Annotated in this window: 354 protein-coding genes, 16 tRNA genes, 1 rRNA gene, 4 pseudogenes and 4 riboswitches; of the genes and pseudogenes, 283 read left to right on the forward strand and 92 right to left on the reverse strand. The window is 41.2% G+C overall.

Going from position 1 to position 413,120, the window contains the following annotated elements:
- The first annotated feature begins 368 nt into the window (after nt 1-368).
- The 9 genes from B5771_RS24385 (at nt 369) to B5771_RS19385 (ending at nt 5,559) form a co-directional block, all read left to right on the forward strand.
- Nucleotides 369-524: a hypothetical protein gene (locus B5771_RS24385; protein WP_172408319.1), complete on the forward strand. Its 156-nt coding sequence runs from the start codon at nt 369-371 to the stop codon at nt 522-524.
- A gap of 436 nt (nt 525-960) precedes the next feature.
- Entirely contained in the window at nt 961-1,839 is an 879-nt protein-coding gene (locus tag B5771_RS19355; RefSeq protein WP_172408320.1) for an Ig-like domain-containing protein, read from the forward strand.
- A gap of 233 nt (nt 1,840-2,072) precedes the next feature.
- Complete coding sequence (locus B5771_RS19360) at nt 2,073-2,756, forward strand: hypothetical protein (RefSeq protein WP_088189018.1); 684 nt, start codon at nt 2,073-2,075, stop codon at nt 2,754-2,756.
- A 17-nt stretch (nt 2,757-2,773) separates the two neighbouring features.
- Nucleotides 2,774-2,911 carry a hypothetical protein gene (locus B5771_RS24390; RefSeq protein WP_172408321.1) on the forward strand — a complete coding sequence of 46 codons (138 nt, stop codon included), beginning with the start codon at nt 2,774-2,776 and terminating at the stop codon, nt 2,909-2,911.
- 109 nt (nt 2,912-3,020) lie between these two features.
- Nucleotides 3,021-3,488, forward strand: a complete 468-nt coding sequence (locus B5771_RS19365) for a hypothetical protein (protein WP_088189019.1) — start codon at nt 3,021-3,023, stop codon at nt 3,486-3,488.
- Between the two features lie 98 nt (nt 3,489-3,586).
- Nucleotides 3,587-3,991: a phage holin family protein gene (locus B5771_RS19370; RefSeq protein ID WP_088189020.1), complete on the forward strand. Its 405-nt coding sequence runs from the start codon at nt 3,587-3,589 to the stop codon at nt 3,989-3,991.
- Nucleotides 3,992-4,031: 40 nt separating this feature from the next.
- Entirely contained in the window at nt 4,032-4,373 is a 342-nt protein-coding gene (locus B5771_RS19375; RefSeq protein ID WP_088189021.1) for a hypothetical protein, read from the forward strand.
- 248 nt (nt 4,374-4,621) lie between these two features.
- Complete coding sequence (locus B5771_RS19380; protein WP_088189022.1) at nt 4,622-5,287, forward strand: hypothetical protein; 666 nt, start codon at nt 4,622-4,624, stop codon at nt 5,285-5,287.
- Nucleotides 5,288-5,307: 20 nt separating this feature from the next.
- Nucleotides 5,308-5,559 (forward strand): hypothetical protein, encoded by a 252-nt coding sequence (locus B5771_RS19385; protein WP_140417770.1) that lies wholly within the window; start codon nt 5,308-5,310, stop codon nt 5,557-5,559.
- Nucleotides 5,560-5,911: 352 nt separating this feature from the next.
- Here the strand turns inward: B5771_RS19385 and B5771_RS19390 are convergent, their stop codons facing one another.
- Entirely contained in the window at nt 5,912-6,334 is a 423-nt protein-coding gene (locus B5771_RS19390) for a type II toxin-antitoxin system HicB family antitoxin (protein ID WP_088189024.1), read from the reverse strand.
- A gap of 55 nt (nt 6,335-6,389) precedes the next feature.
- Nucleotides 6,390-6,605 (reverse strand): type II toxin-antitoxin system HicA family toxin, encoded by a 216-nt coding sequence (locus tag B5771_RS19395; RefSeq protein WP_088189025.1) that lies wholly within the window; start codon nt 6,603-6,605, stop codon nt 6,390-6,392.
- An 829-nt stretch (nt 6,606-7,434) separates the two neighbouring features.
- On the opposite strand from B5771_RS19395, the gene B5771_RS19400 reads away from it, so the two are divergent.
- The 3 genes from B5771_RS19400 (at nt 7,435) to B5771_RS19410 (ending at nt 10,086) form a co-directional block, all read left to right on the forward strand.
- Nucleotides 7,435-8,316 carry a hypothetical protein gene (locus B5771_RS19400; protein ID WP_088189026.1) on the forward strand — a complete coding sequence of 294 codons (882 nt, stop codon included), beginning with the start codon at nt 7,435-7,437 and terminating at the stop codon, nt 8,314-8,316.
- A 405-nt stretch (nt 8,317-8,721) separates the two neighbouring features.
- Nucleotides 8,722-9,555, forward strand: coding sequence for a DUF3825 domain-containing protein (locus B5771_RS19405; protein ID WP_088189027.1), 834 nt, complete (start codon nt 8,722-8,724; stop codon nt 9,553-9,555).
- Between the two features lie 315 nt (nt 9,556-9,870).
- A complete protein-coding gene (locus B5771_RS19410) occupies nt 9,871-10,086 on the forward strand; it encodes a hypothetical protein (protein ID WP_088189028.1) in 216 nt (71 codons plus the stop codon).
- A gap of 359 nt (nt 10,087-10,445) precedes the next feature.
- On the opposite strand, the gene B5771_RS19415 is transcribed toward B5771_RS19410, so the two are convergent.
- Complete coding sequence (locus B5771_RS19415; RefSeq protein ID WP_088189029.1) at nt 10,446-10,625, reverse strand: hypothetical protein; 180 nt, start codon at nt 10,623-10,625, stop codon at nt 10,446-10,448.
- 138 nt (nt 10,626-10,763) lie between these two features.
- Here B5771_RS19415 and B5771_RS19420 point away from each other — a divergent pair, with 138 nt between their 5' ends.
- A complete protein-coding gene (locus B5771_RS19420) occupies nt 10,764-10,940 on the forward strand; it encodes a DUF3606 domain-containing protein (RefSeq protein WP_088189030.1) in 177 nt (58 codons plus the stop codon).
- Nucleotides 10,941-11,548: 608 nt separating this feature from the next.
- Here the strand turns inward: B5771_RS19420 and B5771_RS19425 are convergent.
- Nucleotides 11,549-11,622 (reverse strand) — tRNA-Trp (locus tag B5771_RS19425).
- 158 nt (nt 11,623-11,780) lie between these two features.
- Here B5771_RS19425 and B5771_RS19430 point away from each other — a divergent pair.
- From B5771_RS19430 to B5771_RS19455, 6 genes are all read left to right on the forward strand, one after another.
- The gene (locus B5771_RS19430) at nt 11,781-12,605 is read left to right on the forward strand and encodes a PHP domain-containing protein (RefSeq protein ID WP_088189031.1); all 825 of its coding nucleotides are present in this window, start codon (nt 11,781-11,783) and stop codon (nt 12,603-12,605) included.
- 34 nt (nt 12,606-12,639) lie between these two features.
- Nucleotides 12,640-13,659 carry a potassium channel protein gene (locus B5771_RS19435; protein ID WP_088189032.1) on the forward strand — a complete coding sequence of 340 codons (1,020 nt, stop codon included), beginning with the start codon at nt 12,640-12,642 and terminating at the stop codon, nt 13,657-13,659.
- A 73-nt stretch (nt 13,660-13,732) separates the two neighbouring features.
- A complete protein-coding gene (locus tag B5771_RS19440; protein WP_088189033.1) occupies nt 13,733-14,623 on the forward strand; it encodes a BON domain-containing protein in 891 nt (296 codons plus the stop codon).
- Between the two features lie 196 nt (nt 14,624-14,819).
- Nucleotides 14,820-15,779, forward strand: a complete 960-nt coding sequence (locus B5771_RS19445) for a metal-dependent hydrolase (RefSeq protein WP_088189034.1) — start codon at nt 14,820-14,822, stop codon at nt 15,777-15,779.
- A 198-nt stretch (nt 15,780-15,977) separates the two neighbouring features.
- Nucleotides 15,978-18,524: a DNA translocase FtsK gene (locus tag B5771_RS19450; RefSeq protein WP_348982964.1), complete on the forward strand. Its 2,547-nt coding sequence runs from the start codon at nt 15,978-15,980 to the stop codon at nt 18,522-18,524.
- 140 nt (nt 18,525-18,664) lie between these two features.
- Nucleotides 18,665-27,250, forward strand: coding sequence for a glucoamylase family protein (locus tag B5771_RS19455; RefSeq protein ID WP_088189035.1), 8,586 nt, complete (start codon nt 18,665-18,667; stop codon nt 27,248-27,250).
- Nucleotides 27,251-27,436: 186 nt separating this feature from the next.
- On the opposite strand, the gene B5771_RS19460 is transcribed toward B5771_RS19455, so the two are convergent.
- Together B5771_RS19460 and B5771_RS19465 are read right to left on the reverse strand one after the other, a co-directional pair.
- Entirely contained in the window at nt 27,437-28,879 is a 1,443-nt protein-coding gene (locus B5771_RS19460; RefSeq protein WP_242966903.1) for an MFS transporter, read from the reverse strand.
- 13 nt (nt 28,880-28,892) lie between these two features.
- The gene (locus B5771_RS19465; RefSeq protein WP_088189036.1) at nt 28,893-29,555 is read right to left on the reverse strand and encodes an AbrB family transcriptional regulator; all 663 of its coding nucleotides are present in this window, start codon (nt 29,553-29,555) and stop codon (nt 28,893-28,895) included.
- A gap of 242 nt (nt 29,556-29,797) precedes the next feature.
- Here B5771_RS19465 and B5771_RS19470 point away from each other — a divergent pair, with 242 nt between their 5' ends.
- A complete protein-coding gene (locus tag B5771_RS19470; RefSeq protein ID WP_172408322.1) occupies nt 29,798-30,430 on the forward strand; it encodes a ribonuclease H family protein in 633 nt (210 codons plus the stop codon).
- Here the strand turns inward: B5771_RS19470 and B5771_RS19475 are convergent, their stop codons facing one another.
- Both B5771_RS19475 and B5771_RS19480 read right to left on the reverse strand, forming a co-directional pair.
- Nucleotides 30,431-30,907 (reverse strand): DsrE/DsrF/DrsH-like family protein, encoded by a 477-nt coding sequence (locus tag B5771_RS19475; RefSeq protein WP_047808174.1) that lies wholly within the window; start codon nt 30,905-30,907, stop codon nt 30,431-30,433.
- A 66-nt stretch (nt 30,908-30,973) separates the two neighbouring features.
- A complete protein-coding gene (locus tag B5771_RS19480) occupies nt 30,974-32,290 on the reverse strand; it encodes an aminotransferase class V-fold PLP-dependent enzyme (protein ID WP_088189038.1) in 1,317 nt (438 codons plus the stop codon).
- A 147-nt stretch (nt 32,291-32,437) separates the two neighbouring features.
- On the opposite strand from B5771_RS19480, the gene B5771_RS25115 reads away from it, so the two are divergent.
- From B5771_RS25115 to B5771_RS19490, 3 genes are all read left to right on the forward strand, one after another.
- Nucleotides 32,438-32,572, forward strand: a complete 135-nt coding sequence (locus B5771_RS25115; RefSeq protein ID WP_282433362.1) for a hypothetical protein — start codon at nt 32,438-32,440, stop codon at nt 32,570-32,572.
- A 146-nt stretch (nt 32,573-32,718) separates the two neighbouring features.
- The gene (gene pepT, locus B5771_RS19485; RefSeq protein ID WP_088189039.1) at nt 32,719-33,942 is read left to right on the forward strand and encodes a peptidase T; all 1,224 of its coding nucleotides are present in this window, start codon (nt 32,719-32,721) and stop codon (nt 33,940-33,942) included.
- A gap of 236 nt (nt 33,943-34,178) precedes the next feature.
- The gene (locus B5771_RS19490; protein ID WP_088189040.1) at nt 34,179-35,327 is read left to right on the forward strand and encodes a class I SAM-dependent RNA methyltransferase; all 1,149 of its coding nucleotides are present in this window, start codon (nt 34,179-34,181) and stop codon (nt 35,325-35,327) included.
- Nucleotides 35,328-35,422: 95 nt separating this feature from the next.
- Here B5771_RS19490 and B5771_RS19495 read toward each other — a convergent pair whose 3' ends face one another.
- A complete protein-coding gene (locus tag B5771_RS19495) occupies nt 35,423-36,175 on the reverse strand; it encodes a hypothetical protein (protein ID WP_088189041.1) in 753 nt (250 codons plus the stop codon).
- Between the two features lie 304 nt (nt 36,176-36,479).
- Here B5771_RS19495 and B5771_RS19500 point away from each other — a divergent pair, with 304 nt between their 5' ends.
- The 9 genes from B5771_RS19500 to B5771_RS19540 all read left to right on the forward strand — a co-directional run bounded on the left by B5771_RS19500 (nt 36,480) and on the right by B5771_RS19540 (nt 46,125).
- Nucleotides 36,480-37,370 (forward strand): respiratory nitrate reductase subunit gamma, encoded by an 891-nt coding sequence (locus B5771_RS19500; protein WP_088189042.1) that lies wholly within the window; start codon nt 36,480-36,482, stop codon nt 37,368-37,370.
- Between the two features lie 42 nt (nt 37,371-37,412).
- Nucleotides 37,413-39,026 (forward strand): (Fe-S)-binding protein, encoded by a 1,614-nt coding sequence (locus B5771_RS19505; RefSeq protein WP_088189043.1) that lies wholly within the window; start codon nt 37,413-37,415, stop codon nt 39,024-39,026.
- Between the two features lie 459 nt (nt 39,027-39,485).
- The gene (locus tag B5771_RS19510) at nt 39,486-39,674 is read left to right on the forward strand and encodes a 4Fe-4S dicluster domain-containing protein (RefSeq protein WP_047808167.1); all 189 of its coding nucleotides are present in this window, start codon (nt 39,486-39,488) and stop codon (nt 39,672-39,674) included.
- Between the two features lie 33 nt (nt 39,675-39,707).
- Nucleotides 39,708-40,931, forward strand: a complete 1,224-nt coding sequence (gene dsrA, locus B5771_RS19515) for a dissimilatory-type sulfite reductase subunit alpha (protein WP_088189044.1) — start codon at nt 39,708-39,710, stop codon at nt 40,929-40,931.
- A gap of 33 nt (nt 40,932-40,964) precedes the next feature.
- Nucleotides 40,965-42,023, forward strand: coding sequence for a dissimilatory-type sulfite reductase subunit beta (dsrB, locus tag B5771_RS19520; RefSeq protein WP_088189045.1), 1,059 nt, complete (start codon nt 40,965-40,967; stop codon nt 42,021-42,023).
- Between the two features lie 25 nt (nt 42,024-42,048).
- Nucleotides 42,049-42,273, forward strand: coding sequence for a hypothetical protein (locus tag B5771_RS19525; RefSeq protein ID WP_047808164.1), 225 nt, complete (start codon nt 42,049-42,051; stop codon nt 42,271-42,273).
- Nucleotides 42,274-42,473: 200 nt separating this feature from the next.
- Complete coding sequence (locus B5771_RS19530) at nt 42,474-43,940, forward strand: cobyrinate a,c-diamide synthase (protein ID WP_088189301.1); 1,467 nt, start codon at nt 42,474-42,476, stop codon at nt 43,938-43,940.
- 318 nt (nt 43,941-44,258) lie between these two features.
- Complete coding sequence (locus tag B5771_RS19535) at nt 44,259-45,212, forward strand: LysR family transcriptional regulator (RefSeq protein ID WP_172408323.1); 954 nt, start codon at nt 44,259-44,261, stop codon at nt 45,210-45,212.
- 64 nt (nt 45,213-45,276) lie between these two features.
- Nucleotides 45,277-46,125, forward strand: coding sequence for a nitrilase-related carbon-nitrogen hydrolase (locus B5771_RS19540; protein ID WP_088189046.1), 849 nt, complete (start codon nt 45,277-45,279; stop codon nt 46,123-46,125).
- Between the two features lie 136 nt (nt 46,126-46,261).
- Here B5771_RS19540 and B5771_RS19545 read toward each other — a convergent pair whose 3' ends face one another.
- Nucleotides 46,262-46,564 carry a zinc-ribbon domain containing protein gene (locus B5771_RS19545; protein WP_047808162.1) on the reverse strand — a complete coding sequence of 101 codons (303 nt, stop codon included), beginning with the start codon at nt 46,562-46,564 and terminating at the stop codon, nt 46,262-46,264.
- Between the two features lie 302 nt (nt 46,565-46,866).
- On the opposite strand from B5771_RS19545, the gene B5771_RS19550 reads away from it, so the two are divergent.
- Nucleotides 46,867-47,133 carry a hypothetical protein gene (locus tag B5771_RS19550; RefSeq protein WP_088189047.1) on the forward strand — a complete coding sequence of 89 codons (267 nt, stop codon included), beginning with the start codon at nt 46,867-46,869 and terminating at the stop codon, nt 47,131-47,133.
- Here the strand turns inward: B5771_RS19550 and B5771_RS19555 are convergent.
- On the reverse strand, nt 47,108-48,427 hold the full coding sequence (locus tag B5771_RS19555; RefSeq protein ID WP_088189048.1) for a M18 family aminopeptidase: 1,320 nt from the start codon (nt 48,425-48,427) through the stop codon (nt 47,108-47,110). The genes B5771_RS19550 and B5771_RS19555 overlap by 26 nt on opposite strands.
- Before the next feature lie 254 nt (nt 48,428-48,681).
- Here B5771_RS19555 and B5771_RS19560 point away from each other — a divergent pair, with 254 nt between their 5' ends.
- The 6 genes from B5771_RS19560 to B5771_RS19585 all read left to right on the forward strand — a co-directional run bounded on the left by B5771_RS19560 (nt 48,682) and on the right by B5771_RS19585 (nt 58,198).
- The gene (locus B5771_RS19560) at nt 48,682-49,485 is read left to right on the forward strand and encodes a GNAT family N-acetyltransferase (protein ID WP_242966904.1); all 804 of its coding nucleotides are present in this window, start codon (nt 48,682-48,684) and stop codon (nt 49,483-49,485) included.
- A 487-nt stretch (nt 49,486-49,972) separates the two neighbouring features.
- On the forward strand, nt 49,973-51,715 hold the full coding sequence (locus B5771_RS19565; RefSeq protein ID WP_088189050.1) for a phospho-sugar mutase: 1,743 nt from the start codon (nt 49,973-49,975) through the stop codon (nt 51,713-51,715).
- A 350-nt stretch (nt 51,716-52,065) separates the two neighbouring features.
- Nucleotides 52,066-53,043, forward strand: a complete 978-nt coding sequence (locus B5771_RS19570; RefSeq protein ID WP_088189051.1) for a J domain-containing protein — start codon at nt 52,066-52,068, stop codon at nt 53,041-53,043.
- Nucleotides 53,044-53,091: 48 nt separating this feature from the next.
- Nucleotides 53,092-55,689 carry an ATP-dependent chaperone ClpB gene (gene clpB, locus B5771_RS19575; RefSeq protein ID WP_088189052.1) on the forward strand — a complete coding sequence of 866 codons (2,598 nt, stop codon included), beginning with the start codon at nt 53,092-53,094 and terminating at the stop codon, nt 55,687-55,689.
- A gap of 279 nt (nt 55,690-55,968) precedes the next feature.
- Nucleotides 55,969-56,394, forward strand: a complete 426-nt coding sequence (locus B5771_RS19580) for a hypothetical protein (RefSeq protein ID WP_088189053.1) — start codon at nt 55,969-55,971, stop codon at nt 56,392-56,394.
- 37 nt (nt 56,395-56,431) lie between these two features.
- Complete coding sequence (locus tag B5771_RS19585) at nt 56,432-58,198, forward strand: UbiD family decarboxylase (protein WP_088189054.1); 1,767 nt, start codon at nt 56,432-56,434, stop codon at nt 58,196-58,198.
- Between the two features lie 81 nt (nt 58,199-58,279).
- Here the strand turns inward: B5771_RS19585 and B5771_RS19590 are convergent, their stop codons facing one another.
- Nucleotides 58,280-58,816, reverse strand: coding sequence for a DivIVA domain-containing protein (locus B5771_RS19590; protein WP_242966923.1), 537 nt, complete (start codon nt 58,814-58,816; stop codon nt 58,280-58,282).
- Between the two features lie 188 nt (nt 58,817-59,004).
- On the opposite strand from B5771_RS19590, the gene B5771_RS19595 reads away from it, so the two are divergent.
- Complete coding sequence (locus tag B5771_RS19595; RefSeq protein WP_047808153.1) at nt 59,005-59,214, forward strand: hypothetical protein; 210 nt, start codon at nt 59,005-59,007, stop codon at nt 59,212-59,214.
- 15 nt (nt 59,215-59,229) lie between these two features.
- Entirely contained in the window at nt 59,230-59,427 is a 198-nt protein-coding gene (locus B5771_RS19600; RefSeq protein WP_047808152.1) for a spore coat protein, read from the forward strand.
- A 204-nt stretch (nt 59,428-59,631) separates the two neighbouring features.
- On the opposite strand, the gene B5771_RS19605 is transcribed toward B5771_RS19600, so the two are convergent.
- From B5771_RS19605 to B5771_RS19640, 8 genes are all read right to left on the reverse strand, one after another.
- Complete coding sequence (locus tag B5771_RS19605) at nt 59,632-60,162, reverse strand: hypothetical protein (protein ID WP_088189056.1); 531 nt, start codon at nt 60,160-60,162, stop codon at nt 59,632-59,634.
- Nucleotides 60,163-60,189: 27 nt separating this feature from the next.
- On the reverse strand, nt 60,190-60,810 hold the full coding sequence (locus B5771_RS19610) for a sigma-70 family RNA polymerase sigma factor (RefSeq protein ID WP_047808150.1): 621 nt from the start codon (nt 60,808-60,810) through the stop codon (nt 60,190-60,192).
- A 261-nt stretch (nt 60,811-61,071) separates the two neighbouring features.
- Nucleotides 61,072-61,536, reverse strand: coding sequence for a 6,7-dimethyl-8-ribityllumazine synthase (gene ribE / locus B5771_RS19615; RefSeq protein WP_047808149.1), 465 nt, complete (start codon nt 61,534-61,536; stop codon nt 61,072-61,074).
- A 50-nt stretch (nt 61,537-61,586) separates the two neighbouring features.
- Nucleotides 61,587-62,789 carry a bifunctional 3,4-dihydroxy-2-butanone-4-phosphate synthase/GTP cyclohydrolase II gene (locus B5771_RS19620; protein WP_088189057.1) on the reverse strand — a complete coding sequence of 401 codons (1,203 nt, stop codon included), beginning with the start codon at nt 62,787-62,789 and terminating at the stop codon, nt 61,587-61,589.
- Nucleotides 62,790-62,831: 42 nt separating this feature from the next.
- Nucleotides 62,832-63,482, reverse strand: coding sequence for a riboflavin synthase (locus tag B5771_RS19625; protein WP_088189058.1), 651 nt, complete (start codon nt 63,480-63,482; stop codon nt 62,832-62,834).
- Between the two features lie 22 nt (nt 63,483-63,504).
- Nucleotides 63,505-64,632 (reverse strand): bifunctional diaminohydroxyphosphoribosylaminopyrimidine deaminase/5-amino-6-(5-phosphoribosylamino)uracil reductase RibD, encoded by a 1,128-nt coding sequence (ribD, locus tag B5771_RS19630; RefSeq protein ID WP_088189303.1) that lies wholly within the window; start codon nt 64,630-64,632, stop codon nt 63,505-63,507.
- A 173-nt stretch (nt 64,633-64,805) separates the two neighbouring features.
- Nucleotides 64,806-64,920: riboswitch (FMN riboswitch) on the reverse strand.
- A gap of 53 nt (nt 64,921-64,973) precedes the next feature.
- Nucleotides 64,974-65,513 (reverse strand): GNAT family protein, encoded by a 540-nt coding sequence (locus B5771_RS19635; RefSeq protein WP_088189059.1) that lies wholly within the window; start codon nt 65,511-65,513, stop codon nt 64,974-64,976.
- 285 nt (nt 65,514-65,798) lie between these two features.
- Nucleotides 65,799-65,875 (reverse strand) — tRNA-Pro (locus tag B5771_RS19640).
- Nucleotides 65,876-66,026: 151 nt separating this feature from the next.
- On the opposite strand from B5771_RS19640, the gene B5771_RS19645 reads away from it, so the two are divergent.
- The 13 genes from B5771_RS19645 (at nt 66,027) to B5771_RS19705 (ending at nt 83,214) form a co-directional block, all read left to right on the forward strand.
- Nucleotides 66,027-66,884 (forward strand): DegV family protein, encoded by an 858-nt coding sequence (locus tag B5771_RS19645; protein ID WP_088189060.1) that lies wholly within the window; start codon nt 66,027-66,029, stop codon nt 66,882-66,884.
- A 299-nt stretch (nt 66,885-67,183) separates the two neighbouring features.
- Nucleotides 67,184-67,948, forward strand: a complete 765-nt coding sequence (locus B5771_RS19650; protein ID WP_047808142.1) for a P-loop NTPase — start codon at nt 67,184-67,186, stop codon at nt 67,946-67,948.
- Between the two features lie 65 nt (nt 67,949-68,013).
- Nucleotides 68,014-70,032, forward strand: a complete 2,019-nt coding sequence (gene cooS / locus B5771_RS19655; protein WP_088189061.1) for an anaerobic carbon-monoxide dehydrogenase catalytic subunit — start codon at nt 68,014-68,016, stop codon at nt 70,030-70,032.
- Between the two features lie 17 nt (nt 70,033-70,049).
- On the forward strand, nt 70,050-72,230 hold the full coding sequence (gene acsB, locus B5771_RS19660) for an acetyl-CoA decarbonylase/synthase complex subunit alpha/beta (protein ID WP_088189062.1): 2,181 nt from the start codon (nt 70,050-70,052) through the stop codon (nt 72,228-72,230).
- A 93-nt stretch (nt 72,231-72,323) separates the two neighbouring features.
- The gene (acsC, locus tag B5771_RS19665; RefSeq protein WP_088189063.1) at nt 72,324-73,652 is read left to right on the forward strand and encodes an acetyl-CoA decarbonylase/synthase complex subunit gamma; all 1,329 of its coding nucleotides are present in this window, start codon (nt 72,324-72,326) and stop codon (nt 73,650-73,652) included.
- A 136-nt stretch (nt 73,653-73,788) separates the two neighbouring features.
- Complete coding sequence (locus tag B5771_RS19670) at nt 73,789-75,693, forward strand: ASKHA domain-containing protein (protein ID WP_088189064.1); 1,905 nt, start codon at nt 73,789-73,791, stop codon at nt 75,691-75,693.
- Between the two features lie 22 nt (nt 75,694-75,715).
- Nucleotides 75,716-76,477, forward strand: coding sequence for an AAA family ATPase (locus B5771_RS19675; RefSeq protein ID WP_088189065.1), 762 nt, complete (start codon nt 75,716-75,718; stop codon nt 76,475-76,477).
- Between the two features lie 15 nt (nt 76,478-76,492).
- Nucleotides 76,493-77,455 carry an acetyl-CoA decarbonylase/synthase complex subunit delta gene (locus tag B5771_RS19680; protein ID WP_088189066.1) on the forward strand — a complete coding sequence of 321 codons (963 nt, stop codon included), beginning with the start codon at nt 76,493-76,495 and terminating at the stop codon, nt 77,453-77,455.
- Between the two features lie 73 nt (nt 77,456-77,528).
- Nucleotides 77,529-78,323 carry a methyltetrahydrofolate cobalamin methyltransferase gene (locus tag B5771_RS19685; RefSeq protein WP_047808135.1) on the forward strand — a complete coding sequence of 265 codons (795 nt, stop codon included), beginning with the start codon at nt 77,529-77,531 and terminating at the stop codon, nt 78,321-78,323.
- 229 nt (nt 78,324-78,552) lie between these two features.
- Nucleotides 78,553-79,485, forward strand: a complete 933-nt coding sequence (locus B5771_RS19690; protein ID WP_088189067.1) for a hypothetical protein — start codon at nt 78,553-78,555, stop codon at nt 79,483-79,485.
- Nucleotides 79,486-79,596: 111 nt separating this feature from the next.
- Nucleotides 79,597-80,739 (forward strand): sensor histidine kinase, encoded by a 1,143-nt coding sequence (locus B5771_RS19695; protein WP_088189068.1) that lies wholly within the window; start codon nt 79,597-79,599, stop codon nt 80,737-80,739.
- Nucleotides 80,736-81,380, forward strand: coding sequence for a response regulator transcription factor (locus B5771_RS19700; RefSeq protein ID WP_088189069.1), 645 nt, complete (start codon nt 80,736-80,738; stop codon nt 81,378-81,380). Before B5771_RS19695 ends, B5771_RS19700 begins: the two co-directional genes overlap by 4 nt.
- A 100-nt stretch (nt 81,381-81,480) precedes the next feature.
- A complete protein-coding gene (locus B5771_RS19705; protein ID WP_088189070.1) occupies nt 81,481-83,214 on the forward strand; it encodes an MBL fold metallo-hydrolase in 1,734 nt (577 codons plus the stop codon).
- A 36-nt stretch (nt 83,215-83,250) separates the two neighbouring features.
- Here the strand turns inward: B5771_RS19705 and B5771_RS19710 are convergent, their stop codons facing one another.
- Nucleotides 83,251-83,841: an HD domain-containing protein gene (locus B5771_RS19710; protein ID WP_088189071.1), complete on the reverse strand. Its 591-nt coding sequence runs from the start codon at nt 83,839-83,841 to the stop codon at nt 83,251-83,253.
- Between the two features lie 227 nt (nt 83,842-84,068).
- Between B5771_RS19710 and B5771_RS19715 the strand changes: the two genes are divergently transcribed.
- From B5771_RS19715 to B5771_RS19760, 9 genes are all read left to right on the forward strand, one after another.
- Nucleotides 84,069-84,830 (forward strand): DnaD domain protein, encoded by a 762-nt coding sequence (locus B5771_RS19715; RefSeq protein WP_047808130.1) that lies wholly within the window; start codon nt 84,069-84,071, stop codon nt 84,828-84,830.
- 33 nt (nt 84,831-84,863) lie between these two features.
- Nucleotides 84,864-85,724 (forward strand): ATP-binding protein, encoded by an 861-nt coding sequence (locus B5771_RS19720; RefSeq protein WP_088189072.1) that lies wholly within the window; start codon nt 84,864-84,866, stop codon nt 85,722-85,724.
- Nucleotides 85,725-85,824: 100 nt separating this feature from the next.
- Nucleotides 85,825-86,403 (forward strand): hypothetical protein, encoded by a 579-nt coding sequence (locus tag B5771_RS19725; protein ID WP_088189073.1) that lies wholly within the window; start codon nt 85,825-85,827, stop codon nt 86,401-86,403.
- 291 nt (nt 86,404-86,694) lie between these two features.
- Nucleotides 86,695-87,426, forward strand: a complete 732-nt coding sequence (locus B5771_RS19730) for a phosphatase (RefSeq protein WP_088189304.1) — start codon at nt 86,695-86,697, stop codon at nt 87,424-87,426.
- Nucleotides 87,427-87,636: 210 nt separating this feature from the next.
- Nucleotides 87,637-88,302 (forward strand): hypothetical protein, encoded by a 666-nt coding sequence (locus B5771_RS19735; RefSeq protein WP_242966905.1) that lies wholly within the window; start codon nt 87,637-87,639, stop codon nt 88,300-88,302.
- A 145-nt stretch (nt 88,303-88,447) separates the two neighbouring features.
- Nucleotides 88,448-89,026, forward strand: a complete 579-nt coding sequence (locus B5771_RS19740; RefSeq protein ID WP_088189075.1) for an ANTAR domain-containing protein — start codon at nt 88,448-88,450, stop codon at nt 89,024-89,026.
- 125 nt (nt 89,027-89,151) lie between these two features.
- Nucleotides 89,152-89,568, forward strand: coding sequence for an OsmC family protein (locus B5771_RS19745; protein WP_047808127.1), 417 nt, complete (start codon nt 89,152-89,154; stop codon nt 89,566-89,568).
- A 590-nt stretch (nt 89,569-90,158) separates the two neighbouring features.
- Nucleotides 90,159-91,124, forward strand: a complete 966-nt coding sequence (locus B5771_RS19755) for a phosphodiester glycosidase family protein (protein ID WP_088189077.1) — start codon at nt 90,159-90,161, stop codon at nt 91,122-91,124.
- A 30-nt stretch (nt 91,125-91,154) separates the two neighbouring features.
- The gene (locus B5771_RS19760) at nt 91,155-92,486 is read left to right on the forward strand and encodes a hypothetical protein (protein ID WP_088189078.1); all 1,332 of its coding nucleotides are present in this window, start codon (nt 91,155-91,157) and stop codon (nt 92,484-92,486) included.
- A gap of 181 nt (nt 92,487-92,667) precedes the next feature.
- On the opposite strand, the gene B5771_RS19765 is transcribed toward B5771_RS19760, so the two are convergent.
- On the reverse strand, nt 92,668-95,418 hold the full coding sequence (locus tag B5771_RS19765) for a UPF0182 family protein (RefSeq protein ID WP_088189079.1): 2,751 nt from the start codon (nt 95,416-95,418) through the stop codon (nt 92,668-92,670).
- A gap of 215 nt (nt 95,419-95,633) precedes the next feature.
- On the opposite strand from B5771_RS19765, the gene trxB reads away from it, so the two are divergent.
- The 9 genes from trxB to B5771_RS19810 all read left to right on the forward strand — a co-directional run bounded on the left by trxB (nt 95,634) and on the right by B5771_RS19810 (nt 104,061).
- Nucleotides 95,634-96,545, forward strand: coding sequence for a thioredoxin-disulfide reductase (trxB, locus tag B5771_RS19770; RefSeq protein WP_088189080.1), 912 nt, complete (start codon nt 95,634-95,636; stop codon nt 96,543-96,545).
- A gap of 155 nt (nt 96,546-96,700) precedes the next feature.
- Entirely contained in the window at nt 96,701-97,534 is an 834-nt protein-coding gene (locus tag B5771_RS19775) for an electron transfer flavoprotein subunit beta/FixA family protein (RefSeq protein WP_088189081.1), read from the forward strand.
- The gene (locus B5771_RS19780) at nt 97,534-98,862 is read left to right on the forward strand and encodes an electron transfer flavoprotein subunit alpha (RefSeq protein WP_088189082.1); all 1,329 of its coding nucleotides are present in this window, start codon (nt 97,534-97,536) and stop codon (nt 98,860-98,862) included. Before B5771_RS19775 ends, B5771_RS19780 begins: the two co-directional genes overlap by 1 nt.
- 12 nt (nt 98,863-98,874) lie before the next feature.
- Complete coding sequence (locus B5771_RS19785; RefSeq protein ID WP_088189083.1) at nt 98,875-100,167, forward strand: FAD-dependent oxidoreductase; 1,293 nt, start codon at nt 98,875-98,877, stop codon at nt 100,165-100,167.
- On the forward strand, nt 100,164-100,445 hold the full coding sequence (locus B5771_RS19790; protein ID WP_047808118.1) for a 4Fe-4S dicluster domain-containing protein: 282 nt from the start codon (nt 100,164-100,166) through the stop codon (nt 100,443-100,445). Before B5771_RS19785 ends, B5771_RS19790 begins: the two co-directional genes overlap by 4 nt.
- Nucleotides 100,446-100,609: 164 nt before the next feature.
- Nucleotides 100,610-101,437 carry an ATP-dependent sacrificial sulfur transferase LarE gene (gene larE, locus B5771_RS19795; protein ID WP_088189084.1) on the forward strand — a complete coding sequence of 276 codons (828 nt, stop codon included), beginning with the start codon at nt 100,610-100,612 and terminating at the stop codon, nt 101,435-101,437.
- Nucleotides 101,438-102,199 (forward strand): nickel pincer cofactor biosynthesis protein LarB, encoded by a 762-nt coding sequence (gene larB, locus B5771_RS19800; protein ID WP_047808116.1) that lies wholly within the window; start codon nt 101,438-101,440, stop codon nt 102,197-102,199.
- A 13-nt stretch (nt 102,200-102,212) separates the two neighbouring features.
- Nucleotides 102,213-103,076, forward strand: coding sequence for a LarC family nickel insertion protein (locus B5771_RS19805; protein ID WP_088189085.1), 864 nt, complete (start codon nt 102,213-102,215; stop codon nt 103,074-103,076).
- Nucleotides 103,077-103,092: 16 nt separating this feature from the next.
- Nucleotides 103,093-104,061: a rhomboid family intramembrane serine protease gene (locus tag B5771_RS19810; RefSeq protein ID WP_088189086.1), complete on the forward strand. Its 969-nt coding sequence runs from the start codon at nt 103,093-103,095 to the stop codon at nt 104,059-104,061.
- Between the two features lie 149 nt (nt 104,062-104,210).
- On the opposite strand, the gene B5771_RS24395 is transcribed toward B5771_RS19810, so the two are convergent.
- Nucleotides 104,211-104,378, reverse strand: a complete 168-nt coding sequence (locus tag B5771_RS24395; protein ID WP_170932730.1) for a hypothetical protein — start codon at nt 104,376-104,378, stop codon at nt 104,211-104,213.
- Between the two features lie 168 nt (nt 104,379-104,546).
- Between B5771_RS24395 and pepV the strand changes: the two genes are divergently transcribed.
- The 4 genes from pepV (at nt 104,547) to B5771_RS19830 (ending at nt 107,777) form a co-directional block, all read left to right on the forward strand.
- Nucleotides 104,547-105,950, forward strand: coding sequence for a dipeptidase PepV (gene pepV / locus B5771_RS19815; protein ID WP_088189087.1), 1,404 nt, complete (start codon nt 104,547-104,549; stop codon nt 105,948-105,950).
- Between the two features lie 110 nt (nt 105,951-106,060).
- Nucleotides 106,061-106,136: transfer RNA gene (locus B5771_RS19820), tRNA-Lys, on the forward strand.
- Nucleotides 106,137-106,608: 472 nt separating this feature from the next.
- The gene (locus tag B5771_RS19825; protein WP_088189088.1) at nt 106,609-106,974 is read left to right on the forward strand and encodes a hypothetical protein; all 366 of its coding nucleotides are present in this window, start codon (nt 106,609-106,611) and stop codon (nt 106,972-106,974) included.
- A gap of 221 nt (nt 106,975-107,195) precedes the next feature.
- Nucleotides 107,196-107,777, forward strand: coding sequence for an NAD(P)H-dependent oxidoreductase (locus B5771_RS19830; RefSeq protein WP_088189089.1), 582 nt, complete (start codon nt 107,196-107,198; stop codon nt 107,775-107,777).
- Between the two features lie 116 nt (nt 107,778-107,893).
- Here B5771_RS19830 and B5771_RS19835 read toward each other — a convergent pair whose 3' ends face one another.
- Together B5771_RS19835 and B5771_RS19840 are read right to left on the reverse strand one after the other, a co-directional pair.
- On the reverse strand, nt 107,894-108,304 hold the full coding sequence (locus B5771_RS19835) for a hypothetical protein (protein WP_088189090.1): 411 nt from the start codon (nt 108,302-108,304) through the stop codon (nt 107,894-107,896).
- A gap of 176 nt (nt 108,305-108,480) precedes the next feature.
- Nucleotides 108,481-110,538 (reverse strand): (Fe-S)-binding protein, encoded by a 2,058-nt coding sequence (locus tag B5771_RS19840; protein ID WP_088189091.1) that lies wholly within the window; start codon nt 110,536-110,538, stop codon nt 108,481-108,483.
- 748 nt (nt 110,539-111,286) lie between these two features.
- Between B5771_RS19840 and B5771_RS19845 the strand changes: the two genes are divergently transcribed.
- The 4 genes from B5771_RS19845 to B5771_RS19860 all read left to right on the forward strand — a co-directional run bounded on the left by B5771_RS19845 (nt 111,287) and on the right by B5771_RS19860 (nt 114,968).
- Nucleotides 111,287-112,060 carry a hypothetical protein gene (locus B5771_RS19845; RefSeq protein ID WP_242966906.1) on the forward strand — a complete coding sequence of 258 codons (774 nt, stop codon included), beginning with the start codon at nt 111,287-111,289 and terminating at the stop codon, nt 112,058-112,060.
- A 357-nt stretch (nt 112,061-112,417) separates the two neighbouring features.
- A complete protein-coding gene (locus B5771_RS19850; RefSeq protein WP_088189306.1) occupies nt 112,418-112,834 on the forward strand; it encodes a CBS domain-containing protein in 417 nt (138 codons plus the stop codon).
- Nucleotides 112,835-113,244: 410 nt separating this feature from the next.
- Nucleotides 113,245-113,904: a phosphate signaling complex protein PhoU gene (phoU, locus tag B5771_RS19855; RefSeq protein WP_088189092.1), complete on the forward strand. Its 660-nt coding sequence runs from the start codon at nt 113,245-113,247 to the stop codon at nt 113,902-113,904.
- Between the two features lie 386 nt (nt 113,905-114,290).
- Nucleotides 114,291-114,968, forward strand: coding sequence for a 4Fe-4S dicluster domain-containing protein (locus B5771_RS19860; RefSeq protein WP_242966907.1), 678 nt, complete (start codon nt 114,291-114,293; stop codon nt 114,966-114,968).
- Here the strand turns inward: B5771_RS19860 and B5771_RS19865 are convergent.
- Nucleotides 114,892-115,608, reverse strand: a complete 717-nt coding sequence (locus B5771_RS19865; protein ID WP_242847040.1) for a Crp/Fnr family transcriptional regulator — start codon at nt 115,606-115,608, stop codon at nt 114,892-114,894. The genes B5771_RS19860 and B5771_RS19865 overlap by 77 nt on opposite strands.
- Before the next feature lie 194 nt (nt 115,609-115,802).
- On the opposite strand from B5771_RS19865, the gene B5771_RS25120 reads away from it, so the two are divergent.
- The 9 genes from B5771_RS25120 (at nt 115,803) to B5771_RS19905 (ending at nt 126,263) form a co-directional block, all read left to right on the forward strand.
- Nucleotides 115,803-115,925, forward strand: coding sequence for a hypothetical protein (locus B5771_RS25120; protein WP_282433363.1), 123 nt, complete (start codon nt 115,803-115,805; stop codon nt 115,923-115,925).
- A gap of 197 nt (nt 115,926-116,122) precedes the next feature.
- Entirely contained in the window at nt 116,123-117,853 is a 1,731-nt protein-coding gene (locus tag B5771_RS19870) for a sigma 54-interacting transcriptional regulator (RefSeq protein WP_088189093.1), read from the forward strand.
- A gap of 366 nt (nt 117,854-118,219) precedes the next feature.
- The gene (locus B5771_RS19875; RefSeq protein ID WP_088189094.1) at nt 118,220-119,065 is read left to right on the forward strand and encodes a 3-hydroxybutyryl-CoA dehydrogenase; all 846 of its coding nucleotides are present in this window, start codon (nt 118,220-118,222) and stop codon (nt 119,063-119,065) included.
- A gap of 97 nt (nt 119,066-119,162) precedes the next feature.
- Nucleotides 119,163-119,945: a short-chain-enoyl-CoA hydratase gene (locus tag B5771_RS19880; RefSeq protein ID WP_088189095.1), complete on the forward strand. Its 783-nt coding sequence runs from the start codon at nt 119,163-119,165 to the stop codon at nt 119,943-119,945.
- 23 nt (nt 119,946-119,968) lie between these two features.
- Complete coding sequence (locus tag B5771_RS19885; RefSeq protein WP_047808106.1) at nt 119,969-121,111, forward strand: acyl-CoA dehydrogenase; 1,143 nt, start codon at nt 119,969-119,971, stop codon at nt 121,109-121,111.
- 46 nt (nt 121,112-121,157) lie between these two features.
- Nucleotides 121,158-122,336 carry an acetyl-CoA C-acetyltransferase gene (locus tag B5771_RS19890; RefSeq protein WP_088189096.1) on the forward strand — a complete coding sequence of 393 codons (1,179 nt, stop codon included), beginning with the start codon at nt 121,158-121,160 and terminating at the stop codon, nt 122,334-122,336.
- A 384-nt stretch (nt 122,337-122,720) separates the two neighbouring features.
- Nucleotides 122,721-123,734 (forward strand): type I glyceraldehyde-3-phosphate dehydrogenase, encoded by a 1,014-nt coding sequence (gap, locus tag B5771_RS19895; RefSeq protein ID WP_088189097.1) that lies wholly within the window; start codon nt 122,721-122,723, stop codon nt 123,732-123,734.
- Between the two features lie 16 nt (nt 123,735-123,750).
- Nucleotides 123,751-125,484, forward strand: coding sequence for a pyruvate kinase (pyk, locus tag B5771_RS19900; RefSeq protein WP_088189098.1), 1,734 nt, complete (start codon nt 123,751-123,753; stop codon nt 125,482-125,484).
- A 29-nt stretch (nt 125,485-125,513) separates the two neighbouring features.
- Nucleotides 125,514-126,263, forward strand: coding sequence for a DeoR/GlpR family DNA-binding transcription regulator (locus B5771_RS19905; protein ID WP_047808102.1), 750 nt, complete (start codon nt 125,514-125,516; stop codon nt 126,261-126,263).
- A 147-nt stretch (nt 126,264-126,410) separates the two neighbouring features.
- On the opposite strand, the gene B5771_RS19910 is transcribed toward B5771_RS19905, so the two are convergent.
- Nucleotides 126,411-126,704 (reverse strand): hypothetical protein, encoded by a 294-nt coding sequence (locus B5771_RS19910; RefSeq protein ID WP_088189099.1) that lies wholly within the window; start codon nt 126,702-126,704, stop codon nt 126,411-126,413.
- 235 nt (nt 126,705-126,939) lie between these two features.
- On the opposite strand from B5771_RS19910, the gene B5771_RS19915 reads away from it, so the two are divergent.
- A complete protein-coding gene (locus B5771_RS19915; protein WP_088189100.1) occupies nt 126,940-127,593 on the forward strand; it encodes an MBL fold metallo-hydrolase in 654 nt (217 codons plus the stop codon).
- Between the two features lie 81 nt (nt 127,594-127,674).
- Here B5771_RS19915 and B5771_RS19920 read toward each other — a convergent pair whose 3' ends face one another.
- On the reverse strand, nt 127,675-127,866 hold the full coding sequence (locus tag B5771_RS19920; protein ID WP_242847039.1) for a DUF896 domain-containing protein: 192 nt from the start codon (nt 127,864-127,866) through the stop codon (nt 127,675-127,677).
- 202 nt (nt 127,867-128,068) lie between these two features.
- Here B5771_RS19920 and B5771_RS19925 point away from each other — a divergent pair, with 202 nt between their 5' ends.
- From B5771_RS19925 to B5771_RS20015, 20 genes are all read left to right on the forward strand, one after another.
- A complete protein-coding gene (locus B5771_RS19925; protein WP_088189102.1) occupies nt 128,069-128,482 on the forward strand; it encodes a thioesterase family protein in 414 nt (137 codons plus the stop codon).
- A gap of 119 nt (nt 128,483-128,601) precedes the next feature.
- Nucleotides 128,602-128,724 (forward strand): hypothetical protein, encoded by a 123-nt coding sequence (locus B5771_RS25125; RefSeq protein WP_282433364.1) that lies wholly within the window; start codon nt 128,602-128,604, stop codon nt 128,722-128,724.
- A 162-nt stretch (nt 128,725-128,886) separates the two neighbouring features.
- Entirely contained in the window at nt 128,887-129,738 is an 852-nt protein-coding gene (locus B5771_RS19930; protein ID WP_088189103.1) for a DegV family protein, read from the forward strand.
- Nucleotides 129,739-129,761: 23 nt separating this feature from the next.
- The gene (locus tag B5771_RS19935; protein WP_242966908.1) at nt 129,762-131,024 is read left to right on the forward strand and encodes a D-alanyl-D-alanine carboxypeptidase family protein; all 1,263 of its coding nucleotides are present in this window, start codon (nt 129,762-129,764) and stop codon (nt 131,022-131,024) included.
- The gene (ytvI, locus tag B5771_RS19940) at nt 131,024-132,070 is read left to right on the forward strand and encodes a sporulation integral membrane protein YtvI (protein WP_088189104.1); all 1,047 of its coding nucleotides are present in this window, start codon (nt 131,024-131,026) and stop codon (nt 132,068-132,070) included. Before B5771_RS19935 ends, ytvI begins: the two co-directional genes overlap by 1 nt.
- A gap of 67 nt (nt 132,071-132,137) precedes the next feature.
- The gene (gene miaB / locus B5771_RS19945; protein ID WP_088189105.1) at nt 132,138-133,469 is read left to right on the forward strand and encodes a tRNA (N6-isopentenyl adenosine(37)-C2)-methylthiotransferase MiaB; all 1,332 of its coding nucleotides are present in this window, start codon (nt 132,138-132,140) and stop codon (nt 133,467-133,469) included.
- A gap of 91 nt (nt 133,470-133,560) precedes the next feature.
- Nucleotides 133,561-133,962, forward strand: coding sequence for a YlbF family regulator (locus B5771_RS19950; protein WP_047808094.1), 402 nt, complete (start codon nt 133,561-133,563; stop codon nt 133,960-133,962).
- A gap of 107 nt (nt 133,963-134,069) precedes the next feature.
- On the forward strand, nt 134,070-136,613 hold the full coding sequence (gene mutS, locus B5771_RS19955; RefSeq protein WP_088189106.1) for a DNA mismatch repair protein MutS: 2,544 nt from the start codon (nt 134,070-134,072) through the stop codon (nt 136,611-136,613).
- A 238-nt stretch (nt 136,614-136,851) separates the two neighbouring features.
- Nucleotides 136,852-138,519 carry a hydantoinase/oxoprolinase family protein gene (locus B5771_RS19960; protein WP_088189107.1) on the forward strand — a complete coding sequence of 556 codons (1,668 nt, stop codon included), beginning with the start codon at nt 136,852-136,854 and terminating at the stop codon, nt 138,517-138,519.
- Entirely contained in the window at nt 138,516-139,844 is a 1,329-nt protein-coding gene (locus tag B5771_RS19965) for a histone deacetylase (protein WP_088189108.1), read from the forward strand. Before B5771_RS19960 ends, B5771_RS19965 begins: the two co-directional genes overlap by 4 nt.
- Before the next feature lie 2 nt (nt 139,845-139,846).
- Nucleotides 139,847-141,856 carry a DNA mismatch repair endonuclease MutL gene (gene mutL / locus B5771_RS19970; protein WP_088189109.1) on the forward strand — a complete coding sequence of 670 codons (2,010 nt, stop codon included), beginning with the start codon at nt 139,847-139,849 and terminating at the stop codon, nt 141,854-141,856.
- Between the two features lie 99 nt (nt 141,857-141,955).
- Entirely contained in the window at nt 141,956-142,756 is an 801-nt protein-coding gene (locus B5771_RS19975) for a class I SAM-dependent methyltransferase (protein ID WP_088189110.1), read from the forward strand.
- Nucleotides 142,757-142,769: 13 nt separating this feature from the next.
- Nucleotides 142,770-143,711 (forward strand): tRNA (adenosine(37)-N6)-dimethylallyltransferase MiaA, encoded by a 942-nt coding sequence (miaA, locus tag B5771_RS19980; protein WP_088189111.1) that lies wholly within the window; start codon nt 142,770-142,772, stop codon nt 143,709-143,711.
- A 35-nt stretch (nt 143,712-143,746) separates the two neighbouring features.
- Nucleotides 143,747-143,986, forward strand: coding sequence for an RNA chaperone Hfq (gene hfq, locus B5771_RS19985; RefSeq protein WP_047808087.1), 240 nt, complete (start codon nt 143,747-143,749; stop codon nt 143,984-143,986).
- Nucleotides 143,987-144,173: 187 nt separating this feature from the next.
- Nucleotides 144,174-145,997 carry a translational GTPase TypA gene (gene typA, locus B5771_RS19990; RefSeq protein WP_088189112.1) on the forward strand — a complete coding sequence of 608 codons (1,824 nt, stop codon included), beginning with the start codon at nt 144,174-144,176 and terminating at the stop codon, nt 145,995-145,997.
- Between the two features lie 74 nt (nt 145,998-146,071).
- The gene (locus B5771_RS19995; protein ID WP_047808085.1) at nt 146,072-147,037 is read left to right on the forward strand and encodes an AAA family ATPase; all 966 of its coding nucleotides are present in this window, start codon (nt 146,072-146,074) and stop codon (nt 147,035-147,037) included.
- 21 nt (nt 147,038-147,058) lie between these two features.
- On the forward strand, nt 147,059-148,669 hold the full coding sequence (gene hflX, locus B5771_RS20000) for a GTPase HflX (RefSeq protein WP_088189113.1): 1,611 nt from the start codon (nt 147,059-147,061) through the stop codon (nt 148,667-148,669).
- Nucleotides 148,670-148,701: 32 nt separating this feature from the next.
- Nucleotides 148,702-149,967: a methionine gamma-lyase family protein gene (locus B5771_RS20005; RefSeq protein WP_088189114.1), complete on the forward strand. Its 1,266-nt coding sequence runs from the start codon at nt 148,702-148,704 to the stop codon at nt 149,965-149,967.
- A 68-nt stretch (nt 149,968-150,035) separates the two neighbouring features.
- Nucleotides 150,036-150,581: a signal peptidase I gene (gene lepB / locus B5771_RS20010; protein ID WP_047808082.1), complete on the forward strand. Its 546-nt coding sequence runs from the start codon at nt 150,036-150,038 to the stop codon at nt 150,579-150,581.
- Between the two features lie 130 nt (nt 150,582-150,711).
- Complete coding sequence (locus B5771_RS20015; protein WP_242966909.1) at nt 150,712-151,815, forward strand: D-alanine--D-alanine ligase family protein; 1,104 nt, start codon at nt 150,712-150,714, stop codon at nt 151,813-151,815.
- 289 nt (nt 151,816-152,104) lie between these two features.
- Here B5771_RS20015 and lexA read toward each other — a convergent pair whose 3' ends face one another.
- Complete coding sequence (gene lexA, locus B5771_RS20020; protein WP_088189116.1) at nt 152,105-152,722, reverse strand: transcriptional repressor LexA; 618 nt, start codon at nt 152,720-152,722, stop codon at nt 152,105-152,107.
- 115 nt (nt 152,723-152,837) lie between these two features.
- Between lexA and B5771_RS20025 the strand changes: the two genes are divergently transcribed.
- The 3 genes from B5771_RS20025 (at nt 152,838) to B5771_RS20035 (ending at nt 154,641) form a co-directional block, all read left to right on the forward strand.
- Nucleotides 152,838-153,710 carry a M23 family metallopeptidase gene (locus tag B5771_RS20025; protein ID WP_242966910.1) on the forward strand — a complete coding sequence of 291 codons (873 nt, stop codon included), beginning with the start codon at nt 152,838-152,840 and terminating at the stop codon, nt 153,708-153,710.
- A 73-nt stretch (nt 153,711-153,783) separates the two neighbouring features.
- Nucleotides 153,784-154,023, forward strand: a complete 240-nt coding sequence (locus B5771_RS24850) for a hypothetical protein (protein ID WP_088189117.1) — start codon at nt 153,784-153,786, stop codon at nt 154,021-154,023.
- A gap of 204 nt (nt 154,024-154,227) precedes the next feature.
- Nucleotides 154,228-154,641, forward strand: coding sequence for a hypothetical protein (locus tag B5771_RS20035; protein WP_088189118.1), 414 nt, complete (start codon nt 154,228-154,230; stop codon nt 154,639-154,641).
- Between the two features lie 453 nt (nt 154,642-155,094).
- On the opposite strand, the gene B5771_RS20040 is transcribed toward B5771_RS20035, so the two are convergent.
- A complete protein-coding gene (locus B5771_RS20040; protein WP_088189119.1) occupies nt 155,095-155,988 on the reverse strand; it encodes a metallophosphoesterase in 894 nt (297 codons plus the stop codon).
- 296 nt (nt 155,989-156,284) lie between these two features.
- Here B5771_RS20040 and B5771_RS20045 point away from each other — a divergent pair, with 296 nt between their 5' ends.
- On the forward strand, nt 156,285-156,560 hold the full coding sequence (locus B5771_RS20045) for a hypothetical protein (protein WP_047808076.1): 276 nt from the start codon (nt 156,285-156,287) through the stop codon (nt 156,558-156,560).
- A gap of 76 nt (nt 156,561-156,636) precedes the next feature.
- Here the strand turns inward: B5771_RS20045 and B5771_RS24400 are convergent, their stop codons facing one another.
- From B5771_RS24400 to B5771_RS20055, 3 genes are all read right to left on the reverse strand, one after another.
- Nucleotides 156,637-156,777: a hypothetical protein gene (locus B5771_RS24400; protein WP_172408324.1), complete on the reverse strand. Its 141-nt coding sequence runs from the start codon at nt 156,775-156,777 to the stop codon at nt 156,637-156,639.
- 21 nt (nt 156,778-156,798) lie between these two features.
- Complete coding sequence (locus tag B5771_RS20050) at nt 156,799-157,971, reverse strand: amidohydrolase (protein WP_088189120.1); 1,173 nt, start codon at nt 157,969-157,971, stop codon at nt 156,799-156,801.
- Nucleotides 157,972-158,104: 133 nt separating this feature from the next.
- Complete coding sequence (locus tag B5771_RS20055; protein WP_088189121.1) at nt 158,105-158,374, reverse strand: hypothetical protein; 270 nt, start codon at nt 158,372-158,374, stop codon at nt 158,105-158,107.
- A gap of 152 nt (nt 158,375-158,526) precedes the next feature.
- Between B5771_RS20055 and B5771_RS20060 the strand changes: the two genes are divergently transcribed.
- Together B5771_RS20060 and B5771_RS25130 are read left to right on the forward strand one after the other, a co-directional pair.
- Nucleotides 158,527-158,766 (forward strand): alcohol dehydrogenase catalytic domain-containing protein, encoded by a 240-nt coding sequence (locus B5771_RS20060; protein WP_348982965.1) that lies wholly within the window; start codon nt 158,527-158,529, stop codon nt 158,764-158,766.
- A 251-nt stretch (nt 158,767-159,017) separates the two neighbouring features.
- Complete coding sequence (locus B5771_RS25130; protein WP_088189122.1) at nt 159,018-160,085, forward strand: PrpR N-terminal domain-containing protein; 1,068 nt, start codon at nt 159,018-159,020, stop codon at nt 160,083-160,085.
- Nucleotides 160,086-160,255: 170 nt separating this feature from the next.
- On the opposite strand, the gene B5771_RS20070 is transcribed toward B5771_RS25130, so the two are convergent.
- A complete protein-coding gene (locus B5771_RS20070) occupies nt 160,256-161,746 on the reverse strand; it encodes a B12-binding domain-containing radical SAM protein (protein ID WP_088189123.1) in 1,491 nt (496 codons plus the stop codon).
- 328 nt (nt 161,747-162,074) lie between these two features.
- Between B5771_RS20070 and B5771_RS20075 the strand changes: the two genes are divergently transcribed.
- The 10 genes from B5771_RS20075 (at nt 162,075) to B5771_RS20115 (ending at nt 172,612) form a co-directional block, all read left to right on the forward strand.
- Nucleotides 162,075-162,977 carry a phosphatidylglycerol lysyltransferase domain-containing protein gene (locus B5771_RS20075; protein ID WP_088189124.1) on the forward strand — a complete coding sequence of 301 codons (903 nt, stop codon included), beginning with the start codon at nt 162,075-162,077 and terminating at the stop codon, nt 162,975-162,977.
- Nucleotides 162,978-163,014: 37 nt separating this feature from the next.
- Nucleotides 163,015-163,902, forward strand: coding sequence for a GNAT family N-acetyltransferase (locus B5771_RS20080; RefSeq protein ID WP_088189125.1), 888 nt, complete (start codon nt 163,015-163,017; stop codon nt 163,900-163,902).
- Between the two features lie 211 nt (nt 163,903-164,113).
- Nucleotides 164,114-165,214: a hydrogenase small subunit gene (locus B5771_RS20085; protein ID WP_242847037.1), complete on the forward strand. Its 1,101-nt coding sequence runs from the start codon at nt 164,114-164,116 to the stop codon at nt 165,212-165,214.
- 57 nt (nt 165,215-165,271) lie between these two features.
- Nucleotides 165,272-166,984 (forward strand): nickel-dependent hydrogenase large subunit, encoded by a 1,713-nt coding sequence (locus B5771_RS20090; protein WP_047808068.1) that lies wholly within the window; start codon nt 165,272-165,274, stop codon nt 166,982-166,984.
- 13 nt (nt 166,985-166,997) lie between these two features.
- A complete protein-coding gene (cybH, locus tag B5771_RS20095; protein ID WP_088189126.1) occupies nt 166,998-167,738 on the forward strand; it encodes a Ni/Fe-hydrogenase, b-type cytochrome subunit in 741 nt (246 codons plus the stop codon).
- Nucleotides 167,739-167,771: 33 nt separating this feature from the next.
- A complete protein-coding gene (locus tag B5771_RS20100; protein WP_172408325.1) occupies nt 167,772-168,278 on the forward strand; it encodes a HyaD/HybD family hydrogenase maturation endopeptidase in 507 nt (168 codons plus the stop codon).
- 153 nt (nt 168,279-168,431) lie between these two features.
- Nucleotides 168,432-169,481, forward strand: a complete 1,050-nt coding sequence (locus tag B5771_RS20105; protein ID WP_088189128.1) for a M20/M25/M40 family metallo-hydrolase — start codon at nt 168,432-168,434, stop codon at nt 169,479-169,481.
- Between the two features lie 391 nt (nt 169,482-169,872).
- Nucleotides 169,873-170,004, forward strand: a complete 132-nt coding sequence (locus tag B5771_RS25135) for a hypothetical protein (RefSeq protein WP_282433365.1) — start codon at nt 169,873-169,875, stop codon at nt 170,002-170,004.
- Nucleotides 170,005-170,415: 411 nt separating this feature from the next.
- Complete coding sequence (locus B5771_RS20110; RefSeq protein WP_242966911.1) at nt 170,416-172,077, forward strand: MFS transporter; 1,662 nt, start codon at nt 170,416-170,418, stop codon at nt 172,075-172,077.
- A gap of 73 nt (nt 172,078-172,150) precedes the next feature.
- Complete coding sequence (locus B5771_RS20115) at nt 172,151-172,612, forward strand: CBS domain-containing protein (RefSeq protein WP_207652721.1); 462 nt, start codon at nt 172,151-172,153, stop codon at nt 172,610-172,612.
- 87 nt (nt 172,613-172,699) lie between these two features.
- On the opposite strand, the gene B5771_RS20120 is transcribed toward B5771_RS20115, so the two are convergent.
- Together B5771_RS20120 and B5771_RS20125 are read right to left on the reverse strand one after the other, a co-directional pair.
- The gene (locus B5771_RS20120; protein ID WP_088189130.1) at nt 172,700-173,335 is read right to left on the reverse strand and encodes an MBL fold metallo-hydrolase; all 636 of its coding nucleotides are present in this window, start codon (nt 173,333-173,335) and stop codon (nt 172,700-172,702) included.
- 25 nt (nt 173,336-173,360) lie between these two features.
- A complete protein-coding gene (locus B5771_RS20125) occupies nt 173,361-174,596 on the reverse strand; it encodes a D-alanyl-D-alanine carboxypeptidase (protein WP_088189131.1) in 1,236 nt (411 codons plus the stop codon).
- A gap of 328 nt (nt 174,597-174,924) precedes the next feature.
- Nucleotides 174,925-175,007: riboswitch (cyclic di-GMP riboswitch) on the forward strand.
- Nucleotides 175,008-175,095: 88 nt separating this feature from the next.
- Between B5771_RS20125 and B5771_RS20130 the strand changes: the two genes are divergently transcribed.
- Nucleotides 175,096-176,205, forward strand: coding sequence for an HD-GYP domain-containing protein (locus tag B5771_RS20130; protein ID WP_242966912.1), 1,110 nt, complete (start codon nt 175,096-175,098; stop codon nt 176,203-176,205).
- Here B5771_RS20130 and B5771_RS20135 read toward each other — a convergent pair.
- Both B5771_RS20135 and B5771_RS20140 read right to left on the reverse strand, forming a co-directional pair.
- Complete coding sequence (locus tag B5771_RS20135) at nt 176,149-177,258, reverse strand: endospore germination permease (RefSeq protein ID WP_088189132.1); 1,110 nt, start codon at nt 177,256-177,258, stop codon at nt 176,149-176,151. The two genes, B5771_RS20130 and B5771_RS20135, sit on opposite strands and share 57 nt — an antisense overlap.
- A gap of 183 nt (nt 177,259-177,441) precedes the next feature.
- Complete coding sequence (locus tag B5771_RS20140) at nt 177,442-178,158, reverse strand: Bax inhibitor-1 family protein (protein WP_088189133.1); 717 nt, start codon at nt 178,156-178,158, stop codon at nt 177,442-177,444.
- A 375-nt stretch (nt 178,159-178,533) separates the two neighbouring features.
- On the opposite strand from B5771_RS20140, the gene B5771_RS20145 reads away from it, so the two are divergent.
- Nucleotides 178,534-180,165, forward strand: coding sequence for a cell wall-binding repeat-containing protein (locus B5771_RS20145; protein ID WP_088189134.1), 1,632 nt, complete (start codon nt 178,534-178,536; stop codon nt 180,163-180,165).
- Between the two features lie 145 nt (nt 180,166-180,310).
- On the opposite strand, the gene B5771_RS20150 is transcribed toward B5771_RS20145, so the two are convergent.
- Complete coding sequence (locus B5771_RS20150; RefSeq protein ID WP_088189135.1) at nt 180,311-181,066, reverse strand: C40 family peptidase; 756 nt, start codon at nt 181,064-181,066, stop codon at nt 180,311-180,313.
- A gap of 3 nt (nt 181,067-181,069) precedes the next feature.
- Nucleotides 181,070-181,209, reverse strand: a riboswitch (cyclic di-AMP (ydaO/yuaA leader).
- Nucleotides 181,210-181,513: 304 nt separating this feature from the next.
- Between B5771_RS20150 and sigI the strand changes: the two genes are divergently transcribed.
- From sigI to B5771_RS20210, 12 genes are all read left to right on the forward strand, one after another.
- Nucleotides 181,514-182,230 carry an RNA polymerase sigma-I factor gene (gene sigI / locus B5771_RS20155; RefSeq protein ID WP_088189136.1) on the forward strand — a complete coding sequence of 239 codons (717 nt, stop codon included), beginning with the start codon at nt 181,514-181,516 and terminating at the stop codon, nt 182,228-182,230.
- On the forward strand, nt 182,223-183,287 hold the full coding sequence (locus B5771_RS20160) for a hypothetical protein (protein ID WP_088189137.1): 1,065 nt from the start codon (nt 182,223-182,225) through the stop codon (nt 183,285-183,287). The genes sigI and B5771_RS20160 overlap by 8 nt, the downstream gene beginning before the upstream one ends.
- Before the next feature lie 428 nt (nt 183,288-183,715).
- Nucleotides 183,716-183,791, forward strand: a tRNA-Ala gene (locus tag B5771_RS20165).
- Between the two features lie 32 nt (nt 183,792-183,823).
- Nucleotides 183,824-183,907: transfer RNA gene (locus B5771_RS20170), tRNA-Tyr, on the forward strand.
- Nucleotides 183,908-183,926: 19 nt separating this feature from the next.
- Nucleotides 183,927-184,015, forward strand: a tRNA-Ser gene (locus tag B5771_RS20175).
- 7 nt (nt 184,016-184,022) lie between these two features.
- Nucleotides 184,023-184,098: transfer RNA gene (locus B5771_RS20180), tRNA-Thr, on the forward strand.
- Between the two features lie 6 nt (nt 184,099-184,104).
- Nucleotides 184,105-184,189, forward strand: a tRNA-Leu gene (locus B5771_RS20185).
- A 9-nt stretch (nt 184,190-184,198) separates the two neighbouring features.
- Nucleotides 184,199-184,289, forward strand: a tRNA-Ser gene (locus B5771_RS20190).
- A gap of 7 nt (nt 184,290-184,296) precedes the next feature.
- Nucleotides 184,297-184,371 (forward strand) — tRNA-Asn (locus B5771_RS20195).
- Between the two features lie 6 nt (nt 184,372-184,377).
- Nucleotides 184,378-184,451 (forward strand) — tRNA-Gly (locus tag B5771_RS20200).
- A gap of 11 nt (nt 184,452-184,462) precedes the next feature.
- Nucleotides 184,463-184,537 (forward strand) — tRNA-Cys (locus tag B5771_RS20205).
- Between the two features lie 3 nt (nt 184,538-184,540).
- Nucleotides 184,541-184,628: transfer RNA gene (locus B5771_RS20210), tRNA-Leu, on the forward strand.
- A 297-nt stretch (nt 184,629-184,925) separates the two neighbouring features.
- On the opposite strand, the gene B5771_RS20215 is transcribed toward B5771_RS20210, so the two are convergent.
- Nucleotides 184,926-185,294, reverse strand: coding sequence for a VOC family protein (locus B5771_RS20215; RefSeq protein WP_047808055.1), 369 nt, complete (start codon nt 185,292-185,294; stop codon nt 184,926-184,928).
- A gap of 96 nt (nt 185,295-185,390) precedes the next feature.
- Between B5771_RS20215 and B5771_RS20220 the strand changes: the two genes are divergently transcribed.
- The 7 genes from B5771_RS20220 (at nt 185,391) to B5771_RS20250 (ending at nt 192,707) form a co-directional block, all read left to right on the forward strand.
- Nucleotides 185,391-186,086 carry an MBL fold metallo-hydrolase gene (locus tag B5771_RS20220; RefSeq protein WP_088189312.1) on the forward strand — a complete coding sequence of 232 codons (696 nt, stop codon included), beginning with the start codon at nt 185,391-185,393 and terminating at the stop codon, nt 186,084-186,086.
- Nucleotides 186,087-186,125: 39 nt separating this feature from the next.
- Nucleotides 186,126-188,471 carry a PAS domain S-box protein gene (locus B5771_RS20225; RefSeq protein ID WP_088189138.1) on the forward strand — a complete coding sequence of 782 codons (2,346 nt, stop codon included), beginning with the start codon at nt 186,126-186,128 and terminating at the stop codon, nt 188,469-188,471.
- 239 nt (nt 188,472-188,710) lie between these two features.
- A complete protein-coding gene (locus B5771_RS20230; RefSeq protein WP_088189139.1) occupies nt 188,711-189,163 on the forward strand; it encodes a chemotaxis protein CheW in 453 nt (150 codons plus the stop codon).
- A gap of 5 nt (nt 189,164-189,168) precedes the next feature.
- On the forward strand, nt 189,169-190,314 hold the full coding sequence (locus tag B5771_RS20235) for a methyl-accepting chemotaxis protein (protein ID WP_088189140.1): 1,146 nt from the start codon (nt 189,169-189,171) through the stop codon (nt 190,312-190,314).
- 501 nt (nt 190,315-190,815) lie between these two features.
- Nucleotides 190,816-191,979: an FprA family A-type flavoprotein gene (locus B5771_RS20240; RefSeq protein ID WP_172408326.1), complete on the forward strand. Its 1,164-nt coding sequence runs from the start codon at nt 190,816-190,818 to the stop codon at nt 191,977-191,979.
- Nucleotides 191,980-192,147: 168 nt separating this feature from the next.
- Nucleotides 192,148-192,402 (forward strand): hypothetical protein, encoded by a 255-nt coding sequence (locus tag B5771_RS20245; protein WP_047808052.1) that lies wholly within the window; start codon nt 192,148-192,150, stop codon nt 192,400-192,402.
- 95 nt (nt 192,403-192,497) lie between these two features.
- Entirely contained in the window at nt 192,498-192,707 is a 210-nt protein-coding gene (locus tag B5771_RS20250; protein ID WP_047808051.1) for a DUF1657 domain-containing protein, read from the forward strand.
- Nucleotides 192,708-192,838: 131 nt separating this feature from the next.
- Here B5771_RS20250 and B5771_RS24405 read toward each other — a convergent pair whose 3' ends face one another.
- Nucleotides 192,839-192,991: a hypothetical protein gene (locus B5771_RS24405; protein ID WP_161796402.1), complete on the reverse strand. Its 153-nt coding sequence runs from the start codon at nt 192,989-192,991 to the stop codon at nt 192,839-192,841.
- Nucleotides 192,992-193,506: 515 nt separating this feature from the next.
- Between B5771_RS24405 and B5771_RS24410 the strand changes: the two genes are divergently transcribed.
- The 16 genes from B5771_RS24410 to B5771_RS20330 all read left to right on the forward strand — a co-directional run bounded on the left by B5771_RS24410 (nt 193,507) and on the right by B5771_RS20330 (nt 213,785).
- Nucleotides 193,507-194,544 carry a diguanylate cyclase gene (locus tag B5771_RS24410; protein ID WP_172408327.1) on the forward strand — a complete coding sequence of 346 codons (1,038 nt, stop codon included), beginning with the start codon at nt 193,507-193,509 and terminating at the stop codon, nt 194,542-194,544.
- 249 nt (nt 194,545-194,793) lie between these two features.
- Nucleotides 194,794-196,083, forward strand: coding sequence for an NlpC/P60 family protein (locus B5771_RS20260; protein ID WP_088189142.1), 1,290 nt, complete (start codon nt 194,794-194,796; stop codon nt 196,081-196,083).
- An 87-nt stretch (nt 196,084-196,170) separates the two neighbouring features.
- The gene (locus tag B5771_RS20265) at nt 196,171-196,818 is read left to right on the forward strand and encodes a hypothetical protein (protein ID WP_088189143.1); all 648 of its coding nucleotides are present in this window, start codon (nt 196,171-196,173) and stop codon (nt 196,816-196,818) included.
- Between the two features lie 46 nt (nt 196,819-196,864).
- A complete protein-coding gene (locus tag B5771_RS20270; RefSeq protein WP_088189144.1) occupies nt 196,865-197,593 on the forward strand; it encodes a YkgJ family cysteine cluster protein in 729 nt (242 codons plus the stop codon).
- A 46-nt stretch (nt 197,594-197,639) separates the two neighbouring features.
- Nucleotides 197,640-197,754, forward strand: a riboswitch (FMN riboswitch).
- A gap of 140 nt (nt 197,755-197,894) precedes the next feature.
- Nucleotides 197,895-199,418 carry an FGGY family carbohydrate kinase gene (locus B5771_RS20275; RefSeq protein WP_088189145.1) on the forward strand — a complete coding sequence of 508 codons (1,524 nt, stop codon included), beginning with the start codon at nt 197,895-197,897 and terminating at the stop codon, nt 199,416-199,418.
- A 184-nt stretch (nt 199,419-199,602) separates the two neighbouring features.
- Nucleotides 199,603-200,145: a hypothetical protein gene (locus B5771_RS20280; RefSeq protein WP_088189146.1), complete on the forward strand. Its 543-nt coding sequence runs from the start codon at nt 199,603-199,605 to the stop codon at nt 200,143-200,145.
- Nucleotides 200,146-200,361: 216 nt separating this feature from the next.
- Entirely contained in the window at nt 200,362-200,934 is a 573-nt protein-coding gene (locus B5771_RS20285) for a hypothetical protein (RefSeq protein ID WP_088189147.1), read from the forward strand.
- Nucleotides 200,935-201,368: 434 nt separating this feature from the next.
- Nucleotides 201,369-202,769 (forward strand): amino acid permease, encoded by a 1,401-nt coding sequence (locus B5771_RS20290; RefSeq protein WP_088189148.1) that lies wholly within the window; start codon nt 201,369-201,371, stop codon nt 202,767-202,769.
- 358 nt (nt 202,770-203,127) lie between these two features.
- Entirely contained in the window at nt 203,128-203,931 is an 804-nt protein-coding gene (locus B5771_RS20295; protein ID WP_088189149.1) for a methyltetrahydrofolate cobalamin methyltransferase, read from the forward strand.
- A 78-nt stretch (nt 203,932-204,009) separates the two neighbouring features.
- Nucleotides 204,010-204,642 (forward strand): corrinoid protein, encoded by a 633-nt coding sequence (locus B5771_RS20300; RefSeq protein ID WP_088189150.1) that lies wholly within the window; start codon nt 204,010-204,012, stop codon nt 204,640-204,642.
- Nucleotides 204,643-204,671: 29 nt separating this feature from the next.
- Complete coding sequence (locus B5771_RS20305) at nt 204,672-205,649, forward strand: uroporphyrinogen decarboxylase family protein (RefSeq protein ID WP_088189151.1); 978 nt, start codon at nt 204,672-204,674, stop codon at nt 205,647-205,649.
- Nucleotides 205,650-205,733: 84 nt separating this feature from the next.
- A complete protein-coding gene (locus B5771_RS20310; protein WP_172408328.1) occupies nt 205,734-206,291 on the forward strand; it encodes a DUF2284 domain-containing protein in 558 nt (185 codons plus the stop codon).
- Between the two features lie 22 nt (nt 206,292-206,313).
- The gene (locus B5771_RS20315) at nt 206,314-207,984 is read left to right on the forward strand and encodes a formate--tetrahydrofolate ligase (RefSeq protein ID WP_088189152.1); all 1,671 of its coding nucleotides are present in this window, start codon (nt 206,314-206,316) and stop codon (nt 207,982-207,984) included.
- Nucleotides 207,985-208,181: 197 nt separating this feature from the next.
- Nucleotides 208,182-209,090, forward strand: coding sequence for a LysR family transcriptional regulator (locus B5771_RS20320; RefSeq protein ID WP_088189153.1), 909 nt, complete (start codon nt 208,182-208,184; stop codon nt 209,088-209,090).
- Nucleotides 209,091-209,493: 403 nt separating this feature from the next.
- A complete protein-coding gene (gene metH / locus B5771_RS20325) occupies nt 209,494-213,132 on the forward strand; it encodes a methionine synthase (protein ID WP_088189154.1) in 3,639 nt (1,212 codons plus the stop codon).
- A 293-nt stretch (nt 213,133-213,425) separates the two neighbouring features.
- Complete coding sequence (locus B5771_RS20330; protein WP_088189155.1) at nt 213,426-213,785, forward strand: DsrE family protein; 360 nt, start codon at nt 213,426-213,428, stop codon at nt 213,783-213,785.
- Between the two features lie 250 nt (nt 213,786-214,035).
- On the opposite strand, the gene B5771_RS20335 is transcribed toward B5771_RS20330, so the two are convergent.
- Entirely contained in the window at nt 214,036-215,376 is a 1,341-nt protein-coding gene (locus B5771_RS20335) for a UbiD family decarboxylase (protein ID WP_088189156.1), read from the reverse strand.
- 366 nt (nt 215,377-215,742) lie between these two features.
- Between B5771_RS20335 and B5771_RS20340 the strand changes: the two genes are divergently transcribed.
- The 5 genes from B5771_RS20340 to B5771_RS20360 all read left to right on the forward strand — a co-directional run bounded on the left by B5771_RS20340 (nt 215,743) and on the right by B5771_RS20360 (nt 222,946).
- A complete protein-coding gene (locus tag B5771_RS20340; RefSeq protein WP_088189157.1) occupies nt 215,743-216,228 on the forward strand; it encodes a ferritin family protein in 486 nt (161 codons plus the stop codon).
- 19 nt (nt 216,229-216,247) lie between these two features.
- Nucleotides 216,248-219,100 carry an FAD-binding and (Fe-S)-binding domain-containing protein gene (locus tag B5771_RS20345; RefSeq protein ID WP_088189158.1) on the forward strand — a complete coding sequence of 951 codons (2,853 nt, stop codon included), beginning with the start codon at nt 216,248-216,250 and terminating at the stop codon, nt 219,098-219,100.
- Between the two features lie 281 nt (nt 219,101-219,381).
- Nucleotides 219,382-219,720, forward strand: a complete 339-nt coding sequence (locus B5771_RS20350; protein WP_088189159.1) for a metal-sensitive transcriptional regulator — start codon at nt 219,382-219,384, stop codon at nt 219,718-219,720.
- 18 nt (nt 219,721-219,738) lie between these two features.
- Nucleotides 219,739-222,657, forward strand: a complete 2,919-nt coding sequence (locus B5771_RS20355; protein ID WP_088189160.1) for a heavy metal translocating P-type ATPase — start codon at nt 219,739-219,741, stop codon at nt 222,655-222,657.
- Nucleotides 222,658-222,748: 91 nt separating this feature from the next.
- Complete coding sequence (locus tag B5771_RS20360; protein ID WP_088189161.1) at nt 222,749-222,946, forward strand: heavy metal-associated domain-containing protein; 198 nt, start codon at nt 222,749-222,751, stop codon at nt 222,944-222,946.
- Nucleotides 222,947-223,224: 278 nt separating this feature from the next.
- On the opposite strand, the gene B5771_RS20365 is transcribed toward B5771_RS20360, so the two are convergent.
- From B5771_RS20365 to B5771_RS20380, 4 genes are all read right to left on the reverse strand, one after another.
- Nucleotides 223,225-224,607, reverse strand: a complete 1,383-nt coding sequence (locus B5771_RS20365; protein WP_088189162.1) for a HAMP domain-containing sensor histidine kinase — start codon at nt 224,605-224,607, stop codon at nt 223,225-223,227.
- Nucleotide 224,608: 1 nt separating this feature from the next.
- Nucleotides 224,609-225,301 carry a response regulator transcription factor gene (locus B5771_RS20370; protein WP_088189163.1) on the reverse strand — a complete coding sequence of 231 codons (693 nt, stop codon included), beginning with the start codon at nt 225,299-225,301 and terminating at the stop codon, nt 224,609-224,611.
- A gap of 172 nt (nt 225,302-225,473) precedes the next feature.
- On the reverse strand, nt 225,474-226,097 hold the full coding sequence (locus B5771_RS20375; protein ID WP_088189164.1) for a tetratricopeptide repeat protein: 624 nt from the start codon (nt 226,095-226,097) through the stop codon (nt 225,474-225,476).
- A 90-nt stretch (nt 226,098-226,187) separates the two neighbouring features.
- Entirely contained in the window at nt 226,188-227,105 is a 918-nt protein-coding gene (locus tag B5771_RS20380; protein WP_088189165.1) for a hypothetical protein, read from the reverse strand.
- Nucleotides 227,106-227,446: 341 nt separating this feature from the next.
- Here B5771_RS20380 and B5771_RS20385 point away from each other — a divergent pair, with 341 nt between their 5' ends.
- The 16 genes from B5771_RS20385 (at nt 227,447) to B5771_RS20460 (ending at nt 247,119) form a co-directional block, all read left to right on the forward strand.
- Nucleotides 227,447-228,601 (forward strand): VanW family protein, encoded by a 1,155-nt coding sequence (locus tag B5771_RS20385; protein WP_088189166.1) that lies wholly within the window; start codon nt 227,447-227,449, stop codon nt 228,599-228,601.
- Nucleotides 228,602-229,046: 445 nt separating this feature from the next.
- Nucleotides 229,047-230,045: a LacI family DNA-binding transcriptional regulator gene (locus B5771_RS20390; RefSeq protein ID WP_088189167.1), complete on the forward strand. Its 999-nt coding sequence runs from the start codon at nt 229,047-229,049 to the stop codon at nt 230,043-230,045.
- 173 nt (nt 230,046-230,218) lie between these two features.
- On the forward strand, nt 230,219-230,611 hold the full coding sequence (rbsD, locus tag B5771_RS20395; RefSeq protein ID WP_088189168.1) for a D-ribose pyranase: 393 nt from the start codon (nt 230,219-230,221) through the stop codon (nt 230,609-230,611).
- An 11-nt stretch (nt 230,612-230,622) separates the two neighbouring features.
- On the forward strand, nt 230,623-232,110 hold the full coding sequence (locus B5771_RS20400) for a sugar ABC transporter ATP-binding protein (protein WP_088189169.1): 1,488 nt from the start codon (nt 230,623-230,625) through the stop codon (nt 232,108-232,110).
- Entirely contained in the window at nt 232,110-233,051 is a 942-nt protein-coding gene (gene rbsC / locus B5771_RS20405) for a ribose ABC transporter permease (RefSeq protein WP_047808014.1), read from the forward strand. Before B5771_RS20400 ends, rbsC begins: the two co-directional genes overlap by 1 nt.
- 60 nt (nt 233,052-233,111) lie before the next feature.
- Nucleotides 233,112-234,068, forward strand: a complete 957-nt coding sequence (locus B5771_RS20410; RefSeq protein WP_088189170.1) for a substrate-binding domain-containing protein — start codon at nt 233,112-233,114, stop codon at nt 234,066-234,068.
- Between the two features lie 100 nt (nt 234,069-234,168).
- The gene (gene rbsK, locus B5771_RS20415) at nt 234,169-235,098 is read left to right on the forward strand and encodes a ribokinase (protein WP_207652723.1); all 930 of its coding nucleotides are present in this window, start codon (nt 234,169-234,171) and stop codon (nt 235,096-235,098) included.
- A gap of 372 nt (nt 235,099-235,470) precedes the next feature.
- Nucleotides 235,471-235,908 carry a hypothetical protein gene (locus tag B5771_RS20420; protein ID WP_088189171.1) on the forward strand — a complete coding sequence of 146 codons (438 nt, stop codon included), beginning with the start codon at nt 235,471-235,473 and terminating at the stop codon, nt 235,906-235,908.
- 71 nt (nt 235,909-235,979) lie between these two features.
- Nucleotides 235,980-236,195, forward strand: coding sequence for a universal stress protein (locus tag B5771_RS20425; RefSeq protein ID WP_088189172.1), 216 nt, complete (start codon nt 235,980-235,982; stop codon nt 236,193-236,195).
- Between the two features lie 635 nt (nt 236,196-236,830).
- The gene (locus B5771_RS20430) at nt 236,831-238,534 is read left to right on the forward strand and encodes a SulP family inorganic anion transporter (RefSeq protein ID WP_088189173.1); all 1,704 of its coding nucleotides are present in this window, start codon (nt 236,831-236,833) and stop codon (nt 238,532-238,534) included.
- 126 nt (nt 238,535-238,660) lie between these two features.
- A complete protein-coding gene (locus tag B5771_RS20435) occupies nt 238,661-238,981 on the forward strand; it encodes a DNA-directed RNA polymerase subunit alpha C-terminal domain-containing protein (protein ID WP_088189174.1) in 321 nt (106 codons plus the stop codon).
- Nucleotides 238,982-239,232: 251 nt separating this feature from the next.
- Nucleotides 239,233-241,161, forward strand: a complete 1,929-nt coding sequence (locus tag B5771_RS20440; protein ID WP_242966913.1) for a [Fe-Fe] hydrogenase large subunit C-terminal domain-containing protein — start codon at nt 239,233-239,235, stop codon at nt 241,159-241,161.
- Between the two features lie 181 nt (nt 241,162-241,342).
- Entirely contained in the window at nt 241,343-241,948 is a 606-nt protein-coding gene (locus B5771_RS20445) for a TetR/AcrR family transcriptional regulator (RefSeq protein ID WP_088189175.1), read from the forward strand.
- A 98-nt stretch (nt 241,949-242,046) separates the two neighbouring features.
- Complete coding sequence (locus B5771_RS20450) at nt 242,047-243,261, forward strand: efflux RND transporter periplasmic adaptor subunit (RefSeq protein ID WP_088189176.1); 1,215 nt, start codon at nt 242,047-242,049, stop codon at nt 243,259-243,261.
- Between the two features lie 11 nt (nt 243,262-243,272).
- On the forward strand, nt 243,273-246,329 hold the full coding sequence (locus B5771_RS20455; protein WP_088189177.1) for an efflux RND transporter permease subunit: 3,057 nt from the start codon (nt 243,273-243,275) through the stop codon (nt 246,327-246,329).
- Between the two features lie 166 nt (nt 246,330-246,495).
- A complete protein-coding gene (locus B5771_RS20460) occupies nt 246,496-247,119 on the forward strand; it encodes an HAD-IA family hydrolase (RefSeq protein ID WP_088189178.1) in 624 nt (207 codons plus the stop codon).
- A 264-nt stretch (nt 247,120-247,383) separates the two neighbouring features.
- Here the strand turns inward: B5771_RS20460 and B5771_RS20465 are convergent, their stop codons facing one another.
- A complete protein-coding gene (locus tag B5771_RS20465; protein ID WP_088189179.1) occupies nt 247,384-247,611 on the reverse strand; it encodes a hypothetical protein in 228 nt (75 codons plus the stop codon).
- 392 nt (nt 247,612-248,003) lie between these two features.
- Between B5771_RS20465 and B5771_RS20470 the strand changes: the two genes are divergently transcribed.
- From B5771_RS20470 to B5771_RS20480, 3 genes are all read left to right on the forward strand, one after another.
- Entirely contained in the window at nt 248,004-250,295 is a 2,292-nt protein-coding gene (locus B5771_RS20470; protein ID WP_088189180.1) for a PBP1A family penicillin-binding protein, read from the forward strand.
- A 179-nt stretch (nt 250,296-250,474) separates the two neighbouring features.
- Nucleotides 250,475-250,684 (forward strand): twin-arginine translocase TatA/TatE family subunit, encoded by a 210-nt coding sequence (tatA, locus tag B5771_RS20475; protein WP_088189181.1) that lies wholly within the window; start codon nt 250,475-250,477, stop codon nt 250,682-250,684.
- 254 nt (nt 250,685-250,938) lie between these two features.
- Nucleotides 250,939-251,907, forward strand: coding sequence for a LysR family transcriptional regulator (locus B5771_RS20480; protein WP_088189316.1), 969 nt, complete (start codon nt 250,939-250,941; stop codon nt 251,905-251,907).
- A 149-nt stretch (nt 251,908-252,056) separates the two neighbouring features.
- On the opposite strand, the gene B5771_RS20485 is transcribed toward B5771_RS20480, so the two are convergent.
- Complete coding sequence (locus B5771_RS20485; protein ID WP_172408329.1) at nt 252,057-253,004, reverse strand: FadR/GntR family transcriptional regulator; 948 nt, start codon at nt 253,002-253,004, stop codon at nt 252,057-252,059.
- Between the two features lie 289 nt (nt 253,005-253,293).
- On the opposite strand from B5771_RS20485, the gene B5771_RS20490 reads away from it, so the two are divergent.
- Together B5771_RS20490 and allE are read left to right on the forward strand one after the other, a co-directional pair.
- On the forward strand, nt 253,294-253,656 hold the full coding sequence (locus B5771_RS20490; RefSeq protein WP_047811057.1) for a cupin domain-containing protein: 363 nt from the start codon (nt 253,294-253,296) through the stop codon (nt 253,654-253,656).
- A 26-nt stretch (nt 253,657-253,682) separates the two neighbouring features.
- Nucleotides 253,683-254,447: a (S)-ureidoglycine aminohydrolase gene (allE, locus tag B5771_RS20495; RefSeq protein ID WP_088189183.1), complete on the forward strand. Its 765-nt coding sequence runs from the start codon at nt 253,683-253,685 to the stop codon at nt 254,445-254,447.
- Between the two features lie 288 nt (nt 254,448-254,735).
- Here allE and B5771_RS20500 read toward each other — a convergent pair whose 3' ends face one another.
- Nucleotides 254,736-255,968, reverse strand: a complete 1,233-nt coding sequence (locus B5771_RS20500) for a Zn-dependent hydrolase (RefSeq protein ID WP_088189184.1) — start codon at nt 255,966-255,968, stop codon at nt 254,736-254,738.
- Nucleotides 255,969-256,260: 292 nt separating this feature from the next.
- On the opposite strand from B5771_RS20500, the gene allB (B5771_RS20505) reads away from it, so the two are divergent.
- The 4 genes from allB (B5771_RS20505) (at nt 256,261) to B5771_RS20520 (ending at nt 262,297) form a co-directional block, all read left to right on the forward strand.
- Entirely contained in the window at nt 256,261-257,619 is a 1,359-nt protein-coding gene (gene allB / locus B5771_RS20505; protein WP_088189185.1) for an allantoinase AllB, read from the forward strand.
- Between the two features lie 15 nt (nt 257,620-257,634).
- Entirely contained in the window at nt 257,635-258,987 is a 1,353-nt protein-coding gene (gene allB, locus B5771_RS20510) for an allantoinase AllB (protein ID WP_088189186.1), read from the forward strand.
- A 52-nt stretch (nt 258,988-259,039) separates the two neighbouring features.
- Complete coding sequence (locus tag B5771_RS20515) at nt 259,040-260,440, forward strand: NCS1 family transporter (protein WP_088189187.1); 1,401 nt, start codon at nt 259,040-259,042, stop codon at nt 260,438-260,440.
- 204 nt (nt 260,441-260,644) lie between these two features.
- Nucleotides 260,645-262,297, forward strand: a complete 1,653-nt coding sequence (locus B5771_RS20520) for a PucR family transcriptional regulator ligand-binding domain-containing protein (RefSeq protein WP_088189188.1) — start codon at nt 260,645-260,647, stop codon at nt 262,295-262,297.
- Between the two features lie 70 nt (nt 262,298-262,367).
- Here the strand turns inward: B5771_RS20520 and B5771_RS20525 are convergent, their stop codons facing one another.
- The 5 genes from B5771_RS20525 to B5771_RS20545 all read right to left on the reverse strand — a co-directional run bounded on the left by B5771_RS20525 (nt 262,368) and on the right by B5771_RS20545 (nt 267,930).
- Nucleotides 262,368-263,342 carry a dipeptide ABC transporter ATP-binding protein gene (locus tag B5771_RS20525; RefSeq protein ID WP_088189189.1) on the reverse strand — a complete coding sequence of 325 codons (975 nt, stop codon included), beginning with the start codon at nt 263,340-263,342 and terminating at the stop codon, nt 262,368-262,370.
- Nucleotides 263,339-264,361: an ABC transporter ATP-binding protein gene (locus B5771_RS20530; protein WP_172408339.1), complete on the reverse strand. Its 1,023-nt coding sequence runs from the start codon at nt 264,359-264,361 to the stop codon at nt 263,339-263,341. Before B5771_RS20530 ends, B5771_RS20525 begins: the two co-directional genes overlap by 4 nt.
- A gap of 9 nt (nt 264,362-264,370) precedes the next feature.
- Nucleotides 264,371-265,282 carry an ABC transporter permease gene (locus B5771_RS20535; protein WP_088189191.1) on the reverse strand — a complete coding sequence of 304 codons (912 nt, stop codon included), beginning with the start codon at nt 265,280-265,282 and terminating at the stop codon, nt 264,371-264,373.
- A 2-nt stretch (nt 265,283-265,284) separates the two neighbouring features.
- Nucleotides 265,285-266,217, reverse strand: coding sequence for an ABC transporter permease (locus B5771_RS20540; protein WP_088189192.1), 933 nt, complete (start codon nt 266,215-266,217; stop codon nt 265,285-265,287).
- A 93-nt stretch (nt 266,218-266,310) separates the two neighbouring features.
- Nucleotides 266,311-267,930: a peptide ABC transporter substrate-binding protein gene (locus B5771_RS20545; protein ID WP_088189193.1), complete on the reverse strand. Its 1,620-nt coding sequence runs from the start codon at nt 267,928-267,930 to the stop codon at nt 266,311-266,313.
- A gap of 915 nt (nt 267,931-268,845) precedes the next feature.
- Between B5771_RS20545 and B5771_RS20550 the strand changes: the two genes are divergently transcribed.
- On the forward strand, nt 268,846-269,031 hold the full coding sequence (locus B5771_RS20550) for a hypothetical protein (RefSeq protein ID WP_047811045.1): 186 nt from the start codon (nt 268,846-268,848) through the stop codon (nt 269,029-269,031).
- A 109-nt stretch (nt 269,032-269,140) separates the two neighbouring features.
- Here B5771_RS20550 and B5771_RS20555 read toward each other — a convergent pair whose 3' ends face one another.
- Nucleotides 269,141-270,127 (reverse strand): tyrosine-type recombinase/integrase, encoded by a 987-nt coding sequence (locus tag B5771_RS20555; RefSeq protein WP_088189194.1) that lies wholly within the window; start codon nt 270,125-270,127, stop codon nt 269,141-269,143.
- Between the two features lie 280 nt (nt 270,128-270,407).
- Between B5771_RS20555 and B5771_RS20560 the strand changes: the two genes are divergently transcribed.
- Entirely contained in the window at nt 270,408-270,833 is a 426-nt protein-coding gene (locus B5771_RS20560; protein WP_088189317.1) for a universal stress protein, read from the forward strand.
- Between the two features lie 22 nt (nt 270,834-270,855).
- Complete coding sequence (locus tag B5771_RS20565; protein ID WP_088189195.1) at nt 270,856-271,416, forward strand: nitroreductase family protein; 561 nt, start codon at nt 270,856-270,858, stop codon at nt 271,414-271,416.
- A 503-nt stretch (nt 271,417-271,919) separates the two neighbouring features.
- On the opposite strand, the gene B5771_RS20570 is transcribed toward B5771_RS20565, so the two are convergent.
- Both B5771_RS20570 and B5771_RS20575 read right to left on the reverse strand, forming a co-directional pair.
- Complete coding sequence (locus B5771_RS20570; RefSeq protein ID WP_088189196.1) at nt 271,920-272,573, reverse strand: YidC/Oxa1 family membrane protein insertase; 654 nt, start codon at nt 272,571-272,573, stop codon at nt 271,920-271,922.
- Between the two features lie 24 nt (nt 272,574-272,597).
- Nucleotides 272,598-272,846, reverse strand: coding sequence for a hypothetical protein (locus B5771_RS20575; protein WP_088189197.1), 249 nt, complete (start codon nt 272,844-272,846; stop codon nt 272,598-272,600).
- Between the two features lie 273 nt (nt 272,847-273,119).
- Between B5771_RS20575 and B5771_RS20580 the strand changes: the two genes are divergently transcribed.
- The 5 genes from B5771_RS20580 (at nt 273,120) to B5771_RS20600 (ending at nt 274,427) form a co-directional block, all read left to right on the forward strand.
- Nucleotides 273,120-273,194: transfer RNA gene (locus B5771_RS20580), tRNA-Gln, on the forward strand.
- Nucleotides 273,195-273,225: 31 nt separating this feature from the next.
- Nucleotides 273,226-273,301 (forward strand) — tRNA-Glu (locus B5771_RS20585).
- Nucleotides 273,302-273,309: 8 nt separating this feature from the next.
- A tRNA-Lys gene (locus tag B5771_RS20590) sits at nt 273,310-273,385 on the forward strand.
- A 402-nt stretch (nt 273,386-273,787) separates the two neighbouring features.
- The gene (locus B5771_RS20595; protein WP_088189198.1) at nt 273,788-274,009 is read left to right on the forward strand and encodes a helix-turn-helix transcriptional regulator; all 222 of its coding nucleotides are present in this window, start codon (nt 273,788-273,790) and stop codon (nt 274,007-274,009) included.
- Nucleotides 273,990-274,427 (forward strand): hypothetical protein, encoded by a 438-nt coding sequence (locus tag B5771_RS20600; RefSeq protein WP_088189199.1) that lies wholly within the window; start codon nt 273,990-273,992, stop codon nt 274,425-274,427. Before B5771_RS20595 ends, B5771_RS20600 begins: the two co-directional genes overlap by 20 nt.
- A 9-nt stretch (nt 274,428-274,436) precedes the next feature.
- Here B5771_RS20600 and B5771_RS20605 read toward each other — a convergent pair whose 3' ends face one another.
- Nucleotides 274,437-275,879 (reverse strand): 4-hydroxyphenylacetate 3-hydroxylase N-terminal domain-containing protein, encoded by a 1,443-nt coding sequence (locus tag B5771_RS20605; protein WP_088189200.1) that lies wholly within the window; start codon nt 275,877-275,879, stop codon nt 274,437-274,439.
- Nucleotides 275,880-276,363: 484 nt separating this feature from the next.
- Here B5771_RS20605 and ade point away from each other — a divergent pair, with 484 nt between their 5' ends.
- The 8 genes from ade (at nt 276,364) to B5771_RS20650 (ending at nt 288,716) form a co-directional block, all read left to right on the forward strand.
- A complete protein-coding gene (ade, locus tag B5771_RS20610; protein WP_088189201.1) occupies nt 276,364-278,157 on the forward strand; it encodes an adenine deaminase in 1,794 nt (597 codons plus the stop codon).
- A gap of 177 nt (nt 278,158-278,334) precedes the next feature.
- Nucleotides 278,335-279,480, forward strand: coding sequence for an aldo/keto reductase (locus B5771_RS20615; RefSeq protein ID WP_088189202.1), 1,146 nt, complete (start codon nt 278,335-278,337; stop codon nt 279,478-279,480).
- Nucleotides 279,481-280,042: 562 nt separating this feature from the next.
- Nucleotides 280,043-281,614 (forward strand): [FeFe] hydrogenase, group A, encoded by a 1,572-nt coding sequence (locus B5771_RS20620; protein ID WP_088189203.1) that lies wholly within the window; start codon nt 280,043-280,045, stop codon nt 281,612-281,614.
- 13 nt (nt 281,615-281,627) lie between these two features.
- On the forward strand, nt 281,628-282,404 hold the full coding sequence (locus tag B5771_RS20625; RefSeq protein ID WP_088189204.1) for a 4Fe-4S dicluster domain-containing protein: 777 nt from the start codon (nt 281,628-281,630) through the stop codon (nt 282,402-282,404).
- Nucleotides 282,405-282,437: 33 nt separating this feature from the next.
- Entirely contained in the window at nt 282,438-283,661 is a 1,224-nt protein-coding gene (gene nrfD / locus B5771_RS20630) for an NrfD/PsrC family molybdoenzyme membrane anchor subunit (protein ID WP_088189205.1), read from the forward strand.
- A 134-nt stretch (nt 283,662-283,795) separates the two neighbouring features.
- On the forward strand, nt 283,796-284,785 hold the full coding sequence (locus B5771_RS20635; RefSeq protein ID WP_088189206.1) for a (4Fe-4S)-binding protein: 990 nt from the start codon (nt 283,796-283,798) through the stop codon (nt 284,783-284,785).
- A gap of 324 nt (nt 284,786-285,109) precedes the next feature.
- Nucleotides 285,110-286,462: an APC family permease gene (locus B5771_RS20645; RefSeq protein ID WP_088189318.1), complete on the forward strand. Its 1,353-nt coding sequence runs from the start codon at nt 285,110-285,112 to the stop codon at nt 286,460-286,462.
- 460 nt (nt 286,463-286,922) lie between these two features.
- Nucleotides 286,923-288,716 (forward strand): ATP-binding protein, encoded by a 1,794-nt coding sequence (locus B5771_RS20650; protein ID WP_088189208.1) that lies wholly within the window; start codon nt 286,923-286,925, stop codon nt 288,714-288,716.
- A gap of 64 nt (nt 288,717-288,780) precedes the next feature.
- On the opposite strand, the gene B5771_RS24415 is transcribed toward B5771_RS20650, so the two are convergent.
- A complete protein-coding gene (locus B5771_RS24415; protein ID WP_172408330.1) occupies nt 288,781-288,939 on the reverse strand; it encodes a hypothetical protein in 159 nt (52 codons plus the stop codon).
- A gap of 487 nt (nt 288,940-289,426) precedes the next feature.
- Here B5771_RS24415 and B5771_RS20655 point away from each other — a divergent pair, with 487 nt between their 5' ends.
- The 3 genes from B5771_RS20655 (at nt 289,427) to B5771_RS20665 (ending at nt 291,702) form a co-directional block, all read left to right on the forward strand.
- Nucleotides 289,427-289,834, forward strand: coding sequence for a hypothetical protein (locus tag B5771_RS20655; protein ID WP_088189209.1), 408 nt, complete (start codon nt 289,427-289,429; stop codon nt 289,832-289,834).
- Between the two features lie 31 nt (nt 289,835-289,865).
- Nucleotides 289,866-290,822, forward strand: a complete 957-nt coding sequence (locus B5771_RS20660; protein ID WP_088189210.1) for a sulfite exporter TauE/SafE family protein — start codon at nt 289,866-289,868, stop codon at nt 290,820-290,822.
- Nucleotides 290,823-290,916: 94 nt separating this feature from the next.
- Entirely contained in the window at nt 290,917-291,702 is a 786-nt protein-coding gene (locus B5771_RS20665; protein WP_242966914.1) for a DUF169 domain-containing protein, read from the forward strand.
- A 431-nt stretch (nt 291,703-292,133) separates the two neighbouring features.
- Here the strand turns inward: B5771_RS20665 and B5771_RS20670 are convergent, their stop codons facing one another.
- Nucleotides 292,134-294,425, reverse strand: coding sequence for a hydratase (locus B5771_RS20670; protein ID WP_088189211.1), 2,292 nt, complete (start codon nt 294,423-294,425; stop codon nt 292,134-292,136).
- 570 nt (nt 294,426-294,995) lie between these two features.
- On the opposite strand from B5771_RS20670, the gene B5771_RS20675 reads away from it, so the two are divergent.
- The gene (locus tag B5771_RS20675; RefSeq protein ID WP_088189212.1) at nt 294,996-295,355 is read left to right on the forward strand and encodes a PadR family transcriptional regulator; all 360 of its coding nucleotides are present in this window, start codon (nt 294,996-294,998) and stop codon (nt 295,353-295,355) included.
- Nucleotides 295,356-295,386: 31 nt separating this feature from the next.
- On the forward strand, nt 295,387-296,562 hold the full coding sequence (locus B5771_RS20680; protein WP_088189213.1) for an MFS transporter: 1,176 nt from the start codon (nt 295,387-295,389) through the stop codon (nt 296,560-296,562).
- Between the two features lie 6 nt (nt 296,563-296,568).
- On the opposite strand, the gene B5771_RS20685 is transcribed toward B5771_RS20680, so the two are convergent.
- From B5771_RS20685 to B5771_RS20725, 9 genes are all read right to left on the reverse strand, one after another.
- Nucleotides 296,569-296,991 carry a hemerythrin domain-containing protein gene (locus B5771_RS20685; RefSeq protein WP_088189214.1) on the reverse strand — a complete coding sequence of 141 codons (423 nt, stop codon included), beginning with the start codon at nt 296,989-296,991 and terminating at the stop codon, nt 296,569-296,571.
- Nucleotides 296,992-297,514: 523 nt separating this feature from the next.
- On the reverse strand, nt 297,515-298,222 hold the full coding sequence (gene narI / locus B5771_RS20695) for a respiratory nitrate reductase subunit gamma (protein WP_088189216.1): 708 nt from the start codon (nt 298,220-298,222) through the stop codon (nt 297,515-297,517).
- A 19-nt stretch (nt 298,223-298,241) separates the two neighbouring features.
- The gene (gene narJ, locus B5771_RS20700) at nt 298,242-298,745 is read right to left on the reverse strand and encodes a nitrate reductase molybdenum cofactor assembly chaperone (protein WP_172408331.1); all 504 of its coding nucleotides are present in this window, start codon (nt 298,743-298,745) and stop codon (nt 298,242-298,244) included.
- Nucleotides 298,738-300,249: a nitrate reductase subunit beta gene (gene narH / locus B5771_RS20705; RefSeq protein ID WP_088189218.1), complete on the reverse strand. Its 1,512-nt coding sequence runs from the start codon at nt 300,247-300,249 to the stop codon at nt 298,738-298,740. The genes narJ and narH overlap by 8 nt, the downstream gene beginning before the upstream one ends.
- Nucleotides 300,239-301,354, reverse strand: coding sequence for a nitrate reductase subunit alpha (locus B5771_RS25235; RefSeq protein WP_172408332.1), 1,116 nt, complete (start codon nt 301,352-301,354; stop codon nt 300,239-300,241). Before B5771_RS25235 ends, narH begins: the two co-directional genes overlap by 11 nt.
- A gap of 132 nt (nt 301,355-301,486) precedes the next feature.
- Nucleotides 301,487-303,925 carry a nitrate reductase subunit alpha gene (locus tag B5771_RS20710; protein ID WP_172408333.1) on the reverse strand — a complete coding sequence of 813 codons (2,439 nt, stop codon included), beginning with the start codon at nt 303,923-303,925 and terminating at the stop codon, nt 301,487-301,489.
- A gap of 160 nt (nt 303,926-304,085) precedes the next feature.
- Complete coding sequence (locus B5771_RS20715; RefSeq protein ID WP_088189219.1) at nt 304,086-305,411, reverse strand: MFS transporter; 1,326 nt, start codon at nt 305,409-305,411, stop codon at nt 304,086-304,088.
- Between the two features lie 65 nt (nt 305,412-305,476).
- A complete protein-coding gene (locus tag B5771_RS20720) occupies nt 305,477-305,902 on the reverse strand; it encodes a universal stress protein (protein WP_088189220.1) in 426 nt (141 codons plus the stop codon).
- 51 nt (nt 305,903-305,953) lie between these two features.
- Nucleotides 305,954-306,520 (reverse strand): HPP family protein, encoded by a 567-nt coding sequence (locus B5771_RS20725; RefSeq protein ID WP_053006475.1) that lies wholly within the window; start codon nt 306,518-306,520, stop codon nt 305,954-305,956.
- Nucleotides 306,521-306,873: 353 nt separating this feature from the next.
- Here B5771_RS20725 and B5771_RS20730 point away from each other — a divergent pair, with 353 nt between their 5' ends.
- From B5771_RS20730 to B5771_RS20740, 3 genes are all read left to right on the forward strand, one after another.
- Complete coding sequence (locus B5771_RS20730) at nt 306,874-307,377, forward strand: HD domain-containing protein (RefSeq protein WP_047811076.1); 504 nt, start codon at nt 306,874-306,876, stop codon at nt 307,375-307,377.
- A gap of 946 nt (nt 307,378-308,323) precedes the next feature.
- Nucleotides 308,324-310,102 (forward strand): cell wall-binding repeat-containing protein, encoded by a 1,779-nt coding sequence (locus B5771_RS20735; protein WP_088189221.1) that lies wholly within the window; start codon nt 308,324-308,326, stop codon nt 310,100-310,102.
- 219 nt (nt 310,103-310,321) lie between these two features.
- On the forward strand, nt 310,322-311,374 hold the full coding sequence (locus tag B5771_RS20740; RefSeq protein ID WP_088189222.1) for a metallophosphoesterase: 1,053 nt from the start codon (nt 310,322-310,324) through the stop codon (nt 311,372-311,374).
- 218 nt (nt 311,375-311,592) lie between these two features.
- Here B5771_RS20740 and B5771_RS20745 read toward each other — a convergent pair whose 3' ends face one another.
- The gene (locus B5771_RS20745; protein WP_088189223.1) at nt 311,593-312,729 is read right to left on the reverse strand and encodes a PRK06851 family protein; all 1,137 of its coding nucleotides are present in this window, start codon (nt 312,727-312,729) and stop codon (nt 311,593-311,595) included.
- A gap of 527 nt (nt 312,730-313,256) precedes the next feature.
- On the opposite strand from B5771_RS20745, the gene B5771_RS20750 reads away from it, so the two are divergent.
- Both B5771_RS20750 and yaaA read left to right on the forward strand, forming a co-directional pair.
- Complete coding sequence (locus B5771_RS20750; RefSeq protein WP_088189224.1) at nt 313,257-313,970, forward strand: sulfite exporter TauE/SafE family protein; 714 nt, start codon at nt 313,257-313,259, stop codon at nt 313,968-313,970.
- A 292-nt stretch (nt 313,971-314,262) separates the two neighbouring features.
- A complete protein-coding gene (gene yaaA, locus B5771_RS20755) occupies nt 314,263-315,018 on the forward strand; it encodes a peroxide stress protein YaaA (protein ID WP_088189225.1) in 756 nt (251 codons plus the stop codon).
- Between the two features lie 235 nt (nt 315,019-315,253).
- On the opposite strand, the gene B5771_RS20760 is transcribed toward yaaA, so the two are convergent.
- Nucleotides 315,254-315,481, reverse strand: a complete 228-nt coding sequence (locus B5771_RS20760) for a hypothetical protein (RefSeq protein ID WP_047811019.1) — start codon at nt 315,479-315,481, stop codon at nt 315,254-315,256.
- 257 nt (nt 315,482-315,738) lie between these two features.
- On the opposite strand from B5771_RS20760, the gene B5771_RS20765 reads away from it, so the two are divergent.
- Nucleotides 315,739-316,284, forward strand: coding sequence for a sigma-70 family RNA polymerase sigma factor (locus B5771_RS20765; protein WP_088189226.1), 546 nt, complete (start codon nt 315,739-315,741; stop codon nt 316,282-316,284).
- Nucleotides 316,277-317,599, forward strand: a complete 1,323-nt coding sequence (locus B5771_RS20770; protein WP_088189227.1) for a hypothetical protein — start codon at nt 316,277-316,279, stop codon at nt 317,597-317,599. The genes B5771_RS20765 and B5771_RS20770 overlap by 8 nt, the downstream gene beginning before the upstream one ends.
- 242 nt (nt 317,600-317,841) lie before the next feature.
- Here the strand turns inward: B5771_RS20770 and B5771_RS24425 are convergent, their stop codons facing one another.
- From B5771_RS24425 to B5771_RS20790, 5 genes are all read right to left on the reverse strand, one after another.
- A complete protein-coding gene (locus B5771_RS24425; RefSeq protein WP_172408334.1) occupies nt 317,842-317,994 on the reverse strand; it encodes a hypothetical protein in 153 nt (50 codons plus the stop codon).
- 595 nt (nt 317,995-318,589) lie between these two features.
- A complete protein-coding gene (locus B5771_RS20775) occupies nt 318,590-319,495 on the reverse strand; it encodes a DMT family transporter (protein ID WP_088189228.1) in 906 nt (301 codons plus the stop codon).
- A 1-nt stretch (nt 319,496) separates the two neighbouring features.
- Complete coding sequence (locus B5771_RS20780) at nt 319,497-320,348, reverse strand: AraC family transcriptional regulator (RefSeq protein WP_088189229.1); 852 nt, start codon at nt 320,346-320,348, stop codon at nt 319,497-319,499.
- Nucleotides 320,349-320,608: 260 nt separating this feature from the next.
- Nucleotides 320,609-321,193: a Uma2 family endonuclease gene (locus B5771_RS20785; RefSeq protein WP_088189230.1), complete on the reverse strand. Its 585-nt coding sequence runs from the start codon at nt 321,191-321,193 to the stop codon at nt 320,609-320,611.
- 138 nt (nt 321,194-321,331) lie between these two features.
- Nucleotides 321,332-321,928: a LysE family transporter gene (locus tag B5771_RS20790; protein ID WP_088189231.1), complete on the reverse strand. Its 597-nt coding sequence runs from the start codon at nt 321,926-321,928 to the stop codon at nt 321,332-321,334.
- Between the two features lie 142 nt (nt 321,929-322,070).
- On the opposite strand from B5771_RS20790, the gene B5771_RS20795 reads away from it, so the two are divergent.
- From B5771_RS20795 to B5771_RS20840, 12 genes and pseudogenes are all read left to right on the forward strand, one after another.
- Nucleotides 322,071-323,486 carry a PLP-dependent aminotransferase family protein gene (locus tag B5771_RS20795; protein WP_088189232.1) on the forward strand — a complete coding sequence of 472 codons (1,416 nt, stop codon included), beginning with the start codon at nt 322,071-322,073 and terminating at the stop codon, nt 323,484-323,486.
- Between the two features lie 261 nt (nt 323,487-323,747).
- Nucleotides 323,748-324,155: an OsmC family protein gene (locus tag B5771_RS20800; RefSeq protein ID WP_088189233.1), complete on the forward strand. Its 408-nt coding sequence runs from the start codon at nt 323,748-323,750 to the stop codon at nt 324,153-324,155.
- Nucleotides 324,156-324,255: 100 nt separating this feature from the next.
- Nucleotides 324,256-324,699 (forward strand): hypothetical protein, encoded by a 444-nt coding sequence (locus B5771_RS20805; protein ID WP_088189234.1) that lies wholly within the window; start codon nt 324,256-324,258, stop codon nt 324,697-324,699.
- 219 nt (nt 324,700-324,918) lie between these two features.
- Entirely contained in the window at nt 324,919-325,884 is a 966-nt protein-coding gene (locus B5771_RS20810; RefSeq protein ID WP_088189235.1) for an ATP-binding protein, read from the forward strand.
- A gap of 3 nt (nt 325,885-325,887) precedes the next feature.
- Nucleotides 325,888-326,460 carry a hypothetical protein gene (locus tag B5771_RS24865; protein ID WP_242966915.1) on the forward strand — a complete coding sequence of 191 codons (573 nt, stop codon included), beginning with the start codon at nt 325,888-325,890 and terminating at the stop codon, nt 326,458-326,460.
- Nucleotides 326,461-326,486: 26 nt separating this feature from the next.
- Complete coding sequence (locus tag B5771_RS24870; protein WP_242966916.1) at nt 326,487-326,870, forward strand: S8 family serine peptidase; 384 nt, start codon at nt 326,487-326,489, stop codon at nt 326,868-326,870.
- Between the two features lie 16 nt (nt 326,871-326,886).
- Nucleotides 326,887-327,267: a S8 family serine peptidase gene (locus B5771_RS24875; protein WP_242966917.1), complete on the forward strand. Its 381-nt coding sequence runs from the start codon at nt 326,887-326,889 to the stop codon at nt 327,265-327,267.
- A gap of 29 nt (nt 327,268-327,296) precedes the next feature.
- Entirely contained in the window at nt 327,297-327,617 is a 321-nt protein-coding gene (locus B5771_RS24880; RefSeq protein ID WP_242966918.1) for a hypothetical protein, read from the forward strand.
- A gap of 314 nt (nt 327,618-327,931) precedes the next feature.
- A pseudogene (locus B5771_RS24885) lies at nt 327,932-328,003 on the forward strand (YccF domain-containing protein); the annotation flags it as partial.
- 51 nt (nt 328,004-328,054) lie between these two features.
- The gene (locus B5771_RS20825) at nt 328,055-328,564 is read left to right on the forward strand and encodes a hypothetical protein (protein WP_242966919.1); all 510 of its coding nucleotides are present in this window, start codon (nt 328,055-328,057) and stop codon (nt 328,562-328,564) included.
- A 440-nt stretch (nt 328,565-329,004) separates the two neighbouring features.
- Nucleotides 329,005-329,970, forward strand: a complete 966-nt coding sequence (locus B5771_RS20830; RefSeq protein WP_088189237.1) for a DUF3658 domain-containing protein — start codon at nt 329,005-329,007, stop codon at nt 329,968-329,970.
- 687 nt (nt 329,971-330,657) lie between these two features.
- Nucleotides 330,658-331,611, forward strand: a complete 954-nt coding sequence (locus B5771_RS20840; protein WP_088189239.1) for an Rpn family recombination-promoting nuclease/putative transposase — start codon at nt 330,658-330,660, stop codon at nt 331,609-331,611.
- Nucleotides 331,612-331,641: 30 nt separating this feature from the next.
- Here B5771_RS20840 and B5771_RS25240 read toward each other — a convergent pair whose 3' ends face one another.
- Nucleotides 331,642-331,743, reverse strand: coding sequence for a hypothetical protein (locus B5771_RS25240; RefSeq protein ID WP_348982966.1), 102 nt, complete (start codon nt 331,741-331,743; stop codon nt 331,642-331,644).
- A gap of 438 nt (nt 331,744-332,181) precedes the next feature.
- Here B5771_RS25240 and B5771_RS20850 point away from each other — a divergent pair, with 438 nt between their 5' ends.
- The gene (locus B5771_RS20850; RefSeq protein ID WP_088189240.1) at nt 332,182-332,364 is read left to right on the forward strand and encodes a DUF429 domain-containing protein; all 183 of its coding nucleotides are present in this window, start codon (nt 332,182-332,184) and stop codon (nt 332,362-332,364) included.
- 1,361 nt (nt 332,365-333,725) lie between these two features.
- Here B5771_RS20850 and B5771_RS20855 read toward each other — a convergent pair.
- Nucleotides 333,726-334,553: an RNA methyltransferase gene (locus B5771_RS20855; RefSeq protein WP_014901502.1), complete on the reverse strand. Its 828-nt coding sequence runs from the start codon at nt 334,551-334,553 to the stop codon at nt 333,726-333,728.
- Between the two features lie 990 nt (nt 334,554-335,543).
- Here B5771_RS20855 and B5771_RS20860 point away from each other — a divergent pair.
- From B5771_RS20860 to B5771_RS20925, 13 genes are all read left to right on the forward strand, one after another.
- Nucleotides 335,544-336,125, forward strand: coding sequence for a Uma2 family endonuclease (locus B5771_RS20860; protein ID WP_088189241.1), 582 nt, complete (start codon nt 335,544-335,546; stop codon nt 336,123-336,125).
- 495 nt (nt 336,126-336,620) lie between these two features.
- Nucleotides 336,621-337,337 carry a response regulator transcription factor gene (locus B5771_RS20865; RefSeq protein WP_088189242.1) on the forward strand — a complete coding sequence of 239 codons (717 nt, stop codon included), beginning with the start codon at nt 336,621-336,623 and terminating at the stop codon, nt 337,335-337,337.
- 2 nt (nt 337,338-337,339) lie between these two features.
- The gene (locus B5771_RS20870; protein ID WP_088189243.1) at nt 337,340-338,734 is read left to right on the forward strand and encodes a HAMP domain-containing sensor histidine kinase; all 1,395 of its coding nucleotides are present in this window, start codon (nt 337,340-337,342) and stop codon (nt 338,732-338,734) included.
- Between the two features lie 277 nt (nt 338,735-339,011).
- Nucleotides 339,012-340,028, forward strand: coding sequence for a hypothetical protein (locus B5771_RS20875; protein ID WP_172408335.1), 1,017 nt, complete (start codon nt 339,012-339,014; stop codon nt 340,026-340,028).
- 143 nt (nt 340,029-340,171) lie between these two features.
- Entirely contained in the window at nt 340,172-340,627 is a 456-nt protein-coding gene (locus B5771_RS20880; RefSeq protein ID WP_088189245.1) for a GNAT family N-acetyltransferase, read from the forward strand.
- Between the two features lie 52 nt (nt 340,628-340,679).
- The gene (locus B5771_RS20885) at nt 340,680-341,840 is read left to right on the forward strand and encodes an HD domain-containing phosphohydrolase (RefSeq protein WP_088189246.1); all 1,161 of its coding nucleotides are present in this window, start codon (nt 340,680-340,682) and stop codon (nt 341,838-341,840) included.
- A 1,150-nt stretch (nt 341,841-342,990) separates the two neighbouring features.
- Nucleotides 342,991-344,688: a potassium-transporting ATPase subunit KdpA gene (gene kdpA / locus B5771_RS20895; protein WP_088189248.1), complete on the forward strand. Its 1,698-nt coding sequence runs from the start codon at nt 342,991-342,993 to the stop codon at nt 344,686-344,688.
- 27 nt (nt 344,689-344,715) lie between these two features.
- A complete protein-coding gene (gene kdpB / locus B5771_RS20900; RefSeq protein ID WP_088189249.1) occupies nt 344,716-346,773 on the forward strand; it encodes a potassium-transporting ATPase subunit KdpB in 2,058 nt (685 codons plus the stop codon).
- Between the two features lie 16 nt (nt 346,774-346,789).
- On the forward strand, nt 346,790-347,368 hold the full coding sequence (kdpC, locus tag B5771_RS20905) for a potassium-transporting ATPase subunit KdpC (protein WP_088189250.1): 579 nt from the start codon (nt 346,790-346,792) through the stop codon (nt 347,366-347,368).
- A gap of 64 nt (nt 347,369-347,432) precedes the next feature.
- Nucleotides 347,433-350,129 carry a sensor histidine kinase KdpD gene (locus tag B5771_RS20910; protein ID WP_088189251.1) on the forward strand — a complete coding sequence of 899 codons (2,697 nt, stop codon included), beginning with the start codon at nt 347,433-347,435 and terminating at the stop codon, nt 350,127-350,129.
- A gap of 1 nt (nt 350,130) precedes the next feature.
- The gene (locus B5771_RS20915) at nt 350,131-350,814 is read left to right on the forward strand and encodes a response regulator (RefSeq protein ID WP_088189252.1); all 684 of its coding nucleotides are present in this window, start codon (nt 350,131-350,133) and stop codon (nt 350,812-350,814) included.
- 420 nt (nt 350,815-351,234) lie between these two features.
- Nucleotides 351,235-353,100 carry an APC family permease gene (locus B5771_RS20920; RefSeq protein ID WP_088189253.1) on the forward strand — a complete coding sequence of 622 codons (1,866 nt, stop codon included), beginning with the start codon at nt 351,235-351,237 and terminating at the stop codon, nt 353,098-353,100.
- 61 nt (nt 353,101-353,161) lie between these two features.
- The gene (locus B5771_RS20925) at nt 353,162-353,845 is read left to right on the forward strand and encodes a response regulator (protein WP_088189254.1); all 684 of its coding nucleotides are present in this window, start codon (nt 353,162-353,164) and stop codon (nt 353,843-353,845) included.
- 16 nt (nt 353,846-353,861) lie between these two features.
- Here the strand turns inward: B5771_RS20925 and msrB are convergent.
- From msrB to B5771_RS20940, 3 genes and pseudogenes are all read right to left on the reverse strand, one after another.
- Nucleotides 353,862-354,236 (reverse strand): annotated as a pseudogene (gene msrB, locus B5771_RS20930) (peptide-methionine (R)-S-oxide reductase MsrB); the annotation flags it as partial.
- Between the two features lie 42 nt (nt 354,237-354,278).
- Complete coding sequence (locus B5771_RS20935) at nt 354,279-355,199, reverse strand: response regulator (RefSeq protein WP_088189256.1); 921 nt, start codon at nt 355,197-355,199, stop codon at nt 354,279-354,281.
- A gap of 5 nt (nt 355,200-355,204) precedes the next feature.
- Nucleotides 355,205-356,497 carry a sensor histidine kinase gene (locus B5771_RS20940; protein WP_088189257.1) on the reverse strand — a complete coding sequence of 431 codons (1,293 nt, stop codon included), beginning with the start codon at nt 356,495-356,497 and terminating at the stop codon, nt 355,205-355,207.
- 441 nt (nt 356,498-356,938) lie between these two features.
- On the opposite strand from B5771_RS20940, the gene aspA reads away from it, so the two are divergent.
- From aspA to B5771_RS20960, 4 genes are all read left to right on the forward strand, one after another.
- On the forward strand, nt 356,939-358,378 hold the full coding sequence (gene aspA / locus B5771_RS20945; RefSeq protein WP_088189258.1) for an aspartate ammonia-lyase: 1,440 nt from the start codon (nt 356,939-356,941) through the stop codon (nt 358,376-358,378).
- 70 nt (nt 358,379-358,448) lie between these two features.
- Nucleotides 358,449-359,306 carry a fumarate hydratase gene (locus tag B5771_RS20950; protein WP_088189259.1) on the forward strand — a complete coding sequence of 286 codons (858 nt, stop codon included), beginning with the start codon at nt 358,449-358,451 and terminating at the stop codon, nt 359,304-359,306.
- Nucleotides 359,306-359,863: a Fe-S-containing hydro-lyase gene (locus B5771_RS20955; protein ID WP_088189260.1), complete on the forward strand. Its 558-nt coding sequence runs from the start codon at nt 359,306-359,308 to the stop codon at nt 359,861-359,863. Before B5771_RS20950 ends, B5771_RS20955 begins: the two co-directional genes overlap by 1 nt.
- A 212-nt stretch (nt 359,864-360,075) precedes the next feature.
- Complete coding sequence (locus B5771_RS20960; RefSeq protein WP_088189261.1) at nt 360,076-361,350, forward strand: dicarboxylate/amino acid:cation symporter; 1,275 nt, start codon at nt 360,076-360,078, stop codon at nt 361,348-361,350.
- A gap of 259 nt (nt 361,351-361,609) precedes the next feature.
- Here B5771_RS20960 and B5771_RS20965 read toward each other — a convergent pair whose 3' ends face one another.
- The gene (locus B5771_RS20965; RefSeq protein WP_088189262.1) at nt 361,610-362,665 is read right to left on the reverse strand and encodes a hypothetical protein; all 1,056 of its coding nucleotides are present in this window, start codon (nt 362,663-362,665) and stop codon (nt 361,610-361,612) included.
- A gap of 504 nt (nt 362,666-363,169) precedes the next feature.
- Between B5771_RS20965 and B5771_RS20975 the strand changes: the two genes are divergently transcribed.
- From B5771_RS20975 to B5771_RS21040, 14 genes are all read left to right on the forward strand, one after another.
- Nucleotides 363,170-364,069 carry a DUF4163 domain-containing protein gene (locus B5771_RS20975; RefSeq protein ID WP_088189263.1) on the forward strand — a complete coding sequence of 300 codons (900 nt, stop codon included), beginning with the start codon at nt 363,170-363,172 and terminating at the stop codon, nt 364,067-364,069.
- 233 nt (nt 364,070-364,302) lie between these two features.
- On the forward strand, nt 364,303-365,151 hold the full coding sequence (locus tag B5771_RS20980) for a TatD family hydrolase (RefSeq protein ID WP_088189264.1): 849 nt from the start codon (nt 364,303-364,305) through the stop codon (nt 365,149-365,151).
- A gap of 900 nt (nt 365,152-366,051) precedes the next feature.
- A complete protein-coding gene (locus tag B5771_RS20985) occupies nt 366,052-366,279 on the forward strand; it encodes a hypothetical protein (RefSeq protein WP_088189265.1) in 228 nt (75 codons plus the stop codon).
- Between the two features lie 194 nt (nt 366,280-366,473).
- Nucleotides 366,474-367,997 (forward strand): DNA methylase, encoded by a 1,524-nt coding sequence (locus B5771_RS20990; RefSeq protein ID WP_088189266.1) that lies wholly within the window; start codon nt 366,474-366,476, stop codon nt 367,995-367,997.
- The gene (locus B5771_RS20995; protein ID WP_088189267.1) at nt 367,994-368,422 is read left to right on the forward strand and encodes a hypothetical protein; all 429 of its coding nucleotides are present in this window, start codon (nt 367,994-367,996) and stop codon (nt 368,420-368,422) included. Before B5771_RS20990 ends, B5771_RS20995 begins: the two co-directional genes overlap by 4 nt.
- 794 nt (nt 368,423-369,216) lie before the next feature.
- Nucleotides 369,217-370,728, forward strand: coding sequence for a TIGR02677 family protein (locus tag B5771_RS21000; RefSeq protein WP_088189268.1), 1,512 nt, complete (start codon nt 369,217-369,219; stop codon nt 370,726-370,728).
- Nucleotides 370,729-370,751: 23 nt separating this feature from the next.
- Complete coding sequence (locus B5771_RS21005; protein WP_242966920.1) at nt 370,752-371,960, forward strand: TIGR02678 family protein; 1,209 nt, start codon at nt 370,752-370,754, stop codon at nt 371,958-371,960.
- A gap of 5 nt (nt 371,961-371,965) precedes the next feature.
- A complete protein-coding gene (locus B5771_RS21010; RefSeq protein ID WP_088189270.1) occupies nt 371,966-376,201 on the forward strand; it encodes a TIGR02680 family protein in 4,236 nt (1,411 codons plus the stop codon).
- A 308-nt stretch (nt 376,202-376,509) separates the two neighbouring features.
- A complete protein-coding gene (locus B5771_RS21015; RefSeq protein WP_172408336.1) occupies nt 376,510-377,904 on the forward strand; it encodes a TIGR02679 family protein in 1,395 nt (464 codons plus the stop codon).
- Between the two features lie 59 nt (nt 377,905-377,963).
- A complete protein-coding gene (locus B5771_RS21020; protein WP_282433368.1) occupies nt 377,964-378,230 on the forward strand; it encodes a Fic family protein in 267 nt (88 codons plus the stop codon).
- A gap of 114 nt (nt 378,231-378,344) precedes the next feature.
- Nucleotides 378,345-379,259 (forward strand): type II CAAX endopeptidase family protein, encoded by a 915-nt coding sequence (locus B5771_RS21025; protein WP_172408337.1) that lies wholly within the window; start codon nt 378,345-378,347, stop codon nt 379,257-379,259.
- Between the two features lie 121 nt (nt 379,260-379,380).
- The gene (locus B5771_RS21030) at nt 379,381-380,355 is read left to right on the forward strand and encodes a GNAT family N-acetyltransferase (protein ID WP_088189274.1); all 975 of its coding nucleotides are present in this window, start codon (nt 379,381-379,383) and stop codon (nt 380,353-380,355) included.
- Between the two features lie 112 nt (nt 380,356-380,467).
- Nucleotides 380,468-381,376, forward strand: a complete 909-nt coding sequence (locus B5771_RS21035; RefSeq protein WP_088189275.1) for a class I SAM-dependent methyltransferase — start codon at nt 380,468-380,470, stop codon at nt 381,374-381,376.
- A gap of 242 nt (nt 381,377-381,618) precedes the next feature.
- On the forward strand, nt 381,619-382,209 hold the full coding sequence (locus B5771_RS21040; protein ID WP_088189276.1) for a leucine-rich repeat domain-containing protein: 591 nt from the start codon (nt 381,619-381,621) through the stop codon (nt 382,207-382,209).
- Between the two features lie 355 nt (nt 382,210-382,564).
- Here B5771_RS21040 and B5771_RS21045 read toward each other — a convergent pair whose 3' ends face one another.
- Together B5771_RS21045 and B5771_RS21050 are read right to left on the reverse strand one after the other, a co-directional pair.
- Entirely contained in the window at nt 382,565-382,816 is a 252-nt protein-coding gene (locus tag B5771_RS21045; protein ID WP_348982967.1) for a hypothetical protein, read from the reverse strand.
- A gap of 121 nt (nt 382,817-382,937) precedes the next feature.
- Nucleotides 382,938-383,132, reverse strand: a complete 195-nt coding sequence (locus tag B5771_RS21050; protein ID WP_088189278.1) for a hypothetical protein — start codon at nt 383,130-383,132, stop codon at nt 382,938-382,940.
- A gap of 268 nt (nt 383,133-383,400) precedes the next feature.
- On the opposite strand from B5771_RS21050, the gene B5771_RS21055 reads away from it, so the two are divergent.
- From B5771_RS21055 to B5771_RS24895, 9 genes are all read left to right on the forward strand, one after another.
- A complete protein-coding gene (locus B5771_RS21055) occupies nt 383,401-383,793 on the forward strand; it encodes a hypothetical protein (RefSeq protein ID WP_088189279.1) in 393 nt (130 codons plus the stop codon).
- Nucleotides 383,794-384,557: 764 nt separating this feature from the next.
- Complete coding sequence (locus B5771_RS21065) at nt 384,558-384,758, forward strand: hypothetical protein (RefSeq protein WP_088189281.1); 201 nt, start codon at nt 384,558-384,560, stop codon at nt 384,756-384,758.
- Between the two features lie 142 nt (nt 384,759-384,900).
- On the forward strand, nt 384,901-389,958 hold the full coding sequence (locus B5771_RS21070; RefSeq protein ID WP_088189282.1) for an AAA domain-containing protein: 5,058 nt from the start codon (nt 384,901-384,903) through the stop codon (nt 389,956-389,958).
- Between the two features lie 55 nt (nt 389,959-390,013).
- Nucleotides 390,014-391,795: a hypothetical protein gene (locus tag B5771_RS21075; RefSeq protein WP_088189283.1), complete on the forward strand. Its 1,782-nt coding sequence runs from the start codon at nt 390,014-390,016 to the stop codon at nt 391,793-391,795.
- A gap of 99 nt (nt 391,796-391,894) precedes the next feature.
- Nucleotides 391,895-392,548, forward strand: a complete 654-nt coding sequence (locus tag B5771_RS21080) for a helicase-related protein (RefSeq protein ID WP_207652724.1) — start codon at nt 391,895-391,897, stop codon at nt 392,546-392,548.
- Nucleotides 392,549-392,820: 272 nt separating this feature from the next.
- Nucleotides 392,821-393,093 (forward strand): hypothetical protein, encoded by a 273-nt coding sequence (locus B5771_RS21085; protein ID WP_088189284.1) that lies wholly within the window; start codon nt 392,821-392,823, stop codon nt 393,091-393,093.
- Between the two features lie 743 nt (nt 393,094-393,836).
- The gene (locus B5771_RS21090) at nt 393,837-396,068 is read left to right on the forward strand and encodes a DUF3578 domain-containing protein (protein WP_088189285.1); all 2,232 of its coding nucleotides are present in this window, start codon (nt 393,837-393,839) and stop codon (nt 396,066-396,068) included.
- Nucleotides 396,040-398,460: a restriction endonuclease-like protein gene (locus B5771_RS21095; RefSeq protein ID WP_088189286.1), complete on the forward strand. Its 2,421-nt coding sequence runs from the start codon at nt 396,040-396,042 to the stop codon at nt 398,458-398,460. Before B5771_RS21090 ends, B5771_RS21095 begins: the two co-directional genes overlap by 29 nt.
- A 343-nt stretch (nt 398,461-398,803) precedes the next feature.
- The gene (locus B5771_RS24895; RefSeq protein ID WP_242966921.1) at nt 398,804-399,004 is read left to right on the forward strand and encodes a hypothetical protein; all 201 of its coding nucleotides are present in this window, start codon (nt 398,804-398,806) and stop codon (nt 399,002-399,004) included.
- A 241-nt stretch (nt 399,005-399,245) separates the two neighbouring features.
- Here the strand turns inward: B5771_RS24895 and B5771_RS21105 are convergent, their stop codons facing one another.
- On the reverse strand, nt 399,246-399,449 hold the full coding sequence (locus tag B5771_RS21105; protein ID WP_242966922.1) for a hypothetical protein: 204 nt from the start codon (nt 399,447-399,449) through the stop codon (nt 399,246-399,248).
- Between the two features lie 212 nt (nt 399,450-399,661).
- Between B5771_RS21105 and B5771_RS21115 the strand changes: the two genes are divergently transcribed.
- Nucleotides 399,662-399,967 (forward strand): helix-turn-helix transcriptional regulator, encoded by a 306-nt coding sequence (locus B5771_RS21115; protein WP_088189287.1) that lies wholly within the window; start codon nt 399,662-399,664, stop codon nt 399,965-399,967.
- Nucleotides 399,968-400,533: 566 nt separating this feature from the next.
- Here the strand turns inward: B5771_RS21115 and B5771_RS21120 are convergent.
- Nucleotides 400,534-400,803, reverse strand: coding sequence for a HEPN domain-containing protein (locus B5771_RS21120; RefSeq protein WP_282433370.1), 270 nt, complete (start codon nt 400,801-400,803; stop codon nt 400,534-400,536).
- 21 nt (nt 400,804-400,824) lie between these two features.
- On the opposite strand from B5771_RS21120, the gene B5771_RS21125 reads away from it, so the two are divergent.
- The 5 genes from B5771_RS21125 (at nt 400,825) to B5771_RS21145 (ending at nt 404,919) form a co-directional block, all read left to right on the forward strand.
- Nucleotides 400,825-401,238, forward strand: a complete 414-nt coding sequence (locus B5771_RS21125) for a hypothetical protein (protein ID WP_088189289.1) — start codon at nt 400,825-400,827, stop codon at nt 401,236-401,238.
- An 84-nt stretch (nt 401,239-401,322) separates the two neighbouring features.
- The gene (locus B5771_RS21130; protein ID WP_088189290.1) at nt 401,323-401,835 is read left to right on the forward strand and encodes an RNA polymerase sigma factor; all 513 of its coding nucleotides are present in this window, start codon (nt 401,323-401,325) and stop codon (nt 401,833-401,835) included.
- 1 nt (nt 401,836) lies between these two features.
- Nucleotides 401,837-402,802 (forward strand): zf-HC2 domain-containing protein, encoded by a 966-nt coding sequence (locus B5771_RS21135; protein ID WP_088189291.1) that lies wholly within the window; start codon nt 401,837-401,839, stop codon nt 402,800-402,802.
- Nucleotides 402,799-403,857, forward strand: a complete 1,059-nt coding sequence (locus B5771_RS21140) for an ECF transporter S component (protein WP_088189292.1) — start codon at nt 402,799-402,801, stop codon at nt 403,855-403,857. Before B5771_RS21135 ends, B5771_RS21140 begins: the two co-directional genes overlap by 4 nt.
- Nucleotides 403,858-404,124: 267 nt before the next feature.
- Nucleotides 404,125-404,919 carry a sigma-70 family RNA polymerase sigma factor gene (locus B5771_RS21145; protein ID WP_088189293.1) on the forward strand — a complete coding sequence of 265 codons (795 nt, stop codon included), beginning with the start codon at nt 404,125-404,127 and terminating at the stop codon, nt 404,917-404,919.
- Between the two features lie 256 nt (nt 404,920-405,175).
- On the opposite strand, the gene ugpC is transcribed toward B5771_RS21145, so the two are convergent.
- The 5 genes from ugpC to B5771_RS21170 form a co-directional block, all read right to left on the reverse strand.
- Nucleotides 405,176-406,336 (reverse strand): sn-glycerol-3-phosphate ABC transporter ATP-binding protein UgpC, encoded by a 1,161-nt coding sequence (gene ugpC / locus B5771_RS21150; RefSeq protein ID WP_088189294.1) that lies wholly within the window; start codon nt 406,334-406,336, stop codon nt 405,176-405,178.
- 8 nt (nt 406,337-406,344) lie between these two features.
- Nucleotides 406,345-407,160, reverse strand: coding sequence for a carbohydrate ABC transporter permease (locus B5771_RS21155; protein ID WP_207652725.1), 816 nt, complete (start codon nt 407,158-407,160; stop codon nt 406,345-406,347).
- Nucleotides 407,161-407,172: 12 nt separating this feature from the next.
- Nucleotides 407,173-408,126, reverse strand: a complete 954-nt coding sequence (locus B5771_RS21160) for a sugar ABC transporter permease (RefSeq protein WP_088189295.1) — start codon at nt 408,124-408,126, stop codon at nt 407,173-407,175.
- A gap of 35 nt (nt 408,127-408,161) precedes the next feature.
- Nucleotides 408,162-409,484 (reverse strand): ABC transporter substrate-binding protein, encoded by a 1,323-nt coding sequence (locus tag B5771_RS21165; RefSeq protein ID WP_088189296.1) that lies wholly within the window; start codon nt 409,482-409,484, stop codon nt 408,162-408,164.
- Nucleotides 409,485-409,766: 282 nt separating this feature from the next.
- Nucleotides 409,767-410,567 (reverse strand): HAD family hydrolase, encoded by an 801-nt coding sequence (locus B5771_RS21170; RefSeq protein WP_088189297.1) that lies wholly within the window; start codon nt 410,565-410,567, stop codon nt 409,767-409,769.
- 455 nt (nt 410,568-411,022) lie between these two features.
- On the opposite strand from B5771_RS21170, the pseudogene B5771_RS21175 reads away from it, so the two are divergent.
- Nucleotides 411,023-411,624 (forward strand): annotated as a pseudogene (locus tag B5771_RS21175) (glycerol-3-phosphate responsive antiterminator).
- Nucleotides 411,567-411,692: pseudogene (locus tag B5771_RS21180) on the forward strand (methyl-accepting chemotaxis protein); the annotation flags it as partial. The pseudogenes B5771_RS21175 and B5771_RS21180, both read left to right, overlap by 58 nt.
- Before the next feature lie 85 nt (nt 411,693-411,777).
- Here the strand turns inward: B5771_RS21180 and B5771_RS21185 are convergent.
- Complete coding sequence (locus B5771_RS21185; protein WP_088189298.1) at nt 411,778-412,230, reverse strand: DUF2892 domain-containing protein; 453 nt, start codon at nt 412,228-412,230, stop codon at nt 411,778-411,780.
- A 558-nt stretch (nt 412,231-412,788) separates the two neighbouring features.
- Here B5771_RS21185 and B5771_RS21190 point away from each other — a divergent pair.
- Nucleotides 412,789-413,120, forward strand: a 16S ribosomal RNA gene (locus tag B5771_RS21190); the annotation flags it as partial.

Below are 413,120 nucleotides of genomic sequence, written 5' to 3' on the forward strand. Positions count from 1 at the left end.
TTCATTCTCCTCCCAGATATCCTTTCTCTATGTAATTGCTACTGACTGAGAAAGGATATCTTTTTATTGTGAGGGGGTCAATATTCAATGAAAGAGTGGGGTCAGGTTTCAGTATAAATCAATAACAGCGGCTTAGTGCTAGTATGGGTATCCCTGGTTATGACAGGAACTTACAAGCTCGACCAGGTACCTAATCTGTATAACCTCAAAACTGTTGTAACTGAGGTCGTAAACGGCACAGCGGCTTAATTCTAAAGAAGGGCAAAGCAAGGACTAGCGATAGTCTCTTTTCTTTGCCCTTTAACAAAAATGTTAATACTCTCTAATGTAATTAATATAATACTCCAAAAATGAAGGGGGTATTATATATGTTTAAAATTTTGGAAATTGTTGGTTGGGTTGAAGAAGTAGATGGATTTTGGGAAATGCAGGATGGGAGAGTTTACAACAGTTATGAAAATAGTTTTTTAACAAGAGAACAAGTAGAAGATGGTTACGAAACGCTGAAGGCTTTGTCACAGTAGACCCATTTAGCTCACAATCACACTCCTTGAAAAAGGGGTGTTTTTAATGCTCCAAAGTAAGGTTAGGGATCATTTTACAGGTTAACCATAAATGATAACATATAAGAAATTTCAACATAAGACTACAAATTTTTACAGTTAGAGATTATAATTTTTGACAGGCGCCGAAATATCATAAAGGAGGTAAGGTAGTTAGGGAAAAATAGTGACATGAAGATTGCTTTGGGTCCTGCTCAGTATCAGCCCAAATAAATTACTATACAATCATAGTGACGGTGGATCTACATGGGTTACCGTAAATACTGATTTTTTTAAGTTAATGTTCCAGTTGAGAAATTTCAAGATATTCCTGTTTGAAGGGTATCTTCATCTCGTACATCTGCTTTATCAATATTCAAGTATGAACTTGACATTGTTTTGCAAAGGAGTGGTCATCATGAAAAATAAATTAATTTTTATTATTCTTTCAGCTATAATTCTTATTTTTGCATCTATCACGCCTGTTTTTGCTGATCCTTCTCCATATCCATCTAATTTTTGTGAGGTTGGACAAATGGTAGGTGGTAGACAGCTAGCTATTGGTAATGACGGTTATGTTTATACTTATATAGATTCTTCTGTTTATAATAATGTTGCTAATCAAACTATGTATTGGTATAGATACAAGAATAATACTTTAATAGATTCTGGCTCTAATCCTCCTATGACATATAAAACTATTAATTTTTTAGATAGTTGGAAAAAATGTGATACTCCAATTCAGGCTACTCCAAATGATGTTATTGAAATTGTTGAAAAATATTCTGATGGAACTGTTGTTTTAGGGCCTAGTTACGTTGGCCCTGGTCATAACGTTTATTCCACTAATGATGATCACCTCAAAGTACTTTTAGACGTTGCAGAACAGGCACAACTCAGTGTTACAAGTAGCCTTTCTGATAATGCAAGCCTAACCTGGACATCCTCAGACCCTACAGTCGCTAAAGTCGATGCAAATGGCAAAGTTACAGCTGTAAAAGAAGGTATATGCAATATAACTGCAGCCAAGAGTGACAATTCATTTACAGACTATATACCTGTAAAGGTTCTTAAGGGTGCTGAAAATCTTCGACTTGCCTTGAATCTCAAAGCGGGGGAGTCAAAACGCCTGTGGATAGCCGATGATGCATCGAGTGTTACCTGGACATCGATGGACCCAAGTGTTGCATCAGTAGATAGCACAGGCAAAGTTAAAGGAGTGGCTAATGGCCTCTGTATTGTTCAAGGAGTTTATAGCGGTAAGACTTATACTATTTATGTGAGAGTTAATTCATAAGGAAATGGGATAAAACTAATAGGATACAAACAACCTCTCTTGCTTAGTCGGGGGAGGTTGTTTTGAATCTCTCATTTCCTAACTATCGGCGAAGCTAAAGGTGCAAAGCATCGTGGTTAGCTTACCTAAATAAAAAACTAGTATTACGCAGTAAGACGTATTATGTGCAGCAAGTAAAAAGAGGAAATCACACTCCTTTGTCAAATATTTCATACAAAGGGGTGTAGTTTATTATGAAAGAAAACTTGAAAAATCAACTAAAAGAAAGTTTTGATACCGTATTAGGTGGAGGAGCCTCGCTTGCTGGCGGCCTATTATCTGATACATTGTTTGGTCAAATAGCTCCTGGTATTGCAACAACAATTTTAAGTTATAAACAAAAAAGGTCAGAAAAGATGTTATTCAATGCAATGGAGCAGCTAAAAGGTAGAATTGTTAAAATAGAAGATGTGATAAAACAAATGTCAGATATTGAAAAAACATTTATAAGTGAAAAGCTTATTCCAATTGCATTTGACAGCATAACCGAAGAAATTCAGGAAGAAAAAATTAAGTTCATTATAAACGGAATTAATACGGCTATAGAGAATAAAGTTTCTAACGAGGATATAATCATAGCATATTACGATGTATTAAATAGTTTAAGGCTAGCGGATATAAGAATATTAATTCAATTATATAAAGAAAGTAAAAAAACAGCAGTAAGTTATTTAATAGACGAAAATCGTAATAGTATGAATAAGTATGAGGCAATTGAAACGCATATCCTTAGAAAGTTGGAGTCATTATGTCTAGCATCTATCCAAAAAACGATTGGAGATCTGCAAGGCGATTTTATTTCAAAAGCAACACCTGATAAAGTGAGAATTAGCACTTTAGGCGTTCAATTTATTGAGTTTTTTGAAATGGATGCATGAAATTGGGGGGAGAAGGATTGGAAGAATTAATGGGAAATTTTATAAAAAGTTGTTTGGAACTTGGCAAAGAATTACTCGATAAGGATAAGCTTACTGAAAGAGAAGAGAAGTTCATCAATGATCTGGATTTAATAGTTGAAAAATATATGAAGTAATAGGCACTCGAAAGAGTGCTATTTTATTGTCCTAACTAAAAGACTCTTTATATGAAATAAGAAGGATTCTTCCTCCTGTTTCTAGTATTAGAATCTAGAGGTGATTAATTTGGAATTAGCATCATGGATACAAGCTATATCAAGCGTGCTGTTGCTGATAACGACGGCAATTTATGTTTATTTTAATAAGAGACTCGTTGAAGAAAGTTCTAATGCATTTGTATCTTTGGAAGAGTTCAGTAATCCGGAATTAATGGGATGCAAACTTAAGTTAGTCAATTACGGTCCAGGGCACGCATTAAAAGTTATAGTTAAAGTTGAAATGCAAAATGGTAATCAAATAACCCGGGTAGAAGCAGTAGGACCTAACGTGCTGATTAGCGGTAGAGAAGCATTTTATGAAATAAAAGATTTAGATTATGGGATACAGATGATTACACCAATATTTATATCATTCGAAACGCAGACTGGGAAAAAATTCACATATGAATGGGTGAATACAGTTTGGGGAAGGAGCAATGAAATCCGACTAATCAGAAAAATTAATGACAAGAAACTTGCCAAACGCTCTGAATAGGGGCGTTTTTATTATGCCCTGGAATCTAAGCGTGAAAAGCTGCAGGAGGTGACAGCGAAGTAAGGCACCCAGGGCCATCTTTGCACTTGGAGGCAGAAATGAACGAAAAGGAATTCATTTTCAAATCATCGTTTGCCGCGATAGGGACGGCCGTTACGGCTTGGTGCGGTGGGTGGGATATCGCGCTTAAGGTTCTTGTTTACCTTATGGTCTTAGATTATATTACAGGTTTCTTAGGGGCGGTAAGACAGAAGAAAGTAAATTCCGAAGTTATGTTTTGGGGCGGCATTAGAAAGATAGTTATTCTTTCTCTTGTCGCCTTAGCAGTTCTTTTGGATAAGCTTTTTGGCAACTCCGGCCCGGTTTTGAGAACGCTGGCGATGTACTACTATGCTGGGCGTGAAGGGATTTCTATGATTGAGAACGTTGGAAAGATTGATGTAACTATAGCTGTTATGCCGAAAGATATTGGCAGCAATGAGGAAATTAAGCAAATGATATGAGTTCATTCAGCTTAAGGACTCATCACAAGGAGGTTGGAAAGTGAGTGAGGATCAAGTAGATTATGATAACATTTTAGGTATCGAACATAAATTAACTGGAATGTGCAGCATGAAATCTATGTTGGACAAGATTAGGGAGAGGGAACCGACCTTGCTTTTGGCTATAATACAGTCGCAAAAAGTTATTGGTTGTGACGGTAAACGGATTCCAAAAGGAAGGCTTAGAAATGTAATAAGCGAGCTTTCGGAACTGCCTGATATCAAGCCTATGAAAGAAATCATAAGAGCAAATAGGCGTAGGAAAAGGCTAAAGGATCGAGTCATAGCTGAAGGGTATAAAATTCGTGAGATTGATGAATTTACCTGGATGATTGAACGTTAAGAGCTTCCCTTGTGGGACACGGAATAAAAGAAAATGGTAAATGTGCTACTGCTTTTCATGTATACCCAATAAAGTAACTCAACTCTGGAGGTGATGTAAGATGCACACGGCTAATGGCTTAGTATATTCAGCGAAGCTAAGTCATCGATTACAGAGCGGAAGATTAAGGAGCTTTCCTTGGAATAAAACGCAATATTCATCGAGCCCTAAGAAAGGTAATCTTAAAACTAGAAAGGCAGGAATTAATTATGTCAAAGGTCAAAGAAGCGGTAGATAGTCTTTTAGGTGAGGTTGCTAAACGAAACTCTAAAATTCAGGAGAAGATTAATAGTCTGCAGAAAGAGGCTGTCGAAGTAAAGAGCAGCATTGATGGTTTAATGCAGGACCTAGTTAATTATGACCTAGCAGATGACGAACAAGGTCAAGCAACTGCAAACAAAAAGATCGCTCAACTCAGATTTAAATATGATGACCTTCAAGCCAGGGTTGAGGCATACAAGGAAGCAATGAATAACCAGTCCATCATTCAGACTGGAATATCAACAGCTCTTGATATGGCACGTAAGGTGAGAGATGAAAGAAGCATACTTATACAAAAGAAAACGGATCAATGCGATAAGTTAGAGAAAGATATTGAGTCCATGAAGAAACAACTTGAATGTGCAAAAAGCGAAAGGAATTCTTTAGTAAGTAGGACAGAGGCTAAAGAGTTGCTTCCACTGCTGAAATATATAGAGCCTCGTAAAATCAAGAATATGTATGAAGAAAGGTATCTTTCCGCACTTATTAATGGCATTACCGGTGAACTATTGGACCAATATATTGAGGTTCCGATGGATTACGGGCCTTCGTCGAAGAATGTTGGGGCAGGACCATCGATTAACTGGGGTAATTCCGGTTTAACTAGAATCTAATGATGAAAGGAATGTTTAATATGGCTAACAACAATGATAGCAAAGCAAGGGAGTTACGAATTAAAGAACTCATGGCAAAGGCAGTTAATAAAGAAGCAACAATTGAGGATGCAAAAGAAGTGCTGGATTTATTTAAGGCAGAGAAAGAGGTTGACGCAATTCTTGACCATGTTAGCAAGATTGCACAGAATACCCTTAATGGCCATAGAGCGTCAAACAACGATCCTTTGTTAGAACATGTACGCGGTGTGGCCAAGAAGGCATTGAATTGAATTACAGATCATCAGAAAGGATATATATCATAATGCATGGGGTAGGAGCTTGACTCTTACCCTTTTTTTAACAATTAAAGTAGGATTACGTTCTGAATTTTTGGCCTTTCCAACAGGCAGAGCGGAGCCTTCTTTTTTTGAAGAAGATAAAAGTGAAATTTTCGGTTAAGAGAACGAGAATTAAACCGATTCTTTTCCAATGCTCAAGATGCAAAAAGAAATACTTCTCTTTTCTTGAAATTATGTCCTGAATGTTTGAAAGAGCAGAAAGATCATGAGGAATCTATCAAGAAGAAAAAGGAATTAGAATGAAAAGCAGCCGGTTAAGGCTGCTAAATAATTATTTTTACGTTTAATGATGCTTTTCTATTAATTTAATGCCGAGAGCTTCCTTGATGGATGCTTGAAGAAGCTGTGAGAAATTCAGACCAGCCTCTTCGCCGGCATCTCGTAACCATTTAGGCAAAGTGCAGTTCTTAGTTACGGCCTTGTTCGCGGCTTCATTACGATATGGAGGCATATAAACTTCGACAAAAACGATTCGGTCACTTTCATCAAATAAGGAGATATTTTCAGGAACTGAAGGAACGGGAAGAGATTGGCCTTGTTCTTCCTTTTCTAGAACAAGACCTACAAGCATATCTTTGGCTTTTCGGATGCCTTCGGCAATATCAAGACTCAAGATAGCAGTGCCAGGAAAGTCAGGGAAATACATCCCGAGTCCTCCGTCTTCAGCTTTTTCAACGACTATTGGATAAATCAAATGATTAGACATTAATAATCAACTCCTGTTTATTTTATATATGCTTTTATGTGGTTAACATCAGGGGTTAGAACTTAACCCCTGATGATTTCTCTATATTGCTTAGCGTTCCCTTTGGGATTACCTGTCCGGTGTGGTGAAAGGCTATGTCGGCGTATCTCTCAGGGTTTGTTTTGTGTATGTACCGTTGATGGCTGGTGCTATTACCGTGGTTTGGGGATTTAACAAAACCTTCTTCTTTTAGTTTTTGTAGCACTTTCCTTACTGTTATTTGTTTCCCCAAGTTCCTGACCTCCTTTCTGATATAATTATAACACGCGTAAATAATGCGTGTCAAGTAATTGCGAGGAAAATATGCGTATTTCTTATGCGTGTATTTGTTAGTGGGGGAATAGTTGAATAAGGTTTCTAACTATATCAAATAATCGCGGGTCCTTTCAGCTGACTGGGGATATGCGGGTCTTGCGAGTCCCGAAAAAAACTAGTTTTGAAAAAAATTTTTTGGGGCGTTTCGTTTCGCCAGATTGGACTTCTTAACAAGGCTCAAACAAGATATAATCGGGATTTTTGTTTTTCCGAACTAGTAAAATAGAGTAAAAAAGGAACATGTATTTAGTGTTTTTTAACTCAGTTTGCTAGAAGATCGCATTTAATTATGTGCCCCCAAAAAACGTTACTATTTTCCGCTTTATTACCTCTTTAAAGCACTAAATGATTGATATAGGTAGGTATTACTATTTAATTAATTAAGAACTTATACTGAGTTTCGTTTCGGTGTAAGTATAATTTTTTGTAAAAGCAGGAAAATGTTAATCTGCGTCGAAGCAATTTGAAAAATGAAATTAAATAAATAACAAATCATATAGGATTGGGGTAACGTTTTGGCTTGAACACAAAGCAGAAGGTAAATTTAGAGTGTTTACTTCAACCCCATGAACAGTTTATGTATTTAAGGTAAAGCAGCTAATATTTTTAGCTTTGAGGCCCGTCAAGGCAAGACTTCCCTTAAAAAGGAATTGATTGAAAGCCGTGTAGGGAGACATATAGAGAAACTAAATTTCTTAAAAATTCATAATTCACAACAATATACTAAGATAAAAGAGGCCTATGATATGACGCAAACTGGGCAAACCGAAATGAATGAGAATAAAAAGACAAATAGAATAATGTATTATATTATATTAGGGTTATTAATCATTTTTATTGTAACAATATTCACTAACTACTTTGCTTTTGGAATGATTCCTTATACTGTAAGTCATAGTCAACCTTCGGCTTGGATTGGTTATTTTGGAAGTATACTCGGATGTAGCTTAGGGGGAGCTATTGGTGGTTATATTGCATATATAATTGCTTCAAAGCAAATTGAAGTACAAAAAGAATCTTTAAATAAGGAAAATAATGATAGGATTAAACGAGATCTTCAAATAGAAACTGCGAAAAATGTTAATGAGCCTATTGTATACTTTCAAAAGCATTTACAAATGTTGTATTCTCATATGAGAAGGCTTATCATTTTTTCCGTTAAATATCAGAAAGATTTAACCATAGTTAATAATGGTTCTTTTGACTTTGAAAGGGAATTTCAAAATTTAATTGGTTTGCTAGAAGTGAATTTACAAAATTTAGATGATCAACAAGCAATCATGTCAAAGATCATATTTTCAAGGATTATTATTCTTAATAAGTTTTACGGAGAAATCATTAAATTTGTGACATTGAATGAAGAACTTAATACTTCAGTAGAAAAAATAAAATTATTTTTAGCAGCGACGGAAGATGCTATACATAAAAGCATTAATATTGATCAGCTATTAACTGATGATTTATTGAATGAATTTAATAATGTGTTTATAACCAAGGCAGCTGAGCTAGAAAAATTGATGTTTGACTTAGCTCTTGAAATAAATAATGAGTTTTTATCAGATTTATTTGAGGATCATAAATATGAAATACCAAATCTAATTAATAGATATAAACCATTAAACATATAAATTTTGATCTATCTTGGATGAATGAAAAAATCGGGGGAGAGGAGTCACTTTTACAAAAATCCTCGTTACCCTCATCTCCGTCATCGCCTAGTTCGAGTTCAATGGACGCCCTGTCCAGTTCGCTTCAAGCTAGATCGCAAATAGATCAAGATTGAGCAGGTCATCTCCATGGAAGAAGAGAAGGTCGCAGGCAAATTGGATGCTGCTGTTTAAGTGCCAGAGTAAGATAGACAAAGGGTAAAGCGCTTAAATATTTTCGTTAGTGATTTTAGCATAATTTCACGTTAATCCTTCATCAATTGGTGAGGGATTTTTTAATGATTAGACAAGTTTCCCCTTACTTCGCGAAAAGGTTGTGAGATGATATAGGCGAAATAAATATAACTTAGAGCGGGAGCGATTAAAATGGCCGGTGCATCGGACTTGTATAACTGGGCTAACTGTACTGATGAAAATAGAAAATTAAATGACCTTGCCAGCTTATCTTTTCCTAAAGAGGATTGGAGTGGTGTAGAAAGACCTTGTAAAAGCGTCGATAAAAATCTTTTTGTTTTATGGAAATATATTCATCACACGTTTGGATATTTGACGAAAAAGGAACCACATAAAATATTCGAAAATAGCAATTATGCCTGTTTTAATACAGGTTTAGAGACGGAAAAGTATGAGGAAATTTTCGCTATTTTTAAAAGAGTAACGGAAAATGATAAGTTTGAGTTAGTTGGATTTTACGAAGAGACAAATAATATATTAAACGTTATTAGAGGGAAATTGCCTGAACCGGCAAATTATATAATAAATCCCTCTGATTTTATATTTGATGCTACAAAGGAAATGAATTACTCTTTAAATCATATTCTTGATGAAAGGCAAGGAAGATTACCTAAAGTTATTAAGACTATTCCGGAAGATTACAGAGAAGATGTTATTGTAAATCGCATGCGAAATGCATATAGAAGATTGAAAAGAAATTACAAATTAGCAATTCCTCAATATTCACCCAGGCATGATGAAATTCAACTTTTGATTCCGGTATGTGTTACTAAAAAAACAATAGCAGATTGTGCATTAGCAGTCAGAAAAATTGATGATGTATATATAGCGAAGACTATACTCACTTTAGATATGGCGTACAATAATGCTAGATTGATAACTAGGCCAGACCCAGAGTGGCTTCAGCCATTAAAAGACGCGAATGATATAAAAGAGGATGATATTATAGGACCGGATGAATCCTAAATAAATTATCGTAACGCTATCTTCGTTCCCGCCTGGTTTGACCTCAACCGCCGCCCTCATTCAGTCAGCTTCAATCTCGATGACAAAGAAAACTAGATTGAGTGGGGCATCTCCATGTAAGAGGAGAAGATCGTGGGTGATTGGATGATATGTAAAATGTGAAAGGCTTGAAACTGATTCATTTTTAAGGTAGAATAGTTTGAATTCAATATTACAGCGATACCGCAAGAAGACGGAGACTGATTTAGCGCTCGAATCACAGAGCGTTTAAATTAGTCTCTTTTGTTTTTGTGGTAAAAAAGGGGGTGGGGAACAATGAGTCTAATAGGAAGAGATTTGCTATGGTTCGCAAATTTATTTTTAATTGGGGGGGTAGTTTCTGTTTCCTTTGGAGTGCGTAAATCCGTAAGATTTCTAAAGCAACAAACAAAAGGTCAAGGTAACTGGTTTTACATCAATGGTATATCGCTATTAGCCCTAAGTTATTTGGCCAATGGATTGGGAAGTGCCTTTATGTCTATGTTACACTAATCGAACATTGCATAGAATCAGCGACGATGAGATTCTTTCATGGGCAAGATAAGGTTGAATTCACCCCTAGCCCTGGGCATAATATTTAACGACCATCTCTGTTTTCTAATACTCTCATCGATGTTGCTGGAAGTATTCTTTAATTAATATGCACGGTGCATCGCTGATACAAGAAAAGCCCCTCCAGCTTATTTGGAGGCCACTGAAAATCTAGGAAAATCTATTGCTTGGGTATCCAAAGCCACCATATGCCGTAGGTAAAATAGAAAGTCAGCACTATATATGGTACTGACCTTCTCGAAGATAAAGTTTTTCAGTGGCCTCCTTATTTGGAGGGGCTGTCTTAATATAGAGAGGATTTATTTCGCCAATTGTTCTTCTGCAAACAAGCTCATATTTTCTTCTGGTGTAAACTTATCCTGACCACCGGCCTTTCTGCACATCATGCATAATGATTGCTCTGCGTATACTTTCGAATACAGATCTTCCTTGGGAACAAAGGCTTTTAAGCATTTTTGACATTGGAATAAAGGCGTCATTTATTTGATTCCCCCTTTCTTAATAGATAATAAAGGGGTATTTCTCCATTTTATGGGATAAGCCCTTCGAGTGATGGTACTTTATGCAGGAAAAAAATTCCGTGTGCCGAAGATTTAAGAAGAAAGGAGATGACATAGATGCCAGATGATAAAACTAAGAAAAGACCTCAAGATTCTTCGCGAATTAATATTCATGAACCTTATGAAGTGAATTATTGGTGTGATACGTTTGGATGCACTGAGGTTCAACTTAAAGCCGCAGTTAAAGCGGTTGGAGATTCAGCAGCGGAAGTTAAGAAATATTTGGGTAAATAATTATTATGAATGCCTGGCTCTAATGAGCCAGGCATTCATAATATAAATAAGCTTTTATGTTGTTGTTCAAAGCTTCGCGAATTAATGATGACCATCAAAACCCCGGTTATTAAAACCGAGCTTTTTGTTTTTAGTGGGCCTTTAAACTCTATAACAAGCAAATTGCGGCATTCAAGAATAAGAATTATAAGGGTCTTAAAATATTCATTATAGGGTTTCTTTATTGCTATGTACTCGCACAGTTACCAGGGCTTTATTATCAGGCCGCTCAAGGTAATGATGATCCTTTAGAAGAATTGTATATGCAATTCCCTGATATTCCTGAGGATTGGATTCATGAAGCAGCTGATGAGATTTACTCCGAATGTACAGACTGGGTTAAAAAAGGACAATACTAACTTTTTAGTTTCAATAGATAACAAGATAACATGAGCATACTTAATTGTATGCTCATGTTTAAATTTGCGGTAGAAAATTTACGTATTGACTTATATTTTATGGTATTTTCTTGTATCTTTAGTAGCCAAATAGTAGCCAATCTCTTATGTAGTAGCCAAAATTGCAAAATAAAAAATCCAGCAATCACTTGCTGGATGCGGTTTCTAGGTTGGCAGGGGATGCAAGAGTCGAACTCGCACTGACGGTTTTGGAGACCGCTGTTCTACCATTAAACTAATCCCCTTTAGTTTTGGCGACGAATTGAATTATAGCTTAAAATAAGATATGTGTCAACTATGATTATGGAACTAATTTAAATGAAATATAATAAAGGCGGCAGGATTTTTCAAGAAAAACCAGAATAGGCATTATAAAATAAGTCAATGGGAGGGAGTGGGTACCTTGAGGATTGATTTACACGTTCATACTCAAGAATCTGACGGTTCGCAGACTGTCGAAGAGGTCTTAAATCTCGCCCATTCAAATGACGTTAAAATACTTGCTATCACAGATCATGAAAGTACTGAGGGAATCACAAGGGCAGAAGAATTGGCCAAATATCTAAATATTGAAGTTATCCCCGGAGTTGAATTATTAACAAATTTTCAGGGAGAGGAAGTTCATCTACTAGGCTACTTTAAAGATATTCACAATTCAGTTTTGCAAACTCGTTTAAGCGAGATTCGAAAGCAGCGTACGTCTCTGGCCTACGATATGGTTAAATGTCTTCAGAAGGGGGGACTTTCCATTGAATGGAAGGATGTTGAGCGTGAGGTCGGTTCGATTGGAGCTGTTAGTAAGGGCCATATTATGAGGGCTATACATCATCGATATAGCAGCTTAAATCCAAAAAGCTGGCAAGATATCGCCACATATTTTCGCCCCGGTGGAATCGCCTATCTTCCCTATCTAAAACATAGATTTGAAGATGCTGTTGATTTGATTTTTAATTCCGGAGGTTTCCCTGTTGTGGCTCATCCCGGTTTATTGTCTGAACCGGATATGGTCTTTGATCTCTTAGCCTATCGGCCAATTGGGCTTGAAGTGTATTATGGCTATTGGGAACAACAGCAGAGGTTAATCTCTTATTACGCTGAAGTTGCTGCTCAATTTGCCCTTTTGGCTACAGGTGGAAGTGATTATCATGGGCCATTTGGCCGGATCCAAATGGGTCAGATGGATGTTCCCCTTGAAGGAGTTTACAAGCTGCGAAACCTACTGACCTAAAGCCAGAGGTTGTTGTAAAGGAAGAAGTGATTTTTTGGGCAGACGCATTGGACTAGCCTTTTCAGCTCTTTTGTTTACGCTGTTTTTCGGAACAGTTGGGTTAATGACTACGGAACACCTCACTTTGGCCCAAGCTTTTTATTTTACTGTTGAGACCATTACGACGGTGGGTTACGGAGATTATGAAGTTAAATCAGATTCCGGCCATGTCTTTATCATCATTCTCATGATTGGCGGAGCTGGAGTAATGCTCTATTTCGTTGGATTAATGATGGCGTTTTTAATTGAGGGTCAACTGGCCGGGGCGTATGGGAGAAGAAAGATGAATAAAAAGATCGAAGAACTTCAAGACCATATTATTGTCTGCGGAGCAGGGCGCGTTGGAAAACAAGTGATTTATCGTCTGAAGAAAGAAGGCCATCCTTGTGTCGTTATTGAACAAGAAGAGGATTTGGCCCATGAGTTTGTTGAGGAAGGATATCTAGTCATCAATAATGATGCTACTGAAGATGAGGTATTAAAAAAGGCTGGAATTGAGCGAGCAAAGGGGTTAATTACGGCACTTCCTGAAGATTCCCTAAACGTGTTTGTAACCCTGACAGCAAAAGGACTAAACCCGAATATTCAGGTGGTTGCCCGCATGGATCGGTTAGAATCCGAGAATAAATTGTTGCGTGCCGGAGCTGACAAGGTGATTTCTCCAGCCATATTAGGCGGCTGGAGAATGGCTATGTCAATTTTGAAACCTGTTAGTATTGAGTATCTTGAAACCTGTATTCATGATCAAAATATTGGGATGGAAATTATGGAACTTAAAGTTGATCAAGGGTCTTGCCTGATCGGAAGAACCTTGTCCACAAGCGGTATTAAGCAGGAAACTGGTGCTATGATTTTAGCAATTTTGCGTAATGATCGTGTTATCAGTAATCCTAGCGCTCAAGAGAAAATCATAGAAGGTGATCTTCTCATAGTGTTGGGTTTAAGAGAACAATTGCATCTTTTGGAAGAAGTGGCAGCGAATCTGACAAAATTAAAGCCTGCTGAAATAGGATAGATTAAAAGAGGAAGTCTTGGGATAAAATACCCTCTGAGTATGAAAACACAGCTTCATTTTGGAGGGAGATTTTATGCATAATTCACGATCCGAAAAAGACATTCTTAGTGATATCAAAAAACTTATTCATACACATTTCGGAGAAAGCGGACAGGGAATTCACGTGGAGGTCAAAGGAGACAGGGCAATAATCTGGGGAACGGTTGATAGTTTGGTGGAAAAGGATTTTTTCGGGAGTCGTGTGGGCCGCATCGATGGTGTTCGTGAATTAGATAACTCTCTGACGGTTGCTAACGACGGAAATATCTTGGATAAGGATATAGAAGAGGGAATTGTTGAACGGTTTAAGAGGTCTAATTTTGAGGATATTACTCATTTGGGGTGTCGGGTTAGCCGCGGAATTGCCACCTTGCTCGGACATGTCGAGACCCAAAGCACTGAACGGTTAGCTAAGCGCCTTGCTTCTCAGGTACGCGGTGTAAAAGAAATCCGCAGCGAAATTCAATTTTTGGAGAAAGCTGTTGATGATGCGACTTTAGTAAATCGCGTGGAAAATGCCTTGGTTGCATCGCCTTGGGTTAATGCACATGAAATTCAGACGGGTGTGCGTAATGGCTTGATAACGTTAAGCGGTCTTGTCGACACTCAGGAAGAGATGGAATGGGCCGTTGAAACCGCATATCAAGTTCCCGGTGTGAAGGCTGTTGTCAGTGAGATCATGACTCGCCATCGGTCGCAAGGTGACGACTTGTGGCTGACGGAGCAGCTGGTATCAAAGTTGGGACAGCATGGTTTAAATTCAGGTCAAGTTCGAGCTTTTGTACAGAATGGTATTGCTTTTCTGACTGGAGAAGTTTACACCGAAGAGGAACGTGATCTGCCTGAAGAAATGATTAAAGGCATCCCTGAGATTCATACTGTTAATAATTCCATTAAAGTTGCCGCACATTCCAGCAAAGGGTAATTGACTTAGGTTTAGATACTTTGCTATCTGTGTCTTGAATTTTACTCCGCATGGTAATGCGGAGTTTTCTAATTATGTGCTAGCAGATGAAAAATCAGGAAATGCATTTCTGAGTATGAAATTCGGGTTGCTTCAATAACTTTATGCTATAATAAAAACTGTTAGGGTCGTGACAATTATGTGAAGGAGGGCAATAATGGATCCCATAACTCATGGACTCGTCGGAATTGCCTTAAGTGCTTTCTCAGGTCATACGATGCAATTAAATGATCCCGTTTTTTTGGGCTGTACTCTGGGCGCAATGCTTCCTGATCTCGATATTTTAGCTTATCTCAAAGGTCGGCTAAATTATTTGTTGAACCACCGGGGTGCAAGCCATTCTTTGCTTGCTTTAACTGGAATGTCTCTGGTACTCGGAACTGCCTTATATTTGATTTATCCCACGACATCCTGGTGGACTGTGGTATTATGGACACTTATTGGAACATTATCCCATAGTATTATGGACTTATTAAATTCTTTTGGAGCGGAATTGTTATGGCCGTTTTCGCGTAAAAAAATTACAGTTGATATGATAATGCTTACTGATCCCATCATATCATGCTTGTTTCTGGGATCTTTTATGGCCTCATTGCGTTCTGCTGATTTTTCCAGGCCTTCTGCATCGTTTGCTATATTTTTCAGTTTATTATATTTAGGCTACCGTCAAATCGGCCGTTTGAAAACTCGTAGTAAACTTATGAGAGTGTATTCAATTAAATCTCGTGCTGAGGTTAAAGTCCTTCCGGCCATGTATCATCCTTTTGCCTGGAATTTTATTCTTTTCCAGGGAGATTCGGTGCGGTTTGGTATTGTTCGTAATCAGATGCCTTCAATTTGCAGAGTTTTACCGAAATTCGATAAAGACAATCCTTCAGTTTCTAATGCTCTTGAGGGAAATTTGGCGGAAATGTTTTGTCAATTTACCCCGTATTATCATGTGGTGGCTCATAACTCTGATTCAGGAGAATGTTTGGTGGAATTCGTCGACCTGCGTTATTGGACGAAAGGTGATTTTCTCTATACCGGCAATGTTTACTTGAACGAAAACGGTGAAATATCCTATGAAATTTTTAATCATTTCCCTAATCAAGAGGGTGTGCTTTTAAGTTACTAAGGAGATTAGACTAAAAAACCTTTTGACATTCTCATAGCGTATCAACCATAATGAGTAATATAGCATGGGGGTGAAAAGGTGCGAGGCAATAGAAAGAATTTAGAGATGTTTGATTTAAAAATAATGTCATTAAAAATAATAAGTATTTTATTGTTCCTGTTTTCTCTAATAAGCCTTATGGGTGGTCGGGGATTTTTTATGGGAAGACAGATTTTTTCGGGGATTTCGGCAATTTTTGGGGCTTCTTTTGCTTGGATTGCGTTTTTTTTATGTATGATTATTGCTATCGTTTTATGGATTTATTCGGATAAAGTCCAGTCTTTCCAATCTCGGTCTCGGTCTCAAACTCAAGTTCAAACGACCACAAGGAGTGTTCATTCTAAAGCAGTCGCTAAAGCTCAAAGCAGAAGACAAACTGAAGCGAAGCCCACGAAAACGTGGTTAACAAGTCCTAACCTAAATGACGAGGGAATACCCTTGCCTGGTGGAAAACTTGTTAATTTGCAAGGCTTTAATCATTACTTTTCCTCGCCGGAATGGGTAGAAATTAAAGATATTGATCAGGAACAAGCGATGGAAATGAACGAACTGGGCGAAGATTTTCCTTCATATTTTGCAGCCGGTGAGTCGTTTTTGCCGAAAAAGACTCCGAAATTGACTCTATTAAGGGGAATCGAAACGTATTTTGAGGACGTAGACCAAGAAGAGACAACGGAGAACGAAATTCCTAAATCGGAAAATAACCGGCCACTGGTACAGGATGATTTGAAAGAGAAACCTATTCAGGTTAAACCTATCTTTAAATCACAAGCAGATCAAGCAGAGTTTTTAGCGCAGTTTAAAATCGATAACAATCCAACTCACAGGGATTTGGAAGAGAACTTTAAGGTATCATCAGATCAACAATGTTGTACAGATTCTCAGGTTGAAGGCCTTAAACCTGAGGATAAGCCTGATCTGCGGATCAACCATGAGATTAATACTGTTACGGCTGTAAAGGAATGCATCTTAAAAGATGAAAGGCCCAGTGATCATTCAGGCGTTAATTTGGGGATTTCCCATAATGGTCCGCACACAATTTTGGATTCTGCGGAAGTGGAGAAGAAGCCGGAATTTAACGCAGAATCTAAAATGGAATTAGAGACCGAATCAATCCAAGAACCCATATCGGCTCAAATATCAGATTCAGAAATAAAGACAGAACCGATCTTAGAATCTACCTTGGAGCCTTCTCCCGAAACTCACGTTCCTATTACTTTCGAAGATATTCCTAAAGAAGTTTCAAAAAGTATTCATGAAGATGATCCTGAAGATAAAGCTCAAGATTATACTCTTTGGGAATCTCCTGACTTTTCTTTACTTGACCCCATTTTAAAACATTCCCCTGTCCAAGATCCGGAGACTTCCAGGTTATTAGAAAAAGTTCTCTTAGATTTCGGAGTTAAAGCAAAGGTGATTCGGGTTACCAGTGGACCTGTGATCACTCGTTACGAATTGGCACCGGCACCGGGAGTGAAAATTAGTAAGATTGTCAATCTGGCGGATGATATTGCTTTAGGTCTGGCGGCTCGTGATGTACGTATTGAGGCTCCTATTCCAGGAAAAGCGGCTATTGGTATCGAAGTTCCCAATAAACAGGCGCGTTCGGTACCTTTTCGAGAAGTACTGGAGACCCCTAGTTTTCATGACTATCCTTCGAAACTTAAAGTAGCATTAGGAAAAGATATAGCAGATCAGCCCATCGTCGCAGATTTGATTAAAATGCCCCATCTTTTGGTAGCCGGAGCTACAGGTTCCGGAAAGAGTGTTTGTATTACCTCAATCATAAATTCAATCTTATTTAATGCAACGCCGGCAGAAGTGAAATTCTTACTCGTGGATCCCAAAATGGTTGAACTGAGTCAATATAACGGAATTCCTCATCTTCTTGCTCCCGTAGTTGTTGATCCTAAGAAGGCTGCCAGTGCTCTTAAATGGATTGTTAAAGAAATGGAAAATAGATATGAACTTTTTGCCGCTGCTGGAGTTCGAGACGTTGTCCGCTATAATAAACTTAAGTCTGAAGCTGATTCGTCCGTGAAACTGCCTTACATCGTAGTCATCATCGATGAATTGGCAGATCTCATGCTTGTAGCTCCCGGGGAAGTTGAGGAGGCCATCTGCCGTTTGGCCCAAATGGCGAGGGCAGCAGGCATTCATCTTGTAATTGCAACCCAGCGTCCATCTGTTGACGTGATAACAGGGGTCATTAAGGCCAATATTCCCAGCCGAATTTCCTTCGCGGTATCGTCTCAAATCGATTCACGCACGATACTTGATGCTACTGGAGCCGAAAAACTTTTGGGCAAAGGGGACATGCTTTATTCTCCCTTGGGAGTTAATAAGGCGTTACGCGTACAAGGCTGTTTAGTGACCGATGAAGAGGTTCAAAAGATCATTGCCCATTGGAAGAGTCTTGGCAAACCCGAATATCTTGATCCGGAACGGTTGTTTGCAGAAACTCCGGAAAAGAACGATGAAAGTAACGGGCCGGATGATGCGCTGTTTTTTGAAGCGGGAAAACTTTGTCTTAAAAGCGGTATAGCATCGACCTCTTTCTTACAACGACGCTTAAAACTCGGATATACCCGGGCTGCGCGCTTGATGGATATGCTTGAAGATCAGGGAGTTGTGGGACCTTATGAAGGAAGTAAACCCAGACAGGTACTTATTACTATGGATGAATTTCAAGAGCGGTTCGGTTAATACTTAACAATTAAATTAATAAATAATTTCGGCACCCTAGCTGTGAAAAATGGCTAGGGTGTTTGTTTTTATGAATGAAGTGGGAGAGATTGGGAATAATGCAATAATGATGCTCAAAAAATGACAAACGGAGACGAACAATGAAGTTTTTCGCACGGTCAATGATTAAAGAAGAGCCATATAAGGACATTGCCCTTCATGGGGAAGATTTGCTGAAGCATGCGGAAGAAATTGCCCGTTTCACTGCGAATCAGAGCGCTCATCATCCGAAGCGAACTCTCTTGCCAAGGGTCAGACAAAATATTAAGTTCTTAGAACGGGCTTATCATGAAATTACGGATTATGCTGCTCGAACAAAAGATTCCATCCCAGCAACGGAATGGTTATTAGACAATTATTATAGTCTCAGAGGATTGAAAGAGGAGATCCCCAAAAGCATTCCTTTGAAATTTGAACGGCAGCTGCCCCGCATTTCCAGCGGGGACTTTATGGGATATCCCAGAGTATACGCTTTGCTCGTCGAACTAATCGAGCATACAGATAGTCAATTACAACGCGATACTTTAAAAGCGTTTATCAATGCGTATCAGGTTCAAGTTCCTTTAACGAGCGGTGAATTATGGGCAATCCCCACAATGCTAAGAATTGTAATCCTCGAGAATATTAGGAGATTAGCGGAGCTTATTATCTTCACCCAAACCGAAAGGGAACGGGCAGACCAATGGCTTCTGCCTCTTTTAGAAAGCGAACACGATAAAACGAACTGGGATAACGTGTTAAAAACCTTAAGTATGGAGGAAGAATATTCGTCAGCTTACGCCGAACAAATTTTAAGACGGATGCGCGAACATGGCGTGGAAGGGGCCCCTTTACTGCACTGGATTGATCGCGCTGTTGCCAAACAGGATACGACCATTGAGGAATTAGCAAAACTCGAACGTCAACGACAGACAATGTATCAAGTATCAATGGGGCATGCCATTACGAGCATGCATTTTATTGCCGCGGAAAATTGGCCCAGGTTTTTCGAAGAAGTAAGTTTAGTCGAGAGTGTTTTTGCAAAGGATCCCAGCCATATTTATGGACAAATGGATTTCGACTCACGGGATGCCTATCGCCATGAGGTAGAAATAATTGCTAAAAATTTTAAAACCTCGGAACTTGTTGTAGCACGAAGGGTACTCGCTAGGGCAGAAAAGGCACAAGAAGAAGGGGATACACTGGTCTCCCATATAGGGTTTGATTTACTGGGCCCGGGACGAAGCAGTTTGGAACAGGAGCTGGAACAGGACTTTGGCTCGAATTTCAGTGTTCTCTCTAAACTTCGTCAAGTCGTAAGGAAAAACCCTTTAACATATTACTTTGGTAGTCTAATGCTTGGGATATGTTTGCTGATGCTTTGGGTTTTATCATACGCCCGCAGCATGCAGTCCTCTCTTGGCTATGTCCTCTTAATTTTAACGCTCCTTATCTGGGCCAGCGGTTTAATAATACCTACCCTTAACTGGTTAGTCTGCAAACTGTTTACGCCTGCCTTTTTACCGAAATTGGAGCTGCGAGAGGGGATTCCTGAAGCATATAAGACAATGGTTGTTGTTCCCACTCTGCTAACGAGTGTGGATCGAGTCAAAGAGCTCATCGCTGAAATGGAAGTATATTTTCTGGCAAACAGAGATGATAACCTATATTTTGCCTTGCTGGGGGATTTTGCAGATGCCCCCTCCCAGACGATTCCGGGTGATAAGGAAATTATCATCGCTGCGAAAGAAGGAATAGAAAATCTTAATCAAAAGTACCAGCAAGGCCGATTTTTCTTTTTTCATCGCCACCGCATATTTAATTCGGTTGAAGGAGTCTGGATGGGTTGGGAGCGTAAACGAGGAAAGCTATTGGAGTTTAATTCACTGTTGCGTCAAGCCGGAGAGACTAGTTATGATATCCAAATTGGAAACTTAGCTATCCTTCCGAGTATCCGCTTTGTAATAACTCTTGATGCCGATACTCAATTACCTCAGGGAACAGCCAAAAAGTTAATTGGAACTCTTGCCCATCCGCTGCACTCTCCGCAGTTAAATGAGGATAAAACCAGAGTCGTCCAAGGTTACGGGATATTACAGCCTCGGGTAGGAGTTTCTATTTTAAGTGCCGGTGCCACTGAATTTTCCCGGATCTATTCGGGCAGAGTTGGAGTAGATCCGTATACAAACGCCATCTCGGATCTTTATCAGGATCTATTTGACGAAGGGATATTTACAGGAAAGGGGATTTACGATGTTGAAGTATTTCAACAAGTAACCCATAAGACCTTTCCGGAAAACACCATTCTCAGTCACGATCTCATCGAAGGTATTTATGCCCGAGCGGGCCTTGTCACAGATATTGAATTGATCGATGGTTATCCTTCGACCTACCGCGCTTTTCTGCGGCGCCAACATCGCTGGGTGAGAGGAGACTGGCAGCTCATTCCCTGGCTGTTTAAGTCTCTGCCATTTATATCCAAATGGAAGATCTTTGATAACTTAAGACGAAGTTTGGAAAATCCAGCCCAATTATTGCTATTGACTTTAGGATTCATGATTCTTCCTGGGAGTCCTTGGGTATGGACCGGACTGGCCGCTTTAGGTATTCTCTGGCCCATGATCTTGAGCATCTTTAATATGCTTTTATGCCAAGGACGAGAAGAAACTAACGCTGTTCAGGATTTTTTAACTCTTGCCGAACAATTTGCTCTGCAATTCTCGTTGCTTCCCTATCAATCGTACATCATGCTTGACGCCATTTTCAGAAGCTTATACCGGCAGTTTATTTCTCACCGAAATATGTTGGAATGGGAGACGGCTGCGGATACGGAAAAACGAATCGACCTGAGTTTTAAAGCGACTATAGGAGCAATGTGGCCTGTCATCGTCTATTGTATCCTTGTATTTTTTCTGATCGGGCTTCTGTTTCCGGCTAAGCTGATAGGGTTTACTCTTATAGCGGTTCTGTGGCTTTTTTCCATTTGGTATTCCTATCGAGTAAGTCTGCCCAAACAACATAAGAAGGAATTGCTTTCTGTTTCCGAACAGCAGTCTCTACGTCTCTGGGCCAGAAAAATTTGGGCCTTTTTTGAAGAGTTTGTGAGTGATGCTGAGTATTGGCTGCCTCCTGACAATGTTCAAATTGATCCGCCCAATGGAGTTGCCCATAGAACGTCGCCAACAAACATTGGTTTAGCCTTACTGGCAAATTTAGCAGCAAGAGACTTTGGTTATATTTCCTTAGGGACGGCTATTAACAGAATTGAAAGAACACTCCAGACGATTAAGGAGCTAGAACATTGGCAAGGGCATCTTTACAATTGGTATGATACGCTTAGTTTGGAACCTTTAGAGCCACGATATATATCCACTGTGGATAGCGGTAATTTCGTGATGTATTTGGTGACGTTGAAATCCGGACTTAGCGAATTGCTGGAAAGTCCACTTCTCAATTTGGGTTATCTCTCTGCCTTGCAAGATACGTTAATCCTCTTCAAACAGGCTGTCGGCGAAGAGGCGGCAAACGATTTTTTCGAATTTGAAAGGAGTCTTAATAAACTTCTAGAGACCTCTGACAAGAGCTGGAGTCTTGAAACCTGGCGACAGTTATTATCGTTTTGGCCCGATGTTTCCTCGAATCAAGAATGGTCTGAAGAAGGAAGATATTGGGCTGGACAACTACAGAAAATGATTGCTTCCTTTGAGCAGGAGATTCAAGACTTTTTTCCCTGGGTTAATGATCCGGCACTCAAAAATCAAATTGACCAACAGCTTGCCGATGACCTTCAGTTTGCTCCTCTAGAGCGCCTGGCATTGGACTATTCTCAGGGCTTAGAACATGGGAAATTTTCTGCAGAGGTTGGAGAAAAGATCAAACCTGCCTTAGAAAAAGCTCAGCACTTATTACTTAAGTCCAGAGAATTACAGCATGAGCTCGAAGCGATGGTTTTGGTTACGGATTTTCGGCCCTTATTTGATGAGAAACGTCAACTTTTCTCCATCGGTTATCGAGTTGGGGACAGTATGCTTGATAAGTCCTATTATGATTTATTGGCCTCTGAGGCCCGCCAGGCAAGTTTTATTGCCATTGCCAAAGGGGATGTCTCCCATAGTCATTGGTTTAGACTTGGCCGGACCTTAACTTTGGCTATGAGAAAACGTAGCCTCGTTTCTTGGAGCGGAACGATGTTTGAGTTTTTAATGCCTCTATTGGTCATGAGGAATTATGAAGGGACGTTATTGGATGAAACTTATAATTCAGTCGTTGAAGTTCAACGCAAGTATGCTGCTGAACATAATTTGCCTTGGGGAATATCCGAATCGGGCTTCTACGCCTTCGATCCCCAGCTGAACTATCAATATAAAGCCTTCGGGGTTCCGGGATTGGGCCTGAAACGAGGGCTGATTCAAGATTTGGTAATTGCACCCTATGCCAGTTTTTTGGCGCTTATGGTTGCTCCGCAGGAAGCGTTAGCCAATATCTCCCATATGGATCAACAGGGTTTCAGCGGCCGATACGGCCTTTATGAAGCCGCCGATTATACGGCGGATCGCATTCCTGTAGGACGATCTCATAAGTTAATTAAGAGTTTCATGGCTCATCATCAGGGAATGAGCTTTCTGGCACTGGATAATGTTTTGTTTGATAACAGGATGCAAAGTCGACTGCATAAGGAGCCTTTTATTCAAGCTTCGGAGCTTCTTCTTCAAGAAAGGCTGCCCTCAGCAGTATCTCTTGTATCTCAGCCGGAGAGCGAACAGGTTGTTGCGGAACGGTACAGTAAAAACACTCTTCCGGAAAAAAACCATTCTATTTTCATCAATACTGCCATGAGCCCCATTCCGGTTACTCACTGTATTTCCAATGGACAGTATTCAGTGATGTTAACAAATTCAGGGGCCGGATTCAGCCGATTCCGTGAAATCAGCATTTCACGCTGGCGAGAAGATGTAACCCGTGATGCTTGGGGTATGTATTTTTACATTCAAAATTTAAATTCCGGCGATGTTTGGTCAGCCGCTTTTCAGCCTTGTGGTTTTGGCGGGGAGGACTACAAAGTAACCTTCGCTCCGGATCGCGTGGAATATCGTCGCCAGGATGGTAACCTTACGACTAAAACAGAAATCGTTGTTTCGCCCGAGGACCAAACGGAAATAAGACGTATTTCCCTGACGAATCACAGCAAATTTGAGCGTGTTGTGGAGATCACCAGTTATTTCGAGGTCGTTTTAGCGCGGGCAAATGATGATTTAGCCCATCCTGCCTTTGGTAATCTATTTATCCAAACGGAATATCAGAATGAAGTGCTTTTTGCGTCACGGCGGCCTCGTAAAGAAAATCAGCGGCGTTTGTGGCTGATGCATACTGTGGCGACAGAAGGAGATAAGGTAGGAACCCTGCAATATGAGACAGACCGAGCACGATTTGTAGGAAGGGGGAGAAGCCTTGCCAAGCCGCAAGCCGTTGATGCCAATCGTCCCTTGTCGAATACGGTAGGCGCAGTTCTTGATCCGATTATGAGCCTGCGACAGCGAGTCAGAATAGGTCCGGGGCAGACAGCCAGGGTTTCTTTTTCAGTGGGTTATGCAGATAATCAAGAGGAAATACTTCGCATTTCCGAAAAATACCGCGATCCGCTCTCGGTCAATCGAGCTTTTGAATTGGCTTGGACGCATTGCAATATGGAACTTCGTCATCTGAATTTAACGGCCGGGCAAGCTAATGAAGCACTCAGTCTTGGAGGCCACTTGTTCTATCTCAGCCCGTGCCGCAGAGATGTGGCGGAATGCATCGCAAAGAATTGTAAAGGGCAGTCCGCTTTATGGCCCTATGCCATTTCAGGTGATTTGCCAATTGTACTCGTTCGCGTTGATCGCGAAGAACATCTGGATTTAGTCCGTCGCTTGCTCACAATCCATGAATACTGGAGTCTAAAAGGGTTATACGCTGATTTAGTAATTCTCAACGAGGACGAGAGCGGTTATGTCCAGGCTTTTCAGGATAATTTGCGGGATTTAGTTTCGATGGGACACGCACGGGATCACTTAAATCAACCGGGTGGCGTTTTTATCCTGCAAAAAGGCCATGTTCATCCTGATGATTTAAGATTGCTTTATACTGTAGCAAGAATAATGTTTACTGGAGAAGGTGGGTCTTGTACACTTCAAGTTCGTAAGAAGAGCAAATTAATTACTGAGGAAGAGATCGATGCCGGTACTCATAGTCCTCGCGAAGCAGATGAGGTCTCCCTGGAAGCTTCCTCAGAATATAAACCTCCTGAATCCATTGATGAGATCTTAAATTCATTAACATTCCCAAATGGCTATGGAGGCTTTAGTGACGATGGCAATGAATATATCATCCAACTTCAGGAAGGCAGGAATACCCCTCTTCCCTGGATTAACGTTATTGCCAACTCAAGGTTTGGCTTTCAGGTCTCCGAGGCAGGTGCGGGTTATTCTTGGTCAATGAACAGTCGAGAGTATAAACTAACTCCTTGGTCCAATGACCCGGTTCTTGATCCTCCTGGGGAAGTGCTCTACTTAAAGAATGTAGATACAGGCGAATTTTGGTCTGTGACTGCCAGACCGAGGCGTGAGAAAGGAACTTATACAATACGCCATGGTCAGGGATATTCTGTCTTTGAACACTGCAGTCATGGCATAAAACAAACATTAAGACTCTTTGTGCCTGTTGAGGAACCTGTCAAAGTCACGGAATTAATACTTAGCAACATGTCGGAACAGACGATACATTTAAGTCTGGTCTATTACGCTGAATGGGTCTTGGGAGTGGCCCGGGAACAGACGGCTCCTTATTTGGTGACTGAATTTGATAGGGAGAATCAACTTTTCTTAGTGCGGAACACCTATCAAGAAGAATTTGCCGGAAGGCATGGGTTTTTGACAGCAATCGGCGGGGACATCGATAGTTATACCGGGGATCGAGCAGAATTTATCGGGCGAAACGGAAGCCTGGCTGATCCCATCGGCTTAAAGACGGGAAAATTCTCGGATTCCGTAGGTGCAGGTTTTGACCCTTGTACGGCAATGCAAATAAACGTATCGCTTGCGCCGGGAGAAGAAAAGTCAGTGACCTTTTTATTAGGGGATACTCTGAATCGAGAAGAGGCCGAAGGAATTCGTGAGAAGTACCGAGACCCTAAGAAGGTAAACGAAGAACTGGAACATGTCAAAAGCTTTTGGGATGGCTTGCTGGGTAAAATTCAAGTTGAAACACCTGATTCATCGATGAATTTGCTCTTAAATCGCTGGCTGCTCTATCAAACTATAGTTTGTCGGGTATGGGCAAGATCGGCATTTTACCAGTCCGGGGGAGCTTATGGCTTTAGAGATCAACTTCAGGATGTTATGGCACTGGTTTACACGTCCCCCGAGATCACTCGGCGCCAAATTATTCTTCATTGTGCCCACCAATTTAGAGAAGGCGATGTGCAGCATTGGTGGCATGAAGGAAAAAGTAAAGGTATACGAACAAGGTTTGCGGATGATTTGCTGTGGCTTCCTTTCGTGACTGCTCATTATATTGAACGCACCGGGGATATAGGGGTACTGGAAGAAGTCACGTCTTTCCTTGATGATGAACCGTTGAAAGAAGGGGAAGATGAACGTTATTCAGTTCCTAACATTTCCGCTGAGACTGGGACTGTTTACGAACATTGTCTGCGAGCTCTTGAACGGGGTATGCGTTTTGGTGAACATGGCTTGCCGCTGATTGGTTCCGGAGACTGGAATGATGGATTTAGTCAAATCGGTCCCAAGGGTCGCGGAGAAAGTGTTTGGTTAGGATGGTTTTTGTATTTAACCTTGCAGCGTTTCTCCACTATTTGCTTGGGGCGTCAAGACAAGGAACGGGGAGAGGACTATCGCAGAATTGCCGAAGAGCTTCAACAATCTTTAGAAAAGCATGGTTGGGATGGCGGCTGGTATCGCCGTGCTTATTTTGATGACGGCACTCCTTTAGGCTCAACCCGAAATACTGAATGTCAGATTGATGCTATAGCTCAGTCCTGGTCGGTCATTTCCGGTGCAGCTAAACCTAGTCGCGCTTTAGATGCGATGTTGGCCTTGGAACACTATTTGTGGCGCAAAGACGAAGGAATTCTTTTGCTGCTGACACCGCCTTTTGACAAGTCTCTGCCTGATCCTGGTTATATAAAAGGCTATGTTCCGGGAGTTCGGGAAAATGGCGGACAATATACTCACGGGGCAATTTGGGCCGTATTGGCCTACACAACCCTGGGTGAAGGGGATAAAGCCCTGGAATTGTTTCACATGTTAAATCCTGTCAATCATGCCCGAACGGAGAATGAGGCCAATCGCTATAAAGTCGAGCCGTATGTCGTTGCTGCGGATGTATATGCCATTCACCCTCATGTAGGCCGCGGCGGCTGGAGCTGGTATACTGGAGCGGCGGGGTGGTTATATCAGGCCGGGTTGGAAGGGATATTAGGTTTTAAACGACAAGGGGACAGGTTAATTCTGAAACCGTGTATACCCAGCCATTGGAAGGGTTTCCGTTTAACCTATACGTACTGTTCATCACGGTATGAAATCGTCGTTGAGAACCCTCAAGGGAAGATGACCGGAGCTGAACAGATTACCTGTGACGATGTACTTTTAGAGGAACCGATCATTTTACTCAAGGATGACAGTCAGGTTCATACCGTACATTTAACGATGTAATAACCTTACACTTCATCTTAGTAATAATGGTTTGAGAGACTCCATACCACATAATTTTGGGCAGCTTCCAGACACAAAAAGCCTTCTATCGTAGTTATGATTGATACGACAGAAGGCTTTTTTTCTCCTTGAAGGTTAGGTACGGTAGTGTTAAGAAATTGATCTTTAGGATTTTGTATTAAGAGTTTAAGCTTCAGGTTGATAATAGCCTTTGCGGTAAAGAGAGAGTAAACCAGCGACAATTGCAATTCCCATTGAGGTTAACATGACAATCTGATAAGCCCCTACAAAAGCATTTGCTTTTTGTGCTGCTGTTGGAGAGATGATACCTTCCAGCAGAACTGCCTGTCGGTTTTCAAATAAGGATATGGAATAAGAGATTCCAATAACCATGCCAACATTTCGAAGCAGGGCATTAATTCCACCGGCAATACCTAATTTTATTGCTGGAACTGAACTCATGACGCTGCTGTTATTGGGAGATTGGAAAAGACCACAACCTAAACCTATCAGCAAAAGACCAGGTACGATTTGCCAAGATAGTGAGCAGGCCGTTAGGCTGGACAAATATAAAAAGCCTGAGGCGAAGACGATCAATCCGCTTGTGGTCAGGACGCGTGGGCCGATTATATCCGAGATGTGCCCGCTGATTGGCGCAGAAATTGCCAACGTCAGGGGAAAAGAGGTCATTATTAACCCAACTTGGGTGGGATCATAATTTAAAACGTGCTGTAAGTAAAAAGGCATCAGCATGGTATTGGCAAACATCGCGACAAAGGAAAGAAACCCAGTCATATTTCCCACTAAAAAAGGTCGGATTTGGAACAGGGACAGATCAATCATAGGGCTTGAAACATGAATTTCGGCTAAGAAAAATGTTATTAATAAGATGAGGCCGAGGATTAAGCCGCCTATAATCAGATAGGATTTCCATCCCCAATCTTGGCCATTACTGAGGGAAAATAAAAGGCACAGCATGCCGCCGGTAAAAAGAAAGGCGCCCAGAAAGTCGAAAGTTTCGCTGTTTGGCAGGGGTGTGTCTAAGGGAAGAATTACGAGGGCGGCGATGTATCCTAAAATTCCAATAGGTAAATTGATGTAAAATATGGTACGCCAGTTTAACAGCCCAACTAATATGCCGCCGAGCGCGGGACCGGTAAGGCTTCCCAAAGCAACAACAGTTCCGGTTAGTCCTAAAGCCTTTCCGCGTTCTTTTGGAGGAAAATTCGCAGTAATAATGGCCGGGCTATTTGCCATGAGGATCGATGCCCCAATTGCCTGAAGGACACGCATTCCAATAAGAAACCAGATATTTGTCGCGAGGCCGCAAAGTGCAGAACCAAGAGTAAAAACAATAAATCCAGAAGAGTAGACTCTTTTTCTCCCAATAAGATCTGCTAAGCGGCCAAAAACAGGGAGTAAACTGGAGATGGTTAATAAATAGGCGGTAACTACCCATTGCAATGTCGATAGGTTTGCCTGTAATTGCCCTGATATTGTCGGTAAAGCTACACTGACAATACTGCTGTCCAACGTTGACATAAAGGTTCCAATGGAAACCGTTGCTAAAATAAACCATCGGTATTTGGGAGAGTCTTTAAAATAGCTGGAGTTGTAATCTTCGATCACCTAACTTGCTCCTTTAGGCAATGCCGTTCAGCTTTTCAAAAATTGCTTTTCTTTTCCCGATGGTTAACACGACGACTAAATTTTCAGGGGCAAATATGGTGTAAACGACTCGGTATTCCTTGTGGCCGCAGTGGAAAGAAACCCGGTATGTTTCATAATACGGTCCTTTCAGTCTTTTAAATCCCAAGGGATCTTCTTCGAGTTGGCTTAACACTGCTGGTATTTCCTTAAGCTCTGCCGCTTGGAGGACAGCCAAATCATGAATTCCCCGGGTGGTTACGACAACTTGATAAGGCGTTGAAGATGATTTCATGCTCTCCAATGATTTTATGCTTTGGATGGCGCGCCATTTCACGGATTGGAAATTTTTATGAGCCCGGTAACCTTCTTCAGCCATTCGGTCAAGGACTGTGCTTAACTTTAATTTTTGTTCCAGCAATCTATTCTTAAGCTCGTCGCCTGTAAATCCGGCGCTATGTAAATCGCCGATAATCAGGTCTTCAAAAAAATCGGAAAGAGGTTCGACTGAACGCTCGGCAGTTCTTACGAAAACTTTGCCTTCAGAATCAACACATAAATCTAAAGTGTCTCCTGGAGCTAAGCCAAAGAGATTTCTCAATTCTAAGGGTAATGAGATTTCTCCTTCTGCTCCGATCTTTACCCGGTAAGTTTCCATTGTTTTTCCCCCTCGTAGTTCATGTCTTTTTGGGTTTGAACTTAGGTTATACTGTTAGACATCATAGGTATCTTTATGAGTTCGACCAATAATTGGGTAAATCCTCCCGACCTATAAATAATAATTAGACTATTCTGCACATAATAATATGTTACTCGGTTATGTTTCGAGATAACAAGACTTATACTATAATAGTACGTGGGAAAAAAGCTCCAAATTTTAGTCAAAGGGGTTTTGCAGCTTTGGGAAAAAAGAATTTTTATGTTGTGAAAGAGGGCTACAAGAAGGGGCTTTTTGATAATTGGCCTGATTGTCAGGCAGCAGTTAAAGGGTATAAGGGGGCAGTTTTTAAAGGATTCGAAACAAAAGCCGAAGCCCTTGCCTGGAAAGATGATGGAGAAGATCAAAAGGGTGAGGTCAAGACAAACTCCTCTGAAGATAAAGTATGTGAAGCAAACTGGGAGTATGACTACGACGTTTATACAGATGGCAGTTATCGAAATGGGAAGTATTCCTTTGGTTATGTCTTTGTCAAAGGGGGACAAGTTATTTTTGAAGCGAATGGAGCGGGAGAAAATCATGAAGCTGCCATAATGAGGAATGTTGCCGGAGAAATCTCAGCGGTAATACATGCTGTGAAAAAGGCTAAGAGTCTGAATGCCAAGATAAGAATTTATCATGACTATTCAGGAATTGCCCACTGGGTTACTGGTGCCTGGAAAGCAAAGAATAAATTTACACAAGCCTATGTAACATTTATGAAAGAGTACCAAGGCCTCTACACTTTTGAAAAAGTAGCCGGTCACAGTGGTAATCGGTTTAACGATTACGTGGACCGGCTTGCCAAGGAGGCGTTGGGAATTAATAGTAAGTGATTAAATAAAGAGCTGCATATCGGACTCTAAGGCATCTTTTAAGTATTCTTTAGCCGTAATAATTTGGACTTCCGGCAGTAATTCATCCTCCTTAAAGCCCATGACCTCAACAGAGAGCTTACAGCCAAAAAAGGTTACTCCTTTTTTTCGGGCCCCATTAAGGAAATCGGTGAGTGTGGGGGTCTCGTCATCATTCATCATCTCAAGGAGCATTTGTTTTCCTAAACCTGCCATATTCATGCGAGAAAGGGGTAGTTCTTCCGGCCCTTTGGGTGTCATTAAACCGAAGATTTTTTCAAAAGCAGTTTTGTCGTCTGCTGATAACTTGGCTGGATCTCTTACCAAAAATAATCCCCAAAAAGCAAAAAACATGCTCACATTAACCCCTAATTCTTTTGCAGTATTGGCGAGTATGAGGGCTGCTAAGGCTTTATCATAGTCACCGCTGAACATGAGAATATTCATCTTTTTCTCCAATAGTTATTACACTCCTTAGAATTTGTTTTCTAAAGCTAGTATAAGTAAAAATTAGAATAGTATAACTTAGGATATGCTCATGGTGGGGTGTCTGACAATTTGCTCCAGGGTTTGCAGGAGAATATTTATTTCGTTAAAATTATTATAGAGGCCAAAACTTATACGGACGACACCTGGGCGAGAAGAATTCCGGCTCTTTTTGTAATACTCCATTTGTTTCGGAGAAATTGATAATAATTTCTGGATATAGGGTTGAGTACAGAAGCATCCTGTCCGAACGGCGATCCCGGCTTCCTGAGAGAGAATTGAACCAACCCGTTCGTGGTGCATACCTTTAATATTGAAAGGGATGACGCCTATATGGGGTTCTCCCGGGCTTAATTGAGTATATAGTGTAATGCCCGGAATTGATCTTAGTCCTGTATAAGCATATTCGGCAAGCTGATATTCATAATGGTCAATTTTCTTCATGTTTAGAGCAGACAACGTCTTTATCGCAGCGACAAGAGCGACAACTCCTATGACATTTGGAGAGCCGGCCTCATCCTTCATTGGCGGGTCATTCCAAATAACCCAATCATGGGTTACGATCTCGGCGGTTCCTCCTCCCACCATTTCTGAGACATCTTTTTGGAAGGTTTCCTGAGGACCAATCAGGACTCCGCTGCCAAAGGGTGCGTACATTTTGTGAGCCGAAAATGCTAGATAATCGATACGCTGAAGTGGGTTTTCCGGCCTCATGTTGACAATGGTATGAGGTACCATTTGAGCACCATCGACAAGGATTTGAGCTCTATAACGATGTGCTAATTCGGCTATTTTATGTATGGGATTAATGTAGCCGGTTACGTTTGATGCTCCGGTAACTGTAACTAATTTTACTTTCCCCTTATGGCGTATTAGTTTGTTTTCCAGATCCGTGAGGTTTAGTTTTCCCTGGGAGTTTACATCGACATAATCCACCTGAAATTTGTTTCTCCATGGCAAATCGTTGGAATGATGCTCCATCCATGTAGATATAACGATACCTTTCTTATTGTCTTCGCAAAGGCGATAAGACAATTTATTAATGGCTTCAGTCGTGTTTTTAACAAAAATCACCATATCGTTATTGGGGTCAGCATTAACGAAATTCAGAACGATTGATCTCGCTTCTTCGTAGATCTGGGAAGAATATTGAGATTTGTACCCAGTCCCGCGATGTACTGAAGAATACATTGGTGCGAAACGATTTATTTCCTCCATAACAGAAACTAAAGGGGGGGTTGACGCGGCATTATCAAAATTAATGCCCGTTACCCATTCGCCGTTGTATAAGGGAATTTTCATGTCTGTCCCCATAACAAGATGCCTATAAATTGATTCTGAAAGTTTATAGTTCATGTAATCATCTCTTTCAGGTAAAAATATGTTTCTTCAGCATCATATTATTGTTTAAGCAAAAGGTGACTAAAGAATTTGACTACATGATATAGTCTCCTGTGTAACATACTAACGTTGAAATTCACTTGCGAAAGTATGGAGGTAACTATGAAAAAGTCAGGTGAAATCCAAAAACACCCCAAAGGTCTTGCCAGCGCCAAATATGATTCGCGGCGAGCAGAATTCAAACAGCATCAAAAGAAAGGTAAAGATCTTAAAGAGAACCCTAACAGCGAGCTCTAGTTTTCAAGCCTCAGCCCTAGGCTGAGGCTTGAATTCAGTAAATGCGGTTTATAGTATGTTGATGGTAGATGGTATAATTAGTCGTTAACCGAGATTAAAAACCTATGTGTTGTAAAAATAGTTTTGCTAAAGATGGAGGTTTTAAGATGACAACTGTAATTGAACGATTCTTACATTATGTAAAATTTGATACACAATCGAGTGAAGAAACCGTAGTTCTTACAACTCCCGGGCAATTTGAATTGGCTAATGCTCTTGTTGAAGAACTTAAAGCTTTGGGTTTAGACGATGCTTCCGTCGATGAAAAGGGATATGTCCTTGCTCATTTACCGGCAAATACCAGCAAACACATTCCGCCAATTGGCTTTATCGCCCATCTGGATACAAGTCCCGATATGCTTGGCAAGGATGTAAAACCTCAGCTTATCGAAAATTATGATGGCAGTGATATTGTCCTCAATGAAGATAAAAATATTGTTTTATCACCTAAGGACTTTCCGGAATTATTAAATTACCGTGGGAAAACTCTAATTACCACCGATGGAACAACCTTACTTGGCGCAGATGACAAGGCAGGAATTGCTGAGGTGATGACGGCCATTGATTACCTGCAGTGTCATAAGGATATTTCACATGGGAAGATATGCATTGCTTTTACCCCTAACGAGGAAGTGGGCAGGGGAGCGGACCATTTCGATGTTCAGAGATTTGGTGCGGAGTTTGCTTATACCGTTGATGGTGGTGCAATCGGTGAATTAGAATATGAAAATTTTAATGCGGCTGGGGTAAAAGTTAAAGTTCAAGGAAGAAACGTTCATCCAGGATCGGCTAAGGGTAAAATGATTAATGCCATTTTGCTGGCTCAAGAATTTATTATGAAGCTGCCAAAGGATGAAACCCCTGTCAATACTGAAGGGTATGAAGGATTTTATCACTTGACTGATATTCATGGAAACGTAGAAGAGACAATTCTTAATTATATCGTCCGCGATTTTGAGATAAATTCTTTTCAACAACGAAAAGAAAAGTTGCAGCAGATTATAATTGATCTTAATGAAAAATATGGACCCGAAAGGTTTTCCATAGAGATTAAGGATCAATATTTCAATATGAAAGAAAAGATTGAACCTGTTAAGCATATCCTTGAAAATGCGGAAAAGGCCATGGAGGCAGTTGGCGTGGTCCCGGATATCCGTCCGATTAGAGGCGGAACTGATGGGGCTAGACTATCATTTATGGGGCTGCCTACGCCAAATATTTTTACCGGTGGACACAATTTTCATGGAAAATTTGAATTTATTCCCACCTTTGCTATGGAAAAAGCAGTAGACGTTATTTTGAAAATTGTTGAGATTTATACTGCAAAATGATAGCACTTAAAAATTGGATAAGCTTATCCTAGAACCTATTGATTCAATAATGCAAAGTATGGTTAATTGGTTAATATTTCCAGATTAAGAACGCATGTTCCTGACGTATTCTGCTTGATGCAGAAAATTGCGACGAATTTCTACTTGCTATTATTATCTCTAAAACGTATAGTTGACAAGGACCTTTTCCAGAGTTGAAGAGGTTAGTCGTAAATATTTAAGGGGTTGAATCCAAAATGGCTAAATTACAGTTAATAGCAACGGCTGCCTTTGGTTTAGAATCTATTGTCGCCCGAGAGTTGAAGAAACTGGGGTATTTCGATCAAGTTGTTGAAAATGGAAAGGTTACTTTTGTCGCTGATGAGCTGGGAATTTGCCGCTCAAACATTTGGCTGCGAAGTTCGGATCGCGTCCTCTTAAAAATTGGTTCTTTTAAGGCTATGACCTTTGAAGAGCTTTTTCAAGAGACGAAAAAATTACCTTGGGAAGAATGGCTTCCTGAGGATGCGAACTTTCCCGTCCAAGGAAAATCAATTAAATCAAAGCTATTCAGTGTTTCCGATTGTCAAGCTATTGTTAAAAAGGCAATTGTAGAACGGTTAAAGGAGAAATATGGCCGTAGTTGGTTCGAAGAAACAGGGCCCCGCTATCAAATTGAGGTTGCCCTTCTGAATAACGAGGCTACTTTGACAATCGATACTTCCGGACTTGGTCTGCATAAACGCGGTTACCGTAAACTTGCGGGTCAAGCACCTCTAAAAGAGACTCTAGCTGCAGCAATGGTTCAATTGAGTCATTGGCATAAAGAACGAGCTTTATTAGACCCTTTCTGCGGGACGGGAACGATTCTAATTGAAGCAGCCATGATTGCCCTTAATCAGGCGCCTGGCCTTAAGCGAAGCTTTGATGCCGAAAAGTGGCCATGTATTTCCAAAGGGTTTTGGCAGGAAGCTTTTCAAGAGGCCCTTGATCTTCAAGAACACAGTAAAGACCTACATATTTATGGTTCAGATATCGACCCTAAGGCACTGTCTTTAGCAAGGACACATGCTCAGGAGGCTGGTCTCAGTGATCTGATTCATTTTCAGCGTTTGCCGGTGGCAGAGGTTAGATCAAGATATAATTATGGTCATATTATTACGAATCCACCCTACGGCGAACGACTAGGTCAAAAGGACGAAATTGAACAGCTTTATCTTGAACTTGGTGAGACCTTTAACCGTTTAGAAAACTGGTCTCTCCATGTTATTACGAATCAACAATATCCCGAACGCTTGATGGGGAGGCGCTGGGACAAAAGCAGAAAACTTTATAATGGACGACTAGAGTGTCATTATTATCAATTTTTTGGACCACGTCCGCCGAGAGAAACTAGTCGAACGTAAACAAGAAATGCAAAAGAGGATTATTCCCCGTCGCCGGGAGAATAATCCTCTTTCAATATTATATCCTAAGTTTATGATGTGCGTTTTTCGGATATCTAACTCGCAGAAACTGAAGGCTCTCCTTTTACGGTTTGAAGATCTCGCAAAGCTCGTTGAACCTCCTCATCGAGGCCTTCAATGGCTATGATGACGGCTCCTTCCGAACCATCGACACCTCCGGCGGCAATGCACCGAGCTTCCACATCATATAACGTTTCCAGTGCAGTTAACTCTGTGACAGGAATTGCCCCCAACATTGGGATAAGACCAACTTTCTGCCCAATCGACTCATCTACGGTAGATTTGGTCATAAATTCTACGGCCTGACGGACATCAGGCACCATTTTTTCAAGGCCGATAGGAACGATTAGCTTTACTCCGCGGGCATAGAGTATTCCCTGTGCAGCTCCAATAGTTCCGCCTGAAGCATCTGAAACCATCACAGCGGTTAAGCCGGTGTAATCGATGGCATTTCCTCCTTTGATAAAGATATCGCCGGATTTTAACTTAGGAAGATATTCTTTCCATGGGGTCTCAATAACCTTTCCCTCAACAATGACATAAGGAGCAGTTCTCTTCGTAGAGCGGCTGATTCCTAACTCTCCTTTAGTAACAATGCCCATGGTGTAGCCTGTCTTATCTTCAATGGTTACCCCCAGCAATTCTTCAGCCACAAAAGCATTTGTTGTACCTCCGGCAATAATTACAGTATGTTTGTTTAAAGCATTCTGAACACAGGACATTCCCCTAACTCCTCTGGCAATTAGACGTTTAGATTCACTGGCAGTTAACGTTATTAAAGCTTTCATACAAGAACCTCCTTGCAGTTTTTTATTAATGATGTAATTATGTTATACGAAAACAATAATTTATAAAAGCTAAAATATTGTGTTTTAATTTATAGTCTATAAAAAAACGACAATATTTTTTCGGACAGTAATTATAATTAAGAAATATCAGACCATTAAGCCTTTTTTGAATAAAAAAATAGATATGTACACCATAAAGATACAATTAGATAATGATATGGTAGGATAAAAAATGATAATTTTACAAGCTTAAATAACTCAAATACACTAAACGTGATAATAATAACAAAGGAGGTAGAGGGTTTTGTTTCTAAGTTTAATTGCTTATGCGGCCATACTCCTTTTTCTTGGTTTGTCCGCTTATAAGGCCTATCAGTTTTCAAAATTACCATTACACGGGCGAATGGAACTATATCCGGTACCGAAAGAAAAAGGATTTGAGCACGGAGGCTCATTCTACGAGGAGATTTCTTGGTGGAAAAAACCTCGAGAAGTTTCACATGTTCGGGAAATTGTCGAAATGTTTAAGGAGATAGTCTTCATTAAAACATTATTCGATAATCAGCGCCCTTTTTGGTGGCTTTCTTATGCCCTTCATCTAGGAATTTATTTTATTGTTGTTTGGACCTTATTGTTAGTTGCCGGAGCCGTTTCAATGCTTAATGGAATTGTGGTGGCAGCGAGTACAACGAGCGTTTGGGGACTTTTATTATTTTATCTAACCTATATCACTGGAATTATTGGACTTGTCTTGGCAGCGTTAGGTTCTGGGCTGCTAGTTCTTCGTCGTATGTTTGACTCTACCCTTAAAAAATATACGACACCTCAAGAATACTTTAACCTTTTGCTGCTCTTTGCAGCAGTTGTTACTGGAATCATAACTTGGAGCAGCGACTTTACATTTGGTACAGCTCGAGATGTAACTGCGGGCATCATTACCTTTACACCTTTTGCTGCTAATGGTCTCCTGGTTTTACATGTTATTCTGGTCGGAATTATGCTAATCTATATCCCCCTAAGCAAAATGAGCCACTATGTAGGAAAGTACTTTACCTTCCATACGGTTCTGTGGGACAATAGCCCTAATCTTAGAGGGAGTGCTGTTGAGCAAAAAGTGAAGGCGGCTACTGCTTATCGTCCAACTACCACTTGGTCAGCTCCTCATATTCAGGCACCTAGCTCCACGAAGAAATAGCATGAAATTCCTAAGTGAACTTTTTGGAAAGAGGAGAACTAAATGTTAGATCAAAAAGATTTGCGCCCGAAGGATTTGGGACGTCAGGATGAACAGTTGATTAAACTCGAAACCTATAATCTGATGCCATTATTGTCTCCCTATGATAAACCTGGTATGCAGCCTCCCATTACCGAGCCCAAGCCTGCTTGGAGAGAAAAATACTGTGCTTCTTTAGACGGTTTTATTGCGCTTGATACTTTGACTCGTCCTCAAACAAAAGAAGAAGAAGACGAATTTGTCCGTAAGTTTCTCAGTGGCTTAGAGAAAATTTTCTCGGATGCCAATAATGGAATTTTGGAACCTTTATTACTGTCTTTTGAATATTGCGCCAAGTGCAATACCTGTTCTGAAGCCTGCCATATCTATAAAGCAGCTGGCGACAATGAACTCTATCGTCCAATTTTCCGCTCGGAAGTCCTGCGCAAAATTGTGAAAAAGTATTTTACGAAGAGTGGAAAACTCTTAGGCGGCTTTGTCGGAGCAGACATTGATGTCAATTGGGAAACAATCGCACGTTTAGGTGAGTTGGCTTATCGATGTAATCTCTGTCGGCGCTGCGCTCAAACTTGCCCGTTGGGCTTAGATAATTCAATTCTCTCAAAAGAAATTCGTAAAATCTTTAGTCAAGAATTGGGAATCGCTCCGACACCTTTGCACAATAAAGGAACCATGCTGCAGCTTAAGACCGGTTCCTCAACCGGTTTAACAAAACCTGCTTTCTTAGATACCTTGGAATTTCTGGAAGAAGATACTGAAGAGAAGTTTGGTATCAAATTAAAGTTCCCTATTGACAAAAAGGGCGCAGATATTCTTCTTTTGCATAACGCCGGAGAATTCATTGCCTGGCCGGAAAATCCTGTAGCCTTTGCAATTTTAATGAACGAAGCGGGTCTTAATTGGACTCTTAGCAGTGAACTATTGGGTTATGACAGTGTCAATTATGGTTTGTGGTATGATGACTATCAAGCTAAGCAAATCGCCTTAGGGCAGATGAAAGCTGCTAAAGAGCTTGGCGTTAATCGTATTGTCGTTGCAGAATGCGGTCATGCTCATAAAGCATCTATTGTTGCAGGTGACCGTATGGCGTACGGAGATGCAAAAGTTAATGTTGAAAGCTGCTTGCCTCTTCTCTGGGATTTGGTGCAGAATAAGCGCCTGAAAATGGACCCCAGTCGTAATAATTTTCCAGTGACTCTCCATGACCCTTGTAATGTTGTACGTCAGATGGGAATTGTTGAACCCCAAAGAAATATCTTAAGGGAAATTTGCCCTCAGTTTAGAGAAATGACACCTCATGGCGTTGATAACTATTGCTGTGGCGGCGGCAGCGGCTTTGCCATTATGAATTCTCAAAATTTCCCATCATTTAGAGATAACGTTGCTTCTCGGATGAAGTTTAATCAAATTCTCGGCGCTTTTCAGGGTAAAATGGAAGACACCTCTCTAGTTAAGTATATCTGTGCCCCATGTTCTAACTGTAAGGGTGCTATGCGGGCAATTCTAGAGCACTATGAAGCTACTGAGAAGTTTAACCTGCAATATGGTGGCCTCGTTGAACTGATGGTCAATGCTCTAGTAAGTATGAAAAAGCCATTCTTCGAATTCTTAGAATAGTTTAGAGTGATAGAATCTGTTTATGGACCATTTCAGTATCTGGAATGGTCCATATCAATGCAGATAAAAAGATAAGTCTACTTTGATATGGATTGGTACGAATTTGCGCAAATATCAAGAACATATGTTCTTGATATTATTCGAGTGTTTGCCATCAGCGTTATAGAACTTTCTTCTTTCAAGATTAAAGCGCAGTGCATCTTCAAGGTAGACTCTACAATTAAGAACTATAGAAGTTTAAGACTAAACCAAAATATTATTAAGGTTGAAAATTTAACGATAACTATAATAATTAGTTTTGTATATTGTGCAATCGTAATTATATATTGTACGTAGAGAATACAAGGTGTTAAATTAAGAATATGAACTAGTGTTAATTTACACAAGAAGATTTTCTCCTAATTTCTCACAATGTTCATTTTTTAATACTTCTCTTTTAAGGTTAAGGAGGTGTAATTAGTGTTTATCGTATCAATTGACGAGGATCAGTGCTCTGGCTGCAACTCATGTACTGAAGGATGCCCAGCTCACCTGCTTGGCTTTAGTGATGACAAAGCACATGTAATCGGCGACGAATCAGAATGTATGGGTTGTGAAAGCTGTATTTCTGTTTGCCCGACTGGTGCAGTCACTATTACTGAAATGTAGAAACCCCATAAAATAATAGATGGAGGGTGTGCAATGACGGAAAAGAAAACGCCGCTACTGGACGAACTGGAAAAAGGAAAATGGCCCAGTTTTGTGACGGAAATGAAACGCGCTGCAGTTAAGAGTGAATCTGCCGGCGAGTTGCTCCAAGTTTTGGAGAGATCTTATGTTGAGCACAGAGGACACTGGAAACATGGTGGAATTGTTGGGGTTAGAGGTTACGGCGGTGGAGTTATCGGCCGTTATGTTGATGAGCCTGAAACCTATCCAAATGTTGCTGAATTCCATACAGTCCGTATCAATCAACCATCAGGATTCTTCTACAACACGAAAACACTTCGCACAATTTGTGATATTTGGGAGAAATATGGCAGCCGCTTAACAAACATGCATGGCTCTACTGGGGACGTCATTTTGCTAGGCTGTAAAACAGAGGATATCCAACCTATCTTTGATGAGTATAGCGAAGCAGGTTTTGACTTGGGCGGATCTGGTTCCTGCCTTAGAACAACCAACTGCTGCGTAGGACCTGGCCGTTGTGAGTTTGCTTGCTACGATACTCTTGAAGCATGCTATAACATTACCAATGAATTTATGGATGAGCTTCACCGTCCAATGTGGCCTTATAAGAGCAAAATTAAGTTCTCAGGCTGTGCTAACGACTGCACCGGTGCAATTGCCCGCTCAGATATCTCAGTCATTGGTACTTGGCGTGATTCCATCCAATTTGATCAAGCAGCTGTTAAAGAATATGCAGCGAAGAACTTTGATATTCAAGGTCTGGTTTGTGACAAATGTCCGACTAAGTGCCTGACTTATAATAGCCAAGCTCAAGAGCTTTCCGTAGTTGCTGAAGATTGCACGCGTTGTATGCACTGCATCAACATGATGCCTAAAGCAATTAAAGCTGGTAAAGAAAAAGGCGCTTCCATTTTGATCGGTGGTAAATCAACAATCGTTCAATCAGCGTTTATGTCTTCAGTGGTTGTACCTTTCATGAAGATGGAAGCGGAAAGCGACTTTGAAGAATTTAAAGATCTCGTAAGACGCATTTGGGATTGGTGGGATGAGAACGGTAAGTCTCGTGAGCGTCTAGGAGAATTAATTTATCGCGTAGGAATGGGTAAATTCCTCCGTGAATGTGAAATTCCTGCTGTACCACAGCAAGTCTTCCGTCCGCGTGCTAACCCATATGTATTCTGGCAGCAAGATGACCTTGACAAGTCAGGTACTGCTCTTGATGGTTCGAAACTCTAATAAAATAGATAGTTTAACGAGAGGTGGATAATCATGGCAAAATTAGACCAAGGACCTCCTAATTATAAGGAGATGCTTCCTCCAATAATTAAGGAAAACTATGGCAAATGGCAATATCATGAGATCCCACAACCGGGTGTACTCAAACACGTTGCTGAGAGCGGTGCAGCTCTTTATAGTGTGCGTGTAGGTTCTCCTCGTTTAGTAAGTATTGATTTCATTCGTGATATTTGCAACCTTGCTGACCAATATTGCGATGGACATCTGCGTTTCACAACACGTAACAACGTAGAATTCTTAGTGTCCGATGAAGCAAAACTTAAGGCTCTTCTTGAGACATTATCTGCTCAAGGATATGCTGTTGGCGGTACAGGAGCATCCATTAGTAACATCATCCACACTCAAGGATGGGTTCACTGCCATACACCTGCAACAGATGCTTCAGGCGTCGTTAAGGCTGTTATGGATGACTTATATGAGTATTTTGAATCCATGAAGCTCCCGGCTAAATTAAAAATGGGCTTAGCCTGCTGCTTAAATATGTGTGGATCAACACACTGCAGTGACATCGGAATTGTTGGTGTTCACCGTACTCCTCCTCGTATTGATCATGAAAAACTCCGTAAAACAACAGAAATCCCGACGTTGGTAGCAAGCTGCCCGACTGGTGCTATTCGTCCAGATCCGAAGAACAAGAGCGTTGTCGTAAATGAAGATAAATGCATGTACTGCGGAAACTGCTACACCATGTCTCCGGCTATGGAAATTTATGATCCGAGAAATGACGGTATTGCTATTCTCATCGGTGGTAAAGTTTCCAATGCCCGTACTGCACCGAGCTTTTCTCGCATGGTAATTCCGTTCCTGCCGAACAATCCGCCGCGTTGGCCTGAAGTTACAGAAGCTATCCGCAGTATTATTGAACTCTGGATTGCCAATGCACACAAAGGTGAGCGTCTTGGTGAATGGATTGAGCGTATTGGCTGGGAAAAATTCTTTAGCCTAAGTGGATTGCCGTTCTCTGAAATGCTTATTGACGATTATATCTTTGCACGGGAGACTTTCCGTACGGCTGCTGGATTTAAATACTAATTAAAAATTTGGGGGGTATAGACAAATGGGTAGAGGACCAGCGAACCCAGAAGTCAAGAAGAAAGTTCTTGAGTACTTGGCTAAGGTTGAAAAAGCTAAAAGTAGAGACGTTGCGGTTGCCATCGGCGAGAAGAAAAGCGATGTTGATGATGCCGTAAAAGAACTTACTGCTGAGGACCTTGTTGAATACCTCTATATTACGACAACTTATATTTGCCTAAAAGGTAAAGTAAAAACACCAAATTCATAATTATTGATCGACGCGATCACTCTTAATCATCAGTTTTAAATCGTTGACCATCCCGACTTCTCTGATCCTGTTTCTGCTGATTATTCGATCAAGCATTACCCGGGATCGGAAGTTGGGTGGTCAATTTTGTTATGAGGTGCGTAAGTCAAAAGCAAAAGCTCCAGAAAGGTGTGGATGATGTGTTGCCTATATCAGAAAATATGACTGTGAATCTTGATCAAAGTAACCTAAGCGTCCCACGCATCGTCATTGGAGCACCTCAAGGTAGAAGTGGCAAAACCACCTTTACCTTAGGATTATTAAGGGCTTTTGTGCGGCAGGGTGTTAGGGTTCAACCTTTTAAAAAGGGCCCTGATTATATTGATACCAGTTGGCATACTGTAGCTGCTCGTACAACAAGCCGCAATTTAGATGCTTATTTTATGACACATCAAGAACTTTGTGAGTCCGTCTATAATCATTCAAGCGACAAAGATGTTACAATTATTGAAGGAGCTATGGGATTATATGATGGATCTGACCTGCGAGGAAGCAGTTCAACAGCTGAAATAGCTAAGATAACACGAACACCAGTACTTTTGGTTGTTGATGCGACCCGTATGACTCGAAGCATTGCAGCAATGGTTATGGGGTATCAGCATTTTGACCCGGAAGTACAAATACTTGGTGTTGTTCTTAACAAAGTAGCTCGTAATCGGCATGAGAAAGTTGCACGTGAGTCTATCGAGGAATTTTGCAAGATTCCTGTCGTTGGGGCAATTCCTAAAGATCTTAATTTAACCATTCCTGATCGCCACCTTGGCTTAGTCACGAGTGATGAATTCAATGAAACAAATCAATTATTGGATTACTTTGCAGAGATTATTTCTCAGCATGTTAATTTGGAACTTGTGTTAGAGTTAGCCCGAACTGCTCCGGAAGTTCCCAATATCCTGGGGAAAACTCTAATTAATTCAGATGCTAATCTGCAAACAAAGAATAGTTCGCCTAATATTGGAATAATTAAGGATGCAGCTTTTAGTTTTTATTATCCTGAAAATATCGAGGCCTTACAACGACTTGGTGCTAATCTTATTCCAATCAAAGCGCTAAGTGATAGTAAACTTCCTGATAACCTCGATGGTTTATATATTGGGGGAGGCTTTCCGGAGATTTTCGCTGCCGAACTTGAAAAGAACAAATCAATCCGGGAAGATATAAAATTCTATGCCGAAAAAGGTCTCCCAATCTACGCTGAATGTGGGGGATTAATGTTTTTAGGTCGATCCATATCTATTTCGAATAATAGTTATAATATGGTGGGATTGCTCCCCTTTGATACTCAAATGGAACGAAAACCCCAAGGGCATGGGTATACACTGATGAAAGTTAACCAGGGGCAACCTTGGTTTGATGATGATATAGAAGTTAAAGGACACGAATTTCATAATTCTCGTATCATTAATTTATCTTCTGAAGTAAAATTCGGTTTTGAAGTTAAACGTGGACATGGAATTGACGGACAGCATGATGGGATTTATTATAAGAACGTATTTGCTTCTTATAATCATCTTCATGCTGTGGGATGCCCAGTTTGGGCTGAACGTATGGTCGATCTCGCTATACAATATAAGCATAATAAACAAAGAAAATGGCTGTTGCTTGAGAAAGCTGCCGGCCAAAATTAAATATAATTTCTAAGATTATGATATTATATATAGCTTAGAACCTGGATAAATCATTTTGGCAGGCAATATTAATCATTATCACCTGATTGATTTAATCTCGGGTATGATGAAAAAGAACTCCGCAAGACCATAATTTAATGCGGAGTTCTTAAATTTCTATTATTTAAGAAAAATGACGTTTGCTCATCTGGAATAATCTTTCTGCTAATGGTATTATAAATATATACGATACCAAACCTATTTTTTTTATGGCAGACGCTAACCCAAAAATTGGCAGAATAGTTGATGGATATAAATCTAGGAGGGAGACTTGCCATCATGGAACAACACTTTCTTGTTTTTAAAGAAGTGGCAGAAACAAAAAACATTACGCTCTCTGCGAAAAAACTCCATATGAGCCAACCTAGTATTAGTTTGCAGATTCAGAACTTAGAGAATCAATACGGCGCTCGTTTTTTCGATAGAACGAATAAAGGAGTAACGCTGACAAAAGAGGGGGAAATATTTTATACTCATGTTCGAAGTGTTCTCGATATTCTTATGAATGCCAAAGAACAGATTAGTGCCTTGTCAAAAGGACGGAGAGGTCTTATTTATTTAGGGGCAACGCTGACAATAGGAGAGTATATTCTACCTAATATTTTGGCTTATTTATATAGAAATCATCCTGACGTTGATTTTAAGGTGAAAATCGCGAATACTGATTCTATATCGCAGGATGTTCTGGAGAAAAAGATTCATATTGGTTTAATCGAAGGGCCTGTACCTCGCCATAAGGATCTAAACGTCGAAAAGTTTTGGGAAGACGAATTAGTTGTCGTACTTCCTTATTTTCACCCCTGGGCGGCTAGAGAGAGTATAACTCTTGCGGAATTACCGCATGAGCGCTTAGTAACGCGTGAAGATGGTTCAGGAACACGTAAGGTTATGGAAATGGCTCTTAAAGAGCGAGGCCTCGAACCAGAACAGTTAAATATTAGTATGGAGTTAGGAAGCACTCAGGCAATCAAAGAAGTCGTTGCAGCAGGTTTGGGAATAACAATTATTTCGTCCCTTACTGTACGCCGGGAATGTGATCAAAAGATTTTTAAGTCCTTAAAAATTCAGGATGCTCCGGTCTATCGGCCTTTAAGTATTCTTACAAATGCACATCAAAATTCCCAGGCGACACAGTCAAAAGATGAGCGTCTATTAATTGATTTGCTTCACGATCACAGATTGTTATCGGAAATCCTTAGTAAAGATTATAATGAATTGGACAGCATAGAATAAGAAGAGAACAAGTTTGAGTGTTTTTATATATTCTAATGTCACGAGTGGGAAGTGCTGGGAAACTATGCAACATGACTGTCAAATAGGCTTAGTTCAAATGGAATCTCATATTGGAGAAAGAGAAGCTAATTTTAGGAGAATCACACATCTTGCTGAAGTGGCAAGTAAGAAGAAGGTTTCCTTCTTATGTTTCCCTGAATGTGCCTTGGACGGATATTCGCCGCAGTATGCATCGGAGCTTGGTGATACGATTCGTTGTTCAGTAATAAACCGCTTGAAAGAATGCGCAGAAGATTTGGGAATTACTTTGCTGGTTGGCCTGGTTGAGCAAGATAATAAGACCGAAAAGCCCTATATTTCACATGTTATTTTGTCTCCGGGTAACGAGGATATGGTTTATCGCAAAGTTCATTTAGGGAGAAGTGAGCTGGACTATTTTACCCCTGGTAACCAATTTCCAGTATTCAACGCACAGGGAACAACGTTTGCCGTTGGAATATGCTGGGATTGGCATTTTCCGGAGGTGACTGCCATTTATTCTTTGAAAGGCGCAGAGATTATTTTTGCTCCTCATGCTTCTCCTGTCATAGCGGGTGATCGAAAAGAGATCTGGCTGCGTTACCTGGGAACAAGAGCCTACGATAATTCAGTTTATCTGGGTGCCTGTAATTTGATCGGGAGTAACGGTAAAGGTAAAGAGTTCAGCGGCGGAACGTTAACTATTGGTCCTAAAGGTGAAGTAATTCTTCACACAGAAGTATTAGAAGAACGTATATTTATCTCGACACTTTCTGCAGAACGAATTAATAGAATTCGACGTTTTGACCGAGTTTCAATGAAGGATAGCTTTTTTCTTGCGGACAGACGTAAAGAACTTTATCATGAACTTCTTGAACTGGACGTTCAACGGTAACCTAATTGGATTTCAAAATCGACAGAGAAGCCGTTAGGATTTGATGTTAATATTTGTAGTTTTAAATATATGTTTATGGATACATCAAAAAACCTTTCTAAGCAATGCTTAGAAAGGTTTTTTTTAAGATTAATAATTACCAATTGTTACGTGAACGTGATTGGTAGCAATCTCGGCAATAAACTGGTTTATCACCTGACGGCTGAAAAGGAACCGTAGTTTCTTTACCACATGAAGAACAGATAGCAGGAAACATTTCGCGAGGTTGTCGAGAGAATCCTCCATTGTTCCTATTTTGGGCTTTACGAGCAGCACGGCATTCCGGACAACGGCCAGGCTCATTCGTAAATCCTTTCTCAGCATAGAACTCTTGTTCAGATGCAGTAAATTCGAAATCACGACCACATTCTTTACAAGTTAAGATTTTGTCGTTAAACATAATAGACCTCCATTAATTTTATTACCCGCGACATGGGAAGTTCAGAAAGGTCTTCCCATAGCCTGAGGCAATCGAGAAGGTCTGTGTAAATCCACAAGTACTTCGAGCACTTCTATTATATCTAAAAGACTTACAATAATCAACCAATATTAGCCGCAAATTATTCAAGTTAGGAAAAAATGGATATATATAGAACATAATCCAAAATTTAAAACCATCTTAGTTCATATAAATGTCTTAAAATTTAACGACACTGCATAAAATTTAGTCTATCGGATATTAGGTGCTGAGGAGGGATTTATGTGGAAGACCATGATCTCGAGATAGTTCCGGAGCGTATTCTGGGGATTCAACGATTGGAAGATTTATTTAATCACAAAGGGTATTTGATATGTCAAGCAACTGGAAATATAATATACAATTTTGAGCAGGTCGCTGCTGTTTTTATTCCTCTGAGTGCCACGAAGGATCAAGTAATGGTTGTTCATCAGGACTATGCGGTTGAGTTTTTGCAGAGTCACCTTTCATTCGCGTTGAAAGAAATTAACAAGTCTCATAAAATTGAATAAAGACGTTTCTGATTGCTAGGTGATCCTTTGTTCCTGCAAGCTCTCGCACTGAATGCATGGCTAGGATTGGGTTACCAATATCTACAGATCGAAAGTCAAGGTGAGTGCTGGTAATAGGTCCAATCGTTGATCCGCCTCGTTCATCAGACCGATTAACGAATTTTTGGACGGGGACATTAATACTATGGCATAGTGAAGAAAAGATCGCTGCCGACTCAGCATCCGTAGCGTAGCTTTGGTTAGCGCTATATTTTATCACAGGTCCGTTATTGAGAAGGGGATGGTGTATAGGGTCATGTCGTTCTCCAGCGTTAGGGTGAAGTGCGTGAGTCATGTCCGCTGAAAGATAAAAGGAATGTTCTAAGGCTCGGAAGAAAGCCTCCCGGTCTTTTTTCTGTGCTAAGAGAATTCGCTCAAGAACATGTGCTAAAAAAGGTGAAGCCGCGCCTTGTTTTGACGTGCTTCCACATTCCTCATGATCAAAACAGGCTAAAACCTGAGTTGGTAAACCTGTTTTAGCTTTGATTAGGGCCGAAACACCTGCATGTACCATTGCTAAATCGTCCAGTCGTCCACTGGAAATAAACTCCTGTTGTAAACCGACAAAACATCCCTTTTGATGATCATGTAGGAACAGATCAAAATCTAAGATATCGTTTTTTGAGCAGTGGAAAGTATTTGCCAGATATTCAACAAGTACTCCTTCTTGCTGCAACTTTTCTTTAATTTGAGCCAACAGTGGGAGTAAATCTTTTTGCTTATTTAATTCAAAGCCTTCGTTCACTTTTCGATTTAAATGAATAGCAACATTAGGAATAACAAGAAAGGGTTGTGCGCTGCGAAACAGGTTACTTTGAGGGTGGAAATTAGAGGTTCCGCGCAGGATTACTCGTCCTGCTATAGAAAGAGGGCGGTCTAACCACGTATTTAGAATCGGTCCGCCGTAAGTTTCAACATTAAGTTTAAGGTATCCTTCAGTGGGGATTTCAGGCATAGGTTTAATACGAAAACTGGGGCTGTCTGTATGAGTTCCAATTAAATGAAAACCTGTTGATTCCAGATCTCCTTCACCAATTATAAAAGCAATAATTGCTGAATTGTTACGTGTGACAAAATATTTACCGCCAGGTACGAGTGACCATTTGTCGGAGAGATTTAAACTGCTAAAGCCATGAGGCATTAACATTTGTTTAACACTTTCCACTGCATGAAAGGGAGAGGGACTTTCCTCAATAAATTGAAGAAGACCATTGGCAAATTTAAGTTCTTCATCACTAATCGTTGACACTTGCATTTCTGGGGACCGCCTTTCTTACTTCACAAAGAGTGAATATTTGTCGTTGATATTTTTCTCTAAAACGATTACTATCAATTATAATACATTCTTATTTTACTATTTATCCCATGCGGCGAGAAGACTCCCATCCTCTATAGGTGGTGGGATGAATCGCCGCCCTGTAATTTTTCTCGAACCTATTTAGCGATAACTGGATAAAAGTCGTTATACTAACAAAACAAAGTGAGTTAAAAATTATGGAATCTTTGCGAATGTCCACACTAGAACGGATTCAACTGCCTGAAATGGTGGAAGTATGGAATCGCTGCTGGCAGGGTTATTATTATAATATGGCCTATACTCCGGAACATATGAAATTTTGGCTGGAACTTGGGCAAGTTGAGTTAGCTAACTCTATCGCCATTTGGGCACATAATCAGATTGTGGGGTTTTCCTTGTTAGCCGTAAATGATTTGGATGGCTGGATTGCTGGAACAAGCATTGATCCAAAATATCGAGGAAAAGGTCTTTTTAAACCGTTAATGAAAGCACAGATAGAGCTGGCCCAACGTCTTGGTCTAGAAAGGGTCTATTTAGAAGTTCTTGTTCAAAATCATGCCCAAAAGGTCTATCGTTCTATCGGCTTTTCGGTGCTTCGTCAACTTTATGTTTATCGAACCGTTTCCCAGGAGAATGTACCTTTATCTGCCTTAACTGTAAAGCCTTTTAAAGATATTCCCTTGACACAATATTTTGCAAAACGACTACAGGCCAATTTTATTCCTGCCTGGCAGCGTCGGCAAGGATATTTAGAACGCTATCGGAATATTCAGGCTTTAATGAATGCTGATGGCAGTGCAGGAATCTTAACCCTTAGGCAGAATAGTGGCCCTATTCTCGATGTTTGGAGTTCAAATACAGCAGGAGCAGAGGAAATTACCTCAATGATCGTAAATTTACGTAAGCAGGGATTTTCTTTATTAAATCAACCGGAAGATTGGATAGTTGCCTTTCTTCAAATCAATGGAGTATATGCTCATGCCAGGCAATATGAAATGTGTTTAGAATTGGAATAATATGGGTGCTTGAAACATATATTAATAAGGTCTTGTGCGAATTAGGGTCATTGCCAAAAATTACCGTGAAGGTATACCTATGGTCTCTTGAAATATTACAAAGATAGGTATATAATTAGAAAATATTTAATATTCTATCAGGAAGGAGATTTTTATGACGCAAAAAGAGCAGTTAATGATTAATGCTATCTTAGAGTCAGTAGGACTAGAATCCCTTAAGTCCGGTCAGACTCGAAGGCCAGTTTACAAAGAGGGATAAGCAGTTACGAAAGGGAGCGGTATTTTGACCCGGATTCTAATCCTAAATTGTAACCTAAAAAGCCGAATCTAAAAGCGAGTTTCTTATATTATCAAATTGATATAAGGAGCTCGCTTTTAAACTTGGGTTGTTTCGTTCATGCTGTTCTTACGGATTAGAGTATGCTATACTCACTTAAAAGGGAACATATTCCAAGTCAGAAGGCAATTGTAAGGAGGAATTATCGAGATGAGCTTCCAAGAGCGATATCAAATGTGGTTGAAAAATTCCTATTTTGATGAAGAAACACGAGAAGAATTAAAGCAGCTTACCGATCAGCAAGAAATTGAGGATCGTTTTTATAAGGACTTAGAATTCGGTACGGGTGGTTTAAGAGGAATTATGGCCGCAGGAACGAATCGAATGAACAAGTATGTTATCAGGAAGGTTACCCAAGGTTTGGCAGAATACATCTGTGATCACGGACCTGAGGGAATGAAACGGGGTGTAGTCATAGCTTATGATTCACGATGGTTTTCGGCGGACTTTGCCCTTGAAGCTGCTTTGATTCTCGCTCAAAACGGTGTTAAAGCTTATCTATTTGATGATTTGCGTCCTACGCCTGAATTATCCTTTGCCGTTCGAGAACTTAAAACGATTGCCGGAATCGTTGTTACGGCGAGCCACAATCCCAAGGCCTATAATGGGTACAAAGTCTATTGGGAAGATGGCGGGCAAGTACCGCCTGCACAAGCGGATGAAATTCTTGCTCGCATCGAGGCCCGTGAAAGCTGGCTGGGAATCGAGCCTATGTCCAAAGAAGCAGCAAAAAGAGAGGGGCTTCTTCAGATGATTGGCTCAGAAATTGATCATGTTTACCTCTCTCGTGTGAAGGAACTCGCGCTTCACCCTGAGCTGGATGCCCAGCAAGGGAGGGAGCTTTCAATTGTCTACACACCGTTTCATGGAGCAGGAAATAAACTTGTGCGGAGTGCTTTGGCCGAGCTGGGGTTTAGCTCTGTGACTGTTGTTAAAGAGCAAGAACAACCCGATCCCAATTTTACGACGATTCCTTATCCTAATCCGGAAATTCCTTCGACCTTTGATTTAGCTCGAGAGTACGGGAAGAACGTCGAGGCAGAATTGTTGTTAGCTACTGATCCTGATTCTGATCGTTTAGGTGTGGTATTAAGGGCTCCAAATGGCGATTATCGTCAGCTTTCTGGCAATCAGATCGGGGTCTTGTTAACCTATTATGTGCTTTCACAGAAAAAGAATTTAGGCATTCTTCCTGAAAAGGCGGCCATTATCAAAACAATTGCTTCGACAGATTTGGCTGATGAGGTTGCTCGATATTTTAAAGTCGCAGTGGAAAATGTACTCACCGGCTTTAAATTCATTGCCGAGAAGGAAAAGGAGATGGAAGATGGTGGTTGGGGTAAATTTCAATTCGGTTTCGAAGAAAGCTATGGTTATCTCGCGGGAGACTTCGTTCGAGACAAGGATGGAATTATCGCTTCAATCCTTTTAGCAGAAGCTGCCCTCTATTATAGAAATATGGAACATCGCAGTCTTTTTGAAGTTTTAGAAAGTATTTATCAAATGTTTGGGTATTACCTTGATTCTCAAGAATCTTTGACCTTAGAAGGCCATCAGGGCCAAGAAGAGATGGTTCGTATTATGGACTCACTTCGTCAGGAGGAAATTCGTGAATTATGCGGTATTCAGATCGTAAAAATTGATGATTATGAGCAACAAATTGGTAAAAATCTTGTAACAGGTCAATCCTATTCCCTAACACTTCCGCGTTCCAATGTTTTAAGATTTTCCTTTGCAGGAGGCGGGTTTGTTATGGTTCGGCCATCCGGAACAGAACCTAAGATCAAGTTCTATTTCTCTGTAAAAGCAGATTCGCAATCGGTTGCAGAGGAGTCACTGCGTATGGTCAAAGATGATGTGATGAACCGCATCGCTCTAATACGCTCAAAATAGTTTGGGCTCATTTCTCAATTTATCTGAATTATGATCTTTTGGGGATGATTAAATTAAATAAAATAGCAAAGAATTGTTGTTAAAGATAGGAAGTTTAACAATTATAGGTATGTATTTGAGTAATTACTCAAGGCATACCTTTTTCTATTAATAATGTTGGCTATTAAAGAATAATTCTTATAATAATGTCTGACCATTATTGACCTTCGCCAAAAAAGAGAATATAATCTAAGTGTCAAGGAAAAATAAAACCAATATATCCCATGACCTGCAGCTTAAGTTTAGACAGTATACGGGAAGTTCTCATAAATCAATAATATGTGGAGAGTTTAATTATTTGAGGTGGTACTATGGATTTTAAAAATTATTACGAGATTCTGGGGGTTTCTCCTGATACGGATGATAAAACGATTAAAAAGGCCTACCAAAAGCTCGCTAAGAAGTATCATCCTGACGTAAATCCGGGAGATAAATCGGCAGAAGCTAAATTCAAAGAGGTCAGTGAGGCTTATCAAGCAATTAGTGATCCCGAGAAACGGCGAAAGTATGACGAATTGAAGCAGGATTATCAACAATGGCAGAAGCGCGGCGGGCGCGGTGATTTCGATTGGGGCCGATGGCAGGCCCATCCCGGCGATGGCGGTTATCAGACTCATACCATGTCCCCTGAGGAGTTTGCCGAAATGTTCGGTGGGTCAGCTCGATCTGGGGGCTTTTATGGAACCGATGGCTTTTCGGATTTCTTCTCGACTCTTTTCGGCGGGGGACAATCCTTTGGCTTTGGAGGCAGTTCGACTGGGGTTAGATCTCGCGGCGGACAAGATCTTGACGTTGATGTCCAAGTAACCCTGGAAGAAGCTTATCATGGCACTAAAAGAGTAATACGAACTGGTGAAAAGCAAATCGAAGCCAAGATTCCCAAAGGTGTAAGAACGGGTTCAAAGGTTCGCTTGGCCGGCCAAGGCAGTCCTGGGATTGCTGGGGGTCCTGCAGGAAACCTTTATCTGAATATTAAGGTCAGCGACGATTCGCGTTTCAGCAGAGATGGAGACGACTTAAAAATTATGTTGTCCGTCGATTTTTATAAGGCGATCCTTGGAGGAGAAGTTCGCGTTCCGACCTTTGGCGGGGAAGTTCTTCTTAAAATCCCACCCTTATCTCAAAGTGGGAAAAAGTTTCGCTTGAAGGGAAAAGGAATGCCAAAATTAGAACAACCCCGCCAATACGGAGCCCTATTAGCGGAATTATCAATCGTACTTCCGGATAATTTGAATCCCCAAGAACTTGCTGCCCTCCGTGAATTAGCTCAAAAACGGGGTATAACCTAGTGGATAAACATCCTTATTTAATTTTAATTTGGAGAGGAGAGTGTAACTATGGCCTTTGATACAAATCGATTTACTCAGAAATCCCAAGAAGCAATTGCTCAGGCGCAAGCATTGACAGAGCGGAACGGAAACAGTCAGATTGAACCGGAACATTTACTGCTTTCACTTCTGGAACAGGGAGACGGTGTTGTTCCGCAAGTCTTAGCAAAACTGAATCTGGCAGTTGGAGTTCTTGTTCAATCCCTGCGTCAAGCAATAAACCGATTTTCGCGCATAAGCGGCGGGAACCTTCAAATTACAATATCTCCGCGCTTACGGACAGTATTGGTTGCGGCTCACGACGAAATGTCAACCTTCGGCGATGAATACGTAAGCACTGAGCATATCCTTTTATCCATTTTGGAAAAGGCCGGAGGAGCCGCTGAGAAGGTTCTTAAAGAGGCCGGGTTAACCCGGGAAAATCTCCTTCAAGCGTTGCGGGAAGTGAGAGGAACGCAGCGGGTAACAAGCCCAACCCCAGAAGGGACCTATGCGGCTTTGGAACAATACGGCTTGAATTTAGTCGAGCAAGCCAAACGCGGCCGTTTAGATCCTGTCATCGGACGAGATGAGGTAATTCGTCGGGTGATCCAGACTCTATCTCGACGAACTAAAAACAATCCGGTGTTGATTGGAGAACCAGGAGTCGGAAAGACTGCGATTGTTGAGGGGCTGGCTCAAAGAATTGTTCGCGGTGACGTCCCCAAGGCAATTAAGGATAAACAAGTCATCGCTCTTGATCTTGGAACGATGATTGCTGGGGCTAAATATCGCGGGGAATTTGAAGAACGTCTAAAAGCGGTCCTGAAAGAAATTCAGAATCGTGACGATGTGATTTTATTTATTGATGAATTGCACACAGTCGTGGGAGCGGGGGCAGCTGAAGGAGCCATGGATGCCAGCAATATGCTGAAGCCTATGTTAGCTCGCGGAGAATTAAGCATGCTTGGCGCTACTACTCTCGCAGAATATCGTAAGCATATCGAGAAAGATGCTGCTCTGGAGCGTCGTTTTCAGCCGATTATCGTTGATGCTCCCAGTGTGGAAGATACTATTTCTATTTTAAGAGGTTTAAAGGAACGTTATGAAACGCATCACGGGGTTCGCATAACCGATGGGGCGATTATTGCTGCTGCAGTACTGTCGGATCGTTATATCAGTGATCGTTTTCTGCCTGACAAGGCCATTGATTTAATTGATGAGGCTGCCGCGCGGATGCGGATGGAAATCACGAGTGATCCTTATGAGTTAGACCAAATTAAACGCCGAATTATGCAGCTGGAAATTGAACGTGAAGCCCTTAAGAAGGAGAAAGATGAAGCCAGCAAAGAGCGTTTAGGCAAAATTGAAAAAGAACTTGCAAATCTTAAAGAAGAACGGTCAGCTCTTGAAGCACAACTGCAGGGTGAACGAGAAATCTTGACGAAGATTCAACAGCTCAAAGAAGAAGTGGATCGTTCTCGAAATCTCATGGAACAAGCTCAACAACAATTAGACTATAATAAAGCCGCAGAATTACAATACGGGATAATTCCTAACCTGGAGAAAAACTTAAAGAATGAAGAAGAAAAGCTCCAGAGTAAACAAGATTCTCTCTTAAAGCAAGAAGTAGTAGAACAGGATATTGCCGAAATTGTAGCTACTTGGACCCATGTTCCCGTTTCCAAATTGATGGAAAGCGAGATGGAGAAACTTGTCCAGATGGAAGAACGAATCCATCAACGAGTGATTGGACAGGATGAGGCTGTACGCGCCGTTTCAGATGCCGTTCGGCGAGCCCGCGCCGGTCTGCAGGATCCTAATCGCCCCTTAGGCTCTTTCCTTTTCTTGGGACCTACCGGAGTGGGTAAAACAGAACTGGCACGAGCCCTAGCGGAGTTCCTTTTTGATGACGATCAAGCTTTAGTGCGGATTGACATGTCGGAGTATATGGAGAAGCACACGGTAGCTCGTCTGATCGGAGCTCCTCCCGGCTATGTTGGTTATGAGGAAGGCGGTCAATTGACGGAAGCCGTACGTCGTAAACCTTATAGTGTTATTTTATTTGATGAAATGGAGAAGGCCCATAGTGATGTAACCAATGTTTTGTTACAACTCTTGGATGACGGACGGCTTACCGATGGTCAGGGGAGAATTGTCAATTTTAAAAATACCGTAGTTATTTTAACGAGTAATATTGCTAGCCCTATAATTCAAGAACTATCCCGCAGAAATGCTCCTCAGGAAGAAGTCCGTTCAGCCATCAACGAAGAATTACGGCAGCATTTTCGCCCTGAATTCCTCAACCGTCTTGACGAAGTCATCGTCTTTCATCCTCTTGATCGGTCACACATCGGGAAAATTATTGAGATTCAACTGGGCCTTTTACGTCAACGTTTGTATGAACGTAATATATCCTTAGAATTAACAGATCAGGCATTGCAGCAACTAGCCAACGAAGGTTATGATCCTATATATGGAGCAAGACCGCTAAAACGAGTGATTCAGCAACGTCTCCAGAATCCCCTGGCCCTTAAATTATTACAAGCCGAGATTAAAGATGGACAAAAAATAGTAGTTGATATTGATGCTTCAGGGGATTATATCTTCCGGGTTTTACAGAGTTAAATCTTATCCACCGCATTAAGATATGATAGAACCTTTGGCTTCCTCTTCGACTAAAAAGGCCGGAAGCCGAAGGTTTCTTTATCCCCCAGGCAAGTTAACAGGCTATCGTCTTTGATCCAATCATAAGGCTCCTACTTCAAGTGGGAGGGGTTCTCATCCGAAGCCCCAATGTTCAGCTTTAGCAGAACGAGTTCACTTTTAAAAACTTGTCTATAATTAAGACCAAAATGTATAATAAAGCGGAATAGATGTTAAACAGAGAGGTGGGGATGTTCGATAATGCTCGATCAACATTCAGAGTTAATGTCATATCAGTGGCAAGAAGGAGTGGGACGCTGTCACGTACGGCTAACTCTTATTGATACAGGCAACGGTCTGCAAGGCCTTTTAACAGGAGGAGAAAAACCTCATGTTGGTGGGGTTGTACTAGCTCTGCCTCGTCCAAGTTTGCAAGGAGAGGGGTGGAGTTCGGATGTCTATATTATACCGGTACCGGGGCATAAAGATGTAGAAGTTGCCCGAACTATGGCAGAAGCACTTGCACAGGAAATTTTGTTTCCTGTGACCATCACTTCAGGTATCCATTCGGATCACTTGAATTCTCAAGAATTAGGCCAAATTATACAAAATTGTAACAACCTCACTCAAACTGTTTTAAATTTCCTGAAAATAAATAGGACTTCCGAGACTTCTCGTTGTAACTAAACCATAGCTCCAATGATACTATTGAAGAAGGTGTTTTATGCATACCAATTTGCGTGAGTTTATCACGACTCTTAAACAGGAAAAGCAAATCATAGAAATTGAAGCTGAAGTTGACCCATACCTCGAGCTCGCTGAAATTCACCGCCGAGTTATTCAAGCGGAAGGGCCGGCCTTATTATTCAAGCGAGTTAAAGGCAGCCAATTTCCTGTTGTGACTAATTTATTTGGTACACGTCAGAGAGTTGATTTAGCTGTTGGCCCAAAGCCGGAAGAAACTGTTCAGAGAGCGGTGGCTGCTCTAGATCGCCTGCTTCCGCCAAAACCGTCGCTGCTTTGGCAGGAAAAAGAGTGGATTATGTCCCTGGTCAAAAGTGGTCTGCGTTCTATAACCCCAGGGAAAGCACCTGTTCTTGAAATTCAGGAGAAGTCCGTTGATTTAACTCGTCTTCCTGTATTGACGAGCTGGCCCGAAGATGGCGGTCCTTTTGTGACCTTGCCTTTGGTTTATACTGAGCATCCTGTGACGAAAGAACATAATCTTGGTATGTATCGAATCCAGATATACAATCATCAAGAGACAGGGATCCACTGGCAAATACATAAAGGAGGAGGGTTTCATTACTATGAAGCAGAACGGCTTGAACAAGACCTTCCTACAACTCTTTTTTTAGGAGGCCCGCCGGCTTTGATCCTTGCTGCAATAGCGCCGCTTCCTGAAATGCTGCCTGAGTTAATTTTTGCCTCTTTTTTAATGGGAGAAAAACTCTCTCGAGTTAATATTCCTTCTCATCCTCACCCGCTTATCGCAGAAGCCGAGTTTGCCATTTGCGGTAAGGTTTCTCCCTTTGTACGCAGGCCTGAGGGACCTTTCGGAGATCATTATGGATATTATTCGTTAACACACGATTTTCCCGTTTTCAGTGTTCAGACAATCTATCATAGACGAGATGCCATTTATCCCGCAACTGTAGTTGGTAAACCCCGTCAAGAAGATTATTTCGTTGGAGAATATTTACAGTCTCTCTTATCTCCAATGTTTCCGATGGTAATGACTGGAGTAAAGGCACTTTGGACTTATGCAGAGACAGGTTTCCATGCTTTGGCTGCCGCTATTGTTCGAGAAAGTTATCGCCGTGAAGCGTTGGCTCACGCCTTTAGAATTCTTGGAGAAGGGCAGTTAACCTTAACGAAATTCCTGATCTTAACAGATGTTCAACTGGATCTGCAGAATTTTAAATTTTTATTTGAAACCGTCCTTGCTCGCTTTGAACCGGAATCTGATCTTATGATTTTAAGTGAAACTTCCATGGATACTTTAGATTATACTGGGCGTAGACTAAACCATGGCAGTAAAGCAATTATGCTTGGTGTAGGGAATGCAAAACGAGATTTGCCTCGACAATTTGACGCCGGAAAGCTGCCTGGAGTGTCCCGCATAAGACCATTTTGTGCTGGTTGCTTAATTTTAGAGTCGCTGTCGTTTAAAGATACACCAGAATTGGCTAAGGATGTTTTGGCTCATCTCGAAGATGAACCTTTTAAGAACTGGCCCTTCATAGTTTTAGTTGATGACCTTGATTTAGCCCTCGACGTTACAGGATTTTTATGGCAAGTTTTTACTCGTTTTGATCCGGCTCACGATATTTATGCTGCAACAGAAATAAGGCAACATCGTCTTATTTATCATGGTCCCATTTTAGTAGATGCTCGAATGAAGCCGGATTATCCTGGTGAAGTCCTTCCCGATGAGGCTACAATCAAATTAGTTGATGAGCGTTGGAATAAGTATGGATTACGGTTGTAACAACTACACTTATTCTATCGAAAGCATTTAACCGAAGAATAGGATTATACTGATAGTACGAGAAAAGGCTCTTGAACTGGTTCAAGAGCCTTTCTCCTGCTGCAATAAAGTTTGAATTTTGGAAGGATCACCTAATAAGTTTTGAATAATTTCGAAATGTTGAAGGCTTTTTTCAACAAGATTTCGGAGTTCATCTCTTTTAATGATTAATGCTTGAATTTCTTCTTGCAATTTAAAAATCTCTTGTTTTTTTTCGATGAGGTCTGCCTCTATTTCTGTTTTCCTTTCTTCTGCAAGACGGTTCGCTTCGGCGATGATGGTGTCACTTTCATCACGTGCCGATTTACTCAAAGTTTCAGCCTTTTGATTGGCTTCTTCGCGAATCTGATTAGCTGCTCTCTGGGCACTCAGTAAAGCGTCTCTTAAGTCACTTTCCATCGTTTCATAGCTTTTAAGGCGATTTCCCCATTCTGTATTTTGCTCCCGCAGGTTATTAATTTGCAAACGAAGTTCTTTATTAGCGGCATTTGCTTCGGATAATTGATGATCTGTTTCGGCCCAGGCTTGATCGACAGCTTCCGGTTCATAGCCGCGGATTACACGTTTAAAGTCCGGCATTTCCAAATTTTGAAGCACCCCCTCTATTTAGATAGTGAACTAAAACATCTCTTCAAGAAAAAGTACAGCGGCATGGGTGTTCACCCAGTTATTTAAAGAAGAAGTTTTGATTTTGTGAATAATTTTTAGCGATTTTACAAATCATGAAACTGTTATATGGATTAAGTTCCAAAAAGGAGGGACCAAATATGCAACTCAATGAGATGGAAACGAAAAAACTTCTAGATCAAGGAATGCTGACTCGAAGTATTATTGAAAACGAAACAGCCATGAAAAAGTGCCTAATGTACCATGAAATGGCCAAAGATCCTGCTGTAAAAGGATTTTTTAAAGAGCAGGCCAAAGGTTTGGAAGACGTTATAGGATACTTTAAGAAGGGACTTAACGAAATTCAATAGAAAGGGGGAATTAGAATGAGCGACTTTACTGATTTAGATATGCTTTATGATTATGAAAAAGATGCCGCAAGTGCTGCCATGGGTTATATGACCTTAGCAACTCGGGCTCATCACGGCGATCTAAGAAATATCTACTTACGTTTAGCGAACGAAGCCACCAATGCACATAGTAAGGCGAGCAAATTAATTAATCAAAATGGTGGCATTGCTTAAACGAGCGTATGTAAAGAAAACTTGGCTGGCGCCAAGCCTCTGGCGCAGGCGGCAGGTTAGTTGCACTTATGCAAGAGGAAAGTATGCAACGAAGTTATACTTTCTGACAGTATAAAAAGGGCTGTAACAAAACTTACCAGTTTGTTACAGCCCAATTTTATTATGAATTAGAGAGTATTTCAAGAGTTTGTTTGTCATGTCACTTTAGGATTTCCACCAGCCGGGAGTCTTGTCCTTGACAAATTGCGTTAGCAAATTGATTGCAGCATCATTAATTATTAATAATTGATTCTCAAAACGAACAATTCCTTTTTGAGGGTAGTATTGCAGTGCATAATCCTCTTCTGAATGAAATTTAGAAGAAGAACGATGTAAGGTGAAAAACTCTACCGGCTGTTTCTTCAAATCCTTAGGAATCTGAGATACGGTAATGGGAGTGGCTTGTTGCAGTTCGTGTATAAAAACACTTATCTCCTTTTGGTTCGTGTAATAATAGGGATGATATGGATCGTTTGCATAAATCATACCAAGCATTGTGATTGCATGTGGGTGAAGCTCGCGATTAGACAGACCGAGTGTGGAAAAAGGGTCGAGCCAACTCTCTTCATAAAGAGGCGGCCCTAAGATAACTGCTGTGATTAAGATTAAAATACTTAAACTAACAGCTAATTTATGATCTTTAAATTTTGAAAGGCGCATTCGACAGGAGAAAACGAAACTGGAAAAGGAAAGCATCAAGAAACTCCTCCGCATGGTTGAAATTTAACCAGCTATTTGTCGAGAACGATAGAGGACTGTTTTTCGTCTAATACGTTGGATAGCATTGTCCAAAGATTTGGGATGAAGCCCCAGCTGTTCGGACAATTCTCGCTGCTTAAATCCTTGAAGAAAGTAATGTTCAAAGACAATTCGCTCAAGATTGGAGAGATCACGATTTATATCGTTAATAATTGAACGAGCTTCTTCGTTAGCAATAACGGTTGTGGCTGGGTCTTCGGCATTAGGCAGAAGGGAGATAAAACTCGTTTCCTCAGATTCAGAAATAGCGTTGTTGAGGGAATAAGCATTGTTCAGATTGACATGTTTATTACGAGTATATTTTCGAATACTATCAATTAATTTGCGCTTTATGACCATCCTTAAGAAATGAAGGAAAGGAATATTTAAATGGTCGTCATATGATAAAACCGCTCTGTATATCGCTATCCGTCCCTCTTGGATAAGATCATCATAATCTGCCCTGGGCAGAAAATATTTACAGGCAATAATTCGAACTTCCGGTTCGTAGTACTCAATGATTTGATTTAATGCTTCTTTATTTCCTGAGCGCGCTGCCTCAAGCATTGACGTTTCATCTATAATAGCGTTGTCTTTTAAAGACATGGCACTCAACTCCTTGTCAAAACTAGTCATGATGCTTCTTTTTGAGTTTAATTAAGAATGACATATTTGACAAGGAATTTTTAGTGGACAATCATCCATATCTTACTAAAGATAACTTTCCGGCGTTTTCCCATGCGGATGGCTCTTAGTTCTCCATCCTTCAGCGCGATAGTATTTGTTATGACTTGGCGCTTTCGGCGAAAGTGTCCACAGGACACTTTCGTCAACGAAGCCCCGATGTTCAGCTTTAGCTGAACCGGTTCACTTAAAAGACTTCAGAAGATTGGCAGTTTCTATGGCTGTCATCGCAGCATCAAAACCTTTGTTGCCGGCTTTTGTTCCTGCACGTTCAATAGCTTGTTCGATGCTGTCTGTTGACAAAACTCCAAAAATAACCGGAATTCCGCTTTGTAATCCGACTTGTGCAATTCCTTTGCTAACCTCGTTACTGACTAAATCAAAATGGGGAGTAGCCCCGCGAATAACTGCACCAAGGCAGATAACAGCATCGTATTGTTTAGAATTGGCCATTGTTTGGGCGACAAGTGGAATTTCAAAGGCTCCCGGAACCCAGGCTAATTCTATATTCTCTTCAAGAGCACCGTGACGTTTTAAAGCATCTAAAGCACCGCTGACCAGCTTGCTCGTAATAAATTCATTAAATCGAGCTGCCACAATTCCGACTTTCAATTCTTGAGCTAGCAGTTTTCCTTCGAAGGTTTTCATAATGTTATTAAACACCCTTTCTTTTTGAGCAGTTTTTAGAACCATAGATGTTAGTGAACGGCTGATAAATAATGGCCTAATTTCGTTTTCTTTGTACAGAGATATTTTAGATTTTCAGGTTTGGAAGGTATTTCAACAGGAACCCGTTCGGCGACCTTTAAACCGTATCCTTCAAGGCCAACTATTTTTCTTGGATTGTTCGTCATTAAACGGACCTTGGAAATGCCGAGATCTGCTAATATTTGGGCGCCCACTCCATAATCGCGTAAGTCTTCAGGGAATCCTAAAGCTAGATTTGCTTCAACGGTGTCTTTGCCCTCCTCTTGAAGCTTATAGGCCTTGAGCTTGTTAAGAAGACCAATCCCACGGCCTTCCTGTCTCATATAAAGCAAAACGCCGCGGCCTTCGCGTTCAATTTCTTCTAATGCCGCTGCAAGTTGATCACCGCAGTCGCAACGGCGGGAATGGAATACATCACCCGTAAGACATTCCGAATGTACTCTGACAAGAACAGGATTTCCGTCATCAACGTTCCCTTTAACGAGAGCTATATGTTCTTTTTGATCGATGACACTCAAGTAACCGACGGCACGAAAGTCACCAAAGTCTGTGGGGAGGTGGATAGTTTCTCCTCTTTCAATAAGTTTCTCGGATTGACGTCGATATGCGATAAGGTCTTTAAGAGTAACAATTTTTAGGTTGTGTTTCTCTACAAAAAGTTGTAAATCGGGGACTCGAGCCATCGTTCCATTTTCGTTCATGATCTCACAGATAACCCCTGCAGGCTTTAATCCGGCAAGACGAGCTAAATCTACAGCACCTTCGGTATGGCCTGCCCGTACCAGTACTCCGCCTTTCTGAGCTTGAAGGGGGAAGATGTGGCCGGGACGATGCAAATCCTCTGGGGTACTGGCGGGATTCATAAGAACTTTTACGGTATGAGCACGTTCAAAGGCGGAAATTCCCGTTGAACTATCCGAGGCGTCCACGCTGACTGTAAAAGCAGTTCCATGAGGGTCAGTATTATGAGTAACCATGGGTTCAAGCTTTAAGGCTTGAATACGCTCCTTTGTCATAGGAACACAAATCAGACCTCGTCCGAAGGTTGCCATGAAATTGATGGCTTCGGGAGTTGCTAACTCAGCGGCCATAACTAAGTCCCCTTCGTTTTCCCGATCTTCATCGTCGACCATGACGATCATTTTTCCTTGAAGGATATCTTCTATGGCTTCTTCAATGGTATTAAATTGCATGACGGTCAACTCCTTTTTAATTTTATCCATTATTCTTAGACTCTAAGCAAAACCATTTTCCGCTAAAAATGTCATACTAATATCTTCCTTGGAATCTGCAGCTCGGTTGAGCCCCATAAAACGGGCAACATATTTTCCTATCAGGTCAGTTTCTAAATTAACCCTTGAGCCGATCTGTTTTAAGCCTAAAGTGGTTTCTTGGAAAGTGTGAGGAATAAGAGAAACTGAAAAGTAATCATGTTCTACATCGACAACGGTAAGTGAAATTCCGTCAATAGCAATGGATCCTTTGGGCAAAACGAAGGAAAGAAGAGTGGAAGGGGCAGTGATTTCGAGAAGTTTGGCAATACCCCAGGGCGTTATCTTACGAATTGAACCAACGCCGTCAACATGCCCGCTCACTAGATGTCCTCCCAAGCGGGTTTGGAGTTGGAGGGCCCGCTCTAAATTTACCCGGCTGCCGCTCTTCAAATCGCCAAGATTCGTTTTCGCTAGAGTTTCAGCCATTACATCGACGGTAAATTCGTCACTGTTTTGCTGAATCACTGTCAGGCAGACCCCATTGACAGCAATGCTGTCTCCCAATTGGGTTCTCTCAAGGACTTTTTTTCCCTGCAGCGTTAGTTTTCCGGAGTCTGGTAAGAGGCGAAGATCACGTACTATACCAAGTTCTTCAACAATTCCGGTAAACACTTGTATCCTCCTTTAAAGGCCGTTACTGGATAATTTCATGTGGCCTAAAATATCCTGTTACATGAATATCTCTAAAATTCATATCTGCCTGGAGGTCATAGAGCTCTATGGCATCTTTCATCAATTGAATGTTCAAGCCTGAAAGGGGAGAAGGCCCATTTCCTCCTACTAATTTAGGAGCGATAAAACATTCTAATTTGTCGACACACTCGTTTTCAATAAGAGCACCTGCTAAACGACCGCCGCCTTCAAGTAAGACACTGATCCATCCTCGGCAAACAAGATCTTTAAGCATTTGCTTAAGAGGGACATAACGTGAAGTATCGTATTGCCAGATTTCAACGTTCTTAAGCTTTTGCAATCGACTGAGCTTATCGACCGGCGCTGCCTTTGTTGTAGCAATAATACAAGGACTTTCGGCGGAGGAGGTGAGAACCTGAGAGTTTTCAGCTAAACGGCATCGGCCGTCAACAACAAGCCGAATAGGATCTCGTCCGCCTGATAAGCGGCAGGTTAGTGCGGGGTTGTCATGAATGATTGTTTCACTGCCAACAAGAATAACATCGTATTGATTACGTAATTGATGGACGTATTGGCGAGAGAGCTCGCTGCTCACCCAGCGAGAATCTCCGGTTCCGGTGGCAATTTTTCCGTCTAGAGTTAAGGCTGTCTTGTATAGGACGAAAGGCATAGTTGTGGTTATTGCTTTGCAAAATGCTTCATTTAAGGATGCAGCCTCATGGTGCAATACTCCCACGTCAACTTGAATCCCGGCTTTACGTAATCGTTGAATTCCGCGGCCTGCAACGAGAGGATTGGGGTCTTGCATAGCTACAACAACACGTTTGACGCCTGCCTTAATTAGAGCGTCAGAGCAGGGCGGGGTTCGGCCGAAATGTGAGCAAGGTTCTAAAGTAACATAAGCTGTTGCATCCTTGGCTTGATCTTGAGCTTCTGACAAGGCATGGACTTCAGCATGAGGAGTTCCGGCTTTTTGATGGTAACCGCGCCCGATGATTTGATTATTTTTGACGAGAATACACCCGACCATTGGGTTTGGACTAGTTCTCCCCCAGGCCTGACCTGCCAGTTTAATGGCTTTAGACATAAAAGTTTCGTCCGTTGATTTTTGAAAAGTTTCCCGCTGCATATAATTCCTTTCTGAAACTTTTTTAAGATAGTTTCCCCCAAAAATCGTAAATACCATAAAGGAGCAAAGCCAATAATTAGGAAATAAAAATAGGAAATAAAAAAACACTCGCTATCCTCGAGTGTTGAGCTAAAAGTCATAGTAAAAAAGCGTATAAAAAGACGCATTTTAATCTATTCCTCTTCTCATCCAGACTTTACTGTCGGCTCCGGAATTAAACCGGATCTGCCAAAAAGGCTCGCGGGCTGTACCGCCGATAGGGAATTTCACCCAACCCCAGAGGATAGTTTATTATTAAATTTGATTATAGTGTACTCCAGGTCCAGCAATTTGGCAACCTATTATTTTCCGTGAAGGATCAAAAATTCATCGCGCAATAATCCCATAAGGACAGCATCATGATAAGTTCCCAGTACATAGCGTGCCTCTCGCTGGCGTCCTTCGATTTTAAAGCCAACTTTTTCGTAGGCTCTGATTGCCCGAAGGTTTTCGTCCCAAGTATCCAATGAAATCCTATGAAAGTTCCATTGAGTAAAGAGAAAGCGAACAAAGGTTATAATAGCATCTGTTCCGTAGCCTTTACCCCAATATGATTTATCACCAATAACAATAAACAGGGTTGCCGAACGACCTGGAACATTGACTTCTTTAAAACCAATGGTACCAATTATCAAGTTCTTCTCATTCAATATTGCGTACCGGTAAACGTCAGAAGGGCCGTCGAGATACTTTTCCATGATTTGATCTTTGGAATAAAGAGTATTTAGCGGCCAAGCTCCACTTGACCAATAATTAATTTCCTCATCGTTTAACCATTGGCAGATAATATCAATGTCATCCTCTTCAATAGGGCGAATCTTTATTTTATTTCCCTCTAACATGCTAGGCTCCTTCTCAGCGTTTTATCTTTAGATTATAGTGCATCTGATTTATAACCTATTGTAGCACCTAATCGAAACAATAAAAAATATTTAAGTGTTCATCTTTAGCTGAACGAGTTCACTATTGGACGAGATAGTAATAGACCAATTTCCTTTATTTCATAATAAAGGAAATTGGTGTTTACATAATTAACCATTAGGGATTAAAATAATTGCTAAAGATATGGATTATTTCTCTTCAAAAAATAAAAAGATCTCCAAAACTGGAGATCCTCTAATACTAGATGGTCGGGGCGACGGGATTCGAACCCACGGCCTCTTGGTCCCGAACCAAGCGCGCTACCAAACTGCGCTACGCCCCGCAATTCGTTTATCAGAACGAATACTATAATAACAAACCCCTTTGATCCTGTCAACATTATTTGTACAGAGTTAGAAATATTAATTGGTAAGGAGATAAAAAGGCAGTTCTGATGGGATAAACCAGGCATAAATCTTGAGGAGAGAAGAAACTTGAGAAAAACAGGAATTGTGATGGATTCAACAGGATATTTAACGAATGATATAGTGAAGCAATTCCAGATTACAATCGTTCCCCTTTCAGTGATCATCGGCACCGAGACTTTTTCGGAAACAGAATTATCGAATGAGCAATATTTCGAAAAGCTTAATCATATTAATAGTTTATCAACAACTTCCCAACCATCGGTTGGAGCTTTTCTTGAAGCCTATGAATCCTTGTTTTCACAAGGCGTAGAAAAAATAATTAGTCTTCATCTTTCGAGTGCCATAAGCGGAACTTTAAGATCTGCCCAAATGGCAATTGAGCTTGCTTCCAGCAAAAAAATATACCTTTTTGATTCTCAGTCTTCGGCCTTAGGGCTCGGAGTTTTGGCCTGGGCGGCAGCAGAATGGGCAGAGAATAGATTAGATGCTGCGGAAATTATGCATAACCTTAAGTCACTAAAAGAACAAACGGAGCTTTATTTTATTGTTAATACACTGGAGAATCTGCGGCGAGGCGGACGAATCGGGGGAGCAGCTGCCTTGATCGGTACTTTACTTCAAATCAAACCTATTCTCTATTTTAATCAACAGGGCCAGATCGATGTTTTTGATAAAGTTCGTTCCCGGTCAAGGGCTTGGCAGCGAGTTCTCGATGAATTAACGAGAGCGATGTTGAGCGGAAAACGCTTTCGAATATGTGTTATGCATGTCAATATTCCAAAAGAAGGGGAAGAGCTTATGGAGGAACTTAAATCGCGCTATCCTGAACATGAAGTAAGATTGTTTGAAGCAGGTGCTGTCATTGCAACTCATGTCGGAACAGGTGCCTTTGGCCTGGTATTTCATCCTTGGCCAATAGAATGAACTGGAATTTCCAGGAACTCCAACCAGTAAATAATGATCGCTATTACTCAAGAACATGCAAACTGAACTATATAATTAATTTCGCAAATAATAAAGTGTAGGCAGCTGTTAACAGAATTTTATACAATATACAGAATATTATAATAAATAACGATAATTTTCTCAATAAAAAAAGTAAAAATATTAAAATAAATTCAGAATGTTTGCAGGATTAACCAAAGAAAAAAAGAATATAACTATATACCCAAAGCTTGTTCCAGGAAATGGTTGCATATAGCAGCTAAAGGAGTGGTAGACAGATGAAAATCGCAATCTCCGGTAAAGGTGGAGTTGGGAAAACCACCTTTACTGCAAATTTTGCCCGTTGGTTAGTGGAAAAGGGTATTACCGTATTAGCAGTTGACGCAGACCCCGATGCAAGCTTGGGGACGGTATTGGGATTTCCCGATGAGGTACTGGCAAATTTAAAAGCTATTGTTGATATGAAGGAACTTATAGAAGAGCGTATGGGGGGGACTGGCGCCTTTTATCCGCTAAATCCTAATGTCGACGATATCTTAGATGATTACAGTGTCTCTCTTGGACAACTTCGCTTTTTTCGAATGGGGAATATAAAAGGCGGCGGAACTTCTTGCTATTGTAAGGAAAACAGTTTTCTGCAAGCTTTGGTCAATTCTCTTATTCTTGGAGAAAAAGATACAGTAATTCTTGATATGGGTGCAGGAATAGAACAATTAACACGAGGAACAGCCTTAGGTGTTGATGTTCTGGTAATTGTTACAGAACCTTCCAAGGTGAGTGTACAAACTGTTCATGTAATTCAACAACTTGCCAATGAGCTAGGTATTCCTCGTATCGTTGTCATAGGCAACAAAATTCGCAATGTGAACGATGAAAAGTTTCTTAGAGACCACTTTTCTACAGAGCAACTTATCGGCATCATCCCTTACAGCGACGAACTGTTGGAAATGTCCATCAATACAGGCAGTATTCCAATGCCTGAAGGGTCTCTGGGAGTTCAGCTCAATACAATTTATGAAAAAATTATCGATGAAGGGAGATGACAGGGGTTTTCATTAGCAGCAATAAGAGTATGAGAAGAGGATCTTATTAAAGAGGAGGTTGTAACATGCCTAGATATCGGGATTTAACCCATACTGCCCGGCCATCGGATGCACCAAGAGTTGTAGATCCGAAAAATCCTGTTCGTACGTCAGATCCAGGTGCCTTGCAAATGTTAAAAATGCTGGAAGGTAAAAACATCGAAACAGTTTTTGACCGCGTAGTAGCTCAACAACCGCAGTGCACATTTGGTTACAAAGGTGTATGCTGCCGAATTTGTATCGCTGGTCCTTGTAGGGTTAAAAAGGAAGACGGTCCTGGCAGCCGCGGAATTTGCGGGGCATCTGCCTATACCATTGTTTCTCGTAATCTTGTACGTCTGATTGCCGGAGGAGCAGCATCTCACTCGGAGCACGCACGTCATGTTCTTCATACCGCCCATGCTTTAGTAGAAGGTCACGCCCCGGATTATGAAATAAAATCAACAGCTAAACTGCATAAATTAGCTCAAAGGTTAGGAATTTCAACTCTTGACCGTGAAGATAAGGAAATTTTGAAAGATGTTGTTGAATTGGGATATGCAGATTTTGGCCGCTACCAAGATCGTCCTTTAGCTTTTCTCGATTCCTTCATGACCCAGGGGCGTCGTAATAAATTTCAGCATACCAATGTTATGCCCAAAGCAATTGATGGTACCGTTACTGAATTAATTGCACAAACGGCAATGGGTGTTGATAACGACCCGGTAAATATTATTTTCGGCGGAATTAAAACTGCTCTGGCTGATTTAGCCGGAGAATATGTGGGAACTACTCTCAGCGATGTTTTGTTTGGAATTCCCGAACCTATTGTTTCTGAAGCGAATCTCGGGGTAATCGATCCTAAAATGGTGAATATTGCAGTTCACGGCCATAATCCAGTCCTCAGTGAGATGGTCGTAGCAGCAGCTCGAAAAATGAAAGCAGAAGCACAAAAAGTTGGTGCTGAAGGAATTAACGTTGTCGGGATTTGCTGTACAGGAAATGAATTGCTCATGAGAGAAGGAGTCTATTTAGCAACTTCTTCCGCCTCGCAAGAAATGGCTATTATGACCGGTGCCTTAGACGCCATGGTGGTTGATATCCAATGTATTTATCCGTCAGTCCAAACAGCTGCGGAATGTTTCCATACTAAAATTATTACCACAGAAGGTATTATGAAAACTCCAGGGGCTCAACATCTTGCCTTTAAACCAGAAACAGCAATGGAAGATGCTCAAAAACTTGTAACCATCGCTATTGAAGCTTATAAACAGCGAGATCCAAATAAGATTTCCATTCCTAATGAACGACATAAACTGGTTGCCGGTTTCAGCATTGAAGCTCTCACAGATATTTTCTCAAAAGTATGTCCCGAACGACCGATCTCTGTTCTCACCGATGCAATTCTGAGCGGACAAATTAAGGGAGTTGCCTTAATGGCCGGATGTAACAACTTGAAGCGATCACAGGACGAGTCTCACGTTGCAATTTTAAAAGAGCTTGTGAAAAATGATGTTTTTGTCATTGCAACAGGTTGTTCGGCTGGAGCCTTCGCGAAGTTCGGTCTAATGTCACCCCTGGCAGTAGAAGCCTATGCAGGAGAAGGACTTAAATCTTTCCTGAAAATGCTGGAAAATGCCAATCCTCAGCTGACGACTGGCTTGCCTTTAGTTTTCCACGTAGGTTCGTGTGTAGACAATAGCAGAGCTTCAGATTTAGCGGTTGCCATGGCCGATGAACTCGGAGTTGATATACCAAAAGTGCCCTTTGTGGCCTCAGCTCCAGAAGCTATGCATGAAAAAGCGGTTGCTATTGGGACATGGTGTGTCACCTTAGGATTGCCGACACATGTAGGAAGTTTGCCGCCTGTTGAAGGAAGCGATCTGGTCTACGGTATTACCACTCAAATTGCTCATGATGTTTTCGGAGGAAACTTTATTTTTGAAGTGGATCCGCTTATTGGTGCCCAAAAACTTCTTAATGCTTTGGAGTATCGGACGTGGAAGCTTAATATCCATAAGAAAACTGCAGAGAAAAATGAGACCCCAATAGCTCAAGGCTGGTAAGAAAGGAGGAATGTCTGATGTCAATGGAACAAATATATGAAGAAGCTATTAAGGACCCAAATAATCAACCCAAAAAATTATTGCGCAAAGCTTATGATGGAACCGTAATTGCCATGACCTATGCCGAAATTCTGCTTAATCGTGCTATTAAAGATTACGGTGAAGCTCAGACGATTGGTTATCCTGATACTGCTTATTATCTCCCAGTCATCACATGTCTTTCCGGTGAAAAGGTGACCAAGCTGGGTGAATTAGTTCCAATTCTTAACCGCTTGCGTAATCAGGTTCGTACGGAACTTACATTTGAAAATGCCAGACTTTGGGGTGAGTCAGTTCTTTATGCCGCTGAAGTTATTGAAACGATTCATTATCTCAGAGGTGATGAACCTAAAGTTAAACCGTGGACAGGATTCTTAGGTGACCCTGTTGTTCGGAAACACGGTATTAAGATGGTTGACTGGACTATTCCGGGCGTAGCGGTTGTTCTTGGGCGAGCTAAAGATTCAAAATCTGCTAAGAAAATTATAGATAATTTAATGGGCAAAGGATTTATGATCTTCCTTTGCGATGAGGTTATTGAGCAATTACTTGAAGAGAACGTTAAAATTGGTGAGGATTATATCGCTTTCCCTTTAGGAAACTTTACACAGGTAATTCATGCGGTAAATTACGCTTTCAGAGCAGGTCTTGCTTTTGGTGGTATTCCTGCAGGGGAACGAGAAAATCACCGTGATTATCAGCGTCGCAGGGTTCGGGCTTTCGTTCTGCATCTTGGAGAACTTGATGATGTAAAAGTGGCCGCAGAAATGGGCGCAATTTTCATGGGCTTCCCAGTTCTGACAGATCAAACTCTGGGCGAAGATATGCAAATCCCTGATTGGTATATTTCCGAGCCTGATTATGAGAAATTAGTTCCTTTAGCCTTGGAAGTTCGGGGCATAAAATTAACGAATATCGAGCTGCCCATTCCGGTTAACTTTGGCCCGGCCTTTGAAGGTGAGACCATTCGCAAAGGAGATACCTACGTTGAATTCGGCGGCGGACGAACAACCGCTTTCGAACTTGTTCAAATGGTAGGTCCTGATAATATTGAAGACGGACGAGTCACTGTGATAGGTCCGGATATTGATACTGTTCCTGAGGGATCTAAACTTCCTTTAGGAATAAAAGTAGATATCTATGGACGTAAGATGCAAGCTGATTTCGAAGGTGTTTTTGAACGCAGAATTCACTATTTCGCAAATTATGGCGAAGGCGTTTGGCACGTGGCACAGCGTGATTTGTGTTGGGTACGTATTTCCAAAGATGCTCGGGCAAAAGGTTTCTTGATGAAACACTTTGGAGAACTTTTGATTGCTAAATTAAAAGAAGAATTCCCAGCTATTATTGACCGGGTCGAAGTCACCATCATGCTCGATCAAGCAGCTGTCGATGATGGTATTGTTCTTGCCCGCGAACGTTATAAGGCCCGCGATGACCGCATGAGGAGTCTGACCGATGAATCTGTCGAAGACTTTTATTCATGTTTGCTTTGCCAGTCTTTTGCACCCAATCACGTATGTATTGTTACCCCAGAACGGGTTGGTCTCTGTGGTGCGGTGAGTTGGCTGGATGCTAAAGCCTCTCATGAAATTGCTCCTAATGGTCCTAATCAGCCAATTCCTAAGGGACTGGCCATTGACGACTTAAAGGGTATGTGGCAGTCCTGCAATGATTACCTGTATAAAGCTTCGAATAATACTCTGGAAGAGGTTAATCTTTATACCTTAATGGATCGGCCAATGACTTCCTGTGGTTGCTTTGAAGCCATTATGGCTATTGTTCCGGAGGCAAATGGCCTTATGATTACAACTCGTGAACACTCCGGAATGACTCCTTGCGGAATGACCTTTTCAACGTTAGCCGGAACTTGCGGCGGAGGAATGCAGACTCCCGGCTTTATGGGTATTGGACGCTCATATATTCTCAGTAAAAAGTTTATTCCCGCAGACGGCGGAATTGCTCGTATTATCTGGATGCCTAAAGAACTGAAGGAATTCATACGCGAAGATTTTGTTCAGCGTTCACTTGATGAAGGAATAGGCGCAGACTTTATCGATAAAATTGCGGACGAGTCCATCGGAACTACTGCTGAGGAAATATTACCTTTCCTAGAGGAAAACGGACATCCCTGCTTCAGTCTTGATCCACTAATGTAATAAAAAGCTCTAACGACTCAAGGCCCCGTTGTCATCACTCAGGGGCCTTAGAGTCTGCTTCCTTACTATTCTCAATAAGAAAGGGGTTTAAATATGGCACTAACAGGTTTAGAAATTTATAAGCAATTACCAAAGAAAAACTGCGGAGAGTGTGGAGTACCAACTTGTCTGGCGTTTGCCATGGCTTTAGCTTCCGGCAAAGCGGCATTAGACACCTGCCCGTATGTCACGGCAGCAGCTAAAGAGGCCCTGGATTCTGCCTCTGCCCCTCCAATTAAAGTGATAAAATTTGGAAAAGATTCAGTCCTTGGGGACGAAAATGTTCTTTTCCGTCATGACAAGACCTTTTATCATCCCACGACGTTGCTGATTCGAGTCTCAGATGCATTAAGTGATGCTGATGTAGAAGCGAAGGTTCAAGAAATAAACATTTTAGAGTTCGATCGTGTCGGCCTTCACTATTCTATCGATGGAGTTGCTGTTGTTAATGAATCAGGAGATGCAGCACGTTTTGAAAAAGTAGCCAGTATGGTGGCTGCAGGTACTGATAAATCGTTGCTTTTGTTAAGCAGCAATCCTGAAGCGTTGAAAGCGGCTCTTGTACCTTTAGCTGCCCGCAAACCTTTAGTCGGTGAGGCAACAGCAGAAAACTATGAAGCTATGGTTAATCTTGCCAAAGAGAATTCAGTTCCTGTCATATTAAAAGCTGATGGTCTTAATGCTTTGAATGACCTTGTCGAGAAAGCTCAGGCTTTAGGTTATAAAGAGTTTGTTTTAGATCCAGGGTCGAGAAAACCGGTAGAAACGTTGGCGAATTTGACCCATCTTCGTCGTTTAGCGATTAAGAAAAAATTTCGGCCCTTTGGGTATCCGGTGGTTGCTTATACCAGTCACCCAGAACCCCTGGATGAAATATTGGAAGCTTCAGTTTATGTGGCTAAATATGCCAGCGCCATTGTTTTAAATACAAGTGCCAAAGCTCATATTTTACCACTAATGACTTTACGGCAAAACCTTTACACAGATCCCCAAAAACCCATTCAGGTTGAACCAAAGCTTCATTCCGTGGGAGAAGTGAATGAAAACTCTCCATTCTATGTTACGACGAACTTCTCCTTAACTTATTACAGCGTAGAAGGTGAGGTCGAAGCAACGAAGATTCCGAGTTATATACTTCCTATTGATACAGATGGAACTTCTGTGCTTACAGCTTATGCAGCAGGAAAGTTTGAACCTGACAAAATTGCTCAGGCCATGGAAGCTAGTGGTATTGCCGATAAAGTAAAGCATCGAAATTTAATTATTCCAGGTTATGTCGCCGTGATATCCGGTAAACTGGGAGAATTAACCGGCTGGAAAGTAGTTGTTGGTCCTCGTGAATCCAGCGGCATTATTTCTTTTGCCAAATCACAATTAGGGTGATTTTGTTCAGAAATTAGGTAAGCAAGTTCAATTTAATCATTAATAGGTCAGTCATGGTTAATCTGGATAGCATTGTTTTAGAGTTTGTATTCGATTTGTAAAAGGGATTTTTCAGTAGATTAAGGATGTGAATAAGATGCCCGAAATCAAATTCATGCCCGATGACCGCATTATTCAAGTAGAAATGGGAACATCGTTGCTCACCGCAGCAGCTCAAGCTGAAATATACATTAAATCAGGGTGCGGAGGTAAAGGAACATGCGGTGCCTGTAAAGTAGTCGTTCTGATTGGGGAACCTCAAGTATTAGGGACTGGAAACCTCACGCCCGAACAACTTGCCAAGGGAGTTCGGTTAGCCTGCCAAACGATTGTTCAAGGAGACCTAACCATCGAGGTGCCTCCTGAATCCAGGCTCCAAGAACACCAGGTCTTATTAGGAGATTCACAAAAAGGACTTTTACGGGAAAGCGAACATGATTTGCTTGAAAAGTTTGGGCATCACCCTTTGGCAACAAAACAAAGAATAGTACTTTCGGCTCCAACTTTGACGGAAAATACCAATGATTGGGCTCGACTTCATATGGAACTTCGACGTGTTCTCAAAGCTGGAGATAAACCTATCCACATTCCCTTATCAGTTCTTCAACATTTGCCTGAGATACTGCGCAAAGCCAATTGGGACGTCTCAGTTACTTTAACAGATCTCGAATCTGGTTTTATGGTGACAAATGTTGAAGCAGGTAATGATAACCCTCTTTTTGGGCTGGCGATTGATATTGGTACAACGACTGTCGTAGTTTATTTAATAGAACTTTCCAGTGGTCAGATTGTTGATCAGCAGGGATCCTACAATAAGCAGGCACGCTACGGAGACGATGTTATTTCTCGGATCGTTTTTGCGGTTGAAAATGCAGAAAACTTACAAGAAATACGTCAAGCTGTTTTAGAAACGATCAATGATCTTCTGGATAAACTTCTAAGTCGTCATTCGATCAGCCCAAAGGACATTTCTAGTGCCGTGGTGGCCGGAAACACAACAATGACCCAGTTGTTTTTAGGTGTTGATCCAAAGTACATTCGATTGGAACCCTATATTCCAACTATGTCGACTGTACCTTCTGTTACGGCCCGTGATGCCGGTCTGCACATGTTACCCGAGGCATTGGTTCATTGCTATCCTTCGGTTGCAAGTTATGTTGGCGGTGACATTGTTGCAGGAACGTTAGTTACCGATTTAGCCAACGAAGAAGATATTACATTATTTATCGATATTGGCACTAACGGTGAAATTGTTCTCGGCAATCAAGATTGGCTTGTATCTTGTGCATGTTCTGCAGGTCCGAGCTTTGAAGGGGGCGGGATAACCTTTGGCATGAGAGCCATGCCTGGGGCTATCGAGCGAGTCGTTATAGATCCGGATACTCTGGATGTATCCCTTAAAGTAATTGGAAAATGTTTGCCGGTTGGAATCTGCGGTTCAGGGCTCGTTGATTGCGTGGCCAAATTGCTTAATGTCGGCATTATCGACCGGGCCGGGAACTTTCAGTTGGGCCATCCCTCAGGATCTGAGCGCTTACGGGCGACCGCTGATGATAAAGAATTTGTCTTAGCCTGGGCACACCAAGCAGGCGGCAAAAAAGACGTTGTCATTACTGAAAATGATGTGAAAAATATTATTCGTGCTAAAGGCGCTGTTTATGCCGGGATTCGTTCCTTGCTTAATATGGTTGCCGTCGACATTGAAATGATCAGCCGTATCGTGATCGCCGGCGGTTTTGGTAATTACCTCAATGTTCATGATTCCATTCAAATTGGTTTGCTGCCCGATCTTGAACCGGAACGGTTTGAATTTATTGGGAATTCTTCCGTAAAAGGAGCAAGACTGGCCTTATTATCCCAAGCTGCCTGGCGGGAAGCGGAAGAGTTAGGACGTAAGATGACTTATGTTGAACTATCGGTTGGGGCAACATTTATGGACGAGTATGTATCCGCTCTGTTTTTGCCGCATACCGACTTATCCCTATTTCCATCTTGTCATTAAGGTTAAAATGGAGGTCTTTTAAATGGCAAAATATATAGCAGTTGCAGGTAAAGGCGGGGTAGGGAAAACGACATTTACTGCATTATTATTAAAACAAATGGTTCAACAAAGAAAAGAAATTTCTATTCTTGCCGTTGATGCCGACCCTAATGCAAATCTGGATGAGGCTTTAGGTTTAGAAGTTACTGGAACAATTTCAGATGTGCTTGAGCAAAGTAAAGATCCTAAAGCCATTCCCACAGGAATGCCTAAAAATATCTTTATCGAGTATAAACTTCAACAGGCTATGGTGGAGACTAAGGATATAGACCTTCTTGTCATGGGTGGACCACAGGGAGCAGGATGCTACTGTTATCCAAATGATATCCTGCGCAAACATCTTGAGACTATCGGAGAAGGCTATAACTATGTAGTCGTTGATTCCGAAGCGGGCCTTGAACACATTAGTCGTCGAACAATTCCTCATATTGATGTCATGTTTGTCATTAGTGATTCGTCAGCACGAGGAATCCGTTCTGCCCGAAGGGTCTATGAGCTTATTCAAGGCCTAAAATCTGCAGTTGGGACATTATATTTAATTGTCACTAAGACAAATACCGACAGTTTGGAATTGCTCAAAGAAGAAATTGCGCAAACAGGTCTCACCTTATTAGGGGATATTCCGCTTGATCCAATGGTTGCGGAATATGACTTGGCAGGAAAGCCATTATTCGATTTACCAGATGATGCCGTCTCGGTCAAGGCTGTGCAAAGCATTTTGAATCGTGCCGGAATCTTTAACTAGAAAGGAGAGAAGTTCATGTCCGTTGCATTAGTAAAAGAGAGATATACAAGTAAAGTCGGAGAGGTTGTCCTCGGTGCAACTTCTGAACAAGGAGGAACTCGAACTTCAACCATCACTGTGGGTGGAGATAGTGCTTTACCGTTTCTTCACTTTGAAGGAGAACTGAAAAACCGTCCAGTCATTGCTATGGAAGTCAATGACATAGTACCGACATGGAACGAGACAATAATGAACCAATTTGGGGATGTTCTTAATAATCCGGCTGCCTGGGCTAAAAAATGTGTTGAAGAATTTAAAGCTGATTTAATTTACCTAAAGTTAAATGGCGCTGATCCCGATGGAGAAAATCGGTCTCCTGAAGATTGTGCCCGGATTGTGAAAGAGGTTTTGGCGGCTGTTGGAGTTCCTCTTATCGTTGTCGGGTGTGATAATGACGATAAGAATAATGAAATTATGGCTGTAATTGCTGAAGCGGCTGCAGGAGAGAATCTTCTTATCGGACTTGCGGAGCAAGATAACTATAAATCGATTACAGCTGCGGCAATGGTTCATAAGCATACGATTATTGCCCGTTCTCCACTCGATATTAATATCTGCAAACAGCTTAATATTTTAATCAATGAAATGGGTTTAGCACTCAATAAAATTGTCATTGATCCAATGATTGGCGGACTCGGCTTTGGAATCGAATATGCTTATTCAATTATGGAGCGTGCTCGCTTAGGCTCTTTGGCTAACGACAAAATGCTCTCGATGCCTATGATTTGTACCGTTGGCTATGAGTCAAACCGATGCAAAGAAGCTAACGCTTCGGCAGATGAGTTTCCAGGATGGGGAGATCTCCAAGATAGAGGTGTTCTTTGGGAAGCCATGACGGCTTCAGCTATGCTCCAAGCTGGTGCCAGCATTCTTATTATGCGTAATCCTGCTGCGGTGCGTTTAGTCCAGAAAAACATAGCAGATATGATGAGTAAATAACCTTTTTCAACGGTTGCTCATAATTTTGACTTTCTCTAATATCAGTTTGATAATAATGAAAGGTCGTGATTTAATGCTTATTTTTGGAGAACGTATCAATGGAATGTTTACTGACATTGGAAATGCCCTTCGTAGTAAAGACCCTAAACCAATTCAGCACTGGGCTGTAAAACAACAAGAAGGCGGAGCTCATTATCTGGACGTTAACTCCGGCCCCGCCATTCCGACAGAGGAACGTGTTGAAGCTTATGAGTGGATGGTCAATGTTATCCAAGAAGTATCAGATTTGCCCTTGGTTCTTGATTCCACGAATTATAATGCTATTGAAGCGGGCTTGAAGGTCTGTAAACGTCCTGCAATTATCAATTCTTGCCCTGCTGAGCAAGTTAAAATTGAACGTGTATTTCCAATGGCCATTCAATATAATGCCGGTGTTATTGGCTTAACCATGGATAAAAAGGGCATTCCTAAAGACTCGGAAAACCGGGTGGCTTTTGCCATGGAATTAGTGGCAGCAGCTGATGAATACGGACTGAGAATGGAAGATCTTTTCATAGACCCCTTGATTCTACCGGTTAACGTTGCTCAGGAACATGCTCCCGAGGTTTTAGAGAGTCTGCGTCAAGTTAAAATGTTGGCCGATCCAGCTCCCCGTACTGTTCTTGGCTTATCAAATGTATCCCAAAAGTCACCAGATCGCAATTTGATCAATAGAACCTACCTGGCAATGGCTATTGCTTGCGGACTGGATGCAGCCATTATGGACGCTAATGATGATGATTTGGTTGATGTGGCCGCAACGGCTCAAATCCTGCTGAATAAGAGCATTTATGCCGATTCTTATTTGAAAGTTTTCCGCTCCCGATAACACGTTACCTTCTCAATAAGTTACAAAGTGAACTCGCTTACGCTAAAGCTGAACATCGTGGCTTTAGATCCAATAATGTCCAGCGGACATTAGAAAAAACAATTGGCTATTCAAATAAAACTCCTCAGAAAATCTGGGGAGTTTTTTATTTGCTTAAACAAATTTCTATTCATACTAAAGAAGATACAAGCATAGCTATCTACAGAAACTAAATCTGGAGGTGGATTTTTTGGAAACGTATTTCCATAATGATCCTCGAATTCATGAATGGATTGAGCAAATTACCGAAAAGATTTTCACAGTTTGCCTCTTAAAAGGCGTAGATGCTGAAACGGAGTTTAACAAAGGATGTCGAATTGTTGTCAAGCTTACAATATTACTGCAAAGTATCGCAATATTTCCACCGGAATACCTTAAGGAGGGTGTTGAGCAACTTATCGAACAACAGCTCCCCGCTAAGAAGATTATAAATAACTTTCCTTCTTTTGCTGATATAAAGAGTCGAATGCTAGCTGAAGGGGTCTCTCAGGCAATAAATATTGGAAGAAACGAGGAGATTTCTGAACCGGTGGTTCTCAAGCTTCCAGCTGAAGACGTTTATAATAATTTCGATAAAATAATATCCTCAAATCAAGATTTTGCAAGCGAAGAGGAATTATCTATTCACAAGGATGAGGACGTTGAAGAATGCTCAGAAAACATAGCTTCAGCTCTATCTTTAGTAAATGAAACAAATAAGAATTATCAGGAGCCGTTTCAAGAAGCCATAGAATCTGCACAAGTTCCTATGAACTTACAGCATAAGAATGATGAGAAAGGTCAAGAATTCAATTTAGAATCTCGTGTAAACGATGAAAAGGGTCTGGATTGCCAATCTCATAGTGACGAAGCAAAAGAGCGGTTAGAGTATGTGTTAAAAACAATCTATCCGGGCAAATCAATTCAATGGAATATGAAAGTCGCTAATCAGCCAGTCTTCGCCAAAATAGAAGATTTACTGATTTGTTTGGATGATCCCACTAATTTTTGCAATGCTAAACTCTTAAATCGACAAGGATGGAAGGCGTTGATTTGCAGTTATGAAGACCTATTATACCCACGCAGAGTGGAAAGAGGGATTCGACAGATTTTACGGCAGAAAGGCAGAGCACTCGTGAAATAATGGTTTTTTATTACCTGGTAGTAGGAAATACTATTTCTTTGTCGAATAATTTATATATTATTTTGTAATACGACATTACGATGAAAAGAACGATGAAAAGAGGTTTATTTTTTGTCTGATAAGTTGGGGGAAATTATAAAAAATACTTTGGCCGCGATTGAATCGGGGAAAGAGGAGATTTTTTTTATAGCGGAAACATCGCGCAATGAGACCCTTCGATTAACAAACGAGCTCTCTCAGCTAAAGTCAGATATTTCTGAGATTATATCTCAGGTGGATACTCAGGAAAAAGTTGATCGACAAAAACGCATGATGTTAATGGAAGTTAATAGATCCTTTCAAAAATATACGCAAAAGGAAATGATTGAAGCTTATGCAGAAGCAAAAGACGCCCAGGTAACATTGCAGCTTCTGCAATCAAGAGAAGCGCAATTACGTAAGCGAAGGGATGAGTTGGAACGATCCTTAAATCAGATGCAAGCAACTATTGAACGAGCTCAAAACTTAATGACCCAGGTAAGCATGGCGATTAGTTTATTACAAGGCGGGATTGAGGGAGCCCTTAATTTCCAATGCCATGAACAACGTCAAGAGCTAGGGTTGCGAGTTATAAAGGCGCAGGAAGACGAAAGACGGCGTGTTGCCAGAGAAATACATGATGGACCGGCTCAAACTCTCGCTAATATTGTTTTACGCTTAGAGATCGCTGGAAAGTTGTTAGAGTATGATCCCAGTCGTGTAAAGGCAGAACTGATGGATCTAAAAAATTTGGTTCGGGCAAACCTTCAAGACATCCGACGAATTATTTTTGATTTACGTCCTATGGCGCTGGACGACTTGGGACTGATTGCAGCAATTTCCAAATATCTGGATAATTTTAGTGAAACCTATGGGATTGAATGTGAATTGCTTATTGATGGATCTGAAAAAAGGCTTTTTCCAACAATGGAAGTGGCACTTTTTCGATTAATCCAAGAAGGCATCACAAATGTGGCCAAACATGCACATTCATCTAAAGTTAAGATAGTTCTTAATTTTCAAGACGATTGGACTTCAGCTCGAATTCAGGATTATGGAAAAGGCTTTGATATTGATTCAACAATGCAGATGCCGGGAGAGCATTTCGGTCTTATAGGTATGCGGGAACGAGTAGAAATGTTTTATGGACGTTTTTCGCTTCAATCTTGTTGTGGGGAAGGTACAATTATCGAATTTTCAATTCCATCAAGGCTTGAGGGGGGGGACAAACCATGATACAAATAGTTATCGCCGATGATCACCCTCTTTTGCGAGAGGGGTTACGGCGTATTTTGGAATTTGAAGATGGCATTAAAGTCGTGGCAGAAGTTGGAGATGGACAAGGTGCCATAAATATTGCACGGACTTTGGAATTCGATATTTTGTTAATGGATCTAAATATGCCAGGGGTTAATGGACTGGAAGCGGGGCGGGTTATTCGTCGCGAAAAACCTAACATCGGTATTTTAGTTCTTACAGTAGATGATTCTGACGATAAAGTTTTTCAAGTACTGCAAATTGGTGTTGCCGGGTATTTACTCAAAGATGTGGACTCGAAGACACTGATAGAGTCGATATACAAGGTATATAACGGTGAACCGATTTTGTCACCGGCTGTTACCGGAAAATTAATGGGACAACTGTCCCAACCACCGGTTAAGAATACATGTGGCCTTAGTGATCGAGAATTAGAGATCTTACATTATGTGGTTCAAGGATCTTCAAATCGAGAAATTGGTATCGCTTTGTTTATAAGTGAAAAGACAGTAAAAAATCATTTGTCCAGCATTTACAGGAAATTGGAAGTGGAAGATCGGACTCAAGCAGCACTGAAGGCTGTTAAACTTAAATTGATTCAACTGGATGTAATAAAATAATAATCTATTGCTAAATAAGCCTCTAGAAGGTAAGATGAAATAAACTCGAATAGTTAAGGGCCGTTTCGGTTTTCAGACTTTTATAAGTGGAGGATTATTCATGAAGATTAGTTTTTTTGGTGCAGCTCAAGTTGTAACTGGATCATCGTATCTCGTGGAATCCGATAAAGCGCGAATTTTAATTGATTGTGGGATGTTTCAGGGATCAAAGGCACTTAAAGAGTTGAATTACGGAGACTTTCCCTATAATCCTTCCAGTCTGGATGCTGTTATCTTGACCCATGCTCATACAGATCATTCAGGTATGCTCCCAAAACTGGTGAAACGTGGATTTAAAGGCAAGATATGGGCGACACCTGAGACGATTAAGTTATGTTCTATCATGTTGCCTGACAGCGGTCACATTCAAGAAATGGAGATCGAACGAAAAAACAGAAAACGAGAAAGGGCCGGACTTAAACCGTTAGATCCGATTTATACCGTTCAGGATGCTTTGGACACCCTGCCATATTTTCAGCCTATATCCTATCATGAACTCGTTAATTTGGTTCCAACCATATCCTTTGAACTATATGATGCGGGACATATTTTAGGTTCTGCACATGTCGTACTTCATGTCAAAGAAGCAGACTTTATTAAATCCATTGTTTTCTCCGGCGATATTGGTAATGTTAATCAACCCTATCTTGAAGACCCAAGTATTTTAAGTGATGCAGAAATCGTGATTATGGAAACGACCTATGGGGACCGTCTTCATGACGAACTTGGCAAGATGACGGATCGTGCGGAACAACTTGCCGAAACGATTCGCTCTGCCTACGAAGCTGGAGGAAATTTAATTATTCCGGCTTTTGCTATAGAGCGTACGCAAGATCTTCTTTATTATCTTCGTAAACTACAGGACGAACATCGAATACCAATTCTGCCTGTGTATATAGACAGCCCCTTAGCAATTGCTGCAACTAAGATATTTCAAGAAAATACAGAACACTTTGATTTAGAAACTCGTGAGCTCATTAAACAGGGAAGCAGTCCCCTTACACTGGCAAATGTACATTTCAGCCAAACTGCTGAAGAATCCATGGCTCTTAATGAAATAGAAGGCGGCGCTATTATAATTGCTGCCAGTGGAATGGCTGATGCCGGTAGGATTAAACATCATTTAAAGCATAATTTATGGCGCAGTAATGCTACTGTGTTGTTTGTCGGCTACCAGGCTCAAGGAACTCTAGGCAGACTTCTTTCTGAAGGCGCTGAAACAGTAACTATTCACGGCGAAAAAGTAGCAGTCAAAGCCCGCATAAAGCATATGGATGGCTTATCTGCCCATGCTGATCAAGCCGAACTTCTTCAGTGGCTGTCGCTTTTAGGGAAAAAGGCAGAGCAGATTGTTCTTATTCACGGAGAATTAGAGGCTCAAACTACGTTTTCTGAGAAGATTAAGGATATATTCGGAACGACATCAGTTATCCCTCAATTAGGAGAAGTATTTGAATATATATCTGATCAGTTTGTTCGGCATGCTCCTGACAAGCCCTGGATATTGGAGAATACTGCAGCGAGGACTGCAGAGGCGAATCAAGCTCTTTCTGCAGAGCCCCCTGTTAAAGAATCAAGACCACAGTCTGTATCCTTGCCAACGAAACGGACAAGTCGTCTTGAATCTCATCATTCACGAGCCCAAGTTAACAGAGCTTACATTAGACTTCGACATCGTCTTAAAAAGATGCTTGATGAAGGTAATCGCTCTCGCAATTATGACCGGATTATTGAACTGCTTGACGGCTTGACCCGATGGCTCGAAGATCAAGAGGAGGTCAATCGGCGCAAATAGAATGAATTAATGTGCTGTTATCCAAGGTAATTGTTATTAGATCCAGGCAAACTCTGCCGTTTGACGTTTGATTCCCGCAAGGAAGCGGAGGGTTTCTTCACGTCGCTTAATAGCCAATCGTTTCCCGGATTTGGTGGATACTTTGTCAGGCAAAGCGTCAGCGAAAAGTCGAGCCCGTTCAACAGCTTGCTCAGGTGTTTGAATTAATTCATCTTGCCCTACGCAGCTAAATAATCTCATTAAACCGATATTTCCCAGGTTATCCAGTATGTCAGACTCGCGTAAATATACAGCCTCGTCACTGCGACCCGGTTCGGAATAATACATGTGATTTTCAACAGCGTCTAAAATCAAAGGTATCTTATCGGAAGAGAACATCATTTGTTGTAAAAGGTTAGCAGCCACTCCTTTTGAGCGTAATGCATGGTCAACATTTTTGATAGCATAAATAGGGTATTTCCCCGTATCATGAAGCATTGCTGCAGCAAATAACACCTCATCATCAAGCATTAGATGGGAGGATAGTTCCTTTGCCAAATGGTATACCCTAAAACAATGTTTGATTCCCCAGGCAGGATGAGCACCTGATTTTTCGACGATCTGAATAAGTTCTTGGCGGAACTTCATATAGTTGGCCTCCTTAGTTTCTTTTGAAACTATATACGCCAAAGGAAGAAAAAATCCTCCTAAAATATGGAAATACTTTATTGCTAATGACTCTTAGATATCTTTTGATTCGATTATTATGGAGTCAAGTCTTTGACTTTTGAGCAGGAATATTGTTTAAAAGCGAGAATAATCCAGGAATATTTATAATGGTTTTTCATGGATGTAAACGGGGAGTGATTTTGCACATGAGCAATAAGACAAGTGTTTATGGGAGCTTTACACAAGCTCTTTTCTTTTCTGGAGTCGTTTCAGTTCCTAAATATCTATTAACTCACTATAAAACGATGGGTATAACAGATCGTGAAGTAATGGTCTTAATTCAGATTCTCTGTGAAGCAGAGACCAATCCTTATCCCTCCTTAGCTACCTTAGCTGCTCGTATGAGTGCTACTTTAACGGAAATCGAAGAAAGTGTCGGCCATTTGGTGGAGAGAAATTTACTGGCAATCGAACGATACTGGAATTCTGCTGAACAAAAGTGGCTAAATAGTTATTGTTTTGTTGCTTTAATTGATGAGCTTGCGGAATTGTGGGCTATTGAACGTTCTCAACAATTAGAAGAGGAACGAACTTTACGGCAAACTCAATCAACATCTGCCCCGACTCCTGTAAAATCGCCAATGGAAAATTTAGTTCGTGTTTTTGAACAAGAACTTGGAAGACCTCTAACAAGTATTGAATGCGAGAACTTAGATCGTTGGCTAGCCACTCATTTTTCTGAAGAACTTATCATCGAGGCATTACGACGAGGAGTTAGCGCAGGAATCCGAAACTTTAGGTATTTAGATTCGATACTTCGAGAATGGGAGAAAAAAGGATTACGAACGAAGATGGAAGTAGAAGCTGAGGATGCATATTTTCAAGCTCGGCAAGAGAAAAAGGTTTCAAGGCCTAAAAAACAGGGGCCTAAAACTTCTTCGAACAAGTATGACAACTTTTATCTTTAAGAGAATAGGGCCAGTTGGGAGGGTATTAATTGTATGAAACGTATCAGTGATATCTTGGCCAATAAGGGACTATCGACGGAAACTAATACGGCAATAAACTTACTTGAGAACTCACAGGTCCAACATACTTCTTTAGGAACTCATAGTATTGAGTCGGAGGAATGTCATCAACCTTCTGAAACATATAAATGCCCTCTTTGCCAAGATAGAGGAATTTTGCTGGAGGGAGATGTCGCCTTTCCTTGCAGCTGTATGACATTAAAGAAATTGGATAATCAATTTCGAACCGCCCGCATATCTCGAGAATTAAAAAAATGCCGTTTTGAAAACTTTAAGTTTGATTATTATCGTTCAAATGTTGGCGATCAAAGTCACCATGAAAGCGCCATAAAAGCCTTACGTGCTTCTCAAAGTTTCGTGGAAGAATGCAGGGCCGGCTCTTATGCACTTGGGATAATGTTTACAGGTCCGGTAGGGTCTGGTAAAACGTTTCTAGCCGCTGCAATTGCCAATGAACTTATGGAAGCACAAAAACAGGTTTTATTTTTAGTTGTACCTGATCTTTTAGATGAGTTGAGAGCAACGTACAAATCGGACGTCAATGAATTGGATTTGCTTGATACGGCGAGAACGATACCAATTTTAATTCTTGACGACTTAGGTGCACATAATTATACTGATTGGACAAGAAATCGGCTTTATTCCATCATTAACTATCGTATGAACGATCAACTTCCTACGATCTTCACTTCGAACCTATCCCTTGAGGAAATGGAAGAATATTTAGGGGTACGTACTACTTCAAGAATTATTCAGTCATCGCGCATCTTTCGTTTAACTGTGGAGAGAGATATTCGCCATCAGATTTACCAGGAACGTGAAGCTAAAAAGTAACCTTGCATATTCAAAAAAATTTTTCAAAGTATGCATGTCTTTAAAAGGACATGCATACTTTTTTTATAGAATAAATCTGAATTATAGGAGGTTGTCAGCTTTGACTAAAATTATAGCTCTTAATCGTAAATATCTCGTAATGCTAACCAGTGGCTTATTAATTTGTTTAATTGGACTTGCCGGGTATTCGTTCTGGCAGACGAAACAAACGAGCGGATCTAGCGTAACTGTCACACCTGAAATTCAAATGTTGGGGGTAAATGTGGAACCGGCCTCAGTTGTGAAAGACCTAAATTACGGCAATGTAACTTTAAAAGGTGCGCAAGTAATTGCTAGTAAAACCTTTGATCTAATTGTAACGGTTCAGAATACGACTGCTAAAAAAATGACAAACATACCTGTAGAATTACAAGTCTCTCTGGCAGGCGATGAAACTAAAAAAGTAATTTCTCCCGGTGTATTGCCTTCTTTGGAACCGGGTGCTAAAGCTCGAATTGCTTTTCGCCAGATAAAATGTTTAGGTGATGCCCTTGGAAAAAGCGCGACTTCCGGGCAGCATCTGATGATTGTAAGAATTAAACCCAATCCGGCCGGCGGGGTAGATCGAGCTACGGAAGCCAGTTTTCGTTTCATTGTCGATTCAACCGTTAAAGCTCCAGCTGCAGGGAACAAGCAGTGAACTCGCTTACGCTAAAGCTGAACATCGGAGCTTCAGATACAATAATGTCCAGTGGACATTATTGCCGAGCCGCCTTTCCCAATAGGAATACTTAGCGGCGAAGGAGGACTCTACCCCATCTGAAGTTAACGAAGGACCAGTGGCTGTTGTGGTTTAAAACCCTGGAACTAACAACTTACAACATAGTTGAAAAAGTTGGGGGCTATATGCGTGAATATAGTCCTCTTTCTGCATTTCCTAAATTTTGCTTAAGAGTAATTTGGGAGGTATAATAAACCCGAGGTGAATCAGATGAAAATGTTAGTGGATTTACATACGCATACAATTTCTAGTGGACATGCCTATAGCACTATTTCCGAAAACGCTTTAGCTGCTTCTCGGAAAGGATTACAATTATTAGGGATGACGGATCATGGCCCCAGTATGTTAGGGGCACCTTCTTTATATCATTTCGGAAATTTAGCAATTATGCCTGAGGAACTTTACGGGGTAAGGATCCTGCCGGGAGTCGAGGCCAATATTATCAGTCATGAAGGCGAGCTGGATTTACCCATAAACTATTTAACCCGAATGAAACTGGTTTTAGCCGGCCTTCATGTCCAATGTTATCCGGGTGGAACAATTGAACAAAACACCCAAGCGTATATTAAAGCCATGGAAAATCCTTTTACCGATATGATGGTTCATCCAGGCCGACCGGAATTCGAATTAGACTTAGAGAAGATCGCTTATATGTCAGCTCAATTACAAGTCCCGGTTGAAATTAATAACAGCTCTCTTGCAGCCGGGAAAAAGGAGACTCAGGAGAATTGTCATCGCTTTGCAAGTTATATGGCAAAATATAAGGGCCCCATTATTATAGGCAGTGATGCTCACTTTTGGGATAGGGTGGGTGTCTTCGATCGATCTCTGCAATTAGTTGAGGAAGCAGGGATCTTGGAAGATCAGATTCTCAATATTTCACCTCAACGGGTGCTTGATTATTTACAAGATCGACGCAGAAGGCGTTTTACAACCATTTAATAAGTTTATGTTCCGGAAGTTTAATTTGTTTCTTAGGGCTCCTGAGCCTGTGATAATGATAGGATTTTCAAAAAGAAGGCTAGTATGCCTTCTTTTTTCATAGATTGATCTTATGGATGAATTTATAAAAAGTTTGTTTCAGAAAATAATTTATAGTAAAATGAGTTTTGTGGTAAAACTAGAAGTGCTTCTAGAAGATAAGAAAAGGACGTGTCAAAGTTGTTAAATAAAGAAAGACAGTTCGATCGCGAACGCATGGCGGGAGCTATGATCATAGTGAGCTTATTAGTGATCTTCCTGTCAATGGTTGGCATAAGGCTCCTGAATGTTAAAGTATCCAATATTGAATTAGTTGACGGTGATTTGTATACTGTGATAACCGACCAAGGACCTGTAAATATTAATAAAAGTGATATTTTACGTATAGAAACAACTAATACGAAAGCAAGCATTACGGGTACGCCTGTTGAACTAGATAAAATTTATACCACAAAAGGATTTGTTTATTTTTCCTCAGCGGATCCCTTTTATAGAGTCGGAGAGAAAATTATTCAATCTGTTAAAAATACGGATAAGCCGGTCTGGATTCCAGCGGATAAAAAACCTATTTCCGACGCAACTCCGGATGAACTTCAAAATGCTAATTTAAGACTAATTCAGCCCTTTAGCTATGCTATAGGGACTCCTCCTAACAAGATTCCGTTTGTTTTTACGTTGTTAACTATACAGCATTTGGCTTTTGCTTTTGGGGGTATTGCCCTATTTGTCCTTGTATTCCCGCTGAGAATTAATTCCGTTAAATACAATTCGCCTGCAACCCAGCAAGATCCAGAGTTCTGTGCTGCCGATGATCATATTGGTGCTGTAGCTAAATAAAAATAAAAAACGCTCCCTTCGAGCGTTTTTTCATTAGAAGGTAATTTAGATATTCATGTCGAAGAACCATTAAACAGTCTTGAATATTTTGTACATCGCGGTATTATTGGTAATTATTTTCGGAATTGAAATGAGTGAAATTCGAATGAAAAGGGCTATATTAGTATCAGGTAAGTCTACTTTAAATCAAGAAATAAAATCAATGCTGCCCTTAGCTAATTATCAACTTTTAGCTACAACCGATAACGGTATGGAGGCCTTGCGTTTTATACATCGCTTTGAACCTGATCTTGTAATTATGGGATGGAATCTTCGCGGCTTAAGTTCATCGGAAGTTCTCCAAAATCTTGTGTTACAGCATTTATGCCCTATAGTGGTTGTCTTAACTCAGGAAGAGCATTATGTACTTCCTGAAGTCATTGAAGCTGATGCCCATCATGTAGCTGTTTATCCCTGGCGTGTTTTAGAAATAGTTGCGGGTATTCAAATGGCAGAACATCGTTACCAACGTGAAACAGAACACTATCAGCAACTACAGCGTTTGGAAGAGGATCTCAAGACGCGGAAATTATTATTCCAAGCTATGTTATCGATCATTCAGCAGCAGGGTATTTCCGAACAAGATGCTTATAAAGCTCTTCGTGATCATGCGATGACAACGCGTAAGTCTCTGAGGAAAGTTGCCCAGGAAGTTATTAAAGGTGTCTGGTCACCCACGTTATAGATCGCAGAACTCGTTCGAATTTCTAAATTTCGAGTAACTCGTTCGGCTAAAGCTGAAGAAATAATACCCTCTTAGGGAAAAAAACGAGAGCCTTAGGATTATAAAAAGTCGAAAGGAGTTTTTTTATGAAAGTAACCGTCAAACATATTAAGGGTACGCACTTTCAAGGTGAAGGAAGTTCAAAAACAATTACCCATATTGATTCAGCTGTTACTGCCGGCGGTTCAGGACTTGGTTCTAATCCGATGGAGCTCCTTTTAATGGCCATAGCAGGCTGCAGCGGAATGGATATCGTATCTATCCTTGATAAAATGCAAGTTAAGCCGCAGCGATTTGAGCTAACGGTAGAAGGAGAAAGGGCCAGCGATCATCCAAAAGTATTTAAAGATATCGAAGTTGTTTATAAATTTTGGGGTAAATCTCTTCCTGAGGATAAGCTTCGTCGAGCTGTTCAGCTTTCTATGGAAAAGTACTGCAGTGTTGCCAATATGATTGATAAAGCAGCAGATTTAACGTACAGGATTGAAGTGAATCCTGAGTAAGAAATACAGGGATAAACTTTTAAGAGCCATTTAATTCGGCTCCTTTTTTTGTGTGTGCGCCACGCAGTGGAGCAAGTCAGACAGTGATTGAGGATATGAGTTATCACAATGACTAAGATATCTTTGAGACAATCCTTGATTGAATTAATATGATTTGTTATACTTAAGTCGGCGTTGTGGGTATAATTTAATGACGAATGAGGCTGAAGAATGTCAATATTATTGATGGTTTTAAGAAGTATATTTGTTCTTTGCGTAGTGCTTTATTTGTACTATTTTTCAAAGCGCAAAAAATATGGTGTTACAATCTATTTGTGGACGATTATCATTGTTGGTATGTCTTCTGGGTTACTCATTCAGTTCATAGAGGTTTATCAAGGGACTTCTCAATGGTCTTCAATTCAGATCAGTGCATACTTTTATTTAGCATTAATTCTTTATTCTATATGGAAGTTGATATCTGAATTGAAAAAGCGGAGTAAATGAAGTAATAAAGGTCAAATAAGGTTTCGAGGCCGCAAAAAAATGCGGCTTTGTTTTTTAGAAAATCTTTTAATTTTAGATCAACGGAGAAGGGGAAAACAATTCTTATGAAGAAAAAGCGAACAATTAGAATCAAGAAGATTTTAGCCTTTTTAGTCTATAATCTTATTCTTGCTGTAATTCTTGCGCCCTTTGTTTTGTTCTGGGGACCATTTCAGGCCCTTAAGACTGTAGCAGTAGGTTCTGTTTATACCTCACGTCATCCACAGTTTGTTAAAGCCTTTTTGTCACAAGATGAAATAAATAAAATCATGGACAGTGGCTTTGGCAAAGGAGTTTTGACAAGTCAAGATATTTCACGCAGCAGCGTTGTAAATGATGCAACCTCAGGAATTACTATTGAAGATATTAAAGGACCGAGTTTTAAAGGAAAGGTAATGTTAATTAAAGATCCCAAGCGAATTAAGCTGGCAGTGACAAAGCAAATTGGTACAACGGGAGAACGAGTCAGTGACTTGGTTCATGATATGGGAGCAATTGCCGGAATTAATGCGGGAGGATTTTATGATCCCAATGGTAAAGGTAATGGAGCTTTTCCTGATGGACTGACTGTTCAAAATGGCAAATTAGTCCATAATAATGTCGGTAATCAGAAAGTAAATATTGTAGGCTTCAATGATCAAGGTAAATTAGTCATTGGAGATATGACTGCGGGTCAATTGGCAGAAAAACATATTCAAGAAGCTGTTTCCTTTGGACCGAACCTGATTGTCAACGGCAAGTCCGTGATTCAAGGCGATGGAGGATGGGGGATAGCGCCTAGGACAGGGATAGGCCAAACGGCCGATGGAACTGTAATTTTCGTAGTAATTGACGGCCGACAGCCAACTTGGAGTATTGGTGCGACGTTGCGAGATCTCATGAATGTTTTTAATGATTATCATGCCGTTAATGCTGTTAACTTGGATGGCGGTTCTTCTTCTGAACTCGTCTATGATGGGAAAGTCCAAAACAAGTTGTGGGATATTTTTGGTGAACGGTATATCCCGACAGCTTTTGTTGTAACCCCTTAATAAGCAATCCCGGTGTAAAGGAGAAATTTCATGAAGAAGCTACGTACTGTTGCCGTTTGGACCTTGATTTCCTTATTAGTGCAATATGGGGGATATTCTTATTTAAATCATAAAGTCCAGCAAGTAATTGCTCCAGTTCAAAGTCCCAAAGTTATTACTACTCAACTTAAAGCTACTATTCCCGGATCAAATCTCCAGGATGTTCAGGTTTCCTACGCTAAGGATTATATCGCTTATTCCGAAGATGGAACTCTCAAAGTTTTTAATCTTAAAAAGAAGAAGGTTGTGTTCGAGAAGGCTCCCCCTTCCGGAAACAGCAAATCATTAGGAGTTTTAAGCTATCAGTGGCTGCCGGATAGAAATACGCTGCTCTATTTTTATGCTAAGGCAAACCCGAAACCCTATACATTAGAAACCGTTTATCCTGCTCAAACTCAGTCCAAGACTTCGTCATCAAAGGTACAGACACCGTCGACGACAGAGCCTAAAACCGAAGATCCCAATGAAAGAGCTAATTCCAAAACTACGGATAAGTCAGGCGACAAAACAAGTAATAATAAAACTAATACCAATAGCTCAACAAAAGAAACAACAAAAGAGCAGCCCGCTAAGCCGTACGTCGTGAAACATTACAACAATCCCCAATTAACGGAGTTATATTCACTCGATCTTCCGGACAGTGATGATGATTCGACGGCACCGGACGATCGATTCAATCAAACGATTAATAATTTTCCTGCAGGTGGAAAGATTGAAGAATGCGTCGTTTCAACCTTCACAAATTTGATGTATCTGACAGTAAAAAGTGAACAGTCTGAATTGCTTCTGGAAATTGATGTTATGAAAAATGTTAAAACATTGAGTAAATCAGGTGAAACTATTGATAATATGGCGGCTTCAGATCGATATGGAACTCTATACCTTGACAGTAAAGTTGGTTCTAAGCATGAAGTCATTGCCTTGGATGGTTCAAAGCGTGTTGTGATTTCTAATAATAATTCTGATCAAATTTTAGGTATAAGAGATGGCAGTGTTTATATCGGTGAAATAGAAAACAATCGACTTGTTAAAATCAAAACTACCGATGATCTTAACCATGTTACAAGTAATCCTTCACTCGATACTCTTTGGGAAGGGAACATTCCTTATGACGATTCTGTACGGACACTAATTGGAGCAGACGGGCAGGTTATTGTCTATAATAATCAAACGGCCTATATTATTACTAAAGGGAATCTCTCGCAAGTTAAATTGCAAGGAGATGAAAATTACGTTTCTGTTGATGGGGCGGAATTAATCCAGCTTACCAAGAACGGAGATTCTACCCAGGCTGAATTGCAGCCGCTAAAATCTAAAGAGTGAACAAATATCTCTGAAACGACTTTCATGGGCGAAGAAAACTCTCTTTGGGAAGTCCATAATTTAGTAATCATATAAAAAGGAGCGCCCGTGAGCGCTCCTTTTTATATGATTCTTTAAGTAATTCTATAACGATGTTTTTATAACGTTAGGTCTATGTTTTATCGATCGTAAGACGCCCAGCTCACTGCTTAGGGCTTGATGAACTTTGTAAGTCTTTAAGTTGAGTTTCTAAATTGTCAAGTAAGTCACGGATCTGGTTCATTTGATCAAGTATTGAGGAAATGGATTGAGATTGACTGTTTGGAGTTTCTGTCCCTGACGGCGCAGTCGGCGGAGGAGTAGTCTGTTGCCCAGGAGTGGTTGGCTGAGGTGCTCCATCTCCGAAGATTTGAGTTAACGCCGAACCGACATTATCAGTCATTACTAACTGATCTCCGTAAGCGAGCACAACTCGTTTCATTTCAGGGATGCTTCCGCCTTTATCTGATTGGAGATAAATTGGTTCAACATAGAGGAAGTTTCCGCCGATAGGAAGAGCTAAGAGGTTTCCACGGATGACGCTGGATCCTTTTTGATCCCAAAGGGACAACTGTTTTGATATATCAGGATCTTGATCGATGCGTGATTCAATCTGCATAGGTCCGTCAATTTCGATACTTTTGGGGAGATCAAAGAGCAAGAGCTGGCCATAATGTGAGCCATCCATTCGTGCGGCCATCCAAGCCACCATGTTATAACGCGAATTGGATTCGCTGGAAGCCGGGGTAAAGGGCAGCATAAGTACAAACTCAGGTTTCGTTTCTCCTGGAATTGTCATAATCGTATAATAAGGAGCAACATTTTGAGGCTTTCCTTGGTAAAGTTCTTTAGCAATATCCCAAGCATCTTCTTTATTATAGAAGACAGAGGGATCGGTCATATGAAATGTTTTAAGCATATTGCTTTGAATTGTGAATAAGGTTTCAGGATAACGCAGATGGCTTTTTAACGATGCCGGAAAACTGGCAAAATCTTTAAATACTCCAGGGAAAATGCTCATGTATGTTTTTAGAATAGGATCTTGAGGATCAATAGCGTAAAAATCCACGGTTCCATCGTTGGCATCGATGACGACTTTTACAGAGTTACGGATGTAGTTAAATCCTTGATCGGAGTATTTATTCGAATACGGTAAGGCATCCGAGGTGGTATAAGCATCAATAATCCACTTAAGTCGGCCATTATCGATGACCATATAGGGATCAGAATCATAAGTTAAAAAGGGAGCTAATTTTTGAACCCGTTCTTTAATATTGCGGTAAATAAGCATTTTGCTGTTTGATGTTACCTCATTGGCTAGATAGAATCGTAATGTTCCATGGCTGAGAGAAAGCATAAACTTATTAATCGGGGTAAAGGGAATTCCTGTTTTTCCGGTATAAGAGGTTTCGGAATTTGTATCTCCCTGAGGATAATCAAACTCTTTAATTGAAGTATCGGCAACAACCCAATCATTAGTGAGTTCACCGTAATAGATGCGAGGTTCTTTTATTTTTAGTTCAGGGAAATCAGTAACAGGGGGGATATCGCTAACCGCAAAGGACGGCAATCCCTCAGGCCCAACGGCATTGGCAAAAGAAGCGGCAACACCGTAACCGTGAGTATATTTGAAGCGCAAGTTAACGAAGGTTTGAGCCTTGGGATCTAAGTCCGGTGTGGATATTTCCCTGGGGCCTAACATAACCTGGCGATACTCACCATTAACGGTGTAGCGATCGACATCAATATCGTTAAATTTATAGTAGAGGCGAATACCTTGCTTTTGGGTAAATGTTTGCAGCAAGGGGCGGGTATCATTTAGTCTAATATTGTTCAAAGTGCCTTGATCGGCCTTTAAACTGCTCAAAGTAATAGGCGTATTTCCAGGATAATTAACCTCAGAAATATGATTTAATCCATAACCAAATCGAGTCATGGCAATTTCATTTTGGATGTAAGGCTGTTCTTTAGTCAACTCATTGGGAATTACCACAAAGGACTGCAATAGATTCGGAAATATGCCATAAATTAGAATTCCAACAGCAATGACCCCAGCGACCGGGAATGTTAATAAGCGAGTGTCTTTGATTCTTTGGGAAACAATGGCTAAAATAAAGCCTATTATGCTGATCACAATTAGGATCTTAAGAGCAGGCAGAGTAGCCGTTAAATCTGTATAGCCTGCACCAACAACATGGCCGTGGATAGAATAAAGCAGCTGAAAAACGTCAAGATAATAACCGAAGCCTTTTAAGGCGAAAAGAATACATATTAATAAAGCAAGATGTCTGCGTGCTCCAGACGTAATTTCTACTGTTCCCTTACGCCAAAATTTGAGGGAATGGAGTTTGAGAACTCTTGTTACAATATAGAATAGCGTGGTAAATAAGGTGAGAAGAAATAAGGGAGCAAAGAAGGCATTGAATAAGGTTCTTAAAAAGGGTAATTGAAAAAAATAAAATGCTAAATCCTTACCAAATATAGGATCAGTTTGTCCAAAAGGTGTGGCATGGATAAAGGATAAAACATCTAACCATCCGGTAAACCCAGCAATAAAACTTACTCCGAAACTTATAACGGCTGAAATAATAAGAAGCCAAATTGTTACTCTGCGTTGGGATAAGCTTAATACCGGCCGATTCATATCTTGTACCAAACGCAAACGCAAACGCAGGCGTTCATTCACAAATGTCATGATGGCATGGCGTATGGAGAATAATGTCCCAGCTATAAAAAGGAAGAGAATTGTTCCGTTAACAGCTTGGAAAATAATCTTGCTTAAGAGAGGTGTCCAAAAAAGCTGTGAATAACCGAGATCCTTAAACCATAACCAATCTTCATATAAGCCGCTTGAAGCCTTTAGTAAAACCGCAATAAAGATAATCCCCACAAGGATTTTGATGAAACGTCGCAACAAAGATTCCTCCTTTAATACTATGGCTAAAACCTATCATTGTTTTAAATCTATAGCCAGTATTTCATATATTCTTCCCAAGAAATAAAAATCCCTTCCAAAATTTTTATAAATTGCGATTAGAGTCTTTCTAAATTTAGTCTTGTTATGGTATACTTAAACATATAATACCCGTAAGGGGTATATTAGAGAGCATTAAGAGGAGTTGTTCAATCATGTATGACGTAATAATCGTTGGAGCCGGCCCTGCGGGACTGACTGCAGGAATTTATGCTTCCCGAGGAGGTCTTAAGACTGCCATCGTTGAATTAGCAATGCCTGGCGGGCAAGCGGCTTCAACAGAGAAAATTGAAAACTATCCGGGATTTCCGGAGGGGGTTAATGGTTATGAGTTGATGAATTCATTCCATCAGCAAGCCTTGTCCTTCGGCGTTGAGTTTATTTATGAAGAAGTCAAAACTCTCGACCTCAAAGAAACGGTGAAAAAAATTCATACAGATAGTTCTGTTCTTGAAACAAAGTCGGTAATTATCGCCGCAGGTTCAAAACCAAGATTGTTGAATGTTCCGGGGGAAGACCTATTCAGAGGCAGAGGTGTGTCTTATTGTGCAACATGTGATGGTGCTTTTTTTCGAGGTAAAAAAGTTGTCGTTGTGGGCGGGGGAGATGCAGCCCTTGAAGAAGGCGTCTACCTGACAAAATTTGCGGAAGAAGTTATTCTTATTCATCGGCGTGAGGGTTTTCGGGCTTCACAAATCATCATTGACCGGGCAAAAGGCAACCCCAAAATGCGCTTTGAATTAAATTATGTTGTTGAGGAGATTCTTGGCTCGGAGCAGGTCGCAGGAGTACGCCTACGTCATGTCCTTGATTCAACAACGAAGGAAATCCAGGCTGATGGAGTATTTATTTATGTTGGAACCGATCCCAATGACCAATTTTTGAACGGTGAGATAAAAACTAATGAACGAGGGTATATATATACTAATCAATATCTGCAGACAAATATTGAAGGCGTGTATGCAGTAGGTGATATTCGCGATACACCATTACGTCAAGTAGCAACAGCCGTCGGGGACGGAGCTCTTGCTGCCGTTGAAGTCGAGAAATATCTCGCGGAACATTAAAGTTAATATTAATTATTTATGATTTATGATTCTAATAGCTAATTAAGAACGTGTCAAAACTTGATAATTTATGGGGGTTGTAATATGCTGTAATTGGACGAGAGTTTATAACTCTAATCAATTAAAAATTATTAAAAATAAGGGTGGAATGCGCTGTGCACTTTGTCGTCTGCCTTAAACAAGTACCAGATACCTCAGAAGTCCGAATAGATCCCCATACTAATACCCTCATGCGTGAAGGAGTACCGTCAATTATCAATCCCTACGATGCCCATGGCCTAGAAGAAGCTATTCGTTTAAAGGATAAAGTTGGCGGGAAAGTTACTATCGTCAGTATGGGTCCCCCTCAAGCGAAAGAAGCTTTGAAAAAAGCAATGTCTTTTGGTGCTGATCGAGCAATTCTTCTAAGTGATCGTGCTTTTGGTGGTTCAGACTCCTTAGCAACAGCTTATATCATATCAACGGCTCTGAAAAAGATTCATGAGACGGAACCCGTCGATCTGGTGTTTGCCGGTAAAGAAGCAATTGACGGCGATACTGCTCAAACCGGACCCGGAATCGCCCAACGCCTCGGTTTTCCCCAGTTGACCTATGCCATCAGAATTAGGGAACTGACAGACACGAGCGTAACTGTTGAACGAAAAACGGAAAGTGGCCGGCAAATTGTTCAAGCTCAGCTGCCTGCTTTAATTACTGTCGAAAAAGAACTAAATGATATACGCTATGCGACATTACCCCACATGATGAAAGCCGCTGCCTATGAGCCCGAAATATGGACCGTAAACTCTTTGTCGTTTGATCTGACTCAAATGGGTCTTAAGGGATCTCCTACGAGTGTTTCACGAATTTTTGCCCCCCCTGGACGTTCTGGCGGAGAGATCATTGACGGGCTAAACGATCCGGCGGGTACTGCTGCTTCGGTTGTTCAAAAACTTTTCCAACAAAATGTCATCATGGTTAATCCCCTTATGAAGGGAGGAAAACGATAATGACAGTTGCTGTTGATAAGACAAAGTGTATTGGCTGCGGAGCCTGCGTTATGGAATGTTCCCTTGAAGCTATTGATTTAGTTGATGGTTTAGCTACTCCGGACCCTAATAAATGCAAGGACTTGGGGAGTTGTGTTAAAGTTTGCCCTACGAATGCTTTATCCCTTACTATTCCCCAGGACTCAAAAGGCGAACTGTCTTCTGAGATCGGTTCGAAATTTAATCTAAAGGAGCCTTTGCCTGAATCGGTCAGCGATTATGCTCAGGGAAATGAGAAGAAAACAATTCGTTCTCAAGTGACGCCAATTGCTGGGGGAGATGTCTGGAGCGGGGTTTGGGTTATCATTGAATATAACAATGGGAGAGTTGCTCCGGTATCCTGGGAGTTGTTGGGTGAGGGCCGAAAACTCGCAGATTCCCTCGGGTCTGAACTTTGCGGTGTAATTACCGGTTATCAAGTTGACAATGTTATCCCCGAAGCGTTTGCCTATGGCGCTGAAAAACTCTATGTTATAGATCATGAAGTTCTTAAAGACTATAGAACTGAACCTTATGCTGAAGCAATTACGAGTCTCGTAAAAAAATACCAACCAGAAATTATTTTGATGGGCGCGACATCGATGGGACGAGATGTATTCCCGGCTGTTGCTACTAAGATGCAAACCGGTTTAACTGCTGATTGTACTGTCTTAGGAATCGATCCGGAGACAAAACTCCTGCAGCAAACCCGGCCCGCTTTCGGAGGAAATATCATGGCGACAATTCTTTGCCGCACAAGACGCCCGCAAATGGCGACAGTTCGTCCGAGAGTGATGGAAATGCCTGAGCGAGCTGTAGGCCGCGAAGGAGAATTGATTCGTGAAGAATTCACTTTAACTGAAAGCGACATTCGTACAAAAGTCCTGGAATTTATACCAGCTGATGCCAAGAGCACTTTTCTTGATAAGGCAGAAATTATTGTTTCTGTGGGTTTGGGGATTGCTGCTAAGCGAAATTTGGTTTTAGCAGAAGAATTGGCAGAAGTTTTAGGTGCTACCTTGGCAGGAACTCGCGGGGCTGTGGAAGCGGGTTGGCTCAGCCATGATCAACAAGTAGGGCAATCCGGCGTTACTGTTCGTCCTAAAGTATATATAGCCATTGGAATTTCCGGTGCAATTCAGCATTTGGTAGGAATGGAAACATCAGATTTTATTATTGCCATCAATAATGATCCCGAAGCTCCCATATTAAAAGTTGCAAACTACGGAATTGTCGGAGATTTATTTCAGATCGTGCCTGCAATGACAGCAGAATTCAAAAAACGCCTTCAGCATGGCGTGGCTAATTAAGGAGGGGCAACCATGGAAAACTTTGATGTAATTATCGTCGGAGGCGGTCCTGCTGGCCTATCTGCCGCAATTAGTGCTGCTAATGGAGGTATGAAAACATTAGTCATTGAACGCGGGGATTATCCCGGCACGAAAAATGTAATGGGCGGTATTCTTTATACTAAGGCTACGGATATGGTAGTACCGGAGTTTTGGAAAGAGGCCCCTTTAGAACGCCCCATTATAGAACAGAGGATCGCTATGTTAAGTGGGGATGAATCGATCCTGGCAGGGTATCGCGATCCGGATTGGGCGAAGGAACCTTATAACGCCCATTCGATATTACGGGTTAAATTTGACCGGTGGCTTGCTCAGCAAGCTGAAAAAGCCGGCGTTATGATTATTACAGAAACATTAGTCGAAGATCTATTATATCAAAACGGAAACGTTGTAGGTGTTCGGACAGGTCGAGCCGAGGGGGATTTGGGAGCAAAAGTCGTCATTATTGCTGAAGGAGTAAATAACTTTCTAGCTGTTAAAACTGGGCTGGCTAAACCTTTGAAACCGGCCTCAGTAGCTGTCACTGTTAAAGAAGTAATTTCCCTGCCCAAAGAAAAGATTGAAGATCGATTCTGTCTCGATGAAGGACAAGGGGCTACAATTGAACTCTACGGAGATTCAACCGCAGGTATGATGGGTGTGGGATTCATCTATACAAATAAGGATTCCATCTCAATCGGAGTTGGAGCAATTTTAGCCTCCGTAATTCGTGAACAATGGACACCAAATGACCTTTTGGAAAATCTCAAATCAAAGCCCTATGTCAAGCGTCTTTTACAAGGCGGGGAAACCAAGGAGTACCTCGCTCATCTAATCCCGGAGGGCGGTTATACTCAAGTTCCAAGGCTTCATCGTCAGGGAGTTATGGTGGTAGGAGACACTGCTATGCTTATGAATTCGCTGAACCGTGAAGGGTCAAATCTTGCCATGATATCAGGGAAAATCGCCGGCGAAGTTGCAGCTCAAGCGATCAAAGCGGGGGACGTCAGTGATCAAGCAATGGCGGTTTACGAAGCTCGATTGCGTGATTCTTTCGTTTTAAAAGACCTTTACCATTATCGCCATATGGGTCAATTCTTTGAGAATAACCCTCATCTTTTAAAGATTTATCCCAAAATGTTTTCCAAAGCTGCCAAAATGTATTTAACGGCTGACGGGACACCTAAGAAACAACGCCAGAAAGAAATAATGCAAATGCTCTTCAATCAACGATCAAAAGGCGGTATTATTAAAGATATCTATGGGGCATGGAGGGCATTACTATGAAACTAGATGATAAACTTTATTTAGTGCGATTTAATACTGATAAATTAAATCATATTAAAATCAGCGACCCAAAAGTTTGCCTGAACCAATGCCAAGATAAACCTTGTACCCGCTTTTGCCCTGCTCATGTTTATGATTGGGATGAAGAGGAGAAGCGAATTTCTGTGGGGTATGAAGGATGTCTTGAGTGCGGGACATGTCTCATTGGCTGCCCTTATGGCAATATAATCTGGAAATATCCGAGAGGCGGTTTTGGCGTATCCTGGAAGAATGGTTAAATAATTCAAACATAGTTGCTTCAAGAGCAGGGAGGTTACCCCCTGTTCTTTTTTACCAGGAATTTTTACTAAAGATGTCTTTTATTTTGTGGATTTCGCTTCTTTAAAGTTTCTTTGACAGTCATTTAAACGATCAGTAGAATAGAGTGGAAGGGAGCAGAACCATGGAAGTAACACTCAGCGAAGAAACTTTAAACAAAGAAACCAAGCTTATTAACCTTATAAAATCCTATAATAGCGTCCTTGCAGCCTTTTCGGGCGGCGTCGATTCTACCTATCTCATGGCTGTAACTCAGGAGGCTTTAGGGCAAAACTGTAAAGCAGTTTTTGCACGTGGCCCGATGATTTCCAGCGAAGAGCAGAACTCAGCTCTATTGTTAGCTCAAACATATCACTTTCCCATCGAAGTGATTGATATTGACATTATGGAGTTACAACCGTTTCGAGACAATCCACCAGATCGGTGTTATTTTTGTAAAAAGGAATTATTCGAGACATTCCTATCGCTAAGCAAAAAATTAGGATATTCTAATTTAATTGAAGGAACGAATGCTTCTGATGACCAAGATTATCGTCCGGGAAGAAAGGCTCTAAAAGAATTAAAGATAAAAAGCCCATTGCTGGAGGTCGGCCTTACAAAAGAAGAGATCAGGGCTCTATCTCGTCGCCGAAATTTGCTGACTTGGGACAAGCCATCAATGGCCTGTCTTGCTTCAAGAGTTCCTTACGGTGATGCCATATCCGTTGAATTATTAACCAGAATTGCGCAGGCTGAGGCTGTTCTGTTCAGCTTTGGCTTTGACGAATGTCGCGTAAGGGCCCATAAAGACATAGGGCGTATTGAGATTCCAACCCAAGAATTTGCGCCATTTCTTCAACGTTATACCGAAATTGCCGAGGCTATTAAAAAGTTAGGTTTTCAATTTGTAACGCTGGATTTAGAAGGACTTCGTTCGGGCAGTTTAAATCATAACCAGAAGGAGGGGGCTTAAATGGATGAAGAAACACTCAAAAGTCTCCTTGAAGCCGTTAAGTCAGGAAATTGTACCCCAGACCAGGCTTTAAGCCAACTGAAGGAATTGCCCTTTGAGGATTTAGGGTTTGCTCGCTTAGATCATCATCGAGCATTAAGGACAGGACAATCTGAAGTTATTTTTTGCCAAGGTAAGCAACCGGAGCAAATTATATCCATCTTGAAACATTTAGGCGCTAAATCTCGGAATGTCCTGGCAACTCGGCTTATCCCAGAACATGCCGATATGATACTTCATCATTTCCCCGATGCTCAGTATGATCCTTTGGCACGCTGCCTCCTGTTGCTGCCCTTGGAGGAGCCGACAATTCCTGGGAAAATTCTTATTATGACTGCGGGAACAGCTGATTTGCCTGTTGCTCGGGAAGCTTGGATTACTGCTCGCTATATGGGTCATGACGTTGAAACAATTTTTGATGTTGGTGTTGCGGGGCTTCATCGTCTTCTTGCTCAACGAGAGACTATGGATAGCGCAGAAGTTTTGATTGTTGTGGCAGGTATGGAAGGCGCTTTAGCGAGTGTCGTCGGCGGTTTAGTCGAGCAGCCGGTGATAGCGGTGCCTACAAGTGTTGGTTATGGTGCTCATTTTCAAGGGCTGGCAGCATTACTCAGCATGTTGAATAGCTGTGCTTCGGGAGTTGGCGTTGTAAATATTGATAATGGCTTTGGAGCAGCTTCATTAGCGTCAACAATTATTCGCAGAATAAACAAAAATCATTGAGAGGAGCCTCATTTTGAAAATACTCTACTGGGATACATTTGCTGGTATTAGCGGAGATATGGCTTTGGGGTCTTTAATAGCTTTGGGTGCGGACCCGGAGAAGATTATTGAACAATTACATTCTATTGGTCTGAACGAATTTCGACTCGATGTCCGTTCGCGTCAAGTTCAAGGCATCCAGGCCACAGACATCGATGTTGTTTTACTAAATGAGCTCCAACTTGAAAGTGATCATAGTCATGAACATGAGCATGAACACGAACATGAGCATGAACACGAACATGAGCATGAACACGAACACGAACATGAACATGAACATGGTCATGAACACGATCATAGTCACAAGCATGATCATAATCATAATCATAATCATAACCGGTTTCTTCCTGATATTCAGAAGATGATCTTGTCAGGATCCTTGTCCGATCGTTCTCAAAAAAACGCTTTACGGGTGTTTGATGTCTTAGCTGAAGCAGAAGCTAAAGTTCATGGGACAACTCTTGATAAAGTTCACTTTCATGAAGTCGGAGCAGTGGACTCTCTCGTCGATATCGTTGGGACCTGTATTGCTCTCGATCTTTTAGATATTGAGGAAATTCGTGTTTCTACTCTTCCTTGGTCAAAAGGCTTTGTTCAATGTGCTCATGGGACGCTGCCCCTGCCGGCTCCCGCAACTCTGATGTTGCTGCGAGGCTTTAAATTCAGAGAGTCCGGCATTACGGGTGAACTTATTACGCCAACAGGAGCGTCTCTTATGAAGGCTTTAGCTCAACAGAGCGATTTCCCGGAAATGGTTATTCAGAACGTGGGTTATGGGTCAGGTAAAAATGATTATGGCATTCCAAGCCTGCTTCGGGGGGTAATTGGAGAAGTATAAAACCTAAGGAGATAGTATGGTTGAAGTAATTATTGATAGTTTGAAACGCTCAGGCTGGAATGTCGGCACTCTAGCGGGAAACTGGTTTTGTGCTGTCTCTGACACTCAGCCGCGAGGTCTTATCTTTGGATATTTAAATGAGATGCCCGATGATGTAATGGTTAAGATCTCTGAATTTAATATTCCTATCTGGGACGCAATTGTTTTTTGTCCTACAGGGTTTGATTCAGCGCAGTTAAAGAAACATCGTTTTCCGGGTATCCAATTATGGTACTGGGATCTGGAAATGGGGAATCTATTTCCCTTTCCACCGACAAAAAAGCGGGATATTCCCAATATGTTGCAGCAAATCGCCAGCGGAACTCCAATTACGCTGAATGTTGAACCGCAATCACCAAAGCTATCGACGCCTTATTTTACTTATGTTCTGCTAGGAATTAATGTCATAGTTTTTTTGCTTATGACTTTAGCAGGTGGGTCAACAAATCCGGATGTCTTAATTACTTTCGGCGCTAAAGTTAATTCTCTAATTCAAGCGGGTCAAGTGTGGCGCTTATTGACATCTATGTTTATTCATATTGGTATTCTGCATCTAGCTTTCAATTTATATGCTTTATGGGCATTAGGACCTGTGACGGAACAAAGTTATGGGCATGGAAAGTATTTTGCAATTTATATGTTAAGCGGTCTGGGAGGATCGTTAGCGAGCTTTTTGTTTTCGCCGGCACTTTCGGCGGGCGCTTCAGGAGCAATTATGGGTCTCTTAGGAGCTCAGCTGCTTTTTATTTACAAACGGCCGTATCTTTGGAAAACCGGTCTGGGAATGAACCTTGTGATCGTAATTTTGGTAAACCTTGGCTTTGGTTTTTGGCAGCCGGGGATTGATAATTTTGCACATTTAGGTGGACTTTTTACTGGAATGTTAATGGGTCTCATTTTCTCCTGGAAAACCTTTTCTAAGCCTAAGAGTACCAAACTTTCATAAAAATACCTTTACCTCTCAAGCATAGTTTCCACCCATCTAAGGACAAACTAGAATCAAGAGCTTGCGGTTTCTTAGCGAGGTGGCTTAAATAATTGCCATCGTTAGTTAAGACAGCGTAAGCTCTTTAATGTTGGCAATGTAGTTAATTCCTATGTATTTGTCTTTTGTGCAGTCCGATGAATCTCGGTAAAGAATTCACTCACTTCTTGAGGAGTAGGAATATGTTGCTCGACGTGACCTAATTCTTTAGTAATTGTGGCAAAGGCATTTAGCCAGGCCTCAGTAATTCGAGTCGCAATTTCTTGAGGGCTATTCATAATAACAACTCCTTTTAGTTTTATATAGCTTATGTTATTTTAGATAGTGAGTGCATATCCATTGCGGATATTGAGCAGTTTTACTTATTGATGGTAATTTCAACTCTATCCTTCGGTAAAATAGGATAGAGTTGAGAAATACACAAGAACACGGAGGAATAGTAAGTCATGCGTCTAGATCATCAAATCGAAGGAATGAAAGAAGACATAATCTCAGCGATTCAGGATTGTATTCAAATTAAGAGCGTAAAGGATGCAGCTCATGCGGCCCCAGGATCTCCCTTTGGACCCGGAATTCAAGCAGCCTTGGATTGGACTTTGAAATTGGGAAAGAAACTTGGCTTTGAGGTAAAAAATGTTGATGGATATGCGGGTCATATTGAAATGGGTAGTGGAGATCTCTTAGGAATTTTGGGTCATTTAGACGTTGTACCGGAAGGGGATGGTTGGTCGGTTCCACCTTACAGTGCAGCTATTGTTGATGGAAAAATCTACGGTCGTGGTGCGCTGGATGATAAAGGTCCGACTTTAGCAGCTTTGTTTGCTATGAAAGCCATTAAAGATGCTAATATCCCTTTGAATAAGCGAGTTCGTTTAATTTTAGGTACAGATGAGGAATCAGGTTGGGCAGATATGGATTACTATTTAAAAAAAGAAGAGGTTCCCTATCTCGGTTTTGCACCGGACGCTGAATTCCCTCTAATTCACGCCGAAAAAGGAATACTTCATCTGGAATTGAAAAAAGCATTTGAGGCTTCTTTACCGCATCTTGTCAGTATTCGTGGGGGGGAACGAGCAAATGTTGTTCCCGACCTTTGTGAGGTTACTTTGCGTGGGCTTGATCAAGAGTTGATAGCTCGGTCCTTAAGGTCCTTCGTTTTCCCTGAGGGAGTAGGGGCAGAAATCAAGACTCCAAAGGAAACTTCGGAAGTTATTATTAGTTTTAAAGGGATAGGAGCCCATGGCAGTCTTCCGCAGAAAGGAAAGAATGCAGTTCTCTTTGCCTTAAAGTATTTACAGAAGTTGCCTTTAACTTCTGAGGAGCAAAAAATTCTTGAGTTTATCTTAATGTATCCGGGAAAAGGCTTCTTCGGAGAAGGATTTGGTATTGCCTTCAAGGATGAACCCTCTGGTCAATTGTCTCTTAACCTAGGAATATTCGAATTGTCTTCGGATTACTTACGCTTTGTTCTTGATATTCGCTATCCGGTAACCTATAAGCAAGAAGATGTTTTGCAGCCGATTGAAAAAATTATTCGGGGTGAGGGATTTAGTATAGAAGTTCTTAATCACCAAAAAGCTCATCATGTTCCCAAGGATAGCGAACTGGTGAAATCACTGCTGAAAGCTTATGAAGATGTAACTGGCCTTGAACCTTACGCTTTTGCTATTGGCGGAGGAACGTATGCTAAAGCGCTTCCTCAGGGCGTAGCTTTTGGCCCTGTATTCCCAGGTGAACCTGAAGTGATACATTGTGCTGATGAATATATTTCTATCAATAACGTGCTGTTAACGACAAAGGTCTATGCCCAGGCGATCCTAAATATCGCAAGTGCCCCTGAGCAGCGCTAAGACTAAGCGAAAGCGGATTAAAAATGGTGGGCATAGAATAAAAAAAACTAGTTTTACAAAAAAGCTTGACTATCATTAGGAATATGAGTATACTAATTATTGTTGTTATTGCGCCACTAGCTCAGCTGGTAGAGCATCCGACTCTTAATCGGCAGGTCCGCGGTTCGATCCCGCGGTGGCGCACCAATTGAATTACAAGAGCAAATGGAGCAGGTGTTTCAGATATTACTGAGACATCTGCTTTTTCTTGTGTTTAGAGCTGCTTTTGACTGACATGTAAAGAACGTCAGGGTTCTATATAGTAGTTGCAATCCAAAAGCTTTAAAACAAACGTTTTGGTTTTCAGGACGTTTGTTTTTTATCGCCGAATGATTGTGCCGTATAATCATTTTGTTTTCTTGGAAAAAGCCAGGAGGATATCTGTATAAATATAGTTTTTTGGAGATAAGTGGATAGAAATTGTTGCTATTCAGATAAGATAGAGGTATAATAAGAACATAAGTTCGAACAATTACCAAATAAATGTACTAGTATATTGTTTTACAGTGTACTGAATTGCGGAATTCTTTTGTTTCGAAGCCCTCACCTCTAAGCGTTAGCGTAGGTGGTGGGAGTATGTCACTCGGTGAAGACGAGTTATTGAGGCGGAGGTGTAATAATGCCCAAAGTTACAGTCGTTTGTTATATTGCTTCTTTATTGTTCTATGGATTTGGCTATTCTAAAAACTTGATGTTTAATGCAGGACAAATTTATACCTATGATGATAGTTTCAATTTATATCTTGCGACGATTTATTATGTTTTAACGATCTTTTCAGCAGTTATAGGATCTCTCGTCTTATATCTCAGTACTTTAAGAGTGGAAGCTCCATTTAAAGCCCAGGAGACAATGGGGCTGGGACACAGCTATCACTATAAAAGAGTTAGAGAGAGGGTGGGTGAAGAGCGAGCAAGATCCAAGATAAAAGCCCAATCTGTACAATATAACCATGGTGTGGATTGGGAAAGAAGGGTATCTTCTTAACAAGAACAATCTAATTCATATTTAAAACATGGCGATGTTTCCTATAAGTTAAGCCAGACAGGTTAAGTTGGGCTTAACTTTTTTAATTTTAAAAATTTATAATTGTCAAAATTATTTTGGGAAAAAGAAGGAAATATATAAAAAATGTTGAATGTTAAAAGTATACTGACTTTTTAAACAATGCCTACATATTATGTAATACTAATAGGGGAGGGCTTTTAATGACTAAAATGCTAAAGATTATTGGGTTAACTGGAAGCCTGCGAGAAAAGTCCTATAATTTAGCAGCCTTGCATGCAGCAACTGAGCTGCTTCCCGCATGGGCCACTTTGGAAATAGTGGATTTATCTCCAATCCCGTTTTTTAATGAAGACCTTGAAGCGGAAGGTGTACCTCAGACGGTATTGGATTTTAAAAGAAAAGTGGCTGAGGCAGATGCAATTCTAATATCAACTCCTGAGTACAATTATTCCATTCCACCGGTTCTAAAAAATGCTTTGGATTGGGCTTCCAGAGGAAATGATCTGCCATTAAGCAATAAACCATTGGCAATTATGAGCGCTTCTCTAGATATGTTAGGGGGAGCGCGTGTCCAGTATCATCTTCGGCAAGTTTGTTTTAAGCTTCACTCGCAAACAGTAAGAACTCCTAAAGTCTTAATAACGAATGCAGCAAAGAAATTTGATCAGGATGGAAAGTTGGTTGATAATTTTACGAAAAGATCAATCTCGAAGCTTCTGCAAGTATTGCTTGAAAAAGCACAAGCAAATACTCAATTGAGTCAATCAGCGACTATTTGCTAATGAGATAATTATGAATTAATAATACACCTATTTGTGGCGCAACTAAAGGCGCCCCAAATGGGGCGCCTTTAGTCATACGCAGAATTTTAGGGGATCATATAGTCTCAAGTTATCATCTAATATCTGTATCCGCAGCCTTTGGCCATTGTCATAAAATCTTCTTGAGGACAATCGACCTTGACCGTGAAGTGAGACAGTTTCTGAAAATGACTATCAGTGTGTTCGCGGCTATCAATCTGCCATTGTATCCCTTGCCTTTTTGCGAAGGTCAGAATTCTTGCCAAATATTCTAAACTTACATTGACAAGACCGAGTGGAGTTATATTCTCGTCCTTTGGGGTAAAGATCTTGTTAATGACTTGAATGTCCATTCCTTCTGGAATTTCTCCGCAAGCTTCAATGTGCTTAGCAATTAAATTATTGTAGATTAATTTATAATCTGCGGTCTCATGATCTTGAAGTTCTTTTATACCACTATCTTGGCCTGTTGAGGTAAATCTTTGAATTGTCCCTTCACACGCTTTCATGGGCAGCCTCCTTAAAATTAGATCTACTCAAGTGCTTAAAAATAGTGCATAAATTGTTACAACTTAAAGATATAATTTGCTTGTACTAATTCTGCTACTGTTCATGGCTGTTTAATATAAATTTAATTTTAACCTGTTATTTAATTGAATTTGAATTCGAATAGATCTCGGAAAGTTTAACTAATCATCTTAGCGATAAGCTCTGCCGGATCAACAACTCGTACGGTTTGCTTATCAGCATCGACTTTATCTTTGATACCGTCTTCCAACATCGTAATACAGAAGGGGCAGTTGGCACCGATGACTTCCGCATTCTTCTCAAGGGCTTGTTCAACTCTTAAGTTATTAACTCGTTGGTGATTTTCTTCTTCCAGCCACATACGGCCACCGCCAGCTCCGCAGCAGAAGCTCTTATTATGGTTACGATCCATCTCGACGATCTCTACTCCCGGAACCATGCGGAAGAGAGAACGAGGAGCATCAAACTCTTGTTGGTAGCGGCCTAAATAGCAGGAATCATGGTAAACGATCTTTTGCGGTTCGACTGCGCCGTTTTTGTTCAGTACTAATTTTCCATCCTTAATTAATTGGTTGAGGAATTGAGTATGGTGAATGACCTCATAATTACCGCCAAACTCCGGATACTCATTCTTTAACGTATTTAGGCAGTGGGGGCAAGCTGTGATGATTTTCTTAACGTTATAGTTATTTAGGATCTCGACATTTTCAGCAGCAGCGGTTTGGAACAGGTATTCATTACCGGATCGACGAACAAAGTCGCCGCAGCATTTTTCTTCTGTTCCCAAGATCGCGAAATTAACTCCGGCAGCTTTCAGAATCTTAGCAATAGCAACAGTAACTTTTTGAGCACGACTGTCGAATGAACCGGCACATCCAACCCAGAAGAGATAGTCAACATTTTCTTTTTCGCTGATAAGGGGGATGTCTAAGTCAGAGGCCCAATTAGCACGTTCAGTATAGCCGACGCCCCAAGGATTGGCATTATTTTCGACATTACGGAAAGCGGTTTGTAATTCCTGCGGGAAATTACTATCCATCATAACTAAGGATTGACGCAAATTAATGATCTTATTAACATGTTCATTGGCAACAGGGCATTGGACTTGGCAGGACATGCAAGTAGTACAAGCCCAGATTTCCTCTTCGGTCACAATGTCACCGATCAGTGACTTTTGTAGAATTTCAGCAGCCTGCGGGTCCTTTTCGGCGATCTCAGCCAAAGCATCAGCATTTTCGTCGCCAGTGGAGGTCAACCCGTTAGCCCTCAGAATTGCACCTTTTTCCATAAGATGTTCTTTTAACTGGTGACTTAACAAATGTTTTGGATTAAGAGGTTTACCGGAAATATTGGCAGGGCAGTTGGCCATACAGCGACCGCATTCACCGCAGGCAAAACAATCCAATAGTTGTTTCCAAGTAAAGCTTTCTATTCTGGCAACGCCTAACTCAGTCAGTTCTTCATCTTCAAGATCAATCTTCTCAATCTGAGCACCAAGGGGCTTTAAGGATGAGAAATATACATTAGGATGAACAGCTAATAGGTGCATATGCTTGGAATTCGGAATATAAACGAGAAAACTAAAGACGACAACCATATGAATCCACCAAAATGATGTTTGAATACCGACCAATGTATCAGGACTAAGGCCTTTAAAGAGGGAGGCGAAGGTATGATACATAATAGCAAGAGCGTACGCGCTTTTTGGCTCAAGAGCAACTTTAGCGCCGCTGGAGATCCATTCAGTCACTATGACTCCGATAACTAGTAAAACAATAATTGCCGCTTCTTTAGAACGATAGAGTTGAGCTGGCTTAAAGATCCAGCGTCTAATAGAACTAATGATTAAGCCGATGGTCACTAACAAAGTTAAGATATCTTTAAGCATATAAAAATATGGGTTTGTACCTAGAAGGGGAAAAGAATAGGCAGGGAAAATTCCTTCAAATATTAATGGTAATTCACCTAAACAAATAAAAATAAATCCCCAGAAAATGAAAAAATGAATAAATCCATAAGGTTCACTGATCATTTTACTCTGACCTAAGACTATGGATACAAAATTCATAAAACGTTTTTGGGGGTTCTCGAATCGTTCTTCCTTTACTTTAGCCCCTAATGATAAAATATTAATCTTTTTCTTTAGGGCAGTACTAAAAGCTGCGACTGCAACGGCAGCCATGATTAAGAAAACTATTAGCCAACTTAAACGCATTTAACTCCCTCCACTTCAAATATACTCTCAGCATTGCCGAGGATTAGGAAACTACAACACTTAGAATTTTCGTAGCCCTATGACCAGGATCTGGATTTGGTGTCAAACTTCCTCTATGCTCTTGTGCTATCCACTCCTTTAAAATAATAATAGTTAGAAAAGTCTATCAAGTGAAATAATTCACTTTTATTGTGAATTTTTACACTTAAATCGTGTGAAATTACCTCAAAAACGTTTAGCAATTATTCAGTAATTCATTTAAGAAATTACTAATAATACACCCGCGTTTTTCTTATAGTCAAAGACTATCATTGAGGTCGTATTATGTCAACATGCTGAATATTAATTTAACATATGGATGTTATATGTCGAATTGTACTATTACATACAATTAAATAAAGGATTTACAGTCCGAAAAACAGATATTTTTCTTGAAGAATGAAGTTAAAGAGTTTAGAGGTGATTATTGCTTTAAATTCAGTAAATATAATTCTTTTAATCCATAACAAATACCTATATCACTATTAAGATTGGGCTTGCATCATAATTAAGTTATATTGGCAGTTTTATCTAGTTTTTAAGACCCTCACTTCTTGTAAGATAGATATAGGGGTCAGGACTATAAGTGGGAGTGGGTCCTTCGTTACCTGATTTTAAGCCTGATAAATGGAAGATTGAAAGTTCTCAGTCAATAAAGTTACCATTTTAAAAGATCGTTCATAATTTATGGTAGGAGAGGAGTAAGATTATGAGCGACAATTATTCGACGGTTCCTTTAGATCCAATTACTCAAAAAACAATTGCGACCACCTTTGATAAACCCTTAGTAATGTCGAATGCTTGTGATCCATTGGTAAGTGTTGTCAATTCATCCAAAGAACCCTTGAATTTTGGAATCTCTATTTTTTCTCCGGTTAGTTCCTTGCCGGGAACTTCTTCTCTCTTTTTCCTTCAACCCTTATTAACTGGAAAAGTATTTGCATCACTTGGTATTTTAATTGCTGCTCAGCTTTTTCTATTTTTAGCTAATCGTTTATTTGGACTGGAATTAAGCACAATTAAACCTGGCACGGTTATCTCTCCAGAACAAACTGTTCGTATGTCGACCAGTGATTTACAAGATTTTCTGGCATCTGTGACTAACGGTTCTATTCAGTCTTCAGTGGGTCAACCTTTAAATAATCAACCGATGAACTCACCAAGGGATGTATCTTCCGGGACTTTAGAAACGCCTGAAGCCCCAGTTATTTTCGCTTTGACAGTTTGGGGGGATTTTGTAGCCAATCCTTATGGCCCTACTGTTTTTCTGATATTGCCGATCGTTACCTTTCCAGGATTGCGCGGAGCGTTACCGATGCTTATTTTAGAATTATTAGGAACAATTTTTGTTCGAGCTGTAGTTCCTCCCCAAACTACAGGAGCCAAACCTTTGCCAGAATCCTCTTCCAGTAAGCCACCTCTTCTGCAATTTACCCCGGAGGGTTTGGTGAACTTATTAAACCGTTTCAGTAAACATTTTTAGTTTTGTATTTAGAACCATTTGAAGTATAATGTATTAGTTGCAGGGTTCATCTTTTCTTTTGGAAAGGGTTTATCTATAATAATAAGTAGATTTATAATCATGTAGGATTTATAAACGGATTTTTATCCAGTTTTTATGACCCCTACTTCTATAGTGGGGGTGGGTCCCGTCCTATTGGGAAGGCGGCTCGGCAATAATGTCCACTGGACATTATTGTATCTGAAGACCCGATGTTCAGCTTTAGGTAAGCGAGTTCACTCCTTATCGAGTGAAGTGTGAACCACTCCCACAAGAAGTGGGAACCTTACGATTGGATAAAGTGAACCTTCCATGATTTTAGTAATGGAGCGAAGAGGTATGAATGTAGCTTTTTTTCTTATACCTAAAAAGGATATAGTCTATTTGAAAGAAAAATCGACAATGCGCCAAGCATTGGAAAGGATGGAATATCATAGTTATTCGGCGGTCCCTCTCATTGATAATGATGGAAAATATGTCGGAACCATTACTGAAGGAGATTTGCTTTGGAAGCTTAAAAATACTCCTGGTTTAACCTTTCATAATACGGAAGACATTCATTTAAGTGAAGTGGAGCAACATGTTCAAAATTTGCCTGTCACTATCGATGCCCAAATTGAGGATTTGATATCTCGAGCTGTCGTACAAAATTTCGTTCCTGTTGTTGATGACCAACAAACCTTCATCGGAATCGTGCGGCGACGCGAGATGATTGAATATTGTTCGCAATTATTGCTTCAACGGAAAGTGGAGTAACTGGTTAACAGCTGGTATTTAAAATGTGTTCATCGGCATATCTGAGAAAGGCCACGGCTATCGTGGCTTTTTATTTCACTTGGAATTATTTTTTCGTTTGCTTCTTCAGGCCTTGGGTTTAGAATGAAGAACCGAAAATTTAGTGAAAAATTATAGGATAAATACAGAAAAGAAAAGTGTTTGCAATCCGAAAGACAGATTTTTCAATCACAAATTGAGATGCTAAACTTAGTTTATAAACTAATCTTGCAAAGGAGTTTAGTATCTCAATAACGTAAAATCATAAGGAGGTTTGGCAGACGGGAAGTCTTACGATTGGATAAGACAAAGAAATATCATTAAACTACTTTAAAATCTGGAGATTAGACATATAATAGTAAGGCAATTTTAGAGGGAGAGGGGGCTGGAAAATGCCAACGCGTCAAAAATTCGATCAAGATCTGGAAGATTTGCGCCTTAATATCCTTGATCTAGGTAAGATGGTGGATGAACGAATTGGCTTAGCAATAAAGTCTTTAATTAATCAAGACTTAGATTTAGCTAACACTATAATAACCGGCGATTCCGCAGTTAATGATCTCCAAGCGATTGTTGAAGAAAACTGCATTCGCTTGATTGCGACTCAACAGCCGTTTGCCCGCGATTTGCGGAAAGTTGTGGCAGGTTTGAAAATTTCTATGTATCTTGAAAGAATGGGCGATTTGTCTGTTGATTTGGCAAAGTTAACCCACAGAATAGGTCAAGAATCATTGATCAAGCCGTTAATAGATATCCCTCAAATGAGTGATACGGTCAAAGAAATGCTTGAACTTGGCCTTAAAGCCTATGTCCAAGAAGACTGTGACGCTGCAGCTTCTATGGCAATAATGGATGACGATGTGGATAAAATATATTCTCGAGTTTTTGAAGAGTTAAAAGTTATTATGATGACTAAACCGCATCAGGTACAGCAAGCTAATTATCTTCTTTTTGCCTGTAGGTTTTTAGAACGACTGGGGGATTATTGTACAAACGTCTCAGAGGAAATTGTCTATCTTTGCTCCGGAAAACGAGTAAATTTAAATGATTAACATCATAGAGCTGAACATGGGAGCACGAATGCGCACAAATTGAGCAATATTGAAGAAAATTTAAGGATGGAGATTATCTCCATCCATTTTTTATCGTTTAGGAAAGTATATATTTAGGACCTGTGGATAAGAATGAGTGTGGATCAGCACACTTTCTTGTATTAGGAGAAAGTATAACCTTCAGTTGTATACTTTCTTCTAGCATGAATGCCGCTTTCGCCAGAGCCTGAAAGAAGGGGTAATCTTACGAAGATATCGCAAAAATTTTTAAATGTGATGCGGGATTGTGATTAAAACCACATCAGTAAACACCTTGATTTGTTAAACTATCTGTATATCGGGTTAAGATAAACTTTAAGACTTACTTATCTTGGGAGGAAAATCTCATGGAGCAGAATGTGCAGCAGAATGGGTTTCAGGTTGAACATTGCCGATCAAATTGTCCCAAATCTGCTTGTAATTGGCAAAATCTTTATGAAACAATGGTTATCAAACTGAATGACTTAAATCTTCTTCAAGTGCTTTCTCAAAAAATAAATCCTATTCATTATCATCACTTTCCGAAAATTAGTATAGCTGGCTGCCCCAATGGGTGTTCCCAACCAGATATAAAGGATTTTGGCATATCCGGGTATGTCGTTCCCCAAATTACTCAAAGGCAGTGTGCGGAGTGTAATGCTTGTGTCGATGCGTGCTTAGAGAAGGCACTACAAAGGAATAGTCAAGAAATTATTATCGATTGGTCAAGCTGCATTTCATGCGGAGATTGTTTAAGAGTTTGTCCGACTGGTACCTTGTCCGCTGGTGAACAAGGATGGACAATACGTTATGGCGGGCGGGTTGGGCGTCACCCACGATTTTCCAAATTGGCCGGTCGAGTCAAAAATGATGACGAAGCAGTGTCTTGGATTTCAGAAGCATTGCAGCAATATATTACTCAGGGTCAGCAGCAAGAACGATTGACCCATTTCTTGGAATCTGTTGATCTTACTCTGAAGAAGAATGAGAACGTGCAGAGCGGTCATGTATCCAATGGCTTAATTTCTGAGGATCAGAAACCGTAATGCTCTTTTTATCAATTTCTATTAAATTCGAATCTTTTAATTCGCTTAAAATACGACTGACGGATTCCCTGGCTAAGCTGCACATTCCGGCGAGTTCCGTGGCTGATAAAGGAATTGTAATTAATACCCCCTTGGGAGTCTGCTGACCATGAACATGGGCCAGGGCATAGAGTTTGGCACCTAAACGTAAGCGAGCATCGCCAATAGATAAATTTCTGATTTGTCTGTAGGAACGACGCAAATCCAATGCTAACATTTTGTAAAAATCCCAAAGAGCAGCGGGGTTCTTTTCAATGAACTGTATTAAAGTATCACGATTCAAAGCTAAAACTTCTGTTTCTTCCATCGAGAGTGCGGCATGAGGATATGGCCTTCCGTCTAAAACGATTTCAGGGAAGAAAACTGGGGGGCTTAAGACACGAATGATTTTTTCATTGAACTCTCCCATTAAATATAACCTGATTCTTCCGGATAAAAGAAGATATAGAGTATTTCCTTCGTCAGCGGCAAAATAAAGATATTGTTTTGGACCATAAATCCGCGTACGCCCATGGGTTAGGCAAAAATCGACAAAGTTACCAGGCATGGCAGCAAAGGGTGTATTTGTTAATAATTCTTTTATTTGTGTTTCGTTTAACACGTCTTACCTCCCCTAGAATTAATCTAAAATAGTAGTTTCATTATAGCCTAAAAAGAAGTATGATTTAAAATCGAATTCCTATGCAAGTCAACTTTTTAATACTCGTAAGTGAAATTTTTGATGTCAGGATAAGACTTGGTTTTTTGGAAAAACTATAAAGGGCCATAACGTTTTAATTAAAAGGGAGGATGGATATGGGTACGCACAAAAAAGTTTCACGCCCGAAATCTCCTGTTACCAAATCTGATCCCCACTATACCGAATATGATACTCAAAAAGAGCGAAATATTCAAAGATCAATACCCAATAACGGTTAACAAGAATGAGGAGTGTGTGAATGCCACTCCTCATTCTTCTGTTAGGGGATTAAGTTCGGATCTACAGGTTTGATCATTAAAGATGTTGGAGAAATCAGGCTCCTTCTGAGTTAGGCTTCAAATCATGGCGGAAGGATTTCCTTTGCTCTTTGTCGAATAAAATTGATAATACAGAAATCTCAGGGGGGTTCTCAACGATGCTGGAGGAACTGTCTGGCACAATTCCAATAGAAAAGATACTCGATAATACGAATAATGCTGTAATTGCAATTAATTTAGAAGGACAAATAATATATGCTAATAGGGCTGTCTATAATATTTTGCAAACCCCGGATCGAGACCTTGTTGGGCAATCGATCACAACGTATTTCCCTGGAACAGGACTATTGAGAGTATTTGAGAAGGGAATCGCTGAGCTGGGTCAGCAGCTGACCATGAATAATAAGGTTCTATTAAGCAATCGCACTCCTATTTATATTCATGGTGAATTGGTAGGCGCTGTTGCAGTTTTTCAAGATATCACAGTCCTCCAAAATCTAATTGACAACATGGTAATTGAACATGAAAAAACAAAACAACTTCAGCGGACTCTTGAAGTCGTTCTGGATACAGCTTACGATGGTTTAATTGTTGTGAATGAAAAGGGAATCGTAACCATGACAAATCAAGCGTTTACCAATTTCTTTAATAAATCTCCTGAGGAAATGATTGGAAAGCATATTCAGGACATTTATGAAAATCCAAAATTTACGGAGGTATTGGTAACGGGGCAACCTGTTCATGGATATATTCATGATTTAAACGGTCATGAAATTATTGCCAGCAGGATTCCTATCAATCAAGAAGGTAAGATAGTAGGTGCTTTGGGGAAAGTTGTATTTAAAGATGTCAATGAACTTTATGCTTTAACTAAAAAGGTAAATTCTTTACGCTCGGAACTTGATTACTATAAGAAAACTATTTTAGAAAAGAACTTTTCTGCCTTGGAACTTTTAAAGGGGAAAAACCCCCGCATGGTTTCCTTAGTACAGATAGCACTTAGAGTTGCAAAATCAGAGTCAACCGTACTTTTAAGGGGCGAAAGCGGCACAGGAAAAGAATTGTTTGCCCAATTGCTTCATATGGAAAGTCTAAACAAAGAGGGCCCTTTTATAAAGGTAAATTGTGCGGCTGTGCCAGGGAATCTTCTTGAATCTGAATTATTCGGCTATGAAGAAGGTGCTTTTACGGGTGCTCGCAAAGGAGGCAAAATTGGAAAATTTGAACTAGCTGATGGCGGTACCCTGTTCTTGGATGAGATCGGAGATATGGAAATGGCTATGCAGGTAAAATTGCTGCGTGTTCTTCAAGAACGTGAAATCGAACGTCTAGGCAGCAATAAGCCTCGAAAAATACATGTTAGGCTAGTAGCAGCGACGAATCGCGATCTGGAAACAATGATCCGTGAGAAACAGTTTCGTGAAGATTTATATTATCGTTTAAATGTGGTGACGTTGACTATTCCTCCCCTTAGAGATAGAATCGAAGATTTAGATGCTCTGATTGATACATTTATAAAGAAGTTTAATTTGCAGTTTGCCCAGTCCGTTACAGGTATTTCTGAAGAAACAAAAAATGTCTTCATAAATTATCGCTGGCCTGGAAATGTTCGAGAACTTGAGAACATTATTGAGAGGGCCTTTAATATGCTTGATGGTTCGGAAATCCAATTGAAACATTTACCAAATTATTTGCAGATCTTAGCAGGTAATGAAACTCGCCATTTTTCGGGTGGATCACTGGAGAGCATTTTAGATGCGGTTGAAAAAGAAGCCTTAATTTATGCTTTAGATGCTGCGAACGGGAATAAAGTACAAGCTGCAAAAAATTTAGGACTATCGCGAGCAGGCTTGTACAAAAAATTAATTAAACATAATCTTCATAAATAATTAGAATCGACAAAATATTTTCTCCATTAATGTCTTATTTTAGATTTAAAGATCAGAAAATTAAAATGTATATGTAAACGTAAGTAGACATGTCTACTAAAATGAACATGTTAATTATTTCGCAATAAATCGCAAAAGCATAATAACGTCTTAAATATGTGTCAACAAAAGTATACAGTTAAAATTTCGAGTTACGATTATTATCTTATTGCTAACAATTGGAAGGCTTGTCACCATTGAGGTTCAAGATTCTGAATCTATTGAATAGTAAAATGGCACAGAAATTGCAATAAGATTCATACGATTCGGGAATCACCCATTTCTGCGGGAACGTAAAAATTTTAATAGAAAAAAGGAGGAGCATGTGTGAAAACTATCATGGTTATTGGGGCAGGACAAATGGGTGGCGGGATCGCCCAAGTTGCAGCTCAAGCAGGTTATTCAGTTATTCTAAATGACATTAAGGAAGAATTCGTAAATCGCGGTCTTGGAATCATAGAGAAAAACTTAAAACGATCTGTTGAAAAAGGTAAGCTAATGGCTGAAGAAAAAGATGGGATTTTGAGCCGAATCACAAAATCAACATCTTTACAAGATGCAGTTTCAGCAGATTTGGTTATTGAAGCTGCAGTAGAAAATATGGCCATTAAGGTACAAATATTTTCTCAGCTTGATGTTATTTGCCCTGAACATACGATTCTTGCGACAAATACATCATCTCTCCCAATCACTGAAGTCGCTGCCTGCACCAAGCGTCCAGAGAAAGTGATAGGGATGCACTTCATGAATCCTGTTCCGGTAATGAAACTTGTCGAGGTTATTCGTGGTTTAGCAACTAGTAATGAGGTTTATAGTACTATCGAAGACCTTAGTATAAAAATGGGTAAAACGCCGGTAGAGGTCAATGACGCTCCAGGATTTGTTGCTAACCGTATTTTAATTCCCATGCTCAATGAAGCTATTTTTACGCTTAATGAAGGGATTGCAACGGTTGAAGCCATTGATAACGTTATGAAGCTAGGAATGAACCACCCTATGGGTCCTTTGGCATTAGCTGATTTGATTGGTTTGGATACTGTCTTGTCAATCATGGAAGTTCTTCATGAAGGACTTGGAGATAAATATCGTCCATGCCCATTACTCCGCAAATATGTCAAAGCAGGTTGGCTGGGACGCAAGACTGGCCGAGGCTTCTATCAATATGAGTCGTGATCATAGGGCCGTCTAACGGGCTAATACAAGTCTTGAGGGATATCTGCTCTTTATGAGTAAGACATTTTTCGATTTGTAACAACGAGGAGGTCAAAGCGTGGAGTACACAAATCTATTACTTCAACATCAAGGTAATATTGCCGTTCTAACGATCAATCGACCAAAAGCTTTAAATGCCTTAAACAGCGACACCTTGTCGGAACTGTCCGCCGCGCTTGATGAACTGGGGAGAGATTCCAGTGTCAAGGCAGTTATTATCACAGGCAGCGGTGAAAAGGCATTTATCGCCGGAGCGGATATTTCGCAAATGAAAGACTTTTCTCCTTTAGAAGGCCGCCGTTTTGCTCAGTTGGGTCATGCAACGTTTCGCAAACTTGAACTTTTGCCTCAACCGGTAATTGCCGCTGTTAATGGTTTTGCCTTGGGCGGAGGATGCGAATTATCGATGGCCTGCGACATCCGGATTGCCAGCGAAAATGCTAAATTTGGGCAGCCGGAAGTGACTTTAGGACTGACTGCCGGATTCGGAGGTACACAACGATTGCCGCGTCTGGTGGGTACAGGACTTGCTAGTGAATTATTATTTACGGGCGATATTATTGATGCTCAGGAAGCTTACCGAATAGGACTCGTCAATAAAGTTTATCCATTAGAGTCTCTTATGGAAGAAGCGCTGAAACTTGCCCAACGGATTGCCGGACGAGCTCCTGTGGCCGTTCAGTTAACAAAGAGCGCCATTCAAAGAGGAATTAATTTAGATTTAGACAGTGCCCAAGCTTATGAAGCAGAAGTTTTCGGTTTAACCATGAGTACTTCGGACCAAACAGAGGGTTGTACAGCATTTGTGGAAAAAAGAAAACCAAACTTTGAAGGACGTTAAAAAAAATTTGGAGGTTGAATATTATGAATTTCGATTTAACTGAAGACCACGTTATGATGCGTAAAATGGTTCGTGACTTTGCGGAGAAAGAATGTGCTCCGGGGGCTGAACATCGTGATGAGACTGAAGAATTTTCCGTAGAAATTTGGAAAAAAGCAGGGGAGCTCGGCTTGGCAGGTATCACTTTCCCTGAAGAGTACGGCGGTGTAGGTGCTGACTATATTTCCTATGCCATTGCTGTTGAGGAACTTTCCCGGGTTGATGCCTCAGTGGGCGTTACGATTTCTGCCCACTCCAGTCTTTGTGCCAATCCCATTTATAAATTTGGTACAGAAGCTCAAAAGAAAAAATATCTTGTACCATTGGCTACAGGCGAAAAACTTGGTGCCTTTGGCTTAACTGAACCCATGGCCGGCTCCGATGCTTCGGGAACAAGAACGACAGCAGTTCGTCAAGGTGACGAGTACATCATCAATGGCAGTAAGATCTTTATTACCAATGGCTACTACGCCGATACTTATGTTGTCACTGCTCAAATGGATAAGAGCAAAGGAAATCGCGGAATTGCTGCTTTCATTCTTGAAAAGGGAATGCCGGGTTTCTCTTTTGGCAAAAAAGAGAAGAAGATGGGAATCCGTTCTTCCGCAACCTATGAGCTAGTGTTTGAAGATGTTCATGTACCTGCTGAAAATCTCTTGGGTGAAGAAGGCCAAGGATTTAAAATTGCGATGCAAACCCTTGATTTCGGACGAATCGGAATTGCTTCCCAAGCTTTAGGAATTGCTCAAGGAGCATATGAACAATGCATGAAGTATGTTAAAGAACGTGTACAATTCGGCAAACCTATTTCAGAATTCCAAAACACCCAGTTTAAACTTGCTGATATGGCAACCCAAATTGAAGCTGCTCGCTTGCTCGTATACAAAGCATGCAAAATGGCGGATGCCCATGTATCGGTTTCCAAGTTATCAGCAATGGCTAAAATGTTTGCTTCTGAAACTGCAATGGCTGTAACCACCATGGGTGTTCAACTCCACGGTGGATATGGTTATACACGCGAGTATCCCGCTGAGCGTATGATGCGTGATGCCAAAATTACGGAAATTTATGAAGGAACGAATGAGATTCAACGTGTAGTTATTAGCAGCCATATCCTTAAAGGATAATACACTAGTCCTTCAATATTAGAATATTGTTGTAGGAGATGACTAAATGAAAGACGTTGTTATCGTTAGCGCAGTCCGTACACCAGTGGGTTCTTTTGGCGGGGCTTTAGGACAAATTCCTGCCGCCGAACTTGGGGCAATCGTTATTAAAGAGGCCATCAAGAGGGCTGGAATCACCCCTGATCAAGTTGACGAAGTCATTTTAGGCAACGTTCTGCAAGGCGGATTAGGACAAAATCCTGCTCGCCAAGCTGCAATGAATGCCGGAATTCCCCAAGAAGTTCCTTCATGGACTCTTAATAAAGTTTGTGGTTCGGGCATAAAATCTGTCGTTTGTGCAGCTCAAGCAATTATCGCCGGAGATGCAGATATAGTTATTGCTGGCGGAATGGAGAGCATGTCACTTGCCCCCTATGTTCTTCCTAAAGCAAGAACAGGTTATAGAATGGGAAATGCAAATGTCGTAGATCTTATGATTAATGATGGTTTAACAGATGCATTTCATAATATTCACATGGGAATTACGGCAGAAAATATAGCTGAACAATTTGGTATTTCACGCGAAGAACAGGATCGTTATGCTGTATCGAGTCAAAACCGAGCGGAAGAGGCAATCAAAGCCGGGAAGTTTAATGAAGAGATTGTACCTGTAAGTATTCCTCAGCGTAAGGGAGACCCAGTTGTATTTTCCCAGGATGAATTCCCTCGTTTCGGAGCAACTTATGAGTCTGTAGCTAAATTACGCGGCGCCTTCAAAAAGGAAGGGACTGTAACCGCTGCAAACGCATCAGGCATTAATGATGGTGCAGCAGCAGTTGTTGTTATGTCGAAGGAGAAGGCATTAGAACTGGGACTAACACCTATAGCAACCATTAAATCTTGGGGTTCCGCCGGGGTAGACCCGCGCATAATGGGCACAGGCCCGATTCCTGCGACTCGGAAAGCCTTAGAAAAGTGCGGTTTGAAGATAGAGGATATTGACCTTGTTGAGGCGAACGAGGCTTTTGCATCTCAAACTTTAAGGGTAGCTAAAGAACTAAACCTCAATATGGATATAACCAATGTCAATGGTGGAGCTATAGCCTTGGGGCATCCCGTGGGAGCTTCGGGAACAAGAATTTTAGTTACTTTACTTCATGAGATGAAACGCAGAAATTCAAAACGAGGGTTAGCGACTCTTTGTATCGGCGGCGGTCAAGGGATTGCTTTAATTGTAGAACGTTAGAAATAAATTATATTAGGAATTTAACGCCAGAGGTTACCACAACTTAATCAAATTATATGAAACGGCTTGTTAACAACTTACCATTGTTACAAGCCGTTTTTATCCAGTTTTTAAGCCCCCCGCTTTTATAGAGTCCCCATCTGAAGCCCCGATGTTCAGCTTTAGCTGAACGAGTTCACTTCCTTATTTGATTGAAAAACTTGTAAACTTTAGTTTGCAAGTTTTTATTATGTTTAGGGAACCCTATACATACAAACAAAAAAATGTGTAAATAAACATATATCTAAGCAGGAATTTGTTTATTCGCACAGAATTAATGTTAATATGTTAATGTGGTACTATACTAACTATGAACGTTGGAGCATTAAGAGGAGGTAAAAACAAATGAGTTTACGAGTAGCTATTAATGGGTTCGGTCGGATTGGCAGATTAACACTTCGCGCTGCCCTCAAACAACAATCACTGCCTTTTGAGGTAGTCGCTATCAATGACTTGGGAAGCCCAGCTTTATTAGCCCATTTATTCAAGTATGACTCTAACCACGGGATTATTCCTAATTCAGTTGACCTTGATGGAAATACTATGATTATTGATGGAAAACGCATTGAAATTTTAGCTGAAAGAAATCCTTTAGATTTGCCATGGGCGAAGCTCGGTGTTGATATTGTCATTGAATCAACAGGACGTTTTACAAAACGTGATGCTGCAGCTCAACACCTTACTGCAGGGGCTAAAAAAGTCGTCATCTCTGCGCCGGCAAAAAATGAAGACATAACCATTGTATTAGGTGTCAATGAGGAGAAATACGATCCTAAAAATCATCATATTATCTCTAACGCATCATGCACCACAAACTGTCTTGCCCCGGTAGCCAAAGTATTACTCAATGCTTTTGGAATCGAGCAAGGAATGATGACAACCACTCACTCAGTAACAAATGATCAAAGGATTTTAGATTTAGAACATTCCGATTGGCGTAGATCGAGAGCAGCCTTTCAATCCATGATTCCGACAACAACAGGGGCAGCTAAAGCGGTAACCCTTGTTCTTCCTGAATTGGAAGGTAAAATGAATGGACTTGCTGTTCGAGTACCAACCCCAAATGTTTCTTTAGTAGATTTTGTCGCTAATTTAAGCAGGCCGACAACGAAAGAAGATGTCAATGCAGCTTTGCGCCAAGCCGCAAATAATGAATTGAAGGGTATACTTGACTACACAGATCTTCCTCTCGTTTCCCGTGATTTTAATGGAAACCCGGCAAGCTCGATTGTTGATGGCTTATCGACAATGATGATGGGGGATCGAATGGTCAAAGTGTTATCTTGGTACGACAATGAGTGGGGCTATTCTAATCGTGTTGTCGATTTGGTAAAATTGATTGTTGCGAAAGGTTTGTAATCAGGAGGAATTAATAATGAGAAGGACTAAAATTGTCTGCACGATAGGCCCGGCAAGTGAATCTAGAGAAAATGTTCAAGCTCTTCTAGCTGCGGGAATGGATGTTGCACGACTAAATTTCTCCCATGGAACCCATGAGGAACATGGACGACGAATTGCGGTTTTAAAAGAAGAAGCAGCAAAAATCGGCAAGCATTTAGGAATTCTTCTCGACACAAAAGGCCCGGAAATTCGTACCGGAATGGTTCCTAATGAGGGAGTTAGATTAGAAAATGGTATGAGCTTTACCCTCGATACGGATCTCAGCCTTGGGAATCAAGAACGGGTAGGTATTACTCACAAAACGTTGTGGCAAAGTGTTAATCCCGGGACCCATGTATTAATTGATGACGGTCAACTCGATCTAGAAGTAAGCACTGTAGAACAAGGAATAATTCGGACCGTCGTCCGTAACGGTGGGATTCTAAAATCGCAAAAAGGCGTTAATGTCCCTGGTATTCATGTCGATTTGCCGGCAGTAACAGAAAAAGATATTGATGACATTCGCTTTGGTGTTTCGCAAGGAATTGATTTCATCGCGGCATCGTTCACTCAAAAGGCTGTGGATATTTTAGATGTGCGCAGAATTGTCGAAGATATGGGCGCTGAAGTTCATATTATTGCCAAAATTGAAAGCCAAGAAGGCATCGCTAACTTGGATTCAATCCTAGAAGTCGCAGATGGATTAATGGTAGCCAGGGGAGACTTAGGGGTTGAAATCCCCGTCGAGGAAGTTCCTATTTATCAAAAAGAAATGATCTCTAAATGTAACTTCATGGGGAAGCCGGTAATAGTAGCAACCCAAATGCTGGACTCAATGATTCGGCAGCCTCGGCCAACGCGTGCAGAGGCAAGTGATGTTGCCAATGCTATTTGGGACGGAACTGATGCCATTATGTTATCGGGTGAAACAGCTGCAGGTCAGTTTCCAATCCAGGCTGTTCAAATGATGGATAAGATTGCACGCCGAACAGAAAGGACATTTTTGGAAAGTCAAGCTAAGCGCCATCCGCAGTTAAATGTTGCTGAAGCGATTAGTTATGCAACATATAATATAGCCAAGGATCTTGATGCGGCAGCTATTCTAACTCCAACCCATTCTGGTTTGACGGCAAAAATGATTTCTAAATATCGTCCTAAAGCTTTGATAGTTGCGGCTGCACCACTTGCTACTACTGCACGAAAGCTGTCACTCCAATGGGGAGTTCAACCTATTGTCGTTCCTGAAAGTTCGGGTACTGACGAAATGCTGTCTGTAGCTGTGAATAGTGCCTTAACCATGAATTATATTTCTTCGGGTGATGTAGTTGTTATTACTGCGGGCGTACCAATCGGTAAAGTTGGTTCGACCAATATGATTAAAGTCCAAATTATTGGAAATATTCTCTCCAAAGGAACTGGTATTGGACGTAAATCGTTCTCCGGTTTAGCGCAAAAAATCAAGAATCCTGCACAGGATAATTTCAATCAGGGAGACGTTTTAATTGCCGAAAGTACTGATGCCAGCTTTGTACCTCTTATTGCTCGTGCAGGTGCACTTGTCGTAGGAGAAGGAGGATTGACTTCTCATGCGGCAATTGCTGCTTTGCAGTATGGAATACCCGCGATTGTTGGTGCAAGGGAGGCCTTTACAAAAGTAACCAATGGGCAGTTGGTAACCGTTGATGCACTTACAGGTATCTTATATGAAGGTTCGATGAGCATTCTTTAAAAACGTTAACAACAGAAAGGAGGGAGATCGTGAGTTCTGAAAGGCAGGATGAAATTCAATGGTTGCTCCAAGAGCATGGCAATTTAACTGTCACTGAATTGGCCAAACGGTTTAATGTTTCGGAAATGACAATTCGACGAGACTTGAAGAACTTAGCCGCTCTTGGTCTGATTCAGCGCGAACATGGACGAGCGATCTATCCTCCAGTTCTACCAACGGAAATTTTGATGATGAGTATGGGAGAAGCAGAGCGTGAGAAGTCTAGGATCGGACATTTAGCTGCAACTCTTATCACCGAAGGCGATTCGGTTATCTTGGATGCAGGAACTACAACGCTTGGTGTAGCTCAAGCTCTAACGACTAAATGTACCGTGATTACCAATTCAATACCCATTGCAGGTGTTTTGGGAAACCGAAATGAGATTACCGTTTTACTAACTGGAGGAGAAGTTCAGGGTAAAAACTTTGCTCTTGTTGGACCACTTACACGATCTGTTCTGAAAGGCTTTAATGCCGATAAACTATTTTTAGGAGCAACCGGTGTTGCTATTGAACGTGGTTTATCAACTGCTAATATGCTTGAATCAGAAGTTAAACAAGAAATGCTTAAAGTTGCTAAAGAGGTCATCCTTGTTGCGCATAGTGCCAAGATTGGCCAAATCTATTTTCATACTTTTGCGCGCTGGGACAGTATCCAAACGTTAGTAACCGATTCCGGTCTAGAGGAAGAAATTCGGGATAAATTGAATTCTATGGGAGTTAAGGTTCTTCTTGCCTAAGTTGCAAAATCCAACGCTAAAAATTCCGCACAACGTTAAGTTTGTGCGGAATTTTAAATGCAATTTTTTCCCCAAAAATAATTAATAAGACCCCCACTTTTAGAAGCGGGGGTGGGTCCTTTGTAAACTTGCATTAGCTGAACGAGTTCACTTGGGAAGATTTAAAGAGTCTTTCTCGTTAATGTGTCGCTTAAAACTTGATAAGTTGTGAGCAAAATTACCTGTATTGGTCATTTGGTCATCGATAGTATCCTTATCCATCGTACTTTGTGAACGAGAATTTAATACGTCAATCATTCCCGCGTTTTGTAATTCAGTGGCAATTTCGAAGAGAGAATCTCGTTTTTCTAATGGTAATTGATTGACAAAACGATTTATTTTTACAGGGGGAACGAGATTGCGGATTTTAACGCCTCCAAATTTCAGAATTCGTTCCGGCAAAAGGATCCTCCTCCTTTTTAAAACGTTTGAACACTATTAGTATCTGCCGAATGACTTTAAAAATACGTTCAAAAAGGTTTATTATTCGTCATCTTTGCATCTTTGCCTGCTTCTATTTTTTAAAAGGTATTTTAAGTTTTTCGTCGAACAAACTAATCTGGAGAAATTAAAAAACATGCTGTGTTCCTATAATGAACAAACAGCACGTTGACCATTGGATGGAGGAAAAATCATAGTGTTAGTAACTGATGGCATTCATTTAATCGATGGAGTTAAGGGTGCCCACGTTTACGTCGTGACGGGTTTACATACCTTTTTAGTTGATTCAGGTATGCCGGGACAAGAAGATCGCATACTTAAGTATTTAAATTCTATTGGGCTTGACCCAACGGCTACGGAAGGAATAATTCTCACGCATTATGATATCGATCACGTCGGAAGTGCAGCCAAACTGCAAAAAACTATGAAATGTCCGCTGTATGCCCATTCCCTTGAGATACCTTTTATTAACGGACAATTGAAACGTCATGGAATAAAACGTTGGTTACCCTTGTTAACTCGTCCTATTTACGGAAAATTAACTATTCCAGAAAACATTTGTTCCCTCAAGGATCAAAAGCTATTTGGGGAATGGGAAATAATACCAACCCCTGGACATACTCCGGGACATATCGTTCTCTATCGGAACGGTGTCGCAATTGTCGGGGACCTTTTTCAAGGAGGAGAACTTCGTTTGGCGCCGAAGTTTTTTACATGGGATAAAGAAAAATTAATAGAATCGGCCCGAACAATAACAAGTCGTCCCTTGCGCTGGATTCTCCCTGGACATGGACCGGCGACTCCTGCGTCGAGTCATTGGCTGGATAACCTTCAAAGAACGTTGAAGTGAACTCGTTCAGCTAAAGCTGAACATCAGGGTCTCGGTGACGAAAGTGTCCTGTGGACGCTTTCGCCGAAAGCGCCTGGCCCACTATTGGAGGGTTTCATTATCGACAAACTTGACTCTGCTTAAAGTCTCTTTAACTTGACCTCGGATAAACGACAAATATTCTTGCCGAAGGACTTCCTGTTCTGCTTTTTCCCAATCTTCAAGACCTTCGGACCTTTGTTTCTTGGAAAGTTCATTAATTCGTTGAATTAGGATATTAATTGGAGTGCTCAAAAATAGTTCCCCTTCCATTAGGATTGCTGACATTATAATAGTTTATTATAACATGTTGAATAGGATAATGACAGATTCACAAATGAGCTAATAATTAAACCCAAACTTGCCTTTGTTCATCAAACTATGTTTATTATAGATTAGGAAGGTGAAAAATGTAGAAGAATTTCACTTGCTTGAATATGTTTAAGGAGGCGTACATATGGGGTTATCAGGCAAAAGTCGACTGCGAGTTCGTTACGCAGAAACAGATCAAATGGGAATTGTTTATCACGCGAACTATCTTATTTGGTTTGAGGTAGGCCGTTCCGAATTTTTTCGAGATTTAGAACTCCCGTATACAAAGTTTGAGGAGCAAGGATTTTCGTTAGCAGTAATTGAGGCTAATTGTCGATACCGAAAACCTGCTCATTATGATGATGAACTAGAAATAATTACGACCATCGAGAAAATCACTTCGCGTTCAATAACGTTCTTATATGATATATATCGGGATAATACGCTTCTAGCCCAAGGAAAAACAGCCCACCTCTTCATCAATAAAGAAGGCCGCCATACAGATATTCGAAATACCGATTTATGGGCTCAGATTCAATGGCTTGTTAACAAAAACTGACTTAAGGTTATGAATTGACATTTTTTATGGACTCAGATCCCGCGAGAAACTTGTTTTCTATTTTGTATTATGGTATTATGTATACATAATCCATAATACAATTGAGAGAAGGGGATTCTATGTTTCTTGTAACATGGATCGAAGGCGAAGAAGTAAACTATCGGTTGGTTAAGAAGCAGGAACTTCCGCAATTGATGGCCATTATTGGGCAGCACGCAATTATTCAAAAATTGGCATCTTAGTAAGTATGTCTGCGGTTAAGATATAACTCACTGATATATTATTATAGACTTAAATGTCCATTGCTTATAAGCATGGACATTTATTTTTTTAGGCCTGCAGGGATAATATTGACCCACATCGAATTATAATACATGTATCGTCTTCGTTAGGGAGGTAACATGATGCCCTTTAAAATTCTTGTCGATAGTGCCTCAGACATCCCTGTAGATCGCGCTAAGGCAGCAGGTATTGAAACGGTTCCGATGCCGGTAACTATTGATGGCAATACTTATCTTGAAGGAGTAAATCTTAACATACAGGATTTTTATACTCAATATCGCCGCTACAAAGAATTGCCGAAAACTTCTCAGCCTAATCCCAATACTCTTTTGGAGCATTACGAACGATGGCTATCTGAGGGCTGCGATGTGGTGGCGATTCATCTTTCATCAGGTCTAAGTTCTACCTTTGCAACGGCTCAAATGATTGCCGAAACAACATCGGCTCCTGAGCGAGTTCATATTATTGATAGCCTGGGAGCTTCCTTTGGGTACGGTTTACTGGCCATTTTGGCACAGCAAGTTCTTGCCTCGGCAACGACCTGGAAGGATGCGGAAGCGGAGATTCTTGATATTCGAGCCAAGATGCGATATATTTTTACATTAGATACCCTGGAGTATTTGGTTAAAGGGGGCAGAGTGAGTAAAACTGCCGGATTCCTTGGCGGTTTACTCGATGTCAAACCCGTTTTACATATGACCTCGGAAGGGAAAATTGAACCTTTTGCCAAAGTACGTTCCAGACGAGCAGCAATCCGCAAGTTAGCTGAGGTGTTAGAAGAGGAAATCGATCATCCGGAAGAACAAATCATCGGTATTTCTCATTCTGCGTGTTATGAAGAAGCATTGATTCTTGCACGGGAAATCCAAGAGCGCGTCGTAGTAAAAGATATTTGGATCAGTGATATTGGCTGTGTTGTCGGCAGTCATACAGGGCCAGGCACTCTCGCACTTTTTTATCAGCGTAAAGTATAGCAAGAATAGGGGGCTACTCTTCTTTGAAATTTATAATGGTTGTAATACTGACGGTATCGATGATAATAAGCAATATATCGGTTACTTATGCTTCGAACATGCCTTCGACGAATCAATCGTTACCTCAGATACACGGCGAGGGTGCTTATTTGATTGATGTTCAATCTGGTCAGACACTGTTTGCTAAAAATCCAGACGAACAACTGGCACCTGCCAGTACTACAAAAATCATGACCGGACTTCTAGCAATCGAACGGGGAAATTTGAATGATATTGTGACAGCCTCCTCTACTTTACTCAATAGTAAGCTTGTTTATGGGACTCAGATTTACTTACGGCCTGGTGAACAAATGTCACTTCAGAATTTGCTTTACGCAATGTTGTTAAACTCCGCCAATGATGCTGCAGTAACCGTAGCTGAATATATCGGCGGAAATGTCAGTAATTTTGTCGCTCTTATGAATCAAAGAGCTCTTGAGATCGGTGCTACTCGGACGCATTTTGTCAATCCCAGCGGTTTAACCGCAGATGGTCATGTCACCACAGCTCATGATCTAGCCTTAATTGCTCGGGTTGCTTATCAAAACCCTGTATTTGCTCAATATGTACGTACTAAGTCTCATGTTATTCCCAGAGCAAAGCCGGATGTTCCAACCCAAATGATGAATGAAAACAAATTGTTATGGCGAGATTCCGACGTCGATGGAATAAAAACAGGTTATACGGCGGCAGCGGAAAACTGTCTTGTAGCCTCGATGACAAGAAATGGCCGTCAATTAATTGGCGTGATTCTTAAATCACCTGGCCGTGAAATTTATACAGATATGCAGGCAATGCTCGATTATGGTTTTACCCAATATACTGATCAGGTTTATAAACCTGCGGGTTCGGTGCTGGGTGCAATAACGGTTAACAATGAAAAGGTTGATTTAAAGCTAGGGAAGCCAATCTACTTAACACAAGGGGTCAATGGTCAAACCTCTTCAGTATTAAGTTTAAAGATATTGTCTCCTTCGAAGATCCTGAACTCAGTTGAGGAGGGTCAGGCGGTTTCTCAAGTGCAGGTTTATGATGGCGGCAACCTCTTAGATACGCTTCCTCTTAATGCTTCGAGGACTGTCCTGCCCCCAAAAGCTCAAGAGGATCCAAAACCTAATGGCCTGCCTTGGCCTTTAGGTATTATGAGTCTAGGAGTATTTTTGCTGTTTCTCTATCGTTTTAAGCTCTTGGCGAAACGCCAGGCACGGAAACGAATTTTGCTTGCTAGAAGAAGGGAGTCTAGTTAGTGAACCAAGTAACCAAGTCGTTTTTTATTCGAAGTTTGAAGTTTATTGCTTTTTGGTTAGTCATTGGTATTTTAATTTACTTAGTAGGTCACTTTAGTTATCTTTTTTTGCCTTTTATTTTGGCATTTATCATGACTGCAGCCATAAGCCCGCTTAAGAATTTTCTTATCAGAAAAGTCCGTCTTCCCCAAGTCCCAGCGGTACTGACAGCTATGATTGTAGAAATTGGGGGAGTAGGCGTCATAATTACTCTTTTAGTCCTCCGCCTGGTTCGAGAAATTCAAGAAATTTATATTCATTGGCCATTCTATAATCGGTTATTACAACACTTTATAACTCATTGGCTTACGAAATTTGAAGTGTATTATCTAAATATCCCGGGTACTGAGGATAGTATAAATAATACTGTTAAAGAATTTGTAAGCAGAGTGCCTAACGTTCTATCAAATGTTTTGACATTTGCTGCAAAAATTCCAGAATTTATTATTATCATAGTCATTGCTTTGGTGGCGACATTTTTTATGTCCAAGGGGAGCAAACGCTATCTAAGTGACTTCGTAAATATTTTTCCTCAGGAATGGCGTGAAGAGTTACGAGAATTGGGCTATGATTTTGCACGTGCTTTTGCGGGATTTGTGCGGGCAGAATTCATTGTCTTTTTGGTTACCCTCTTTTTATCCATTGTTGGCTTGCTGATTATTCACACTAAATTTGCCATCGTTTTAGGAACTATTACAGGGATCTTTGGTATACTTCCCGTGTTAGGAGTGGGAATCATTTTAGTTCCTTGGGCCCTCATTGCTTTCCTTGGGGGGCATAACTTGTTGGCGCTGGAACTTGTTTTTCTCACGATTATAATTACTATTGTCAGGCACGTTATCGAACCTAAAATTTTGGGAGATAATGTGGGACTCGATCCCCTTTTTGTTCTTATCAGCATGTACATCGGTTTAGCTTCTACGGGGATTGTCGGTTTGATTTTAGGACCATTTATTCTCATTGCCTATCATGCACTGAGTAAGGCGGGTGTTTTTCGCAATCTTTAATTTGGTAAATCGATTTATAAATTATAATAATAAGGTATAGGAATTAGCCATTTAGGAGTTGAACCACTTGAGTAAGGAAAAAAATGTAGTCACTTTAACATATGGCTGTCAAATGTCAGAAAGGGATGCTGAGACTCTGACAGAAATTACACGGCAAGAAGGATATAATAGAACGGATGACCTTGAACATGCTGACTTAATTATCGTTAATACATGCTGCGTCAGAGAAAGTGCTGAAAATAAAATCTTAGGCAAAATCGGTGATCTCAAAAAACTAAAGGAAAAGAATCCAAACTTAAAAATTGCAATCAGCGGTTGCATGGTTCAACAACCTGGTGCCTTAGAGCGGCTGCAAAAACGTGCTCCCCACGTAGATATCTGGATGGGGACTCACAACTTGCACGAATTTTCTGAGCTGCTGCATCGTTCTGACACTGGAGCAAAAGTTGCTGAGGTTTGGCAGGAACCTCATGAAACAAAAGAATCAACACCTTTGGCGGAAAAAGGAAAGCTTCAGGCCAATGTGAATATTATGTACGGCTGTGATAATTTTTGTTCGTATTGTATTGTTCCCCATGTTCGGGGGAGAGAGAGAAGCCGCAAGCCGGAGGATATTATTCAAGAAATTAAGAATCTGGTGGCCAGTGGCTGTAAAGAAGTTACTTTACTAGGGCAAAATGTAAATTCCTATGGAAAAGATTTCGACCCTCCCTATGATTTCGCAGATTTACTGCAGGAAGTGGATCAAATACCTGAACTTTTGCGTGTGCGTTTTATTACCTCTCACCCCAAAGACTTGTCGGATAAATTAATTCAGACAATAGCCAAAGGAAGTAAACTATGCGAACACTTTCATCTGCCGCTTCAATCGGGCAGTAATTCTATTTTAGCTTGTATGAATCGGCAATATACTCGGGAATACTATTTGAGTATCGTCAAAAAAATTCGCGAGCTTCTTCCTCAGGCGACACTGACAACTGATATCATTGTTGGTTTTCCTGGCGAAACTGAGGAAGACTTCGAACAAACCCTTGCAATGATTGGTTTAGGACATTATAGTCAGGCTTTTACCTTTATGTATTCAAAACGCTCAGGCACACCGGCGGCAAGTATGGAAGAGCAGATTCCTTTGCCTGTCAAAAAGCAGCGATTGCAAAAATTGATGAGCCTGCAAAACGAAGAAAGTTATCAACTAAGACAAAGAATGATCGGGAAATGTTATGAGGTTTTGGTTGAAGGACCAAGTAAGACCAATCCTAATCGCCTGACTGGCCGGACGCGTGGAAATATTCTTGTTGTTTTTGATGGCCCTCAGGAAATCATCGGTTCCTTAGTATCTCTGCGAATTCTGGAGGCAGGGTCATGGACTCTAGTAGGCGAACTCGTAGAATCGAAGTGATCGTTAAGCACTTTTTAACTGCCTAAGACTGGAGTTAAGCAGGAATTGAGTTGTTTGATGTAGAATGTAACAAATATGGAGGTGTGTATAAGTGACGAATGAAATAATTGAGAAGGCTCAGATTCTAGCAGATGCAATTGCTCGAAGTCCGGAGCTTGCTGAATTACATAGCAAAGAAGATGCTATGACTGCTGATGAGTCCGCACAAAAACTGATTGCTGAGTTACAGAAAGCTCAGGAACGTTTTATGGAGATGCAGCAAAATAATCAAGAGCTTTCTGAAGAGGATAAAAAAGCGGTTGATGAAATTGAATCTCGGGTAGAGGCTAATCCTGCTATTTCCGATTATATGAAAGCACAGGATGAGTTTACCCAAATGTTGGACAGTGTAAATGCCATCTTGGCAGGCGCTATTGCTAACTCTTCGGATAGTTGTTCCTGTGGAGACGGCGGCTGTTCCAGTTCTGGATGCGGAGGCTGCAGTTGCGGCTAATTCTCAAGAGGAAGACTGAAATTCACTAAGGGAAGAGCTAATCTATAGCTCTTCCCTTTTAAGATTTAGCTGCTGGCGTAAAATGAACTCAAGAGGAGATATTAGGGATGACCACCCCGATGATGAAACAATATCAAGGCATAAAGGCAACGGTTCCTGACGCGATACTCTTTTATCGACTTGGTGATTTTTATGAAATGTTTGGTGAAGATGCTGAATTAGCAGCACCGATCCTGCAAATTGCCTTAACGAGTCGAGACGCGGGGGAAGGCAAACGGATACCTATGTGCGGTGTTCCCTATCACGCAGTTGAGACATATATGGTAAAACTCGTAAGTACGGGGCATAAAGTTGCCATTTGCGAGCAAGTTGAAGACCCGAAAGCTACGAAGGGTATTGTTAAGCGAGAAATCATTCGTATTGTCTCTCCGGGTACTTTAACTGAGTCGATTTCTGAACGCAGCAATCGTTATTTGGCGAGTGTTTTTTTTAATGTTCAGTGGGGCTTGTCCTTTTTAGATTTGTCAACAGGAGAGTTTGCTATTTTTCAGACCTCGGAAGTTGAGGCCTTGCTCGCCGAGCTTTCCCGCATTAATCCTGCTGAAATTTTGCTGCCGCCTGAACTTATAAAGAAAGCAAAACTTTGGTCTGGATACTACTGCAGTGTTCGAGATCTTAAGTCTTATGAGAGTACGGTATTTAAACTGCGCTTCTCTGCTCAAGCTCCTTTGCTTCAAGAATTCCCTGTGGCGGCTTCAGCAGCATCCGCTCTCTGGGACTATTTGCTGGAAACGATGCCGGGCGTTGATCCCTCGCATATTGTCGAGATTAAAACGTATCGCTCAGAGCAATGGATGTTTCTCGACCAGTGGACTCGACGAAACCTTGAACTTACTGAATCCTTAAGAAATCAGGGTAAAAAAGGGACACTCTTGTCTGTCCTCGATCTGACTCAAACTGCTTTAGGCGGACGATTACTGAGACATTGGATCGATAAACCTTTGCTCGTGCAAGCTGATATTGAACAGCGTTTAAATACTGTTGAAGAGTTAACACATGATTCCTTTTTACGTCAAGATTTGATGAAAATCTTGGCTAAAGTCTATGATTTGGAACGATTAATGGGAAGAGTATCTTACGGAACGGCCAATGCTAAGGACTTATTATCCCTGGCTCAAACCTTGGCCCTTCTACCGGCAATTCGTGAGATTCTTAACTCAAACACTGCAACTATTTTGAAACGGAAAATTCCTGTATTGGAGGGACTTGATCCTTTAGTCAATACACTTCTCAATGCTCTCAATCCTTCTCCGCCTATATCTCTGCGGGATGGAAATATCATTAGAACCGGATATTCCCAAGAGGTGGATGAATTGCGCTCTATTGCAACGGGTGGAAAAGAGTGGGTCGCTAAGCTTGAAAACGCCGAACGTGAAAGGACTGGGATACGATCCTTGAAAATTGGCTATACCAAAGTTTTTGGCTATTATATAGAAATCACGCATTCCAATGCCCATCTTGTACCTGAGGCTTATATCAGGAAACAGACTCTTTCAAATGCGGAACGATTCATAACTCCGGAACTAAAAGAGTATGAAGAAAAAATCTTAGGTGCTGAAGAACGATTAAAGGAATTAGAGTTTCAACTTTTCCTGGAGCTTAGAGAAGATGTTCGTTCCTATACTCAGGCTATCCTCAAGGCGGCCGATAGTTTAGCAGAAATCGATGTCTTCGTAAGCTTGGCTGAAGTTGCAGTGCGTAAACGCTACATTCGTCCTCAAATAACAATAGATGGTGAGCTTTCAATTTCAGAGGGGCGGCATCCAGTCGTAGAAGATATGTTAGAGGCGGGTGTCTTTGTACCGAACGATACGCAGTTGTCCAGGGAGCGACATTTGGCGATCATTACCGGCCCCAATATGGCAGGAAAGTCTACTTATATGCGACAAGTAGCTCTTATTGTCTTGATGGCACACATTGGATCCTTTGTGCCTGCCAAACAAGCGACAATTAGTTTAGTTGATCGAATTTTTACCCGGGTAGGGGCGTCGGATGATTTAGCGGCAGGACAAAGCACCTTTATGGTCGAAATGCATGAGGTAGCACATATTTTGCAATATGCTACCAGGAAGAGCTTAATCATTTTGGACGAGATTGGACGAGGAACGGCAACCTTTGATGGTTTAAGCATTGCTTGGGCTGTCGCAGAATACTTAGTTCAACATCCAGATTTCAACCCTAAAACCCTTTTTGCAACGCATTATCATGAATTGACCCAACTTGAAGATGATTTTAATGGTCTTTTCAATCTTCATGTCGGCGTAAAAGAACGCGGAGACGACATTGTCTTTTTACATAAGATATTACCGGGCCGCGCCGATCGAAGTTATGGTATCCAAGTGGCCCGTTTAGCCGGTCTTCCCCATGAGCTCCTACAGAGAGCTAAAACCTTACTGTTGGAACTAGAGGCGTCCAAATCTGCCCCTAGTCCAATAGATTCTTCCCAAGCTGTCACCCAGTTCTCCCTTTTTGACGTTCCGCAGACCCATCCAATTTTAGAGGAATTGGCTCAACTGCCATTAGAAGATATGACCTCACGTCAAGCCTTACAGTATCTCTATGATCTAAGAGATCGAATCCAATCAACTTAGTAAACTCGTCCAGCTAAAGCTGAACATCGAGCCTTCAGTGACGAAACTGTCCTGTGGACAGTTTCCCCGAAAGCGCCTAGCCAATAACAAATGTTATCGCGCTGAAGGACAAATGATTTTAATGCACAAATTACCAATTTCGATGGAGTGCTTTATTTCAAGAAAATAGCCTATGATAAGAATTGTATAACAATAATTAGTGGTTAAACTATCGAATATGGATTTGGGGGGGATTAGATTGTCCTGTCATGTGGGTATTGATGTAGGAGGTACTTATACCGACGCGGTATATCTTGAACAGGGCCAAATTCAACGGACAGCTAAAGTTCCAACACAGGAAGAGAATTTAGTCGAAACTATCGTAAATGCCCTCGAAACGTTAAACTTGCCTGACGTCAGGCAAGTAAATCAGATTACAGTAAGTACGACACTCGTCACCAATGCCATCCTGCAAAAACGTCTGCCGCCTGTTAACCTATTATTATTTCCCGGAAATGGTATGAGCCTGAATGCTCTCCCTTGGCCTGTTGACTATCAAGTGCTCAGCGGGGAAATGGACTTTCGGGGACGGGAAGTCAGCCCCTCTAATCCGAGTGAATGGCAGCGCCTGAGCTGGAAAGAACGATCAGGGAGTCCTGAACTGGTGGCAGTTGTGGGGAAATTTTCTCATAGGAATAATTCCCATGAGAACCAGCTGGCGGATTATCTTAGGAAGTCTTACCCCAAATGTCAGATAGCCTTAGGACATGAATGGGGCCAAGCAAATTTTTATCGCCGCAGCCTCACAACCCATTTGAATTTGGGTGTCACGGGACGTTATCAGCTATTCGCTCAGCAATTACAAACGGCTCTCTCTGGTCTTAAGATTCAGGCCCCAATTGCAATTTTAAAAGCAGATGGGGGCATCCTGCCAATCGGGAAACTCAGGCCTATTGAGTCAATTTATTCTGGACCTGCAGCGAGCGTTCTAGCAGCTCTGACTCAGAGTGAAACCTCTGCTTCTACTATCGTTGTCGATATCGGCGGAACAACCACCGATCTAGGTTTGATTCTTTCCGGAACGCCTTTGCTCAGCTCGCGGGGGGCCAAAATTGGTCCTTATTCGACTCTCGTTCATTCCCTGGCTGTTCGCTCAATCCCGGTTGGCGGAGATTCAGTCATCGAGACCTATGAACAGGGATTTGAGTTAAAAAGCTACCGTCTCGGCTCGGCCTATTGCCTCGGCGGTAAGGCTTTGACCCCTACGGATGCTATGCGTTATCTCGGGCTGATCGATTACGGCAACCGCCAATTGGCCGAAGAAGTTTTGGCGGCTCATTGCCCGCCTGATCGAAGGGCACCTCAGTATTATCAGCAGCTTGCCGGTGACATTATTGAGGCCGTCGTGAACCGGATTGCAGAGGCTGTTGATTCTTTAAAACGTGAATGGCAAGACGAGCCTGCTTACAAAGTATGGGAAGTTCTTCATCCTCATGAGGCTCAGACCTTTAATACGCTGTTAAGTGGAGGCGGAGCCCAAGGGCTTACGAAGGCTTTGGGAAAACGCCTGGGAACACCGGTACAACTTGGCGTATATCCCGAAGTCTCCAATGCTCTCGGGGCAGCCATGGCCCGGCCAACCTTTGATTGTACTCTTCATCTGGATACTTACATGAAACGTTATCATGTGCAGGAAACGGGTGAGCAAGGAAAATGGACGGGCTCCCCGCGTCCTTACCGTGAAGTTGAAGACTTTTTAGATCAACTTGTCCAAAAACAAGCAGAACAGTATGGAATTCAAATTCATGAGATCGAAAAAGAACCTTTTGATTTCTTCCCTATCGTTCAAAACTATCAAACGGTAGGCCAAATTATTCGTGGAGCTGCCCATCTTCGACCTGGAGTGATAGGGAGGGTTGTAAAATGAAGCACACAGGAATATTATTTTTCCCCGCTTTTGATTGGTCTTTAGGAAACTCCCATCCCGAGCGAGAGGAACGTCTTCTCTATACTCAGGAACAACTCTTTGAAGAAGGAATTCTTGATTTGCCGCAAATGAAGCAATTTACTCCTCGAGTTGCCTCATTAGCAGACGTAGCTCAAGCTCAAGCCTTATTTCCTACGCCATCATTGTATCCAGAAACCTTAGATCCTCATCTGATCGCTGCAGGAAGTGCTATCTTACTTGGAGAGGCACGGATTCGGGGAGAGATTTTCAATGGTTTTGTTCTTGTTCGTCCCCCCGGACACCATTCAGGAGCAACAGTTTGGGGAAACCGCGGATTTTGCACAATCAATAATGAAGCAATTCTTATCAATCAGTTGAGAGCACGTTATGGCATCAAGAAAATTGCCATCGTCGATACCGATGTTCACCATGGCGATGGGACTCAAGATATCTTTTATCATGATCCCAATATTCTTTTTATATCTTTGCATCAAGATGGGCGAACGCTTTATCCAGGCAGCGGGTTTATTGATGAACAAGGGGGTCCCAACGCTTGGGGTCAGACTCTGAATATTCCGCTCCCTCCGGGAACGGGGGACGAAGGGTATCACTATGTTTTGGAAACCTGGGTTTTGCCCCGTCTTCAAGCCTTTAAACCGGAATTGATCATTAATTCTGCAGGACAGGATAATCATTTTACGGACCCTTTAGCTTCCATGAATCTTACGGCTTCGGGGTATGGCAGGATAACCGAACTTCTTCAGCCCGACCTGGCTGTTCTTGAAGGCGGCTATTCCATTGAAGGCGCGCTTCCCTTTGTTAATTTGGCAATTTTATTGGCCTTGGCAGGTGAAGACTATCATCATGTTCGTGAACCTCAGAAAATAGGGCGTTCGAGTTTACCCTTAGCAACCCTTAAACCTTACGTAGAGACCATTAAAAAGCAAACTCAAATGGTAAAACCTGACTTTACAATTCACAATGTAAAATTCTTCCCTCCAGGGGAATGGGTTTACATTCCTCGTTCTGTCTATTATGATACGGAAGGGTTCCAAGAAACACGACAGGATTTTGTGCGTAAGTGTAACCATTGTGCCGGTACGGTATATATTGAAAGTCAGCGATCACATGCGAAGACGAAGTCAGTACTGGTGCGTATTCCTTTTGAGGCCTGTCCCCAATGTGAACAGGCAGGTTATGATCTCTGGGAATATGTGCAGCAGCATCATCAAGAGATTCACAGCGGCCTGCTGCAAAATCAGCTTCATAATCAACATCAGGTATGGCAGAGAAAGAAGGATTGAGGTTGACATCGGCAATTCATATCCTTGATTCCCATTCGGCGAATCAAATCGCAGCAGGAGAAGTGGTAGAACGTCCTGTTTCTGTGGTTAAGGAACTTGTGGAGAACGCTTTAGATGCCGGAGCAAAACATATCGATATCTCCATTGAAGAAAATGGCGTTCCTATGATTAGAGTGAGGGATGACGGCAAGGGAATGAGTGAGGAGGATATGCCCTTAGCAGTGCTTCGCCATGCTACCAGTAAAATTACCGGAATTCAAGATTTGGATTATTTGCAAACTCTTGGCTTCCGTGGAGAAGCTTTAGCGAGCATCGCTTCAGTGTCCACTCTGGAAATTATATCTCGCCCAGGAACAGAGATTTCAGGTATATCCTACACTTTGACCGGAGGAGGAGAGGGGGTTCTTCAAGAAGTGGGCTGTCCTGCCGGAACGTCCGTGACAGTTCGCAATCTCTTCTTTAATACACCGGCTCGCTTGAAATTTCTGAAGTCCAAAGCGACTGAATTTGGTCTCATCAGCGATACGGTGGGTCGGATTGCCCTTGCCCATCCGACAATCGCCTTTTCTTTAGCCCATCCTACTCAAAGAGTGTTCCAAACCTCAGGGCGAGGAGATTTAAAGGAAACAATGGGAGCTATTTTTGGTCAATCAATAGCTCGTCAGCTCATAGCCGTGGATGCTCAAAGCGAGGATTGGAGGTTGGAAGGCTTAATCAGTCCTCCGGATCTGGTTCGAAAAACCAAACAAGCGCAGACCTTTATGATTAACGGACGGGTTGTGCGTTCCTCCTTTTTAAGTAATGCCCTAGAAGAAGGATATCGTACGCTGATCCCCGTTAAACTTCATCCTCTAGTTGCCCTTCACCTGCACGGATCTCCCTCAGATTATGATGTCAATGTCCACCCTACTAAGATGGATGTGAAATTCAAGAACGAACAGGAGCTTGCGTCATTTATAACCAAGACGATTTATCAAACGCTGCTAAAGAGTCAACCCTTGCCATCCTTTGGCAGGCCTCTGGAATCAGTGCTAAGAACTCAAGCAAATACGGTTGTTCAGGGAAAACCTATTCAGATTGTGAATACGCCTTATAACAGTCCGCAAAATTCTGCGCATCAAGCCAGGGAAGAAATTCGCGAAAAACAGGTTAGGAGAGAGTCATCAATAACCAAAGTATTATCATCAGAAAAGGAAGCCGAACCCATAATCTCTGAAGATCAGGGTTCTTCGCTTTCACCTTCACCGTTAGAGGTTGAATCAACAGTTGAGCTCAAAAAGACATTGCCCAAACAAAGCAATCTATTCTCTGCTGACAATGGCACGCTAAATCCTCTGATTTCTCCGGAAGAATTAAAAATCCAAAAGAACAGGGAAGCAGGAACGAATGATTCAGCGACAACAGACAAAGGGTATAATGACGGTCATGGCCTCAGCCGTTTCTGGCCAATTGGGCAACTGTTTAATACCTATATTTTAGCAACTGATAGTGATGTTCTCTTGCTGATTGATCAGCATGCAGCCCACGAACGGATTAATTATGAACGTATTCTTGCTGAATTTAAAGCGAGAAAGCAAGAAAGCCAAATGCTTTTAATACCGATTCCTTTGGAGCTTACACTTCAGGAAGAACAAATGTTAATCGAGCATATGTGGATACTCAGGGAAATGGGTTTTGTCCTTGAACAATTTGGAAATCAGACGTATTTATTGCGGGGTGTCCCTGTCCAAACGGGGAGTTTTCCAGCGGATGAACTCCTTCGGCAATTTCTGGAAGAGGTTTTGCTAAAAAACGCCTCCCCAAGTTATGATCAGCTTTTAAAAGAGTGGATATATCTTTTGGCCTGTAAGGAATCAATCAGGGCTAAGGATTCCCTCTCTCTATTGGAAATGGAACAATTAATTTCACGCTTGAGTCAGACAGAGAACCCCTATACCTGTCCGCATGGCCGCCCTACAACAATCAAGATCACGCGAGGAGAGTTGGAAAAGCGTTTTTACCGAGTTCTTTAGAAGTTTGAGCCTAAATTGGCAGGGGTATACTATTGGTATATATAAAAAGGAAATTTTGGCAAAAACCATTATAATAGGGGTTTATAAGGGAGGAGATTCATGGATCAGTCTATTCCAATTTGCTTAAGAGTTACTCAACCCGACATAGAACTCTGGGAACGCGTTCAGTGGTTTCGACGACAACCGGGATGTTCTTGGGTTGATCAGCAAAATAATTTCGGATCTCTTCCTGAACTAAAAATTTCAAGGCGAGGTGTGGAACTAATCTTGGGGGGGAACCGTTTAGCGTTTCATCCTAATATGGCTTTGATTCGGGCTATTAATATTTTACGAGGCAGTTCAGATCGTTTCCTAGATGCGACTCAATTAAAGGCTGGTGATTCCTTTCTCGATGCTACCTTAGGGCTGGCTTCCGACGCTCTTATCGGTGCGCTTGCTGTAGGAGAGGGTGGCCATGTTTTAGGATTGGAAAAATCCCCGATTTTAACTGCAGTTATTCAAGACGGTCTCATGCATCTTACGGAAACTAGTTTTCAAGCTAGAACTGAACATAAGAAAAAGGCATGGACATCCTTAGTGCAAGCTGCTTCAAGGATTGACGTTCGCTGGACAGACCACAAGGAGTTTCTAAGTTGTTGTCCGTCAAAGTCTATTGATGTGATATATTTTGACCCGATGTTTCGCAGAACGTTTCGTGAATCCGATGGTATCCAGCCCTTGCACCAATGGTCTGAGCATAGTCCTCTTGATCAGCAGACTGTGAAGGATGCCTGCCGAGTTGCGCGAAAAAGAGTTGTGCTTAAGGAGCGGAAGGACAGCAGGGAGTTTAATCGCCTTGGTTTCAAACTAATGTCTGGCGGTCGATACAGTTCCGTTGATTATGGTCTTATTATAATTTAATGGAGGAGTTGTCTTGTTACCACTGGTTATCATTATTGGCCCAACCGGCATTGGCAAGTCTTCATTGGGGTTAGCTCTTGCCCAAAAAGTCGGGGGAGAAATTATCTCCGGTGATTCTGTCCAAGTTTATCAAAAACTCGATATAGGGTCAGCCAAACCTTCTCCGGAAGAACTGCAACTCGTCCCCCATCATCTCATCGATTGTTTAGATCCTACGGAACCTTTTACAGCTGCTCAGTTTAAAAAATCGGCAAGTTCTCTGATAGGGAAAATACGTGATCGAGGTCATGTTCCCATTGTGGTCGGAGGAACAGGACTATACATTCGTTCCTTGCTGGATCCATATGATTTTTGGGAGCATGGTTCGGAAGAAATACGTCTCAAATGGCAGGAATTTGTTAAAAATCATGGCAATCAAGCCTTACATCAGGTGCTGGAGCAGCGAGACCCGGAAACTGCCCGTCAATTGCATCCTAATAATGTACTGCGCGTGATTCGGGCTTTAGAAGTTCAAGAATTGACCGGTAAACCATTGTCCAGTCAGCGTCAGTTCAAGGATGATGAATACCGGCCTTTAGATCCTCAGGTGCTCTATATTGGGCTAACTGCTCCGCGTGCAATCATTTATGAGCGGATAAATCGACGGTGTGAAATAATGCTTGCCGAAGGTTTACTTGAAGAAACTCTTAACCTGCTTAAGTCAGGATATTCTTCAACGTTGAAACCGCTCCAAAGTATTGGGTACAGGCATGCTGTCTGGTGTTTGCAAGGCCTTGTGACAAAGGATGAAATGCTCAGAATTTTACAAAGGGATACTCGTCATTTTGCCAAGCGTCAATTAACCTGGTTTCGCCGTGATCCCAGAATTCATTGGTATGATACCGAAGAGGGAATTGACCAAATCCTTGAAGAGCTAATACAGACTTGCAGAGCCCAGCAAACTCGTGTAGAATAGATGGCGTAGAAATATAAGGTGATGGAGGGAAATATATGAATAAATCGCCCATCAATTTACAAGACACCTTCTTAAATCAGGTGCGTAAGGAGAACCTTCCCGTGACCATTTATTTGGTTAACGGATTTCAGCTTAAAGGACTTATCAAAGGTTTTGATAATTTTACGGTTGTGATTGAATTTGAAGGCCGGCAACAAATGGTCTATAAGCATGCTATCTCTACGGTTATGCCGATACGTCCGATTAATTTAGCAACTGCAGCTGCTGTAGAATAAAACGCTAAGCATAATTCGCTGAAATTAATTCTCGAACATAACGATCTGAAGGATTTTTGATTTTGGACGAAAGAACTAGGTTCGGAAATGCCGGGCTTAGTTCTTTTTACTTGAATTCGATACCTAACTATGATATCTTAGCTTTGTATGCATTAATTAAGGTAAAAGAAAGGAATTCAATCCAACTATGGAAACTCGAAATTTAAGAAATATTGCAATTATTGCTCACGTAGATCATGGAAAAACAACACTTGTTGATGCGATGTTAAAACAAAGCGGCACGTTTCGCTCAAATCAGCAGGTTGTGGAACGTGTTATGGATTCCAATGATTTAGAACGGGAACGTGGTATTACTATTTTATCTAAAAATACCGCCGTTCATTGGCAAGGAACAAAAATTAACATTATTGATACTCCGGGTCATGCTGACTTTGGAGGAGAGGTTGAGCGAGTTTTACAAATGGTTAACGGCGTTCTTCTCATCGTCGATTCTTTTGAAGGGCCGATGCCTCAAACTCGCTTTGTTTTGCGTAAAGCATTAGAATTAAAACTGATTCCTATCGTTGTAATAAATAAGATTGATCGTCCCGATGCCCGTCCCACAGAAGTTGTCGATGAGGTGTTAGATCTGTTTATAGAACTGGGAGCAGAGGATAATCAATTGGATTTTCCCGTCGTCTATGCTTCAGCGCGAGCCGGGATTGCAGGGCTTTCCTCTGATGCTCTTGAAGATACCTTGGAACCTTTATTTTCCGTTATTCTTGATCATATCCCGGCACCCGTTGTGGATCTTGAAGCTCCTTTTCAAATGCTGGTCACGACTCTCGATTACGATGATTATGTGGGCAAAATTGTCGTCGGAAGAATTGTAAGAGGAACAGTTCATCAAAACGAAACCATTACTCTTATAAAACGTGATGAGAGTTTTGAACGGGCCAAGGTTGGCAAGGTTATGGTTTTTGAGGGCTTGAAGCGTCAAGATGTTGCTGAAGCCTCAGCAGGAGAAATTGTTGCTTTAACCGGATTAACTAGTGCCAATATTGGGGAAACTGTAGCTTGTGCTCTTAATCCCGAAGCTTTGCCAGTTATTGAGGTTGACGAACCAACCTTATCCATGAATTTCATGGTTAATACAAGTCCTTTTGCGGGACGTGAGGGGAATTTCGTAACCTCCCGGAAGCTGCGTGAACGGCTTTGGAAGGAAATTGAGACGAATGTCAGTTTAAGAGTCGAAGAAACGGATTCGGCAGATTGTTTTAAAGTTTCCGGCAGGGGAGAATTACATCTTTCCATACTCATTGAAAACATGCGCCGTGAAGGCTATGAACTGCAAGTTTCCAAGCCTGAAGTCATCTATAAGATGATTGATGGGGTAAAATGTGAGCCCATGGAATTTCTCATTTGTGACGTTCAGGAGAAATCTTTAGGAGCAGTCATGGAACTCTTAGGGAAACGAAAAGCAGAAATGGCTAATATGACCAGTCTGTCAGAGACACAGCTGCGGGTTGAGTTTAACATTCCTGCCCGAGGTCTTATCGGTTTTCGAAGCGAGTTTCTCTCTGAAACACGGGGTGAAGGTATGATGAGCCACGTCTTCCTTGGGTATGAACCTTTTAAGGGAGAAATTCCCGGAAGAACTCGGGGGGCTTTGATCGCTTTTGAAGAGGGTGAGACAACAACCTATGGGTTATACGCAGCCCAGGAAAGAGGAAACTTGTTTGTTGATCCCGGGCTTCATGTTTATGCAGGCATGATTGTGGGGGAAAATAACCGCGAACAGGATATTGAAGTAAATGTTTGTAAGAAAAAGCATCTCACCAACATGCGGACGAGCGCTGCCGACGATGCTTTACGGCTTGAAAAACCCAAAGAAATGTCCTTAGAACAATCCTTAGAATTTATCAATGATGATGAGTTTGTTGAAATCACCCCCAAAAGTGTACGTCTGAGGAAGAAATTCCTAGACCATGCCTCACGTGTTAAGTATGCCAAGAGTCTAACTGGTAAATAATACCATACAAAAATCAGGACACCTTTTATTCTTTACTGCGTATAGTAGTAAGGATGGGAGGTGTGCCTGTACATATGACAATTCGCGTAACGTTTCATCCGGAAAATCAGCAGTCGCCGGTGATTCAAACACCCATACCCCCCAAACCTGAAGTGTCGGCTCATTCCACAGAGGGGATAGGGATACGTATCCGAAAAAATAATTTTTCTTCAACGGAGAAAGATAAGGATAAAATCGCAGAAATTCTTGCTGAATTACAATCCTATATTGGGCTTGAAACGGTGAAACGTTTTATTTTAGACTTACAAGCCTTTGTGGAAATTCAAAAGCGCAGAGTTCAAGAGAAGCTTGTATCAGAGCCTTTGGTTTTGCATATGATTTTTCGAGGAAATCCAGGGACGGGAAAAACAACGGTAGCCCGCTTAGTCGGTCGCCTGTATAAAGAAATGGGAGTTCTGCAAAAAGGGCATGTTATTGAATGTGAACGAGCAGATCTTGTCGGTGAATATATCGGACACACGGCGCAGAAAACAAGGGAGCAAATCAAAAAGGCTCTGGGCGGAGTTCTTTTTATCGATGAAGCTTACTCTTTAGCTCGCGGCGGTGAGAAGGATTTTGGCAAAGAGGCTATCGATGCTTTAGTAAAAGCCATGGAGGATAATAAGGATAATCTTGTCCTGATCCTTGCCGGTTATCGTCAGGAAATGGATTGGTTTCTTCAGACCAATCCGGGACTGCGTTCGCGTTTTCCGATTCATATTGATTTTCCGGATTATACGTTGGACGAGTTGTTAGCTATTGGCAATCTGATGTTCAAAACTCGACAGTACGAGTTAACGAAAGAAGCGAATGAGGCGCTCCGCAGCTACCTGCAATTCCTGCTGCATTCTCACCCTTATGCCGGGAATGCACGCTTAGTGCGCAACCTTGTCGAGAAAACCGTACGCAAGCAGGCTGTTCGCTTGTTTCAGAAATCAACGTCCAGTCGGGAAGAACTTATTCAAATACTACCGGAAGATATTAATATGGAAACGATATAGTTAAAGTTGAGGTTATGAACTATGGAAATTTCGGGTGATTTGTCTGGGATCAAGGCGAGTCAAATACAGGAACTTAAAATGCTCTCCGACTATCAAACGGAGCGGCAGCAATTGCTTCATCCCGAAATTCTCGGAGGCCTAACCCGTTTGACACAGCTCTGGAATCGGGAGATTTGTGTTTACCTTTCCCGCGGGGGAGTACTGATTGCGGCAGCAGTGGGAAGACATGCTGCAGTTACTCTCCCGCCCCTTAAGGGAAGATCTCAAAGCAACCATTTGCGCTGCCTGCATACACATCCCAATGGAGTTCCAACACTTAGTTCTCTTGATTATAGCGCCCTGACATCGTTAAGGCTGGAAAGTATGACAGCTATTGGAGTAAGCCAAGGTGAACTGACGGGTTTTCAGCTTGCTTATCTTACAAGTGACGGTAATCCTTTCGTAGTTGATCTTAGCCCGAATAACTGGCAGGAGTTTGACTATTACAATTCAATACCAGATCCTTCTCACGATCGCAAGGGGCGGAAAAAGACAGAGACGAAACCTGAAAAAGAGCGTGCTTTTCTTCTGGCCTTGCAAGAGGCAGATCAGGAGTTTAATGAGGATTTGGAAGAGCTGGCAGAGTTAGCACTTACTGCGGGAGTCGAGGTCGTTGGGCAGCTTGTCCAACTGCGCCGTAACGGCCAGTCACGAAGCTATATAGGCAGCGGGAAGCTGGAAGAATTAGTTCATCGGCTTCAGGAAACAAGGGCCGAGGTCCTGATTAGTGATGATGAATTGTCCCCGACACAACTGCGGACCCTGGAAATGGAAACGGGATTGAAAGTATTAGACCGCACGGGGCTAATCTTAGATATTTTTGCCCAGCGTGCCCGTTCTCGTGAAGGTAAACTTCAGGTGGAACTGGCACAGCTAAAACATTTGCTGCCTTATTTAACAGGACAAGGACAAGCTTTATCCAGGCTAGGCGGCGGAATTGGATCCCGGGGTCCTGGAGAAACCAAATTGGAGCTTGATCGACGGAGAATGCGCGAACGAATCAATCTTCTGGAAAAAGAGCTGAGAGCTGTCCTGCAGCATCGAGAGATTCAAAGGCGTCAACGGGCTAAAAGCGGTTTAACGGTAGTAGCCTTGGTGGGCTATACAAATGCCGGAAAAACGACGTTTATGAAAAATGCTATGGAGCAGGCAGGCTTTCGTTCTGATATTCCCAGCGGAGAAAATAAATTATTTGCGACTTTAGATCCTATTGTTCGCAGAGTTCAAATTAAACCTGCGCTTGAAATTCTGCTGAGTGACACAGTTGGTTTTATCCGCAAACTGCCTACTAAGCTGCTTAGAGCATTTTTGGCTACCCTCGAAGAAGTTCAGCAGGCTGATGTTCTTATTCATGTCCTAGATGTAAGCCATCCGCAGGCAATTCAACAGGCTGAGACTGTTCACGAGGTTTTAGGACAATTGGAGTGTCAAGAAAAGCCGGTCATCACACTTCTCAACAAAGTTGATAAAGTTCGGGATAATGAGGAAATCTCAAAGCTGGCCCAGGTTTTGCCTTATCCTATCTCTTTATCGCTTAAACGCGGGGATTCTTTAAATCCTGTCTGGACTGTCTTGGAATCTATGCTAGAGTAATTTATCTATTAAACGTTATAAGGAGGAGCATCGTGTTTTTGAATCCCAATTGGCCGGAGTTTATTCATAAAGCAGTTGCAGAGGCAGAAGAAGTTCTCCGCCAACAATTGCCCTATCTGCAAGAAGTTTCGGCATTAAATCATGAAAAAGTACTAAGAGCTTTTCAAGAAGAACGTGTTTCTGCCTATCATCTTCAGGGAACAACGGGCTACGGTCTTGGAGACAGCGGACGGGACGTCCTTGACCGAGTGGCAGCTCGTATCCTGGGGACAGAAGCAGCTCTTGTACGGGGGCAATTCGTTTCGGGTACTCATGCCATTGCCGCTGCTTTATTTGGTGTCCTTCGTCCTGGCGATCAAATGATTTCAGTAAGTGGTACACCCTATGATACTCTCGAGGAAGTCATCGGACTTCGAGGAAAAGGACAAGGAAGTTTGCTGGATTTTGGGGTAAGCTATCAGGAGATCCCTTTAGACAGCCAAGGAAATATGCAGTTAAAATTGTTGAAAGAGGCTCTTACGGCTAAAACCAAAATGGTGATCGTCCAGCGTTCGCGGGGCTATGCTTGGAGAAATTCCCTAACGATTGCCCAACTCAAAGAACTTGTTGACTTCGTAAAAAGTCGCTTTCCTAATGTGGTAATATTTGTTGACAATTGTTACGGTGAATTGGTAGAACCTATGGAACCTGGCGACATTGGGGCAGATTTAATGGCCGGATCGCTCATCAAAAATTTAGGCGGGAGTATTGCCCCTACCGGAGGGTATATTGCCGGACGGTCTGACTTAGTCAGTTTGGCTGCACAGCGTTTAACGGCACCTGGAGTTGGCGGTCATATGGGTGCGACCCTGGAATGGGAGCGCTTATTTTATCAAGGATTGTTCTTTAGTCCTTTAACGGTGTCTGAAGCTCTAAAGGGAGCGGTTTTTTCCGCGGCTTTTTGGCGAGCTTTAGGTTTTGAAGTTAATCCCGAACCTGAATCGCCCAGAACGGATCTTATTCAGGCTGTAAAGCTTGGGTCGAGAGAAAAAATGATTGCCTTTTGTCAGGGACTTCAGAAAGGTTCTCCAATTGATGCTCACATTAAACCTGTTCCTTCCGGCATGCCGGGGTACGAAGACGAAATTATCATGGCCGGCGGGACATTTATCCAAGGTTCAACGAGCGAATTTTCTGCGGATGGTCCTTTAAGAGAACCTTATATTGCCTACCAGCAAGGGGGTATTTCTCAACGGTATATTCAAACGGGAAATATTTTAGCAGCCCTGAATTTATGGCAGCAAGGACTTTTAGGTTAAGTATTGATCTTGATATTTGGAACTTTGACCATCCTGTGATACTATTAAACACAGAAAAGGGGTGGATTATGGAAGAGTTAGAATCCAAGAAAAGCACGACTCGCTTTTTTGTAGAATTACTAGAAATAGTCCTTATTGCCTTCGCCCTTTCCTGGGTGTTGCGGACTTATGTTGTTGAAGCACGTAAAATACCTACCGGTTCGATGCTTCCGACAATTCAGCTTCAAGACCGGGTCATTGTTGATAAGTTTTTCTTTAAGGAGTTCGGTCATTTGACCCGAGGGGATATTGTGGTTTTTAAACCGCCTGCGAGTGCCCATGCAACGGAAGATTTTATTAAACGTATTATTGGTTTGCCCGGAGATAAGATAGAGATACGTAATCACACGACATATGTCAATGATAAACCACTCTATGAACCCTATATCTTAGAAAAATCAAAAAATGATTTTGGTCCCGTAGTTGTTCCTAAGGATTCTGTATTCGTTATGGGTGATAACAGAAATAACAGTGATGATTCAAGGGTTTGGGGTTTTTTACCGATAAAAAATATTACGGGCCGTACATTGTTCCGCTATTGGCCGCTTGATCATTTTGGAGCTCTCGCCCGCTAAGGTGGGAGCTTTTTTAAATTTGCGGCATATACTAAAGTGATGAATCTTATCACCATAACTAGTGTTACTTACTAACATAATCAAGCAGAAAATTATAGTTAAACGAATACTTATGAGAGGGTGGGGGATTGTGGAAAATCACAAAATCCGTGTGATTCTAATCTTTGGCGGGCGTTCAGGGGAGCACGAAGTTTCTCTAAACTCTGCTCAATCTATTTTTAAAGCGATTGATCGCAATCGCTATGATGTTGAAACTATCGGAATTAACAAGCAAGGCCAATGGTTCTGGGGTGTTCTCCCTCAAGATATTATTAGGGAGGGGTTTTCTGGGAGCAATCAGTCTCCCCAAGTAACTCTTGTACTTGATCCATCCGATCCGCGCTTTATTGCCTTAGATGGCCGAACACTTCCTAATGAGGGTAAATTTGACTTTGTTTTTCCAGTCCTTCATGGACCCTATGGGGAAGATGGAACGCTGCAAGGACTTTTAGAAATGGCCAATGTTCCCTATGCAGGTTCAGGTGTCCTCGGGTCTTCTCTCGGCATGGACAAAGACCGCATGAAAGTGGTATTCCTGGATAAAAAACTTCCTTTAGCCAATTACCTGACATTTCTGCGTTCTGATTACTTGAAGCAGCCGGAGGCTTGGGTGTCAGCCATTGAAGCTAAAATAGGATATCCATGTTTTGTGAAACCAGCCAATTTAGGCTCCAGCGTGGGTATTTCCAAGGCCCATAACAGTTCAGAACTGATTCAAGCTTTAAACTTGGCGACGACTTATGATCGTAAAGTTGTCGTCGAAGAGAATATCGTGGGCAGAGAAATCGAAGTTGCTGTCTTAGGCAATGATGACCCGAAGGCCTCATTGCCCGGTGAAATTTTGCCGGCAGAAGAATTCTATTCTTATGAAGCAAAATATTCGGATATTGGTTCCAGTTTGAAAATACCGGCGCCTCTTCCTCAATTCATCATTGAACAATTACAGAGTATGGCCATTGAAGCGTATCGTGCAGTTGATGCAAGCGGCCTCAGCCGTGTGGATTTTTTCCTGACAGACAAGAATGAAATTATCCTCAATGAGATTAATACCTTGCCGGGATTTACTGAGATTTCAATGTACCCGAAACTTTGGGATGCAACAGGCATTCCCTACGCCAAACTGATTGATCATTTAATTACCTTGGGATTTGAACGGTTTGAGGAAAAACAAAAGAGCAAAATATCAAAAGATTAGTGAACCAAATGCTATGTGCGCCCTGCAAGCGCAACGAAGCATGGTTCATGGTATGGGAATCACGCCCACTTGTAGAAGTGGGATTCATACAATTGGATTAGTTTATAAAGCAATGGGCTGGAGCAAATGAGAAAGACGTTTGTTCCAGCCCATTATTTTTCCACTTTACTATTTAGAGTCCCTCACCGAAGCCCCGATGTTCAGCTTTAGCTGAACGAGTTCACTTAAGTTCGTGAGTACTTAACCTAAGTAAGAGGGATGATGCATATCTTAATTAGGGAGTTTGGAGTTAATGCAGGGTGCGAAAAACACCGATGACCTTGCCTAAAATCGAAACATCTTGGGAGTAGATGGGTTCCATTGCCGAGTTTTCAGGTTGAAGACGAATGAGTGTTCTTTCTTTAAAAAATCGCTTTACTGTTGCTTCGTCTCCAATTAAGGCAACGACAATTTCTCCATTGCGCGCTTCATTTTGCTGATGAACGATAATTAAGTCTCCATCTAGGATTCCAGCCTCAATCATGCTTTCCCCCTGAACTCGCAGCATAAAAACATTTTCCTGATGGACGAGGTCAGCAGGCAAGGGAAACGTTCCTTCCATATTTTCTACAGCCAAAATGGGCTGCCCTGCCGTTACGCGACCAATAATTGGAATATGAACAACTTTCCTTGAGTCGAGAGTGTCACTGGTGTCGTCTAAAATCTCGATGGCCCTTGGTTTCGTGGGATCTCTCCGAATATATCCTTTATCCTCAAGAGTTTGAAGATGCCCATGAACTGTAGAACTAGACAATAACCCAACAGCTTCGCCGATTTCTCTAACGGAAGGGGGATATCCTTTTTTGTGGATTTCTTGCTTAATAAAATCCAAGATTCTAGTTTGTCGTTCTGATAAATCTGGATACATATTTTCACTCCCTACTTATAGTTATGTATATTTTACCATTCCTTGAAACAAAGCGCAAACAAATGTTCGAAACCAGTGAATTAAAGAGGAAAGCTAGAGAAAAGGAGATGATAATTTGCGAACTAAGGTTCAGTGGAATTATTTCATAGCATTGACTCAAATTCTTTGTCTGATGGCTGCAGCCTTGGTTTTTTGGAACTTACTCCATCGTTCTCCCAGCCAAGATAAGGATATATATCCTTACTTGCTCTCGATTTCTCCTAACCTCGTGAAGGAATGTTCCCAAGAGTATCGGTCCGGCAAAGTAGTTTCCTGGGAGGATCTGCTGGCAATTCGTTCAACACTTTCTCCCCAAGAGACTCAATTCTTAATCGAACAGCTCAAAAATAAGATTTCTTTCCAAAACTTATCCTGGGGGAATATTCCTCTGCCAACAAAGAATCTAGTAACAAGACGTCGAGATATATTAGTTCACGTTCAATATCTCACGCCAGGCAGGTACAGATTCCCGGTAGTTGGAAAGACATGGTTTGAAGATAGTTTCGGTGCGGATCGTGAAGGAGGCAAACGTGTTCATGAGGGGACGGACCTTTTTGCTCCGGAGGGTACTCCGATAATCAACATTTGTGGTGGAAGAATAGAACAGCTGGGATGGAATCGCCTGGGTGGAGAACGAGTTGGAGTTCGCGGCGATGATGGAAATTATTATTATTACGCTCATTTGGCAACAATATCGTCTAAATTGGTAAAAGGAAAACGAATTGAAGCAGGTGAAGACGTTGGAACTATGGGTCATACGGGAGATGCTTTGACGACACCTGATCATCTTCATTTAGGTATTGAACTCCCAAATGGTCAGTGGATAAATCCTTATCCTTTTCTCGTTGTCTGGCAATATTGGGCTGATCAGCGAATCAACGCGGCGATTCTTAATCTTTCCAAGGATGAAAGGAATTTATTAATTTTGTCCAGAGTCGGTATTTTATGATATGATAGAAAATGACATAAATCCAATAGCCGATAACTCATAAAAATAACTAAATTCTGAGGGATTGATAAACTTGAAAACAATTGGTAAACCATGTATTTTGGAAGACCGGCTTTGCACAGATTGTGGTGAGTGTGATCGCTGCGATCTTGACCCAAGTAAAATATGTGATAATTGTTGTCAGTGTATAGACACTCTTGAAGGTGATTATGCCGAAATCGGAATTGATGATATACTAATAAATAAGGAAGATCGAAGTTCTGGGAAAAGACTCCGTAGAAAAGGCATAAACTATACTTTTAAACATCGATAAGGGTCTTAAGAAGAGAAGAGCAAAACCCCTATGTTGGAAACTCCAATATAGGGGTTCTGTTATGATACATCTAAAAAAAGAAGCGATTTTACAATATATTACAATATTCCGGAAGGTAATTATTGACTGTTTATAGAAAATAAGATTAACAATTTAGTATCCGTGTTAATAACACTTAAATTAGGATTGAGGTGGACTAAACATATGATTAATCAAATAATTGAATCTTGTCGCAGGATCAGTTTTCAGGTTAATTTATTTGAATTACTGGAAGGTCTGTCCATTTTAGTACTAATAGCAGTGATTGTTTTGCTACAGAGAAAAATTCTTAGTTATGTAAGAAAGGAAAGTATAATTGATGAGCGGATAAGAGAAACAAGCGCCAGAATTGCACGGGTGGTGGCGGAAATAGAAGAATCAAAAGAAGAAACAAAAGAAGAAATTAAAGGGCAGTCTAAAGAAGAGACGTGCCAAGCGGAGAACTCTGCAACAGACCTCGTTTCCAGTAAACAAGAAACCGATAATAATGTTCCTAAAGGAAAGAAGACTCGAGCAATGTCAATGGAAGAACGATGGGCGGAGTTTGAAAAGAAAAGAGCGATACGCACTACAGCGTGATGATGTAGCCACACCTAAAAAGGTAGTCATTAACATAAAACCAACATTATGAATATGCTATTACTGAGTCAAGCCATTTCAAAATGATACGATCGTAATGATTGGGGGGTGGAAAATGCCAACTCTGGGTCTTGTATGGACGTGGCCATACTGGCTTAATTATTGGGGAGGACCATATGGCGGCGCTTTCGGGTGCGGGTGTTATCCAGGCTTAGGGCGGAGGTGGTGGTAATCACTTTTTTACTGACCTTTCTCATCTCAAATTTACAGCTCTTAAAATCATAAATCTGCAGATTTAATCTTATCTTTATGGTATCAATATACACTAGTAGATTGATGCCATATTTAATGTCCGGTATCTTCCGAGGCACTTAATTGCATCCGACGATGTTATAAACCAATGTAAAATGTAATCGGAAGTAAACTATACATAGGAATACTGGATAAATTGTCCTAGGAATATTGAAAGTCAGATAACTTTCTTGGCCCTTCCAGAAACTCTTTGGCGATAAATAATGTTCCGTCGTCCTTAGTTTTGACACTCCATTTGACAAGTGCTATTGATCCATCATTGATTTCGATTCCTGTGATACTTCGCGGATGGACACAGCTCCCGTCATTAAAATAGGGGGGGGCGCCTACATCCGGGAACATAGGTCTATGAGTATGCCCGGCAATGAGCAGATGTTTATTTACCTTTACCCATTCAATCAGTACTTGATCCACATCTTCTTTTTTTTCATAATTTTTTGCTGTACTTGTAGGGTCATTCATACCGAATAATTCGAGGTGTTTCCATAAATATCTGACGAGAAATCTTGATAATCTCCAAAGCTCATAATCCATAATATTTACTTGGTGTCCATGAATTAAGAGGATCTTCTGATTTGTTTCTTGATATCTTAAAATTAACCCCTCATGTAGTTTTAGATCCTTAAATAAGGGGATAAACCTTTTTTCTTGTTCATCAAAGTATTGATATAAGTTATTGAATACATAATTCTCGGATTGTTTAACGATATCGTGATTCCCCCAGATCATATAGAGCCGGCCTTCATTGTAAAATTTAGAGAGGAGCAGAAAAGTATCATTATGTATATTAATGATATCGGTTAGTTTATTATTTTTCCAGAGTTCATCACCATCACCAACTTCGATGTAGGTATAGTTTTCATGGTAGTAATGGTTTAAGGCTGCGTAATAAACATTTTGGTTTTTGGAAAAATCATCAGCCCAACTTCCGTCTCCTCTATGGATGTCACTCATTAGGATAATTTTTGAGGAGTTGTCAAACAGAATCTCTTTCGCAGTTTGAAATATCATTGAAATACGTTCTAACTTATCCATGTCAGCCTCCTCGTTAACCTAATCAAAACAATACCCAAGCAACAGCTGGTTATAATCTAATATATTGGCTGCAGGCAAAAAGGGTGCACTTTAAGTGCACCCTTTTTGCTGAGAATTATTCGTATTAAAAAAATTTATCTGGAACGTAAAAGTGATTAACACTTACTCTTCTGACGCTGGAAATATAACCTTAAGAGCTGAAAAAAAGATGGCGATGGACAATCATATCTAGAGTTAAGTTATGGGATAATGATAAAATGATTATCAAAGAGGTATAAAAATGGAGGTGATATTACTTGGACGAGCATGTTGAGGAAATAAAACCTATAAGCAGCATCCGCCCGGCTCGAAAGATCGGGTTTGCCGATTCTCGTAAAGGGCGGCGGGAAACGATGTATCACTTTGACAGAAAGAACGTTCAAAAGAGAATGGAACCCAAAGCATCTTCCTTGAAAAAGGTGCCAACCCACAACGAAACCTGCGCTAATAACTTTGCATCGATTTCGGAAGAGATCATGGATATCAAGAAGCGTTTGCCTTTCGACAGAGCTAAAATTATCCCAGAGGAGTAATTTGTTACCCTTAAGACTCGCCTCTAAACTTAAATGAGCATCGGAAGTATTTGAACTTTTGGTTGTAAGCAGAGATTTAAGAATGACTTAATTTCTCCCAGTCATCTAAAGACATCGATTCCCAATAGCCGCAGCTTCTGCATAGCACAATTTCTTGCTCGTTAATATAGGTGTAATAATACTTTTTACTGTTGCATTTTGGACATCGTAATACCATGTTGAAAACTCCTTAAAAATACTAAGATTTGAAAGACAGTTTTCCGTTTTTCGAATATGCCAGTTGACCATTGACAAATGTATAGATGATCTTGGATTTAAGATTAAATGGATCTCCGTCAAAGACAACCAAATCAGCATCGCAGCCAATTTTAACAGCTCCGATTTGCTGACCGCATTCTAAAATTTCTGCGGGATTCGAAGTAAGAGCACACAGCGCTTCGGAAGGCTTCAGCCCTTCAGCGATACTCAATGCGGCAATAGTACGCAATTGGTCTATAGAATTATAGGGATGATCAGTGATTAGAGCTACTTTTATGCCGGCATTTACCAGATTAATGGCAGTCTTGTAATTTCGGCTTTTTAATTCCATCTTAATTCGCGGTGTTAACATGGGACCAAAAGCTACCGGTATTTTGCGTTCTTTAAGATAGTCTTCGACCAAATCGGCTTCGGTTCCATGTTCAATGACGAGTTTGTGAATTTTGAATTCTTCAGCAATACGTATTGCGGTAACAATGTCATCTGCTCTATGAGCGTGGGCCCTTAATGGAATGTCACCTTGTAGGACAGGAATAACTGCCTCAAGACGAAGATCTCGATATTTAATCTTGCCTTGTTGCTTTAATTCTCGATAATCTTCTGTTCGCATAAATAGTTCTCTGATTAAAGCAGCCGTTCCCATTCTCGTAACAGGGCATTTACTTTCAATGCCATAAGTACTGATTGGATTTTCGCCTAGGGCAATTTTTAAGCCAACTGGATTTTTTAGGACCATTTGATCTATGATGCGTCCCGAGGTTTTAATCGCTAAAGAGAGACCTCCTACAACGTTATTACTCCCTGGTCCTACCATAACTGTTGTAACTCCGGATTTAACTGCGTCTTTAAAAGCTACATCCAGAGGGTTGACTGCATCGATGCCTCGAAGATGGGGGGTAACCGCATTGGAGGTCTCGTTATTGTCAACTCCGATTTTTCCTGTGCATTCTTCAATAATACCTAAATGAGTATGGCAATCAATAAATCCAGGCAAGACGTATTGCTCTTGAACATCAATTATTGAAGAACAACCAGCAGAAGAAAGATCCTCTTCCAGAGATATAATCTTACCCATCTCGATTAGAATGTCCTTATGTACAGTCCTTCCATCTTGTTCGAAAAGCAGACAATGTTTAAGAAGCAGTGAGTCCAAAAGATCTTTCCCCCTTTCGTAGTTTTAGTTTGTCATAATCATTGGGAGATTATGAACTTATCCAGATAAAATTAAGCTTTAAACTCAAAAGACGCTTTCAGCGTCTTTTTGCTTAACATGAATAATTTAGGGTTCACTCGCTCTCAAAATCTGACTTGTCGGTGTTTACTTCTTCATTGATTACTTCGATCTCTTCAATCTCATCCTCGGCGGGCACTTCTTCATGGTTTTCTTTTATTCGTGTATTGGGCAAACCGCAATTGGGACAAAAATAGACTAAAACTGGATGATCTCGATTTATAACCTCTTCAATGCTTATGTTTAAAGCATAAGCTGTTGTGATAAACCATTGATCCTGATTGTTTTTTTTATCGCAATGGACACATCGAATCTCTTCTGTCATTCTTATCCCCCCTTAATTCAATTTATGGATTTAAGTGAACAAGGTTCCTGAAATCGTACACTGCCCATTTAAAACAGAAGATGGGCAGAAAGAAGGTATGAATTATTGCGAAAATGAGAAGATAATAAAAATACCAGAAAGGAACTAAGGGAATGAAAGCAATCACATTTCAAGGAGTCAATCATGTCGAGGTTAAAAATGTTGAAGATTCTACAATTATGAAGGCCGATGACATTATAATTAAAGTTACTTCTACAACTATTTGTGGTTCGGATTTACATCTTTTGCATGGAAGTATCCCTAAAATGCCTAAAGGATTTATTATTGGTCACGAAGCTATGGGTGTTGTTGAAGAATGGTCAATACATGCCCCGGCAGTTCGCCGGGGCTAACTTTTTCGGAGGATGATGATTCACAAAAGTATTCACACATTACGTCGTTTCAGGCAAATATTTTGCGAATTATGTAACGAATGCAGGATATCTGTTGTTAGAAGTAGAATTATATGAATTAATAATATAAATTAGAGAAGTGTGAAAATAATCCGGCCGTTTTTATGATTACTCCGGTTTAATTCATAAATGTTCGCCCAAAAATCACGTAAAAGGGGAATAACCTAGTTTAACGAGGGGGAAACAAAATCATGAATTCCATTTTTTTTGTAGCTTTGACGCCTGATATGGCTCAAGTTGCGGGACAGGTGATGCATGAGCTCAATTTATCGTTTCCTATCGAGGTGGTAAGCTTTGATCGAGGTTCAGAGGTAGTTAGAGCCAATCCTCAAGCGGATGTTATGATCAGCAGAGGCCTTATGGTTGATATGTTAAAAGAGCATACCGATAAGCCTGTTGTTGGGCTGACCATGACTATTGCTGAGATGTTGGAAGCAGTTCAGCGTTTGATTGTCGGTGGAGCGGCAAAAGTGGGTGTGGTGGCTCATAAAGGATTTTTAGATGATATGGATGATTCAGACTTCGTTGTCGGTGAAACGACAATATATGTTAGGCCATGGACTACCCTTAAGGAAATTCCTGAAATATTGGAACAATTAAGCAAAATTGGTGTTAAGGCTATTACCGGGGACAAAGGCGGCTATACGGCAGCTAAGGAACAGGGCGGATACATGTTGGACCTCCTTGAATCGGGTCAATTGGCAGTAAAGCGTGCTATAACCGAGGCGTTAAAAATAGCGCAAGTCTCAGAGCGAGAGCGAGAAAAAACGCAACGCTACGAGCAGGTGTTAACAGAACTTTATTCGGAACTGGAACAATCAGCTGCTTTTGTCGAGGAATTAGCGGCTTCTTCTGAGGAACTAGCCGCTTCAAGCGAAGAATCCTTTAATATCGCCCAAATTGCCACTCAAGAGGTTAATGGTATTTCAGAAATATTACAAGTAATTCGCAGGGTGGCTCAGCAAACGAACTTATTGGGACTCAATGCGGCAATTGAGGCTGCTCGTGTAGGGGAACATGGACGAGGTTTTTCGGTGGTGGCTGAGGAAGTACGCAAACTGGCCGTGGAGAGCAATAAGTCGGTTAAGGATATTGATGAGATGCTTAAAAGATTTCGTGATTCAGTCATTAGTGTGCAAAAAAATGTTGAGCAGAGTAATGTGATAACTAAAGAGCAAGCAACTGCCACTCAAGATTTGTCCCAGAAATTAGAGAGTCTTAAATTGGTAGGGGAAAAGTTAACCTCCGTGTCAAATTAATTGGAGAAGTGAAACAACAAAATTCATTGTAAGCAAAAGTCCGGTATATTGCCGGACTTTTGCTTACAATGAATTTGTCTAAGGGTTTAGTTAAAAATCTATAATTGTTTGGTCACTTAGTTTTTCAGGTGTGAGAAATGAAAAAATTTAATGTATATTTAAGCGAACTATCAGCTCTCCAGAGCTGAGTTTTCAAACACCTTTCGAAAATGATAACCATAAATAGACAGAGTAATCGCTAAAGGGAAGACTTGAGGACGTTTCATTAGTGACCAGAAAATAAGTCTCCAATAATACCGCCTCTCTTTCTCAATAATTCCTAAGCGAATGATTGATTTTAAAAAGGCTAAAATATGATTAAAACTTAAAGGGCCTGTGGTGGAGGCGATGGGTTTGTATTCTTTCAGAAACACAAGGATTCTTTCATAATAACGATTCGGAGAATAGATAGTGTTGACAATTCTTTGATATCCTTTGACCAGAGTTTCTCGATCCATCTTGGGAATAAAATTCATACTAAAATCTGTATTATCTCCTGTAAACCCTTTTAATAATCTGCCTTCACCAGCTAAACGCTGATACAATTTAGTTCCGTTAGGAGCGTTTAACAACCCAACCATAGCAGCAGCGATCCCACTTTGCTGGATAAAATCAATAAGGCTATCGAAGATCGAACTATTGTCATTGTCGAAACCAACAATGAAGCCGCCATGAACTTGTAGACCAGAGTGCTGAATTTTCTTTACACTTGAAATTAAATCTCTGTTTTTGTTTTGTACTTTGTTACACTCGGCTAAACTGCTTTCATTTGGAGATTCGATGCCTATAAATACGGTATTAAAACCGGCTTTAACCATCATTTCCATTAGGGTGTCGTCATCGGCAAGGTTGATTGAGGTTTCAGTTAAAAAGGCAAACGGATAATTCTTTTCCCTCATCCAGTTAATTAGAGCTGGGAGAATATCCTTCATAAGCTTTCGCTTATTGCCAATAAAATTATCATCGACAAAAAAAACTCCGCCACGCCAACCTGATTCATAAAGGGCGTTTAACTCCCTAATTAATTGCGGGGCGTCCTTTGTTCGGGGTATGTGTCCAAATAAGCTGGTTACATTACAAAAATCGCAGTTAAAAGGACATCCGCGTGAATATTGAATGTTCATCGTTGAATACCTTTTTTGATCGATAAGTTTCCATATAGGTACAGGGGTATCACGCAGGTCTGCCCATTGATCAGACGTATAAATATGTTGTGCTTTATTCTCATTAAGGTCATGGATAAATTTCGGTATGGTAAGTTCACCTTCATTTAATAAAAGATGATCAACATCATCATAGATTTCAGGTTCAGCGGTAAAGAGAGGTCCGCCAGCGACTGTTTTTATACCGAGAGCTTTGCAGCGATCAATCACTTCTCTCGTTGATTCTCTCTGAACGGCCATGGCACTAAGCATTACGTAATCAGCCCACAATAAATCTTTATCTTTGAGTGTGGTTACATTCATGTCAATCAAGCGCTTTTCATCATCGTCTGGAAACATGGCAGCAACAGTAGCCAGTCCAAGAGGCGGAAAGCTAGCCTTCTTTGATACAAATTTCAAGGCATACTGAAATCCCCAATATGTAACTGGGTATTGTGGGTAAACAAAGAGTATTCTCATAGCTAACTCCCTTCTGTTAAGTAAAATTTATTTGGTAAATAATCTATGAAATTCGCTGCTTTATTTTTTTATGATTATAAACCTAATTAAAACGAAATGCAAAAAAATGGTACAGATTAAATATATTGTTTAATTATCCCGTATTATGGTAAATGAGATTTGGAATTTTGATTCTTGGGGGTGTCTATTTGAACTATGGTATGGGGAATACTAATGAATAATAGTGAATCTGTGACTTTTTTTAAATTCCGCTAAGGGAATTTTATAAGATGTGGTATAGTATAGTTTGGTCGATTAAGATGAACTAAGACAGATTGGCGGAGAAAATATGATTGACTTTAAAGATGTAGATTTAGACGACAAAAAATGGATGGAACCACTTCTTACTGCAGCTGATTTGAGTGGATGCCATCAGAACTTTACCAATATATTTGCCTGGTCAAAGATCTATCACTATCGTGTTGCCCAGGTAGATGGTTTTTTGGTGGTCAAAGGAGTTATGGATGATGTACCCTATTATTTTTACCCTGCTGGGTCAGGAAATCTTATGATTGTATTGGAGGCTATGAAGCAAGATGCTGTCTCCTGCGGACATGAATTTGTTTTAGCCGGGCTTTCACCTGAAAATATAAAACAGCTAAATTCCTTGTATCCGGAGCACTTTGAATATCGTGAGATGCGCGATAGTTTCGATTATGTTTATTTTTTAGACAAGCTTGTTTCTCTTGCGGGCAATTCTCTTCACTCAAAACGAAATTATATTAACCGATTCAAGAAGGAAAATCAGGACTGGGCTTTTGAAAAAATCACCTTAGATAACCTTTCTGATTGTTGGGAAATGAATAAAGAATGGTGTAAAATTAATCCCTGCGATGAAGGAAGTATTGCTGAGGAAAACTGCGCTGTCCGCCGTTGCTTCAATAATTTTGCCGAACTAGGTATAGAGGGCGGACTGATTCGGTTAGAAGGCAAAGTAATCGCCTATACAATGGGGGAAAAACTAAATTCGGATACGTATGTTATTCATGTTGAAAAAGCATTTGGTTACATTCCGGGGGCTTATCAAATGATAAATCGTGAGTTTACGGCAACTATTAAGGAGAAGTACCCTGATCTAGTGTATGTAAATCGTGAGGAAGATATGGGTGTTGAAGGGTTAAGAAAAGCAAAACTGTCTTATCATCCGGACAAAATGGAAGAAAAACATCTGGGTACTTATTTTGAAGGGTAAATAATTTTATAGACAGTCAGGTGGAGATTAAAGTTCAATGCATGAAATGCGGTTGGCTGAAATAGGTGAGGAAAAACAACAAAAAGAAATATGGAAACTTTGTTTTGGTGATCCTGAGCGTTATATCAATTTCTTTTTTGCCCATAGGTATAAGGCAGATGAAACAGCTGTTTTGCTTAATGACAGGCAAATATTAGCAATGCTCACAATGATGCCGGTTAAAACCGTGATTTCTGAACATTGTAGTTATAGTACCGCTATGCTCTATGCTATTGCTACAGTCCCGGAATACCAGAATCAAGGTCTGGCTTCTAAGTTAATTGACTACAGCTGCCAATATCTTAAACCGTCTAAAGCCGAGGTTTTCGTGCTGGTTCCGGCAAGTCTGAAACTATTTGACTTTTACCGTAAACTGGGGTTCCGTAATGGATTCTATATTAAGGAGACTCAACTTAATTACAGCAGTGTAGCTGCCTTACCGGTTTATCAACAGGGCGAGTGTCGAATTTACCCTATCACACCTGAGGATTATAATCGTCGCAGGAATCATCAACTTCAGGGTAGTTCCTATATTTCTTACTCAGATGAGGACATTGTTTACCAAAAAAAACTGTCTCAACTTTCCGGAGCAGACATTTATGCCATAGATATTGAAAAAATTGCGGGATGCTTAGCGGTTGAAAGACTAAGTCCTCAGAAGGTACTAATCAAAGAGATTTTAATTCCGGCAGATTTAATGGTCCCAGCTATTAAACAGATAGTTCAGGAAATACCGGCAGATGAATATGTTCTGCGTACCCATCCTCGTTTTGGCAAGTATTTAGAGGGAATTGTGCGTCCTTTTGGAATGATTAAGGCACCTGAGGAATTTGAAGGGACTAATTCTCAGGAGAATTTTGGATATCTGGGCTTAGCCTTTGATTAGATAAAAACGCCCCACCAGTCAAAATGGTTGGGGCGTTTTTTATGGTTATTCTAAAACCTCCTTCCAAATTGCGGGTGGAGGTTTTTTGTATTAATAAATATTAGTTGAAAATTATTTTAAATTGAACGAAGGAATTTATCTCTTTTTGGCGAATATTTAAATAATAAGGGGAATATAGAGAGCGAATGGTTATAAAGAGGGGGCGATGAGCTTGGAAGAGAAAGAAAGCTATTACCAATGGGCGCTGAAGAAAGGAATTTCACGCCGTAATTTTCTTAAATTTTGTACAGCTATGGGGGCAATGTTAGGCTTAGAAGCATCAGCTTTACCAAAGATTGTCAATGCCATGGAGACAAAACCGCGTATTCCGGTCATTTACCTTAATTTGCAAGAATGTACCTGTTGCTCGGAATCATTTATTCGTTCCGGACATCCCTTAGTGGCAGATCTGATTTTGAACATGATTTCTCTTGATTATATGGAAGTTCTTCAGGCTGCCGCAGGGGATCAAGCCGAAGCAGCTAAGCAGAAAACTATGAAAGATTTCTTCGGCAAATACTTGCTTGTTGTCGAAGGCAGTGTAGCCACCGGTGATGGAGGAGTCTACTGCACCATTGGGGGGAAAACGACCCAGAGCGTCTTAGAGGAAGCTGCCGAAGGTGCTCTTGCCGTTGTAGCCTATGGCTCTTGCGCTGTGAATGCCTGTGTTCAAGGATCAGCACCTAATCCGACTAATGCTGTCCCCGTTAAAGAAATTATTACCAACAAGCCAGTAATTAATGTTCCTGGTTGTCCGCCGATCGCCGAAGTCATTACAGGTACGATTGTTTATTATTTAACCTTCGGTACGCTGCCTGAATTGACCAATCAAGGCCGTCCCAAAGCTTTTTATCAACACCGAATCCATGATAATTGCAACCGCCGGGCTTTTTTTGACGCCGGTCAGTTTGTAGAATCCTTTGATGATGAAGGGGCTAAGCAAGGTTGGTGCCTCTATAAAATGGGCTGCAAAGGTCCGACAACTTATAATGCCTGTGCGATTACCCAATGGAATGATGGCCTTAGCTATCCCATTAAATCTGGCCATCCCTGTTTGGGCTGTTCAGAAGATCATTTCTTTGATAAGGGACCTTTCTACACTCATCTCGCGGATGTACCCAACCATGTGATTGGAAAGAACCCTGATCAAATAGGTCTTATTGGCTTAGGAGTTGCCGGTGCTGCTGCTGGCGCCCATGCTTTGGCTACAGCAGCCGGCAAGGCAGGCAAAACTTCCACACATAATTCTCCTAAAGATAAATCTGGTAATTAACGTTAGTTGACTCGAAATCTATTGAGGGAAAAAAACTGATTTAGAGAGGGATTGTAGATGGCCAAAAGAATAGTCATTGACCCTATTACACGTATTGAAGGACATTTGAGAATTGAAGTTAATCTTGATGGCACAAAAATTACAGATGCCTTAAGCTCTGGAACAATTTTTCGCGGAATTGAGAAAATAGTCGTAAACCGCGATCCCCGAGATGTCTGGGCTTTCGTTCAAAGAATCTGTGGTGTATGCACGCATATTCATGCTTTGACATCCCTCAGGGCAGTCGAAGATGCATTAAGTATCAAAATACCCAAAAATGCTAACCTTATCCGCAACATAATGACTGCTGCTCTTCATTTACATGATCATATCGTACATTTTTATCATCTCCACGGCTTCGATTGGATTGATGTTGTCAGCGCCCTAAAAGCCGATCCGGCACAAACATCGGCTCTTGCCGCTTCAATCTCTAATTGGCCCTTGTCATCGCCGGGATATTTTAAGGACGTTCAACAGAAAATTAAAACCTTTGTAGAAAGCGGACAGCTTGGGATATTTGCAAATGCTTACTGGGGACATCCGGCATACAAGCTTCCGCCTGAAGCTAATTTAATGGGGGTTGCGCACTATCTCCAAGCATTAGAATGGCAAAAGGAAATTGTTAAAATCCATACTATTTTCGGCGGAAAGAATCCTCATCCCAACTATGCCGTCGGCGGAATGGCCTGTGCTATTAACTTAAACGACAATGACGTTATAAATATGGAACGATTAAATCTTGTTAAATCTAAGATTGATGAAGCTCGGACTTTTGTAGATCAAGTCCTTATGCCGGACATCCTGGCCATCGCCGGTTTTTATAAAAACGAGCTTTGGGGAGGCGGAGTGAGTAATTATTTGGCATATGGCGGGCTTCCCGCGACAGATATCAATGACCCGGATCACTTCCTCTTTCCGCGTGGCGTTATTTTGAATCGCGATCTCAGCAAAGTCTATGATGTTGACCTCAAAGATCCTAACCAAATCCAAGAATTTGTATCTCATTCCTGGTATAAGTATGATGACAAAACTATTGGGCTCCATCCTTGGAATGGCGAAACAAACCCTTCGTATGATGGACCTAAACCGCCCTATGCTAACCTTGATGAAAACAAATCCTATAGTTGGATTAAAGCTCCCCGCTGGAAAGGACAAGCCATGGAAGTTGGTCCCTTAGCCCGATTTGTTATAGGCTATGCCAAAGGAAACCAGGAAATGAAAGGTCTGGTTGATGAAGCACTACGCAAACTCGATTTACCAATTAGCGCTTTATTCTCAACTCTTGGCCGCACCTTGGCTCGTGCTCTGGAATCTAAATATTGTGTGGATCATCTGGCCGGGTTTTACAATGAGCTTATTGCCAATATCAAAGCCGGTGACTCTGTAACCTTTAACTCCGAAAAATGGGAACCTCAGACGTGGCCTAAGGAAGCTCAGGGGATTGGTTTTTCTGAGGCCCCCAGAGGAGCCCTCGGCCATTGGGTACGTATCAAAGATGGTAAGGTCAGCAATTACCAAGCAGTCGTACCCACAACTTGGAACGCTTCTCCGCGTGACCTTAAGGGACAAAAAGGGGCTTATGAAGCCTCTCTCCTTGATACCCCCATGGCTATAGAAAATCAGCCCCTCGAGATTTTAAGAACTATTCACTCCTTTGATCCCTGTTTGGCTTGTTCCACGCATATTCTCAACAAGAACGGGCAGGAAATGCTAAGAGTAAGATCACGTTAAGGGGGGAGAGTTGATGACTCAGAAAGAACAAGTTTATGTCTGGCAGATTCCCATACGTTTATTTCACTGGGTCAACGCCTTTTGCATTACGATTCTTTTCATAACAGGGATGTATATCGGGCATCCGGCGTTTACTGTCAGCGGTGAGGCTGCCGGTCATTTTCTCATGGGTACCTGTCATTATGTTCATGTAGTAACGGCATTGATTTTTACAGCTAATATGCTGTTTCGTCTCTATTGGTTTTGGGCAGGCAATGACTATGCAAAACTCCGCTTTTGGAGAAAATCATTTTGGCAAGATACCTTTAAAACCCTTAAGTATTACCTGTTTCTCTCAAAAAAATCGACGCCTCATGTAGGTCATAATTCTCTAGCCAGTTTATTGTATCTTTGTTTTATCTGGTTGGCAGGTAGTATGATGATCATCACCGGGATGGCGATGAAAAGCGGCAGTGATCCGAACGGAACCTGGTTTGCTCTATTTGGCTGGATAATTCCGGTTTTAGGTGGAGAATATAACGTTAGGATCTGGCATCATCTTCTTGCCTGGGGGTATCCACTCTTTTTGATCGGTCATCTCTATATGTTATTTCGCCAGGACATTTTGGATAAAGACGGAACTGTCTCCTCCATTATAACCGGCTATAAATTTGTTGAGACCAATAGTTGCGCCTCGCCTGACTTGGACCATTCTTCAGAGACAATTTCAGCAGGAGCTTTAGGTGCTGTCAGCTCGCAAAATAATTCCTTATAAAGGGTACAGAGCATTGATCGGGGGGGCATATTCGTGAATAAGGTTAATATAGAAGACCAAATTGAAATTGGAATACTTGGACTCGGAAATTCTATTCGCCAGGACGAAGGGGTTGGTATTCATCTTTTAGAACGGCTTCGAAATAATCTTCCTCCGGAAATTGTCCTTCTTGATGGAGGAACGGATGGCTTGAGATTATTAGAATTCGTCGAGAATACGAAACGACTGATCGTTTTGGATGCTGTTGAGGCGGGGAAAAAGCCAGGAGAGGTAGTTGTGTGGCGTGGAGATGAAGTGCCGAAGTATACAAGCAATAAACTTTCTGTACATCAAATGAGCTTTGCAGAGGTTTTGTACTGGGCCGGATTCCAAGGACGTACACCGGAGGAAATTGTTGTTATTGGTATCCAGCCTGAGAGTCTGGACTGGGGGACTGAATTAACAGAGACGCTGCAGAGAAGTATTCCGGAGGCCGTTGCTCGAGTCAATAACTGTCTGGAAGAATGGCGTCATGATAATTTGCTCAAGAAGACACCTTAGCTAAGGTTTACATACGAACTGGCCGATATTCATAATAGCAGTTAGTTTTGCGGATGAGAAATTACAGAGTATCTTTGCGTTAAAAATATCACTAGCCTGGTAATTTGAGCAGGTTAGATTAGGCTTCTGCTATAATGTTAGGGGGAAGTTCGTATGCCGACAAGAAGAAGTTTCTTAAAATGTATAGCAGGTTTAGGAGCAGGATTACTTCCCTGGTTAGGTTGGTCAAAGATATCTGAACTTGTAAATCTTCAAGTTGTACAAGCATCGATTCTGACCAAGGACTCGTCCCTAAAGCCGGAGAATTCTATTCTCGTCAAAGATGATTCCTATTTGAACCAGACGGCAATGGATGATATTTTTGCCTTAACTAAGTCAGACATTCAAGGTCGACGGGCTGGAACGGTCGGGGCAGAAAAGGCTGCTGCCTATCTGATGGAACAATTGGAAGGCTTAGGGCTGGAACCTCTGGGCGATTTGATGGAAGATAATACCCGTAATTATACAAATGCTTTTACAGTTTATCCTGTCGTTGAGGAATTTTTCCATGGGCGTTTGACGTTTCGCCCCGGTAATCCCCAAGATTTGCGCACGCCCTGTGTAAACGTCATCGGGGGCGTAATGGGAACGAATAGGAATGAATCGGTAATCTTATCCGCTCACTTTGATCATCTAGGTATATTTCAAGGTTCTCTTTATCCCGGGGCCAATGATAATGCCTCCGGAGTAGGTTGTATTCTTGATGTCATGCGTCGTTTGCTTAAAGAAGGAGTCAAACCAAAACGCAATGTAATATTAGCTTTTTGGAGTGCCGAAGAAATGGGTTTTGTGGGATCATTCTCCTTTTTGCAAAAGCCAACGTTTCCTCTTCAAGGAATTCAAGCTGTATTTAATGTTGACACCATTGGCAATGGTCCTTTGAGGGATTTTTCTATTTGGGCCAGCAGTGATAATAAGGCCGTACAAGCTGTACAGACTGCCGCTTCCGCAGAAAAAATAAGCATACCTTTGACTTCACATGATGGTTATAATAGTGATCAACTGTATTTCAATATGGATCATATTCCGGCAGTAACAATGATGGCTAAAGATTGGCTCTATAAGAATCATACTCCGGCTGATGTCCCTGATTTTGTAAATCCGGAGAAAATTGCTTTGGCGAATAAAATTCTCTATAACGCTGTTCAAGCCATCGCTTTTTAGTCGACTCGAATGTAAATTAAGATAAGCGAGTAGTAGTACGAATTGATAAAATGTCTTTAAAAGCTTCTAGCCATTAAGGCCGGGCTTTTATTTTTTTGAGCTGTAAGGACGTGCAAACTTCATTTGTTTGTTCTTACAGCTGAAAGGGTATTTAGTGATACCAGTGGCAGCAAGAAATTTTTCGTATTTTAGTGGAAAAATATGGGTATTGGGCATATTGTGTACTAGGTTGCAAGAAAGGAGGAAAAGAGAATGGCATTTGGAGCAGCTGGCGGTGGAGCAGGTTTTGGCTGGGGAGCAGGTATTGGAATCGTTGTAGTAATTATCTTGCTTTTAATTGCTATGGGGATTGTATTCTAAAGAATTTAAAAAAGAAAGAGGAGAATAAATTATGTACGGATATGGAGGCTTTGGAGGTTTCGGCGGTTATGGCGGCGGCTATGGATATGGTGGCAGCTGTATCGGAGCAGGGATTATTGCCATTGCAGTTCTTATTTTAATTGCACTTGGAGTTATCTTTTAGATCGGAGTTGTAAATCTAAAATATCACAGACTGCTGGCAATGCTGGCAGTCTGTTTGTATTAATTCATACCACAGTATAAGAACTAAGAAAAAATAACATTTGTAAAATAAGTAACGTTGACGTAAACTATAAATAAGGTGGTTTGCAGAGGAAGCCATTTTTAAAGAGATATGCGAAAGGAAGACGACAACTATTGCTATTGTTTAATAAAAGGCCTGGATTTTATTAGATGTCTTCATGCCTAAATGTAAAATGTTGATGCGGTTATCGTTCTTTCTAGTTGTAGACTATAAAATCTCTAAGAGAATTGATGATTTGCAGAATGGTAATACTTTAAAAGGTACAAAATAAGACAATTATGATTTATGCTAGTAATTTTGGCGAATTTAATCAGGGAAGGATCAAAGTTTATGCAAAATTCACGTTATAAATGGATTGCATTGTCAAATACAACACTTGGAGTATTTATGGCGATGCTCAACGGAAATATTGTATTGATTTCTCTTCCGGCAATTTTTAGAGGAATCCAAATTAATCCCATGGCTCCTGCAAGTACTGCTTATTTGCTCTGGTTGTTGATGGGGTATACCGTGGTGACAGCCACACTATTAGTTTCCTTTGGTAGAATATCCGACATATATGGCCGAGCCCGCTTATATAATCTAGGTTTCGCTATTTTTACGGCAGCTTCAATCTTACTTGCTCTTACCCCGGGAAAGGGGAGCATAGGAGCAACTGAATTAATTCTCTTTCGCCTTTTGCAAGGGGTTGGCTCAGGATTCCTGTTTTCCAACAGCACTGCGATTCTTACGGATGCCTTTCCACCAAATCAAAGGGGCATGGCAATGGGACTAAATCAAATCCTAGGCATCGGCGGTTCCCTAGTAGGTCTAATCCTAGGCGGTCTTTTAGCCGATATTCAATGGCGTTTAGTATTTCTAGTCAGTGTTCCTGTCGGCCTTACGGGTACAATATGGGCCTATCTTAAATTAAAGGATACAGGGTTATTGTTGAGAAAAGAGAAGATCGACTGGTTAGGAAATGGTACCTTTGCCGTTGGCTTAACAGCCCTTCTTCTAGCGTTAACATATGGTATTATGCCCTATGGAACATCGAAAATGGGTTGGGGTAATCCTTGGGTTATTGGCGGCATTATTCTTGGAGTTGTTCTTTTAGCCGGCTTTATATATATTGAACTCGTTACCGAGACGCCTATGTTTCGTCTAGAATTATTTAAAATCAGAGCTTTTGCAGCCGGCAATCTCAGTTTGTTTTTATCATCAGTAGCTCGAGGCGGATTACAGTTCATGCTGATCATCTGGCTTCAGGGAATTTGGCTTCCTCTTCACGGCTATAGTTTTGAGCAAACACCTTTATGGGCGGGGATTTATATGCTCCCAATGATGTTAGGCTTTTTTGTCATGGGACCGGTAAGCGGCTTTCTTTCAGACCGTTTCGGTGCCCGCGGCTTTGCTACGATTGGTATGCTCTTATCAACGCTTGCTTTTATCTTATTAACTTTTTTACCGGCCAACTTCAGTTATTTGCCCTTTGTTATTATCTTGCTGATTGCTGGTATAGGAATGGGGATGTTTGCTGCTCCTAATACAACGGCGATCATGAATACTGTTCCTCCCGAGCATCGAGGAGCTTCTTCCGGTATGCGTGCTACCTTACAAAATACAGGATCGGCTTTAAGTATGACATTATATTTCAGTATATTGATCATTGGCTTAGCTCATCATTTGCCTGCCACCATGTACCAAGGACTTATCGGTGCAGGCGTTCCAGCAGCGACCGCCCAAACGGTTGCCAACTTACCGCCGACGGGAGCTTTGTTCGCCGCCTTTTTAGGTTATAACCCGATGGCCCAACTGTTACCTGCGGCTGTTCTCCATAATCTGCCTCAAGCAAGTCAGCAGCTGATTCTTGGGACGGTTTTCTTTCCTAAACTAATTGCTCCTGCAGTAATGTCTAGTTTGCGAATTGCTTTTTACATTTCTGCCGTGTTGTCAATCATTGGGGCGGTGGCTTCCTATATGCGAGGAAAGACAACTCAGCCCCTTCAATAGTAAACTAAAAAATTTTTTCTTATGATAATAACTACAATGAAATTAACAATTACTTTAAAGAGGTGGGGTAATTATGGCAAAAGCATTTGAAACTATGGTAAAGCAGGCCGTATCGGTAAGTAATCATGATTCAGTAAAAACGGTTCTTCAGGCTTTTGTTGAACATCGGATCAGCGGAGTTCCTGTCATCAATGACAAGAATGAACCAATCGGTTTTATCAGCGATGGTGATATCATGAAAAATATCGGCTATCAGGATCCAAAGATTTTCTTTATCGACGCGTTTAATTCGGCCTCGTGGGTAGATACGGAAACCTTTGATGACAAAATTAAAAATCTCATGAATTGCAATGTTATGGAAATTGCCACCAAACGGGTTATAACCGTGGAAGCAGAAGAGGATCTGGATCAAGTGGCAAAAGTTTTAGGCAATAAAAAAATCAAGAAGGTCCCTGTTGTTTCCCAGGGGAAACTTGTAGGTATTATTAGTCGCGGAGACATTGTGCGATATATCGTAAATAACTTTATCCACTAAGCCTAAGCATCCGATTAATTTGACAGCACGGCAAAGCCCCCATCTTGTGAAACTGATCCTTATCAGTTCCAAGGTGGGGGCTTTTGTCTATGATAACTCCAGGACAACAACTTCTTGGCTTTGAGGCAAGGACGAGGAAGAGATATTTAGATCTTTTGCTTTTTTAATTAAATCAAAGTGTTTAAGGAAACTATCAACACCGGCAATAGGCAATGAAATTGTATCATCCCGTTTATAATGCATTGGTAAAATAATCTTGGGATTCAGCTGACGGATTACTTGATAAGCTTGTTCAGCGTCTATGGTATAAAAGCCTCCCACGGGAATACAGACGATATCTACTTGTCCGACGTTTGATAACTGTTCTGGGGTTAGAACATGTCCAAGATCCCCTAAATGGACAACGGTGACACCATCCATTGTAAATGAAAAAAGAACATTCTTGCCGCGTTTGGATCCCAGGTCGTCATCATGAAATGTTTTTGTGCCTGTTAGCGATAGACCGGAAATATTGTGCTGACCCTCTTCATCAATAATTAGAGGTTTTCCGGGAAGACCTTGAATATAATCGTGGTCATGGTGATGATGGCTCACGGTAATAATGTCCGTATTAACTTCAGGAAGAGGGTATCCCACTTTTTCATTAAAGGGGTCTGTCAGGATTTTTAGGCCCTCCTGATTAGTAAAAAGAAAGCAGGAGTGACCAAACCAACGAATATGCATTGTTATCACCTCTCCTAGGAAATGATTAAAAACGAATAAGCCGCCATAAAACTCCGGGTGGATTTATAGACTGTAAATTTTGAAGCGGAATAGATTGGACTTCTTCGCCGGATTTAATTTTCAAGGTGGCACGATTACTGGTGGCTGGCATTGGTAATTTAGTAGTTTGGGGATCTATGGAATAGTTGACTTTCATGCCAGGATATCCAAAGATTTGTACAGACTTAGACGCCTTTAACGGACTGTTGCTGCCCCAAGCCGTTGTAAGTTCGCCGTAACCCGAGGCAGGTTGGTCTAAAGTATAGAGTTTGAATTGAGAGCGAACTTGGTCCAGTATGTCAGCATTTGCTTGAAGCGCACTTTGGAGAGATTGTTGAGTAACTTGACCTAAAACTGCACCAATAATGTAATGGGTTTCATCGCCAGCAACAACGGGTGTTGCCGAGACAAAACAACCGCCTGCTGCTGTTGTTGATCCTGTTTTAATGCCTGTAATGCCATGTTTTCCAACCATGCTATTGACATTGTATACTGTTCCGGCAACAGGAAGAGTCGCTTGCGGCATAGCAACAATTTGACGAAAAACAGGGTCTTGCATGGCTGCTTGAGCAATTTTTATTTGATCTACAGCGGTGCTGACCGTTGTTTCGCTGACACCGCTGGCATCTGCATAGTGAGTTTTAGTCATACCCAGGGATTTTGCGGTTTCGTTCATTTTGGCAACAAATGCTTCATCTGATCCGGATACCCATCGCCCCAGGGTATCGGCAACATTGTCTCCCGAAGGGAGTAATAGACCTTCCAGGAGTTGCTTTTCAGTGAGGGTTTCCCCTTCTTCAATCTTTAAATATGAATAGCCATTGCTTAAAGCATTTTGATAACCAGCGAAATCTTGGGCACTCATAGTTAAAGCGGGACCGGATTGACCCGGTTGTAAAGGATGAGCTTTTAAGACTAAATAAGCAGTCATAATTTTTGTCACGCTGGCAATTGGAACGGGTGATTGGTTAGAGGTTGACGTTATAACACCTAAATTTTCTGTGCCAACAGCTGATTCACCCTGTTCAGGAAATGTTACCGAAAAATGACCGGGCAATGAAGAGGATGTGGTAGTTAGTTTCGCTTCCACGGTTGGCAGAGGACCATTGTAACGACCAACGGCCAATGCGCATACTAACACAGCAATGAGTAAAACCAAAATTCCTTTGATGGGAACCATCGAAACCTTGCGAGATGGGGAAGTGGACGGAGTCCCAGACATAAAAAAACCTCCTTAAATAGATTAATAGGAACAGTTTAATTTTACAGGAAGAGTTCGGTTTCGACAAATGGTTTCTGAGCAATATATTTATTTTGGACATAAGTTTATTATAGGCAATTAGTATATCTAGCGATGTGAAATAGGTCTAATATACTCAGATAATGTCAAATTAAACTTAATGGATGTCATAAAATGATAAATAATGTAATAATATGATAAAAATACATTATAATAGTTAAAGGATGTTGTACTTTATCATATCTTATAATATACTACTTTTCAGTGATGCAATAATCGTTTTGATGAGGTAAGGAGATAATTTAACATTCAGTGATAAAGGCAAACTCAGTGAGAGCTGAGGACGCAAAGCCACGGGTCTAGCTAAAGATGATAGATAGCCGGGTTACCAAACAAAGAAACTGTGTCGCCGTTCATTGAGTTCGGCGGCTTTTATTTTTAATAAGGAAGGTTTAAGAGAGATTAAGAGGAGGGAGAATTTTTGAATTGGTTGTTAAAGCAAGTTCATACGAATTTAGCTGCAAGTATGACAGCGAATGCCGATTTATTTGATAAGGTTGGTGTATTGTTATTACATAAAGGACAACCAATTACAGAAAGTATTCGAGATCTTCTTGAAAATAGGGAGGTTTTTATTTGGGAGAAAAAAGAAGATGACAATCGTTTGGCTAATATCATTAAACCCTTTCCTAAGGATGTCTATGAAAAATTAGTTGGTTCTTTATGGAATATTTATCATGAGGCAAAACTTATTAGTCAAGAACAGATAAAAAAGACAATCGAACTTGTGGAAACAATTATCAAACAATTAAGACCTATTAATGTATATTTGAATTTAAATATGGTTCAACTTGACGTAGAACAATTTAGACATCATGATTATGGGACCTTTGTGCACAGCTTGAACGTGGCTATTTTAGCGACGTTGACGGCTAGGCGTTTGGGGTATAGTGAGAAAAAACTTAAGTATTTAATTCTGGGAGCTCTTTTGCATGATTTAGGTAAACTGAATATTCCTAAAGAAATTTTGAATAAACCTGGAACTTTGACAGAGGAAGAGCTGCTTCTTATGAAGCAGCATCCACAGTTTGGTGCGGAGATGCTTAAAAACTCTCGGGTATTGCCAAGTGTATTTGAGACAGTCATTAAACATCATGAACGCTGGAATGGCACAGGCTATCCTTGCGGTTTAAAAAAGGATGACATACATCTCGATGCTCAAATTGTAGCTGTGACCGACGTGTTTGACGCCTTAACTGCCGACAGACCCTATCGAAAAGGTTTGCCGCCTTACTATGCTTTGGAGATGATCATTGCAGGGGCGGGAAAGGGTTATAATCCCACAGTGGTGAAAGCTTTTCGTGAAAGTCTAATCTTATATCCGGAAAATGCAGTTATAACACTTAATACCGGTGAAATAGGAGTAGTTGCGGCTGTTCCCATGCAAATGCCTACACGGCCTCTGATACGTCTGTTAAAAGATAATAAAGGGCGGTTAATCAACAAGGAACAATATATAGATTTAATGCAAGATTTAACTCGTTTTATTGGGCGTATTGAGTTTAACCTTCCAATGCGAGGCTATCCATAGGATGGGAATCCAAATGGAAACAAAAGGAAAAATAAGGTAACTTTCAGCAAAAGAAAGCTTTGTACTTAAATAGAATCCTTTTTTTACCCCGAAAGCAATTCCTAGAAAAGCGGCACATAATAAGAACCGCCATTTTATGCCTTTCAAATTTAGCACAGTTTCTAATCCCCAAGTCGTCATATAAAAGAAAGCACAACATTTTATTACTAAGGCTCCAAGCCAAACTCCCATAAATAACGATTCCACGCCGGCCACGGTCCTGCTTAATTCTACCATTTTGCCCAATTCGAGAATGCCAAAGGATAAACGAACTGTTTCTCTTGGTCCAAAGACAAGAATTTGAATTAAAACTACGATAGTATTTAAAATTCCAACTAGAAAAGCTGCACGCCAAATCCCCGTCTTAAATTGGCTTTTTCCTTGCTGATTGTTATGAGGCAGAAATGTTATAATTCCTGCTAAGAACATGGAATAGACCATTGGAAAGGGTATTACTTTAATAGCGCTCCATAAAAGAGGCTTCACTCCGTTTCCGAAAAAAGGAAGAAGTTCGTTCTGTTCAATTCGCGGAACTGTTAGGACAATGTTAAAAACTAAGGCAACAACGATGATGGGCAAGAGGACTTCGGAAAAGCGAGCAAAGACTTCGATTCCGGAAGATGCCAAATAGAATACTAGAAGCAGACCACCAAGGTAAAAGACCCAACGAGGCACCAAGGGCATGATAGATTGTTCATAAATAATTCCGATAAAAGCCAAAAGTAACCCGCCATAATAACAAGATATCACAATATAGAGAGAACCTATAATTTTGCCAGTCCATTTGCCAAAGATAATTTCCGAAATATTCAACAAACTCTTGCGGGGGTATTGGGTTGATAATGAAAGTATCATAATACCGTAAGGAATTGTTAAAGCAAAGGCAGGCATAATAGACATCCAACCGTCTCGTCCGCCTGCTTCGGTAACAAAAGTAGCTATGAGAAGGAAAGTTCCGCCCATGAGTACAGATGCTCCTAAGGTCATGAATTGGTGTGCTGAAATTCTTTCCATAGTTCCCTTCCCGTTGTTAGCTTCTCATGTTTGTTTAACAGTTATGTCAAATTTCGAAAACAAACATGGTATCCATTAGTTTTACCCGTCAATCATTCAATTATCCTCCAACAGAAAAACAAAGCAGCCCCGTTTCGTTCAATACCGAAACAGGGCTGCTTTGTTTTTGGAATGTTATGCGTATTAACGTTTGCGAATTCCGCCGCCGCCAAAGATAAGAAATATATCTAGAATAAATGTAAACAAATTAATGAAATCTAAAAAGATGCTTAGGGTGACTAAAACAGCATTGTCAGCACGGCTATATTTTGCTCTTTGAAAATCTAAGGCCGTCATCAGGGAAAAAAGAATAGCGCCTCCTAAACCGATCAGCAAACCGAAAGGACTGAAAAAGCTGCTGAAAATCGTTGAAAGAATTGTAACTCCCAGCAGGACTAATAAGCCAATAAAGAGTGCTTTTGCCATACCGCTTATATTACGCTTTGTCATGAGCCCATAAGCACCAAAAGCGGCAAAGACGATAAAGGTTACTAAAGCAGCTTGCCCAAGTACTAAAAGTCCTTCAGTCGTTGCGGCTAGAGCTTGGACGATTGGTCCAAGAACAGCTCCCGCACATGCTGCAAAGAGCAGGGCCAGTCCTGCAGTTAAACCGGCAGCAGGATCGTCTCCTCGTACGACGGCTCGTCGGCTCACGATCGGAATAATAAAGAGCAACAAAAATTCCAAGATAGCAGCAGGCATAAAATATTGCGGAGGTACTAGAAAAGCTCCGGCAGCCATCGCTAAGAACATAAAGGATAAAAGGCCCATGACCTGGGATAACGAAACAGTCTTGACCTTTTTAATGTCAATAACATAAGGATTTTGATAATAATGGGATGAATTTTCAAATGGTGACATTAGCGTTACACCTCTTTCGTTTGTTTTTAGATTAGTGACTTTAACCTTATAGTATCACGACATTCCTTACTTTACTAACAAATCTCTAAAATTTCACAAAACCTTAAAAAGTTCTTTACCAAATTCCTTCTAAATTCACCTATAATACAAAATACCTGAACTATGTTTTCAGCTACTACAAAAACGAAGTTTAGTTTATCAATTCTATTGATTTTAGATATTGTTTGAGGTTTTAAGGAGTTGATGCATACATATACGTAAATTTTATAAGGCTTTAATAACTGACGAAGCGTCTCGACTCTGGTTTTTTGAGTTGTTCATAAGGTTAGGCAGATTATAGTAAATTAAGAAACCTGAAAGTAGGGAAATGATTCTATGAGGAAATTACCGACTTTGTTTCTAACCGCGTTATTTACATTTTCGTCTGTTCTCCCCGTATTGGCTTCAACGGATACGTCAACCATTTCTCCCGTTATCAATAGAATGGCAGGTCAAGATCGTTATGAAACGTCAAGCACAATTGCCGAACAAGGTTGGCCTAATGGTTCAACAAATTGTATCTTAGCCTTTGGAGGTAATTTCACGGATAGTCTTGCTGCTGTACCCCTGGCAAAAAAATATGATGCCCCGATATTACTTACTGAGAGCACAACGCTGCCGGCAATCACCAAAAAAACATTAACTGATTTGAAAACCAAAAATGTTACAATAATAGGTGGTACTGGAGTGATCTCTGCTGCTATAGATACTGAACTACAAGCAATGGGGATAACAACCAATAGGATTTATGGGTACGATAAATATGAAACTGCAATAGCTGTAGCTAAGCAAGTGACCTCGTCACCAACGATGCTGTTTGTTTGTACTTCTGACGATTTCACCGATGCTCTTTCAATTTCACCTGTCGCAGCAATTAAACAAGATCCAATCATTCTTGTATCTCAAGACAGTATCCCTGAATCGGTTAAAAACTATATTTCTGCAAACAACGGTATTGTCAAGACTTATGTTATCGGTGATTCCGATGAAATTAGTGATAGTGTTGCTAATCAATTTCCCAATTATGAAAGGATTGCTGGTAATGACAGCTATAGCACAAATATTGCTGTTAACAATCAATTCGCCAGTGTTTTTGGCACTAAAATTACAACTGTAGCTTCCGGTGAACAATTTCCTGATGCCCTAAGCGGAAGTGCTCTAGCCTCAAAAATTGCTGCTCCTATAATTTTAATCAACAATTCTCCGGCAGATGTGACAAGAAGTTATTATCAAGACAGAATTGCCAATGGTTTAAACGGTGACAGCAATGTAACACCTACCGTTGATATATTTGGCGGAACAGTTGTTATCCCTGATAGTGTTATGTCAGGGTTAGCACAGGGAAAGGCCGGAGTAAGTCATTTAAGTCCTGTTAGTGTAACAACTGCAATCGGAATTGCCCCAGTGCTGCCTTCAACGGTAACGGCTACTATGATGGATGGGACAACCAAAACAGTAAATGTCACTTGGCCAATTATAGAATCAAGCAGGTATGGATCAGCGGGTAGTTTTTGCGTAACAGGTACAATTGCTGAATCGACAACGGTTAAGCCTATAGCTACCGTTGAGGTTAGACATGAGAATCCAATTCCTATTATAACAGTTGATCAAATTCAGCAAGATATTTTGGGCACATGGACAACATCTGATGGAAAATACACCTTAAACTTTGAAAATGATGGAACCTTAGAAGTCTCTCAAGAAAATACCGGATATACGACTAATTATAAAGCTGCGTATTCTTTTCCCAATAGTACAATGATCAAAATTACAAACTCCAGCTGGACTGAAGAAGATAATTTTGTTTTAATCGGTAAGTATTTAGAAATTTATAATATGGGTATTCCACATATAACAGGTAATAATATAATAACAGGCACTTCCGCTTATACAGGTTACCTAAATCATCCAACGAGTTTTACTCCTTCTACAGATCCGGTTAATTTCATTTTTATGAAGACAAACTGACATTAGCCTAGTTTATCCAGATGCCACCCACTTCTTGTAAGTGGAAGTGGGTGGTTTGGGGGGATATATGAGAAAAAAGTGCTTTGGCTGAGTTACGCCAAAGCACTTTTTTATTAAAATAATATGGCTGTTAATTAACGGCGAATTATTTATACCTTCGGGCTCCAAGATAATTTTTAACATAAAAGCTGTCACTCAAGTTGGTAATAGTTACCCCTTTTTTAGGGTTATCAGCATGAACAAATTTCCCGCCGCCGATGTAAATACCTACGTGAGATGCTCCCTTAGAATACGTAGAAAAGAAAACTAAGTCTCCCGGTTGGAGGTTACTCTCGCTGACAGAATCGCCTGAAGCATATTGGGCATAAGATGTTCGAGGAAGAGAAATACCAGATCCAGCATAAACATACTGAGTAAATCCGGAACAATCAAATCCTTTTAACGTTGTCCCGCCAAAAATATAGGGCTTACCCACTAAACTTACAGCATGGTCGATGATGTCAGAATGGTTAATGTCGCCGCGAGATACATTGGTCTCATCAGTCCTAGTATTATTTGACACAGCCTGAGCAACTTGAGTTATATGTACTGATGATGTACTTTTAGGAAGAGAGCTTTCCGCTGTTTGCGTAGTTTTCGCCTGAATTTGATTATTCTTTGGAGCAGCTGCTGTAACGGTTGCTGCTGCTTTATAGATTGGCTCTGTTTTCTCTGAAGATAACCGTTGGTGAATAAATTGAGGAACAATGAACGACGTTGAAAAGGAATCCAATTTGCTAGGATTCGTGAAAGAATCGAAACTCAAGGTTTGAGACGTTGATGGCATTAAAACATTCCCCACCAAGAGCATTCCGGATAGAATGACACCTGATAGTCGGAACAGGCCTGGAGACAATTTCATTCCCTTTTCACCTTTCATAGCTTACGAGGTTAGTTGTCGGATTCGGGCGAAGGTAACAGCCCTACGCCATAGTGGCGATTCACCCCGTATAGAAATAAAATCCCCCGCTCTAGAGTAATCTCTAGATTCAGCTTTATTTTTCTTTGTCATATTTTTCATAAACAAGAATTCGACAGAATTCGCCAATATCCTCTAAAACGAAATGTGTAATATTTGGTAAAGAGCCATTTTTAGACATAACGATACCATTGTAATAATTACCATACGAATCAGAGAGAGCTTTTGGTTACCGCGAGAGGAAATGACTAACAATGTATCGAATGTTTACAGTTGGGTGATTAAACTACCGGTATTTTTGTATTTGTAGAAGAATCTGAAGGTAATTTGGGGTGAGCCCCCCTAAAAAAGGAGAAACCCTATCGTATAAGAGGGTAGGAGGAAGAAAGCATGCCGGAATGGGAAGACCAATCGACGTGGCAGCGTTTGAAAGAGGATTCGAAAGCCCGAGAGGATTTTTTGGCCAAATCTCAAATGTTTATTTGTCATGTGGCTAGCCAGGCGTGTTTTCATTTTCTGGAATGGGGCAGGGATGAGGAATTATCCGAGGCTTTGATCGCTTTTAATGAAGCCATCGATTTGTTTATTGCTGATAAAGGCGTGCCTTTTTTAGCATTTGCCAGAGTTTTAATCAAAAGGCGCCTTATTGATTATCATCGGAAACAGCGGTCACAGCTGACAAATTCACTCGACCAAGAGGATATTGGACGAGACATTGAAATTCATCTGAGTTTAAATGAATTCAAAGAGAAAGAACAAAACCGGGAGAGGGCGGCGGAAATTCAACAGTTTACGCAAGCTTTGGCGGCAGTAAACCTTACCTTTCAAGATTTAGTTGCAGCTTCACCCAAACATCGAGATTCTCGTGAGACATTGCTTAGGGCGGCAAGAGAACTGGCATTTGACGAAGAACTATGGGCCCATGTTGAACGAACTGGAAAAGTCCCTATGCAAGCTTTAGCACTGAAAACTCAGATTCACCCTAAAGTTTTGGAAAGGGGACGGAAATATATCTTAGCAGTAGCTTTGCTTATAGCCAATCAACATGACTATATATATTTAAGAGAATATGTCACCTCGCGGGAAAAGGGGGGAGAAAATGAGTAAGTTGAAAGCTGTGGTACTGGAGAAATCCGGGTTTCGCTACACTGTTTTAGGAAATGACGGCGCTTTTCGCCATGTTTACAGGCGACGGAACATTGAAGCAGGCGAGGAAATCGAAGTTCGGACAGGTATAATGAATGCAAACAGCCTGCGTATTGGGGCAGGGGTAGCCGCATTATTCCTCTTAGTCTTGATGGCTTGTTTGGGATGGAACCTTTATCAAGCACCAACTGCAGTTGCGTTGCTCTCAGTAGACATTAATCCAAGTTTACAATTTACGATTGACTCCCAAGGGCGCTTATTAAAGTTCCAGAGCGAAAATGATGATGCCAAAAGCATGTTAAGTCAGTTAGATCTTAAAGGACAGCCACTAGATAAGGCCCTTGAACAAATTATCACCCAATCTTATGATCATAAATTCCTGAATTCCCAACAAAACTGGGTCGTGGTGGGATATTCTCCAATGTCAGATAAAACCTCAGATCAAATGCCTAAAGAACTTAACGATCAACAAATCGCTTTATGGGTCACGAGAGCAATTAAGAAAAATGGGTTTACTCCACAGGTTGCAGTTTTTCCTCTGACCTCTCAGGAGCGCGAGCTAGCACAACAAGGAGAATTGACTCTTGGGGAATATGCGCTTTGGCAGACTGCTCAAAAGGCCGGAGTCGAGACGCAAGCTCAGAAACTAAAAGATAATTCAGAACGGGATCGATTACTTGAAAATCCCCAGGTTCAAGAGCAGATCAAGACTGGTAAACATGGGATGGAATTAAGTACGCCTCAAACGAATGGAAATGTAAGGCCTGATTCTGGATCCTCTGATCAATCAAATAAAGAAACGAAAGGAAAGCCAAAGCCTGATAAATTGCCGCCCTCCTCAGCTAAAATGCCCGGCAATGGTTTCAATACGGAGCAAAAACAACAGAGGGGCAATGGCAATGATTCTATGAATAATAGACATGAAAAGCCTCAGATGAATAAAGGCTCAAATCGTTTTCCGGGAGAATTCAAGAAAAAAGCGGAAAAGGGCACACCCAACGAGAGTTCAAAAGGATAACGGAGCATTAACTAATAGTAAAAGCATAAATCCAAATTAAACATGTTCAAATAAGCAGCTAATGAACTGATAAGATAATTTTCGTCATTGCATTTTTGGGATAGCGGATGTTAAAATGTATAACAATATGACGTAAGTTCTTGTTCATTAAAATCTTAAAAAGTTCAGGATTTAAACTCAATTGCCTGTAGTGATCTGGTATTGACAATTTACTCTATTAATGGTAACATTTGAACTCGGTCAAGGTAGACGAAAAATTTGGTATCACTCAGTCTTAAACCTGGATTTTAAGCTATTAATTTTTCCTCTTGACAAGGTTAAGTTAAAGTGCTAAAATACAATTCTGGCATCAATTCGATCACCTCCTTCCAAAGGAGAGTGGTTTTGAGCAAAGGCTCTGGCCGGGGATCTGTATAATTGTTTTGTTTGGGGGTATAGCTCAGCTGGGAGAGCACCTGCCTTGCAAGCAGGGGGTCAGCGGTTCGATCCCGCTTACCTCCACCATTAGAAAACTTCTGTATCTTAAGAATTGAAATGGGTAGGTGGCCGAGTGGTTAAAGGCGACAGACTGTAAATCTGTTCCGCGAGGTACGATGGTTCGAATCCATCCCTGCCCACCAATTAAAAAGTGTTATTTTTGGAGGGGTGTCCGAGTGGTTTAAGGAGCTGGTCTTGAAAACCAGTGACTCCGCAAGGGGCCGTGGGTTCGAATCCCACCCCCTCCGCCATTATATTGCCATTGTAGCTCAGTCGGTAGAGCGTATCCTTGGTAAGGATAAGGTCACCGGTTCAATCCCGGTCAATGGCTCCAGCTATTGCGGGAGTGGCGTAACTGGCAGACGCGCACGTTTGAGGGGCGTGTGGGTAACTCCGTACGGGTTCAAGTCCCGTCTTCCGCACCAAATATACTTGGAGAAGTACTCAAGTGGCTGAAGAGGACGGTTTGCTAAACCGTTAGGGTGGGTAACTGCCGCGAGGGTTCAAATCCCTCCTTCTCCGCCAGATCCATTCCTCGATAGCTCAATGGTGGAGCAACCGGCTGTTAACCGGTAGGTTGTAGGTTCGAGTCCTACTCGGGGAGCCATTTATTGCGGGTGTAGCTCAATGGTAGAGCACTAGCCTTCCAAGCTAGCTACGTGAGTTCGATTCTCATCACCCGCTCCAGTAATACTTATGGCGGCATAGCCAAGTGGTAAGGCAGAGGTCCGCAAAACCTCGACCCCCTCGTTCGAATCAGGGTGCCGCCTCCAATTGCCGATGTGGCGGAACTGGCAGACGCACGGGACTTAAAATCCCGCGGGTTAATAGCCCGTACCGGTTCGATTCCGGTCATCGGCACCATTACATAATTAATAAGCTGGAAAATATCATAGGGTTATCTTTTCTTTTGACGTAATAATACGTTGGCTTTGTGAAAGAAATTTGCCAACGTATTTTGTCGTTTTTGAGTTTAGTTGTGGTCTCATTAACTGTAAAAACCTAATATTGGCAAGAAAAAATGCCCTAAAGAAAGTTTCTCTAAGGCATTTTTTTCTTATCTTCATAAGTGCAATATCCTGCCAAAACCTGCCAGTTCCGCTCAGCAGCATATGTAAATCTTAGAACGATGTGATGGTATCAAAGTGTATGGGGATCTCGTTATTTTTGGGGGACAATTTCTAACCAGTAATTGTCTGGATCGTTAATAAAATAGATACCCATTTCTTTATTTTCATAGCAAATGCATCCCATTTTTTTGTGACGTTCATATGCTGCTTCGAAATCGTCAACCATAAAAGCTACATGGAATTCGTTCTCCCCTAAATCATAGGGTTTTGTTCGCTCTTTTAACCATGTCAGTTCCAAGCTATGTTCTGTAACTCCATCTCCAAGATAAACAAGGATAAAATCACCGCTTGGCGGTTCAAATCGTTTGACTTCTACCAGACCCAAGGCTTCTTGATAGAATTTTAGGCTTTTTTCGAGGTCTAGGATGTTAAAGTTATTATGATTAAATCGAAATTTCATAGGAAACCTTCTTTCTCAAATTTTGTCAAGTTGTCCTTGAGCAGCAGACTCTTGATTTCTTCAAATTTATTGTATAATCATTATGAGGTGATAACAATGGAAAACGCACATCTTAAAATAAAATATTTATATCATAGTGGTTTTGTAGTCGAAACGCGAAACAATTTACTTGTTTTTGATTATTATCAAGGTAGTATCGGCGATTTAATCAAGAAAAGTCCTAAAAATATTTTTGTCTTTTCCTCTCATAGTCATCCTGATCATTTTAATCCTTTGATCCTAGAATGGCAAAAAGAAAGATCGGATATTCACTATATCTTTAGCAATGATATTCTTGTTTCTCCAAAGTTAAATAACCTGAACGTACTTGCCCCCTACGAAAAAGTCGAATTGGGCAGTTTGAAAATTAAGGCTTATAATTCTACAGATATAGGTGTTTCTTTTCTGGTCCAGGATGAAGAAACCCGTCTTTTTCATGCCGGAGATTTAAACTGGTGGTATTGGATTGATACTCAGGAAGAGATGGCCAAGGCCGAGAAAGAGTTTAAGGATGAAATTCAAAGAATCAAAGGTGAGGTCATTGATTTTGCATTCTTTCCTGTTGACCCTAGGCTCGAAAAGAATTATCTGGCGGGAGCAGAGTATTTTATTCGGGAACTTAATCCAAAATATCTTATACCGATGCACTTTGCCGATAGCCCTGAAACCCTGGAGGACTTTGTAGATAAAATGAAAGATTCCTCCTGCAAAATTCTCAAATTCTCTCAAAAGGGGCAAGAGTTAAGCCTTTAAAAAAGAGTACGGACAAGCACTCCAAGGAGGTATTTTATAATGGATAAGACGCAGCTTAGTGAGTGTAGTTCTCTTTGGGCCATGGTACGTGCTATTCCCTTAGCCTGCTGTGCAGTCAATGATGAAAATAATGAGATTATTTTTAGTAATCAGGAGTTTATAAAGTTATGGCACTTAGAACATATGCATAAAAACCTTCTGATGGGTATTTATATGCATCAAGATTTTATCGATTACTGCTCGACATTAGTTCAAGATGTTGAGAATTTTAGGGAGGGATATAAACTTCTTCACGAAAAGTCCGAAAGTACCAAGGAAGATTTACTAATTTTAAAAGATGGTCGGACTATCAGACGAAATGCATCACTAATGCTCGATGCTAAGGGGAAAAAGTTTGGGCACCTTTATATGTTTAAAGACCTAACCAAACATATCGAGTTCCAAAATCGATTGCATGAGAAACAAATGGAATATCGTAACCTATATATGAACAGTCCTGCAGTAATGATGGTTGTTGATTCTAAAACCGGAAAAATTGTAAAAACCAATCAAGCTGCTGCTAATTATTACGGCTATACAGCAGAACAATTAGACAAAATGTCAATCTATAGTATCGAGAAGGATGATAGATTACGAGTTGATGAAATGTTACAAGAGATTATAAATAGCGAGGGAAAATCTTTTTACAGTGAACATCGGCTAGTGAATGGCGAAATTCGTAATGTTGAAATATTCGCCTGCCCTTTTCAATCCCTTGATAAACTATTTATCAATTCGATTATTTTTGATGTTACGGAGAAGATGCAGAATGAGAAAAAGTTAAAGGAAAACCATGAACGTTTATCACTTATTCTTGATGGAGCAAGGGCAGGGACTTGGGAGGTTGACCTTATTGAGAAGACGGCCCATCAAGATTCACGCTGTAAAGCAATTGTCGGCTATAACGCTAATGAAGTGATTGATTGGCATAGCTTAATCCATCCCGAGGATGTTGACAGAGTTGACCAAGCGATTAAAAGCTTATATACTAAAAAATCCGATGTATACGCTTTAGAATACCGTTTGCGTCATAAAGACGGTACTTATCGCTGGGTTTATTCCACGTGCTCGAAAATTTATGATCAGCAACTGCGTCCGATTCGCTATTTAGGCTTAATTCTTGATATTACTCAACGCAAAAAACTGGAAGAATTAATCAGTGAAAGCGAAAAACGTCTAAAGGATTTTGCCCAAGCTATTCCGGAGCTTACTGCCATTATTGATGAAGATGGACGTTATATAGAGGTTTTTGGTCATGATAACCAGTTTCTCTACCCGCCAGAAACTATGAGAGGACACACCGTTTATGAGCTATTTCCTCCGGATTTAGCCCAAACTATGCTCAATCATGTTCGCAAGGCTATAACAAATGGGGAAGTAAGCCATATGTTGCGTGGACTGAATATGGGAACTGAGAAACGCTATTTTGAAGGTCGGACTGCTCCCATGGATTATAAGGTGAACGGTAAAAAAACGGCAGTTCTCTTAGTATCTGACATTACTCAACGGATCCGCATTGAGCAGACTCTCCGCTTTACTTATGAACTAAGGCGACGAAGCGATTTCATCAATGATCGGATCAATGGTGATACCTCCTATGATGATAAAACTTTAGCCATCGCTAAAGAGTGGGGAATTGACCTTAAACAATCTCTCTTTTGCTGCATAATCCAATGTCAGGATATTGATTTAATGTCTCGAGGAAGCAAGCTGAGTCCTAATGGAGATCTTAAGCTTGAAATTGTGCGACAAATCACTGAGCAGATGAAAGTTACGGTTTGGGAAAATCGAAATAACATTTGTATACTTTGTCATGATGAAGAAAGAGGAAATGAACGGGAAAAAACTCAGCAAACTGCCTTGCAAATCAAACAAGTTATTAATGAATATGTCCCTAATCTTACAGTAACTATTGCTATCAGCGATAGTCACTGTAAAATGGGCAGTGTTAAAAAATGCTACCAGGAGGCATGGAATACACTTTTGGCATCAAAATGCTTATCAGAAGAAGAAGGAGGAATTTTTCATTTCCGTGACATAGGCCTTTTTCAAATTCTGGCAGCAATAGATAGGAAGGATGATAAGAGAGAGTTTGTTGAAAATAATATCGGGCCTCTTATCAGCTATGATCAACAAAAAGGAACAGACCTTTTGAACACTCTTGAAAAGATCTTAAAAAGTAACAATCTCAGACAAGCAGCTGAAGAACTATTTATTCATAGGAAAACTTTAATGTTTCGGAAGCAGCGTATTGAAAAGTTATTATCGATTTCATTAGATAATTATCAGATACGTTTAGCTCTTTCGGCAGCAATTATGATTTATAAGTTGAATAAGATTGTATAATTATTCGACATAAAGAAACAGTTTATTATCCATACGGGATAATAAACTGTAATTTTTTTGTCTAATAAATATACAATTTGGGCAATTGTATATTGTTTCTAAATACCTTAATATTTATTTAAAATTTGGAATTAGTCGAATATCCTTTTGTATGGAATAAGATGGAATGTCCTAATGTTTTTACTAAACCTTTTACTATAATCTCATAGAGTTTTAGGCGAAAGAAAGGGGGTTTTGACATGAGTTCTTTAGAATTGGTTGTTTTTACTTTGGGCGAAGACGAATATGGTCTTGAGATTGCTTACGCCCAAGAAATTATCCGTATCCCGGAAAGAATTAAAAGAATGCCTGATATGCCACCATTCATGGAAGGCGTTATTGATTTGCGTGGAAAAGTGATTCCCATCCTTGATTTAAAAAAGCGCTTCGGTTTTATGGAAACGGACCGAGGTCTTGATAGCCGTTTGCTTGTTCTTGACTTAGAAGAGATTTTAGTGGGAATCATTGTTGATGATGTGTCGGAAGTTATTAAGCTCGAAGAACAAGCTGTTGAAAAACTAAATACTCAGATCTTTACTCTAGGGAGTAACAGCGTAGAAGCCATAGCTCGAATTGATAACCGCATAGTTCTTATACTTAACAGCAATAAACTCAAAGAAGAGTTACTTACGAAATGGCATAATGAGGAGTGATAGGCATGATCGCATTAGCAGAAATTGAGTCATGTAAAGTTTTAGCTGAGCAGTTAACGAATTTTATTCCGGGCGGGGTTATATTCTGTATCATTGAAAGAGACACCTTTGTATGGGTGAAAGCTTCATCATCATTCTCGATTGATGCCATTAAGGTCGGCAATAAATTAAACGACAGTTCAACAACAATACAGGCGATTCGGCAAAAAGAAGTTTTAATCCAAAATGTTCCTCGTACTGTCTATGGAAAAAGAGTCTCCATTATTTCCATTCCTGTACTCGATACCAATGGTGATGCAGTAGGTGCATTTTCCATAATCGTTCCAAAATTACATCCTGTTGCTGCTGCCTTTGATGATTTCGCTCCAATTTTAGCGGAAATGTTTCATGAAGGAGCTTTTCTATATATGTCCGATTTAACTCAAATAGCTTATGCGCAATCTTCAACAAAATTTGATCTGCCCTCTGTTAAAGTTGGCAATGTTTTAACTGAAGATGACACTGCTTATCATGTGTTGAAATCGAAACAGCCGATCATTAATGAAATTGATGCTTCACGATTTGGTATGCCGCTTAATGTTGCTAATTATCCGCTTACAGATGATGGGGGGGACATAGTGGCTACGATAGGCATCGTCACACCAAAGAAAACGGCCTTTAAACTCCGTGAAATGTCCAGTAATCTGGAAAGCAGCCTGACAGGGATTGCAGCGGCTATTGAGGAATTAGCGGCATCAGCAACGCAAATTCATTCTAACGAAGGAGATCTAAATTCGAATATTAAAGAGATTATTGATATATCGGAAAAAATCAATGAAGTGTCTGATTTCATCAAGGAAATAGCAGATGAAACAAAAATGTTAGGTTTAAATGCAGCTATCGAGGCCGCAAGAGCGGGTGACGCGGGACGAGGTTTTGGAGTGGTTGCTGAAGAGATCAGGAAGCTTTCTGCTCAATCCAAGAGTACTGTACCAAAAATTAAGCAACTAACAGAATCGATTAAGACCAAAGTTGAGGAAGCTAGTCAAAAAAGCAACCAATCCCTAGATGCCAGTCAGGGACAAGCAGCAGCTTCAGAAGAAATTACTGCAAGTATTGAAGAAATTACATCAATGTCAATGGAATTGAGCAACATTGCTAAGACTTTATAGCTTATAGGTAAGCAAGGGTCGAGATATAATTAAAAAGATTGTATTTGAATAACTGAAATGTTGAGAAGATAGTAACGTTAATGCCGGATTATTTTTCTAAGATCCGGCATTTTTTGTTTTATCTAAGTTCAGTTTGTTAAGTATTGCTGCAATTCATTTTAGGGTCGATTTGATGTAAGTAAACAAGGGGAATGAAATAGACTAAAATTGAAAATAGTAATAAAATCAAATAATCAAATAATCAAAACCACTTGAACTGTAAATCCAATATGATATAATAATTATTATAAATAAGTTCGGTGCTCTCAAATTTCAATTACTAGGACGTTTCAATTGCTTGTGTCGGTATAAAACGTATTACGTCTAGCTTTATTACTTGTTAGATTTATCCAATTTTAAGACCCCTACTTCTTAAGTGGGGGTGGGTCCTTCGAACGAGTTCACTACTTGTCGAGTCTTTTGTGAACAAACTATATTAAATTTTAGAATGGAGTGCTCAAAATGAAACCTGTCCAAATCGCCGAAAATGTCTATTGGGTCGGGGGAATCGACTGGGATATTCGAAATTTCCACGGATATCTAATTCCGAGGGGTACTACATATAATGCTTATTTAATTATTGATGAAAAAATAACCCTCATTGATACGGTTAAGCATTATTTAGCCGATGAAATGTTAGCACGAATCTCTGAAGTTATTGATCCTTCGAAAATAGATTATATCGTATCTAATCATGTGGAGATGGATCATTCCGGTGGGCTCCCTCGTTTAATGGAAGCAGCACCGCAAGCTCAAATTTACACCTCATTAAATGGGGAAAAAGGTCTAAAAGCCCACTATAAAGGTAATTGGAATTATAATGTGATGAAATCAGGAACAACGCTAAGTTTGGGTAAGCGAAGTCTTACCTTTATCCATACTCCCATGGTTCATTGGCCTGACAATATGGTTTGCTATTTACAGGAGGACAAAATATTGTTTTCCAATGATGCTTTTGGACAGCACATTGCTACATCGGAACGCTTTGACGATCAACTTTCAGCGGATATTGTTATGGAAGAAGCTGCAAAATACTATGCCAATATTGTACTCCCTTATGGCAAACAAGTTGAAAAAGCCTTAGAATTAGTGTCTGCTTTGGAGATTGATACCATTGCTCCAAGCCATGGAGTAATATGGCGTTCGAAAATAAAGGATATCCTAAGCGAATATCGTAAGTGGTCTGCGGATCAGACGGATGATAAGGCAGTAATAGTATATGATTCAATGTGGAACTCAACAGAGATGATAGCTTATGCTATACAGAACGCCATGGAGGAGAAAGGCATTACCACTAGAATGAGGAATTTAAGAACGAATCATATCTCTGATATTATGACAGAAGTCCTTACTGCTAAATATATATGTGTAGGCTCACCTACCTTGAACAATAACATGCTTCCCACCGTAGCTGCTTTTTTAACATATTTAAAAGGTTTGGCTCCTAAAAAGCGGATTGGTTTAGCTTTTGGTTCTTATGGCTGGGGGGGCCAAAGTGTTGGCATGGTTGAAGATGTATTGAAGAGTATGAATTTTGATCTCTTGGAGCAAATAAGAATCCAGTATATTCCTGATTCTGATCAGTTAACCGAGATAACTAAAAAGATTGCAATGACTCTTAAATAGATCTTAAGCGGAAATCGGAAATTTATTTTTACTTTGGGACTGGATGCTGAAATACTCCAGTCCTTTTTGTATAATGATTAAGGTATAGCCCCCCTTGGTGAAGTGGGAGTCTTATGATTGGATCAAGGGCCTCTATATACCATAATTTGCAGAATGGGAGGTTGCAAAATGTCATTTACTATAAAAACTCAAAGTGATGTCTTTAAATTAGCACTGCTCCTTTATGATTATCTCAGTCAAAATGGTTATCCTGCTGAGGCGAAGTATCTCAATCAATTGGCAGATTCTTGTTACCCACAGAATGCACAATCTTTAGAAGCTCATTTGATCGCCTTTAAAGAAATCAGAGCGGCGATTTCTGACTTGCCTTTAGCATATCTTCGTGCTCTAGATGAAGCAATAATGCTAATATCGGGTAGTTAAGGCATTCAATTTCAATAAATCTAGGGGAAACATAGCTGATTAGTATTAGGAATTATGCACATACTAAGTTTAAATACTTACAGGGAGGGATTAATTTGACTGTTCAAGCAGATTTGGAAAAAGCAGTAGCCGCTGCTCAATCAGCTCTTGGAACGTATGAAACTTTTTCAGCGTCGACCCTGGATGGAACAGCGAAACAAATGTTCAAAGAAATGTCTTCCGACATGGAGCGTCATGTCGCACTGCTTAGGGGTAGGCTGGCCTATGTAACTCAGAATAACAGTATGAATAAACCTTTGAGTTAGAGAGAAAAGGCCAGTGAAATATAAATCAGACACAGTAAAAGTCGCCCTGCACCAAGGGCGACTTTTTAGTCCTTGTATGTAATTGTTTCTATTTTTTGCTGTCATTATAATATCTGCTTCACTAGGATACTTTAAGGCTTTTGATATTGATTATAAAAAGGGCACCCGCCGCCCTGCCAGGTTATTTCCGTAACACCATTGCCGCTTTGAAACTGGTGAAGCATAAATGCATCACAAATAGTTGTTTGTCCGTATAGACATTTTGAACAAGACGCAAAGTCCATACCTAACACTCCTTCCTGTTAGTGTGAATCAATTAATCAGATCTAATATAAGAATATCCAAACTTAAATCCCTTTACTCATTAGAATTACAAATGGAATTATTCCGATTGTGATTGCCATTCAAATGCTGATCACTTTGAGTGTAATATTTTCCAATTGCTAGGGGAAAATACGCATAATCTCCTATGAATATAAACTAGACTATTATCGTGTCAGACTAGGGTATGCATAAATTACGTCCTGACTATAATCCAATCAGCGAATTGCATTTTGGATGATCAGAAGAGGCTAGACTATGATGGAACACAGATTTGCTTTATAGGTTAAAATTCATAAGGGTTGAACAGAATGATAATAGTTAAAATAATTTGAATAAAAGAAGGAAATAGTCGATATAAGGAGAATTATATCAAAAAATGTTATGAAGAATTGTAACTAAAGCAATGCTTGTATTTCCTCTTAAGATAAGTGTAATGAAGGATCTGCTGAGAAGAAAAAGGAGAGTTTAAATTTTAATGGTTATAAAGCTCAGTGATGCTGTTGCCCAAAAGATTGTTGAATTAATTCATAAACAAAGCGGATTCGATGTCATAGTCTGTGATAATACTGGAACAATCATTGCTGATTCAGAGCAAGTAAGGATTGGTCAAAAGCATAAAGGAAGTTATCAGATATTAACCTCGGATAAAGATTCGGCAGTTATTACAGCCCAGGAGGCTGAAGAGTCAAACGGGCGAGTAAAAGAAGGAGTTAGTATTGCTATTGAAGCAGAAGGTGCCAAAATTGGTACCTTTGGAATTGCCGGACCTTTGGAAATTGTTCCTCCCGTAGCGAGAATAGCTGCCGGTATGATTATTATGATGCTGCGAGATGAAGAATTAAAGGACTTTATCCGTAACCAAGTTAGAGTTTTAGGTACATCAGTTGATCAGGCTGCAAATGGTGAATTTGACATTGTTTTTGAATTATTGAAGAATACAACGGAGTCTATAACGTTTGAAAATGGAAACTGTCCTGAAATCTATAAGTTAATAGATAAGATGAGCAATTTAGCTTTTAAAGATACATTGACTGGTACTTACAATCGACGTTATATCGATCAGAAACTGCCTGTAGATATTATTAGTACCTCACTTTCTGAGCAAAGTTTATCAATTATTATTGCGGATATCGATTTTTTCAAAAATGTTAATGATACCCATGGTCATGTAGCAGGAGACCATACGTTAAAAGCTGTTGCAGATATTCTTTCTGGATGTATTCAACGGGAAAGTGATTGGATTTCAAGGTATGGAGGTGAGGAATTCTTAATCTGCCTTCCTGGTGCAGGTCTTAAAAGGGCCGTTGAAATAGCTGAGCATATGAGAAGTTCTGTAGAAAACAGTGAAATAGTATATGGAGAATGTTCGATTAAAATCACAGCAAGCTTGGGTGTTTGCAGCATTAAACCTTCCTCACGTGCTCCAAGGATTAATGCTGAAAAATTAATTGAATGTGCTGATAACAAGCTTTATGTGGCAAAACATAAGGGGAGAAATCGGGTTGAAGCATAAGCATAGTGTATCTTTTTCCCACTCAGATGATTACTAAGTGGTGAAAGTCTCACAATTGGATAAAAGTCATCACAAAAAGCTAAAGGATATCTTCAAAAGAGATGTCTTTTAGCTTTTTGTGATTTAGATGAACTGAAATTAAGAAAAAAGCAAAGGTTGACAAAAACTTAACATTAAAAACAAAGGATATAGGATGATTTTAGCGAATAGTAGTTAAGACATAATAAATATTCAAAAAGAGGAATAATAATGAATAATAAATTTAAAATATTAATTTTTATTTGTATGGCATGTATTTTTTGTCTGCCTTTACAGGTACAAGCCCAAGCCCAAACTCAAACAAATGCTCCGACAAGTTCACAATTAACAAATTCACAGACTCAAAGTAATTCCGCAAAGGAAACCCCAAACAAGAACGACGCTAATGAATTGCAGCAATTCGCTGAACAAGAATTAAAACTAAATAGCCAGTTCAGTAATCAGACAGAACAGGAGCTTGCCCTTGATATGAAAATTTTATCATTGCAGCAATCTCTGCAAACCATAAATGAGGGAATTACCAATGATCAATCTGCTTTAGAGAGCCAACAAAAACAACTTAAGGATTTGCAAACGCAGGAAATTCAGCTTCAAAAGCAACATCAAGACGATAGTGATAAATTGGGAGATATCCTAAATACTTTTTATCAAAGTGGAAATGAAGAAGTGGGTTATCTTCCATATATGAACGTGTTATTTCAATCGACGAGTATGTCAGACTTTCTTGATCGCTGGGAATATGTCTCTTATATTATTGACGATTTTAGAGACTTGAATCAGGAGATTTCAATTGCCAATACCAATATTACTAAGAAGCAGTCCTTAATCAGTGAGAAAATGGCTTCAGTAAAGGCCTCGCTTGAAGATAAAAAGAAATTACAACAAACACAGCAACAGCTCTTATCTACCCAGCAAAATCTCCTTGCTCAAGTAAATTCTCAAGAGAAAACAACAATACTTTCTTCAATAGAAGTACAATCCAATATCGATGAATTGGCTCAAGAACAATCCTTAGAAACCTCATTAGCTGCAGCCGGGCGTGCGGACGGCATAAATCCAAGTGATGCTGCTGACGCTGATCTTTTAAATAGCAAAAACAAGCAGTTAGTGTCTATTCCTTATAATTTTCAGTCTATCTTAGCCTATGCTGAACAATATTTGGGAACGCCTTATGTTTGGGGCGGAACTACTTCAAGCCCCGGTTTTGATTGTTCAGGATTTGTTCAGTATGTATATGGGCATTTTGGAGTTAAATTAAATCGCGTGTCTCAAGATCAGTTTAAGGAGGGCATAGGAATTCCTGAAACGGATCTAAAACCCGGTGATCTCCTTTTCTTCAGCACTTATGAAGCTGGTGCATCTCATGTAGGGATTTATATTGGAAACAATATGATGATTGATTCTGAAGCATACGGCGTTTGTTTTGATAATATAACGAATTCTTACTGGGCTTCACGCTATTTGGGTGCCAGGCGTGTGGCTTTTCTAGAAAAACTCTAACGCGGCTATTAAAACGGATGATCTTTACGGTATAATTACTATAATGGCCTTCATCTCCTCACCAAATTCTATTTTCTGGAGGAATCTATGATAAATCGATCAATTGCTGACGAAAATATTTTTAAAATACAGGAAGAAGATACTCAAAATAGTTTTTATGGCTGCAATCAAGAGTGGTATACTACGATGTGGCAGCGCCGAGCCGGATGCGGACCGACGGTTGCAACGAATATTGTGTATTACCTCAACTGTACGCGAAAGAGCTCGATATCGGATAAGCGGCTATGGACAAAGCGCAAGGCCTTATTATTAATGGAAGAAGTTTATCAATATGTGAAACCAACAATGCGTGGAATTCCAACGACAAAACTTTTCGGCGATGATGTCCTGAAATATGCAGAAGCAATGAAACGAACTATACAACTTGAAATTTTAGATGTACCTAAAGGCCGAAAATCTCGTCCCTTATTTCAGCAACTTTTGACGTTTTTAGATCAAGCATTGGGCAATGACAGACCTGTAGCTTTTCTAAATTTAGATAATGGAGAAGAAAAACGATTGGATTCTTGGCACTGGGTAACCATCATTTCAATGTTGTACGCCGAAGAAGACAGCAGAGCAACGATAAGAATTTTGGATGGCGGGTATATAAAAGAAATTGATTTAGGGCAATGGTTTCAGACAACTGCATTGGGCGGTGGGTTTGTAAGTTTTGATTACGTTGATGAGAACTGAATACTGGCTATACAACGACAAGGAGTGGAAGGAGACTTAGTTAATTATGGATCAGCGAAAGTTAGTTTTGAATGAGGACAGTGAGTTTAATTTTCTTTGTCATGACGGTCTCGATTGTTTTAAAAAATGCTGCCGCGACATTAATATTTATCTCACACCTTATGATGTCCTCAGAATGAAGAATTTGCTCGGTATTTCTTCAGAAGAATTCCTGGATAAATACACTCTAAACGTGCAATTGCCCACCGGTTTTTCTATAGTTCAGATTAAGATGTCTGAGGAGGATAATTTAACATGTCCTTTCATTACCCCAAAAGGGTGTCGGGTTTATAAAGAACGGCCCTGGTCTTGCCGTATTGCGCCGGTGGACATGCTGGGGGGAGGAAAATACTCCTTTATTTTTGAATCTTCCCGTTGCCATGGGTTGAATGAGAAAAAAAGCCAAACTATTAAAGAGTGGATTTCTGACCAGGGGTTAGAAATTTACGAAGAAATGGAACAAGGGTTTAGTCAAATCCCCAGTTATTTAAAACTTACAGGTGAGCTTGAAATTGATAATAAGATGATTAAGTTATTCTTCTTAGCTTGTTACGATTTGGATAACTTCAAAAGCTATTTAAGGCATAATACTTCCTTGCTCGAAAAAATGGATGTAACTGCGGAACGATTTGAAGAGATAAGGCATGATGATGTTCAGTTAATGAAATTTGGTTTTCAAGTGCTTTCTTTAGGTACTGAGTGCTTAAAAGATCTGATATCTGGGGAATTGGCTTAAATTGACAAAGTGAAGCAATGGTGTTACTTTATTAATAAGTTAATATAATCATCCTTCAGGGTTGGGTGAAATTCCCTATCGGCGGTAAAGCCCGCGAGCCGTAAAGCAGATTCGGTTGAATTCCGAAGCCGACAGTATAGTCTGGATGAGAGAAGGTGATGTTCATATACATAATCGCTATTATGTATTAAGTTTGTCTTGTCAAAATCTCTTAAGGATGCTTAAGAGATTTTTTTATCCTGTGGTTTATCAGTGGGGGTGGGTCCCTCGAGTTCACTAGCGTTCATAAACATTAAAGGAGATGTATACTTTGGAAAGCTGCTATCTTAGTTTTGATGCGGGATCACAAAGCGTAAAAGTGGCTGTTTATACTGAAACTATGCACTGTGTCGCAAAAGCATCCAATCAGACAACGATGAGCTGCCCCCAGCCGGGATGGGTGGATATGGATGCTGAAGAATACTTATCCTTGACTAAATTGGGAATTAAACAATGTATTGAGCAATTGCAAACTAAGGGCATTGACCCTAGTCTAATTAAAGCCATTATGGGTGACGGAATTATTTGTGGAATTGTTGGGGTTGACGAGAGAGGGAAGGCGATTACTCCTTACATTAATTATTTGGATTCTAGGACTCAAAGCGATGTGGAAACTTTAAATCAATTGGATCTGGATATTTGGGGCAAAGAGACCGGCAATGCTGAACCATCTTGTATGTTTCCCGCTTTGCATGCCAGGTGGCTGTTAGCTAATAATAAAGCGTTTCAAGAAAGGGGCAAAAAGTTTGTCCACAATGCTCCTTACATTCTTATGAATTTGGCCGGTTTAGACAGCCGTGATGCTTTTATTGATTGGGGAACAATGTCGGGCTGGGGTCTTGGTTACCGAATTTATGATAAAGAATGGTCCGATGAACAACTAGCTCTTTTAAAGATTGATAAAGCATATCTGCCGAAGATTGTAAAACCTTGGGATATTATTGGTGCCTTATCGGAAGAGACAGCACAAGAAACTGGATGTCCAGCAGGTATCCCGATTTGTGCCGGAGCAGGAGATACGATGCAGTCCATGTTAGGAAGTGGAATTGTTGAAGCGAATAAGGCTGTTGACGTGGCAGGAACATGTGCTATGTTTTGTGTTTCTACCACTGGAATAATCCCGGAATTAAGTAAAAAAGGAAGCGGTTTGATTTTTAATAGCGGAACATTGAAAGATACCTATTTTTATTGGGGATTTGTTAGAACTGGAGGTTTAGCCTTGCGCTGGTTTAAGGATAATCTTTGTCAAAAGGCTGAAGATGATAAATATTATCAATCGCTAAGCCAAAAAGCGGAAAAAATTCCGCCTGGATGTAATGAGGTGATGTTTTTACCATACTTAACCGGCGGATACGGTGAATGGGCTAATATTAAAGGTTGTTTTTTAAACATGAATTTAGATACGGACCAATTTGTTTTATGGCGAGCTGTTTTAGAGGCAATTGCTTATGATTATATGGAAATTACAGATACTTACAGAAATGCCGGAATTGATATTAACAGAATAACTATTACAGAGGGCGGGAGCAGAGATAATCTGTGGAATCAGATTAAGGCCGATGTTATGCAAAGTGAAGCTATTACGTTAGAAATTTCTGGTGGCGCCGTACTGACAAATTGTCTACTTGCGGCTTATGCGACAGGAACGATCGAGGACTTGCCAACGACACTTGTTAAGAACATAAAAATATCTAATCGATATAGTCCAAATTGCAGCAATTCAACAATCTATCGAAATCGCTATAGACAGCAAAGAGATATATTAAGAAAGTTAGCTAACAGTTGATAAGAGAGCCCAAAACAATCCTACATACCGGAAAATAATAAGAACAGTCGGAATTACCTCTCTTTATAGTAAAAGAGAGGTAATTTGTTGTTATCTTACTTGGTGACAAACGGTTATAACTTGAATATCTTGTATTGTACCACAATTTACCATATTACAAGAATGGAATGAGGGTGAAGCACCAATGCCGTTAGGTAAAATGAATATATTTGGGAATCAACAAGTTCAAATGATGCCTCAAGGAACTCAAGGCTACCAAATGCCGAATGGTTCAGGGCAATTTGACCGGACACCATTATTAGGCCGAGGACTGCAAAGATTTGCACCTAAGTTCGGGCTTCCGGGTGGTTTGCTTATGCCACCAGGATTTTCCCAGCCAACAAATAACTTTGGAGGCGGTCAGGCTGGAACTATGCCAGGCGGGATGATGGGAGGAAATGCAAATTGGGGTCCTGGTCCACAAGCTGGAGGGCAGGGGTACGCTGCTCCCGGTTATCCGCCGCAAGGTTTCCAGCAAAATCAGGCGCTCCAGCAACCAATGATGCCGCAATCCCAAGGGTATCAACCACAAGGGTATCCGCCCCAAAGTTATCCAACCCAGGGATATCCAAATCAGATGATTAATCAAGGGTACGGAGGGCAGATGCCTGTTCAGCCTGCCTGGGAAAGCCCCAAAAAAGGCGGAATCAAAGGATTTATCAGTAATCTTCTGTCAAAAAAGAAATAATTAATGATTTATGGCAGCTCCTTAAGATTAAGAAGCATTAAGGCTATTTTCGCTTATGGTGGAGTGCGATAGCCTTCTTGTTATTTTTAAGAACAAGTTGAATACTTAACAGCCGCTGAAAAGAACATTGACCAAAGGGCGAGTATCCGAATTCTTTCATGATTCATAAACTACTTTAAGTGTGAGTTTATGAGGACCGTGAAAGAGGGAGATCAAATGAAGACGGAAGTTTTAAAAAAGGTCTTGACAGATATTCTGGGATCTCTGATCGCTCAGGATAAGACCATTGATAATAATACCAGGCCGGATGATAACCATAACGTTGTGAAGATTGAGGATACCGAAGAGATGCTGGTGATAAAGAGAGTATGTCACGATTTCGCCAAAGCCTTAACCGAGCGCAATTATGAATCTTTAGATGGAAGGGCCGAATATCATCTATATACAGTAGACCATCTTATTAAACTGGTTAAGAACAATGATGAAGAAAACACCATCAAAATTCTTACAGACAATAAGATTAAATCTAAATATGAAGATTGTGAGTTTCTCTCAATTACTTTGAGCGAGAATCAGGAGGAAGCAGAGGTGGTTTATAACGTAAAAACGTGTGTGATCAGTGCTGAAGACAAATACTTTAAAGAACTAAACAAAAAGAACAATAAGAAAAATAGAATTGTGAGAGGTACACCTTTCAGCACTGCCTATACTCTGTTAATAAAAAAAGAGAAGGGAACCTGGAAAGTGGATAATTTTGAAGCTTCAGAGGAAAATATAAAAATGGAATAGGAATTATTCGTTCAAAAATGGTTAATGATATAGAACAGTATAAGAACTAAAGGACAGCAAGGTATCACTACTTCAGGTCGAAATAATGTCAAAAGTATAACTAAATAATTGAGAGCAGAGGTTTAAAACTAAACCTCTGTTATTAATTACCTGTAATGACATATATTTAAATTACATAAAAATTGTAATTCTTTTATATAATAAATAATCATTTTCATTAAATCTTATATAAAAATAAATGATAACTTATATAGAAAAATTATAGGAAAGAAAAAATTTTATATAAAAATTAAATCAAATAATATTTATTTTTAAAAATAAATAGAGTAAACTTATAACTAAGGAAGGAGGTTTGAATCCCAGTTATAGGCACCAATAATCAAAGAGATGATTTCTTACAAACAATTGTCATAAAGAAAGGAGCTACTTAGTTAATGAATTTATTGCGGAAAAAATCTATTACCAAGCTTATTTTCGAATCACAGCAAAAAAGTGGCCTCAAGAAAGCCTTAGGCGCACTGGATCTTACTGCTTTGGGTATTGGTGCTATTATTGGAACCGGAATTTTTGTCTTAACAGGTGTAGCAGCAGCTGAGTATGCCGGGCCAGCATTGGTTTTATCATTTGTTATTTCCGGAATTGCCTGTGCCTTCGCAGCTCTGGTCTACGCTGAATTCGCTTCAATGGTTCCTGTGGCCGGGAGCGCGTATACTTACAGTTATGCTGCTCTTGGTGAGTTTTTTGCTTGGATCATCGGATGGGATCTGATGCTGGAATATGCACTAGCTTGTAGTACTGTAGCCATTGGCTGGTCAGGGTATTTTGTTAAGCTGCTGCAAGGATTAGGCATTAATTTACCTGCCTGGGGCACTTTGTCAGCGGGTTCGGGAGGACTAGTCAACATCCCTGCATTATTAATCGCTCTTCTGATTACTTGGCTTTTATCCCAAGGAGTTAAAGAAAGCACCAGAGTTAACAATATTATCGTTGCTGTCAAATTATTTGCCGTCTTAGTCTTTATTGTAGTATCGATATTTTATGTTAAGCCTGCTAACTGGCAACCTTTCATGCCTTATGGTTGGAATGGAGTGTTCAGGGGGGCCGCTATTGTTTTCTTTGCCTATATTGGTTTTGATGCTGTTTCGACTGCAGCGGAAGAAGTTAAAAATCCTCAAAAGGATTTACCGCGTGGAATTATCGCTTCTTTAATTGTTTGTACTGTTTTGTATATCATTGTAACAGCTCTTTTGACCGGCGCTGTTTCTTACACGAAATTAAATGTTTCGGCCCCTATTGCCTTAGCATTGCAAGTAATGCATCAGAATTGGGCTGCCGGAATCATTTCCATAGGTGCCCTTGGAGGTATTACGACAGTACTGCTTGTTATGCTCTATGGGCAAACTCGGGTTTTCTATGCAATGTCTCGTGATGGCTTACTTCCGAAAATCTTTAGTGAGACCCATCCGATTCATAAAACTCCTAATAAAAGCACTTGGTTAACAGGTATTATTGTAGCAGTAGTAGCCGGATTAACTCCAATCGATGTCCTTGCGGAAATGGTCAATATCGGTACTATGTCAGCTTTTGTTTTTGTCTCCATCGCTGTTATTGTATTACGTAAATCTCAGCCTGATCTGCCGCGCGCTTTCCGCTGCCCGGGAGTACCTGTCGTCCCACTATTAGCTGCCGCATTCTCTTTATTTCTTATGTTTAAACTACCTGGAGCTACCTGGATTCGTTTCATAGTCTGGTTAGTCATTGGTTTGGCTATCTATTTCTTGTATGGGTATAAACATAGCAATTTAAATAGAGAAGCAAAGGTCGATGTCGACTAAGAGAATGATATGGCCAGATAAAAGTCTGTGAATTAATGGCTTTAAGGTACCCTGATTGGGTACCTTTTTTGCTAGAAGATTTGCAGATATTAATTCGTCTGAGCTATAGGCTAAAATTTGACAAGATATTCTGCTGTGTCCACTTTTTTGCAAAGACGTTGTAAAATAGTGTATAATGAACACTCTCGACAGAATTATATGTAAAATTTCACAAAGGTAGAATTTTTTAAAAATAAAATATATAATAATAATATAATGTATAGACAAATATTTCGATTTGGAGGTGACGTGCTTCCTGTTTTGAAAAGAGAAAAAGGAAACTCGTTGAAGAACGACTTGAAATGGAGGTAGATTAATCTTGATAATTATTGGTGAAAAAATTAACGGCGCTATTCCTTCCGTGGCTAAGGCGATTGCCGGCAAAGATACCGAATTTATTAAAAACCTTGCTAAAATTCAAAGTGAAGCCGGTGCCAATTTCATTGATGTTTGTGCATCTGTTGAAGACAGTCTTGAGCTTGAAACCATTAAATGGCTTATTGATTTGGTGCAAGAGGTTACAGATACTCCTATATCTATAGACAGTCCTAATGCGCGTATATGTGCAGAAGCTATCAAATTTTGTAATAAGCCAGGTCTCATAAATTCTGTATCCATGGAAGGTGACAAGATTGAACTTGTCTTCCCTCTCATTGCTGAGACAAAATGGGAATGCGCTGCCCTCTTGTGTGACGATACTGGGATACCTCAGACGGGCGAAAAGCGTCTGGAAGTGTTTGCAGAGATTATGAAGAAAGCAAAAGAGTATAATATTGCTCCTTCAAGACTGCACATAGATCCTTTAGTGCAAATGCTTTGCACTTCAGAAGATGGCATTCTTACGATCATGGATGTTATCAAAGAAATTAAGAAGCAGTATCCGGACATTCATGTAACGGGTGGTGCCAGCAACATTTCCTTCAATCTCCCTGTCCGAAAACTCGTTAATCAAGCCTTTATTGTCTTATCGATGGGTTCCGGCATGGACAGTGCGATCCTTGATCCGACGAACAAAGATCTAATGGGTATGCTCTATGCAACAGAAGCCCTTCTGGGCATGGACGAATATTGCATGGAATACATTGGTGCATATCGAGAAGGAAAATTTGGTGTTAAGAAGTAATAATCAGTGAACTCGGCACCACCACTTATAGAGGTGGTGGCCTTGAAATCTGAATAAAAAATAAGGGAGGAATTCGGAATGTCGAAGATCGAAGAAGTAAAAGCAAATGTCGAGAAAGGTAAAGCTAAAATTGTACCTGGTTTGATACAAGAAGCTTTAGATGAAGGAAACGCAGCGGAAATTATCCTGCAGGCCATGATTGACTCGATGGGAGTTGTCGGTGACCGCTTCTCTGCCGGAGATATTTTTGTTCCTGAAATGTTGATGGCTGCTAAAGCAATGTCCAAAGGGGTTGAAGTCCTTAAACCCCATCTTGTAAGCGATAACACCTCCTCGCTAGGTACCTGTGTTATTGGTACTGTTGAAGGTGATCTCCATGATATCGGTAAAAATCTTGTCAAAATGATGCTTGAAAGTGCCGGCTTTAAAATGGTTGACCTCGGCGTAGACGTTTCAGCAGCTAAATTTATCGATGCCGTCAAAGAAAATGAAAATGTTACCCTGGTGGCCTGCTCAGGGCTTCTTACAACAACTATGACTGCCATGAGAAGTACTATTCAAGCACTTAAAGACAGCGGTTTAAGCGGATTTAAGGTGATTGTCGGCGGTGCGCCTGTAACCGCTGAATATGCTGCTGAAATTGGCGCCGATGGTTTTGCACCTGATGCAGGAAGTGCAGCAGTAAAAGCTCAGGAATTGGTAAAAGGTTAAGGCAACCTAAAATAAAAGGGGGGTAACATATGTTAACGAAACGACAAAATTTACTGGAAACGATTAAAGGTGGAAATCCAGATCGATTTGTTAATCAATACGAGTTTATGGAGATAATCTTGGAAGTTCCCTCGAAACTTATGGCTGAACCAGGAACTGAGTTCAAGAATGATTGGGGTATTACGTTCAGATGGCCGGAAGGCCAGTTGGGACAGTTCCCTGTCCATGACGAGGAACATAAAGTATTAAAGGATATTACCGAGTGGAGGAACTATGTTAAAGCCCCTGTTATTAATAATTCGGATGAAGCATGGGCTGCAGCTGTTGCTCATGCTAATTCCGTTGACCGCAAGGATCAATTCGTAACCGCCTTTGTGGCACCGGGCGTCTTTGAAATGTGTCACCATCTTATGAGCATGGAAGATGCTTTAATGGCGTTGTATGAAGAACCGGAGGCGATGCATGAACTCATTGATTACCTGACGGAATATGAGTTGAACTATGCCAAAGTGCTGATTGATCGTCTCCATCCTGATGCTCTGTTCCATCATGATGACTGGGGCAGTCAAAAATCTTCCTTTATATCCCCTGCTATGTTTGAGGAGTTCTATCTGCCTGCTTACAAAAAAATATATGGATTCTATAAACAAAACGGAGTGGAGTTAATCGTTCACCATAGTGATTCCTATGCGGCTAATCTCGTTCCTTTTATGATTGAAATGGGAATTGATATTTGGCAAGGAGTTATGACAACTAACAATACGCCTGAGCTTATTAAGAACTATGGCAAGCAGATCACCTTCATGGGAGATATTGACAGCGGCGTTGTTGATTTCCCAGGATGGACACCTGAAATCGTTGCCAGAGAAGTCGAAAGAGCTTGTAAAAACTGCGGCAAGTTGTACTTCATTCCTAATTTGACTCAAGGCTTAAACTTCAGTTCTTTCCCAGGTGTCTATCAATGTGCCAGTGAAGCTATTGACAAAATAAGTAAAGAGATGTTCTGAAACGCTTAGCCTCAAAACAACCCAGGCTGAAAAGAACTTTTTTCAACCTGGGTTATACTGCTGAATTGAAGGGAGAGGCTGATTGTGAACCCTGACATGGAAAAGCTGACGTTACTGGCAAAATCCCTTGGAGCAGCACACGCGGCAACTATCGACGTTGCGGCTATTCAATTTAATGAAGACTTTAGAACTCAATGTGAGCAAAATGTCTGCGGAAGTTTTAATAAAAACTGGATGTGTCCTCCTGCCGTCGGATCGATTGCTGAACTAAAGGAGAAGGTTCTAACGTTTAGGCAAGGATTACTCTTCCAAACTGTATATCAGTTAGAGAGTTCCTTTGATTGGGAAGGTATGCAGGAAGGAACAGCAGAACACACTAGGATATTTCGAGAACTATGGGACAAGCTTAGGCGCACGTTTGCTTATAAGAAACTGCTCCCATTGAATGTTGGTCCCTGCACTTACTGCGGCAGATGTGCTTTTTTAGATAATCTAGAGTGCCGATTTCCTGAAGAAGCTGTCTGGTCTGTCGAAGCCAGTGGGATCGACGTTATTGCCTTAGAAAAGAGTTGTGGAATTCCTTACAATAATGGGGAGAATACTATTTCCTGTGTAAGCCTTATTTTAGTTGAACCAGAGTGATTAAAGAAATGGGGTAAAAGACATGAAAAGTGATATCGAAATAGCCCAAGCAGCGGAAATGAAACCAATCACAGAGATTGCCCAAAAACTTGATTTGACAGAGGATGATATTGAGGCTTACGGCAAGTATAAAGCTAAAGTTAGCCTTGATGTTTGGAATCGTCTTAAAGATAAGCCTGACGGCAAGCTCATTTTAGTAACGGCTATTAATCCTACCCCAGCCGGAGAAGGAAAGACGACAACAACCGTAGGATTAGGACAAGCCCTTTGGAAAATGGGCAAGAAAGCCATGATTGCTATTCGCGAGCCATCCCTCGGACCATGTTTTGGTATTAAAGGGGGGGCTGCCGGCGGCGGCTATGCTCAAGTTGTTCCTATGGAAGATATTAATCTTCATTTTACAGGTGATTTTCATGCCATTACCTCGGCTCACAGCCTCTTAGCTGCCATGTTGGATAATAGCATTCAGCAAGGCAACCCCTTAAATATTGATCCTCGTCAAATTGTCTTCCGACGTGTTGTCGATATGAATGACCGCGCTCTGCGCAAAATTGTGATAGGCTTGGGCGGCAGGACAGAAGGGGTTCCCCGCGAGAGTGGCTATGATATTACGGTTGCTTCTGAAGTCATGGCGGTTCTTTGTTTGGCCAGTGACCTTATGGATCTCAAAGAACGTTTTGGCAAGATTGTCGTGGCCTACACCTATGATGGCAAGCCGGTAACGGCTCACGATCTCGAAGCGGAAGGGGCCATGGCGCTCTTAATGAAAGATGCCATTAAGCCGAATCTTGTTCAAACGTTGGAAAACACACCGGTATTTATTCATGGCGGGCCCTTTGCCAACATTGCCCATGGCTGCAACAGTATTATGGCCACAAAACTGGGTCTCAAGTTAGTAGATTATCTCGTCACCGAGGCCGGTTTCGGTGCTGACCTTGGTGCTGAAAAGTTCTTTGATTTGAAGTGCCGGTTTGGCGGCTTGAAACCAGAGGCCGTTGTTATTGTGGCAACGGTTAGAGCTTTGAAGATGAATGGCGGTCTCGCCAAAGACCAATTGGACACTGAAGATTTGGGAGCCTTAGAACGAGGGATTGTCAACCTTGAGAAACATATCGAAAACATGGCTAAATTTGGTGTTCCTTCTGTAGTAGCAATTAATCGCTTCCCAACAGACACCGAGGCAGAGCTGAGTTTAGTCCGCAAGAGATGTCAGGAGCTGGGTGCGGAGGTGGCCCTTTCTGAAGTCTTTATGAGCGGCGGAGATGGCGGAGTTGAGCTGGCTGAAACAGTTCTTCGCGTGCTGGAAGAAAAAGAATCCAACTTTAAAGTCCTTTATGAATTAGATTTGCCTATTGAAGCCAAAATTGAGAAGATCGCCAAAGAAATTTACGGGGCTGATGGTGTTGTCTTTGATAAAGCAGCTCAAAACTCTATGAAGAAATATGTGGAAATGGGTTATGGAAATTTGCCCGTCTGTATGGCCAAAACACAATACTCCCTCTCGGATGATGCTTCACGTCTGGGACGTCCGACGGGATTCACGATTACTGTACGTGAATTAAGACTGTCTGCCGGAGCCGGATTCTTAGTGGCAATTACTGGAGCAATCATGACCATGCCAGGATTGCCCAAACGTCCGGCAGCGACGAGAATGGATATTGATGTTAACGGAACAATTACAGGATTGTTCTAAGCTCGAGTTTCCACTCTTAATTTACTAAAGCCCTTCGTTAGTACCTTTCCATTATTATTGGAAGGGTACTTTTTTCTTGAATCCATGTTAGGTTGCTTTTACCTGGAATGTAGTAATAACTAGTATTCTTATCCGAATTTCGATATACTGTATCATTAAAAGCACGAAGCAATTTAACGAAGAATAGGGGGGGAAGGATGACATTTCAACAGCTCAAATATGCCATTGAAATTGCAAACTGGGGCTCGATTAATGAAGCCGCCAAGCGATTGTTTATATCTCAGCCCAGTCTTTCCATGGCCATCAAAGAATTGGAAGAAGAGCTTAAGATCACTATTTTCGAGCGGACTAACAAGGGAATTAATGTATCAGTCGAGGGAACGGAATTTTTGGGTTACGCCCGGCAGGTTATAGAACAAATAGAACTGTTGGAAAATCGATACTTGGATGCTAAGCCATCTCCTCAACATTTTTCGGTTTCAACTCAGCACTATGCTTTTTCTGTCAATGCCTTTGTCAATCTGATCCAAAAATACGCTTTAGAAGACTATGAGTTTACCTTAAGGGAAACAAAAACTTATGAAATTCTGGACGATGTTAAAAATCTCCGCAGTGAGATCGGTATCCTCTATCTTAACGACTTTAATAACAAGGTCATTAATAAGCTCTTGAAAGAAAGCAATCTGGAATTTACTGTTTTATTCCAAGCACAGCCTCATGTTTTTATCAGTGCTAAAAATCCCCTGGCCAAGCAAGCAAACGTTAGCTTAGACGATCTGGATCCTTACCCATGTTTATCTTTTGAACAAGGGCAATATAATTCCTTTCATTTTTTTGAGGAAATTCTCAGTACGTTAACCCATAAAAAGAATATTCGCGTGAGTGACAGGGCGACACTTTTTAATCTCTTGATTGGTTTAAACGGCTATACCATTTCCACCGGCGTTTTAAGTGCAGACCTTAACGGCAATAACATTATCGCCGTGCCCTTGAATATTGACGAGACGATAACAGTAGGCTGGATTTCGCATAAGAATGTAACACTTAGCAAGCTGGCAACAGCTTATGTGCAGGAACTGGAGAAGGTAATTCAAGATTATCGCTAATTCTAATAATGGAAACCCTTTGTGACAAGTTTGAGTAAGAAATGGCTTGTTATAGTTTTAGACTATAACAAGCCATAGTTTTTTAGAGTTACTTTATATCCATTGTTCGATGGTATAGTAAATCTAATCGAGAAACCTTTCTTGCAAGATTGGGTGTATTTAACCAAATGTAAGAGTCCCACTTCTAGTAAGTGGGAGCGGAATTCCCATACCTTACTTCGGTAGAGGTAAGTCCATTCTTTAGCGCGACATCATTTATCATGGGCTAGGCGCTTTCGGCGAAAGTGGCCGCAGGACACTTTTGTCACTGAAGTCATAACGGTAAGCTAAAGCTAAAGCTGAAGAGTTCACTTCATAGTTATAAAATTCCGGTGCAGATTTAATGATCGGGGGAGGTCTACTGATGAAATACAATATTGAGACTTATTTAAAGGATAGAATTCTTGTTTTAGATGGAGCCATGGGAACCTGCATCCAGGGATACAATTTACAGGAACCGGAATTTAGAGGAACGTGTCCTTGTCAGAGAAACCAAAAGGGGAATAATGACCTACTAAATCTTACTCATCCTGAGATCATTCAAGCAATTCATAGAAGCTATCTGGAAGCCGGCGCCGATATAATCGAGACAAATACCTTTAATGCCACGAGAATATCTCAGATGGACTATGGGATGGAGGAAAAGATCTATGAACTCAATGTTCAGGGGGCAAAGCTGGCAAGAGCCCAGGCCGATCTGTTTACAGAGATTGATCCAAGCAAACCGCGTTTTGTTGCCGGCTCAGTGGGACCGACCAATAGAACAGCCTCTCTTTCCCCGGATGTTGAAAACCCAGGGTTCAGAAATATAAGCTTTGACGAACTTGAATTCGCTTACCGAGAACAGATCGCAGGTCTTGCCGACGGTGGAGTGGATATTATTATAATCGAAACGATTTTTGATGCATTAAATGCTAAAGCCGCAGTGGTTGCAGTTCGAAATCTTTGTGAGGAAAAAGGTATCATTTTGCCCGTATTTATCTCGGGAACAATTGCTGATAAAAGTGGCCGAATCTTATCCGGACAAACCCTGGAGGCCTTCGCTCACACTCTAAGGGGAGAGGGGATCCTTGGTATAGGGTTAAACTGTTCTTTTGGTGCCAGGGATCTTATTCCTTTCTTAAAATACCTGTCAAAATCGCAAGATCGATATATAAGTTTTCACCCTAATGCCGGTTTGCCTAACTCACTGGGGGAGTATGAGGAACGTCCGGAAGAAACAGCGGCTCTAGTCAGAGAATTGGCGGAAGAAGGACATTTGAATATTGTCGGAGCTTGCTGCGGTTCCACTCCTGCCCATATTAAAGCGATTAGTGAAGCTGTAAAAGGAATCCAACCAAGAAGAATTCCTCTGCTCGAAAAAGAGACGATATTTTGCGGATTGGAAGCTATAGCCATTAAGAAAGAAAATAATTTTGTCAATATTGGGGAAAGAACGAATGTATCCGGATCAGCGAAATTTGCCCGCTTAATCAGAGAGAAAAACTATGAGGAAGCGTTAGCAATCGCTAAGGAACAGGTACAGAATGGGGCTCAAATCATTGATATAAACTTTGATGACGGACTTCTTGATGCTCAACATGAAATGGATCGTTTTCTCAAGCTTCTTGCCGCTGAACCGGAGATTTCCAGAGTTCCGGTGATGGTTGATTCCTCGAGATTTGAAGTCATCGAAGCAGGGTTAAAGGCTATTCAGGGAAAAGCCGTCGTTAATTCCATCAGCCTGAAAGGCGGAGAAGAGGAGTTTATCCGGCAAGCGGCCTTAATTAAAAAGCATGGCGCAGGCCTAGTTGTAATGGCTTTTGACGAGCAGGGGCAGGCTGATACTTTTGAACGGAAAATAGCCGTTTGTCAAAGAGCCTATAATTTATTGGTGAATAAGGTGAAGTTCCCCCCAGAAGATATCATTTTTGATCCGAATATTTTAGCCATAGCCACAGGCATTGAAGAACATAATAATTATGCGCTCGATTTTATTAATACCGTAAAATGGATTAAAGATAATCTTCCCTCTGCCAAAGTGAGCGGAGGGGTAAGTAATTTATCCTTCTCTTTTCGAGGAAATAATACCATCAGAGAAGCTATGCATTCTGTGTTTTTATATCATGCTATTGCTGCCGGTCTGGATATGGCGATTGTTAATCCTGGTCTGATTCAAATTTACGATGAAATCGATCAGGAGCTTCTCCAAGCAGTCGAAGATGTCGTCTTAAACAAGACGCCTGATGCCGCGGAAAAACTCTTGTCTTTTGCGGAAAGCTATAAGACGACGGGCAGAAACCAAACCGAGAATAATCTTGCCTGGAGAGAGCAAGACTGCGAACACCGGCTCATTCATGCTTTAGTCAAGGGTATCTCCGAATTTATTGAAGAAGATGTTGAGGAAGTCAGAAAGCAATATGCCCGAGCTGAAGAGGTGATCGAAGGACCGTTGATGGAAGGCATGAAGATGGTCGGAAACTTATTTGGAGACGGTAAAATGTTCCTCCCCCAGGTCGTGAAGAGTGCGCGAGTTATGAAAAAGGCAGTCAGCTGTTTATTACCCTATATAGAAGCTGAGAAGAAGACAGGCGCAAAAAACTGCGCTGGAAAAATCGTGATGGCTACGGTCAAGGGTGATGTTCATGACATCGGTAAAAATATCGTTGCAGTGATCCTGGCTTGCAACAATTTTGAAGTCATTGATTTAGGGGTTATGGCTTCCACTGAACTAATTCTCCAGACGGCTCAAAAAGAAAATGCAGATATTATCGCCCTGAGCGGACTGATCACCCCTTCCTTGGAAGAGATGTGTCATGTGGCGGAGGAAATGGAACGGCAAGAGTTTAAGATTCCTTTGATGATTGGAGGTGCCACAACGTCTAAAACTCACACAGCCTTGAAAATTGCCCCCAACTATTCAAGAGGTGTCGTTTATAGCGTTGATGCCTCGAAATCCGTAGAAATTGCCAAAAGGCTTGTTGATAGAAATACGGTCAAGGGCTATTTAAAGGAGATAGACAATGAATACCAAACGTTAAGAGAAAACTATGAGAACGCCAAAAGAAAGCTGCTGCCTCTCGCTGAAGCCAGGGAAAAGAAATTTAAAATAAATTGGAATGAAGAATCCATCAGGGTACCAAACCTTATTGGCACCAAATTGTTAAAAAATTATCCTTTGAGTGAATTAAGAGCCTATATCGATTGGTCTTATTTCTTTGTAGCCTGGGATATGGGAATGGCCTATCCTAAAATTATGGAAGATCCTAAATACGGTGATGAAGCCCGAAAGCTTTTGGCCGATGCTAACAAAATGTTAGATCTACTAGAGAAAAAAGAAATACTGACAGCCAATGCTGTTTGCGGTATTTTTCCTGCCAACTCTCAAGACGATGATATTGAATTGTATCATCAAGGAAGGGTTACAACCTTCAATATGTTAAGGCAGCAAACCGTTGCCAACGATAAGGTCTATCGTTGCTTAGCCGATTATATAGCCCCCAAAGAGTCCGGCAAGACTGACTATTTAGGCGGTTTTATAGTCACAGCGGGTATAGGAGTCAAAGAGTATGCCGAGAAACTTAAAGAACAAGGCAATGACTATGAAGCAATTATGGTGAAGCTTCTTGCGGATAGGCTGGCCGAGGCCTTCGCTGAGTTGTTACACTATCATGTCAGAAAGGATTATTGGGGATACGCTCCAGATGAAACGTCAGAACCTGAAACTTTATTCAAAGGATCTTATCATGGAATCAGGCCTGCTTTTGGCTATCCTTGTCTTAGAGATCATAGTGAAAAAGCCAAGCTGTTTTATCTATTAGAGGGAGAAAAAAATACGGGTGTCAGCTTAACAGACCATTATATGATGGACCCTGTGGCTAGTGTTTGCGGCTTGTACTTCAGTTCATGCCAGGCCAACTATTTTGATATTCATAGAATTGATAAGGATCAAATGCACGATTACGCCAGACGTACCCAAAAGGATCTTAAAGAGCTTAAGAAAATGTTAGGTACCATTATTTAAGAAAGGTATAGATTTCTTTGCTATAACAGCCTTTTACTAAAGTAGAGTCCTCCTTCGCCGCAAGGTATTCCAGTTGGGAAAGGCGGCTCGGCAATAATGTCCACTGGACATTATTGTATCTGAAGCCCCGATGTTCTGCTTTAGCTGAACGTGTTCACTGAACAGGCGGATTTTTTCCTAAAATAGGACAAAAATATTGTAGATAATTGTAGAAATGAATATAATAGACATATATTTTTAGAGCTTGGACTTATTATTGAGCCGTCCAACAAATTCTAGAAGGAGATAATGTAATGAAAGACTACAAGGTTATATTTCATATCGACGAAATGACGAAATGGAAACTGTTATTAACGAATGTAAGCAATTTATTAAAAGCATCGGGTGAGGATAATTATTCTGTTGAGGTCTTGGCAAATGCCGAGGCGGTAAAGTATTATGATAAAAATCAGCATGCTTTAGATTTTGATAATGATGTTAAGATCATGGAAAGCTTGAATCAACAGGGCGTCAAGTTTGTAGCCTGCCACAATGCCTTAGTGGCCAATAATCTAAAAAAGGATAATCTTTATGATTACGTTGAAACCGTTCCAGCCGGAGTAATAGAACTTGTTGTAAAACAAAATGAAGGATATTGTTATATAAAGCCTTGATTAATTATTGCAAATTAATGCTAGATAAAGCAGCGTTATTGCTATTTTTTTACAAAAAAATAATAATCGCCCACTGTGCTAACACCAAGAAGTAATCACAGTGGGCGATTTTTTTATGCGTTAAAATTCATAGTAAACTCGTTCAGCTAAAGCTGAACACCGTGGTTTCGGTGACGAAAGTGTAGAAGCAGAAGCAGAAGCAGGAGCAGGAGCAGGAGTTTTATGATAGTGGATAAAACCATTATGATTCTTAGTTGCTTAGATAATTATTGAGCACAATTTTTTCTTCGCCAGGAATATGCATTTTGGCAAAACGTTCGTAATGCCCCAGCGGCACCGTAGCATCAATCCCCATTTTGTCACTTATGGAATTTCTTGCAGAAGGATCCAGAAGATTGCCGGGCAGATCACGGGCGATAATAACGTCACGAGCCGCTTGGGTTCTAGTGGCAATAGCCCATTCGACGTCTAAATTATTAAAGATATTGATATCCTGATCGACGATTACAATATGTTTGATATCCTGGCTGCCGTTAATAGCAGCTAAAATAGCATTTTTAGGTTCTTCGTCTGATTTCTTAGCGATGGATACAATAGCATGGAAACGACAAGTACCTCCTGGAGTGAAACGAACATGCCTGACGCAAGTGACAGTCTTGCTCATTGTTTCAAATAAACCGCCCTCGCGGGGAATCCCTCCGATTAAAAAATGTTCGTTACTGGCGGGGACAATGGTATGGTAGATCGGATTATTGCGCGTAGTCATGGCTGTAAGTTCAATCATGGGTTTAGGATATGAGGGAGTATAGGTTTTGGGGAATTCGCCAAAGGGTCCTTCCATATGACGAACATGGGGCAGCATTCGGCCTTCAAGGACAATCTCGGCCTGAGCGGGAACTTCGAGATTCACGGTCTCGCAGCGTACCATGGGAAAAGGTTGGCCGTAAAGTGCAGCAGCAACAGCAAATTCATCATAACCGAGTGGCACTTGCGCTTGGGATGCAAGCAGAGGAATAGGATCTACACCGATAACAATGGCAATATCCAGCGGGGCGTTCATAGCTTCAGCTTTTTGATAAATCTGCCTCAGATGTCTAGGAAGCATGAGGATTCCTAGGTGTTTGGGAGAAAACATCTGTAAACGGTGAATAGAAACATTGCGTATGCCGGTTTCCGGATCTTTGGCTATCAACAAGCCTGCGGTAATGAACGCTCCCCCGTCTTTTTCGTGGTGGATGACGATTGGTAAGCTCCTTAAATCAGGCTGCATTATTTTGCTTTTAACAGGTGCTTGACCCGGGGGGATTAATTGACACTGACCCGGATGGCCTTGTGCCCAGGCAAAATGTTCAGCCAGCTTTTCTTTGCGCACGCCGAGCGCCAGCGCAATAAGATCTCGGCTATGAGCAATATTTGTAACGACGGGGATATTTGAGCCGCGCACATGATTGAACTGAAGGCAATATAAACCATCCGCCTTTTTAGAGACAGCCGCTAATTCGTAACGGCGGTCGACCTCTCGATTGACATATTTGAGTTTACCTTCCTGACGCAATTGATGCAGCCAGCTTCGTAATGAGTTAACCACCATAACATACTCACCTTTCTTTTGAGCAATGGGAGGTAGTCGAGGAGAATTTCTATATTTTAATTTCTAATTGATTATATGAAGATATTTTGAGTTCATCACAGATTCTGAAATTATAAAGCCATATCTATATTAAGGCATATGTCGTTATCTCATCTTACTTTGTTAGGAAAAGTCTTTGATCCATTTTTTAAGCCCCCCACTTCTAGTTCACTGAATCAAAAACTATATAATAATTAATTTTAAATTGCTGTCAAAATATTATTGACTTATATTTATAATAATTATAAAATAAAAACAAAACTATTCTGTTGTTTCTTACATATCCTACATCACATAATTTATTAGGAAGAGAAAGGGTGGATCATGATGTCTTGGAGTATTGTTAACTTTACAGGTGAAGAAATTATTAAGCTGGCGCTTGAGATGGAAAAATCGGGAAAGGAATTTTATGAAAAAGCTCTCTCCTATGCCCAAGATCTTCAACTCAAGGAGGTCTTAGCTTATCTTGCGAAGGAAGAAGAAAAACATTTAAAGGACTTTGAGAAATTAGGCGAAAGGCTTTCAAAAGAATTTATGCCCAATGAAAGTTATGCCGGGGAATATGGAGACTATTTAACGTCAATTGTAAATAACCATATTTTCAACTTGAATAATGTTGAAGATCTGGTTAAAGGAATAAAAACCGATCTGGACATTTTGCGCTTTGCTTTGAGCTTCGAAAAGGACTCTATCATGATCTTTCAAGAGTTCGAAAACTTTGTTAATAATACAGGCAAAGATATAGTAAAAGACTTGCTGAATGAAGAAAAAGGACACATCAAAAAAATAAATGCCTTGTTTTTAATCAAATAGAGAGGGCGGGGCGATTTCATTGAACGAAGATCAGAAAGCTGATGCAGCGAACTTAGCAAAACCTTATCAAGGTTTTTGGGAACGAGCAGCCCAATATATACCCGCCGATCGTCGTTTCTGCGACCCTTTGCACACATTGGCCTATGGGATTGATGCCAGCTTTTATCGTTTAATTCCCAAAATTGTTCTTAAAGTGCGTGACGTGGCGGAGGTCAAACACATATTGAATGCATCCCAGGAATATAAGGTGCCTGTAACTTTTCGAACAGCAGGCACCAGCCTCTCGGGACAAGCTGTGACGGATTCTGTCCTTGTGGTATTGCAAGGGTCTTGGAGGGGCTGCTCCATCTTGGATGAAGGTGACAAGATAGCGGTGGAGCCAGGGATTATTGGAGCTGAAGCAAATCGCTATTTAGCTCAATATGCCCGAAAAATCGGACCTGATCCAGCATCAATTGATCATGCGATGATTGGCGGCATTGCCGCCAACAATGCCAGCGGCATGTGCTGCGGGACAGCAGATAACAGTTATCAAACTGTTGCGGAGATGAAAATAATCTTCGGCGATGGAACCATGTTGGACACCGGTGATCAGAAATCTTGCTCGAGTTTTTTGGGTTCTCATACTGTTTGGGTTAGCAAAATCCGCGAAATACGAGCTCAAATCATGTCTGACCCTGAACTTGAAGCGTTAATTCGCCATAAGTACAAAATCAAGAATACAACAGGATATAGTCTTAATGCTTTTGTGGATTTTGAAGACCCCATTGACATTATTAAACATCTCATGATTGGCTCTGAGGGAACGTTGGGTTTTATAGCAGAGATTACTTATCATACAGTCGTGGAGCATAAGCATAAAGCGTCGGCCTTAATCATCTATCCCGATATGGAACAAGCCTGCTTAGCTGTGCAAAAATTGGACAGACAAACAGTATCTGCCGCCGAATTAATGGACCGGATTTCTTTAAAAACTATGGAAGAAAAGCCTGGTATGCCCGAATACTTGAAAACTCTTTCTCCGACAGCCACGGCTCTGCTTGTTGAAGTACGGGGCGCTGATCAAGAATCACTGCAGCAAACTATTAAAAATGTAGAAGATCTGCTCAGAGAAATTCCGACCGTTTTGCCGTTGAGTTTCACTGATGTTAAGGCTGAGTATGAGAACCTATGGAATATACGCAAAGGAATTTTCCCGGCTGTCGGCGCGATAAGAGCTTTGGGGACTGGGGTAGTCATAGAAGATGTTGCTTTCCCTAAAAAGAACCTTGCCGAAGCGACTTTGGCCTTGCGGGGAATTTTGGACAAGTATGCTTATCAGGATGCCATTATATACGGACATGCTCTTGATGGGAACCTGCATTTTGTCTTTACCCAAGATTTCGGTCGTCCAGAGGATTTACCCCGTTATGAAGGACTAATGCGAGACGTCAGTGATTTGGTTGTCAATCGTTTTGGCGGATCCCTGAAAGCTGAGCATGGCACTGGCCGCAACATGGCTCCTTTCGTGGAGGTGGAATGGGGGAAAAAGGCTTATGAGTTTATGAAACTGCTTAAAGCGACCTTTGACCCGGATAATCTCCTTAATCCAGGTGTTATAATTAATGACAATCCTAACGTCTATGTGGAAAATCTCAAAAATATGCCCCAAGCCCATAAGATTATTGATACCTGTACAAACTGTGGCTTTTGTCAAGATATTTGTACTTCTAAGAATTTAACCTTAACCCCGAGACAGCGGATTGTTGTGCAGCGAGAAATTCAGGAATTGCGCCGAACAGGAGCAGACCCCCAACGCTTATCTCGTCTGGAGAAAGACTTCGCCTATTCCGGCAATAAAACTTGTGCTGTCGATGGCTTGTGTGCAACGAGCTGTCCGTTAGGAATCAATACAGGGGACTACATTAAATTTTTGCGTTCTCAAGAGACAACAGCTAACAGCCGCAGAATTGCGGAAAGTTTAGCTAATCATATGACTGGTGTAACGGGAGTCATGCGTTTAGGGCTGGGTACTGTCCATGGAGTTCACAGTATTTTGGGCACGAAGCTGATGGAGGGTTTAACCCAAGGTGCGAGAAAGATTTCCGGGAACGCGATTCCTCTCTGGAACCCGTGGATGCCTAAAGCTGGCAGAGTTTTCTCCCTTAAGCATACCGGTGGAAAAGATGGGAAGAAAGTTGTCTATTTCCCCAGCTGTATCAGCCGTTCCATGGGAGCAGCCAAAAACGATCTTGATCAGAGGAGTTTGAGTGAGGCCATGCTCTCTGTTTTGGACAAAGCCGGTTATGAAGTGATTTATCCTCCCGCTATGGACAAACTTTGCTGCGGTATGCCTTGGGAAAGCAAGGGGTTTTTCGAGACCGCTGATCAGAAAAGCTCTGAGCTGGAGAAAGCGTTATTTGCAGCAAGTGAAGGGGGAAAATATCCTATTCTGTGTGATACAAGCCCTTGTTTATATCGAATGAAGCGAGTGATGCACTCGTTAAAACTTTATGAACCTGTTGAATTTATTCACGATTTTTTACTTGATCGTTTGACCTTCAATCAGCGAAAAGAAACAATTGCTATTCATGTCACCTGCAGTTCGGTGAAGATGAATCTGAAAGAGAAGTTTTACACTGTAGCCCATGCCTGTTCTGAAAATGTTATCATGCCCCAAGATGTTCATTGCTGCGGGTTTGCCGGAGATCGCGGCTTTACGTTTCCGGAACTAAATCGTTCGGCCTTAGCGGCTTTGAAAGATTCTCTCCCTGAAAACTGTCAGGCTGGTTATTCCAATAGCAGAACCTGTGAAATCGGGCTCTCCTATCATAGTGGTATTAGCTATCAATCAATTGTTTACCTTGTAGATAAGTGTTCAACTCCTCGCTAAATTTTAATGGTTAAATAAAAAGGACACAGCAAAATATTTGTTGCTATGTCCTTTTTTCCATTTGTTCACTAGAAATTTACATTAATTTCATTGGTTGTTCTCGCCTTGGAGTTACACAAAGATCATAAAGAGATTCTTAAGCTTCGGAGTTGGGCCAAGGGATAGATCAAGGAACTTGTACATTATTATATTGTAAGAAGGAAAAGCTTTCAGATGTATGAAGCGTTGACAAATAGACTAGGGGGGTATACTATGGGTTCATAGACAAAGGAGTGAATTCAATGGATGAAGATAAAGATATCCAATCGTGTGGGTGTTGCTCAGAGACGAGCAATGAAAATAATCGGACAAGTCATCACAGTGAAAAAACGATTAAAGATTTGTCTAACCGTATGAATCGGATAGAAGGTCAAGTTCGCGGCATAAAGGGTATGATTGAAAGACATGTGTACTGTGACGATATACTGAATCAAATCTCCTCTGTACAATCCGCCTTAAATGGCGTTTCCAAGCTTCTACTTGAAAAACATATGAAATCCTGCGTTCGCGAGCGTCTTGATGCTAACGATGATGAAGTTATCGATGAAGTCCTTAATACAATTTTCAGAATGATGAGATAGAGATTGAGGTGATCACTTATGACAAAAGGACAAGCCTTAAAAATTAACGTTCGGGGCATGATGTGCGAGCACTGCGTTAAGCATGTTACAAAAGCCTTGGAAGGTCTTCCCGGAGTGGACAATGTTCAGGTTTCTTTAAGCGAAGAAAATGCCAGCTTTAACTGGGAGCCATCCTTAACTAACCGCGAGAGCATTTACCAGGCGATTAAGGAGGCAGGTTACGAAGTAGATGATCCGGAATATAAAGAGAATTCAGCTAAAATACAGGGTCAAATTTCCGTCTATGGAATGACCTGTCAGCATTGCGTGAACCGGGTAAGCAAGGCCTTAGAAAAGCTGCCGGGAATGGATAACGTTCAGGTTTCTTTAAACGATTCGAAAGCCAATTTCGATTACGACCCCAGTCAGGTAAATGAGACAGATATCCAGCAGGCGGTCGAGGAAGCTGGATATTCATTGACACCTCTACCGGAAGAGGATTTAAAGGAGAATGAGGGAGAGCAAAATCCTCCGCTCACTATCAACACACCAACTGAAGATAAAGGAGAAAAGCTGTTTAAACTTACGGGTATGACTTGTGCCAATTGCGCTTTGACTATCGAAAAAGGAATTGGAAAAATGTCAGGCGTAACGCGGGCATCTGTGAATTTCGCCTCGGAAAAGCTGGCCATAGAATACGATCCGAACCTTGTGAAGGCAGAAGACGTCGTAGCCAAGGTCAAAGATCTAGGTTATGGAGCTTATAGTGAAGGTGAAGAGGAAGGTAAGCAACAGTTCAAGGTCAATGGCATGACTTGCGCTAACTGTGCCTTAACCATTGAAAAGAAATTGAAGAACACACCGGGCGTAAACTCTGCCACTGTAAATTTTGCCACAGAGACCGTTAGTGTTGAGTATAACCCCAGCGTCGTTAACCTTCAGGGGATTTTCGGGCAGGTGAGGGATGCGGGCTATACTCCTATTGAACAGAAAGAAGAGAACCGCGAGGATCAGACGGTTAAAAAGCAACTTTATTGGCTGATCTTTAGTGCTGTTCTTTCGGCTCCCATTATGCCTCTCATGTATCTCAAGATGAGTCAAACGAGTGTCTATATCATGTTTGTTTTGGCTACCATTGTCCAATTTACGGCTGGCTGGACGTTTTATCGGGGAGCCTACCATGCTTTGAAGAACCGTTCCGCGAATATGGATGTCCTGGTGGCCCTAGGGACAACAGCAGCCTACGCCTATAGTTTCATGACAACATTTCCCGGAATCTTCTTCAAAGGCCCCACGTTTTTTGATACCTCCGCTTTACTGATTGTGTTTATTCGTTTCGGCAAATATTTGGAAGCTAAAGCCAAGGGCCGCGCAGGTCAAGCCTTAAAAAGACTGCTTGAACTCCAGGCCGATAAAGCAAGAATCCTCGATCATGGTGAGGAAAAGGAAGTTCCTGCTTCCAGCGTGAAAATCGGCGATATCGTCGTTGTTAAACCCGGCGAAAAAATCCCCATCGACGGTGAAATCATCGAAGGGCAAGCCAGTATTGATGAAGCAATGATCACGGGGGAATCGATCCCCGTTGACAAAGGAGTAGGAGACCCGGTTGTCGGAGCTACGATCAACTCTTCAGGAACGATTAAGGTTAAGACAACGAAAACAGGTAAAGACACTATGCTTTCAGGAATCATTAAGATGGTTGAAGATGCTCAGGGAGTTAAACCCGAGATTCAGCGCTTAGCCGATACCATCGCGAATTATTTTGTTCCTACTGTTGTTTCCATTGCACTCGTAACGTTCTTGATTTGGTATTTTCTAATTCATAGCAGTTTTGTCTTTGCTTTAACAGCTGGAATTGCCGTACTTGTTGTCGCTTGTCCTTGTGCTTTAGGTTTGGCAACCCCGACGGCAGTGATGGTGGGAAGCGGCGTGGGCTTAAACCGAGGGATTTTATTTAAATCCGCAGCGGTGTTAGAAGGAATTTCTAAACTTGAGGCCATTGGATTTGACAAGACAGGTACGCTTACAAAAGGAAGGCCGGAAGTGACCGACATCATAGGGTTCAATGGTTATACGGAAAAAGACGTTCTTAAAGTGGCAGCAGCCGGAGAAAATCCTTCGATTCATCCACTGGCCCAGGCAGTGGTTAGCCGGGCTAAAGATGAAGGTGCAGCTATAGAAGAAGTCCAGAATTATCGGGAAGAAAGCGGTCACGGAATTATCTGTTCTTATCAAGGCAAGCAGATGCTGATTGGAAATATTAAGTTGATCCAAAAATATAACGCCAACTTAGGTTCTTCAGAGCGTGACTTCCAGCGTTTGGCGGAAGAAGGAAAAACCACAAGCTTTGTAGCGTTAGGTGGAGAAGTTATTGGCTTAATTGCTCTGGCCGACGTTCTCAAAGAAAGCACCAAAGAAGCCATTGTTCGTTTGCATGATTTAGGAATCAAGACGTTTATGGTAACTGGGGATAATAACAAAGTTGCTAAGGTTGTGGGCTCTCAAGTGGGAATTGACGAGGTGATTGCTGAGGTTCTGCCCCAGGATAAGATTAATATCGTTAAAAAATTTCAGGATCAAGGGCTGAAGGTTGCTATGGTCGGTGACGGCATTAACGATGCACCGGCTTTGGCTCAGGCCGATATTGGCATTGCTATAGGTTCCGGTACAGATGTTGCGAAAGAAACCGGTGACGTTGTTTTAGTTCGGAATGACTTGCTCGATGTGGAGCGTGCTATTCGCTTGGGACGAAAAACCTTAGGGAAAATTAAGCAAAATCTCTTTTGGGCTCTGATATACAACACCATTGGTATTCCCATAGCAGCCGGCGTTCTCTATCCGATCACCGGTAAATTATTGCCCCCAGAATGGGCAGGACTGGCTATGGCCTTTTCCTCAGTTTCAGTTGTAACAAGTTCTCTGCTCCTTAAAAACTATGATAAAAAGCTTGCGGCTTAAGTCTTGTAATGAGCTTTAGTTACTGCTAAATTTCTCTGGGTAAATCTAATCTGCCTGGAGATAATTATAAACAATTTTGGAGGTAAATAAGATGAGCGAAACTACATTAAAAGTAAATGGAATGACTTGTAATCATTGCAAAATGCATGTAGAGAAGGCCCTCAGCGGAGTAAGTGGTGTCGAGAAAGCAAGTGTTGACCTTGACAAAGGGGAAGCTGTTGTTGTTGGTAATGCTAATCGCGAAGATCTGATCAAAGCGGTAACTGATGCCGGATATAGCGCTCAATAAGAAATCTTGGGATATAAGAAATACAAACTTGATAATAGTTAAATTAAAATTTTTCAAAAACCCTCTCAATAAAACGGGAGGGTTTTTGAATATTCCGTTAAAGTAGATTGTGGTGCAATGCTTTAGAACTAAAAAGGAACTGTTCTGGCCTGAGGCTAAAACAGTTCCTTGTAGCTTAATCTATTTTCATCCGAGAATGGAAGTTGTTACTTAACAATGGCATTTTAATAATTTTTAATATTAGAAGATTAGATAGAAGGTGGTGAAGAATAGTCGAGTCATTGTTGGATTGTTTTTGGAAGACGGATACTAAATACCGTCTCCTTATCTACCTCGCTTTGAACCTGGATCGTCCCTTGATGAAGAGTAGTGATTTGCCGTACTAGTGCGAGACCAATACCCGTTCCTCCAGTTTCGCGGGCGCGGGATTTGTCGGTGCGGTAAAAGCGCTCGAAGATAAAAGGAAGTTCTTCTTTCGGAATGCCGCTGCCTGTGTTTTTTATACTGACTGTTGAAAAATTGGGCTCTGGTTTCAAAGTGACGGTTACTTCGCCTCCGACATTCGAATAGCGATAAGCATTGTGAATTAGATTATAAAACAATCTTGTTAAGAGTCGACCGTCTCCCGTCGTCATCACCGATTCGGCGGGAGGGTTCCAATTGAGAGTTAATTGTTTCTCTTGAATTAAGGGATTGAGACTATGAATAACTTTTTCCAGAAGATGTTTCAAGTCTACCGATTCGAAGATCGGTTTCAGAGCTCCCATTTCAGCTATATTTAAGTCTTTTAAGTCACTGGATAAATCAACAAGGCGATCAATTTCCTCATGAATGGAGGAAAGGTTTTCTTCATCCGCAGGCAGAACGTTGTCTTGAAATGCTTCAATGTAGCTCTTGATAGACGTTAGAGGAGTGCGCAGTTCATGGGCAATATCTGCTGTGAACTGTTTGCGGAGAGTTTCCTGGCGTTTCAAATTGTCAACCATCACGTTAAATGCGACGGCTAATTGTCCGACCTCATCGTTGGTCATAATATCTACTCGTTCATCTAAGTGCCCTTTGCCGATGTGATCAGCAGCTTGAGTTAATCGTTTCAGCGGTTTAACGAGATGACGACTGGTAAAATAACTGAGGATAATTCCAAAGAGTAAGGCTAAACTACCGGCTAACAGTAACGAGTAAAAGACTGAGGACTGAAATTGGACGTCCTGGGGATTGAGAATCGGTGCCGATGAGGGATAGCGAACAGAGGCCGTAGCCAGAATTCCTTGAGGTCCGGAAACGGTCAGATTTTTTGTTTTCCATCTTGTGGCGGGAGTAGAGTACATCGACATCCCCATACTCATTCCGCCCTGACCATTCATCATGCCGCCCATCATGTTGCTTAACGTAGCAATTTGTTTGCCGCTGGGATCGGTTAAGATAACAATTGTCCCTGCAGGGAGGGATTGGCTTATTTCTTGGAGTGAGGCGGGATCCCAGGTCCCTTTGCTCTGATAAGCGGCGCTAAGACGTGATGGTAATTGTTCAATTAACATTTCGTTTGTTTTCGTTAAGTAATTACTGAATTGTTGGTGAAAAACCAGGTCAACAGCAAGTATGCTTAAGGTAAGGGTAATAAGGGTAATGATAAGGCTGGACAGAAATAATTTTTTTCTCATCTTATCCTCCGGCGTTGGGGTTGAATTTGTAGCCAACTCCATAAACCGTCATAATAATTTGAGGATCGCTTGGTGTTGTTTCGATTTTCTGGCGGATTTTTTTAATATGGGCGTCTATAACCCGGTCATCTCCCTCGAAGTCGTGGCCCTGAACGATTTCCACTAATTGGCTGCGAGAATAAACTCGTCCAGGATGTTTGGCCAATGCACCCAGGATTTTAAATTCCGTGGGCGTTAGAAAGACTTCTTGATCTTGAAGTCGAATTTCATGCTGAACATTATCGATGGTGAGACCATTGTCATAAGTGATGACATCCGCCAGAGGAGAGGTTTCATTATTTGATCGCCGAAGGACTGCCCGTACACGGGCAACGACTTCACGAGGACTGAAGGGCTTGGTAATGTAATCATCGGCACCGATACTTAAACCTTGAATACGGTCTTCTTCTTCCACCTTGGCTGTGAGCATAATTATCGGTACTGAGGAGGTTTTTCGAATTTCTTGGCATATTTCTGTTCCTGACATGCCGGGGAGCATTAAGTCCAGGATAACAAGATCATAAGCGTTTTCATTAAACATGGTTAGCGCAATTAAACCATTGAGGGCAGTATTCACTTGAAAGCCTTCTTGTTGAAGGTAAGCTTTTAGCACTGAGGTGATTTTCTTTTCATCATCAACGAGCAGAATTCTCATAAATTAGTTCCTCCATTCCCAAGACTTATAGCTATTATACAAGAAAACGACATTTTCGGACAATCTCAAGCAATTAAAGACTCGGCTGGTTTCTTAACAAGGAACGCACTCGTCTTAAACGGGTGCGTTCCTTGATATTGAAGACTATAATTTTTTAAGAAACAGCGATCAATCAAGAAATTTGTCCTTTTTTTGCTTCGGAGATCAACTGCTTAATTTCATCGGCATTGGGTCCGTTGGGATCTTTCGTCAGAGCTGTTTGCCATAACTGTATTGCCGCGGCAGAGTTTTTCTTGATTTGATATGTGAAAACTCCGTAATTGAATAAGGCTTGCTGGAAATCGGGATTCACATGGATTGCTTTTTGATAGCTCTTATCAGCTAATTCATTTTGTCCGCTATAGAAAGCTGCTGTAGCCATATCGGTTAAAACGTTAATATCTTGTTTGCTCTGAAGAACATTTTGGTAGTATTTCGTTGCTTGCACAAAATCATTTTTGGCTTCATTAGGAGCAGCTGTTCGAGCGGCAGTTCCCAAGTCATAATAGGCATTGCCTAAATCTTGTTGAAGTTGTATCTCTTTAGGGTTTGATCGAACTTGCTGCGTAAGCTGATTGACTCGGTTTTTTAAGCCGGTATAGTCACTATTTGTCGAAGAAGCAGATGAAGCAGTAAGAGAATTTCCGCTCGAAGAACCTTTAAAATACCCATAGGCTCCTGCCCCTGCGAGGATGAAAATTAATAAACTGGCAATCATGACGGCCTTAAACGTTTGAGATTTTTGATTGTTTTCCATGTTACGTCAGCATCCCCCTAAGACTTCTGTAAGTAGTTACAGACAGAAAGGCGGCTCTGAGATTTTTGACTCTGGAGCCGTCTTAATATTTTAGCCAATAACAATTTTGCCGAACATTCCTTTGGCTGCATGCCCAGGGTATTGACAGATATAGTAGAACTCACCGGTTTGACTTGCGGAGAATGAGACTTGGGCAGAGGGATACTGGTTATTTGCCGACTCCGGAACTGGTGGGATAAAGCTGCCGGGATAAGTGGCTCCTTGCATCATCGGCATATAGGCATAGGGAGGAGCTGCGGTTGTTAACTCAACTCCATGGGGCATGCCCTTATCTTCATTGATGATTTCTAACGTTACATTAGCGCCTTGAGGAATTTTTAAAGTTGGATTTATTAAACCACCGATCACAAATTTGCCGTCTGCTTCCTCAGGTCCGCCCAGCATTACAATTTTTATTGCTGAGCCAGTATAAGTTATGGTATTTGAATTTTTGTCGACGGTGGCATTGGTCAAAGAAGAGTTCATTTCGTTTGCCGCACTAGTCGCATCCTTTAAAGCTTGACTATATGTGTTCCCGTTTCCATTCCCATATCCGTAACCATTCATGAATCCATAGCCACCGCAATAGCCACCTGTCTGGCCGTTACTGAAGCTATTGTTCCCGGAACCGTTGTATCCGGAACTATTGCTGTAGTAGCCGCCCATCATACCATACCCACCAGGAAATCCGTTAGGTCCTGGACTGGTGTTTGAATTGCTGTTTGCTGAAGATTGGGGAGGATTTACAGGCTGATTTACAGAGGGTGAAGAATCAGCGGCAGAATTGTTTGTACTTGTATCGGCGGCGGTTTGGCTAGTTGGATTTTTATAAACAGTAAGTAAATAATTGCTGTTGTTCCCCGAGGAATGGGGTATTACGGATTTAGAGTTCATAGCAGCATATACCGAGCCAGAAAAAGCTATTAAGCTAGCGATTGAGAGACCTACAATCCATTTTGTTTTTTTCATACTTAGTTCCTCCTGTGTTTAAAAGTACCTAATATTGATCTGCAATTTTATGGTTTAAGTATAGGGGTCCAATACGATTTTGTTATGAATGAGTTGTGAATTTCTTGTGAATTTCTAAAGCTTTTTTTAAAAACTTGAAAGAAGCTGTTGTAAAATGCATAAGCGCTCTTCATCATAAATAGTGGTATGAATCATCCATTTATTCATTATGCAACAGCCCCTCAAGAATTCAGACTTAATATTGTATGTTTTCTCCAGCAATATCCAGCAGAAGATCAATGAAGTTTTTCTTCCTTCCCGCATATAGTTAAACGTTACTAAGCGCGAAGGGAGACTTTAACGTGGATAAAGATTCCGGCTCCGCAGATGAGTCAAAACCTCTGATATCAGCCAAACGGCACCCCCTCAAAATTATTGCTATTATTGCTCTTATAATTATCGGTGGGATAGGCCTTTCACTCGTTTTATATACCAGGGACACGGGACAGATTGCCAAGGGTATTGTCTTAGAAATTCCCTTGGGACAATTAACGTTTGCAGATGCCCAGTCCAAGCTGGAACAACAGAGAACTAAACTATACGAACATCCCCTTCAACTCACAGCCGGCGAGAAAACCTTTTCATTTACGATGAAAGAACTTGGTTTCACATATTCTTATGAAAAGCCACTGCAGCAGGCCTATCTTATCGGGAGAGAAGGGAATATCGTTAATAAAGCTGCAGCTAAATTTAAAGCGAGTTGGGGTATAACTTTTACACCAGACTATGAGTGGAATAATCAAACCCTGTCAGGTATCCTGACTCAACATCTCTCAAGTTTGAATATGCCCGCAGAAAATGCCCACTTTATCGTTAACCCCGATGACTCAATGCAAATAGTTGCCGAAAAGGTTGGAAAACAAGTTGATCTTGAGAACCTAATAACAAGCATAAAAAAGGCTCCTATTGAAGGTGCAGCACATATTCCTATCCCATTTAAAAGCATAAAGCCAGGTCTAACCCAAGAGGACTTGGAGAAAGTAAAGAGCTATGATCTTATAAGTGAATACTCAACCATCTTCGATTTAAATCAAAAAGAACGGACCATCAATCTTAAGTTAGCAGCCCAAGCTATTGATGGTTTGGTTCTGAAACCGGGAGAGACGTTTTCGTTTAACCAAACTGTAGGACCTAGAACTGTTGAAGCCGGGTATCAAGAAGCTATAATTATTGAAGGGAATTCCTTCGTGCCAGGTTTAGGCGGCGGAGTTTGTCAGGTCTCCAGCACTTTATACAATGCAGTTCGTTTAGTATCCTCATCGGTAACTGTTATTGAGCGGTCGCGTCATAGCCTACCTGTGGCCTATGTTCCTCCAGGGCAGGATGCAACGGTTGCCTATCCGGATCTGGATTTCAAGTTCAGAAATGACTCAGGGGATTTCATTCTTATCCGAAGTGATATCAACGGTCATTCTTTAAACTTTAAGCTCTATGGAAAGGCCAAGAAGAAACAATAATCTTGATATAATACCTGAACAAGTTACAACTGTATTCATTAATTATGTTTTTGTTTATAACTCATTTGAGCTGCTGGTAAAATTATTTGATTGACAATTCAGCCAAAAATCAGTATATTGATAACGAACCATATGAAAACGGTTTCATACTTTAAATGAAGAGTAGCTGAGTGACTTGGCTTTTTAATTCCCAGATCTTAGGCTGCAAGAAAATAAACTGACATCCGGAGACATGATTTTAGCTATTTTTAAGAAAAGGCTATGCAAAGAGTGCTTGAAACAGCGTTATTTTGCAGATTCGTGGCAGAAAAAATGAAAATGATTAAAAAGAAGGATTCCGACCTGCGAAAAATGAGACTATTCTGTACTTTGGCGAGACATATTAGGCAAATCTGTGGTAGCGGTTCCACATGATATGCAAGACAATCGGAGTTGAACGTTATATATGGCTACTATAAGGGATGTTGCAAGATTAGCGGGGGTCTCGATTTCAACGGTCTCTAGAGTCTTAAATAAGAGCGGTTATGTTAATGTCGAGACGGAGAGAGAAGTCAATAAGGCTATTCAAATGTTAAAATATGAACCGAGTGACGTTGCCAGGGGATTGACGAATAAGAAAACCAGAACGATTGCCTTAATTCTGCCGGATATTGTGAACCCTTTTTTTCCTGAGTTAAGCAGGGCTGTTGAAGATGTGGCGCGGACGTCAGGATATACTGTAATCTTCGGCAATTCTGACGGCCAGGCAAATAAAGAGAAGGCCTACATTAATATCCTTAAACAAAAGTATATCAGTGGGATTATTTTTGCTTCCCATAACCTTAACCGCGATGATGTCGAGTATTTAGAGAAAATCGATATACCTTTTGTTGTTTTAGACCGAGCACCTTCTCAAGAAGGTTGTACCGTTGTTCGCTCCAACAATTTTGAAGGCGCCAAACGTGCTGTTCAACACCTACTTGACGCAGGATGCAATAAAATTGCTCATATATATGGGCCTCAGGAAATAAACACTGCTAAAGACCGTTTAATCGGCTATGAGGAATCTGTTAAGAATTTTAAATGGTATAGCCCGACTTTAATGGTACCTGGGAATTTTAAGCTGGACGGAGGGATGAATGCCGCCCATGTGTTGATGGAACGGCATCCTGATGTCGATGGTATTTTTGTGGGCAATGATTTGATGGCGGTGGGCGCGCTAAAAACTCTCCTGCGTTTGGGTATAAACGTTCCGAATCAGATAGCTATCTGCGGGTTTGATGGAATTCATCTGGCAGAGGCTGTTGAACCGGAGTTAACAACAATAGCTCAGCCTATTTATGAAATGGGAGCCTTGGCTGCAGATTTATTAATCAAGAAAATAGAAGGGGCCGTGGTCGATAACCGCATTTATGAATTAGAGGTTAAGTTAGTACCCCGGGCTTCAACAACAAAGTGTATTTGAGTTACTTAGATGAACTGGAAATCATTCCCGACAATGTCCTTCAACTATAGTTTTAACTATTCGATGTGGTAACGGTATCATATTCTAAAGGCGCAAAAGGTACAAGTGTTATTGTCAAACTACTGCCTTCGATCAAGCGATAATACAGAAAAAAAGACAGGGGTGTCAAGGGAATGAAAAAAAAAGGCGTGCTTCATGGGGAATTGTCACGATTCATTGCTGCATTAGGTCATGGTCAGACCTTAGTTATTGCAGACTATGGGTTACCGATCCCGCCCCAGATCCCATTTGTTGATTTAGCGGTTTGTGAGGGTGTTCCTGCTTTTGAGGATGTGTTCAATGCTGTTCTAAGCGAATTGAGCGTCGAACAAATTACAATCGCTGAGGAACTGCAAGAGGCTCATCCGGATTTGTTTGCTAAAATCAAAGGGGCGACAGATGCTCCACTGGAACATGTAAGTCACGAAGTATTTAAAGAACGTTTAGCATCGGCTGCAGTAATTGTCCGTACTGGTGAGTGGACCTCTTATGCTAATGTCATCTTAAAGTCTAGTGTAGTATTTTAGGTGGTGAATTTATGGCACTCTTAGAAATGAAGGGAATCTGTAAAGGCTTCTCAGGTGTCAAGGTTCTTCAAGGGGTTGACCTGCAGGTCAGCGGGGGAGAGGTAGTGGCCTTACTTGGTGAAAATGGCGCAGGTAAGTCCACATTAATGAAAATCTTAACTGGGGTCTATGCAGCAGATGCAGGTCAAATAGCAATCGACGGAGAGACTGTATCTATTAAGGCGATTCCCGATGCCCAGAACCTAGGGATCGAGATGATATATCAAGAGCTTAACCTATTTCCTAACTTATCAGTGGCGGAAAACTTTCTGATTGGGCATGAGAATGAATTTCGGACTCTGGGTTTCGTTAATTATCCTCTTCTCTATAAGAAGGTTGGGGAGACAATGGCAGCATTGAATCTTAACCGTGATCCCAAAGAATCGCTGGGCGGCCTAAGTGTTGGCGAACAGCAGTTGGTGGAAATCGGCAAGGCCTTGCAGAAAGATGTTCGCTTTCTCATTATGGACGAGCCTACCTCCGCTTTGAGCCGGGCTGAAACAGAACGACTTTTTGAAATTGTCCGTTCTCTCAAGGATAAAGGCGTTGGAATTATTTATATTTCCCATCGCCTAGAGGAATTGTTTGCTGTGGCAGATCGGGTGACAGTATTACGGGACGGTCAGTTCATTGCCACGGTTAAGACCGAGGAGACAACAGAGCGGGAATTGGTTTCTTTAATGGTTGGCCGGGAGATTGAGGAACGCTATCCTCATGTTGAAACGACACCGACTGAGATTGTACTGCGTGCAGAGCAATTAAGTACGCAATTTGTCCAGAACGTTAGTTTAGAAGTTAGAGCAGGGGAAATCGTGGGCCTTGGCGGCCTGATGGGTTCCGGACGCACGGAGGTGGCTCGTGCTTTAAGTGGAATCGATGCTTTAAAGTCCGGCGAAATCATCCTTGAAGGCCGGAAACTCTCCTTAAGAACCCCTATTAATGCAATTCGTTCCGGGATAGCCCTTGTAACCGAGGACCGTAAAAATGAAGGACTGCATCTTCCCTTTTCCATTCGTGAAAATTTGGCTCTCCCAACCCTCGATGCGCGAAGTCGTTGGGGCATAATTTCCAGGCAAAAGGAACGGGAGAATGCGGAGCATTGGGTTAAACAATTGAGAGTTAAAACTCCAACTATTGAGCAGTCTGCACAAAATTTAAGCGGTGGAAATCAACAAAAGGTCGTCATTGGTAAATGGTTATCTTGTAACCCGAAATTGCTGATTTTGGATGAGCCGACACGAGGCGTTGACGTGGGAGCGAAACAGGAAATCTATCAGTTAATGAACCAATTGAAGTTAGAAGGAAAGGCAGTTTTGCTGATTTCTTCCGACTTGCCTGAATTGTTGGGCATGAGCGATAGGGTCTATGTAATGCACGAAGGAGTTATTATGGGTGAATTACAGAGCGGAGAGATGGAACAAGAAGCGTTTATGCGTTTAGCTACGGGAGGTGAGGTATAATGGAACGAATTATCAAAACTATTAAACGTTATCATTTAGGACCGACAATTGGTCTCATTATTTTAATTTTCATTCTCTCTTTTGCAACCGCTAAGTTTTTTACCTTTGGAAATCTGCGCAACGTTGCCCTGCAAATTTCAGTGAATGCTTTGATCGCAGTGGGAATGACCTTTGTCATTCTTACATCTGGGATTGATTTATCGGTTGGATCTACTCTGGCTTTAAGTGCAGCGCTTGCTTCGCAGCTAATGGTCGGACACGTTAACCCTTGGGTAGCTGTTATTGCAGCTTTGGCTTTTGGGGGGGTGGCTGGAGCAGTTAATGGGTTGTTTGTCGCCTATGCAGGCTTGGCCCCTTTTATTGTTACCTTAGGGACGATGACGCTGTTTCGAGGAATGACAGAAATCTATACCAATGGCATGCCTATTTATAATTTGCCTCAAGAGTTTGCTAAATTCGGCACCGGGACATTTTTGGAAATTCCTATTCCGGTCTGGGTAATGGCTTTTGTCCTTATTACCGCTTGGGTTGTACTCCATCGAACAATTGCCGGAAGACGCATTTATGCAATTGGAGGAAATGAGCGAGTTTCCTTCTTGGCTGGAGTTCCAGTAAAACGTTATCTTTTGAGTGTTTATGTCGTCAGTGGTATTTTGGCTTCTTTAGCAGGAATAATTTTAGCTTCCCGTTTAGGCTCTGCAGAACCAACTGCAGGCGTGGGATATGAGCTGGATGCCATTACGGCAGTCGTACTTGGCGGGACCAGTTTGGCCGGGGGAGAAGGCACGTTAGTAGGGACTCTTATCGGGGCCTTGATTCTCGGAATTATTGATAATGGTTTGAATCTGCTCAATGTCAATTCTTTCTATCAAGATGCCGTGAAAGGATTAATTATTCTCGCGGCGATTATGCTTGATCGCAAGAAATCCTCAGCGAGGTAAGAGGCCCTGCGGCCTCCTTCTTCAAATAAATAAAAATAAATGTAAAGAGGAGAAATGGCAATGAAAAAATGGAAAACTATTTTGGGGCTAGGTGTTCTGACAGTGGGTCTTGTTTCTGGATGCGGTACTGCTTCTAACAATGGTTCAGGCGACAAAACAGCTGCTCAAGCAAAATCAGGCGATTATACCATTGGTTTCGCTGTCTCCACGACCAATAATCCGTTTTTTGTAGCTATGGAAAATGGAGTTAAACAGGAAGCTGAGAAAGAAAACGTAAAAGTTATTATCGATAATGGTAATAATGACGCTGCTACTCAATTGAACCAAGTTCAAGACTTAATTCAGCAAAAAGTAAGTGCTATTATTCTTAACCCAACCGATAGTCAAGGTTTGTCCAGCGCAGTTGCTGCTGCTAATAAAGCGAACATCCCTGTTATAACCTTGGATCGTAGTGTAAATTCCGGTAAAGTATCCTGTTTCATTGCCTCCGACAGCGTTCAGGCAGGAAAAATGGCTGCTGACGAGATTATAAAAGCTCTGAATGGCCAGGGCAAGGTCGTTGAGCTTCAAGGGATCATTGGAACTTCAGCTGAACGGGACAGAGAGCAAGGGTTTGACCAAGAAATTGCGACAGCAAAGGGAATTCAAATTGTTGCTAAACAATCGGCTAATTTTGACCGCAGTAAAGCGTTAAACGTTATGCAAAATATTCTTCAGGCTAATCCCGATGTTAAAGGGGTCTTCGCCCAAAATGATGAGATGGCTCTAGGCGCCTCGAAAGCAATTCAACAAAGCAATAAAACAGGGATTGCGATTGTCGGTATTGATGGTGAACAAGAAGCGGTCAATAACGTTCAACAAGGACTTTTCTATGCTGACATTGCTCAACAGCCAGCTGAAGAAGGAGTATTAGGAGTTCAGAACGCTATGAAACTGGTCAAGGGCAATTCCGTTTCGGCGACTGTCAGCTCACCTCTGAAACTTGTTGAAAAAGGAACATCATTTAAAGGTTTTTAAGCTGATCAGATGCTTTTATTTCAGTAATATAAATTAGTCGAGGGAGTAATCATTCCTTTGAAACTGTTTCTTGGTTATGTCTTAAGGGAGGTGAAGCAGGATGATGCGTTCCATGACAGTGATCGGCAGCCTTAACATGGATATTGTCAATCGCGTTGAAAAAGCGCCTTTGCCGGGCCAGACTATTAAAGCTATCGAAACGAGCTATATTCCGGGCGGGAAGGGCGCAAATCAGGCAGTAGCTGCAGCTCGTGCGGGAGCTAAAGTCGAAATGATCGGGGCAGTAGGCGTGGACGCTTATGGAGAAATTCTCTTAGAAAACCTGCGATCCTCGGGTGTCGGAACAGATGGAGTGCTTGTCAAGCAGGATATTTCAACGGGACTGGCTTTCATTACCGTCGATGGACTAGGGGAAAATCGTATTATTATTTCTCCTGGGGCCAACGGAGCGTTAGATCCGAAGGATATTGACGAGGCGGGCAAGTCGCTGGACGAGCCAGACCTAATCATTCTTCAGAATGAGATACCCTATCCAACCCTAGCCTATGTATTCGAATACTTTGCAGCGAAAGGAAAGTATATTATATACAACCCTGCGCCTGCATTTGTGCCGCCAGAGAATATCTATCACATGGTTAATTTATTAATTCTTAACGAAACAGAGGCGGCTGTATTAACTGGAGTTAAAACTGAGAGTATTGAGGAAGTGCACTCTGCCGGCAAAATCTTAGTGGCAAAAGGGTGTCGGGAAATCATTGTAACCTTAGGTGCCAAGGGATTATTTTATATGAGCAGTGAAGGAACAACGATGTATCAACCGGCGTTCAAGGTTAAAGCGCTGGATACAACGGCAGCCGGTGATACTTTTGTAGGGGCCTACGCTGCCGCTATTGCTGAGGGCAAGCCCCTTCAGGCTGCTTTGCATTTTGCTTCAGCAGCATCGGCTCTTGCTGTAACTAGAAAAGGCGCCCAAACTTCGATCCCGCAACGGGCGGAAATCAATGCTTTTTTAGCTCAAGATGAGCGCTAAACTTACCGGGAATGTGAACTGTAAACTAGTAATACTCTAATTTATTTTTCTCAAAAAAGAGCTGTGTGATTTCACACAGCTCTTTTTTGAGAAAAATAAATTTCCATTTCATCCTCTTCGAGCCAAAAATGCATATGAGGGTTCTTGAAGGAGAGTTGACAAGAGGTTACTTAATAGTGATAAATATGATTGATTGATAAGATAGGTATATGCTATAGACACAAGGGTCTGAGGAGTGGTACGATTTAGCTGAGGGAAACAGTAATAGGTAATCAATTTCTTAGGATATTGTCTCTTGAAAAGGATATGGCAGATAAAGATAGGGAAAATTGTGAATGTTAGTACTTTATCAAGCAAAGGAGGTTATTCTATATGACAAAGTGTGATCAATTAATTCAGAGATTTACGTTAAAAGGTCAAGATGATGGCGTCAGAAACTTAAGAGGAGAAGAGCTGAAATCGTATCAATTAATATATGATGATTTAATTAAACGACTCATTGCTACCGGTGCGGAAGTCCCTCAGGATATGGAGATACAAGTAATCAATAAAATTGTTACCCCTGATGATGATAATGTAACTCCGCTGGGATTGGTTAATGTAAGTTTGGACTATCTGACGAAAATACTAACGTTTGCCCAAGGTCAAGGAATCCAATGGCAGGTCGAAATTAAAGAGTGTACTGATACCCATTTTAAGGAATTATCCTATTTTAAGATCACGGTCGCATGTGACAAAGAATTTTTCGTAACTATGGCCAAAGAGGCCGGATTTAGGTATCCCAAGATAACCCGTCATCGAACAGCCTAATTAACTAAACATTAAATCGCCGCCGAAATTCTGCTTGAAGTCAAGAAGGAAAGTTTGCCTTAGACGCAACAATGGCCGGCATCAATAATACCGCAGAGATTACCGTCACACGGAAAATATTGAACGGTAAACCTGACAAGGTAATACTAAAGGAAATTGAAGATGAGAGAATCGACATGGTAATCATGGGGAAATGCGGATATGGAGCCATCACAGATTGTTTGCTAGGCAGTGTTAGTCAACGTGTTCTCTATGGCGCAAAATGTTCAGTTTTAATTGTCGAATGAACTCGTTCAGTTAAAGCTGAACCTCGGGGCTATTTCGATAGCAGTTATAAACTACAAATTAGTGCATAAAGTTATAGGAACCCTTCTTATTCTTTAGCTCCCCAAATGCTGCTTGGGGAGCTTTTTTAACGTTTTCAGAAGAGAACTTGAGAAATGCCAATGGGACTAGTGATAAGATAAATTATCAAATTGTTCATAAGCATATATGATGGTGAAGATACTGATTTTCTATAGACTTATACAGTCCACAGTGCTAATCTGAATTTGTAATAAATAGTGATAATTCAAAGAGAGAAAGGATGATTGATTTGTTGAGGATTAGTACTAATTCAATCTCTAACGTTATTAACAAAATTCAGAGTGAAAGGGGAGGAACATGATTTAGAAAGAGTTTCGTTAGCGTCCTGATTGGGTTTTTGAATTTTACCTTCTATAACTAATAATCGATACTAGATAAAACAGTCATAAAGACTGCTAAAAAATGTGACTTCGGTATCATCGTTGGAATTTAAAGTATGTACAGCTAAGAGATTGTAGAAGTAAAAAATGATTTATTAAAAATAATGAAAAACTCTTAGATTAATAGTGAAAAATTTCACTTTACTTTACTGTGCTTATTGAAAGGTGGGAGTTGTATGCCTTCAATGACTAAATGGGTTCCGATTATTGAAACGTTTAAAGGATATAAAAAAGGGGATCTCAAGCATGACATTATAGGTGCCTTAACTGTTGTAGTTGTTGGTCTTCCTCAGTATATGGCTTATGCTCTAATTGCGGGCGTCAATCCGATTTACGGTCTCTATACCGGGATCATTGCGGCGATTATAGGTTCCGCCTTTGGCTGTTCTAACCAACTGATTACAGGACCGACGAATGCGATTTGTTTACTCACTGCAAGCGCTATGATACGCTTTATGCATCTCCCTAATGCTTATCAAATGCTTTTCCTAATGACCTTTATGGTTGGCGTTTTGCAGGTTCTTTATGGAGTAGTTCGACTCGGTAAAGTGATTGATTTTGTTTCCCACACCGTCTTGGTAGGGTTTACAGCCGGAGCAGGAACGATCATTGCTCTGGGACAATTAAATACATTTCTGGGGATATCGATTAAAAACTCTTCAGCAATGTCTACGCTGGAAAAAGTATATTATATTATCACTCATCTAAATAAAACGAATCCCTATGTTTTAGGTATCGGCCTGATGACTATTATAATTGTGCTGATATGCAAAAAGATCAGTAAAAATCTTCCGGGAGCTTTAATTGGGATTATTCTGCCAATCTTTTTTATCATTATGTTTGATCTGGAAAAGAAAGGCGTCAAACTTACAGGTAATATTCCTTCCGGCTTTCCTCCCTTTACCATGGTTCATTTTAGCCTTGCCTCAGTCAAAGATATGCTGAGCGGAGCGTTTGCCATCTCCATCATTGGTTTAGTTGAAGCAATATCTATTTCTAAATCAATTGCCACGAAAACCCGGCAAAAAATTGATTCCAATCAAGAATTTATAGGGCAGGGTTTATCAAATATCATAGGGGCTTTCTTCCAGTGCCTTCCTGCTTCGGGTTCATTTTCCCGTTCCGCCATTAACTATATTAACGGGGGAGCCAGCAGATTAGCCGGAATTCTTTCCGGTGTGTTTGTAGCCATTGTTCTCATGCTGTTTGCACCCTATGCGAAATATATACCAAGTGCAGGTTTGGCAGGGGTCCTGATTTATACAGGGTATGGTTTGATTGACAAAGAAGAAATAAAGAAAGTCGTGAAAGCAGGTATATTCTCTTCCGATTCCATTGCCATGTGGGTAACCTGTATCTTAGTTATTGTGCTGCCAAACTTGGATTATGCAATTTATTCAGGGATTGCTCTATCCATTGCCTTATATCTGAAGGATACCAACAAAGCACCGCTTAAGCTTTTGATTCCAGCACAGAGTGATGGATCCCAGGTGATTCTCGAAGAAGTGAAAACCGTTGAAGAAAAGGTTGACGTTTTGGTAATTCAACTTGAAGGAAATCTTTATTTCGGGGGAGCAACCGATTTAGGAGATAAACTAGAAAGCTTGGTTGATAAATCCAAAGTGTTTATTCTCAGAATGAATCATGTAACCACCGTTGACTTAACGTCACTGACAGCTTTGAAGGTCTTTGTCAGGAATGTGCGGGAAAATAACGGAACTTTGATAATTAGTGGTGTTCAACCGGATCTTGCAGCCTTGTTTAAAAAGTCAAACTTTGATACTGACATTGGCCCAGAAAATATCTTTATGTCCGAAAATGAAGTCTTTGCTTCAACCTCAAATGCCTTAGTAAGGGCAAGAGCTGCACTTAACTTTTAAATTTGGACGATTTGAGAAAGCAAATTTAAAGGTGAGAATGTCACCATGATATTCTCACCTTCCAGGAAATTGATATGACCGAAATGTTATAAAACATTTTATTTGTGGGGTTAGGAGAGGGTAACTATGGTCATGGAAATATTGACTAGCGTATTTGCTTGTTCGCTTTGTCAGACCAGGTATAATCGGCAGGAAGACGCCGAAAAATGCGAACTCCTTTGTGCAAAATTACTCAAATCGCCTGAACTATCTGTATTAAATCTCACTTCCAGGGCCTATAATATTCTCAAAAATGCCGGAATAGATACTATTGACGATGTTCAAAAAACAACAGATGATTATTTGTTAAATCTAAAAGGGTTTGGCCCCGCCTGCCTGGAGGATTTACACTATAAAATGACATTATTTGAAGAAGAAAATGCGTTGCAAAATAAATTAAGGGAGTAAGGGAAAAAGTAATAACAAATTGCCCTTCAAAGTTAATCTAAGCACAGGCCGATTATTTGCCTGTGTTTTTTGCGTATAAAATCCAATGCCAATCGTATTAATGCTTTTGGCATTAAATTATGTGACCATAGGGACTTCTTTGGAACTTTATTTTGGACTATAATTTTAATTGTTATTTTCGCAGTTTTCCGATCTGAATGATGTATGGACGCACTCTCTAAAATTCTGCCTATTTGCTTATGAGGAAATGTATGAAAGGGGAAACTATGCAGCAAGATTCTTCAACTTTTAATGGTAATATTGTAACGGACGAAAGTAGTTGTCAGGGGTGTAATAAATGTGTTCGGGAATGTCCCGTCGATGCTAATATTGTCTACGTTAAGAATGATAAGGTTAAGGCAAAAATAAACTACGAACGATGTATTGAATGTGGTAAATGCATCTCAACATGTGATCATGGTGCACGTTCTTATCTTGATGATACTGAACGCTTCTTTAATGATCTAAAACATGGGAAGAAGATTACTGTATTGGCAGCGCCGTCGATCAGAGTTAACTTTCCTGATTTTAAAAGATTATTCGGTTTTTTGATTAAAAATGGTGTCAATATAATCTATGACGTCTCCTTTGGAGCAGATATTACGACATGGGCATATCTAAGAACTATAGAACAGAAGAACTTACACACAGTGATTGCTCAACCTTGTCCTGTGATAGTTAACTACATTGAGAAACTAAAACCAGAATTATTATCCCAACTTTCTCCAATTCATAGTCCAATGCTTTGCTCAGCAACTTATGTGAAAAAGTATTTAAAAGATAACTCGGAATTAGCAATGTTGTCTCCTTGTATAGCAAAAAAGGGGGAATTTAGCTCCACACAAAATATAATAGGATACAATGTAACGTTTAAAAAACTGAAGGAATATCTGGAAAATAACAAGATTAACCTCAAAGATTACAACGAGGTCGATTTTTCTGATCTAGCCTGTTCTTTGGGATGCCTTTATAGCAGACCAGGGGGGCTAAGAGAAAACGTTGAGGCTTTTGTTCCCAATGCTTGGGTGAGACAAGTGGAAGGACCAGATACCGCCTATGGTTATTTGGAAATTTATAATGATCGTGTTAAAGAAAATAAGCCTGTACCTCTTCTCGTTGATATATTAAATTGTCAGCATGGCTGTAATATCGGCACAGCTTCAATAATCAAGGATAATCAACTAGACGATATAGATTTTAGTTTTAATGCCATGAAAACTAGGAAAATGAAGGAAGAAGAAAAACAGGGATTTAAAAAATCTATAAAGCGTATGGAATGGTTAAACGATTATTTTAATAGAACTCTAAAATTAGAAGATTTCGTACGTGTATATAATACTGCCAAAAAAGCGAGAGACTTATCGGAACCAACAGAGCCTGAGTATGATCAATTATTTAAGTCCATGCACAAAGAAGATGTCGAATCTCGTACAATTAATTGTGTTGCCTGTGGTTATTCGACATGTAAAGAAATGGCGAAGGCAATCCACAACGGATTAAGCGTTCCAAGTAATTGTGTTAACTATTCTAAAGGGGAATTAATTAATTTAAACCGTAAGAACTCCGAGATATTAACTCAACTTCAGGACTTGAGCGCTGAAAGACTGGAATACAGTAAAAAACTTGAAAATGATGTTGTTAATATTAAGGCTTCTTTAAACGAAATAGCAGCTGAAAATGAGAACGGTGTGAAAAACATCCAAAACATTATGTCCAGGGTATCTAATAATACCGAAATAGCTTCAACTTTACGACAAGATGTTGAAGAAATGAATGATAAATTAAATAATTTTGTCAATTCGTCGAATTTAATTGAAGGTATAGCAAGTCAGACCAATCTCTTGGCTCTTAATGCTGCAATTGAAGCCGCACGTGCGGGAGATCAAGGCAGAGGCTTTGCAGTAGTGGCTCAGGAAGTAAGAAAATTAGCTGAAAGGTCTAACGAAGTCGTGAAATCAACAATCAATGATGAGAAGCTGATGGTGGATTTAATCGGAGGTATTGCCAATATATCCGTGACATTAGACCACGAAATGATTGAAATAAGTAATCAAGTTGAGAAAATTTCAATGTCACTTGAAAACTTAACTGCGAAGAGTCAGGATATTCTAGCATTTGTTGAAGATATTTCGACTCATTAATTTGGAGATCTGATCATTTAGGGAGCAGCAGTGACAAAAACTGTTGCTCTTTTTCTTTTGCGCTAGGCTTAGTGATCCGGGCAAAATAAGTGCAAGCACTTGCTTGCATAGACAGCTTTGGTTTGGTACAATAAACACGCAAGTGCTTGCACGCATAATATCAATAGGTGGTGGTTATAAAATGGAGACGATAGAGACTGGTAATTTAACTGATAATACTCTGAGTATCAGAATTATTGAAGCAGCTAAACAACTTTTTGTGGATCATGGCTTTAAAGGTACGACTACGAAAATGATCGCCAAAGAAGCTAATGTCAATGAAGCAACTCTATTTAGGCACTTTAAAAATAAAGAGGGGATTTTCTTAGCGATAACCAAAGATCTCACTAAACACAGCAATTCAAAACTTGAGAGCATCATAGAAAGTGACATTCCCTTAGAAGAAATGCTTTTTCAATTTGGAATGGAATTGTATAGGAGGATCGTTCAAAGTAAGGGTGTATTGATTGTGGCAATAATTGAGTCCAAGCAGAGATCAGAGCTCGTTGAAAATGTTACAAGCACGTTTAAATCGATCGTTGAAATTTTGGAGAGAAAATTAGTTAGGTTACATAATGAACAGAAACTTGAGAAAAATGACTTTTTTACAGTTTCTTTGATGTATGTGGAATCTTTAATTGGTCTTTTTATTGTCCAGACTCGATTGAAAGGCGACCTTATACCGATGGAAATTGAACGATTATGCAGAAGCGCTTCCAAAGTTTTAGTCAACGGCTTACAAAATTAAGAGGCCTAAAGAATAGTTGGGTTTCGAACACGATAAGCAGATAAAAATCAGGGGACGGTAATCATTTTGCTAAGAGATAACTCGAGGGGGATTAGGGGATGAAACAAAGAGTTTTACTTATTTTCTCATTGCTATTGGCATTTTTACTCGTTAGTGGATGTGGAACAAATAGTGATAGCAATAAATCTGATACTAAAACCTATCCTGTCAAGACAGTACAGGTAAAGGAAGAGAACTATCCGGTTTCGCTGGAGTATCAGGGGATTACCGGCGAGAGTGAGGTAAGAAAGCTATCCTTTAAAAGTTCTGCCAAAATTGCCAAAATTTACGTTGCGAAAGGACAGCATGTTACCAAAGGCGAGCCCCTGGTTGATCTTGACAAAACAGACTTAAATTATGCAATGCAAGCTGCTCAGTCCCAAATGAATGCAGCAGCCGCTCAATATAACAAAGCCGTAAATGGTGCCCAGCAAGAAGATATTAATAAGGCCGAGATAGCGGTGAAAAATGCGCAGGATAATTATAATTATTATAAGGATTTGTATGATAAAAATGTTACCTTATATAATAGTTCAGCGATTTCCAAACAGGCTTTGGATGGTTCAAAGCTGCAACTTGACAGCAGCGAAGCTGCTCTGAACAGTGCGCAGCAGACTTTGCAGCAGCTTCGAGATGGATCTAGAGATGAAGACAAAGAAGCACTTTTAGCTCAGTTGAATGCAGCGACTGCTGATTATAATTCCAAAATGGACTTAGTACAGGATGCCTCAATGGTTTCGGATCTGGATGGTTATGTGGTCGATGTTCTCTGTAAAGAAGGCGAATTACAGCCAGCCGGAAATCCCGTTATTTTAATGAGAAGCGATGATCAAGTCATTACTGTCGGATTATCAGATAAGGATGTTAAGAAAATTAAAGTTGGTATGAAAGCAAAGATAACTATAGATAATCAGAGTGTTGATGGCGAAATCAGCAATATTGTGCAAATGGCGGATCAGCAATCAGGGACGTTTAGTACTGAAATTAAGCTTTTAAATCCTATCGACAACGATCAATTTTATATCGGTGAAAGTGTAAAAGTATACATAGAGACAGGGGAACAGAGATCGATTTTGATTCCCATCAGCTGCATTCTAAATGACGGTGAAGATTACGTATATGTTATAGAGAATGGCCGAGCCGTTCGAAAAAATATAACCTTAGGCGATGCGCATGAGGATAAAGTTTCAGTAGAAGGTTTAAAAGCCGGAGATAAACTTGTTATTGAGGGAATGAAGAATATTAAAGCGGGTTATCAAGTTTCGGAAAAGTGAGGTGAACAATATTGAGACTGATTAAAGCAGCCATTGAGAATAAAAAAATAGTCTTATTTCTAGTAGCTTTAGTTATTATCGCAGGGTTTTATAGTTATTATATAGTTCCTAAGCAAGAAAGCCCGGACGTTTCCTCTCCTGCTGCTATGATTACCACGATTTATCCCGGAGCTTCTCCAAGTGATATAGAAACACTTGTCACTAAGAAAATAGAGGACAAAGTTGAGGAAATTGATGGCTATGATTATGCCGAATCATATTCCAAGAATAGTGCTTCTATCGTTATCGTCTATTTGAACAATGATGCCGATAAAGATAAAGCCTGGAGAGACCTAAGAGATAAAATTAAAGATTTAAAATCGGAGCTCCCTGATGGATGTCAAGATAGTACGATTGATACGAACCTTACAGAGACAGCGGGGATGATTTTAAGTATCTCAGGTAAGAACTATTCTTATGAGCAACTGGGTGATTATGCCGATGATATTAAGAAAGAATTGAGCAATGTTGACGGTATTTCCAGATTTGATGTCAAGGGAAAGCAAGATAAGCAAGTAATCGTTGACGTCGATTGGACTCAAATCAATAAATATAACGTGTCCTTAGACGACGTATGTAAGGTACTAAAAGCTCAAAATATTAATATTCCATCCGGATCTTTGAATTTGAAAACAGGGAAGATCAAGGTTGAAACGCCGGGGACATTTACTTCCCTGCAAGATATCCAAAATACAATAATAGGGGTTTCACCGACTACCGGAGAAACCTTAAGAATCAAAGATATTGCAAAAGTATACATGGATTATGATCAGGATTCGAGTCTTAAATTTAGAGATAACGGTGCTAATGCGGTATTGCTGGCAGGATATTTCCAAGACAATAAAAATATTGTCCTGATTGGTGATAACATTAGTAAAAAATTAGATGCTCTAAAGAAACAACTGCCAAATGACTTGACGATTGACGAGGTAACGTTTCAGCCTAAAGACGTCAGTGATTCCGTTTCCTTTTTCATGAAGAATCTTCGCGAAGGAATAATTCTGGTTATTATCACTGTACTCATTGGAATGAGTCTTCGCAATGCCATGGTGGTTTCTGCGGTTATCCCAATATCTATATCCATGTCCTTTCTTGCGATGTATATCCTGGGGATTAAAGTTCAGCAAATGTCTACCACGGCCCTTATCATAGCTCTGGGAATCCTGGTCGATGATGCAATTGTAATCGGTGACGTTGTCCAAGTAGGTATTGATAAAGGGCTATCTGGAAATGAGGCAGCATTTCAAGGCATAAAGCGACTATTTGTGCCGGTATTTACATCCACGTTAATTATCGTGGGTGCCTTTGCTCCGCTGCTCACGATCCCAGGGGCTGTTGGGGAATTTCTAAGGACCTTGCCTCAGGTTGTTATGATCTGTGTGACTTGTTCGTATATTTCCGCCTTACTTGTAACGCCTGCCATGTCTTCTCTATTTTTTAGAAAAAGTAAAACTCTTACTAAAGAAAGCATTGTCCGTAAAATGTTCCGTAAACTTTTAAGCTATGGACTAAAGCATAAACTGAGGATTGTTGTCGTAGCCTTAGGAATTTTCTTAGCCGCTCTTGGCCTAATGAAAACCTTAGGAATGCAGTTTTTCCCTTATGTAGATAAGAATATCCTGTATATCGATGTTTCCAATGAGAAGGTTGAAGATATTGACAGTACAGCAAATTTGGTCAAACAAGTCGAAAATGTCCTTAAAGCTCAGAAAGAAGTGACAGGATATACCTCTGCCATAGGCGGCGGTATGCCAAAATTTTATATAACCTTAGCTTCAGTAGCAGCTTCCAAAGATACAGCACAAATAATGGTACGAATCGATCTGAACAAAACAAATCGGTTCCAAACAAGGCAGGAGCTTGCTGAGCATCTACAAAGTATATTGGACAGCAAACTTAGTCAAGGGACAGCTACAGTAAAACAATTAGAACAAGCTCAGCCAATAGGGGCCCCTATACGCTTGAGGCTTACTGGAGATGATTTGGAGAAACTATACTCTGCTTCCGCAAAGATTCAGCAGAAGTTGTTAAATATACCTGGAACTATGAACGTTAGAGATGATGCGGCGCAGAAATCCTATGAATATGAGGTCAATATTGATGTGGCCAAAGCTTCACAGCTCGGGTTGCTTAAATCGGATATTCTTGAGCAAATTAACATTGCCCTAAATGGTTACAGCGGCTCAGTTTACAGAAAAAACGGCAGTGAGTTTGACATTTTAGTAAAAACTAATATTTCCTCAGTAAAAGATCTTGAAAACTTGCAAATTAAATCCAGTGTTACAGATAATAAGGTTCTCTTAGCCCAGGTGGCATCCATAAAACTTACTCCTGAGCTAGATCAAATTAAACACTACAAAAAGGAAAAAACGGTGACAGTGTACAGTGATGTTAAAACTGGATACAATTCGGTTAATATCGAAAATGCGTTAAGTCAGCAGATTGCTGCCATGGATTTGAATGGTGTCAATGTTCTCTATGACGGAGAAAAAAATCAAATCGAGAAGAACTTCACCAGTCTCGCCTTGGCAGGAGTTTTAACGATTCTAATAATTTACGTTTTACTATTTATTCAATTTAAATCCTTTGTCCAGCCTTTAATCATTATGTGTTCTCTGCCATTATCCTTAATAGGAGTTGTTATTGGACTCATGGTCTTTAGAATGCCGCTATCCTTAACAGCCGTAATGGGAATTATAAGCCTTATTGGGGTAGTCATTAGAAACGCGATCCTGCTTATTGAATATATTAACGGCGGGAGGGAAGAGGGGCTATCGATTGATGAAGCTTGTATGTATGCTGTTAGTCAAAGATTTCGTCCGATTATATTAAGTTCTACGGCAACCATCACCGGGCTTATACCTCTTGCCTTATCTAAAAGCGCGTTATTTGGACCGATGTCGGTAACGATCATGTTTGGACTCTTGACAGCGACCTTCCTGACCTTTATCGTGATACCGGTTATTTATTCTTTAGTAAACTCTAAATTAGAGCAAAGAGCTTTTCAAGGACATATGGCCAAATTTTAAATCTTTTGTCCCCCTTTTGTCATTTTTGTCATTCTTGAATATAACGATGATAACTAATCACTGATGGTCTGTGAAAGAAGAACTGTCAAATGTCAAATTATGTTTTAGGGTGAATATACTATACAAGATTCGTTTACCCTTTTAATAACATAAAAGGAGCATTCCGATGGTGAAATTACTTATGTTTGATTTCGACGGCACTCTGGTTGATTCTCAAAATATTTCTGTCAACATTTACAATCAACTCGCTGACAAATATCATGTAAGGAAAATCAAGAGTTTCGATTCAATTAAAAGGCTTCCTCTGCACGAACGATTTAGGACCCTTAATTTTCCGATTTACAAACTCCCGCTCTTTGCTGCTGATTTTGCTAAACAGTACAAACATTCTTTGGAAAGTATTGCTTTGGTTACAGGTATGAGAGAAATTTTAATTGAGCTGAAGAAAAAAGGATATGAATTAGCGATAGTTTCTTCAAACTCTGAGAGTAACATCCGAGATTTTTTGGGTAAAAAACAACTTAATGTCTTTGAAACTATTATTAATTCTCATAATATCTTGGGTAAGGACAAGGTGATTAAAAAATTATTAATCTCCAAAAAGTTAGAACCGTCAGAAGTAATTTATATCGGAGATGAAATAAGAGATGTAAGTTCCTGTAAAAAGCTGGACATTAAGATTATTTGGGCCAACTGGGGATATGATTTGCTAGAGATGTTACAAGGTGAACAACCAGATTATATCGCCTATTTCCCAGAGGACATTTTGTCTATAATGGACTTACAGTAAAGGGAAATCCCGGAATGTCATAATCTTTCTCTTACCAACACTGGTCCCTCGTTATAACATAGTGAACTCGTTCAGCTAAAGCTGAACATCGAGACTTCGGTGGGGGACTCTACCCTCACCGAAGCAGAGTACGGGGGACCCACTCCCACTTAAAGAAGTGGGAGTCTTACGATTGGATAAATCAATATATATTATCTGTTGGAAGATTGTTAGAAGTCGCTAACTGTGAGCGGCTTCTAACAATCTTCGTGTTTATGTTAAAAATCAGTTTATATTTGCAACCATAACAAGAGTAGTCAAGAAGAATATGAAGGTACATATTATACTCACCGAGATTATGGCCTTTTTTCGATCATCTTGGTCTTCTTTGGCGTTATAGTTGTTCGATGTCTTTAAATAGATGACAGCAGCAGTAGTTCCTCTTATGGCGGTATTGAAATTACCATTTAATTTTTTGTTTCCATTATGAAGTGTATAACACCTTCCGCTCATTAGCCTCTCTCCTTTTTACGTGATTATGTAATGGCACCTTACAACATCTCATGTCATTATTCTTCCTAATAATCTTCCTAATAATTAGAGTTCGCTAATAATTCAGAATTACCTGCTTTAAGAAAATATTAATTTATTTTACACTATTCACTCAGCAATTAATTATATAAGAAGTATATAATGCCAGAGTATGTGGTTTCATGTGCTTTCAGCATATTCTCCATAGAAATAGACAGAACAGTTGATTTTAATTGTTGTTATTTGACGGAACCTTAGCCCCTGAAATGCAAAAAATGTACTAAAGTGACGAATAAGCAATTATTTCCATTCTGTTTCTCGATATTTAGTATGTTATACTTTAATTAGTATTTAATTGTTGGGGGTTATTTAATATGGCTAAAACGTCGCGCAAGGATAGCGGTTCACGACGAAGAAAAATCAGTAAGCTTCGAGTGTTCCTTTATTCACTTTTGACTATGCTTATTATAGTTGTTGCTATTAGCGGAATTATGGTATGGAAGGCAGCTGCACAGCTTCCGCAATGGGATCCCTCCTCTCTGGACAACATGAAGCAGTCTTCGGTTATTTATGATAAGGATGGAAATGAAATCGCTCAGTTACATAGTACAGTGAATAGGCTTAGCTTGAGTTCATCTCAAATCCCGGATATCGTGAAAAAAACATTTGTTGCTGTTGAAGACAAACGTTTTTATCAGGAAATCGGAATAGATCCGATTCGAATTGTCAGTTCACTATATCAGGATTTGATCTCTGGAAGCGCCAAAGAAGGGGCCAGCACAATTACGCAGCAATTGGCCCGCAATGCCTTCATCCAAGATCCCACGGCGAAGACGCTAACGAGAAAAATTCAAGAAGTTCTTATTGCCATACAACTTGAACGCCGCTATACCAAGGATGAAATCCTTACGTTTTATCTCAATAAAATTCCTCTTGGCGAATCTTCCTATGGTATTGAGGCAGCTGCCAAAACCTATTTTGGCAAAGACGTCAGCCAGCTTGACCCGGCTCAGGTGGCACTTTTGGCGGGATTACCCCAAGCATCCAGCGGATATGATCCCTATTTTCATCCTAATGCAGCCAAGGCCAGACGCAATATAGTTCTTGGCGTTATGCGCAATGCGGGAATAATCGACGATGCACAGTACAATCAATCTATTAATGAATCTTTTGCCTATGTAGACACGATGATTAAAACATATGGCGGACCACAAAAGGCTGTTTATGCAACAGATAATTATAAGTATCCGTCTTTTGTAGATTATGTTGTCAATGAGTTGGAGAATAAATACAATTTGACTCAGGATCAAATCTTTAATGGAGGATTAAAAATTTATACAACGGTTGATCCCAAAATACAAACGGCGGCTGAAGACGCTTTTAATGACCCGGCAAATTTCCCCAAAAGTTATGATAAGACTCTTGTCCAGGGGGCGATGACAATTGTCCAACCATCGACGGGCAATATTGTGGCTATGGTTGGCGGACGGAATTATCAATTTGGAAATTTTGATCGTGCTTGGCAAGCTAAGCGCCAGCCGGGATCTACAATTAAACCTTTAGCTGTTTATGGTCCCGCCTTGGATAAGGGTGGCTATTATCCCGGGACAGTTTTGGATGATATGCCGGTTACCTTTAATTTAGGGGCTGGTCAGACTTACAGCCCTGTAGATGATGATACTTATACTTCAGGCTGGAAAGGACGGATTACAATGCGTTATGCATTGGCGCAGTCCGTTAATGTTTATGCTGTCAAGCTTTTGAGTTTAATTGGCGTGGATACTGGTTGGCAATTTGCCAGAGATAATCTTGGCTTACCTCTGACAAGTCAGGATAAGGTATTAAGTTTGGCTCTGGGAACATGTCACGTTTCGACATTGGATATGGCTTCAGCTTATGGAGTTTATACCAACAATGGAGTGCGTGTTACCAGTCATGCTATTGATAAAGTACTTGATTCAACGGGAAAGACTATTATTACTCCGGAAATAACTCGAGAACGTGTCATGAAAGAAACCACCGCTTATTTAATCAATGATATGCTGCGCAGCGTCGTAACGAGCGGAACAGGTTATGCGGCAAAAATGGGGGATTGGGCTGTGGCCGGAAAAACAGGCACCACATCTCTGCCGCAAAGCTATGGCAATAAAAATGGTAATCCCGATGCTTGGTTTGCCGGCTATACTCCGTATTACAGCGGAGTAGTTTGGATGGGTTATGATTCTGATCCCGATGGGCAGCATTATTTGCGTCAAGTCTACGGCGGAAGCTATCCAGCTCAGATTTGGAAGAAGGTCATGACCGTCGCTCTTCAAGGGAAGAAGGTGCAGACACAGTTTTCCCGTCCCGCAGGAATTGTTAGCGGTAAAATTGATACGAAATCGGGATATTTACCAAGTTCATTAACACCCTCGCAGTTCATTCAAACGGAAATAGCCGCTCAGGGGAATTTTCCTACTCAAGTTAGTAATATATGGGTACAGGAATATGTTGATCCCAAGAATCCAAGAGTGATAGTTCCGGCCAGTGATCCCAACAAAGTCTCGCGTGTGTTCTTATATCTTCCGGATAGAGATCCTGCCATTACTTGGCCAGCGAATGAAGCGTCTTACCGTTTGCCGGCTGAAGCACCTTTGCCGCAGCAATTGCAGGAAGCGCCTTATTAAAACGGAAGCTATCGTTTGCCATTGGTCATCTTTTAGGCTCTGTCTTCGGACAGAGCTTATTTCCTAAAAAACCGTAAATAAATTTGAATCATCTTTGAGATCTAGGTAATTCTAATGAATAGATAACAAAGTTGATTCGTTGTAAGCAAAAGTTTGGAAATTATGCAGGAGGGATAAATATGCTGATCTCGTTCGGGTTTTTTGATGTTCCGGAAATGGCTATCCTTTTGGTCATTGCATTAGTTATTTTCGGTCCTGGAAAACTGCCGGATATCGGTAAATCATTAGGTAAAGGAATTGCAGAATTTAAAAAAGCTTCTGAGGGAAAAACTACTGAAACGAAAGTAGACGATCAGAACAACCAGAACAACCAGAACAATAAACAATAGATTGATGAACAATTGGAACGTTTCCTGCCTAATCTGAGATGACAGACCCCCACTTCAATAAGTAGTCCTTAGTAAACTTCAGGTGGGGTAGAATCCTCCTTCGCCGCTAAGTATTCCAATTGGGAAAGGCGGCTCGGCAATAATGTCCATTGGACATTATTGTATCTGAACCCCGATGTTCAGCTTTGCTGAACGAGTTCACTTTAGAAAGAGAGACTATTCATAGAAATACTCAGGAAAGGAGATGGCTCATCATCGAACAAGTATTTCAGATGTTTAAAGAAGTAGCGGAAACGAATAATATTACCTTATCGGCCAAGCGTCTTCATATGAGTCAACCCAGTATCACTTTGCAGATACAGAGTCTGGAAAATGAATATGGCGCACGTTTTTTTGACCGTACGAATAAAGGGGTTACGCTGACAAAAGAAGGTGAAATCTTTTATACCCATGTTGTAAGAGTTTTGGACATTCTTTCCCACGCCAGGGAAGAGATCAATGCTGTTGCTAAAGATCAGCGCAAATTGCTTTACCTTGGGGCTACTTTAACCATTGGGGAATACATTCTCCCTAAAATTTTAGCGTTTATGTCCCAGCATCATCCTGATGTTGAGTTTAAGGTTAAGATCGCCAATACAGATAGTATTTCACAAGATATCTCGGAAAAAAAACTGCATGTTGGACTCATTGAAGGTCCTATCATTCAGTATAAGGACCTGAATGTTGAGAATTTCTGGGAGGATGAATTAGTTGTTGTGATACCGGTTTTCCATCCTTGGGGATCAAGAAATACGATATCCTTGGAAGAACTTTTATCTGAGCATCTTGTGACAAGAGAAGAAGGTTCTGGAACTCGCAAGGTCATGGAAATAGCTCTGAAGGAGAAAGGGCTTGATCCCGATCAATTGAATGTAGCCATGGAATTAGGCAGCACTCAAGCGATTAAGGAAGTCATTGTGGCGGGACTTGGAATTGCAGTTATGTCCAAGCTAACCGTCAGCAGCAACGATGATCAAAAGCATTTCAAGGCCTTAAAATTCGAAGACGGCCCCATTTATAGACCTTTCAGTATTTTGACCAATGCCCAAATTACTAAGACTAAAAAAGAACGTGCTTTAATCGATCTGCTTCATGACCATAATCAGATTGAGGATATTATAAGTAAGGATTATTATGAATTTGAGAAAAATAAGAAAAAAAATGATATGCTAGCTTCAAAGTAAACCATTTAATATAGCTCATAAGAAGTCCTCCGCCTCAAGTGATAGCGCAGGTAGAGGGAGGATTCATAGCTGAAAATTCGAATTACGATATAAAAAACCTCCATTGGCTCTTGGCTCCTGGAGGCTTTTTTTGCGCATATTGTTCTTTGCTAAAGGCTATATCTTATTTGAGCGTTTTCAAGATGATTTTTCATGGCTAAAACGGCTTCGTCGTTACGATGCTGCGAGATGTTTTCATAGATGAGACTATGTTCTTGATAGACGGCATTTAAATTATCTATGTTCACCATACCGCTTTTGCTGATATGTTTAATGAGTTTGCGCGAAGTTTGGAGCAAATTACTTAGGATTGGATTATGGGAACATTGCGCAATTGAGAGGTGAAAATCAAGATCTAAATTAACGAAGTGTTGATAATTACGTTCAAGATATGCTCTTTTAGATTGTTCGAAAATCAATTCAAGATTATCTAAATCTTCTATAGTTGCATTAATAGCGGCTAGACGAGCCGATTCAATTTCCAGGACATTACGTACTGATATCACATGCTCCAAATTCTTATCTCCCAAGAAAAATGTCCAAGATAACGGGGTCAAAAAAAATTCTGAGCTGTCTGAGGCAATAAAAGTACCTTGTCCAGGGAGAATATTGATAAGCCCAAGCACGTTTAAGACTTTTAAAGCTTCGCGAATGGAAGTTCGCCCAACATTAAATAGGGCAGCAAGATTGCGGTCTGAGGGAAGCTTATCGCCAGGCTTCATTTTGTTTGCTAAGATTTGGTCTTCAAGAAAATTACTGAGGGTATTAGCCAGAGTTTCAACCTGGCTTGATTTTTTTTCGATTGGACTGAGATCGGCTAAGGTCTTTCCATGGAGAGATCGTTGGTTGGCAAGAAACACGTCAATATTCTTGGCAAAATCATCAGGGGGGAGCTGAAAGAGTTTAGAATCTACAGCGAAAGCTTGAGCAAGCAGTGAGGCATAATGTTCGCTGTCCTTACTTAACTTTTTTTCAAGTGTCGAAAGTTTGGATATACTAAGGTGAGGCTGATTATTGTTCATTAAATAGTTATGAATAAAGGCGCTTTGCGACAGCATGAGCCGCCTTCGTAACAAAAGCATATTTTCGGGAATATGTATTGGGGTAAGATTATCCATTTGTCTTATCAAGCCTTTCTGGTGTCCTAGCAGCTGTTAGTCATCAACTGACATATTAATTATAGCAAACGTTTTAGCCAATCGTAAGAGTCCCACTTGTACAAGGGGAGTGGTTCCCTGACCGAGTTCACCCGAAATTAAAGATTGCATTATAACAATACATGAGTTAGAATGAAATTGCAAATAAAGTGGTCGACCACAAGACCGCTTTCTAAACGGAGGACAGTTTATGATCAAAAAGGCTGAAGACTTACGGGTTGAATACAGCCCAAACCTAAAAGACGGAAAAGGCACAGTAAAAATTATCAATATCCTTGAGAATAAGGATAACCATGGAACAGGCAGGCTTTTTGGAGTAAGTATTATCCCTGTAGGAGGGTCAATCGGCAAACATCAACATGTTGGAGATTTTGAAACATATTACATTCTGAAAGGCAAAGCTCTAGTCAATGATAACGGACAGGAACAAATTCTCGGTCCTGGTGATATGACGCATTGCAACGACGGAGATTATCATTCCATCGAGAATATCGGAGATTGTGATTTAGAGTATATTGCAGTGATTTTGTATACCAAACAAAAAGAACAGTAGAAGATATAGTGAAAGGATGATTTTTTATGGGTTACCCAAAGGATATTCTAACGACAAGAGCAGTTGTAAAGCACGGTAAGTATGCCGTAATTCCTCCTGACGGACTCGTTAATAATGTTGTCCCAGGAATTGAAGGCTGCCGAATCAGTATTGTCGCTTCGCCGAAAATGGGGGCTAGTTTTGTTCAATATGTGATTACTGCTGAAAAGAATGGTGGAACAACCAAGGTATTTGGTAAGCAAGCCAATGTCGAAGCATTTATCTATTGCATTGAAGGGGAAGGAAACTATACCGTTGACGGTAAAGACTATAAGGCGATTGATGGTGCCTATATTTATGCTCCGGCAGGTGTAGGTCTGGAATTTAAGAACACCAGCGAAAAGCCGATGAAGGTTCTTCTGTATAAACAAGTCTATATTCCCTGTGAAGGCATGAATCCTTATGTGTATTATGGAAACGTTAATGATATCGAATACAGAATTTATGATGAGATGGAAAACGTTTTCGTTAAAGATCTTCTTCCGGTTGATATCAATTTCGATATGAACATGCATATTCTCTCTTTCGCGCCGGGAGGATGCCATCCTTTCGTAGAGACTCATGTCCAAGAGCATGGGGCTTATATTTTGGAAGGCGAAGGCTGTTATCTCCTTGATGACAACTGGTCGATGATCAAAAAGGATGATTTCATGTGGTTCGGCCCTTATGTGGCTCAAGCGGCCTATGGTGTCGGCAGGACGAACTTTACGTACATCTATTCCAAGGATTGCAACAGAGATGTTGAGCTTTAAGTGATAATTTAGCAACTATTTTCAATATGCTCCCATAATGTAAAAGGTTATATATCTTTTGCGTAAATGGGAGCATTTTTTTATACTTTATAATTCAAGGCAGTTGCTTCCCAACAAACTCGTTAAAGAATTAAAGATACAAAAGATACTCCATGAAACTTTAAAGGGAGTGGTCAACTATAAGTTTTGACTACTCCCTAAAAGAGGTTACATAAAGTGAACTTGAAGTGAGGTATGGGAAGACCCCCGCTTATAGAAGCGGGAGCCTTATGATTGGATAAATATGTTTTAGCTAACTTTAACAGCTAATTCTAATAAAGTATAATACAGTACTTTGACTCCGTCGGCACAATCATCGGGGCTGCTCCATTCTGCCGGATTGTGACTGATTCCATCTTTCGAACGGACAAAAATCATGCCGATGGGGCAGATGTTCACCATCTGCATGGCGTCATGTCCTGCACCACTGGGCAGAGAAAAATATGGGAGTTCTGAAGCCACACATGCTTTTTGAGCGGCAATTTGGAACTCTTTTGCGCAAGGTGCAGGCGGAATTCTTTGCAGAATATCAGTCTTGAGACTAACTCCTCTGTCCTTGCAGATTCTATCGAATTCCTTAAAGATCTGCCTTTCCACCTTATCGCTGACCTCCTGGGAAGTATCCCTAAGATCTAAGGTAAATTCGACGGTTCCAGGGATGATATTGATACCTCCCGGCTGTACATTAAGCCGTCCTACGGTAGCTACCGTAGTTCCTGTTGATTTCGCCTCTCGTTCAACAACTTGAACCATTTCGGCAGCTGCAACTAAGGCATCATGACGCAAGGTCATGGGCGTAGCTCCGGCATGGCCCGCTTCACCATAGACAGAACATTTTAGCCAAAGTTCGTTGACGATGCCGCTGACGATACCAATAGAGAGGTTCTTCGATTCCAAAACTTTTCCTTGTTCAATGTGGAGTTCAATAAAGGCTTTGATGGATTCTTGGGAGCGGTTAGCCTCGCCGATCTTATTCGGATCGTACCCTTGTGCCTTCATTGCCTCAGCGACGGAAATACCATTTCTATCTTTCATTTCAAGATCTTTATGGCTTAGATTGCCGATAACCCCTCGGCTTCCAAACATACTAAAACTAAAACGAGATCCTTCTTCATCGTTAAAAGCATAAACCTCAATGGGATGTTTCGTTTCAATGTGTTGTTCGTTTAGTGTCTGCAAGACTTCAATTGCTCCGAGAAGACCTAGTGCACCGTCATAGATTCCTCCATCACAAACAGAGTCTATATGGGAACCTGTTAGAACCACCGCTGCATTTGGGTCACATCCTTCCCGGCGGCCAATCAGATTACCTACGGCATCTTCTCTTACTTGTAAGCCGGCTTCCTGCATGTAAACAGCAACAAGATCTTTTGCCGATCTATCTTCTTGAGTAAAGGCGTGACGAGTTATGCCTCCAGATTGATTCCTTCCTATCTTCCCTAATTCCAATAAACGATGAAGTAGACGTTCTTTATTAATCACGTTTGTCACTCCTTAAATTGGCTTATATTGTGTCTAGTTTTATTTTTTAATATTTTTAGACTTTTGTCTTTAGTAATTATAGATAATAAAATCATCTTTTGATTAGCACATTGTGATAATGAAAAATGTAAATGTTCATTATATTCTAGATGTAGAACATTATTCGAATTGTATAAATTCAATGTTAAGGAGGGGACATTACCAATAACAATTTAGATTTAAGACTTAAGCTGGGTATCCTAATGAAATGTCGGATTTTAGGTATTTAATTAGTAAAAGGAGGGGTTGGGCTATGTTTGATCTAGTTATAAAAAACGGCAAGGTTGTTAAAACGGATGGAATTATCGAAGCTAATATAGGTGTTAAGAATGGGAAAATCGCAGCCATTGTGGAATCCGAAAATCCCCTTAAAGGAAAAGAAGTAATTGATGCTCAGAGAAACTATATATTTCCCGGGGCAATTGATAGTCATGCTCACTTAAATGATCCAGGCTACTTGTGGAGAGAAGACTACGCTCACGGCACCGCAGCAGCAGGGGTGGGGGGAATCACCACAATCATCGATATGCCTCTGCAAAATGAACCTGCTATGACGGATGCTCAGATTTTCGATAAAAAGATTCAAGCGGTTTCTGCGAACGCTTATGTTGACTATTGTTTCTGGGGAGGACTAGTTGACTATAACTTAAATCAATTGAAAGAACTGGATGAAAAAGGTTGTATCGGTTTTAAATCCTTCATTGGGCCGGTATCTCCTGATTACGTATCTCTTACTATCGGTCAAGCTAAAGAAGCTATGGAAATTTTGCGGGAGTTTGATGCCCGTGCCGCTTTTCATTGCGAAGACTATTCCCTGATCAAGTGGGAAGAGAAGAGAGCACAACGTAAAGGAAAAAACGATTGGCAGGATTTTTTGAATTCCAGACCGATCATTGCTGAACTAATAGCCACTCAAAATATAATTAATCTTGCTGAGGAGCTGGGAGCAAAAGCCCATATCTGTCATGTCAGCCATCCCCGAGTTGCTAAAATTATTCAAGAGGCACAGCAGCAAGGGATTGATGTAACAGCTGAAACATGCGGACATTATCTTACGTTTACCGACCAAGACGTCATTAAGAATGGCAGTTTGTTCAAATGTGCACCTCCCTTAAGGGAAGCGGCCGCTGTAGAAGAAATGTGGGAATATGTTAATAACGGGACATTATCTTGCGTAGCTTCTGATCATTCACCGTGTGAATTGAGTGAGAAGAGTGAAGAAAAGCATGGAATTTTTGGAGCTTGGGGTGGCATTAGCGGTATCCAGAATGTCATGCAGGTCGTCTTTAGCGAAGGCGTTGTCAAAAGAGGCTATAATCCGACCTTATTGGCCCGGAGTTTAAGTGAAGGTCCAGCAAAGGTTTGCGGGATTTTCGGCAAAAAGGGTGCCATTGAGGTTGGATTTGATGCCGATCTCGTTATCCTTGATCCGGAAAAGGAATGGGAAATTACTCCGGAGTCCTTGTGCTATGTCAATAAAATTTCTGCCTTTGTCGGTTTAAAAGGAAAGGGTCTTCCTGTCTGCACCGTTGTAAGGGGTCAAGTGGTCGCCAAAGACGGCAAAATAGTCGGTCAAAAGGGTTTTGGTGAATTTGTCAGCAAATTGAAATAGGTTAGGGGGATAATTATGAGCAAGCGTTATGACTTAATTATTCGGCAGGGAATGCTTGTCTGTCCAGACGGTGTCAAGAAAGCAGATGTTGCTGTTGACGATGAAAGAATTGTTGAAATCGCTGAGGAAATAAGCGGTGAGGCTAAGGAAACGATTGATGCCTCAGGTAACTATGTTTTTCCCGGTGCGACAGATGGACATGTTCATTTTAACGACCCAGGCCGTACGGAGTGGGAAACTATCGCCACCGGAAGTAACGCGCTGGCTGCCGGCGGTGGGGTTGCTTATTTTGATATGCCGCTTAACTGCAATCCCTGTACGTTAGATGCTAAAAACTTTAACAATAAGCTTGCCGTTGCTCAGAGGGATTCTTTAGTCGATTATGGATTTTGGGGCGGTCTTACGCCTAAAAATTTAGATAAGCTGGAAGAGCTTGCCGAATGCGGCGTTGTTGGCTTTAAGGCCTTCTCATGTTTCAGCGGAATTACAGAGTTTGAGAGAATGGACGATTACACGGCCTTAGTCGGCATGGAGAAATTAGCCAAGCTTGGTTATCCTCTAATGGTTCATTGTGAAAACGCTGAGATTGTGAGTGCCTTGACTGCTCAAGCTCTGGCCAACAATAAGACGACTGTCCGCGACTATTTTGCAGCTCATTCGCCCATAACAGAAATTGAAAATGTCTCACGGATGATTTCCTACGCTGAGGAAACGGGCTGCAAATTGATTATTGCCCACGTGAGCACCGCAAGGGCAGTGGAGTTAGTAACACAGGCCAGGAACAGGGGAGTTGATGTTTCCTGTGAAACCATTGGTCATTATTTAATTCTGACCGATGATGATGTTGAACGGATGGGAACGGTCGCCAAATGTTCACCCCCAATCCGCGATGTACAAAACCAAACAAAAATGTGGGGTAAATTGTTCAATGGTGAGTTTGCCTTTATCTCCTCCGACCATTCACCGTGCGACCCCAAACTGAAAGACGGAGAGTTTTTAAAGGTTTGGGGAGGGATCTCTGCCTGTCAAACGACGTTGTCGTCACTGCTTACACATGGTTATCATGAGCGTAAAGTACCCCTTGTCGATATTGCCAAATTGACAGCACAAAATGTCAATGAGGTCTTTAAAATTCCGGGGAAAGGAAAGATTGCCTTAGGATTTGACGGAGACTTTGCGCTGGTTAACTTAAATCAGGAGTTTACACTCCAGGCAGAAGATCTCTTCTATAAACATAAGGCCAGCCCATATGTAGGCAGCACCTTCCGCGGAAAAATCATTCAAACCATTCTCAGAGGTAAGACGATATTTAAAGACGGAAAAGTAGTTTCCAAACCAATCGGCAAACATTTAAGACCTCTCGTTTAATTTAGGGATCGCTTAGAATAGGGCTAACGCTTAAGAAGAGGAGTAGGTAAAAATGTCTACAAATTCAGGAGACCTCGAAACAAACGTAACCCAGGTTTCACAGTCGGCAGATCATGATGAAGCTTTGAATCCGAAATCGCCAAACGAACGGACGGTAGGTCCAATCCCCTATATGTTTATGTGGATCGGAGATGGCGTTAACTTAGGTAATATGACACTGGGAGCGAGTTTAGTTGTCGCCGGAGTTGCCACGTTGAATATCGTTCAGACCTTTGCAGCCGCCATTATCGCTATCGCCATTATTTCGTCGGTATTTGCTTTAAATGACAGACTCGGTTATCGAACCGGAATTCCTTATGTCGTACAACTTAGAATGTCTTTTGGCCTAAAAGGAGCTACTGTAACCTCACTATTGCGCGGCATTCCTGCCGTTGTCTGGTATGGTGTCCAGAGCTGGATCGGCGGTACAGCTTTAAACGAAATTGCCAAGGCTATTACCGGCGGAGCCTTTAATAATGTTGTCATTTGTTTCGTTGTTCTTCAATTGGTGCAAATTGTAATCTCGATGTACGGATTCCATGCCATTAAATGGGTTGAAACACTGACTTCTATCGTGATTATGGTTGCCCTGGTTTATGTATTTGGCATTCTCGTCACAAAGTATAATGGTGTCGTCAGTCAAAAATGGGTTCATGCCACCGGTTCATGGGGGTTGCCTTTCTTTTCCTTCATCATGGTTTTCCTGGGGAATTATGCAGGTATCTTTTTAAGTGCTGCCGATTATTCGAGAGAGTTAAAATCGGGTATTCGCGATGGAAAACGAGGCTTCCTCTATTTCTCACCGATTGTGCTGGCCTATGGTTTTGTTATTACGATCGGCGCTATGCTGGCATCGGCAACCGGGATCTCCAATCCTGTCAAAGCTTTTGCCATCGTCGTTGATAATTCCTATATTACGGTATTTGTATCGGCCTTCATCGTTCTTGGTGCAGTTGCCACAAACATGGTTGCAAATATTGTCACCCCAACTTATGTCATTCAGCTGTTCACGAAATTAAAATACAAAGTAGCCGTATTTATCACTGGACTGTTAGGGTTGTGTGCCTTTCCCTGGGTGCTTGTTCAGGATTCCTCGGCCAAAGGTTTGGATATGTTCATTCTTATCTATTCCGCATTCTTGGGACCAATTGTCGCAATTTTGCTTATTGAATATTATATTCTTAGAAAACAACGTATAGAAGTTAGTGAATTGTACAATCAATCGGGGGTCTTCGCCGGTTATAATCCGGCAGCAATACTTGCCATGCTGATTGGAGCAGGTGCCGCCTTTTTGAAAGTCGATCTTGCCTGGATAATTGGCCTGGTAGTTGCGGGAATTGCTTACTATCTCCTGATGAAATTTGCCTTTAAAGGGTCGAAATTTAAAAGTGGAACAATATTTGAGAACAATTAGTTAGTAAAACCATAGCATTAAGTTAGGGGAAGTCGGCTGCAAAGACGGCTTCCTTTGATTTCATATGTAAATACATTTTTTCAATCGCTTTATCTGAACAGGTTTACTTCTTTTTCGGGCATTAAAAGTTATATGCAGGAAACGGGGAGAAATAATCGAATTATTGACGATACTATGTGAAAGGCTATTAACAGGAGGAGTAACGTGGAATTAACAGTCGAGAAATTGCTCAAACTCGAACCGCTTCGAACGTCACAAGTAATGGCAGGTGCCCAGGGTCTCAAGAAAGTGGTTAAAGGGGTTACCATTATGGAAGCCCCGGATATCGTCGATTGGCTGGCCGGTGGTGAACTGCTCCTGACAAGTTTATATTCCACCTTGGGAGGAAAGGTAAATTATCATGAGTTCATCCGAAATCTCGCAGCCAAAGGCGTCTGCGCGCTGGCGGTTAAAATTCGGCGCTTTGTTGATACAATCCCGCCGGATATCCTAGAGATTGCCGATGAGGTGGGGTTGCCTATTATTCAATTAAATGGCAATGTTCGCTATGTGGATATTATGTATCCCGTCATGGAGATGCTCTTTAACAAGCAAGTTATTGAACTAAAATATTATAAAGAAATTCAGGAACGGTTTACCGCTTTAGCGCTTCAATGCCAAGGCCTTGATAAGATCACAAGGACTTTAGCAGAATTGGTTGGAAATCCGGTGAGTGTTTTTGATAACCAAAGGAAATGTTTGTCTGCCACTGATGAGAAATTTTCTGATTTTGAGGGTATGATGACATTTTATGAAGGGGAATTGCTAAGCAAGGACTTTAATTCCTATCGCATCAAGATAGCCGGAGCAGGGGAAAAGCCTGTTTACCAAGTTGTGGTTCCGATTCAGGCTTTAGGTCAGATAAAAGCTTATTTAATTGTGACTGAAATTAACAAACCAATGGATGAGATGGAATTGATTTGTTTGGATCAAGCTACGACAGTTGTAACCTTGGAGATGGTCAGGCGTTTTGCCGTCCGCGAAGTAGAACAAAAATTCAGCAATGATATTGTTGAGAAACTCATTAGCGGAGAGATTGAAGTTAGCAGTTTGCGTGAAAGGGCTAATCTCCTGGCTTGGGAAATTAATCGTCCTTTTGTTGTTGTACTGTTCAGCCTCAAATATTTGGATGAGTGTTTAGCAGATACTAAGTTCAAACAGGATAAGATTGCTTTTCAAGGAATTAAAGCTGAAATTCAGTCATTGATTATGAACGTGATGAGAACCCGAATGAAAGACTTTATTCTCGGACATAAAGGTGACTCAATCATTGTGTTATGGCCTGTTAGAGAATCAAGCAAAACGATTGAGGAGATTAAGAAGGCTGGGCGGGAAATTCAGGATAATGCGAAGAAACGATGGAAAAAAATCATGATTGGGATTGGTATTGGTAATGTTGCCGCGGAGATCGAAGAGATTCCAAGGAGTTATAAAGAGGCCCAGGATGCCCTAATATATGGAGAAATGCTTCAAGGAGAAGACGTCATTTCCTGGTTCCAAGACCTAGGTGTCTATCGAATGCTTTGCAAGTTTGGACAAGGTAATGATCTTGCAGATTTTGTTCCTAAATCACTCAAAATACTTGTGGACTATGATCGGCAGAACCAAACGGAACTCTTAAAGAGTTTAGAAGTCTTTCTAGAGTATAATGGTAACGCAAGTAAAGCAGCAAAAGCGCTCTTTATTCATTACAAAACCTTACTTTATCGTTTAGAACGGATTAAAGAGGTCACCGGACTTGATTTAGAGGATTATAAAAATCGCTTAGAATTGGAACTTGGCTTAAAGATCATTCAAATTTTAAATCAACAGGTATAATTGAGAAACGAAAATAAGAGACGACTGCATTTCTACGCAATCGTCTCTTATTTTAATAGCAGGAGCTGTTCTAAACCAGATGACAGGCAACCAAGTGTCCGTTGCCGCAATCTTTTAATTCAGGGGTTGTTTGGGCACATTGTGGCTGTGCTTTTGGACAACGTGTACGGAAATAACAACCGCTCGGTGGGTCAATGGGACTTGGAACCCCGCCCTCTAAGACTATGCGGGAGCGTTTTAGCTCTACATCCGGGTCAGGAATCGGAATAGCCGATAAGAGAGCCTGCGTATAAGGGTGCATCGGATGATCATAAAGGTCTTGGCTCGTTGTTATTTCTACAATTCGTCCTAAATACATGACTGCGATTCGATGGGAGATGTGTTTGACCATAGAAAGGTCATGAGCAATAAATAGATAAGTCAATCCAAGTTGTTCTTGCAATTCTTCCAGCATGTTAACGATTTGGGCCTGAATAGAGACATCGAGAGCTGAGATAGGTTCATCACAAATAATCAACTTGGGGTTGACCGCCAAAGCTCGGGCGATCCCAATCCGTTGTCTCTGACCACCGGAAAATTCATGAGGAAAGCGATTGGCATGCTCGGAATTTAACCCTACAGTTTCCAACAATTCATAGATTCGATTGGTGCGTTTTTGACCGCTGGCCAGGTGATGAATGTCGAGAGCTTCACCGATAATATCCCCAACAGTCATCCGCGGATTAAGTGAGGCATAGGGATCCTGAAAAATCATCTGCATATCGCGGCGAACAGTCATCATTTCTTTTTTATTTAAGCCATAGATATTACGGCCCATAAATTTTGCTTCGCCGGACGTCGCTTCATAGAGGCGGATAATGGTGCGCCCCGCCGTTGATTTGCCGCATCCGCTCTCGCCAACTAAGCCTAACGTTTCTCCCTGATGAAGCTTAAAGGATATGCCGTTTACAGCATGAACTTTTTTGTTTTCACGGGATAAAAAGCCCTCATTAATCGGAAAGTGCTTGACTAGATTATTGACTTCCAGAATAACTTCGTTGCTCATGATCTAGCCTCCTTCTCATCAATCCCGTTGAAGGTCACCTTGGGAGCGTCGGGATGAAGAAGCCAGCATGCTGCCCGGTGTTTTTCATTAAGATCAGTATAAGCTGGAGGCTGGGTTTCACAGATCTTCATAGCATGCGGGCAGCGTGCCGCAAAGCCGCATCCTTTAGGAGGGTTAAGCAGATCGGGAGGACTCCCGACGATAGGCACCAGTTTGCTGCGTTGGGAGGCATCTAAGCGGGGAACACTTTTTAACAATCCCCAAGTATAAGGGTGCCGAGGATCCTTAAAGATATCCTGGGTTGAACCCATTTCTACGATTTTGCCGCCATACATGACGATAATTCGCGAACAAAGACCGGCCACAACTCCCAAATCGTGGGTAATTAAGATGATCGAAGTATTAACTTTATCCTTTAAGTCCTTCATTAACTCCAAGATCTGAGCCTGAATTGTGACGTCCAAGGCAGTGGTTGGCTCATCTGCAATTAATAGCTTGGGATTGCAGAGCAAGGCCATAGCAATCATAACCCTTTGTCTCATTCCGCCGGAGAATTCATGAGGATATTGTTTTAAACGTCGTTCAGGATTAGAAATTCCTACCATGGCCAAATATTTGGCAGCACGTCCTAAAGCTTCATTTTTTCCGATTCCTTCATGGTGCTGTAAGACTTCCGTCATCTGCCGTCCTATGGTAAGCACAGGATTTAGGCTTGTCATCGGGTCTTGGAAGATCATTCCGATCTCTTTGCCCCGGATTTTCTGCATCTCTTTTTCCGGCAGGCGGACTAAATCCCGGCCCGCTAAACGGATTTGACCGTTTTTAATTTTGCCGGGGGGATTGGGAATCAAACGCATGATTGACTGAACAGTTACCGACTTACCGCAGCCGGATTCTCCGACAATCCCCACAGCTTCCCCTTCATCGACATGAAAACTAACCCCCGAAACTGACTGCACTTCTCCAGCATAGGTATAGAAGGAGGTGCTGAGGTTTTCCACTTCCAGTAAAGCCACAATATCTCCTCCTTACTTGCGCATTTTTGGATCAAAGGCATCACGAAGCCCATCACCAATAAAGTTAAAGGCCAGCATTAAAATAGCAATTAAAGCTGCCGGGAAAATTAAAGCAAAAGCCGAACCGGGAATATTCCCCCGTCCTTCGGCAGCCATGTATCCAAGGCTGACCCAAGGAGGCTGCACTCCTAAACCGATAAAGCTTAGGAAGGCTTCCATAAAAATAGCTGCAGGTATCTGCAAAGCAGATACGACAATAATTTGCCCAATGGTATTGGGAAGCAAATGCTTGAAGAGAATGCGGGGAGTGCTTGCCCCCAGAGTGCGGGCGGCTAAAACAAATTCTTGTTCCCGCAGTGTCAGGATTTGGCCGCGAACGATTCTGGCCATAGTAACCCAGTATTCGATACCGAGAACAATAAAAATATTGCGCAGACCAGAACCAAGAAGAACCATCAATAAAATGACATATAACATATCGGGAACACTGAAAATGATATCAATAAACCGTTGCATCAGATTATCAATGCGACCGCCCACATAGCCGGAGATACCGCCATAGATAATCCCGATAGTCAGGTTAATCAGTACCGAACCAAAGCCAATGGCCAGGGAAATCTGGGTTCCACACATAGCCCTGGTTAAAATATCTCTGCCTAGTTCATCAGTGCCGAAGGGATGAACCCAATTAGGAGGGTTTAAGGTATGGCTCAAGTCATTGGAATAATAGTTAAAGTGAGAGAGGAAGGGTCCTCCAAAGCCGAACAGAATGATTAGGATAAGAACAATCAGCCCGCCCATGGCTAAAGGATTCTTTTTAAAACGGCGGCGAGCATCTTGCCAGAGGGTGGTGCTTGGCCGGTTAATCACATCGGTTTTTTGAGTTTGTTGCAGCGGTGTAAATGAATCTAAAGGCAAACTCATGCTCAGACCCCCTTTTGATTGGTTAACTTGATGCGCGGATCGACCAGAGTATAAGCAATATCCACCAGAAGGTTAAACGTGACCATTAATGTGGCAACCAGAATCGTTGTCCCCATGATCACGGGATAATCACGGTTGGTAATACTGGTAACAAAATATTGTCCAATTCCGGGAATATTAAAGATATATTCGATAACAAAATTGCCGCAGAGAATATAAGCAAAGAATGGTCCCATAAACGTCAAAAGCGGGATAATGGCATTTTTGAGAGCGTGTCGGAAAACAACAATATAACCGGGCAGTCCCTTAGCCTTTGCAGTTCTGATATAGTCCTGATGGAGAACATCGAGCATGCTTGTCCGAGTGAGACGGGTGATTTGGGCCACAGGGTAGGCACTTAAAGCCAGAACGGGCATAACAAGCTGGTTTGGATCTCCCCAGCCGATGGGCGGAAAGAGATGGAGTTTAAATCCAACATAATACTGTAAAAGGGTAGCAATTACGAAACTTGGTACGGAGATTCCAATGGTAGCCAAAAATGTAGCCACATAATCGGCCGTTTTATTTTGCCTTAAGGCAGCAATAATTCCCAAAAACGTGCCGCAGATTAAGGCGAGAATAGTAGCCATGGAACCGATAGCCGCTGTTCGGGGCAAACCTTCTTTAATAATATCATTGACAGACCGTCCCTGATAACGGAAAGTGGGTCCAAAGTCAAAGTGTGCAGCGTTTTTTAGATAATCGGTATATTGCTTAAACAAAGGATCATTCAAGTGGTAACGGGCATTAATGTTGGCCTTAACCTGGGGCAGCAAAACCTTATCGGAAGCAAATGGGCCGCCTGGTATCGCATGCATCAAAAAGAAGGTCAGGGTTATCACCAACCAAATTACTATAATAGCCGCTAGGATTCGTCCGAGTAAATAGCGAACCATATTCCTCCCCCTTAATCAAAGTTACAGAATTACAGAGTTAAGGGGCAAGTTACTGGAACTTGCCCCTTAACTTACTGTCCACTCAACATGATGTTATTGTAAATAAGCGGTTTTGAAATCAAAGTCCCCCATGGGATTAACGAGAACTCCCTTAATGTTGTCCTTCAGAACATAGTTTTGTACATAGAAATAAATCGGCATAATCGGGTTTTCTTTCATTAAAACGTTTTCCGCATCATGCATGGCTTTCATACGTACAGCTTGGTCTGCAGTGTTCTTTGCGGTTTGAATATCTTTGTCATACTGAGCATTGGACCAACCAGTTTGGTTTTCTCCATTTCCGGTGGTGAACATATCCATAAAGGTCATAGGATCGATATAATCGCCATTCCAGCCGGCGCGTGCAACATCGTATTGCAGGTTTTGCATCGTTTGCAGGTAAACTTGCCATTCTTGACCGAGCAATTTGACATTGATGCCCAAATTCTTATGCCAGAAATCTTGAATAGCTTGGGCAGGGAGTTGATGAGTACCGTTTGTATTATAAAGAAGTGTCAGAGTTGGGAAATTTTTACCATCAGGATAACCAGCTGCAGCTAACAGTTGTTTAGCCTTGGCAATATCTTCGGTAATGAAATTTCCGCCAACGGTACGGAAGTCTTTACCTGGTGTGGCATCAGGAATTCCACCTGGTACGTATGCGTAGGCCGGAGTTTGTCCGCCTTTAAAGACATTGGTAATTAAATCCTGACGATTGAGACAGATGGACAGGGCCTCACGTACGCGGGGATCATTTAAAGGAGCTTTGGTCGTGTTAAAGCGGTAGAAATAGGTGCCTAATTGAGGAGCTTGTTTGAGGGCTCCGGATTTTTTATAGCGGACGATATCTTCCGGAGTTGGGTCATATAAACCATCCAATTGTCCGGCATCAAAGGCGGTTGCAGCAGCTTTGTGATCTTCTACCAAGTTGAAATCGAGTTCTGAGAGTTTAACATCGGCTGCATCCCAATAATTAGGGTTTTTCACAAGAGTCATCGTATCGCTGTGAGTCCATGATTTCATCATAAAGGGACCGTTGCTCACAAAGGTTTTGGCTTCCGTATTCCAGTTCTTATTGGCTTTAACGTTCTTTTGGTCAACCGGATAATAGGTTTGGAAAGCCAGTAAGGATTTGAAATAGGGTGTAGGAGCTGCCAGAGTAAGTACTAAGGTATGAGGGTCTTTCACTTCAATACCCACTTGATCTGCCGTAGCTTTACCGGCATTATATTCTTTCGCGTTCTTAAAATAGTATAATTGGTAGGCATAATTTGAAGCTGCCGCTGGATCAAGAGCGTGGAGCCAGGAAGCTTTAAAATCATCAGCAGTCAAAGGATCTCCGTTGCTGAACTTTGTGTCTTTCAGTTTGATGGTGTAAGTTAAACCGTCAGCAGATACATCAATGCTCTTGGCAATTGCCAATTGCGGATTATTGTTTTTATCCAGACGGGTTAAACCTTCAAATAAATTCATCTCCATGATTGCTTCGGGAACACCGTCGGACATCTGGGGGTCGAGGGTTTTAGGTTCTGCGCCTGGATCAAAACTCACCTTCATTGGTTTACCAGCACCTTGAGTTGCTTGGGTGCTTGAGGTACCGCAGCCGGTAACTACAGACCCAAGAACAAGAGCGGCTGATAAGACTGAAACCAACCATTTTTTCTTTCTGATCATGATTGTTCTTTCTTCCTCCTTATAGTTTTTCTTTTGTCTCCGCAGGTAATTTCAGCGGATTCAATTGTTGTGTATTCGGTATTGATATTGTAAATTCCTGCTACAAAATCAGAGAGAAAAAAGAGAATATGTAAATATCGAAAGTATAAATACAAAAATAACAAAAATAATGTTAGTTTAAAAATTACGAGTTACATAATAAAATTGATTATTATCAAACTTTAATACAATAGAGAAATACGGTTGATTAAGAAAATTAACAAAAGTAAACGAGTATACCATTATTTGGGGCTTTTTTAAAGTTTCTACAGTCATAAGACTTTCTACCGGAGATGCTTTCAAGCAATTTAGACAGAAGCAGAAACTCACTTGAAGCGAATTTCTGCTTATAAAATAATCTAAAATAAGAGCCCATTAAGAAATTGGCGATTGTTAAGAGAACACTTTATTTTGCGAATTACCACCACCATCCAAACCAAGGCCAACCCCAAAAACCGAACCAAGGCCAGCGCCAACCAAAGCCGCCCCACCAACGACCATACATAACCAAAACCTCCTTTGCAGCAGTTTAGGATGTCTTCATCCTTAATATAAGCTATGAAAGTATATGGAATAATGTACCAAATTTAATTTGGACAACTTCTTAGATAAAAATGAGTCTGTTGCAAAATGAGTATTTATACGTTTATAAACAAACCCCTGCATATAAGTGGATGATAAACCACTATTTATGCAGGGGTTTTGTTTTATGGAAGGGCTTATACATTTTGAAACAGCCCCAATAGATATGAAAATCACAATATTAGATGGCCCTTAAGAGCAAGTACTGATCAAGGGACATATAGTAAATTAGACCTACCAAAATATGTATATTGAGGTATAGGGTTTTAAAATTACTTGAAAGGGGGAAGGAACATGTACGGTTGGGGTTATGCCGGCAGCGTCTGTACTAGAGTAGGTCTTGGTCAGGTACCTGGTCCAGGTGGTATTGGAACTTTAAGGCCTTGGGTTTGCTGCCCTGTTGTAGGATGCTTTAAATGTGGAGTAGCAGTTATTTTTATAGCTATTCTAATTTTAGTTGCCTTAGGTGTTATCTTTTAACGTGTTTACAATTGTTTTTAAGCTTGTGACTGTCAGTAATTAGGCTGGCAGTCTTCATTCTTTACTTCATGGCCTTGTTTGCATCAAGTTCAGCTTTAGCTGAACGAGTTCATTTGAACTTTATCAAATCGGCGGCACGCTTTAATTGTTCATCCAGCACCTTAGCATAAATTCTTGTTGTCCTCGGATCTGCATGCCCAAGAGCGTCTTGAACAATCGCTAGATTATCCGTTTCCCGCAGGAGCAAAGTAGCAAATGTCGAACGTAATTTGTGAACACTGTAACCTTCCGTGTTATGTCCAAACGATTTGAGGATGGTCATATATTTGGCAATTAGATTTTGTACTGCTCTTTTGCTAATTCGGTTTCCCTGAATCGATAGGAAAAGAGCATCAACGTTATTACGGGCATAACGAGGGCGTTCGCCGCTAAGATAATCATTTATCGCTGTCGCGACTTCCTGATTAAAATAAACAACGGTTTCCTTATTCCCTTTACGTGTAATTTTAAAGTGCCCCTTTGTTATAAATATATGGCTGAGATCCAAACTGCAAAGTTCAGATAAGCGCAGCCCTGTGCCGATTAAAGTAAGGACAATGGCATAATCACGTTTCTCGGTATAAGCATAGTATTTGAGCTGACCGTCGGATAATCCTGTACCGGTTTCTAAAGCATCTGTCAAATCAGCAATTTGATTAGGTTCTAAAGCTTTAGGAAGGTTTTGATTAACGTAGATTGGATCTAATTTAATTGTAACGTCTTTATGGATCATATCTTCACGAAGCATGTATCGATATAATGACTTAATTACTGCCTGTTTACGAGCCAGAGCACGGGGGCCGTTATTACGTTCGGAATTTGCCCAGCTTAAATAAGACTCAATATGGCGATGACCGACGGTTTCCATGACTGAAACCTGGATCTGAGAGGGAGAGGAGGGGAAGTTAGGCATCGTGCGGCAGAGATAATTAAAAAACATACCCAACTCGTAAACGTATGCTGCTTGAGTAGATTTGGACTTATTGGTAACTGCAAGATGATTGATAAAATCTTGAGCAAATTGGGGCAGAAGGTGTTTCGTTGCCTTGATATCCATTATCAAACCTCCAATGATCCAGTAAAATGGGTGTATCAGGAGTATATATCACTCATAATTATACATCGTTATGGCAATGTTTTTGTATTCTATGCCTGTTTTAATCAGATTAAGAATCTCGGATATGATTTATATAAAATAGTTGTAAAGAATAATTATAATGATATAATAATACCTAAATAAATAAAGCTTAAGCATTAATACTTAATGAGAAGCTAGTTTGGTTAATCTTTTGGCCTTAAACCATTTTTCCCAATAAGTGTAGAAGGGGTGGTAAATGATGTTCAAAAGGATTTTAGTTCCGACAGATATTTCCGAATATTCGCACCGAGCTTTGATTACAGCACTTAACCTTGCACGGCAATTTAACTCCGAGGTTGAGCTATTTCATGTGACGTACAATCCAGAAGCATATTGGGGCTATACAGTATCTTATGGTCTTGTCGTATCTCAGGAGGAAATTGATCAAGGTGGAGAAGCAGCTTTGGAGGCAGCTTTAGCAGGGATTGAAGTAGGTGATATTGTTTTCCATAAAAAGCATATTTCAGGGCATCCCGCAAGCGCCATTCTTGAAGAAGCCAAGAGGGATTTTGATTTAATTGTAATGGGCAGTCATGGACATGGACCTATATCAGGAGCTGTATTAGGAAGCGTAACTCAAAAGGTTCTTGCCCATTCTTTATGTCCTGTGCTGGTAGTAAAGTAAGATCAGTGAAAGGAGAAGGAAAATGACGAGACAGTTCAATTTTGAAATTATCCCTGAAATTAAAGAGCGATGGTCACCCAGAGCATTTGATAGCAGGTTAGTTCCGCGAGAAGATTTAATGCCCTTGCTTGAGGCGGCCAGATTTGCACCTTCATGTTTTAACGAGCAACCTTGGCGATTTATTATTGCAGATAACGAAGTAATGCTTCAAAAAATGCGTGGACTTTTAACTCCTTCAAACCTGGAATGGGCGAAGAAAGCTCCGGTTTTGATTTTAATCGTTTCCAAGAAAACATTTACGTTAAATGGAAAAGACAATTACTGGCATATGTTTGATGCCGGAACTTCGTGGGGTTATTTATCTTTGGAGGCTCAGAGACGTGGGTTGATTACCCATGCCATGGGAGGCTTTAATCGTGAAAAAGCCCGGGAAGAATTTTGCATACCTGAGGATTACACAATAATTGCAGTGATAGCAGTGGGATATTATGGACAAAAAGATAGTTTGAGTCAAGAATTGCAAAGCAGAGAAAACCCGGATAACAGAAAAAACATTGAGGATCTTTTTCTAAAAGGGCAATAGGTGCAAACCTCATTGGCATTCAGCAGAGAATATGTCAACGATACCATCTTTAATACTCATGGCATAACGATAAGCGAATTTGTAAAAGACATTTATTTGACAGGCGTTGCCTCACTGAAGGGCAGCGCCTGTTTTTGTACCTTGTTTTTTTAGGCCTAAAATTGTTGATAAGCTATTTTGATGTGATTCATTATCGCTCACTCCGATTATTAATAATTGTTCTAGCATATTCGACGGTTTAAATTTACTTTTATATAATTTTAAACCTCACTGCTTAAACGTAAATTGCAAGCTCTCAATAAAAGAGTATAATTTTACATAAATCAGTAGAAACAAATAAAACCATTAAGGATTTTAGAACGGTATTTTGCTTGGAATATATTGGGAATCTGATGGTTATATAGTTGTGGTATGTAGTGCAAGGGAGGAATTTAGATGTCGCAAAAGAAACAAGTTAATGACTTAAGAACCGCATTAGAGAAGTAACGGCTCTCCTTGGGCGTTTACACAGTTTCTTCTATCATTTGCTCTGGGGTAGGGATATTAAACAGCTTTTTGCGCACAGCGCGGAGGGAAAAGATCTGCCTTTCGATTAATCCTAAGCCTGAGTTTATGATCCAATAGGCACTGAGTGCCGCCGGCGCTTTCCAAAGAAAAACCAAGCCAATGATCACCGGAACGACGAAGGACAAAAAGTTTCTGTTACTAGCAGTAAATCCGTTAACTCCCTGGAAGAAACCCGCTATTGCAGGTAAAATGTGAAGATTATCCATTGCGTGAACCCCAGAAACCCAAGGGAGAAGAAAACTTCCAACGGACGAGCTCAAATTGAGAACAGAAAAATAAAACGAGAAGAGGATTGGCGCTTGGATTAAAAATGGCAGAAATGACATAAAAGAATTAACCTTGTACTTTGAAGAGATCTTCAGCAACTCAGAATTAACCTTTTCTGTTTTATTGTGAAATTTGACCGCTAAAACAGACTTTACCTGACTTAAGTTAGCTGAGAATTGCTGAGTTCGTTGCTGATTAACCGACAAAGGAAAGAGAAGAAGTTTAAGTCCAAAGGTCAATAAAGCAACCGCCAAAAACCAATCACCTGTTAAGTTAATTAGGGAACCTAATATTAAAGAAAATAGCGAACTAAACATATGCATTTTATTATTCCTCCTTAGATTTTCTTAAGAAACTAAAGAGGAGATATATGGCGGATCGTCATCGTTTTCTTGTTTAAGCATTCTCCTGATAACAAGATATTTTCGAAAACGAATAAGGATGAGTGTGCGTAAAATGAATTGATTTCTTTCTATTGAGGTAGTTTCGAGCATATGACCATTGATATTGCTTTTAAACAAAGTAAAAACAATTCCGGAAAATGCTAATAATATTGTTAAGTTAAGAAATAAAAAAAGCCAACTATCAAGTTGCATTAGCTCACCTCCTCATGGGAATTATATATCTTTAGAGAATTATTGACAAGCGAGGGGATGACAAGGGTCGAAGACTATTGAGGGAACCCAATCTTGAGGGGAGACACTTAGATTTGAGTTATGTTTAAAATATATATTGACAACATAAACTATAAATGCTAGTATTTAATTCCGCGCTAAAAGTAGTTGAAGATGCTGATTAAACGTTCTGATAAAGAAAGTTAAAAGCAAGTCAAAATTGCTTTAAGCAAAAGCTTAGGCATTAAGATATATTGGGGTGTCGCCAAGCGGTAAGGCACCAGACTTTGACTCTGGCATTCGTTGGTTCGAATCCAGCCACCCCAGCCATTTATTATCCGTGGTGGTATAAAATTCATCTGGCCCGTTGGTCAAGCGGCTTAAGACACCGCCCTTTCACGGCGGCTACACGGGTTCGAATCCCGTACGGGTCACCATTCATAATGAGCCATTAGCTCAGTCGGTAGAGCACCTGACTTTTAATCAGGGTGTCCCGCGTTCGAGTCGCGGATGGCTCACCATTTCATTATTTGCAGCCGAATTGTGTAATTCTAAAAACAGAGAGAAGTTATATATTAGAAACCGGTGCTATTCAAGTGAATAAAGGCATCGGTTTTTTCCTATATACTACTTCGTATCAATATATTGCCTAACAATTTAGATACATATAAGATTGCTAAAATATTCAAACGGATTCATCTACATTAACGTCAGTGAATTAACAATTGTTATTGCCGTAATGGAATAGTTTGTTCCAGATTTATTTAATTTATCCAGTTTTTAAGACCCCCACTTCTTGTAAGTAGGGTGGGTCCCTCGTTAACTTCAGGCTAAAGGTAATTGTTCTTGACAGAAAAAATTTTTAAGCTAAAATGTGAAGTATACTTCATGTGAAATGTACTTCACATTTGCGGGAGGATACGTTGAAAAATAAAATAAAGGAGCTAAGGATTGCTGCTAATATGACGCAGCAACAACTAGCCGACTTAGTTTGTGTTTCATCAAGAACTATTATTTCTCTGGAGAAAGGTCAGTATAATCCATCAATCATGCTTGCCTATAAAATAGCTTGCACGTTTAATACCACGATTGAAGATTTATATAGTTTAAAGGAGAATTTAGAGGATGGGAAAAAAGATACATAACCAAAAGAAATTTTGGAGCGGCATCGTATTTTTGTTGCTGGCTGGTACCGGCATTTTTATAACTGTAAGCCGCTTCCATGATTATCCTACACTTAGAATGATTAAAAGTGTTCTTATTGATGCTTTTTGTCTCCTATTCGGAGCGACTTCGGTAGCTAGAAGTCTAAATGAAAGGTGTACCCAAGAAGATGAGCAAAATAATGATGAACGGGAAAAATTAATTACAATGAAATCAAAAAGCAGTGCTTATAATATAACGTTTTTTGTATGCGCTGCCATTACAGTTTTATCTGCACTTGCCTGGAGGATAACAAAATTTGAGGGGATGATCGGTATTTTTATCGGGATTGGGATTGTTCCTACAATTATGATCATTGCAGAAATAAGTTGTTATTATTATCATGACAAACGGAATTAGTGAACAAGTTCACTCTTCTTTTAAACCGGCAAGGCTTCTGGCAAAGCTTTTTTTCTCATCAAAGTTAGTTAGGTTATATAAGGCCATTTTTTGCGCCATGGGGGAACCGGCTCCATGCCAAGTACCTGCACCATGCAGGCCGGCACACCAGTTTTGAATAAACTTGGCGATTCGAAGACGTTGTTCGGCCGGTGCTGAGGCTTTCATGAACTTGCGGACATAATGGGCTGTTTCAGGATTTTCCAATTCCAGCTCGGAAGGCATGGTTACTGCCATCCCGCCGCCAATGTCTCCGGCCCATTTCAGGATATCCCAAAAACCGTCGGCAATAGTAAGTTTGGCCGCGTTGCCAAAGATGTCATCCGGCTGAAAAAAGCCGGATCCGGTCGGTTCCTCATGTCCTTTCAGCGCTGCAGCGACAGTACAGGCCCGAGCGGTTTCATTGATTCGAATCATGTCGGTCATCTTTTCCACAATATGAGGCGCTTTTTGAATCCCGGAGAACTCTGCGGCAAGTTGGGTGGCACCGATAATCAGGTCAGCAAAACCCACTTTGCAGGCACCGCCGCAGTTCATGCGATGTGTCTTGGCGAACCGAGCGACTAACCGTCCAGAATACTTTGCTTCACCGCACATGAAAACATGTTCCCAAGGTATAAATACGTTATCGAAGACCATGATGCAAGTCTCCCTTTGACCGTAAAGGGGATTGCCCAGGTATTTCACGTCAGGGGACAGTTCTCTCTCGGCGGTAAATGGTGTGTACTGGCAAATATATGTTAATCCTTCGGCTCCGTTGGGTACGGCAAAGGCTACGGCAAAGTCCTCTTCTCCCTGACGCATTCCCATGGTGGGAATCACTAAGGTTTCATGTGAACCGATCGCGCCACTCTGGCTGACTTTTGCTCCCCGCACTACGATGCCGTCTTCTCTTTTTTCTACTATGTGAACATATACGTCAGGGTCATCCTGTTCTACAGGTCGTTTAGTTCGGTCGCCTTTAGCGTCAGTAACCCCTCCACTTACGGCCAGATCATTTTCTTGAAGGTATTTGAGATGATTGAGCAGGCGGCTGTGATACTCTGTACCTAACTCTCTGTCCATTTCCCAAGTAATACCGGCTAAGGCATTCAAGACATCCGCCCCCACACAGCGATAATTACAGGTCCCCAGCATTTGGCTGGTTAGGGTTGCCATTTCTGACCTTTTTTCCAGATCAGCGACGCTGGAGGCAATGTGCAGGTTTCTGCTTACTTTGTCACCCAAATATGGTGAGAAAACATTCATGATGTCAGCGTATTTCGGATCCTCAGCCAGCTCGTAAACCCTGGCATTAGCGCGAAGGACGGTCACTGTGGTGGAATTTTCATGAAGGTTAACCTGCTTACCGCCGAGAAAGATCCTTGGATTATAAGCTTTCATACTCTCAAGGTATTCAGTCGCTGTTTTCATTGTAATCCTCCTTTTTGATAACTGAAGGGAGATGTGGCTAATTAAGATATGCGGTTTATAATATTCAAAATATTCAATATAAGTTAGCAAATTCCTTTTTAAATTTCGATATTAGATGGAAATAATTTATATCAACATAAGGCGGTTGATTAATACCGGGATAACCCCGTTGTGAAGAGAAATGAATGACTGCAGACTTATCAAGGGTTCTGGACTGACTGTGGATAGGGTATTGCGCTTTTGTTGTCAAATGCAGCGCCCTGCGATTACAGGCAAAAAGAAGGTTCTTATTATGTTTAGAAGTCTGGAATTGATGGCAGGCTTCTCGCAGCATGTGATAAATTAACAAGATAAAATAACAATACCGTTAAGCAGGTAATTACAAATATTTTGGTGAAGTATTATGATGAACAGATTATTAGATAAACAGATAATGACAAGCGGCATTAGTGCCATGAAACAGCGAAAGGAATGACAACCATATATGAAAAGAAGGTATGCCTTAGCAGAGGTTACTGAGAAGCTGGCTGCAGTTGCACAGGGGAGGGAAGCGGCGGATACGGTCATAAGGAATGCACGCTTAGTGAATGTTAATACGGCAGAAATTGTTTCGGGCGTAGATGTCGCTATAACCCACGGAAGAATAGCTTTAGTCGGAAATGCTTCCCATACAATCGGTGAGAATACACAGATTATTGAAGCCCAAGGGAGTTATATTACGCCTGGGTTCATGGATGGACATATGCATGTCGAAAGCAGTATGCTGTCTGTTCGAGAATTTGCTCGCGTAGTTATGCCCCATGGAACTACGGCCATTTTTATGGATCCTCATGAAATGGCCAATGTTCTAGGCATGGATGGCGTACGTCTGATGATTGAAGACGGCAGAAATGTTCCTCTCAGGGTTTATACCGCAATGCCTTCCTGCGTTCCGGCAGCTCCAGGCTTCGAAGATACCGGGGCTGAATTAGGCCCTAAAGAGATAGAAGAAGCTATGACCTGGAAAGAGGTTGTGGGCTTGGGAGAAATGATGAATTTTCCCGGAGTAATTCAGGGAAATTCGGATACGCATAAGGAACTTCAGGCAACTCTAAATGCTAATAAAACAATAACCGGACATTACTCGCTGCCGGAAACGGGAGCAGGCTTAAATGCTTATGTGGCTGCTGGTGTACGCTGCTGCCATGAGTCAGTAAGGATGGAAGACGCGCTGGCCAAAATGCGTTTGGGGATGTATGCGCAGCTGCGGGAAGGTTCTGCTTGGCATGATTTAAAGGAAACAGTCAGAAGTATTACTGAGAACCGGATAGATACGCGGTACGCTACCCTAATCAGTGATGATACCCATCCGGAAACTTTGGTTTCCTTAGGACACCTTGATCATATCGTTAAACGGGCCATCGAAGAGGGGGTTAACCCCATTACGGCGGTCCAAATGGTGACGTTAAATGTTGCTCAATGCTTTGAAATGAGTAAGGATCTTGGCAGTATTTCCCCAGGTCGCTGGGCAGATATTCTAATAATAAGTGACTTAACGAACGTTACCATCGAAAAGGTTATCATCAATGGGGAAGTCGTTGCTGAAAACGGTAAACTGATCGAGGAGATTTCCGGAAGCACCTATCCGGATTACGCGAAGAAAACAGTGCATTTGGCTGGGAAATTGATGGCTGAGGCTTTTGCAGTGTCTGTCCCGAGATTAGAGCAAAACTTGGCTAAGGTTCGCGTTATAGAAATTATTGAGGCTAAGGTTGGGACTTATCATAGGGAATGTGAGTTACCCGTTGCCGCCGGCAAAATTCAAACGGACTTAAGACAGGATGTCATTAAAGCCGCAGTTATTGAACGCCATAAAGCAACGGGTACTATGGGGAAAGGGTTTGTCAAAGGTTTTCACCTAAAAGAAGGAGCCGTAGCTTCAACGGTTTCCCATGATGCGCATAACCTGCTGATTGTTGGGACGAACGATGCGGACATGGCTTTGGCCGGAAATACTCTTGCTGAAGTCGGCGGCGGACTCGTGGCTGTTAAAAACGGTCAGATTTTGGCACTGCTGCCTTTACCTATAGCCGGGCTGATGTGCGAAGAGCCTGCTGAGGCAGTAGCCGGGAAAGTAGCCAGTCTCGAGCGAGCATGGCAGGAGCTGGGCTGCGATTTGGTATCCCCATTTATGACCACATCACTGCTGGCCTTGGCCGTTCTGCCAGAGTTGAGACTAACTAATCGGGGACTTGTAGATACATGTCAATTCAAGTTTTTAGACTTGCTAATTGAGTAGTTCGATTCTTTTCTCTAGAATAAAGGCAATTAAGAGCAAGCCACCTGTTATAAAAAATACTGGTTGACTTGACTTGGAGTTAACTCTAAATGATAGACTATGACAGGAGGTTAAGATACAAATTGTCATTCAAATCATTAACCATAACAAGAGTTGAAGGAGAAAGGAAAACGTAAGATGGGAAAACAATTAGGTTTTGGATGTATGAGATTACCGCTTCTGGACAAGAATGACCAAACATCCGTTGATAAAGAAACGGTAAACAAACTCGTTGACACCTTTTTAGAAGAAGGATTTACTTACTTTGATACCGCATACGTCTACCATAGCTACATGAGTGAGAGCATAATGAGAGAGGCTCTTGTCAAAAGACATAAACGTGATGAGTTTGAACTTGCCACAAAGCTTCCTATGAGAGATGTAAAAACTGTGGAAGACCAGGAGAAAGTCTTTAATGAGCAATTGGAAAAATGCGGTGTGGAGTATTTCGATTATTATCTTCTCCACAATCTTGGCGTTATCACCTATAAGAAGGCCTGTGAACTTGATAGTTTCGGTTTTGGAATGAATAAAAAGAAAGAGGGCAAGATCAAAAGCCTCGGGATGTCATTCCATGATTCACCCGAATTATTGGATGAGATCTTAACGGCTCACCCCGAATTAGATTTTGTGCAGTTACAGATCAATTATATTGACTGGGAAAATCCAAGCATTCAATCAAGAAGGTGTTATGAGGTCGCTAGAAAGCATAATAAGCCGATAATCGTCATGGAGCCATGTAAAGGCGGCTCACTTGCCTTAGTACCGGAAAAAGCAGAAAAGGTAATGAACGAATACAATCCTAAGGCTTCTGTTCCATCGTGGGCAATCCGATTTGCTGCCAGTCAGGAGGGAGTCTTTATGGTACTAAGCGGAATGAATAGTATCGAACAGGTTATGGATAACACTTCCTATATGGCAGACTTCAAACCTTTGAACGAAGAAGAGTACAACGTTATCAATCAGGTAACCGAGACGATCAACGAAAATACAGCAATTCCTTGTACAATCTGTAGATATTGTGAAAAAGGCTGTCCGAAAAAGATTGCTATCCCGGATTATTTTGCCTTGTATAACAGTACTAAACGTGCTACGACAAATAACTTTTCGAGTCAGTTTGTCTATTATTTGAATCTTGCGGCGAATCATGGCAGGGCAAGTGATTGTATTGGCTGTAAGGAATGCGAAAAAGCGTGTCCACAGCATTTGAAGATCACAGAGCACCTAAAAGATGTTTCTGCTGTCTTTGACGTACAACTTCAGTTTCCGACAAGAAAGGAATAAGGCAGCGAATCATAGATCGCTCTGAGGACCACTTCAGTTTAAAATGAATTATTTAAATGCGGATATAATATGTAAAATCGCGTACCATAGATTTCATAGTTTCAGCGTCTAAAATAAGGATATTAAAGAACAATTGGAGGACCGGGGCGATAGCCTCGGTTTTTTAAAGCGCACTTTAAAAAATACGTTTTCATTTTAATAACTCGGGATGGATTTATTTATTAACAAAAAAATTTTTTTATGTACATAAGGAAGACAGATACGATTAAAGAGACTAAACTAAAAAATGTTATTATTCTGACCGAATAAAAGTTATGTAAGAAAGGGGCGTCTTTTTGTTCAACTCATGCAAATTGTGCTAATCCCCAATTGGGAAAACCAGTAAGTGTCCTTGTTTCTTTACCAATCTTTCATTAAGTTGAAAGTGTAAATATTCACAAAAACATGTGAAAGTTTTAACTTGTTGAAAAATTCTAACTATTAAAAAGAGCTGGGATGATTGATTTACTAATTTTCAAAGGTTTACAAAAAAGAAGAGAGTTACAAAAAGGTGGTAGAACACATGGCAAGCAAAGCAGGGCAAGTAAAAAAATTGTCCAGACGTTCTTTCCTCAAATTTGTTGGAGGAGCAAGTTTAACTGGTGTTACACTAAGCTTGGCGGGATGCGGCGAAGTGGCTACAGCCGATAGTGCTGCCGGTGGAAAAGGTTGGATGCCGGCTCAATACAATGCACCAGGCAGCTGGCCAACCAATGTTCGCGGCCGGGTTCCCATTGATCCGCTAAATCCTTCAATTGTCCGAGACGACCAAAAGTGTATTCTTTGTGGACAATGTCTTGAAGTATGTGAGAAAGTTCAATCTGTGTTTGGTAATTATGAGCTGCCAATTAAAAATGAATTTGTTTGTGTCAATTGCGGACAGTGTACCCAATGGTGTCCTTCGGGAGCAATAACAGAACGAGATGAAACCGATAAAGTCTTTAAAGCACTTGCAGATCCGAAAGTCACAGTTGTCGTCCAGACTGCGCCTGCAACACGTATTGGTCTTGGTGAAGAATTTGGCATGCCTGTTGGAACGAATGTTCAGGGCAAACAAGTTGCAGCCTTAAGAAAATTAGGTTTTGATGTAATATTTGATACGAACTTCACTGCTGACTTGACAATTATGGAAGAGGGAACAGAACTTGTTAAACGGGTTCAAGGCGAATTGAAAAAGCCTCTGCCTCAACTTACCTCATGTTGCCCTGGTTGGGTTAAGTTTGTCGAATATTTTTATCCTGAACTTATTCCTAATTTATCATCAGCGAAGTCTCCTATGCAGATGGAAGGAACTCTGATGAAAACCTATTATGCTGAAATGAAGAAGGTAGATCCCCAAAAGATCTTTTCAGTAGCTATCATGCCTTGTACAGCTAAGAAATTTGAATGTCAGCGTCCTGAAATGGTTTCGGCTCAGAAAGAACTAAAAGACAAAAACGTTACACCTGATGTTGATGTTGTTCTAACAACCAGAGAACTTGCCAGAATGATCAAGAGAGCTGGTATCGATTTTGCTAATCTGCCTGATGGTCAGTATGATCAGCTGATGGGTACCGGCACAGGTGCAGGAGCAATCTTTGGTACCACCGGCGGTGTCATGGAAGCTGCAGCTCGTTCTGCTTATTATCTTGTAACTGGGCAACAGCCGCCTTCAGCACTTTGGGATCTAACACCTGTAAGAGGAATGCAGGGTGTAAAAGATGCGACAATCAATATTCCTGGGATTGGAAATATGAGAGTTGCTGTAATTTCCGGTTTGGCTAATGCCAGAAAGGTTATGGATCAAATTAAAGCGGGTAATGCTCCGTGGGATTTCATTGAAGTAATGGCTTGTCCCGGGGGCTGCGAATATGGCGGCGGACAACCGCGTGCATCTGCTCCTCCTTCTGATGACGTTCGAAATAGACGTGCTGCATCGTTATATCAAATTGATGCTAATGCAAAACTTCGCAACAGTTACGATAATCCTCAAATCAAGGAAGTCTATGCAGATTTCTTAACCGCTCCGATGAGCGAAAAAGCAGAGGAACTGCTGCATACCACTTATATTTCCCGGGCTTCAGAATTTATTGCTAAAAAATCAGAGAATATGTAGGAGGTGAAAGAAGATGTCAAAAGGAATACTGGTAGATATACCCAAATGTATCGGCTGTGAAAGCTGTTCGGTCGCCTGCAAATTGTGGAATGAACTGGGATGGGATCCACAGGAAAAAAACAAAACGGCTGAAGACAGAGCCAAGGAACCTAACAAAGGCTTATGGCCTGATGAATGGACGTCAATAAATCGTTATGATGTGAAGAAAAACGGCTCGCCTGTCGGACGATACGTGAAAACACAATGTTTACATTGTGTAGATCCTGCATGTGCCTCAGCTTGTTTCTCAAAAGCATTAAAGAAGCTTCCTGAGGGACCGGTTGTTTATGATCAGAAGCTGTGCGTTGGCTGCCGTTATTGTATGATGGCCTGCCCATTTGACATATTGAGATACGAATGGAAAAAAGCTATTCCCGGAGTAAGCAAATGTCAGATGTGTCCATCACGAGTTACCAATAATCAGGAAACGGCATGCACCTCAGTATGCCCGACAGGAGCTATTACCTTTGGGGATAGAGATCAATTACTGGCCGAAGCTAAAAAAAGAATCAAAGCTAATGGTTATGTCGACCGAGTTTTTGGTGAAAAAGAAGCAGGTGGAACATCCTGGCTGTATATTTCAGACGTGCCGTTTGAACAGTTGAGATTCAGGACGGATGTAACCACCAAGTCTCTGCCTTCTTACACAGAAGGATATATGAAACTTACACCTTTTGTTGGAGGTACCTGGGCAGCTGTCTTAGCAGGATTATATATTTATAACAATAAAAATAAGGAACCTTTGGAGTAATCTGAGAAATTAAAAATGAATGGAGGGGATATTATGGATATGGTCACCACGTTCGAAAAAGAACCAGGAAAAAAACATCACAGTCTCAGATGGAGATTTAGATTAACCCCCATGAGATTAGTGTTTCTAGCCATAGCGGTCGCAGCCATAGCCGTAATCCTGGTGCGTTTTATCTTTGGCTTAGGAGCTACTACCAATCTTAATGACCAATGGCCTTGGGGGCTGTGGATTGCTTTTGATGTACTGTTAGGGGTAGCTCTGGCAGGCGGCGGATATGGAACATGCCTTATAGTATACGTTTTACGCCGGGATAAGTTTTATCCAATAGCAAGAAGTACCATGTTGACCTCATTATTAGGTTATATTGTCGTCGTACTTGGTTTGTTAATTGAAGTAGGACAGTGGTTCAACTTCTGGAGACCCTATGTATCATGGGGACATACCAGCGTTTTGTTTGAAGTTTTCTGGTGCGTTTCCTGTTATACAGTGATTCAAATCTTAGAATTTTGTGAAGTAGCAACAGAGAAAGTGTTTAAAGGCTTACACAAATTCCTTAAAAAAGCAATGCCTGTATTGCTGATCGTTGGTATTACTTTGCCCACACTGCACCAATCATCACTGGGTGAACTGTTTTACATAATGGTTGGTAAAGAGAATCCGCTTTGGTGGTCGGTCTTACTGCCGCCGTTCTTCTTGTTATCATCATTTTTTGTCGGAGCAGGCATGATTGTTATTGAGAGTAGTCTAGCCGGAAAGGCATTTAATCACAAAGTTGAAATCCCTGTTCTCAGAGGGCTGGTCAGAATTTCAGGCGGAGCAATGATCTTATATCTAATCTTAAAGATCGTGGATATGGCTGTTAAAGGTACTTTTGCCAATGCTTTTGCTTTTGATCTGCCTAGTATTATGTTCCTCACCGAGCTGATCTTTGGTGTTACAATCCCCATAATTATAGCCTTCAGTTCCTTGTCCAGTACGCGGAAAGGATTACTGTGGTTTGGTATACTGGATGTTGCCGGAGTAATCTTGAACAGATTTGACGTCGTGTTCACGGGAATGGCAAAATATCTGAACCAACACGGCGGTCACTATTTCCCTGCTTGGACCGAGTTTATTGTCAGCTTAGGATTAGTCTCTATAGCTTGTTTAGCATATCTGTTCATCGTTGAAAACTTCAATATTATTGAACATCGTGGAACAGAAGCCGTTGAAGGTACTACGACTGAAAATGGTGATTATGCCGTCACTGCAAAATAATCGCCTTGAGCTTCAGTCAAAGTCGAACTATTGATTATACTGATATTGCTCATTTTAAGATGCAGTTAAATTAGGGGTTGCTGAACAACCCCTAATTTAATGCATAAATCATTGCAGAAAAGAGGTGTTTAAAGATGAATAATAGTCGAATAGTATTTAATTACAATAATTGTCTCAATAGTAAAAAAGCTTCAGTTAATATTTGTCGTTTGTGTATCGACTCCTGTCCTCATCAAGCTATTTCCTTATATTTTGAACTTGAGGCCAAACGCTGTACAGAATGCGGCATTTGTATGACCGTCTGTCCAAGCGATGGGTTTGTCTTCCGCAGCTTCGATAAGCTCTATGAATATATTCAAAATTCAGAGGAAATTATTTTAAACTGTCCGCAAGCAGTTCCAGCGGGTCACGAAATTCCTTGTCTGGGAATTATTGATCGCGATTTATGGATGACTCTCATGATATATGCTCGAGAGAAGGAAGTGAAGATATTCACCGGGGCATGTGGAGATTGTCCCGATAAAAAAGCTTGTGGGACAAGCGTGCAAATTTTTAATGAACTGCATACTGCCTGGAAAGATCATCCTCATCTATGGATTAAAGTCGCGCCTGATGAAATCCATAACGAGGAAATGAGTTGGCGGGACGTTGGCCGCGAGAGATTCGAAGCAATCTTTGCGAAGACCAATTCTGATGAAATGTATCTTATTCCAAAAACAAGAAAGTTCTTGGACGAAACCTGGAAATCCAGAACGTCTGAGGTTCATGCACTCCCGCTGCCGGTTATAAATGTAAGTGAAAATTGTTCAGATTGTGGGGAATGTCCAACGATTTGTCCTCAAGGAGCTTTGACGAAAAGGGAAGATGCTGAACAACTGTCTTTGATTTATGAACCCATTAAATGTGTCCGCTGTCAGCGATGTATTGATATATGTTCCTCTAAAGCATTAAGTATGGAAGTTAAATCGATAACTTATCGTTTACTGGCGGGTAAAATTCTGATACACCATGGAAAGCGACGGTTTTGCTCCCGGTGTGGCAAGCGAGTATTTGACAGCTTAGAGCCGCCATTGTGTATCGATTGTTTGTCACAACCTGTTGCAGCGATTGATATTAGTCAGTGAGATAAATTAACTTTCTGCGAACAGCTTTGCAGCACCAAGATACTGATTTTCATACCTGTTAAACCTGAACTCCTGATAAGTCTCTTTCTTAGGAGCTTTTTTTATCCAGTTTTTAATGCCCTCACTTCTATAAATGAGGGTGGGTCCTTCGTAAACTTCAGGAGGGATAGAGTCCTCCTTCGATGTATACGATTCCAATCCTTTTAAAATAAAGCATTAAATTTTAGGGATTTGAGATATATTTAAAGGGAAATTTAATTCTTTGTCGAAAAATATATGGTTACTGTTATATATTATATAGTAGACAGAAAGGGTGATAAACAATTGGAAAATGTCTTGGAAAAGAAATATGGTCTTTTGACCGCAATCGCAATGGTTATCGGTATTGTCATTGGCAGTGGTGTGTTCTTTAAAGCGGAAAAGATTCTCGTTGCAACGGGCGGCAACCTTCCCCTGGGAATATTGGCCTGGGTTATAGGCGGTATCATTATGGTCGTCTGCGCTTATGTTTTTGCAATTATGGCGACGCGATACGAGAAAGTGAATGGTCTTGTTGATTACGCTGAAGTTGCGCTCGGGAGTAAGTATGGATATTTTGTCGGATGGTTTATGGCAACGATCTATTATCCTACGCTTACCTCAGTTCTGGCTTGGGTTTCTGCGAGATATGCCTGTGTTCTCTTAGGCTGGAATATCACAGGTGGAGAAGCTATGTCAATTTCGGGCTTTTTTCTCGTTGCAAGCTATGCTTTAAATGCTCTCTCACCAAAACTTGCCGGTAAATTCCAGGTCTCCACGACAGTAATTAAAATTATTCCTTTGGTTCTAATGGCTCTCTTTGGAACGATCGTTGGTCTTAAAAACGGAATTTTAATAAGTAATTTTACAAGTGGTCCCATCGCTAAGGTTACAACCAGCAATCCTTTATTTACCGCAGTCGTCGCTACTGCCTTCGCTTACGAAGGATGGATTATTGCGACGAGTATTAATGCCGAGCTTAAAAATGCCAAAAAGAACTTACCTATAGCTCTTACCTTTGGAACAATCTTCGTGGTCTTACTTTATATATTATATTATACGGGTCTTGCAGGCGCTGTAAGCAACAGTGTTATGATGAAAGGCGGCGAACAGGGCGCGAAATTAGCGTTCGCCACTGTTTTCTCAAACGCCGGCGGTGTTGTTCTTTTTGTTTTTGTTGTTATTTCTTGTCTCGGAACACTAAACGGTCTGATGCTAGGCTGTACACGCGGTTTGTATTCTTTGGCCGCCAGAAATATGGGGCCAAAGCCTGAAGTTCTTAAAAGTATTGACCCAAATACGAATATGCCGACAAACTCTTCAATTTTTGGTCTTTTGCTAAGTGCTGCCTGGCTTCTTTATTTCTTTGGCGCAAATTTGGTGCCGGTCTCCTGGTTTGGCCCCTTTAGCTTTGATAGCTCTGAACTACCCATTGTTACGATTTATGCAATGTATATTCCGATTTTCGTCATGATGATGGCGAAGGAAAAATCCCTCGGCTTTTTTAAACGCTTCTTTATGCCGTCACTCGCAGTATTAGCTTGCATCTTTATGGTGATTGCTGCATGTTATGCTCATAGCAAGGAAATTCCCTATTATCTTATTATTTTCGCAGTAATTATGGTTATTGGAATGATTGTTAATAAGAAAGAAAAGTAAATATATGTAAATGGTTACAACCTTTATGTTTTAATTCAAAAATTAAAGCATTATTATGACTAGTAAGGGCCTTGTTTCTTAAGGAAAATTTATTCCTAGGAGCAAGGCTCTTGTATTTAAAATGTTTAAAATGTCATTGTAGCTCTCCTGCAGCCGACATTGTTAACTTTGTTTATCACCATAGATTTACCATAAAACACGAGTATTTGACCTGATTGGATTATAATTTTCGCCATTTTTTGTACATCTGAAGTATTATAATAATTAGATAGAAGTTAATATAACAATAATTCAGAGGAAAGGTGGTATTTTATCTAAAGCATCTCAATCTTCAGAGAGATTTCGAGTTGATCTTTATAATGTAATAGCAATTCGTTAAGGACAACTAAATTAAACAAATTGAAAGAAATTTTGAGCAAATTAATCGATATTTTCTGAAGAGAAAGGAATCATTTTTATAATGAGTTTCAGAAAAAAATCAAGTATTACACAAAGAATTTTCTTTTTGACTTCAGCAATTCTATTTGGTTTAATTACATTTGTAATTATAATAACAAGCTATAGAACAGCAAAAATAAGACAATTGGAATATGAAAGACAGTTATACATAGTCTCTTCTATACTGGGAAGCCGATTGAATCAGTCTTATGATAATATATTACGTGCCAAAGGAGCACTGAATAAACCTGTCGAAGAGGAGGTGCGAGTTTTAAATACTGTACTTCAACCAATTGTGGATGATGTCTTAAAAGACTATCCGTCACTCGGTGCAGGTTTTTATTCAATAAAATTGGATCATAATCTTGCGATTGAACCGAATTTTAGCTCGGATAAGCTTATATCCATATCACATAGTCAGCCATTCTTTGTAGTTTATGAAACAGGAAAACCGATTTTAACAAAAGTAAGTTCTTCAGTGTCGTGGGGAAGTCCTATTTTGAACTATACTAGTCCTGTTTTTGATAAAAATGGAATTATTATTGGTCATACGTGGGTTAATGTAAATTTACACGATATGTACGTAGAAATTATTACTAATGCTATCGAAATATTAATTGTCGGATTATTTATCATGGGAGGTATATTAGTCGTATTAAGAAAACTATTTACTCAATTAAGTAAAGAAGTTAGTAATTTTGCTTTCGAAATTGTATCTGAAAAACCTAATTTGGATCTTCAATTGCTGCCTGAGTTAAACCCAGTCTATTCTAAAATAAAAGAATATGTTAATGAAAAACAGTCGATTCTAGATAGCATGACAGATTGTTTTTTCGCGATTAATGAAAATTGGCAAATTTCATTTGTAAATTCAGCTGCCGAAAGTATTTTCGGTAGATCACGTAACGAGTTGTTAGGTAAGAAGTTAACCGAGGTATTTGAGGTTAATCAAATAGCCATGGAGAATTATCAACATGTGATGATACAAAAAGAGACTGTTCATTTTGAGGTAATTTCTGAAAACTTGGGCAACAAGTGGTTAGAGATAAGTGCATACCCGGTACAACACGGACTAACATGTTATTTTCGGGATATTACCAGCCGTAAGGTTGGGGAGAAGGAAATTGCCAGACTAGACCGTTTAAACCTTGTTGGTCAAATGGCAGCAGGAATTGGACATGAGATTAGAAACCCGATGACGACTGTTAGGGGTTATCTGCAATTACTAGAAGAAAAACCAGAATATAGTTCTCAAAAACAAATCTTTGAGTTAATGATTTCAGAACTTGATCGAGCTAATTCAATAATATCTGAATTTCTATCACTTGCCAGAACAAAACAGACTAAACTAGAGCTTCAGAATCTAAACGATGTTCTTTTTAGCTTGTATCCTTTATTAGAAGCCGATACATTTAATCAGAATAAACAAATTGAATATATCCCAGGCGATATTCCAAATCTGTTACTTAATAAGAAGGAAATTACACAGATGGTTCTAAATCTAGTACGTAATGGCCTTGAAGCAATGAAGGATCGAGGGAGGTTGAAGATTAGGACGTTTTTAAAAGGGAATCAAGTTGTATTTACTGTCGAAGATGAGGGAAGCGGTATTCCCAAAGACGATTTAACTAAGGTGGGAACTCCTTTCTTCACGACCAAGGAACATGGTACAGGACTTGGATTAGCAACATGTTTTAAAATAGCCGAAACCCATAAAGCTAAGATAGATATTGATACTGGGCCACAAGGTACGAAATTTATTATATCTTTTTCCGTTCCAACTGAGACAAGAGGACTAGAGCAAAGCGTCGTATAACAGAAGTCAGGTAAAATGAGCAGCAGGCTATCATCTTTTACGGATGATAGCCTGCTCTGTATTTCTAGAAGATAACGCCTAAAGCAATTAGAATTAACGTTGCTATAGCGATAATTCCTACGCCTAGACAGCGACCAACACCATAGCCTGTGGCCGGAGCGCAGCATGCTCCGCCAACACCGTAACCACTCATACCATATCCACCCATACCATATCCGTACATTATTTTATCTCCTTTCAGAATTAAAATACGATACCCATTGCTATAAGCAGAAGAATAATTACAACAACGATAGCAATTCCTGCACCAAATCCTGTTCCACAACCACCAGCAAAACCTGTTCCTAATGCCATTATTATTTCCTCCTTTACCAGTTACACCATAAGATATGATGCTCTTGGAAAAAATGGAAATTGTCTACTAATAAATAATACAATCGGTTTTAAAATAAAGTCCTCTACAGAGTTCTTTGATACTACGTTAGTTGTGATGGTAAAAAAGATGTCGTCTTCACGACAATAATAATGTCATGAAGCTAACATCTTTTTGGTCACATGTCAGACATATGGGGGTATAATATCTTGTTATAATATACACAAGCTTAAGATATTACAAAAGGAGGTTGATGCCCGGGTAGATGGATAGGATTTTAACTAGTCTGCGAAGTTTAGGGGAAGAGCAAATTTGTCCTAAAAAGTGAGGTGTTTTTATGTTGGCTGGGTTTGGAATTATTGATAAAGTATTACACCCTCACCGTAAAAAACAAGATAAACTAATGGCCAGGATGGTAGAATACCGAGAATTAGCTTCTTTAGCTTATGAACATGATAACAAGGACATGTACACGCTGCTGCAAAGGGAACTAAACGAGATGTTCTGTGAATACTTGGCTTGGTCTTTTCTTGACGGCATTGGTGTTCTGATCCCCCACTTCTTTATCATGGGATTCATAAGTTTATGGCTGCCGTACTTTACGTTGCCCTTTACTTTACCCGTGATCGGCAATCAGGTCTCTGTGATTGTTTGGTATCCGTTAGTAATGATTGCTTACTATGTTGGTCGCCGGTTGCTGCGCAAGTTTTCCGGCAGTGTTCAGGCTCATCCTGTAACTCGATAAGCAGGATAAGAATTTTTGGAGGTGCAAAGAAATGTTCTTTCATATTGCGGGTGTTACAGTAAACCCTATCGTCGTTATTATCTGGATGGCATTTGTCGGATTCGTATTTTCGACCATTGGAGCAGCTGGCGGGATTTTGGCCGGTGTAGGACACATAACTATCTTTGGAATGAAAAAAGCTAATGTAATTAAACCTATGAACCAGATTCTCACGTTGGTTAGCCCAATCATCTCTACGCCATTATATTTGCGTGAAAGACGCCTCGTAATTCCCGCAGCTGTAAGTTTAGGAGTGGGCGGTATCATCGGAGCATTGCTTGGTTCTTGGCTTTCCCACACTTATCTAAAGGAAATGGCCTCTTATCAGCCGGTCTTTGGTTTGATCACCTTCGTTATTGCTGGCCGTATGTGGTATGAAATGACTCCAAAATTCCGGGAAAAACAACAAAAAGTAAAAAAGGCAACTAAAGCATTTGAAGCAAAAGTTAAAGAGCTGAAAGCAGCCGGAAAAATGAGCGAGATTAAGGAAATTGGCGTTAACTTCAGCGAAATGGGCATCAAAAACACCTTTACCTTTGCCGGAGAAACTTTCCGTTATAATACAATTGCTCCTTTCCTGGCTGGAGTTTTTGTTGCCATTATCTCAGCTGCGCTCGGCGTTGGGGGCGGATTCCTTCTCGTACCATTCCTGAGCAGTGCTCTTGGTTTCCCAATGTTCATCGTTGCAGGTACATCAACCATGTCCATCGTAATTTCCTCTCTGACTAGTATTAGTAATTATCTCCGTATGGGAAGCAAACTGGATTTACCGATGGTTGGCTTTGAATTAATCGGCATTCTGGTTGGATCTTACCTCGGTCCTATTCTTTCTAAGTATATCAAAGGTATTTACCTTAAAGGCTTTTTGGCTGTAGTACTCACATACATCGGTATTGGTTATGTATTTGGCCCAACGATCCTGCACACTTTTGGGTTCAGAATTATTTAATCTTACCCCAGTAAACCAAGAAGGTTATATAATTAGAGAAGATTATAATATGTTTGAGAAGTTTCTGCTTCTAGTTTGAAAGGAGAAGATTAAATTGTCGAATGCCAATACAGATATGACCTATGTGCAAGCTCAGGAATTGTTTGAACGCCTGTTAAAACTTGATTATCATCCTGTGGCGATTAAGTTTTTTAAATCTGAAGAGGAAGCCAATAAATATCCTGCTGAAAAAAAGGCAGCTGCCAAAATGACATTCTGTCAGTTTACAGCGGCTTCCCGTATGGCCAATTACGTTTTAAAAGGTAATAACAACAATATTTTATGCGAAAATTGTCTGACCAGTTTTGGTTATACAGCTCCATCTGATGAAGAAGCTAAAGGTCATTTCAAATATGTCGTTGACGATGAATATGCCAAAGAAGTAATGCTCAGTAAGCCACGTATGCCGATGGGGGAAGTAAAGGAATTTATGACTGCTCCGCTGGCCAAAACCCCGGTTGAACCTGATGTCGTTATGTTTGTCTGCAATCCGTTGCAAGCTTATCATATTCTGAATGATTTCGTTGGTGCTTTTCATGTACATCCGCTTCAATTCAATTATACCGTTAATTCCGCTGTTTGCGGAGGTTCAGTATGGTCCTATCTTAATCACAAACCTAATATGAATACGATGTGTTCCGGAAGTTATACTTCTGGAAAAACGGAAAAAGGGGAAGTCAATGTTTTTATCCCGGGCGACCAAATACTTGATGTAGCACGTCAATTAGCCCATCGCACGGAAGTTATGGGAGGTGCATCCTTCCCTTATAACGGTAATGAATGGCCCGGACTAGATGCTTGCAAAAAATGTCCGATGATACGCTTTAAAGACGTAGAATAGGATAACGCCAAAAGATATTAAGGGAATTATTACAATTTCAAAAGAGACTTAGATAGTTAATTAATAGTTTATCACTAGCAATGTAGGCCGTGAAGAAAAATTTCTTTGCGGCCTTATTAAAAATATTAAATATTGTAGTCAGATTATAATGTAAGGGGCTCTGGACGTATCAGGAGATATTCGTTTTCAAAATTAGATTATATTATTTTAGCACTTAGTATTAGCCGTATCAGAAAAAATTTAAGGGTGTAAATCGGCAGAACCAGCCGATTTACACCCTTCATGATTATTTTGACCATTTATCCAATCGCAAGACCACTTCTACAAGTGGGAGTGGTTCCCATCCCCTGCTTCGGTGGGGGGAGAGTCCCACCGAAGCCCCGATGTTTAGCTTTAGCTGAACGAGGTCACTGGTTACCTATCATAATCGTTTACTTAGAATAATAGTTGATTAAGCATCCGCTAAGAATGATTTCTCTTTCCTCTTTGGTTAGATTGGTCAACATCAATTCTATAGCGCGATTTCCTTGGGGGCTGATAACTTGAACAGGGAAAATTTCATCTCCGTTCATTAACTTTTCTTTGACATTGGGGATGAAGATGAGATCGTCAACTCCAAAACCAATTTGATCAGGATTACGCAGTGTAAAAGACAGTATGCCCCAGTTGATTAAGTTACTGCGATAACGCTTAGTGGCATATTCTGCAGCAATATTGGCCCAACCGCCTAAAACCTTCTGGCAAGAAGCGGCTTGTTCTCTGGCCGAACCATCTCCAGGTTTTACCGCGAAAATGGTTGTACCAATTCCTGTTTCTTTAAGAACTTCCTCCGCTTTTTCTAAAGGAAGGCTTGTTAAGAAAGCACAAAGTTCTTTTAATGAAGGGGAAAGAAGTGAGGTATCATTGGAAACATAGTTTTGACGTTCCAACTCAACTTTTTGAACCCCTTTAGCTCTTTCAACATATTGGGGGTCTTTTCGCGATAACGTGAATTCGGCAAGTTTCAGCGGATTTGAACGATAGGAGGACGTCTCGCCGGATGGAATTAGCTCATCAGTCGTTGTGACCGGATCGTTAATCACACAAGCCACCTTTAACAGCAGATTCTTCGGCAGGGCGATCATCTTTGGCCACTCAGCAATATTGGGCCCGAATTTTAATCCTTTTTCCGGCTGCGGTTGACTGAATCCGTTATAGACCCTATTAGCGTAAATTTTACGGTCGAAGCTATAAGGCAAATTGGCTGGGGCAAAATCAAGGTCAGTCGCAGGTGTTAAATATCCTCCGTTAACAGCTGTTGCAGCAATAGACCGGGCATCCATCAGGGCAACTGAGGAAAGCTGTCCATCACCGGGTTTTGATCCTTCACGATTGGGGAAGTTACGAGTTGCATGTCTTATACTAAGATTACCGTTAGCCGGTACGTCACCCGCGCCAAAACATGGTCCGCAAAAGGCAGTTTTTATAATAGCTCCGGCAGTCATTAATTTGGCCATCGTTCCGTTTTTGACCAATTCAAGATAGATTGGCTGGCTTGCCGGATAGACACTTAAGGACAAGCTGTCATTTCCTAAAGAATGATTTTCCACGATTGAGGCAACGTCAACAAGGTTTTCATAAGAACCGCCTGCACATCCGGCAACAATGGCTTGGTCAACTTTTAATCTGCCGTTGTCAATATTCTTCGTCAGGTTAAACTGTAATGACGGGTTATCGATTTGTTTCTGGCCTTCTTCTTCAACAACTCGTAAGATATCAGAGAGGTTTTGGTTTAATTCAGCGATGCTATACACATTACTTGGATGAAATGGCAAAGCTATCATGGGGACGACTTTGTCCAGATCGACAATAATTGCTCCGTCGTAGTAAGCTATTTCTCCCGGTTCCAGCTTAGCATAAGATTCGGCACGTCCATGGATGGCAAAGTATTCTTTGACCTTGTCATCTGTAGTCCAAATTGAACTTAAGCAAGCAGTTTCTGTTGTCATAACATCAATGCCGTTTCTGAAATCCATCGATAAATTCTCAATCCCCGGACCAACAAATTCCAGGACCTTATTTTTGACGAAACCACGCTTAAATACGGCACCGATAATAGCAAGGGCAATATCCTGCGGGCCTACACCCGGTCTGGGTTTGCCTTTCATATATATAGCAATAATTTCAGGATAAGTTAGATCATAGGTTTTTTCTAAGATCTGTTTAACTAATTCCGGGCCGCCTTCACCAATCCCCATCGTCCCCAGGGCACCATATCTAGTGTGACTGTCTGATCCGAGAATCATAGTTCCGCAGCGGGTCATTGTTTCTCTTACATATTGATGAATGACGGCCTGATGAGCGGGAACATAGATGCCGCCATATTTTTGGGCCGCTGATAGCCCGAAAACATGATCGTCCTCATTAATCGTTCCCCCAACTGCACACAGGCTGTTATGGCAATTGGTTAAAGCATATGGTATCGGAAACTTGGTTAGTCCGCTGGCACGAGCGGTCTGAATGATTCCTACATAGGTAATATCATGTGAAGCCAGAGCGTCGAAGCGAATTTTTATCGTTTTATTGTCACCAGAAGTGTTGTGTTGTGAAAGTATTTTATACGCGATAGTATTTTTACGAGCACTTTGAGGTTCCAAGTTTCGATCAGCTATAGCGGCATTTTCTTTTTCTAACAAATCTTTTCCTTTTAAAAGATATGTTCCATGGTTAATAATACGAATCATAAATCCTCCTAAGAATAAAAAGTATAGACTTTCGGTAGTCTCGAGTTAAATAACATGAGGCAGATTGAAACATCAATCTTAAATCTTTGAATTATTTCGAATCACGTTAAAAATCGATCTAGAAATACACTTAATAAAGAGTCGCAAAGATTAACTTCTTTGTATCACCTCAATAGTCCATTCTAGTTTTTCTTTCTGATTATATCATTTATTTTACTAAACCTAAGTAGTGCTAAGAGAATTATACAGTATTATTTTGCTAGCTTAAAATTGAGTAATTTGTTTAAACTTTGCTTTGGCATTTTTAAAGTTTAAAGATAATATTGGGGGACCCACTCTCACTTACAAGAAGTGGGAGTCTTACGATTGAATAAAAAAATCCAGATATAATATCCGGATTGATATGTCATTAGTATTTTTTCCTTGGATAGACGTCTAGGCACTTTGAAATTGAAACCTTAGTAGTAGAGGCATGGAGTTATATCTTAAGCTATTATTTACATAAATTAATTTGTAGTGTAAAATACACTATACTGTAAAAAACATTAATGTAAAGAGAGATGCTGATCTATGAGCAAAAAAGAGTATGCCCCACGGCATGCCCCGGCGTTTATCTTGCTTTTTTTAGCTGGAAAATCAGATTACGGAGGATCTCTTCTGGCTGCTATGAAACGAGAAATGCCACATTTTTTAGGAGACAGTGCCATGATTTACCGTACTTTACGTGCCCTTGAAGGTGAAGGATGCATTGAATCACGCTGGGATGTTCATGACGCTGGTCAGCCGAAGAGGTTTTATTTCATTACAGTTAAAGGATGGGAACGACTCGAAGACTATTTTAAAGATATAAAAATGCGCATGGACAATTTTCAGTTTTTTTTCGAGGCATATCAAACTCTTCTTCAGAACACCGATTCTGCAGATGAGTAATATGGGACAGATCTAGAGAGGAGTAATTCATATGGAGGAGAAGAGATCAGTTACTTCAAGTCATTCTATCGGGAGGACACTCGTTTTTACTGTTAGTCATATGATTAATGACACTTACCCCAATCTATATCCGGTGTTATTGCCGGCTTTGATGGCCCAACTTAGTTTTAATACCGCTGCGGCAGGTCTGATCAGCACTGTTTCTGCGCTAAGTGCCCAACTGCTTCAACCGTTGATGGGGTATTGGGCGGACCGATCCGGCGGCAGAAAATTTGTCGTTGGGGGACTTGCCTTAGGGAGTACTTTGGCTGCATTTGCCTTTGGATGGGCTCCATCTTATGTTATGCTGCTTTTCTTATTGCTTATCAGTGGCCTAGGCAATGCAGCGTTTCATCCGCATGCATCCGCTCTCGTAAGTGATATCACCGGCAAACGTAAAGGATTCGGAATGAGTCTGTTCATGATCGGGGGGAATTTTGGCCGTGCTATTGCTCCATTTTTAGCAAGTACTGCTTTCCTTCTGGGAGGCCGGCGCGGACTTTTCTTTGTTGCAGTTCCTGGTCTGCTTATGGCATTAGTCATGTTTTGGGCAATGTCACCGCCTCCAGCACCTAAGCCGCGCCAAGGTAAGGTTTTAACTCCGGAATTTAAGCTTGGTTTGCACAAGGCCGGCAGTCTCCTGGTGGTTGTTGCCCTGCGCAATATGACCTCATTGACGACCTTGACCCTAGTTCCTATACTTTGGCACTCTTTAGGCTATAAGCTTACAGATACAGCCACACTCTTATCACTATTATTTATGGCTGGAAGCTTCGGAAATGTTGCTGGGGGGGCATTATCGGATATTATTGGTCCTAAACCGGTATTAATTGCCTCGGCGCTCCTTTCCTGTCTTTGGCTGTTGCTGTTCTTAAATGTGCATACTTTGTTTCTCTCCTTTGTCTTAGTGGCGCTTCTGGGTGCCTCACTATATTCTACCAGTTCAGTGGTTATGGTTTTTGGCCAAGCCCTTTTTCCGGAAAATAAAGGCATGGCTTCAGGATTGACTTTGGGGATCGGAAATACATTAGGAACTTTTGGGGTGGCCCTGATGGGTTTAATAGCTGACCATTATTCGGCAACCATTGGCCTTTATGTTTCCGCTTTTGCTGTCCTTTTCAGTATTCCCTTTGTGATTCGTTTAAAGACTAATTTTAATGCTGAGTGATTAAGATTACAGGGTTTTCACTAGTTTTTCTACCAAAGGATAGAGCTGTTTGTCTTCATGATTAAGGCGAATTCTTAAGCGGGAGATTATGGAACGCGTTTCATTAACAAACTGGGTAATGTTCTTTCTGATATGAGCACTTGAAATATAGTTTGCCTTATAGTTTGCAAAGGATAAAGCAATGTTTGCCATTTCTTCATTAAACAAATTTACAGTTGTTTTTAGGCGCTCATCTTCTGAAGCTTTTAAGGAGGGGTAAAGATAATCATCTTCCGACTTAAGATGGATCGACAGCTTTCCTGCCAGTGTACCAATTTTTAGAGATATTTCAAACGATTTAGCGGTTACGTCCTGAAGCAATAGATTTTCAATTTCATTAATTAACTGAGTTATTTCGTGATGTTGTCTCTTGAGATTATCGAGGTTCATAGCTAGTGCACTCCTTTATATGCAAAATTGTTTAATTCACTGTTATGTATTCGACTGACCTATTTCAGGCCTATATCTATAGAAAGCTTATAAAACTGATTTATAGATGTATCCAACTCCTGACTTAATTTTATAACTTCGGGATTGAGGAGCCCCTTTCTTCGTCTCACTTCACTTGTTAGCTGTTTGCGTAGGTTCTCAATAACAATGATTAGTTTTTTAAATTCCTTGCTTGAATCATAGTTTGATTGATACATTACGTTCACCTCTATAGTAACTATAACTTGTCAAGGGAAAATAAACTGTGACTGGAATCTCTGAGCTAAGTGATATACATCATTAGTATCTGTGATTCATATCACGAAAGAGGGGTGAAATCTGGAGTGGGGGTAAATAGCCAAAGGCGTTCTCGCTAAACTACTGAGTGAAGTGAGAACGCCTTTATCCAGTTTTTAAGGCCCCCACTTCTTGTAAGTGGGGGGTGGTCCTTCGAGTTCACGGCCTGATGCGGATATGTTGCAGATTATTTACCTTTCGGAGCGTGGCGAGAAATTTGCCTATGACTGCGATAAATAATATAGCTGCGTTTGAAATATTCTAAAGGGACGCTCCAGACATGGACCAAACGAGTAAATGGCCATAATCCAAAAAGAGCGAAGGCTAAGATGATATGGAGCCGGAAGAAAAGAGGCACTGTTTTCATAAGCGATGGGTCTGGGGCAAAGACCAGCAGCCCTCGCAACCAAGGAGCCACCGTTTCGCGATAGTTAAAGTCGCTTTTGGCTAAAAGATTGAAGCCTAAGGTGTTGTAAACTCCCATCGCGATAATCAGCAACAAAAGAATAGCCACTATAATGTCGGTAAAACTACTGGTTAGGCGTACGCGCTTAACGGTCAAACGACGAAGAGAAAGGAGAACAATACCTATAAGAGTAATTACCCCGGCTGCGCCGCCGGTAGTAATAGCACTGGCGTGAAAGATTTTTTCCGAAATACCTATACTGTCCGTAAATGTTTTAGGGATTAATAAGCCGGCAACATGTCCGCCGAAAACCAGTAATACTCCGACATGAAATAAGATGCTGCCCCACTTAAGGTAGTTCTTTTCTAAAAACTCACTTGATTTTGCAGTCCACCCTAATTGGTCGGTATTATAACGATATATATGTCCCGAAACGAAAAGGGCTAACATCAAGTAAGGAAAAATAACCCACCAAAATTGATTCCACAAGTCAATACACCTCCTTGCTTTAATCCATAGTTGGAAATAGAGCCTTCAATAAGCAGATATAGGGACTATTGGCTTCATCTAAGCTTTGTTTTAAACGTTCCAAAGCAGGTCTAAAGCGAGCCAGAAGATTTTGCGATTCTTTCGGGGACAAGGAGCAATACTCTAAAACAAGGGGAAGGTAATCAGGAAGCTCCTTATCGGTCATTAACAATCCGGCGCCGGCATAGAATCCTTTCAGATCAGCCATAACTTGTCCGCGTTGCCGCTCATCGAGGGCAGACGTGAGATAAAGATTGACCTTTTCATGGAAGTCAAAGAGGTTTATATAGTCATCTATAATTGTCTGTCGTTCTTTCTGCTCCATGATTCCCATAAACTCCTGAAGAAAAAGAGCAGCTTCTGTGTTTTCCAGAGCAGAGGTTTCGCTTAAGATATCAAAGTCTAACCATTCTTCCGGATAACTGAAGAGAAGCGAGAGGATTTGAAATAGACGTTGGTTGCTATTCAGCTGATTGTTATTCATTAGAGGTACCTCTGAATGAGAAGAAGTCGCTGTTAAGGCCAGAATCTTTATCTGTACTGCAGGTTGAGCAGTCTTGGGCAAAGGAATATCCGGTTGTTCCTTGTTCAGCATAGAGATCGTCAAATTGTTCTCTATGTGCCGTAGGAATCACAAAACGGTCTGAGTATTTGGCGATGGCTAATAAATGATAAAGAGATTGCATTCCGCTTTCCGTTATCCCTAATTCGGCCGGAATTTGCAGCTTTTGTTCCCTATTGACATGAAGGTTACGCATATATTGACGCAAGGCCGTCATTTTTTTAAGCACCAAGCTGATTACTTCACGGTTCCCGGCGGTCAGTAAATTGGCTAAATAATCGAGGGGGATGCGCATTTGGTCAATGGCTGGGAAAATATCCTGCGCACTATTTCCTTCAAAAGCCCGCATAATGGGACTTAAAGGAGGAATATACCAGACCATGGGCAACGTCCGATATTCGGGATGGAGGGGTAAGGCTATGCCATGCTCAATCGCTAATTGGTAGATCGGTGATTTTTGGGCAGCCGCCAGCCAATCGTCACTGATGCCGTCCTTTTGAGCTTGAGTAATGACCTTGGGATCCCTGGGGTCTAAAAACAAACTCAAATGATTTTTGTAGAGGTCTGTCTCATCTGAGGAAGCGGTCTCCTGGATACGGTCGGCATCATAAAGAAGCACTCCGACATAACGTACCCGTCCTGAGCAAGTTTCGGAACATACGGTAGGCAGTCCGGCTTCTAAGCGTGGAAAACAAAGGGTGCATTTTTCGGCTTTTTGGGTTTTCCAGTTAAAGTACACCTTTTTGTACGGGCAGCCGGACATGCAGAAGCGCCAGCCCCGGCAGGCTTCTTGATCTACGAGAATGATTCCGTCTTCGTCCCGTTTGTAAATGGCGCCGGAGGGGCAGGAGGCGACACAGGCCGGATTTAGACAATGCTCACAGAGACGCGGCAAATGCAGCATAAAGGTTTCTTCGAAGGTAAAGCGGATCTTTTCTTGAAGTGTTTTGAGGTTAACGTCCTTTTTACCTGTAATTTGGGCACCGGCCAGATCATCTTCCCAGTTTGGTCCCCAGGTTAATTCCATGGTTTCGCCGGTAATTAACGATTGAGGCCGGGCAATGGGCTGGTGTTTTCGGCTGGGGCTATTGGTTAAATTCTCATAGTTATAGGTCCATGGTTCATAATAATCATCTAAAACCGGAAGATCAGGGTTATGAAAAATGTTTAAGAGTTTCGTAAGCTTATTTCCGGCCTTCAACTCTAAGCTGCCGTTATTTTTTCTGACCCAGCCGCCCCGGTACTTATCTTGATTTTCCCATTCGCGCGGGTAACCAATGCCCGGTTTAGTTTCCACATTATTGAACCAGGTGTACTCAGTTCCCGGACGATTGGTCCAGGTATTTTTGCAGGTTACACTGCAAGTATGGCAGCCGATACATTTATCCAAATTGATGACCATGGCAATTTGCGCTTTAATCTTCAAGCCAGGACACCTCCTCAAGTTTACGAATAACGACTTTCAGATCCCGTTGATTGCCGGTGGGTCCGTAATAGTTGAAACCATAACTAAACTGGGCGTAACCGCCGATGACGTGGGTCGGTTTCAGATGAATCCGCGTCGGACTGTTATGCGTTCCGCCGCGTTCGTGACTGAGGGGTGAACCCGGTGTGTTTAAGGTCTTATCCTGAGCATGGTACATATACGTTGTCCCACGAGGAATGCGGTGACTAACGACAGCTCGGGCTACCACGACGCCGTTGCGGTTAAATAATTCGATCCAGTCGTTGTCCTTGACATCAATGGTGTCGGCATCTTCGTTATTGAGCCAAACCGTTGGGCCTCCGCGAAACAGAGTTTGCATGATGAGAGAATCGCCGTACATACTATGGATATTCCATTTTCCATGGGGGGTCAAATAACGTAATTGCAATGTTTTAGCAGAGACATCGGGAGCTTGCTCATGAGCAGCGAAGGCCAGATTGGGCAGTGCCGGTTTAAAGATAGGCAATCCTTCGCCATATTCCAGCATGATTTCATGGTCGGTATAGAAGTGCTGGCGTCCCGTCAGCGTTCGAAACGGCACCAAGCGCTCAATATTCGTAGTAAAAGGTGAATACCTGCGTTTTCCTTGGGTGTTGCCGCTGAAAATGGGGGAAGAGATGACTTCCTTCGGTTGAGCTGTGATACTTGCCAAGTTAAAACGTTCTCCGGCGCGGTCCGCGACAATGTCCTGCAGGGAGAGACCTGTTTTTGCTTCTTCAGCCTGCCAAGCTCGCAAGGCTAATGTTCCGTTAGTAGCACTGGACAGTGCCAGAATGGTTTCAACGGTCTGACGGTCAAATTCCAGACAAGGCCGTCCGGAAGCGACCCCATCTCTCTGGATAGTTCCATTGATTTTCTTGAGCTCTTCATACATGCCCTGGGAGGAATAGAATAAACCATGGGCTCCCAGGGGATTTTTCTCGGCCAAAGGTCCGAGAGAAATAAACTTGTCATAGATTTGCGGGTAATCCCTTTCTACAATCAGGAATTTCGGCATGGTCTGACCGGGTATGGCTTCAATCTCGCCTTTCTTCCAATCTCTCACCTTGCCGAAGGGCTGGGCAATTTCATCAGGAGAATCATGGAGAAGAGGAGAAGCTACAATATCTTTTTTGCTGTTCGGCAGATAGGTTGCTGCCAGATCGGAAAACCTCTGAGCTAACCCTTTGAAAATATCTCAGTCCGTCTTAGTTTCCCAGGGAGGGTTAATGGCAGGGTTGAAAGGATGAACAAAGGGATGCATATCAGTACTGCTCAAATCGCATTTCTCATACCAAGTCGCTGCCGGCAGAACAATATCTGAATAAAGAGCTGTTCCGGACATTCGGAATTCCAGATCGACCAGTAGATCTAATTTACCCTCAGGGGCTTGATCACGCCATCTCACTTCTTCGGTTTTAAGGGTCTGCCGGTCATTTCCCAGGATGCCATGGGAGGTTCCTAAGAAATGTTTTAAAAAATAATCGTGACCTTTTCCCGAACTGGAAATAAGATTGGCCCTCCAAACAAACAATCCTCGCGGGTAATTGACAGGATTATCCGGGTCTTCAACGGCGAATTCCATTTTGCCGCTTTTCAGCTCGTTGACTACGTATTGCAGGACCTCTTCATTGGTGACAGCGCCTTGATCTTTGGCCTCATCAGCTAATTGAAGAGAGCTGCGATTGAATTGAGGATAGCAAGGCAGCCAGCCTAATCGTACGGCCAGGGCATTATAATCTGCTGGATGCTGATAACGAGGCTGCTTTATAGTTGCCGACGTCAACTCTTGCAGAGGTAATTCTTCATAACGCCATTGATCTGTCGCGAAATAGTAATAGGACGTGCCATTCTGAAAACGCGGCGGCAGAGTCCAGTCTCTGGCAAAAGCCACGGTCTGCCAGCCTTCCAGCGGACGAACTTTCTCTTGACCGACATAGTGAGCCCAACCGCCGCCGTTGACGCCTTGAGTACCGGTCAGAAGAATGAGATTCAAGATGGCCCGGTAAGTGGTATCGGAATTATACCAATGGTTAATGCCTGCGCCCATGATGATCATAGACCGTCCTTGAGTATCGACGGCATTTTGGGCAAACTCCCGGGCAATTTGAATTACCAAATCGCCTTTGATTCCGGTAAATTGTTCCTGCCAGCCAGGCGTATACGGCTTTAGGTCCTGGTAATCGAGAGGATAATCTCCCGGCAAGCCGCGGTTGATTCCGTAGTTGGCCAGCATGACATCGTAAACTGTGGTTACATAAAGCGTTTTGCCCTGTTGTTCAATTTGTTTGACCGGTACGGAACGTCGGATAAGGGAATTTTGATGATCATCGAAATAGGGCAGATCAAGAGAAACAACCAGATCTTCCACACCCAGCAGAGACAGGGTCGGTTGATAGGCATGTCCCGCTTCGTCTTCCGGTTTCAGGTTCCAGGTACCTTCATTTTCCCAGCGGTGTCCAATACTTCCTTTGGGGATGACGAATTGTTGAGTTGCTTGATCCAAAACAACAGTTTTCCACTCAGCCTTGTTCAGAGGCATACCAAGATCTGAGGCTCGCAGAAAACGGTCTGCAACAAACGTGTCGTCTTTCTTTTCCAAGAGAAGCAGATAGGGTAAATCCGTGAATTTTTTAGCATAGTCTAGAAAATAATCGCTGGCATTTTCTATATAGAATTCTTTCAAAATCACATGAGTCATGGCTTGAGCCAAGGCGCCGTCAGTTCCGGGATTTACCGCCAGCCAATGATCAGCAAAACGAACCGATTCCGCATAGTCGGGACTGACGCTGACGACCTTCGTTCCCTTATAACGGACTTCTGTCATGAAATGAGCATCCGGTGTGCGTGTTAAGGGAACGTTGGATCCCCACATGATAATATAACCGGCGTTATACCAATCACCGCTTTCCGGAACATCCGTCTGATCCCCCCAAACTTGTGGAGACGCCGGCGGCAGGTCAGCGTACCAGTCATAAAAACTGAGCATGGGTGCTCCAATTAAAGATAAAAAACGTGATCCTCCGGCATAACTGACCATAGACATAGCCGGAATGGGGGTGAACCCGGCCAGCCGGTCAGGCCCGTAAGTTTGAATCGTATAAATCATCATGGCAGCGATGATCGTGCAAGCTTCTTCCCAGGAAGCTCGTACCAGACCGCCTTTTCCCCGAGCCGATTTATAGGCTTTGGCTTTTTCCGGATCTTCGACGATGCTTTTCCAGGCCAAGACAGGATCACCGGTTTTGTTCAGCGCCTCGCGCCATAATTTAAGCAATATTCCTCGAATATAAGGGTACTTAACTCTTAAAGGGCTGTAGGAGTACCAGGAAAAGGAAGCACCCCGCGGGCAGCCCCGCGGCTCATAGTCCGGCATGTCGGGGCTGGTTGCGGGATAATCCGTACATTGATTTTCCCAGGTGATGATTCCGTTTTTCACAAAAACCTTCCAGCTGCAGGAGCCTGTACAGTTAACCCCATGAGTTGTACGTACCTCTTTATCATGCTGCCAGCGCCGCCGATAGAGGGCTTCCCATTCTCGATCCTGTGAGCTTAGTTCACTCCAATCATTGGAATAGGTCTCTTTGGGTTGAAAAAATCGCAGTTTTTTCCCAAGAGGAGACAATTTCTTCTTCATTGATGTTCTCCTTCCGACAGTGGTATAGTTCGGGTAATACCTGAGGTAAACCTGCGGCTTCGCTTCCCCACGAAGTTTTGAGAGCTGAACTGCCTTTCCGGAGAATTCGCTCACTTCTGTGGGAGAAGATGCCTTTCATGTCTGTTGAATTCATGCGATGTTAGTGTCTTCGAGTACCAGCTAAGTTCTCTTTAGACCAGGTTTTTAACAAGAAGGAGACTAGAATGGCGATAACAGCCAGGACTACATAAACCCAGAAACCTAGAGCATAACCTTTTTTGCCATATAGGTCCGTGAAAATTCCCAATAGGGGAGGGACTACAAATCCTCCGAATGCACCTAAGCCTCCAACCCAGCCACTTGCTCCGCCTGGGGCATTGGATACATATTTAGGCACGAGTTTAAAGACGGCGGCATTGGCTGTGCCCATACCAATACCAATAATAATTTCTCCCAGGAGGGCGAACCAAAATTGACTTGTAACGATAAGAATAAGGGCACCGATTAATACGATTAAATAACTGATAATTGCCGTGGACTCGCCGCCGAATTTATCACTGAGGTGACCGCCATAAACTCGGATAAATGAGGCAAGTATTGAAAATCCCAGGGCCATTAATAACCCGGCTTCAGTTACATTAATCCCAAAGTATTGGTTCCAATAGGTAGGAAACCATCCGGTTAAGGCTAAAAAGCCGCCAAAAGAAGTGAAGTAGAGGATCACTAACAACCAAGTCCGGGGATTTCGGGCTGAGATCTTGAGAGCTTCTTTGACTTGACCGGACGGGAAAAGCTCTTGTCCAAGTTCTTGAGCGGTTTTTTTGGCTTCCTCAGGGGTTTTGCCTTGCTTGAGCAATTGAAAATAGTAGGCGTCATGAGCAAATATGGCATAAATGACAGTTCCGATTAAGAGAAATATGAACCAGGCAGCATAGGAACCAGTTAACCCCAAACCAACTAAAGCAAAAGGAAGAATAATTCCGAATAGTCCCGGGGCAGTATTTCCTAACCCGCCATAGGCTCCGAGAGCCATTCCTTGTTTTTTCTGAGGAAACCAATATGATGTCTGCGGAACGCCCACCGAAAAAGTGGCGATACCGCTGCCGCTTAAGAGGCCAAAGAAGAAGATAACAGGATACATTTTCAGTGTGATTCCTTGGGGGTAGTAGAGGACAAGAATAGCAGTCAATCCGGCCATTCCTATAAGAGATAAGATTAACAAGATAATAAAGGGTTTTTTACCGCCAACTTTATCGACCCAAGCTCCAAAGGGAATTCTTAATAAGGAACCTGTTAGATTGGGAGCCGCGATTAATAATCCGAGAAGCAATCCCGGCATGTGCATGAGTTGATTGAAGTTTTTAGTGACCGGTCCGAAGAGCGATACCGCTGCAAAGCCTATAAAAAAGCCAAAGGTTGCCATCGATAGTCCGCCCAGGGGATTGCTCTTTAGTTGAAGTCTGGTGCTAATTTCTTTTACGCTCATCTGCTATCTCTTCTTTCTAATGTTTCAGTAGTGGATTTGCGATGATGTAATGATCGTCATGAGCATTATTTAACAATGAGAACGGGGCAAGCCGCCCCATGGAGAACCCGCTGGCTAACACTGCCCATAAGGGAGCCGCTTATGGGACCATAACCCCGGCTTCCCATCACCACAAGGTCTATATGTTCTTTTTTTATCTCTTCAAGAATTGCTGTAGCAGGGTGACCAGGTACTTGTTTTTTTTGCACCAAAACATGTTCACAAGTTGTGCTGTTAAGGGTGCGAAGTAATGCTTGCTCTCCGCTAATATTGATCTGTTCTTGAGGTACCGGGACTCCTTTTGAGAGAACATATCCTAAAGCTTCTGGTGTAAATGTTACATGAAAAAGTTCAATTTCCGAATTGAATTGGCGTGCTATACCTACGGCTATGGCAAACGCTCTGTTGGAATTTTCTGAGGCATCTGTAGGCATTAAAATTTTTTTAAACATGGAAACCCCTCCTCAATTGAACTAATGAATCCTTTCACTTTAAGATTTAACTTATACCCAATATCGAGGATAACTGCGATTTGGTGAAAGATTGTTAGTTATGATTGCGATTGCTATTAGAATGATTACTCCGGCCGCAACTGGAGTCAGTATGTATTGAGGCGTGGCTTTATTTAAAATTGCCACGAGGGCAGTTGCCCCACCAGGCGGGTGCGTGGTTTTGGTAATGAGCATTACGCCAAGAGCAATGGCAGTCCCTAAGGCTGCAGACCACCAAGTTAAACCAAAAAATTGATAAGTCATAACACCGATTGCAGCCGATAGAATGTGTCCGAAAAAGACGTTGCGCGGTTGAGAGAGAGGAGCATCAGGTACTCCATAAAGTAAAACTGCGGAAGCACCAAAGGAGGCCACTAACATGGGCATGTTATAGACCATAGACAAGATAGCTACTACTCCAATTCCCAAAAAAGTTCCCATCCAGGAAATAAAAATGTCAAAGGGCGGGGGCGATTGTAAGGGTGCGGTTCTGGGGTATCCTCTCATTTTTAAAAAGTAATTTAGAATGGGGTGGACCTTATGTTCATAGGCAGCTGTTGAATCATTTTCTTGCTCAATTGGAAACAATGATAACCAAACCTCCTGTTCTATATTTGATTTATAGAATAACTTAAAACATAACGTTTTGTAGTGACTTAGATCACAATCTCACATGCCAATTTAGGTTATCATTTAAATTAGTAAAGCGAGTTCGCTGAGTTAATCCGTTCAGCTAAAGCTGAACTTCGGGGCTTCACATATAATAATGTCCAGTGGACATTATTGCTGAGCCGCCTTTCCCAATAGGAATACTTAGCAGTGAAGGAGAACTCTACCCCACCTGACGTTAACGAAGGGCCCATCCCCACTTATCGAAGTGGGGGTCTTAAAAACTGGATCAACGAATTTCAGTGATGAAAGGAAATGTTCATATGAATACAAATGCTCTGGTTAAAGATACGCTTTTTAAAATGATCAGGTATTTTGGCAATGATGTTAAACGAATTAATCACGCTATGAAAGTACATACCTTTGCCAAGGCTATCGGAGAAAGTGAGACGATTAGTGATAACCAGCTTCAGCTTTTGGAAGTGGCTGCAATATTACATGATATTGGGATAAAGGAGAGTGAGCGAAAATACAATTCATCATCGGGAACACACCAAGAGATTGAAGGTCCCCCTATAGCTCGTGAACTCTTGTCAGATTTCCAACTGGAAAGTGAAATTGTTGACAGGATTTGTTATCTTATTGGAAATCATCATACATATAGCAATGTAGATGGCATCGATTTCCAAATATTGATAGAGGCGGATCTGCTGGTAAACATTTTTGAAGACAGTTTGAGTGAACAAGCAATTAAGCTCTTAAAAGAGAAATACTTTAAAACAAAAGCCGGAATAGTAATTTTGGAATGTATGTACGGAGTTCATTAGGGGATTCAATGGCTTACAAGGGTCTTCAGCAATGAATGATAAAAAAAGCTTCCTTACGGGTTTAGAGCAAGATCACAACCTGTAAGGAAGCTTTTTTATCCAATTGTTAGGCGGCCGTTGCAAAATGACTATCGAAGCCTCTATGTTCAGCTTTAACTGAACGAGGGACTGCCTGCACGAGACAAGTATGATTACCATATTATGGTAGTGTAATAATTGGAGGTGATAAAATGTTCGGTTTTGGACCATGGGGTTGGGGTTTTGGCTTTGGATTCCGTCCGTTTTGGGGAGGATTTTGGTGGTAAATCACCAGAACTTGATTATTAACATCTATCTTATCAGTAACTTTGATTTTGTTTGATAGGAGGAAAATTAAATGGCGTTTGGAGCAGCAGGTTGTGGAACAGGTGTTGGTTGGGGTGCTGGTATCGGGATTGTTGTAGTAATTATCTTATTATTAATTGCTCTAGGGATTGTATTTTAAGAAAATTTAAAAGGGGGAACAACAAATGTACGGTTATGGTGGATATGGCTACGGCGGTTATGGCGGAAGCTGTATTGGAGCAGGAATTATTGCAATTGCAATTCTTATTTTAATCGCCCTGGGTGTAATCTTCTAGAATAATCTTACTCTGATGGAGATCACAACAATAAGAATATCAATGTCTCAGAATAGCCGGCCATATTATTATGGTCGGCTCAAAGCGTGCATAATTCATTATTCTTTACAAGACGAACAAAGCTCCAAGCGATGTTAGATTTTGCACCTTGAATTTTATGTTTGATTCAGGTGCTTTTATGTTTTTCGAAATTTGAAGGACCAATAACTTTCAATTTATTTTTACTGTTTTACCATAAATTCTTAATGAAAATTTCAAACTATTGTTTTATAATGAATTTCTTATTTGAATTAATATAAACGGAAATTAAAAGAGAGGATTTGAAAATGAAAAAGTTAACAAAGTTAGTTACCTTTTTTACTTTGATAATAATTGCTTTTAATATGCTTCCGCAAACAGTATTAGCTGACACGGCTTTTCCAACTAGAATTTCTGGGGCCACCCAATATGACACTGCGGCCCAAATAGCCGATCAAGGGTGGGGGACTTCAGGTTCGAGTGCTGCTGTATTAGCGGCAGGTATGACCGGGCCAACCTTAGTAGACGCTCTTTCCGCCGGATCTTTAGCTTCAGCTTTAAATATCCCTATTATTTTAACGCAGGGAAATACTTTAACCCCTGTTGCAGCAAATGAGTTGACAAAACTACATGTTACAAAGGTTTATGTGACGAGTGGAATTGCAGTTATCCAACAACCTGTTTTAGATGCGCTTAAAGCATTGAATATTTCGGTTGTACCTTTAGGCGGATACGATGCATCGGAAACGTCTGTCAATATTGCCAAAGAAATGGCCAAATCAACTTTGATCAATGGAGTTGTCTTAACTGGTGGTTCAGGCGCTGATGCCATATCTGCAGCTTCTATTGCAGGAGCAAAAAAGATGCCAATTCTTTATACAGATAATCCAGCTTCTCTGCCAAGCAGTATTAGAACCTATTTAACGGGAATTAGCAGTGTGAAAAATTATTATATAATCGGTGGGACTGCGGTTATTAGTAACGCCGAAATGGCTCAATTCTCGGTCAACTCTGTTCGTTATGCTGGTTATGATGCCTATGACACTAATCTTTCAGTGCTTCAAGGTTTTGATGCTGATCTCAATTATGCCAATATCTTTGTTGCTAACGGCCGAACTCTTGTTGACGGATTAGCAGGTGTACCTTTGGCAGCTGGCCTGAAGGCGCCAATTGTTTTAACAGATGGAACTAATGTTAAAGCCGGAGATTATGTCCATAGCAAACTGACCTCGACTAGTGTGGTAACTGCTTTGGGCGGTCCAGCAGTAGTTTCTGCCCATGCTTTAAATGCAATATCAGCTGGCTCTTCAGCTGCTTCAGTGGGGGTTACGCCAGTGACTTCGACAAATCTTCCAGCTGATACGCAATATTCCGGTAATTGGGCGGGATACATTGACACGCCTTATTTCGGCAGCAGGTATACCGGTATATCAGGCGCTTGGACAGTGCCCAATATCCCCGGCAGTGGACAAGATGCATCTTCAGCACAGTGGATTGGTTTAGGCGGAGTAAACTCATCAGACCTTTTACAAATGGGAACCATGGAAGAAATAATCAATGGGCAAGCTGTTGCAGAAGTGTTTTGGGAGCAGTTGCCTGCACCTGCTCAAATTGTGATGACTGTTCCCATTGGTTCTACTATAAAGGCTAGTATTTCCCAATCGGCTGATTCAAGCACAATTTGGGATTTAACATTTACAGTAAACGGCAAAACACAATCTGAATCAATTCCTTCCGTGACACTTGCTCCATCCTATATACAGGGAATTGAAACATCGGCTGAATGGATTAGCGAAGATCCTTCAAACGAATATAATCAATTGTACCCTTTGGCAAATATGGGTACTGTATCGTATCAGTCTGCCACAGTAAATGGTCAGCCATTGTACTCCGCAGGTCATGTTGAGCCAGTTGCCATGGTATCACAAAGTGGATATTTAATGATTGCTCCTTCCATATTAGGGGCGGATGGGCAGTCATTCTCAACATCGGTAATAAGTACGATGAATAATACAACTTTAATTCGTTGGAAGGGTAATCAAGGTAATCCAAGATCTCAAGTAAACTTAGGTCAAAAGGTTTTATAATAGATAGAAGAGCATAATCATTGATTCAATTGAGCTATGAAGCATACTTTTGCCGCATTTATAATTGAATTAGGCTTAATTTTTCGTCTTACAAGCCATCTCCTTGTATTATAAATCAAGGAGATGGCTGCTTTTTTATCCCATTATTTCTTTGCCAGGTTATAAAACATAGTTAATAAGCCAGACTAACTATTATAGATCTAGCCTGGAGGATAAGTGGTGTTCATAAAACGAAAAAATCTAGAAGCTGGTTTATTAGTACTGTTAATATTTGGTTCCTTAATGTTTTTCTTAAAAGTCTCAAGTATACGTTACCAAAGGATTTCTTTAAAGCCCAAACTAGTTGTTCCCAAAGCCGATGCCTCTGGTTTAGCCGCCAAAGAAAAACCAATTTTGACGTTTGGAGTCGTTAGTGATATTCATGTTCAAGCAAAGAATAATAAGGCGAAGTTGAAGTTCGTAAAAATGCTGAGTGATATAAAAGAACACCTCAATATTCATACTTTAATTATTAATGGCGATTTAGGAAATGGAAGTTCATCCGATTATGCTGCCCTCCGAAAACTTCTAGTTTCAGAGGCCAATAACCTGAAAACATTCTATACGATTGGGAATCACGAATTTTATCAAGCTTACGTCAATCCGAAAACCAAACGTTGGAGTCCTAAAACCTTTCCGAATAATGAATCAGACCATACTGCAATCAACAGATTTTTAAGTTATACTGGACAATCAAAAGTATATTATGACCAATATATCTCCGGGTATCATTTTATTTTCCTTGGCTCGGAGAAATCGGCAATGAGCGGAAGAAAATACAGGGACAAGACATATCTATCAAAGACACAAATAGCTTGGTTTCAGAAAAAGCTTAAAGAAAACTATGTTCCCCATAAGCCAATCTTTGTTTTTTTACATCAACCCTTTCCCGCTGCGACTTCGGGTAAATGGTATCGTTCGATACATAATTATGTATTACAGGAGGATCAACTCAGAACGTTATTAAGTAACTATCCGGAAGTAATCGTATTCAGTGGTCACACCCATTGGCTCTTGGGACAAGGGCGTGATATTATGCAAGGACCGTTTAACGTTGTCAATGATTCCTCTGTAGAAATGCCAGTAGATCATAACGGTGTGAAAGCAGCCAATGAAAGTGAAGGTCTCCAGGTGACAGTTTACCAAGATCAGGTAGTTATTCAAGGAAGAGATTTTGCAAATAATACTTGGATTACCAAGGCAAGATACAATATCAATTTATCCAAGGAATAATTATAACTCGGTCAGTGAACTCGCTTACGCTAAAGCTGAACATAGGGGCTTCAGATACAATAATATCCAGTGGACATTATTGCCGAGCCGCTTTTCCCAATAGGAATACTTAGCGGCGAAGGAGGACCCCCACCCCCACTTACAAGAAGTGGAGGTCTTAAAAGATGGATAAAGGCGGTCTCACTCCACTATACTAGTTAAGCGAGACCGCCTTTGGCTTATATTTGGGAAACTTTGCGGGATGCACCCACAGCAATCTCTAATTCAAGCATATTCTGGATACGTGCTTCAATTTCTTGGCGCTTTTCTTCTATAGCTGAAAAATCCATAGCTGCAATGTAGTAAGACTCCATTAGATCATGGGTTGCTTTGGCACGGCTTGAGTTTTTAATTGCTCGTTGAATATTTTTATTTACACGTTCGCGACAATCTTCAATATCGCTGGAGAAATTATTGAGTCCTGCCATGTCGACGCTCTGGTCAAAATCCAAGGTAATTTGTTTACAATTTAACTGAGGTGTATATTCGTAAGGTTCGGAAACCGCACACATAGCTTTGTGTAAATCTGGCATTATAATGAGGTCCAGCTTTGCAGGATCAAGAGTATTATGGTAATACTCCACATTTAAACCATAGGTTATTGCTCTTTCGGCGATTCGCTTTAGAAACGTCGATTTTCCAGTACCAGGCTGCCCTTTAAGAAGATAAAGGGCAGAAGTATCCTGTAATAGAGTATCAATAAATTGGGTTTTGCCTTGAGGCGTATGTGCCCAGGCAAAAAGGTGACGTTCTTTACCATGACCGGTGTTGCCTGAGCCAAATATATCATTTTCGACACTGAGAGTCATCTGGTTAATCGCATGCCAATTTTGGTGCTCTTTGACATAAAACTCCCATTCATCCATTGCTAGCTGGGCTTCCATTAAAGCGTAGTAAGATGCCTGGAAATAGCGCCCAACCTGGTAATTGCACCGCATAATTTCAGGTTTAGCCTTTTGAATTATGTTCTCGTCCCAATAGTCTCCCAAGTTGATAATCTCATCGACTGCCCCAGGATTTTTCGGGTCGACGATATGTGGAGCGGTTCCGTCCAAAAGTGCAACTCCCAGAGCGGGAATTACTAAGCCATCGATTGAATTGTTGTCGGAGGAACAGCAATGATATTCAATGTCATAGCCAAGCTTTGAAATATTGTCGGCAATTTTTTTCATAAATGTTGATTTTCCGACACCGGGTCCGCCTTTGATTATAAAAATATGTAGTGCATCTGTCTCGATAATGTAATTATAATAGGAGAAAAAACCTTTTGACGTTACAGCACCTGGGAACATTTTCTTCACGACTCTTTTTGGCATGTTACTCCTCGCTTCCTTTCTGAAACATAAGCCTTTCGGTCAAAGTATTGTATGCAGGAAAGAGGTAAAATGCTAAAAAGAATTTCTTTCGCTGATATGTTAAAAGCCGCCCCACAGCAAGGGCGGCTTTTAGTCTTTTTCATGTCTTTTTTCATGTCTTTTTTAATCTCTATCTTTATGAATCCTCTGCAATTAGAATACAATAAAGTTTATGATTTTTTGTCAGCTAAATTTTAAGAAGTTATCAAGATTGTCTCGATGTTCAGCTTTAGCTGAACGAGTTCACTGTCGGCCTTGGAATAGCAACATGTTTTAAAATAGCCCAAAATCATCAAGCGAAAATAGATATTGATTCTGGCTCACAAGGAACAAAATTCACTATTACATTTCCGCTACCACTTGAGCTAATTGCCGGAAATCAAAAGGCTGTTTAGAATATTTGCTATTTTTTGATTTAATGTTATTGGTAAGTTTTAGGGCTAGTCTGCATACTATTGAACAGGAATAATTGGACAAGGGGAGATAGTATGGATTTAAGTTATACATTTCCAATCGTATTAGGTTTAGGAGCACTTCATTCATTAGAACCGGGACATGGGAAGGGAATAATAACTGCTTATCTTGTTTCAACCGGGGCGAAGGTTAAGGATGCCGTAATGATAGGTTTAGTTTCTGCTCTGGCTCATACCTTATCTATTGTTTTATTAGTCATATCCACTTCCTCCGCTTTAAAAGTTATTATGCCGCAAAATCTAACGTATTGGATCCAATTGCTCTCAGGAGTTGGTGTAATCTATATAGGATTAGATATGATCGTTAAACGATTATTTCCGAACAACGACTCAGACAATGGTTGCAGCCATCATCATCATTATATGGGTCACCATCATCAGAAGCATTGTAATCATGATGAACCTATATCATTAAAGACGGGGAATTCCTTACGGAACCTTTTCTTAACGGGATTTTTCATAGGACTGGTCCCGTGCCCCAGCGCCCTGGCTATTCTGCTTGCAGCAGTTTCGGCTAATAGAATACCATTAGGATTAAGTCTTGTGGCTGCTTTCTCCATCGGAAGTGCTCTTACAATGGTTACCATCGGCTTATTAGTAGTAAAAGCCAGCAGTTCATTTAAACGGCTCGAAAAGGGTTGGGTCATTAATAATTTATCAATGGCATCATCTTTACTGATCTTGTTTCTCGGTGCGGCAGTTATGTTACAATCAATTAACCATATTTAACCAAATATATTTTGATTTCTTATCAGTTTTTAAGACCCCCACTTTTATAAGTGGGGGTGGTTCCTTCGTAAACTTAAGGTGAGGTAGAGTCCTCCTTCACTGCGAAAATAAATGCTTTTCGCATGACCGCTTATTTGTTATGATTTTAGTAAATTGTAAAAATAGAAGTGGCAGTATCTTCGATAGATATTTTCATGATAAATCTCGCGGTTTACTTTACATTGAGTTTGAAAGAATAACCTTAATAGTTCACTAATAATTCAGTTTACAGCGTAATAAAGGATGAAAATACTTGAAAATTATTATCTCACCGGCCAAGAAAATGAATATAGACGCTGATTTTCTTCCGCCCCGCAATGCCCCTGTATTTCTCGAAAAAGCCCAAAGGCTGAAAGAATATCTGCGAAGCCTCACATACGAGGACCTTAAAAAGCTGCTTTGCTGTAACGATGAGATAGCAAGGCTGAATTATGACCGTTATCAAAACATGGACTTGTGCGGCTACACGAACCCGGCCATTTTAGCTTACGATGGTATTCAGTACAAGTACATGGCACCGCAGGTTTTTGAGTACGACTATTTTGACTACATCGAAAGTCATCTGCGGATTTTGTCCGGATTTTATGGGATATTGAAACCTTTCGACGGTGTTGTTCCTTATCGCTTGGAAATGCAGGCCAAGTTGAAAACGACATTTTGTCAAAATCTCTATGACTATTGGAAAGATGATATTTACCGGGACTTAACCCAGAATGATACTTCGATTTTGAATCTTGCTTCAGCTGAGTACAGCAAAACAGTTGATAAATACTTGAGTGCCAACGTTAATTATGTTACCTGCAAATTCGGTGAGCTGATCGACGGTAAACTTATCGAAAAGGGAGTATATGTGAAAATGGCCCGCGGAGAAATGGTGCGTTTCATGGCCGAAAATGCTGTGGAAGATTTAGATAAAATCAAAGAGTTTAATAGACTTGGTTTTGTGTATAACGATGAGCTGTCGAATAGCAGGACTATAGTATTTTTAATTAAACGGAGCTCAGATTAGGCGCAGTCGAACTGTGAAAAAATAGGAATAGTTTAACACCTAAATTTATAGATATTGATGAAAATAAAGGCAAGACACGAGAAGGAGCGAAGTTATTATTTCGCTCCTTCTCGTGTCATAATAAGTGCTGCTCATATTTTGAAATGAATTAGTACTTTGTCGATAAACGAAACCTATTGTTTTTTAGGGTGATAGATTTGCATGAGGTTTTAGTTAATGATTATGACGGCCATCTTTATAATTTGCAGCTTCCGTCATGCAGCCGATCTTTGATCTGAAGTCTTAACAGATCAGCTGATACCTGGCAGCTTCCATCCTGCTTCTGATCCCTAATTTGATCTTTTGTCTGATCATGGAGTCTGATTCGATCTTGGTTTCCCCCTGTTTTAGCAAACGCAACAGGAACCATTATTACTTGAGACAGCATGACTATACTTAGTACCGTTAAAATAATCTTTTTCATAAATTCACTCTCCCTTTTAAATCTTTTGGATACTCCACAGGTCAGCGGCGCCACTGACCTGTGGTTCTATTATATATTACGTAGGGGAGAGAGCTTTTTAGTAGGTATATTTATAAAAATATACAAAAAATTTACAGACAAGGAATCTGCTACAATTAATGAATAGTACATTTAACTAAATCCTGCGCATTTTTTTCAAGATCTTTAAGAGAAATTGGAGATAGAAAACGTAGTAGTCTATGAAAGGAGATGAAAAAATGGTCTTTTCAGAGAGTGAGCTCATATCTGAAATAAAAAAGCGAAACTTAAATGCTTATAGGGACTTAATTAAAGAATACACTAAGCCTGTTTATTATTTAACCTATAATATTTTAAACATCGGCAACAGTAAAGAAGACATAGAAGAGTGTGTCGCCGATGTCTTCTTTGAGGTCTGGCAAAAAATCAACGAATTTGACAGCGAGCGCAGCAACTTTAAAACTTGGATTTTAATCCTTACAAAATATAAGGCCCTTACTTATAAGCGCAAACTTAAAAAAAGTCACGTCGAAAACATTGATGATTATCAGCCTGAAGAGCCGAATAACGTTGAAAAACAGATCATCGACCGGGAAACGCAAAAAAAGCTGCTGGAAACAATCAATAGCTTTAACGAAACGGATAAAGAACTATTTATCCGCAGGTATTTTTGCAACGAGAAAATTAGCGACATTATGCAGTCCTTGGGGCTAAGTCGCTCGGCGGTTGACAACAGGCTGTTACGCGGCAGAAAGATAATTAAGGAGGTTTTGGCTTATGACTGAAAAGCAGATGCAAGAACTGATGCAAAATCTGGATAATGATCTCCTGACCGAAGAATTGGATGAGTTAATGAGCGGCATGGACATTGACCTGGATTCTATTACTAAAAAAGCGTTTACTAAGCTAAATAAGGAGCAGTCAAAAATGAAACTGAAAAGAAAAAGAATTTATCCTATTGCAGCAGCCTGTTTAATTATAGCGATCGGTGCATCGACCGCCTATGCCGGAGAAATTTCCGATTTTGTCAAATCGTTCTTCAATCAAAAAGTCATTTATTCAACGGTTGCCGACGGAAGTGCCTACTATTTGAAATCCCCTGTGCAATTGGCTGAGGGAAGTAAACTGGAGAATGTCATCTTTACAAAGGATAAATTGGAAATGAATTTAACGTATCCTTTAAAAGAAGATAAACTCCCTGAAATATCCGTTACTACCCAAAGCGGCAAACTATATAAACCGGGCGGTTACAGTACTGACAATGGTCAACTGTCCATCAGCTTTTGGAATGAAGCAGAGCAGAACTATGTGTTTACGCCCTCGCAAGAACTAAAATTAATGATCGCTGGAAAAAGTTACACTATTCATTTAACAGGAGGTGCGTCCGTAGTTGGCAGCGGGGAAATTATACCTGCTGAAAAATCGAATATAGATTGGGTAAAGGTTGGTTATCAGAAAACGGCTAAGGGTGTGCAGATTTTAACGAGTTTTAATGACCAGGATCTTAAATTGGAGAGCATTGGAGAACCAGCGCAAAAAACTGCGACAGATACGTTTAAAAATGAAAATGGCACTACATGCGGCGGGACTTCCTCGATGACTAACCCTCTCCTTGGTTATGATAAACATAACCATGTTTATACGTTCACCGAGGCTAAAAACGCTGTTGGCAGACCTATTACTCAGTTCGAATCCCAGGCTCCTGCCGGTCAAGAAATAGATTTAAAAATCCCAAGTCTGCTTGTTGGTTACGAAAAGACCCTTGGTCATCTTGAGGTACCAATTCCGTCGTTGAATGAAGAAAAACAAATCGGCGAGGTAATCGACCTAAAATTGCAAAAAATCACCTTGAAAAGTATAAAAAGAACCTCCGCAACGACTGCCGAGTTGAAATTTGCATTGAATACAGGAAATAACCCAGGGGTTACTGTCCGTGATGCTAATCTTTACAGTAACGATGTGCAAAGCGGCAACAGCATTTGGCAAGGTGACGAATGTACAATGCGTATCAATTTTAATGAGAAATTGAAAGAGGCTAATTTTGAAGTGGACTGGCCGACGTTTGTAGTTAATGGTAATTGGACTCTGAAAATTAAATAATCGTTCATGGTAGAAGCCGGTTGCACGTTGCAACCGGCTTCTTGGAGGTATGCAACGTATGTCGCACCACCTTCGTATTTTGCTTCCTGAACCTACAATTATGCATCGTTCTCTTTGACAAGCATCATAGTTTTTCTCTCGGAAACATAAAGCCTGTGATTCTGATTTTTACATAAATAAAAAGCTAATGGTGTTTATTTAAACCCATTAGCTTGATTTAGTCATGTTCATAGCTTCACCTCTTAGGCAATATGATTATTTAACTTAAATACTTTTTTTCTATTTAACATAGATTTTACTTCTTTAGTTGTCAAGGCGCTCTGTTGCCTGTAATCTATAATAACAACTCCATAGATAGCAATCATTACAATAATGCCCAAAATTCCTGATAGCATTTGAAATCCCCCTCGTAATATTTTTGGTATTTCCTTTAGTTATAGAATAACACAATACCTAGGCTATGTCATATTTGAATTATGTATTTGTCAAATAGTTTTTTATTATGGTTATTTTTGCAGCATAGAAATTTTACACCCATACTTATCCCTGAAGTATCAAACACAGTAAGGACAATTAAAGCTTGTTTGCCATTAAAACATTGTTATTAGTATAATTTTCCATAAATATTCAAAAAGAGATAAGTAAGAAGAATTTTCGTAATTAGCTTATCTAATATTGCGGCAATAATAAAAAATAATAGCTGCTCTGATCATAAGGCCCCAATAGGTTACTCACGAATGCTTACACAAAGTATTGGCAAAGCACCGGCTGGTGGTGAAGGATAGGCTGGACTCTTTTTTGGATAAGAGCCTGGAGAGGTCATCCATCTCGGGAAGCTATTATATCGTGGTCAAAGATATGGATGTGATCAAAGCCATGGCGGCGAGGCAGAGATCTCAGCTGTTTACCAAAGACATCCGCACTGCTGTTGGCAGTGATTATCCCGGCAGCAGCCGCTTTGCCCGCGCATTTTGCTTCCTGAACCTATATCTAGACATCGATTTGTTTAACAATCTTAACTGTTTTTCTCTCGGAAACATAAAGCCCTGCCAAAGTAAGGAGCACTCCCACAAAGGCAACCCATGTAATTATTTCATGGAGGATAAGAGCAGATGCCGCGATGGTAATGACAGGAACAATATAGATATAGACACTCGTTTTTACAGCTCCTAAAATACTAACAGACCAATTCCAACTGACAAAGCACACTGCGGAAGCCCCTAAACCCAAGAATAAGAGATTGAACATATTTTGTACTTTTGTAAACGCATAATAATCAAAATGAAAGGGTACAAAGAAAAGAGCTGGGATCATAAAAAGTAGTCCATAGAAGAAAACTTTGCGGGTACAGCCAATGGTATTATAGTTAAATCTGCTGATTCTGCGCATTAAAACAGAGTAAACTGCCCAAACAATCGCCGCAAGGGACGCTAATATATCCCCTAAAGGATTTACCCTTAAAATATAGCTGCCATTGAGCATAACCAATACTATCCCGATGATCGCGACGATAAAGCCTATAAAAAACTCTGTGCGGAGATTTTCACCCTCGAAAAAGTAAGCCAAAAGTGCTGTGAATAAGGGTGCAATAGAAACAATAATACCCACATTGGCTGCCAGCGTAAACGTAAGTGCGATATTTTCCAGAAGAAAATATAAGGTGACACCACATAATCCTGATAGGGCAAAAAGAAGTTCTTCCTTAAAGTCTTTAGTTTTCAAGCGATGGGGATAGACGAGAAATAAAGCTATGTAGCCGATAGTAAAACGGAAAAGTAATATTTCAATCGGGGTAAAGTCCTTCAGCAACAGTTTCGTGGATATAAAAGTGACTCCCCAAATCAGAATCGTACCGAGTGCTGATAAATGACCGGCAAGTAGTTTACGGTTCTCCATGTCAAATCTCCTCTCCCATAGATAACAAAGGTTTTGGATTGTGTTGAAAAATTTTCAGGTACTGCTTAGGCGTTAAGCCGATAAGCTTTTTGAAGAAATTCGAAAAATGGCTCTGGTCGCTGAAACCTGTTTGAAAAGCCACATCTAGGGGTGACATACCCTGTTCTAAAAGCTTTTTCGCGTTATTAATACGGATTGTAACGAGATAACTGTAGGGAGATATGCCTTTCTGCCGCGTAAAGGAACGAAGTAAATGATATTTGCTGAGCCCTGTGATTTCGCTTAATTTATCCAGAGTGATGGGGTTGGAATAGTTTGACTCTAGATAAGCACAAGCAGTTTTGATCTCTGTAGTAGGTTCTTGTGAGAACGATTTAGGAATTGTATCTGAATATTCTTCGATTAATTGCTCGATGAGAAATAAAAACAGCTCTTCCTTGATAAAATCATTTTCTTCCTCGAAGATCATAAGATTGAGTTCCCGCAGGGAGGCAGCAATCTCATTGTGATAAAGAACTGTCTGCTTAAAGTGAGGCAGACTGTCATTGCCCGTGATTTCCGCTGCAGTTCGCCTCATTATATTAGGCTCTATATTGATACACCTATAATCCAAGGCCTTGCCATCAACTTGTTCACAGGTATGAGTATCACGAGGATTGAATATAGTAATGTTTCCGGCGTTAAGAATATAATCCTGATTATTACAGGTCAGATAGCGTTTGCCCGACTCTATAAAGCCGAGGACATAATAATCGTGAAAGTGGTTTGGGAATTTTTGCATGATGCCTTTAAATTGGTAAGCCTCAATATTTAGATCTGTATCATAGCAAATGTTTCTGATCTCATTGACCATTTGTTATATAACTCCTTTTATTTATTCTCATCTAAGCATAACATTTTTCTTGAGGAAGATCTTGTATGATATTGCTCACCAAATCTCACTGGAACGTGAATTAATGACTGTATTTCCGTCAATTAGCATAGATAACGACAAAAAGAAAAGACTTCTGTAAGTCAGCGTTAAAGACCTTTCCAGAAATCTCTTTCGGTTATCTGCAGCCAGAGGCTTCCTTTATAAGGGAGCCTCTGGCTGTCAGAAAGGTTATGATGGCATTAATACTCTTGAAATATTTCAGCTAAATCTATCTGTATGGATTTAGCAATCTCGGATTGTATTATATCAGTTTCGCAATAGATGTCGGGGCGGCCGAATTTTCCCTCTTTGTCCAATTTAAAAACTACAACAGTTTTTTGATCTGGGTAGATTATCCAATATTGATTTACCCCTGCTTTTTCATAGAGATAGAACTTATCCTTAATGTCTTTACGTAAGGTTGATGGGGATGTTACCTCAATGACGAGATCGGGGCCGCCCACACACCCTAAGTTATCCAGCTTGTTTCGGTCGCAGATAATAGTTAGATCAGGTTGTACAACAGTGAAAATATCGTCACTGTTTTTCTCCGGTTCTGGTAATCTTACATCAAAAGGAGCACCAAAAACTTGGCAAGGACTGTCTTTAAGGGCGTTGTAAAATTGAGCTATGAGCGTAGTAACAATTTTCTGGTGTTGTGTCGATGGAGCAGGAGTCATATTATAAGGAATTCCGTTAATGAGCTCCCACTGTTCTTCTTTCGACCAACTTAAATAGTCTTTATAAGTGAATTTACGGTCAAGATTCTGTTCAGGGGAGCTCATTAAAGATCATCTCCTAACAAAGTTGGCTAAAGAGTCTATTTTTATCAAGTTCCACATTTTCCCTTAATTCATCATAACATAGAGGTGATCTAGGGGCAAGGAAGCAGTTCTAACAGGGAGGCGTGTTCACTAAAGTGATTAGGAAAAGCGCAAATAGATGTCATGATATAAAATGGATAAAGCAATATATGTTAAGATTAAAGACATTACTTTATTGAAGAAGAGAATCGCCTTTTTGTTCTGAATAATATCGGAGAAAAACTGGCCTACAATGGCATATAAAGTTGGCGCCCCAAAAACAAGCAGGGTAAAAAAGATAGCCATGTAGAGAATTTTGATGCCTGTGATATTTAATTGCGGAAAATAAATGGTTACAACAGGCATGACAGCAATGATAGCCTTTGGATTGAAAAACTGCATAAGAAAGCCATCACGAAATCCAATCTTTGTAAAATATGCTTTGCTTAAGTCAATATTAGATATAAATATTTTATAAGCTAAATAGAGCATGTATATACCACCAATCAAGCTGATGGGCCATAAGTCATGGGCTGGAAGCAGCAGGCTGCCAAAGTATCCGATCAATATGTACAGGACGAAAGTCGCTAAACTAATGCCGGCATAAAAAGGCAAGCCATCTTTGAATTTTCGGTTTAAGCCAATATTGGCAGCGGTAATCGTTACAGGACCAGGTGTATACATAATGGTTATTGAATAAATTATCATTTGCAGCATCTCGTTTTACCTCCTAACTAGTAATACAATTGATTATAAGTTGCTTGATGGTTATAATACAATTATTATATTGTATTAGATACAAGTTTTATGTATTGTAGGAGATACAATTGGAAATATCGAGATAAAAGAAGGTAAGAGGATGAAGCTGGATCAATATGGCAACGAAATAAGCTGGATACCGAAACTAAAGACAAGGGATGATATGCCCTTATATCAAGCCCTTGTGCAAGCAATACAAGATGATATTAATCAAGGGATACTGATGCGCGGTTATAAAATGCCGCCGCAGCGTGTCCTTGCTAACCAGCTTGGCCTTAATCATGGTACGGTTACAAGAGCGTATAAAATTTGTGAAGAAAAGGGTTTGGTTAAAGGTATTGTTGGGAAAGGGACATTTATAGCAGCAAGTCCGGGACTGCCCATCTCATTATTAACAGATCATAAAGATACTGATTTGATTAGTTTAGGTATGGCAATCCCTCTTTATGAATGCAATCCTTTGATTGAAACCTTCGTTAAACAAGTCCGGGATTCCATGGATTCTGGCTTAACCATGACGTATTGTCCGCCGGAAGGACATATTAAACATCGCTATGTTGCAGCTAATTGGCTAATTCAGTATAAAATCATTGTTAAGGCCGAAAACATTCTCATTACCTCAGGAACCCAAAATGCCTTGGCGATTATTCTTATGACACTTTTTGAAAAAGGGGATAGAATTGTTGTTGATGAATACACCTATACGGGCTTAATAAGTTTAGCTTCATATATGAGTGTTATTCTGGTTCCTGTTTTGGGTGATGAACAGGGTATGGATATTGAAGAATTAAAGTCCGCCTGTAAACGGGAGCAACCTAAGGGCATCTATATTATGGCAGATTATCACAATCCGACCACAGTTACTTTGAGTTATGAAAGAAGAAAAGCACTGGCCAAAGTTATTGCAGACAATAATTTACTGCTAATGGAAGACGCTACCTTTAGCTTCAGCCTGGAAACGAAAATTAAACCGGTAAGCGCCTATATTCCGGAACAGAGCCTGTTTATCATGGGTACATCAAAAGCAATTAGTCCGGCTTTTCGTATATCGTATATTGCTGCTCCATCATCTTTGGTTGAGAAGTTATCCCATGGACTGAACAATATTATCTGGATGGCCTCGCCATACACCTCGGAAATTGTCTCACTTCTTCAATCAACTGGAGCCTATGAACGCATAGAAGAAGAAAAAATCCGCTTACTTAAAGACCGCAATCAACGTTTCGATGAGATGATGACAGGATACGATGTATTATCGGCGCCAACTTCGTGTTATCGGTTTCTTCAGCTGCCCGGCAGTTATGATGATGTTGAATTAGAATATTTGGCCTTAGAAAAAGGTGTGCAAATTTTATCGGCTAATCGGTTCTATGTAGGATCGAAACCGGAGAAGCCAACGCTTCGCCTGGCTGTCAGTGCACCAAATACCCTGGAAGAACTGGAAACAGGACTAACAATTATCAAAGAATTACTGGATAATTATCCAAGGCGAAAAAGCCGCTGCCCGGTTCTGTAATTTATGTCTATCAACTGAGTGAAGTCTCGTGCTTATCCAAAGATTTCATAGCCAAGGAAATAGTGTTGTGCAGGGCGGTATAGCATTAGAGGGTGAAATTTCTGGTTGTTAATTGTAATTTGAATTACAATTATAGCGATAGTTATTGTTCTATACTGTATATGAAATATGAGTGTTTAAGTAATAAATTTGCTGCCTAAAGGGAGGCGGGTTATCGCTCTGACGGTAGCGAAAATTTCAAATATTTAGGAGGAATACTTGATGCAGAAGGTAAAAAGCTTATGGCAAGGCGGTCAAAAAAACAGCGTTTTTTTTAATCAGGATATTAATTTGCTAATTGATGAGAAAGGACCGAGACCGACAGATCTGCTATTGGCGGGGTTAATCGGTTGCAGTCAGGGAGTTTTCATGGAAATTACAGAAAAGATGAGGATTAAGGTTAATAGCATCAGCATGGAGGCAGAGGCAGAGCGTGAATCCGAACCTCCCAAGCTATTTTCGAAAATTGCTTTAAGCTATCATATCGAAGTGGATGAAGGGCTGGAATCTAAAGTGGTCAGAGCTATAAAGCTTGTGGAGCAGTATTGTACTGTGTTTAATATCATGAAATTAAGCGCTGACATTGAGGTGTTATGTTATATAAATGGGGTAAAACAATTAATTGCTTAGATAATTTCTCCTTTTAGGGTTAACGCTTGATCTTGCCAAGTTTTTATCCGACATTGAGGATTCGGTCGACTTTATTGCGAGTGACCTGGCGGCATGGTATATGAAATACCTGGATGAATCGGAAGGGCTTATGCGGTCATGGAAAAGTGACGAAGACACTAACTTTTATCAATCGCAGGATAAAATTGATGAGTTCTACGGCGATCTTGAGACTTTGGATAGGACCATAGGAATGTGGAAAACGGCATTAGATCGTGCAAAGCCAGAAGATGAGGCACAGAGGAGACGCTTGCTTACACGCTCAAAACAAAGAAAGCTTAAGTTGGTCGGATATCAAAATGCTTCGTCACAGGAAATAGATGAAATAAGTAGCCTGATTAACGAGTTGGGGAGTGATTACTCCATGGACGCCCTGCCGCATGAGGGCAAATATTCTTTATGCTACCGTTATCGGGCAACCAGTAAAGGGATTTTGGCAGCTGACACTGAGAAACATCTCACAAGAAAATTTAGACAATTTACTAGAATGGAAGCGGAAACTTAAAGACTACGAGAAATAGCCTCAGGAAAAGCATGATATAAGTTATTAGATAATGTTCGTCGTATTTGTTTGCTCATTTTGGGTTGTTTGAACAATTTAACTTCCGAAGCGACAAGACGCAGTTCACAGTAAATTGGTAAAAAATGTATCATTGATTGAATTTGACCAGGATAAAGGATATAATATAATATCTATATTTATGGGCAAGGAGGTGTTGGTGGGATGGCTACTGCAGATCAAATTAAAAGCTTAATTAAAGCTCATAATGACAATGACAATGAGAAATTCAAAACCGTAGTATTGCAGATTGCTGCTTATGAGGCCAAACTTAACCACGAAACCCTTGCTCGGGAATTGAAGAAACTGACTGAAAAAACTGGAGATGCTAGAGCGAATATACTTCGTTTTAATCAGATGCAAAATAACCCTATGCTTACAATGTCCATTCCAACTGAAAAAATAAAGGATTTAATTGTATCTGATGAGATTCATGATAGAATCAAAAGAATCCTAAACGAATTTAAAAATAGAAACAAATTGAGAAGTTATGGGATGAGTAATCGTCGTAAAATTCTTATTGAAGGGAAGCCGGGAACTGGAAAAACGTTTACGGCTTTAGTAATAGCTTCCGAAACTGGGTTACCCCTTTATACAGTCCAGATGGATAAGTTGGTTACAAAATTTATGGGTGAAACCAGCTCGAAATTGAGACAGATTTTTGATTCAGTTGAGAATTCAATCGGCGTATATTTTTTTGATGAATTTGATGCTATTGGGGCAGATAGAAACTTGGATAATGAAGTTGGAGAAATGCGAAGAATACTGAACTCCTTTCTACAGTTTATTGAACAGGATAAATCAGAGAGCATTATTGTTGCGGCTACTAATAACCAAAAATTGCTGGATCAAGCATTGTTTAGACGTTTTGACGATGTTTTGCATTATTCAATGCCAACTGAAAGCGAAGTGAAACGGCTGTATCAATATAAGCTTGCAGCTTATCAAAGTGACTTTGTACCCTCTACTCAATTAATTGAAGAATCACTTGTATTAAGTCATGCCGAAATAATCAGAGTATGTGAAGATGCTATTAAGGATTCTATCTTGGCTGATAATAAAATAACCCAAGCTAAGATGCTGAACTTGGTTAAAGAAAGAATAACGCTATATTCTGGAAAGGAGGCGTAACGGTTGTCGGTTGAGAAGAAGAATATCTTTTTGCATGACACAAACACATCCATTCCGTACGTTTCTCGTTCAACTCCAGTTGAGAAAAATTACCCCCAACGAGAAAATAGCAAGGCACATGCTATGTTTATTGAGAGAAAATTGAACGAATGCTACGAGCGTTCAGCAACTCAAAAGCAAGTTGCTGCAATAAGATATAAAGAAGGCGTGTACCTTGAGTTTTCTAGCGCAGCCAAACATGATTTGGCAATTAAAAGCTTGGAAAACAGAACTCAGGGTATACGCCTTTTGAATGTGAAATCCGATGAAGAAACGGGAACAATTAGGGCAACGGTGTATATCCCTGCGGGAAAGGAATCCTACTTCATTAAAAAAATTGAAGCGTATTCATTGGAGGTTACTGAAAAAGGAATCCCAAAACATAATGATTTAGTGCGAAGCATTGATGATATCAGAGTTGCGATGTTAGATTCATTTTGGATAGGAAAACCAGAGGATATTCCCAACGCAACGAAGTCGCTCAATGGTGTGAAGTATGGATTAGATACGATAATTTATTTCTTGAAAATGCTTTAACTAACATCTCAGAGTGTTGCCGAACATTGGAAATAGATATTGATCACAACAAATTGATTTTTCCGGAACGTATAGTTTATCTGATAAAGGCCAATAAATCTCAATTATCAAACTTGATCAGTTGCTGCGAATATATCACTGAATTTCGCAGAGCACCTGAACCTACGAGTTTCTTTGATACACTATATGGGGCAGAACAAAAGGAATGGGCTGAAGAATTGTTGAATCGAACAGAATTTATGGTCAGTAATTCTTTTGTCTGCTTGTTAGACACAGGGCTAAACAATTCACATCCTTTAATTTCTCCGGCAGTAAAAGGTACAAATACTGTACAAGCTGTTAACGATTCTTGGGGAACAACTGACCATATGGGGCATGGGACTGAAATGGCGGGGATAGTCTTAATATAATAATTTGAAGGATAAATTGTTAGACCCCAATAGGTTAGTCATTAACCATAAAATTGAATCCGTTAAAATTCTACCACCAAAAGGAGAAAATCCTATAGAGTTATATGGGGCAATTACTGAACAAGCTGTTGCGTTGGCGGAGATATCTAATCCAACAGCGGATAGAACGTTATGTATGGCTGTAACTTCTCCATATTATAATACAGAAGATGGCAGCCCTACTTCCTGGTCTGCTGCAGTGGATAGTATCACTTCAAGCGCAAACGAAAATGGCGAAAAACGCTTGTTTTTTATTAGTGCTGGAAATGTATTTTCCGCAGAACTAGCTAATAATGACTATCCTGATATCCTTCCTGCGGTCTTAGGTTTGATGTTATCAACTCAAACGAAACATTAGAAGATTTCAAAAAACGCGTTAATATTAAGATGCGTGGTGATGACAGAAAAGATAGTGGAGATGGAAGTAGTCGGGATTGGTATTTAGGTTTTGGGAATCGCGACGTGGGCTCAATACACTCTGATTTTTGTGAAGACTTAGCTGTTAATTTGTGTGATGCAAATTATGTTGCAGTATATCCAGTTATCGGTTGGTGGCGAGAAAGAGACCATCTCGGTAAATACAACGAGAAAGTAAGATATGCTCTTGTCCTTTCGATCGAAACACCTGAGGTTGAAGTTGATTTGTACACACCTATTATTACTAAAGTTGAAACCACTTCAATTGTTGAGATTACAATCCCTAAATAGATATTGTATAATATTTTATAAGCAAATGTTGCGATTCCGGCATCTTTCAGTGACGATAGTACATCCGTCAGTTTGTCGGTGTGATCCGCGTCTTTGACGGTTAAGCGTAAGGAACTGCTGCCCAGAGGGCCTGAGCGGTGTTGATAAGGTAAGGTTAAATTTAGAAGAAGAAAGGGTTAAAACGGCTTTGCGGGAAATTAAGAACGATGAAAAGCAATCCAGAGCGATAGTAGGCTCTGGATTTTAATTTTACTGCCGTAAGCAGGAAATGGAGGATAGTGGTGGAAATAGTAGGTGTTTCCTGGGCTGTTGCCGGTCTGATCCTGTGTATTACGATTATTGGTATTCCTTTTGGACTCCAACATTTTAAATTTGCGAAACTTGGTTGATACCATTTGGGGCGACGATTTACAAATCAATAGAAGGTGATCTGCAAATTGAGTGTTCTTACATATCTTGCCAGCGATTATCCCCTGGAAGAAGTAAAAGATCCCCATGTCAAACAACTATCTGTAAATCAGGCTTTAGAGCTGGGAATAAAAGTTCCTGACTTTTTGTTGGAATCATCCTTTGATAAAGACAAACCTGACGTCATACTATGGGTAGATGATGAAAAAAACTTTGGGGAAATATCAATCAGAGAATTCCATAAAGCCGACATTTGTGACGATATTTATACCCCAAAAAAGTTTTTAGCTTATTTGGAGTGGGATTATACTGAAAGCAGAGCTGAAAACCTCATTCGCTATTTACATGCCCATTTGTTGAATGCTGATGAAATTGAGCTCTGGCGTATATGGCTAGGCCAATGGTTCGATGATGGAATGCCAAGGATAAAAAAACATCATATAAATATTGAACAATTAACCTGTTTAGACTTAGAAAAAGTATTTGGTAAAAACAACCATGAATTTCCAGAATGCATTATTGTATCCCGATCAAAATAAGCGTGATTTAAGTATGTTTGCCATTCTGTTTTCCCGAAGCTAATGAATTTACTTAAAGATCACTGTATGTACGGAAAACCCAGTAAATAAGCCATTGGTGTAGTCATACGATATTGAAACTGTACTTAGGCCAGAGATGAGAGAAGAAATGATAACTAACTTTAAAAAAATATGCGATTTTACGAAGTCTGCTCTCTATGAACATATGGAATTTAAAGGCGAACGACGGGTTTTGGAAAGAACTGCCTGAGAACTTGATGATTCCAAATCTCTCCAACTGGGTACGAAGCAGACCCCCACTTCTTAAGTGAGGGTGGGTCCTTCGTTAACTTCAGGTGGGGTAGAGTCCCCATCTGAAGCCCCGATGTTCAGCTTTAGCTGAACGAGTTCACTCAAGGATAATCCGATATAAGCAAATATGCATTTGAGAGGCGGTTAATATGATTGAAATAGTATTCAGCGAAAGTGCTTGTGGAAGTCTTAAAGTGGCGCAGCACTATGGCAAGGGGAAATATCAAGATGAGTTTATTAGCGCTATCGTTAGTCACGCGGATGGAAGTAAGCCAACCAAAGAGGAAGTTGAAACTGCCCAACGAGAGGCAAAGGCAAAGGCACGCTTAGCCTGGGAGAGTGCTGTCCCCTTGGGTGGAAATACAGCGGACATCTATGGCTTCAACTTGATGCTGAGCGTCGGAGATATTTCAGAGAAACAGCCCGGTATCAAGCGGAAGCAGACTTTGGAACACTTATACAGCGTTTATCCCCATGACGTGGGTATGCAGGCGGCTCAGGAAATAGTTAAAAGGGCAAAAGAAGATTTGAAAAAGGTTCAGGGACGGGCGGAAAGGGGAGAATCCCTGCGAATCTGGTACAGCAATCAGCCTGATGAAATGTGTGGACTCTATTGGTTCATGGACCAGCTGAATCAGTGGAAAGTGCCTAGCAAACAGGTTGCTATTGTCAAGCTCCCGGAATGGGAAGCTGACGAAAAGGAAAATATCGTCCGGAAAAGCGGCTGGGGTGAAGTTGCTCCCGCAGAATGGCATCGGTATCTGGCCTTGCAAAAACCTGTGCTGCCGGTATTTGAACAGAGCTGTGCAGCTCATTGGCAAGAGCTGCAAAAGGAGAACGCACCTTTGCGGGCCACGCTGAATGGACAATTGATCAGTGTACCGGAAACTCTCTATGATGACGTTATCCTTCGTGAAATCGCAGCAGAAGGTGAGGAATTTCAGGAGGTAAAGGTTATCGGGCAGGTAATTGGTAAATATCAATTTGGAATTCATGATTCCTGGGTCGCATTCCGTATAGAAGAAATGATTCGTGAAGGAAAACTTGAAGTTGTGTCTGCAGTTGCCGAAGATATGCCGGTTTATCATCAAGTCTTGAAAAAATGTACAAATTAACAAAATAAAAGTATCATATCCATGATCGCGAGTATTAGAATAGGGCCTATCTAAGGGGCAGCCTGCCTTCGTTTATGAATGGCAAGATTAGATTAAATTCAGATGAATCAACATAAAAAAAAATTAACCGGAGGCGATGTATCTTATGATTGCATTGGCGACACTCGTTGTTATGATCATAAAAAAAGAAATAACCGCCCCTGCCCAGGATCGCGGTTATTTCTTATAACCCATAGTTCCGGCTAACCGTTCGGTTAGACAATCTGCCGGGCTTGCGTGTTAACATTTTTAATTTTCTCAACAAAATTGTTATTTATATTAATAATTTTTTTAAATTTCAATACAGTTCCGCTCTCAATAGCGATGTTTACAGAATGAACAGAAGTATTAGGATGTTCTGAACCTGGAACACTTCCATTCTTTACATATAGAATGCTAAGAAGTTTCGTACTGTTTAACTTTATATAATAGTTCACGTCTTCGGTTAAAGCATCTTCTGCCTTCAGCATTGTTTTTATAATAATATTTTACCAAGTTGGCAATGTCAGCCGTTACCAGGTACCCTTTTATAGTCCATCGAGGGATTAGTTAAGATCATTAGTGAGAAGTCCTGGGTTACAGATAATATACGAATCCCCCATATTATGGTATGATTAAAGCGTAAGAAAGTATGGGGAGAATGGGGTTATGAGACAGCTAATAGACCTGAAAATTGATTATGCTTTTAAGCTTATCTTTGGCAAAACCGGTAATGAGCCAATTCTTATAGCATTCTTAAATGCTGCGCTCAAACTCCCCCGCGACAATCAGATAACCTCAGTTCAATTATTAAATCCTGAACTTGACAAAGACTTTAAAGGCGATAAAAAGTCTGTCCTGGATATTAGGGCGGTAACTACTGAGGGGATTCAAGTTAATATTGAAATTCAACTGGCCAACCGGCATGATATGGACAAACGGACTCTTTTCTACTGGGCCAGAATGTATACTCGTCAAATGCGGGAAGGGATGGCCTATCAAGAGCTGGCTAAGACCATTACTATTAATATCCTGGATTTCAGATATATTAAAGAGACGAGAAGATACCATAGCGTTTTTAGACTTTTCGAAGTAGAAGAGGGGTTTGAGCTGACCGAGGCTCTGGAAATACATTTCATGGAACTGCCCAAGCTCTTGGTTAAGTGGAGAGAAGGATTGATTAGTCTCAGGGAAGATGCCTTAGTGCGGTGGTTATTCCTTTTAGAGGGCTCGGAGGATGAAGAAATCTATAAAACCTTGGAGGAGATCGCTATGCAAGATCCTATATTGAATCAAGCCATGGATGAATGGGAAAAATCCAGTGATGATCCAAGAATCCGGGAAATCTACTGGTCAAGACAAAAAGCAATCCTTGATGAGAAGGCAGCAATAAGGGAAGCAGAATTGAGATTGAAAAAAAGTATGGAGGAGGGCATAAAACAAGGCATAAAACAAGGCATAAAACAAGGCTTGAAACAAGGGATAGAACAAGGGATAGAACAAGGAATAGAAGAAAGTAAACTTACAATGGCTCAAAAAATGTTAAAAAGGGGGATGGATATTGGAGTAATCTCCGACATTGTAGGAATGTCGGAAGAAGAAATAAAAAACTTAAAAGGATGAGTGGGATATAGTAATCAACAACAGCATGGACTACCTCTTTTCTATCAGTTTTTTCAACATCTCCAGCTCATCCTCAGTAAGGTCATTGTCTATGAACGAAGCGAAAAGGGCTTTTTTCGAGCCGTTATACAACTTATCGATAAGGCTTTAGGTTTCAGCCTTGTGTACCTCTGCTTTTTGGACCAGGGAAGTACAGATAAAATTCGGTTCAGTTCGCTGTCAAAAAGTTTTACAACTGTCAAAATTAAAACCACCTGACTATTTTAAGAAATAGTGGAAATAGTTCCCTTTGGCGGTGTTTGGCCTCTTGGAATGTCTTTATTAGGAAGGTCAGTCTTCACATCACCGGTCAATTGAAGATTCCAAGGGGCTTGAGAAAACATGCTAGTAGGCGCCAATCAGATTATACAACTGACTGGCGCCTCTTAGCATGTTTTTGAAATATTCCGTAATTAATGGAAGGAAAAGCAGCAAGTTCGGCGAAAAAGAAACTATATGACAAATGTTGTCCAAAAGACCAGATTCACTGGAGGATTGACTTAAAGCCAAGGTTTTTTTGAGGGTGAATAGATGCATTATATCGAAATCGACTTAGCCTGGACCTATAGCAATGAATCGGGAATTTGTGTGATCGCTGACAATGGGCAAATCATCTATTGCGAGTCCAAGGTTTTCAGCGACGAAATGATTGCGGACATCGTTGCAGAGCATGCCCAGGAGGGAGCCATTGTGGGGATTGATGCTCCTAGTTAATGCGTCAAACCTATTAGTTCTTAACGGTCAATCACTGAAGGGATTTCTTTCGTTGTTGAACAGAACCTGGAAATTTGTTTAGACAACGTTTCGGCAGCCATTATAATAAAAAAATTAGGCCACTCATGAGTGGCCTTTATAAATTGAATCCCGCAAAGTTCCTCTAGAATTAATGGATACACGGCTCGAGATTAATCTTCAACAAAGCTTTACTAATCTAATCCACAACCAGAGTAAATCAAAATAGTTGGACACCTTACATTTGAGTAAACAAAACTATCAAGTAAGAATCTTGAAAAGCTAAAAAAGTAAGGGAGTAAATACTTTGACCTAAACTAAAGGTAAATATTCAACATAAGTTTAAGTTAGAAACTAATCTAGACAAATCCTCCACTATTTCTTTGTGTTTTAAAAACTGACCTGACTCATACGAACTTGACTAACTGACCTGACTCATACGAACTTGACTAACTGACCTGACTCATACGAACTTGACTAACTGACCTGACTCATACGAACTTGACTAACTGACCTGACTCATACGAACTTGACTAACTGACCTGACTCATACGAACTTGACTAACTGACCTGACTCATACGAACTTGACTAACTGACCTGACTCATACGAACTTGACTAACTGACCTGACTCATACGAACTTGACTAACTGACCTGACTCATACGAACTTGACTAACTGACCTGACTCATACGAACTTGACTAACTGACCTGACTCATACGAACTTGACTAACTGACCTGACTCATACGAACTTGACTAACTGACCTGACTCATACGAACTTGACTAACTGACCTGACTCATACGAACTTGACTAACTGACCTGACTCATACGAACTTGACTAACTGACCTGACTCATACGAACTTGACTAACTGACCTGACTCATACGAACTTGACTAACTGACCTGACTCATACGAACTTGACTAACTAACCTGACTCATACAGACCGACCTAACCAAGAGGAACTTTGCGGGAAAATTTTTCTTTCTTAACAAAATAACCACCCTTTTAGGTGGTTCGATTCCTCGATTTCAGCATCGTCCTAACTGATTGCACTGCTGAAACCTTCGATGAATCGAAACTTCCCTAGCACGCTACCAACAAGTTTTTAGCACTGAATCTTTGATTAATAACTGATTATGAGATTATTATACTTAAATTCAGTTCCTTGTCAAGTATTGAAGTTAATAATATTTACAATCCTTGATACTAACGTTTTAGGGGCTTGGCACGCATAAAAGTAAGCAGGAAATTAGAAGTATTTGCCCATCATTAGCACCTTTCCCATACCTCTAAGTTTCTGCTAATTCTTATTTTACGACGTATTATGTGAATATAAGCTTACCGGACCCTGAGTTGCCAAAAGGCCACGGCGCTGGCTGCAGCAACGTTCAGAGAGTCTACGTTATGGGACATGGGGATGCACGCGGTGTAATCGCAGTCAGCAATCGTGCAGGGCGCCAGTCCATTACCTTCTGAACCTAATACGATAGCAAGCTTTTCCTCTGCCATGAGCTGCGGATCGTCTATGCTGACAGCGTTATCATTTAAAGCCATGGCAACGGTCTTAAAGCCCAGCTTGCGCAGACTCTTCATACCCTGTTGCGGCCACTGCGAGGGCTCGCTGCCAATACGGGCCCATGGCACTTGGAAGATGGTACCCATGCTCACCCTCACCGCACGCCGGCACAGTGGGTCACAGCATGAGGGGGTAAGCAACACCGTATCGATGCCTAGCGCCGCAGCCGAGCGAAAAATGGCACCGACGTTGGTAGAGTCCGCAATACCTTCAAGCACAGCCACTCGACTTGCACCGGCACACGCCTCCTCAACGCTGGGTAGATGAGGACGCCGCATGGCACACAGCACACCGCGGGTCAGCTGAAAGCCAGTCAGCCCTGCTAGCAGGTTGCTATCGGCAGTATAGACGGGGACATCTCCGCAGCGGGTGATTATACCGTGCGCCTGCCCTGCAATGTATTTGCGCTCCATCAAAAGTGAAATAGGCTCGCATCCAGCGTCGAGGGCAAGTCCAATTACCTTGGTACTCTCTGCAATAAAGATGCCCATCTCCGGCTCCAACCGGTTGCGCAGCTGCGTTTCCGTCAGGCGAGCAAAGACATCCAAATTGGACGATGAAAAATCTCTTATCTCAATGATATTTGACATCTTATCTCCTTTTATGTTCGAGGTTAGTGGTAACATATCAACCTTAATTTTTTGTAACATAAAATCCTTTTTTACCGTAATTGACACTCCCACGGCTAAAGCCGATGGGATTCTTGGGTGATTAAACCGAAGTACATTTCTGCTATCGGAGTATGACCCCAAGTTCAGGGCTAAGCCATTAGCCCGTCCTAGAGCAGTACACAATGGTACTCTAGGCTGATAGCCTGTTACCAGCTACCACAGTTTCTTTGAAAACGATCGTTTTAACGTCTTTTTTCTTGACGACACATAGAGTTTTACCTGATAGACGCATTAGCTATCAGAACCTCTTACTCTATCCAGTTTTCAAAGATCAAACTAATACTAGTTTATCATAGTGCTAAGACATTTACATTTACATGAAATTACGAAGCCGCCTTCATCCCACGATTAAAACCGTGGGCTTTTGGCTACGTTTCTGTAAGAATTACACCACCATCAATATGCTATATTATTAACTACACTATATTGCTTATAAGACACATCTTTCTATACTACGAAACAATATAAGAATAGCACTAAACCGCTGGCGAGGATAAGGATTTGACTTAGCAAGAGCTTGCCACTTTGCTGAAGGTAAGTCAAACAACCTATTCAAGAAGCGGTGTCCTTGATATTCCTAGTACCTCGCTTGTTAAACTTGCGGCTGGTCGTAGAATAGTGGATAGGAAAAAGTAAATTAGCTGTTTAAATGAAACAAATCAGGCCGCCTTGTGTTATGAGGCGGCCTGATCCCTGGAGCAGTCAGGGATAAGTTTCATCATATTGCCTGGAAGATTATGCCATAATAGTTCTAACAGGTTGTTGTGGGACGATTAGCTAATATTATACTCACGGACTGTAAAATATGCAACCGGGTCACACACAAACTATTGGTATCGCTATATTTGGCACAGTTTGTGTTATAATATGGTAAATGCATAAGTCTTGGCAAATGAGGGGGTGTTCATAGTGGGTTTAACTGAACCTCAAGTAATTACGATCGCTGAATATAATAAACTCAGAGAGAATACCGAGAGTTATTTAGAATATATCGATGGCATAGTGTATATGGTACCATCTCCTTCGACGAATCATCAAAGAATTTCCAGTAGATTACATGCAAAGTTATTCAATTTCCTTGAAGGAAAAGAATGCGAAGTCTTCCCAGCACCCTTTGACATTGAGCTTAGGACAGCTGATGATGACCAAGGAGATCAGACTGAAAAGGCCAAGGTGGTCATTCCGGATTTATCGGTTATTTGTGATAAAACGAAACTAGGCGAAAATAAATATGTCGGTTCACCAGAACTGATTATTGAAATTTTATCTCCTTCAAATCAAGCTCATGATCTCGTTAAGAAACTTAATTTATATATGCAATATAGGGTTAAAGAATATTGGATTGTTAATCCTTTTTTGAATACTGTACAGATCTATGGTTTGAATGAAGAAGGGCAATATCAGCAGGTAGAGGTATTGAAGGAAACAGGAGTAGCCCATTCAGATATTTTAAAAGGGTTTAGTATGGATCTTGAAGACTTATTTAAGTGAAGAGCAAAGGCATTATGAACGCAAGCATCCTCTGCCGGTTGGGAAGAGGATGCTTGATTCATTTAGGCAGGAGTAATATTCCAATAATACTTAAAAGATGCCGCCCCTCTGATTATAAGGATGGGCGGCATCAGTAGGATAATGGTAAGAAGTGGATTATAATAAACTATGTGATCATAAGTATTAAACCGTTACGCATTCGTATGATAATGTGACGTAGTAAAAGGAGTACATGCGATTAAGTACAAGAACCATAGTGAGATGTTGGAAATTTGCCTCAGTGTGTTTTATTGCATCTATCCTTTTTAACATATGGACTAAGATTTGTATGATACTGTCCTTTTCAATTATCTGACTTATAATGATAGTAGTTGCTGTTATTACAATCCTTTTGTACTGGAGATGTACGCATTGTGGAAGGGTCTATGAACGTATTCAAGGCTATTTGATGGTATTATGGAATTGAAGAACTCAAAGGAGGAATCTTTAAACGGGATGAGCAAATCAAACGATGCAATAAGCCAATTAACTGAAAAACTTCCTATATTATTGATTGAAGATGATATCACCATCAGGCGGTTCGTGGAAATCAACCTTAAGCGTTCCGGATTCCAGGTTATGGCTGCAGACAGCGGCGAAACAGGCCTGAGTCTGATGGAGAATCGGCGCCCCGCCTTGGTGGTTTTGGATGTGATGCTGCCTGGAATAGATGGCTACCAAGTCTGCAGCCAGATTCGGGATCGTTTCCCAGAAGTGGCGGTGCTTATGCTGACCGCCCTCTCCCAGGATCTGGACAAGGTTATGGGCTTTGAGTTCGGAGCTGACGATTACCTGGTCAAACCCTTTAACCCATTAGAACTGGTGGCCAGAATCCGTGCCATATTGCGGCGCTTTAACAAGGACAGCGGGTCATTGCTGTGCTCCGGATCATTCCGGTGTGACCTGAGAGCTCAGCAACTATTCATGGACGAGCGTGAGATCGAGCTCACTCCACAGGAATTCCGGCTAATCAAAGTTTTCTTGGAGCACCGGGGACAGGCTCTGAGCAGGGATGACCTATTGAATCTAGCTTGGGGAGAGGACTTTGTGGGAGATCCTAAAACCGTTGATGTTCATGTCCGGCGCCTAAGAGAAAAAATCGGGAATGCTCCCTCCACTGGGCGTATTGAGACTGTCTGGGGAAGCGGCTACCGCTGGAGGGAGGGCTCGTAGCGGTGCTAGGCATCAGAAAGCGATTGGTGGGGAGCTACCTGTTGGTGGTATTGGTGGCGGTGGTGTTGCTGGAAGGATTCCTGCTGCTGGCAATCAGGAGCTATTATTACGGCGGGGTGGAGCAAATTCTTACCAAACAGGATGAGTCTGCAGCCAACTTCTACCATAGCTACTTGTCAGGCAAAGGCCTGACCGGATCGGCGGATAGCTTGATGCGGAGTCTGGCAGCCAACACCAGTGCCCAGGTGCAAGTAATCTCTCCTGAAAGAGTGATTCTGGCTGATTCTATGATGATGATCCGCCAGCCGGCGGATAGTCCGGATGTCAATGAAGCCTTGGCAGGCAAACCGGGTCGGTGGCAGGGTATTACCCGCCAAGGGGAGGCCATCTTGACGGTAGATTTCCCCCTGAAGGACTTAGACGGGCGCAACGGAGCCCTGAGGATGGTCACCACCTTGACCGGCGTGGGGCAGGCGGTCAGCCGGCTGACCTGGCTGCTCTTCGGTCTCGGGCTGCTGGTGACAGGCCTGGCGGCAGCGACGGGTTTATGGCTGGCCTCCAGCATTACCGGACCGGTATTGGAGATCACCCGGGTGGCTGGTGAAATGGGCCAAGGCATGTTCAATAGCAGAGCGCCGGTAAAATCAGGTGATGAACTCGGCAATTTGGCGGAGACCTTGAATTTCTTGGCGGCGGAGATTCTGCGTCAGGAGCGACTCAAGAGTGAGTTTATCGCTTCCGTATCTCATGATCTGAAGACCCCGCTGACTTCGATCAAAGGCTGGGCACTTACCTTGCTGCACGGAGATGACCATAACCAAGACGAGTTGCGTGAGGGGCTGCAAATCATCAGCGGGGAAAGCGATCGGCTGGCGCTGCTGGTGGATGATCTGCTGGACTTTTCCCGACTGGAGTCAGGACGGGCCACTCTTTGCCTGGAGGAGGTTGATTTGGCTGCGTTGCTCCAGCACTGTGTCAAGCAGTTGCAGCCTCGTTCGGAACGCCAACAGGTCAGTCTATCGCTGGCGGAAACCGAGGAGAGGCTGCCCAGCATCAAAGGTGATTCCCGCCGGCTTAAACAGGTCTTTTTGAATATCCTGGACAACGCCCTCAAATTCACTCCTTCCAGTGGCCGAATAACGGTAGAAATAGTCGGACGGGGAACGGAACTGACGGTTACCATTCGGGATACCGGCTGCGGCATAGCACCGGAACATCTTAACCGGGTCACCGAGCGGTTTTATAAGGCGGAGAGCCAGATACGCGGCAATGGCCTGGGCCTGGGTCTGGCTATCTGCCGGGAGATTCTTGATTTGCACGGGGGAAGGTTGTCCTTGCGAAGCACGTCCGGCAAAGGCACAGAGGTAGAGGTGATTCTCCCCGTAACTTTATCGTAACTATTTTTAATGATCTATTAACCCTTTTCTCAAGACCAGAGATTATGATTGATCCGAAGGCGAAAATTTATAGTATAGAAAGGGGTTATGGAACATGGCTAAGGTACCTTTACGGCTGTTGGGCACCCTGCTGGCGGCGACCGTGCTAATCACCGGGTGTAATTTTCTGCCGCAGCCATCCAGCTTGATAGCGGCGCCGATGATCAGTTCCGGCAATGTGGATGACAACACTATCTGGCAGCAGGTAAAAGGACTTCTGCCCCAGGGGTGCCAACCGGTGGTGCCAGACCAGCCGTCCGGTGGAGGGGCGGTTCAGCAAGCCGACCTGGAGGGCAACGGAAAAAATGAGGTGCTGGTTACCTATAGCAACGGTGCCAATCCACCGGTTTTGGGAGCAGCGCTCTTCAGCAAGCAAAAGGGTCAGTGGCAGAAACTTTGGAGCGTTACAGGTCAGGGCTATGCCGTTAGTTACGCGGGATTTGCCGACTTGACCGGGGAGGGTAGACCGGAACTGTTGCTGGGCTGGAGAATGGGAACAACAGTCAGCGGTCTGGATATTTATACCATGAGTGGACAGAATCTGCAAAAAATGACCAGCTTGTGTTACAGTAAACTGGATGTGGGAAACTTTACAAGTCAAAAAGGCTCCCATGGAACGGCTCAGCTGGCCGTTTGGCAGCATGATACGGGCGACGCCTACCAGGTAGAAGTGCTGGGTTGGAATGGGAAGGCGCTGGTTCCGGACGGGGATGCTTATCTGAATTACTTTCCTAAAGTCGTGTCCTACTATCAGGAGCAGCTAAAAGGGATGCCGGACGCTGTCTTTTACTGGTATTACCTCGCCGACGCTCAGCTGAAGGTTGGGCAGCCTCAGGCGGCTATTGATTCTGCCCGCCAAAGTCTCGCTATTTTAGCTGGACGCCCCGATAATTATTATAAGGGGTATGACTTGGTGGTTGAAGGCAATGCTCTCAATGCTCAACAGAATTTCACAGATGCGCAAAAAGTCTTGCAGCCTCTGGTCGGCAAGCAGCAGAACGATGGCACTTTGGCCGCCCGCCTGGATCTGGCTCTGGGAGACAGCTATCGCGGTCAGTTAAATGACAGTAAGGCGGAAGAACTGTACCAGGCTGCCATTGACAGGTTGGTCAAGGATTATGCAAATTCGTCTGTTGTGGAAAAACTGCAATATGACTGGAATAATCCCACCTTGCTGAAACTGCTGGACGAGGGTTCTCCGCAGTCATGGCTTGCTGCCGATTGTCTGAGGAGACTGGGTGGCCCTTTACATTGATTTGTTGTCGTGGTGGAGGACCGAGAAGAATTTAATTGACAAACGAGAAATTCAAAATTATCATAGCAATATAAGGCAAAGGCGCCGTGACAGTTACTATAACTGACGGCGTCTTTTTCATACGTTAAAAGAGGTGTACTATTATGATTAGACTTGCTAATAAGCAAGACGCGGTACAAATTGTTGACATTTATAGACCATACGTTAAAAATACATCAATTTCCTTTGAAACTGAGGTTCTGCATGCACTCGGTCTTGAATCCCTAAGAAAACCTGAAATTACTTTTTGGAGCGCCTGGGAGGAGGATGAATTAGTTGGGTGCGGGGCTCTAAAAGAACTAGATAGACAACACGGAGAGATCAAATCAATGCGAACTTCCTCATCGCATCGCAGAAAGGGAATTGCTAAGGGCGTTCTTCAGCATATTATTGAAGAGGCCAAGCGGCGCGGATATCAGAGATTGAGTTTGGAAACAGGTTCAATAGATGCTTTCGAACCATCTAAAAGATTATATATAAGTTTTGGGTTCCAATATTGTGAGCCGTTTTCGGATTACATTGAGGATCCCAATAGTGTTTTTATGACGAAGGAATTATAACTTATCTCGACAAAAATACGATATAATAGACATAAAAAATAAGGTGAGTATCATGGACAAACATCTAAAGGGAACTCCTATTTTTGTGAGTGCTATTATAGGGTTAAGTTGTTTAGTATTTTTTTTAGATAACTTGAGAATCCATACAGTTTATCATGCATTTTTAGGAGTATGCCAACTTACTATTTTAGTTATAACCATTTTCTATTTTCGGTATTACATAGAAAAGGTCAATAAAGAACGCAGCAATGAATTCAACGAACTCGATCAATTAAACAGACTGCTTATCGACGTTACACCTACTGGAATAGTTTTAATAAATAACGATGGCATAATTAAATACGTAAATAAAGCGGCGGGTAATATATTGGGCTCGACGAAAACAGCAGGTTTAAATATATTAGAATTTGATACAGTAAAGAAGTCAAATCTCTATGGTGGAATTGTCAAAGCGACAAAAGGGATATACAGTGAGGTTTTAGGTGAACGATATACTTCTTTTACCACACGTACCAAAAAAGTACTTAACTTTTATGTTTCACCTGTAATGGCTGAAAACACTCAAGGAATAAGTCATACTATTTTATTCATTCATGATATAACGCAGGAAGGTAAGTTAAAGGAAGAAATTGAAAAAACATACTTATCAACTATTGAGGCTTTGGTCGGACTAGTTGACGCAAGAGATAAGTATACAGGAGAACATTCTAAGAATGTGTCTAAGTACACAATGATGCTTTGTACTGAACTTGGCATTACGGATGGCGAGGAACTAAGAAATATAGAACTTGCCGCCCATTTTCATGATATAGGAAAAATTGGAGTATCTGACCAAATTCTCAATAAACCTGTTAGTTTAAATGATGCCGAATACGATCAGATGAAAAAACATTCATCAGTAGGAGCTGACATAATTCGTAAAATTGAAGGATTCGAGGAAATAAGCGAAATAATTAGACATCATCACGAACGTTGGGATGGGAAAGGCTATCCCTCCAATCTCTCAGGCAACGATATACCATATGGATCCCAAATAATTGCTGTAGCTGATACTTATGATGCCTTAACATCAGACAGGGTTTATCGTAAAGGTATGCCAAAAGAAGTAGCTCTCAAAATAATATTTGAAGAAAAGGGGCGCCAATTTAACCAAGAAATAGTTGAAAATTTTGTGTCTATGATGGCGAGAGCTTCTGTGGAAAGAATTTATTAAAGAAACTGCATTACAGATCGACTAGAGCCACAATTGATTTCAAAAGTGGTTCCGACTGTAAAACATTTTTTGCCTATGATTGTAATAAAATTAATTAGCTCCTTGGTATAATTAGCATATTATTCCACACGTCAAATAATGGATTTTGAAATTATTTTAAAATACAAGGATTTTGTGTTAGTTCATTATTTTTATTATCATACAAGAAATTTTGCGGCGTTGATAGGACTATATAATTAAAAGTTAACTTGATATCCACCCATATAGAGCTATCATATCCTACACCGGATAACCACCGGGCGTAGGATATTTTTTTATCCCAATATGTTTCCACAAGCCTTTATAAATCAATGAGTTGAGGAAGGAATGACCAAGAAAACCACATTTGTAGTAGAAAAGCAACTGTTCGCAATCCTTAATCGGAGAAGTCAAAAGGGAGAAATTTTACGAAATTTTTACTATAATTTTGCTCCTTTTTTATAAACATAAATCTTACAATTTTACAGCTTAAAGGACTATAATAACGCTAAATTTAAAACATTTGTTAAGCTAAGCAGATAGAAAAGTTCCTAATCTAAACTGAAACGATAATTGAGGAGAATTAGAATGGCAAGTTTCATGGGATTGTATATTTTAGTGGAGCGTTGGTACGGAATTATCAATTGTCGGATAAAGTAATTGCGAGTTAAGCTTATTTTTATAGTGATACTAAAAACAAATTAGTGAAAAAGTAAAAGATCTAATAATCTATTTTAGGTTTATGGACTTTTAACCCTTAAAAATGATCTGGCGTAAAAGTTAATTACTTAATAGTAAATAAAATTTAGCGCTATTTACAAATAAAGATGATTAAATGCACTATTTTTTTAGCAAAATAACACAATGCAAGTTTATCAAACAAGAAAGCATAAAACGCGTAAATATGACTTAGGAGATTTATGCAGCTTGTCTGAGCCTCATTATGTGGATAATAAGGAATCATGAGAGGGGGAATTAAGATGTTAGACCTAATATTGGGTGGGATAGTTACGGTTGGTCTTTTGGGTTATTTAGGTTACGTATTAATTAATGCCGAAAACATCTAAGTTTCATTTTAAGTTTAAACAAGTAACGGAAGCACTTCCTTACTATTAAAATGGAGGATCACTTGATGAGAACGATGGATATTGTACAAATACTTCTTTATGTTGTCATTCTGACAGTCTTAGCGGTTCCTTTGGGCAGATATATGGCCAAAGTATTTAGTGGAGAGAAAACTTGGACTGACCCGTTCTTTCGGCCACTCGAAAAGTTGATTTACCGCTTAACAGGAACTGAAGAACAATCCGAAATGGGGTGGAAACAGTATGCCGGGGCACTCCTTATCTTTAACTTTTGCGGTTTTATCGTCCTATTTTTACTTCAGCTGTTACAAAAGTATCTACCGTTGAATCCTCAGGGTTTTGGAGCGGTTTCCCCTGACCTAGCCTTTAATACGGCTGCAAGTTTTATTACGAATACTAACTGGCAAGCTTATTCCGGTGAGTCGACTATGAGTTATTTAGTGCAAATGGCAGGAATCACCGTTCAAAACTTTGTTTCCGCTGCAACAGGAATAGCCGTTGTCGTGGCTCTCACAAGGGGGTTAGCTAGAAAATCAGCTTCAACCATCGGCAACTTTTGGGTAGACATAACCCGCTCGATTTTATGGGTCTTGATTCCGTTGTCAATCATTGGCGCTCTTATTTTAACTCAACAAGGTGTCGTACAAAATTTCAGTTCCTATTTACACCTTACAACGCTTGATGGCGGGAAACAAACATTGGCGATGGGTCCGGTTGCCTCCCAAGAGGCCATTAAAATGTTTGGTACGAATGGCGGGGGCTTTTTCAATGCCAATTCAGCTCATCCTTTCGAGAACCCCACTCCCATCACCAACTTTTTGGAAATGCTGTTTATCCTGCTTATTCCGGCGGCTTTACCGTTTACCTTCGGACAGATGGTGGGTAATCCCAAGCAAGGAAGGGTCATCTTTGTCACGATGCTCACTCTTTTCCTTATTTTTGTGGGGGTTACGTATTCGAGTGAAATCTTTGGAAATCACAATGTGACGGCATTAGGCGTCAGCGGCCCGTCGGCAATGGAAGGAAAAGAAGTACGCTTTGGTATTGCGAATTCAGCGCTCTTTGCTACCATTACAACGGCAGCTTCTTGCGGAGCGGTCAACGCGATGCATGACAGTCTAACCCCTCTCGGCGGCATGGTTCCGATGCTGCAAATGATGCTGGGCGAAGTTGTTTTTGGCGGAGTCGGGGCAGGACTCTACGGTATGCTCATCTTTGTGATTTTAACGGTCTTTATCGTGGGGTTAATGGTTGGCCGTACTCCGGAGTACTTGGGTAAAAAAATTGAATCCTGGGAAATGAAGATGGCGACCATAGCGATCCTCGTACCGGCTGTAACTATTTTAGTTGGCAGTGGTCTGGCGAGTATCACAAAAGCAGGAACTTCGTCCATTTTAAATCCCGGCCCCCATGGCTTAAGTGAAATTCTTTATGCTTTTACATCGGCTGCTGCGAATAATGGCAGCGCCTTTGCAGGCTTAAATGCCAATACACCGTTTTATAACATTGCCTTAGGGATAGCGATCCTTCTCGGAAGGTTTGGGATCATTCTTCCGGTTCTAGCCATAGCAGGCGGTATGGTCAAGAAGAAAGCCGTGCCGGAAGGGCCTGGTACGTTTCAGACAACAGGGCTGCTTTTTGGAGGGTTACTTGCCGGGATTGTCATTATTATCAGTGCCTTAACCTTCTTCCCGGCGCTTGCTTTAGGTCCTATTGTTGAACATTTAATGATGATTGGAAAATAATCTTAATAGTAACTTGGAGGCAATAACATGCAAGAAAATGTGAGCCATGAAGGTAAGAAAACCTCTTCCGGGAGTTTCAACTCCGTAATGATAGTAGAAGCTATAAAAGACGCTTTCAAAAAATTAAACCCATCGATCATGTGGCGTAATCCAGTGATGTTTGTAGTAGAGGTCGTGGCTGTGTTAAGTGCCTATTTTGTATTAAGAGATTTATTTGCACATGCCAAGACGTTAGGGTTTGATCTGCAAATTACCATTTGGTTATGGATAACGGTCATTTTTGCCAATTTTTCCGAAGCTATCGCTGAGGGGCGAGGAAAAGCACAAGCCTCAGCTTTACGGAAAACGAGGAGTGAAACCTTAGCCAAAAAGCTCGAGGGAGAGAAGATCGTCAATGTTCCGGCTCCGGATTTGCGCAAAGATGACGTTGTTTTAGTAGAGGCTGGGGATGTTATCCCTGGTGACGGTGAAGTGATTGAAGGAATCGCCTCGGTTGATGAAAGCGCTGTTACAGGAGAATCTGCCCCTGTCATTCGTGAATCCGGTGGTGACCGAAGTTCAGTTACCGGAGGAACGAAAGTTCTGTCAGACTGGATTAAAGTAAAAATTACGGCAAACCCCGGGGAAACATTTCTCGACAGGATGATTCATTTGGTTGAAGGTGCCAAGCGACAAAAAACACCGAATGAGATTGCGTTGACAATTTTACTTTTAGGTTTGACAATCATCTTTTTACTTGCGGTCGCAACCCTTGAACCTTACGCTATTTATTCGGGTACCATCGTAGCTGTCCCCGTACTTGCTGCTCTTTTAGTTTGCCTTATTCCCACTACCATTGGGGGATTGCTTAGTGCAATTGGGATTGCCGGAATGGACAGATTATTAAAACGCAATGTTTTGGCGATGTCTGGCCGGGCGGTGGAAGCAGCGGGTGATGTGAATGTCTTACTGCTCGATAAGACGGGAACCATTACCCTAGGCAACAGGATGGCAACTGAATTTATTCCTGCGCCGGGTGTACCAGTCGAAAAACTGGCAGATGCAGCCCAGATCTCCTCTCTGGCTGATGAAACCCCTGAAGGACGCAGCATTGTGATCTTAGCCAAAGAAAAATATAATCTAAGAGAACGAGATATCAATAGTTTAGGAGCCACCTTTATACCCTTTAGTGCTACAACAAGAATGAGCGGTGTCGATCTAGAGGGGCGGGAAATCCGCAAAGGTGCAACGGACGCTATCGAAAAATATGTCCGGGAACAAGGCGGGATTATGGCCCCCGATGTGATTACAGCAGTTGAGGAAATTGCCAAAAAGGGAGGTACACCTCTCGTTGTTGCAGAGGGGGCCCAGGCATTAGGTGTTATTCATCTTAAGGACGTTGTCAAAGGCGGTATTAGAGAGCGTTTTGCCCAACTCCGTAAAATGGGTATTAAGACAGTTATGATTACGGGCGATAATCCATTAACTGCTGCTGCTATCGCAGCCGAGGCAGGAGTTGATGACTTCTTAGCCGAAGCTACCCCGGAAGCAAAATTAAAACTCATCAGAGATTACCAAAATAAGGGGCATCTTGTGGCCATGACTGGGGATGGAACGAACGATGCTCCGGCACTTGCTCAAGCAGACGTAGGCGTTGCTATGAACAGTGGTACTCAAGCAGCTAAAGAGGCCGGAAATATGGTTGACTTGGACAGCAATCCTACAAAACTTATTGAGGTTGTGGAGATCGGTAAACAGCTTTTAATGACCAGAGGTTCTCTAACGACATTCAGTATCGCCAATGATGTGGCTAAATACTTTGCCATCATTCCTGCTTTATTCTTTGCAACGTACCCTCAATTAAAGATTTTAAATATTATGCACCTTGCTACACCCCAGAGTGCAATTCTTTCAGCGGTCATCTTTAACGCCTTAATTATCGTAGCGTTGGTTCCTCTCGCTTTACGAGGGGTTAAGTATGAACCGCTTGGAGCAAACATTATCTTAAGAAAGAATCTTTTGTTTTATGGTCTCGGCGGATTAATCGTACCGTTTATCGGAATCAAAATTATCGATTTGATTATATCTGCTTTAGGCTGGGCGTAAGAAGGGAGTCTTAAAGATGCTGAAGCAATTTACGAAAGGTTTTGCCATGTTGCTTGTAATGACCGTTCTGACAGGGATTGCTTATCCCCTAGTTGTAACGGGTCTCGCTCAACTGTTCTTTCCCCATCAAGCGAATGGTTCTCTGGTCTACCAAAATGGTAAAATGGTTGGGTCACAATTAATTGGACAGAATTTTACAGACCTTAAGTACTTTCAGTCTAGGCCTTCAGCTGCCGGTAAAAACGGTTATGATGCTACAGCATCAGGCGGGTCTAATTTAGGTCCAACCAATAAAGAATTTTTAAACAGTGTGGCCGAACGTGTAAACAGAATTCGTCAACAAAATGGATTGAGTTCCAATCAAACTGTTCCTTCCGATCTTGTGACGGCATCTGCCAGTGGTTTGGACCCAGATATAACTCCGGAGGGAGCTATGATTCAAGTTCCAAGAATAGCAAAATTACGAAATCTACCTCTTGAAACCGTCGAAAATCTGGTGCGAGAAGATACTACTCCGCGTCAATTGGGGATATTCGGAGAGCCATGTGTTAACGTTTTACGGCTAAATCTTGATCTTGATACCTTGGAAAAATAAATTATCAGCCAAGCAGTTACAAAATTTAACTGCTTGGTTTTGCGTTATTTTAAGGGAGGATAACATGAACGAGAAACGACGAGTTAACCCCGATGAACTTTTGGCTGATATACAAGACCAGGATAAGGGCAAACTGACGGTTTTTCTGGGCGCTGCTGCAGGTGTCGGAAAGACATATGCTATGTTAGAAGCTGCCCGGGAAAGACTCTCCGAAGGAATTAAACTGGTGGCAGGATGGGTCGAACCGCATGCTCGCCCTGAAACGATAGCCTTAATAAAAGGGATCCCCAAAGTAGCCCCCAAAGACATTGAGTATCACGACAGAGTCTTAAAGGAAATGGACCTTGATGAAATATTATCAATCCATCCCGATATTGTCTTAGTGGACGAATTAGCGCATACTAATGTACCAGGTTCACGTCATCTCAAACGTTACCAAGATGTTGAAGAACTCCTGGCAGTGGGCATTAATGTTTATACGACGATTAATATTCAGCATGTTGAAAGCTTTAATGATATCGTTGCGAAAATAACGGGGGTCACCGTTCGTGAAACAGTTCCGGACTCGATTTTAGAAAATGCCCGTATACAACTCATTGATATTCCGACAGAGGCGTTAATTCAGCGCTTGGAAGAAGGAAAAATTTACGTTCCTAATCAAGCCAAACATGCCCTGGACAAGTTTTTTAGACCCGGTAATATTAATGCTTTAAGAGAACTGTCCATGCGTTTTGCAGCTCAAAGAGTCGATCGGCAGTTGGAATCCTACATGCGGGTTCACGGCATAGAGGGTCCATGGCCTGCGGGTGAACGGGTCATGGTTTGCATCAGTGCCAGCCCGTTCGGAGAACGACTGATAAGAATGGGTAAACGAATTGCTGAAGGAATGAAGGCAGAACTTCTTGTTGTCAATATTGATACACCTTCAAACTTTCTGAAACACGAAAAGGAAAAGGACCAAATGGCTAAAAGCTTGCATTTAGCGCAAGAGTTGAATGCCGAAATCATATCATTGAACGGTAATGATGTCGTTGAAGAATTACTTGAATTTGCCCAGAAACGTAATGTAACGCAAATCATCATTGGTAAATCCTGTGATTTTAATTTTCGGGAACGCTTTACAGGTTCGATCGTGGAAAAAGTTCTTAGGCAAAGTCACAATATCAGTGTTCATGTTATACCAGGCGATGGTTCAAAGACTAAACAGCACAATGAAGTAAAGTCAACTCGTGTAAAAAAACCTTATGATTCTATTCCCTATTTGACATCATTTGTTTCTCTGGCAATTATTACTGTTATTGCGTGGTTAGGGAGTTCTGATTTAGGCCTAGTTAACACCGCCATGCTTTATCTACTTCCTGTACTTTTAAGCGCAGGGCGCTACGGGAAAAAAGTTGGAGTTTTCACAGCGATTATATCAGTTATAACCTATGACTTTTTTACAATTCCCCCAGTTTTGACATTTACGGTAGCTGATTTTAGATATCTTATCAGTTTTGGCATTATGATTCTTATAGGTTATTATCTGGGTAATCTGTCTACCCGTTTAAGAATACAAATTATGAATTCTCGTCTGAGAGAGTCTCAAACAGCAGCCCTTTATTCCTTAAGTCGTGAAATTGCAGCAGTATCTGACTTGGATATAGTCCTGGAGAGTGCTGTGAAAAAAGTATCGGATGTCATACAAGGTGATGTTGATATTTTAGTTCCGGAAGCAAGTGGACAGTTGGTCTTACGTGCCAGCACAAATTTCAACAGTGCATTTGAGGAAAATGAGAGGGCAGTTGCCACATGGGCTTTTGAAAATAAGCAGATAGCGGGAAGAGGTACTGACACTCTTGGCGGGGCTAAAGGATTTTACCTTCCCTTAGTATCGGAACAGGGAATTTGCGGGGTTCTTGGAGTACAGTTTAAAAGTTCAAAAAGATATCTGTTATCTGAAAAAAGGAGTCTAATTGATGCCTTTGCCAGCTTGACTGCATTAGCCATCGCCCGAATATCGCTGGTTGAAAAAGCAAGAGATGCCCAACTGTTAAGCGAGTCTGAAAAACTTCGGACGGCATTACTTAACTCGATATCCCATGATTTACGAACTCCCCTCGCTTCAATGATAGGTTCAGTGACAAGCCTATTGGAAAATGATAACCTTTTCGATGCTGCGTCCAGGCAAGATCTGCTTCAAACGATTAAAATTGGCGCTTTGAGAATGAATAAGTTAGTGAACAATTTGCTTGATATGGCACGCCTGGAAAGTGATATGCTTAAGTTAAACAAAGAGTGGTGTTCGATCGATGAAATTATTAAAGAAGCCATTAAATATTTTGAGGAACGCACTGCGAACAAGAGAGAAATTGTCTGCGAGATTTCCAATAGAGATTTATTAATTAATGTAGATTTCATTTTGATTAGACAAGTACTTACCAATCTTTTAGATAATGCCTTGAAATATTCGAGGCAGGATAGTGAAATATATATAATTGTTAGAAATAACGAAAAACAAGTGGAATTTTCCGTTCAAGATTGGGGTTTAGCGATTCCGTCGGAAGATTTAGAACATATTTTTGATAAGTTTTATCGAGTTCGCTCTCCGCGTCAGATCAGCGGTACGGGATTGGGTCTAGCTATCTCAAAGGGAATCGTTGAACTGCATGATGGGGTAATAGAGGCAAAAAATAATAGGGAAAATGAGGGGGTTACTATTTCATTTACCATTCCATTAACTGAAATACCCGCAAGCATTCCGGAGGAGGTAGGAGATTAGCATGAATGAGAAAGGAAAACGGATACTTGTTATCGATGATGAGTCGCAGATTCTTAGGCTTCTGAAGGTTTCGCTGTCTGTACATGGTTATGAGGTATACGAAGCTTATAATGCTGAAGAGGGACTAAAAACGATAAGTGAAATGAAACCGGATTTAATTATTTTGGATTTAGGACTGCCTGATTCTGATGGTATTGATGTTCTCACAAAAGTAAGAGAGTCTTCCAGAGTTCCGATTGTTGTGCTGACTGCTCGTGAACATGAAAATGATAAAGTTTTAGCCTTTGATTTAGGAGCGGATGACTACGTTACCAAGCCATTTGGCATGGGAGAACTTCTGGCTCGGGTTCGGAATGCTCTAAGACACAGTTACGATATTAGTGATGATGAAATCCTGAAATTTGGCGATATTACTATTGATCAAGAGAATCGAGAAGTCAGAGTCAATGACAATCTGATTAAGTTAACACCGACAGAGTATCAATTACTGACCTTACTGGCCCAAAACAAAGGAAAAATATTGACACACCATCAGATCCTCAGTACGATTTGGGGACCGAATACCGATTCCAATAGCCATTATCTAAGAATTTATATTGGACAGTTAAGGAAAAAGTTGGAACGAGATCCATCAGAACCGATTCATGTAATCAATGAACCTGGAGTTGGGTATAAGCTGGTATAATAATAAAAAGAACGAGCTAACATTTGTAATGAATTTAGTTGGAAGTTAGCCTTATTGCTTATATTAATAGGTGGAGACGGACAAATCTAAAATTTGAATATTTATATAAAGGAAGGCACTAAAAGTTGGGGTTTAGTGCCTTATTTTTTGTCGAAATAATTGAACATTCCATTTATCAAGAAATTTAATGCTAAATATAACATCTTTATATTTAATTTATGCGTCTAAAGCCGATTTTTATTACATATTTATCTTATTTTTATATAATTTTTACGTTCCTTAGATTTATAATAGGTCTGCATTCTTATTGGAAAAGTGTAATTATAGGACTAAGGGGGAATATCAGTCGTACAGCCATAGGTGAAATAGATACAATACGTATCAATGTTTGAAAGTCAAGCAGTTAGGAAGGGGATTGATATGCTTCGTCTTAAAAATTTATTAATTGGTAAGCCTCTTGAAAATTCTTCGCTCGCCCATGAAAAATTAACTAAGATTAAGGCCCTGGCCGTGTATTCTTCAGATGCCTTATCCTCAGTGGCATATGCTACAGAGGAAATATTATGGGTTCTCGCACCAATTGGTGCTTTCGCCTTGTCGTATGCACTTCCAGTCTCGGGAGTAATTTTATTGCTGTTAGCAACGTTAATCATGTCCTATCGCAAAACAATTTTTGCTTATCCATCAGGTGGTGGGGCATATATTGTGGCAAAGGACAATTTGGGTCAACATGCTGGTTTAATTGCTGGAGCTTCATTGGTCATAGATTATATCTTAACAGTTTCAGTAAGTATAGCCTCTGGTGTGGCGGCCATCACTTCAGCCTTTCCAGGTCTGCTACAACATACAGTAGCTCTGTGTTTATTCTTTGTTTTACTGTTAATGATTGTTAACCTTCGCGGTATTAAAGAGGCGGCTGCTGTTTTTACGTTACCAACTTATATTTTCATTTTTTCATTATTAACATTGATTGGTGTTGGGGTCTATAAACATTTTATGGGTCTGCCAATTCCACTGGCTCCAATTAATCCGGTCTTAGGTTCAACCCCTCAAAACTTCATTACTTTGTGGATATTAGCAAAGGCTTTTTCCTCAGGATGTACGGCTCTCACAGGAGTTGAGGCTATTAGTAATGGTGTCCCTAATTTTAAAGAACCTCGTTCACGAAACGCTGCTTTAACGCTCGTTTCTATGGGAATTATTATAGTTTTTCTCTTCGGAGGAACTACCTTCTTAGCTCAACTTCTCCATGTCACACCAAACGCTGATGAGACGGTTATTTCGCAAATGGCTCGCATTTTAACTGGCAGAGGATGGTTCTACTATTTATTACAAGCTAGCACCGCTGCTATTCTAATTCTGGCCGCCAATACAAGCTATAATGATTTCCCCTTAGTCTTTAGTCTCATAGCCAAAGATGGGTATTTACCGCGGCAATTTTCCGCACGTGGCGATAAGTTAGTCTTTTCAAATGGAATTGTAACTTTATCAGTATTGGCCGCTATACTTTTGGCTATTTTTGGCGGAGATACTCATAACCTTCTCCCGCTATATGCTATTGGAGTTTTTCTCTCATTTACCTTATCGCAAGTTGGAATGGTCGTGCACTGGCGCAAGACAAAAGAGCCAGGCTGGAAAACAAACATCATGGTCAATGGATTCGGAGCTACTTTAAGTGGAATTGTACTTTTGATCTTGGCAACTGAAAAATTTATCAGCGGTGCCTGGATCGTCATTGTACTAATACCGTTATTGGTCATGGCTTTCTTGAAAATCCATAAACATTATGTTGAAATTGCTAAAGAATTGAGTGCAGATGGTCAAATTTGTGAACACCCTGAACACATAAAAGTTATTGTACCGGTTGCCACGTTTACTCGGGTCGTTGTTAATACCATAGAATATGCAACATCCATTAGCAGCGATATTACAGCTGTGCATATTGTGCTTGACGAGGAAAAAACAGAGAAATTGAAGACAAGATGGAATGATTTTTATCCGAATATTCCTCTGGTAACGCTTCCCAGTCCTTATAGATCCTTTTTGACACCTATCATTCAGTATCTGGAAAGTGTTGAAAAAACAACTGCACCTCATGAACTAATTATGGTGTTGATCCCAGAATTTATAACTCATAAATGGTGGCAATACTTCTTGCATAATCAAACTGGATTGGTCTTAAAGTCAGTGTTATTTTTTAATAAAAACTATGTTATTGCAAGTGTGCCTTATCATCTTAGTAAAAAGAAAGCGGCTACTAAAAATATACAGGCTTCATCAGAATGAAATTTAATTGTTAAAGAAAATGGTTCTATTTTAAATCCACATAAAAATCAGGAGTTTTGATATGAAAAAGGCAGGAACAAAAATTCTTGTAATTGATAATGAAACACAAATTCGCAGGCTTTTGCGGGTAACTCTTACTGGCCATGGATATGTTGTTAAAGATGTCGATACAGGAAAGGACGGACTTGACGCTGTGGTTAAGTTTGCCCCCGATTTAGTTCTCCTGAGCATCGAGTTGCCTGATATTAATGGATTTGATGTGCTTCGCGAGCTACATGGATGCTACCAAATTCCTGTGATCATTTTGTCCTACAAAAATCAGGAAACGGATATGATAACAGCCTTAGATAACGGGGCTTATGATTATATGGCAAAACCCTTTGGTGTAGGTGAATTATTAGCGCGCATTCGAACAGCTTTGCGTCACGTTGCAGAATCAAGGGAACATTTTCCTTTGAAATTCGATGATTTGAAGATTGATTTTGCACATCAGCAAGTATTTAAGGAGGGTAAAGAAGTTATGCTTACACCAACGGAATACAAAATTGTGAAAAAATTAGCCATTCATTCAGGAAAGGTTTTTACTCATACATCATTAATGAGTGCAGTGTGGGGGCATCCATCCAAAAAGAATATTCAAGATTTACGGGTATTCATTGGACAGATTAGGCGTAAGTTGGAGCAGGATCCATCTAGACCACGCCATATTATTACTGAACCCGGAATAGGTTATAGATTATTGTAAAATGGACAATTAACCTTCGAACCTCTGTCCTAGTCATTCCGTGGCTTAGATCAGCTTTCTCTTTTAAAGACGTTGAGACGATGGGCCTAGTAAAACTAGGCCATCCGCAGCCACTATTAAACTTATCATTTGAACAAAATAGAGGTTCGCCCGAGACCACATCAACGTAAATACCTTTACGTTCATTATTCCAATATTCGTTTTGGAAAGGTGGTTCGGTGCCATTCTCTTGTGTAACATGATATTGTAAATCAGTTAGTCTGGATTTTATCTGCGATCTATCGATTGGCCAATTCTTATTTATAAACTCATCGCGGCCAGACCCTTGACGATATAGAGAATAGCGGAAGTAGTTTTTCTCATGGAAATCTTGATGATATTCTTCTGCAGGATCACTTAGGCGACCTGAATTACCTTTCCGTTAAGAATTATCTTAAGTATTTAGCTTTTTTGCGTCCCAATAAAACACTTGGATAAATTTTTTCGAATTGATTCGGGCATGGGATTGACCACTATCTTGACCATTCTTCAGCTCAAGCATCTTTTTTCGGATTTGGTCAAAATCAAAATACTTTGAAGCATATTCTTCAAATTTGGGATTAGAGTAATCTGTAAGTCCCAAGGAGGCAATATGAACTAAGGCATGGTAGATCGATCTGCGGACTCTTTGTTCAGTGGCCTTTATTTCCTTTTGAAGAGTTACAGGATCATTTTTCAGACCGAGCTTTTGTTTTCCTGCATTCGAGAAAATTTCCTTGAGAGATGGGAAAGTGTATTCGTTTCCTGCGATTTTTTCATGTTCATATAAATATTTAAGTATGGATAAAAGGTCCTGTCCACCGCTTTCCCCGCCGATTCCCAATTCTGATAAAAGGAAGCGTCCAGAATCGTTAATTGACTTGACCTGATAAGGGCTATAAAGCGGGTTTGCGAAATTATCATTAAGATTACTAAGAGTTTTCTTAATATGTTGGATAGATTGATCGACCAGTATACGTTCGCTCACTTTCTTTAAAACACTCATAACTTCGTTCCGATTCAGAGGTTTAGTAATATAATACTCAATTCCGCAGGTATAGGCTTCCCCAATCATCTCTTTGAAATCGCATTGGGAAATCATAATAATTTTGCCGTTAAATACCTCTTGAAGACTTCTTGCAGTTTGAATTCCATCCAGGTGAGGCATTAGAAGATCTAGAATTAAGATGTCAACCTTTTTCGTCTCAAGAAGTTTTGCATTGATTTCCGAACCGTCACGAGCTTCCCCTACGATCTCATTTGCTAAGTCTTCTTCAATAATTTCTGTTAGCATGGCGCGAAAAGCGATATCGTCATCCACAATAAAATAGCGCATTTTCTTTATCCTCTTTCCATTAAGGCTTTGATGGGTACGCGCACAAGGAAACAGGTTGAATGTAATGAAGGCTCATTTAATAATTGAATTGTTCCCCCAAGGCTTTCAGTAATATCTTTAATATACGATAAGCCAATACCCGTGGAAGGTCGTCCGGAAATATCAAACTTTGTTGTAAACCCATACTCAAAAATGGCGCTCTGGATTTTTGCGGGGATACCGGGGCCATTGTCACAAACTTTAAATTCAACATCGTCTTGGCAGCGGGTAATGAATATTAACACTCTTCCAGCATCCATTATAGCTTCCACCGCATTACTTACCAAATTATTAAGAATAGAAAAAACAGTATAGGTATAATAACTCGGGTGCTCGCCTTGAATGCAAATTTTAAAATCTAAGTTTTTCCCTATTAACTGTGCATATTTTTGATTAGTTTCTTGAATTATAGTGCCTAGATCATTAACATTTATATAATCGGTAAAATTTTTATCGGAAATGATTTTGGATAACCCAGCATAAATACGTTGGTTATCCTTTTTGATTTCGTGAATTTCGCCCGCAAGTTTTAGGGCAGTTTGAGCGAATGCCTGATTTTGAGGGATTTGCGTATCGGTGAGATGACGATATAGAGTATAACAGGCTCGGGTAGCCTCTTCTGAGTTTTTAATCGATTTCTTAAGTTGAATTGTTTCGACAAATAAGTTTGAAATTTCAACAAGCATGTCATCAATACGTTGCTGTTGTTGCTCTTCTAATAATTGGGCTTCCCGTATTGCAAAGATACTATAAAATCCGAGCACTAAAAAGCTCCGAATAATCGCGATGGGTGCAAGTGTAACCAAGAGACCATCAGGAATGCTCATTCCTATTAAAATATGCCTAACTAAAATTTGCGCAAGGCTTGCCAAAATCTCAGCACAAGCAGCTAATATTCCAATTAGGAGCGGCTTATCTGAAAAACGCTTAATTCGAAAAAGGAAAAAAAACGCGCCATATGTTAAATAGTAGAATAACGCATCAATATTAGAAATTAGTGCATAGTTCAAAGTTCCTATCTTGGAAGTAGTAATTCCAAGTAATAAACGGAAGCAAGATACAGAGATGCCGACTAATAATCCCGCAACAAGCGGGTTTATTTTTTTCTTTAATAACAAAAAAAAGAAAAACGTCGGTGTTCCTAAGCTAACTCGGAAGCTATCATCAAAGGGATATATTCGATACTGACCAGCAATAGGAACGATTAGCATCATAAAAGCCAAGGTCGGAAAGCGCTTCTGCAAATTAAGCTTAGGCATCTTGAATCCTTTCAATTCAAAAAATTTACATTTTATATTAATTATTAGTGCAATCACTCCTGATGTCAAGATATATTTCTACATAATAAGCTAAATTTCATCAAAATTCATATTAATGCATATTAGTTCTTCTCCATGCCGCATCTAAAAAAGTTTGACTTGTTCAGTGTAACTTTTTGTAGTTTTTTGTATTTTGCCATAGATAAAAGCTTATGATTATTCTGATAAGTGCGAAGAAGGTGTATTAATGCGAATTAATGGGGGGGATGGGACCACTCGCACATAATTGTTGATGATTTTCCGCATCCAGATCGGACAGCATCCATCGTAGAACAAAGAACGGATCCAACGCCATTTATGATACAAACGGCGAGACTATTGGAAAAATCCGGGGCTGAACTAATTGAAATGGCGTGTAATACAAACAATGGAGGAATAGAAATGTCAATAACTGAAAAAAGAGTAGAAAAGGATTTTCTCGGCAGCAAGGAAGTACCTAGTGATGCCTATTACGGAATCCAAACTTTACGTGCGACAGAAAACTTCCCGATCACAGGCTATCGTATTCATGAAGACTTGATCAAGGCGATGGCCATTGTTAAAAAGGCAGCAGCTAAAGCCAATATGGAAGTTAAACATCTCAACCCACGTCTGGGTGAAGTTATTTGTAGTGCCGCGGACGAGATCATCCAAGGTCAATGGCATGAGCAATTTATTGTTGATCCGGTCCAAGGTGGTGCAGGTACTTCAATCAATATGAACACGAATGAAGTCATCGCCAATCGCGCCATCGAAATTCTCGGCGAGAACAAAGGAAACTATTCAGTTATTAGTCCGAACACGCATGTTAATATGGCCCAATCGACGAATGATTCCTTTCCAACAGCAGTGCACATTGCTATCCTCACTGGACTTGAGAGGCTCATAAAGACGATGGAAGAAGTTTATGGCACGTTTGTGAATAAAGCGAAAGAATTTGAAAGTGTTATCAAAATGGGACGCACGCACTTACAAGATGCTGTTCCTATTCGATTGGGTCAAGAGTTCGAAGCGTATAGTCGAGTCTTTAAAAGGGATATTGACCGCATCAAGGCTACACGTAACCATCTTTATGAAGTTAATATGGGAGCCACTGCCGTTGGTACGGGACTAAATGCCGATGAGAACTACATTAAAATAGTAGTTCAACTTTTAGCGAATCTAAGTGGATTCCCCTTGGTTAATGCTGAGAATCTCGTTGATGCAACCCAAAACACGGATGAATACACTGAAGTTTCTGCTGCCTTGAAGGTTTGCATGATTAATCTTTCGAAGATTTGCAACGATATCCGTCTTATGGCTTCCGGCCCACGTGCTGGACTGAGTGAGATCAATCTTCCTGCTCGTCAGCCCGGTTCATCAATCATGCCTGGGAAAGTCAATCCGGTTATGTTCGAGGTTGTTAATCAAGTTGCTTTTCAGGTAATCGGAAATGATCAAACGATCTGTTTTGCATCGGAGGCTGGTCAATTTGAATTAAATGTCATGGAGCCAGTGTTAGTCTTTAATTTGTTGCAGTCTCTGACCATTATGAACCAAGCCTTAAATGTCTTTAAAAAATATGGATTAGCAGGAATCACAGTCAATGTCGATCGTTGTAGAGATTATGTCAACAGAAGTGTCGGCGTAATAACAGCACTTAACCCGCATCTCGGCTATGAGGCAGCGGCCCGAATTGCTCGCGAAGCTATCGAAACGGGTAAGCCAGTACGAGAACTTTGTTTGGAACAGGGAGTTCTGTCCAAAGAAGAATTGGACATTATTCTTAATCCCTACGAAATGACGCATCCGGGTATCGCTGGCGCAGAACTATTAAACAAAGATGGCTCAAAAACGGCTTAAATCAGTTACCGAACCGTTTGAGCGATCTTCAGGAAGGAGAGACACAAAACCTGTTAAAGGGTAAGAAGACATGAAGATAATTAATGTGAATGAAATTATAGAAGCCGTAGAAAAAATGTGTATTGAAGCTAACTATGACCTTGGAAATGATGTAATGCTCAGTTTTCAGCGGGCCTTAAAAACGGAAACATCGTCCTCAGGACGGGAAGTCCTTGAGCGTCTAATCGAAAATGCTTCGATTGCTCATGAAGAGCGAGTGCCAATGTGTCAAGATACAGGAATGACCATCATTTTTGTTGAAGTGGGCCAGGATTTGCATATTGAGGGCGGAATGCTTACAGATGCACTGAATGAAGGGGTACGTCGTGGCTATAAAAAGGGGTATCTCCGTAAATCGGTGGTCAATGATCCGTTTGAACGGGTAAACACCGAGGATAATACTCCCGCTATTATTCATTATGATTTTGTATCTGGGGATGAGCTTCATATTACGGTTGCTCCAAAAGGTGCGGGTAGTGAAAACATGGGGGCTTTAAAAATGTGCAAGCCTTCCGATGGTTTAGAAGGGATCATGCAATTCGTCGTGGATACTGTGGAAAGAGCAGGGGGGAATCCTTGCCCACCGATTATAGTGGGCGTCGGTGTGGGTGGCATAATGGAAAAAGCAAGTTATTTAGCGAAAAAAGCACTTCTCCGCGAAATAGGCGTTCATAATAAGGAAGAGCGCTTAGCGAAAATCGAAGAGAAATTATTGGAGCGGATCAACAAACTGGGGATTGGGCCGCAAGGCTATGGGGGAACAAACACGGCATTAGCGGTTAACTTGGAAGTTTTCCCGACTCATATTGCTATGTTGCCGGTCGCCGTCAATATCAACTGTCATGCAGCCCGCCATAAGGAGATAATTCTGAAGGGGAGGGAATATTAATGACGGAGGTCGTTCGTATTGAAACCCCGCTGACCCATGAAAAAGCAGCTCAGCTTAAATCCGGCGATAATGTTCTACTAAGCGGTGTCATCTATACCGGACGGGATGCCGCGCATAAAAAAATGGTGGAAGCATTGGCTCGTGGGGAAGAACTTCCATTTAACGTAAAAGACCAGATCATCTTTTTCGTTGGGCCTACTCCGCCGAAACCGGGTCAAGTGATCGGTTCGGCGGGACCCACAACAAGTTATCGGATGGATGCGTATTCCCCAACGTTGATTGAACGGGGCTTGACAGGAATGATCGGTAAAGGCTTGCGTTCTGCAGAAGTCGTTGATGCCATGAAAAGATATGGTGCGGTATATTTCGGCGCAATTGGTGGTTTGGGTGCCCTTTTAGCGAAACGAATTGTTGCCGCGGAAGTTATTGCTTATCCGGAACTTGGCCCGGAAGCTGTGCGGCGTCTTGAAGTCAAGGATTTTCCGGTAATGGTCATAATCGATCAAGAGGGAAACAACCTCTATGAGATAGGAAAGGCGAAGTATCGTACTATCTAAAAAGATTATTCTTGGTAATAGTTATGTATTTGTACATCGATTCACGCCAATTTGGTCGAATGGGACAGGCTCTTATCATACACTTTGGCCAAAATCTTTTTAGAACTGAGGTCGTGGAATTGTGGTATTAATTCTGAAACTGCATAACTCCTGTTAATGAAAGACGGATAGAGTAAACGACTTAACTATTTTCTAGAGGAGGACGGATTAAATTGAACAAAAAACTTGCAATTTATATCTTCAGTGGGCTTATTTTAGGTGCCATTGTGGGACTTATGTTTCCTTCGTTCGGTGTGGCGATTCAGCCGGTTGGGAAAATGTTCATAAACCTGATCGAAATGGTTATCATTCCGCTGGTTTTTTCAGCATTAGTTGTCGGAGCATCCGGAATCGCGGATATGAAAAAAATGGGTCGTATTGGACTGAAAAGCATTATTTGGTTTGAGTTTATTACCACCATCATTCTTGTCTTAGGACTTATCCTTGCGGATGTTCTCCATCCAGGGCTGGGCGTTCACATTCAACAAGCAAACGTGGGAGATTACAGTGCTGCGAAAGGTCAGAAAATTGATATCATCTCTATGATTGTCAACATTCCTCCGTCCAATCTGATTAAGGCAATGTATAACGGTTCTATGCTGTCCATTGTGTTCTTTGCCACCATACTTGGGCTGGCTATTGCATCCGTAACAGGGGAAGCCGGCAAAGTAGCCATCCGCTTTTTTGAAGGTATTTCACAAGCGACGTTCACAATCATCCGATGGGTTATGCAAGTGGCGCCGATTGGTGTTTTTGCTCTTTCTGCTTATGCAGCTGGAAACTATGGTATCAAAGTGTTCCTGCCATTGGCAAAGGCAATTGGTGTAATGTACTTGGGACTTGCAATTGTTCTCTGTGTTCTGTTCCCGCTTGTCAGTAAATTTATTCTGCATGTACCGTTCTTCAAGTTGTTCCGGGGAATCCTCGATCTCTTTATCATTGCATTCTCTACCGCAAGCTCTGAAGCGGTTATGCCGCAGTTGATTGAATTTGTGGAAGAGATTGGCGTACCAAAATCGATTTCGTCCTTCGTTATTCCGCTTGGACTTTCCTGGAACGACGACGGGACTAGCCTGTATTTATCGGTTGCGGCTATGTTCGTCGCGCAGTTAGGTGGACTCCATCTTTCCATCAGTCAGGAAGCCGTGATGATTTTGATGCTGGTTATTACGTCGAAAGGGATGGCCGGTGTTCCGATGGCTGGATTCGTTGTGCTGCTTACAACTGCAACCGCAGTCGGGTTGCCAATGCAGGGGATTGCATTATTAGCCGCTGTTGACCGCGTTCTCGACATGGCTCGCACCGCTGTCAACGTTATTGGGCACCCGGTGGCTGCCATCGCCGTTGCGAAGTGGGAGAAAGAGTTTGATGAAAGTAAGCTGCAGCAATTTTTGAAAAACGGCAAGCGTAGTCAGGGTATATCCGATAGTGCTAATGCAGCCAGATAGTGTCTGTGGATTGATAGCGTAAATGTCCGTAATTCGACAGAGAGACTGAACGAGATGCCTGGATCTATCAGTCTCTCTGTCACATTGTAGGCTCGAAAAATAAAGAAGTGTCTGGAGCTTGTTGCTCATTGACGTATCAGAGATCAACGCATTCTTATGATAATTAACGAACAGACGTCTATAACCAATGGCTGAGATGTCTGTTCGTTTTATCGGCGCTCAGCTACAAAGAAAAAACCCGGCCTATCCAATATTGCAATCAGGAATGATTCGCTATCACGATATCATCCGCTTTACCAATCCGACTATAGTGGAATAACTCTGCTTCAATGGTTACGGTATTCGCCGGCATTGGCTCCTGGATAATGTCGGCTTTCAGTTTAAGTCCCAGTTTTCCTATAGGTTTGTCAGTTTTCATGAAAAAGCCCAGACCACTGTTCTTATGGTCTGGTTCCCCATCCAGCCACCTTTTGCTATAAAAGTGAAGGTGGATATCCTCTTCACACTCATACTCAATAACCGGATAGCACATTCCTTTAGGGCACATCTTTGAAAAACGCTCTTCAAATTCTGCTTTACTTCGGGCCAGTTCCTCCAGGGATTGTTCCTTTAGCTGGGGATTAGCAAAGGTCTTCGACATCTCCTCCCGCATGTCATAGAGGGTAACCTTGTTAATCTGCACCCAATGCTCCTCTCCGCTTACCTTATCGGTAAAGTATAGTTTATTCGGGTATTCGCTGCCGACAGTCAAAGTCACAGGCATTTCCAGCAGATGGCGTGTGTTGGAAATGCGCATGGAAAAACGGATGGGTACATCTGTATCAAAGGCCGGAATGGTGTCATACGTACCTTCGAAATTTAGATTTGTCAGAAACATAGCGTCAATATCCTTAGTATCAAGGCCCGTCGGATTCCAGCCTTTTAAGAGAAATTGGGTAAACAAGGCTGCCTTATCCCATTGCATTGTACCGCATTTGCAGCTGCCGCTTTCATTGGTCTTCAGTTCCAAGTCGCCAAAACAGACTCTTTCCACGCTGCCAAAACACAGGGTGGGGCGAAGATTCCTGTCGCCTCGCTGTTGGATGCGGTTAGTAAGCGCTTCCCCAGGAGAAGCTGCCAATACGGCAATTTCAGCATTCTCCAGTTTTTCCCGATACGCCTCGTCATATTGCAAAATCAACATTTGTAATGTACCATCGTCACGGAGTACCATACCCATGATATGGCAGATTACACCGTCGGTCTCAGCATTCCTGCTGATGACGGCTATTTCTTTGACTTGGGATAATCGGTTTTGTAATGCTTTAAAATTCATGGAAGTCCTCCTCTATTATTTAGTGGGGGTTGTCACGTATCGTAGTATTCTGTGCCGGATCACTTCTCTGTTAAATTAATTCTTTAATGGAATATATTGCATTAAGTTTAGCATAGCCGCTCTTCAGATCCAAGCAAAGAAATGATGCAGATGCAAAACCGATTAAAACATATATAGAATTCTGAAAATTCGGCCAAAGAATAAAGGCAAGGCCGTGGGACGTGAAGTAATCATGGCCCGTCTATGGGAAACGTACAGTTATATCGACGAATACACTCTGAAGGTGAACTGTACCGCTCTGGCCCTTCTGGTCCTGACAGCAGATTTCTATGGCTATTTGGGATCGGCCTCTATCTGTGCAAACGGATCCTGACCAAGCTGTCCGATACCATTGTGATCTACCTTACAAAAGGGTAAGCTTAAACCGGAAAATGTAAGCCAAAGTTATGGCAGGGCATTATCCAGTTTTGCTATACTGAAGTCATAATTTGAGGAGGGATTCAGATGAAGAAAATTAGTCTGATTTTGGTAGGAAGCCTAATCATATCAATTGTCTTGACAGGATGCAGTCCCAAAACAGCGAATAATAAGAATAATAATTTAAGTAAGGTGCAGCAGAGCACTGACAAATTAACAAATCAAAATACTGAAGTCCCAAAGTCAAACAATAAGCCAGATACAGGAAACAACCTAGCATTTAATCTAGTAGCTTCGACATATACAAATAAAAATATCAAGATAAACTATCCACAAATTACAGGTTTTAGCGATTCGAATAAGCAAAATCAAATTAATAATTTGATTAAAAATGATATATTAAATGACTATCAAAAGGATATTGCCAACTTGGTGAAATATTATTATAAAGACAATGCTCAAGCAGAAGATGCTTTAACTGAAGATGTGAACTATTATATAAAGTTAAACAGTACGAAACTTCTTAGCGTTCTATATGTAAAGAATGGAAGTATTCCAGGTTCAGCACATCCTAATACTTCTGTTCATTCAGTAAACATCGCTATTGAGAGCGGAACTATATTGAAATTTAAAGACCTCATTAATATAAATAATAATTTTGTAGAAAAAATTAAAAATGTTAAAAGTGGATTGTGGATACCCAAGCCGTTACCAGGTATTGAAACAACGGATGAAATAAATAAAGAGCTTAGGGGAGCACTCGCCAGCAATTTGAGTATGCTGCAAAATAAAGATTTAATTGACCAGTTCAATGCAGATGACTATAGTTATTATTTTACAAAAGATTATTTTGGAATGACTTCTGATATTCCTCATGCTCTTGGCGATTATGCAGAGGTTGAAATAAAATATGGAGATATAAAGGATAACATGAAACCAGAGAATGAGGTTTGGAAAGAACTTATAAATACACAAGGGCAAAAATGATCTGTAGAGATTCCAGCTTTTCCCGAGAAATGACCAGATGAATAATATAGGCCGAGAGAAACCACTGGAAATCATGAGAAAAAATGGAAATAGTTGCCGGAGGAAGGATTCAATTATATATGAAGCCTGATAATGCCTAGATATTATGAAGGGCAATAAGATAATGAGGATATGATATAATGAAGAAAATAGCTTGAAATTAAAATAAGAAACCAAATACGGGGGATGGTATTTTGAAAATCATTGATGCGCATTTGCATTTTTCCTGTCGCCCTGGATTTAATGAAACGGCGAAAAATATATCACAAGTGGAATTTAGTGCTCAAGGGCTAAGACAAGAGTTTGAACAAGCCGGTGTTGTAGCTGGAATTATCATGGCAACGCCCAGTCGGGAGCCCAACCAACCTTCGGGAAGTCCGGAAGAATTTGTTTTGGCAGATGGGACTGTAGAAGGTTTACTTTCTTGTGTAGGCGTCAATCCTGAAAGGCTTAAGGAAGATCATAAAGAACTTGATTATATTGAAGGAGAACTTAAAAAAAGGGAAGTGACAGGGATTAAACTCTATCCCGGTTATTTTCCATATTATGTGTATGATTCGATTTATGATCCTATCTATGAGCTGGCTCGCAAATACGAAGTTCCCGTAGCGATTCATTGTGGCGATACACAATCCCCAAAAGGGCTTTTGAAATATTCCCATCCGTTAACGATTGATGAGTTAGCCGTAAAACAAGAGGACGTTACGTTTGTGATCTGTCATATGGGCGTCCCGTGGATGATTGATGCAGCAGAGGTCACCGCCAAGAATCATAATGTTTACGCAGACTTATCCGGACTCATCGCAGGGAATAAAGAGCGCGTGATGAAAATCAAAGATAAAAGGCTTTACGTCGAGTATATACAGCAAGCCTTAGTCATTTCGAATTGCTATACTAAAGTTCTCTTTGGATCAGATTGGCCACTTGTACCTATTAAACCTTACGTAGAATTTATTAAGCATGTTATACCGGAAGAGTATCACCAAGCTGTATTTTATCGAAATGCGCTTAAGGTTTATCCCAAACTTAATGAAATTTTGTAAAACAAGCGTGGTCAAGGATTATACCCTTGACCACGCTTGTTTTTTCAAAACTACGGCAGGAATTCAAACACCTGCAGCACTTGCCTAGTCTGTGGACTCGTTGACAATAACCCTGTAAAGCAAAAGAAGTGTCCGCCACATAACGGTGGGAACACTCCTTTTGCTTTAAATAATGACAGTTAGGTTTTACTATGGTATATTTACCCAGATAGATTCCTATTTTGGAACGTATGTCGGCTGTAGCTCCCAGGAGTTCTAACAGGTTGTCGCGGGACGGTTAGCCACACCCTTTTAGAAAGGGGGTGGTAGGATGATCTCAATGGTTGAGGCGATGTATTTAATGATTGCATTTGCTACACTCGTTGTTATGATCATAAAGAAGAAATAACCGCCCCTAGCAAGGACTGCGGTTATTTCTTTTAACCTCTGATTCGGGCTAACCCTTCGGTTAGACAATCTGTCGGGCTGGCGTGATTGCAACACGTCAGTCCTTTTATAATATTATACCCACGGACTGTAAAATATGCAACCGGGTCACACACAAACTGTTGGTATCGCTATATTTGGCACAGCCTTTAATAATGATTTGCATAGCTGCGTACAAAGCAATGTAAATGGCGGTTGGTATGCGAGAAGACTCCCATCCTCTATAGGTGGTGAGATGAATCGCCGCCCTGGGATCTTTCTCGAACACCAGTTCCCAAGTCGTTCTCTTCGTGGTAAAATAATGGTGAAGAATGTTTGAAGCGGTGTTCGAAAAATACCTTGATGCCAGAGGAAATGCTCATAAGGCGAAAACCTTAGGATTCACTGAAATTCGTTACCCCTAAACATAAAAAGCATTTCAACAGTGCGTGGAAAAACGATGGATTTCGAATTGGTCAAAACGGAACTATTCAGTTGAGTTTGGGGCTTTTCAAAGGTAAGCGCCAAAAACCTATAACAGTTAAGGTTAAAAACGTGCTTCCCAGCTCAATTAAAGAGATTGAACTCATCCATGACCGAGGTCTTCAAATGGCTATAAGTTATGATGACGGTCAATCACCAAGAGAAACCAATAATTTGGATATTGCGGCCATCGATCTGGGAGAAATGCACACAGACGTATCTACAGATCGCCCAAGGTGACAAGCAGTAGAAGCCGGCCATACCGAAATGATGGACTCACGCCTATCGGGTGAGGCATCTCTAACGAGATATCTTTGAGACGTGGATTTTGGGCTTACCGGAAGCCCCTATCTTACTGCGAAAACAGTGTTTTCGTTCTTAGCGAAGTGTAGATAGGGGAGGTTCACATTTTAGTAGGCAACTGGAGAATAAGCATGAAGAACAGAACCTATATCGCAATTGATTTGAAATCCTTCTACGCTTCGGTTGAATGTGTGGAACGAGGACTTGATCCGCTGACCACCAACCTTGTTGTTGCTGACGCGAGCCGTACAGAAAAAACCATCTGTCTCGCCGTCTCTCCCTCCCTCAAAGCATACGGCATTCCCGGTAGGGCGAGGCTGTTTGAAGTCGTACAGAAGGTCAAGGAAGCAAATGCAGTACGGCTGCTCAAAGCCCCAGGACGAGCCTTTTCTGGTGTTTCCTGCAACGATACTGAATTGAAATCCTCACCGGGTCTCTCGTTAGACTACATTGTTGCAACACCGAGGATGGCGTATTATATAGAGTACAGCACGCAGATTTACAATATCTATTTGAAGTACATCGCGCCCGAAGATATTCATGTCTACTCCATTGACGAGGTATTCCTTGACGTTACCGATTATCTGAACACCTACAATCTTTCAGCCCGTGAGCTTGCCATGAAAATGATTCTGGATGTACTCAAAACAACGGGCATTACAGCAACGGCTGGAATTGGCACAAACCTGTATCTTAGCAAGATCGCTATGGATATTCAGGCAAAGCACATCCCTGCTGATAACAACGGTATGCGGATTGCCGAGCTGGACGAAATGAGCTACCGCCGCTCCCTGTGGTCGCATCGGCCTCTAACAGACTTTTGGCGCGTTGGAAAAGGATATGCCAACAGGTTGGAGAAAAAAGGCCTTTTTACAATGGGAGATATTGCAAGATGCTCTCTCGGTAAACCTACCGATTATTACAACGAGGATTTACTGTATAAGTTGTTCGGCATCAACGCTGAGCTGCTGATCGACCATGCGTGGGGGTGGGAGCCCTGCACAATTGCCGATATTAAAGCGTATAAGCCAAGCACAAACAGTATTGGATCGGGGCAGGTGCTGCACTATGCTTATACTTTTGACAAAGCGAAGCTGATCGTGCGGGAAATGACTGATCTGCTGGTACTTGATCTGGTAGATAAAAGGCTTGTGAGCGACCAGCTTGTTTTGACGGTCGGATATGATATCGATAATCTAACCAATCCAGAGATAAAGGAATCATATCACGGGGCAATCACCACCGACCACTACGGACGCGCCGTTCCGAAATCTGCGCATGGTTCAGTAAATCTTGGCAGACAGACCTCCTCTACAAAGCTAATCATGGATGCCGTCACAGATCTGTTTGAACGCATCGTTGACAAAAATCTTCTGATTAGAAGAGTCAACATCACAGCGAATCATGTCGTTGATGAGGCAGCTGTTCACAAGACAAGCAACTTTGAACAACTTGATCTCTTTACGGATTACGCGGCTGCGCAGGTAAAAAAAGAAGATGAAGAAGCTGAGCTTGCACGAGAAAAAAAGATGCAGCAAGCAATGCTGGAAATAAAAAAGAAATACGGCAAGAATGCCATTCTAAAGGGTATGAATCTGGAGGAAGGAGCTACCACTGTAGACCGGAATAGGCAGATTGGAGGGCACAAATCATGACGAGGACATATGACGACATTATTAATCTACCTCACCATGTCTCTACGACACACCCTCATATGACTGCTATTGACCGGGCAGCTCAGTTTTCCCCTTTCGCCGCTCTGACCGGTTATGATACCGCCATCAAAGAAACTGCAAGGCTGACTGACGAGAGAGTAAAATTGGACGAATATATGAAAGACGCTTTGAGTGATAGGCTGCAAATCATAGCAGATCGGATTAAAGAGTATCCCGAAATCGCAATTACCTATTTCCAGCCGGATGCGAAGAAGAATGGCGGCGCCTATGTTACTGCTATCAGTACGGCTAAAAAGATAGACGAATATGAACGGGTTATCGTTATGACCGATGGTACAACGATTCCCATAGACGAAATAATCAGTATAGATGGGCAAATATTTGAATTTATGGAAATACGTTGAACCGATAGTAAAGGTGTTATGATACATCGGAACTTCACAATGTTCTTATGTACCGTTATTGGCTGAAGATAATTAAGTTATGAAATTGAGGTGCTTTGGTGAAAAAAATCAGGCTGCCTCGGTATATGAGGCGGCCTGAACTCTGGAATAATCAGGGATAAGTTTCATCATTTTGCCTGGAAGATTATGCTATAATAGTTCTAACAGGTTGTCATGGGACGGTTGGCCACACCCTTTTCGAAAGGGGGTGGTAGGATGATCTCAATGGTTGAGGCGATGTATTTAATGATTGCATTTGCTACACTCGTTGTTATGATCATGAAGAAGAAATAACCGCCCCGGTCCAGGATGGCGGTTATTTCTTATAACCTTTAATTCGGGCCAACCGTTTGGTTAGACAATCTGCCGGGCTGGCGTGCTCACAACACGTCAGTCCTTATTTAATATTATATCCATAGATTGTAAACTATGCAACCGGTTCACATATGGAAAGGCTCATCTGCTTTCGGAACGGTCACCTTCTTCGAGGTGCAGGTCGATTTTTTGGCGTTCTAAGATCGGCCTCTTTAACTTAATCATGCGATCTAAGGCCTTTTGCATAGATGCGGCATTTGGTTGAAAGCCAACTAAACAAGAGCTGAGATAGTATATCGTTTTGATTAACAAATTTTCTCAATGGAAATAATTATTAAAAGCAATATTTTCACACCTAAGGTAGGTTTTTGCTAAAATTCGGCGAAATATAGAGAAGTATCAGATCCATTAATCTATGAGGTGAATTTGAGGTAAATTCTATGAACGAACAGCTTTTCAAACCTATTCAAGAAGCGACCTATTTAACGGTGCCCAATGCCTGGCGTTACCGTTCTATTTTGCGTTATGTTTATCAGCAGCATGAGCGCTTGCGCCATTACATTGTTCTGGAGGAGATTTTCCAGTATTTAAAGCAGGATCCTCACTTCCGGGAGCTCACTGAAGAGCAGTTTCAGCAAGATTTAGACCAGCTGGTGGCCTGGAAAAACCTGATTCCCCGGCAGGATACAGGCCGTGTTTCCAGTATTGCCGAGTTTAAGAAGCGAAAATTCCGCTATCAATTAACTCCCTACACCATTGAGATTGAACGCATGGTCTTGAGCCTTGAGCAGTTAGGAGAAGGGTTTGGCGGATCGCTGGAACGAACCATTTTTGACCGCTTGCTGGGCAACCTGATGGATATCAGCAAAGCCTGGGTGGCAGCGGAAGCGAAATTTGCTAAAACCAATGAGGAAATGTATCTTCTCTGGCAGGATTTATACGAGAACTTTCACAAACTGACAGATAACGCTGCTGATTATTTAGCCCATCTGCACAGCGAAAAAGTCGAAGAACAAATGATGACCGAGGCTTTTCTGGTGTATAAAGAAGCCTTAACAGAGTATCTGCGCAATTTTATGACCAGTCTGCAGAGAACTTCCTTTCGCATCGAAGGCTTACTGCAGGAAATCCCGGCGCTGTTCTCCCGTAAACTTAGCGAATGCGTGGCGGAATACGAGCTGTCCATTCCCCGCTTAGATGTCCGCCCATCTCAAGAACAGTTGATAGAGAGGTTTCAAAACGAATGGGACAGCTTGCGAATTTGGTTTCTGGGGGATGGCGGACGGGAAAGTGATCTGCTCTATCTCCAGAATGCGACGAATGAGACCATCCGGCGCTTGACTCGCTTTGCCCAGCGTCTGGGGGAGACGCATCATAATCTGCGCAATCGGCGGCTGGATTATTTACATATGGCCAAGTGGTTTGCCTCGCTGGAAACCCTGCCGGAGGCCCATGAACTCTCTGCCTGTGTCTTTGGAGTTTTTCATACCCGGCATTTATGGGTGGACTCTCCTAAGCAGACGGAAAGTTTCGAAGTGGAAGTTTGGGCCGAACCCCCGTCGGAAGTTCAGATCCGGCCGAAGGTACGCAGCTACAAAGAAAAAACCCGGCCCAATGCCGTTATCGATCAATCGGAACGTAAAAAAGCGGCTTTGGAAGCTTACCTTAAGGAAAAGGCGTTTGAGCAGCAACTCCTTGAGAATCTCATTCAGGATAACCAAATTGTTCTGCGCAATCTGTCGGAAATTACAACCTTTAGCCGCAAAACTCTGCTCACCTGGATCAGTAAGTGCATGGCTAATCCACAGCGCCAGGGAAAAACGGAAACCGGACGCTCCTTTACCCTGCAGCGTGCCAGCGATCGTCCGATCCGGCTGAATTGTGAAGATGGACTCTTGGAAATGCCGGATTATGTTTTAGTCTTTGAGAAAAAAGCGGAGGCAGCCCGATGAGTGAAAAGAAAGGCTTTGACGAAGTGGCTCGAGAGGGCTTAATTGCTCTCCTTGAGAATTTTTGGATTCTCCGGGAACAAGACCCGGAAACCTATCAAATCATTCGTGATCGGGAGAGCGCTCTGAAAGATTATTTTCTGGATAAATTAGGCTATCACCTGATTGTGCACAGGCATTTTGCCAAACTGGAAAAAATCCCGGCTTCTCCCGAGGCCTGGATGGGAATCGAGCTCTTCCAACAACCCAGGGATTACGCTTTATTATGTTGTGTGCTGGCCTACCTGGAGGGCATTACCGGGTATGAGCAATTTCTGCTCTCGGATCTTTGCGCCGAAGTACAAGCCCTCTATCCGGGGGAACTGGCCTTGGATTGGCGCAGTTACGAGCATCGCAAATCCTTGGTCAGGGTACTCCAGCTGATGATCGAGTTAAGAATCCTGACGGTGGTCGATGGGGAGACCTCCACTTTTGGGCAGAATGAAACCAGTGAAGTGCTCTATGAGGTTTCTGTTGTGGCCCGTTATTTTATGCGTTCCTATCCCAAGGATCTCTTCCAGTTTCAATCCAAAGAAGATATTCTGGCTGCCGAGGTCTTCGAAGGAGAAGACGAACTCCTGGGTGCACGCCGGCGCTATCGGATTTACCGCCAGCTCCTGCTTTCCCCCGCTATGTACCGCGGCAGTGCAGAGGATGCAGATTTTCTCTACTTGCGCAACTACCGCTCCCGTCTGCAGGATGATCTGGAAAAACACACCGGCTTACAATTGGAGCTCTATCGCAATACGGCCCTGCTGATTGCTCCGGAACCCAAATCCGCCCTTACACTCTTTCCCAATCAGAAGGGGATTTCCGACATCGCCTTGCAATTTAGCTCTGTTCTGAGGCAGCAAGTGAAGGAGGGTCACCCTAAAGCAGATTCTCTGGGGCGTATTGCCCTGACCTCTCTTGAATTTGAGCAGATTGTCAAGCTTTGTAAAGAAGGTTACGGGTTTGGCTGGAGTAAGCAGTACCGCGAAGGTCTCATTAAACACACTGCTGAGGAATTATTGGACTTTCTCTTGGATTGGACCTTTGCTAAGCGCAGCGACGAAGGAAACCTGATCCTTCTGCAGCCGGCTCTGGGCCGCTTAGCCGGAGATTATCCCCAGGAATTTCGCACCAAACATCAGACCAAAGCCGATAACGGTGAGGGTGACGATAAAAATAAGGCTGAACATAATAAGGAGGATTAGGATTCATGCGCTGGCAGTTAAATCGAGCGGGCTTATTTAATTTTTGGTATTACGATGAGGAAGAATTTCACTTTGCTGATGGTAAATTGCTGCTGCGCGGATCCAACGGTTCGGGCAAGTCGGTAACCATGCAAAGTCTGATTCCCGTCCTGCTGGACGGCCGCAAGTCCCCCGACCGGCTTGATCCCTTTGGCTCCCGCGCACGCCGCATGGAAGACTATCTCTTGGGAGAGAAAGAAGTTTCCGATCTCGATGAACGGACGGGATACCTCTACTTAGAATACCATCGGCCGGGTACCCAGGAATATTTAACGACAGGGATTGGGCTTAAGGCTAAGCGCCAGGGGACTCTTGAATTTTGGGGATTTGTTTTTTGGGACAATCGTCGCCTTGGCCAGGATTTCCAACTCTATAAAACAGAACGGGCTTTGAACGGTGAATTAGAGAAGATCCCTTTAACCCGACGGGAATTGGAAAATCGTCTGGGCGACGGCGGCGAAGTAGTCAAAACCCAGAAAGACTATATGGGTCTGGTAAACCGTTACCTCTTCGGGTTTAAAGCGGTTGAAGATTATGATGATCTGATTAAGCTGCTAATTCAATTGCGCAGCCCTAAACTTTCTAAAGATTTCCGGCCAACGGTGGTCTACGAGATCTTGAACGAAGCTTTACCGTCTTTATCAGATGATGAGCTACGCCCTCTTTCAGATACCATTGAGACCATGGATCAAATCAAGAGCCAGCTGGATCAGCTTCAGAAGGAAGAGCAAGCCCTTAAACGATTGATACGCTATTATGACCAATATAACGTAAGAGTCCGCGTCGAAAAAGCGGAGGGCTTCCTGCAAGCTCACCGGCGCCTGCTTGCGGCTGCTGAGACTCTGGAGCAACTGAACCTTGAGCGTGACCAAGCCGAGCAATCTTTAGCAAAGCATCAAGAAGAAGAAGTGTCTCTGAAACGAGAGCAACAGGTTTTAGACCAGGAGCGCGAAGCTTTAGCGGAGCACGATGTCTTCAAAGCGGAAAAAGAAAAGTCAGATCTCCTGCAAGAACAAAGCCTTAACCAGGAAAGTCTGACAGCGAAACAGAATCAGCTGAGCAGTAATGTATCTCAGGAAGGAAAGCTCAAAGAGCAGGTAGGACAACTGGAACTTAAGGAGCAGCGCATTTTAGATCAGGTTCACGAGGAACTTGAAGAGCTGGAACATTTGGCGGAGGAAACTGACTTCCTCAATCATGAGGTGGCAGTTTACGAATTCAACCAGAACTTGGCTCAACCCTTTTCCTTTGCCCTTTGGAAAAAGGAGATTCGGGATTACCAGAGTTTGTTGGCTAAGGTTCTCAAAGCTCTGCGTCAGGAAGCTACAGCGCGGGAAAAGTACCAAGAAGCGGAACTGACCCTCGGAGAAAGCAAAAAAGCTTGGGATGAGGCTCAACATCAAGAGAAAAAGTGGGCTGATGTTCTTCATGAAGAGCAATCAAAATGGGTGGAAAATCTCTTTGCCTGGCAGCCCTCCAATCAAGAATTGTTCCTGGAGGATATCGAGCTTCAAACTTTAGCCCAGCGCGCCCGCTCCTTTCCGGAGTCAGTCAGCCTGAATATCCTGCGAGAGCCCCTGCAGAAGGCATCAGATCGGGCGTGGGATAAAATTCGCACCGAGCAGCTTCAGGTTCGTCACCAACAGGGTCAGCTGCAAAAGGAGGTTAAGGCTAAAACCGAGGAGATTGAGTTCTGGCGTCAGCGCAAAGATCCCGAGCCGCTGCGGCATGAGCTGACCAATCAGGCCCGTCAAACCTTGCAGGCCGCAGGGATTCCCTTTGTTCCTTTCTACGAGTCCGTGGAATTCTCCGATCATGTACCGCCGGAGACCAGGGAACGGCTGGAGAGTGCCTTGAACGAGATGGGCATTCTCGATGCCCTGATCCTCCCGGCAGGGTTTACACCCCAAACGGCAGAACAGAAGCAAGTTTGGCAAAGCACACCTGTTCATGACCGTGTTCTTAAATCAGATCCTCAGATTCTCGCGCACACCTTAGCTGATTATCTCTATCCGACACCGGTAGAGGGCAGCCAGGTCAAGGCTGATGATATCGACAGCATCCTGCGTACGATCCTGGTTGAAGGATCCCATGAGGGCAGCAGCGGTCTCAATACCAGTCTAAGCACCGGAGGCTCCTACCGGATCGGAGTTGTTCAAGGACATGCCCCTCAGGAAGAATCCGCCTTATATATAGGAAAAGAAGCCCGCCTGCAGCTGCGGCTGAGGACGATTAAACAACTGGAAGATGAACGGGAAGCTCTTAACGAACAAGTCCGTGAACTAGAGAGCCGGCTTGGAACCTTAGAGCAAAGAAGCGAAAAGCTGGAAGAAGAATACCGGGGATTTCCCAGTGAACGTACTATGCAGGAGGCTTGGGATATTCTGGTCAGCGCTCGCAAAGAGGCAGCCTTCTGGGAAAAAGACGTTCAGCGCAAAAACGAAATCCTGCTCAAGGCCTTAGACGCATGGCGAGATTTTAAAGCCCAAGTGAAAGAATTGAGTAAGACACTGACCTTGCCTCTGGATGAGCTTTCTTATGAAAAGGCTCTGGAAGCTGCAGGGAACTACAAAGACCGGCTGAATACTCTGGAATCACTGCACCAGCAGCGGCATTCCAATCACAGGGAACGCGCTGCAGTGCTGTCTCATCAGCAGGATGTTTCCGAGATCGTCGACGAACTCCGCGGTGAAATTAACGAGCTTGAACACCGGGCCATGACCTTGAGAGATCGCTTAAAGCAAGTAGAACAGCGCTTGCAGGACCTGGGGGCAGAGGAGATTCGTCAGCGTATTCAAGCCGTCATGCAAAGACTCGCCAAACTTCCGGCAGAATTAGAAACTTGCATTAAACAAAGCACCACCCTGACGAAACGTCTTGAGGACTTTGCCGCGAAAATCCTGGAACAGAAGCGTGATTGTTTCCTGGCCGCCGATTTGCTGCAGGGCTGGGCCAAGGTGTATCAAGCTGAAGAAACTCTGCAGACTTCCTTTCAGCACACTGGAGAAGATGAGCCTAAACCTGATTCTTCCGTCAAAGCTCCATCTCTCAGCAGTATCCCTTTACAGGAAACTCATTTAAAAAATCTTACCCGTTTTGCCGAGGAACTGTTCCGGTCCCAAGATGCCAAAAATTCTAATTCTCCGGATCGGGAAACCTTGCGGGAACGGATTAATGAAGCCTTCACCAAGGAAATGGGTAATCTGGTTGAATACCGGCTGACTCAAAATACGTTGTTTGAAGAGCTTAAGGAGTTAAGTCAAGAGACGGAAGATTGTCCGGAGTTATGGTTAAAACTTTGGGCTGAACTTCGCCAGAAAGCCCGGCGCTTGCAGCTGATGCTGGAGTATGACGGCAAACGGGTAAATCCTTACTATTTACAGGCTCAGCTGGGGAAAAACATAGCCCTGCAGCGTCAGCTGCTCAACGAGAAGGATCGCGAACTGTATGAAGAAATTATCATGAACAGTGTAGGCCGGATTATCCGGGGACGCATTCAGCGCGCTGAACACTGGGTCGAGGAAATGAACCGACTGATGGATGAACGGGATACTTCGAGCGGCCTTCGCTTCCGGATTCGCTGGAAGCCGCGCACAGCCGAGCAAGAGGATGAGATTGATACTCATGACCTGGTTGAACTGTTGAAAGCAGATCCCAGACTCCTCAAAGAAACGGATATGTCCCGGATTACGAACCATTTCCGGGCGAAAATTGAGCGGGCCAAGCAGCAGCTGGAAATCAAAGGCTTCGGGGAAAGCTTCCATCAGATCATTAAGGAGATGCTGGATTATCGTCACTGGTTTGAATTCCGGCTCTTTTACCAAAAAGAAGGAGAGAACTGGCGTGAATTGACGGACCGGGCCTTCTATCAGTTCAGTGGGGGAGAGAAGGCCATGGCTATGTATATTCCCCTCTTCTCAGCCGCCTATTCCCGTTATTCCGATGCCCGCCCGGATGCGCCGCGCATTATTTCGCTGGATGAAGCCTTTGCCGGAGTCGATGAAAACAATATCCGGGATATGTTTGATTTGCTGGAAAAGCTGGGTTTCAACTATATTATGAATTCCCAGGCTCTCTGGGGTGATTATGATACGGTCTCCAAGCTGGCGATAGCAGAACTGGTTCGTCCCAAAAATGCCTCCTTTGTCACCGTGATCCGCTACCGCTGGGATGGGAAAGTCCGTTCCTTAGACGTTGGATAATATTACGGGACAGAACATTACGGGACAGAACATTACCGGATAGACATTATCGGACAGAATATCACTGGGCAGAATAGAGTGAACTCGCTTACGCTAAGTCGAACATCGGGACTTCAGATACATAATGTCCAGTAGACATTATTGCCGAGTCACCCTTCCCCAATGGAATACTTAGCGGCGAAGGAGGACTACCCCGTTTGAAGTTAACGAAAGCCACCTCCACTTACAAGAAGTGGGGGTCTTAAAAACTGGATAAAACAAACAGTAATCAGTAAATGGCAAACACGCCTTGGAAAGGAAGAGTTGTTTTGCACTCCGATGAACTGGAAAGAGCTAAAGCCTACTTTACCTCGGGGAAGGGATTTGTGAGGCTTTTTAAGGCCATGGCTCAAAAGTATCAGAGTTTGGGGCGCTGGGGCGGGTCAGTGACTCTGATCTCCCCGAAAGAAGAGGAACGCGAGGCTTTAGGGACGTTATTGCGAGCCGATTTTTCCCGCCAAAAATCGATCACTATCTCTCTGGAACGCTTCGCCAAGGCCTTTGAGCTTACAAAATTCAGTAGTGTCTCTCCAGTCAGACTGCTTGAAGAAATTCACGGTGAGTCTCTGATTTCTAAGGCCGAGCGAATCGCCGGCAAAGAGCAGCGGAAGGCACTATTCTTTAGCGATTTGTTGTCTCGCTACCCACAACCTTACTGTCAGTGCTGGCTTCAGGCCATCATCGCCAAGAAGCCGGGCACCCGTCCGGTTCATACAGCTTATGAGACTCATCCTGAATTGCTGAGTGTCCAGCTGAACCAGGTCCTCGAGGCTTTGTCCGATATGAACCGGCATCCTCCGGACAAAATTGAGCGCTTGCCGATTTTTGCCCGGCGCATCACCAAAGATCCCCATGGGTTTGATGCCAACACTGACACGGGCCGGCTTCTGATTCAGGCCCTGAAGATTTTAGACAATGAGCTGCACGACAGTGAGTCACAGGGACATAGTTCCTTAACCGGGGCGGAGGAACTAACGGAACTCTATTATTCCTTTGGACTTTTGCGGGATGATCTGTGGAATTTTGTCACTTGTACAGGCATAACGGCTACGGCAGGGGACAATGAGAACAAGCCTCTGTCCTATTTAACAGAGGCATACCGGCAGCAGGTCACCCTAAACCTGCCTTTAAGAGAAGTTGTCCGCATCGGTCAGGCCTACGCCGGCCCTTTAGCACCATCGTTTAATGATTCGACCGGGGTCATTTTCGTGGTCGAGAATTCCGGCGTTTTTTCAGCTCTTTTGGATTGTTTCCGGGAATATTGTGAGGAAGAGGGGCTTGCCGACAGCCCCAACCCGCCTCTTCTATGTACCCACGGACAATTCAAACTGGCCAGTTTGCTTTTACTGGATAAATTAGCGGTCGGTGGGACTATCATTTATTATTCCGGCGACTTTGATCCGGAAGGGCTGTTAATGCTGGAACGGCTTTTATCGCGTTATCCCAGCCAGGTGAAACCCTGGCATTACACTCTCGCTGACTACCGGCTTGCTTATTCTGATCAGGTAATAAGTTCTCAGCGCTTAAAGCAGCTGGAGCGTGTGGCTTCCCCGGAACTAATGCCCTTGACAGAGGAAATTCAGAGAACGGGACGAGCGGGATATCAAGAGGGGATTCTTAGCGGGCTGTGGAGGGATGTCAAAGAATGGTTAACCCACAATTAATTACGTATTAGCATTACTTTGATTTATATGGTAAAATTTACCATAATTATATCTTTGACATACCGCCTCAGCATCCTTTTATCAACGAGCAAATGGAAAACTTGATAGAGCAATATAACGACAAATGGCAGGGGCTTCATCCGATTGAACGAGGGGCTTTGCTGCATGGCGAGTTTGTCAAAATTCATTCTTTTGTTGATGGTAACGGAAGAACTGCAAGACTTCTGCTTAATTTTGAACTTATGAAAGTGGGCTTTCCCCCTGTGATAATTAAAAAAGATTATTCTCTCGACCTAATAATGATAAGTTCCGATCTACCAGGTTAAGGAACAAAAAGTAGGAAACTGTGACGCCATTCGGAGGAAAATGATGTACAGGATAAATATTCGTTTTAAAATGTGCGTTAAGGATTGTATTATATGACAGGGTGTGAGAGCAGAATGAAAGAAATAGATAATAAATTGAAGCAAAATACAATTTTCACTCAGTCAGCGATAAGTAAGTTGAAATTTAATATTTTCATGATCATAATTACTTATTTCTTTTTATGGTTAGTAGGCCTTTTTATAGGACGGTTAATTGGGAATTTTATAATAAATGTTTTGACAACAAATCTAAGCTTTGATAAAAGCTTAATCTTTCTTTTAAAGAAATTAATTGTATGCGGAACCCAAATCTCATTTTTTTTTGTTTGGGTCCGCTTTGTTGAGAAACGTCCGATTAAAACAATAGGATTTCAATCAATTAATCCATTGAAATCCTATACAATAGGCTTCTTGCTTGGATTTATTTCCATTTCAACCATCACTGCCATTTTAGCCTTTTGGGGCATGGTAGCAATTAAGAGTTTTAATGTGAATTTTGCACCTTTACTTTTCGGATCAATAGCTTTGGGATGGATAGTTCAAAGTGCTTCAGAAGAAATAGCGATTAGAGGTTGGTTGATTCCTTTAATAGGTAATCGGAGTACCCCTATTATTGCAATTGTATTAACATCAATGATATTTGGTATACTTCATCTTTTCAGTTCTGGTGTAACAGTCTTATCATTCGTAAATTTAGTTTTGTCTGGTGTTTTTTTTGCAGGATATGCAATTTACTCGAATAATATTTGGGGAGTTTGTGGGTTGCATTTTTCATGGAATTTATCACTGGGAAATATTTATGGTTTTCCAGTGAGTGGATTTTCCTCCTATGGCGAAACTATCCTGACAATGAAACCAGTCGGTTCAGTATTTTTTACTGGCGGTGATTTTGGGCCTGAAGGTGGTTTTGTCACAACAGTAATATTGTTAATTGGAATTGTCATATTGTCATTGAAGATATTGAAGAAATATAGTGTAAAATATGTATAAATTTTGTTACTTAATGCATAACATTTTGATTAAGCGAAGTGGTGGAATATTCCAATCTTACATTAAACAAACGCTTTTTGAAGTATAATGGCTGACTCTAATTTGAAAGAGGCTGATTTTAATGGGGGATTTATATATACGAAATTATGTTCCGAGTGACATTGCCCAAGTAATGGAATTACAGAATAAGTACAGTAGAATATATACCGAGGTACCTATATGTACAGATGATAATTTAAGGCACCCAGCTCATCCAGTTTATGAAGAGGGAAAGAACATCTTCTGCGGATTTGACAGTAAAGATAAGATGATAGCTTATGCTTCGATTTTTCCAAGGCCAGTCGATGACGATGTCCCAAGTAATTTGCCTCATAGTTTATGGATTGAAGTCAAGGTCGATCCACTACAGGAAAAGCAATACGAAATAAAAGATATCATGATTAAGAAAGTACTCGAAAGAGTAGATGCCATTTGCAAGTCGTTACCCGAGAGAAGCGTTCGATTATGTACAGGTCTTCTTTTATGTGAGATAGAAGCAATTAAATATTTCCTTTCCAGAGGGTTCATTCATACTGAAAGTTTGTTTCAGATGACTAGGGATTTGACGATCCGGATTCCGAATCAATCAATACCGAAAGAAGTTGAGATCAGAAAATGGAAGATTGAAACAAAAGAAGAACGACAAAAATACATAAAAGCAGACAATCTTTCATTTCTTGATTCGCCCACAACCATTGAAGCATTAGAATATTTGTTACAGTCTCCGCAATGGGCAACTGGTACAGCAATAAGTGCCTTTGACATAAGTGGAGAAATTGTGGGTAGTATTATGGTCTATTGGGATGAAACGCAGAATAATAGGGGAAATGAAAAGTGCGGATTTACAGAGGAAATATTTGTTATACCTAATTGGAGAGGACGTGGGATAGCAAAATATTTAATTATGGAGGGCTTAAATTACTTAGCTCAACATGGCCTAAGAGAAGCAAGGCTAGAAGTAATGAGCAAGAACAGAAACGCACTTACATTGTATGAATCGATGGGGTACATAGTTAATAGGGAAGAAAAAGTCTTCGGGCGTAATGTGAAGGAATAGATAATTAATTAGGCTAATAATAGACAGGTGATGTTATAGAATTAATTTGGGTTAACTAAACATGGTAATGTGATTTCTAACCAAAGGTTTATTTCTGGGGAGGGATATTATAATGGTCAATAGAAATCCTAGTGGCACAGCATTTATGATGGCATTTCTACGAGGATTTCATGCAGTTAATGATAATGCGAAAATATTTAATGATCCGCTTGCTTATGATTTAATACCCGAGGAAGTTCGAGAAGCATTTAAACAGCATTTGATTAAATCCGCTGTAGAAATGGCCCCGGAGCTAGCGAAAGAATGTACTGATGCCGCAACCTCATTACGCCTGGCTGTGAGAATCATGGCTGGTCCCGTCCTAGCTAGAGCACGTTTTGTTGAAGAACGACTTGAAGAAGCCATCCGGAAAGGAATAAGACAATATATAATTCTGGGTGCAGGACTTGATACTTTTGCTTACCGTCGACTTGATCTGACAGATCGCCTCCAAGTATTCGAGCTTGATTTACCTTATACGCAAGAAATAAAATGTCAATTATTGGGCCGTCTAAACCTTAAAAAACCGGATTTTCTGCACTACATTCCGGTGGATTTTACTAAGGACAATTTAGCCTTGGCCCTTTCAGAATCAAACTATGATTCAGGGCAAGCGAGTTTTTTTAGCTGGATGGGGGTGACCCATTACCTGCCACTTGAGTCTGTATTGTCGACACTCAAGACTATTATAAGGTTATCAAGTAGCGGCAGCGAGATTGTCTTCGATTATTACGACAAATCAGCTTTTGATCCTGACAAAGGCTCGAATCGTATTAAATATATTATGAAAAATACAAAGACTATTGGAGAGACCATCATCACAGGATTTGATCCGTCAAAACTTAGCATGGAACTTGCACTTCTGGGATTACGACTGCTGAATAATTTAGGCCCTGAAGAGATACAGCAGAAATATTTCAAGGAATGTAATGAAGGCTATGTAGCAAGTGAACATGTACATTTGGCCCATGCTACGTGGTAAATTAAGGTTAGGTTATTGATTAGGGCGTATCCGAACTTTGCCAAAGGCTAATAATGAGAAGTACTTAGAGTTTATCTATTCTTTTTGTTTATACAAAAAAAGATATTAACTTTTATATGGTGAAAATACAAAGATTGCCTATGTCTATTATAGTCTTAGTATAGCCTTACTTAAATGAAGCAATGAAGCGGGTAGGTGTTGTGTTATGGCAATTATAAAAGAGATTAGAAAGAGGCCGAGTAATGAAATTATTTAAGAGTAAAAAATCAAGTACACTACTTATCGTGGTAACTTTGCTAGCTATGTTATTGAGCGGTTGTCAAGTAACTCGATCCTCATCAACCCAAGTAACTCAGCCAACCCATTCAGACCAAAACTTCATTTCAACCCAGGACGAAAGATACACTTGCCAGGTATTTGATGGCATGGCATTGGTCAGAGCGCGCGACAAAAATATTGTAGGTGATCTTGTAATACCAGGTACATTAGGTGGATTACCTGTTGCTATCGATAAAGAAGCTTTTTTTGACTGCTCAGGCTTAACTAGTGTTGTTATTCATCAAGGAGTAATAATTATTGGTAACATGGCTTTTGAAGGTTGCAGAGGCCTAACTACTATAAGCATACCGCAAAGTGTGAAGACTATTGGTTCAGAAGCTTTTTTAGGTTGCACAGGCTTAACGACTATTGCAATTAACTCGGCAACAACAGAAATATTGACTGGATACTCTGGAGAATCCATTCCATACACAACAATGATTATAGGACATGATCCGTCTCATGCAAAGGATTACGCTACAAAAAACAAAATGAAATTTGAAGATATAAATTGATGTCAATTTTGAGATTCCAATCCAGCTTCGTATTGTAGTTTGTTCCGCACTGCACTTTAAACCGGTGGACAATGTGGAATGGCGCATGGTTTTTTATGAAAAAAGCCGCAAAGATGTCACAGTGGAGATGATATGAGCCTCTTCTACCTACACTATCATTAAGAGGTAGGGGAGGTTCACTATGTACTATCAGAAATGATAGACCGTGGTATAATATGGATACCATCATTGTGAAACTAAACCTTGGTCCAGAGTTACTGGAGAATATCCAAAAAGAAGGTGTGCTGCTATATGAGCGAACCGAATGTAAAATTGAATAATTTCAAGAGAAAAGACCTCCATGAGAGAGGTCTTATTAATATCTATGTATTAATTCAAGTTGATGCACGAGATATTGGATATCTCGTGGAGTCATTTTACCGATGAAATCCTTTTCATTTATTATCTGTTTAAAATCTTCTTTGGTTACTTCTAATAATCTTAAACCCAATCCCCATGATGGCTTTGTCAAGCCATATTTTTTCCAATTTGGAATAGGAATTTTATACTGATCATGATATTTTGGCGGGTCATCCGGAGATTGAGACGTGGTTGAAACTAAAATCAATAAATTGTTTCCCAGTTCGGCTACAATGATTACAGGTCTGATTTTTGATTCACTAGAGAGATCCTCATACTCTACATCAGACCAGAAAATCTCTCCTAGTGAGAAACTAAACTTTCGAATTTTAGTATTCTCCCTCTTCTACGATGTAGCGATGGTCTTTGTTATTTTTATCAAATAATAGCTTACCATCTTTAACTTTAGGGCGAACGGTGATCTCTTTTAATTTTTCAGAGGACAAAGATAGTCCTTTGTTGCCTTGATCTTTGGCAAGAGCTTGCACATTCTTCTCCTCCTGATTACTTTCTTCTTTTACCATATGTTATCACCATCCTAAAAGTTGTTCAAGAATTATTATGCCCATTTTTAACAATTTAGAAAGTGATTTGATTTGTCATAAGCTAAGCGAAAAATGACGGCCACGCGGCCGCTGTTTTTGAAAAAAACAGTTTATTACGCTAAGAAAATTAGTAATGACTTTATAGCCGTTTTCGTCTAAAATGCGAACCTAATGGAATATTCCAATCTTACGTTAAACGCTTTTTGAAGTATAATGGCTGACTCTAATTTGAAAGAGGCTGATTTTATTGGGGGATTTATATATACGAAATTATGTTCGTAGTGACATTGCCCAAGTTATGGAATTACAGAATAAGTACAGTAGAATATATACCGAGGTACCTATATGTACAGATGATAATTTAAGGCACCCAGCTCATCCAGTTTATGAAGAGGGAAAGAACATTTTCTGCGGATTTGACAGTAAAGATAAGATGATAGCTTATGCTTCGATTTTCCCAAGGCCAGTCGATGACGATTTAATTATGAAGGGCTTAAATTACTTAGCTCAACATGGCCTAAGAGAAGCAAGGCTAGAGGTAATGAGTAAGAACAGAAACGCACTTACATTGTATGAATCGATGGGGTACATAGTTAATAGGGAAGAAAAAGTCTTCGGGCGTAATGTAAGGGATAGATAATTTTTCTGCAGCAAGTGAACATGTACATTTTGCCCATGCTACCAAAGGTTAATAATGGGAACAAAAGATTATCGATGAATGGAGTTTGCTGTTAAATGAATAGGTTTATAAGTAAGATTTTTGGGTATGTGACATTTTTCCTTGGTCTCTTAGGACTAACTTATTTATTTAATGAATTGTGGGAATGGTTTCAAGGAGATGATCTCATAAGAAATGCAGTTGCATCAACGATAACCTTTATATTGATTGATTTGTGTAGATTATTGTTCGTAAAAATTTCTAAAATGCAATAACTCGGCTTAGCTACACTAATGCAGAGGCCTGTCGCTATACCGAATGGGTTAGTAGAAAGGATATATGGGGAAATGAGAGGGGAGAAGTCGATTAACATGCACCGATTAGTATTGTCGGGACAATGAACGAGCCGTTACTGGTGTTTGCAATGGAAAGGACAATAATGTTTGAATATTCTTAAGTTAAGCGCAAAGTGATTCACGGCTAAGCGGATCATTTTGCGCTTTATAAATTTTTATTCGTTATGCACCGGGACAAAGAGAATGTATAGGTTCCGCCAATCATCATGTTCATAGACCAGAGTTGAAAGAATGCTTATGTTCCCCGTAGTATATAGAATTCGCTTAAGAGCTGTAAGCTCATCCACGACGCATCGGACAGCAAGGATTAAAAAGCTATGTTCAAAAAATTGTCTAGCTCCGCTGTTATACTAAATATAAGTTAAACCTTACAAAAGAAAGGTGATCATAATGAAATTTGGAATGCGAAAACCGAGTCTTAAGAAAAGTATAGCGGCAAGAACGAGTCTAAAACGTTATGTTCGACACAACCTAGGTATGAAGGCTCCGAGAGGGTGGGGATGGCTGACCAATCCTAAGAAGGCTGCGTATAACAGAGTTTATCGTAAGACGACGTTTAGTATTTTTGATATATTTAAATTCTTTAAATAGTTTAGTGTTCTTTCCATTACTTACCTGTTTGATAGGGGAGGGAGATCTCTCTGATTGTCGAATTTAAACTAAGTGAGAATAGGGAATAACTAATATCGACAAAGAAAAAATAATACTTAAATCCCAATAAGGCGGTAATCCCATGGCAACAGACGAACAAAACCCAGCTAAAGGGCATATTCTGCAGATTTATAAATATCTTCAAGCGCTAGATCAATTAAGAAATCCCGTGATTCGTAATATTAAAGACCAACCTTGGAGTATCTATTTCCAAGACCTGCCAAACTACTTAACCATCGAGAAGGGGCAGTTTGAGAATGACTTTTCCGATTCAGGTATAAGCTCTGCTTCCAGTCCTTTTATCCTTAAAATCCAACGCCCCGTACTCACTGATGCGCCGCAACCACCCTCTTCGTATCTCTCAGTATTGAAAGATACCTGGAAAAAACCTGAACTCCGGGTTCGTTTAAATTTAGATAAAATAACGGGTGAGGAAGACGAGGAAGAACTGACCGAAGAGCAGCTCCTCGCAAACTACTCGGAAGATGAAGAATTTGCTCAATGGCTGAAAAGCAGAGAACTCTGGGCGGAAAAAGAAGTTCCTGCTCGCCAAGCGATGGAAATATATAATAAGTTTTACGAACTGTATGCTCGTTTAGAACGTGAAGCGGAACAATATGAACTTGTTTTGGGTGAAGGCCATTTGTACTGGAATTATCAAAGCGGCCTAATTAGTCATCCTATTTTATTGCAAAGGCTTCGACTTGATTTTGATCCTGCAGTACCTGAATTTTCCTTGTCTGAAACAGAGCATTCCGTTGAACTCTACACTGCGCTTTTTCGGACCGTTTCAGAAGTGACTGGAACGGTTATGAGTCGTCTTCAGGAAGAATTAGAGCAAACTCCCTATCACCCGCTGGGTGGGCAGGATACAGCAGAGTATTTAAAACGAATCGTGACTCAGTTATCTCCCTACGGACAAATTCTCGGTCCGGATGAGAAGGCGGCTCAAAATGACGCTCCGCGAATTGTGCGGGATCCTTTAGTATTTTTGCGCAAAAGATCTTTAGGGTTTAGTAAGGCGATCGAGGAAATTCTTAAGGACATACCAGAAAGGGTGTCTTTACCCAGTTTCTTAGAAAATGTTGTTGGCCTTGATTCAGAAACAGAACCATCTACTCCAGAGGATGCCCTGAAAAGCATAGATCCTAATGGGGAAGATGAGGAAGTCCTGCTAAGCAAACTTGCCAATTCGGAACAACTACAGATTGCTAACCGTTTAAAAAGGTATAATGCTGTTCTCGTTCAAGGACCTCCAGGGACAGGAAAGACTCATTCTATAGCCAATCTAATTGGTCATTTCCTTGCTCAAGGAAAGAGCGTTCTGGTTACCAGTCATACCTCAAAAGCCCTTTCAGTACTCCATGAAAAAATTGTCACCCCTCTGCAGCCACTATGCTTGAGCGTCTTGACTGACAATAACCGTCAACAACTAGAGAGCTCGGTGGATGCCATCACAGAACGTTTAGCTAATAGTGACCCTGAGCAATTAGAACGGGAAGCTAAAGTTCTTCAGCAAGAGAGAGTTGCTCTCTTAAAGGAACTTCGGGAAACTCGCCAAAAACTGCTCTTCGCGCGAGCGGACGAGTACCGTCCTATCGTCATAGCCGGTAATGAATACGCGCCCGCTCAAGCAGCTCGTACAGTTCGAGAAGACCAGGAACGATGTTCCTGGCTGTCAAGTCCGATCCGTTTAGGAGTTTCACTCCCCCTTGCAGAAGGAGAGCTAGTGGAACTTTATCAGACGAATCTCTTATTAACTCATGACGATGAACAGGAACTTGAATATCCTTTGCCAGATCCGCAACAGCTTCCAGCACCTTATGAATTTGAGGAATGGGTTAAAACTGTAGATAAATTGGCAAGTATGGATTTAGAAGAGGGAAAAGAATATTGGCAAACGGAGCCTGAAAACGAGCCGGAAAAGCTAGAAACGATCTTAAATCAAATCCAAAAAGCTATTCAAATCTTTGAAAAGGCCTCGAAGTGGGAGCTTGCTCTTATCGATGCCAGAATGCAGGGCGAGGAGCAAATCGCTCCCTGGCAAAACTTAATCACTCAAATCGAAGGGGCTTATACCCAGTCTCTTCAAGCCCAAGAAACTCTCTTGAATTATGCTCCTTCTGTCAGCGAGGACTGTTTGCCTCACGAACTAGATTCAGTCTTAGACGAGATCATTGCTCATATAAGTGCCGGGGGCTCGCTTGGCGTTTTTAAATTATTAACTAAAGGAAGCTGGAAGACGCTGATTAATCAAGCTCAAGTGAATGGAAGTTCACCGCAGCGCCTTGAGCAGTTTGAAGCTATCAAAGTTTTTGTGGATTTAAGGAATACACGAAAAAGACTTTCCGACCGCTGGGAACGTCAAGTTGCGGTCTTGGGAGGGCCCAAGGCCTCGGAGTTGGGAAATGAACCTGAGTTGGTCTGTCACTCTTATATTCCCTTGATCCGCAATGCTTTGAATTGGCATCCACAACAATGGACTCCACTTGTGGAACAGCTTCAAAAGACAGGTTTTCGCTGGCAAGATTTCTATGACAAAACAGCGATCCAACTTGGCGAACAGAGAGAAGTCCTGCGACTTAAGAAAGCGATAACTGAAGAACTAGCAAAACTTGTGGAAATCCAAACCTGTCGTTTGAAGCTCAAAGGGATGGAAGAAAAAATTCGTGCCTTAAAGCTTCAGTTGGAACAGGGAGGCAGTTCTACTGCTCAAGTGACATCACAGCTTTTAATGGCCCTGCAAGGGAAAAAGCCTGAAGATTATCGCCAAGGCTATCAACGTCTCGTTGATTTAAAAAACCTTAAGCCAACTCTTCAATTGCGCCAAGATCTCCTGAAGCGCTTAGAACAGGATGCGCCCGCCTGGGCGGCAGCTATTTCCGGACGTCAAGGGATTCATGGAGAGGGACAACTTCCGGGAAATCCTTCGGAAGCGTGGCTTTGGCGGCAATTTGCGGATGAACTTGAAGACCGAGTCAAGAAATCGATGGAAGAACTTTTAAAACAGATAACCCATTTATCTCAACAGTTAAGAGAGAAAACATCAATACTTGTAGAAAAGAAGGCATGGGCAGCCCAAGTTCGACGAACAACCGTTTCTCAGCGGCTCGCTCTTAATGGTTGGAAACAACTCATGCATCGAATTGGCAAGGGAACCGGTAAACGGGTTCCAGAGCTTAGGGCAGAGGCCAGAAAGCTCATGCCTCTTTGCCAAAGTGCAGTTCCTGTTTGGATTATGCCCTTAAGCCGCGTTGTGGAAAATTTTAATCCGCGAACTAACCGTTTTGATATTGTGGTTATTGATGAGGCCAGCCAAGCTGATGTCCTCGCCCTGACCGCACTATATATGGGCAAACAGGTCGTTGTCGTAGGAGACAATGAACAAGTCAGCCCTTCAGCGGTCGGGCAAAACGTTGAGGAAGCCAATAAGCTTATTGAGGAACATTTGCAAGGTGTTCCTAATGCCAAACTCTATGACGGACTTTTATCTATTTACGATCTCGCGGATACGGCCTTTCAGCCCATATGTTTACGCGAACATTTCCGCTGTGTTTCACCAATCATTCAATTCAGTAATTATCTTTCATATGAAGGAAAAATTAAGCCCTTACGTGATGAAAGTACGGTTAAGGTACGGCCCCATACCGTTGCTTACCGGGTTGAAGGAAGCCAGAGTGCGAAAAAAGTCAACGAGAAAGAGGCTCAAGTTGTTGCCTCCTTACTTATCGCCTGTACTGAACAACCGGAGTATCAAGATGCTACATTTGGCGTGATTTCCCTGGTGGGGGAAGAACAAGCTGTCGTGATCGACCGTTTACTGCAGAACTATTTATCAGCCGGAGAATATAAACGGTGTCGTATTCAGTGCGGAAATCCGGCTCAGTTCCAGGGAGATGAACGAGATATCATCTTTCTTTCGATGGTCGATGCTTCCTCAGGCGAAGGGCCTTTGAGCAAACGAGGTGAGGGTGCTCATGAAACATTTAAAAAACGTTACAACGTTGCTGCCAGCCGTGCTCGTGATCAAATGTGGGTTGTCTATTCCCTTGATCCAGAAAATGACCTGAAACCTAATGATATTCGCGGGGAACTGATTAAACATGCTAAAGACCCTCAAGCTGTTTTGCGCATGCTGGATACTGCGGACGTTGAAACCGAGTCCGAATTTGAAAAGCAAGTTCTCTTTCGCTTGAGACAAGCCGGCTATACAGTTTATCCTCAGTGGAAGGTTGGCGGATACCGAATCGATATGGTTATTGAAGGCAAGGGGAAACGAGTAGCCCTGGAGTGTGACGGAGACAGGTGGCACACCTTAGAGAATCTTAATGAAGACATGTCTCGGCAAGCGATTCTGGAACGCCTCGGCTGGCGCTTTATTCGAATTCGCGGGAGTGAATTTTTTCGTGATCCTGACAGTACCATGGCTGCAGTATTTGCCCGCATAAAAGACTATGAAATCTATCCCGAAAATAAGGGAATAGAAGAGATCGTCTCTGAATCCCAAGCGGAAGGCTTAAAAGATTTAATAATTCGTAGGGCAGAAGTTTTGCGCAGAATCTGGAACGGAGAAGATGAGGATGATCAAGATACGGACAAGCATATTGATAAGGGTGAGGGCCATTCAATCTCTTTGGATGTTAAAGATGTAGTTTTGGCAAACGAAGACGAAAAGGTTATTAGTCAAGCTGCTGAATTACTGAAAGGTGAGGAAATTTCTACTGTCCAAGAAGGTGCAATACTCCAGGAAAATAATTTAGTTAATGAAATGGACAGAGAAAAAAGCGTGAAGCTTGGGAATCCATCAGGCAGCGATTATCAACAATCATATGATCAAAAGGCAGCCGTAGAAAGCGCTGAACCCTTGGAGCAAAATGCAGTTCTTCAGGAATCACAAAATCCTTCCAGCAGACAAGCAAGGGAGGTTGAGGAAGAACCGTTTCGACTTGAGGAATTTCTTATAGAGCATGGATTTGAATGGGTGGATAATCGCAAAATCGGTGGGACAATCTGGGTCATAGGGAATGAAGAATTAGCGGGGATGATGGAAAAATTCCGAGCCCAAGGCTTCCGCTTCCGCTATAAACCTCACGGCGGGCGGATGACGAAAAACCGTTCTGCCTGGTATCTGAGTGAATAGAGAAGTATCACTGACAGGGGATTCAAGAGGAGAGACAAGTGAGGAGAAGTGCCGAATGAAACCACTAGCAGCCTTAAATCAAGATCTCATGATCCGAGTCAATCAAGTAATGGAAGAATATTTTAGCAAAATCGAAGAATTGGAGACTCGTTTGCTGGAGAAAGATGAGAAGATTACTCGTCTGTCCTCTTCTTTATCTGAGATGACTACGAACTATGAAACTATAAAGACAGCCGATACTGAAAAATCAGTTGAAATTTCTAGGCTTCAAAGGGAGCTGCAAACGTTAAAGCTTTGTGAGTTGGGAGAACCGGAACTTATCATTATCTATCAACCTCAGGACATCTTTAATTATCCGCGAAATATCATTCGCTGGTATTTTAACGAATTAGACTTAACTAAGCTCACCTTTGACAATCTCATTGTTTCCTTAAAAGGACTGATCGATCTTTTGGACTGTGAAATGATTGATGAATTTCTCTTCTATATAAATGATAATCTCCTCAATAGTTTGAAAGAAGGCGAACTTGTCGAACTCATTTCCTTGTTGGAGCTTTATTTACAAGCTCAATTTGAAAAGGGTATCTTCTCCAGTGCGGGTATCTTCTATATGATCAATAGCATTTATAAGCAAGGATGGATTGCTTTGCTCAAAGACTTCTTTGAAACCAACCATTCGTATCTCGAAGAGAGCATTTTTAAGATTGATGCTTCTAGCTTTGATTTCCAAGAACCCCTAATTCTCTTAAGGGTTTATTTCGATCTTAAACTTCACCCGAAGGCTGAAGCCTGGTTGAAAGAGATTTTTCACTCTATGGTACTGGAAAAGGAACTTGAGTCTAAAGTTGCTATCGAGCTTCTTTATCTAGGCCTAGTCTATGAACTTGAGGATAAGGCTCTAAAATTCATTCCCGAGATCCAGACGCTGATGAATAATTCCGCGCTTCCTGAATTAAAGGCTTTTAAAGTATTTTACGATTCCTTTTCATCGGGATGCGGGGTGGAGAAAACGTTACAAGAGCTGAGTATCTTACAGCGAGAAGCAAGAAGCTTAACTACCCCACTTAAGCTTAGAGGCTTTGAGGAAATGGTTAGCCGTCTCAAGTCTCTGCAAAAGAAGGAGCTTCAGCAAGAGATTAAGACTCAGCTCGCAACAAAATTACAATCAAGTTTAAAGGAAGAATCCCAATCGAAATTAAGCTTACTGAAAAAGTTTCAGTCGGTGATAGAAATAAAGAATGGACTTAATTATTGTCCCTATGATAATACCCATCTAAAGACCATAGAAGCCCTGCTTGCTAAATATGCTGATTCTGGAAAAAATATAGTGAGCCAGTATATTTCTGTTCAACTATTTTATTGTGCTGCCTGCAATAAGGCGTTTATCAATCGCTCTTTAGAAAACAAGCTGATTCCTCTCGTTTCGTTAACACAACTGGATATTATTCAATATAGTCCTGTGACAAAAATAGTTACCTCACATAAGAACGTGAGCCAATCTCTAGGTGCCCCTATAGGAAACTCCAAGTTTCAGGTTTCGACATTACCTTCAGCATCCTTGCCGAATTCTCACTATGGCGAGAAATGGCATGAGGAATCTCCACTTAAAAAGCTAGGTTATAGTACGAACCTTACGAGAAGAGACCGCTGGGACGTTCTTATCCATCGAGCCGTTCCTAAACTTGGTTATGAAAGGGTTGCAGAATATCTTAATTGGTTTATAGAAGACAAGCAGAAGATTAAGCAAAAGGACTTCAGTCGTGCTATCTCGATCTGGGAAGATGATTTAAGGCGGTTAAATGAGCATAGGGCGAATGAGATTTTGAGGCAGGGGTAGGAGCTTCAAGCTAGAACCAAAGCAGGTGGCTTCATGAAATCGTTGATGCTTCAGCGTATTTGTTCGAGTTTTGCATCCGGTTTGAAAACCGCACAGAAGATGCTAAAGCACTCTGTTTCAAATGAAGATGAGGACCGCAGTGAAGAAGTAGAACACATCTTATCAGAAATGACTCCCGCAGAAGTAGCTTGCCTCAAAGAAATAGAGACGCAACTTTCACGCGCTGAAGCGGTAGATTCTAAACTCAATACAGTGAAGTGGTTCTTAACTGAATTCAGGACTGATGGGAAAACATGGCTTGAACACGGCTGTATTATCTTCAGCCAGTACTACGACACAGCGGAATGGATCGCCAAAGAGTTGGCCCAATCTTACAAAGGTGAAGTTGTGGCGGTATATGCCGGTGTTGGAAAAAGCGGTCTTTTTCGAGACGTGCAGTTTAATAATGTCGAACGTGAAGTCATCAAGGCTGCTGTTAGAACCCGTGAGATCCGACTGGTAGTAGCAACTGATGCGGCTTGTGAAGGGTTGAACCTTCAGACATTAGGCACTTTGATTAACATTGATCTTCCTTGGAATCCGTCTCGGCTTGAACAGCGATTGGGTAGAATCAAGCGGTTCGGACAGTCGCGTAAGTTTGTTGATATGTGCTCAATCTTGTCTATAACGAAACTCAGGATGAGAAGGTTTACAATGTATTATCAGAACGCCTGCATGACACCTATGACATTTTTGGCAGAATCCCTGACATAATCGATGATGAATGGATTAAAGACGAAGAAGAACTTAAAGACCGGATGAACGAATACATTCACGAAAGAAAAAAGGCTCAGGATGCTTTTACTGTGAAATATCGTGGGACAATTGACCCTGAGGCGCATTTATGGGAACGATGTGCGTCAGTTTTGTCTCGGCGTGACATTGTCAAAAAACTCAGTGAGCCGTGGTGATAGAGATGTGTCCGTACTCCTCTGCTTTGCGGTGGGACGCAGTATCTTAAGAACCTATATCGTTTAAAGCGGTTCATGGATAAAGATAAAACTTGCGGGTTCGAATACGATACAAAAATTACGGAGCGCCAGTTTGAATATATTCTGCCCGACGGAAGGTTTCCCAACGGTCAGCCTTCCATTCAGTACCCCATTTGGGGACGTACGCTCACACAATGGGAAATAATTCGATCAATTAATGGACATTTTCGATCAAATTTGTTTCTGGTTCATACCAAAGGATTCATTACCAAGGCTCAAACGAGTATTATTAATCATTGGGAAGATGCTGACGCAGGGCTGTGCTAGACCTCGGTTTCGCCTCAGTCATGGGGACTAACCGTGTGCCAAGCTAAGGGTGTCTTATTTAGCGGGTGGAAATCCCGTCAAAACAAGTTTCAACCAACTAATTTGTAGCGAGTCTTGAGAGGACCTGTGCATCTAAGCGTAGACAGCAAGCGAACAGGTTGTAAAGCGATTGAGCCCCTATGAGGATAGACTGGTACAAGCCGCACTAGCGAAAATTCTCAGTGCAATTTATGAACCAGAATTCCTCGATTTTTCTTTGGCTTCCGACCTAACAGAAGTTGTCATGATCCTGATTGAGATACGACCAAGTATTGGCTCAATTCTGTGAAAAACTGCAAGTACGGTTCTGGGAGGGTTTTGCACTCAATTGAGTCTGAGGGCATTTGATGATTCGAAAGGTGCAATTTCTAATCGACCCATCAATATTCGTAAAAAGCTAGAAACGGAAGCAAGGTTAAAGGAGTGGTGGAAGAAACGCCGAAAGAATTCGTATGAAGTTGAGTTCTGAATGTGGATTAAGTGAGAAGAATTATCATTTTTTGGATTAGGAGCTCTCAATGAGAAGTGTAGTTTTGACTTTTACAGTGTTCAACGTATTTAATCGATACTATTGAACAAGGATGGTTAACTAAATGACCTGAAAGGATGAATCAGAAGATTGGGTTTTCCCAATCTTTTCTCATTTCTTAAACATTCATGCTATACTTAAGGTATATATTTCCTGTTTGCTTGGAGGATTCGAAATGTCTCTACCGTCAGTGCTAGCTAATATTTTTCGCTCAAAGCAAAAATCGTATAAAATGGTCCTTATTCTTGCTCTTCTGGATGAAGGGGCTCACGGGGCAAAAGAGGTTTCTCTTACTAAGATTACGGAACGTTTTCGTCAGACTTTACTTGAACGTGAAATAAAAAATTTGCCAGTGGATACTCCACCTGTGAATATTGGTTCGAGTTGGCAGAAAGCCTCACTTCAACAGATGAGAAGTGTGATTACTAATCCCATCGAAGCACTTTCTCGACCGCGTATTGTCTGGGCTGACTTTTCCAAAGAAATGATTGGATTCCATTCAAATGTACTTCCTTTGCTTAATCCTTCTGTTGTTAAGGAACTTCGTGCACTAGCTGTTCAAGAGATGGAGGAGTACTACCAAAACCAACAGCCGGCTCCAGATAGGATTAGCCCGTTGATCTCACAACTTATGAATAACTACCTTAAGGCAAAAGCTGAATCGTTCAGTTCTCATCCTCTGGGAACCTTATTGCGGCAAACGCTTTCCCAAGAATTACAGAAGCTCCCCTTTATCGATGAGCGGTATAAGGTCCAGGGGTCGGTTGGCATGGGTAATTGGGCGAACGTGCCTTGGATTGCGATCATGGATAAACGGATTACGGAGACAACCCAACATGGAGAATATATTGTCTATCTCTTTTCGGAAAACATGGAGTCCGTTTATCTTACATTGAATCAAGGGGTTACAGTTCCCTTAAAGCAGGGGCGACGTTTAGGCTATGAATATCTTGAAAAGAGGGTCAAAGAGATTCGAGCTAAATTGCCCCTAGAAGGAATGCAGAAGGATCAAAACATTTTTTTAACATCAAGTGGATTAGGGAAGGATTACCAAGTTTCCACCATCGCTTATATCCGCTATGAACGGGATCACTTGCCTAAGGATGATATCTTAATCAAAGATTTGAAAAACATGATGGAGAACTATGAGTTCTATGTCCAATCCCAAATAGAGGTTGATGGTGAGGATGGGGAAGAAGCCATGAATAAAGTGAGCGATCGAGATGTTCAAAATATTCTCCAACAGATCAAAAGCTATATTACAAGGAAAGGGTTTACATTCCCAGAGCACTTGATTGAGAATTATTACCTTTCACTGCGCACTAAGCCCTTTCTCATCCTGGCGGGCATATCCGGAACCGGAAAAACTAAACTCGTCCAACTTTTTGCTGAAGCCCTTGGGGCTACGGAGAGCAATCGTCAATTTAACCTTATTCCGGTTCGGCCAGATTGGAGTGATCCCTCGGACTTGATTGGCTACCGGGATCTGACGGGCCGATTTAAACCTGGCAGATTGACGCAAGTTTTTTTGACAGCTTCACAACCCGAGAATAAGGACAAGCCTTATTTTGTTTGCCTTGATGAGATGAATTTAGCCCGGGTGGAGCATTATTTTAGTGATCTGTTAAGTGTCATGGAGACTCGGCGCTGGCAAGACGGTCGGATCATCACGGATATCCTTGTCGGGGAAGAGGAGCTTCAAGCTCTTAAGGATCCAGCAGATAGTATAGATGGGCCGAGGCAAAAGCCTACTTCCGTGGGCATTCCCGATAACGTGTATCTTATTGGCACTGTGAATATGGATGAAACGACGTATCCCTTTAGTAAAAAAGTTCTCGATCGGGCGCAAACCCTTGAGTTTAATGAGATCGACCTGAACCAGCTTCCTTTAGAGGAGGATGAAGCATTAGAGTTTAATGGACTAAATTTAGCCCAATCCTTTCTAGCAAGCGATTATTTGATTCTAAGGGATGCCTTTCCTGGTAATGAAGCGTTAATCCAGCGGACGACGGAACGTTTAGTGGAGATTAACGAGATCTTGGCAGAGGTTCATGCGAATATTGGTTTTCGCGTTCGTGATGCTGTTTGTATCTATTTGGTCTATAATCAGCGATTTGGACTTTTGGCCGAAGACGAATCCTTTGATCTTCAACTTTTACAAAAGATTCTCCCTCGCTTGCAAGGGAGCCATTCCTCCTTAAAGCGCGTGCTCATCCAATTGATGGCTTTTGCGGTAGGGCAACGGTTAAATGTTGAGGAACTGATGGAGGATGCTTCGGAGCTTTATTTACGTTGGCGGAGTCAATCAGACCAACCGGCAGCACGTTTTGCCAAGAGTTCACGGAAGATTGCCTATATGCTGCGGAGGATGGAAGAAGATGGCTTTACCTCATTCTGGCTCACTTAAAGAAAGTCAAGAGCTTTTGCACATTGAGACGGATCGGTTTGACCTTTATATCCAAGGAAAGCCCTTTCACCCTAGTGTCGAAGCTCTGCAGTTACATCGGAAAGATGAAGGAGAATGGGTGGCTTCAACTCTTCAGATTGTTCCAGCTCCGACTTTAACGATCAAGACGATGAAACTTTTTTCACCCCAAGTTATGGACTTACTTCCGCTTGAAGAGAATGCAGCCTTTCCTATCTTTTTTGAAAATCAGGAATATGAAATCGTCCTTCAGAATAAACAAACTGAACCCTTGAATTTTTATCATGAGAACCTTCATCTTAGGCAAGCCGTAAAGCCTCTGGGGAAGGATTTATTGGTAGGTATTTTGAACTTCCGTAATGAAGTAGGGTATACGGATTTGGAGATTCGCTCCCAGGGGAATACTCTGTTAAGCCTTCGCTTGGAGATCTTTCCGGCGAAGATGGACTATCGACGGGATTACCAAGGAATACTCTTCGAAGTGAATGAGCAAATCTATAACCTGGCCTTCGATTTTCTTCGTCGCACTTATCAGTTAACAGGGCTGAGGGATACTCATAACCAAAGTCTTACAGAGTTCTTTACAATTCTAAGAAGTATCTTCGGTCAACTCGGTCGAGCGATTGAACGGATCCAGGCTGCACCGCATCATCGCTTAACGGCCATACGTGAAGTGAGGCGTGCGGAGCAGGTCAAACGAGTGGATAAGTCGAATTCATCCTATTTAGCCAAGCATCTTCAGCGACTCGTTGAGGATCCTGTTTATGGCTTAATTCCGATACAAGGAAAATACTTTCGCCCGACTCATTTATGGGAAGCAAGACGGCAGATCAATTATGATACCCAGGAAAATCGCTTCCTGAAATGGATGTTCTCACGGATTACTATCAAACTAAAAGAGCTGCGTCGCCGCGTTTTGGTGATGGAAAGAATCACCGATCCTGTTTTGTTAAAGCAGATAGACGAAATGCTTCGGCAATTGGATCGGTTTTCTGAGATGGAGTTTTTGAGAGACGTCGGGGAGATTAAACAAATCTCGGTCACGTTAGTCTTGCAAATGGCATCGGGCTATAGGGATGTTTACCGCTTCTATCTCTTATTAATGAAAGGATTAACGATTCAAGGAGATCTTTTCCGCCTCTCGCTTAAGGATTTGGCCCAACTCTATGAGTATTGGTGTTTCCTCAAGATTCATAGTTTACTTAAGCAAAAGTATGAACTGGTTCGGCAAGATATTATCCGCGTGAACCAGCAGGGGTTGTTTGTGATTTTAGACCGTTCGCAAAAAGCCAGTGTGACGTATCGCAATCCGTTAAATGATGAGTTGTTTACACTTTTCTATAACGCTTTGCCCACAGAGGATAAAAATATTCCGACCTTAGCTCAACGGCCGGATAATGTGTTAGCGCTGAAGAAGGAACATTCTGCTGTGGAATACAAGTATATTTTTGATGCCAAATACCGCTTAAATCCTGCCTATGAAGGGACGCCCTATGGTTTAAAGTATGGAAGCCCTGGCCCGGAAGAAGAGGATATTAATACGATGCATCGTTACCGGGATGCGATTGTTTATGAGGATCCCAAGACGAAGGAGTATCAGCGGAGTATGTTTGGGGCCTATATCCTGTTTCCTTATGCAGATGAAGAGGAATTTCGTGAACATCGCTTTTATAAGAGTATTAAGAAGGTCAATGTCGGTGCCTTTCCGTTTTTACCGGGAGCAACAAAGCTGATGGAAGAATTCCTGGATGAACTGATTTTGGATAGCCCGGAAAAAGCCTTCGAACGCTCCACACAGCCTCGCGGAACGAAACAGTACTACGAGGATAAGCTTAACGGGAAAAATGTACTCATCGGCTCAATGCGGGATAAGCAGCAACTTTCCCTTTGCTTAGACCGCAAGCAATACTGGATTCCGCTTAAGGGGTTGTACCAAGAACAGTCGATCTTAACCCAACTGGAGTACATTGGACTATACCAATCTAACCGCGCTTTCGGGCCCAAAGAAAGTGGAGTCTGGTGGATCGGTCAAATCAAAACCTGGAGCGTCGTACGTCGTAAGGAAATTACGGTTCGCAAGCCCCTTCCTGGAAAAGAAAATGAGCTCTACGTTCTTTTTGAAATTAACTCCTGGGCAAAACGTACTTTCCCCATTAAGCCTGGTGGTTATGGAATTCAAACCTATTTGTTCACCTCAACCTACATACTCGAGCGTGCTCAGTTCATTGCCGAACTCAAGCTTGAGACGGAGGAAGAGTTAAAGGAGTGGCGGGAGAAACGACGGTTAGGTGAAATTCATGTGGAGTTGGATGACGAGTATGTGGATAAGGCGAGTCGGGTTGTGAAGGTGGACTGGCAGGGAGCAGAAGGTTAGCTATTAAGACAACTTGTTGAGATTATTAGCTCTAAAACCGGGTTTTCTTACATTTAGGTAGTTTGGAATAATTAGTCCCCAATGTAGATTCTTTAACCGAACAATTTAACCCGCCCTATAGGTGGGTTAAATTGTTCGGTTACGTTATTTTCGCTTAAGGCGAAACCAAATTATAGACATACATTGTAAGCGAATTCTTAAAAGACTAAACTGTTTATCAGGAGGTGTGCGGAGCCAGCGCTTTGTATGCCGGATTGTGGCTGCTTCACCAAGGGGTGGGTATGCTACTCACCAGAAGCTGGGCCGCCAAAGCAGTCGACCGCAGGGATCGTGCTGCTAAGCCTTGCTGATCCGAGGGGCTGGACTTGGCGGCTTGCTGATTGCCATCATGACCTCTGCAATTATTGGACTTCAAAGAGAGCAAGTTCCTCACGCCAGCACTGCCACAATATTTCAGACCATAGGCGGGGCTTTCGGGTCGGCAATTCTCGCCACCGTAGCCCATCAGCAGATGGCGGGACACTCTGGCTCTGAGAGAAAATAGGTGAAGAACCTGTGAAAATATATTTGCATGCAACCAATATAAAACAACAGAGGTTATGTCTATTCTACATTGGATGGTAAAGTCCAATTCAGAATAGGCATTCTTATTTAAGGTTATTACCCTCATATTACAGCTACATAGTCTGCAGCTTAGGGAAGCGGTGCATTTGTCTGCAAGAAAGGTCAATTCGTGCGAAGAAGTGTCTTCGGGTGGGTGTAGCTGAGTTTCTAATTGTCCGGGATCATCTTAGTGAGGCGGATCTTAATGCTAACTCCAGGAAATAGAAGCCCATGCCTCTGGACAGCTCGGCATTAGACCCCCTTGTCTGCAGATAAGCTATTCCCAGTGCCCATAAATCCTGGTAGCTGCGCTTGGCTAAAACGGAATAACGCTTGCGCACGTACTTATAGCCGATCTCAAAATCAGTAAGTTCTTGTCTGTCCATCGTTTTCCTCCCGCTGTTTAGGGGATTGTTCTCCGATGAGTTCGGAAATACTAATACCGAGAGTTGCTGCGAGCTAATAGGACCACCCCTGATTAAAAGAATATAGAATATAATTCAGTATGTCAAGACAATAAAATGAATAAAAATCATGATTTTTACCTTTGTGTGATTCCGATATAATTGAACATGAATTATATTCAGGATGTGATGAAATGAATTACGGACAGCGAATAAGGTTTTTTCGTAATACAGTTGGAATTTCAGCCAATGCTTTAGCGAAAAAAGTCGGACTGGATCCGACTACAATTTATAAAATAGAGGCCAACGATTCAAAACCTTCACTTGGCTCCCTCGAAAGCATATGTGCTGCTCTCGGCATTAGCCTTGCAGAATTCTTCACAGAAGAAGAACAGTCCTTGGGACCGGAGATCCAACGGCTGTTAGGGACTGTGAAAAAACTTTCACCAGAACAAATCGATTATCTCCAGAAGTTACTGGAATCACTAAGTAAGGATTGATGTTGGGTTTTAGGGGTACCTATAGGGTACCCTATTATAGTCCAAGCTATTGAGTACTCATGATTATTTCGCAAATTGGAAATGCCCTTTGTCTTGGTGATAAGCATTTTTAGAAAGCTGATCCCCCATGGGTCTGGTCCGTCGATAATAAATCTAAAATATAGACTGAAAGGGCACCGATCTGTTATTTAGACTGACTGGGCCCTTTTTGCATAGTTTTTGAAATATTTGGTGATTGGTGGGAGGAAAAGCAGGAAGTTCGGCGAAAAAGAAAATATACGTCAAACGTTGTCTGTTTCAACCAGATAAAAGTCTAGGGGGGGATTTTCAGTGTATCTTAATGTTGAACAGAGAAAATTAGTCCAAACATGCCCAGCGGGTCACTCCTTAATAAAAGGAGTTGCCGGGTCTGGCAAGACGACCGTGGCAGTATACTGAGTCCCCTTTCTATTAAGTAATTATTGATTTGCTTCAGATGATCACATCTAATTAGTGACCTTCAATAAAACACTTGTGAACTTCATTAAATATCTCTACAAGAAAGTAGAGGATGAGATAGTCCTTGACTATTTTAACCTGTTTTCGGGTGACGGTAATAAATTAGATGACAAAGTAGAGATCGTCACTATTGATAGTATTTTGTATAAATACTTTTCGGAGTTTAAGAAACGTTCAAACCGTAATTCAAGTATTGTCAAATAGTCATTTAGTGCGATATAGCCTTTTAGATACTTCTCTGCTGATTGCTGACAATGATAGCAGATGATCTCTAAAGGAGCTGGATGCATATTTAGTAAGAAGAGAGCAGATTGTAGACCGGTTTCTGCCCCATCCAGTTAGATGCAACCGAGAAAAGCTTGTTACTTGAGCATCTGGCTGTTCAGCAGGAGATGTCACCTCTCAAGGATGAGGCGAAATCCTTAATCGCTAAGCTGCATATCTCTTTGCATATCCCGAAAAATGAGGAGAGAATTAGTATTCATGGCAGAAGACCTATCGAAGATTTACGACGCAGTCATTTTTGTCAACGCTTAGAGGAATATGCCCCAGGGAGAAATAAACTATCAATTATTTATCGTAAAAGTGAGGATCAAGTTTCCGAGGTAGAACTAAATCCGCTAGGTATTATGTATTACTGGGGGTTAGGCTGGTTTTGTGAAATCAAAGCTCAAAGACTTTGTGTTATGAATTCACATTTTCTAAGATTATATAATTGGAAAAATAGTAAAAGTCTGATGGGTACTATCCCTTTTTATGATTTTAGGAGATAGTACTTTTTTTGTGTAACTTTTTAAGCGATAAACAGTCTATAATTGCGAAAGAGGTTTACCGGTAAACTGTGAAAGGAAAGATTCATGTTGGATGCTGAATTTTCTGCTTTATATAAGAAATATAAAAACCCCATATTCTCTTATATATTTTATCTTGCGGGAGATAGGCCGGCGGCTGAGGAAATATGCCAGGATGTTTTCTTGAAGGTATACCTAAATATTGCGAAATTTGAGAACAGGTCTAGTTTTAAGACTTGGATTTATAAAATAGCCAGGAATGCATATCTTGACTACGCCCAAGCGCAAAAGAGGAAAGTGACAATTGATAATATAGAATTTTTTGTTAAGGAATTAGAAGATAGGGGTATGAGTCCGGAAGAACATGCAATTAATATGGCAACCAAAGAGCTTATTGAAAAAACCTTAAATAAGCTTAGTCAAAAATATCGGATGCTTTTAATCCTTCGGGATATACAGAATCTATCCTATAAAGAAATAAGCGATATTGCAGAGATAGAGTTAAACTCTGTTAAAGTCGGTATTTTTAGAGCGAGAAGAGAGTTTCAGAAAATCTATGAAGAAATGGAGGAACTCTAAAATGGCCTGTTTATATATGGAAAAAATAAAGGACTATTTAGAAGAAAAGCTGCCTCAAAAGGAGATGGAAGCCATAGAATACCATTTAGAGAGCTGCGTAGAATGCCAGGGAGAATTGGATAAATACCTTGATAATAAGCTAAGTTTAGCAATAAAGCCTTTGGAGGTGGACGACGAAGTCTTGGTTAGCAGAATCAAAGCCAGGATAAAAGGAAAGAGACGAATTACCTTATATGGCCTGTTGGGATTTGTTTTGGGTATGTTTTCCAGGTTTTATACCAGGGACGATTTTTTCTTAACAAAAGCAATTATGGCTTTGCCTTATAAATTAGCGGAATTTGCTCTCGGTATTTTTTTCTCGGCAAATAGCTTACCGTTTGGGAAAAGCATGAATTATCCTTATCAAGGAGAAATGGGCTTTTTTCCCTATTACCCCATTCTTGAACTTTTGGCAGTTACCATAACCCCGGCTATTGTTGCATCATTTATTGCTGTAGTTATTGGGTATCTCTTGAGTGATAAAAGGGTTTTCCGCCGCAAGAATATTATTAAGTTCCTTGTAACCTGGTCAATTATTTTCTTAGTTTGGACAGGTATTCTGTACGGCGCATATAATCATGCCTTAGAGAAAATTGAGAACCTTGAAGGGATTAAAGCTATGACCGTTTATACTGCAGAGAAAAATAGCACAGCTTGGTTGGTGAGAATTGACAAAGATGCTTTAAGCGATGAAAAATATTCAAAATTAGTTACTATAATCACTGAAGCAAAGGAAGTTGGAAGAAAGATCTACCCACAGGAGAAAGATGGTTACGAAATGCTGGTAGACTTTTCCGGAGGAGGAACAATTCCCATTTACTTGGATATGGATAGTGGTGAAATGATTGTGAGAAATGGCAGAGCTTATCAGATTTCACCTAAAAAGCTGGAATATATCAAGGAAGTATTAGGAGGCAGGAAAAAATGACGAAAATTTTACGGGATAAAATAATCACATTATTGGGAGCAGGCTTTTTGGGGTATTACTTGAGCATTTCCCTCTTTCACAGTTTTATTCGAAATAATCTAGTGAAAATATTACCACCAATTAACGACCGTCACCTTCCGGAGATTTATGTGAATATTATGGGAGCTGTAACACTTGCCATTTTCGCCTATCTATTATTTAATGTTGTGCGAGAAAAAAGGAGCTTTAAGCTATATAAAAAAAGCTACTTAGCAGCCATTTCTTTGTTGATCATAGCGCCCTTGGTGATCGCCGGCATCTTTAGAGTCCAAGCTGTCAGTTGGGTGCAAAAAGCTGAAGGTACTGCCCCTAAGGAAATTACAATCAGAACAGATAGAGAAGGCGATTCGCTTATGTTTGCTGCCGGTACATCGTCAGCGAGTGGTGTAGCTAAATCCATCTTCTTCACAGAGCCGCTTTTGAATGATTTTGGCAAGGGTATTAGGGAAATGAAATTAAAGCAGGTAGTTAGCAGCGAAGAACAAAGAGTTGATTCTTCCGATCTGACAATGTGGATTCGTTATGAGATAGATGGTAAATGGTACTCAAAAATATTAAGTTATGGCCAGGGACTGTTTGAAGAACATGTTGCCGGAGGAAGAATTGCTTACTATACTAATCCAGTACTTGAGAATTTATTAAAAAAAGAATTTGAAGAATCAGCTGATATTAATAATTATGATCGGGCTAGAGTTATAAATTCCGTGACAATAAATAGGAAAAATGGGGCTGAAGAAAAGAAAAGGTTTTTGACTCCTGAGGATTTTCAAATATTAGTTAATTCTTTAAGGCCTCAGAATTTAATCCATCAGGATACTGAAGGAGTTAAAGGGATAAAAGAGGCTTTAAAGGAATGGGTTCCTCAGGAGGAAACAACTATTTATGGTATTGAGCTCTGGCAAAAGGGTTCCGATGAAAATATGGGTCAAAACTTTATGGTATATGATAAACGCACCCAAACTTTGATGTTTGAGGGTGCGTACTATCAAGTGGATTTGGATGATATAGTGGCATAATGTAGTTTCTTTATGATTTTCCTTCTGCCGCGTCGATGGGATCTCCATTGCAATTTGTTCGTATGGAAGCCATAGCAGCCTAAAATTCGGCGGTTTTGAGATCGATTAATCTGGATTAGTCAATCTCAAATCCGCCGAATTTTTAAATTGAAGATGTATGAACCCTTGCCCTCCCGTCATTTTTATATCTTTTTGCGAAAAATCGCGTCTTCCTTCGTTGTATAGAGTGTAAAAGTTTTTACAATAAAGAGAGAAAAGGGGGAAACCATGAAGACTGATCAGACTAATTACATACAGCGCTTAAAAAAGAGAAGAGAAGAAGCTTTGGAATTTGTGATGGATGAATACTTCCCTTTGGTGAAGGGGATAGTCACTCATATCTTACTTCCCATAGCAAGACAGGAGCTGGCAGAGGAATGCATAAGCGATGTGTTTCTTTCTGTTTGGCATAATGCCCAAAAATTCAAAGGCGAGAACGAGGAGGATTTTCGCAAATGGCTTTGTGCTATAGCGAAATACAGGGCCATTGATTTTTATCGCCGCGAGAAAAAACGGCTGGAAATTCCCACCTCCGAAAATGAAAGTATGGACATGTTCCTGCCGGAAGAATCGGCGGAGGAGCATGTGCTTTTAAAGGAGAGCATCCGGGAGATGGAGAAATTGCTGAACCTTTTTTCTCCCGTAGACCGGAACATATTGATCATGAAATTTTACTACGCAGAGGAAGTCCCCAGTGATCTGGTCAATTCGGTGCAGATGGCTTGGGAAATCAAGGATGATTTAGGCAATGTCTATGCCTATAATGAGAACGGAGGGCAGGGAAAAATCAGCGGCGAAATGCTTAAAATGGAGTATGTCCTGACCTTCAACCATCTGGATCCCCGGGCGAAGACCCTGTTTATCACGCCGACTTTGAAACTGGTTCATACCCAGGGCGGCGGAGTGGCCATGGCTGAAAATGGAGAGGAAACACCTTTAGAATACAAAGGGCTGCCGGCAGGAGTAACTCCCGGGGAGTGGACAATGAAGCAGGTTAGGATAGATATTAGTTCCCTGCAGTGATGTTTAGTAAAGGTTCTATAAACACTGTAGATAGACTGTAGAAAAGTCAGGATTTATCCTGGCTTTTCCTAATGGTGTAAATTATGAATGAGAGTTTTGAGCAACGTTTTATGCTGCTGTCTTCTGCCGGAATTCTTCAGTATTTTTGACAAGCGCATTATTATCAAAGTGATGACTAAAGATGGGGGTGAACGATAAAAATCGAATGAGCGCATCGCGTTTGCTTTATAGAATTAAATTCTTTTGACAATTCCAATTAGACGTGTCGAATCCTTAAATTCTCGGTCTCCATTGCTAAAAGTTGATAATGAAGAATGGCTTTTTCCGTTTCCTGGTCAAAAAGGTGTATTCCGGCAGGGTCTAAATCGATCTCCAGTCGGTCTCCGGTTTTGGCGGTTATCTTGGAGTTAACCCTTGCCGTTATGTGCTCATCCTCCAGGGTTAAATAAAGGTAAGTTTCCGCTCCAAGTAATTCTATGGTTTCTACTATTGCGGTTATTCTATTGCCCGCCGGCAAAGATTTCGGACTAATTCCTCTCGGACGGATATTTTCCGGCCTTATTCCCATAACGACCTCTCGGTTGGTATAGCCGCTTACGGTTTCTCGGGCTTTGATATTCGGAAGTTCAAGGCTGTTTTGACCGAACATCAGGCGGATTCCTCCTTCGTAATTTTCCAGCCGGGCTTGAAGAAAGTTCATCGGGGGACTGCCGATGAAACCAGCTACAAAAAGGTTAGCCGGTTTTTCGTAAAGGTTGGCCGGCGTATCTACCTGCTGGATGAAACCGTCCTTCATGACGACAATTCGGGTTCCCATCGTCATTGCTTCGGTCTGGTCATGAGTAACATAAATAAACGTTGTACCCAGATCGCGGTGCAGCCTGCTGATTTCACTTCTCATTTGTATCCTGAGCTTGGCATCCAAATTGGATAATGGTTCATCGAGCAAGAAAACTTGAGGCTCGCGTACAATAGCTCGGCCCAGCGCAACCCGCTGTTTTTGGCCGCCGGACAAAGCCTTGGGTTTGCGCTGCAGCAAATGTTCGATGCCCAGGATTTCTGCGGTTTGCTGAACTTTACTTTTGATTTGCTGTTTTGGGATTCTGCGCAGTTTCAATCCGAAAGCCATATTATCATAGACGGACAGGTGCGGGTACAAGGCATAGTTTTGAAAAACCATGGCGATATCCCGGTCCTTCGGCGGGACCTCGTTGACGATCCGGTCCCCGATATAAATCTCGCCACCTGTTATTTCTTCCAAGCCGGCAATCATTCGGAGCGTCGTTGACTTGCCGCAGCCAGAGGAGCCAACCAGGATGATAAATTCTCCATCCTCAATTTCCAGATTGAAATTGCTCACGGCGGTCACTCCGCCTTCATATTCTTTGCAAACATTTGTTAAACTTACACGTGACATATTTCCTCCTATTTAAGGCCTGAACTTGTAAAACTCTCCATAATCTTTCGGCCAAAGATGAAAAATAGAATTAACAAGGGGGCAATGACAGCAACAGTGGCGGCGCAGACATCAGCCCATTGCGCTCCGGTTTCATAGGTTTGGGCGAAAATGGCTAACCCCAGACTTAACGTTCGATGCTCTACGGAATTGGTGACTACCAGCGGCCAGAGGAAATTATTCCAGTGGTAACTTATTGAAACGATGGCAAAGGCTATATAGGAGGGCTTGCTGAGGGGTACATAAATTCTCCAGATAATTCCCCAGGTGCTCATGCCTTCAACCCGAGCCGCTTCTTCCAATTCATAGGGAATCTGCTTAAAGGTTTGTCTCAGCAGAAAAACACCGAAACCCGAGGCGAAATAAGGGATCATGATGCCTAAACGGGTATCCACCAGATTCAGCTGAGAAAGGAAACTATAATTAGGAATAATCAGGACATCCGGAGTGATCAGAATCTGCATCAGGAATAAGACAAAGAGGATATTTTTGCCGTAAAAGTCCAGCCGGGCAAAGGCGTAGGCCGCCAGGGTCACCAGAACAAACTGGACACAGAATATGCCGGTGATAATGAGAAAAGTATTCAAAAAGTAAGTGGCAAAGGGTGCCGAAGCAAATACATTTTTAAAATTAGCCAGAGTGGGTGGGACAAGCCGGAACAAATCCAAGGTATACTGTTTATCAACAAAAGCGGTGCGCAGGATCCAGAGCAGGGGAATGACATTAAGCGCAACGAACAATATTGTCATGCTGTGCCTAAAATACGAGCTGAGTTTAGCTTTCATCACTATATCCCCCTAACTGTAATAGGCCTTTTTATCCAGGGTAAAGAATTTGACGCAGGTTATGATTAACAAGAACAGCACCAGCAGAGCCGTAACGGCAGAGGCTTTGCCGACGTCCCAGAATTCGAAACCGAGCTGGTAGATGTAATAGAGGATCATATTGCTGGCGTTATCCGGTCCCCCGTTAGTCATAATATAGAGGTGGTCTACGGTTTTAAAAGCGTTGGTTAAAGAGATAATCAGCACAAAAAGCGTTGTTGGCGTAAGCATAGGCCAGGTTATTTTGCGGAATACCTGCCAGGAGCCGGCGCCGTCGATACGGGAAGCTTCGTATAGTTCCCGAGGAATGCTTTGCAGTCCTGCCAAAAAGAACAGCATGAAGTAGCCGGCTTCCTTCCAGATCAGCATAACCATGAGTGCTGGCAGAACGGTGGAAGAGCTTCCTAGGAGATTGATCTGTCCTCCCAGGCCCAGAATTCGTTCGGCATAACTCAACAATCCGTAACCGGGCGTGTAAATAAACAGCCAGATATTGGCTACGGCGATCATCGGCAGTAATGTTGGATAGAAATACCCGGCTCGGACTATTCCCCGGCCTCTGACGGCTGCATTGGCCAGGATAGCCATGATCAGGGCCAGCAGGATGCTGGCCGGGACGGTGATTAGGGCGACGAGCATATTGTTGTGGACTGCTTGCAGAAAAACCTGGTCTTTTATCAGGTTTTGATAATTGGCCAGACCGATGAACTGCGGTATTTTATGAGCGAGGTCTTTTAAATACAAACTATTGATGAAGGTTTTTACGATGGGGTAGAGGGTAAAAAGCACCAGAAAAATAAAGGAGGGCAGTATAAGCAGCCAGGCTATGATGCTGGTCTTCAGTTTTCGATTGTTAAAAGAAGGCTTGAGAAGCAGCCTCTGGGGATTTTGCTTCTCATACCTTCCAAACGGGAGTTTTATAATCATAAATATTGTCCTCACCACATTTTCAAATCGTGTCCTTATTTTTTAAAGGGATTGAGCACGGTATCTGCATTTTTCTGAGCGTCGTCCAGAGCCTGCTGAACAGGTTTCTGCTGGGTCAAAACGGCCTGAATGGTATCCTCCATGATCTTGGTTACTTTGCCGTTTTCATGGGTGGAAAGTTCAGCAGCGGCATATTGTAGTTGATCGCGCGCAGTCAGGGCGTAAGGGAAGTCCTTAATGTACTTTTTCATCGTGTCTGTTTCGTAGGCTTGTTTTCTGGTAGCCACATAACCGGTATCGATACTCCACTGGGCCACACGTTCCGGCGTGGTCATCCAGCGGATAAACTTCCAGGCGGCCTGCTGTTTTTCAGGGGAAGAGTTTTTGAAAATGTAGAAATTTCCGCCGCCTGTCGGGGTGCCACGGGTATCCATAGCCGGCAGCATGGCCGTGCCGAAGTTAAACTTGGCGCTTTTTTTGATATTCGTCAGATTGCCTGTGGTATGATACATCATGGCAGTCTTGCCCTCCAGGAAATCTGTGGGTACAGTCGCCCAGGCGATGGTATTTCCCGGCATGACTTTCTGGACTTTAGAGAGATCCAACCAGAATTGCAGGCCTTTTTGGGCTTCCGGAGAATTAAAATACACTTCATTGCCATCCGTGTTCATCAGGTTCTTGCCGTTTTGCTGTAAGGTAAAGGTTTGCAGCATCCAATAAGCATAGTCAGTGGAGGGGATTTCCAGGCCCCAACGCCCGTCTTTAGTCAGCTTCTTAGCATCGCTGACCATTTCTTCCCAAGTGGCCGGCGGTTTTTCTGGATCAAGTCCTACTTCTTTGAAGGCATCCTTATTGTAGTATAAAATGATGGTGCTTCGCTGGAAAGGGATTCCCCAGGTTTTGTCCTGGGTTTGGGAATTCGTCATAAACCCAGGGTAAAAATCAGCCAGATAGGCTTTATCTTCGTCTGTTTTAATGAATTGGTCCATATCGACAATGGCATCCATATCTAACAGGGAATACAAATCTGTGGAAAACATGATGGCCAGATCGGGCGCTTTATTTCCCTGAATAGCGGTTTGGACTTTGGTTCTGGTCTCAGCGTAGCTTCCCGTATAGACGGGGTTCACCTTAATATTCGGGTTTTCTTTCGTAAAATCGGCCGCCATCTGGTCGATTATCTTGGTTACGGGTCCGCCTACCGCAACCGGATAATAGAAGGTTAGCTCAATTGGCTTTTGCGGGTTTGTACCGGCAGAACTGCCGGCCGTTTGAGCAGACGTACCGCAGCCTGCCAGTAGCGTTGTAACAATAAGTAATAAACTTACTGCGGTAACAATGATCCTGTTTTTTTTCATTAATGGCTCACTCCTTACATTTAATTTTGATTTCGAATATGTCCTAAATAGCCTGTGGCTATATTTTAGGTGGTTAGAGTTTTCGTCAAAAAAAAGAAACACTTAATAATGCGCAACATTGGTTCGTTCTTGCGACGAAACATTTCGCGATCATAAGGTTTTCTCTTTACTCCACCTTATAGCCGTACTTGCAGGCTTTAATCACTATGAAATTATCCTTATTCTGGTTATAGCATACTTCTTTAGGCAGATCATGTCCATTAACAGAAGGTTAATTTCGTGTTAATAGATGGCAAATTTGTGAATAACTTCTTCAACTCCTTCTCCGAAAGCGTTCAGACATGAATAGTCGGCGTACTTTCTCAATTCGGCACTGCAATTGAACACAGCAGCCCCGATGCCTGCCTCCAGGAGCATTTCTTTATCATTCATGTGGTTTCCAATAGCTAAAATTTCTTCTTTCTTCACCCCCAAGAGCTGGGCCAACATTAACATGGCCTTGCCTTTATTCTCGCCTTGTTTGACGATTTCGAAGAAATCATCTTCGCTTTGCAGAAAGCTGTATGCTCCCAGGCTGGCTACGCTGTATTTTGACCAAAGTTCCAGACTGCGGCTAAAGTCGCCGACTAAGACCACTTTTTGCGGATTAATGTTTTGCAGCGACTCCTTGCCGCCCCGAAGAGATTCGCAGGTTATTTTTTCTTTGTGGCTAAATCTGTCAATTCCTTTTGAGCTGCCGAAACCGTAAACTCTGTCGTGTTCGAACAACAGAACGGCCAAATATCCATTTTTGCCTGCTTCAAGCAAAAAATCGGCGATGGATTCTATTTTCAGTTTGGCTTGGTATAAAATTCTTTGTTTATCTGCTAAAACCGAACCATTGGCTAGAATCACGGGAATTGTTAAGCCTAACCTTGCCACAATGTGTCTTACTGCAGACCAGTTTCTTCCTGTCGCCAGTGTAAATAATCCACCTGTCGAGATATATTCTCGGATGTTTTTTTCCACCTGTTCGGACAAGCGATGATCGCCATCCAGCAGTGTACCGTCCAAATCACTGACTATCATTCGTATTTTGCTCATGACTGCTCTCCTCTGCCTGGATTTAGGGGACACGTTCAGCTAAAATTGAACATCTGGGCTTCGTGGGGGACTCTACCTCCACCGAAGTAGAGTGCGGGAGACCCACTTCCACTTAAGAAGTGGGAGTCTAACGATTGATAAAAGGTAAATAAAATAACCTGCCCCAAAAAGAACATGCAGAATAATTTTGGCATGTCATTCTTTGTACCGGCAGGTTTTCGCTATCTCTCCACCCAGGATTATATTTTATTAAAGATATTGTAGCTGTATCGTTAACGACAAACAATTAAATAACTGTTAAATCTATGTGAAATATTGGCTAAATTTAATTTTGCGCGTTCTATTTAAGCTATAATTTAGGGAAAGAAAGTTCCTCTGGAGGTGTCAAATTGATTCAGGATATTTTTAATAAAAGTATTATTGCAGCCTGCGAACACAAGAATTTGTCCAATGCTTTGAAATCTAAAGCAAAAGCTGTTATTTATATGCATGGCGATCTAAACTCGCTGGTTAGTGAAGAGTTCAGAAGAGTTTGCCGCAGTAAGCCTATATTTATCCATATCGATCTTCTGAAAGGGCTGAATGGAAGCAAAGAGGCACTTCATTTTTTGAAACATAACGTAAACCCTTTCGGTGTGGTTAGTACCAAGAGCAAAAGTATTCGTTCGGCTAAAAAAGAAGGCTTTTTTTCGATTCAAAGAGTGTTTTTAATAGATACTCAATCTTTTAACAGCTCGCTGGAAGCGATTGCCGAAAATCAACCCGATGCCGTGGAAATAATGCCGGCAATTGCTCCTTCTATTGTAAAAAATACCGCGCTCAAATTTCGGTACCGATTATTCTTGGCGGATTGATCAGTGAAGAAGGCCAGATTATTGAAGCTCTGCGCCAGGGTGCGGATGCCATATCCCTTTCCAAAAGTGAATTGTGGGATTTTAACTTTTGCGATAGCGGGCAGAAGCCTAGTCCTGACGCCATTTTTCAAAGCGCTGGACAAATGTCAATTGGGCCATCGAAGCAGCACGTGCTGGGGAACGTGGAAGAGGTTTTGCTGTAGTATCCGATGGGGTAAGAAAATTAGCAGAAGGATCTCGACAAGCAGCTCAGGAAATTGCCGAAATTGTTGGCACAAGCTGTAGCAAAGAGAATGGAGTATAAAGCAAAATTTTCAAAGGCAATTGCGGCCCTAACAGACTCAAATAAGTGACTCTTATGTTAATTTTATTTGAGATAATAATTTATCAGGGTCATTATTTTTAGTTGGAATGTCAAAATCACCGCGTAAAAGCTTTAATGCTATTTTTTCCTCATTAATTTCACTCATTGTCCCCACCCCCAACCTCCTTATAATTGGTAACGGTGGGCACCAACCTATAAGAGCATGTATAAGTAAGAAGAAAGCAACCAATGCAGAAATTGAGAACCACCATTTGTTAAATAAAATGCCTAAACCGATAGTCAGCAACGTTAAACCAGCTGCACTTGTTTCCAGAACTCTCTCGGTGTCCCATTCATAATTAAGCTCATTAAGTCTTTGTGACAGCAATGTTTTAGTTTGATTACGATAATAATGAATATTCTTTAGGGTATTTTCTCGTATAGCAGCATTTACAACGGCTTTCGTCGCAAGTTGAACTCTTTTATTCGTGGGGGGGATGGCCATTGGTTATCTTCCTTTTCCTTTGGATCTAATACAATGTACTATGTAATTATTTAACGGGTCCTCGTCAGGGTTATTAATTTAATTTGCCAATGTACACAAATAATATTCCAACAAGCATTGAACTCATTAAATAACCACGTACGGTCGTCATCGGATTCCGTATTAAAGACCATTAAGTTTCGAGGGGATAGGAGGCTTTAGCCCAAAATCGAAAGCCCAAAAATGGAAGTTAAAAATGACCGTCGTGGCTAATGGAGTAATAATTAAATAAGAAGATTAAAAAATTTGTAATTGACAATATAAGCGGAAAATGCTACTATTAATATCCGTTCAAAACCAAATGAGAGAAATTTGGCAAGCGAGCGCAAGGAGTTAAAATTAGCTATTGACAATGAATATTGAAAATGCTAGTATGTAATTCCGGCCAAGATGGCTGACAAAATGGTCTTTGAAAACTAAACAACAAGGACAGCCAATGAGAGAAACTCGCAAGAGTTTCGAAAAGTATCATGAAATCATGAGCAGAAATCATCTTCTTCAAGAGAAGTTGAAATAACTTTTTTGGAGAGTTTGATCCTGGCTCAGGACGAACGCTGGCGGCGTGCTTAACACATGCAAGTCGAACGGAGAGGATTCTAAGTTTACTTAGAAGGATCTTAGTGGCGGACGGGTGAGTAACGCGTGGGTAACCTACCCAACAAGCCGGGACAACCCTTGGAAACGAGGGCTAATACCGGATACGCTTAGGAAGCGGCATCGCTTCTTAAGGAAAGGCGGCCTCTGAATATGCTGCCGATGATGGATGGACCCGCGTCTGATTAGCTAGTTGGTGGGGTAAAGGCCTACCAAGGCGACGATCAGTAGCCGGCCTGAGAGGGTGAACGGCCACA

Origin of the sequence: Desulfosporosinus sp. FKA, from assembly GCF_002196785.1 — a bacterium.
GTDB classification, from domain to species: Bacteria; Bacillota; Desulfitobacteriia; order Desulfitobacteriales; family Desulfitobacteriaceae; genus Desulfosporosinus; species Desulfosporosinus acididurans.

What these genes read in the sequence shown, in the direction of transcription:
- B5771_RS24385 (WP_172408319.1), top strand. Translation starts at nt 369, where the DNA reads ATGTTTAAAATTTTGGAAATTGTTGGTTGGGTTGAAGAAGTAGATGGA.
- B5771_RS19355 (WP_172408320.1), top strand. Translation starts at nt 961, where the DNA reads ATGAAAAATAAATTAATTTTTATTATTCTTTCAGCTATAATTCTTATT.
- B5771_RS19360 (WP_088189018.1), top strand. Translation starts at nt 2,073, where the DNA reads ATGAAAGAAAACTTGAAAAATCAACTAAAAGAAAGTTTTGATACCGTA.
- B5771_RS19370 (WP_088189020.1), top strand. Translation starts at nt 3,587, where the DNA reads ATGAACGAAAAGGAATTCATTTTCAAATCATCGTTTGCCGCGATAGGG.
- B5771_RS19380 (WP_088189022.1), top strand. Translation starts at nt 4,622, where the DNA reads ATGTCAAAGGTCAAAGAAGCGGTAGATAGTCTTTTAGGTGAGGTTGCT.
- B5771_RS19385 (WP_140417770.1), top strand. Translation starts at nt 5,308, where the DNA reads ATGGCTAACAACAATGATAGCAAAGCAAGGGAGTTACGAATTAAAGAA.
- B5771_RS19390 (WP_088189024.1), bottom strand. Translation starts at nt 6,334, where the DNA reads ATGTCTAATCATTTGATTTATCCAATAGTCGTTGAAAAAGCTGAAGAC.
- B5771_RS19400 (WP_088189026.1), top strand. Translation starts at nt 7,435, where the DNA reads ATGACGCAAACTGGGCAAACCGAAATGAATGAGAATAAAAAGACAAAT.
- B5771_RS19405 (WP_088189027.1), top strand. Translation starts at nt 8,722, where the DNA reads ATGGCCGGTGCATCGGACTTGTATAACTGGGCTAACTGTACTGATGAA.
- B5771_RS19410 (WP_088189028.1), top strand. Translation starts at nt 9,871, where the DNA reads ATGAGTCTAATAGGAAGAGATTTGCTATGGTTCGCAAATTTATTTTTA.
- B5771_RS19415 (WP_088189029.1), bottom strand. Translation starts at nt 10,625, where the DNA reads ATGACGCCTTTATTCCAATGTCAAAAATGCTTAAAAGCCTTTGTTCCC.
- B5771_RS19420 (WP_088189030.1), top strand. Translation starts at nt 10,764, where the DNA reads ATGCCAGATGATAAAACTAAGAAAAGACCTCAAGATTCTTCGCGAATT.
- B5771_RS19440 (WP_088189033.1), top strand. Translation starts at nt 13,733, where the DNA reads ATGCATAATTCACGATCCGAAAAAGACATTCTTAGTGATATCAAAAAA.
- B5771_RS19445 (WP_088189034.1), top strand. Translation starts at nt 14,820, where the DNA reads ATGGATCCCATAACTCATGGACTCGTCGGAATTGCCTTAAGTGCTTTC.
- B5771_RS19450 (WP_348982964.1), top strand. Translation starts at nt 15,978, where the DNA reads ATGGGAAGACAGATTTTTTCGGGGATTTCGGCAATTTTTGGGGCTTCT.
- B5771_RS19455 (WP_088189035.1), top strand. Translation starts at nt 18,665, where the DNA reads ATGAAGTTTTTCGCACGGTCAATGATTAAAGAAGAGCCATATAAGGAC.
- B5771_RS19465 (WP_088189036.1), bottom strand. Translation starts at nt 29,555, where the DNA reads ATGGAAACTTACCGGGTAAAGATCGGAGCAGAAGGAGAAATCTCATTA.
- B5771_RS19480 (WP_088189038.1), bottom strand. Translation starts at nt 32,290, where the DNA reads ATGAACTATAAACTTTCAGAATCAATTTATAGGCATCTTGTTATGGGG.
- B5771_RS25115 (WP_282433362.1), top strand. Translation starts at nt 32,438, where the DNA reads ATGAAAAAGTCAGGTGAAATCCAAAAACACCCCAAAGGTCTTGCCAGC.
- pepT (WP_088189039.1), top strand. Translation starts at nt 32,719, where the DNA reads ATGACAACTGTAATTGAACGATTCTTACATTATGTAAAATTTGATACA.
- B5771_RS19490 (WP_088189040.1), top strand. Translation starts at nt 34,179, where the DNA reads ATGGCTAAATTACAGTTAATAGCAACGGCTGCCTTTGGTTTAGAATCT.
- B5771_RS19495 (WP_088189041.1), bottom strand. Translation starts at nt 36,175, where the DNA reads ATGAAAGCTTTAATAACGTTAACTGCCAGTGAATCTAAACGTCTAATT.
- B5771_RS19505 (WP_088189043.1), top strand. Translation starts at nt 37,413, where the DNA reads ATGTTAGATCAAAAAGATTTGCGCCCGAAGGATTTGGGACGTCAGGAT.
- dsrA (WP_088189044.1), top strand. Translation starts at nt 39,708, where the DNA reads ATGACGGAAAAGAAAACGCCGCTACTGGACGAACTGGAAAAAGGAAAA.
- dsrB (WP_088189045.1), top strand. Translation starts at nt 40,965, where the DNA reads ATGGCAAAATTAGACCAAGGACCTCCTAATTATAAGGAGATGCTTCCT.
- B5771_RS19525 (WP_047808164.1), top strand. Translation starts at nt 42,049, where the DNA reads ATGGGTAGAGGACCAGCGAACCCAGAAGTCAAGAAGAAAGTTCTTGAG.
- B5771_RS19530 (WP_088189301.1), top strand. Translation starts at nt 42,474, where the DNA reads ATGACTGTGAATCTTGATCAAAGTAACCTAAGCGTCCCACGCATCGTC.
- B5771_RS19535 (WP_172408323.1), top strand. Translation starts at nt 44,259, where the DNA reads ATGGAACAACACTTTCTTGTTTTTAAAGAAGTGGCAGAAACAAAAAAC.
- B5771_RS19540 (WP_088189046.1), top strand. Translation starts at nt 45,277, where the DNA reads ATGCAACATGACTGTCAAATAGGCTTAGTTCAAATGGAATCTCATATT.
- B5771_RS19545 (WP_047808162.1), bottom strand. Translation starts at nt 46,564, where the DNA reads ATGTTTAACGACAAAATCTTAACTTGTAAAGAATGTGGTCGTGATTTC.
- B5771_RS19555 (WP_088189048.1), bottom strand. Translation starts at nt 48,427, where the DNA reads ATGCAAGTGTCAACGATTAGTGATGAAGAACTTAAATTTGCCAATGGT.
- B5771_RS19560 (WP_242966904.1), top strand. Translation starts at nt 48,682, where the DNA reads ATGTCCACACTAGAACGGATTCAACTGCCTGAAATGGTGGAAGTATGG.
- B5771_RS19565 (WP_088189050.1), top strand. Translation starts at nt 49,973, where the DNA reads ATGAGCTTCCAAGAGCGATATCAAATGTGGTTGAAAAATTCCTATTTT.
- B5771_RS19570 (WP_088189051.1), top strand. Translation starts at nt 52,066, where the DNA reads ATGGATTTTAAAAATTATTACGAGATTCTGGGGGTTTCTCCTGATACG.
- clpB (WP_088189052.1), top strand. Translation starts at nt 53,092, where the DNA reads ATGGCCTTTGATACAAATCGATTTACTCAGAAATCCCAAGAAGCAATT.
- B5771_RS19580 (WP_088189053.1), top strand. Translation starts at nt 55,969, where the DNA reads ATGCTCGATCAACATTCAGAGTTAATGTCATATCAGTGGCAAGAAGGA.
- B5771_RS19585 (WP_088189054.1), top strand. Translation starts at nt 56,432, where the DNA reads ATGCATACCAATTTGCGTGAGTTTATCACGACTCTTAAACAGGAAAAG.
- B5771_RS19590 (WP_242966923.1), bottom strand. Translation starts at nt 58,816, where the DNA reads ATGCCGGACTTTAAACGTGTAATCCGCGGCTATGAACCGGAAGCTGTC.
- B5771_RS19595 (WP_047808153.1), top strand. Translation starts at nt 59,005, where the DNA reads ATGCAACTCAATGAGATGGAAACGAAAAAACTTCTAGATCAAGGAATG.
- B5771_RS19600 (WP_047808152.1), top strand. Translation starts at nt 59,230, where the DNA reads ATGAGCGACTTTACTGATTTAGATATGCTTTATGATTATGAAAAAGAT.
- B5771_RS19605 (WP_088189056.1), bottom strand. Translation starts at nt 60,162, where the DNA reads ATGCTTTCCTTTTCCAGTTTCGTTTTCTCCTGTCGAATGCGCCTTTCA.
- B5771_RS19610 (WP_047808150.1), bottom strand. Translation starts at nt 60,810, where the DNA reads ATGTCTTTAAAAGACAACGCTATTATAGATGAAACGTCAATGCTTGAG.
- ribE (WP_047808149.1), bottom strand. Translation starts at nt 61,536, where the DNA reads ATGAAAACCTTCGAAGGAAAACTGCTAGCTCAAGAATTGAAAGTCGGA.
- B5771_RS19620 (WP_088189057.1), bottom strand. Translation starts at nt 62,789, where the DNA reads ATGCAATTTAATACCATTGAAGAAGCCATAGAAGATATCCTTCAAGGA.
- ribD (WP_088189303.1), bottom strand. Translation starts at nt 64,632, where the DNA reads ATGCAGCGGGAAACTTTTCAAAAATCAACGGACGAAACTTTTATGTCT.
- B5771_RS19635 (WP_088189059.1), bottom strand. Translation starts at nt 65,513, where the DNA reads ATGTTAGAGGGAAATAAAATAAAGATTCGCCCTATTGAAGAGGATGAC.
- B5771_RS19650 (WP_047808142.1), top strand. Translation starts at nt 67,184, where the DNA reads ATGAAAATCGCAATCTCCGGTAAAGGTGGAGTTGGGAAAACCACCTTT.
- cooS (WP_088189061.1), top strand. Translation starts at nt 68,014, where the DNA reads ATGCCTAGATATCGGGATTTAACCCATACTGCCCGGCCATCGGATGCA.
- acsB (WP_088189062.1), top strand. Translation starts at nt 70,050, where the DNA reads ATGTCAATGGAACAAATATATGAAGAAGCTATTAAGGACCCAAATAAT.
- acsC (WP_088189063.1), top strand. Translation starts at nt 72,324, where the DNA reads ATGGCACTAACAGGTTTAGAAATTTATAAGCAATTACCAAAGAAAAAC.
- B5771_RS19670 (WP_088189064.1), top strand. Translation starts at nt 73,789, where the DNA reads ATGCCCGAAATCAAATTCATGCCCGATGACCGCATTATTCAAGTAGAA.
- B5771_RS19675 (WP_088189065.1), top strand. Translation starts at nt 75,716, where the DNA reads ATGGCAAAATATATAGCAGTTGCAGGTAAAGGCGGGGTAGGGAAAACG.
- B5771_RS19680 (WP_088189066.1), top strand. Translation starts at nt 76,493, where the DNA reads ATGTCCGTTGCATTAGTAAAAGAGAGATATACAAGTAAAGTCGGAGAG.
- B5771_RS19685 (WP_047808135.1), top strand. Translation starts at nt 77,529, where the DNA reads ATGCTTATTTTTGGAGAACGTATCAATGGAATGTTTACTGACATTGGA.
- B5771_RS19700 (WP_088189069.1), top strand. Translation starts at nt 80,736, where the DNA reads ATGATACAAATAGTTATCGCCGATGATCACCCTCTTTTGCGAGAGGGG.
- B5771_RS19705 (WP_088189070.1), top strand. Translation starts at nt 81,481, where the DNA reads ATGAAGATTAGTTTTTTTGGTGCAGCTCAAGTTGTAACTGGATCATCG.
- B5771_RS19710 (WP_088189071.1), bottom strand. Translation starts at nt 83,841, where the DNA reads ATGAAGTTCCGCCAAGAACTTATTCAGATCGTCGAAAAATCAGGTGCT.
- B5771_RS19715 (WP_047808130.1), top strand. Translation starts at nt 84,069, where the DNA reads ATGAGCAATAAGACAAGTGTTTATGGGAGCTTTACACAAGCTCTTTTC.
- B5771_RS19720 (WP_088189072.1), top strand. Translation starts at nt 84,864, where the DNA reads ATGAAACGTATCAGTGATATCTTGGCCAATAAGGGACTATCGACGGAA.
- B5771_RS19730 (WP_088189304.1), top strand. Translation starts at nt 86,695, where the DNA reads ATGAAAATGTTAGTGGATTTACATACGCATACAATTTCTAGTGGACAT.
- B5771_RS19740 (WP_088189075.1), top strand. Translation starts at nt 88,448, where the DNA reads ATGAAAAGGGCTATATTAGTATCAGGTAAGTCTACTTTAAATCAAGAA.
- B5771_RS19745 (WP_047808127.1), top strand. Translation starts at nt 89,152, where the DNA reads ATGAAAGTAACCGTCAAACATATTAAGGGTACGCACTTTCAAGGTGAA.
- B5771_RS19755 (WP_088189077.1), top strand. Translation starts at nt 90,159, where the DNA reads ATGAAGAAAAAGCGAACAATTAGAATCAAGAAGATTTTAGCCTTTTTA.
- B5771_RS19760 (WP_088189078.1), top strand. Translation starts at nt 91,155, where the DNA reads ATGAAGAAGCTACGTACTGTTGCCGTTTGGACCTTGATTTCCTTATTA.
- trxB (WP_088189080.1), top strand. Translation starts at nt 95,634, where the DNA reads ATGTATGACGTAATAATCGTTGGAGCCGGCCCTGCGGGACTGACTGCA.
- B5771_RS19780 (WP_088189082.1), top strand. Translation starts at nt 97,534, where the DNA reads ATGACAGTTGCTGTTGATAAGACAAAGTGTATTGGCTGCGGAGCCTGC.
- B5771_RS19785 (WP_088189083.1), top strand. Translation starts at nt 98,875, where the DNA reads ATGGAAAACTTTGATGTAATTATCGTCGGAGGCGGTCCTGCTGGCCTA.
- B5771_RS19790 (WP_047808118.1), top strand. Translation starts at nt 100,164, where the DNA reads ATGAAACTAGATGATAAACTTTATTTAGTGCGATTTAATACTGATAAA.
- larE (WP_088189084.1), top strand. Translation starts at nt 100,610, where the DNA reads ATGGAAGTAACACTCAGCGAAGAAACTTTAAACAAAGAAACCAAGCTT.
- larB (WP_047808116.1), top strand. Translation starts at nt 101,438, where the DNA reads ATGGATGAAGAAACACTCAAAAGTCTCCTTGAAGCCGTTAAGTCAGGA.
- B5771_RS19810 (WP_088189086.1), top strand. Translation starts at nt 103,093, where the DNA reads ATGGTTGAAGTAATTATTGATAGTTTGAAACGCTCAGGCTGGAATGTC.
- B5771_RS24395 (WP_170932730.1), bottom strand. Translation starts at nt 104,378, where the DNA reads ATGAATAGCCCTCAAGAAATTGCGACTCGAATTACTGAGGCCTGGCTA.
- pepV (WP_088189087.1), top strand. Translation starts at nt 104,547, where the DNA reads ATGCGTCTAGATCATCAAATCGAAGGAATGAAAGAAGACATAATCTCA.
- B5771_RS19825 (WP_088189088.1), top strand. Translation starts at nt 106,609, where the DNA reads ATGCCCAAAGTTACAGTCGTTTGTTATATTGCTTCTTTATTGTTCTAT.
- B5771_RS19830 (WP_088189089.1), top strand. Translation starts at nt 107,196, where the DNA reads ATGACTAAAATGCTAAAGATTATTGGGTTAACTGGAAGCCTGCGAGAA.
- B5771_RS19835 (WP_088189090.1), bottom strand. Translation starts at nt 108,304, where the DNA reads ATGAAAGCGTGTGAAGGGACAATTCAAAGATTTACCTCAACAGGCCAA.
- B5771_RS19840 (WP_088189091.1), bottom strand. Translation starts at nt 110,538, where the DNA reads ATGCGTTTAAGTTGGCTAATAGTTTTCTTAATCATGGCTGCCGTTGCA.
- B5771_RS19845 (WP_242966906.1), top strand. Translation starts at nt 111,287, where the DNA reads ATGAGCGACAATTATTCGACGGTTCCTTTAGATCCAATTACTCAAAAA.
- B5771_RS19850 (WP_088189306.1), top strand. Translation starts at nt 112,418, where the DNA reads ATGAATGTAGCTTTTTTTCTTATACCTAAAAAGGATATAGTCTATTTG.
- phoU (WP_088189092.1), top strand. Translation starts at nt 113,245, where the DNA reads ATGCCAACGCGTCAAAAATTCGATCAAGATCTGGAAGATTTGCGCCTT.
- B5771_RS19860 (WP_242966907.1), top strand. Translation starts at nt 114,291, where the DNA reads ATGGAGCAGAATGTGCAGCAGAATGGGTTTCAGGTTGAACATTGCCGA.
- B5771_RS25120 (WP_282433363.1), top strand. Translation starts at nt 115,803, where the DNA reads ATGGGTACGCACAAAAAAGTTTCACGCCCGAAATCTCCTGTTACCAAA.
- B5771_RS19870 (WP_088189093.1), top strand. Translation starts at nt 116,123, where the DNA reads ATGCTGGAGGAACTGTCTGGCACAATTCCAATAGAAAAGATACTCGAT.
- B5771_RS19885 (WP_047808106.1), top strand. Translation starts at nt 119,969, where the DNA reads ATGAATTTCGATTTAACTGAAGACCACGTTATGATGCGTAAAATGGTT.
- B5771_RS19890 (WP_088189096.1), top strand. Translation starts at nt 121,158, where the DNA reads ATGAAAGACGTTGTTATCGTTAGCGCAGTCCGTACACCAGTGGGTTCT.
- gap (WP_088189097.1), top strand. Translation starts at nt 122,721, where the DNA reads ATGAGTTTACGAGTAGCTATTAATGGGTTCGGTCGGATTGGCAGATTA.
- pyk (WP_088189098.1), top strand. Translation starts at nt 123,751, where the DNA reads ATGAGAAGGACTAAAATTGTCTGCACGATAGGCCCGGCAAGTGAATCT.
- B5771_RS19925 (WP_088189102.1), top strand. Translation starts at nt 128,069, where the DNA reads ATGGGGTTATCAGGCAAAAGTCGACTGCGAGTTCGTTACGCAGAAACA.
- B5771_RS25125 (WP_282433364.1), top strand. Translation starts at nt 128,602, where the DNA reads ATGTTTCTTGTAACATGGATCGAAGGCGAAGAAGTAAACTATCGGTTG.
- B5771_RS19930 (WP_088189103.1), top strand. Translation starts at nt 128,887, where the DNA reads ATGCCCTTTAAAATTCTTGTCGATAGTGCCTCAGACATCCCTGTAGAT.
- mutS (WP_088189106.1), top strand. Translation starts at nt 134,070, where the DNA reads ATGACCACCCCGATGATGAAACAATATCAAGGCATAAAGGCAACGGTT.
- B5771_RS19965 (WP_088189108.1), top strand. Translation starts at nt 138,516, where the DNA reads ATGAAGCACACAGGAATATTATTTTTCCCCGCTTTTGATTGGTCTTTA.
- B5771_RS19975 (WP_088189110.1), top strand. Translation starts at nt 141,956, where the DNA reads ATGGATCAGTCTATTCCAATTTGCTTAAGAGTTACTCAACCCGACATA.
- hfq (WP_047808087.1), top strand. Translation starts at nt 143,747, where the DNA reads ATGAATAAATCGCCCATCAATTTACAAGACACCTTCTTAAATCAGGTG.
- typA (WP_088189112.1), top strand. Translation starts at nt 144,174, where the DNA reads ATGGAAACTCGAAATTTAAGAAATATTGCAATTATTGCTCACGTAGAT.
- B5771_RS19995 (WP_047808085.1), top strand. Translation starts at nt 146,072, where the DNA reads ATGACAATTCGCGTAACGTTTCATCCGGAAAATCAGCAGTCGCCGGTG.
- hflX (WP_088189113.1), top strand. Translation starts at nt 147,059, where the DNA reads ATGGAAATTTCGGGTGATTTGTCTGGGATCAAGGCGAGTCAAATACAG.
- lepB (WP_047808082.1), top strand. Translation starts at nt 150,036, where the DNA reads ATGGAAGAGTTAGAATCCAAGAAAAGCACGACTCGCTTTTTTGTAGAA.
- lexA (WP_088189116.1), bottom strand. Translation starts at nt 152,722, where the DNA reads ATGTATCCAGATTTATCAGAACGACAAACTAGAATCTTGGATTTTATT.
- B5771_RS20035 (WP_088189118.1), top strand. Translation starts at nt 154,228, where the DNA reads ATGATTAATCAAATAATTGAATCTTGTCGCAGGATCAGTTTTCAGGTT.
- B5771_RS20040 (WP_088189119.1), bottom strand. Translation starts at nt 155,988, where the DNA reads ATGGATAAGTTAGAACGTATTTCAATGATATTTCAAACTGCGAAAGAG.
- B5771_RS24400 (WP_172408324.1), bottom strand. Translation starts at nt 156,777, where the DNA reads ATGGTATTACGATGTCCAAAATGCAACAGTAAAAAGTATTATTACACC.
- B5771_RS20055 (WP_088189121.1), bottom strand. Translation starts at nt 158,374, where the DNA reads ATGACAGAAGAGATTCGATGTGTCCATTGCGATAAAAAAAACAATCAG.
- B5771_RS20060 (WP_348982965.1), top strand. Translation starts at nt 158,527, where the DNA reads ATGAAAGCAATCACATTTCAAGGAGTCAATCATGTCGAGGTTAAAAAT.
- B5771_RS25130 (WP_088189122.1), top strand. Translation starts at nt 159,018, where the DNA reads ATGAATTCCATTTTTTTTGTAGCTTTGACGCCTGATATGGCTCAAGTT.
- B5771_RS20070 (WP_088189123.1), bottom strand. Translation starts at nt 161,746, where the DNA reads ATGAGAATACTCTTTGTTTACCCACAATACCCAGTTACATATTGGGGA.
- B5771_RS20075 (WP_088189124.1), top strand. Translation starts at nt 162,075, where the DNA reads ATGATTGACTTTAAAGATGTAGATTTAGACGACAAAAAATGGATGGAA.
- B5771_RS20080 (WP_088189125.1), top strand. Translation starts at nt 163,015, where the DNA reads ATGCATGAAATGCGGTTGGCTGAAATAGGTGAGGAAAAACAACAAAAA.
- B5771_RS20090 (WP_047808068.1), top strand. Translation starts at nt 165,272, where the DNA reads ATGGCCAAAAGAATAGTCATTGACCCTATTACACGTATTGAAGGACAT.
- cybH (WP_088189126.1), top strand. Translation starts at nt 166,998, where the DNA reads ATGACTCAGAAAGAACAAGTTTATGTCTGGCAGATTCCCATACGTTTA.
- B5771_RS20105 (WP_088189128.1), top strand. Translation starts at nt 168,432, where the DNA reads ATGCCGACAAGAAGAAGTTTCTTAAAATGTATAGCAGGTTTAGGAGCA.
- B5771_RS25135 (WP_282433365.1), top strand. Translation starts at nt 169,873, where the DNA reads ATGTACGGATATGGAGGCTTTGGAGGTTTCGGCGGTTATGGCGGCGGC.
- B5771_RS20110 (WP_242966911.1), top strand. Translation starts at nt 170,416, where the DNA reads ATGCAAAATTCACGTTATAAATGGATTGCATTGTCAAATACAACACTT.
- B5771_RS20115 (WP_207652721.1), top strand. Translation starts at nt 172,151, where the DNA reads ATGGCAAAAGCATTTGAAACTATGGTAAAGCAGGCCGTATCGGTAAGT.
- B5771_RS20120 (WP_088189130.1), bottom strand. Translation starts at nt 173,335, where the DNA reads ATGCATATTCGTTGGTTTGGTCACTCCTGCTTTCTTTTTACTAATCAG.
- B5771_RS20125 (WP_088189131.1), bottom strand. Translation starts at nt 174,596, where the DNA reads ATGTCTGGGACTCCGTCCACTTCCCCATCTCGCAAGGTTTCGATGGTT.
- B5771_RS20135 (WP_088189132.1), bottom strand. Translation starts at nt 177,258, where the DNA reads ATGGAAAGAATTTCAGCACACCAATTCATGACCTTAGGAGCATCTGTA.
- B5771_RS20140 (WP_088189133.1), bottom strand. Translation starts at nt 178,158, where the DNA reads ATGTCACCATTTGAAAATTCATCCCATTATTATCAAAATCCTTATGTT.
- B5771_RS20145 (WP_088189134.1), top strand. Translation starts at nt 178,534, where the DNA reads ATGAGGAAATTACCGACTTTGTTTCTAACCGCGTTATTTACATTTTCG.
- B5771_RS20150 (WP_088189135.1), bottom strand. Translation starts at nt 181,066, where the DNA reads ATGAAATTGTCTCCAGGCCTGTTCCGACTATCAGGTGTCATTCTATCC.
- sigI (WP_088189136.1), top strand. Translation starts at nt 181,514, where the DNA reads ATGCCGGAATGGGAAGACCAATCGACGTGGCAGCGTTTGAAAGAGGAT.
- B5771_RS20160 (WP_088189137.1), top strand. Translation starts at nt 182,223, where the DNA reads ATGAGTAAGTTGAAAGCTGTGGTACTGGAGAAATCCGGGTTTCGCTAC.
- B5771_RS20215 (WP_047808055.1), bottom strand. Translation starts at nt 185,294, where the DNA reads ATGAAATTTCGATTTAATCATAATAACTTTAACATCCTAGACCTCGAA.
- B5771_RS20220 (WP_088189312.1), top strand. Translation starts at nt 185,391, where the DNA reads ATGGAAAACGCACATCTTAAAATAAAATATTTATATCATAGTGGTTTT.
- B5771_RS20225 (WP_088189138.1), top strand. Translation starts at nt 186,126, where the DNA reads ATGGATAAGACGCAGCTTAGTGAGTGTAGTTCTCTTTGGGCCATGGTA.
- B5771_RS20230 (WP_088189139.1), top strand. Translation starts at nt 188,711, where the DNA reads ATGAGTTCTTTAGAATTGGTTGTTTTTACTTTGGGCGAAGACGAATAT.
- B5771_RS20235 (WP_088189140.1), top strand. Translation starts at nt 189,169, where the DNA reads ATGATCGCATTAGCAGAAATTGAGTCATGTAAAGTTTTAGCTGAGCAG.
- B5771_RS20240 (WP_172408326.1), top strand. Translation starts at nt 190,816, where the DNA reads ATGAAACCTGTCCAAATCGCCGAAAATGTCTATTGGGTCGGGGGAATC.
- B5771_RS20245 (WP_047808052.1), top strand. Translation starts at nt 192,148, where the DNA reads ATGTCATTTACTATAAAAACTCAAAGTGATGTCTTTAAATTAGCACTG.
- B5771_RS24405 (WP_161796402.1), bottom strand. Translation starts at nt 192,991, where the DNA reads ATGGACTTTGCGTCTTGTTCAAAATGTCTATACGGACAAACAACTATT.
- B5771_RS24410 (WP_172408327.1), top strand. Translation starts at nt 193,507, where the DNA reads ATGGTTATAAAGCTCAGTGATGCTGTTGCCCAAAAGATTGTTGAATTA.
- B5771_RS20260 (WP_088189142.1), top strand. Translation starts at nt 194,794, where the DNA reads ATGAATAATAAATTTAAAATATTAATTTTTATTTGTATGGCATGTATT.
- B5771_RS20265 (WP_088189143.1), top strand. Translation starts at nt 196,171, where the DNA reads ATGATAAATCGATCAATTGCTGACGAAAATATTTTTAAAATACAGGAA.
- B5771_RS20270 (WP_088189144.1), top strand. Translation starts at nt 196,865, where the DNA reads ATGGATCAGCGAAAGTTAGTTTTGAATGAGGACAGTGAGTTTAATTTT.
- B5771_RS20275 (WP_088189145.1), top strand. Translation starts at nt 197,895, where the DNA reads ATGTATACTTTGGAAAGCTGCTATCTTAGTTTTGATGCGGGATCACAA.
- B5771_RS20280 (WP_088189146.1), top strand. Translation starts at nt 199,603, where the DNA reads ATGCCGTTAGGTAAAATGAATATATTTGGGAATCAACAAGTTCAAATG.
- B5771_RS20285 (WP_088189147.1), top strand. Translation starts at nt 200,362, where the DNA reads ATGAAGACGGAAGTTTTAAAAAAGGTCTTGACAGATATTCTGGGATCT.
- B5771_RS20290 (WP_088189148.1), top strand. Translation starts at nt 201,369, where the DNA reads ATGAATTTATTGCGGAAAAAATCTATTACCAAGCTTATTTTCGAATCA.
- B5771_RS20300 (WP_088189150.1), top strand. Translation starts at nt 204,010, where the DNA reads ATGTCGAAGATCGAAGAAGTAAAAGCAAATGTCGAGAAAGGTAAAGCT.
- B5771_RS20305 (WP_088189151.1), top strand. Translation starts at nt 204,672, where the DNA reads ATGTTAACGAAACGACAAAATTTACTGGAAACGATTAAAGGTGGAAAT.
- B5771_RS20315 (WP_088189152.1), top strand. Translation starts at nt 206,314, where the DNA reads ATGAAAAGTGATATCGAAATAGCCCAAGCAGCGGAAATGAAACCAATC.
- B5771_RS20320 (WP_088189153.1), top strand. Translation starts at nt 208,182, where the DNA reads ATGACATTTCAACAGCTCAAATATGCCATTGAAATTGCAAACTGGGGC.
- metH (WP_088189154.1), top strand. Translation starts at nt 209,494, where the DNA reads ATGAAATACAATATTGAGACTTATTTAAAGGATAGAATTCTTGTTTTA.
- B5771_RS20330 (WP_088189155.1), top strand. Translation starts at nt 213,426, where the DNA reads ATGAAAGACTACAAGGTTATATTTCATATCGACGAAATGACGAAATGG.
- B5771_RS20335 (WP_088189156.1), bottom strand. Translation starts at nt 215,376, where the DNA reads ATGGTGGTTAACTCATTACGAAGCTGGCTGCATCAATTGCGTCAGGAA.
- B5771_RS20340 (WP_088189157.1), top strand. Translation starts at nt 215,743, where the DNA reads ATGTCTTGGAGTATTGTTAACTTTACAGGTGAAGAAATTATTAAGCTG.
- B5771_RS20350 (WP_088189159.1), top strand. Translation starts at nt 219,382, where the DNA reads ATGGATGAAGATAAAGATATCCAATCGTGTGGGTGTTGCTCAGAGACG.
- B5771_RS20355 (WP_088189160.1), top strand. Translation starts at nt 219,739, where the DNA reads ATGACAAAAGGACAAGCCTTAAAAATTAACGTTCGGGGCATGATGTGC.
- B5771_RS20360 (WP_088189161.1), top strand. Translation starts at nt 222,749, where the DNA reads ATGAGCGAAACTACATTAAAAGTAAATGGAATGACTTGTAATCATTGC.
- B5771_RS20365 (WP_088189162.1), bottom strand. Translation starts at nt 224,607, where the DNA reads ATGAGAAAAAAATTATTTCTGTCCAGCCTTATCATTACCCTTATTACC.
- B5771_RS20370 (WP_088189163.1), bottom strand. Translation starts at nt 225,301, where the DNA reads ATGAGAATTCTGCTCGTTGATGATGAAAAGAAAATCACCTCAGTGCTA.
- B5771_RS20375 (WP_088189164.1), bottom strand. Translation starts at nt 226,097, where the DNA reads ATGGAAAACAATCAAAAATCTCAAACGTTTAAGGCCGTCATGATTGCC.
- B5771_RS20380 (WP_088189165.1), bottom strand. Translation starts at nt 227,105, where the DNA reads ATGAAAAAAACAAAATGGATTGTAGGTCTCTCAATCGCTAGCTTAATA.
- B5771_RS20390 (WP_088189167.1), top strand. Translation starts at nt 229,047, where the DNA reads ATGGCTACTATAAGGGATGTTGCAAGATTAGCGGGGGTCTCGATTTCA.
- rbsD (WP_088189168.1), top strand. Translation starts at nt 230,219, where the DNA reads ATGAAAAAAAAAGGCGTGCTTCATGGGGAATTGTCACGATTCATTGCT.
- B5771_RS20400 (WP_088189169.1), top strand. Translation starts at nt 230,623, where the DNA reads ATGGCACTCTTAGAAATGAAGGGAATCTGTAAAGGCTTCTCAGGTGTC.
- rbsC (WP_047808014.1), top strand. Translation starts at nt 232,110, where the DNA reads ATGGAACGAATTATCAAAACTATTAAACGTTATCATTTAGGACCGACA.
- B5771_RS20410 (WP_088189170.1), top strand. Translation starts at nt 233,112, where the DNA reads ATGAAAAAATGGAAAACTATTTTGGGGCTAGGTGTTCTGACAGTGGGT.
- rbsK (WP_207652723.1), top strand. Translation starts at nt 234,169, where the DNA reads ATGATGCGTTCCATGACAGTGATCGGCAGCCTTAACATGGATATTGTC.
- B5771_RS20420 (WP_088189171.1), top strand. Translation starts at nt 235,471, where the DNA reads ATGACAAAGTGTGATCAATTAATTCAGAGATTTACGTTAAAAGGTCAA.
- B5771_RS20425 (WP_088189172.1), top strand. Translation starts at nt 235,980, where the DNA reads ATGGCCGGCATCAATAATACCGCAGAGATTACCGTCACACGGAAAATA.
- B5771_RS20430 (WP_088189173.1), top strand. Translation starts at nt 236,831, where the DNA reads ATGCCTTCAATGACTAAATGGGTTCCGATTATTGAAACGTTTAAAGGA.
- B5771_RS20435 (WP_088189174.1), top strand. Translation starts at nt 238,661, where the DNA reads ATGGTCATGGAAATATTGACTAGCGTATTTGCTTGTTCGCTTTGTCAG.
- B5771_RS20440 (WP_242966913.1), top strand. Translation starts at nt 239,233, where the DNA reads ATGAAAGGGGAAACTATGCAGCAAGATTCTTCAACTTTTAATGGTAAT.
- B5771_RS20445 (WP_088189175.1), top strand. Translation starts at nt 241,343, where the DNA reads ATGGAGACGATAGAGACTGGTAATTTAACTGATAATACTCTGAGTATC.
- B5771_RS20450 (WP_088189176.1), top strand. Translation starts at nt 242,047, where the DNA reads ATGAAACAAAGAGTTTTACTTATTTTCTCATTGCTATTGGCATTTTTA.
- B5771_RS20460 (WP_088189178.1), top strand. Translation starts at nt 246,496, where the DNA reads ATGGTGAAATTACTTATGTTTGATTTCGACGGCACTCTGGTTGATTCT.
- B5771_RS20465 (WP_088189179.1), bottom strand. Translation starts at nt 247,611, where the DNA reads ATGAGCGGAAGGTGTTATACACTTCATAATGGAAACAAAAAATTAAAT.
- B5771_RS20470 (WP_088189180.1), top strand. Translation starts at nt 248,004, where the DNA reads ATGGCTAAAACGTCGCGCAAGGATAGCGGTTCACGACGAAGAAAAATC.
- tatA (WP_088189181.1), top strand. Translation starts at nt 250,475, where the DNA reads ATGCTGATCTCGTTCGGGTTTTTTGATGTTCCGGAAATGGCTATCCTT.
- B5771_RS20485 (WP_172408329.1), bottom strand. Translation starts at nt 253,004, where the DNA reads ATGCTGTCGCAAAGCGCCTTTATTCATAACTATTTAATGAACAATAAT.
- B5771_RS20490 (WP_047811057.1), top strand. Translation starts at nt 253,294, where the DNA reads ATGATCAAAAAGGCTGAAGACTTACGGGTTGAATACAGCCCAAACCTA.
- allE (WP_088189183.1), top strand. Translation starts at nt 253,683, where the DNA reads ATGGGTTACCCAAAGGATATTCTAACGACAAGAGCAGTTGTAAAGCAC.
- allB (WP_088189185.1), top strand. Translation starts at nt 256,261, where the DNA reads ATGTTTGATCTAGTTATAAAAAACGGCAAGGTTGTTAAAACGGATGGA.
- allB (WP_088189186.1), top strand. Translation starts at nt 257,635, where the DNA reads ATGAGCAAGCGTTATGACTTAATTATTCGGCAGGGAATGCTTGTCTGT.
- B5771_RS20515 (WP_088189187.1), top strand. Translation starts at nt 259,040, where the DNA reads ATGTCTACAAATTCAGGAGACCTCGAAACAAACGTAACCCAGGTTTCA.
- B5771_RS20525 (WP_088189189.1), bottom strand. Translation starts at nt 263,342, where the DNA reads ATGAGCAACGAAGTTATTCTGGAAGTCAATAATCTAGTCAAGCACTTT.
- B5771_RS20535 (WP_088189191.1), bottom strand. Translation starts at nt 265,282, where the DNA reads ATGAGTTTGCCTTTAGATTCATTTACACCGCTGCAACAAACTCAAAAA.
- B5771_RS20540 (WP_088189192.1), bottom strand. Translation starts at nt 266,217, where the DNA reads ATGGTTCGCTATTTACTCGGACGAATCCTAGCGGCTATTATAGTAATT.
- B5771_RS20545 (WP_088189193.1), bottom strand. Translation starts at nt 267,930, where the DNA reads ATGATCAGAAAGAAAAAATGGTTGGTTTCAGTCTTATCAGCCGCTCTT.
- B5771_RS20550 (WP_047811045.1), top strand. Translation starts at nt 268,846, where the DNA reads ATGTACGGTTGGGGTTATGCCGGCAGCGTCTGTACTAGAGTAGGTCTT.
- B5771_RS20555 (WP_088189194.1), bottom strand. Translation starts at nt 270,127, where the DNA reads ATGGATATCAAGGCAACGAAACACCTTCTGCCCCAATTTGCTCAAGAT.
- B5771_RS20560 (WP_088189317.1), top strand. Translation starts at nt 270,408, where the DNA reads ATGTTCAAAAGGATTTTAGTTCCGACAGATATTTCCGAATATTCGCAC.
- B5771_RS20565 (WP_088189195.1), top strand. Translation starts at nt 270,856, where the DNA reads ATGACGAGACAGTTCAATTTTGAAATTATCCCTGAAATTAAAGAGCGA.
- B5771_RS20570 (WP_088189196.1), bottom strand. Translation starts at nt 272,573, where the DNA reads ATGCATATGTTTAGTTCGCTATTTTCTTTAATATTAGGTTCCCTAATT.
- B5771_RS20575 (WP_088189197.1), bottom strand. Translation starts at nt 272,846, where the DNA reads ATGCAACTTGATAGTTGGCTTTTTTTATTTCTTAACTTAACAATATTA.
- B5771_RS20600 (WP_088189199.1), top strand. Translation starts at nt 273,990, where the DNA reads ATGGGAAAAAAGATACATAACCAAAAGAAATTTTGGAGCGGCATCGTA.
- B5771_RS20605 (WP_088189200.1), bottom strand. Translation starts at nt 275,879, where the DNA reads ATGAAAACAGCGACTGAATACCTTGAGAGTATGAAAGCTTATAATCCA.
- ade (WP_088189201.1), top strand. Translation starts at nt 276,364, where the DNA reads ATGAAAAGAAGGTATGCCTTAGCAGAGGTTACTGAGAAGCTGGCTGCA.
- B5771_RS20615 (WP_088189202.1), top strand. Translation starts at nt 278,335, where the DNA reads ATGGGAAAACAATTAGGTTTTGGATGTATGAGATTACCGCTTCTGGAC.
- B5771_RS20620 (WP_088189203.1), top strand. Translation starts at nt 280,043, where the DNA reads ATGGCAAGCAAAGCAGGGCAAGTAAAAAAATTGTCCAGACGTTCTTTC.
- B5771_RS20625 (WP_088189204.1), top strand. Translation starts at nt 281,628, where the DNA reads ATGTCAAAAGGAATACTGGTAGATATACCCAAATGTATCGGCTGTGAA.
- nrfD (WP_088189205.1), top strand. Translation starts at nt 282,438, where the DNA reads ATGGATATGGTCACCACGTTCGAAAAAGAACCAGGAAAAAAACATCAC.
- B5771_RS20635 (WP_088189206.1), top strand. Translation starts at nt 283,796, where the DNA reads ATGAATAATAGTCGAATAGTATTTAATTACAATAATTGTCTCAATAGT.
- B5771_RS20650 (WP_088189208.1), top strand. Translation starts at nt 286,923, where the DNA reads ATGAGTTTCAGAAAAAAATCAAGTATTACACAAAGAATTTTCTTTTTG.
- B5771_RS24415 (WP_172408330.1), bottom strand. Translation starts at nt 288,939, where the DNA reads ATGTACGGATATGGTATGGGTGGATATGGTATGAGTGGTTACGGTGTT.
- B5771_RS20655 (WP_088189209.1), top strand. Translation starts at nt 289,427, where the DNA reads ATGTTGGCTGGGTTTGGAATTATTGATAAAGTATTACACCCTCACCGT.
- B5771_RS20660 (WP_088189210.1), top strand. Translation starts at nt 289,866, where the DNA reads ATGTTCTTTCATATTGCGGGTGTTACAGTAAACCCTATCGTCGTTATT.
- B5771_RS20670 (WP_088189211.1), bottom strand. Translation starts at nt 294,425, where the DNA reads ATGATTCGTATTATTAACCATGGAACATATCTTTTAAAAGGAAAAGAT.
- B5771_RS20675 (WP_088189212.1), top strand. Translation starts at nt 294,996, where the DNA reads ATGAGCAAAAAAGAGTATGCCCCACGGCATGCCCCGGCGTTTATCTTG.
- B5771_RS20680 (WP_088189213.1), top strand. Translation starts at nt 295,387, where the DNA reads ATGGAGGAGAAGAGATCAGTTACTTCAAGTCATTCTATCGGGAGGACA.
- B5771_RS20685 (WP_088189214.1), bottom strand. Translation starts at nt 296,991, where the DNA reads ATGAACCTCGATAATCTCAAGAGACAACATCACGAAATAACTCAGTTA.
- narJ (WP_172408331.1), bottom strand. Translation starts at nt 298,745, where the DNA reads ATGAATAACAATCAGCTGAATAGCAACCAACGTCTATTTCAAATCCTC.
- B5771_RS20710 (WP_172408333.1), bottom strand. Translation starts at nt 303,925, where the DNA reads ATGAAGAAGAAATTGTCTCCTCTTGGGAAAAAACTGCGATTTTTTCAA.
- B5771_RS20715 (WP_088189219.1), bottom strand. Translation starts at nt 305,411, where the DNA reads ATGAGCGTAAAAGAAATTAGCACCAGACTTCAACTAAAGAGCAATCCC.
- B5771_RS20720 (WP_088189220.1), bottom strand. Translation starts at nt 305,902, where the DNA reads ATGTTTAAAAAAATTTTAATGCCTACAGATGCCTCAGAAAATTCCAAC.
- B5771_RS20730 (WP_047811076.1), top strand. Translation starts at nt 306,874, where the DNA reads ATGAATACAAATGCTCTGGTTAAAGATACGCTTTTTAAAATGATCAGG.
- B5771_RS20735 (WP_088189221.1), top strand. Translation starts at nt 308,324, where the DNA reads ATGAAAAAGTTAACAAAGTTAGTTACCTTTTTTACTTTGATAATAATT.
- B5771_RS20745 (WP_088189223.1), bottom strand. Translation starts at nt 312,729, where the DNA reads ATGCCAAAAAGAGTCGTGAAGAAAATGTTCCCAGGTGCTGTAACGTCA.
- B5771_RS20750 (WP_088189224.1), top strand. Translation starts at nt 313,257, where the DNA reads ATGGATTTAAGTTATACATTTCCAATCGTATTAGGTTTAGGAGCACTT.
- B5771_RS20760 (WP_047811019.1), bottom strand. Translation starts at nt 315,481, where the DNA reads ATGAAAAAGATTATTTTAACGGTACTAAGTATAGTCATGCTGTCTCAA.
- B5771_RS20765 (WP_088189226.1), top strand. Translation starts at nt 315,739, where the DNA reads ATGGTCTTTTCAGAGAGTGAGCTCATATCTGAAATAAAAAAGCGAAAC.
- B5771_RS20770 (WP_088189227.1), top strand. Translation starts at nt 316,277, where the DNA reads ATGACTGAAAAGCAGATGCAAGAACTGATGCAAAATCTGGATAATGAT.
- B5771_RS24425 (WP_172408334.1), bottom strand. Translation starts at nt 317,994, where the DNA reads ATGCTATCAGGAATTTTGGGCATTATTGTAATGATTGCTATCTATGGA.
- B5771_RS20775 (WP_088189228.1), bottom strand. Translation starts at nt 319,495, where the DNA reads ATGGAGAACCGTAAACTACTTGCCGGTCATTTATCAGCACTCGGTACG.
- B5771_RS20780 (WP_088189229.1), bottom strand. Translation starts at nt 320,348, where the DNA reads ATGGTCAATGAGATCAGAAACATTTGCTATGATACAGATCTAAATATT.
- B5771_RS20785 (WP_088189230.1), bottom strand. Translation starts at nt 321,193, where the DNA reads ATGAGCTCCCCTGAACAGAATCTTGACCGTAAATTCACTTATAAAGAC.
- B5771_RS20790 (WP_088189231.1), bottom strand. Translation starts at nt 321,928, where the DNA reads ATGCTGCAAATGATAATTTATTCAATAACCATTATGTATACACCTGGT.
- B5771_RS20795 (WP_088189232.1), top strand. Translation starts at nt 322,071, where the DNA reads ATGAAGCTGGATCAATATGGCAACGAAATAAGCTGGATACCGAAACTA.
- B5771_RS20800 (WP_088189233.1), top strand. Translation starts at nt 323,748, where the DNA reads ATGCAGAAGGTAAAAAGCTTATGGCAAGGCGGTCAAAAAAACAGCGTT.
- B5771_RS20805 (WP_088189234.1), top strand. Translation starts at nt 324,256, where the DNA reads ATGAAATACCTGGATGAATCGGAAGGGCTTATGCGGTCATGGAAAAGT.
- B5771_RS20810 (WP_088189235.1), top strand. Translation starts at nt 324,919, where the DNA reads ATGGCTACTGCAGATCAAATTAAAAGCTTAATTAAAGCTCATAATGAC.
- B5771_RS24880 (WP_242966918.1), top strand. Translation starts at nt 327,297, where the DNA reads ATGCGTGGTGATGACAGAAAAGATAGTGGAGATGGAAGTAGTCGGGAT.
- B5771_RS20830 (WP_088189237.1), top strand. Translation starts at nt 329,005, where the DNA reads ATGATTGAAATAGTATTCAGCGAAAGTGCTTGTGGAAGTCTTAAAGTG.
- B5771_RS20840 (WP_088189239.1), top strand. Translation starts at nt 330,658, where the DNA reads ATGAGACAGCTAATAGACCTGAAAATTGATTATGCTTTTAAGCTTATC.
- B5771_RS20850 (WP_088189240.1), top strand. Translation starts at nt 332,182, where the DNA reads ATGCATTATATCGAAATCGACTTAGCCTGGACCTATAGCAATGAATCG.
- B5771_RS20855 (WP_014901502.1), bottom strand. Translation starts at nt 334,553, where the DNA reads ATGTCAAATATCATTGAGATAAGAGATTTTTCATCGTCCAATTTGGAT.
- B5771_RS20865 (WP_088189242.1), top strand. Translation starts at nt 336,621, where the DNA reads ATGAGCAAATCAAACGATGCAATAAGCCAATTAACTGAAAAACTTCCT.
- B5771_RS20880 (WP_088189245.1), top strand. Translation starts at nt 340,172, where the DNA reads ATGATTAGACTTGCTAATAAGCAAGACGCGGTACAAATTGTTGACATT.
- B5771_RS20885 (WP_088189246.1), top strand. Translation starts at nt 340,680, where the DNA reads ATGGACAAACATCTAAAGGGAACTCCTATTTTTGTGAGTGCTATTATA.
- kdpA (WP_088189248.1), top strand. Translation starts at nt 342,991, where the DNA reads ATGAGAACGATGGATATTGTACAAATACTTCTTTATGTTGTCATTCTG.
- kdpB (WP_088189249.1), top strand. Translation starts at nt 344,716, where the DNA reads ATGCAAGAAAATGTGAGCCATGAAGGTAAGAAAACCTCTTCCGGGAGT.
- kdpC (WP_088189250.1), top strand. Translation starts at nt 346,790, where the DNA reads ATGCTGAAGCAATTTACGAAAGGTTTTGCCATGTTGCTTGTAATGACC.
- B5771_RS20910 (WP_088189251.1), top strand. Translation starts at nt 347,433, where the DNA reads ATGAACGAGAAACGACGAGTTAACCCCGATGAACTTTTGGCTGATATA.
- B5771_RS20915 (WP_088189252.1), top strand. Translation starts at nt 350,131, where the DNA reads ATGAATGAGAAAGGAAAACGGATACTTGTTATCGATGATGAGTCGCAG.
- B5771_RS20920 (WP_088189253.1), top strand. Translation starts at nt 351,235, where the DNA reads ATGCTTCGTCTTAAAAATTTATTAATTGGTAAGCCTCTTGAAAATTCT.
- B5771_RS20925 (WP_088189254.1), top strand. Translation starts at nt 353,162, where the DNA reads ATGAAAAAGGCAGGAACAAAAATTCTTGTAATTGATAATGAAACACAA.
- B5771_RS20935 (WP_088189256.1), bottom strand. Translation starts at nt 355,199, where the DNA reads ATGCGCTATTTTATTGTGGATGACGATATCGCTTTTCGCGCCATGCTA.
- B5771_RS20940 (WP_088189257.1), bottom strand. Translation starts at nt 356,497, where the DNA reads ATGCCTAAGCTTAATTTGCAGAAGCGCTTTCCGACCTTGGCTTTTATG.
- aspA (WP_088189258.1), top strand. Translation starts at nt 356,939, where the DNA reads ATGTCAATAACTGAAAAAAGAGTAGAAAAGGATTTTCTCGGCAGCAAG.
- B5771_RS20950 (WP_088189259.1), top strand. Translation starts at nt 358,449, where the DNA reads ATGAAGATAATTAATGTGAATGAAATTATAGAAGCCGTAGAAAAAATG.
- B5771_RS20955 (WP_088189260.1), top strand. Translation starts at nt 359,306, where the DNA reads ATGACGGAGGTCGTTCGTATTGAAACCCCGCTGACCCATGAAAAAGCA.
- B5771_RS20965 (WP_088189262.1), bottom strand. Translation starts at nt 362,665, where the DNA reads ATGAATTTTAAAGCATTACAAAACCGATTATCCCAAGTCAAAGAAATA.
- B5771_RS20975 (WP_088189263.1), top strand. Translation starts at nt 363,170, where the DNA reads ATGAAGAAAATTAGTCTGATTTTGGTAGGAAGCCTAATCATATCAATT.
- B5771_RS20990 (WP_088189266.1), top strand. Translation starts at nt 366,474, where the DNA reads ATGAAGAACAGAACCTATATCGCAATTGATTTGAAATCCTTCTACGCT.
- B5771_RS20995 (WP_088189267.1), top strand. Translation starts at nt 367,994, where the DNA reads ATGACGAGGACATATGACGACATTATTAATCTACCTCACCATGTCTCT.
- B5771_RS21000 (WP_088189268.1), top strand. Translation starts at nt 369,217, where the DNA reads ATGAACGAACAGCTTTTCAAACCTATTCAAGAAGCGACCTATTTAACG.
- B5771_RS21010 (WP_088189270.1), top strand. Translation starts at nt 371,966, where the DNA reads ATGCGCTGGCAGTTAAATCGAGCGGGCTTATTTAATTTTTGGTATTAC.
- B5771_RS21025 (WP_172408337.1), top strand. Translation starts at nt 378,345, where the DNA reads ATGAAAGAAATAGATAATAAATTGAAGCAAAATACAATTTTCACTCAG.
- B5771_RS21030 (WP_088189274.1), top strand. Translation starts at nt 379,381, where the DNA reads ATGGGGGATTTATATATACGAAATTATGTTCCGAGTGACATTGCCCAA.
- B5771_RS21035 (WP_088189275.1), top strand. Translation starts at nt 380,468, where the DNA reads ATGGTCAATAGAAATCCTAGTGGCACAGCATTTATGATGGCATTTCTA.
- B5771_RS21040 (WP_088189276.1), top strand. Translation starts at nt 381,619, where the DNA reads ATGAAATTATTTAAGAGTAAAAAATCAAGTACACTACTTATCGTGGTA.
- B5771_RS21050 (WP_088189278.1), bottom strand. Translation starts at nt 383,132, where the DNA reads ATGGTAAAAGAAGAAAGTAATCAGGAGGAGAAGAATGTGCAAGCTCTT.
- B5771_RS21065 (WP_088189281.1), top strand. Translation starts at nt 384,558, where the DNA reads ATGAAATTTGGAATGCGAAAACCGAGTCTTAAGAAAAGTATAGCGGCA.
- B5771_RS21070 (WP_088189282.1), top strand. Translation starts at nt 384,901, where the DNA reads ATGGCAACAGACGAACAAAACCCAGCTAAAGGGCATATTCTGCAGATT.
- B5771_RS21075 (WP_088189283.1), top strand. Translation starts at nt 390,014, where the DNA reads ATGAAACCACTAGCAGCCTTAAATCAAGATCTCATGATCCGAGTCAAT.
- B5771_RS21080 (WP_207652724.1), top strand. Translation starts at nt 391,895, where the DNA reads ATGCTAAAGCACTCTGTTTCAAATGAAGATGAGGACCGCAGTGAAGAA.
- B5771_RS21085 (WP_088189284.1), top strand. Translation starts at nt 392,821, where the DNA reads ATGGATAAAGATAAAACTTGCGGGTTCGAATACGATACAAAAATTACG.
- B5771_RS21090 (WP_088189285.1), top strand. Translation starts at nt 393,837, where the DNA reads ATGTCTCTACCGTCAGTGCTAGCTAATATTTTTCGCTCAAAGCAAAAA.
- B5771_RS21095 (WP_088189286.1), top strand. Translation starts at nt 396,040, where the DNA reads ATGGCTTTACCTCATTCTGGCTCACTTAAAGAAAGTCAAGAGCTTTTG.
- B5771_RS21105 (WP_242966922.1), bottom strand. Translation starts at nt 399,449, where the DNA reads ATGGACAGACAAGAACTTACTGATTTTGAGATCGGCTATAAGTACGTG.
- B5771_RS21115 (WP_088189287.1), top strand. Translation starts at nt 399,662, where the DNA reads ATGAATTACGGACAGCGAATAAGGTTTTTTCGTAATACAGTTGGAATT.
- B5771_RS21130 (WP_088189290.1), top strand. Translation starts at nt 401,323, where the DNA reads ATGTTGGATGCTGAATTTTCTGCTTTATATAAGAAATATAAAAACCCC.
- B5771_RS21135 (WP_088189291.1), top strand. Translation starts at nt 401,837, where the DNA reads ATGGCCTGTTTATATATGGAAAAAATAAAGGACTATTTAGAAGAAAAG.
- B5771_RS21140 (WP_088189292.1), top strand. Translation starts at nt 402,799, where the DNA reads ATGACGAAAATTTTACGGGATAAAATAATCACATTATTGGGAGCAGGC.
- B5771_RS21145 (WP_088189293.1), top strand. Translation starts at nt 404,125, where the DNA reads ATGAAGACTGATCAGACTAATTACATACAGCGCTTAAAAAAGAGAAGA.
- ugpC (WP_088189294.1), bottom strand. Translation starts at nt 406,336, where the DNA reads ATGTCACGTGTAAGTTTAACAAATGTTTGCAAAGAATATGAAGGCGGA.
- B5771_RS21155 (WP_207652725.1), bottom strand. Translation starts at nt 407,160, where the DNA reads ATGAAAGCTAAACTCAGCTCGTATTTTAGGCACAGCATGACAATATTG.
- B5771_RS21160 (WP_088189295.1), bottom strand. Translation starts at nt 408,126, where the DNA reads ATGATTATAAAACTCCCGTTTGGAAGGTATGAGAAGCAAAATCCCCAG.
- B5771_RS21165 (WP_088189296.1), bottom strand. Translation starts at nt 409,484, where the DNA reads ATGAAAAAAAACAGGATCATTGTTACCGCAGTAAGTTTATTACTTATT.
- B5771_RS21170 (WP_088189297.1), bottom strand. Translation starts at nt 410,567, where the DNA reads ATGAGCAAAATACGAATGATAGTCAGTGATTTGGACGGTACACTGCTG.
- B5771_RS21185 (WP_088189298.1), bottom strand. Translation starts at nt 412,230, where the DNA reads ATGGCCATCCCCCCCACGAATAAAAGAGTTCAACTTGCGACGAAAGCC.